Origin of the sequence: Demequina flava, from assembly GCF_000975035.1 — a bacterium.
Lineage (GTDB): Bacteria > Actinomycetota > Actinomycetes > Actinomycetales > Demequinaceae > Demequina > Demequina flava.
Genome location: NZ_BBRA01000002.1, coordinates 229,867 through 557,861 on the forward strand (window position 1 = coordinate 229,867; position 327,995 = coordinate 557,861).

The 327,995-nt window shown below is 64.6% G+C and carries 319 protein-coding genes, 12 tRNA genes, 1 other RNA gene and 1 pseudogene (1 of these 333 running past the window's edge); 136 read left to right on the plus strand and 197 right to left on the minus strand.

What is annotated here, in order from left to right; translation table 11 throughout:
* The 11 genes from AOP74_RS09605 to AOP74_RS09655 all read right to left on the minus strand — a co-directional run.
* Nucleotides 1-190 carry the 5' end (the start) of a prepilin-type N-terminal cleavage/methylation domain-containing protein gene (locus tag AOP74_RS09605; protein ID WP_061962166.1) on the minus strand. The gene continues 1,661 nt to the left of window position 1, outside the view, so only the first 190 of its 1,851 coding nucleotides appear in the window; the start codon lies at nt 188-190; the stop codon falls past the left edge of the window.
* 72 nt (nt 191-262) lie between these two features.
* Nucleotides 263-697, minus strand: coding sequence for a prepilin-type N-terminal cleavage/methylation domain-containing protein (locus AOP74_RS09610; protein ID WP_061962167.1), 435 nt, complete (start codon nt 695-697; stop codon nt 263-265).
* Between the two features lie 90 nt (nt 698-787).
* Complete coding sequence (locus AOP74_RS09615) at nt 788-2,014, minus strand: type II secretion system F family protein (protein ID WP_061962168.1); 1,227 nt, start codon at nt 2,012-2,014, stop codon at nt 788-790.
* A 2-nt stretch (nt 2,015-2,016) separates the two neighbouring features.
* On the minus strand, nt 2,017-3,126 hold the full coding sequence (locus tag AOP74_RS09620; protein ID WP_061962169.1) for a type IV pilus twitching motility protein PilT: 1,110 nt from the start codon (nt 3,124-3,126) through the stop codon (nt 2,017-2,019).
* 461 nt (nt 3,127-3,587) lie between these two features.
* The gene (locus AOP74_RS09625; protein WP_061962170.1) at nt 3,588-5,249 is read right to left on the minus strand and encodes a GspE/PulE family protein; all 1,662 of its coding nucleotides are present in this window, start codon (nt 5,247-5,249) and stop codon (nt 3,588-3,590) included.
* A 121-nt stretch (nt 5,250-5,370) separates the two neighbouring features.
* Nucleotides 5,371-6,231 (minus strand): shikimate dehydrogenase, encoded by an 861-nt coding sequence (locus AOP74_RS09630; RefSeq protein WP_061962592.1) that lies wholly within the window; start codon nt 6,229-6,231, stop codon nt 5,371-5,373.
* Nucleotides 6,232-6,236: 5 nt separating this feature from the next.
* Nucleotides 6,237-7,382: an endolytic transglycosylase MltG gene (gene mltG, locus AOP74_RS09635; RefSeq protein ID WP_061962171.1), complete on the minus strand. Its 1,146-nt coding sequence runs from the start codon at nt 7,380-7,382 to the stop codon at nt 6,237-6,239.
* Nucleotides 7,375-7,842, minus strand: coding sequence for a Holliday junction resolvase RuvX (gene ruvX / locus AOP74_RS09640; protein ID WP_061962172.1), 468 nt, complete (start codon nt 7,840-7,842; stop codon nt 7,375-7,377). The genes mltG and ruvX overlap by 8 nt, the downstream gene beginning before the upstream one ends.
* Nucleotides 7,835-10,495 carry an alanine--tRNA ligase gene (gene alaS, locus AOP74_RS09645; RefSeq protein ID WP_061962173.1) on the minus strand — a complete coding sequence of 887 codons (2,661 nt, stop codon included), beginning with the start codon at nt 10,493-10,495 and terminating at the stop codon, nt 7,835-7,837. The genes ruvX and alaS overlap by 8 nt, the downstream gene beginning before the upstream one ends.
* A 224-nt stretch (nt 10,496-10,719) precedes the next feature.
* Nucleotides 10,720-11,346, minus strand: coding sequence for a 30S ribosomal protein S4 (rpsD, locus tag AOP74_RS09650; protein ID WP_061962174.1), 627 nt, complete (start codon nt 11,344-11,346; stop codon nt 10,720-10,722).
* Between the two features lie 149 nt (nt 11,347-11,495).
* Nucleotides 11,496-12,845 carry a replication-associated recombination protein A gene (locus tag AOP74_RS09655; protein ID WP_061962175.1) on the minus strand — a complete coding sequence of 450 codons (1,350 nt, stop codon included), beginning with the start codon at nt 12,843-12,845 and terminating at the stop codon, nt 11,496-11,498.
* A 230-nt stretch (nt 12,846-13,075) separates the two neighbouring features.
* Here AOP74_RS09655 and AOP74_RS09660 point away from each other — a divergent pair, with 230 nt between their 5' ends.
* Nucleotides 13,076-15,340 (plus strand): MMPL family transporter, encoded by a 2,265-nt coding sequence (locus AOP74_RS09660; protein WP_061962176.1) that lies wholly within the window; start codon nt 13,076-13,078, stop codon nt 15,338-15,340.
* A gap of 20 nt (nt 15,341-15,360) precedes the next feature.
* Here the strand turns inward: AOP74_RS09660 and AOP74_RS09665 are convergent, their stop codons facing one another.
* The 3 genes from AOP74_RS09665 to hisS all read right to left on the minus strand — a co-directional run bounded on the left by AOP74_RS09665 (nt 15,361) and on the right by hisS (nt 19,932).
* On the minus strand, nt 15,361-16,524 hold the full coding sequence (locus AOP74_RS09665) for an S-layer homology domain-containing protein (protein ID WP_061962177.1): 1,164 nt from the start codon (nt 16,522-16,524) through the stop codon (nt 15,361-15,363).
* 172 nt (nt 16,525-16,696) lie between these two features.
* Complete coding sequence (gene aspS / locus AOP74_RS09670) at nt 16,697-18,484, minus strand: aspartate--tRNA ligase (protein WP_061962178.1); 1,788 nt, start codon at nt 18,482-18,484, stop codon at nt 16,697-16,699.
* A 98-nt stretch (nt 18,485-18,582) separates the two neighbouring features.
* A complete protein-coding gene (gene hisS / locus AOP74_RS09675) occupies nt 18,583-19,932 on the minus strand; it encodes a histidine--tRNA ligase (protein WP_061962593.1) in 1,350 nt (449 codons plus the stop codon).
* Nucleotides 19,933-20,040: 108 nt separating this feature from the next.
* Between hisS and AOP74_RS09680 the strand changes: the two genes are divergently transcribed.
* The 3 genes from AOP74_RS09680 to AOP74_RS09690 all read left to right on the plus strand — a co-directional run bounded on the left by AOP74_RS09680 (nt 20,041) and on the right by AOP74_RS09690 (nt 22,855).
* On the plus strand, nt 20,041-20,856 hold the full coding sequence (locus AOP74_RS09680) for a peptidylprolyl isomerase (RefSeq protein WP_061962179.1): 816 nt from the start codon (nt 20,041-20,043) through the stop codon (nt 20,854-20,856).
* Entirely contained in the window at nt 20,853-22,208 is a 1,356-nt protein-coding gene (locus AOP74_RS09685) for a DUF349 domain-containing protein (RefSeq protein WP_061962180.1), read from the plus strand. Before AOP74_RS09680 ends, AOP74_RS09685 begins: the two co-directional genes overlap by 4 nt.
* Nucleotides 22,209-22,270: 62 nt before the next feature.
* Complete coding sequence (locus AOP74_RS09690) at nt 22,271-22,855, plus strand: hypothetical protein (RefSeq protein WP_152649263.1); 585 nt, start codon at nt 22,271-22,273, stop codon at nt 22,853-22,855.
* On the opposite strand, the gene AOP74_RS09695 is transcribed toward AOP74_RS09690, so the two are convergent.
* The 17 genes from AOP74_RS09695 to thrS all read right to left on the minus strand — a co-directional run bounded on the left by AOP74_RS09695 (nt 22,813) and on the right by thrS (nt 40,087).
* Nucleotides 22,813-25,056 carry a RelA/SpoT family protein gene (locus AOP74_RS09695; RefSeq protein ID WP_061962182.1) on the minus strand — a complete coding sequence of 748 codons (2,244 nt, stop codon included), beginning with the start codon at nt 25,054-25,056 and terminating at the stop codon, nt 22,813-22,815. The two genes, AOP74_RS09690 and AOP74_RS09695, sit on opposite strands and share 43 nt — an antisense overlap.
* A 329-nt stretch (nt 25,057-25,385) precedes the next feature.
* Nucleotides 25,386-26,468 carry a protein translocase subunit SecF gene (secF, locus tag AOP74_RS09700; protein ID WP_061962183.1) on the minus strand — a complete coding sequence of 361 codons (1,083 nt, stop codon included), beginning with the start codon at nt 26,466-26,468 and terminating at the stop codon, nt 25,386-25,388.
* Nucleotides 26,469-26,470: 2 nt separating this feature from the next.
* The gene (gene secD / locus AOP74_RS09705) at nt 26,471-28,528 is read right to left on the minus strand and encodes a protein translocase subunit SecD (RefSeq protein WP_236683797.1); all 2,058 of its coding nucleotides are present in this window, start codon (nt 28,526-28,528) and stop codon (nt 26,471-26,473) included.
* A gap of 85 nt (nt 28,529-28,613) precedes the next feature.
* On the minus strand, nt 28,614-29,660 hold the full coding sequence (gene ruvB / locus AOP74_RS09710) for a Holliday junction branch migration DNA helicase RuvB (protein WP_236683798.1): 1,047 nt from the start codon (nt 29,658-29,660) through the stop codon (nt 28,614-28,616).
* On the minus strand, nt 29,653-30,252 hold the full coding sequence (gene ruvA, locus AOP74_RS09715) for a Holliday junction branch migration protein RuvA (protein WP_061962185.1): 600 nt from the start codon (nt 30,250-30,252) through the stop codon (nt 29,653-29,655). The genes ruvB and ruvA overlap by 8 nt, the downstream gene beginning before the upstream one ends.
* Nucleotides 30,253-30,322: 70 nt before the next feature.
* Nucleotides 30,323-30,877: a crossover junction endodeoxyribonuclease RuvC gene (gene ruvC, locus AOP74_RS09720; protein ID WP_061962186.1), complete on the minus strand. Its 555-nt coding sequence runs from the start codon at nt 30,875-30,877 to the stop codon at nt 30,323-30,325.
* Between the two features lie 6 nt (nt 30,878-30,883).
* Entirely contained in the window at nt 30,884-31,642 is a 759-nt protein-coding gene (locus AOP74_RS09725) for a YebC/PmpR family DNA-binding transcriptional regulator (protein WP_061962187.1), read from the minus strand.
* Nucleotides 31,643-31,727: 85 nt separating this feature from the next.
* Entirely contained in the window at nt 31,728-32,102 is a 375-nt protein-coding gene (locus AOP74_RS09730) for a hypothetical protein (RefSeq protein ID WP_061962188.1), read from the minus strand.
* On the minus strand, nt 32,099-32,749 hold the full coding sequence (locus AOP74_RS09735; protein WP_061962189.1) for a hypothetical protein: 651 nt from the start codon (nt 32,747-32,749) through the stop codon (nt 32,099-32,101). Before AOP74_RS09735 ends, AOP74_RS09730 begins: the two co-directional genes overlap by 4 nt.
* 60 nt (nt 32,750-32,809) lie before the next feature.
* Nucleotides 32,810-33,394 (minus strand): pyridoxal 5'-phosphate synthase glutaminase subunit PdxT, encoded by a 585-nt coding sequence (gene pdxT / locus AOP74_RS09740; RefSeq protein WP_061962190.1) that lies wholly within the window; start codon nt 33,392-33,394, stop codon nt 32,810-32,812.
* Nucleotides 33,391-33,915: an NUDIX hydrolase gene (locus AOP74_RS09745; RefSeq protein WP_061962191.1), complete on the minus strand. Its 525-nt coding sequence runs from the start codon at nt 33,913-33,915 to the stop codon at nt 33,391-33,393. Before AOP74_RS09745 ends, pdxT begins: the two co-directional genes overlap by 4 nt.
* A gap of 25 nt (nt 33,916-33,940) precedes the next feature.
* The gene (gene pdxS, locus AOP74_RS09750) at nt 33,941-34,849 is read right to left on the minus strand and encodes a pyridoxal 5'-phosphate synthase lyase subunit PdxS (protein WP_061962192.1); all 909 of its coding nucleotides are present in this window, start codon (nt 34,847-34,849) and stop codon (nt 33,941-33,943) included.
* A gap of 3 nt (nt 34,850-34,852) precedes the next feature.
* The gene (locus tag AOP74_RS09755) at nt 34,853-35,998 is read right to left on the minus strand and encodes a glycosyltransferase family 4 protein (protein ID WP_152649264.1); all 1,146 of its coding nucleotides are present in this window, start codon (nt 35,996-35,998) and stop codon (nt 34,853-34,855) included.
* Entirely contained in the window at nt 35,995-36,885 is an 891-nt protein-coding gene (locus tag AOP74_RS09760) for a phosphatidylinositol mannoside acyltransferase (protein WP_061962194.1), read from the minus strand. The genes AOP74_RS09755 and AOP74_RS09760 overlap by 4 nt, the downstream gene beginning before the upstream one ends.
* The gene (gene pgsA / locus AOP74_RS09765; RefSeq protein WP_061962195.1) at nt 36,885-37,526 is read right to left on the minus strand and encodes a phosphatidylinositol phosphate synthase; all 642 of its coding nucleotides are present in this window, start codon (nt 37,524-37,526) and stop codon (nt 36,885-36,887) included. Before pgsA ends, AOP74_RS09760 begins: the two co-directional genes overlap by 1 nt.
* A gap of 15 nt (nt 37,527-37,541) precedes the next feature.
* Nucleotides 37,542-38,096 (minus strand): HIT family protein, encoded by a 555-nt coding sequence (locus AOP74_RS09770; protein WP_061962196.1) that lies wholly within the window; start codon nt 38,094-38,096, stop codon nt 37,542-37,544.
* Nucleotides 38,096-40,087, minus strand: coding sequence for a threonine--tRNA ligase (gene thrS, locus AOP74_RS09775; RefSeq protein WP_061962197.1), 1,992 nt, complete (start codon nt 40,085-40,087; stop codon nt 38,096-38,098). Before thrS ends, AOP74_RS09770 begins: the two co-directional genes overlap by 1 nt.
* A gap of 160 nt (nt 40,088-40,247) precedes the next feature.
* Here thrS and AOP74_RS09780 point away from each other — a divergent pair, with 160 nt between their 5' ends.
* Both AOP74_RS09780 and AOP74_RS09785 read left to right on the plus strand, forming a co-directional pair.
* Nucleotides 40,248-41,720 (plus strand): sensor histidine kinase, encoded by a 1,473-nt coding sequence (locus AOP74_RS09780; RefSeq protein WP_061962198.1) that lies wholly within the window; start codon nt 40,248-40,250, stop codon nt 41,718-41,720.
* The gene (locus tag AOP74_RS09785; protein ID WP_061962199.1) at nt 41,717-42,394 is read left to right on the plus strand and encodes a response regulator transcription factor; all 678 of its coding nucleotides are present in this window, start codon (nt 41,717-41,719) and stop codon (nt 42,392-42,394) included. Before AOP74_RS09780 ends, AOP74_RS09785 begins: the two co-directional genes overlap by 4 nt.
* Nucleotides 42,395-42,412: 18 nt before the next feature.
* On the opposite strand, the gene AOP74_RS09790 is transcribed toward AOP74_RS09785, so the two are convergent.
* The 7 genes from AOP74_RS09790 to AOP74_RS09810 form a co-directional block, all read right to left on the minus strand.
* Nucleotides 42,413-42,946 (minus strand): hypothetical protein, encoded by a 534-nt coding sequence (locus AOP74_RS09790; RefSeq protein ID WP_061962200.1) that lies wholly within the window; start codon nt 42,944-42,946, stop codon nt 42,413-42,415.
* Between the two features lie 84 nt (nt 42,947-43,030).
* Nucleotides 43,031-44,269 carry a phosphotransferase gene (locus AOP74_RS09795; RefSeq protein WP_152649265.1) on the minus strand — a complete coding sequence of 413 codons (1,239 nt, stop codon included), beginning with the start codon at nt 44,267-44,269 and terminating at the stop codon, nt 43,031-43,033.
* A gap of 33 nt (nt 44,270-44,302) precedes the next feature.
* A complete protein-coding gene (locus AOP74_RS12245; protein ID WP_160297478.1) occupies nt 44,303-44,461 on the minus strand; it encodes an Rv0909 family putative TA system antitoxin in 159 nt (52 codons plus the stop codon).
* Nucleotides 44,462-44,584: 123 nt separating this feature from the next.
* Nucleotides 44,585-44,659, minus strand: a tRNA-Val gene (locus tag AOP74_RS09800).
* 67 nt (nt 44,660-44,726) lie between these two features.
* The gene (locus tag AOP74_RS12250; RefSeq protein WP_160297479.1) at nt 44,727-44,879 is read right to left on the minus strand and encodes a hypothetical protein; all 153 of its coding nucleotides are present in this window, start codon (nt 44,877-44,879) and stop codon (nt 44,727-44,729) included.
* Between the two features lie 91 nt (nt 44,880-44,970).
* Nucleotides 44,971-45,840 (minus strand): aminotransferase class IV, encoded by an 870-nt coding sequence (locus AOP74_RS09805; RefSeq protein WP_061962202.1) that lies wholly within the window; start codon nt 45,838-45,840, stop codon nt 44,971-44,973.
* A complete protein-coding gene (locus tag AOP74_RS09810) occupies nt 45,837-46,940 on the minus strand; it encodes a chorismate-binding protein (protein WP_236683799.1) in 1,104 nt (367 codons plus the stop codon). The genes AOP74_RS09805 and AOP74_RS09810 overlap by 4 nt, the downstream gene beginning before the upstream one ends.
* 113 nt (nt 46,941-47,053) lie before the next feature.
* Between AOP74_RS09810 and AOP74_RS09815 the strand changes: the two genes are divergently transcribed.
* The 8 genes from AOP74_RS09815 (at nt 47,054) to AOP74_RS09850 (ending at nt 48,653) form a co-directional block, all read left to right on the plus strand.
* Nucleotides 47,054-47,126 (plus strand) — tRNA-Gly (locus AOP74_RS09815).
* 33 nt (nt 47,127-47,159) lie between these two features.
* A tRNA-Cys gene (locus AOP74_RS09820) sits at nt 47,160-47,230 on the plus strand.
* A 1-nt stretch (nt 47,231) separates the two neighbouring features.
* A tRNA-Val gene (locus AOP74_RS09825) sits at nt 47,232-47,306 on the plus strand.
* Nucleotides 47,307-47,355: 49 nt separating this feature from the next.
* The gene (locus AOP74_RS09830) at nt 47,356-47,589 is read left to right on the plus strand and encodes a PLDc N-terminal domain-containing protein (RefSeq protein WP_160297480.1); all 234 of its coding nucleotides are present in this window, start codon (nt 47,356-47,358) and stop codon (nt 47,587-47,589) included.
* Between the two features lie 113 nt (nt 47,590-47,702).
* Nucleotides 47,703-47,775: transfer RNA gene (locus tag AOP74_RS09835), tRNA-Gly, on the plus strand.
* A gap of 33 nt (nt 47,776-47,808) precedes the next feature.
* Nucleotides 47,809-47,879: transfer RNA gene (locus AOP74_RS09840), tRNA-Cys, on the plus strand.
* 5 nt (nt 47,880-47,884) lie between these two features.
* Nucleotides 47,885-47,959 (plus strand) — tRNA-Val (locus tag AOP74_RS09845).
* Nucleotides 47,960-48,035: 76 nt separating this feature from the next.
* Nucleotides 48,036-48,653, plus strand: coding sequence for a 4'-phosphopantetheinyl transferase family protein (locus AOP74_RS09850; protein WP_061962205.1), 618 nt, complete (start codon nt 48,036-48,038; stop codon nt 48,651-48,653).
* On the opposite strand, the gene AOP74_RS09855 is transcribed toward AOP74_RS09850, so the two are convergent.
* Together AOP74_RS09855 and AOP74_RS09860 are read right to left on the minus strand one after the other, a co-directional pair.
* A complete protein-coding gene (locus AOP74_RS09855) occupies nt 48,650-49,960 on the minus strand; it encodes a M1 family metallopeptidase (RefSeq protein ID WP_061962206.1) in 1,311 nt (436 codons plus the stop codon). The genes AOP74_RS09850 and AOP74_RS09855 overlap by 4 nt on opposite strands.
* A complete protein-coding gene (locus AOP74_RS09860) occupies nt 49,960-53,862 on the minus strand; it encodes a Pls/PosA family non-ribosomal peptide synthetase (RefSeq protein ID WP_061962207.1) in 3,903 nt (1,300 codons plus the stop codon). The genes AOP74_RS09855 and AOP74_RS09860 overlap by 1 nt, the downstream gene beginning before the upstream one ends.
* Before the next feature lie 82 nt (nt 53,863-53,944).
* Here AOP74_RS09860 and treY point away from each other — a divergent pair, with 82 nt between their 5' ends.
* Nucleotides 53,945-56,461 carry a malto-oligosyltrehalose synthase gene (treY, locus tag AOP74_RS09865; RefSeq protein WP_061962208.1) on the plus strand — a complete coding sequence of 839 codons (2,517 nt, stop codon included), beginning with the start codon at nt 53,945-53,947 and terminating at the stop codon, nt 56,459-56,461.
* Complete coding sequence (gene treZ, locus AOP74_RS09870) at nt 56,458-58,197, plus strand: malto-oligosyltrehalose trehalohydrolase (RefSeq protein ID WP_061962209.1); 1,740 nt, start codon at nt 56,458-56,460, stop codon at nt 58,195-58,197. The genes treY and treZ overlap by 4 nt, the downstream gene beginning before the upstream one ends.
* Nucleotides 58,198-58,230: 33 nt before the next feature.
* On the opposite strand, the gene zapE is transcribed toward treZ, so the two are convergent.
* Nucleotides 58,231-59,220, minus strand: a complete 990-nt coding sequence (zapE, locus tag AOP74_RS09875; RefSeq protein WP_061962210.1) for a cell division protein ZapE — start codon at nt 59,218-59,220, stop codon at nt 58,231-58,233.
* Nucleotides 59,221-59,329: 109 nt separating this feature from the next.
* The gene (gnd, locus tag AOP74_RS09880) at nt 59,330-60,766 is read right to left on the minus strand and encodes an NADP-dependent phosphogluconate dehydrogenase (RefSeq protein ID WP_061962211.1); all 1,437 of its coding nucleotides are present in this window, start codon (nt 60,764-60,766) and stop codon (nt 59,330-59,332) included.
* A 108-nt stretch (nt 60,767-60,874) separates the two neighbouring features.
* Between gnd and AOP74_RS09885 the strand changes: the two genes are divergently transcribed.
* Together AOP74_RS09885 and AOP74_RS09890 are read left to right on the plus strand one after the other, a co-directional pair.
* Complete coding sequence (locus AOP74_RS09885; protein WP_061962212.1) at nt 60,875-61,435, plus strand: DUF3000 domain-containing protein; 561 nt, start codon at nt 60,875-60,877, stop codon at nt 61,433-61,435.
* Nucleotides 61,432-62,730, plus strand: a complete 1,299-nt coding sequence (locus AOP74_RS09890) for an HRDC domain-containing protein (protein WP_061962213.1) — start codon at nt 61,432-61,434, stop codon at nt 62,728-62,730. The genes AOP74_RS09885 and AOP74_RS09890 overlap by 4 nt, the downstream gene beginning before the upstream one ends.
* 168 nt (nt 62,731-62,898) lie before the next feature.
* On the opposite strand, the gene dxs is transcribed toward AOP74_RS09890, so the two are convergent.
* The 4 genes from dxs to AOP74_RS09910 all read right to left on the minus strand — a co-directional run bounded on the left by dxs (nt 62,899) and on the right by AOP74_RS09910 (nt 70,711).
* Nucleotides 62,899-64,761, minus strand: coding sequence for a 1-deoxy-D-xylulose-5-phosphate synthase (gene dxs, locus AOP74_RS09895; protein WP_061962214.1), 1,863 nt, complete (start codon nt 64,759-64,761; stop codon nt 62,899-62,901).
* Between the two features lie 113 nt (nt 64,762-64,874).
* Nucleotides 64,875-67,553, minus strand: coding sequence for an aconitate hydratase AcnA (acnA, locus tag AOP74_RS09900; protein ID WP_061962215.1), 2,679 nt, complete (start codon nt 67,551-67,553; stop codon nt 64,875-64,877).
* A 66-nt stretch (nt 67,554-67,619) separates the two neighbouring features.
* Entirely contained in the window at nt 67,620-68,816 is a 1,197-nt protein-coding gene (locus AOP74_RS09905; protein ID WP_061962216.1) for a class I SAM-dependent RNA methyltransferase, read from the minus strand.
* The gene (locus AOP74_RS09910; protein ID WP_160297481.1) at nt 68,813-70,711 is read right to left on the minus strand and encodes an APC family permease; all 1,899 of its coding nucleotides are present in this window, start codon (nt 70,709-70,711) and stop codon (nt 68,813-68,815) included. Before AOP74_RS09910 ends, AOP74_RS09905 begins: the two co-directional genes overlap by 4 nt.
* Before the next feature lie 41 nt (nt 70,712-70,752).
* Between AOP74_RS09910 and AOP74_RS09915 the strand changes: the two genes are divergently transcribed.
* Nucleotides 70,753-71,418 (plus strand): potassium channel family protein, encoded by a 666-nt coding sequence (locus AOP74_RS09915; RefSeq protein ID WP_061962218.1) that lies wholly within the window; start codon nt 70,753-70,755, stop codon nt 71,416-71,418.
* Nucleotides 71,415-72,101 (plus strand): potassium channel family protein, encoded by a 687-nt coding sequence (locus tag AOP74_RS09920; RefSeq protein ID WP_061962219.1) that lies wholly within the window; start codon nt 71,415-71,417, stop codon nt 72,099-72,101. Before AOP74_RS09915 ends, AOP74_RS09920 begins: the two co-directional genes overlap by 4 nt.
* Here the strand turns inward: AOP74_RS09920 and AOP74_RS09925 are convergent.
* The 6 genes from AOP74_RS09925 to AOP74_RS09950 form a co-directional block, all read right to left on the minus strand.
* Nucleotides 72,022-72,777, minus strand: a complete 756-nt coding sequence (locus tag AOP74_RS09925; protein WP_061962220.1) for a DUF3159 domain-containing protein — start codon at nt 72,775-72,777, stop codon at nt 72,022-72,024. The genes AOP74_RS09920 and AOP74_RS09925 overlap by 80 nt on opposite strands.
* On the minus strand, nt 72,774-73,049 hold the full coding sequence (locus AOP74_RS09930; protein ID WP_061962221.1) for an OB-fold nucleic acid binding domain-containing protein: 276 nt from the start codon (nt 73,047-73,049) through the stop codon (nt 72,774-72,776). The genes AOP74_RS09925 and AOP74_RS09930 overlap by 4 nt, the downstream gene beginning before the upstream one ends.
* Complete coding sequence (locus AOP74_RS09935) at nt 73,046-73,648, minus strand: DUF3710 domain-containing protein (RefSeq protein ID WP_061962222.1); 603 nt, start codon at nt 73,646-73,648, stop codon at nt 73,046-73,048. The genes AOP74_RS09930 and AOP74_RS09935 overlap by 4 nt, the downstream gene beginning before the upstream one ends.
* On the minus strand, nt 73,645-74,091 hold the full coding sequence (dut, locus tag AOP74_RS09940) for a dUTP diphosphatase (protein WP_061962223.1): 447 nt from the start codon (nt 74,089-74,091) through the stop codon (nt 73,645-73,647). Before dut ends, AOP74_RS09935 begins: the two co-directional genes overlap by 4 nt.
* A gap of 15 nt (nt 74,092-74,106) precedes the next feature.
* Complete coding sequence (locus AOP74_RS09945) at nt 74,107-74,406, minus strand: DUF4193 domain-containing protein (RefSeq protein ID WP_061962224.1); 300 nt, start codon at nt 74,404-74,406, stop codon at nt 74,107-74,109.
* A gap of 111 nt (nt 74,407-74,517) precedes the next feature.
* Complete coding sequence (locus tag AOP74_RS09950) at nt 74,518-75,336, minus strand: inositol monophosphatase family protein (RefSeq protein ID WP_061962225.1); 819 nt, start codon at nt 75,334-75,336, stop codon at nt 74,518-74,520.
* 180 nt (nt 75,337-75,516) lie between these two features.
* Here AOP74_RS09950 and sepH point away from each other — a divergent pair, with 180 nt between their 5' ends.
* Nucleotides 75,517-76,560, plus strand: a complete 1,044-nt coding sequence (gene sepH / locus AOP74_RS09955; protein ID WP_061962226.1) for a septation protein SepH — start codon at nt 75,517-75,519, stop codon at nt 76,558-76,560.
* A gap of 4 nt (nt 76,561-76,564) precedes the next feature.
* Here sepH and AOP74_RS09960 read toward each other — a convergent pair whose 3' ends face one another.
* On the minus strand, nt 76,565-77,722 hold the full coding sequence (locus AOP74_RS09960) for an alkaline phosphatase family protein (protein ID WP_061962227.1): 1,158 nt from the start codon (nt 77,720-77,722) through the stop codon (nt 76,565-76,567).
* Nucleotides 77,719-78,285 carry a DUF5998 family protein gene (locus AOP74_RS09965; RefSeq protein WP_061962228.1) on the minus strand — a complete coding sequence of 189 codons (567 nt, stop codon included), beginning with the start codon at nt 78,283-78,285 and terminating at the stop codon, nt 77,719-77,721. The genes AOP74_RS09960 and AOP74_RS09965 overlap by 4 nt, the downstream gene beginning before the upstream one ends.
* Before the next feature lie 125 nt (nt 78,286-78,410).
* On the opposite strand from AOP74_RS09965, the gene AOP74_RS09970 reads away from it, so the two are divergent.
* Nucleotides 78,411-80,849: a DNA gyrase/topoisomerase IV subunit A gene (locus AOP74_RS09970; protein ID WP_061962229.1), complete on the plus strand. Its 2,439-nt coding sequence runs from the start codon at nt 78,411-78,413 to the stop codon at nt 80,847-80,849.
* A 13-nt stretch (nt 80,850-80,862) separates the two neighbouring features.
* The gene (locus tag AOP74_RS09975) at nt 80,863-81,276 is read left to right on the plus strand and encodes a GNAT family N-acetyltransferase (RefSeq protein WP_061962230.1); all 414 of its coding nucleotides are present in this window, start codon (nt 80,863-80,865) and stop codon (nt 81,274-81,276) included.
* 113 nt (nt 81,277-81,389) lie between these two features.
* Here the strand turns inward: AOP74_RS09975 and AOP74_RS09980 are convergent, their stop codons facing one another.
* The 4 genes from AOP74_RS09980 to AOP74_RS09995 all read right to left on the minus strand — a co-directional run bounded on the left by AOP74_RS09980 (nt 81,390) and on the right by AOP74_RS09995 (nt 88,129).
* Nucleotides 81,390-84,062, minus strand: a complete 2,673-nt coding sequence (locus AOP74_RS09980) for a phosphoenolpyruvate carboxylase (RefSeq protein ID WP_236683801.1) — start codon at nt 84,060-84,062, stop codon at nt 81,390-81,392.
* Between the two features lie 185 nt (nt 84,063-84,247).
* Nucleotides 84,248-85,555, minus strand: a complete 1,308-nt coding sequence (locus AOP74_RS09985; protein ID WP_061962231.1) for a threonine/serine exporter family protein — start codon at nt 85,553-85,555, stop codon at nt 84,248-84,250.
* Entirely contained in the window at nt 85,552-85,890 is a 339-nt protein-coding gene (locus tag AOP74_RS09990; RefSeq protein WP_061962232.1) for a hypothetical protein, read from the minus strand. The genes AOP74_RS09985 and AOP74_RS09990 overlap by 4 nt, the downstream gene beginning before the upstream one ends.
* A gap of 109 nt (nt 85,891-85,999) precedes the next feature.
* The gene (locus AOP74_RS09995; RefSeq protein ID WP_061962233.1) at nt 86,000-88,129 is read right to left on the minus strand and encodes a DNA gyrase/topoisomerase IV subunit B; all 2,130 of its coding nucleotides are present in this window, start codon (nt 88,127-88,129) and stop codon (nt 86,000-86,002) included.
* Nucleotides 88,130-88,238: 109 nt separating this feature from the next.
* On the opposite strand from AOP74_RS09995, the gene AOP74_RS10000 reads away from it, so the two are divergent.
* Nucleotides 88,239-89,051: a TspO-related membrane protein gene (locus tag AOP74_RS10000; RefSeq protein ID WP_174435646.1), complete on the plus strand. Its 813-nt coding sequence runs from the start codon at nt 88,239-88,241 to the stop codon at nt 89,049-89,051.
* Here the strand turns inward: AOP74_RS10000 and AOP74_RS10005 are convergent.
* Both AOP74_RS10005 and AOP74_RS10010 read right to left on the minus strand, forming a co-directional pair.
* Nucleotides 89,048-89,542 (minus strand): GNAT family N-acetyltransferase, encoded by a 495-nt coding sequence (locus AOP74_RS10005; RefSeq protein WP_061962234.1) that lies wholly within the window; start codon nt 89,540-89,542, stop codon nt 89,048-89,050. The genes AOP74_RS10000 and AOP74_RS10005 overlap by 4 nt on opposite strands.
* A 1-nt stretch (nt 89,543) precedes the next feature.
* Nucleotides 89,544-89,915, minus strand: a complete 372-nt coding sequence (locus tag AOP74_RS10010) for a hypothetical protein (protein ID WP_152649267.1) — start codon at nt 89,913-89,915, stop codon at nt 89,544-89,546.
* 161 nt (nt 89,916-90,076) lie between these two features.
* On the opposite strand from AOP74_RS10010, the gene AOP74_RS10015 reads away from it, so the two are divergent.
* Entirely contained in the window at nt 90,077-91,525 is a 1,449-nt protein-coding gene (locus AOP74_RS10015) for an alanine/glycine:cation symporter family protein (protein WP_061962236.1), read from the plus strand.
* A 150-nt stretch (nt 91,526-91,675) separates the two neighbouring features.
* Here AOP74_RS10015 and AOP74_RS10020 read toward each other — a convergent pair whose 3' ends face one another.
* Complete coding sequence (locus tag AOP74_RS10020) at nt 91,676-93,001, minus strand: RNA polymerase sigma factor (RefSeq protein WP_061962237.1); 1,326 nt, start codon at nt 92,999-93,001, stop codon at nt 91,676-91,678.
* 213 nt (nt 93,002-93,214) lie between these two features.
* On the minus strand, nt 93,215-94,288 hold the full coding sequence (locus AOP74_RS10025) for a DUF4192 domain-containing protein (protein ID WP_061962238.1): 1,074 nt from the start codon (nt 94,286-94,288) through the stop codon (nt 93,215-93,217).
* A 107-nt stretch (nt 94,289-94,395) separates the two neighbouring features.
* Here AOP74_RS10025 and AOP74_RS10030 point away from each other — a divergent pair, with 107 nt between their 5' ends.
* Nucleotides 94,396-95,466: a polyprenyl synthetase family protein gene (locus tag AOP74_RS10030; RefSeq protein ID WP_061962239.1), complete on the plus strand. Its 1,071-nt coding sequence runs from the start codon at nt 94,396-94,398 to the stop codon at nt 95,464-95,466.
* 26 nt (nt 95,467-95,492) lie between these two features.
* Here the strand turns inward: AOP74_RS10030 and AOP74_RS10035 are convergent, their stop codons facing one another.
* Nucleotides 95,493-95,843: an Rv2175c family DNA-binding protein gene (locus AOP74_RS10035; RefSeq protein WP_061962240.1), complete on the minus strand. Its 351-nt coding sequence runs from the start codon at nt 95,841-95,843 to the stop codon at nt 95,493-95,495.
* Between the two features lie 112 nt (nt 95,844-95,955).
* Here AOP74_RS10035 and AOP74_RS10040 point away from each other — a divergent pair, with 112 nt between their 5' ends.
* Nucleotides 95,956-97,350, plus strand: coding sequence for a LysM peptidoglycan-binding domain-containing protein (locus AOP74_RS10040; RefSeq protein ID WP_236683802.1), 1,395 nt, complete (start codon nt 95,956-95,958; stop codon nt 97,348-97,350).
* Nucleotides 97,351-97,414: 64 nt separating this feature from the next.
* Entirely contained in the window at nt 97,415-99,370 is a 1,956-nt protein-coding gene (pknB, locus tag AOP74_RS10045) for a Stk1 family PASTA domain-containing Ser/Thr kinase (protein WP_152649268.1), read from the plus strand.
* A gap of 77 nt (nt 99,371-99,447) precedes the next feature.
* Here pknB and AOP74_RS10050 read toward each other — a convergent pair whose 3' ends face one another.
* From AOP74_RS10050 to AOP74_RS10065, 4 genes are all read right to left on the minus strand, one after another.
* On the minus strand, nt 99,448-100,794 hold the full coding sequence (locus tag AOP74_RS10050) for a class II 3-deoxy-7-phosphoheptulonate synthase (RefSeq protein ID WP_061962243.1): 1,347 nt from the start codon (nt 100,792-100,794) through the stop codon (nt 99,448-99,450).
* 3 nt (nt 100,795-100,797) lie between these two features.
* Nucleotides 100,798-101,997 carry a pyrophosphate--fructose-6-phosphate 1-phosphotransferase gene (locus AOP74_RS10055; RefSeq protein WP_061962244.1) on the minus strand — a complete coding sequence of 400 codons (1,200 nt, stop codon included), beginning with the start codon at nt 101,995-101,997 and terminating at the stop codon, nt 100,798-100,800.
* Between the two features lie 66 nt (nt 101,998-102,063).
* Nucleotides 102,064-102,795 (minus strand): lysophospholipid acyltransferase family protein, encoded by a 732-nt coding sequence (locus AOP74_RS10060; RefSeq protein ID WP_061962245.1) that lies wholly within the window; start codon nt 102,793-102,795, stop codon nt 102,064-102,066.
* A 26-nt stretch (nt 102,796-102,821) separates the two neighbouring features.
* Nucleotides 102,822-103,787 (minus strand): ROK family glucokinase, encoded by a 966-nt coding sequence (locus AOP74_RS10065; RefSeq protein WP_061962246.1) that lies wholly within the window; start codon nt 103,785-103,787, stop codon nt 102,822-102,824.
* An 88-nt stretch (nt 103,788-103,875) separates the two neighbouring features.
* Here AOP74_RS10065 and AOP74_RS10070 point away from each other — a divergent pair, with 88 nt between their 5' ends.
* Nucleotides 103,876-105,672: an AMP-dependent synthetase/ligase gene (locus tag AOP74_RS10070; protein ID WP_061962247.1), complete on the plus strand. Its 1,797-nt coding sequence runs from the start codon at nt 103,876-103,878 to the stop codon at nt 105,670-105,672.
* Between the two features lie 30 nt (nt 105,673-105,702).
* Here AOP74_RS10070 and AOP74_RS12080 read toward each other — a convergent pair whose 3' ends face one another.
* Nucleotides 105,703-105,912: a hypothetical protein gene (locus AOP74_RS12080; protein ID WP_236683803.1), complete on the minus strand. Its 210-nt coding sequence runs from the start codon at nt 105,910-105,912 to the stop codon at nt 105,703-105,705.
* 131 nt (nt 105,913-106,043) lie between these two features.
* Between AOP74_RS12080 and AOP74_RS10075 the strand changes: the two genes are divergently transcribed.
* Nucleotides 106,044-107,732, plus strand: coding sequence for a DEDD exonuclease domain-containing protein (locus AOP74_RS10075; RefSeq protein ID WP_082096246.1), 1,689 nt, complete (start codon nt 106,044-106,046; stop codon nt 107,730-107,732).
* Between the two features lie 30 nt (nt 107,733-107,762).
* Here AOP74_RS10075 and trpD read toward each other — a convergent pair whose 3' ends face one another.
* On the minus strand, nt 107,763-108,806 hold the full coding sequence (gene trpD / locus AOP74_RS10080; protein ID WP_061962248.1) for an anthranilate phosphoribosyltransferase: 1,044 nt from the start codon (nt 108,804-108,806) through the stop codon (nt 107,763-107,765).
* A gap of 45 nt (nt 108,807-108,851) precedes the next feature.
* Nucleotides 108,852-109,280: a response regulator gene (locus AOP74_RS10085; protein WP_061962597.1), complete on the minus strand. Its 429-nt coding sequence runs from the start codon at nt 109,278-109,280 to the stop codon at nt 108,852-108,854.
* Nucleotides 109,281-109,396: 116 nt separating this feature from the next.
* On the opposite strand from AOP74_RS10085, the gene ctaE reads away from it, so the two are divergent.
* From ctaE to AOP74_RS10115, 6 genes are all read left to right on the plus strand, one after another.
* Nucleotides 109,397-110,026, plus strand: a complete 630-nt coding sequence (gene ctaE / locus AOP74_RS10090; protein WP_061962249.1) for an aa3-type cytochrome oxidase subunit III — start codon at nt 109,397-109,399, stop codon at nt 110,024-110,026.
* Between the two features lie 12 nt (nt 110,027-110,038).
* Nucleotides 110,039-110,821, plus strand: coding sequence for a cytochrome bc1 complex diheme cytochrome c subunit (gene qcrC / locus AOP74_RS10095; RefSeq protein ID WP_061962250.1), 783 nt, complete (start codon nt 110,039-110,041; stop codon nt 110,819-110,821).
* Nucleotides 110,818-111,891, plus strand: coding sequence for a cytochrome bc1 complex Rieske iron-sulfur subunit (qcrA, locus tag AOP74_RS10100; protein WP_061962251.1), 1,074 nt, complete (start codon nt 110,818-110,820; stop codon nt 111,889-111,891). The genes qcrC and qcrA overlap by 4 nt, the downstream gene beginning before the upstream one ends.
* Nucleotides 111,891-113,618: a cytochrome bc1 complex cytochrome b subunit gene (gene qcrB / locus AOP74_RS10105; RefSeq protein ID WP_082096247.1), complete on the plus strand. Its 1,728-nt coding sequence runs from the start codon at nt 111,891-111,893 to the stop codon at nt 113,616-113,618. The genes qcrA and qcrB overlap by 1 nt, the downstream gene beginning before the upstream one ends.
* Before the next feature lie 242 nt (nt 113,619-113,860).
* Nucleotides 113,861-114,475, plus strand: coding sequence for a superoxide dismutase (locus AOP74_RS10110; RefSeq protein WP_061962252.1), 615 nt, complete (start codon nt 113,861-113,863; stop codon nt 114,473-114,475).
* A 137-nt stretch (nt 114,476-114,612) separates the two neighbouring features.
* Nucleotides 114,613-115,332, plus strand: coding sequence for a potassium channel family protein (locus tag AOP74_RS10115; protein WP_061962253.1), 720 nt, complete (start codon nt 114,613-114,615; stop codon nt 115,330-115,332).
* A gap of 30 nt (nt 115,333-115,362) precedes the next feature.
* Here the strand turns inward: AOP74_RS10115 and AOP74_RS10120 are convergent, their stop codons facing one another.
* The 4 genes from AOP74_RS10120 to ctaC all read right to left on the minus strand — a co-directional run bounded on the left by AOP74_RS10120 (nt 115,363) and on the right by ctaC (nt 119,013).
* Nucleotides 115,363-115,875: a GNAT family N-acetyltransferase gene (locus tag AOP74_RS10120; protein WP_152649270.1), complete on the minus strand. Its 513-nt coding sequence runs from the start codon at nt 115,873-115,875 to the stop codon at nt 115,363-115,365.
* Nucleotides 115,876-116,023: 148 nt separating this feature from the next.
* On the minus strand, nt 116,024-116,425 hold the full coding sequence (locus AOP74_RS10125; protein WP_061962254.1) for a cytochrome c oxidase subunit 4: 402 nt from the start codon (nt 116,423-116,425) through the stop codon (nt 116,024-116,026).
* 3 nt (nt 116,426-116,428) lie between these two features.
* Complete coding sequence (ctaD, locus tag AOP74_RS10130) at nt 116,429-118,072, minus strand: aa3-type cytochrome oxidase subunit I (RefSeq protein ID WP_439645071.1); 1,644 nt, start codon at nt 118,070-118,072, stop codon at nt 116,429-116,431.
* Between the two features lie 71 nt (nt 118,073-118,143).
* Nucleotides 118,144-119,013, minus strand: coding sequence for an aa3-type cytochrome oxidase subunit II (ctaC, locus tag AOP74_RS10135; protein ID WP_439645065.1), 870 nt, complete (start codon nt 119,011-119,013; stop codon nt 118,144-118,146).
* A gap of 32 nt (nt 119,014-119,045) precedes the next feature.
* Between ctaC and AOP74_RS10140 the strand changes: the two genes are divergently transcribed.
* Nucleotides 119,046-120,170, plus strand: coding sequence for a cysteine desulfurase family protein (locus tag AOP74_RS10140; RefSeq protein WP_061962599.1), 1,125 nt, complete (start codon nt 119,046-119,048; stop codon nt 120,168-120,170).
* A gap of 87 nt (nt 120,171-120,257) precedes the next feature.
* Here AOP74_RS10140 and erpA read toward each other — a convergent pair whose 3' ends face one another.
* Together erpA and AOP74_RS10150 are read right to left on the minus strand one after the other, a co-directional pair.
* The gene (erpA, locus tag AOP74_RS10145; RefSeq protein WP_061962257.1) at nt 120,258-120,611 is read right to left on the minus strand and encodes an iron-sulfur cluster insertion protein ErpA; all 354 of its coding nucleotides are present in this window, start codon (nt 120,609-120,611) and stop codon (nt 120,258-120,260) included.
* Nucleotides 120,612-120,709: 98 nt separating this feature from the next.
* Complete coding sequence (locus tag AOP74_RS10150; protein ID WP_160297482.1) at nt 120,710-121,687, minus strand: glycerate kinase; 978 nt, start codon at nt 121,685-121,687, stop codon at nt 120,710-120,712.
* Between the two features lie 40 nt (nt 121,688-121,727).
* Between AOP74_RS10150 and nadA the strand changes: the two genes are divergently transcribed.
* The 3 genes from nadA (at nt 121,728) to AOP74_RS10165 (ending at nt 124,660) form a co-directional block, all read left to right on the plus strand.
* Nucleotides 121,728-122,933 (plus strand): quinolinate synthase NadA, encoded by a 1,206-nt coding sequence (nadA, locus tag AOP74_RS10155; RefSeq protein ID WP_061962259.1) that lies wholly within the window; start codon nt 121,728-121,730, stop codon nt 122,931-122,933.
* A gap of 35 nt (nt 122,934-122,968) precedes the next feature.
* Nucleotides 122,969-123,559 carry a DUF3043 domain-containing protein gene (locus AOP74_RS10160; protein ID WP_061962260.1) on the plus strand — a complete coding sequence of 197 codons (591 nt, stop codon included), beginning with the start codon at nt 122,969-122,971 and terminating at the stop codon, nt 123,557-123,559.
* A 78-nt stretch (nt 123,560-123,637) separates the two neighbouring features.
* On the plus strand, nt 123,638-124,660 hold the full coding sequence (locus tag AOP74_RS10165) for an aldo/keto reductase family protein (RefSeq protein WP_061962261.1): 1,023 nt from the start codon (nt 123,638-123,640) through the stop codon (nt 124,658-124,660).
* A 157-nt stretch (nt 124,661-124,817) separates the two neighbouring features.
* On the opposite strand, the gene AOP74_RS10170 is transcribed toward AOP74_RS10165, so the two are convergent.
* Entirely contained in the window at nt 124,818-125,750 is a 933-nt protein-coding gene (locus tag AOP74_RS10170) for a LysR family transcriptional regulator (protein ID WP_236683805.1), read from the minus strand.
* Between the two features lie 82 nt (nt 125,751-125,832).
* Here AOP74_RS10170 and AOP74_RS10175 point away from each other — a divergent pair, with 82 nt between their 5' ends.
* Nucleotides 125,833-126,948: an SLAC1 family transporter gene (locus tag AOP74_RS10175; protein ID WP_061962262.1), complete on the plus strand. Its 1,116-nt coding sequence runs from the start codon at nt 125,833-125,835 to the stop codon at nt 126,946-126,948.
* A 30-nt stretch (nt 126,949-126,978) separates the two neighbouring features.
* On the opposite strand, the gene AOP74_RS10180 is transcribed toward AOP74_RS10175, so the two are convergent.
* On the minus strand, nt 126,979-127,986 hold the full coding sequence (locus AOP74_RS10180) for a quinone-dependent dihydroorotate dehydrogenase (RefSeq protein ID WP_061962601.1): 1,008 nt from the start codon (nt 127,984-127,986) through the stop codon (nt 126,979-126,981).
* Between the two features lie 33 nt (nt 127,987-128,019).
* Here AOP74_RS10180 and AOP74_RS10185 point away from each other — a divergent pair, with 33 nt between their 5' ends.
* Complete coding sequence (locus AOP74_RS10185; protein ID WP_061962263.1) at nt 128,020-129,459, plus strand: leucyl aminopeptidase; 1,440 nt, start codon at nt 128,020-128,022, stop codon at nt 129,457-129,459.
* A gap of 74 nt (nt 129,460-129,533) precedes the next feature.
* Here the strand turns inward: AOP74_RS10185 and AOP74_RS10190 are convergent, their stop codons facing one another.
* Nucleotides 129,534-129,863: a hypothetical protein gene (locus AOP74_RS10190; RefSeq protein ID WP_061962264.1), complete on the minus strand. Its 330-nt coding sequence runs from the start codon at nt 129,861-129,863 to the stop codon at nt 129,534-129,536.
* A 53-nt stretch (nt 129,864-129,916) separates the two neighbouring features.
* Here AOP74_RS10190 and lpdA point away from each other — a divergent pair, with 53 nt between their 5' ends.
* From lpdA to AOP74_RS10205, 3 genes are read left to right on the plus strand one after another with little or no spacing between them, the layout of a single operon-like run.
* A complete protein-coding gene (gene lpdA, locus AOP74_RS10195; protein ID WP_061962602.1) occupies nt 129,917-131,341 on the plus strand; it encodes a dihydrolipoyl dehydrogenase in 1,425 nt (474 codons plus the stop codon).
* A gap of 20 nt (nt 131,342-131,361) precedes the next feature.
* Nucleotides 131,362-133,245: a 2-oxoglutarate dehydrogenase, E2 component, dihydrolipoamide succinyltransferase gene (gene sucB, locus AOP74_RS10200; protein WP_061962603.1), complete on the plus strand. Its 1,884-nt coding sequence runs from the start codon at nt 131,362-131,364 to the stop codon at nt 133,243-133,245.
* Nucleotides 133,246-133,251: 6 nt separating this feature from the next.
* Nucleotides 133,252-134,172, plus strand: coding sequence for a TIGR01777 family oxidoreductase (locus AOP74_RS10205; RefSeq protein WP_061962265.1), 921 nt, complete (start codon nt 133,252-133,254; stop codon nt 134,170-134,172).
* Here AOP74_RS10205 and AOP74_RS10210 read toward each other — a convergent pair.
* On the minus strand, nt 134,126-135,370 hold the full coding sequence (locus AOP74_RS10210; RefSeq protein WP_061962266.1) for a protein kinase family protein: 1,245 nt from the start codon (nt 135,368-135,370) through the stop codon (nt 134,126-134,128). The genes AOP74_RS10205 and AOP74_RS10210 overlap by 47 nt on opposite strands.
* Nucleotides 135,371-135,418: 48 nt before the next feature.
* Nucleotides 135,419-137,611 (minus strand): MMPL family transporter, encoded by a 2,193-nt coding sequence (locus AOP74_RS10215; RefSeq protein ID WP_061962267.1) that lies wholly within the window; start codon nt 137,609-137,611, stop codon nt 135,419-135,421.
* 93 nt (nt 137,612-137,704) lie between these two features.
* Here AOP74_RS10215 and lipB point away from each other — a divergent pair, with 93 nt between their 5' ends.
* The 3 genes from lipB to AOP74_RS10230 all read left to right on the plus strand — a co-directional run bounded on the left by lipB (nt 137,705) and on the right by AOP74_RS10230 (nt 140,174).
* Nucleotides 137,705-138,400, plus strand: a complete 696-nt coding sequence (gene lipB / locus AOP74_RS10220; RefSeq protein WP_082096254.1) for a lipoyl(octanoyl) transferase LipB — start codon at nt 137,705-137,707, stop codon at nt 138,398-138,400.
* Nucleotides 138,397-139,416: a lipoyl synthase gene (gene lipA / locus AOP74_RS10225; protein WP_061962268.1), complete on the plus strand. Its 1,020-nt coding sequence runs from the start codon at nt 138,397-138,399 to the stop codon at nt 139,414-139,416. The genes lipB and lipA overlap by 4 nt, the downstream gene beginning before the upstream one ends.
* A gap of 62 nt (nt 139,417-139,478) precedes the next feature.
* The gene (locus AOP74_RS10230; RefSeq protein WP_061962269.1) at nt 139,479-140,174 is read left to right on the plus strand and encodes a DUF4191 domain-containing protein; all 696 of its coding nucleotides are present in this window, start codon (nt 139,479-139,481) and stop codon (nt 140,172-140,174) included.
* 8 nt (nt 140,175-140,182) lie between these two features.
* On the opposite strand, the gene AOP74_RS10235 is transcribed toward AOP74_RS10230, so the two are convergent.
* Both AOP74_RS10235 and AOP74_RS10240 read right to left on the minus strand, forming a co-directional pair.
* Nucleotides 140,183-140,827, minus strand: coding sequence for an HAD-IA family hydrolase (locus tag AOP74_RS10235; protein WP_061962270.1), 645 nt, complete (start codon nt 140,825-140,827; stop codon nt 140,183-140,185).
* A complete protein-coding gene (locus AOP74_RS10240; protein WP_236683806.1) occupies nt 140,824-141,261 on the minus strand; it encodes an RDD family protein in 438 nt (145 codons plus the stop codon). The genes AOP74_RS10235 and AOP74_RS10240 overlap by 4 nt, the downstream gene beginning before the upstream one ends.
* A gap of 184 nt (nt 141,262-141,445) precedes the next feature.
* On the opposite strand from AOP74_RS10240, the gene glnA reads away from it, so the two are divergent.
* Complete coding sequence (gene glnA, locus AOP74_RS10245) at nt 141,446-142,876, plus strand: type I glutamate--ammonia ligase (protein ID WP_061962272.1); 1,431 nt, start codon at nt 141,446-141,448, stop codon at nt 142,874-142,876.
* A 30-nt stretch (nt 142,877-142,906) separates the two neighbouring features.
* Here the strand turns inward: glnA and AOP74_RS10250 are convergent, their stop codons facing one another.
* Both AOP74_RS10250 and AOP74_RS10255 read right to left on the minus strand, forming a co-directional pair.
* The gene (locus tag AOP74_RS10250; RefSeq protein ID WP_082096256.1) at nt 142,907-144,043 is read right to left on the minus strand and encodes a tyrosine-type recombinase/integrase; all 1,137 of its coding nucleotides are present in this window, start codon (nt 144,041-144,043) and stop codon (nt 142,907-142,909) included.
* Nucleotides 144,036-144,683 (minus strand): helix-turn-helix domain-containing protein, encoded by a 648-nt coding sequence (locus tag AOP74_RS10255; RefSeq protein ID WP_061962273.1) that lies wholly within the window; start codon nt 144,681-144,683, stop codon nt 144,036-144,038. Before AOP74_RS10255 ends, AOP74_RS10250 begins: the two co-directional genes overlap by 8 nt.
* Before the next feature lie 107 nt (nt 144,684-144,790).
* On the opposite strand from AOP74_RS10255, the gene AOP74_RS12445 reads away from it, so the two are divergent.
* The 8 genes from AOP74_RS12445 (at nt 144,791) to AOP74_RS10295 (ending at nt 149,114) form a co-directional block, all read left to right on the plus strand.
* Nucleotides 144,791-144,967: a helix-turn-helix domain-containing protein gene (locus AOP74_RS12445; protein ID WP_369345505.1), complete on the plus strand. Its 177-nt coding sequence runs from the start codon at nt 144,791-144,793 to the stop codon at nt 144,965-144,967.
* On the plus strand, nt 144,964-145,170 hold the full coding sequence (locus AOP74_RS10265) for a hypothetical protein (RefSeq protein WP_152649271.1): 207 nt from the start codon (nt 144,964-144,966) through the stop codon (nt 145,168-145,170). The genes AOP74_RS12445 and AOP74_RS10265 overlap by 4 nt, the downstream gene beginning before the upstream one ends.
* Before the next feature lie 400 nt (nt 145,171-145,570).
* Nucleotides 145,571-146,695 (plus strand): AAA family ATPase, encoded by a 1,125-nt coding sequence (locus AOP74_RS10270; protein ID WP_061962276.1) that lies wholly within the window; start codon nt 145,571-145,573, stop codon nt 146,693-146,695.
* Complete coding sequence (locus AOP74_RS10275) at nt 146,692-147,000, plus strand: WhiB family transcriptional regulator (protein WP_152649272.1); 309 nt, start codon at nt 146,692-146,694, stop codon at nt 146,998-147,000. The genes AOP74_RS10270 and AOP74_RS10275 overlap by 4 nt, the downstream gene beginning before the upstream one ends.
* Before the next feature lie 101 nt (nt 147,001-147,101).
* Nucleotides 147,102-147,365 (plus strand): hypothetical protein, encoded by a 264-nt coding sequence (locus tag AOP74_RS10280; protein WP_152649273.1) that lies wholly within the window; start codon nt 147,102-147,104, stop codon nt 147,363-147,365.
* A 202-nt stretch (nt 147,366-147,567) separates the two neighbouring features.
* The gene (locus AOP74_RS10285) at nt 147,568-147,852 is read left to right on the plus strand and encodes a hypothetical protein (RefSeq protein WP_061962279.1); all 285 of its coding nucleotides are present in this window, start codon (nt 147,568-147,570) and stop codon (nt 147,850-147,852) included.
* 9 nt (nt 147,853-147,861) lie between these two features.
* Nucleotides 147,862-148,542 (plus strand): hypothetical protein, encoded by a 681-nt coding sequence (locus AOP74_RS10290; protein ID WP_061962280.1) that lies wholly within the window; start codon nt 147,862-147,864, stop codon nt 148,540-148,542.
* 194 nt (nt 148,543-148,736) lie between these two features.
* Nucleotides 148,737-149,114 carry a hypothetical protein gene (locus AOP74_RS10295; RefSeq protein ID WP_061962281.1) on the plus strand — a complete coding sequence of 126 codons (378 nt, stop codon included), beginning with the start codon at nt 148,737-148,739 and terminating at the stop codon, nt 149,112-149,114.
* Nucleotides 149,115-149,485: 371 nt separating this feature from the next.
* Here the strand turns inward: AOP74_RS10295 and AOP74_RS10305 are convergent, their stop codons facing one another.
* From AOP74_RS10305 to AOP74_RS10330, 5 genes are all read right to left on the minus strand, one after another.
* Nucleotides 149,486-149,857 (minus strand): hypothetical protein, encoded by a 372-nt coding sequence (locus AOP74_RS10305; RefSeq protein ID WP_061962283.1) that lies wholly within the window; start codon nt 149,855-149,857, stop codon nt 149,486-149,488.
* A 237-nt stretch (nt 149,858-150,094) separates the two neighbouring features.
* Entirely contained in the window at nt 150,095-150,298 is a 204-nt protein-coding gene (locus AOP74_RS10315) for a hypothetical protein (RefSeq protein ID WP_061962285.1), read from the minus strand.
* 276 nt (nt 150,299-150,574) lie between these two features.
* Complete coding sequence (locus AOP74_RS10320; RefSeq protein WP_061962286.1) at nt 150,575-151,156, minus strand: hypothetical protein; 582 nt, start codon at nt 151,154-151,156, stop codon at nt 150,575-150,577.
* A 63-nt stretch (nt 151,157-151,219) separates the two neighbouring features.
* Nucleotides 151,220-151,648 carry a hypothetical protein gene (locus AOP74_RS10325; protein WP_061962287.1) on the minus strand — a complete coding sequence of 143 codons (429 nt, stop codon included), beginning with the start codon at nt 151,646-151,648 and terminating at the stop codon, nt 151,220-151,222.
* A gap of 434 nt (nt 151,649-152,082) precedes the next feature.
* The gene (locus AOP74_RS10330; RefSeq protein ID WP_061962288.1) at nt 152,083-153,429 is read right to left on the minus strand and encodes a serine hydrolase domain-containing protein; all 1,347 of its coding nucleotides are present in this window, start codon (nt 153,427-153,429) and stop codon (nt 152,083-152,085) included.
* A gap of 222 nt (nt 153,430-153,651) precedes the next feature.
* Here AOP74_RS10330 and AOP74_RS10335 point away from each other — a divergent pair, with 222 nt between their 5' ends.
* Together AOP74_RS10335 and AOP74_RS10340 are read left to right on the plus strand one after the other, a co-directional pair.
* Entirely contained in the window at nt 153,652-154,647 is a 996-nt protein-coding gene (locus AOP74_RS10335; RefSeq protein ID WP_061962289.1) for a metalloregulator ArsR/SmtB family transcription factor, read from the plus strand.
* A gap of 230 nt (nt 154,648-154,877) precedes the next feature.
* On the plus strand, nt 154,878-155,462 hold the full coding sequence (locus AOP74_RS10340) for a pentapeptide repeat-containing protein (protein ID WP_061962290.1): 585 nt from the start codon (nt 154,878-154,880) through the stop codon (nt 155,460-155,462).
* Between the two features lie 4 nt (nt 155,463-155,466).
* On the opposite strand, the gene AOP74_RS10345 is transcribed toward AOP74_RS10340, so the two are convergent.
* Nucleotides 155,467-155,829 carry a DUF2249 domain-containing protein gene (locus AOP74_RS10345; RefSeq protein WP_061962291.1) on the minus strand — a complete coding sequence of 121 codons (363 nt, stop codon included), beginning with the start codon at nt 155,827-155,829 and terminating at the stop codon, nt 155,467-155,469.
* A 269-nt stretch (nt 155,830-156,098) separates the two neighbouring features.
* Here AOP74_RS10345 and AOP74_RS10350 point away from each other — a divergent pair, with 269 nt between their 5' ends.
* Entirely contained in the window at nt 156,099-157,742 is a 1,644-nt protein-coding gene (locus AOP74_RS10350; RefSeq protein WP_061962292.1) for a glycoside hydrolase family 13 protein, read from the plus strand.
* Between the two features lie 30 nt (nt 157,743-157,772).
* Nucleotides 157,773-158,822 (plus strand): LacI family DNA-binding transcriptional regulator, encoded by a 1,050-nt coding sequence (locus AOP74_RS10355; protein ID WP_061962293.1) that lies wholly within the window; start codon nt 157,773-157,775, stop codon nt 158,820-158,822.
* On the opposite strand, the gene AOP74_RS10360 is transcribed toward AOP74_RS10355, so the two are convergent.
* From AOP74_RS10360 to AOP74_RS10375, 4 genes are read right to left on the minus strand one after another with little or no spacing between them, the layout of a single operon-like run.
* Nucleotides 158,819-159,904 (minus strand): UbiA prenyltransferase family protein, encoded by a 1,086-nt coding sequence (locus AOP74_RS10360; protein ID WP_061962294.1) that lies wholly within the window; start codon nt 159,902-159,904, stop codon nt 158,819-158,821. The two genes, AOP74_RS10355 and AOP74_RS10360, sit on opposite strands and share 4 nt — an antisense overlap.
* 37 nt (nt 159,905-159,941) lie before the next feature.
* Complete coding sequence (locus AOP74_RS10365) at nt 159,942-160,814, minus strand: hypothetical protein (RefSeq protein ID WP_061962295.1); 873 nt, start codon at nt 160,812-160,814, stop codon at nt 159,942-159,944.
* Nucleotides 160,811-163,807: a bifunctional [glutamine synthetase] adenylyltransferase/[glutamine synthetase]-adenylyl-L-tyrosine phosphorylase gene (locus AOP74_RS10370; RefSeq protein WP_061962296.1), complete on the minus strand. Its 2,997-nt coding sequence runs from the start codon at nt 163,805-163,807 to the stop codon at nt 160,811-160,813. The genes AOP74_RS10365 and AOP74_RS10370 overlap by 4 nt, the downstream gene beginning before the upstream one ends.
* A gap of 16 nt (nt 163,808-163,823) precedes the next feature.
* Complete coding sequence (locus AOP74_RS10375; RefSeq protein WP_061962297.1) at nt 163,824-165,158, minus strand: glutamine synthetase family protein; 1,335 nt, start codon at nt 165,156-165,158, stop codon at nt 163,824-163,826.
* A 120-nt stretch (nt 165,159-165,278) separates the two neighbouring features.
* Between AOP74_RS10375 and AOP74_RS10380 the strand changes: the two genes are divergently transcribed.
* The 3 genes from AOP74_RS10380 to AOP74_RS10390 all read left to right on the plus strand — a co-directional run bounded on the left by AOP74_RS10380 (nt 165,279) and on the right by AOP74_RS10390 (nt 168,558).
* Nucleotides 165,279-166,922 (plus strand): NAD+ synthase, encoded by a 1,644-nt coding sequence (locus AOP74_RS10380; protein ID WP_061962298.1) that lies wholly within the window; start codon nt 165,279-165,281, stop codon nt 166,920-166,922.
* A gap of 106 nt (nt 166,923-167,028) precedes the next feature.
* Nucleotides 167,029-167,829, plus strand: coding sequence for a 3-methyl-2-oxobutanoate hydroxymethyltransferase (gene panB, locus AOP74_RS10385; RefSeq protein WP_061962299.1), 801 nt, complete (start codon nt 167,029-167,031; stop codon nt 167,827-167,829).
* Nucleotides 167,830-167,883: 54 nt separating this feature from the next.
* A complete protein-coding gene (locus tag AOP74_RS10390) occupies nt 167,884-168,558 on the plus strand; it encodes an SDR family NAD(P)-dependent oxidoreductase (protein ID WP_061962300.1) in 675 nt (224 codons plus the stop codon).
* 13 nt (nt 168,559-168,571) lie between these two features.
* Here AOP74_RS10390 and AOP74_RS10395 read toward each other — a convergent pair whose 3' ends face one another.
* Entirely contained in the window at nt 168,572-168,772 is a 201-nt protein-coding gene (locus AOP74_RS10395; RefSeq protein ID WP_061962605.1) for a hypothetical protein, read from the minus strand.
* Nucleotides 168,773-168,803: 31 nt separating this feature from the next.
* On the opposite strand from AOP74_RS10395, the gene map reads away from it, so the two are divergent.
* Together map and ppgK are read left to right on the plus strand one after the other, a co-directional pair.
* Entirely contained in the window at nt 168,804-169,685 is an 882-nt protein-coding gene (map, locus tag AOP74_RS10400; RefSeq protein ID WP_061962301.1) for a type I methionyl aminopeptidase, read from the plus strand.
* Nucleotides 169,682-170,509 (plus strand): polyphosphate--glucose phosphotransferase, encoded by an 828-nt coding sequence (gene ppgK, locus AOP74_RS10405; protein WP_061962302.1) that lies wholly within the window; start codon nt 169,682-169,684, stop codon nt 170,507-170,509. Before map ends, ppgK begins: the two co-directional genes overlap by 4 nt.
* On the opposite strand, the gene AOP74_RS10410 is transcribed toward ppgK, so the two are convergent.
* On the minus strand, nt 170,506-171,909 hold the full coding sequence (locus AOP74_RS10410; protein WP_160297483.1) for an O-antigen ligase family protein: 1,404 nt from the start codon (nt 171,907-171,909) through the stop codon (nt 170,506-170,508). The genes ppgK and AOP74_RS10410 overlap by 4 nt on opposite strands.
* A 587-nt stretch (nt 171,910-172,496) precedes the next feature.
* Complete coding sequence (locus AOP74_RS10415) at nt 172,497-173,768, minus strand: LCP family protein (RefSeq protein WP_236683807.1); 1,272 nt, start codon at nt 173,766-173,768, stop codon at nt 172,497-172,499.
* Nucleotides 173,769-173,858: 90 nt separating this feature from the next.
* On the opposite strand from AOP74_RS10415, the gene AOP74_RS10420 reads away from it, so the two are divergent.
* Nucleotides 173,859-174,713 (plus strand): formate/nitrite transporter family protein, encoded by an 855-nt coding sequence (locus tag AOP74_RS10420; RefSeq protein WP_061962305.1) that lies wholly within the window; start codon nt 173,859-173,861, stop codon nt 174,711-174,713.
* A 56-nt stretch (nt 174,714-174,769) separates the two neighbouring features.
* Here AOP74_RS10420 and AOP74_RS10425 read toward each other — a convergent pair whose 3' ends face one another.
* From AOP74_RS10425 to rnpB, 3 genes are all read right to left on the minus strand, one after another.
* Complete coding sequence (locus AOP74_RS10425; protein WP_061962306.1) at nt 174,770-175,093, minus strand: DUF2200 family protein; 324 nt, start codon at nt 175,091-175,093, stop codon at nt 174,770-174,772.
* 76 nt (nt 175,094-175,169) lie between these two features.
* The gene (locus AOP74_RS10430; protein WP_082096260.1) at nt 175,170-175,616 is read right to left on the minus strand and encodes an acyl-CoA thioesterase; all 447 of its coding nucleotides are present in this window, start codon (nt 175,614-175,616) and stop codon (nt 175,170-175,172) included.
* 116 nt (nt 175,617-175,732) lie between these two features.
* Nucleotides 175,733-176,108: RNase P RNA component class A (gene rnpB / locus AOP74_RS10435), an RNA gene on the minus strand.
* A gap of 161 nt (nt 176,109-176,269) precedes the next feature.
* Between rnpB and AOP74_RS10440 the strand changes: the two genes are divergently transcribed.
* Nucleotides 176,270-177,022: a YaaA family protein gene (locus tag AOP74_RS10440; protein ID WP_061962607.1), complete on the plus strand. Its 753-nt coding sequence runs from the start codon at nt 176,270-176,272 to the stop codon at nt 177,020-177,022.
* Nucleotides 177,023-177,025: 3 nt separating this feature from the next.
* Here the strand turns inward: AOP74_RS10440 and AOP74_RS10445 are convergent, their stop codons facing one another.
* From AOP74_RS10445 to AOP74_RS10465, 5 genes are all read right to left on the minus strand, one after another.
* Nucleotides 177,026-177,808: a histidine phosphatase family protein gene (locus AOP74_RS10445; protein ID WP_061962307.1), complete on the minus strand. Its 783-nt coding sequence runs from the start codon at nt 177,806-177,808 to the stop codon at nt 177,026-177,028.
* Nucleotides 177,805-178,542: a zinc ribbon domain-containing protein gene (locus tag AOP74_RS10450; RefSeq protein ID WP_061962308.1), complete on the minus strand. Its 738-nt coding sequence runs from the start codon at nt 178,540-178,542 to the stop codon at nt 177,805-177,807. The genes AOP74_RS10445 and AOP74_RS10450 overlap by 4 nt, the downstream gene beginning before the upstream one ends.
* A gap of 21 nt (nt 178,543-178,563) precedes the next feature.
* Nucleotides 178,564-179,400, minus strand: coding sequence for a Nif3-like dinuclear metal center hexameric protein (locus tag AOP74_RS10455; protein WP_061962309.1), 837 nt, complete (start codon nt 179,398-179,400; stop codon nt 178,564-178,566).
* A 13-nt stretch (nt 179,401-179,413) separates the two neighbouring features.
* Nucleotides 179,414-180,160, minus strand: coding sequence for a potassium channel family protein (locus AOP74_RS10460; protein WP_152649274.1), 747 nt, complete (start codon nt 180,158-180,160; stop codon nt 179,414-179,416).
* Between the two features lie 175 nt (nt 180,161-180,335).
* Nucleotides 180,336-180,409: transfer RNA gene (locus AOP74_RS10465), tRNA-Val, on the minus strand.
* Nucleotides 180,410-180,514: 105 nt separating this feature from the next.
* Between AOP74_RS10465 and AOP74_RS10470 the strand changes: the two genes are divergently transcribed.
* Both AOP74_RS10470 and AOP74_RS10475 read left to right on the plus strand, forming a co-directional pair.
* On the plus strand, nt 180,515-180,973 hold the full coding sequence (locus AOP74_RS10470; protein ID WP_061962311.1) for a hypothetical protein: 459 nt from the start codon (nt 180,515-180,517) through the stop codon (nt 180,971-180,973).
* Nucleotides 180,966-181,451, plus strand: a complete 486-nt coding sequence (locus tag AOP74_RS10475; RefSeq protein ID WP_061962312.1) for an HD domain-containing protein — start codon at nt 180,966-180,968, stop codon at nt 181,449-181,451. The genes AOP74_RS10470 and AOP74_RS10475 overlap by 8 nt, the downstream gene beginning before the upstream one ends.
* A 34-nt stretch (nt 181,452-181,485) precedes the next feature.
* On the opposite strand, the gene AOP74_RS10480 is transcribed toward AOP74_RS10475, so the two are convergent.
* Nucleotides 181,486-181,944 (minus strand): peroxiredoxin, encoded by a 459-nt coding sequence (locus AOP74_RS10480; RefSeq protein ID WP_236683808.1) that lies wholly within the window; start codon nt 181,942-181,944, stop codon nt 181,486-181,488.
* Nucleotides 181,941-182,447 (minus strand): DUF3052 domain-containing protein, encoded by a 507-nt coding sequence (locus AOP74_RS10485; RefSeq protein ID WP_082096262.1) that lies wholly within the window; start codon nt 182,445-182,447, stop codon nt 181,941-181,943. The genes AOP74_RS10480 and AOP74_RS10485 overlap by 4 nt, the downstream gene beginning before the upstream one ends.
* 158 nt (nt 182,448-182,605) lie before the next feature.
* On the opposite strand from AOP74_RS10485, the gene aceE reads away from it, so the two are divergent.
* Nucleotides 182,606-185,314, plus strand: coding sequence for a pyruvate dehydrogenase (acetyl-transferring), homodimeric type (aceE, locus tag AOP74_RS10490; RefSeq protein WP_439645066.1), 2,709 nt, complete (start codon nt 182,606-182,608; stop codon nt 185,312-185,314).
* 72 nt (nt 185,315-185,386) lie between these two features.
* On the opposite strand, the gene AOP74_RS10495 is transcribed toward aceE, so the two are convergent.
* Complete coding sequence (locus AOP74_RS10495; RefSeq protein ID WP_061962315.1) at nt 185,387-186,517, minus strand: hypothetical protein; 1,131 nt, start codon at nt 186,515-186,517, stop codon at nt 185,387-185,389.
* Between the two features lie 133 nt (nt 186,518-186,650).
* On the opposite strand from AOP74_RS10495, the gene AOP74_RS10500 reads away from it, so the two are divergent.
* The 5 genes from AOP74_RS10500 to AOP74_RS10520 all read left to right on the plus strand — a co-directional run bounded on the left by AOP74_RS10500 (nt 186,651) and on the right by AOP74_RS10520 (nt 191,407).
* Nucleotides 186,651-187,820, plus strand: coding sequence for a PucR family transcriptional regulator (locus AOP74_RS10500; protein WP_236683809.1), 1,170 nt, complete (start codon nt 186,651-186,653; stop codon nt 187,818-187,820).
* 77 nt (nt 187,821-187,897) lie between these two features.
* On the plus strand, nt 187,898-188,812 hold the full coding sequence (locus tag AOP74_RS10505) for an ACP S-malonyltransferase (protein ID WP_061962317.1): 915 nt from the start codon (nt 187,898-187,900) through the stop codon (nt 188,810-188,812).
* A complete protein-coding gene (locus tag AOP74_RS10510; protein WP_061962318.1) occupies nt 188,809-189,807 on the plus strand; it encodes a beta-ketoacyl-ACP synthase III in 999 nt (332 codons plus the stop codon). Before AOP74_RS10505 ends, AOP74_RS10510 begins: the two co-directional genes overlap by 4 nt.
* Nucleotides 189,808-189,891: 84 nt before the next feature.
* Nucleotides 189,892-190,137, plus strand: coding sequence for an acyl carrier protein (locus AOP74_RS10515; protein WP_061962319.1), 246 nt, complete (start codon nt 189,892-189,894; stop codon nt 190,135-190,137).
* A gap of 31 nt (nt 190,138-190,168) precedes the next feature.
* Nucleotides 190,169-191,407, plus strand: coding sequence for a beta-ketoacyl-[acyl-carrier-protein] synthase family protein (locus AOP74_RS10520; RefSeq protein WP_061962320.1), 1,239 nt, complete (start codon nt 190,169-190,171; stop codon nt 191,405-191,407).
* Nucleotides 191,408-191,518: 111 nt separating this feature from the next.
* Here the strand turns inward: AOP74_RS10520 and AOP74_RS10525 are convergent, their stop codons facing one another.
* Both AOP74_RS10525 and AOP74_RS10530 read right to left on the minus strand, forming a co-directional pair.
* Nucleotides 191,519-191,881, minus strand: a complete 363-nt coding sequence (locus tag AOP74_RS10525; protein WP_061962321.1) for a nuclear transport factor 2 family protein — start codon at nt 191,879-191,881, stop codon at nt 191,519-191,521.
* A gap of 11 nt (nt 191,882-191,892) precedes the next feature.
* Nucleotides 191,893-192,390 (minus strand): DUF3145 domain-containing protein, encoded by a 498-nt coding sequence (locus tag AOP74_RS10530; protein WP_061962322.1) that lies wholly within the window; start codon nt 192,388-192,390, stop codon nt 191,893-191,895.
* A 173-nt stretch (nt 192,391-192,563) separates the two neighbouring features.
* Between AOP74_RS10530 and AOP74_RS10535 the strand changes: the two genes are divergently transcribed.
* The gene (locus tag AOP74_RS10535; protein WP_061962323.1) at nt 192,564-193,217 is read left to right on the plus strand and encodes an NAD(P)H-hydrate epimerase; all 654 of its coding nucleotides are present in this window, start codon (nt 192,564-192,566) and stop codon (nt 193,215-193,217) included.
* On the opposite strand, the gene def is transcribed toward AOP74_RS10535, so the two are convergent.
* Nucleotides 193,214-193,708 (minus strand): peptide deformylase, encoded by a 495-nt coding sequence (gene def, locus AOP74_RS10540; RefSeq protein ID WP_061962609.1) that lies wholly within the window; start codon nt 193,706-193,708, stop codon nt 193,214-193,216. The genes AOP74_RS10535 and def overlap by 4 nt on opposite strands.
* An 82-nt stretch (nt 193,709-193,790) precedes the next feature.
* On the opposite strand from def, the gene AOP74_RS10545 reads away from it, so the two are divergent.
* Complete coding sequence (locus AOP74_RS10545; protein WP_061962324.1) at nt 193,791-194,642, plus strand: NAD(P)H-hydrate dehydratase; 852 nt, start codon at nt 193,791-193,793, stop codon at nt 194,640-194,642.
* Between the two features lie 91 nt (nt 194,643-194,733).
* Complete coding sequence (locus AOP74_RS10550) at nt 194,734-194,940, plus strand: CsbD family protein (protein ID WP_061962325.1); 207 nt, start codon at nt 194,734-194,736, stop codon at nt 194,938-194,940.
* Between the two features lie 76 nt (nt 194,941-195,016).
* Here AOP74_RS10550 and AOP74_RS10555 read toward each other — a convergent pair whose 3' ends face one another.
* Both AOP74_RS10555 and AOP74_RS10560 read right to left on the minus strand, forming a co-directional pair.
* Nucleotides 195,017-195,538: a gluconokinase gene (locus AOP74_RS10555; protein ID WP_061962326.1), complete on the minus strand. Its 522-nt coding sequence runs from the start codon at nt 195,536-195,538 to the stop codon at nt 195,017-195,019.
* Nucleotides 195,539-195,572: 34 nt separating this feature from the next.
* On the minus strand, nt 195,573-195,878 hold the full coding sequence (locus AOP74_RS10560; RefSeq protein WP_061962610.1) for a DUF1905 domain-containing protein: 306 nt from the start codon (nt 195,876-195,878) through the stop codon (nt 195,573-195,575).
* 122 nt (nt 195,879-196,000) lie between these two features.
* Here AOP74_RS10560 and AOP74_RS10565 point away from each other — a divergent pair, with 122 nt between their 5' ends.
* From AOP74_RS10565 to AOP74_RS10575, 3 genes are read left to right on the plus strand one after another with little or no spacing between them, the layout of a single operon-like run.
* Entirely contained in the window at nt 196,001-197,209 is a 1,209-nt protein-coding gene (locus tag AOP74_RS10565) for an SHOCT domain-containing protein (RefSeq protein ID WP_061962327.1), read from the plus strand.
* Nucleotides 197,206-198,474 (plus strand): hypothetical protein, encoded by a 1,269-nt coding sequence (locus AOP74_RS10570; RefSeq protein ID WP_061962328.1) that lies wholly within the window; start codon nt 197,206-197,208, stop codon nt 198,472-198,474. The genes AOP74_RS10565 and AOP74_RS10570 overlap by 4 nt, the downstream gene beginning before the upstream one ends.
* The gene (locus AOP74_RS10575; RefSeq protein ID WP_061962329.1) at nt 198,471-198,929 is read left to right on the plus strand and encodes a hypothetical protein; all 459 of its coding nucleotides are present in this window, start codon (nt 198,471-198,473) and stop codon (nt 198,927-198,929) included. Before AOP74_RS10570 ends, AOP74_RS10575 begins: the two co-directional genes overlap by 4 nt.
* A 96-nt stretch (nt 198,930-199,025) precedes the next feature.
* Here the strand turns inward: AOP74_RS10575 and AOP74_RS10580 are convergent, their stop codons facing one another.
* The 6 genes from AOP74_RS10580 to AOP74_RS10605 form a co-directional block, all read right to left on the minus strand.
* Nucleotides 199,026-199,811 (minus strand): DsbA family protein, encoded by a 786-nt coding sequence (locus AOP74_RS10580; RefSeq protein WP_061962330.1) that lies wholly within the window; start codon nt 199,809-199,811, stop codon nt 199,026-199,028.
* A 527-nt stretch (nt 199,812-200,338) separates the two neighbouring features.
* Nucleotides 200,339-200,413, minus strand: a tRNA-Pro gene (locus tag AOP74_RS10585).
* A gap of 514 nt (nt 200,414-200,927) precedes the next feature.
* A complete protein-coding gene (locus AOP74_RS10590; RefSeq protein WP_061962331.1) occupies nt 200,928-202,007 on the minus strand; it encodes an ABC transporter ATP-binding protein in 1,080 nt (359 codons plus the stop codon).
* The gene (locus AOP74_RS10595; RefSeq protein ID WP_082096348.1) at nt 202,004-202,885 is read right to left on the minus strand and encodes an ABC transporter permease; all 882 of its coding nucleotides are present in this window, start codon (nt 202,883-202,885) and stop codon (nt 202,004-202,006) included. Before AOP74_RS10595 ends, AOP74_RS10590 begins: the two co-directional genes overlap by 4 nt.
* Nucleotides 202,882-203,718, minus strand: coding sequence for an ABC transporter permease (locus AOP74_RS10600; protein ID WP_061962333.1), 837 nt, complete (start codon nt 203,716-203,718; stop codon nt 202,882-202,884). The genes AOP74_RS10595 and AOP74_RS10600 overlap by 4 nt, the downstream gene beginning before the upstream one ends.
* Nucleotides 203,715-204,947, minus strand: coding sequence for an ABC transporter substrate-binding protein (locus tag AOP74_RS10605; RefSeq protein ID WP_061962334.1), 1,233 nt, complete (start codon nt 204,945-204,947; stop codon nt 203,715-203,717). Before AOP74_RS10605 ends, AOP74_RS10600 begins: the two co-directional genes overlap by 4 nt.
* 160 nt (nt 204,948-205,107) lie before the next feature.
* Here AOP74_RS10605 and AOP74_RS10610 point away from each other — a divergent pair, with 160 nt between their 5' ends.
* Nucleotides 205,108-205,875 carry a TVP38/TMEM64 family protein gene (locus AOP74_RS10610; RefSeq protein WP_082096268.1) on the plus strand — a complete coding sequence of 256 codons (768 nt, stop codon included), beginning with the start codon at nt 205,108-205,110 and terminating at the stop codon, nt 205,873-205,875.
* Nucleotides 205,872-206,501, plus strand: a complete 630-nt coding sequence (locus tag AOP74_RS10615; RefSeq protein ID WP_061962335.1) for a CDP-alcohol phosphatidyltransferase family protein — start codon at nt 205,872-205,874, stop codon at nt 206,499-206,501. The genes AOP74_RS10610 and AOP74_RS10615 overlap by 4 nt, the downstream gene beginning before the upstream one ends.
* Nucleotides 206,502-206,516: 15 nt before the next feature.
* Here the strand turns inward: AOP74_RS10615 and AOP74_RS10620 are convergent, their stop codons facing one another.
* Complete coding sequence (locus AOP74_RS10620; protein WP_061962336.1) at nt 206,517-207,959, minus strand: dihydrolipoyl dehydrogenase family protein; 1,443 nt, start codon at nt 207,957-207,959, stop codon at nt 206,517-206,519.
* A gap of 181 nt (nt 207,960-208,140) precedes the next feature.
* Between AOP74_RS10620 and AOP74_RS10625 the strand changes: the two genes are divergently transcribed.
* The 4 genes from AOP74_RS10625 to AOP74_RS10640 all read left to right on the plus strand — a co-directional run bounded on the left by AOP74_RS10625 (nt 208,141) and on the right by AOP74_RS10640 (nt 211,172).
* Nucleotides 208,141-208,824 (plus strand): class I SAM-dependent methyltransferase, encoded by a 684-nt coding sequence (locus AOP74_RS10625; protein WP_061962337.1) that lies wholly within the window; start codon nt 208,141-208,143, stop codon nt 208,822-208,824.
* 121 nt (nt 208,825-208,945) lie between these two features.
* A complete protein-coding gene (locus AOP74_RS10630; protein ID WP_236683810.1) occupies nt 208,946-209,602 on the plus strand; it encodes a Crp/Fnr family transcriptional regulator in 657 nt (218 codons plus the stop codon).
* Between the two features lie 153 nt (nt 209,603-209,755).
* Complete coding sequence (locus AOP74_RS10635) at nt 209,756-210,493, plus strand: SDR family NAD(P)-dependent oxidoreductase (RefSeq protein ID WP_061962338.1); 738 nt, start codon at nt 209,756-209,758, stop codon at nt 210,491-210,493.
* Between the two features lie 319 nt (nt 210,494-210,812).
* A complete protein-coding gene (locus AOP74_RS10640; protein WP_061962339.1) occupies nt 210,813-211,172 on the plus strand; it encodes a hypothetical protein in 360 nt (119 codons plus the stop codon).
* A gap of 223 nt (nt 211,173-211,395) precedes the next feature.
* On the opposite strand, the gene AOP74_RS10645 is transcribed toward AOP74_RS10640, so the two are convergent.
* A tRNA-Ile gene (locus AOP74_RS10645) sits at nt 211,396-211,472 on the minus strand.
* Nucleotides 211,473-211,526: 54 nt separating this feature from the next.
* Complete coding sequence (locus AOP74_RS10650; RefSeq protein WP_061962340.1) at nt 211,527-212,603, minus strand: CobW family GTP-binding protein; 1,077 nt, start codon at nt 212,601-212,603, stop codon at nt 211,527-211,529.
* 53 nt (nt 212,604-212,656) lie between these two features.
* On the opposite strand from AOP74_RS10650, the gene rpmB reads away from it, so the two are divergent.
* The 8 genes from rpmB (at nt 212,657) to AOP74_RS10685 (ending at nt 214,427) form a co-directional block, all read left to right on the plus strand.
* Nucleotides 212,657-212,896 carry a 50S ribosomal protein L28 gene (rpmB, locus tag AOP74_RS10655; protein ID WP_061962341.1) on the plus strand — a complete coding sequence of 80 codons (240 nt, stop codon included), beginning with the start codon at nt 212,657-212,659 and terminating at the stop codon, nt 212,894-212,896.
* Entirely contained in the window at nt 212,896-213,066 is a 171-nt protein-coding gene (gene rpmG, locus AOP74_RS10660; protein WP_061962342.1) for a 50S ribosomal protein L33, read from the plus strand. Before rpmB ends, rpmG begins: the two co-directional genes overlap by 1 nt.
* On the plus strand, nt 213,066-213,371 hold the full coding sequence (gene rpsN / locus AOP74_RS10665; protein WP_061962343.1) for a 30S ribosomal protein S14: 306 nt from the start codon (nt 213,066-213,068) through the stop codon (nt 213,369-213,371). The genes rpmG and rpsN overlap by 1 nt, the downstream gene beginning before the upstream one ends.
* A 3-nt stretch (nt 213,372-213,374) precedes the next feature.
* Entirely contained in the window at nt 213,375-213,626 is a 252-nt protein-coding gene (locus AOP74_RS10670) for a type B 50S ribosomal protein L31 (protein ID WP_061962344.1), read from the plus strand.
* Nucleotides 213,623-213,745, plus strand: coding sequence for a type B 50S ribosomal protein L36 (ykgO, locus tag AOP74_RS10675; protein ID WP_061962345.1), 123 nt, complete (start codon nt 213,623-213,625; stop codon nt 213,743-213,745). Before AOP74_RS10670 ends, ykgO begins: the two co-directional genes overlap by 4 nt.
* Nucleotides 213,746-213,748: 3 nt before the next feature.
* Nucleotides 213,749-213,931 (plus strand): 50S ribosomal protein L32, encoded by a 183-nt coding sequence (gene rpmF, locus AOP74_RS12085; RefSeq protein ID WP_082096272.1) that lies wholly within the window; start codon nt 213,749-213,751, stop codon nt 213,929-213,931.
* A gap of 10 nt (nt 213,932-213,941) precedes the next feature.
* Nucleotides 213,942-214,226 (plus strand): HU family DNA-binding protein, encoded by a 285-nt coding sequence (locus AOP74_RS10680; protein ID WP_061962346.1) that lies wholly within the window; start codon nt 213,942-213,944, stop codon nt 214,224-214,226.
* 128 nt (nt 214,227-214,354) lie between these two features.
* Nucleotides 214,355-214,427: transfer RNA gene (locus AOP74_RS10685), tRNA-Asn, on the plus strand.
* A gap of 85 nt (nt 214,428-214,512) precedes the next feature.
* Here AOP74_RS10685 and phnE (AOP74_RS10690) read toward each other — a convergent pair.
* The 5 genes from phnE (AOP74_RS10690) to dnaG form a co-directional block, all read right to left on the minus strand.
* Nucleotides 214,513-215,406: a phosphonate ABC transporter, permease protein PhnE gene (phnE, locus tag AOP74_RS10690; protein WP_061962347.1), complete on the minus strand. Its 894-nt coding sequence runs from the start codon at nt 215,404-215,406 to the stop codon at nt 214,513-214,515.
* Entirely contained in the window at nt 215,403-216,206 is an 804-nt protein-coding gene (gene phnE / locus AOP74_RS10695; protein WP_061962348.1) for a phosphonate ABC transporter, permease protein PhnE, read from the minus strand. The genes phnE (AOP74_RS10690) and phnE (AOP74_RS10695) overlap by 4 nt, the downstream gene beginning before the upstream one ends.
* Nucleotides 216,203-216,973, minus strand: coding sequence for a phosphonate ABC transporter ATP-binding protein (gene phnC / locus AOP74_RS10700; protein ID WP_061962349.1), 771 nt, complete (start codon nt 216,971-216,973; stop codon nt 216,203-216,205). The genes phnE (AOP74_RS10695) and phnC (AOP74_RS10700) overlap by 4 nt, the downstream gene beginning before the upstream one ends.
* An 81-nt stretch (nt 216,974-217,054) precedes the next feature.
* Complete coding sequence (gene phnD, locus AOP74_RS10705) at nt 217,055-218,128, minus strand: phosphate/phosphite/phosphonate ABC transporter substrate-binding protein (RefSeq protein WP_236683811.1); 1,074 nt, start codon at nt 218,126-218,128, stop codon at nt 217,055-217,057.
* 220 nt (nt 218,129-218,348) lie between these two features.
* Nucleotides 218,349-220,253, minus strand: coding sequence for a DNA primase (gene dnaG / locus AOP74_RS10710; protein WP_061962613.1), 1,905 nt, complete (start codon nt 220,251-220,253; stop codon nt 218,349-218,351).
* A gap of 127 nt (nt 220,254-220,380) precedes the next feature.
* On the opposite strand from dnaG, the gene AOP74_RS10715 reads away from it, so the two are divergent.
* The 4 genes from AOP74_RS10715 to AOP74_RS10730 are packed head-to-tail and all read left to right on the plus strand — an operon-like array spanning nt 220,381 to nt 222,628.
* Entirely contained in the window at nt 220,381-220,839 is a 459-nt protein-coding gene (locus AOP74_RS10715) for a DUF6941 family protein (protein ID WP_061962350.1), read from the plus strand.
* A 6-nt stretch (nt 220,840-220,845) separates the two neighbouring features.
* Nucleotides 220,846-221,262, plus strand: a complete 417-nt coding sequence (locus AOP74_RS10720) for a hypothetical protein (RefSeq protein ID WP_061962351.1) — start codon at nt 220,846-220,848, stop codon at nt 221,260-221,262.
* The gene (locus AOP74_RS10725) at nt 221,262-221,651 is read left to right on the plus strand and encodes a hypothetical protein (protein WP_061962352.1); all 390 of its coding nucleotides are present in this window, start codon (nt 221,262-221,264) and stop codon (nt 221,649-221,651) included. Before AOP74_RS10720 ends, AOP74_RS10725 begins: the two co-directional genes overlap by 1 nt.
* Nucleotides 221,648-222,628: a DUF368 domain-containing protein gene (locus tag AOP74_RS10730; RefSeq protein WP_061962353.1), complete on the plus strand. Its 981-nt coding sequence runs from the start codon at nt 221,648-221,650 to the stop codon at nt 222,626-222,628. Before AOP74_RS10725 ends, AOP74_RS10730 begins: the two co-directional genes overlap by 4 nt.
* Nucleotides 222,629-222,675: 47 nt before the next feature.
* Here AOP74_RS10730 and AOP74_RS10735 read toward each other — a convergent pair whose 3' ends face one another.
* Nucleotides 222,676-223,953: a deoxyguanosinetriphosphate triphosphohydrolase gene (locus tag AOP74_RS10735; protein ID WP_061962614.1), complete on the minus strand. Its 1,278-nt coding sequence runs from the start codon at nt 223,951-223,953 to the stop codon at nt 222,676-222,678.
* 190 nt (nt 223,954-224,143) lie between these two features.
* On the opposite strand from AOP74_RS10735, the gene AOP74_RS10740 reads away from it, so the two are divergent.
* Nucleotides 224,144-224,779: a dihydrofolate reductase family protein gene (locus AOP74_RS10740; RefSeq protein ID WP_160297484.1), complete on the plus strand. Its 636-nt coding sequence runs from the start codon at nt 224,144-224,146 to the stop codon at nt 224,777-224,779.
* 35 nt (nt 224,780-224,814) lie between these two features.
* Here AOP74_RS10740 and dusB read toward each other — a convergent pair whose 3' ends face one another.
* The 7 genes from dusB to AOP74_RS10775 all read right to left on the minus strand — a co-directional run bounded on the left by dusB (nt 224,815) and on the right by AOP74_RS10775 (nt 234,900).
* Nucleotides 224,815-226,002, minus strand: coding sequence for a tRNA dihydrouridine synthase DusB (dusB, locus tag AOP74_RS10745; protein ID WP_061962355.1), 1,188 nt, complete (start codon nt 226,000-226,002; stop codon nt 224,815-224,817).
* A 113-nt stretch (nt 226,003-226,115) separates the two neighbouring features.
* Nucleotides 226,116-227,579 (minus strand): UDP-glucose dehydrogenase family protein, encoded by a 1,464-nt coding sequence (locus tag AOP74_RS10750; RefSeq protein WP_369345502.1) that lies wholly within the window; start codon nt 227,577-227,579, stop codon nt 226,116-226,118.
* On the minus strand, nt 227,563-228,759 hold the full coding sequence (locus AOP74_RS10755) for a right-handed parallel beta-helix repeat-containing protein (RefSeq protein WP_201774328.1): 1,197 nt from the start codon (nt 228,757-228,759) through the stop codon (nt 227,563-227,565). The genes AOP74_RS10750 and AOP74_RS10755 overlap by 17 nt, the downstream gene beginning before the upstream one ends.
* Entirely contained in the window at nt 228,756-230,645 is a 1,890-nt protein-coding gene (locus AOP74_RS10760; RefSeq protein ID WP_160297485.1) for a right-handed parallel beta-helix repeat-containing protein, read from the minus strand. The genes AOP74_RS10755 and AOP74_RS10760 overlap by 4 nt, the downstream gene beginning before the upstream one ends.
* Before the next feature lie 98 nt (nt 230,646-230,743).
* Nucleotides 230,744-232,066, minus strand: coding sequence for a glycosyltransferase (locus AOP74_RS10765; RefSeq protein WP_082096276.1), 1,323 nt, complete (start codon nt 232,064-232,066; stop codon nt 230,744-230,746).
* Between the two features lie 225 nt (nt 232,067-232,291).
* On the minus strand, nt 232,292-233,476 hold the full coding sequence (locus AOP74_RS10770; protein ID WP_061962357.1) for a YibE/F family protein: 1,185 nt from the start codon (nt 233,474-233,476) through the stop codon (nt 232,292-232,294).
* 41 nt (nt 233,477-233,517) lie between these two features.
* Nucleotides 233,518-234,900 (minus strand): glycine--tRNA ligase, encoded by a 1,383-nt coding sequence (locus AOP74_RS10775; protein WP_061962358.1) that lies wholly within the window; start codon nt 234,898-234,900, stop codon nt 233,518-233,520.
* A 177-nt stretch (nt 234,901-235,077) separates the two neighbouring features.
* Between AOP74_RS10775 and AOP74_RS10780 the strand changes: the two genes are divergently transcribed.
* From AOP74_RS10780 to AOP74_RS10800, 5 genes are read left to right on the plus strand one after another with little or no spacing between them, the layout of a single operon-like run.
* Complete coding sequence (locus tag AOP74_RS10780) at nt 235,078-236,205, plus strand: metal ABC transporter substrate-binding protein (protein WP_061962359.1); 1,128 nt, start codon at nt 235,078-235,080, stop codon at nt 236,203-236,205.
* Complete coding sequence (locus AOP74_RS10785; protein ID WP_061962360.1) at nt 236,192-236,989, plus strand: metal ABC transporter ATP-binding protein; 798 nt, start codon at nt 236,192-236,194, stop codon at nt 236,987-236,989. Before AOP74_RS10780 ends, AOP74_RS10785 begins: the two co-directional genes overlap by 14 nt.
* Nucleotides 236,986-237,849, plus strand: a complete 864-nt coding sequence (locus AOP74_RS10790; protein WP_061962361.1) for a metal ABC transporter permease — start codon at nt 236,986-236,988, stop codon at nt 237,847-237,849. The genes AOP74_RS10785 and AOP74_RS10790 overlap by 4 nt, the downstream gene beginning before the upstream one ends.
* A complete protein-coding gene (locus AOP74_RS10795; protein WP_061962362.1) occupies nt 237,846-238,256 on the plus strand; it encodes a Fur family transcriptional regulator in 411 nt (136 codons plus the stop codon). The genes AOP74_RS10790 and AOP74_RS10795 overlap by 4 nt, the downstream gene beginning before the upstream one ends.
* Nucleotides 238,256-238,813, plus strand: coding sequence for a DedA family protein (locus tag AOP74_RS10800; protein ID WP_061962363.1), 558 nt, complete (start codon nt 238,256-238,258; stop codon nt 238,811-238,813). The genes AOP74_RS10795 and AOP74_RS10800 overlap by 1 nt, the downstream gene beginning before the upstream one ends.
* On the opposite strand, the gene AOP74_RS10805 is transcribed toward AOP74_RS10800, so the two are convergent.
* The 19 genes from AOP74_RS10805 to hrcA form a co-directional block, all read right to left on the minus strand.
* Nucleotides 238,767-239,525, minus strand: coding sequence for an isoprenyl transferase (locus AOP74_RS10805; protein WP_439645067.1), 759 nt, complete (start codon nt 239,523-239,525; stop codon nt 238,767-238,769). The genes AOP74_RS10800 and AOP74_RS10805 overlap by 47 nt on opposite strands.
* A gap of 24 nt (nt 239,526-239,549) precedes the next feature.
* Nucleotides 239,550-240,407, minus strand: a complete 858-nt coding sequence (locus AOP74_RS10810; RefSeq protein ID WP_061962365.1) for a MurR/RpiR family transcriptional regulator — start codon at nt 240,405-240,407, stop codon at nt 239,550-239,552.
* Nucleotides 240,385-241,236 (minus strand): phosphonate ABC transporter, permease protein PhnE, encoded by an 852-nt coding sequence (gene phnE / locus AOP74_RS10815; RefSeq protein ID WP_061962366.1) that lies wholly within the window; start codon nt 241,234-241,236, stop codon nt 240,385-240,387. The genes AOP74_RS10810 and phnE (AOP74_RS10815) overlap by 23 nt, the downstream gene beginning before the upstream one ends.
* A complete protein-coding gene (phnE, locus tag AOP74_RS10820) occupies nt 241,233-242,066 on the minus strand; it encodes a phosphonate ABC transporter, permease protein PhnE (protein WP_236683812.1) in 834 nt (277 codons plus the stop codon). The genes phnE (AOP74_RS10815) and phnE (AOP74_RS10820) overlap by 4 nt, the downstream gene beginning before the upstream one ends.
* Nucleotides 242,063-242,896, minus strand: a complete 834-nt coding sequence (phnC, locus tag AOP74_RS10825) for a phosphonate ABC transporter ATP-binding protein (protein ID WP_061962367.1) — start codon at nt 242,894-242,896, stop codon at nt 242,063-242,065. The genes phnE (AOP74_RS10820) and phnC (AOP74_RS10825) overlap by 4 nt, the downstream gene beginning before the upstream one ends.
* A 7-nt stretch (nt 242,897-242,903) precedes the next feature.
* Entirely contained in the window at nt 242,904-243,953 is a 1,050-nt protein-coding gene (locus AOP74_RS10830) for a phosphate/phosphite/phosphonate ABC transporter substrate-binding protein (protein WP_061962368.1), read from the minus strand.
* Nucleotides 243,954-243,990: 37 nt separating this feature from the next.
* Nucleotides 243,991-244,659, minus strand: coding sequence for an HAD family hydrolase (locus tag AOP74_RS10835; protein WP_061962369.1), 669 nt, complete (start codon nt 244,657-244,659; stop codon nt 243,991-243,993).
* 234 nt (nt 244,660-244,893) lie between these two features.
* Entirely contained in the window at nt 244,894-245,634 is a 741-nt protein-coding gene (gene recO, locus AOP74_RS10840) for a DNA repair protein RecO (protein ID WP_061962370.1), read from the minus strand.
* A gap of 4 nt (nt 245,635-245,638) precedes the next feature.
* On the minus strand, nt 245,639-246,067 hold the full coding sequence (locus AOP74_RS10845; protein WP_201774329.1) for a GNAT family acetyltransferase: 429 nt from the start codon (nt 246,065-246,067) through the stop codon (nt 245,639-245,641).
* Nucleotides 246,064-246,594, minus strand: a complete 531-nt coding sequence (locus AOP74_RS10850) for a hypothetical protein (RefSeq protein ID WP_152649278.1) — start codon at nt 246,592-246,594, stop codon at nt 246,064-246,066. Before AOP74_RS10850 ends, AOP74_RS10845 begins: the two co-directional genes overlap by 4 nt.
* Before the next feature lie 104 nt (nt 246,595-246,698).
* The gene (leuA, locus tag AOP74_RS10855) at nt 246,699-248,441 is read right to left on the minus strand and encodes a 2-isopropylmalate synthase (protein WP_082096278.1); all 1,743 of its coding nucleotides are present in this window, start codon (nt 248,439-248,441) and stop codon (nt 246,699-246,701) included.
* 186 nt (nt 248,442-248,627) lie between these two features.
* The gene (gene era / locus AOP74_RS10860) at nt 248,628-249,536 is read right to left on the minus strand and encodes a GTPase Era (protein ID WP_061962374.1); all 909 of its coding nucleotides are present in this window, start codon (nt 249,534-249,536) and stop codon (nt 248,628-248,630) included.
* On the minus strand, nt 249,529-250,785 hold the full coding sequence (locus AOP74_RS10865; RefSeq protein WP_061962375.1) for a hemolysin family protein: 1,257 nt from the start codon (nt 250,783-250,785) through the stop codon (nt 249,529-249,531). Before AOP74_RS10865 ends, era begins: the two co-directional genes overlap by 8 nt.
* A gap of 7 nt (nt 250,786-250,792) precedes the next feature.
* The gene (gene ybeY / locus AOP74_RS10870) at nt 250,793-251,245 is read right to left on the minus strand and encodes an rRNA maturation RNase YbeY (protein WP_061962376.1); all 453 of its coding nucleotides are present in this window, start codon (nt 251,243-251,245) and stop codon (nt 250,793-250,795) included.
* A complete protein-coding gene (locus AOP74_RS10875) occupies nt 251,242-252,297 on the minus strand; it encodes a PhoH family protein (protein WP_236683813.1) in 1,056 nt (351 codons plus the stop codon). Before AOP74_RS10875 ends, ybeY begins: the two co-directional genes overlap by 4 nt.
* A complete protein-coding gene (locus AOP74_RS10880; protein WP_061962378.1) occupies nt 252,297-252,638 on the minus strand; it encodes an HIT domain-containing protein in 342 nt (113 codons plus the stop codon). Before AOP74_RS10880 ends, AOP74_RS10875 begins: the two co-directional genes overlap by 1 nt.
* Nucleotides 252,639-252,660: 22 nt before the next feature.
* On the minus strand, nt 252,661-253,446 hold the full coding sequence (locus tag AOP74_RS10885; RefSeq protein WP_061962379.1) for a 16S rRNA (uracil(1498)-N(3))-methyltransferase: 786 nt from the start codon (nt 253,444-253,446) through the stop codon (nt 252,661-252,663).
* Nucleotides 253,447-253,451: 5 nt separating this feature from the next.
* Nucleotides 253,452-254,594, minus strand: coding sequence for a molecular chaperone DnaJ (dnaJ, locus tag AOP74_RS10890; RefSeq protein WP_061962380.1), 1,143 nt, complete (start codon nt 254,592-254,594; stop codon nt 253,452-253,454).
* Nucleotides 254,591-255,607, minus strand: coding sequence for a heat-inducible transcriptional repressor HrcA (hrcA, locus tag AOP74_RS10895; RefSeq protein ID WP_061962381.1), 1,017 nt, complete (start codon nt 255,605-255,607; stop codon nt 254,591-254,593). The genes dnaJ and hrcA overlap by 4 nt, the downstream gene beginning before the upstream one ends.
* Before the next feature lie 295 nt (nt 255,608-255,902).
* On the opposite strand from hrcA, the gene AOP74_RS10900 reads away from it, so the two are divergent.
* From AOP74_RS10900 to AOP74_RS10910, 3 genes are all read left to right on the plus strand, one after another.
* Nucleotides 255,903-256,307 (plus strand): DUF4870 domain-containing protein, encoded by a 405-nt coding sequence (locus tag AOP74_RS10900; RefSeq protein ID WP_061962382.1) that lies wholly within the window; start codon nt 255,903-255,905, stop codon nt 256,305-256,307.
* A 52-nt stretch (nt 256,308-256,359) separates the two neighbouring features.
* Nucleotides 256,360-256,797: a DUF4870 domain-containing protein gene (locus AOP74_RS10905; protein ID WP_061962383.1), complete on the plus strand. Its 438-nt coding sequence runs from the start codon at nt 256,360-256,362 to the stop codon at nt 256,795-256,797.
* A gap of 117 nt (nt 256,798-256,914) precedes the next feature.
* Complete coding sequence (locus AOP74_RS10910) at nt 256,915-257,352, plus strand: DUF4870 domain-containing protein (protein ID WP_160297486.1); 438 nt, start codon at nt 256,915-256,917, stop codon at nt 257,350-257,352.
* A gap of 143 nt (nt 257,353-257,495) precedes the next feature.
* On the opposite strand, the gene hemW is transcribed toward AOP74_RS10910, so the two are convergent.
* Both hemW and lepA read right to left on the minus strand, forming a co-directional pair.
* On the minus strand, nt 257,496-258,695 hold the full coding sequence (gene hemW / locus AOP74_RS10915; RefSeq protein ID WP_061962385.1) for a radical SAM family heme chaperone HemW: 1,200 nt from the start codon (nt 258,693-258,695) through the stop codon (nt 257,496-257,498).
* A 2-nt stretch (nt 258,696-258,697) separates the two neighbouring features.
* Entirely contained in the window at nt 258,698-260,548 is a 1,851-nt protein-coding gene (gene lepA, locus AOP74_RS10920; RefSeq protein ID WP_439645068.1) for a translation elongation factor 4, read from the minus strand.
* Between the two features lie 145 nt (nt 260,549-260,693).
* Here lepA and AOP74_RS10925 point away from each other — a divergent pair, with 145 nt between their 5' ends.
* The 3 genes from AOP74_RS10925 (at nt 260,694) to rpsT (ending at nt 263,335) form a co-directional block, all read left to right on the plus strand.
* Nucleotides 260,694-262,388 carry a putative bifunctional diguanylate cyclase/phosphodiesterase gene (locus AOP74_RS10925; protein ID WP_061962387.1) on the plus strand — a complete coding sequence of 565 codons (1,695 nt, stop codon included), beginning with the start codon at nt 260,694-260,696 and terminating at the stop codon, nt 262,386-262,388.
* 5 nt (nt 262,389-262,393) lie between these two features.
* On the plus strand, nt 262,394-263,002 hold the full coding sequence (locus AOP74_RS10930; protein WP_082096351.1) for a type II toxin-antitoxin system PemK/MazF family toxin: 609 nt from the start codon (nt 262,394-262,396) through the stop codon (nt 263,000-263,002).
* A 72-nt stretch (nt 263,003-263,074) separates the two neighbouring features.
* Entirely contained in the window at nt 263,075-263,335 is a 261-nt protein-coding gene (gene rpsT / locus AOP74_RS10935) for a 30S ribosomal protein S20 (protein WP_061962388.1), read from the plus strand.
* A gap of 99 nt (nt 263,336-263,434) precedes the next feature.
* Here the strand turns inward: rpsT and holA are convergent, their stop codons facing one another.
* From holA to leuS, 5 genes are all read right to left on the minus strand, one after another.
* Nucleotides 263,435-264,415, minus strand: coding sequence for a DNA polymerase III subunit delta (gene holA / locus AOP74_RS10940; protein WP_061962389.1), 981 nt, complete (start codon nt 264,413-264,415; stop codon nt 263,435-263,437).
* Between the two features lie 4 nt (nt 264,416-264,419).
* A complete protein-coding gene (locus tag AOP74_RS10945) occupies nt 264,420-266,753 on the minus strand; it encodes a ComEC/Rec2 family competence protein (protein WP_061962390.1) in 2,334 nt (777 codons plus the stop codon).
* Nucleotides 266,750-267,445: a ComEA family DNA-binding protein gene (locus tag AOP74_RS10950; RefSeq protein WP_152649279.1), complete on the minus strand. Its 696-nt coding sequence runs from the start codon at nt 267,443-267,445 to the stop codon at nt 266,750-266,752. The genes AOP74_RS10945 and AOP74_RS10950 overlap by 4 nt, the downstream gene beginning before the upstream one ends.
* 64 nt (nt 267,446-267,509) lie before the next feature.
* Nucleotides 267,510-268,385, minus strand: a complete 876-nt coding sequence (locus AOP74_RS10955) for a DegV family protein (protein WP_061962392.1) — start codon at nt 268,383-268,385, stop codon at nt 267,510-267,512.
* A gap of 33 nt (nt 268,386-268,418) precedes the next feature.
* The gene (gene leuS, locus AOP74_RS10960) at nt 268,419-270,929 is read right to left on the minus strand and encodes a leucine--tRNA ligase (RefSeq protein ID WP_201774335.1); all 2,511 of its coding nucleotides are present in this window, start codon (nt 270,927-270,929) and stop codon (nt 268,419-268,421) included.
* Nucleotides 270,930-271,212: 283 nt separating this feature from the next.
* On the opposite strand from leuS, the gene AOP74_RS12255 reads away from it, so the two are divergent.
* Both AOP74_RS12255 and AOP74_RS10970 read left to right on the plus strand, forming a co-directional pair.
* Complete coding sequence (locus AOP74_RS12255; protein ID WP_061962394.1) at nt 271,213-271,524, plus strand: hypothetical protein; 312 nt, start codon at nt 271,213-271,215, stop codon at nt 271,522-271,524.
* Nucleotides 271,525-271,726: 202 nt separating this feature from the next.
* Nucleotides 271,727-272,926: an S-layer homology domain-containing protein gene (locus AOP74_RS10970; RefSeq protein WP_061962395.1), complete on the plus strand. Its 1,200-nt coding sequence runs from the start codon at nt 271,727-271,729 to the stop codon at nt 272,924-272,926.
* A gap of 58 nt (nt 272,927-272,984) precedes the next feature.
* Here the strand turns inward: AOP74_RS10970 and AOP74_RS10975 are convergent, their stop codons facing one another.
* The 3 genes from AOP74_RS10975 to AOP74_RS10985 are packed head-to-tail and all read right to left on the minus strand — an operon-like array spanning nt 272,985 to nt 276,348.
* Complete coding sequence (locus tag AOP74_RS10975) at nt 272,985-273,821, minus strand: transglutaminase family protein (RefSeq protein ID WP_061962396.1); 837 nt, start codon at nt 273,819-273,821, stop codon at nt 272,985-272,987.
* A complete protein-coding gene (locus AOP74_RS10980; RefSeq protein WP_061962619.1) occupies nt 273,818-274,750 on the minus strand; it encodes an alpha-E domain-containing protein in 933 nt (310 codons plus the stop codon). Before AOP74_RS10980 ends, AOP74_RS10975 begins: the two co-directional genes overlap by 4 nt.
* Entirely contained in the window at nt 274,744-276,348 is a 1,605-nt protein-coding gene (locus AOP74_RS10985; protein WP_061962397.1) for a circularly permuted type 2 ATP-grasp protein, read from the minus strand. The genes AOP74_RS10980 and AOP74_RS10985 overlap by 7 nt, the downstream gene beginning before the upstream one ends.
* Nucleotides 276,349-276,527: 179 nt before the next feature.
* On the opposite strand from AOP74_RS10985, the gene AOP74_RS10990 reads away from it, so the two are divergent.
* The 7 genes from AOP74_RS10990 to AOP74_RS11020 are packed head-to-tail and all read left to right on the plus strand — an operon-like array spanning nt 276,528 to nt 281,490.
* Nucleotides 276,528-277,025, plus strand: a complete 498-nt coding sequence (locus AOP74_RS10990; RefSeq protein ID WP_061962398.1) for a MogA/MoaB family molybdenum cofactor biosynthesis protein — start codon at nt 276,528-276,530, stop codon at nt 277,023-277,025.
* Entirely contained in the window at nt 277,022-277,438 is a 417-nt protein-coding gene (locus tag AOP74_RS10995; protein WP_061962399.1) for a molybdenum cofactor biosynthesis protein MoaE, read from the plus strand. The genes AOP74_RS10990 and AOP74_RS10995 overlap by 4 nt, the downstream gene beginning before the upstream one ends.
* Nucleotides 277,435-278,436, plus strand: a complete 1,002-nt coding sequence (moaA, locus tag AOP74_RS11000) for a GTP 3',8-cyclase MoaA (protein ID WP_061962400.1) — start codon at nt 277,435-277,437, stop codon at nt 278,434-278,436. The genes AOP74_RS10995 and moaA overlap by 4 nt, the downstream gene beginning before the upstream one ends.
* Before the next feature lie 39 nt (nt 278,437-278,475).
* A complete protein-coding gene (locus tag AOP74_RS11005; protein WP_061962401.1) occupies nt 278,476-278,880 on the plus strand; it encodes a TOBE domain-containing protein in 405 nt (134 codons plus the stop codon).
* Entirely contained in the window at nt 278,877-279,665 is a 789-nt protein-coding gene (gene modA, locus AOP74_RS11010) for a molybdate ABC transporter substrate-binding protein (protein WP_061962402.1), read from the plus strand. The genes AOP74_RS11005 and modA overlap by 4 nt, the downstream gene beginning before the upstream one ends.
* Nucleotides 279,662-280,450 carry an ABC transporter permease gene (locus AOP74_RS11015; protein ID WP_236683814.1) on the plus strand — a complete coding sequence of 263 codons (789 nt, stop codon included), beginning with the start codon at nt 279,662-279,664 and terminating at the stop codon, nt 280,448-280,450. Before modA ends, AOP74_RS11015 begins: the two co-directional genes overlap by 4 nt.
* Entirely contained in the window at nt 280,447-281,490 is a 1,044-nt protein-coding gene (locus tag AOP74_RS11020; RefSeq protein WP_082096284.1) for an ABC transporter ATP-binding protein, read from the plus strand. The genes AOP74_RS11015 and AOP74_RS11020 overlap by 4 nt, the downstream gene beginning before the upstream one ends.
* Nucleotides 281,491-281,766: 276 nt before the next feature.
* Here the strand turns inward: AOP74_RS11020 and AOP74_RS11025 are convergent, their stop codons facing one another.
* The 22 genes from AOP74_RS11025 to AOP74_RS11130 all read right to left on the minus strand — a co-directional run bounded on the left by AOP74_RS11025 (nt 281,767) and on the right by AOP74_RS11130 (nt 305,674).
* On the minus strand, nt 281,767-282,003 hold the full coding sequence (locus AOP74_RS11025; RefSeq protein WP_061962404.1) for a MoaD/ThiS family protein: 237 nt from the start codon (nt 282,001-282,003) through the stop codon (nt 281,767-281,769).
* Nucleotides 282,003-282,290: a DUF6457 domain-containing protein gene (locus AOP74_RS11030; protein WP_061962405.1), complete on the minus strand. Its 288-nt coding sequence runs from the start codon at nt 282,288-282,290 to the stop codon at nt 282,003-282,005. The genes AOP74_RS11025 and AOP74_RS11030 overlap by 1 nt, the downstream gene beginning before the upstream one ends.
* Nucleotides 282,287-282,859, minus strand: coding sequence for a molybdenum cofactor guanylyltransferase (gene mobA, locus AOP74_RS11035; RefSeq protein ID WP_061962406.1), 573 nt, complete (start codon nt 282,857-282,859; stop codon nt 282,287-282,289). The genes AOP74_RS11030 and mobA overlap by 4 nt, the downstream gene beginning before the upstream one ends.
* The gene (moaC, locus tag AOP74_RS11040; RefSeq protein WP_061962407.1) at nt 282,856-283,326 is read right to left on the minus strand and encodes a cyclic pyranopterin monophosphate synthase MoaC; all 471 of its coding nucleotides are present in this window, start codon (nt 283,324-283,326) and stop codon (nt 282,856-282,858) included. Before moaC ends, mobA begins: the two co-directional genes overlap by 4 nt.
* Nucleotides 283,323-284,510 (minus strand): molybdopterin molybdotransferase MoeA, encoded by a 1,188-nt coding sequence (locus AOP74_RS11045; RefSeq protein WP_061962408.1) that lies wholly within the window; start codon nt 284,508-284,510, stop codon nt 283,323-283,325. Before AOP74_RS11045 ends, moaC begins: the two co-directional genes overlap by 4 nt.
* Entirely contained in the window at nt 284,507-285,232 is a 726-nt protein-coding gene (locus AOP74_RS11050; protein ID WP_082096288.1) for a HesA/MoeB/ThiF family protein, read from the minus strand. The genes AOP74_RS11045 and AOP74_RS11050 overlap by 4 nt, the downstream gene beginning before the upstream one ends.
* The gene (locus AOP74_RS11055; protein ID WP_061962410.1) at nt 285,216-285,902 is read right to left on the minus strand and encodes a sirohydrochlorin chelatase; all 687 of its coding nucleotides are present in this window, start codon (nt 285,900-285,902) and stop codon (nt 285,216-285,218) included. Before AOP74_RS11055 ends, AOP74_RS11050 begins: the two co-directional genes overlap by 17 nt.
* Entirely contained in the window at nt 285,899-287,014 is a 1,116-nt protein-coding gene (locus AOP74_RS11060) for a uroporphyrinogen-III synthase (RefSeq protein ID WP_061962411.1), read from the minus strand. Before AOP74_RS11060 ends, AOP74_RS11055 begins: the two co-directional genes overlap by 4 nt.
* Nucleotides 287,015-288,244 (minus strand): uroporphyrinogen-III C-methyltransferase, encoded by a 1,230-nt coding sequence (gene cobA / locus AOP74_RS11065; RefSeq protein ID WP_061962412.1) that lies wholly within the window; start codon nt 288,242-288,244, stop codon nt 287,015-287,017.
* Entirely contained in the window at nt 288,241-288,612 is a 372-nt protein-coding gene (gene nirD, locus AOP74_RS11070; protein ID WP_061962413.1) for a nitrite reductase small subunit NirD, read from the minus strand. The genes cobA and nirD (AOP74_RS11070) overlap by 4 nt, the downstream gene beginning before the upstream one ends.
* 2 nt (nt 288,613-288,614) lie before the next feature.
* Nucleotides 288,615-291,176, minus strand: a complete 2,562-nt coding sequence (gene nirB, locus AOP74_RS11075) for a nitrite reductase large subunit NirB (RefSeq protein ID WP_061962414.1) — start codon at nt 291,174-291,176, stop codon at nt 288,615-288,617.
* A 128-nt stretch (nt 291,177-291,304) separates the two neighbouring features.
* A complete protein-coding gene (gene nirD, locus AOP74_RS11080) occupies nt 291,305-291,712 on the minus strand; it encodes a nitrite reductase small subunit NirD (protein ID WP_061962415.1) in 408 nt (135 codons plus the stop codon).
* Nucleotides 291,709-294,282: a nitrite reductase large subunit NirB gene (nirB, locus tag AOP74_RS11085; RefSeq protein ID WP_236683815.1), complete on the minus strand. Its 2,574-nt coding sequence runs from the start codon at nt 294,280-294,282 to the stop codon at nt 291,709-291,711. The genes nirD (AOP74_RS11080) and nirB (AOP74_RS11085) overlap by 4 nt, the downstream gene beginning before the upstream one ends.
* A 2-nt stretch (nt 294,283-294,284) precedes the next feature.
* The gene (locus AOP74_RS11090) at nt 294,285-295,775 is read right to left on the minus strand and encodes an FAD-dependent oxidoreductase (RefSeq protein WP_061962417.1); all 1,491 of its coding nucleotides are present in this window, start codon (nt 295,773-295,775) and stop codon (nt 294,285-294,287) included.
* Nucleotides 295,772-297,862, minus strand: coding sequence for a molybdopterin oxidoreductase family protein (locus AOP74_RS11095; protein ID WP_236683826.1), 2,091 nt, complete (start codon nt 297,860-297,862; stop codon nt 295,772-295,774). The genes AOP74_RS11090 and AOP74_RS11095 overlap by 4 nt, the downstream gene beginning before the upstream one ends.
* A gap of 86 nt (nt 297,863-297,948) precedes the next feature.
* Nucleotides 297,949-299,355 (minus strand): MFS transporter, encoded by a 1,407-nt coding sequence (locus tag AOP74_RS11100; protein ID WP_061962418.1) that lies wholly within the window; start codon nt 299,353-299,355, stop codon nt 297,949-297,951.
* Between the two features lie 312 nt (nt 299,356-299,667).
* On the minus strand, nt 299,668-300,960 hold the full coding sequence (gene hemL / locus AOP74_RS11105; protein WP_061962419.1) for a glutamate-1-semialdehyde 2,1-aminomutase: 1,293 nt from the start codon (nt 300,958-300,960) through the stop codon (nt 299,668-299,670).
* A complete protein-coding gene (hemB, locus tag AOP74_RS11110) occupies nt 300,957-301,940 on the minus strand; it encodes a porphobilinogen synthase (RefSeq protein WP_061962420.1) in 984 nt (327 codons plus the stop codon). The genes hemL and hemB overlap by 4 nt, the downstream gene beginning before the upstream one ends.
* A complete protein-coding gene (locus AOP74_RS11115; RefSeq protein ID WP_061962421.1) occupies nt 301,937-302,878 on the minus strand; it encodes a uroporphyrinogen-III synthase in 942 nt (313 codons plus the stop codon). The genes hemB and AOP74_RS11115 overlap by 4 nt, the downstream gene beginning before the upstream one ends.
* A 2-nt stretch (nt 302,879-302,880) precedes the next feature.
* On the minus strand, nt 302,881-303,798 hold the full coding sequence (gene hemC / locus AOP74_RS11120) for a hydroxymethylbilane synthase (RefSeq protein ID WP_061962422.1): 918 nt from the start codon (nt 303,796-303,798) through the stop codon (nt 302,881-302,883).
* The gene (locus AOP74_RS11125; RefSeq protein WP_061962423.1) at nt 303,795-305,036 is read right to left on the minus strand and encodes an MFS transporter; all 1,242 of its coding nucleotides are present in this window, start codon (nt 305,034-305,036) and stop codon (nt 303,795-303,797) included. Before AOP74_RS11125 ends, hemC begins: the two co-directional genes overlap by 4 nt.
* Nucleotides 305,033-305,674, minus strand: a complete 642-nt coding sequence (locus AOP74_RS11130) for a copper resistance CopC family protein (RefSeq protein WP_061962424.1) — start codon at nt 305,672-305,674, stop codon at nt 305,033-305,035. The genes AOP74_RS11125 and AOP74_RS11130 overlap by 4 nt, the downstream gene beginning before the upstream one ends.
* 116 nt (nt 305,675-305,790) lie before the next feature.
* Here AOP74_RS11130 and AOP74_RS11135 point away from each other — a divergent pair, with 116 nt between their 5' ends.
* The 3 genes from AOP74_RS11135 to AOP74_RS11145 are packed head-to-tail and all read left to right on the plus strand — an operon-like array spanning nt 305,791 to nt 308,902.
* Entirely contained in the window at nt 305,791-306,936 is a 1,146-nt protein-coding gene (locus AOP74_RS11135) for a glycosyltransferase family 4 protein (protein WP_061962425.1), read from the plus strand.
* The gene (locus AOP74_RS11140; protein ID WP_061962426.1) at nt 306,933-308,075 is read left to right on the plus strand and encodes a glycosyltransferase; all 1,143 of its coding nucleotides are present in this window, start codon (nt 306,933-306,935) and stop codon (nt 308,073-308,075) included. The genes AOP74_RS11135 and AOP74_RS11140 overlap by 4 nt, the downstream gene beginning before the upstream one ends.
* Entirely contained in the window at nt 308,072-308,902 is an 831-nt protein-coding gene (locus AOP74_RS11145; RefSeq protein WP_061962427.1) for an SGNH/GDSL hydrolase family protein, read from the plus strand. The genes AOP74_RS11140 and AOP74_RS11145 overlap by 4 nt, the downstream gene beginning before the upstream one ends.
* 98 nt (nt 308,903-309,000) lie before the next feature.
* Here the strand turns inward: AOP74_RS11145 and AOP74_RS11150 are convergent, their stop codons facing one another.
* Nucleotides 309,001-309,579 carry a hypothetical protein gene (locus tag AOP74_RS11150; RefSeq protein WP_061962428.1) on the minus strand — a complete coding sequence of 193 codons (579 nt, stop codon included), beginning with the start codon at nt 309,577-309,579 and terminating at the stop codon, nt 309,001-309,003.
* A 169-nt stretch (nt 309,580-309,748) separates the two neighbouring features.
* Here AOP74_RS11150 and AOP74_RS11155 point away from each other — a divergent pair, with 169 nt between their 5' ends.
* Nucleotides 309,749-311,671 carry a M3 family metallopeptidase gene (locus AOP74_RS11155; protein WP_082096294.1) on the plus strand — a complete coding sequence of 641 codons (1,923 nt, stop codon included), beginning with the start codon at nt 309,749-309,751 and terminating at the stop codon, nt 311,669-311,671.
* A gap of 13 nt (nt 311,672-311,684) precedes the next feature.
* On the opposite strand, the gene AOP74_RS11160 is transcribed toward AOP74_RS11155, so the two are convergent.
* Entirely contained in the window at nt 311,685-312,320 is a 636-nt protein-coding gene (locus AOP74_RS11160) for a TetR/AcrR family transcriptional regulator (RefSeq protein ID WP_061962430.1), read from the minus strand.
* A gap of 74 nt (nt 312,321-312,394) precedes the next feature.
* Here AOP74_RS11160 and AOP74_RS11165 point away from each other — a divergent pair, with 74 nt between their 5' ends.
* From AOP74_RS11165 to AOP74_RS11190, 6 genes are all read left to right on the plus strand, one after another.
* Nucleotides 312,395-314,638 carry a glycoside hydrolase family 3 N-terminal domain-containing protein gene (locus tag AOP74_RS11165; RefSeq protein WP_061962431.1) on the plus strand — a complete coding sequence of 748 codons (2,244 nt, stop codon included), beginning with the start codon at nt 312,395-312,397 and terminating at the stop codon, nt 314,636-314,638.
* 7 nt (nt 314,639-314,645) lie between these two features.
* Nucleotides 314,646-315,890, plus strand: a complete 1,245-nt coding sequence (locus AOP74_RS11170) for an MFS transporter (RefSeq protein ID WP_061962432.1) — start codon at nt 314,646-314,648, stop codon at nt 315,888-315,890.
* A gap of 208 nt (nt 315,891-316,098) precedes the next feature.
* Nucleotides 316,099-317,283 (plus strand): CE1758 family FMN-dependent luciferase-like monooxygenase, encoded by a 1,185-nt coding sequence (locus AOP74_RS11175; RefSeq protein WP_061962433.1) that lies wholly within the window; start codon nt 316,099-316,101, stop codon nt 317,281-317,283.
* Nucleotides 317,284-317,291: 8 nt separating this feature from the next.
* Complete coding sequence (locus AOP74_RS11180; protein WP_061962434.1) at nt 317,292-317,756, plus strand: MarR family winged helix-turn-helix transcriptional regulator; 465 nt, start codon at nt 317,292-317,294, stop codon at nt 317,754-317,756.
* Nucleotides 317,753-318,451 (plus strand): CE1759 family FMN reductase, encoded by a 699-nt coding sequence (locus tag AOP74_RS11185; protein ID WP_061962435.1) that lies wholly within the window; start codon nt 317,753-317,755, stop codon nt 318,449-318,451. Before AOP74_RS11180 ends, AOP74_RS11185 begins: the two co-directional genes overlap by 4 nt.
* Nucleotides 318,452-318,579: 128 nt before the next feature.
* Nucleotides 318,580-318,879: a GNAT family N-acetyltransferase gene (locus AOP74_RS11190; protein WP_061962436.1), complete on the plus strand. Its 300-nt coding sequence runs from the start codon at nt 318,580-318,582 to the stop codon at nt 318,877-318,879.
* Here the strand turns inward: AOP74_RS11190 and AOP74_RS11195 are convergent.
* Complete coding sequence (locus AOP74_RS11195; RefSeq protein WP_201774330.1) at nt 318,876-319,505, minus strand: NADPH-dependent F420 reductase; 630 nt, start codon at nt 319,503-319,505, stop codon at nt 318,876-318,878. The genes AOP74_RS11190 and AOP74_RS11195 overlap by 4 nt on opposite strands.
* Before the next feature lie 40 nt (nt 319,506-319,545).
* Between AOP74_RS11195 and AOP74_RS11200 the strand changes: the two genes are divergently transcribed.
* Both AOP74_RS11200 and AOP74_RS11205 read left to right on the plus strand, forming a co-directional pair.
* Nucleotides 319,546-320,382, plus strand: a complete 837-nt coding sequence (locus AOP74_RS11200; protein WP_061962438.1) for an HAD family hydrolase — start codon at nt 319,546-319,548, stop codon at nt 320,380-320,382.
* 165 nt (nt 320,383-320,547) lie between these two features.
* A complete protein-coding gene (locus tag AOP74_RS11205) occupies nt 320,548-322,020 on the plus strand; it encodes a DHA2 family efflux MFS transporter permease subunit (RefSeq protein ID WP_061962439.1) in 1,473 nt (490 codons plus the stop codon).
* A gap of 41 nt (nt 322,021-322,061) precedes the next feature.
* Here the strand turns inward: AOP74_RS11205 and AOP74_RS11210 are convergent, their stop codons facing one another.
* Together AOP74_RS11210 and AOP74_RS11215 are read right to left on the minus strand one after the other, a co-directional pair.
* The gene (locus AOP74_RS11210) at nt 322,062-322,544 is read right to left on the minus strand and encodes an NUDIX hydrolase (RefSeq protein ID WP_061962440.1); all 483 of its coding nucleotides are present in this window, start codon (nt 322,542-322,544) and stop codon (nt 322,062-322,064) included.
* Complete coding sequence (locus tag AOP74_RS11215) at nt 322,531-323,310, minus strand: SGNH/GDSL hydrolase family protein (protein WP_061962441.1); 780 nt, start codon at nt 323,308-323,310, stop codon at nt 322,531-322,533. The genes AOP74_RS11210 and AOP74_RS11215 overlap by 14 nt, the downstream gene beginning before the upstream one ends.
* A 125-nt stretch (nt 323,311-323,435) precedes the next feature.
* On the opposite strand from AOP74_RS11215, the gene AOP74_RS11220 reads away from it, so the two are divergent.
* The 3 genes from AOP74_RS11220 to AOP74_RS11230 are packed head-to-tail and all read left to right on the plus strand — an operon-like array spanning nt 323,436 to nt 325,062.
* On the plus strand, nt 323,436-323,930 hold the full coding sequence (locus tag AOP74_RS11220) for a glutathione peroxidase (protein ID WP_061962622.1): 495 nt from the start codon (nt 323,436-323,438) through the stop codon (nt 323,928-323,930).
* On the plus strand, nt 323,927-324,364 hold the full coding sequence (locus AOP74_RS11225; RefSeq protein WP_061962442.1) for a hypothetical protein: 438 nt from the start codon (nt 323,927-323,929) through the stop codon (nt 324,362-324,364). The genes AOP74_RS11220 and AOP74_RS11225 overlap by 4 nt, the downstream gene beginning before the upstream one ends.
* Before the next feature lie 29 nt (nt 324,365-324,393).
* Nucleotides 324,394-325,062 (plus strand): DNA alkylation repair protein, encoded by a 669-nt coding sequence (locus tag AOP74_RS11230; protein ID WP_061962443.1) that lies wholly within the window; start codon nt 324,394-324,396, stop codon nt 325,060-325,062.
* Between the two features lie 100 nt (nt 325,063-325,162).
* Here AOP74_RS11230 and AOP74_RS11235 read toward each other — a convergent pair.
* The 5 genes and pseudogenes from AOP74_RS11235 to AOP74_RS12260 form a co-directional block, all read right to left on the minus strand.
* Nucleotides 325,163-325,235 (minus strand) — tRNA-Ala (locus AOP74_RS11235).
* Between the two features lie 72 nt (nt 325,236-325,307).
* On the minus strand, nt 325,308-325,907 hold the full coding sequence (locus tag AOP74_RS11240; RefSeq protein WP_061962444.1) for a histidine phosphatase family protein: 600 nt from the start codon (nt 325,905-325,907) through the stop codon (nt 325,308-325,310).
* On the minus strand, nt 325,904-326,524 hold the full coding sequence (locus tag AOP74_RS11245) for a histidine phosphatase family protein (protein ID WP_061962445.1): 621 nt from the start codon (nt 326,522-326,524) through the stop codon (nt 325,904-325,906). The genes AOP74_RS11240 and AOP74_RS11245 overlap by 4 nt, the downstream gene beginning before the upstream one ends.
* A gap of 33 nt (nt 326,525-326,557) precedes the next feature.
* Entirely contained in the window at nt 326,558-326,911 is a 354-nt protein-coding gene (gene rsfS / locus AOP74_RS11250; protein ID WP_061962446.1) for a ribosome silencing factor, read from the minus strand.
* A pseudogene (locus AOP74_RS12260) lies at nt 326,912-327,995 on the minus strand (hypothetical protein); the annotation flags it as partial.

Sequence of the window (327,995 nt, forward strand, 5' to 3'; positions counted from 1 at the left end):
TTGCTTCATTCGCGTAGGAAGTTGCTTGTTGACGAGCATTCGAGTCCGCGTTAGTGGTCAGAGCAGACGCTTGAATTCCGATGATAGCAAGAATGACGATTGCCATCACGAACATCGCCACAATCAGTTCAACCAGCGTGAATCCGTCTTCACGCTCGCTCAACTGATCTCGACGGTCACCGTTAGACAAATCAGCCTCTCCTTCAAAATTGGCCTTGGTAGGGGCACGTGTCAACACGCGCCCCTACCAAAACGAGAATACTTAGGAGCAGTCGCCCTCTTCGAGTCCACCCTGCGCGGAGTACTGGTATCCAGTAGTGGCGGCTACGTCGCCCTTGTCGTTGGAGACTGAAACGCACCAGTCTGTGGAGTCGTTTCCGGTGTTGTCGCCAGTTTCCAAAAGCACGTTGTCGGACGCTGCACTCACAACTTCACTGTCGATCGTGTAATCTTCCCCAACCGCCGACTGCTCGATGTTGGGGCCAGCGGTCTCATCCACGAACCAGGTTGCAACTTCCTTACCAAGCGTCGACACGTCAGCCTTGGCCGCCGAGTCCTCAGCCTTCTCACGCTGCGAGAGGAAGATCGGGATGGCGATTGCGGCAAGGATGCCGATGATGATCATCACCACGAGGAGCTCGATCAGGGTGAAGCCCTGGTCCTTGTTTTCCATCTGCTTACGAATGCGAGACATCATAGTCTTGATTCCTTTACTTTCATTGTTATATGTCAAGGGAAACTTATGTTTCCCCTCCTACCGACACGGGAGTGTGTCGGAGAAGTCTCTTTAGGCGATCAATTCGAAGACTCCGAAGATCGGCATGTAAAGGGCGATCACCATGAATCCCACGATTCCCCCAAGGACCGCGATCATGAGCGGCTCGATCAGTGACGTCAGTTGTTCGGTCGTGGCTTCAACTTCTTGGTCATAGAAGTCGGCAATCTTGTCAAGCATGTCGTCGAGGGCACCGGTGTCTTCACCAACGGCCATCATTTGCACGACCATAGGTGGGAACACCGCATGCTCGGCGAGCGGCTTCGCTAGCGAGTTTCCAGTCCGGACAGACTCGCGTACGTCTTTGGATGCGCGCTCAATTACGATGTTTCCACTCGCTTCGCCAACGATATCCAGCGCCTGTAGAACCGGCACTCCCGATCGCAGCATCGCGCCGAGGTTTCGCGTGAACCGCGCGACAGCAATCTTTTGCACGAGCGGACCGAAAACGGGAACCTTCAGGTAAATAGGCTCCACCTTCTCGCGGAAGCCCTTCGAGTTCTTGTTCTTGTTCCAGAGGACAACGCCCACCACAGTGGCGATTATGAAAGGAATAATCAGAATCTTCAGCAGGTCCGACATCGTCACGAGGATCTGTGTCATGAAGGGCAGGTCACCGCCGAGTGAGTCAAACATGCCCTCGAACACCGGCACGATAAAGAGCAACATGCCGATGACCGCGAGGATCGCGATGATGAAAACGACGACGGGGTAAGTCATCGCGGACTTAACCTTGCCGCGAAGTTTCACCTCGGACTCGAAGTTGATCGCGACAGATTCGAGGACCGTGTCGAGGAAGCCTCCGACCTCACCCGCGCGGACCATGTTGACCATTAGTGGCGGGAACACCTCGTGCTTCCCCAGCGAAGTCGACAACGCTACACCCGCCTCGACGTCGCTCCGCACTTCTTGAATGATCTTGGCAAGAGCAGGGTTTTCGGTCTGCTCACCAAGGATCGTCAGAGCGCGCAGGAGCGAGAGTCCCGATCCGATCATCGTCGCGAGCTGCCGCGATGCAATCGCGATGTCCTTGAGCTTGATGCGATCGGTGAGGCCCGGAATGCTGATCTCGGTCTTCAGGCCACCGGTTTTGACCTCGGTGATGCTGACAGCTGCAAGGCCCATGTCCCGCAAGCGTGCGGCAACTGCGGCCTCAGAAGGCGCCTCGATGGAGCCCTTTTGGATCTTGCCGCGAGAGTCGCGGACTGCGTAGTCAAACTTTTTCGTGGCGGTCGCCATGGCTACTGTCCCCCGCCCGAGTGAGTTGCACGGCCACACAACCGGTTGAAGTCTTCCAGGTGGTGGCACATCTCAACGCCAGTCTCGTAGGAGATACGTCCCATCTTCACCAGCTGCGCGAGGTGCTGGTCCATGGTGTGCATTCCCTGTCGGGAGCCAGCCTGAAGCATGGAGTAGATCTGGTGAGTCTTGCCTTCACGAATCAAGTTCCGGATGGCAGGTGTTGCGATCATCACCTCGGTGGCTACAGCGCGGCCGGGTCCGTCAGAACGCCGGCACAGCGCCTGACACACAACTCCTTGGAGCGCGGACCCCAACTGAGTCTGCACCTGGGCCTGCTGCTCAGAGGGAAAGACGTCGATGATGCGTGAGATCGTCTGTGCAGCGTCCTGCGTGTGCAGTGTGCCGAAGACCAGGTGTCCCGTCTCTGCGGCTGTCAGCGCGACCTGGATAGTCTCGAGGTCACGGAGCTCACCGATCAAGATGACATCGGGGTCCTGACGCAATACGTGCTTCAACGCCTTCTGGAACGAGTGGGTGTCCGTACCCACCTCACGCTGGTTCACAAGGGAACTCTTGTGACGGTGGAGGAACTCAATGGGGTCCTCGACAGTCATGATGTGCGAGGAGCGGTTACGGTTCACTAGATCAATCAGCGACGCCAGCGTCGTGGACTTGCCGGATCCCGTGGGTCCCGTGACGAGCACGAGGCCACGTGGCAGCCCAGCAAAGTTCGAGACTGTCGCCGGAACGCCGAGCGCCTCAAGCGGCTTGATCTCGTAAGGGATGACACGGAACGCCGCACCAATCGCGTTGCGCTGCTGGTAGATGTTGACGCGGTAACGCGCCTCGCCAACGAGTGCGTACGAGAAATCGAGCTCCAATTGCTCCTCGAAGGTCTCACGCTGCTTCTGCGTCAAGATCCCATACACCGAGCGCTGGATGGAGTCAGGAATCTGCTTCTCCATGCCCTCTACGGGGACAAGGTTGCCGTCCACTCGCATCATGGGCGGCGCACCCGAAGTGATGTGTAGGTCGGATGCACCGGCACGCAACATCGCGCGTAGCGCTTCCTGGATATCTAGGTCGCCGGATTGCTGCGCACGAGCCATTCCTACGCGCTGCGGCGTTTCATTGCTGGCAGGCGCTGCAGTGCTAGATGCGGCGTGCGGTGCCGAGGGCGCCTGTCCTGCCGAGTGCTGTGTAGGCGCACTACGAGGGACCCCGGCCATAACGCCGGTGCTTGTGCGAGTTGGCTGGCTTCCCGTGACGGGCTGCGAGGGGGTAGCTGGAGGCTGCTGCACCGCAGGCTGCGCGGGCGTCGCAGGAGCGCTCTGGGGCATGTAACTGCCCTGCGCCGACGCCTGAGGCATGAAGCCTCCAGGCATTGCACTTTCTGCCATCGTCTTTCCCCTCATTACCGCGGTGCCAGTGCCCCTCAGCACGTCTGCCTGCGGTGATTGATCGTCAGTCTATGGATCTGGTTGGGTTTGGTCTACCCACAACACGGACTTCTGTCAGTGGAATTTGTCACTTTAGTGAGGAACCCTCACAAACTGGACAAATCGCCGGTCTACTTCACAACTCGCAAGAGTTCCTCGATCGACGTCAGTCCCATCTGCGCCTTGACCCAGCCGTCAGACAACAGCGTTTCCATTCCCGCCTTGAATGCTGACCTTGCAATCTCGGCGCTTGACGCACGGGCCACCGCGAGCCGTTCAATCTCTTCTGTGACGGGCATGATCTCGTGCAACGCGAGGCGCCCTCGGTACCCAGTATGTGAACAGCGCGAGCATCCCACGGCCCGGAAGAGCATCGGAGGTTCCTCGTCCTCGGGATGGCTGAACCGCTGGATCTCCTCGCGTCCGGCCTGGTACTCCTCTTTGCAGTTCGAACAAAGCCTGCGCGCAAGGCGCTGTGCGACCACGCAGTCCACAGCCGAACCGACGAGGAACGGCTCGATGTTCATCTCGATCAGTCGAGTAATCGCGGACGGCGCGTCGTTCGTGTGGAGAGTCGACAACACAAGGTGACCTGTGAGCGCAGCTTCAATGGAGATCTGAGCTGTCTCGCCATCGCGGATTTCACCGAGGAGAACAACGTCAGGATCAGCACGCAGGATTGAGCGAAGCGCTGCCGCAAAGGTCAGTCCCGCCTTGACGTTGACCTGGACCTGGTTAATGCCCGGTATTCGGTACTCGACCGGGTCCTCCACCGTAATAACGTTGATTTCAGGTCGTGCCACCTGATTCAACGTGGCATATAGGGTCGTCGACTTACCCGATCCCGTGGGGCCCGTGACGAGGATCATGCCGTAGGGCTTCGTGTAGGACGCCTTGTACATCGCGAGATTCTCATCGCGAATGCCGAGGTCCTCAAGGTCCATCGCCGCGGTCGAATTGTCGAGGATACGCATCACGACCTTCTCGCCCCACACCGTGGGCAGGGTCGCGACACGTAGGTCGATCTTGCGGCCGTTGTGGTTCACCGACAGGCGGCCATCCTGGGGCTTGCGTCGCTCAGCGATGTCGATGTCCGCCATGATTTTGATGCGGCTGATCACACCGTTCTGTGTCGATTTGGGCGCCTTCTGCATCTCGTGCAGCACGCCGTCAATGCGATACCTCACGCCAAGTCCGTGTTCAGCCGGTTCAATGTGGATGTCCGAGGCACGGTCCTGGATTGCCTGAGTAATGAGGAGGTTCACGAACCTGATGATCGGAGCGTCATCTTCGATGACGGAACCGACCTTGGAAAGGTCCACTCCCTCTTCCTCTTCCGCGATGTCGTCGCGGAGGTTTTCCAACTCTGCGTCAGAGCGGCAGTACCTGTCGATCGCGGCCAAGACGTCGTCGTGTGCGGCGACCACCGGGAGAATCTGCATCCGCGTGAGGTTGCGAATGTCGTCAACCGCAACCACGTTGCCCGGATTCGACATTGCAATCTTGAGGATGTCCCCGTCCAACTGGATGGGAAGCGCGGCGTGACGGCGGCAGACGGTGTCCGGCACCATCGAGACTGCAGCACGTTCGACTGGGAAATCCGCCAGCTCCACGAATTCCATGCCGACCTGGCTGGCGAGTGCGCGCACAAGCTGGCCTTCGGAGATCAGTCCCATCTCGACGAGCGTGCGGCCCAGCGAGGCGCCACGTTCCTTCTGCTCGTCGATGGCGTCCATCAACTGCTCTTCGCTGAGCGTGCCCTCTTCAAGGAGGATCGATCCGAGTTGCTTCACGCGCGTTCCCTCTAACCTGTTGGCCGCGCAAGCCCCTCAGCGTGTGCGGCTAGCCATCTTCCTGCGCAACATACATCGACAACGGCTTGAGGCCTAGCCCGAAGTGACTCATTGCACAGCGCTATGCGCGAGCGGCTAACTCAGCGCTCAGCGCATTACCCATGGCATCCAACGGAGCCTCGCGCCCCGTCATGAGCCGCACCTGCTCCCCTGCCTGGTGCAACAGCATGCGCGTGCCGTCAACGAACGTTCCGCCCAGGTCGCCCCACGCGGCACCAAGCTCCGTCACGATCGGTGAGTAAACAGCGTCGAGCAAGACAGCATCGGCCGGAATTGCCTGCCCTCGCTCACGCAACGCGGCCGCCACGAGAGAACCCACAGAGCCCGGCACTGTCGACACAACGGCCTGAGCGGTCGCGAGAAAATCCGGTGCCGACTCAAAGTCCACGAAGCGAGGCTCCACGCCCATCTTCGTGGCCGCGCGCAGCAGGCCACCCGCACGGGCACGGTTTCGCACCACCACGACGGGACGCGTCACCCCCAGGCGCCCCAGAGCGGCCATCGCAGACGTCGCCGTCGCTCCCCCGCCAATGATGACCGCCTCGCTCGCCTCGGTCACGGCACCCTCGGCGAGCGCCGCCACCACGCCATGGACGTCGGTATTGGCACCCACGAGCTGGCGGCCCGCCCCGACGGGCTGGATGAGCACGGTGTTCACTGCGCCAACGAGCTTAGCCATGGACTCCACAAAGTCGAGCATCGGCACCACGGCCACCTTGAGCGGCATGGTTAGGCTGAGCCCGCTCCAGGAGTCGTCCATCCCGGCAATGAAGTCCGCCAGGGTGTCCTCGGTGACCTCGTGTGCGCTGTACAGCCACGGCAGTCCCAGGGACTCGTAAGCAGCCCGGTGAAGCACCGGGGACAGCGAATGCTCGATAGGACTACCGAGCACCGCCGCCTGCCTAGCGGCTGAAGCGCTCACGCGGGTCACTCGTCCGGGTCAGCGGTGGCGTCCTCGTTCTCCGCGATCCACGCGTCGAGCTCGGCGTCGTTGGCCAAGTGCTCGTCGTAGGTCGTGGCGTACTTGGTCTCGCCAGTTTCGAGGTTTACCGTCACGAAGTAGATGTAATCGGTGTCCGCGGGGTTGACCGCAGCCTCGATGGACGCTGCACCAGGAGCCGCAATGGGGCCCGGGGGCAATCCAGTGTTCTGGTACGTGTTGTACGGGCTGTCGACGTTCAGTTCTTCCTGCGTCGCGAATGCGCCCTCACCCGGCACCACGTACTTGACGGTGGAGTCCATCTGCAGCGGCATGTCGATCTCGAGACGGTTGTAGACCACCGAGGCGATCAGCGGGCGGTCCTCATCGAGGCGCGCCTCCATCTCAACAATCGAGGCAACCGTGAGGATGTCCTCCCAGTCCGCGTTGGCCACACCGTTTTGGTCAAGGACCTTGATGGTCTGCGCGACCATCGTCGACAGAACCTCGACAGGCTCGACGTTCGGGTTGAACGTGTACGTGGCGGGGAACAGCCATCCCTCGATGTTGTCCTCGGCTTCTTCTGGCAGGCCAATCGCCTCGTGGTCCTCAGCGACTTCCTCGACCTCTTCGACCGAGTAATCGATCAGGTTCGCGATCGCCTGGTAGTAGTAATCGACGGTCTTGCCCTCAGGGATCGTGATGCGCAATTCGTCACGGTTCGCGGGGTCAAGCAGCGCGTCAACGGCGAATTCCGCCTTCATCTCGCGCTGCAGGAAGTAGTAGCCCGACTGGATCGCGCTAGCGTCAGGGTTCGCGGTGTACGCCTCGACGAACGCATCGACCGATGCCACGACGCCAGCCTCGTAGAGGACCTCGCCGATCTCGGTTCCGGACATGCCAGGCTCAATGACGACCTGCACAACGCCCTGACCGGCGCCCTCATAGTCGGCAGCCTCGTTGCTACCGCTGGGGCCTTCAAAGCTGTTCACAAAGTTGTAGGCAATGCTCGAGCCCACGGCCAGCAACACCACGGCCACGGCGACCGCGATCAGCGTGAAACGACGGCGCTTTTGGCGTTGCTTCTGACGTTGCAGACGACGCATGTCTAGCGTCGTCGTGGTCGTCGTCTCGTTCTCGAAGAAGTCAGTCATCGTCACCCTTGCGTGAAATCACCTGGGATACCTTACCCAAGTTTCCGCGCTGTTCCGTTTCTAGAGCTGTCTCGAGGATCACGACAGCGGCGGCCTGATCGATCACCTCGCGTTGTTGCTTTGCGTTGCGACCGGCCTGGCGCATAGATGCCGAGGCGGTCGCGGTTGAGAAGCGTTCGTCCACCAAACGCACAACGGCGTCGGTTCGTTCCGCCAGTTCCTGACCAATGCTCATGGCGTCTTCAGCCGACGGCCCCAGTTCACCCGACAACTTGCGAGGAAGCCCCACGAACACCTGCGTGGCAAACCGCTCATCAACGATCGCGAGCAGCTCGTCGACGGCCTTGGGCGTGCGCTTCACCGTTGTCACGGGGAAGGCGAGCCGCCCTTCGGGGTCGGAGGCAGCGACGCCGATGCGGACCGAGCCCACATCGACGCCGAGGCGCACTCCCCTATCCACGTGCTGCGAGAGCGTCGCGAATCGCTACGAGTGCGTCGGGAATCTTGGCTGCATCCTGGCCGCCACCCTGGGCGAGGTCCGGCTTGCCGCCACCACCACCACCGAGGGTCTGCGCGGCGACCTTCACGAGGTCGCCGGCCTTGACGCCAAGGTCGCGAGCAGGTCCGTTCGTGGCGATCACGATTTGCGGTTTGCCATTGAATGCGGCCGATGCTGCCACCACTGTGGGGGCAGCGTCACCGAGGCGTGAGCGGACGTCCGTCACGAGCGTGCGCAGGTCATCCGGATTAGAGGCGTTCACCGACTCGTGAGCGACGAGCTTCACGCCGCCCACGTCCGTAGCGGTGTCCACAAGTTGGCCTGCCACCTGCTGCATGGCCTGCTGACGGTACTGCGTCAGCTGCTTCTCAGCGTCGGACAGACGGTTCAGAAGCGAGCCGATGCGGTCGCTGAGTTCGTCCGGACGGGCCTTGAGCGTGGTGGTGAGCTCGTTGACGATGGCGCGCTCGGCTGCCAACTGGCTGAAGGCATCGGCTCCCACCAATGCCTCGATGCGACGTGCACCAGAGCCGACCGAGCCCTCGCTCGTCACGCTCAGCAGGCCAATCTGCCCCGAGTTCGCGACGTGCGTTCCTGCGCACAGCTCGCGGGAGAACGGTCCGCCGATCTCGACAACACGGACGCGGTCGCCATACTTCTCGCCAAACAGCGCCATCGCACCGAGCGACCGGGCGTCGTCAAGGCTCATCACGTTGGTCGCAACGGGAAGCTCTTCGCGAATCGCACGGTTGGCGATGCCCTCGATCTCCTCGCGGGCCATGCCAGAGATGCCCTGGCGCCACGCGAAGTCGAGACGCATGTAGCCGGGCTTGTTGTACGAGCCGGCCTGGGTCGCATCCTCGCCGAGAACCTCGTGGAGCGCTGCGTGAATCAAGTGCGTCGCCGAGTGGGCCTTGGACGCCAGGTGACGGTTGGTGAGGTCGACCTCCGCGGAGACCTGGTCCCCGGTGGAGACTTCGCCCTCTTCGACGGTCACGGTGTGCACAATGACGTCGGCAATGGGCTTCTGTACGTCGATCACGTTCAGCGTCGCGTGCGCGCCACGAATCTGACCGGTGTCAGCGTCCTGGCCGCCGGACTCCGCGTAGAACGGGGTCTCGGTCAAAATGATCTCGACCGTGTCGCCAGTCTGAGCGACCGGCACGGACACGCCGTCCTTGATAACCGCGGCGATGGTGGTGCCGAGCGCCAACTCGTCATAGCCGCGGAAGACTGTGGGCTCCAGGTGCTGGTACACCGAGACGTCTGCGTGGCCGCCCTTCTTCGCCTTGGCATCGGCCCGGGCCCGCTCCTTCTGCTCGGTCATGAGCGAGCGGAAGCCCTCCTCGTCAACGGTAACGCCCTGCTCGTGCGCCATCTCGAGGGTGAGGTCGATCGGGAATCCGTAAGTGTCGTGGAGCTTGAATGCGTCTTCGCCACCCAGCGACTTCTTGCCGGCCTTCTTGGCGTTGCCCACTGCGGTGTCGAAGATCGTGGTGCCGGACGTCAGCGTACGGCGGAAGGCGTCCTCTTCCGCGGTCGCGACGTTGAGGATCTTGTCGATCTTTTCGCCGAGCTCGGGGTAGGACGGCTTCATCGACTCATACGAGGTGTTCACGAGCGACTCGATCGACGGGTCCTGGACTCCCAGCAGACGCATCGAGCGAACCGTGCGGCGCAGCAGACGGCGCAGCACATAGCCGCGGCCCTCGTTGCCGGGGACGATGCCGTCGTGGATCAGCATCATCGAGCTGCGCACGTGGTCGGCGATGACGCGTAGGCGAATGTCGTCCTCGGCGTCAGCCTTGTACTCCTTGCCAGCGAGCGCTGCGGCCCGCGCGATGACGGGGAAAACCTCGTCGATCTCGTACATGTTGCCCACGCCCTGCTTGAGGTACGCGATGCGCTCCAGCCCGGCGCCGGTATCGATGGCCTTCTGGTCGAGCTCACGGATCAGCGGGTAGTCCTTGCCGGAACCGGGTCCGCGCAGGAACTGGTCGAACACCAGGTTCCAGATCTCGAGATAGCGGTCGCCGCCGGGGTCTACGTTGCCGCCGACAGCCTCGGGACCAAACTCGGGGCCGCGGTCGTAGTGCCACTCGGCGCACGGGCCTGCGGGCCCGGGCTGGCCGGTGTCCCAGAAGTTCTCTTCACGCTCGAGGTGGACGACGTGCTCGTCCGGAACGCCGATGTTGCGTAGCGCTGAATGCGCCTCGTCATCGTCCTTCCAGGTCGTCACCCACAGGCGCTCGGGATCCAGGCCGTACTTGCCGTCGGCCTCAGAGCCCGTCAGGAGCTCCCACGCGAAGTCGATCGCGCCTTCTTTGAAGTAGTCACCAAAGGAGAAGTTGCCCAGCATCTGGAAGAAGGTGCCGTGACGGGTAGTCTTGCCGACCTCTTCGATGTCCTTAGTGCGGATGCACTTCTGCACGCTCGCGATGCGCGAGTGGGGCGCCTCTTCCGTTCCAATGATGTACGGAATGAAAGGAACCATGCCGGCCACGGTGAACAGCAGCGACGGGTCGGGAGACACCAGCGACACGCTGGGCTCGATGTGGTGGTCCTTCGACTCGAAGTAGTCGATCCAACGCTGCCTGACATCAGCCGTGCGCATCTTGTCCTCCATGATCGGTGGGCTGTAAATGCCCAGATGAGAGCGCATCGGCCCTCACGAAATCTTCCCTGCGCAAGCATGGCACTAACGCCCGCGCATCCGCCCCTCACACGCCACGCACGTGTCGTGTTGGGGAGGGGTCGGACCCTAAGTATGACAAAACCGCCGGGTCCCGACCAATGTCGGAGCCCGGCGGTTAAGTGCGTGGTGCCAGTATCTATCGCTTAGCGCGCGTAGTACTCAACAACCATCTGAACTTCGCAGGTCACGGGGACCTCGGCGCGCTTGGGGCGGCGGACCAGCTTGGTGGTCAGCTTCTCCAGCGAAACGTCGATGTAGTCCGGGACCTCGGGCAGCACGTCGCGGTGTGCACCGGCGGCGGCAGCCATGTAGGGCTCCATCGTGACGGCCTTGGGCTTGACCTGAATGGTCTGACCCGGCTTCACGCGGAACGAGGGGCGGTCAACGATCTTGCCGTCCACGAGGATGTGGCGGTGCAGAACCGACTGGCGGGCCTGCAGGATCGTGCGAGCAAAGCCCGAACGAAGAACCAGGGCGTCAAGACGCATCTCGAGGAGCTCGACAAATGCCTCACCTGTCAGACCCGGCTCGTGGCGGGCCTCTTCAAAGGTGCGGGTCATCTGCTTCTCGCGAAGACCGTACTGGGCGCGAAGACGCTGCTTCTCGCGCAGACGAACCGCGTAGTCGCTTTCCTTGCGACGTGCGGTACGACCGTGCTCACCCGGGGGGTACGGACGCTTCTCGAAGTGCTTGACTGCCTTGGGCGTCAGGGCGATGCCCAGGCTGCGCGACAGGCGAACCTGGCGACGTGCCTTCTGTACTGAAGTCATGATTTCCTTCACAGTTGAGCGCGCGCGGATGCGCGACCAACAATGGTTGTAATTTGCTGAGTTCGCGGAGACAGCAGCCAACCGTCCGCGAGGGCTCAATAATGTTACCAGGTTCGCCGCCTGAAGACCCGCATGTACTGCTGGGCGCGTCAGTCGCGGCCGAGCATCTCCCGGATGCGGCTCAGCCGGTCCGTCACGGTCCGCTCAAACCCGAACTCCGTAGGAGTGTAGTAGCGGGAGCCGCGCAGGGCCTCGGGCAGATACTCCTGGTGCGCAACGCCCCCGTCGGCGTCGTGCGAGTACTGATATCCCTCACCATGGCCGATGCTCTTGGCACCCGAGTAATGCGCGTCACGTAGGTGCTCGGGCACCACGCCAGCCTTACCTGCACGCACGTCAGCGATGGCGGCGTCAATGGCAACGTATGAGCGGTTCGACTTGGGGGCCGTCGCCAGATACGTCGTGGCCTCTGCAAGCGGAATTCGGCCCTCCGGCATGCCGATGAAGTTCACGGCGTCCGCCGCTGCCTGGGCGATTACGAGCGCCTGCGGGTCGGCCATGCCGATGTCTTCTGCGGCAAGTATCACTAGGCGGCGGGCCAAGAACCGAGGGTCCTCCCCCGCGACCACCATGCGCGCCAAGTAGTGGAGGGCTGCGTCAACATCCGATCCACGGACCGACTTGATGAAGGCGCTGATGACGTCGTAGTGCTGATCACCCGACTTGTCGTAGGCCACAAGCGCTGAGTCCATGGCCCGCTCGGTGAGTTCCGCTGTGATGACGGGAACGCTCTCCCCCGGCTCAGTTCCGGCGGCCAATGCCGCATCAGCGACGGCCTCCAGGAGCGTGAGTGCCTTCCGAGCATCGGCCCCAGCGACCCGAAGCATGTGGTCGCGCGCCTCGGGTGCCAACCCGACCTTGCCCGCCAGGCCCCGGTCGTCCTCGACCGCGCGATCGAGCAAGGCCCCCAGGTCCTCGGAGGCCAGCGGCTGCAACGTCAGCAAGAGCGATCGGGAAAGGAGCGGGCCAACGACGGAGAAGCTCGGGTTCTCTGTGGTCGCACCGATCAACGTTACCCAACGGTTCTCCACCGCCGGCAACAGTGCGTCCTGCTGGGTGCGCGTGAAGCGGTGAATCTCATCGACAAAGAGGACCGTCTCGCGCTCTCCAGTCGCGATGCGACGCTTCGAGTCCTCGATGACGCCGCGCACATCCTTGATTCCGGCCGTGACCGCGGACAGCTCCACGAACCGGCGCGAACCGGCGACCATGTACGCGAGGGTGGTCTTGCCGGTCCCGGGTGGTCCCCACAGGATGACCGACGTTGCAGGCGCGCTATCCCCCACCAAGCGGCGAAGAGGCGAGCCGTCCGTCAACAGGTGGGACTGGCCGACGACCTCGTCGAGTTCCCGTGGGCGCATCCGTACTGCGAGCGGAGCGTTGGGACCGGGCTCAGGTACGCCGCGGCCGGTGCGCTCGGTCGACTCGAACAGATCCATGCCGCAAGCCTACGTCCCACCTCTGTCATCGCTCACCGCCCAAACCCAACCCAACCCAACACAGCATCGGCGCGCTCCAACCCATCGCAGCATCGGCCCCCCGCACTCTCCGCGCGTGCAGTCGGTGCTCGATTCGTTCATTCTCGGAAAGTCGAGAATGAACGAATCGAGGTGGCTCCTCCCCTGAAGGCGTCACATGCCGGACACCAGGTGTCCCTAAACTTGCCGCCATGTTCTCTCGGCTCGCGCACCTGTCTTCACGCCATCCCGTTTCCGTCGTGATCGCGTGGGTGGTCGCGGCTGGGGCGATGGCGGGCGTTGCCATGGTGGGCTTGGGCGACGGGAACGTCTTCGACCGCGCAAACACTGGCGCGCTCACGGTCGATGGCGCAGAGTCGACGTACGTCTACGAGACCCTTGGCGCGGCGAGCTCGTCCGACGCGGGCCCGACGTTGAGTATGGACATCCAGAACGTCGACCCTTCCGACGGCCAGTTTGCTCGTGACGTGCAGGAGCTCAGCGACACCATCGCGACACGGGACGGCGTCGCCGCGGTCACGACCCCATACGGGCTCACACCGGGTCCTGCCTTTGATCCCGCGCGCTACGACACTGGTGGCGGGGAGGCCGATGCTGGGGGCCTGGCCAACATCGATCAGTCACCGCTGGTGTCCGCCAGTGGCGACGCGGTTCTGATGAGCGTGGACTACGGCCCTATCCCGGGCAGCGGCAATGGTGAGCACCGTGAGGTGACGGCGATCACGAAGGACTACTTCGCGACACACGTGCCTGAGGCTCGCGTCGTGGCGTTCTCCAACCCGATGATGCTCAACGACTTCACGCACCAGGTGGAACAGGACCTCGTGACCGGCGAAGCTATCGCGCTTCCCGTCGCGTTGCTCGTGATGGTGCTGGTCTTTGGTGGATTTCTGGCGGCAAGCGCCCCGATCATTGGCGCGTTCGCGTCAATCGCCGGTGGCCTGGCCGTGCTCTTTGCCTTCAGCTACATCATGGATCTGGACACGTCGTCCATCAACGTCGTCACTGTTCTCGGCATTGGACTGTCAATCGACTACGGACTCCTCATGGTGTCCCGTTACCGCGAAGAGCTTTCAGCTCGTGAGAACGGGCCCGCCAATGATCAGCGGGCGTTGGCGCTCGTGGCGACGGTCATGACGGCGGGCCGGACCGTATTCTTCTCCGCCGTCACGGTCGCCATCTCCGTGGGCGGAATGCTGATCTTCAACGCAGACATCATTCGCGGAATTGGCGGTGCCGCGCTTGGCGTCGTAGTGATGGCGCTGCTGACCGCGCTGACCCTGGTGCCCGCGGTGCTGTACCTCTATGGGCACCGGCTGTCACGCCCCAGCGTGTTGTCCCGGGTCCCGGGGCTTCGCACCCTGCTGCGGTACACCGCGGATGTGACCCGCGACACGGGCGTCTTTTCCCGGCTAGCCGGTCGCGTGCAGCGACGCCCCTGGATCGTTGCTCTGGCCACTACAGGCGTCCTTCTCCTTCTCGCGAGCCCGCTGCTGAACCTGCAGGTGCGTAACTCCGAGGTCGATCTCTTGCCCGTCAGCAACGAAGGCAGAGAGTTCATCGACACCTACGAGGTGGAGTACCCAGACCTGGCACCGCCCAGCGTTCAGGTATTGGTCGACGCAACTCCGGACGAGGCGGACGCCTGGGTGTCGGAATCGGTCCTGAACATTGACCACGTGACCGGCGCGGAGCCTGCCACCGATCTACCCGGCACTGGACTGTCGATGATTGGGCTCTATACCGATGTCACCGACCAAGGCTCCCCGGAGGCCACCGGGATCGTCACGGATATCCGCGACCTCGAGTCGCCGTTTGAGGTCTGGGTGGGTGGCACTGCGGCCATCCAGGTGGACTTCGTCGACGCACTCATTGCGGGCGCACCGTGGGCCGCCGGGCTGGTGGTGCTTGCGACGTTTGTGCTCATGTTCCTCATGACCGGCTCCGTTCTTGTGCCGGTGAAGACACTGCTCATCAACGCGTTGTCTCTCGCGGCGGCTCTGGGCGTGCTCAGCTGGATCTTCACCGACGGGCACCTCGAGGACTTGCTCAACTTCACCTCCACCGGCGGCATCGAGACGTATGTGCTCGTCATGGTGCTCGCGTTCGGGTTCGGCCTCGCGATGGACTACGAGGTGTTCCTGCTGGCGCGTGTGAAGGAACTCGTGGACTCCGGTGTCGACAACGACACCGCTGTGCGTGTGGGGCTGCAGCGCTCGGGTCGCATCATCACGTCCGCGGCGGCCATCATTATGCTGGTGTTCCTCGGCTTCGCCACGGGCGACCTGCTCGTGATCAAGCAGGTGGGGGTGGGTCTAGCGGTTGCCGTGCTCATCGACGCGACAATCGTGCGCATGCTACTGGTGCCGGCCACCATGACGCTGCTAGGTGAGCGGAACTGGTGGGCACCGGCGCCGCTCGCCCGGCTTTACAAGCGGTACTCCATCACGCACTAGTCGCCGCGGCGCGACGACGCCTAGTGCGTCGCGTCGTAGTAGTCCTGAGGCTCAAAGACCGCATCGAGGACACTCAGAGGGCGCCAGCGGTGGAAGACTCCACGGTCCGATGAACCGGTCCCGGAGGTGGTGTTGCCCTCGTAGAACCATGCACCGTTGCCAGAAACCCGGTCGACGATTGCGGCGTGACTCACACCCTGACCATCGCCCCAATTGATCAAGACCACATCACCGGGGTCGAGGTCGGACAAGCTCACGTTCCAGTCAACGACACCCGCGGCCTGTGCCTCATCGACGAAGGTGGTTCGACCGGACGGCGGGTTGAAGCCCTTGTCGTAGTACTCCTCTAGTGGCACGTACTCGGGGTAACCGGCCTGCCAGAACACCCACCCCACGTAGACCTGGCACCACGCGCTATTGCCGTCGATCCAGTCGTTGTACTTGTTGTTGCGCCAGCTGGGCTCTTTGTAGCCCACCTGTGAGCGCGCGACGCTCAGTACCGAACTTGCGTTCCACGAGGAGCGCGGCGCTTCGTAGGCCGGCGCCTTATATGACGAACTTCCGAAGCCACGGAACAGGAACGCGGCGGTCGCGGCGCGCGAGGTATTGCCGTATGGCCTGAAGGTCCCGTCCGCATAGCCCGTTGTAATGCCGGTACTACGCAGCCAGGTGATCTCCTTGTAGAACTTGGAGGAGGTGCGCAGATCCTTGAACGGCGAGGATGAGGGAGCCTTGAACGACGGCTTGCCCTTGTACCTATACAGGAAGGCCGCCATGGCATTGCGGTCGATCGCTAGTTCGGGACGGAAGGTTCCATCCGACCATCCCGTGGTGATGCCCTTGCTCTCGAGCCAGACAATTTCCTTGTAGAACTGGTCTTTGGTGCTCACGTCTTTAAACGGTGACCTCGATGGCAACGACACTGAGGGACGCCCGGCCTCGCGATAGAGGAAAGCCGCGAACGCTTCACGCGAGACTTCCCACTCGGGGCGGAACCAGTTTCCGGCGTAGCCCGTCGTGATGCCCTTCTCGGACATCCACGAGATCTCGCGATAGAACTGGTACTGGTTCGAGACATCGCGGAACCCCGGTGAGGCTGCCGAAGCCGCGGGTGCCACGCCCACGATCGCCGTCGCCATCACCGTAATCGCGATAGCGAACCTCGTTGATCGCTTCGTCTTCACAGTGCTGTCCTCCCGTTAAGCATCCACCGAGTGTGACATGCGAAGTACTCAGATCCGGGCTAGAACTCTCCCCTGCTCTCAGAAACGCACATGGCGCGCCCCGCGGAAAGCGGGACGCGCCATGCGTACGGAATGGAGAGCCAAGCATCGGCCCGATGCCTGGAAACAGGTGCTACGAGGTCACCGACTCCGCGGATTCCTCGTCCTCTTCCGGCACGAAGTCCACGCCTGCGTCGGCGCGCTGCTCATCCGTGATGGGCGCGGGCGCAGCGGTAAGCGGGTCGTAGCCGCCGCCGGACTTCGGGAACGCGATGACGTCACGAATGGAGTCGGCCTTGGCCAACAGCGCGGTGACGCGGTCCCAGCCCAGGGCGATTCCACCGTGAGGCGGTGCGCCAAAGGAGAAGGCCTCGAGCAGAAAGCCGAACTTCTCCTGGGCCTCTTCTTCGCCAATGCCCATGACCGCGAACACGCGCTCCTGCACATCGCGCTGGTGGATACGGATGGAACCGCCGCCCAGCTCGTTGCCGTTGCAGACAATGTCGTAGGCGTAGGCCAGCGCGGAGCCGGGGTCCTTGTCGAAGGTGTCGAGGAACTCGGGCTTGGGCGACGTAAATGCATGGTGCACGGCGGTGAAAGCACCGGTACCCAGCGCGACGTCGTCATCGTCGGGGTCTTCGTCGATCGCCTTGAACAGCGGCGCGTCCACGACCCACACGAACTTGTACTCGTCCGGATCGATCAGACCGCAGCGCTCTCCGACCTCGAGGCGAGCGGCACCCAGCAAGGCACGCGACGGCGTGGGCTTGCCGGCGGCGAAGAAGATGCAGTCGCCGGGGGCCGCACCTACCTTTGCGGCCAGTCCCGACAGCTCCTTCTCGGACAGGTTCTTGGCGACGGGCCCGGTGAGCGAGCCGTCCTCCTGCACCAACACGTAGGCCAGGCCCTTGGCGCCGCGGGACTTGGCCCAGTCCTGCCACTTGTCCAGCGTCTTGCGCGGCTGCGCAGCACCGCCGGGCATCACGACGGCACCCACGTACTCGGCGGCGAAGACGCGGAACGTGGTCTCCGAGAAGTACTCGGTCATGTCCGTGAGCTCAAGGCCAAAGCGCATGTCCGGCTTGTCGGAGCCAAAGCGAGCCATCGAGTCCGCGTAGGTGATGCGCGGGATGGGCAGCGGGATGTCGTAGTCAATGAGCGACCACAGTTCCTTGATGAGCTCTTCGCCCAACGAAATGACGTCGTCCTGGTCCACGAAGCTCATCTCGATGTCGAGCTGAGTGAACTCGGGCTGACGGTCCGCGCGGAAGTCCTCATCGCGGTAGCAGCGCGCGATTTGGTAGTACTTCTCCATGCCGGACACCATCAGCAGTTGCTTGAACAGCTGAGGCGACTGCGGCAGTGCGTACCAGGACCCGGGAGCCAGACGTGCGGGCACCAGGAAGTCGCGGGCGCCCTCGGGCGTGGACCGCGTCAGCGTGGGGGTCTCGATCTCGAGGAAGTCGTGGCGGTCCAGCACGCGGCGGGCGGCCTTGTTGACCTCCGAGCGAAGCACGATGTTCGCGCGCGGCTGCGGGCGGCGCAGGTCGATGTAGCGGTGCTTGAGGCGGGCCTCTTCACCGACGGTGACGTGTTCGTCGACCGGCATCGGCAGCGGGGCGGCCTCGTTGAGGATCTCGACGTCGGAGACGACCACCTCGATCTCGCCTGAGGGCAGGTTTGCGTTCGCGGAACCCTCGGGGCGCTCGCGCACCTCGCCAGTGACCTGAATCACGTACTCGTTACGCAGGGAGTGCGCGACCTCTTCGCGGATGACGACCTGGGCGAACCCGGAGGCATCGCGGAGATCGATGAAGGCCACGCCACCGTGATCGCGGCGGCGTCCCACCCATCCGGCGAGAGTGACAGTTGAGCCCGCGTCGTTGGCGCGGAGGTTTCCAGCAAGGTGAGTGCGGAGCACGTGAGGCCTTTCTTGGACGCGCTAGACGGGCGCGCCGGATAGGGAAAAGAGCGGGCCCAGTCTATCGGGCCACGGGTTGACTCGTGGCGTGAGTGAACTTACGCCTGAGGGACGATGCGCGGGCGGGCGTCGGCTTCCGGCGGCAGCCATGCGTCGGCATTAGCGGGCACCTGGTCGCCTGAGCGGATGTCCTTCACCTCACCGTCGGCGCCGTCAGCGGCAGGGAACCACACGAATGGGATCCCCCGCTTGTCTGCGAACTGGATCTGCTTGCCGAACTTCGCTGCCTTGGGCGCAACCTCGCACGCAATGCCGCGTGCACGCAGGCGATCGGCGATCGCGGCTGACGTGCCGCGCGACTCCTCCTCGTTCACTGCCACGAGCACGGCGGACGGCACGGGCCGCGAGGCGGTCGCGAGGCCAGACGCAAGCATCCGGCTCACCAAGCGAGAGACGCCAATCGACATCCCGACGCCGGGGAATCCCCCACCGGCGACGAGCGAGTCGTAACGGCCTCCCGAGCAGATCGACCCCAGGTCCTCGTGTCCCTCAAGGAACGTCTCGTAGACCGCGCCCGTGTAGTAGTCGAGACCGCGCGCGATCCGCAGGTCCGCGACGGCCGTGCCTGGAACGGCAGCGTTCACGCCTTCGACCAGGTCAACCAGGCTCGCGATTCCGACCTTCAGCTGCTCCTGGGCGCCCTCCACGTCCTCGATAGTGGTCGTTGACGCCCACAGGTCCTCCACCGCAGCCGCAAACGACCCATCGGTACTGGAGATTCGCGCCAACTCAAGAACAGCATCGGCCGCTGTCTCACTGACGCCCTTCCCTGCGAGCTCAGTACGCACGCCCTCGGGGCCGATCTTGTCGAGCTTGTCCACGCTCCGCAGAGCGTCCGCGACGTCCTCGATGCCGACACCTCGGTAGAAGCCCTCGACCAGTTGGCGATTATTGACGCGCATCGTGGCGCCGGGCAATGGCAATGCCGCGAGAGCGCGCGCCATGACAACTGCGACCTCAATCTCGAGGTGCGCGGGAAGCGTCTCACGTGCAACGACGTCGATGTCTGCCTGGTAGAACTCGCGGAAGCGACCCTCTTGCGGGCGCTCGCCGCGCCACACCTTCTGAATCTGGAAGCGTCGGAACGGGAACGCGAGGTCGTTCTGGAATTCCTCGACGTAACGCGCGAACGGCACCGTGAGGTCAAAGTGGAGACCCACCTTTGCCTCGGAGTCGCCATCGGCATTGAGCCGTCCGAGCGTGTAGATCTCCTTAGCGGCATCGGACTTGCCGGCCAGGCGGTCCAGCGGCTCAACGGCGCGCGTGTGAATCTCCCCAAAGCCATGGAGGGCGAAGACCTCGCTAATCGTGGACAGCACTTCTGCCTCCACAATGCGCTCGGAGGGGGTCCACTCGGGATAGCCAGATAGGGGTCGCACTCGTGCCATGGCCCCATTGTTCCACTGACCGTCACCCAGCTGGTGCGCCATCCCAGCAAACTCCCAGGTGAGCCTGCCTAGAATGGCGTTTCGCGCATCGACCCTCGACGAGGAGCCATGGGAACTAAGAAGCAAGACCGCGAGAAGGCCCGCAAGCGTCAGGAAGCCCTGGACGCCAAGCACGCTGCCAAGGAGGCTGTGCGCCAACGCAACATCCGGATCGCGTCGATTGTGGTGGGGATCGTTGCGCTTGGGCTCATTATCTGGGGCGCCATTGTGCTGTTCACCCCCGAGGATGAGGAGGCGACCGCGGATACCGGCTCGTCGCCATCCACCAGCGAGACGGCCGATGCTGAGGCCAGCCCCGATGCCGAGCTCACCTTTACGTCAGGGTGGGGCACGTCGCCTGTGCCTCCCGATCCTTCTTACGCGCAAGGCCGCGAGTGGACCGTGACAATGGAAACCAACCAAGGCGAAATCGTCATGACGCTCGACGGCGTCAATGCTCCCCAAGCGACCGCAAGCTTCATCGCTCTGGCTGAATCCGACTTCTTCGATCACAGCCAGTGTCACCGCATCACCACGTCCGGTATCTACGTCCTGCAGTGTGGCGACCCATCCGCGACGGGCACGGGCGGACCGAACTACTCCTATGGCCCCATCGAGAACGCTCCCGAAGATGACCTCTACCCCGCCGGAACACTTGCAATGGCGCGCGTGGGAGGGGACGCTGAATCGATGGGTAGTCAGTTCTTCATCGTCTACGAAGACTCCACGATTCCCTCCGACACGGCGGGCGGATACACGGTATTCGGGCAGGTCACCGCGGGTCTGAGTATTGTGGAGGACGTTGCCAGTGCCGGAACGATCACAGGCGAGTCCGACGGACCCCCGGCACAGTCCGTCATCGTGAACGAGGTGTCCGTAGAATGACCGCTCCCAAGCCCACCCCCCGACCCAAGCCCAAACCGCCCGCCAGCGGGCCCGCCGTGATGGCAGCCAAGGCCGCCTCACACCCGGTGAAGGTTCCGGTCGTCGAGGAGGTCAGCGCCGAGCAGGTCGCCGCGGCCGCGAAGTTCGGCGAAGTCACAGGCGAGACCGTGACGCTGACCGTTGGCGACGAAAGGCACGAGGTTGGCCCCGCCCAGGGCGACGAACCCATCGCCCCGTACGCCCGCGAGTTCTACAAGCTTGAGGCTGCTGTGGAACGCTTCCACGCACGCCTCGAGGGTGCCGAACTGTCCCCTAAGGACATCGACGACTCCCTGACCTCACTAGGTGAGCAACTGGCTGAACCCAAGGTGGTCGGAGATGTGGCCGCGCTGCGGACCCGCTTTGAAGCCGTCAAGGCCGAGGCTACGGAAACCCGTGAGCGCATCAAGGCTGAGCGTGAGGCAGCGCGTGCCGAGGCCGTGGCTGAGCGCGAGAAGATCGTCGCTCAGGCCGAGGCCATCGCCGCCAAGGACGAGGCCCAGGTTCACTGGAAGAACGACACCGCCGAACTGCGCGCTCTTCTGGACACCTGGAAGGAAGCCCAGCGTTCACAGGCTCGCATCCCCAAGGACGCCGAGCGCGCGATGTGGAAGCGTTTCACGACTGCGCGCTCGTCCTTCGAGAAGGCGCGCAAGCACCACTTCGCGCAGCTCGACAAGGAAAACGCCACGGTCGCGACCCGCAAGGAGGACCTCGTTGCCCAGGCCGAGCGCTTGGCCGAGTCCACCGACTGGGACCGCACCGCACGCGCTTTCAAGGACCTCATGGGCGAATGGAAGGGTGCTGGCCGTGGTCGCCGCAGCGTGGACGACGCGCTGTGGAAGCGATTCCAGACAGCGCAGGACGCCTTCTTTGACGCGCGGCGTGCAGCCGCGGACGAGGAAGACGAGGCGCTCGCGGGCAACGTTGAGGGCAAGGAAGCGGCCGTTGTTGAGGCCGAGGGAATCTTGCCCATCAAGGATCTCGACGCCGCCAAGCAGTCCCTACGCGCCGCACAGGACAAGTTTGAGGCAGCCGGACGCGTTCCTCGCGGTGATGTTGCGCGCCTGACCAAGCGCATCGGCGCGGTCGAGAAGGCCGTGCGTGACGCCGAGGACGCCGCGTGGAACAACTCGAACCCGGAGCTTGAGGCGCGCGCAAGCGGTGCGGTCGCTCAGCTCCAGGCCGCCATCGCGGATCTCGAGAAGGACCTCGCAGCCGCGGAGGCCACCAAGGACAAGCGCAAGATCAAGTCCGCTCAGGAAGCGCTCGACGCCCGTCGCGCGTGGCTGGAGCAGATTAAGGACCTGTAAACCTGTCCACAGATTGCTGAGGTGCCCGCCATTCCCCTTGGGGTGGCGGGCACACTCATGTCATGTGGATGGTGAGCGCAGACGACGTGGGCCGCGCAGCATGGCGACGCATGCGGGCCGACGGAACCTTGACGGTAGCCACGCCCTTCGCCGCTTTTCCGGCCGATGTTCCGGTCACCTGGCAGGTCAGGCTCGCCCTGATCAGGCCGTTCCTTCGTGTCGATGGGTACGTATCTGGGTTGGGGGCGCTCTGGGTGCACGACGGGGGCACTGCTCCCCTGGCGATAGACGTGTGCACGCCTTCTCGGCGGCACGACCGGCAGGCGTCGACCACATGGCCCGTCCGCCTCCACCACAGCGCTCGGCCAGAGGACCCGGAACGTCTTGCGGCGCGTCCGCGCGCGATCGTCGATGCGCTGCGGTGGTCGCCGCTCGAGGAGGCTCTGCCCGTCGTGGTGCGGACCGTACGGGACGGGCGCGCCGCCGTCGCGGACGTTCAGCGGGAACTCACCCTGCTGCGCAGCCACGACCGCACCTGCAAGCGTGCAGAGCGGGCGTGGGCCATGCTGCGTCAGTCCGGCGTCTTGCCGGGCGCCACAGTGGCTCAGAACTCGCGGCGGGTACCCGTGACGCGGCGGGCGTCGTAGACGCCGTCAATGCGACGGATGGCGGTGAGGACGGCTCCGAGGTGGGAGGGGTCGGCCATTTCGAAGGTGAAGGTGTTCAGAGCGACCCGGTCACGGTTCGTGGACACGCTCGCACCCAAGATGTTGACGTGATAGTCCGACAGTGCCTTGACGACGTCACTGAGGAGCCGGTTGCGGTCAAGCGCCTCGACCTCGATCTGGACCAGGAACGCCGCGCTGGACTGTCCGGTCCATTGGACGTCGATGAACCGCTCGGCTTGATCGTTCAGGGCCGCGAGGTTGGCGCAATCTGCCCGGTGCACACTGACACCGTTGCCGCGCGTGATGAAGCCACTGATCGGGTCGCCGGGCACCGGCGTGCAGCACTTCGCGAGTTTGACGATCACGTCAGACAGTCCGTGAACAGAGATGCCGGGGTCGCCACGGCGTGCGCGTTCGGCTGAGGTGCCGGGGCGCGTGATCTCGGTGACGTCCTCGTCCGCGCCGGCGTCGCCACCCACGGCGTCGACCATGCGAGCGACCACGTCACTTGCCTGCTCCTTGTGCTCGCCAATGGATGCATACAAGGCGTCCACGTCGTCGTAGTGCATCTCCTGGGCAAGTGCCAGGAGGGTCGACTTACTCATGAGGCGCTGCATCGGCAGGTGCTGACGACGAATGGCGCGCGCGAGCATGTCGCGGCCGGTCTCGATGGACTCTTCGCGGCGCTCACGGGTGAACCACTGGCGAATCTTGTTGCGCGCGCGCGTGGACTGCACAAAGTCGAGCCAGTCGCGCTTGGGGTGCGCGTTCTCGTCCGACGTCGTCAGGACCTCGACAGTGTCGCCGTTGTCCAAGGTGGAATCCAGCGGTACCAGGCGACCATTGACCTTGGCACCGATGGTCTTGTGCCCAACCTCGGTGTGCACGGCATAGGCAAAGTCCACCGGGGTTGCGCCCTGCGGGAGTGCGAGCAGGCGTCCTCGCGGGGTGAAGACGTAGACCTCGGCGCGCGAGATCTCGCCTCGGAGCGAGTCCAGAAAGTCCGTGGGGTCGGCGGTTTCTTGCTGCCAGTCCGCGATCTGACGCAGCCAGCCCATCTCCGAGGTATCGGAACCGCGCTGGTTCTCCTTGTAGCGCCAGTGAGAGGCCAGGCCATACTCGGCGCGGCGGTGCATCTCCTGCGTGCGGATTTGCAGCTCAACCGGCTTGCCCGAGGGGCCAATGACCGTCGTGTGCAACGACTGGTACAGGTTGAACTTGGGCATCGCGATGTAGTCCTTGAACCGGCCAGGGACTGGCTGGTACTTCGCGTGCATGGCGCCCAGGACTGCGTAGCAGTCGCGCACGGACGTAACGAGGATGCGGACGCCCACCAGGTCGTAGATCTCGGCCAAGTCGCGGCCGCGCACGATCATCTTTTGATACACCGAGTAGTAGTGCTTGGGACGCCCGGTAATGTCCGCCTTGATCTTCATCTGGCGGAGGTCTGCCTCAATCTCCGTGCGGATCTCGGCTAGTGCCTTCTCGCGTTCCGGAGCACGCTCGGCGACAACGTCGACGATCTCTTGGTAGATCTTTGGATACAGCGTCTTGAAGGACAGGTCTTCAAGCTCCCACTTGATGGCGTTGAGGCCCATGCGGTGCGCCAAGGGCGCGTAGATCTCGAGCGTCTCTTGCGCCTTGCGCCGCGCAGACTCCACCGGCACGTACTTCCAGGTGCGCGCGTTGTGCAACCTGTCGGCGAGCTTGAGGAGCAGGACGCGAATGTCCTTCGCCATGGCGACGACCATCTTGCGGACCGTCTCGGCCTGAGCCGCATCGCCATACTTCACCTTGTCGAGCTTGGTGACACCGTCGACGAAGGAGGCGACCTCATCACCAAACTCGTCGCGGAGAGTCTCGAGCGGATACTCGGTGTCCTCGACAACGTCGTGCAGCAGCGCTGCCGCGATGACGGTGTCGGGTAAGCCCATCTGCGCGATGATCTGCGCCACGGCTAGTGGGTGAATGATGTAGGGCTCGCCGCTCTTGCGCTTCTGTTCGCGATGCGCACGCTCGGCGACGACGTAAGCCTTCTCGATCAGAGCCGTCTTTCCCTTGGGGAACATCTGACGGTATTCCTCGAGGACGGGCTCGAGCGGCTGGGGCGCTTTGGGCGCAGTCCTACGGAAGAACGCCAGCGGTCCTAAGGACGTGGACGTCGGGCGGGTCTCTGTCATGGCGCCTCCTCCCAGCGTGAGCGAAACTCCAGTCTACTGGGGACGAATGGGGAGGTAGGGACGTTCCCCTTTCGTTCTTTTCTCCCCTGGCCGTACATACACGGCGGGATTTCGGGAGCAGAGCAGCCCTGGCCGTACTTTCTCGGTGGAACACCGCGCTCGCTACGCGCCAGCGCCCAAGCCAACCCGAGCATCGGCCCGCCTGACACCGGAATGCCACCGAAAACTTTCGGCCAGAAACACCAAACCCTCCACAGCCCGCCGTGTATGTACGGCCAGGGCTGGTGGAGGGTGGTGTGAAGGCTGTGACGGCTCAGCGCCGGTTCCGCCTACTTACGCTTGCGCTTGGGCTGAGCGCCCTGTCCCTTGTGCTCGCCAGGCTTGAGTGCGCCAACACGGACAGATCCGTCCTCGGTACGCGCGACCTCGGTCTCGCCGGACTCGCGCAGTTCGAGCACCTTCTTGGTGTGCGCGGCGATCTTGGGCTCGCGGGCACGCAACGCGACCTCGAGCGGAGTCGCCACGAAGATCGAGGAGTAGGTTCCCACTGCCATACCGATGAACAGCGCCAGGGCGATGTCCTTCAGAGTTCCGGCACCCAACAAGTACGAACCGATGAACAGGATCGAAGACACGGGCAGAAGAGCCACGACTGACGTGTTGATCGAACGCACCAGCGTCTGGTTGACGGCAAGGTTCGCGAGCTCGGCGTAGGTATAGCGCACCTGCGAGTCGAAGTGACGCGTGTTTTCATTCACCTTGTCGAACACCACCACGGTGTCGTACAGCGAATAGCCAAGAATCGTCAGGAAGCCGATCACCGACGCCGGCGTGACCTCAAAGCCAGACAGCGCGTAGATGCCGACCGTAAACAGCAGGTCGTGAATCAGCGCGATGATCGCCGCTGCGGCCATGCGCCACGCTCGGAAGTAGACGGAGATGACGACAAACACGAGCAGCAGGAAGATAACCAGACCCTGCAACGCTTGCTGTCCGACTGCGGCTCCCCATGTGGGACCGATCTGGTCGAAGCTAATTGTCGACTCGTCGACGCCATAGGCATCAGCGAGTGCTGTCGTCAATTCCTGCTGCTGCTCGGACGTAATCTCGCCCAGCTGCACACGGATGTCGTTCTCGCCCAAGGTGGTGACCCGTGGCTCCTGACCGGGAGCGATCTCGGCCACGGCCTCCTCAGCCGGTTCGGGGCTCGTCGTCTCCACGTTGGGCACGACGTACTGCGCACCACCGGTGAAGTCGATACCAAGGTTCAGGCCCTTGCCGACGAGGATGCCGATTGAGATCAGCATCAGCACGGCGGACACCATGAACCAACGCTTGCGATTGCCAACGATGGAATACGTCGTTTCGCCGCTGTGCAGCTTGTTGCCCCACTGGGCCAGGTTAGAAGCCATGATTACTCCTTCCCCTCCTTCGACGTATCCGCATCGCCATCGTCATCGTTGCCGTCTTCGTCAGCAGCGTCAGCTGCAGAGTCGGAAGCGGCCTTGTCATCATCGTCGACCGCTGTCGCGACGGCGGCTGGCGCTGCCGCGGCCTCAGCCTCGGCACGACGCTTCGCGGCCTTGCGTTCGGCGAGCGTCAGTCCGTCGGACGGCGCATCAGTTCCACCAACGGACTCCTCCACGCCGGAGCCGTCTGCCTTACCGACCCGTGACGGGGTTGACTTGACGCGTCCGCGGCCCTTGTACATTGCCTCGCGACCCAACTGGCGCGGGTCAAGACCCGACCACTTGTGGCCCTCGGCAAAGAATTTGGTACGGGCGAGCAGCATCATGACCGGGTGGGTGAAGAGGAACACGACAAGCACGTCAATCAGCGTCGTCAGACCCAGCGTGAAGGCGAAGCCTCGCACACCACCCACCGCAAGGAAGTACAACGTTCCTGCGGCCAGCAGGCTGATCGCGTCAGACGCAAGGATGGTGCGGCGGGCACGACGCCAGGCGTGGTCAACTGCGCTGGGCAGCGAGCGGCCCTCACGGAGCTCGTCCCTAATGCGCTCGAAGTACACGATGAACGAGTCCGCCGTAATACCGATGGCCACGATCAGACCAGCAACACCGGCCAGCGAGAGTCGGTAGCCGATCAGCCACGACATGAGAGCGATGATGCCATAGGTCGCAGCACCTGCGATGAGGAGCGAACCAACCGTCACCAGGCCCAGCGCGCGGTACTGGAAGATCGAGTAGATCACGACCAGGATCAGACCGATCAGACCGGCAATCAAACCAGCCTGAAGCTGGTCTTCACCGATCGTCGCGGAGATCTGCTGGTTGGACTGGACCTCAAGGCTCATGGGCAGCGCACCGAACTTGAGCTGGTTCGCGAGCTGCTCGGCACTTTCCTGGGTGAAGTTTCCGGAAATCGATGCTTCACCACCGGGGATGCGCTGTTCGACCTGCGGGTGGGAGATGACGACGCCATCGAGAACCACAGCGAACTGGTTGCGCGGCGACTCGAGCGTCGCGAGGCGCTGCGAGATCTCGTCGAACTTGGCGCCACCCTCGTCGGTGAAGTCCAGGCGGACCTCGTAGTCGCCGGTGAGCGTACCCTGCTGAGTCATGCGCGGACCCGAGGTGGCGGTTTCGATGTCGTCACCGGTCAACTCAACCGGGCCCATCGCGATCTTCTGGAAGTCGGCACTTGAGCAGGCGCTGTAGCCCGTCTCGGGGTTACCCATGGAGCGGCCGCCGTAGTTCTCACCGTTCAGGCAGTCCAGCGCCGAGTACTCAGCCTGAACCTCCGGGGTGAGCCACTCGAAGGACGACGGGTCGGTCTCGCCATAAACGGGGGCCGTAGACGTAGTGTCCTCGGCAGCGTCGTCGTCCTGGGTCGCGATCAAACCCTCAGTGGTGACGGCGGAAGGCGAGGGCGACGGGGAGGCCGATGCGTCAGTTGCGGTGGCAACGGCGGTGTCAGCACTCGTGATGACGTTCGAAGCCGTGGAAGCGCTTGGCGACGGCGTGGGAGTCGCGGACTCAACGGGCTCTGCAGACTCAGAGTCCTCAGGGACCGGCTCCGTGGTGGCATCGGTCTGCGCCTCGTCGACAGTCGTCGGCGACGGGTCGCCAACAACCAGCACGGGGCGGAACTGAAGCTGAGCGGACTGCGCCACAAGGTCGACCGTGGACTGGTCCGGGCTGCCGGGCAGCGCCACAACGATGTTGTTGCCCTGCGTGGTGATCTCCGCTTCGGCGACACCAGAGGCGTCGACACGCATGCGGATGATCTCGACGGCTTGGTCGAGGTCCGACTGCTCAATCTCTTGAGATGCGCCCTCCTCAAGCACCGGCGTCAGGATGATCTGACGTCCCCCTGCGAGGTCAAGCGCGAGTCCTGGGGTCCAGGATGCGGAGCCCGTGAGGACTCCAGCGGCGAGCGCTCCGTACATGACGACGAAGATCGCCGCGAGGCCGATGAGCGCTTTGCGTGCGCTCTTGGTCACTTTTGACACAAGATTCCTTCGTTCAGCAGTCGACTGCGCTCCCGGGGAGCCCCGCCGATTCTAGGGTGTCCAAGCGTCAAACGTCGAATGACACTCAATCGAACAAGCGACCGCCGCTCTGTCCAGGCAGTGCCTCAGCAGGCGGGGTCAGGCCCACATGCTCCCATGCATCGGCCGTTGCCACACGCCCCCGCGGCGATCGACTCATCAATCCTTCGCGTACAAGGAACGGTTCGGCGACCGTTTCCACAGTCTCTGGCTCCTCGCCAACGGACACCGCGAGCGTCGACAATCCCACTGGGCCTCCACCAAAACGCTGGCACAAAGCCCGCAGAACAGCCCGGTCAAGGCGGTCCAGTCCCCTGTCGTCGACTTCGTACACCGCCAACGCTTCACGCGCGGCCGCAAGGGTGCCGCGGCCGTTGCCGTGGACTTCCGCGTAGTCGCGCACGCGCCGCAAGAGGCGGTTCGCGATTCGGGGCGTGCCGCGCGAGCGTCCGGCGATCTCACTGGCAGCGGCGACGTCCATCTCGAAGTCGAGAAGCCGAGCGGAACGTCCCAGAATGCGCTGGAGCTCCGCGGGCTCGTAGAACTCAAGGTGGCCGGTAAAGCCAAAGCGATCGCGCAGCGGCGCGGGCAACAGCCCAGCACGCGTTGTGGCACCCACCACCGTGAATCGCGGCAGGCTGAGCGGAATTGAGGTGGCACCGGCGCCCTTACCCACGACGACGTCGACACGGAAGTCCTCCATCGCGAGGTAGAGCATTTCTTCCGCCGGGCGGGCAAGGCGATGGATCTCGTCGAGGAACAGCACGTCGCCTTCCTCAAGTGAAGAAAGGATCGCGGCCAGGTCTCCGGCGTGCTGGATGGCCGGCCCCGACGTCAGTCGCAGGGGCGCTTCCATCTCCGACGCGATGATCATGGCGAGAGTGGTCTTACCCAGTCCCGGAGGTCCTGACAGCAACACGTGGTCCGCCGTGGCGCCGCGAGCGGATGCCGCGGTCAGCACCAAGGACAACTGGTCACGGAGGATCTGCTGACCCACGAACTCATCGAGCGAGCCGGGCCGGAGTGCGGCCTCGCTCGAGCGCTCAATCGCGTCAGCATCGGCATCGATCACCCGCGGGTCCTCATCAAACACGCTTGGCCCCCATGGTCTGCAATGCCAGACGCAGCATCGCGGGCACATCGGCCTCCGCCACGGGCCCATCCGCGACGGCATCGACAGCCGCAGCCGCCGCCTTCGCGTTCCAGCCCAGGCCCACGAGCGCGTCCTCGACCTGACCTCGGGAATCGGCCGATGCTGTGGTCACCCCGGGTGCGGACACTTCGGGCAGCGACAACTTGCCGCCGAGTTCGAGTAGGAGCCGGGCGGCGACCTTGGCGCCAATGCCAGGCACCTGCTCGAGAGCCTTGCGGTCCCCGTCCGCAACAGCCTGGGCGAGCGCCTCCGGAGTGTGAACCGCGAGCATGGCGAGAGCCAACCGCGGCCCCACACCCTGCACGGACTGGAGGGCCTCGAAGCTGTCGCGCTCCATCTCGGTGCCGAAGCCGAACAGCGTCAACGAGTCCTCACGCACCACCAGGTGGGTGTGTACACGCACGGTGTTCCCGTGCCGAAGATCCGCGAGAGTGGTCGGCGTCGACAGCACCTTCATGCCCACGCCGCCGGTTTCAATCACAGCGCTGGTAGCGCCAACCGACAGCACTGTGCCGTGCAGACTCGCGATCAACGGATCCTCCTTCGAACGTATGTACGAATACCGTACGGGACACGTCGGACACGACTCGCGCGACGCGCCGCTATCGCCGCCTTCGCGCCGCTTGCTCGGCGGCTGCCCACTGTCGCTGAGCGGACGTGGTCGCGCCAGATTCCACTGGCGCCGCTCCCCCACGCCATGCGTGGGCAATGGCGATTGCCAAGGCATCCGCGGCATCGGCCGGTTTGGGTGTCTCTTTCAGGTTCAAGACCCTGGTCACCATGTAGCCAACCTGGGACTTTCCAGCGCGACCGTCGCCGGTCACCGCTGCCTTGACCTCCGAGGGCGTGTAGAGCGTCACGGGAAGTCCGCGGCGCTGCGCCAAGAGCATCACCACGCCGGAGATCTGCGCGGTGCCCATGACCGTCGAGACGTTGGCCTGAGCGAAGACGCGCTCCAGAGCGACGGCCTGAGGAGAGAACTCGTCCATCGCCGCCTCAAGCGCATCGGCGAGCCTCGCGATGCGTGCGGGCGTGTCGGTGTCCGCCGGTGATGTGGCGGCACTGACATGCACCAGCGACACGCGGCGCGCCCCCGCAGCGTCGATCACGCCAAGCCCGCATCGGGTGAGGCCTGGATCAACGCCGAGGATGCGCACGTGCGGTCAGTCGGCCTGTGCGGCCTCAAAGACCTCGTCCGACGCATCCATGTTCGCGAACACGTTCTGCACGTCGTCGCAGTCCTCGAGAGCGTCGATGAGCTTGAGCATCTTCTTGGCACCATCGACGTCGAGCTCTACCTTGACGGACGGAACCCAGGCGGCCTCGGCGGAGTCGTAGTCGATGCCGGCTTCTTGGAGCGCCGTACGCACGGCGACGACATCGGTGGCTTCCGACGTGATCAGGAAGACGTCGCCGCCTTCTTCGATTTCCTCGGCGCCGGCGTCAAGCGTGGCCTCCATGAGTGCGTCTTCAGTGACGTCACCCTCCTGCGAGACAACGACCTGGCCCTTGCGCGAGAACAAGTAGGACACCGAACCGGGGTCAGCGAGCGTGCCGTTGTTGCGGGTCAAGGCCGTGCGCACTTCCATGGCCGCGCGGTTGCGGTTGTCCGTCAGGCACTCAATGAGCATCGCGACACCATTAGGACCGTAGCCCTCGTACATGATGGTCTCGTAGTCGGCAGCGCCGGCCTCGAGGCCCGAGCCACGCTTGACCGCGCGGTCGATGTTGTCGTTCGGAACCGAGGACTTCTTCGCCTTCTGAATGGCGTCGAAGAGGGTGGGGTTACCGGCAACGTCGCCGCCACCGGTGCGCGCTGCGACCTCGATGTTCTTGATCAGCTTGGCAAACAGCTTGCCGCGCTTGGCGTCAATGACTGCCTTTTTGTGCTTGGTGGTGGCCCACTTGGAGTGACCGGACACGTGTGCTCCTCAAGATGCAGGGTGCAGGACTGGCAACCAGTGTACTCAGCCGAGCGAACCCGCTCGCCCAGCCACGGCATCGGCCCTATAGGACGGCCAGGAGCGTGATCCGGGCTCCGAAACCGATCAACCCAGCCCATCCCAAACTTGCCAAGGTGCCGATGATGAACTGCTCAGAAGCCTGGGCACGCACAGCCGGCTCGGTGTCGCGCAGTTCGGGATAGCGACCAAGACCCTTGACGGCAATGACAACCGCGACGGCGGCAGGTTCCCCCAACGCGATCGCTCCCGTGACAATTGCGCGCTCGAGCATTCCGACCCACAGCCCGCCACGCAATAGACCCGGCGTCGACACCTGAGGCTGAAGGCGACGCAACAGCCCGCCGACGAGGATCGCGCCAAGTCCGGCAGACACCGCCACAGCGACCGCCACCACAACGATGGCCAGAAAAATGCTCATGACTGGCCAGCATCCCGGTCAACGTGTCCGGTGTCCAGCGCGCCACGGGCCGCTGTGGACAGCAGATACGTCGCGACGGGCCGCGCACGCTGTTCTTCATCCAGTAGCGCCGCGGCGCTGCGTTGGCTAACGGCTTGGGCACTGATGTCCAGCCGATGCGCGATTGCCTTTTGCGTCAGGCCCTCCCTTGCGAGGTCGGCAACTTCCCAGCCAGCGTCGGAGCGTTTACGCACAACGGCACCCAGGAGCTGAACGACCGCGGTCGCGCGCTCCTCGGTCACCTCGTCGCTGCCCGCGACGACGAGAGGCGTGGGTTCGGCCTTGCCGCGCGCGCGCTCGACGGCGCGACGCGCGTAAATGAACGCCGGGCCAGAGCTGGCACGGGAGGAATCGGCCAGTGGGAGTTCCACTTCACCGGCGCCGATTCCGACGGACCAGTTGCCGTGGCGCATCAGACTCAGCGCGAGATCCAGGGCGGACTCGGGAGTTGTGAGGACTGTCTGGACCTCATCCCCCACGGTGCGCTCAAGCGGTAGGGCGATGTCGTCTGCCCACGCGGGCGCCCACCCGTCAAACCATGTGAGGAGTTCCTCCACACGGTTGCCCACACGGGTGCTACCTCGCTGATCAGCTGTAACTACGAACATGACAACAAGCCTAAGGGCTTGATTGTCGATAATCAAGTATTAGGGCTTGATTCATGGAGCCTAGATCAGCGCGAGTAGGGCTTCGTGGACCCGGGTGTCCGCCGAGATCTCGGGGTGAAACGCCGTGGCGATGGCCTGCCCGTGCCTGACTGCAACGGGGTGCCGATCGCCGTCGGGACCGGTAGCCGTGGCAAGAACCTCGACGTCTGAGTCGTGCGACTCCACCCACGGAGCGCGGATAAACGTGCCGTGCATGCGAGAGCCGTCCGGTTCCCAAATCAGCTCCACCTCGGAGGAGTCAACCTGCCGTCCAAAGGCGTTACGACGCACGGTCATGGGGATCGCGTTCAGAGTCTGCTGACCTTCAATACCGTCAATGAGGTCGCGGGCAAGCATGATCATCCCCGCGCACGATCCAAGCACCGGCAGCCCCTGTTCAAGGCGCGCGATCAAGGGCTCGCGCAGGTCAAAAGCACGCAGCAACTTGTCTATCGTCGAGGACTCTCCCCCGGGAATCACTAACGCGTCCACGGCTTCGAGTTCTGCGGCCCGGCGCACCTTCACGACATCGATGCCGAGACCCTCAAGAATTGCCGCATGCTCGCGGACATCTCCTTGGAGAGCGAGTACACCTACCTGCGTCATTCGGGCTCCACTCCTAATTCTCGGGTGACCCCATCCCACGGGTCAAAGTCACTCCACGTCTGTCCCAGCCGAGCCGGGAAGATCTCAATGTCTGCCGCGCCAAGGTCCGCCAACGTCACCCACGCACTGTCGTCAATGACGTCCTCCTCGTCGGCGGTCCACGCTTGATCGACCTGCGTGTGCCGGTCGGCATCCGCGCGCTGTGCGACAAAGAAGACTTCGTGCTGAACGTACTGGCGCGAATAGAAATCAAACAACGCCGTGCGGCGCCACACTGGCCCCACAAGCTCTTGCTCTTCGAGGACGTACCCAGTTTCCTCGGCCAGTTCCCGCACTGCAGTCGCGCGCTCACTCTCCCCTGGCTCAATGCCGCCACCGGGTGTGAACCACCACGCTCGCGACGGCTGATGAGGGTCGTGCCCGCGCAGCATGAGCAGGCGCTGTCCATCCAGAAGGAGGACGCGCGCGCCGTACCTCTCGATCCGCTCCCCGGTGTCAGGGGGCGGATCGGAGAACGTCACAGTGCAGCAGACCGTAGACCGAGAGTTACCAGCCGCGCTCGGCGAGGCGGTGCGGCTCCGGAACGTCGTCGACGTTGATGCCGACCATGGCTTCGCCCAGACCGCGCGAGACCTCAGCGATGACCGAGGGGTCGTCGTAGAAGGTCGTCGCCTTGACGATGGCCTTGGCGCGCGAAGCCGGGTCGCCGGACTTGAAAATTCCCGAGCCCACGAAGACACCCTCGGCGCCGAGCTGCATCATCATCGCCGCGTCTGCGGGCGTAGCGATACCACCGGCGGTGAAGGTGACGACAGGCAGCTTGCCCGTCTCAGCGACTTCCTGCACGAGCGGCAGCGGCGCCTGCAGTTCCTTGGCGGCAACGTAGAGCTCGTCCTTGGGCAGCGAAGCGATGCGGGCAATCTCGGTGCGTAGCGTGCGCATGTGGGTTGTGGCGTTGGACACGTCACCTGTACCGGCCTCACCCTTCGAGCGGATCATCGCGGCACCCTCCGAGATGCGGCGCAGCGCCTCACCCAGGTTGGTCGCGCCACAGACGAAGGGCACGGTGTACTGCCACTTGTCGATGTGGTGGGTGTAGTCCGCGGGAGTAAGCACCTCGGACTCATCGATGTAGTCGACGCCGAGGCTCTGCAGGACCTGTGCCTCGACAAAGTGCCCGATGCGGGCCTTGGCCATCACGGGGATGGACACGGCATCCACGATTCCCGAAACCAGGTCGGGGTCAGACATGCGTGCGACGCCACCCTGCGAACGAATGTCGGCGGGAACGCGCTCAAGCGCCATGACTGCGACGGCACCGGCGTCTTCAGCAATCTTCGCCTGCTCCGGGGTCACGACGTCCATGATGACGCCGCCCTTGAGCATCTCAGCCATGCCTCGCTTGACCAGGTCCGTTCCGACCTGCGGAGTGGTGGCGGGGGCGTTGTCGCTCATAAGTCAGGCTTCCTTCGTGTGATGGGGATGGAACTCTGCGTCCATTCTAATCGCGTCACGGTAGGTCTCCTCGACTCGAGGGGCCACCGTCTTCCAATCGAACGTCAGCGCTCGAGCCTGCCCGCGTGCGGACAGTTCTTTGCGCGCCTTCGGGTCAGCGATCAAGGCGTTGATACGGGCGGCCATCTCGACCGAGTCGCCGACCGTGTGGAGCGCTGCGCACACCTCGCCGTCAGAGTCAGTGGCGACGTCGCGGAAAGCCACCAGGTCGCTCGCAACAACCGCCGCACCTGCTGCCATCGCCTCCACGAGCACGATCCCGAAGGACTCGCCTCCGAGGTTCGGTGCACAGTAAATGTCGACCGAACTCATGAAGCGCGCCTTCATCGGCTCGTCGAGCTCTCCGATCACCTCGACGCCGGCGCGAGCAGCGCGCGCAGCGACACGGTCGGAGAATCGGCCAGCCACCAGGAATCGGGCTCGCGGGTACACCGCACGGACATGAGGCATCGCGGCAAGGAACTCCTCGAGTCCCTTGCGCGGCTCGTCCATGCGGCCCAGGATTCCGATCGTGGGCGAGTTCGCAGTTCCGCGCCATTCCTTCTTGGGCTCGGCTGCCACGTAATGGTCCGTCTCGACCCCGTTGGGAATGATGTGCGTGGCCGCCACCCGCAGGTGCTCTTTGATGGTGCGGTCTGCCGAGGGCGACACGGCAATGCGGGCGTCCAGCTCCTCGTAGCCAGGCTTGATGAAGGGCTTGGCGTTGCGCATGATGCGCGAGTGCTCGTTGGACGTGTGAAACGTCGCCACGGTGGGGCCCAAACGTGCCCACATCGCGATCACGGACAGTGACATCGTTCCGGGTTCGTGAAGGTGGACAACATCGAAGTCACCCTCCTTGAGCCAGCGGCGCACCCGGGCCGCGGCGAACATGCCGAACTTGATACGAGCCACGGAGCCGTTGTAGTGAACCGGAATGGACCGGCCTGCGGTCGTGACGAAGTCCGGCACCTCCGTGCCGGGAGCTGCGGGCGCCAACACGGACACCTCGTGCCCACGCTCTTGAAGCGCCTCCGCGAGGTCCATGATGTGAAGCTGAACGCCGCCGGGACGGTCAAAGCTATAGGGGCAGACAATTCCGACCTTCATGACGCCCACCCAAACCGCTGCAGCATGTGCCAGTCCTCGGGGTGGCGCGCAATGGCGTCCGCCAACTGCGTCGCCCAGGCCTGCGTCATGGCCTCAACCTTGCCAGACCCCTCGAAGTCCTCTGGGTGAATCGCGTCACCGAAGTGCAGCACCACACCCCACGGCGAACCGGCCCTCTTGCGGCGCTCCTTGGGCAGTCGCTCGTAGAACACATGCACCGGGATGATCGGCGAGGAGATTGCCGCAGACAGTGCCGCGGGCCCGGGAGCGACCTTGACGCGGTTGCCCCACATGTCGACCTCGATGCCGGATCCGGACATGTCCCTGTCGGCAAGCAGGCAGATGAGAGTGCGTTCCTTGAGCCCCAACGAAATGAGTTTGCGGAACGTCGATGAGCCCTCGTGTCCGAGGACGTGAATCCCCAGACCCTCACGCATCTCGACAAACTGATCGAAGACCTCGCGGGGCTTCAGAATTTCGGCGACGGCGTGCACGGGAATGATGTGCTTGGAAGCGTAGGCACCCACGAGGTCCCAGTTGCCCGAGTGGGATAGTGCCGCGACTACACCGCGTTCAGACGTCGCCAACAGGTCAGCAACCTCGTCGTAGCCCTCAAGCCTCACGCGGGCGTCAATCTGCTTGGGGCTCATGCGCCCAATCGTCAGCGCTTCTGCGTAGTACCGGGCAACGGACTCAAGTCCGGCACGACTCACGTTGCGCAGAGCTTCACCCTCAAGTCCAGTCACGCGGTGGAGGTTGTCTTCGAAGCGGTCAATGACGCGGCCGCCACGCCGCCAAGCGACTCGTGCCCCGGCCTCAGCGATCACACGTACCGCGCGCACGGGAAGCACGCGGGATACACGCCACGCGGTGAGGAGCGGATCCATTACGCGTCGCCGGAAGTGGACTCTGCGGGCGTCGCGAAATCCTCGCGGTTCGCGCGCACCACGGCCATTGTCCGTTGCCCCACAGTGATAGCCGCCAAGACGGCAAGGATGTACAACGTGCCCGTCAGGATCCACAGCGGGAGCCCCAGTCCCACGAGGCCGGTCGCGAGCAACCCAAGGAAGAGTCGATCGGACCGCTCCGCGATCCCACCCTTGGCATCGATCCCAAGGCCTTCCGCACGCGCACGTGCGTACGGAACAAAGGAACCAATCGCCAGGCACAGCAGTGCAGCCATGGCGGTCGCCGGCTCTTCCACGCGGAAGGTCCACACTAATGCGCCAAAGATCGCAGCATCGGCCACCCGGTCCAAGGTGGAATCGAGATAGGCACCCAACCGCGAGGACTTACCCGACAGGCGCGCCATGGTGCCGTCGAGCATGTCTGTCACCACAAAAACCGTGATGAACATGACACCCCAAAACAGCATCGTCCCGCCCTGCGGGAAGAAGAAGCATGCGCCGAAAACCACGCCAAGCGTGCCAACGATCGTCACAGCATTGGGGTGAACACCGAGTGCGAGAAGTCCCCTAGCGGGCGCTGCCCAGAGGCGGCCCACGATGGGGCGAAGCTTGCCGAACATATGTCTTGTGAGGACCTAGTCCTCGTCCACCTTCCACTGCTCGGACACGCGCTGCCAGGTGTCATCCAACAATTGCGGCAGCGCCTTGGTCTGGCCAATGATCGGCAGGAAGTTCGAGTCGCCCATCCACCGCGGCACCACGTGTTGGTGGAGGTGTTCGGAGATGCCCGCTCCTCCAATGGCGCCCTGATTCATGCCGATGTTGAAGCCTTGCGTCCCTGATGTCGCGGTGAGGACCCGCATTGCTTTCTGCGTCAGCACGCCCATTTCGTCGCGCTCGGCGTCGGTAGCGTCGGTGTACCAGCCGATGTGGCGGTACGGGCAGACCATCAGGTGACCTGGGTTGTAGGGGTACAGGTTCAACACGACGTAGCAGTGCTCGCCCCGGTGCACGACGAGCGCTTCACGATCATCGAGTTCGAGCTTGGCGCACAGCGGGCAGTCCGCGGTTCCTTCGTACTTGGCGCGGGACTTGCCGTTGTCGATGTACGCCATGCGGTGGGGCGTCCACAGGCGCTCAAAACCGTCGGGCTCACCGCCCATCGTGGTGCCGTCTACAACGTCAGCCATTAGACCTGCGCCTTCGTCTTCACTGCCTCGACGATGCGGGCAACAGCATCCGCGACAGGTACCTGGTTGTCTTGGCTTCCGTCACGGAAGCGGAACGACACAGCCCCAGCGTCAGCGTCATCCCCACCCGCGATGAGGGTGAAGGGGATCTTGTCCTTGCTCGCTGTACGAATCTTCTTGGGGAATCGCTCGTCGGAGTCGTCAAGCTCCACCCGAATGCCCTCGGCACGCAACTGAGCCACGACATCGGCCAGATAATCATTGAAGGCGTCAGCAACGGGAATCGCGCGCACCTGCACCGGAGCCAACCAGACCGGGAAGGACCCGGCATAGTGCTCGGTGAGGATCGCGAAGAAGCGCTCAATGGAGCCAAACAGCGCGCGGTGGATCATCACGGGGCGCTGGCGGGTGTTGTCAGGAGCGGTGTACTCAAGCTCGAAGCGCTCGGGCAGGTTGAAGTCGAGTTGGATGGTGGACATCTGCCACGAACGGCCGATGGCGTCGCGAGTCTGCACCGAGATCTTGGGGCCGTAGAACGCGGCGCCGCCCGGGTCGGGGACCAACTCGAGGCCCGAAGCTTCGGCGACCTCGCGCAAGGTGTCCGTGGCCTCTTCCCAGATTTCATCCTCACCCACGAACTTCTCGGGGTTCTTCGTGGACAGTTCCAGGAAGAAGTCGTCCAGGCCGTAGTCCTTGAGGAGCCCCAGCACAAAGTCGAGCGTGCGAGTGAGTTCATCCTTCATCTGCGCGCGGGTGCAGTAGATGTGGGCGTCGTCCTGCGTGAATCCGCGGGCGCGGGTCATGCCGTGCACCACGCCGGACTTCTCGTAGCGGTAGACGGTGCCGAATTCGAACAGGCGCAGCGGCAGCTCGCGGTAGGACCGGCCGCGCGAGTCAAAGATGAGGTTGTGCATGGGGCAGTTCATGGGCTTCAGGTAGTAGTCCTGGCCCTGACGTGTCACATTACCGGCGCTGTCGCGCTCCTCATCGAGGTGCATCGGTGGGTACATGCCGTCCTTGTACCAATCCAGGTGCCCGGAGACCTCGAAGAGCTTGCCCTTCGTGGCGTGCGGCGTGTAGACGAATTCGTAGCCCTCTTCGATGTGGCGCTTGCGGGAGTAGTCCTCCATCTCCATGCGGATCATTGCACCCTTGGGGTGGAAGACCGGCAGTCCCGAACCGATCTCCTCCGGGAAGGAGAAGAGGTCCATCTCAGAACCCAAGCGACGGTGATCGCGGCGCTCAGCCTCAGCCAGGCGCTCCCTGTAGGCGACCAGCTCTTCCTTGGACGGCCACGCGGTGCCGTACACACGCTGGAGCTGAGGGTTCTTCTCGGAGCCCTTCCAGTACGCGGCGGCGGAACGCATGAGCGACCAGCCGTTTGCGAGGAGCTTGGTGCTGGGTACGTGAGGACCGCGGCACAGGTCCTTCCACGCGACGTCGCCATTGCGGCGGACGTTGTCGTAGATGGTGATGTCGCCTTCGCCGATCTCGACGGACGCGCCCTCCGCGCCTTCGGTGTCGTGGCTCAGCAGCTCGCACTTGTAGTGCTCGTGAGCGAGTTCGGCAAGGGCCTCCTCGCGCGTCACCTCGCGGCGCTGGAAGGACTGCCCCTCCTTGACGATGCGCTGCATGGTCTTCTCAAGCTTCTTGAGGTCCTCCGGTGTGAAGGGCTCTTCGACGTCAAAGTCGTAATAGAAGCCGTTCTCGATGGGAGGGCCCACGCCGAGCTTGGCGTCAGGGTTGATCTGCTGGACCGCTTGGGCGAGCACGTGCGCAGTCGAGTGGCGCAACACCATCAAGCCATCGGGGTCGCTGATCGTGACCGCTTCGATGTCAGCGTCGGCCGGAATGTCGCGGGACAGGTCCCACAGTTCACCGTTCACGCGCATCACCAGAACTTCGCGGCGCTCGGAGAACAGGTCGGTGCCCGTCGTGCCGGCGTCGAGCTCGCGCTTGTCGCCGTCGATGGTCGCAATCAGGCTGGGCACCGTGGTGTCTCCTTGGGGTATGTGGGGCGTCGTTCGTCCTTGTGTGACGCACGCATGGCGCGCGCGTCACACGACGATGCTACCGACCTTGGCGTAGGTGCGAAGAATCGCACGTCACGACAGGTAGCGTGGACCTGACCGATAGCCAAGGAGCCACCCTGTGTCGCGACTCACTCGCCGTGCCGCGCGGGTCTCGGTTCGCGCCCGCATCGGCCTGGCTGTCGCCCTTCTCACTGGCCTGGGCCTGCTCTCGGCGGGGCTCGTGGCATCGGCCATCCTCACCCAAGAGGTGGAGTCACGCGTCGACGATGACCTGGTGAGCGACGTTGCGGAGTTTGAGCGCCTCGCGGAGGTCGGAGTGGACCCTGCCACCGGCGAGCCCTTCGAGTCCCCCGCCGCCGCCGTCCGCACCTCGATGGAACGCCTCATTCCGGATCCCAACCAGGGCGTGGTCGGCTTCCTAGACGGCGAGTTGGAATGGATCTCCCGCGACGCGCAGCTTCCCTTGCAAGACGACCCAGACTTCCTTGCCGCTGTTGCTCCGGCTACCTCCGACGTTGAGGTGACGTATCAGGAAATCGTGACGGACGTCACGACGTATCACGTGGCCGTCGCGCCGGTGAGGTCGGGGGAGAACGGCGTCCTTGTGGTCGGCGGCCCCGGCGACGGCACGGTCGCCGCGCTGGTCATGGCGTACGACCTCGATGCTGAAGTCGCGCTCTTTCAAGAAGCCTTCCGTATCTACGGCTTCGTCGCATTCGGGGCATGGATCGTCGTGAGTGTGCTGGCATGGGCACTCGCCGGACGCCTATTGCGTCCCATCAAGACGCTCGCGGAGACCGCTTCGCACATTGGCCGCGACGACCTCTCGGAACGCATTCCCGTGACCGGGTCGGACGATGTGTCCGACATGACCGAGGCTGTCAACGGCATGCTCGACCGCCTCGAGGCAGCTTTCCGCGCGCAAGCGGACCTCCTCAACGACGTGAGCCACGAGCTGCGCACTCCCATCACCGTGGTGCGCGGCCACCTCGAACTCATGGATGTGTCCGATCCCGCGGACACCACGGATGTGCGTGACTTAAGCATCGACGAGCTCGATCGCATGACGGCCCTTGTCACGGACCTTCTCACCCTCGCCAAGGCGGACCGACCGGACTTCATCACCCTGCGCGCCACCGATATCGCGGACCTGACCCACAGCGTGCTGGATAAGGCATCCGCCATGGGAGATCGCTCCTGGGTGATAGATGCGGCGGCCGATGCCGTGGCCATGTTGGACAAGGACCGCATTACTCAGGCGTGGCTGCAGTTGGTCGCCAATGCTGTGCGATTCTCCGACCCTGGTTCCGAGGTTGGCCTTGGCGCCCGCGTCGCAGACGGCGAGGTTCACCTGTGGGTGCGAGACCAGGGAGTCGGCGTGCCGAAGGATCAGCGTGACCGCATCTTTTCGCGCTTTGTCCAGGCAGATCCCACGCGTCAGGACGGGTCCGGCCTGGGACTGTCGATCGTGACAGCGATCATGCACGCACACGGCGGCTCCGTCGCTGTGGATTCTCGTGAAGGGCACGGCTCAACATTTACGATGAGCCTGCCTACGTCGGCAACTGCCATCGAAGGAGAGGTTCCGTGAGCCAGATTCTCATCATCGAGGACGAGGCGCGTATCGCCTCCTTCGTCGCCAAGGGTTTGAAGGCGGCAGGGTTCACCAGCGATCATGCAGCGACGGGTCGTGACGGCTATCACAAGGCTATGACCGGTGACTTCGAGCTCATCATCCTCGATTTGGGATTGCCCGATGAGGACGGCATGGACGTGCTTGAACGACTGCGCGGCACGGGAAACGACCTTCCCGTGATCGTGCTCACGGCGCGGACCACCATCGAGGCCACTGTTGACAGCCTTGAACGCGGAGCCGACGACTACATCGCCAAGCCCTTCCGCTTTGAAGAGCTCCTGGCACGTGTACGGCTACGGCTGAAATCCGGCGGTGCGGCGGCGGCGCCCACATCGATCATGCGCTGCGGGGACGTGGAACTCGACCCGATCTCGCGCTCGGTCACGGTTGCCGGCCGCACTGTTGACCTGTCCGCGAGGGAGTTTTCGTTGGCAGAGGCCTTCATGTCGCACCCCGGTCAGGCACTTAGCCGTGAACAGCTGTTGTCCCGCGTGTGGGGATACGACTACGACCCGGGGTCCAACGTGGTCGACGTCTACGTGCGGTACTTGCGCGGAAAGTTCGGCGCGCACCGCATTGAAACAGTTCGAGGCGTCGGCTACCGCATGGCGGCAACCGACGCCTCGTAGAAGCGGCGCTTTCGCGACTTAGTCGACCGAGTCTGCCGACGGGGCCGACTCGGGGCTGACCGGCGACGGCGCGGACTTGGCGCTCTTGGCAGACGGCGCCGACTGAACGCTGACCGGCGACTTGGCCGACTGAACGCTCACAGGCGACTTGGCCGACTGAACGCTGACCGGCGACTTGGCGGACTGGATGCTGACCGGAGACTGAGCAGACTTCACGGACTGCACCGAGACCGGCGACTTCGTGGACTGCACGCTCACGGGCGACTTGGTCGACTGAACCGAGACAACCGACACCGTCGACACCGGTGACACGATCGACACGGGCGACACGGCGGACGCGGCCGAGGCGACGGTCAGGGTCGACGAGACGATCTTCATGTCCTTTTCGATGGTGCCCGAAGCCACCTTGCCGTCGATGGTCGACACGGAGTTGTCGGAGGACGTGTCGTTCGTGGGAGTGTCGGATGAGTCAGCGACAGCGACGCCTGCGCCCACGCCAATCACACCGAGGGTTCCAGCTGCGATCCAGATTGCACGGCGGTTGATGTTCATGTTGTCTGATCCTCTCGTTGTGGATGCCGGGGCATCCGTGTCTGAGGACAACAATGCACATCGCCGGTGAGAGCACCAGGAGAATTAGATGAGAGTTCTCTCATCTGCGACGTCAAGCGCGAGAGACAGCCAGTCGCTGGCACGCGCGTCGTCGTCCACACCCGAGGCCAGGGCCACCAGGTTTGCCGCGACGCGGCGCCGCAAATCCTCTGTCTCGACCGTCTCTGCGAACTCGCTGAAGAGCCGGGCGGCGTGCTCTTCAATGCCGCGGTAGCCGTTTGGATCAAGGGTGGGCAACACCAACACGTGCGCCACCATGCATGCGAGGTCATCCGCGCGTCGGCCCGGACCCAAGGTGTCGATATCAATCAACCCGACGATGCGCTCGGGCTGGCTTGCATCGTTCACACGGACGTTGGCTGCGTGGAAATCGCCGTGCGTTGGCACGGTGGCCGCCTCCGGAGGCGCTTTTAGACCAGGGCCGATGCTCGCCACCAGTCGATCGAGTCTGTCACCATCGAGACCGCGATTCCGCGCCAAGTCGATGTACATCTCGAGGCGTTCCGGAATGCTGTTTCGACGTGGAAGTTCACATACTGCTGGCGGGAGGGTGTCGAGCGCGGTGATCAACGAAGCGCCTGTTACGTGTCCGGGCTCGGACCCGTCACGGCGATGCAAGGCTTCAGTCATCGCGGCACCATCGGCTTGAGCCACGAGCACAATCCCATCACCCGCGTCGAGGGCCCGCGGTGCCAGCGAACTAAGCCGATGGCGATGGAGGAGCTCGCCAGCGCGGTCTGGCCGCACAACCTTGACGAACCACACATCGTGGCGCTCGTCCTCGGCGACCTCCGCGCGCAAGACCGCTCTGCGCAATGGCCGGAGGACCAGCATCTCCAACCGGTCAATCTTTGGATGATCCGCGCCTGCGCGCGCGAGGCGCGCCTGAAGCGCCTGCGGAACGCAAGCATCGGCCAACCCCGTCAGGAGCGGATCCGCAGGATGGCGCCACACATGGACCGTTCCGGTCTCTGACTGGAGCCGAACGGCCTTTGTGGCGGCACGCTGCTCGTCTGACAGTTCCACGGTGCTCGCGACGAGGTAGATGCGCTCGCCGCTCGCCGTCACGTCATAGCAAGCTGAGGTCTCCGCACCCGGCCGTGCGTGTACCGCATCAAGTCGCCAGTCCTCGAGCTCAAGGTGCGTGGTCGCGAGGGCTGTCGCCAACATGTCGCCAGCATCGTCGCTGGTCAGAACGTCAGCAGCGGCGTTCGTGGTCATATCGACATCGAACCACGGAACGCTCTCGAGAGTGACGCTCACGCGCACACTCGCTTAAGGAAATGTCAGCGGATCTCAGTCGTCGTTATGGTCCTTGGCCCAGTCGGCGGCCTGGTCCACCTGCGCGTCGAACTTGTCGGGAGTCTTGTCCTTCAAAGTCTCAGCGGCGTCATCAATCTGATCGTCCGACATCCCTGCGGCCTTCTCCTTGGCCTTGTTCAACATGTCATCCATACCCATGATGGGCTCCTTGCGTCGATTCGTGTGGACACCGTCAACGCTACGTCTGGGCGCGAAAAAGCGCGCGCTGGAATGACAAAACCCCCGCAGGTCCTGGACCTTGCGGGGGCTTATTGCTGGTGGGCGATACTGGGATCGAACCAGTGACCTCTTCCGTGTGAAGGAAGCGCGCTACCACTACGCCAATCGCCCTATGAAGCGTGAACAATAGTAGCGCGTCTTGAAAGCCACGGTGACCAACTACACGCCACGGATGCACCTACTCGTCGTCGGGCTCGGTGTCACTAGGGCTTGTCGATACACCGGTGTCGTCCGTCTTGGCCGGAGCGGCCTTCTCGAGACTCTCAGCCGCCTTCTGCGTCACCTTCTTCTCGTAGCGCTCGCCCTGCTTACCTTCGTGTTCGTTAGCCATGCCTCGCTCCTTCCACTTCGCGCCAGAGCACCCAGCGCGGTTGTCTGCAAAACACCTCACGCCGCCCGCGCATTCCTTCGGGGCGCCTGTGCTACCGGCGACGGGGGGGTGCTGGGTCAGGCGTACGTTCCGCCTGAAGCTCGACATGCGCCGCCAGTTCGCGAAGCAGCCGGCCCGGGGTCACGCGCTCACCATCGAGCGCAGACACGTGTTGTACACGCCTGACCGTACTTGTCACCGCCAGGTGCGCAGCGCCCGCGATGACCTCGTCAAGGTCTGCAAGCGTGAGTTCCCCTGGAGCACCCACACGCACGGGGATTCCGGCCCTCGCGCCCCACTCCAACGCGAGTCCACGCATGATGCCCGGCAGGCATCCTGAAGCCAAGGGCGGGGTGATGATCTCTCCCCCGCGCTCGACGAACACGTTCGTCGACGCCCCTTCACAGAGGTTTCCGTAGGTGTTCGCCAGGATGGCCTCGTCGGCACCTCTGCCCCGGGCGTAGTTGGCAATCACCGCGTACTCCCCCGCGGAGGTGGTCTTCACGCCGGCCACGGCGGATCGCTCGTTTCGCTTCCACGGCGCACGGACCGCCACGCACTCGCGCGGGGCGCGGCCCGTTGCACCGGTCACGACGACGGTGGGTCCGCTGTCACCTCTGGCGTAACCCGCCGGACCCACACCCGAGGTCACGGTGACCCGCACGCGGGTGAGTGCCTGTCCGGTTCCGAGTAGGTCGCCGATTGCTCCGCGGACGATGCCGGGGTCAAGCGGGGACAATCCCAAACGTTCCAAGCCATAGGCAAGGCGGGCCAGGTGTCGTGTCAGGGCAAAAGGCACGCCGTCACGGATGGCGATGGTCTCGAAGAGCCCATCGCCCACGGTGAACCCATGATCGCTGGCACTGATGATCGGTTCGTGCGCGCCACGAATGCGCCCCCCAGCCCACACCACCTCAGTCATGGGCTCATTGTTCCGGTAGATGCCAGGGCAATCAACCGTTTCGCCTTAAGTTCAGTCTCCGCCCACTCCTGAGCCGGGTCCGATCCCCACGTAATGCCCGCGCCAGTACCGAACCGCAAGGTGCCCCCGTCGGCGCGGTCCCACCAAAACGTGCGGATTCCGACCGCCAGTTCGGCGCGGCGCGCATCCGCGTCTATCCAACCCACGGCACCGCAATACGGGCCCCGCACTGCTCGCTCTTCACGCTCAATGATCCGCAGCGCTGCCGACTTGGGCGCGCCGGACACGGACCCCGGCGGGAAAGTCCCGTCCAGCAAATGCGGCCACATCTGCGGTGTCCAGGCGTGCTCGCGCGTCAATGTGGCGCTGACCGTCGACTGCAGGTGCCGCAATCCGGGAAGATCGTGAAGCCCAAGAAACTCCGGCACCGCCACGGAACCAGGCTCCGCGACGTGCGAGATGTCGTTGCGCACCAGGTCGGTGATCATCACGTTCTCGGCCTCGTCCTTGGGCAGCATCTGCTCCCCTGGCGCGGCGGTGCCCTTGATCGGAGAACTCAAGACTTGGTTTCCGTCCACGGCGAGATACAGCTCAGGTGATGCCGACACGACCCACGCACCACGAGCATCGGCCATATCCGGAATCTCGATCGAGGCGCCGTACCGTGCCGGGTTCCCCCGAGCCAGCACGTCAGCCAGTGCAGCGGCGTGAGGGAGGTCGCGCCCGGGCAGGGACGCACTCAAAACGCGGCACAGGTTGACCTGATAGACCTCACCGTCGCGGATATCAGCGCGGATGCGCTCAACGCCTGCCATGTACTCGTCTCGCGACAACGACGAGCGCCAACTATCGCGCTGAGGTCCATGCCACGAGGGCGCGTGCTCGTTTGGCGGGGAATCAGAGACTTCCGCCATGCGCCAGGCATCAATACGGCCGTCAAAGGCCCCCACGAGGACCCAAAAGCCGCCCTCGGCAAGCCGGTGACCGTCGCGTGCGACGTCGATGTGTTCGATCACACCGCGCGCGTAAATGCCAGCGAAGCGTGCCTCGCCAGCCATGCGACCTTGACCTTCGTCCACGCCTACAACGGTAGTGCTCACTGAGGCGCTTCTAGGCCGTCGCGACGTCGCAGCAGGCCGGCGAGAGCGGATTTGTCAGCCGCTCGCGCCATGGGCTAGTCTCTACATCTCGTCGGGGGCAACACCTTGACAGCGCGGACGTAGCTCAGCTGGTAGAGCATCACCTTGCCAAGGTGAGGGTCGCGGGTTCGAATCCCGTCGTCCGCTCGTAGGTTCGTAGCCGGATTTTTCGGCGACCACGGTGGGTTGGCCGAGAGGCGAGGCAGCGGCCTGCAAAGCCGTATACACGGGTTCGAATCCCGTACCCACCTCGGGCGATTGGCGCAGCGGTAGCGCGCTTCCCTGACACGGAAGAGGTCACTGGTTCGATCCCAGTATCGCCCACCAGACAAGCCGCCCCCTCGGGGGCGGCTTTTTTGTGCGCTAGCGTGTGCGCGTGCAGGCTGCAATTGAGAGCACGGCGCCAAGCGCCTGGGATGTGTGGGGCGGCGTCTTCGTCGTCATCGCTCTGATCACGACCGTCCTGGCTGTCGTTTCTATCGTTCGACACCGTGGCGACCTCAGTACGCGCGTGACAACGGTCTGGCTCATCATCACTGTCATCTTCCCGCCGCTGGGCGTAATCGCCTGGTTCGTGGCCGGAAGGCGTGCCGCGCAAGACAAGAACTAGCAGCCGGGCCCCTGCGCGCGCCTCGAGCGACGACTCGCGGGACCGAGTGGTGACCGGATGCCTCCCGAATCCGCTATAGTTTTCTTCGGCCCGGAAACAGTCTTCCGGATCATGCGGACGTAGCTCAGCTGGTAGAGCATCACCTTGCCAAGGTGAGGGTCGCGGGTTCGAATCCCGTCGTCCGCTCGCATTACAACGTCGGCTTTGCCGACACCATACGGTGGGTTGGCCGAGAGGCGAGGCAGCGGCCTGCAAAGCCGTATACACGGGTTCGAATCCCGTACCCACCTCGCATGGGCGATTGGCGCAGCGGTAGCGCGCTTCCCTGACACGGAAGAGGTCACTGGTTCGATCCCAGTATCGCCCACCAGACAAGCCGCCCCCCTCGGGGGCGGCTTCTTTCGTTGTGGAGTACGTGCAAGGCCCGATGCGACAGGATGGCACGTATGTCCCTCCAGATTGCGGTGGGGTGGCGACGCACCTCGCTCACTCCCCCGCCGCCAGCGTCACTGGCCCGTGACCTCGCGGTGAGCACGGCAGCCCAGCTTCTTGGCGTGGACCCACAGACCTTGCGGCTGTCTCATCACTGCGAGCACTGTGGAAGCGCCGAGCACGGCACGCCTGTCGTGATCGGTGGGGGTTCGGTGAGCGTGTCACTCTCCCGGGCTGAGGGCTACGCGGTCGCGGTCGCGACACGGGCGGAACGGCCCCTCGGGGTGGACATTGAAAGCGAGTCAGCCGCGCCGCGCGCTGAACTCAGCGCCACGGCGATGCTGTCAGCCCAAGAACGTGCCGCGTCCAAGCACAGCCCTCCGGAGTCTTTGCTTCGCACATGGGTCCAAAAAGAAGCATTGCTCAAGGCCTGCGGCGAAGGGTTACGTTATCCGCTCGAGTCCGTCACGATCCGTGGCGACAGTGTCGTATCTGGTCCCCCGGCTACCCACGGGAAGTGGAACCTGGCGCCGCTTCTCATCGAAGGCGCAGTCGCCTATGTGGCCTACACCGCTCGGTGGCACGAAAGGCTCGTACTCCGGGTCGACGAGTCACCGCAGGATGGCTGCTAGGCGACTGGAAGGTCCGGCAGTTCTGGCTTCCCAATCCAGGCAGTGAAAAAGTCGCCCAGGGAACGCGCTGCCCCGGACTCTGCCCGCGTGATGAACCCAGCGGTGTCCACAGAACCGTGGCGATGCCGCAGCGTCCACTCACGCAGCAAATCGAAGAATGCGCTGTCGCCAATCTCCAGCCTTAGCGCGTGAAGGGTAATTGCTCCGCGTTTGTAGAGGCGATCATCAAACATCGCATCCGGGCCAGGGTCCTGGACCACGAGTTCCTGAGGGAGTGCGCTCAGGCGTGCGTGGGCGGCCCGCGCCTTGGTATCGGCGGAGTCGGCTCCGGATTCCTCGGACCACAGCCACTCGGCGTAACAGGCAAAACCCTCATGGAGCCAAATGTCTTGCCAGCGCCGCAACGTGAGGGAATTACCGAACCACTGATGTGCAAGTTCGTGAGCGATCAGACGTTCCTCGACATGCATTCCATCGACGTGGTTCTCACCAAAGATGGACAGGCCTTGGGCCTCCAAAGGAATCTCAAGGGAGTCTTCTGCGACCACGACCGTGTAGGAGTCGAAGGGGTACGGCCCAAAAAGGTCTTCGAACAACGCAAGCATCCGCGGTTGCTCCGCAAAGTCAGCCTTTGCGCGCGACCTGAGGGCTGGCGGCGCCACGACGCGTTGTGCGACGGGCTTCGACGACAGTGACCATTCCTCATAGCGCCCAATCTGCACGGTCGCGAGATACGTGGCCATCGGGGCTTCATGCTCGTAGACCCAACGAGTCCGGCCCGCTTTGACCTTGCGTTCCACGAGCGAACCGTTACATACAGCCCGGTACGGACTCTCGGTCGACACGGCTATGCGGAACGTCGCCTTGTCGCTGGGGTGATCGTGACACGGGAACCACGACGGCGCGCCATCGGGCTGCCCCGCCACCAGGGCACCTTCGGTCAACTCTTCCCAGCCGACGTCGCCCCAAGGCCCCATCAATGGGCCCGGGGTGCCTTGATAGTCGACGTCGACCGCAAACACGGTCCCAGTCTCGAAATCGTCGTGAAGGCGCACACTCAGGACATCGCCACGGTGCACCCACTTCGCAGGCTTGCGCCCGTTCACCGTGACTCGTGTCACTTTGAGGCCCGCGAGGCGAAGGTCAATGCGGTCGATACGTTCTGTCGCAGTCCCGTGCACTGTTGCGTGGGCGTCAAGCCGATTGGTGGCGACACGGTATTCCAGGTCCAACTCGTAGCGGGACACGGAAATGTGAGGGTCCGGGCGTCCTGGCAGATAAGGATCCTCGGGTGGGCGTCGTAGCATCACTCGCTCACCGGAGCCACGGGATTGCCCTGCCACCGCGTTCCCGAAGGAATCGCGTCACCTCGCAGGACCAACGACGCTGGCCCCACGGAAGCGTCTGGACCGATGCTCGCAGCGGGAAGAATCACGCCGTGCGGGCCGAGCGTCGCCCCAGCTGCGAGAGTCACCGTGTCGATACTCATGACGCGATCGTGGAACAAGTGAGTCTGCACTACACAACCGCGGTTCACTGTTGAACCATCACCGAGCGAGACAAGGTCTGCCTCAGGTAGCCAGTACGACTCACACCACACTCCTCGTCCGATTCGTGCGCCGAGCGCACGCAACCATAGGTTCAGCACCGGCGATCCGTCGGTTGCCGGTCCGAGCCAGGGTACGGCTACTTTCTCGACGAAGGTATCTGCGAGTTCATTTCGCCAGATGAACGAACTCCACAACGGATGGTCGCCAGAGCGTATACGCCCGACCAAGGCCCATTTGGCTGCAACGGCGATAAGCGCGCCGGCGACAGCCGCCCCGAGGACGACGAGCCCGCTCACCAGGAATGCCAACGCTATTCCGTGGGTCTCGACGAGCGCAAGCAAGGTGAGCATGACGGCGGTACCCAAGGTGAATGACAGCATCTCGGGCACCACGCGGCACACCTCGACGAGCGCGCGTGCGACACGCAGCTTTGTGGGAGGCGAGTACGCCCGCTCCTTGTCCGCTTTGACGTTCACGCGACGCAGCTTCTCGGGCGGGGAACCGATCCACGACGTCCCCTTCTTCGCCTTGTTCGCCTTGCGAGGCGTTGCCGACAGCACGGCAACCAGGCCTCCCTTGGGCACTGACCTACCAGGAGCGATCATGCCCGAGTTGCCGAGGAAGGCCTTGCGGCCAATACGTGCCTTCTCGACACGCATCCACCCGCGGCCCAGTTCATATGATCCGATCAAGGTGTCGTCTGCAAGGAACGCACCGCGGCCCACGCGCGTCATGCGCGGCAGCATCAGCACAGTGGACGCCTCGACGTCCTTGCCGATGCGTGCGCCAAGTGAACGCAGCCACCAGGGCGTGGCACTCGAGGCGTAGAGGCCATAGAGCCGCGTGCGCGCCTCGTCCATCAGCCGCAACGTGGCCCAGATTTGCCAACCCTTGCGCGATCGCACCGGGTAATACCCAGCGCGCATGCCGATCGATGTCAGGCGCACCCCAACCCAAATCACGATGGCCAGGACCGCCAAGTACGCGAGCGCTCCCACGGGCGCCCACAGCAACGCGTCAGGTGCGGCTTCACCGAGTGTCGTGTCGTGCGCCGTTGCCGACGCGACAACTGTGAGCCCAGCGACCGCCGCCACCACCGGCAATGCCCCCAGAGCGGCCGCGCTTGCGCCGTAAATGGCCACCCAGCGCCGGCCTCGAGGGGCGCGCTTCCTGGGCCACGGCACTCGTGCCGGCCCCACGAACTTTGCTGGCGACCCAGCCCACAGTTCACCCGGCGGGATGGAGCCGCTTACTGCGGTACCCGCGGCGATCTCCGCGCCCTGACCAACGCGTGAACCAGGACCGAGCGTCGATCTGGTGCCGACGGTGGCCTTCTTATCCACCCTCACGCGTCCTACGACGAACGTGTCGCCATCGAGCCAGTGACCAGCCAAGTCGACCTCAGGCTCAATGGCGCAACCCGCGCCCAGCGTCAACATCCCCGTCACAGGAGGAAGCGAATGCAGATCGATTCCTGCGCCCACCTTCGCTCCCAATGCGCGTGCGTATGTCACCGTCCACGGTGCACAGCTGAGGTTTCCCACGCCGGCAGCATCGGCCCAGCTCTCCACGAACCACACCTTGAGGTGCGTCGCTCCCCCACGTCGATAGTGACCAGGCCGGATCCCGCGAAGCAACGTCCGCGCCACGAGGACCGTCGACCCCATGCGTCCAAGCGGACTGATGCACACGACCCATCCGATAAGGCCCCAGAGCCATGCGCCAGGGACGGTGGGCACCCAGGAAAGGAGGTCGAGACTCTCCACGATCGCGACTGTCAGCAGGATCCAGGTGAGCCACCGAAGACCCACCCAGGTCGCAAGCACAAGCCCCGCAAGAGTCTGCAGTACTTGAGCCGAGACCGGTGTGGGAGCGATCGACGCCGTCTCGCGCTCTTCACGTGGGTCTAGTTCCGACAGTCGCGCGGCCAGGTCAGCGAGCCGTGGATAGTCGTAAAGGTCCGCAACCGCGACCGTGGGGTAGCGCTCGCGCAAAGCGGACACCAGCTGCGCCGCGGTGAGGCTACCGCCGCCGGAGTCGAAGAAGTCCTCGTCTGGACCCTGCACAGGGGCACCGAGCGCGGCGGTCCAGTGAACCGCGATCCAGTACTCCAAGTCGGAGAGGTTGCCGGATGGGCCCTCGTCATCGACGGATTGCTCTAGCGGCCACGGCAAGGCGTCACGATCAACCTTGCCGGATCCGCGCGTCGGTATCTCCGGAACCACGGCAAGCTGCGGAATTAACGCTGCGGGCAGTCGTTCGCGAAGCAGCCGCCGTGCCTCGGCCACGTCCACTGTGCCTGACCCTGTGGGCGCGAGATAGCCGATCAGTACAGCGGCTCCACCACTGGTGCGCCGTACTGCCGCCGCCGCCATCGCGACATCCGGCACTTCCAGGAGGGCGGCATCCACCTCACCCAACTCGATCCGCCTGCCGCCAATCTTGACCTGGTCATCGGCCCTGCCCAAGAAGACGAGTCCTCCAGGGTCTTCACGAACAAGGTCGCCGCTGCGGTAGGCGCGCTCCCAGCCCAACGCGGGAGCAGGGGCGTACTTTTCAGCGTCCTTGGCGGGATCCAGGTAGCGAGCGAGGCCCACTCCCCCAATCATGAGTTCGCCAGCTTCACCGGGCACGACACGTTCCCCAGAAGGATTGACGACGGCGAGGTCCCAACCGTCCAGCGGCAATCCAATCCGGACCTCGCTCACGCCATCCATCAACGAAGCGCAGGCCACCACGGTCGCTTCGGTGGGTCCGTAGGTGTTCCACACCTCCCGACCGTCGGCAACCAAGCGGGCTGCGAGTTCAGGCGGAACCGCCTCTCCGCCGAAGATCAACAAGCGGATGCGTTCCAACTGTTCAGGCTGGAGCAGCCCAGCCAGTGTGGGGACGGTGGAGATGACGGTGATCTCCTGGTACACGAGCCACGGGCCTAAGTCCATACCCGTCCGCACGAGCGCCCGCGGGGCCGGAACCAGACAAGCGCCGTAGCGCCACGCGAGCCACATCTCTTCGCACGAGGCATCGAAGGCCACGGAGAGACCCGCCAGCACCCTGTCGCCGGGTCCCAACGGCGCTTCGGTCAAAAAGATCCGTGCCTCCGCGTCGACAAATGCGGCGGCAGAGCGTTGAGAAACTGCCACGCCCTTGGGTGTGCCTGTGGAGCCCGACGTGAAGATGATCCACGCTCCGTCGTCGAGGCTCGGGCGCGGAACCGGAGCCTGCCCAGAAGGCTCCACCCCCAGGTCGCCATCAGACAGAACGAGTGCGACGCCCGCCTCGTCGAACACGGTGCGCGCACGTTCTTCGGGGTCGTCGACATCAACCGGGACGTAGGACGCACCCGCTGCCATCACGGCGAGCACGGCGGCGTACAGCTCCACCGTTCCTGACGAGATCCGCACGCCCACACAGTCGCCCGGCGTCACGCCCCTACTTCTAAGGTTCGTGGCGGCGGCGTCGATCATGATCCCGAGTTCCGCGTAGGTCACGGAGGCCTGGCCGTCATCGATGGCGGGCGCATCTGGGTGGGTGGCAACAGTCTCGTCGAAGATGTCGAGAAGGGTCCGCGGCGACGCGGCGTATGAGGAGCGCAGGAGGGCGTCGGCAGGGGTCACGGTCGCGATCGTCGCAGGCTGAGGTGTCGGAAGGGTGAACATCAGGTGTCAAGGCCCACGTAACACTGCTGACACTCCCATCTGAGATGATGTGAACGTACGCGACGAAGGGCACTTGAGCTAGATGTCAGAGACGAACCACGACCGCACGCACCGCCTTGGCCACCGCGCCGACGCACCCGTGCCGACCTCGACCTACCGACTACAACTCAACGCTGATTTCACATTCGCCGATGCTGCAGAGCACCTGGACTACTACGCCTCCTTGGGCGTCACTCACCTGTATCTGTCGCCAATTCTGGAAGCGGCACCCGGGTCCACCCATTTTTACGATGTTGTCGACCACTCGCGCATTGCTGGCGCGCTAGGCGGCGTCGATGGACTGCGAGACCTGGCGTGGAAAGCGGGCGAACACAACATCGGGCTCGTGGCCGATGTTGTTCCCAATCACATGTCTGTGCCCACCCCCGCCTATCACAACAAAGCGTTGTGGTCGCTGTTGCGCGACGGCGAGGACTCCGACCATGCGCACTGGTTCGACGTGGACTGGTCAGGCGGCGATCCGGTCCTGATGCCCGTCCTGGGTCAGCGCATCGGCACCGTCCTCGCCAATGGCGAACTCTCCATTGACTCGATGGTGATCCCCGGCTTTGAGGATGAGGGCGAAGTCCCCGTCCTCAAGTACTACGACCACGTCTTTCCCATTCGCCCCGGCACCGAGAATCTGCCGATGGCGTCGCTAGTCGACCAGCAGCACTACCGCCTGGCCTACTGGCGAGTAGCGAACGAGGAGCTGAATTACCGACGCTTCTTTGACGTGGGCTCTCTCGTGGCCGTCCGCGTTGAAGACCCGGATGTTTTCGAGGCGACTCACCGCGTGATCGTGGACCTGATCAAGGACGACACCCTCCAGGGCCTACGCATCGACCACCCGGATGGCCTCGCGGACCCCGCCGGCTACATCCAGCGACTGGCGGACGCCACCAACGGCGCATGGATCGTCGTCGAGAAGATTCTCGAGGACGAAGAACGGCTGCCCACGAGTTGGCGCACGGCCGGCACTACCGGCTACGACGGCGCGTGGCGCGTGGGCGCGTTGTTGCGCGACCCCGCGGGCTCTTCTCCCCTGGCGGCGACCCTGCACCGCGTGACTGGCGACGCGATGGGCATGTTGCCGGCGATGATCAACGACGCCAAGCGGGAGATCGTCAAAGACTCGCTGTCGAGCGAAGTGCACCGCCTGGCGACCATTGCGCACACCATCTGCACCACAGACGTCCGCCTTCGCGACCACACCTGGCGGTCGCTCTACGACTGCCTGCGGACCCTGCTGATCACGTTTGACCGCTACCGCGCCTACGTGGTTGCTGGCACGCAGCCCAAGCCACCTTCACTCGAGGCCATTGAACAGGCGTCGGCACGGGCACGGACACTTCTTGATGAGGAGCGTCACGAGACACTCGACGTCGTAGTCGACCTGCTCCAGGGTGCCGAGGTGGGCTCTGCAGGCCGTACCAATGACGCGAACCGTCGCGAACTCATCACTCGCTTCCAGCAGGCGTGTGGCGCCGTCATGGCGAAGGGAATCGAGGACACGGCCTACTACCGCTGGACCCACCTGCTCCCGCTGTGTGAAGTGGGCTCGCCCGCGTCACGCTTCGCAATGCCGCCCGCGGCCTTCCACGCGTGGGCCGACGAGCAGCAGATGCAGTACCCACATGGCATGACGTGCCTGAGTACCCACGACACCAAGCGCTCGGAAGACGTCCGGGCACGACTAGGGGTGCTGAGCGAGGCCGCGGATAAGTGGGACGTCCTGGTCACGAAGCTGCAGCACGCGACCGAGCAGATGCGGCCCGCCCTTCTTGATGGGCGCACCGAGAACCTCTGGTGGCAGACGCTGGTCGGCACCAGCGATGAGAACGAGTTCATGGATTGGGATCGCCTCGAGGGTTATCTCCTCAAGGCGATGCGTGAGGCCAAGACCCACACGACCTGGACGTCAGTGGACGAGGACTACGAGTCCGCCGTGTTGTGGTTCGCCCAGTCCACCCATGCAGACCATGCGGTTCGTACGCTCGTCCACGACTGGCACGTTGAGGCTGCCGCCGGCGTGAGGGCGCACGTGCTGTCGATGAAGCTCATCCAGTTGACTATGCCTGGCGTTCCCGATGTGTATCAGGGCACCGAAGCGCTCGCGCCTTCGCTCGTAGATCCCGACAACCGGCGGCCGGTTCCGTTCGACGACTTGGCCAGCGACCTTGAACGCCTCGACGCCGGCACCAAGCCGCGCGGCCTCAGCGAGGAGAAACTCCTCGTGACGAGCCGGGCCCTGCGCGCACGACGCGACAACGCCGAAGCCTTCATTGGCGAAAGCGCCGGCTATCACCCCCTGCCGTCCTCTTCGGGCCACGCGGTCGTCTTTGCACGCACGGCACATGACAAGGCTCGAGTCATTACTGCGGCAACCCGCCTTGGGCTGGATCTCGACGAACTCGGCGGCTGGCGTGAACACACCGTCACACTGCCTGAGGGCCGGTGGCGCGACACCCTGTCGAACCGGAAGTTCGACGGCGGAACTGTCGACCTGTCGGACCTGCTCGGAACGTTGCCGGTGGCGCTTCTTGTGGAGGACGAATGACACAGCACGTGTGGGCGCCGGAAGCCGACTCAGTCGTCGCAGTGGTCGGCCCTCCGGATGCTGACGAACACGAACGCTTGGACCTATCCCGGGGCGCTGACGGCTGGTGGGAGGGCCCCCGCCTGCCCCACGGCACGGACTACGCGTACGAGGTTGATGGTGACGGCCCGTGGCCAGACCCTCGCTCCGCGGCGCAACCGTACGGCGTCCACGGCCCGTCACGGGTCTTTGACCCGTCCCTGTACCGCTGGCGCGACAGCCAGTGGCACGGCGTCGGTGCGCTTGGCGCAGTGTTCTACGAGATGCACGTAGGCACGTTCACACCCCAAGGCACGCTCGATAGCGCGATCGTCCAACTCGAGGACCTCAAGGCCACCGGCGTCGACATCGTTGAGCTCATGCCGGTCGCTCCGTTCCCCGGACGCCATGGTTGGGGCTACGACGGGGTGTCCCTGTACGGCGTGCACGAGGCCTACGGGGGCCCCGCAGCGCTCCAACGCTTCGTCGATGCCGCCCACCGTGCCGGGCTTGGCGTCTGCCTCGACGTTGTCTACAACCACTTGGGACCGGACGGCAACTACCTGTCGAAGTTCGGCCCCTACTTCACCGACGCCCACCACACGCCTTGGGGCTGGGCCGTCAACCTTGATCAGGCTTCCAGCGACGGGATGCGCCGGTTCATCGTGGACAACGCGCTGCGGTGGTTCAAGGACTTTCACCTCGACTGCCTTCGCCTCGATGCTGTACACGAATTGCAAGACGATTCCGCCGTCCACATCCTCGCCCAGCTGAGCGACGAGGCGGCCACGCTGGCCAAAGAACTGGGCCGGCCGCTGTCGCTGGTTGCTGAGTCGGACCTCAATGACGCGCGCATGGTCACCCCGACCTCTGACGGTGGTCTTGGCATGACGGCCCAGTGGAACGACGACGTGCACCATGCTTTGCACGCCTATCTCACTGGCGAGCGCCATGGCTACTACGTCGACTTTGGCTCGATCGAGTGCCTCGACAAGGTCTACCGCGAGGTGTTCTGGCACAACGGCACGTTCTCCCCGTTCCGCGACAAGACGTGGGGCGCCCCGGTTCCGTCAGACATGGACCGCCAGCGCTTTGTGGTGTGCGCCTCCAACCACGACCAGGTCGGCAACCGTGCAATCGGCGACCGCCCGTCGAATCGCCTCAGCGCAGGCGCACAGGCCACATCCCTGGCCGCGGTGCTGCTGTCACCATTCACGCCCATGCTCTTCCAAGGCGAGGAGTACGGCGAGGAGCGCCCGTTCATGTTCTTCACCGACCACGATGAGCCGCTGGGTTCCGCAGTCTCTGAGGGACGCATGAGTGAGTTTGGCGGTCACGGGTGGGACGACCTCTACGGCGGGAATGTCCGCGTCCCTGATCCCCAAGATCGCACGACCTTCTTGCGCTCAAAACTGGGTTCGGGAATCGGATCAGAGGGTGAGCCGCACGACTCATTGCGGCGCTGGGTCGCAGACCTGATGGCGCTTCGAGTTCACGTCTCCGATCGCGCAGCCTGGGAGTCTCACCCCGCCGGAGCCTCCGAGAGTGAACCCCGCCTGCTCACCTTGCACGGGCCTGTGACGGTGCACGCCAACTTGACCGGAGCATCGGCCGTCATCGAAACCTCTGGCACACTCGTGGGCCACTTCGGCGGCGTCGAGCCCGGCGATGGTGCGCTCACGCTCGCTCCCGATTCAGTCGCGTTAGTAACGGCGTAGGACAGCATTGCTTGGGTAGGGCCGATGCTGGCTTCAGCTAGCTTCGCCCGTCACCATCGCGTGCATGCGGGATAAGGCTCGGGCGTACTTTTTGCGATAGCCGCCGCGAAGCATGTCCTTGGTGAAGACGTCTCCCAGCGAGTGCCCCGAGGCGACCAATCGGACGTCGCGGTCATAGAGGCGGTCAACGAGAGAAACCACTCGGAGTGCCTGGGCCTGGTCGGTTAACGGCGCGACGCCGCGCAGTCCGAGGGTGGCGATCCCATCCACGTAGGCGCCGTAACGGCTGGGGTGAACATGTGTGAGGTCCTCCATGAGCGCAGCCCAGTCCTCGCACGCGCCGTCCTCGATCTTGGCAACGGCAACCACGTCTTCCGCGCGCGCCGGATCGGGAAACGGCGCATTGCCACGGCCGCGATAGTCCGGCCCATCGATCGTGACGACATCAAACACGCTGGAGACAGCCTGGATCTCGCGCTGGAAGTCATCTGCCGCGAAACGCCCTTGACCCAAGGAACCCGGAACCGTGTTGGACGTCGCCGCTAAGGCCACCCCGGCATCGGCCAGTTCCCGCATGAGGCGGGCCATGAGGACAGTGTCGCCCGGGTCATCGAGCTCAAACTCATCAATGCACACGAGCGCGAACTCTTGGAGCGCGGCCCGTGTCGCTTGGAAACCGAGCGCTCCCACGAGGTGGGTGTATTCGACGAACGTCCCGAACGCCGCGCGCTGACCCACGTCGTGAGCCAGAGCGGCCAACAAGTGAGTCTTGCCAACGCCGAATCCGCCATCGAGATAGATCCCGCGCCCGGCGCTCGAGCGACGCAGACGGCTGAGGCCCTTGCGCGTCACCCCGGCGGCGAAGGCCTTGACTGCATCGACGGCCTCAGACTGGCTGGAAAAGTCCGGGTCCGGAACATAGGTGTCGAAGGAGGCGTGCGCAAAGTGTGGCGGCGGTACCAGATTCGCAATCAGCAAGTCAGGCGCCACATGTGGCCGACGGCCCACCAAGCGTGCGGTCATGCCTCCCCCTTTCATCAAACTTCAGTGCTCGGAGCCCAACGCGGCCGCAGATCCCCTGGGGAATTCTGCGGCCGCGCCGATGGCCTCGAGTGCGTGAAAGCGAGGCTCGTTAAGCCTCGACCTCGGAGCGGTCCCCCGACCACAGCGTGTGGAAGGTGCCCTCTGAGTCGATGCGCTTGTACGTGTGTGCACCGAAGAAGTCGCGCTGGCCCTGGATCACGGCAGCGGGCAGGCGCTCCGCGCGCAGCGCGTCGTAGTACGACAGCGACGACGAGAACGCAGGTGCTGGCACTCCCGCAAGAGCGGCCTGCGACACGACGCGACGCCATGCCGAGAGGCCACCGGCAACGGCGTCCGCAAAGTACGGGTCAACGAGCAGCGAGGCCAGGTCGGCGTCGCGCTCGTAGGCCTCGGTGATGCGGTCGAGGAAGCGTGCACGGATGATGCAGCCCTCGCGCCAAATCTTCGCCATGTCTCCACGCGTGATGTCCCAGCCGTACTCTTCCGAGGCGGCCTGAATCTGGTCGAATCCCTGCGCATACGCGACAACCTTGGACGCGTACAGAGCGAGGCGGACATCCTCGATGAAGCCTGCACGGTCGCGAATGTGGAAGTCGGATGCGTTTGCTGCGAGGACCTCGCGGGCCGCCGCACGCTGTGCACGCTGCGACGAGATTGCACGAGCGAACGTGGCCTCGGCGATTCCGGTGACCGGTGCACCAAGGTCGAGCGCGGACTGCACGGTCCAGCGACCGGTGCCCTTCTGGCCTGCCTCGTCAACGATGACGTCGACGAGGGGCTTGCCCGTCTTCTCATCGGTCTGCTTGAGGACCTCTGCCGTCACCTCAATGAGGAAGGAGTCGAGGTCGCCGGAGTTCCACTCGGCGAAAATCTCGCCGATCTCGGCGGGCGTCAGGTCCAGGCCTGCACGGAGCAGGTCGTAGGCCTCTCCGATGAGCTGCATGTCGGCGTACTCAATGCCGTTGTGGACCATCTTGACGAAGTGACCGGCACCGTCGGGGCCGACGTGGGTGCAGCACGGGGTGCCGTCTTCGGCCTTGGCTGCGATCTTCTCGAGGATGGGGCCAAGAGTCTTGTAGGACTCAGCAGGGCCGCCGGGCATGATCGAGGGGCCCAGGAGCGCGCCCTCCTCACCGCCGGAGACACCAGCACCGACGAAGTGGATGCCCTGCTCGCGCAGTGCGGCTTCGCGACGGCGGGTGTCCGGGAAGTGGGCGTTGCCGGCGTCGACGATGATGTCGCCCTTGTCCAACAGCGGGACCAGCGCGTCGATCACGGCGTCTGTGGGTCCGCCGGCCTGGACCATGACGACGATGGTGCGCGGCGTGGCCAGCGCGTCGACGAAGTCCTGCAGGCTCTCGCAGCCAATGAAGTCACCTTCGGACCCGTGGTCCTCGACGAGCGACTGCATCTTCTGCGGCGAGCGGTTGTGCACCGCCACTGTGTAGCCGTTACGGGCGAAGTTGCGCGCGAGGTTGCGCCCCATCACCGCCAGTCCTGTTACACCGATCTGCGCAAGCGCCATGGTTCATCCTTCACAAGGTTCGGGGAAGTCGTTCGCGCCACTAGCCTAGTGGCCCCTCGTCGCGTGGCGTACCGGCTCCACATACGGTCGCGCACCTAGTCTCGGGACATGGCCAAGGAGTTCCCGGAGGCACCGCCCGCCTTCCGCGACGCACTGATCTCTCTGGGGCGCGCGCAGACGCGACCAGACGTGACGTTGGCCGAGAGTCCCGCTCCGTCAAAGATCGCGCCCTACGCAGTCGCGGTCAACGGCGAGGTGACGGCTCCTGACACTGACGGGACGGGACGATTCGTGCTCTTGCACGACCCCGCCGGGAACGACGCGTGGGAGGGCGACTTCCGCATCATCGCGCTGGTCAAGGCCGCAGTGACGCCCGAGGCCGGTGGGGACGATATCTGGGCCGACGTTGCGTGGTCCTGGCTCGAAGACGCTCTGGCTGGCGTCGAGCACCGCGCTTTGGGCGGTACAGTCACCAAGATTCTCAACCGCTCCTATGGCGAGCTCGCCGAGCGTCCTCAGGACGTGCATGTCGAGCTGCGGGTCTCCTGGACCCCGCTAGATCCGCAGATGGAGCCGCACATCCAGGCTTGGACCGAGCTACTGGCCGCATGCGCAGGCGTGCCGCCGTTGCCAGAAGGAGTGACCATGCTTCCAGGAAGCACTTCATGAGCGAAACGGCCGAACCTGTCGAGGCAGACGACACACCCGCTGCCACTCCCTTGACGGAGCCCGCTGGCGGGGTTCCACCAGTGATCGACACGATCGAGGCGCTCGAGGCCATGGCGAGCGAGTTTGCAGCGGCCTCCGGTCCCATCGCGGCCGATGCTGAGCGCGCCTCAGGGTTCCGCTACGGCCAGGCCACCTACTTGGCACAGTTCAAGCGCGCCGGCACGTCCATCGCTCTCGTCGACACGGCCGCGGTTCCGGACTTGTCCATCCTGAACGACGCGTTTGGTGACGCGGAGTGGGTCTTCCACGCCGCGAGCCAGGACCTTCCCGGTATGCATGACTTGGGGCTCAAGCCGGCATCGGTCTTCGACACGGAACTTGCAGCGCGTTTGCTGGGTTGGCCCAAGGTCGGACTTGCCGCGGTGGTTGAGCGCGAACTGGGGCTGGCGCTGGCCAAGGAGCACTCCGCGCAGGACTGGTCGACGCGCCCTCTCCCCCACGACTGGCTCGTCTACGCGGCACTGGATGTCGAGATCCTGCTTGAGTTGCGTGACGCGATGCACGGCCACCTCGTGGACGCCAACAAGTTGGAATGGGCGCGCCAAGAGTTTGAGGCAGTCCGCACCGCACCGCCGCCCCCGCCGCGCGTCGACCCATGGCGCCGAACGTCCGCTTCGCACACCGTTCGCGATCAGCGCGGACTCGCTGTGGTGCGTGGACTGTGGGAAGCGCGTGAAAAAGAGGCTCAGCGTCGCGACATGTCGCCCGGGCGCGTGCTGCGTGACCGCGCCATCGTGGCCGCCGCTCTCGCCAAGCCCACGTCGATCGAGGCCCTTGTGAAGGTCCCCGAATGGCACTCGCGCGGTACGAAGCGAGCCGCCCCTCGGTGGTACCCAGCCATCGACAAGGCGCTGCGACTGCCAGAGAACAAGCTTCCTTCCAAGCGCGGGCCCCGTGGCGATGGGCCACCTCAGCCGCGAACGTGGAAGGACAAGCGGCCGGAAGCCGCCGCGCGTCTGAACGCTGCGCGCGAGCGTATTGCTGCGTTGGTCGAGGAACACACGATGCCCGCTGAGAATCTCCTGCAGCCGGACGCGATGCGCCGGTGCTGTTGGGAGTATCGCGGCGGTGGCGAAGCGGAGATCCGTCAGTTCTTGGCAAGCCGCAATGCTCGTCAGTGGCAGATCGACCTCACCGCGCCCGAGTTGGTTGCGGCGTTCGAGGAGGCTGCAGCTGAGGCTGCGGCCCCTGATCCTGAAGCTGACACCACGGACGCAAGTGAGTCATCTGACTAACCTCTGCCCGCTGCAATCGCTTTGACACAAGCGCGTGACAGCCGTGACTGAGGTGGCTGCTGTGTAGGCACATGCGCCCCAGGAGCCACCTGCGTCACAGCGTTGTGCCAAACCGACAGGAGAGACCCTTCGAGTCGCAGGCGAAACCGTGTTGCGTCGGTCGTCGTGTCAGTCGTCGCGTAGCGCTGCGAGGGTCGCGTCGGCGATCGCACTCGCATCCAATCCAGACGCCTCCACAATCTGCGCACGTGAGGCGTGCTGCAGGAATTCGCGCGGCACTCCCCTGTGCAACCACTGTGCCTTCACGCCTGCCTGACGTGCGGCATCGGCCCATTCCTGGCCCAAGCCTGCATCCGCAAGGCCATCCTCGATGGTGACGACCCAGTCGCAATCCTTGACCAGCTCGACGAGTCCCTCTGGTACCGGGTGCACCCACGTTGCCGACGCTGCCAGCACGTCGATGCCGTCCGCGGCGATCTTCTCTGCGGCGTCAACGGCAGTGGTCGCCATGGGTCCAAGACCCAAGACCGCAACCTGGGGCTGCTCACCGTGCTCGGCCAGAATGTCCATCGCACCCACGGAGCGCGCGGCGGGAAGGTCGTCCCCCACCGGGCCCTTGGGATAGCGCACCACTGTCGGAGCGTCATCGACTGCGATGGCCTCCCGGAACGCCTGGCGCATACTCGGAGCGTCACGCGGCGCAGCAATCTGGAGAGTCGGAACGTGACGCAGCAACGCCATGTCCCACATGCCGTTGTGGCTGGGACCGTCGTCGCCGGTGATTCCGGCTCGGTCCAGCATGAACGTCACACCGGCTCCATGCAGCGCGGCATCTAGCAATACCTGGTCGAACGCACGATTGAGGAATGTCGCATAGACCGCAAACACAGGATGCATCCCTGCGAATGCCAACCCTGCTGCTGATGTGACGGCGTGCTGCTCGGCGATGCCGACATCGATCACGCGCTCGGGGAAGGCCTCGGCAAAGGGCTGCAGGCCCACCGGCTGCAGCATCGCCGCAGTGATGCCAACGAGGTCGTCACGCTCGCGACCGGCTGCGAGCATCTCTTCAGCAAACACCTTGGTCCAGCCAAACCGGCTGGGCTTCACAGGTAGCCCGGTTTCGGGGTGGATCTTGCCCACTGCATGGAAGCGGTCAGCGACGTCCTCTTCGGCCGGGATGTAGCCTCGCCCCTTCTCCGTCAGCACGTGCACCAAGACGGGTCCGCCGTAGTCGCGCGCGTGCGTCAGCGCGGCCTCAACTTGCTCGAGGTCGTGACCGTCGACCGGTCCTACATACTTGAGCCCGAGGTCTTCGAACATGCCCGGCTCAGTGATCAGGCCCTTCACAGCACGCTTGCCATGCATGACGGTCTTGTACGTGAAGGTACGCATGGGGCCGCGGTCCTTGAAGGTGCGCTTTCCCCACCCCAGGAACTGTTCATAGCGAGGATCGGTGCGGATACCGTCCAGGCGGCGAGCCAGACCACCGATCGTGGGCGCATAGGAGCGACCGTTGTCGTTCACGACGATGACCACGCGGTCCTGGGTGTCGGACACCGAGTTCAGCGCTTCCCACGCCATGCCTCCGGTCAGCGCCCCATCGCCAATCACGGCCACGGCGGTGCGGTCATCTTCGCCGCGCAGCGCGTAGCCACGTGCGATTCCGGTTGCCCACGACAGCGAGGTCGACGCGTGCGAATTCTCTACGACGTCGTGCTCAGACTCACTTCGCTGGGGGTAGCCGGCCAGTCCGCCGCGGCTACGCAGGTTCGAGAAATCCTGGCGGCCCGTCAACAGCTTGTGCACGTAGGACTGGTGGCCGGTGTCGAACACGAGGGTGTCACGCGGAGAGTCAAAGACGCGGTGGAGCCCAAGTGTGAGCTCAACGACCCCGAGGTTGGGACCGAGGTGGCCTCCGGTGCGCGACACGGAATCCACGAGAACGTCACGGATCTCGGATGCGAGCTCCGTCAATTCCTCTTGGTTCAGCGCGCGAACATCCTGCGGCTGTGAAATGCGCTCGAGCACGCAACCCTCCTGTGACTGACTAGATGACCACTGTACGGCGATAGACCTGGAAGATGGAGCAAAGGGCGCCGCGACGTGTGTCGCGGCGCCCTCGGCTCATACCTGGTCTTGAGTTACGACACCAGCGAACGCAGCACGTACTGCAGAATGCCGCCGTTGCGGAAGTAGTCCGCTTCGCCGGGGGTGTCGATGCGGACGACTGCGTCGAACTCGACGACAGTGCCGTCAGTCTTGGTCGCCTTCACGGGAAGGGTCCGCGGGTGATCGCCGTCGCTGAATGCGCTCACGCCGACGATGTCGAAGGACTCCGTACCGTCCAGTCCAAGCGTCGCGGCCGACTGGCCCTCCGGGAACTGCAACGGAAGCACGCCCATGCCGATGAGGTTCGAGCGGTGAATGCGCTCGAAGCTCTCGGTGATGACTGCACGCACGCCCAGCAGGCTGGTGCCCTTAGCGGCCCAGTCACGCGAGGATCCCGAGCCGTACTCCTTACCGGCCAGCACGACCAGCGGGGTGTCGGCAGCGGCGTAGTCCTGTGCCGCGTCGTAGATGGTGTCCTGCGCGTCCTTGATGAAGTTGTAGGTGAAACCACCCTCGACGCCATCCAGGAGCAGGTTGCGCAGGCGAATGTTCGCGAACGTTCCGCGAATCATGACCTCGTGGTTACCGCGACGTGAGCCGTACGAGTTGTAGTCACGACGCTCGATGCCGTGGTCCGCAAGGTACTTGCCGGCCGGCGAGTCTGCCTTGATGGCACCTGCAGGCGAAATGTGGTCGGTCGTGACCGAGTCGCCCAGGAGGGCCAGCACACGCGCACCGGCGATGTCCTTGACCGGCTTAGGGGTCGCCTCCATGCCCTCGAAGTACGGGGGCTTGCGCACGTAGGTCGACTCGCCGTCCCACTCGAAGGTCTTGCCATCCGGCGTGGGAAGTCCGCGCCAGCGCTCGTCACCGGCGAAGACGTCCGCGTAGTCCTTGGCGAACATCTCTTCCGTGATCGAGGACTGGACGATCGACTCCACCTCGGTGGGGTCGGGCCAGATGTCACGCAGAAAGATGTCGTTGCCGTCTGCGTCCTGACCCAGCGCGTCGTTCTCAAAGTCGTGGTGCATGGTGCCGGCGAGCGCATAGGCGATGACCAGTGGCGGCGAGGCCAAGTAGTTCATCTTCACGTCCGGGTTAATGCGGCCCTCAAAGTTGCGGTTTCCGGACAGCACGGACACCACTGCGAGGTCGTGCTCGTTGACGGCGTTCGACACGGGCTCAGGCAGCGGACCGGAGTTACCGATGCAGGTCGTGCAGCCGTAGCCCACCAGGTGGTAGCCCAGCTTCTCGAGGTCGCCCCACAGGCCGGCCTTCTCGTAGTAGTCGGTGACGACCTGCGAACCAGGTGCCATCGACGTCTTGACCCACGGCTTGACTCCCAGGCCCAACTTGTTGGCGTTGCGCGCCAGGAGCGCGGCGGCCAGCATGACAGAGGGGTTCGAGGTGTTGGTGCACGAGGTGATCGACGCGATCACGACGTCACCGTCCTTCAGAGGAACCTCGGTACCGTCCTCGTCGATGTAAGTGCCGTGGCCGCCCTTGGAACTCTTGTAGTTCTCGAGGTCCTTGCCGAACTGTTCCTTCGAGTCCGTCAGCGCGACGCGGTCCTGCGGACGCTTGGGGCCGGCGATAGAGGGGACAACCGTCGACAGGTCGAGCTCGATGTACTCGGAGAACACGGGCTCCACGTAGCCCTCAGCGGAGGGGTCGTGCCACATGCCCTGCTCCTTGCAGTACGCCTCGACCAGCTTGACCTGGTCGTCGGAGCGTCCAGTGAGGCGCAGGTAGTCGATCGTGACGTCGTCGATGGGGAACATCGCGGCGGTCGAGCCGAACTCGGGCGACATGTTGCCGATCGTGGCGCGGTTGGCCAGCGGCACTGCGCCGACACCCTCGCCGTAGAACTCGACAAACTTGCCGACCACGCCGTGCTGGCGCAGCATCTGGGTGATCGTGAGCACGACGTCGGTCGCCGTCGCACCGGAAGGGATCTCGCCGGTGAGCTTGAAGCCCACGACCTTGGGGATCAGCATCGAGACGGGCTGGCCCAGCATCGCGGCCTCTGCCTCGATACCGCCCACGCCCCAGCCCAGGACACCCAGGCCGTTGATCATCGTGGTGTGCGAGTCGGTGCCCACACAGGAGTCGGGGTAGGCCTGGACCGTGCCGTCTTCGTCGCGGGTCATGACGCCACGCGCCAAGTACTCGAGGTTGACCTGGTGGACGATTCCGGTGCCCGGGGGGACGACCTTGAAGTTGTCGAATGCCGTCTGTCCCCAGCGGAGGAACTGGTAACGCTCGCGGTTGCGCTCGTACTCAAGCTTGGTGTTGAGTTCGAGTGCGTCCTTGCGGCCAAAGACGTCGATGACGACGGAGTGGTCAATGACCATCTCGGCAGGCGCAAGCGGGTTGATAACAGCGGGGTCGCCGCCAAGTTCGACGACAGCCTCACGCATCGTGGCAAGGTCCACGACGCACGGAACGCCGGTGAAGTCCTGCATCACGACACGGGCAGGAGTGAACTGAATTTCGGTATCAGGGGCGGCCTGCGGGTCCCACGAGGCAAGCGCCTGCACGTGATCGGCCGTGATGTTCGCGCCGTCCTCGGTGCGCAGCAGTGCCTCGGCTAGGACCTTCAACGAGAAGGGAAGCTTCTCCAGACCGGGTACCGCACCGAGGCGGTAGATCTCGTAGGCCTTGTCGTCCACGTTCAGCGTGGCTTTGGCTCCCAAAGTGTTCTCGCTCATGCACATCCTCCGTTGGTGTTGACCGGCGTCCAGTCTACCGGCCCTGGTGCCCAGCCGATGTTTGTATCAGCGGCGCTCAAAGGTCGCCACTGTCTCGACATGGTGGGTCATGGGAAACAGGTCATGGGCCGTGGCGTCGACTAGCGAGTAGCCGTGCTCGGCTAACGTCGCCGTGTCACGCGCCAAGGCCACGGGGTCGCAGGCAACATACACGATCCGTGGCACGCCCACCATGGCCTCGAGGGTCGCGGCACCTGCGCCCGAGCGCGGTGGATCAAGCACAATCGCATCCATAGGGCCGATGCCCGCTTGCAGTGTGCGGCGCACGTCGCCCTGGACAATGCGGGCGCTGGGCGCCGCGTGACAGTTGCGCTTGGCGGCGCGCGATGCGTCGGCGTCGGCCTCGACCGACAGCACCTCGCGGCCCGTGGCGGCCAGGGGCAGTGTGAACAGGCCCGCACCCGCGTACAGGTCAGCAACTCGTTCGGCATCCCCCACGCGATCCAGCACTTCCTGCGCGAGGAGCGCGGGGGCTTCGACGTGAACCTGCCAAAACCCATCCGTGGCGACCTTAAAGTCATGTGTCGCGCCACCGGCCGTGAAGGATTGTCGCACCGTCCGCGGCGCATTCGGGCGCTTGTCGAGCCGGCCCGCATTCCAGGGAACACCGTCGACCGTCGCTCGCACTGCGCCGTCAGAGCCCTGTGCAAGCGAGATCCGCGCACCGGCACGAATCCGCATGCTCAGCAGGAGCTCCTCAAGTTCCGGAGTGGCCAGTGGCATCGACTCCAACGCGTGGAGGTCACGCGAACGGTGGCCGCGCATCGCTGGTCGGCCCTCGGCATCGGTCGTTGCGGAGACGCGGGTCCGGTACGCCAGTCCCCCGCGCTCGTCCTCGCCGGGCGCAGCCACAACCTCGCCAGGAAAATCTCTCTTCGCAAAGCGCTCGAAGGACTCTTGCAGGACCGCGGCCTTCCAGCGCCGCTGGCCTGCCAAGGAGACATGTCCAAGCTCTCCCCCGCCCACACCTCCAGCTCCGGCCTGGGGCCAGGGGGACGGCACCCGGTCTTCCGATGCCTCAAGAATCTCCACAGCATCGGCCCGCCAGAGCTTTGCATCGTCACCGGACTCGGTCAGCCGTGCTCGCACCTTCTCGCCGGGCAACGCATGGCGGACAAAGACCACCCGTCCATCGAGTCGGGCGACGCAGTGGCCGCCGTGCGCGGGAGCACCGACCTCAAGCTCGATCAGCGCTTCGGTCACGGCAACTCCTCGTTTGGTTCGGGTGCCTCTTCACGGGCGATGTCTTCACGCGCTGACTCCAGGTGCCACGGCACTGCTGCCACGACAACTCCCTTGAGTCCCAGCAACTGCGCTCGCAACTTCGATGTCGAGCGATTGTGCAGGAGACGCTCCCACCAGCGTCCCACGATGTACTCGGGAACGTAGACCACGACCACCTCTCGGGGACTGTCGCGGTGAATCGTCGTGACGTACTCCATCACCGGGCCCACAAGGTCGCGGTACGGCGAATCAAGAATGACCAATGGCACACCGGAATCGATCTGCCCCCAGTCTCGCTGGAGCTTCGCCGCCGAGGACCGCTCGATCTGCACGCCCACGGCCTCCAGAGTCGAGTGACGCGCGGCCTTCGCGTATGCCAGCGCACGCAGTGCGGGGCGGTGAAGTTGGGCGATGAGGACGACACCGCGAGTCGAGCTGGGAAGCGCCACTTCAAGATCGCTCTTGTCGAGCCGCACATCTGCTCGCACCGCCGCATAGTGCCTGTTAGTGGCGTGCATGAGCACGACCAGGCCGCAAATGAGTGCGACCGCGATCCACGCGCCATTGACGAAGTTGAAGATCAGGACGGCCAGCCACACCGCGGCAGCAACGATCGCCGCGACGATGTGGAGCGTCTTGCGTCCGATCAGGCGCGTGCGGGCTGGCCGCAGCGTCGCAAGCTTGAGCTTCCTGTCCGTCCAGCGCACCATCGCGACTTGGCTCAGGACAATCGAAGTAAAGACACCCACGACGTACATGTGGATGAGGGTCTCGACCTCTGCGCCGGCCAGCGCGACCACCACCGCAGACATCGTGGCGACCAGGAGAACACCCCCGCGCAGGACGGCGCGGTCGTTGCGCATCGACAGCTGGCGCGGAAGGTAGGCGTCCTTGGCCAGGTAGGACGTGAGGTCCGAGAAGCGCCTAAAGACTGCAGCGATCGCGGCGTAGAGCAGGGCGCCCGCAATAGCCGCGACGATCCACACGGCGAAGGCCTGCAGGAAGACGTTCTCTGCCACCTGGAGCAGGATGGGGCCCTTGGACCAGCCCGTAATGCGATACGTCCACGCGAGGTAGGCGACCGAGAAGAACGCGACGGCAGAGATCGCGACGGCGATGATCAGCGTGCGGCCTGCGCGCCGCCCCCGCGGCTTGGCATGGTGCGGAGCGGACGCGGCCAGGTGCTCGATTCCCGTCACCATCACGGCACCGGACGCGATCGCTCCTGCGTAGGAGAACCACACGGACCACGTCTCAGGCGAGTTGGCGGCGATGGGGCTGGCAATGTCTGAACTGAATCGCGTCAGGCCCAGCACGACCATCACCGCGATGACCACGAGGAATCCGAACCACACCGTCAAGAGGATGCGGGCGCGGTCGCGCATGACCCGCAGCATCGCGAGCGTGACGAGCCCCACGATCGCGACAGACAACGGCACGTCCCAGTCCTGTAACTGCGGGATGAGGAATGCGACGAGCTGGGTGATGGCGGCAACAGACACGGCGACGGTGAACAGGTAGTCGACCAGGACCGACGCTCCGGTCACCACTCCCGCGCGACGCCCAAGGACGTCGCGAACCAGGCCGTAGTCGCCCAGGCTGTCGGGACGCGCTTGCACGTTCGAGCGGTAGGCAAAGCCCAACAGCAGCATGATCAGCACCACGCCGAGCGCCATGTACGGGATGGCTCCCTGCTGGCTGCCGTGGCGGAGTGCGTCGACGACGGCGTCGGGGGCGTACGTGACCGCGGAAAGGATGCCCGCGCCGAACACCGGAAGGGCAAGGCGCGTGCGTAGAGTCACGGGTTGCAGCGCGTCCGTCGCGATAGGCTGCCCGAACACCAGGCGCCTCAGCTTGTCTAGAACTCCTCGCACGTCGCACCATCCTAGGCGCAGGGGGTATAGCGTGGTGGACCGTGCACATCGTCATCATGGGTTGTGGACGTACTGGCTCCGCGCTAGCGTCCGAATTTGAGTCCCGCGGACACTCCGTCGCGGTCATCGACAGGGTCGGCGACGCGTTCCGTCGCCTCCCCAACGATTTCCAAGGCCAGAAGATCACCGGAATCGGCTTTGACCGCGAGACTCTGGTCTCCGCAGGCGTCGAGCAGGCGTATGCGTTTGCGGCCGTGTCCTCCGGAGATAACTCGAATATCCTCGCCGCCCGGGTGGTGCGCGAGACGTACGGCGTCGACAACGTGATCGCGCGCATCGCCGACTCTGGCCGCGCCGAGGTGTACAGGCGGCTCGGGATCCCGACGGTGGCGCCCGTGCCGTGGACCAGCGCACAAATCGTGTCGCGCTTGTTGCCCGGTGGTGTCGAGGAGAGCTTCACCGACACCAATGCGGGTGTATCCGTCCGAAGGCTCGCGGTCAATGGCGCCTGGGTGGGTCGCAAGATCACTGAACTGGAAACCGCGACCGGCACACGCGTCGCCTACATTGTGCGCTTCGGCAAGGCGCTGCTGCCCGAGCCGTCGACCCTCCTCCAGTCCGACGACGAGGCACATTTCGTCATTCCCGCCGATGTCGCAAGCACCGCCGAACGCGTTGTCTCACGAGCACCTGGAGCACAACAATGAAGGTTCTGATTGCCGGCGCCGGCTCCGTGGGACGCTCCATCGCACGCGACTTGCTCAGCCACGGGCACGAGGTCTTGCTCATGGACAACACCCCGGCGGCAATGCGCGTCGCCCAGGTGGCGGAAGCCGACTGGATGCTTGCGGACGCATGCGAGATGAGCGCGCTGCGCGAAGCCGGCACGGAGGAAATGGACGTGGTCGTCGCCGCGACCGGTGACGATAAGTCAAACCTCGTGGTGTCGTTCCTGGCGAAGACAGAGTTTGGTGTTCCGCGCACTGTCGCCCGCGTGAACAACCCCCGCAATGAGTGGATGTATGACGCTCAGTGGGGCGTGGACGTGGCTGTCTCCACACCACGCATCATGACGGCCATGGTTGAAGAGGCCGTGGCCGTGGGCGATCTCGTAAAGGTCTTCACGTTCCACCAGTCCGGCGCATCCATCATCGAGGTGACGCTGCCCCCCGACTCCCCCATCGTGGGAGCGACCGTCCGGCAGATTCCGTGGCCGCCGGAAACCGTGCTGTCGTGCATTGTCAGGACCGACCGCACCATCGCGCCGTCGCCCGCGGACACGCTCGAAGCCCACGACGAACTGCTATTTATTATGTCGGCTGAGGCGGATCCTGAGGCTCTGGACGCGGTGTTGCGTTCCGCACCATCAGCCACACCACCCACAGAGTGAGTGCGAACAGCGGCACGCCCATCGCAAGACGTGCTGTTCCCAGCGCCGCTACCTGATCGGTGAAGTACAGCGGTAGCTGCACCGCAAGCCGCAGGATGTACATCCCCACGAGCACTGCCGTCGCGCGCTGAAACACCCGCATCTGCACGGGGTCGCTGCGCCATCCCTTCCAGTCACCGTGGATAAGGCCCACGACGATGCCGACCAGCGGCCAACGCACCACCATCGAGATGACGGTGCCGATGCCGTAGATCGTGTTGATCCACAGGCCGGGCACAAAATAGTCCTCAGGCTCTCCTGTGCGCCATGCCCAGATTGCTCCAATGGCCACACCTACGGCGCCCGCAAGAGCCTGCTGGATGCTCGAGCGTTGGATCAAGCGGATCACAACGAGCACGGCCATGGTGGCAACGGCTGCGATCACGGGGACGCGCATGCCGCCCACGGTCAAGAACATCAGGACAAAGACGAAGCCGGGCGCTACGGATTCGATGAAGCCACGCCAGCCACCGACTGCCTCTTGAAACGAGAACTCGTCCGAGGACAGCATCTGGCCAATACGGCCCTCTGAGGCCTTCTGGCTCGCGGCCTCGATCGCAGGCTCGTCTGCCTGTGTCCCGTCGCGTCCAGCGTTCACACCCTGGTCATCGCGTTCAGCGTCGCGTTCGCGCGTCACAGCGTGTACTGGGGATTGAAGATTCGGGGCAGGTCCTCAGCGTCGCTGACACGACCTTCGACGCTCATCATGGCGCCTGGTTCAACGCCCGGGATTTCACGCCTGCCCATGAACACCACGTCCATGCGGCCGGTGCCGTCGTCGATACGCGCGGTCAGTTGCGGGGCAGCATCACGAGGCTCGATGCGAATCGACACGATCCGGCCCCGCACTGCGGCAATGGTCCGCGGCGCAGCGGACGAGATCGACCTCGTGATGTCGGTAGCGGTCACGCCTGGGCACCCTTGCCGTCGTCCTTGTGGAATCGCGGGAAGTCGAGCACCAGAACCGACCCAGCGATCATGGGGCTTGGCCCGCGGTCAATCGCGCACTGCGACAGCAACGCGTTGATGCGCTCGCGCGTCTCATCGGAATGTACGGATGGGCCCATCGAAACGGCTTTCAGAAGCCACCGCGCGCCGTCGATGCCCTGAAACCGCATGGGGATCTCGACCTCGTCGCCGGCCTTATTTTTGCGCTTGAGAGTAGCCGCAAGTTCAGCACCGAAGTGCCCCTCTTCCGCACGCATGTCGCCCGTAGCGCGTAGCCGGTCGCTGACGGCTCGCCGAGTCTCGGTCCACTGGCCGGTGCCGCGTCCTGCGGCGATGACCTGGAGTTGCACCTGACAGTCGGCGACTTTGACGCTGATCGCGCCGCACTTGTCGTTCGACGGATCGATCTCTGCGCGCACCTTCATGTGGGGGATCGCAGGCAGACGCAGGGGTCCGTAGTAGATGAACTCCTTGTCCTGCGGGATGGAAGTCCAGTCCCACGGCCCATCAGCGATCTGTAGATCGTCGAGTCCGTCGTCGAATCCAGCGTCGTCGCTCATCCTGTTACTCCAGTTGATCCAAATCCGCCTTCGCCACGGTGGGACCCCGGAAGGTCTTCCACGTGGACAAATGCGGCTCTCTCGACCCGCTGAATCACCAGCTGGGCAATCCGGTCTCCCGCGTTGAACGTGACCGTCTCCACAGCGTCGGTATTCAACAGCGTTACCTTCACCTCGCCACGGTACCCGGCGTCAACGGTGCCCGGAGCATTCACCACAGTGATGCCGTGACGGGCAGCGAGCCCCGAGCGCGGGTGCACGAACGCTGCGTATCCCGCGGGCAGTGCAATCCGCACCCCGGTGGGGACGGTAGTCCGTTCCCCTGGGGCGAGCGTGACGGCCACGCGCGTGGTCAGGTCCGCTCCCGCATCTCCCGGGTGGGAGTATGCAGGGAGCGGAACTTCGGCACTCGTCGTGGAGACGAGCACCTCGAGATCAGCCATTGTTGTCGCCTAGATTTAAGCGGCGCACTCGGAGCAGATCGGCTGGTCGCCACGCAGCTGCGCGAGCTGGCTGCGGTGGTGCACGAGGAAGCACGACATGCACGTGAACTCATCCTGCTGCGCAGGAAGGACACGTACCGACAGTTCCTCGCCGGAGAGGTCGGCTCCGGGCAGTTCGAAGCCTTCAGCCGCCTCCGTCTCATCTTCGTCGACCACACCGGACGACTTGTCGTTGCGGCGGGCCTTCAACTCCTCGATGGAATCGGCCGAGATCTCATCATCGGTCTTCCGAGGTGCATCGTAATCAGTTGCCATCAGGCGGTTGTTCCCTTCACGTAAAACACCGTGGGCCTACGTCTAAGTCGGAGAACCAAATTATTCTCACGAGCGCAGGCATTGTGCCCCAAAAAACGCGAGGGCGCGACTCTAGGCGTCGGCGCGTGCCCAGGTTCTGTCTGCTCCTGCCTTAACGAGCGCATCGCGCAAGTCATTCCAACGACTCTCCGGGGCCGCGATAAGCAGCCGCTCATCGGCCCCGCCACCGTCGATACCTGCGACCTTGAGACCGGCTTCCGTGGCGATCAATTCGCCGGCAGCAAAGTCCCAAGCATTGAGACCGTGCTCGTAGTACGCATCCACGATTCCAGCCGCCGCGTGACACAAATCGATCGCTGCAGACCCAAGTCGCCGGATGTCACGCACCTGCGGCAACATGCGAGTCACGATCTCGCCCTGGATTGCACGCCGCGACGCCTGGTACTGAAAACCGGTGGCAAGCAACGTGTGAGCCAGGTCGGGCCCGCCGTCGCGTATGAGCGGGGTGTCGTCGCACCGGGCCCCCTCGCCGCGGGCGGCTGACCACAGTCGTCCCGTCCCATCGAAGACCGCGCCCGCTTCAAGCGTCCACTCCCCCGGCCTCGCGGGACCCGTCACGGCCGCGACAGAGACTCCGTAGTGCGGGATGCCGTAGAGATAGTTCACGGTGCCGTCGATGGGGTCAAGCACCCACGTCACGCCCGAGTCCCCTGCCGTGTCGGCGCCCTCTTCGCCGTGCACCGCGTCGTCCGGACGCAACTCGCTGAGGCGACGCCTGAGTAATTGCTCTGCCGCGACGTCCATCTGAGTCACGATGTCGACGGAGGACGACTTTGTAGCGGCAACCTCTGCGGTTGCGCGCCCTCGAGTGATCAGTTCCCCCGCCTCGGTGGCAAGTGAGCATGCGATGTCGACAAGTGAGGGAGCCATCAGCCCATCCTGCCGCACAAATGAGGGCCTGTGTCAGGGCCGATGCCCGGGCTGGGATTGTCCTCCGGCTCACCTGGTCCTGACCCAGGAACACTTCGGTGCTCTCCGCGCCCGGAGACGCACATCAAACGCGCCGCGTGGCATCCACACATTGCGTGTGCCGCGTGGCAATCTGTGGACATGATGCGTCTGACACTTGTGCGGCCCGCCGAAGACGGCGAGCACCTGATCGTCGCCGACGACAACGGCACCGAGTATGAGCTTGTGCTCACGGCAGACCTGCGGCGCGCCGCAAATACTGTCAGGCCACGCCCCGAACGGGACGACGCTGAAGCATCGCCGACCATGTCGCCGCGTGAGATCCAGCAGCGCATCCGAGGCGGACTCAACGCAGCAGAACTGGCTGAACTCACAGGGCAACCTATCGAGGTCTTCCAGCGCTACGAGCAGCCGGTCGCTGCCGAGCGTAGCTATATCGCCGACATTGCGCGCAGCACTCGCATCGGCCGTGACGCAGACTCCCCGGTGCTGGGCGACCTCGTCACTGACCGCCTCGCCGGTCGCGGCGTCGACCCGGATGCCATCGTGTGGGACGCCTGGCGTGCCGTCGATGAACCGTGGATGGTGGCAGTCGACTACCCCATTGATGGTCGGACGGTCCGCGCCCAGTGGAACTTCGATCACACCGCCCGCCACCTCACAGCGCTCGACGATGAGGCACGCTGGCTCACCGAGACAGAACTTCTCGACGTGCCAATCCCCAAGCGTCACTTGAGCGCCGTACGTGACGCTAAGGCAGATGCTGCACGGCCACTCGAAGCAGTTCGCCCCGCAGTCCCGCAGCCAGAGACGGCTGCGATCCCGGAAGTGGACGAGCCTCAGCAGACCGAACTTCTCCTCGACGACCTCGAGAGCCGGCGCGGCACACGCGACGCAGTTGAGGTCGGCGAGTTTGACGACGAGGACGATGACGACGACGGCGGCTTTGAGGGCTTCGGTCCGGCTGTCCAACGTCAGCGACAGGCAGAGGTGGGCTTTACAGCAACACCGTCAGCCAGGTCTGCTTCCGCAACGACCGGTTCCACTGCGCCCAGTGCCGCGGAGCCTCCGAGCGCTCCGTCAGCTGCCGAGGGCGCTCATGAGACCGAACCCAAGAAGCCGCGCCGTGGCCGCTCGTCAGTTCCGAGCTGGGACGAGATCGTCTTCGGCGCAAAGAACGACTAAGGCGTCACGACACCATCAGCAGAGGGACGTCCAGTTCCATCGGAGTCAGTGAACCGTGGACGCCAATGAGCGCACGTGAACGTTCGCTCTGGGTACGCGAGTCCACGATCGTGGCATTCGACGCCATCGCTACCACGACGTCCCCGATGCGGTCGTCGACCTCAGGGTCCATGACGCCAAACAGTTCAGCCTGCCTGGCCTGATCCCGAGTGGCGACCACCCCGCTTTCACCAATGACGTCTTGCCAGCGCAGAGCCACCGCAGTTGGATCGGCTCCGGGCGTGAGGTGCAAGTGAAGCGCTCGCGGCTCCCCTGCCACCAGGTCGACGCTGTCGCGTAGCGCGGGCACATCCTCGACGTTCCACACTCGACCACCCGTGGTGTCGATCATGCCGTGGTCGGCGGTGACCACCATGGAGGCACCACGCGGCAGAGATCGCGCGAGTATTTGCAGTTCACGATCGGCGTCCTCGAGCGCTGCAACCCATTGGTCGCTCTCCCACCCGTGCTTGTGGCCAGCCGCGTCGATCTCACCCCAATAGCAGTACGACACGCCAGGCTTACGCGCGGCTCGTAGGGCGACCTCGATGCGCTCGCTTAAGGTCTCTGCGCCCACGAAAGTGCCGCCATGGAGCGCTGCCTGAGTGAGGCCTGATCCAGCGAAACGCCGCTGGCCGAGCGTGGTCACCGCAACCCCGGCATCGGCCCCTTGCTGCAGGATTCCAGGCTGCCGCTGCCATTCTTCGGGCGGATAGGCGCCCTCCCACGACACGAGGTTCGCAAGCGTTCCCGTGCGGGGGTTGCGGGCCGAGTACCCGGTCATTCCCGTGCGGCCAGCCGGCTGTCCGGTGCCGAGAAGGGCAAGGGCCGAAGCCGTGGTTGAGGGATACCCCGTGGTGATAGTTCCGCTCTCGATCGAGCGCAAAAAGGGCGCGTGGCCGCGGCGGGCTTCAAGTAGGTGGTGGCCGAGCCCATCCAGCAGCACCACGACGACGTGGCGCGCACGGGGAAGCCCCAACCTCCTCCGGTCCGCACCGGCATCACGGCCTGTAACGGCATCCCCTGCGCCCACAGCATCGAAGGCCGCGGGCATGACCGCACCGAGTTCACGTCCGCCGTAGTCCGGCAGTCGCAGCCCTACGGCACGCAGCGCATCAATCACGACGTGCGCGTCGTTGCCAGTTGAACAGCGGCCGCGAAGTCCGACAGTGCGCGGACCGTCTCCTCGCCGTCGGCGATAGTACTGACCCGCACCAAGGTGTCGTCGCCCGTGATGCCACCCGAGTAACCGTGATCAGCGTCACAGTTGGCATCGCCACAATTGGCTGGCTCGAGGTCGATGCGCGAGTGGACACCCCATCCCACTGCGAGAACCAGTTCGGAGGGCACGTCGCCGTCCGAGAAGTGCTCGGGGTGGTGCACCACGTGCGTCATCGCCACATGCGTCACCGCGCTGAGCTGTGCCGTCTCAACGGTCGCGGAGGCCTCATGGGTGCCCTCTGCCGAATGTCCTGCGCCGTCATCGATGTGCATGCGAATCAGCCGCGAGGGTGTCAATACGAGCACCGTCATGTGGCGGCGCACCTCACGGTCATCGAAGGTGGTCTCCGCATGCACGAAGTGCGCGTCGACGGTTTCACGGCCGATGGCCTGGCGGAGTACCGAGTTCGACAGCGCTGGGTAATACCCGGCTCCGGCGACGGCCTGGTCAAGGGTCTGTGGCATGCGGGTATTCTTCCACTTCGCACGCTGGGTGACCACTTGCGCCGCGTGGCACCCCTGTGGTGTCAGCGGCACACGGCACAATAGCCCGCAGTCCCGAATGCCCGAACGAATTCCTGAGGAGTCACATGGCCGACGCGCCCGATGGCCAGATCATCGACATCGACGTCAGCTCGGAGATGGAAACGTCCTTCCTCGAGTACGCCTACTCGGTGATCTACTCCCGCGCTCTGCCCGACGCGCGCGACGGCCTCAAGCCCGTCCAGCGCCGCATCATCTACTCGATGGGCGACATGGGGCTGCGTCCCGACCGCGCACACGTGAAGTCCTCGCGTGTGGTCGGTGAGGTTATGGGTAAGTACCACCCGCACGGTGACAGCGCGATCTACGACGCGTTGGTGCGCATGGCCCAGTCGTTCTCGCTCCGACTTCCCTTGGTCGACGGTCACGGCAACTTTGGATCTCTCGACGACGGCCCGGCAGCATCGCGTTACACCGAGGCACGCCTGGCCCCCGCTGCCCTGTCGATGATCGCGGACCTCAACGAGAACGTCGTCGACACGGTCCCGAACTACGACAACAAGCTGACTCAGCCGGAGGTTCTCCCGGCGGCATTCCCCAACCTGCTTGTGAACGGCGCGTCCGGCATCGCGGTCGGTATGGCGACGAACATGGCGCCGCACAACCTCATCGAGGTCATCTCCGCGGCTCACCACCTACTCGACAACCCCAAGGCACAACTCGACGACCTCATGAAGTTCGTACCCGGGCCGGACCTGCCCGGCGGCGGCAAGATCGTGGGACTCGATGGCGTCCGCGAGGCGTACGAGACCGGCAAGGGCAAGTTCATGACCCGCGCCGTCACACGCATCGAGAAGGTCACCCCTCGCCGTCAAGGCATTGTCGTCACGCAGCTGCCCTACCTCGTGGGACCCGAGAAGGTCATCGAGAAGATCAAAGACGCTGTCTCGGCGAAGAAGCTCGAGGGCATCACGGCGGTCACGGACCTCACGGACCGTCACAACGGCCTCAAGCTGGTCATCGAAATCAAGAACGGATTCAACCCCGACGCCGTCCTTGAGCGCCTGTACAAGGTCACGCCGCTCGAGGAGAGCTTCTCGATCAACAACGTTGCCCTCGTGAACGGCCAGCCACGCACCCTAGGACTGCGTGAAATGCTCACGGTGTGGGTGGACCACCGGTTGGACGTCACGCGCCGCCGTAGCCAGTTCCGGCTCGACTCTCGCAAGGACCGCTTGCACCTGGTCGAGGGCCTGCTCGTCGCGATCCTGGACATCGACGACGTCATTCAGATCATTCGCGCCTCTGAGGACGCCTCGGAGGCCCGTGAGCGACTCATGACGGCGTTCGAGCTGTCGGAGATCCAGGCGGACTACATCCTCGAGCTCCGCCTGCGCCGGCTGACGAAGTTCTCGCGTATTGAGCTCGAGAACGAGAAGGCGCAGTTGCTCGCCGAGATCGCCGAGCTCGAAGAGATCCTCGGGTCTGACCGCGCGCTGCGTGCCGTGGTGGGCGCGGAAATGGACGCCATGGCCGCGCAACACGGAACGCCCCGCCGGACGATTCTGCTTGCCGACGCAGGTGCCGTGACGTCTGCGGCCACGATGCCGACAGGACGTGGCAAGGCCGCGCCTTCTCTCGAGATTGAAGACACCCCGTGCCACGTCATGCTGTCGTCGACAGGATTGGTCGCTCGCACCGCCGGTGACGAGGCACCCGCTCGGGAAGGACGTCGGAGCGCTCATGACGTTCTGACGGCCTGCGTCGCCACCTCGACACGCGCCGATGTCGGTGTCGTGACGTCGACGGGCCGCATCGTGCGGATGTCGATGCTCGACGTGCCCAGCCTGGCTCCTACAAGTGAGCCCCCCTCGCTGAGCGGAGGAAGCCCCCTGAGCGAACTCGTCACTCTCGACAAGGACGAGACTCCAGTGACTCTTGTGCCCTTGGACTCCGAGACACCTCTTGCGCTGGGAACAGCCCAGGGAATCGTCAAGCGCGTCAAGCCCGAACCCGCACCCAACAAGGACGCGTGGGAGGTCATCTCCCTCAAGGACGGCGACCACGTCGTGGGTGCGGCACTCGCAGCCGACGGCGCCGAACTCGCGTTCGTGTCCGATCAAGCCGCGCTCCTGCACTTCGAGGCCAGCCAGAACGCCGCGCGTCCGCAGGGCCGCACGGGTGGCGGTGTGGCCGGAATCAAGCTTCCTGCGGGGGTGCAGGCGGTCTTCTTCGGTGTCGTGACTGACGCGGAGAATGCGGTCGTTGTGACGATTGCAGGCTCGTCGACGGCGCTGCCGGGAACCATTCCCGGTGCCGCCAAGATCACGCCCTTTACGGAGTACCCCGCAAAGGGCCGCGCCACAGGAGGCGTGCGAGCGCACCGCTTCCTCAAGGGCGAAGACGTCCTGCTTCACGCGTGGATCGGACCCGCACCTGCCCGCGCTTCTTCCGGCGCGGGACAGTCCGTGGAGTTGCCTGAGGAGCACGGTCGCCGTGATGGCTCCGGAACGCCCCTCAGCGCGCCTGTGACTGGCATCGGCTAAGAGCGTTGTAGCCATGGCAGTCGAGATCGCCCGCGTTGGCGAGATTGAGACCGACGAGTACATCGACCTGCTCGTAAGGTCCACTCTCGCTGCCCGCCGGCCCGTCGACCACCCAGACGTGATTCGCGGAGCGCTCGAGAGTTCTGATCTGCTCATCACCGCACGCGACGGCGACCTGCTTGTGGGTGCCGCACGTGCCATCACCGACTTCCACCTTCACTGCTACCTGGCGGATCTCGCGGTCGATGCCGACGTCCAACGCGGTGGGATCGGACTTCTGCTCCAGCATGAGTTGCGCATGCACCTTGGCCCCATGTGCAAACTCAAGTTGTCCGCTGCCCCGGCAGCGTCCGACTACTACCCCCGCATCGGGTATTCCCGCAATGATCGCGCGTGGGAACTACCGCCGGGTGCCGCACTGGGCTGACCGGGTACCAGTACTCACCACGCACGGTTCGGTACTCGGGCAATACACGACACAAGCCCGGGCCCACGCCATACGACGCGAACCCGGGCTTGTCTACCGTGTAACGGCTGGAATCAACCGGTGTTTTGCAGTCCGGCGGAGACTCCCGACACGGTCAGGAGAAGTACCTTCCGGATACCGTCGGCGTCGTTGTCGTCGAGGTCTCCGGAGCGCAACGCGGCCAGCGCCCGCACCTGAATCATCGACAGAGCGTCGACGTAGGGCGCGCGCAACTGAACTGCGCGGCCCAGGACGCGGCGCTTGGACAACGGCCACTCGCTCTCGGTGACCTTAAGAACCCACTCGCGGGTCAGGCGCATCTCGTCGAGAACCAGTTGCGCGAGGTCATCGCGGTCGCCGAGCGCAAGGTAGCGCGAGGCCAGGTTCTCGTCGGTCTTTGCCAGCGACATCTCGATGTTGTCCAGCAGGGTCGCGAACAGCGGCCACTCGCGGTACGCGCGGCGGAGTTCATCGATATCGCCGAACGACGCCAACGCCGTACCCAAGCCATACCAACCTGCAAGGTTGATGCGGGCCTGGCTCCACGCAAACACCCACGGGATCGCGCGGAGGTCATCGAGGGAGTTGACCGACAGTCCGCGCTTGGCGGGCCTAGAACCGATCTGCAGCATGCCCAGCTCTTCGAGCGGGGTGACCTGCGCGAACCACTGAGGGAAGCCTTCTGCCTTCACCAGCGAGTGGAAGCGCTCACGAGACGTCTCGTCCAGCTGCGAGGCCATCGCGGCGAACTCCGCGGTCGCGGTGGTGTTGCGCTCCTCCACCGACGGCGAGGACTGCAGCAGCGTAGCGCCCGCGACTTCCTCGATGTGGCGCTGAGCAATCACCGGGTCGCCGTAGCGGGCAAGAATGACCTCACCCTGCTCGGTCAGCTTGAAACGGCCGTCCACCGAGCCGACGGGCTGTGCGAGCACAGCACGGTTGGCAGGGCCACCGCCGCGTCCCAGCGCGCCGCCACGGCCGTGGAACAAGGTCAGCGCGATGTCGTGACGCTTGGCCCACTGCGCGATCCGCTCCTGAGCTGCGTGCAAGGCGAGCGTCGCTGCGACCGGACCCACGTCCTTGGACGAGTCCGAGTAACCGAGCATGACCTCGACACGGCGCCCGTTCTCGGCGAGACGACGCTGCACCTGAGGCAACTCCAGCATCGTCTCGAGAATCGGAACCGAATTCTCCAGGTCGTCGAAAGTCTCGAACAGCGGGATCGCATCGATGACCGGCGCGTCCGAGTCGCCAAAGGCAGCCTCAGCCAGCTCGTAGACCGCCGAGAGGTGCTCGGGTGCCTGGGTGAACGACACGATGTAGCGACGAGCGGCACGGATGCCGTAGCGCTTCTGGACCGCGCCCACGGCACGGAACGTGTCGAGAACCTCAACGGTGCGCGGCTCAAGCTCTCCGTGGACTCCGTTCGCGCGGATGTCCTCCAGTGCTGCTGCGTGCACCTGCGAGTGCTGTCGCACCTCAAGTTCGGCCAGGTGGAACCCGAAGGTCTGCACCTGCCACAGCAACTGCTGCAGTTCGCCGTAGGCGGTGCGCGGCGCACCGGCCTCCGTCAAGGACTCTTGCAGGACCTGGAGGTCAGCTTCCAGCTCGCTCGGCTCGCCGTATTGCAGGTCTGCGTTGCGTGCCTGAGTCGCCGAGATACGCGCTGCAATGAACAGCAGTGCTGCCCGGTGTGGCTCGTGAGGTGACTCGTGGTCAGCGGCGGCGGAAACGTCCGCGTCGAGCTGACCCTGCGCCTGGCGGAGCTTGAGCAGCGCCTGCGAAGGTGGCGTGGAGCCCTCTTCGAGCGTGAGCGTGCGAGCGACAGAACGTGTCGCGGTCTCGAGGGCGGTGAGCGCGTGCTCCGCCGCGAGGGCGGCAGCGGCGCGTGTGACCTCCGCGGTCACGTTGGGGTTACCGTCGCGGTCACCACCGATCCACGATCCAAGCGATACGAAAGGCCGGGCCAACGGCTGGGTGCGGCCAGCATCGGCCCCCAGCAGGAAGTCGTCGAGGCGGCGATAGACCTGCGGGAAGGTGCTGAACATCGTCGACTCGAATACTGCGAGAGCCGACTTCACCTCGTCGATGACCGTGGGCTTCGAGGCTCGGATGAGCGCGGTGCGCCACAGCGCGTCAATCTCCGCGAGCAGGGCACGGTCGTTCTCTGCCTCGGACGTTCCACCGTGTGCCTGAGAGCGTGTGTCCAACAGCGTCGAGATGCGCTTGATTGCACCCGAGACCGCGCGCCGGCGGGCCTCCGTGGGGTGAGCCGTCAGGACGGGCCGGAACTCAAGCGCCTGCACCCGTCGAAGGGCCTCTTCGCGTCCTACCTCATCGGTGAGCTTCGCGAAGGCCTCTGAGAGCGAGTCATCGTCGGTGAGCGACCCCACTTCGCGTTGGCGCAGGACACGCACGCGGTGCGTTTCCTCGGCGAGGTTCGCGAGGTGGAAGTAGCACGTGAAGGCGCGGGCGACCTGTTCCGACCGCTCGAGGCTGAAACCTTCTACCAGGCCTTCTGCCTCGGCCATGGCCGCTTCTGCGTCTTGTCCTGTTGCATCGTGTGCCCGGATTGCGAGTTCGCGTAGCCGCTCGACGTCACGCAGGAGGTCGTTGCCTCCAGATTCCGCGATGACCTGCCCGAGGAGCCCGCCAAGGAGGCGAACGTCGTCACGGAGAGGATCGGGAACGTCGTGGCGCGCGAGGGAGCGCTCGGCCGGGGAGCTGAGGTTCTCGTCGATAGTCACGGACACGAGGGTAGCGCCAGATTGCCCAAATGCGAACCATGGTCGTTCAAAGGGAACACCAAGAGCCACCCGCCCTTCGCCCTCCCAAACGGCTCCATCTCGCTACGGTGAACCGATGAAATAGGCACATAGAGACCTGTGCGGAGAGGGCCGATGTTGACGTCTCCCCTGGTACTAGAGGGACACTAGTCGCCGGTCGCCCATTCGCGGTCGGTCACGAGCTTGGCTGACACCAGGCCCACCATGATGGACAAAACGATCAAGGTCACTTCAAGAATGCCCGCCATGGCGGCTGTGTAATCTCCGGTGTTCAGCGAGACAAGCGCCTCGTGTGCCGCCACGCCCGGAATCATCACCAAGACCGCGGGCACCGACAACGTGATGACCGGGAAGCGCCCACCGCGCGCTCCGACCGCCGCCATCACGCCCACAGCAAGGCAGGCAGCCGCTGTCGCCACCTGGGTTTCGATCCCGTGATCCATCAGGGCCAGCCGCCCCGTGTTCGCGATACCGCCGATGAGTGCGGCCGTCAGCGCCATGCGCCACGGGCTGTTGAACATGAGCGCGAATCCCATGACGCCCATCGCGGAGGGGACGCCCCACAGAGCCACGTCCGCGATCACTGGCAGGTCTTCTTCGATGCGGGGTCGCGTGTCCAGGGAGCTCGCCAGCGACACAATCCACACTGAGACGCCAGCTGCCATCGTGATCATGGTGCCGTACGCAATGCGTTGGATGCCCGACTGCAGGTCAAGCTTTGCCATATCGAGCGCGCCAGTAATGAGAGCGAACCCGGGCAGGAGAAAGAGCACCGACGATATGTAACCCGCCGCGTGCGTGCCGATGTCGTAGCCCGTCAAGGAAATCAGGAATATCCCACTGACGTAGACCAGGGTCGCGACGGCTGCGGCCACCATCGTAGTGCCGAATCCATTGAAGTGCCGGTGTGCGAGAGTTCGTCGCATCCACTGGCCACACGCAGCGGCGATGAAGACGGCAACGACTTCGAGAGGCAACGCGCCATTGAGGATCGCGAACGCGGCGCACGCGACGCCCGCCACAGCGGAGTTCATCCAACCGGGGTGGATCGCGCCGCGGCCCTCGATCTCATCGAGGGCCCGGTGCACCTCGGCAGGCGTAGTCCGCTCTGGGAGCGTCCTGCGCAAGCGATCCAACTGCCACAGCCTGTCGGTGTTCACGGCGAACGAGCGGTTCTCGACAACCTCAGTGCGAAAGATGCGACCGCGGTGCGACGTGGCCGCAATGTCAGTCATCGCGACGTGATTACTGTGGCGGTCGACACCAAGGGCCGCGGCGACCGCCCGCATTGCCTGCTTCACACGGTAACTGGCGGTGCCAGCGGCCAGCATTAACTGGCCGGTCCGCAGGGTTGCCCGCGACTGCTCGATCAAAGAGACGGGCTCGAGCGACTCCTCGACCTCGTTGATTGATCTGACGTGCGGCTCGTCGCTGTCGGGTTGCTCAACACTCACGGTGACATTGTGGCAGGGTCCAGGTCCGCGCTCGCATCAAGAAGTCCTAGGCGCGCATCGGCGACGGCTTCCCACTCACGAGCGCGCCGTCGCGCCTCGATCACGCCAAGGCCTCCTGCGACAGCCAGGCCGATAGCCCCCATGGCCCACCCAGGGCGGCGCGCGAGCGCTGCGATACACGCTCCCCCGACGCTCATGACGATCATCCCGCTCATCGCAAAATATGAGCGGGCGTAGGCCTTCATCTCAGCCAGGGCGGCGGTGTCGTGGCACGCCATGATGGCGTCGACATCGGCCCGCGTGATCTGGCGTGGACCCCGTGGCGACACCCCCATCGTGGGTATGCCTGTGTTCCGGTCAAGGTAAGTAGGGCGGTTCATCGTCCTACAGTCACACAGCGCGCATCAGAATGCGAGCATTGGCACTCGCTTGTCCTGTTGCTGCCTATGCGTCGATCTGAGCCATGTCGAGCTTGCGTGCGCCTTCCACGATGAAGTCGCGCCGGGGCGCGACCTCGTTGCCCATGAGGAGCTCAAACACACGCTCAGCCGCCTCCGCATGCTCCGCGGTAATGCGGCGCAGTGTTCGATGCGCCGGGTCCATCGTGGTCTCCGCGAGCTGGTCGGCATCCATCTCACCGAGGCCCTTGTACCGCTGGATGTCCTCGTTGTACTTGCGTCCCGACCGGCGGAGGTCGCGCAACGTGTCCGATAGTTCCTTCTCGGAGTACGTGTAGATGTACTCCTTCTCGCGGCGTGGCGAACCCTTGACCTCGACGCGGTGCAGCGGCGGAACTGCGGCATAGATGCGCCCTGCGTCGATCATGGGGCGCATGTACCGGAAGAAGAGCGTAAGCAACAGCGTGCGAATGTGCGCTCCATCGACGTCCGCGTCAGTCATCAAGATGATCTTGCCGTAGCGACCCTGCTCAAGATCGAACGTGCGCCCTGATCCGGCTCCGATGACCTGGATGATGGAGGCGCACTCCGCGTTGTGGAGCATGTCCGTGACGGACGCCTTCTGCACGTTGAGGATCTTGCCTCGAATCGGCAAGAGCGCCTGGAAGTCACTCTGGCGAGCGAGCTTCGCAGTACCGAGCGCGCTGTCTCCCTCGACGATGAACAGTTCCGACGTATCCACGTCGTTGCTACGGCAATCAGCAAGCTTCGCGGGCAACGAAGAAGTCTCGAGCGCATTCTTGCGGCGCGAGATTTCCTTCTGCTTACGCGCGGCCACACGCGCACGCATTTCCGCGACGATCTTCTCCAGCACGGTGTTGGCCTGCACCTTGTCGTCGCGCTTGGTCGAGGTAAGGATTGCCAGCAGTTCCTTCTCGACGACCTTGGCGACGATGCCGCGGACCGGTGTCGTTCCCAGGACTTCCTTGGTCTGCCCCTCGAACTGGGGCTCCGCGATGCGCACGGTGACGACGGCCGTCAATCCCGCCATGATGTCGTCTTTCTCGATCCGCTCGGCGCCGTCCTTGCCGGTCAGCTTCAAGCGACGCGCATTGGTCTCGATGACCTTGCGAACAACCTTGGTCAGGCCCGCTTCGAAACCGGCCTGGTGCGTGCCGCCCTTGGGGGTCGAGATGATGTTGACGAAGGAGCGCACTTCCGACTCGTAGCCCACGCCCCACCGCAGCGCGACGTCGACCTGGCACTCCCGGTGAACCTCTTCAGAGACCAAGGTTCCGTCTGCCTTGAGGACCGGCACTGTCTCCGAGTATTGTCCGGTGCCCTTGAGCTCCCACGTGTCCGTGACGCCGGCATCCGATGCGATGAACTCGACGAAGTCTCGCGGTCCACCGTCGTAACGGAACGACTCCTCCGATGGCTCGAGCGGATTGCGCTCGTCACGCACGGTGATAGTGAGTCCCGGGACAAGGAACGCCGTCTGGCGCGCACGAGTGAGGAGGTCCTCGAAGGTGAAGCGCGCGTTCTTGTTGAAGATCTGTCGGTCTGCCCAGTAGCGCACACGAGTTCCCGTGCGTGCCTTGGCAACCTTGCCGACCACCTTGAGCTCAGAACCCGTGTGGAAAGGCGAGAACTCTGAGTTCGGTGAGGCGCCCGTCTCCGGGTCCGCCCACTGCCCTGGCTCTCCACGGCGGAAGGCCATGTGGTGAGTCTTACCGCCACGGTCGACCCACACGTCGAGGCGCTCGCTGAGCGCGTTGACCACCGAGGCACCCACACCGTGCAGTCCACCCGAGGCCGCGTAAGAGCTACCGCCGAACTTTCCGCCAGCATGCAGCTTGGTCATGACTACTTCGACTCCGGTGAGTCCTGTCTTGGGTTCGACGTCGACCGGAATGCCGCGTCCGTAGTCGCGCACCTCCACGGAGTCGTCCGGGTGGAGGATGATCTCAATCGAGTCGCCGAAGCCGCCCAGTGCCTCGTCGACCGAGTTATCGATCACTTCCCACAGGCAGTGCATCAAGCCCCGGGAGTCGGTGGTCCCGATATACATACCGGGACGCTTACGCACCGCCTCAAGGCCTTCGAGGACGGACAGGTGTCGTGCGGAATAGTCGGAAGCAGCCACGGCGACAAGGATAGGTCCCCCCTCCGACATGCCATGACAGGCGCACCGGGTGGGTCGGTGCCGACTGAAGCGGAATATGCGTTCGTACCCGCCGCGTTGACCTCAACAACCGTCAGCGCTCGTCCGAGAGGAGATTCACGTGCAGGCTCAGACTCAAGACCGCATTCGACAGGTCGCCGTGGCGCTAGGCGCCGCGGTAGCGATCCTGGGAGCTGCGTGGGGCGCGGGCGCGTTTGGCGGCACGCCTATCGAAGAAGCGGCAGACGGCGCACTCGCCGCGGACGCCACACTCCTCGCGCCAGCTGGCACCGCCTTCGCTATCTGGTCCGTGATCTATGCGGGGTTGGCCTTATTTGCGATTGTTCAGGCCCTCCCGAGCCGCGCATCGTCAACGCGCTATCGCGCCATCTCTTGGTGGGTGTTGGTGTCGATGGCACTTAATGCGGCGTGGATCGGGGTGATCCAGGCGGACCTGTTGTCGCTGTCACCGATCGTGATCATCGCGCTGGTCGCCGTTCTCGCCAGGATTGCTGTCCTGTTGGTGGCGCACGCGCCCGACAAATGGCTCGACGTCGTCAGCACTGATGTGACTGTCGGGCTCTATCTGGGCTGGTCGACTGTGGCGACCGCTGCGAACATCGCTGCGCTCGCCGTGGGCAGTTCGGACGCTTCAAGCGACGCTGGAATGCCGTGGACTGCCATTGCGAGTGCTGCACTCGCGGTGATTGCGATCGCTGCATCACGCCGCCTGCGCTCACGCCCTGGCCTCGCCGTTGGCTTAGGGCTGGCAATGGCGTGGGGACTGGCGTGGATCGCGGTGGGTCGCACGATCGATCCGGAGAGCCTTCCGATGGTGTGGTCGGCCGGTCTGTCCGCCACGGTGGCCTTTGCGGTCCCGTTCGCGGCGATCGATTTCGATCCCGCGCGGCGCATCCCTGCAGGGTCTGACTAGAGCCCTTCGCCGTCCGGCACTGGGTGATCTGGGCGGCCTCGCACCGTAAGCATCGCGATGTTGTCGCGCTTGACGTAGAACCCCAGGTCTTCATAGAGGTCCCGAGCCATGGGCGTGGCGTGAAGTTCGACGACCTCGATGCCGCGCTTGTCAGTCTCATCAAGCAGGGCTTCCATCACCGCGCGTCCGTATCCCTTGCGCTGATGCTGCGGCGCAGTCGACACCCACTGGATGTAGCCCATGTGGTGAGCCATCGCGCCTGGCTTTGGCAGTCGCGGCGCCACGTTGATCAACGCGCAGGCTGCCAATCCGCCTTCAGGCGCGTCAATCACCATGCCGATCAGGTCGCGACCCAGGCGGTCACGGACAAGTTGGGTGGCGTCGACAGCCCACGTTGGGGTGGGTTTAGCACCCACTGCCTTATACATGAGCGCACCCAAGTGAACGATCTCGGCGGCATCGGCCGATGTTGCAAGGCGCACAGTGCCCATATCAGCGCCAGGCGACCGCAACCGCGATGTTGACGACCGTCAAAGCCCCCACCACCCACCACAGGGTGCGCACAGCATCGGCCGGGCTGTCAGACGTGAGTGCCTTAGTCTTCTTGGCTCCCACCTCTGCCGCGCCAGCCACGGCGACCGCCACGAGCAGCTTGACCGCGATCTTCGCGTGATCGACCTCAAAGTCGTTCATCTCGGCCACACCGACGAGCAAAAGTCCTGTCAGGAGTTGGGCACGAGCACCCCAGACCATGGTCTGCGTCACCCGCTTAACGTCCGAGCGCCACTGGTCGAGGAATGGCCCCAAAATTGCAGCCAATCCAATGAAGTGAGCGATGAGCAGTGCGTAGCGCACAATGTCCATGGAAACGAGTCCCTCTCTGACGACGTCGCCTGCGATGATATCGCGCCCCGCCACTTCCCCGGCTTTGGAAACGCCTTGGCAGCCCGACGCGGGCGTCACTGGCCACACACCAGCCGTAACACCAGGCACCACGGACACACGCACATTACGCTGACAACACCATGATCGGCATTGAACAGTGGATCCCGACCGCAGTCGACTACCTGTGGACCTGGATTAGCGCGCCAGTCATCCTCATCCTTGGGCTCTACTTCACCTTCCGCACCGGTGTCGTGCAGATCCGGCTCTTGCCGCGCATGTTCAAGACTCTGGCCGATGCCACTCCCCTCGATGCGGACGGCAAGCCTCAGTCGTTGTCGGCGTTCCAGGCATTCACGCTGTCCGCCGCCTCGCGCGTGGGAATCGGCAACATCGCAGGCGTCGGCACAGCGATCGCCGTGGGTGGCCCCGGGGCGGTGTTTTGGATGTGGGTCATGGCACTGATCAACGGTGCGACGAGCTTTGTTGAGGCGACGCTCGCCCAGCTGTTCAAGCGACGAGATCCAGCGGGCTTCCGCGGCGGTCCGGCGTACTACATGGAGCGCGGGGTGGGGTCTCGCGCACTCGGTGTTGTCTACGCCGTGGTGCTCATTATCGCGATCCCCTTCATCGTGAACTCACTGCAGGCCTTCACGATCACCGAGACTGTGGCATCGTCCACGGGCACGTCGCTCGACGGCCCCATGCCCGTCGTATTGGGATTCATCATCGCGACAGCGACTGCGCTCGTCGTCTTCGGCGGCGTTCGCCGTATCTCGAAGATCACATCGTCACTAGTTCCCGCAATGGCGCTGCTGTACCTCGTGCTCGGAATCTTGGTCGTGGGATCTCATGCGGACCAGATTCTCCCGGTCCTTGGATTGATCGTGGAGGACGCCTTCACGGGTGAGTCTGTCGCCGGAGGCGCGATCGGGTCCGTCATCGTTGTCGGCATCCAACGCGGCATGTTCTCCAACGAGGCGGGACTGGGAACAGCGCCCAATGCCGCGGCATCGGCCGCCACGACCCACCCCGTCAAGCAGGGCTTGGTTCAGACGCTGGGCGTGTACTTCGACACCTGGATCGTGTGTTCCATTACAGCATTCATCATCTTGGTGTCACAGCCCGATCTCACGAATGTGCCACAAGGCATCACCCTCACCGAGCAGGCGGTGGTCGGCACGCTAGGTGCGTGGGCGGGGCACGTTCTGTCGATCATCGTCTTCCTGCTCGCCTTTTCGACCATTCTCGGTAGCTATTACTACGGAGAATCCAATATTGCGTACATCACGACTCGGAAGCCGGTGATGACGCTATACCGGTCGGGTGTGGTGCTGTGCGTCTTTGTGGGCAGCATTGCCTCCGCCGGTGTGGTGTGGACGCTGTCCGATGGTGCGTTGGGGATCCTTGCGCTCATCAACATCCCCGTGCTGGCGCTGCTGACACCGCTGGTCGTGACCATGCTGCGTGACTACCAGCGTCAGGTGCGAGCCGGCCGCGACCCAGTATTCACGCGCGAAACGTTGCCCGACGTTCCCGGCATCACCGAGTGGCGGGACGAGCAGTCGGTCACCGGGCGCGATCCGCAATAGCCGCGCCCGCTTCTTGGGCGCGTGATGAGGGCCGATGCCGGGGGTTCCGTCCGGTGCCAAAAGTCCACACACGTATTGGCTCACAACGACGAAAGGCCGGGACGTGAGTGCGTGGTGCACTCACGTCCCGGCCTTTACGGCAGTTCGGATTTAGTCGAGGTAGTCGCGCAGCACCTGCGAGCGTGACGGGTGGCGCAGCTTGGACATCGTCTTTGACTCAATCTGGCGGATCCGCTCACGAGTCACGCCGAACACACGGCCAATCTCGTCGAGAGTCTTGGGCTGGCCGTCGGTCAGGCCGAAGCGCATGCCGACAACTCCGGCCTCGCGCTCAGACAGCGTGTCCATGACCTTGGTGAGTTCCTCTTGCAGCAGCGTGAAGCCCACGGCGTCTGCCGGAACCACAGCCTCGGAGTCTTCGATCAGGTCACCGAACTCGCTGTCACCGTCTTCACCCAGCGGGGTGTGAAGCGAGATGGGCTCGCGTCCGTACTTCTGGACCTCGACAACCTTTTCAGGGGTCATGTCGAGTTCCTCGGCCAACTCCTCAGGCGTGGGCTCGCGTCCCAGGTCCTGGAGCATCTGGCGCTGCACGCGTGCCAGCTTGTTGATGACCTCGACCATGTGCACGGGGATACGAATGGTGCGAGCCTGGTCGGCCATGGCGCGCGTGATCGCCTGGCGGATCCACCAGGTGGCGTAGGTCGAGAACTTGTAACCCTTGGTGTAGTCGAACTTCTCGACGGCACGAATCAGACCAAGGTTGCCCTCCTGAATCAGGTCCAGGAAGAGCATTCCGCGACCGGTGTATCGCTTTGCGAGCGAGACCACGAGACGCAGGTTGGCTTCGAGCAGGTGATTCTTTGCGTGGCGACCGTCGTTGGCGATCCACTCGAGTTCGCGGCGCATCTTTGGGGCGATCTTCTCGCCGGAGGACAACTTCTCCTCCGCGAACAGTCCGGCCTCAATGCGCTTGGCGAGGTCGACTTCCTGTTCCGCGTTGAGCAGCGCGACCTTACCGATCTGCTTCAGGTAGTCCTTAACGGGGTCGGCAGTTGCACCGGCCGTCGTGACTTGCTGGACGGGTGCATCGTCGTCGGCATTGCCCAGGACGAACCCGCCGCGCTCTTCGAGCCGCGATGAGGGCTTCTTGGGCTCTTCCGCTGGCTCTTCGAGTTCGCGCTCTTCCGGCACGTCAGAGGCCTTGATGGTCTCCTTCTTGGGAGCGGCCTTACCCTTGGCAGCAGGCTTCTTCGCGGCAGGCTTGCGGGCCGGCGCCTTCTTTGCTGCGGGCTTCTTGGCGGCGGGCTTGCGCGCCGGTGCCTTGGTGCTGGCGTCCTGCTCGACGCTGTCGTCAGTGGACTTCTCAGCGGCCGAGGAGGAGCTCGCCTTCGCGGGTGTCTTCTTGCGGGCGGTGGACGAGGCTGCGGTAGACGTGGCCTTCTCCTTCTCGTTGGAGCGAACCCACCTGTGCACGCTGGCGGTTGCCTGCGCGGTGTGGGCCCTAACGGACTAGTGCGCCGGCTTCTCTGATCAAGCTGTCACCCGATGGCTCCCCGCGAAAAACTTAAGGCGTAGGGGACATCGACCGACTTCTCCATATCAGCAGGCAAGCCGAATGGCCTGTCTGGAGAGCGCCGCACGCAATTACATTTAAGTATAACGGGGCTGTCAATGAATTCGTTCCCGTTAGGGCACGATTCGGTCACTTCGCCATCCGGGTTGCAGTCCCGCATCGCACATGTCGCGCAGGAGCATGGCAAGAGTGTACGTCCCGTCGCTGACAAGTGCCTCGCTCGCCCATCGACGACATTCGACGGCGTCCCCTGCCCACCAATACAGGATCGCAGTCAATGCCTGCGGGACCGCATGGTCGTGTCCGCGCACCATGCGCGCCAACTGGGCGCACCACTCCAGCGCCTCGACGATCGCGTCCGGATCAGGCACTGGCCCCTCCCCTGGCCGCAACGCGGCGTCCATCACCTTGTGAACACCCTCGGTCACGCGCCCGTCCAACACATCAGCAATCACGACAGGCGGCGCGCCGAGCCAATGGACGATCACGGCGTCTCGGACTCTCACGTCCCTGAGCCCTGCGATCACCTTGCCCCACGTTGCATCTCCTGCTGGCGCTGCACCACTGGCGAGGACATGTGTCCAGCTGTCGCGACACCACTGATCGCGCCCGTTGTCGCGGCGCCTTTCCCACCGCTGCGCAGCCCGCTGCGCGTTGCGGCGCCGCTGCGACGGCGCGCGGCCTGTCAGAGCCGCAATGTCACGGGAAGCGGGCTCGCGGTGGATGTGGAGAGGCGGCGCAGCGACCCGCGTCACGGCACCCGGAAGCGCGTCAGGAATCCACGGGAGTTCTCGGCCACCACGCGGACAACATTCTCGGTCCGCGCAACCAGGCGACCAGTACCCCACACCATTCGTGGCCCACCCGTCCGCGACGTCGCACAGCGGGTCAATGATCTCGCGCATACGTTCCATGGCCGGGCACGTCAGCGACACGTCCTCGGTTGTCCACGATACGAGGATCACGCGTTCGATAGGAGCTGCGTCGAGGCCGGCAATCAGCGCATCGCGGAGGTCTTCCACGCCAACCTGCCCCGCAGCACAGGCCCTATCCAGGCGCAAGGCCGCTTCGAGTCCGCCGTCGCTACCAAGTCCAATGACCAAAACAGACTCGAGCGGGTCGTAACCCAACAACGTAGGAATAGCGGCGATCAGTTCGCCAGGACCATGAAGTGTGCGTGTCGTCATGCCCTCTACGGTTGTCCCGTACCCCGCACTGAGTTCGTGCGTCGGGCGCATCTGTGGAGATCCGTCGAACGCAAGGCGACTGGGGACAGGACCCGTAGGCTTGCCTCGTGAGTGATCAGTTGAATGCTTGGCGAGACCTGACCAACACCGCAATCTCGGAAGCGCTCGGCGCTACCGAAGCTGCGGTCGCACCAGTCGGGCCGCCCGCCCGCGAACTCCTCGATCCGTTCGCGTCCGCAGCCGCCGGTGGAAAGCGACTCCGTGCGCTCCTCACTTTCGCCTCGCATCGCGCACAGGATGGCGATGACGAGGCCCAGGTCGCCCAGATCGCCGCGGCCATCGAGCTCTTCCAAACCGCCGCTTTGCTTCACGACGACGTTCTGGACGGGTCCGACACACGACGCGGACAACCGGCCGCCCACCGCCGCATCGAGTCACTCCACCGCGAGGCTGGCTGGGAAGGCGACAGCGAGCACTACGGAGTTGCGGGCGCGGTCTTGGCCGGAGATATCGCTCTCATGGCGTGCAACCGCGCGATGAGTAGGGTCACCGGGTCCCACTCGGCAGGCCCCGTGCTCGCAAACCTCTTCGCGACGATGGCCGAACTCGTCACGGCCGGGCAATACGCCGATATGCGCGCCGCCGTGCAACCACTGGACAGCCTGGGCGATCAACGCGAACAGATTCTCACCGTCATGCGCACCAAGACCGCCTCATATTCCGCGCAGTACCCCCTGATGCTCGGTGCAGCTGCGGCAGGGGCGCCGAGCAGCCGCCTCGAGTCGCTCAGCCAGGGCGGCATTGACCTAGGCCTGGCATTCCAGTTGCGTGATGACGTCCTGGGCCTCACTGGGACGCCTGAAGTGACAGGCAAACCCGCGGGCGACGACATTCGCGAGGGAAAGCGGACACTGTTGCTGTGGCACGCGTGGACTCACGGGAGTGGCGCGGATCGCGAGGCTCTGCGATCCGTGCTGGGCGACCGCAATGCCTCGGATCAGCACGTCGCGGACGCCGTGGAGGTCATCGTGGGCACTGGCGCGATCGACAGCGCGGAGGAGCAGATTCGCGCATTGTCGCAACGCGCTGACCGAGAGTTGACTCGGGGCGACCTGAAATCTGACGGGGTCACTGCGCTACGCGCGCTGGCATCCGCGGTCGTCGACCGTAACGCCTAACACCCGCCGATGCTGGCGTAGGTGGGTTATCCCAGTGCTTGCGCCGCGCGCCTGACGGGCTTGCGCTTGCCCTCGCGCAACGCGGACATCGGCGTCGCGCCCAGCTCTTCCGCCTCCGTGAAGAGCCACTCAAGGATCTCGTCGTCGGTAAGTCCGGCGTCTGTGAGCTGGGTGATCGTGCCGGGCAGCGTCGCAAGCTCCCGGATCTGCCCGTCGTCTTCGATCAGGAAATCCTCGGGGATGTACCAAGCCTGATTCTCCCCACGACGCGTCGCAACAAGTATGCGAGTACGCAGCATGTCGCGGACGTGGGTTGCGGGGACGCCCATCGCCTCGGCGAAGTCGGGCACGGACAGCCAATTGATGTTGTCGCTCACCCCACCACATTACAAAGCAATGAATACCCTTGCGCACCACGGTGACAGTCACTACAGTCACTTGTGTCACATCTGTAACATTGAGCACATCAGCCTCAGCAAGGAGAACACCGTGAGTCGCACTGCCATCACCCGTCGCGCGCTTCGCGGCGCCGCCGCAACCGCCACCGCCGCCATCGCCTTCACCGGCCTCAGCGCCCTGCCCGCCGTGGCGGACGAGCAGCACCGTGTCAGTTCCGGTGACACCGTAAGCGGCCTTGCGGTCCGCTACGGCGCTTCCGTCTCGAGCATCATCGATGCGAACGGGCTCAACTCACGCGCTCTGATTGTGATCGGGCAAACGCTCACCATTCCTTCCGGTGGCACCTCCACGGCAGCCGCGACCACCACCGCCAGTGCGGGGACCCACAAGGTTGCCTCCGGCGACACCGTTTGGGGGTTGGCTCGCAAGTACGGCACCACGGTGTCAGCACTCATCTCCGCCAACTCGCTGAACTCCTCCGCGACGATTCGGATCGGTCAGACCCTCACCATCCCTGGCGCTGGTAGCGGATCGACATCGAGTTCCGCCAAGACCAGCACGACCACGGCCACCTCCACGTCGACCTCCGGGACGCTGACCCACAAGGTCGCCTCGGGCGACACCGTCTGGGGCTTGGCGCGCAAGTACGGCACATCAGTCTCGGCGATCAAGGATGCGAACGGCCTGAACGCGTCGGCCACGATCCGGATCGGCCAGAGCCTTTCCATCCCAGGCGGCGCGGAAGTCGGTTCCTCGACTGCCACGACCGTGTCCAACACGGTCTCGTCCGACACCTCCCCCACGCTCGCTACCGGCGACAACCTCTCTAATTTCTCTGGCGAAACCGTGACCTACACCGTTGTCGCCGGCGATACGCTCGGCGCCATCGCTGCCCGTCACGGTGTGTCCGTGTCACAGATCGTGTCGAACAACGGGATCAAAAACGCCGCCCTGATTAAGGTCGGCCAGAAGCTCACGATCTCGGGCGGGACAGCCTCTGGGCTCGTCGGCGACAGCTTTGCAGGACGCACCTACGATGCGCCCACTGTCGGCGCCGCCAACCAGAACAAGGCGACTCTGAACGCCATGGATGTTCCATCGCGGGACGAAATGCAGGCAATGGTCGTGGCCGCCGCAAACAAGTACGGAGTAGACCCGTCGCTCGCGCAGGCCATCTCGTATCAGGAGTCCGGCTTCAACATGCGCGCCGTCTCTCCCGCGAACGCGATTGGCGCTATGCAGGTGATTCCGACCTCCGGCGAGTGGGCATCGAACATGGTCGGCCGTGACCTCAACCTGCTGATCCCAACCGACAACGTCGAAGCGGGAGTCGCGATCATCAACCACCTGACGCGAAACGGACAGGACCTGGAGATTGCCATCGCCGGCTACTACCAGGGCGAGGCTGGGGTCCGGAAGTACGGCATGTACCCCGACACCAAGCGCTACGTCGCTTCCGTCTTGTCGCTCATGGAGCGCTTCTAAACGGCATTCGCGGCGCACCGCGTGAGCACCCGTGCACCGCAGTCGCGCCCCATACAATGTTGACGTGTCCGAGACCATGACTGACCCGCTGCTTGGCCGTGTGATTGACGGCCGCTACGAAGTGCGCGATCGCGTCGCAGCAGGTGGAATGGCCACCGTCTACCTTGCTTTTGACCGACGTCTTGAACGCGACGTTGCTCTCAAGGTGATGCACCCCCACCTCGCCGCAGACGCGTCCGAGGCAGACTTCGTGTCGCGCTTCCGCCGTGAGGCCAAGGCAGCGGCGCGGCTCACGCACCCCGGCATGGTTCGTGTCTACGACCAAGGCGTCGATGGCGAACTCTCCTATCTCACGATGGAGTACGTCGCCGGCGAGAACTTGCGTGAGTACATCAACCGTGAGGGCCCCCTCCCCGTGGGGGAAGCCCTCGACATTGTGGAAAAGGTGCTCGCCGCACTTAGCGCGGCGCACAGCCAGGGACTCGTCCATCGCGACCTGAAGCCCGAGAATGTGCTCCTCGACTCCGACGGCGAACCCAAACTCACTGACTTTGGCCTTGCCCGAGCGGTCACCGAAGTCACCAGCACCACCACCGGCACGCTTCTGGGCACGGTCGCATACCTCGCGCCAGAGCTTGTCACCTACGGAACCTCGGACATGCGTAGCGACGTCTACGCGTGCGGCGTGCTGCTGTACGAACTGATCACCGGTCGTCAGCCGTTTACGGCTCATACCGCCCTCGCTCTCGCCGCGCGGAACGTCCACGAAGACATTCCGGCTCCCTCGTCACAGGTGGCATGGCTACCGGGAGAGGTCGACGACGTTGTCGCGCAGTTCACTGCGCGCAATCCCGATGCCCGTCCGGACGACGCCGCAGGTGCATTGATTCTGGTCAAGGATCTGCACTCATCGCTCGACGACCCCACGCTCGCCCGTGCTGCGGCGCGCCCTTCCGGTGCCACACCCGTCGCAGTGAGCCCTGACGACGGCGCAACAACAGTGATTGAAGAGCCGCCAAGCGGTTCCACGATCGCCCTGCCAATCGGGCTGGACGGCTCCGCGATTGACCTCGAGGTCTACTCCGACAATCTCAGCGACGACGACCCCGAAGCCACCGAACCCGACCAGACTTCTCATCGCACTGCGTGGTGGATCGCTGCCATCGTCGCTGCCGTGCTCGTGCTCGCCTCAGCCGGTGTGTGGTGGTACCAAGCGGTTGGCCCAGGTGCATATACGACAGTTCCGGACGTCGCAGGTCAGACAGAGCAGGGCGCCACAGACACGCTCGAGAACCTCGGATTCACCGTTGATGTCAACAACGTTTACGACGACGCGATCGCCGCGGGCTATGTGGTCAGTACGGACCCCAGCGGCCAAGAGCGCGCGCTCGACGGCGCGCAGATCGCGGTCAACGTATCTGAGGGCAAGGAGCAGCTCGAGATCCCCAGCGTTGTCGGCTCATCCCAGGATGAGGCTGAGCAGACGCTGACCGATGCAGGATTTACCGTAGGGGATCCCCTCACGGAGTACTCCGACACCGCACCCGAGGGTGAAGTTCTGAACGTCTCCCCCGAAGCTGGTGAGGTCGTGGATCACGACACGGTCATCGAGCTCACCGTCTCCGACGGACCGGAACCCATCACGATCCCTGACCTCATCGGAATGAGGGAGAACGCCTCGATCGTCGCGCTTCAGGAGTACGGCATCGATCCTGAAGTCGAGTACGGGCGTACCGACGAGGTTGAACCAGGCCGCGTATATGTACAGAGTCCTGATGCTGGCGCCGATGGCGTAAGGACTCAGGAGATGACGATCACGGTCTCTGAGGGGTACCCGCTCGTGACAATTCCCGACGTTCGGGGTGATGAGTACCAAGACGCGAAGGCAACCCTCGAGGGCCTAGGCCTTACGGTGTCCGGCGACGACAATCCGTGGAACTTCACAACGCGCGTCTACACGATGGACCCTGCTCCGGGCTCGGACGTCGAGCGCGGTACGAACGTATACCTCGAGTACTAAACCGCACTTCAGCCACAACGACGATGGCCCGGAACCTCACGGTTCCGGGCCATCGTTGTTCACGCTTTCACGTGGGATTACTCAGTAGTCAGAAGCTCCGATACCTGGAAGGCCATCTCCAGCGACTGCCAGTGATTGAGACGCGGATCAACCTTGGTCTCGTAGCGTGCCGCCAGACCGTCATCATCAATGTCTTCGGTGCCGCCCATGACCTCGGTGACATCGTCTCCGGTCAGCTCGACATGCAAACCGCCGGGGACGGTACCAAGAGCGCGGTGCACTTCGAAGAAGCCCCGGACCTCGTCAAGAATCGTGTCAAAACGACGCGTCTTGTAGCCAGACTCCGACGTGAAGGTATTGCCGTGCATCGGGTCGGTAAGCCACGTGACCGAGATGCCTGCGTCGCGAACGGCCTCGACCAACGGAGGCAAGGCGTCTCGCACCTTGTCTGCACCCATACGCGCGACAAAGGTCAAGCGTCCCGGAGTGTTATCCGGATTCAGCTTCTTCGCAAGCGCCACGGCATCGGCTCCCGATGCTGTGGGCCCAAGCTTCACCCCAATGGGGTTTCGGATCTTCGACATGAACTCCACGTGGGCACCGTCGAGTTCACGGGTGCGTTCACCGATCCACAGGAAGTGCGCGGAGCAGTCATACGCTTCACCGGACCTGGAGTCGATGCGCGTCAGCGCCCGCTCGTAGTCCAATAGCAGTGCCTCGTGAGACGAGAAGAGATCGACGGACTTGAGTGCGTCGAAGTCTCCCCCGGCGGCGCCCATGAAGCGGACCGCGCGGTCGATCTGCGAAGCCATCTTCTCGTACTTGGCGTTCGCGGGATTCGCCGCGAAGCCCTTGTTCCACGAGTGCACGCTACGAAGGTCAGCGAACCCACCTTGAGTGAAGGCGCGCATCAGATTCAGCGTAGACGCGGACACGTGGTACGCGTCCATGAGGCGCTGCGGATCCGGGGTCCGCGACTCCTCACTGAACGCGTGATTGTTCACAATGTCCCCTCGGTAAGCGGGAAGCGTGACACCGTCACGGGTCTCAGAATCCGACGAGCGGGGCTTGGCGTACTGGCCAGCCATGCGCCCGATCTTGACCACAGGCGTAGACGCGCCATATGTGAGGATCACAGCCATCTGCAGGATGGTCTTGATCTTGTTGCGAATCCGGTCTGCCGTCGCCTCTGCGAACATCTCAGCGCAGTCGCCGCCTTGCAAGACGAAAGCCTCGCCACGGCCGGCGGCCGCGAGCTGCTCGCGCAACACGTCGGCTTCACCGGCGAACACCAGTGGAGGCACGGCACGCAGACGCTCGCTGACCTGCTGCAGTGCCTCCTGGTCGGGCCAGGACGGCTGCTGCTTTGCAGTGCAGGACAAGTACGAATCGACTCCGGCGGCCTCCAGGGCTGCCTCGCTCATCAACTACACCTGCCCGATGTCGGCAAGGGTCTGGCGGTACCAAGCGGTCTCGGTGTCGAAGGGCTTGTGCCCCGCGATACGTGGGAACTCGATGGCCTTCAAGCGGTCACCGTCTTCCTCATCGTGTCCGATCACGCCGGCCTCACCTCGGAATGCGCACTCGACGGCGTAGTCCGTCATGGACTTAATAAGGCGCAGGTCCTCGGCATTCGCCGCGGCGGCGCGCGAGTAGTAGCCGGACTTCTGGACCATGACCTTCTCAGCGCCCAGACGCTCCGCAAACTGCTTCGCGAACCACTGGCCCGGGTTGATCGTGTCCAGCTTGACGTGACCGAAGGGGTCGCGTTCGACCTCACCGCCGGCCTCCTCGATCTCCTTGATGATCTCGGGGACACCCGCACCCTCAGACAGGAAGATGTTGACGTTTCCGACCTCATCCATCACTGTCTTCAAACGCGCGGCCTCACCCTCGATGTCAAGCGACTGCTCCGGCACATACAGCGCGTGGATGTCCCAACGCTCCTTGGACAGACCGATCTCCGGCAGCCAGTCTTGCGTGTCGAGCCACTCGCGGTACTTCATGCCTGCTGCGGCGGTGAGCCAACCACATGCACGGCCCATGACCTCGTGGATGATGAGCATGCGCGGACCCGACCTGTGCTCGCCGATCACGTTCTGGGCGAACTCGGATGCCTGCTCGGCAGCGGTCCATGCGCCAAGCGACTGCTTGATGGGCACCACGTCGTTGTCGATGGTCTTGGGCAGGCCAACAACCGTGAGCTCGTAGTCGTTCTCGTGCAGGTAGGCAGCGAGGTCAGCGGCGGTGGTGTTGGTGTCATCTCCACCGATGGTGTGAAGAACGTCTACACCGTCAGCCTTGAGCTGGTCGGCGGCGGCCTCAAGCGGGTTCTGGCCCTCTTCCACGAGTCCACGACGCAGGCAGTCGTCATAGTTCGTGAGCTTCACACGCGAGTTACCGATGGGAGATCCACCGAACTGGTGCAACAGGCCGGCCTTGGCACGCACCTCAGGAGTGATCGTGACGTACTCGCCGCGCAAGAGACCCCAATAGCCGTGCTGATACGCGATGATCTCGACATCAGGAGCGATCTCGGAGTAGCGCTCAATCAGGCCTCCGACTGCGGAGGACAAGCACGGGGCGAAACCGCCCGCAGTGAGCAGGGCGACGCGGCGAACCGACATGACATACCTTTCGTGGCAGGGATGGTGTTCTGAACAGCATTCTAGGGGCCAACTGCCCCCGTGGACCTACGAGCCTGACGCACCGTCCGCGCCGCTGATTTCGCCAGCTTCGCGTGCTTTGCGGTCGAGCTCACGCTTATATTGCGCGGCATCTCTCTCAACGATTTCCTGACCCGACAGAGCTGCGATCGCGTGCATGACGATGTCGGTCAGTTCTCGAAGCGCATCACGGTCGTCCTGTCGGCCCGCATACGCGTCGATGCGGATGGGTTCGCCAATCTTCACGCCAATGGGGTGGCGGGAGGGAACTCGTTGCCCGATGGGCTGGGCGATGTGGGTGTCAATCATCGCGACGGGAACGATGGGAACGCCCGCCTCGATAGCCATGCGTGCCACACCAGTCTTGCCTCGGTACAAGCGACCATCGGGGCTACGCGTGCCTTCGGGATAGATGCCGAGTAGCTCGCCGCCCTGGAGTGCTTGGAGTCCGGTCCGCAACGCAGCTTCCGAGGCGCGGCCACCGCCGCGGTGTACGGGGATAACGCCCACGCCCTCCATGAAGGCACGGGTAGCCCATCCCTTAGGACCCTTCCCCGTGAAGTACTCAGCCTTACCCAGGAAGACCACTTTGCGCTTGAGTACCAGCGGGAGAAACACCGAGTCGGAGAAGGACAGGTGGTTACTCGCGAGAATTGCTCCACCAGCGTCGGGAACGTTCTCTGCGCCTTCCACCCAGGGTCGGTAGTACGCCTTGGCCGGTGGGCCAATCAGGGCGTGCTTGAACAGGTGGTAGTACATGGCGCAGTAAGTCCTCCCGGTCCAGCCTAGCCGTTCGCGTTCGTGTCAATGCGAGCAAGGGCGGCGGCACCCACGATGCCTGCATCGTTGCCCATTGACGCCGCCACAATGGGCGCAATGGGACGGTGGCCCCGCGCAGACAGATTAGACACGTATGCATCGCGTGCCGGGCCAAGGATCATGTCGCCTGCGGCAACGACTCCCCCGCCAACCACGTACATTTCCGGGTCAAGGACAGCGGACAGCGACGCTGCTCCGGTCCCAATCCATTGCCCGAGTTCGGTGAGAAGCTCAATACCCAGCTCGTCGCCGTCGGCCGCTGCCTTGGTGACGTGAGGGCCCTTGATAGTGCTCGGGTCACCTCCGGCGCACCGAATCAGCCCTGCGGCCCGCACCGAACGCTCGCTCGCAGCCCGCTTGGCCTCGCGCACCAGCGCCGAGCCAGATGCGTACTGTTCCCAGCAGCCGCGGTGGCCGCACCCGCACGGGTGGCCCTCCGGAACAACGCGCATGTGCCCAATCTCTGCGGCAAACCCTGCCGATCCACGCACGAGCGCTCCATCGGAAATGATCGCGCCACCCAGGCCCGTTCCGATTGTCAGCATGATCATGCTCGAGGCGTCCCGTGCCGGTCCGTAGGCGAACTCCGCCCAACCAGCAGCATTCGCGTCATTCTCGACGACCACACACAGGTCATCGCGGCCAATTGCTTCCGCGACCTTCTGCGCGAGCGGGTAGTCACGCCACGCAATGTTGGGGGCGAACAGCACCCTCTCGCGGTCAGAGGAGACAAAACCCGCGGCTGCCAGACCGATGGCGTGAAACTCATACTCTGACGACAACTCAGCCACAGCATCGGCGATAGCAGCATCAATGCTGGCGGGATCCTCAGGATGAGTGGGTCGGCGAGTCTTCGCCAGGATCTTTCCGTCGTCCCCCACGACGCCAACTGCAATCTTGGTTCCGCCGATATCGACGCCAACTGCATGCATGCCGAGAACTCTCCTCGCAGATCAAGTGGTGGGACTAGAGAAAAGGGTATCGTGGCCGTGACCCCCGACGTCGCCTCAAGGACTCTTCATGCCTGAACAAGATGTGACCTACCCACCGCACATTGTCGCCATGGTTCGTGAACGTTGGGCCTCCAACGCAGACGCGATCGTCGTGCGCTCCCCCAACGACGGGGGTGGATGGGTCGACATCACCGGTGCACAAGCACGCCAGCAGGTCGATGCCGTCGCAAAGGGGCTCATCGCCACGGGTGTGCAACCGGGCGACAAAATCGGCATCTACTCCCGCACGCGGTGGGAGTGGACGGTGGCTGATCTCGCGATCATGTCCGCCGGTGCGGTGCCCGTCTCCATCTACGACACCTCGTCAGACGCGCAGATTGAATGGATCTGCCGCGACGCTGAAGTTTCAATGATCATCGCGGAACAGTCCTTGCACGTCGCACACGCGAATGCTGTGAAGGATGGCGGGACCACGCCGTTGGGCAAGGTCGTGTGCATCGACGACGGAGCGTTGGACGAACTCGCCAAGGCTGGTGCCGCAGTCTCCGACGAGGCTCTTGAGGAACGCCTGGCGACGGTCACCCACGACAGCCTGGCGACGGTCATGTACACATCGGGCACGACGGGACTCCCGAAGGGGGTCGAGCTCACGCAGTTCTCCTACGTGCGCCACGTCACCGGCATGGTCGAGTCGATGCACGACGTTGTCTACGAGAAGGACGCCTCCACGGTCCTCTTCCTCACGCTCGCACACTCGCTCGCCAGGCTCGTACAGTTCTGTCTCTTGTATAGCGGTCTCGTTATTGGCTACTGCCCAGACTCTTCCAAGCTGCTGCCGCTCATCGGCTCCATGCGCCCCACACTCTTGTTGGCCGTACCGCGAGTCTTCGAGAAGGTCTACAACGGAGCCGAGCAAAAGGCTGCGGCAGACGGCAAAGTCAAGATCTTCCGGTGGGCTGCCAAGCAATCGATCGACTACTCGCGAGCTCTCGATGCTCCGGGCGGACCCGGGTTCGCGCTCAAGATGAAGCACCGCGTGGCAGACATGCTCGTACTCAAGAAGATCCGCGAGCTCCTTGGCGGGCGGGCGCACTGGGCAGTTTCCGGAGGTTCGCCGCTTGGCGACAGACTCGGCCACTTCTACCGTGGCTTGGGCCTGACAGTTCTCGAGGGGTACGGCCTCACCGAGACAAATGCCGCCTCTCACGTCAACCGCCCAGAACTTGCCAAGATCGGAACTGTGGGACCGCCGTTACCCGGTATCGAGGTATCGATCGCCGACGACGGCGAGATCCTGATGCGAGGCAAGCAGTTGTTCCGCGGCTATCACAACAACGCCGATGCCACCGCTGAGGCGATGGACGGCGGCTGGTTCCACTCTGGTGATCTTGGTAGCCAGGACGCGGACGGATACCTTTCGATCACGGGGCGCAAGAAAGAGCTCATCGTGACTGCCGGCGGCAAGAACGTGTCGCCGGCCGAACTCGAGGACGTCGTCCGTGGCTATGCGCTCATTTCGCAGTGTGTTGCTGTGGGTGACAACCAGCCCTTCATCGCAGCGCTGTTGACCCTGGATGCCGATGCGCTCCCGGGTTGGCTCAAGGGCAAAGGGATGGAGCCGATGACCGTGCAGGAAGCTGCGCGCGACCCACGAATTATTGAGCGCGTGCAGAAAGCCATTGATCGCGCGAACGGCCACGTCTCCCGCGCGGAGTCCATCCGTGCGTACCGGATCCTCGACGAGGACCTCACGATCGAGAACGGGTTCCTCACACCGTCACTCAAGGTCCGACGCGGACGCGTCTTGGAGCACTTCGCCCCAGTTGTCGACGACATCTACGCCTCCAAGCACACGGCCAAGTAGACCTCGCGCCCGAGACCCGAGGTGCCGGGCTCAGCTCGCGCGATGAACTGGCACCGGGGTTTCGACCTGAGCGGGAACTCGACGTAGTGGCGGCACCAGCCCGCCAGCGACCAACAAGTCGATGGCGCGCTGCTGGTCACCGTCGATCTGCGGCGCTCGTAGAGCGTGTGGTGGCGACACGGCAGAAATGGGAGCCTCGGCACGGGCACCAGGCCGCACCGGGATTGTCAGAAATGACACGACGCAGTCACCGCAGGCTTTGCCGCGGACCTCACATGTATCGCAATCAATGATCATGGTTGCGACCTTAGAACTGGGGTGTGACACGGATTGCCGCGGCAATGTCACACCGTGCCCGTAGCGTTACTGACATGACGACCCCGCAACCCACACTGGATGACATCGGAGAGCCCCTGTCATCGACAACGTTTGTGGTTGTCGACCTCGAGACCACCGGCGCGTCAGCGAACACGTGTGAGATCACTGAGATTGGCGCGGTGAAGATGCGCGGAGGCGAGGTCGTCGGCGAGTTTCAGACCCTGGTCGACCCCGGCGCAGCGATTCCTCCCATGATCGTTGCTCTCACTGGGATCACCGACGCCATGGTGACAACAGCACCGCGTATTTCTCAGGTCTTGCCGGGGTTTCTCGCGTTCCTCGGCGACGCAGTTCTCGTGGCGCACAACGCGCGCTTTGATGTCGGATTCCTCAAGGCCGCATGCCGTACGCACGGTTACGAATGGCCTGGGGTCGAGGTCGTCGATACGCTCACCCTTGCCCGCCGTGTGGTGACGAAGGAAGAAGCTCCCAACCGCAAGCTGGGCACCCTCGCGCGAGTGTTCGGGACACGTGTTACGCCAAACCACCGCGCGCTTGAGGACGCCCGCGCCACCGGCGAGATCCTCCACGGCATGCTCGAGCGACTCGCCGCGTATGGCATCACGCATCGTGAGGATCTCGACGCGTTGCGCTCGTTCGTTCCGCGGGAGGTTCGCTCAAAAGCCACGATGGCGGACAAAGTACCCACGAAGCCCGGCGTGTATATCTTCCGCGGACCTCAGGGTGAACGTCTCTACGTTGGCACCTCAAAGAACCTCAGATCGCGGGTGAAGTCGTACTTCACGCGCGCTGAAACTCGGGGGCGCGTCAAGGACATGGTCTCGCTTGCAGTCGACGTCGACGTGATCGTCTGCCCCACTGCTGTCGAAGCCGCAGTTTTGGAGGTGCGCCTCATCGACCAATGGCGACCCCGTTACAACCGCCGCTCCACGCGTCCGGAGCGAACGTCGTGGGTGAAACTCACTGAAGAGCCCTACCCGCGCTTGGTGTTGTCGAGGTCTTCGAACGGAGAGGGCATTGCCTTAGGTCCGATGCGATCGGCAGCAGACGCCAACCTCGCGATTGAGGGGCTTCAGCAGGCGCTCGGGGTGCGGACGTGCCGTACGCGCTTGCCCATCACCCCTAAGCCCGGTGCGTCAGCGTGCATCCTGAAGGATTTGGGAGCCTGTGCCGCGCCGTGCGTCGTAGGCGCTGACAGCGACTACCAGCAAACGGTCGGGTTGGTGCGTGAGGCTCTGTCGGATGACGTCTCGGTCGTTGTTGATCGCTTGTCGGCGACTGTGACCGACTTTGCCGCGAACGAGGATTTCGAGCGAGCGGCTGACCTACGTGACCGCATCAGTGCCGTGGTCGACGGGTCGGTGCGTACGAGCCGGCTCGCGTCATTGAGTGCGTGCTCCATCGTGGCAGTCCGGCGCGTCGACGACTGCTGGGAACTGCTCAGTACCAATCGCGGGACGCTGGCCGCTACGCGCCGCGTCAAGGCGGGCGTGTGGGACGCGGCGAGCGAACTGCGGACCGCCGCGGCTCAACTCGACGTGACGACTGCCCTAGTCGAAGAGCAGCACCTGATCCTCACCTGGTTGACGACACCGGGCACGCGCCTGCTGTACGTCGACGGAACGTGGGCATCGCCGGTCACTGGTGCAGGCAGGTACTCAGCCTGGGTGAAGGCCCGCGACGACGATCGTGTCGCTACAGGGTCCACGCGCTGGCAATAGCCGACCCAGCGGATCTAGACGGCTGACCCGTCAGGCGGTCTGGCTCGCAGCTGCCCACCGAGCGAGAACATCCGCCGCACGCCCCGAATCAATCGAGTCCGATGCGTGAGCGATGGCCGCGGCGAAACGTTCCACCAAGCTTCCGGATGCTGTGCCCGGCAACGTGGCATCGGCGACGAGACCTGCGGCGGCGTTGAGCACCACTGTCTCGCGCACCGGTCCCTTCACACCTCCAAAGACGTCGCGCGCCACCTGTGCATTCTCCTCGGCCGAGCCGCCCCGTAGTTGTTCGATAGTGATCGGAGCCACGCCGAGGTCGGCTACGGGATCCAGGCGCAGTTCATTCACTTCGCCGCCGCGCACTTCCCACACCGTCGCCGGGGACGTCGCGGCCAGCTCATCGAGGCCATCGTCTCCGTGGAACACGAGGCCTTCGCGCCCCTGAGAGGCGATCACGCCTGCGAGAACCGGCGACACCCGCATGCTGGACGAGCCGATCGCACTCGCTTGAGGCTGCGCGGGGTTGGTCAACGGCCCAAGAATGTTGAACGTGGTCGGGACTCCGAGTTCCTTGCGGATCGGCATCGCAAACCGCATAGCGGGGTGGAAGACCTGCGCGAAGCAAAAGGTAATCCCGACTTCGGTGGCGAGCGTGGCGACGCGCTCCGGCGCCAGCTCAAGGTTGACGCCCAACGCAGCCAGGACATCGGCGCTTCCCGATTTCGACGTCGCCGCGCGGTTGCCGTGCTTCACCACGGTCAAGCCGGTTCCGGCAATCACGATCGACGCCATCGTCGAAATATTGACGGTGGAGAATCCATCACCGCCGGTGCCCACGATGTCAACGGTGCGGCCGGGAACTTCGAAGCGGATCGCGTGGTCGAGCATTGCCTGAGCCAGCCCCGCGACCTCCGCGGGCGTTTCCCGCTTGACGCGTAGTGCCGCGAGGAATGCGCCCATCGCCACGGGCGAAGTCGAGTCGGTCAGGACATCGTCCATGACCGCGGCAGTCTCCTCAGCCGTGAGGTCCTCATGTTCCACGAGGCGGGACAACAGTTCCTGCAAGGTCGGCATGGTGTCCTCTCACGCAGACGCGGCTGCGCCCACGACGACGTTTATTTAGGCGCTTTGTGCGGCGGGCTCGAAGAAGGCGTCGACGCTCTCGCGAACAACAAACGGGTCGAGCGGGTGCGCCACCGCGGCATCGGCCTCAGACCAGGTCGCGAGCCACGCGTCACCTGGGCGTCCGACCAACAACAACACCGGCGGGCACACATACAACTCGTGCTTGAGCTGACGGCAAATACCCATGCCACCGGACTTGGCTGCCTCACCGTCGAGGATCAGTAGGTCGTGTGACTGGGTATCAGCAGCTGCGATGACTGCGTCATGCGTAGCAACCTCGAGCCACTCGATTTCACGTCCGTGTGTCGTCGACCCCACCGCAAAACGCACCTTCTCGCGCACATTGCGGTCATCGCTGTACAACAGAATTCGCGCCTTCTTAGGTGCCGGCGACTGGGACTCGTGCTTGGCCACTTCACTCATGGCGCCCATTCTGGCACGTTCCGAGATCCTCGTTCGTTGATACCTGTAACAGCGGTCCTCGAAACACCGTCGCGTCGTGGTGCCCGGAGTCGCTCGCGTACGCAATAATGGGACCTATGTCCCATGCGACGACTATGCCGTCACCCATTCACGCCACGCGTCCGAACCAGGTTGCAGTAGGCACGATTGTCTGGCTCAGTTCTGAGTTGATGTTCTTCGCGGGCCTCTTCGCGATGTACTTCACGCTCCGAGCACAGGCCCCCGAGGTCTGGGCCGAAGACACGCAGCTACTGAACATCCCCTTCGCGCTCGCGAACACCACAGTCCTTGTGCTGTCCTCCTTTACTGCGCAGTTCGGAGTCTTCGCGGCTGAGCGTTATCAGCGCCGCCGCACAGGCTCCATCTTTAATGTGCGCCAGTGGGGAATGCACGAGTGGTTCGTGCTCACCTTCATCATGGGCTCGGTGTTCATCGCCGGCCAGGTGTTTGAGTACGCCGAGCTCGTATCCCACGGACTGACCATTTCGTCGAGCCCGTACGGCTCGGTCTTCTACCTCACGACGGGCTTCCACGGCCTGCACGTGCTTGGTGGATTGATCGCGATGCTGTTCGTACTCGCACGCTCGTTCGCCGCCAAGAAGTTCGGCACGCACGAGGCCACCACCACGATTGTTGTGTCGTACTACTGGCACTTCGTTGATGTCGTGTGGATCGCCCTGTTCGCCGTGATCTATCTCGTTCAGTAGGGAAGCAACCTGATGCACGCTCTCGCCAAGAAGCGCCATCACAAGGCAGCGCCGCTGCTGCTTGTGGTCGTGCTCCTCGCCCTCATTACTGCCATCGGCGCATTCTCCGCGACGTCGGCAACAGCCACCTCAGAGGCCTCGGCCGACGACATCGCCGATGGTGAGCGACTTTTCGCCGCCAACTGCGCCTCCTGCCACGGGCTCGATGCCGAGGGCCAGGATGGTGTCGCACCGTCACTGGTCGGTGTCGGCGCAGCGGCTGTCGACTTCCAGGTCGGTACTGGCCGCATGCCGATGCAGGCATCTGGTCCTCAGGCACCAGCTAAGCCGGTGCAGTTCACCCAGGAAGAGATCAACCAGCTCGCTGGGTGGGTCGCCTCGCTCGGTGCAGGTCCGGCCATCCCCACCGCAGAGCAGGTTGACCCTGCGCTCGGAGATGCCGCCAACGGCATGGAGGTGTTCCGCACCAACTGCGCCATGTGCCACGGATCCATCGGCGGTGGTGGCGCGCTGACGCAGGGCAAGTTCGCACCGTCGTTGCTCGAGACCACCCCCACTCACTTGTACGAGGCGATGCTCACCGGCCCGCAGTCGATGCCGGTGTTCAACGACGCCAACGTCACCCCCGAGCACAAGCGCGATGTCATCGCGTACATCGACGCACAGCGCGCCGGCTCGCCTGGCGGACTGTCGCTCGGAGCCATCGGCCCCGTTTCTGAAGGTCTGTGGGCATGGCTGCTGCTGTTGGGCCTGATCATTGCCAGCACCGTCTGGGTAGGAGCACGTTCTTCATGAGTACCCCCGAGAACACCCCTGAGAACGAGCCCCAGGAGGGCTTCGTCGACCCCGGTCTTGCAGACCACCGGCCGCGTCGAGCTGATGTCGAGCCCAAGGCGAACAAGCGCGCGGAGCGCCAGGTTGCTGCCCTCTTCGGCCTGTCCGTCGTGGGAACAGTCATCGCGCTGTGGGCTTACTTCACCAAGGACGCTGGCGATGGTGGCGACGTCGCCACCATTCAGAGCGTCAACATGTGGATTGGCCTCGGAATCGCACTCGCTATGGCGGGCATCGGCTTTGGTGCCATCCACTGGGCCAAGACGCTCATGCGTGACCACGAAATGGTCGAAGAGCGCCACGAGCTTCGTAGTTCCGATGAGGCCCGCGAAGGCGCAATCCAGAACCTGAAGGACGGCGCCGAAGACTCAGGTATCGGTTCCACTGGCACCAAGCGTCGCAGCGTCCTCAAGGGTTCGCTCATCACTGCAGTCGCGATCGCGCCGCTTGCCGTGCTGGTCCCCCAGATCGGCAACATGGGCGGCGACTGGAACATCTCGAAGTTCCGCCACACCCTGTGGGGCCCTGGCGTTCGCCTTGCACGCGACCCTGATGGCGAACTGATCAAGGCGTCCGACGTCACGATGGGTTCGGTCTTCCACGTGATTCCCGAGGGTCTCAACGACCTTGACCACCACCACAAGATGGTGGAGAAGGCCAAGGCCGTCGTCCTGCTGGTGCGTCTCGACCCCGCAGACATGAAGCCCGTAGCGGGCCGCGAGGACTGGTCGTTCGACGGCATCATTGCCTACTCGAAGATCTGCACCCACGTCGGTTGCCCCGTGGCGCTGTACGAGCAGCAGACCCACCACCTGCTTTGCCCCTGCCACCAGAGCACCTTTGACGTCGCAGACGGCGCCAAGGTCGTGTTTGGCCCCGCGAAGCGACCGCTACCGCAGTTGCCCATCGCCGTAGACGACGAGGGCTACATCGTTGCTCAGAACGACTTCGACGAACCCATTGGTGCGTCGTACTGGGACCGCCTCAAGGGCGATGGTTCCAGCGCTGACGTTGAGGAGGGTAGCCACTAATGGGCGCCAAGGTTAATTCCGCAGCCGCGGGCACCGCCAATTACGTTGACGAACGCACCTCAATCGGTGGCTTCGTCAAGTTCTTCGCACGCAAGCTGTTCCCGGACCACTGGTCCTTCATGCTGGGTGAGATCGCGCTATACGCCTTCATCATCCTGCTGCTATCCGGTGTGTTCCTCACCGCGTTCTTCGTGCCCTCCATGACGGAGGTGCACTACGAAGGCCCGTACGAGACCATGCACGGTGTCGCGATGACCGAGGCCTTCGCCTCGACTCTGAAGACGTCATTCGAGGTGCCCGGCGGACTGTTGATTCGCCAGATCCACCACTGGTCCGCGCTGCTCTTTGTCGCCGCGATCATGACGCACATGTGCCGTGTGTTCTTCACCGGCGCGTTCCGCAAGCCACGTGAGCTCAACTGGCTTATCGGCTTCTCCCTCATGGTCCTCGCGCTCGCAGCAGGATTCACCGGCTACTCGCTTCCCGATGACGTGCTGTCGGGTAACGGTCTTCGCATTATCGACGGTGTCATCAAGGGCATCCCGCTGATCGGTACCTACATCAGCTACTGGCTGTTCGGTGGCGAGTACCCCGGCGTCGACATCATCCCCAGGCTCTTCACCGCGCACATCTTGATTGTTCCCGCGCTGATCTTGGCGTTGATCGGACTTCACCTGTTCCTCGTGTTCCTGCACAAGCACACCCAGTACCCCGGTGGCGGCAAGACTCACAAGAACGTCGTTGGCCTTCCGCTGTTCCCGGTGTATACCGCTAAGGCTGGTGGCTTCTTCTTCGTCGTGTTCGCAATCGTGGCGCTGGTCGCATCGGTCTTCACGATTAACCCCGTGTGGAACTACGGTCCGTACGACCCCTCCCCCGTGTCTGCAGGTACCCAGCCCGACTGGTACATCCTGTTTGTTGACGGTGCCCTGCGTCTCATGCCGGGTTGGCTCTTTGGCCTCCCGCTCGAATGGGAGATCCTCGGTTACACGATTTCGTGGAACATCCTGATTCCGTCCCTGATCATCCCCGGTATCTTCTTCGCGATCATCGCGTTGTACCCGTGGATTGAGGCATGGGCCACTGGAGACAAGGGCGAGCGCCACGTGCTTGACCGCCCGCGCAATGTGCCCGTCCGCACCGGTATCGGCGTCGCGATGATCATGTTCTACGTGCTGCTCGTGATTGAGGGCTCCAACGACATCGTCGCCTCGCTGTTCCATCTGTCTCTCAACGACATCACGATCTTCCTTCAATGGGCGATCTTCATCATCCCGCCGCTGTCGTTCTGGATCACCAAACGCATCTGCATGGGACTCCAGCGCAAGGACCGCGAGCTGGTGTTGCACGGCCACGAGTCGGGCACAATCGTCCGCCACGAAAATGGCGAGTACATCGAGGTCCACACTCCGCTGGACGAGCAGGAAGTGTGGCTGCGGGTCAACTACCCCAACCACAAGCCCCTCGAGATCGCCGACGAGTTCAACGACCGCGGCGTCCGTCGCAAGGGCTACAAGTGGGACCGCTTCAAGCAGAAGCTGTCGCGCTTCTACTACGAGGAGCGCGTCGAGCCCGTCACCTGGGAGGAGTACCAGGAGGCACTGCACCACCACGACCACGGTCCGTCTGCTCAAGGCGAAGCCGAGGCCGCGGAGGCTCAGCAGGCCGATGCTCAACTCACCAACGAGTGGGACAAGCAAGACAAGGCCGGAGCGGCTGACAAGTAGTCGCCCGCTATCCCGTCACGAAGGCGGCTCACCCTCCGGGGTGGGCCGCCTTCGGCGTTTACGCGCCTCATCGTCGCCTCGGGAGGAATCCTTGCAAGGGTGCGGAATGCTCCCCCATACAAGACTGTTGACATACCCAGGGCATCGGTGCCACCTGAACCTCACCTGGCGCTAGGCTCGTCCTGTACCCGGAAAACCAGGCACTCCAGCATCGGCTGGTGGTGCCACTAGATGGAGGAAGCATGGCTGACTACGCACTGCCGGATCTCACCTACGACTACGGCGCTCTGGACCCGCACATTGCCGGCGAGATCATGGAGCTGCACCACAGCAAGCACCACGCCGCATACGTGGCGGGCGCCAACACCACGCTCGAGAAGTTGGCTGAAGCTCGCGACTCCGACAACTTCGGCGCGCTCGGCGGTCTCGAGAAGGCTCTGGCGTTCCACATGGGTGGACATACCAACCACTCGATCTTCTGGACCAACATGTCCCCCGACGGTGGCGACAAGCCCACCGGTGAACTCGCCTCGGCGATCGACGACAACTTCGGTTCGTTCGAGAAGTTCCAGGCGCACTTCACCAACAACGCCATGACGATCCTCGGTTCGGGCTGGTCCATCCTCGCGTGGGACACCCTGGGCAAGAAGCTCGTCATCGTTCAGCTCTACGACCAGCAGGGCAACGTTCCCGTGGGTCTCATTCCGCTGCTGATGCTGGACATGTGGGAGCACGCCTTCTACCTCCAGTACCGCAACGTGAAGGGCGACTACGTCAAGGCTTGGTGGAACGTCGTGGATTGGGCAAATGTCCAGGCACGCTTCGCCAAGGCGACGTCTGTTGAGGGCATCATCTGATCTAGCGCTCAGCGCTCACGAGGGCGGGACACCAGCACGGTGTCCCGCCCTCTTTGCGTGTGCGGCAGGCACTTCACGGGCCGATGCTGTTCGATAGTGAGCAGGAGCAGACCCAGCAATCCTGTGGGAGGGATTCGATGCCAGACAGCCGTAACCGCCGGTTCCCCGTCGCGATGCCTCAGCGACATCGTGACGCGCCCGTGCGTAGCCGGCGTGTCTTGGGAATCCTCCTGGCATCGCTACTGCTGCTTCAGTTCGGCTATCCGATCACGCTCGAGGGCCCGTGGTGGACTGTCGCGTACCTCCTGGTCTACACCGGCGTCCTGTTCTTTGGCGTACGCATCGCGAACGATGATCCGGGCCGATATTGGGCCGTGATCATAGCTTCACTGTTTCTCTCCGGTTCCGGCGTGTGGTTCGCAGTTCAGCAGGAAGACTCAACGGCGCAGGCGACCTTCATTGGCGCCATCGGCATTCTTCAGCTCACTCTGCTCATTGCGTTGGGTGCAGTCCTAGTCTCTCCCCCGCCCAAGGCACGATCAATCGATCTCATCCTGGTTGCGGTCAGCGCGTACCTGCTGCTTGGCGGCGTGTTTGGTTCGCTCGCAAGCATGCTCGAGTACCACTCCCCTGGAAGCTATCTCGATCCGCACGCTTCCACGGGCTCGGTGGAATGGCACAGCTTGTTCTATAACAGCTACGTCACGCTCTCGACGCTGGGCTACGGGGATGTCGTGCCCGTTGACCCCTGGGCACGTTCGCTCATGTCGCTCGAGGCCGTCCTGGGCACTTTGTTTGTTGCCGTAGTCATTGCGCGCCTGGTGGGAGTCGCAAAGAGAACCGACCGGGACAGTTAAACGCGGTGCGTCGTCGCGCCCGGAGCCTGCTCAGCCCCACCGCAGGAGCATGGTGTCCGCATCGCCGTTGCGCCCCACCGTAACAAAGCCGCGGCTGGCGTAGAGCGCCCGTGCGCGGTCGTTGCCGTCCTCGACGCTCAGACTGACGCCAGGAGCTCCAGCGGCCCGCAGCTGCTGGAGGTGCGCGTCGATGAGTCGACTTCCCAGTCCCTGGCCCCGCGCGGCGCCTGACACGGCAAGCCCAATCTCTGGCGTATCGCTAGCGACAAACCCATATCCTGGCGTCTCCGCCGGGAACAGGCGTGACCAGCACGCACCGAGAACGAGTCCTTCTTCGTCGCATGCGGCAATGCCGCTGTCGCCGGCCCACTCTCCCCACGCATGCACATACCGCCAGAGGTTCTCATCCGCCTGAGCCTTCTCGAGCGTCCAACCCTCATTGCCTCGCCAATTCATCGTGAGCACCACCATCTGCGCCACAGCGCCGGCATCGGATGGAGTCAACGCACGGAGGCTCGTGGGTGGTGTGGCGTCAGATGGCATACCCACCAGTCTGCCACTGGCTTCAGCGCCCTCTGGCACGACGGAAGCGGGCTATCTCAAAGTTCCGCCCCACACTGCCTAGAACGCACTGAGGCCCGGCCTGCATTGAATGCAGGCCGGGCCTCAGTAGGCGAACTATGTGTCGCTACTAGTGAGCGTGGCGTCCGGTGGAGTACTCCATGACCCAACCGACGAGACCAATGATGCCGATGATCGTTGCCGGAACAAGGATCCACCAGCCCACGGCGAGCGCCACAAAGGCCAGAGCAGCACCAGCGGCGAGGACGATCGGCCACCAGCTCCAGGGCGAGTAGAAACCCTGGTCACCGGAGAGTTCCGAGATCTCGGCGTCCTCGCGGTCCTCGGGACGGCTACCGTGACGCTTCTGCAGCATCTTGAAGTACACGCCGACCATGATGAACATGCCGAACGTGAGCAGGATGCCGGTGAAGCCGACCCACTCGGTCCACTCCGTCAGGAACCCGTAGACCAAGGCCGCGCCCAGGAAGAAGATCGAGGGCAGCGCGAAGATGTTCGCTTCGAGACGCATGGATCAGGCCTCCTTGGTTGCGACGGGGGCGTCGACGGCCTCGTGGTGCGAGCCTGCATGATCCCGGGCGGCTGCCTCGGGGTGGTGCAGGTCGAACGCGGGGCGCTCCGAGCGGATGCGCGGGATCGAGGTGAAGTTGTGACGCGGCGGCGGGCAGCTGGTCGCCCACTCGAGCGAGTTTCCGTAACCCCACGGGTCGTCGACGGTGACCTTGGGCGCGCGCTTGGACGTGATGTACACGTTCCAGAAGAACGGCAGGGTCGACAGCGCGAGAATGACCGATCCCACTGTGGAGACCTGGTTCATCCAAGTGAAACCATCCTCGACGAGGTAGTCGACGTAGCGGCGGGCCATGCCCTCGGCACCCAGCCAGTGCTGGATCAAGAAGGTCATGTGGAAGCCGATGAACAGCAACCAGAAGTGGAGCTTGCCCCACCCCTCGTGCAGCATCTTGCCGGTGAACTTGGGCCACCAGAAGTAGAAGCCCGCGAACATCGCAAACACCACGGTTCCGAAGACCACGTAGTGGAAGTGGGCAACCACGAAGTAGGAGTCAGAGATCGGGAAGTCCAGCGGAGGAGCCGACAGGATCACACCGGTGAGGCCACCGAAGAGGAAGGTGATAAGGAAGCCCACGGACCACAGCATCGGCGTTTCAAACGTAAGTTTGCCTCGCCACATCGTGCCTATCCAGTTGAAGAATTTCACGCCTGTCGGCACGGCAATCAACATTGTCATGAACGCGAAGAACGGCAACAGCACCGCACCAGTGACGTACATGTGGTGTGCCCACACCGTCACGGACAGCGCGGCAATTGCGATGGTCGCGTAGACCAGGCCGTGGTAACCGAACAACGGCTTTCGCGAGAAGACCGGGAAGATCTCCGACACGATGCCGAAGAACGGCAGCGCGATGATGTAGACCTCGGGGTGGCCAAAGAACCAGAACAGGTGCTGCCACAAGATGGCGCCGCCGTAGTCCGGGTTGAAGACCTGCGACCCGAGGACTCGGTCCGAGCCCAGCGCGAACAGTGCGGAAGCCAGCGGCGGGAATGCCACGAGCACCAGCATCGACGTCACCAGGATGTTCCAAGTGAAGATCGGCATGCGGAACATGGTCATACCCGGCGCACGCATCGTCACGATGGTCGTGATGAAGTTGACGGCACCAAGAATGGTTCCGAAACCACCAAGCGCCAGGCCGAAGACCCAGAGGTTTCCACCCACACCAGGTGAGTAGACCGCGTTCGACAGGGGCGCATACGCGAACCAGCCGAAGGAGGCCGCACCCTGAGGCGTAAAGAAACCGGCGACTGCGATCAAACCACCGAACAGGTACAGCCAGTAGGCGAACATGTTCAGACGCGGGAACGCGACGTCGGGAGCACCGATCTGCAGCGGCGTGATGACGTTGGCGAAGCCGGCGAACAGCGGCGTCGCAAACAGCAGCAGCATGATCGTGCCGTGCATGGTGAACAGCTGGTTGTACTGCTCAGCCGACTGCACAATCTGCATGCCAGGAGCGAAGAGCTCGGCACGGATCAGCAGCGCCAGCACTCCGCCGATGATGAAGAAAAAGAACGACGTGATCAGGTACATGTACCCGATCGTCTTGTGGTCGGTTGAGGTGATCCACTTAACCACCATGGAACCCGAGCGGTGCTCAGCGGGTCCCTGGGGAGCGATCTCGCTCGGGGCTGCCTCGTTGATGGTCGCCATCACTCAGTCTCTCCGTGCTCGGTCGTGAACTCGACAACCTGGTCGCGGCTGTACTCCAAACCAAGGGCACCTTCGTAGCCCTTGTCGCGGAGCTCGTCCATGTAAGCGTTGTACTCGTCGCGCTCGACAACCTTCACGTTGAAGAGCATCGATGCGTGGAATTCACCACAAAGCTCGGCGCACTTGCCCTGGTAGGTACCCGTCTCGGTGGGCGTGACCTGCCACTCGTTGGTACGGCCAGGAACCGTGTCCTCCTTGTAGAGGAATGCGGGGATCCAGAACGAGTGGATGACGTCGCGCGAGTCCAGGTAGAAGTGAACCTTTTCGTCAACGGGGAGGTAGAGCGTCGGAAGCGTCTCCTCAACTCCCTCTTCTCCCGTGAGTGCAGCCTGCACGCCCGGATCGAAGACGTCGTCACTCAAGTAGTTGAAGTCCCAGCTCCACTGCTTGCCGACCACCTGGATCTCGATGTCGCGGTCATCGGAGATATCAGTGATCTCTGCGATGTCCTGCGCGGTGTACTTGAACAAGACACCAATCGCCATGATCGGGACCAGCGTGTACATGATCTCCAGAGGGAGGTGCACACGGGTCTGCACGGGTAGCTTGTCATCGCCCTTGCGCTTGCGATAGACGGCAACACACCACAGGATCAGGCCCCAGGTGATGACGCCAACGACGAGCGCGGCGATCCAGGAGCCATTCCACAACGTGATGATGGTGCCGGTCTGATTGGTGATCTCAGGGGTCGACGGAAGAGCGCCGTTTTCAATTCCCTGGGAACAACCTGCCAGGGCGAGCGCTACTGCCGCGGCACCGGCACCAATGGCGGCCTTTCGGGGCATGCGGAAACGTACTTTTGAGGACACGCGGTCAGTCTAGCGCGCGATACCGTGTGACCATGCCAGCGCGCCGCACCTATTTAGACGCCGGCGGGCGTTCTCCCGTCACTTCCCGTACTGCCCAGGCACTTCAGGCTGGGCTGACCGATGGGTGGGCCGATCCCGCGCGCCTGAACGGCGAGTCGCGGCAGGCTCGTGCATTGCTTGATGGCGCTCGCGAGGCGATCGCCGAGGTGTTGCGTGTCCACCATGACAACGTGCACTTCACTCATTCGGTTCCATTTGCTGCCGAACGTGTTCTTCGCTCAATGGTGGCGGCGCGGCGCGGACGATCCCGCATCGTCGTGTCTGCCATTGAACGCGACGCGCTTGTCGACGTGGCCGAGTTTCTCTCCCCTGGGAATGTCGACCGCATTGATGTGGACCGCTTGGGTCACCTTGATCTCGACGCCTTCCGGGCGGCTGTCAGCAGCCCCGATGTCGCAGTTGCTGTCGTGCAGCACGCAAACCACGAGATTGGCACCGTTCAGCGCTTGGACGCGATTCACGCCATTGCGGCCGATGCTGGGGTTCCGTTGGTCGTGGACGCCACGGCGTCTATTGGTCACGTGGAGGCACCCGCGCACTGGGATGCTCTCATTGCCGACCCTGCCGACTGGGGTGCGCCCGCAGGCCTCGGGGTTGTGGCCCTGCGCCCCCAGACACGATGGCTCCAGGCGTGGCCGGATGGTGACGACGACTGGGCTCCGGGCGGAGTGAGTGTCCCGATTGCGCTAGCGGCAGCGGTCGCACTTCAGGAACGTGTGGAGGGCATGGAGCGTGAGGCTCAGCGCCAGCACGACCTCGTGGGTCGGTTACGTTCCGGCATGGAACACCTCGAAGGAGTCACCGTTGTCGGTGACCCGGTAGAGCGTCTCCCCCACCTCATGACCGCCGCGTTCATGTATCTCGACGGCGAGCCGCTTGTGTCCCGGCTGGACCGCGAAGGGTTCTCGGTGGGGTCAGGTTCAGCGTGTGGGAAGGCGGCTTTTCAACCCAGCTCGGTGCTGGCCGCCATGGGTGCTCTTACCCACGGGAACCTGCGCATTGGCCTGCACCCTGGAATCACTGAGCAGGACATCGACCGCTTCCTCGCGACCATGCCCCGCGTCATCGAAGCCGTGCGCATCTCGATGTCCCACTAGCCCATCCCTTGGGTGGGCGCAGACAGCAGAACGGGCGGCGGAGCACATTGCTCACACCGCCCGTTCAAGCGTCGAAGTCCGTGGGGCTTAGGAGAAGGAGTCTCCACAGGCGCACGAGCTCGCAGCGTTGGGGTTGTCGATCGTGAAGCCCTGCTTCTCGATCGTGTCGGCAAAGTCGATGGTCGCACCGTCGAGGTACGGCACCGACATCTTGTCGACAACTACCTGCACGCCGTCGAAGTCACGCGCAGCGTCTCCGTCGAGCGAGCGCTCGTCGAAGTACAACTGGTAGATCAGTCCGGAGCATCCTCCAGGCTGGACTGCCAGGCGAAGACGCAGGTCATCGCGGCCTTCCTGCTCCAACAGGCTCTTGACCTTGCTGGCAGCGGCATCGGTGATGACGACTCCATGGGCCTGGGCCTCGGTCGCGGTATCCGTCATAGGCCGCCTCCTTTTCTCTCGTTCCTAGTTGTCTAATGTACGCGGGCTGTCAAAAAATTCCCACCTTCACGCGGCGCGCGGGGCACACCGGCCCGTTTCTACCGCTGTGGCGACCAGGTTTGGGCTACGCGAGCGATGTGCTGAGCGAGCGCATCGGCTCCCCGGGACCCTTCGTGGACGGCCGCAACCCCTGCAGCCATGACGTCCCGCTTCCCCACCCACGCGTCCACCGTGAGTACAGCGCAGGGCACCCCGTGCGTGCTAGCGATCGCGGCCGCCGCGTGTGACACCCCTTCGTCCAACGTGTGCGGCGTGAGGCTCGCAGTGACGGCGACCACCAGGTCCGGGGTGGTCCCTTCTGGCACAACGAGATCCAGGAGTCGGGCCGATGCTGGAGTCAGTTTCGCGCCTGCCGCGGCAAGGCAGTAGGCAAGCCCGCTGGCGGCACCCGTTCCAGGGACATCGGAAAGCCGCGCAGGGCCTACGAGGGATCGAGGCTGGGAAGCGTCAGTCGACCGCGCGATGTCGCTCCAGCGCTTCTCTTGCTCCTGAGAGGCGACGGCCAACGCCTGGTCGCTCTCGCGCCCGTCGCGCACCGCCGCACTCATGCCCTTGAGACCGAGCAACGGGCGCTGCGACGTGACGAGGACTTCGAGCGGTAGCGCCGACCAGGCCGCGCGGGAGGCCTCGCTTGACTCCTCCCACACCGTCGTCGCATCGCCGGCAAGGTCGGCGTCTCCCACAGGAACCACGACAGTCTTGCCGCGGCGTTCCGGATGCTCGACAGCGTCTGTCAGCGCACGTCCCAGCTCACGTGGATCCCAACGGACGCCGCCACCTGCCGGCCGCAGAAGCCAGCTCTCGCCCGCCACAATCGCTTCGACCATGCCAAGCGAGACAACCTCGCCAACCACAGCATCGGCGCTGCGAGGTCCACCGTCACCGACTGCGATACTCACCACAGCATCGGCCGGATTGCTGTCACCCCAGGCAGAAGCCACAATGCTGGCGGCATCGCCGGGCGGAAGGGTCTTATCCTCAAGTGGCCATGAATCGCTGATCAGGAGCACGCGCATGCCCTCTAGTGTGCCCCCCGCATCGTGCGACAATAGACACATGGAGACGACGTTCACCGAGCCGAACCAGTCCCCGGCACTCCTGCTGCTGGGCAACCGTCGCGACCCCTTGTCGGAACGCGGCGTCGACTGCCCCGGTGGTTTGCCCGACGCATCAGACCCCGACTTGGTCGAGCGTGCCCGTGCGGCGAAGGAAGTTCTCGGCGACCGGGTGTTTGTGCTTGGACACCACTATCAACGCGACGAGGTCATCCAGTTCGCTGACGTCACCGGTGACTCGTTCAAACTCGCACAGAAGGCCGCCGATCGCCCCGAAGCGGAGTTCATCGTGTTCTGCGGTGTCCACTTCATGGCCGAGAGCGCGGACATCCTGACAACCGAGACCCAACAGGTAGTCCTGCCGGACATGGCCGCTGGGTGTTCGATGGCGGACATGGCCAACATCAACCAGGTGGAAGACGCCTGGGAGCAGTTGGCCGAGGCCGGCATTGCCGATCAGACCGTCCCCGTGACGTACATGAACTCCACTGCGGCTATTAAGGCGTTCTGCGGGCGCCACGAAGGCGTGGTGTGCACGTCATCGAATGCCGAGGCGGCACTGCGGTGGGCATACGACCAAGTTGGCGGAGTGGATGGCGACGGCAAGGTGTTGTTCTTCCCCGATCAGCACTTGGGTCGCAACACCGCGGTCCTGAAGCTCGGCTACTCGCTCGATGACTGTGTCGTCTACGACCCCCGCAAGCCCTATGGCGGCAACACCGTCGAGGAGCTCCAGGCAGCCCGCATCATTTTGTGGAAGGGCCACTGCTCCGTGCACGGTCGCTTCCGTAAGGAGAACGTCGAGGCCGCGCGAGACAAGGTCCCCGGTATCAACGTCATCGTGCACCCCGAGTGCACACACGACGTCGTGAACGCGGCGGACTACGTGGGCTCCACCGAGTACATCATCAAGGCCCTCGATGAGGCCGAGCCCGGCTCAGCGTGGGTCATCGGTACCGAATTGAACTTGGTGCGCCGCCTCGCGAATGCACACCCCGACAAGGACATCCACTTCCTTGAAGACACAGTGTGCTTCTGCTCCACGATGAACCGCATCGACCTGCCCCACCTGGTGTGGGCGCTCGAGACACTCGTTGCGGGCGAAGTGCCCAACCAAATCGTCGTCGACCCAAAGACGCAGGCCGAGGCCAAGGTGGCTCTCGACCGCATGCTCGAGCTGCCCGGCATCGGAGCCGCCAGCAAGTGACCACTGCCGCACCCGCGGCGCAGCACAAGGAATCCATGACTGACAAGACCCCCGAGAACGACTCCACCGTCGAGGTCCCCGAGGACGACTCGACCGCCACGCCTGACGACAAGAAGGGCCGTCCGACCCCCAAGCGCAAGGAGCAAGAAGCCGCGCGCCGCAAGGGCATCATGGACGACCCCAAGGCGGACAACAAGGTGCGCAAGGAGAAGCAGCGCGAACAGCGCAGCGCCGAGTATCAGGCGCTCCGCGAGGGCGACGAGCGCAACATGCCGCTCGAGCACCGCGGGCCCGAGCGCCGCTTCCTGCGCGACTGTGTCGACGCACGGTTTGCCATCGGCGAGTTCCTCCTGCCGCTGGCCATCCTCTTCGTGATCGCGTCACTGTTCGTGAACTCGCTGGGCGCGATCGGTGGCCTACTCGTCCTCGTCTTCTACGTCATCGTGCTGATCGCTGGTGTGGAGACCTTCATCACCACGCGCCGCATCAAGAAGCGCTTCATCAAGAAGTTTGGTGCCGAGAAGCTGCCCCGCGGGTGGACGTTCTACGTCATCTCGCGCGCGCTCAACATGCGCCGCTTCCGCCTGCCGCGGCCCAAGGTCAAGCGCGGTGACCACCCGGTCTAAAACTAGCGACCAGAGTCGAGTCCGCGAGGGGCCCCACATCGTTTCGATGTGGGGCCCCTCGCGGTTTAGTCTGAGGGCATGGTCAACTATCGATACCTCGGAAACTCCGGACTCAAAGTCACCGAACTGACGTATGGCAACTGGCTCACTCACGCCTCCCAGGTTGCCAATGAGCAGGCGGCCGCGTGTGTGAAGGCTGCACTCGATGTCGGCATCACGTCGTTCGACACCGCAGATGTGTACGCAAACACTGCTGCAGAAGAGGTGCTCGGCGACATCCTCAAGGGCGAGCGCCGCGAATCACTTGAACTGTTCACCAAGGTCTACTGGCCCACCGGCCCCGGCGGCGCCAACGACGAGGGACTGTCGCGCAAGCACATCATGGAGTCGATCAACGGCTCGCTGCGTCGCCTGCAGACCGATTATGTCGACCTCTACCAGGCGCACCGGTACGACCACGAGACGCCCCTCGAAGAGACCATGCAGGCCTTCGCGGACATCGTCCGCCAGGGCAAGGCTCACTACATCGGCGTCAGCGAGTGGAGCGCGGACCAGATCCGCGCCGGCGCCGCCCTCGCGAAGGACCTTGGCATCCCCTTCGTCTCGAACCAGCCTCAGTACTCCATGCTGTGGCGCGTCATCGAGGACGAGGTCGTGCCCGCATCCGAAGAGTCGGGGATGAGCCAGATTGTCTGGTCCCCGGTCGCCCAGGGTGTGCTGACCGGTAAGTACAAGCCGGGCGCTGCGCTACCTGAGGGATCACGTGCCACGGACGAGAAGGGCGGCGCGAACATGATCAAGCGCTTCCTCAACGACGACGTTCTTGAGCGTGTTCAGAAACTCGAGCCGATCGCGCAGGAACTGGACCTCACCATGGCCCAGTTGGCGCTCGCGTGGGTTCTGCAGAACGACAACGTTGCCGCAGCAATCATTGGCGCATCGCGACCCGAGCAGATCCACGAGAACGTGAAGGCCACGGGCGTCGTGATCCCTGACGCTCTCATGGAACGCATTGACGAGGCCCTCGGCACTGTCGTCGAGCGCGATGCGGCGAAGACGCTTGAGACGAACCCGCAGGGACGTCGACACGGCGCAGCCTGACGCCTGCGTTCAGGTGAACGCAACGAAGCCCCGGAGTCTCGCGACTCCGGGGCTTCGTGCATCAAAGGAGAAAACAATGCAAACTCGCGCGAGGCGAAGGCTTGCATCAGGGGAACGCCTCAAGCGGCGAGCATGTTCCCGCCAGGACAAGAAAAACTCACGACGCGGGCGGATCCGCTGAATCTGGCGGTGTGCCGCCGCCGACGGAACGCGCCACGTCCAGGAAACTCCGTGCCGCGGGCGACAGGTTCCTGCCGCCATCCCACACCGCCGTGAATGGCCGCGTGAAAGCGGGCGCATCGATCGCGACCTTAACGAGCCGTCCTGCGGCTATGTCGTCACGGACGGACAATTCGCTCATGGCGGCTGCCGCACCGCCTGAGATGACCATGGCCCGGATCGCTGCGCTCGTGGAGAGCTCTGCAGCTGGGCGCGCGAGCGTGAGTCCCGCGCGACCCAAGGCGTCTTCGACCGTGGTGCGGGTTCCCGAACCGGACTCGCGCATCACCAACGGCGTTGACGACAGCACGTCGAGGTCAAGACGGCGCCGGCGCGCCCACGGATGGCGTGGCGCGACCACGACGATGACTTCATCCACCGCAATGCGCCGGTGTTCAAGTCGACGCGGCGGCTGAGGGGACTCGATGAACCCCACCTCGGCGTCGCCGTCGCGGACTGCTTCGATGACGGCGGCGGAGTTCACCGCGGTCAGTTCAACGTGCGCGGCATTGGCTCGCGATCCGGAAGCGATGAGCCACAACGGAAAGAGATGCTCGGCAATCGTGATGGAGGCCGCAACACGCAACTGAGCCTGGCTGTCACGGCGCAGCGACTCAGCCGCAACGGTGAAGGCGTCCATGCTGTCGACGAGGTTGCGGGCCCAATCGGCAATCAGCCGGCCGTGTGGTGTGAGGGTTGTGCCGCGGGCGGCGCGCTCGAAAAGAGCCAGCCCGCATCCGCGCTCGAGCGCGCGCATGCGCTGCGACACCGCCTGCTGCGAGACCTGGAGAACCTCAGCAGCGGCGGTCAACGACCCCTCGGCCTGAACAGCCAACAGCATGCGCAATTGTTCGATTGATGGTTCGCTCACGTCACCTCCCACAAGTTTTGCTTGTGGATCCCTGTCATTGTCACCCTACCGCCCGCGTCAACGAGGTCGGAGCATAGAAACCATGAAGCCTCTTGCCACCACCGCCCAATGGTTCACCGCCGTCATGGGAACCGCAATCGTCGCGACCTCGACTGGCGCTTTGCCGTTCAAGTCGACGTTGCTGTGGGTGTTGGGCGACGTGTTCTGGATCGCGTCGGTCCTGCTTCTGATCGCTGCAACCACGCACATGATCTGGCAGTACAGCCATGAGCGCGGGCTCCTGCGTGACGAACTCCACGATCCCGCACGCGCCCCCTTCTTCGGAGCGCTCGCGATGGCACCCCTTGCGGTCGGCGGCGCCACACTCGCTGTGGGCCCGCGTTTCTTGGGGGCCGATGCTGCGGTTGCCTTGGATCAGACCCTGTGGGTGATCGGGACGGCCCTTGCGATCACCGTGGCGATCGGGATTCCAGCGCTTCAGTTCACCTCGCACCGGGTTGATCTCACGTCCGCTAGTCCCGCGTGGATGCTTCCCGTGGTGGCTCCCATGGTGTCCGCGGCCACCGGAGCGATGATGGTTGACCGCCTCGACAACCCGGTCGCAGCGCAGGGCCTGGCGTTCTTCTGCTTGGCGATGTTCGGCGCATCGTTGATCGCCGCTGGCCTTGTGACCGCCACGTTGTGGTGGAAGCTTTCGCACCACCAGCACGCTGACGCCTCGACCGTGCCCGCCCTGTGGATCGTCCTCGGTCCCCTTGGCCAGTCGGTAACGGCCATCACCATGCTCGCCGTGCACGCCCCGGAGGTCCTGGGCGTCGCCGGAGATGCCATCGTTCCCGCCAGCGTGTTGTTCGGTGTTCCCGTGATGGGCTTCGCGTTGCTGTGGCTCGGCATCTCCGCGACCGTCGCGCTCAGGGTTGCGGGACGCCAACTGCCCTACTCCATGACCTGGTGGTCCTTCACGTTCCCCGTCGGCACGTGCGTGACCGGAGCCTCAGGGCTCGCAGCCGTCACCGGAGCCGCAATCTTCGGGTGGCTCGCGCTCGGCCTATTCGCCCTGCTGCTCGCGGGGTGGGCCGCCAGCGCCATCGGCACCGTCAAGGCGATGCGTCAGCGCCGTCGTGCTCGCGCTGCGTACCCGGAGGCACCGCTCCAGGCGGAGGTTGCGACTCCCGTCCTGGCGGGCGTTCCCCGCTAAAGAGAAGTTGGTACGTGCAACCGATCTGGGTCACGCCAGTTGCGAGTTGAGGCGAGCAACCCAGCCCGGGCCGTTGTAGACAAACCCCGTGTAGGTCTGCAGCAAGGTTGCACCAGCATCGATCAGTGCCTGCGCGTCTTCGAGAGTCTCGATGCCGCCTACGCCGACGATCACGAGATCATCGCCAACGCGGCGGCGAAGCCGGGCAACCACCTCGCGGGCTCGATCCCTCACGGGCGGACCGGAGAGCCCGCCTGGGCCACGGTCATGCGCGATCGTGGTGTTCGTGGCCGTAATGCCGTCCAGCCCCAACTCCACCGCGAGATCGGCGACAGCATCGACGTCCTCGTCGGCCAGGTCGGGAGCAATCTTGACGAGGAGGGGGACCGTGCGATCGGGCACCGCGGCATCGGCCGCTGCGCGGACCGCCGTGAGAATAGGTCGCAACGCCTCGGCGGATTGAAGGTCACGTAGCCCGGGAGTATTGGGCGAGGACACGTTGACGACCAAGTAGTCGGCGTATGGCGCCAAACGCGTCGCCGAGTACGCGTAGTCGCTCGCGGCTTCCTCGGGAGGCGTCACCTTGGTCTTGCCGATATTCACGCCGAGTACAACAGCCTGCCCACGCTCAGTGGCACGCAAGTCGCGCAGGCGCTCGGCCACGACATCGGCCCCATCATTGTTGAAGCCCATGCGGTTGCGGATGCCCCGCACGTCCAACTCGCGCCATGACCGCGGCTTTTCGTTGCCAGGCTGCCCCACCGCCGTGACCGTGCCGATCTCGACGAACCCAAACCCAGCATCGGCCAGGCCCACGACGGCCTCAGCGTTCTTGTCCATGCCTGCGGCAAGTCCGAGGCGCCCTGGAAAGTCGATCCCCAGTGCACGCACCGAAGTTTTTGGTGCCTGGGGCTGCAGGCCTACGCGGCGACTAGCGCGAAACGCCCACGCTCCGTAGCGGAATCCCAGCACGCCAAGCCGGTGGGCACGCTCGGATTCGATGTGGGTCAGGACGTGGTCATAGAAGGCCGAGTACACGCGGTACAACCTAGCGCGAGATAGGGTCGTTTCATGACTTCATTGAACGCCACAAGCGACACAGTCTCATCCATCGACGCCGACGCCCTCATCCTCGGGTTTGACGGCGACGTCGTCTCACACGCTCAATTGCCAGACGACGTGCGCGCCTCGATCGCCACCACGGCGCAGGCCCTTGAGCCCAAGGCCAAGGTCGGCGCGACCGTCGTCCTCCCGGGCACCGACATTGCCGCGACCCGCATCGTGCTGGTCGGCATCGGCGACGGCTCGGAAGGTGACCTTCGCGAGGCCGCTGGCGCCGCTGCCCGTGCAGTCGGAACCCGTCCCTCATCGGTTATCGTCGCCCTTCCCGCGACCGACGACGCCAAGGCAGCCGCCGTTGGCGAAGGCGTGATCCTCGGGTCCTACACCTTCAACGAGTACAAGTCCGACGACGCTCTCGCGTCTTACGAAGGCGCCGCCTGGCAGGTTGCAGGCGCATCAGGGGCCGCGATCGAGCGCGCTCGCATCATTGCCGCTGCCGTTGCCGGAACGCGAGACCTGGTCAACACTCCCCCGCTCGACATGTTCCCCGCGGCCGTTGCGGAAATCGCGCAGTCCTACGGCGAGCAGCTCGGCGTGGACGTCGACGTCTACGAGCCGCAGCGCCTGGCAGACGAAGGCTTCGGCGGCATCCTCGCCGTCGGCATGGGTTCTTCGCGCCTGCCCCGTCTGGTCAAGGTCGAGTGGGCGCCCGAGGACGCCAAGTCGCACGTCGCGCTCGTGGGTAAGGGAATCACGTTCGACACCGGCGGCATCTCGCTCAAGCCGCCGAAGGGCATGGAAACCATGAAGTCGGACATGTCCGGCGCATCGGCCGTGCTCCACATCGTGCTCGCCGCCGCCCAGGCGAAGCTTCCCGTCAAGGTCACCGGCTGGCTGTGCATGGCCGAGAACATGCCGTCCGGCACCGCCCAGCGCCCGTCCGACGTCATCCGCATTTACGGCGGACGCACCGTCGAGGTCATGAACACCGACGCCGAGGGCCGCATCGTCATGGCCGACGGCCTTGCCCGCGCGATCGAGGACAACCCCGACGCAGTCCTCGACATCGCGACGCTCACGGGCGCACAGGGCGTTGCGCTCGGTACCCGTACGTCCGCCGTGATGGGCTGCGAGTCCGTCCGTTCCGAGGTCGTCGCGGCCGCGGAAGAGACCAACGAGGCCTTCTGGCCCATGCCGCTTCCCGAGCACCTGAAGGAAGGCATGGAATCCAAGGTTGCCGATATCAAGAACATCGGTGAACCTTCAGGCGGCATGCTCTCCGCTGGCTTGTTCTTGCGCGACTTCGTGGGAGAGACCCCCTGGGCTCACCTCGACATCGCGCGCCCGGCCTTTAACGAGGGCGGCGCGTGGGGCCACAACCCCTCAGGCGCGACCGGCGCTTCGGTGCGGGCAATGTTCCGCTTCCTCGAAAAGCGCGCGGGGCTCTAAGCCACACACCCTCAGCAACACAATGGGCGCCTCGATCACGATGATCGAGGCGCCCATGTGTGTGTCGAGAGTTGTCAGCGCTTCTTGCGCTGATTCCATTCACGCATGCGTGACGGATAACCCGAAAGATTCACATCAAACGCTGGGATGCCAAGCTGCGACGCGACCTTGCGCGCAGCGTCCTGGTCTGGAACGCGACGACGCGTCCACTCCCCAGTTCCCGCAACCACCACCATCGTGGTTTGGGTCACTCGGGTCTGCGGCTCGATGAATGCCTCACACCCCGACCGTGTCGACACGAACTCTTTGAGGTGTGAGACCGTCTCGGCTCGCGCCTGACGCGATCCTGTGCCACTGTCAGGCTCATTCTTCTTTGAGCCGAACTTCCGCGAAAAGAAACTCATGAGCCCAGGGTAGTCACGCGTCGGTGACAACGCCTACGCTCACCAGTGGCAAGATGGATAGTGACCCGCATCCTCACAAGGAGAAACGCATAGTGACCGAGTCCACCCCACGCTCGTTTGACCTCCTCATTCTCGGCGGCGGCTCCGGCGGTTACGCCGCGGCCTTGCGCGCCGCTCAGCTCGGCCTCACCGTCGGACTCGTCGAAGAGTCCAAGGTCGGAGGCACGTGCCTGCACAACGGCTGTATCCCCACCAAAGCCCTGCTTCACGCTGCGGAACTCGCGGACAACGCCCGCGAAGGTTCTAAGTTCGGCGTGAACACCACGCTGGAGAGCATCGACATGTCGGTGGTCAACCAGTACAAGCAAGGTGTCGTCGATCGCCTTTACAAGGGCCTGCAGGGACTCATTAAGTCCCGCAAGGTCACCGTCATCGAGGGCCACGGCACTCTCGCAGGCCCCGATGCCGTCGAAGTTCGCGGAGAGCGATACACCGGTAAGTCGATCATCTTGGGCACCGGCTCTTACGCGCGCTCGCTTCCCGGCCTCGAGATCGGCGGTCGCGTCATGACCTCCGACCAGGCCCTCGAGCTCGACGTGGTGCCTCAGTCCGCGATTGTTCTCGGCGGTGGCGTCATTGGCGTCGAGTTCGCATCCGTGTGGAACTCCTTCGGCTCGGACGTGACCATCGTTGAGGGTCTGCCCCACCTGGTTCCCAATGAGGACGAGGCGCTGTCAAAGGGCCTCGAGCGTGCCTTCCGCAAGCGCAAGATCAACTTCAAGGTTGGCGCGAAGTTCCAGGGCGTCGAGCAGTCTGACGACGGCGTGAAGGTCTCCCTCGAAGACGGCACCGTCCTCGAAGCGGAAATCCTGCTGGTCGCTGTGGGCCGTGGTCCTCGCACCACGGGTCTTGGCTACGAAGAGCAGGGCATCCGCATGGACCGCGGCTTTGTCCTCACGGACGAGCGTCTGCACACCGGCGTGGGCAACATCTACGCCGTCGGCGACATCGTTCCCGGGCTCCAGCTTGCCCACCGCGGATTTGGCCAGGGCATCTTTGTCGCTGAGACCATCGCCGGACTCAACCCGCAGCCAATCGTCGAGGCGAACATCCCTCGCGTCACCTACTGCGAACCCGAGGTGGGTTCCGTGGGACTCACCGAGGCTCAGGCTCGCGAGACGCATGGCGACGACGCTGTCGAGACCGTCGACTACAACCTCGGCGGTAACGGCAAGAGCCAGATCCTCGGCACACAGGGCTTCGTCAAGCTCGTGCGTGTGAAGAACGGCCCGGTTGTCGGAGTCCACATGCTCGGTGCTCGCGTTGGCGAGCAGATCGGTGAAGCACAGCTCATCGTGAGCTGGGACGCTCACCCCGAGGACGTTGCACCGCTGATCCACGCCCACCCCACCCAAAACGAGGCTCTCGGTGAAGCGCATCTCGCGCTCGCTGGCAAGCCACTGCACGCTCACGACTGATTTCGGAGAGAATGCCCATCATGAGCAATGACGTCACACTGCCCGCCCTTGGAGAATCTGTCACTGAGGGCACCGTCACGCGCTGGCTGAAGTCCGTCGGCGACACCGTGGAGGTCGACGAGCCCCTGCTCGAGGTCTCCACCGACAAGGTCGACACCGAAATCCCGTCGCCCGTGGCCGGAACCCTCAACGAGATCCTCGCCGAGGAAGACGACACCGTCGAAGTGGGTGCCGTCCTGGCCCGCATCGGCGACGCAGGCGAAGCGCCCGCTGCAGAATCCGCACCCGCTGAGCAGTCTGCACCCGCACAGGAGTCGGCACCTGCCCAGGAGTCCGCTCCCGCGCCGCAGAGCGCACCGGCAACTCCCGCGCAGGAATCAGCACCGGCCTCCGCGCCCGCTCAGGAGTCCGCTCCTGCAGCAGCCTCGGCCCCGGCTGGTGGCGGTCAAGACGTGACCCTCCCCGCCCTGGGCGAGTCGGTCACTGAGGGCACCGTCACGCGCTGGCTGAAGTCCGTCGGCGACAGCGTGGAGGTCGACGAGCCCCTGCTTGAGGTCTCCACCGACAAGGTCGACACCGAGATCCCGTCGCCGGTGGCCGGAACCCTGAACGAGATCCTCGCCGAGGAAGACGACACAGTCGAAGTTGGCGCTGTCCTGGCCCGCATCGGCGAAGCAGGGGCAGCCCCCGCGGCTGAGTCCGCACCTGCTGAGCAGTCTGCACCGGCACCGGAGTCGGCACCTGCACAGGAGTCCGCTCCCGCGCCACAGTCGACGGCGTCGCAGCCAGCGCAGGCAGAGCCCGCATCGAGCCCGGCTGCTGAAGCAGCGGCTCCAGCGGCGCAGGAATCGGCCGCGGCACCCGCCTCCGCCCCCGCCCAGGAGTCCAGCCCGGCTCCAGCATCGGCCCCCGCTCCTGCTTCGGCACCAGCCGTGGCAGCTGCGTCGACCGACGCTGGCTCAGTCGAGGGCGGTGGCTACGTCACACCTATCGTGCGCAAGCTCGCCAAGGAGCGCGGCGTGGACCTCGAGTCCATTTCCGGCACCGGCGTTGGCGGTCGCATCCGCAAGGAAGACGTCCTCGAGGCTGCTGAAGCCGCCTCCAAGTCGGCTCCCGCGCCGGCGTCTGCTCCGGCATCGGCCCCTGCTGCGTCCGCACCTGCCGCCGAGGCCCCCAAGGTCTCGGAGCTTCGCGGAACCACGGTCAAGATGAGCCGTATCCGCAAGATCACGTCCGACAAGATGATGGAGTCGCTGCACGGCATGGCGCAGCTCACCTCGGTCGTCGAGGTGGACTGCTCGAAGATCTGGGCGTTGCGCAACAAGGCCAAGAACGGCTTCCAGGAGCGCGAGGGCGTCAAGCTCACGTTCCTGCCGTTCTTCACCCGCGCGGTGTCCGAGGCGCTTGCTGAGCACGCCTTCCTGAACGCGTCGGTTGATGGCGACAGCATCGTTTACCACGACTCGGTGAACCTCTCGCTGGCCGTGGACACGCCCAAGGGTCTGATGCTGCCGACGATGTACAACGCCGAGGACAAGACTGTCGGCGACCACGCCAAGGAGATCGCAGATCTCGCCACGCGTGCTCGTGACGGTGGCCTCAAGGCTCAGGACATCTCGAACGGTACGTTCTCCGTCACCAACACCGGTTCCGGCGGAACGCTGCACGACACGCCCATCGTGCCGAGCCCGCAGGTGGGAATCCTCGCGACGTGCGCGATCATCAAGCGTCCCGTCGTGGTCACCGGACCCAACGGCGAAGACGTGATCTCGATCCGTCCCATGGTCTACCTGCCGCTGTCTTACGACCACCGCATCGTGGACGGAGCGGATGCCGCGAAGTTCCTGCAGACGGTCAAGAAGCGCATCGAGGCCGGTGCCTTCGAGTCCGAGGTTGGACTCTAAGCGCATATGCGAGTCGTCATCGCTGGTTCGTCCGGCCTCATCGGCTCTGCTTTGCAGGAGTCGCTGAGGTCGGACGGCCACGAGGCAATCTCTTTGGTCCGTCGCGAGGCGCGCGGTCCAAAGGAATCGGCTTGGGATCCCCAGGCCGGCACGATCGATGTTGACGTCCTGGCGTCAGCCGATGCCGTTGTCAACTTGGCGGGCGCATCGATCGGCGCCAAGCGCCTCACCTCTTCGTACGCGGAGAAGGTGCTGAAGTCCCGGCTCCACTCGACCGGAACGCTGGTGCGTGGACTGCTTGATGCGGACTACTCAGGCGTCCTGATCCAAGGCTCCGCTATGGGGTATTACGGGGCTCGTGGCGAGGAGAAACTCAGCGAGCGTTCCTCCCCCGGATCAACCCTGCTCGCGAGCATCGTGACGCAGTGGGAGGCCGCGGCAGCCCCTGCCGTCGAGGCTGGTATCCGCACCGTATTCAGTCGCACGGGACTCGTGCTCGCCGGACACGGTGGATTCGCTGCGAGGCTCTTGCCTCTAGTGAAGCGTGGACTGCTGTCGCGGTTGGGGAGTGGTAACGCTTGGCACTCGTGGATCACCCTCGAAGACCACGTCAGCGCGACCCGCTTCATGATCGACAGCGATCACTCCGGTCCCGCAAACATGATTGCGCCTATCGCTGTGCGTGATCGCGACTTCATCGCCGCCATGGCGCACGCCGCCGGCCGGCCTACGACGTTCCCTGTTCCAGCATCCATTCTGCGGACTGTGGTTGGGCCTGCTGCCGAAGACTTACTGTCGAGCCAACTCGCGAGCCCCGGTGTGCTGAACCGCCTGGGGTTCACGTGGCAACACCCTGAGATCTCCACGGCTGCAGCCTGGGTCATGGACGAGGCAGGACTCGCACCACAGTCCAGCCCCGAGAGCTAAGTTCCAGGTCCAAGACCACCGTCTCCGCCGTCGCGGCGACGTGTTGCGCTAACTCACCAACCGTGACGCTGTGTGCGGTCGTCTCGTAGCTCACCGCCACCGTGGCGGCTTGAGGTGCGCTCTCAATGACAGTCGCGTTGAGAACCTGTCCCTGAAGCCCTGAGAAGGTCACCTCCCCCGCATCCAGCCGGTCCGCGAGTTCTCTGACCGCCACCGCGGTCTCGTCGTCACCGCTGACCGTTGTACGCAACAGCGGACCATCCCCCGCGTCCAGGGCCTGAAAGCGGGTCTGCGTGAGGACAGTGGCAGCCTGGCGCGCGGTGGCGGCTCCCGCAGAGGTATCGCTCCACGCGGGCTTTCCGGCGAGGACGCGCGGAGCCGCAACAGGCTCGCGAGCGGAGGCGCTCTGAGACGTGTCCGCGCCCCACCACACGGCGACGGCTGCCACCGCGGCGATGGCAGCCGTGACGGACCCTCCGCGGATCGCCCACGCCCGCGCTCGCCACCACCGTCCCGCCGTCGTGCGCTCGGTGCGCAGCCGAGCGGTGGATCGCAGCGCGGTGGCGACGTTGGCGTCGCCCAGCGGCGCAATGGCCGTGCTGGCCCCGAGCTGACCGAGGTGCTCGGGAATTTCCGCAGCCGCAGGTCGGCGCTCAGGGTCTGGGTCCACCATGAGACGGGTCACTTTTCTCACGGCCTCAACATCCGCGTCGCGCGCTGCCCACCGCAAGACGGCACCGATTGAATAGACGTCACTGGCTTCACAGAGGTCTCCGGCCATGCGCTCGGGGGCGCGAAAGCCCGGAGTGCCACGTTCGTCTTCTCGCACGACTGCAAGGCAGTCAAGCAGCACGATGGCGTCCGCCCTGATCAGGATGTTGCCCGGTGCCACGTCGCCGTGAACGAGGCCGCCCTGGTGCATGCCGCCCACGGCCGCGGCGAGCTGACGTCCAAGCCACGCACACTCCCCCGCAGTGAGCGGCGGGCGCTGCATGGATAGTGCGGTCATGTCTGTGCCGGGCACCACGGGAACTGCGGCAACGACGTCCCCGTCTGAGGTGAGCGAGACCTCTGACGGAACCGAAACATCGGCCCTATGCAACGCACGCAGACGGGCCGCCCGCCGCCGGGCTCGCACTGCAACGTCAGACCCGCGTCCAACGACTCGCCGCAGGGTGGAATCAGCTGAGGACGTCATGCCTCCAGCGTGCCCGCGGCTTGAGCGCCGCGGGCGATATCCACAGGGTCAGTTTTCGATGCGCTTGTGCCACGGCCACCATGAGTGGCGACCGATATCGCTGATCACTCCCGGAACCAGAAGCGAGCGGACGACGAAGGTGTCGATCAGGACACCCACACCAACCACCACAGCGATCTGCGCCAGGAAGATCAACGGGATTACTCCCAGGGCCGCAAATGTCGCGGCCAGGACGATTCCCGCCGACGTGATGACGCCACCGGTGACCGCCAACGCACGACGCGTCCCGGCGCGCGTGCCGTGCTCCAGCGACTCCTCCCGGGCGCGGGACATCAGGAAGATCGAATAATCGACTCCCAGCGCGACAAGGAACACGAAGCCCAACAGAGGAACGGACGGGTCGGAGCCGGGGAACCCGAAGACCCAATTGAACAGAATCGCCGACAGTCCGATCGCGGCCCCGTACGACAAAATGTTGGCCAGCACAATGACAACCGGTGCCACGATCGCCCTCAAAAGGGCGATCAGGACCACGAGAATCACGGCCAGAATCGTCGGCAAGATCACGAGCGTGTCGCGTTGCGTGGTCTCGCGGGTATCGAGCTGCTCGGCGGCCGAGCCACCGACCAGGACTTCGTCGCTCAGCGGATGAACCGTGTCACGGACGTCGGCCACGATGTCGGAGGCCTCGTTCGAGCTCGACGACACCTCGGTCACCGCGACGACCTCGACCATGCCGTCAACCACTACGGGCTCTTCGTTGGGAACGACTCCCGGAGGCGCGCCCTCGGCGACAGAGGGCGTTAGCAGGTACGTCTCAGTAATGCCGTCGACCTCCTGCGTTGCCTCCACGGCGGCGTCAGCGTCTTCCTCGGGGACAAAGATGCGGATCGGCGCGCTCGCGCCGGCGTCGAAGTGCGCTTCAAGCACCTCGGTGCCCTTCACCGAGTCAGTTTCAACGGTGAAGACTTCCTGCTGTCCCAGGCCAGAGGCCTTGAATGTCGGCACGAATGCACTCAGCAGCAGCAGGCCACCCGCGGCAATGAGCCAGGTGCGTCGTGGGCGCGCGTCGACAGTGCGCGACAGGCGCGGCCAGAAGCCCTTGCCCTGCGACGGGTCGGCGTCGTCGGCGGCCGCACTGCCTTCGACGTAGCGAGGCATGGCGGGCCAGAACACGCCGCGGGCGTGCTTGCCACCAATGAGCAGGAGGGCAGGAAGCAACGTCAGGGCCGCAATAAAGGCCGCGGCGATTCCTAGGGCACCGGCTGGGCCCAAGGCGGAGTTGGACTTCAGGTCGCTCAGGAGCAGCACCAACAGACCCAAAATCACGGTGACGGCCGATGCTGCGATCGGCTCGAGGGACCGCCTCCAGGCCCGCTTCATGGCGGTATAGGGCGACTTCACTCGCAACAGTTCTTCGCGGTAGCGGGCAACCAACAACAGCGCGTAGTCGGTGGTGGCTCCGACCACAAGAATGAACATGATGCCCTGCGACTGGCCGTTGAGGGTGATCACGTCGGCGTCTGCCATCGCGTAAACCGCGAGGATCGCTCCCGTGAGCGCGATCACCGAGGTCGACAGCACCAGAAATGGGAGGACGGGGCTGCGGTAAACGATCAGCAGGATGATCAGCACGACGACGAGTGCGACCACGAGCAGGATCCCGTCAATACCCGCGAAGGCGGCGGTGAGGTCTGCCGATATACCGAGGCCACCGGTGAGGTGACCTTCGAGGTCGGTGTCCTGCTCGGCCCACACCTCGCGGATTTGTTCCGCGACAACGGTCCCGAGGGTTCCCTCGCCCACGGCTTCCTCTGCCGCCTCAGCATCCACGCTGAACGCGACAAGCGCCGCTTCGCCGTCCTCAGACGGCACAACCTGCGGCATCTGCTCACTTGCCGGGGGCGACAGCACGTCGCCGATGGTCCGACCTTGCTCATCGTCATGGATGGGGGTCGCCACCACGTTCTCGACAAATGTTTGGACGGTGGCGAGGTCCTCTTCGCCAGTCACGCCACCCACGACGAAGATGCCCGGCAGCGACGTCGCTGGCGAGAACTCGCTTTGGAGCTCAGCGGCCTTGGTCGACTCCGCGGAGGACGGCAAGAAGGCCGAGGCCTCGTTCTCTTGGACGTCAGAGAGCTTGCCGAAAGTCTGGCCACCCGCGGCGCCAACGGCAAGCCAAGCAGCGATAACGACGATGAGTGCGACCGGCCGCAGCCAGTTCAAACGTGGGGACATGTTCATATCATTCACCAACATTGAAACGCTCTTGGTATTCCCGCTGGTGTCAGCGAATTGACGAGGGCCGATGCGCGACTAGCCTGGGTCGCTATGGAGATCCTCCCGCTCGCCTTGGGTGAGCGCCTTGTTCCGTACGACGAGGCGTGGCAATTGCAGCGCCAGTTCCACAGTGACCGCGTTGCGGACGAACGCGCCGACTCTGTCGTCTACGTCGAACACGAGTCTGTGTACACCGCGGGCCGCCGAACCGCGACGTGGGACCGGCCCACCGATGGGACTCCCGTGGTCGATGTCGACCGAGGCGGGCGCATTACCTGGCACGGACCGGGTCAACTCGTCGGCTACCCGATCATCAAGCTCTCTGAGCCGATCGACGTGGTGCGCTACGTGCGAGCTCTCGAAGAAGCCGTGATGAACGTGTGTGGCTCCTACGGACTCGACACTATTCGCGTAGAGGGCCGCTCCGGCGTCTGGCTTCCCGCGTCCGAGCGCGCTCCCGAACGCAAGATCTGCGCCATCGGAGTGCGCGTCGCCAAGGGCGTCACGATGCATGGCTTCGCACTGAACTGCAATCCCGACCTCGCGGCGTTCTCGCGCATCGTCCCTTGTGGGATCTCGGATGCCGATGTGACGTCACTGAGCCGTGAACTCGATCGCGACGTCACCATCGCCGAAGTAGCACCACGCATGACCCAATCCCTGACCACCGCACTGACCCACGTACGCTGGGAACATCAGGCGTCTACCGGCGCCGCCGTCACCGAACCGCACAAGGAGACCGCGTGACCCTCGCACCCGAAGGCCGCCGCATGCTGCGCATCGAGGCCCGCAACGCAGAGACCCCGATCGAGCGCAAGCCCGAGTGGATCCGCACCAAAGCCACGATGGGCCCCGAGTACTCGGAGCTGAAGTCGCTGGTCAAAGGCGGCGGACTGCACACTGTGTGTGAAGAGGCCGGATGTCCCAACATCTTTGAGTGCTGGGAAGACCGCGAAGCCACGTTCCTTATCGGTGGCGCACAGTGCACCAGACGTTGCGACTTCTGCCAGATCGACACCGGCAAGCCTTCTCCCCTGGACCGCACGGAGCCCGTCAAGGTCGCCAAGTCCGTGCAGCAAATGGGCCTGAAGTACTCCACCGTCACCGGCGTTGCCCGCGACGACCTCGAGGACGGCGGCGCATGGCTGTACGCCGAGACGGTCCGCCAGATCCACGAGCTCAACCCTGGTACCGGCGTCGAGCTACTGATCCCTGACTTCAATGCCGACCCCGACCAGCTTGCCGAGGTCTTCTCCTCGCGCCCCGAGGTCCTTGCGCACAACGTCGAGACGGTGCCTCGCATCTTCAAGCGCATCCGCCCTGCATTCCGCTACGAGCGGTCACTTCAGGTGATCACCGAGGCGCAGAAGGATGGGTTCGTCACCAAGTCCAACCTGATCCTGGGCATGGGCGAGACCATGGACGAGGTGTTGCAGGCCCTCCAGGACCTTCACGACGCAGGATGTGACCTCATCACGATCACGCAGTACCTGCGCCCAAGCCCGCGCCATCACCCCGTCGAGCGTTGGGTCAAGCCCGAAGAATTCGTCGACTTGTCTGACGCAGCCGAGGAGATCGGCTTCTTGGGTGTCATGTCCGGACCGCTCGTGCGCTCGTCGTACCGTGCAGGCCGCCTGTGGGGACAAGCGATGACGAGTAAGGGCCGCGCCATTCCAGATACCCTCGCGCACTTGGGAGAGCCCATGGAGGCCCGTCAAGAGGCATCGGCATTGATCGGCCGCCCGATGCGCCCTTCCTGCTAGGAGCGAAAGGTCACCGCCCGTGATCCCATTGGGTCCGCAGGGCGACTAGACTGACGCCCATTATGGCGAAGGAACCTGAGAAGAAGCCGAAGATGCGTCAGCTGATCAAGCAGGCGTATACCTCCACAGCACCCCACGACAAGTGGCTACTGCCGCTGTTGATCATCATTCCCGTGGCGATCATCGCTGTCGCAGTGGTGATTGGTCTGGTGTCGAACTCGACCTGGGTTCTGATCTACTCGATCGTTTTCGCCATCCCCATGTCGCTCTTGGCGGCGATGTACACGCTGACGCGTCGCTTTGAGCGCAACGCGTTCATCCGCATGGAGGGCCAGCCCGGCTCCTCCGTCGCGATTGCACAGTCGATCCGCCGCGGATGGCAGTTCGAGGAGCAGCCCACGTCGGTTGACCCTCGCGGCCGTGGCGTCGTCTTCTACGGTGTCGGCAAGGGTGGAGTGGTCCTTCTGGCTGAGGGTGGCAATGGCGCCCGCAAGCAGGTTGACGCGGCCACTCGCCGCATCAGCAAGCTCGTTCCCGGCGTCCCCGTCCACACCATTTACGTGGGAACTGGCGAGGGCCAGGTGCCGCTGAAGAAGCTGACCAAGTCCATCAAGAGCCACAAGAAGGCGCTGAACAAGCACCAGCGTGCCCAGGTATTCTCGCGCTTGCGCGCCATCGGTGGACAGAAGCTTCCCGTGCCCAAGGGCGTGGACCCCATGAACGCTCGCCCCGACCGCAAGGCGATGCGCGGACGCTAAGTCCTGATTTAGGCGATTTCGAGTTCAAGCGTGTCGCCGAGGTTCCTCACCGACACGTGAGTCATATCGTCGACTCGGATCTGAGCGTCAAGCACCTCGCTACGGCCCTGGCCTACGACGACCACCTGACACCCTGCTGCCAGCCCCGCACGGACTCCCGCGTCGGTGTCTTCGAACACGACGCATCGGCCCGGATCCATACCAAGCCGCCGTGCGGCGCCCGCAAATCCCTCCGGATTGGGCTTGCCGTGCTGCACGTCATCCGCACCAATGAGGATCTTAGGCGGAGTGATCCCGACAGCCGCGATGCGCGCACGCGCCGGTTCACGCAATGCAGATGTCACCACGGCCCACCGGTCGCGGGGTATCTGTGAGACCAGGGACGCCGCGCCAGGAATCTCCCGTACTGCGTCAAACATCGACCCCTCGAGGTGGTGAATGTGCGCCATCCAGCGAGTGATGTCTCCCTCATCATCGAGATAGCTCGCGACCGTTGCCCGTGAGGGGCGTCCGTGGGCAAACGCCAGAACCTCGGTGGGGTCCAGACCGTGGGCGGCAGAGAACTCGTTCCAGATGACGTCGACCAAGGCGTTGGAGTCCACCAACGTGCCGTCCATGTCGAACAGCACCGCATCAACGGCGAGGATCGTCATGCGACGCTCCCCCGACGAGTGGACACTATCCGCGTGCCCACCGCACGGTCGTGGAGTCCTCGTCCTTCGGGGTCCCACACAACTGCCGGAATCACGAGAGCGAGCAAAACGGTGCGGCCCAGCGCCTTCACAAGGCCGACCATGGGAGCTCCGTCGTCACGCACCACCCTGACACCGACGATGCGGTGACCGATCGTCGTACCCAACGACGCGACCAAGATGAGGTGCTGCACGGCCCAGATCGCCAATGTCGCCATCGGTTCGCCTGCAAGAAGGACCCTCTCAACGCCCGAGGCATCGGCGAAACCTGCTTGGGGAAAGAACGCGGAGGAGATGAGCAGGCACAGCATCCAGTCGGTGCCGATGCCAAGCAGGCGGCGCCCTACTAGGCCGGATTGCGCCTCCACAGACGGGTTATTCGATGTTTCACTCACCGGCCAATCCTAACGGCGCGGGGTGTAGGGTCGAAGAGACAGCGGCGTCGGCGCCAGGTTCTGGCGCGCCACGCGGGGTACGCGAAACACTCTCGTAACATTCGGCGAATGTGGGTGAAACCACGTCGCTCTAGAGTGATGCGTGCCACTCAAGGCCAGACTATTACTCACGAGGAGCACACGGATGTTCAAGACTGCCGAAGAGGCAATCGCATATGTGAAGGACGAGGCGGTCGAGTACATCGACATTCGCTTCTGCGACCTGCCCGGTGCGATGCAGCACGTCAACGTTCCCGCCCACCAGCTCGAGACTGTCCTGGAGGACGGCGCAGCATTCGACGGTTCGTCGATCCGCGGCTTCCAGGCGATCAACGAGTCCGACATGAAGCTGATCGCGGACCTTCAGACCGCGTACATCGACCCCTTCCGCAAGGCGAAGACGCTGGTCGTGAACTTCTCCGTCGTGGATCCTTTCACCGACGAGCCCTACTCGCGTGACCCCCGCAACGTTGCCATGAAGGCTCAGGAGTACCTGAAGTCCACCGGCATCGGCGACACCGCTTTCTTTGCGCCCGAGGCAGAGTTCTTCCTGTTTGACTCGGTGCGCTTCGAGACCAACCAGCACGAGGGCTACTACCACGTCGACTCTTCCGAGGGCGCGTGGAACACCGGTCGCGAGACCGAGCTCGACGGCACCCCCAACCGTGGTTACAAGACCCGTTACAAGGGTGGCTACTTCCCCGTCTCCCCCGGCGACCAGATGGCGGACCTCCGCGACCAGATCTGCACCACGCTGTCCGAGGTGGGCCTGGACCTGGAGCGCGCACACCACGAGGTGGGCACCGCCGGTCAGCAGGAGATCAACTACCGCTTCAACACCCTGCTGCACGCAGGTGACGACATCATGAAGTTCAAGTACGTCGTCAAGAACGAGGCATGGCGCGCCGGCAAGACCGCGACCTTCATGCCCAAGCCGCTGTTCGGTGACAACGGTTCCGGTATGCACGTTCACCAGTCCATCTGGAAGAACGGCGAGCCGCTGTTCTACGACGAGGCTGGCTACGGCGGTCTGTCCGACATCGCACGCTGGTACATCGGTGGAATCCTCAAGCACGCTCCTTCGCTGCTTGCCTTCACCAACCCCACCGTGAACTCATACCACCGCCTGGTTCCCGGCTACGAGGCACCCGTCAACCTGGTGTACTCGGCACGTAACCGCTCCGCGGCTGTGCGTATCCCCGTCACCGGTTCCAACCCCAAGGCCAAGCGCATTGAGTTCCGCGCACCTGACGCTTCGGGTAACCCCTACCTGTGCTTCTCGGCACTGCTCATGGCAGGCCTGGACGGCATCAAGAACAAGATCGAGCCGCCCGCTCCGATCGACAAGGACCTGTACGAGCTGCCCCCCGAGGAGCACGCAGAGATCGCTCAGGTTCCGGACTCGCTGGACAAGGTGCTCGATGCTCTTGAGGCTGACCACAGCTACCTCACCGAGGGTGACGTCTTCACCGAAGACCTCATCGCCGAGTGGATCGACTACAAGCGCGCGAACGAGATCGACCCGCTGCGCTTCCGTCCCCACCCGCACGAGTTCGAGCTGTACTACGACTGCTAAGAGTCAAACCCTGATTTACCTGGGTTGACGTCATATCGACACCGACTCAGTCCGCAGAGAGTCCGCACGGGCCGCAAAGATCCTTGAGATCGCGGCTCGTGTGGACTCTTCTGTATCTGGCCACAAATGCGCGTAGGTGTTGAGCGTCGTGGTCGCCTGCGCGTGACGCAGCCGTGCTTGCACGATCTTTACGTCGCAGCCCTCGGAGATCAGCAGGGATGCGTAATAGTGGCGCAAGTCATGGAATCGGAACGTGTCTGGCAGTCCAGCAGGGCCACGGGCCACACGCACCGCGCGCTCAATCTGGAACGGCTTCACCTGCTGGCCAAGAATATCCTCCAGTAGCCACTTCTCCCCCGTCGCATAACGTGACAGCTCGAGCGCCATATCCGGCGCAATCGGGATCGCCGTCATCGACATCTCGGACTTGAGTGCCTGCTCTGGATACTGAACCGCCGGGGAGATTACCCCGCGCATGAAATCCACATCCGAGTTTCGCAACCCGCACGTCTCCGCAATGCGAAGGCCCGCGAACGCGCCCAATAGGATCGCCGGACGTAGTTGCTCTGGCATCGCGTCGTGCAAGTCCCACACCTGCGCAGTGGTCGCCACGTAGGGACGCTGAGCACCGGCTTTGGGTGACGTGCGCCGAGAGCATGGGTTGCGAGTAATCACACCGTCGTGGACTGCATCGGACATGATCTGCGACAACCTGGAATGCACGGCGTAAACCGTGGAATCCGCGTAGCCATCGCGTTTGAGTTTCGCCACCCAGGACTTCACCTGCGAAGGCTTTACATCCCCGATGCGCTGCCCGCCGAATGCTTCCACGATGTGCTTGATATGTACCTGCGCCTGACGCACCGTTGAAGGTCGGTTAACGCCGTAGCCCTCGATCCACTGATCGCACCACGCCGCGACGGTAATCCGGGTCGCCGCCGGATCAACATGCGTCCCCGTGCGCACCTTGGACTTCTGCGTCTCCAGCCAGTCAACGGCGCCGGACTTCTTTTTTGTGGTCTTGAGCACGTCGAAGTGGCGTGTGTGCTCTTTGCCGTTGGCGTCCCGATAGCGCGCACGGTACTTCCCGCTGGCTGCCAAGGTGATGCCTGGGGGCAACTTGCGCGCAACCTTCACGGTGCCGCCTTGGATCTGAACGCTACTCATCGTCGTCTACTGGTGCGTGATAGTCGTTGATCTCCTGCGCCAGGCCTTGCAGGTATGGCGCAGAGTATCCCTCGCCTGGGGTGAACTCTCGGAGCTCAAGGTCCGGGTCCGGCGAGAAGGTCCGCCGTTCGAGGGCATCCTCATCGGCTTCCGGCTCGATACCCCAGTACGCATGCGTTCCCTGGCGCACGAGAGTTTCAATCGTCGTCTTGTCTAGCCAGGATTCGGCTGAGAGGTAATGACCCACCGTCATGGGTTCACCGCTCGAATCGAGGTTTTCCAACGCGATCGTGAGGTTGATTTGCGCCTCCCGCATGCGCTTGACGGCTTCGATCAAGTCTCGGCTTCGCGCGCTGCACTGATAGGTCCAAGCATTTACCTGCGCGGCGGCGTCCCCAGACAGCAGCCTCGACACATCAAAAAGATTAAGCACTGCGACCAGATCATGTGCCTCGGCAAGTTTTAGCGGACGCTCGCCCTTCTCGATTGCCCACACTGTCGCCTGGGACCACTTCCAGCCTCGGCTGCGCATCTTTTCGGCCAGGTATTTCTGCGAGCGCTCGCCTCGGAACGTTGCCAGGTTGCGACCGATCTGTGCGTCGGCCCCGACTTCTTCTCGCGCATCTTCATTCTTCGCCATGCACCAAGACTACCGCACCTAGTCACGCATGACTAGACATGGTCGTTATAATAGAAATTGCCGTCGACCAGGACTGCACTTTCTAGTTAGGAGAAGTGATGCGCTACATGACCGTCGAAGAGCTTGCGAATCTCTGTCGGACGAGCCCGAACACCGTTCATTGGTGGATCGCCCAGGGCACAGCTCCATTGAGCCAGAAGATCGGACGTCGACGGCTCTTCCCCGTCGAAGAGGTCGAACGATGGCTCGCCGCCCAGCCGAGTGACTCCGGGGTCCGGGCATGAGCGCGCCGCTGGTGAATGTCAACGTTGTCGTTCTCGACTCGCGTGCCATTGCTCACGCGAGCGACTTGGGCGTGAGTGCCGCCGCGCGCATCTTGGATTCGCTTGCAGATCGGGAGTACGGGCGTCCGCTCACCTATGCCGACCCAACAGGCGATATTGCTACCTGGAACGCGCTGATCGCGGAGGTGGGAGCCACACCATGACCACACCAATGAAGCGGCCCACCCCGAGCGGCAACTCGGAGCGGGCCATAGCAGAATCCGCTACCAACGACTTCTACCCACCTACGATACCGCGACGGCCCGGTCCGCACGACGATGGGCGCCCGCCCGGTCCCACGTCCGCCCAGGAGCGCGAGTATCTCGCAATTGAAGCGCACGTCCGTCGGCTCAATGCTACTAACCGACGCCGTCTGATGGCTGAGCTCACAGGGCTGTGCTCGCAGGATGGAGCGCGCCGTGACTGAACCGCGCATATCGATGGACCCGGGGCGCGGTGCCCTCCAACTCTCTGACCTTATTCGCAGGGGCGAGCGACTGCCTGCCCCGCCCACTCCCCAGGCACCCGCATGCCCGACGTGCGGCGCAGCCAGGACGGACACACGTGACTAACGATGAAGCCCTGCCCGAAGTGCGGCAGTTACGACTTACGCCAGCCTCGCACTTCAAACCCAAGCGCGTGCGCTGGCTCATGCCAGACCGCATCCCATTGGGAGAGGTGTCTCTCACGGCAGGCCGTGCCGGAATCGGGAAATCAACATTTCTGGCCCACCTCGCAGGCGCGGTCACACGGGGCGATCTCGGCGGTGACCTCAAGCGTCCCGCAGGCGTCGCAATTGTCGCCACTGAGGATTCCTGGGAGTACACGATCGTCCCGCGCCTGATGGCCGCAGGTGCTGACCTAGAGCGCGTGTTCCGGCTCGACGTCACTGAGGCGGAAATCGGTGGATACACGCTGTCTTTACCGGCAGACGACCGACGGCTCGAGGCTGCAATCCGCGACAACGACCTAGGTGCCGTCATCCTCGACCCGCTGTTGTCCGCCCTGCACGGCAAGCTTGACGCCCACCGGGATCAGGACGTGCGCCAAGCACTCACCCCACTAACCCGAATAGCAAACGCCACAGGCGCAGCGATTGTCGGCAACGCCCACCTGCGCAAAGCCGTTACCGGCGACCTGCTCTCAATGGTGTCGGGATCGCTCGCGTTCGGTGCGGTGGCACGCGCGGTCCTGGGGTTCGCCGCCGATCCTGACTCCGGCGAGCATGTGATGTCGTTGATAAAGAGCAATCTAGGTCCCGGCGATGTTCCCGACATGGCGTACCGACTCGCGTCCGTGAACGTCCCCACGGATGACGGCGACGCACCCGTCGCCAGATTCGAGATCGCGGGCGAAGCAACTACCCGCATGCGAGACATGATCAACGGCGGCGATGACGACCGGAGCGAGCGTGACGCCGCTGTGGAATGGCTACGCGACTACCTCATCGACGCGGGCGGCGGTGCGCCTGCCGCAGATGTGAAGCGTGACTGCAGCAGGGCAGGGTTCGCGGTTCGCACCATCGAGCGTGCCCGCGTCAAGGCCGGTGTAACCACCAATCGGCAGGGGTTTGGCAAAGGAGCGACCTATGTCTGGGAGTACGACCCGGGCTCATCCTCGCCACATGGAGACCATGATCGCCAGGACATACGCGCTGGCGAGCATGGCGAGCATAGGGGTGGCTGGTGAGCAACTTCCCGATGATGCCGGGCGCTCTGGCACACGACTGGCGTGCGCTCAACAACCTGATCGACCATTACGGCCAGCGCCAACCGATCCCGTGCCGCGACGGATATATCGAGCCATCGAGGACGTGGACCAGCGAGAAAAGCGCCGAACGTGACGCAGCTGCCGAAGCGTGCGGCGACTGTCCAGCGCTTACCCAATGCCGCGACTACGGCATCACGCACCCCGAAGAGTCCGGCGTATACGGCGGCCTCACGGACATCCAGCGCCGAAATCCATCACACAACCGAGTTAAGGAGGGCCAGTAATGCCCCGTCACACGCACCCGTCACACATTCGCCGCCCCTACCGAGGGGACGCCACACGCCATGACCAATCTCACCGCATCGCCTCGGAGCTCCGACGGCTCATGGCTTCACGGCGTGGCGAGGAAGTGCCCGAACCTGACGATGAGCGCGCATTCATCCGTATCCAGGCGATGACGCTCGCCGACGGTGCCGCGACGCTCACAGTCGGCACCGCTAAGCCCATCCGCGTCACGTGGCAGGGCCAGCGCTGGCAGTGCTCGGAATGCGGGAATTTGGGAACCAAGTGCTCGCACGCTCGCACGCTGCGTGAGTCGGTGCCGTACCTGCGAATGCGCCGCCAACTCAAGCGTGAGGCCGCCGCATGATGCCCGCCGTCGTGCGCATCGCCGGGTCGCGAGCCCAGGAAGTCCTAGCCATCGTCACGGTACCGGGCGCCGATGAAGTGCGAGTCCGCTGGCGTCCTGGCTCATGGCGCTGCGACCGCCACGGTGCCCAGAACATGCCGAATTGTGCGCATACGAGGGCGCTTCTCAACTCCGCCGAATACGGCCTGTGCCTGGAGAACTCATGACCGAATCAAGACAGATCACCGACGACGAGCTACGAGGCTTAACCCCGGCCCAGATTAATGAGCATCGACTAGCTGGAAGGCTCGATGCCCTCATGCGCGGCGAGACGCCCAAAACCACCCCAGAGGAAGCCGCGCCCCGCTTCAGCGGCTCAGCCGACGCCGGGCCACGCGGGGACACCTCGACCTACATCCACGAGGCCGACCTGGCGACCATGAGCGCTACCGACATCAACAACGCCCGACGGCTTGGACAACTCGACCACATCACACGAAAGCACTAGGAGATTCCCATGCAACACACCTACGCACGCCCTAACGGCACCGTCATGCTTACCCTGCCCGACCCGACCCCCGACGCCCTCGCTGGCTTCGCATGGCCTGAGGAGATTGCCGCCCTGCTCACCGCAGCCGATGACGCCTGGCGCGCGATGACCGAGGCCGAGATTGATTGGACTCAGGCGCGTGATGATCTACAGCTCGGTGCACCCAGCCGTGACAAGGCTCTACTTGTCGAGGCAGTGAAGTCAGGCAAGGCCGATCCCGGCACGCCTGCCACAGATGCCGCCCAGCGTGCCGAGGAAGTGGCATGGGTGAAATTCGAGGTGGCCAGGGAAGCCGCCGCCGCACCAGCCCGTGAAGCCAAAGCCGCCGTCGTCGAATACCTCGCGAAGAACGCCGATCAGATTGCAGCTCACGAAGTCGCAGTGCTTGAAGCTGCACAGCAAGCGCACGACGCCGCAGAGCAGGCAGCACGGGACGCACGTACAGCCAGCCGCATCGTAGGGGCCCTATGGGGCACCGTCCACGCCTACTCCCATGGACGGTACGACGCCACCACCTGGATGCTGGCACCTGACTATAAGTACGTCACGCAGTCGGGGCGCGATGCACTGCGGGCTAGGTACGAGGCCATCCGGGATGGCAGGCCGGACCCCACCACCGTCGTCAACGCAGGCGCTCGACAGTTCTAGAGTTCGCTCAACGGTCGCGACGTTAAACAAGCGTCGCGACCGTTGCTGGCGGAACGTGAACGCGCGCCGACTCAGAGAATCAAACCGGGGGTAGGGGACCTTTCCCCTGGTAGATGCCACATATGCCGCCGGGGAGTGCCTTGTCTAGTTTTCAGAGCACAAACCAATGGCCCTCGACCAACTGGAGTACCAACATGACATCTGAAAATGACCCCCAGCCGCCCGCTGGACTACGTGACCGCGGCGAACGTTTCTGGACTCGCACCCTGGAGTATTTCGACCTCGAGCCAGGTGAGATCGAGCTCTTAACGGAGATTGCACGTGCCCTCGACCGGCTCACCGATCTCGATGAAGCTGCACGACGCGACGGCACGATGATCGAGTCTTCCCAAGGAATGCGCCTGCACCCGGCCATTGCTGAGCACCGCGCCCTGTCGTTGGCGACGGCCCGTATGCTCTCTCAGCTCGGACTGCCTGACGAGGACGGCACGCCCACTGTGGTGAGCGCCAAGAGTGCCGCAGCCAAAGCACGTGAGGCGCGGCTCAATGAGCAGAGTCGGATCGCACGGTAATGGCCAAGAACAAGAAGCGGGTAGTGGAGCGTGATGCGGGCGAGTGGCCCGCCGTGCTTGCTGACCCCGATGCTCGACAATGGCGCTCAAGGTCCGCTACGGCTTCATTCCTGGCCGCTGAGGGCGTCGGGGAGGCGAGCATGGTTGAACGGTTCGACAGTCCCGCTGGCCGTCGATATGCAGCCATTTGCGCATGGTCCCGGCGTCACATGGAATCGACCGTGCGGCCCGGCCAAGTGGATCAGGGTGAGATGAACCGCAGCGGCCTACGCCGTGTGCAGCAAGCCGCCAACCGCGCCCGGATTCTCGAGGTATTGGGAGCTCATTAGTGCCAGCGGAAACGCCCGGCGCGGGCACGCGTGCCACTTGCTTTAGGACTTGGCTTGCGGAAAGACGTGCGCCAGGCCGTGCGCTGTCGCCGCGTCGGTAACAACGTCGTGCGAAGTCTGGCGCGTGTCGGTCACGGTGAGGACCACATCACCGGCCCGCTCGTGCAATTGAGTCACCCCGGCAATTTCCCAGCGCTTGCGAGTGCCGTAGCGAGTCGCCAGGAGGTACGCCGGTACACCCAGGACAGCGACCGCCAGCAACGCGATCAAGATGTAGTGACCACGCCCAGATGTGATGGCGGGAAGTATCAACACGAAGCACGCAGCGCCCAGTATGACCGCGCCAATGGCTGCCAGGGCGTTGCCCTTGCGCTCGACGTAGTAGTGGCCCTTTGCGTGGATGACTTGCTTCACAGTTGCCCCCTCAGGCTCTCGTGCCGGTCACAGTATCAGCCGTCCCGTCGGCCCACTCTGCGACTGTTGAAATCACCTGCGGAATGGTGTCCACCGTGCTCCCAATCCAGTCCGCACGACGGCCCCGGAGTCTGCCGTCGAGATGCTCGACCCAGGCGACGATGCTCCCGCTGGCTGTTTCAACAATCGCGGTACGACCCTGACGCTCTACGGCGTACCACCGCAGCTGAGGTGCTGTCATTGGTTAAACGGTTCGAAGTTTGAGAACGCCTCAACGACGCCGGACTGCACGCTCTCCACGAATGTCCACACGGGTGCCCACCAATCGAACAGGACACCGGCCATGAGGACACCCACGGCGATGCTGGCACCGATCCAGCGGACCACCGGAAAGTGCTCCGCGAGGTCTCCCAGGAATTGAGCCGTGCTCGCTATCGTCATGCGCCACAGAGTGCCACCTACCTCTGACAAGCAAGTTTTTGTCAATCCGTCGATAGCGTCAATCACTCAGGGCGCGACGCCCGCCGCTCGCCGTCGACGCCCGCCGCTCGCCGTCGAGGTTCGCCGCGAGAACTTCGTATGCCCAGGTATTTCCCACTGTACGTGCTGGCGTCAGGATTGCTCCTGAAAGGCCCGTCGCGCGATGTGGTTCTCATGGTTGACCATAAGAACGCCCCCACCCAGCCGTCGGGGCTAGGTGGGGGCGTTTTGTTGCATTCAAACAGCAGGGGCGATCTGTTCGAGGTTGGCAAGTCCTTCCGGATGCACGACCCATTGCGCCTCGCCCTCACGTCCCATTGAGTATGTCGCCGTCACGTGAGCTAGCAACCAATCGGGCTCGACCGTCGCGCGATAAGTTTGGTGCGGTTGCGCGAACGCGGCATTTGCCCCGCGTGTGTCCGCAAAGAACCGAAGCACCTCGGGGTCATCGGTCCATGCCATTCCATGAGAGTGGGCGGGTACGGCTGCGCGGTATAGCGTCACCGGTTCGCCGGGCCGCCGCGCGACTTCACCGTCTCGAGTGAAGCCCACCTCTTCGAACATCTCGCACCACTCCTCAGCCGGTAGCGACCGGCCTGGGTACTCGCTACTGATCCACGCATCGAGCAGCGCGGGGAGCATCGCATCCCTGGCTAGGAGGCCCGTCGACCATAGTCCGCTCAAGAGCGCGGGGCTACGGTTGCGGCCCAAGCGGCTCGCCGCCAAGTGGTAGTCCTCAAGCGTCGCCTCGACGCGGTTATCTACGAACCATTCGATCATCGCGCCAGAATCGTAGAAGATCATCGGCACTGCTTCCATATCGACTCCTCGGTGTCCACGCCCCCACCTAGCCTGCTGGCCAGGTGGGGGCGTTTGTTGCGTCTAGGCGGCTAGGAGCGCGTGGGCCTTCGCGTCGTGCGGCACGTGCTCGACCGGAACAGCCACGGACTGCCTGTTGCCACTTTCATCGCGCATTGAGAGCCGAGCCGCTATGCGGTATCTACCGAGAAGCGTGTAGACCCTGTGGCTCACAGGGTCATTGCCGTCTGCCTTGAAATCCGTTTTAGTGGACTCGCCCACGCGCAGAGGAGACAGAAGCTGGTCTAGTGGCCGGCCGCTCCCTGGCTGCTCGATGCCCTGGCCCTGGTCTACGCCGTTGTCGGTCCAGTGAAACAAGTAGACCTCCGAGGACTCGATCGAATTGCCCCATGGAATGATCACTGCGTCGGGGCCGAGAGACTCGACCTCATCTGCAAACGCGAGCATCTCTTGCGCCTTCTTGCGAAGGTAGTCAGCGGGGTGTGTGTTCATGATTCCTCCTGAGTTTCGATGCGTCGCAACGCATCATCGGGAGCCGAGCGCCCCCGAAGAATTGGGGGCGCGAGTCCGCGCCAGTCCGCAGATAGTCCGCAAGACGCTCACAAATAGACACAACTAGCCACCATTCGCGGGAGGCATCGTGCCTGGTATCTAACAACTGCCACCGATAGCCACCAATAGCCATCTGTGCGGGGGCAGTTCGAGCTGTACTACGACTGCTAAGTCGTAGCCAGTAGTTCTTCAAGGTCCGCCGTCCCGGTCACCCGGGGCGGCGGACCTTTTTGCGTGGGGCGCGCGTTGAGTCCGCCCACACGTCTCGCACACGTCTCGCGCGCAGGCGCCTGAGTCGCGCCGCATGTGCGCCTCAGTAGTGCACGGGCCCGCTAGACGGCGCACTGCTCAACCTGGTGCACTACTGAGGCGCGCTAGTTGCCGCCAAGAGCCTCGATGATCTGCGCTGAGGTCGAGAATGCACGGTTGTCATCTGCCGTCGGGGTGAAACCCAAACGCACAACGACGAGGTCCTGCGACGGAACCACAGTGATCTTCTGGCCGTCGTGCCCACTGGCGAAGTAGGCATCGGCCGGTAGCTCGTCATTGACGACTGACCCATCAGCACTCGTATTGGACCACCAGCTCGAGGCGTAGCCATCGGCTTCGACAGTCGTCGCGGTCGTGACGGGCGTGGTTGACTCGGCAATCCAGCCCTCGGGCAGTAGCCTCTCGTCATTCCACACGCCATCTTGCAGAGCGAACTGGCCGATGCTCGCCCAGTCCCTCGCGCTTGCCCACATGTAAGAGCTACACACAGGGTTGCCCGTGGCGTCTGCTTCCAGCACTGCGGTCGACAGACCGAGCGGAGCGAAGATCTCCCGGCGCGGGAAGTCCGCCAGACCGCGGCCATTGGTGATCGCGTCGCACAGCAACGTCGTGCTTCCGCTGGAGTATTGGAGGTAGGTTCCCGGCTCATGTGCGAGTTCCTGCGACGCGACGTACGCGCCCATGTCCTCTTCGGCGTACAGCATCTGCGTAATCGGCGTGCCCAGGTCGTAAGTCTCGTCCCACGCCAGTCCGCTGGTCATCTCGAGGAGGTGGCGGATCGTGATCTCGGCGCGTTCGTCGCTCCAGTCGTCCACCAAGGCGGCATCGTCGAGGCTGACCTCACCTTGCTCGACAAGACGGCCCACGAGGAGGTTCGTGACGCTCTTGGTCATCGACCAACCCAGCTGGGGCGTCGTTGGGTCGAAACCGTCGGCATAGCGCTCGGCAATGAGCTCGCCTCCCTGGAGAACCACGATCGCGCGCGTACCCAGTTCTTCGCGAGACGTGTCGTCGAGATCGTCGCCAAAGCCGTGCGCGAGAGCGTCCGCGAGGCCAGAATCATCCGTCGCGACCTCTGGAAGCCCGGCATATGGGTTGTCGTCCGCTGTGACGGCGGTAGCGCTCCCCCACGAGTCTGGCCGCTCGTCCGCAACAGTGCATCCGAATTCATCCATGTTCCATGCCGTCTGCTTGGCGAGGACGCCCAGTACAGCGCCGGTTGAAGCCGTGTCGTCGTCGATGCTGGTGGTGCGCATCACTGGGATGAGCGGGTTTGGAGGGAGGTCGTCAGCGGCACCGTCACGTCCCGCCACGTGGGTCACCGCACATTCGTTGTGCGCCGCATAACCCGTTCCAGTAAGCAACATTGGGCGCTGATACCAGTAGACAGCGATCACGGTCAGAACCAATGCGGCAGCCACGATGAGGGCGACGATGCTCTTGCGGGACATACTGACAACTCCTGTGTTGCACAGCACCGTCGCAGCCGTCTCACACCGCGACGTGTGACATGAAGGCGGGCGACCAGGCGCCCGTGGAACCGGTCAAGAATACGACACTGCACTCGCCGGCAGGCACCACTCCTGTTCACACGTTATTTAGATAAGTGGTTAAATAGATAGGTATCGAATCAAGCGCGAGCGTGCTCGCAATCAAGTACCCATGGAGGCCACGTGACAAGCACCGCGTCAGACTGCGGCATCGACAACGTTGAAGCGCTCACTATTGCGCCCGCCCGCGCGACAGCGGCAGCATCCACGTTGAAGGCGCTCGCAGAGCCTCTGCGCCTCAGGATGCTTGCCGTCATTTCTCAGGCGCCGCGCGGGGAAGCATGCGTGTGCGATCTGTCCGCACTCACCGATGTCTCCGACCCCACGATTTCGTACCACCTCAAGGCGCTCCGTACGGCAGGTCTGGTCCGCTCAGAGCGTCGCGGAACGTGGGTGTATTACTCCGTCGAGCCGTCCATGGCCAGTGCCGTGGAGGCTCTGATGCACACGTTTGCGACGACGCCCCCAGCGGAGGAGCCGCCTCGCACGGAGGGAGTAGACCGGGTCCAGCGCGCTCTCGAGTCCGTGTCGGCGGAACTCCACGACCTCTTCCCGGACCTCGAACAGGCGCAGGTGGAACGTACCGTCCAGGAGTCATACACCGCTCTGTCCAGTCGCGCACGGGTGCGCCAGTACCTCGTGCCGTTGACTCGACAGTTCGCTCGCCAGCGGCTTGCTGATGTGGCCAAGCACACGTCGCCCGAGCGCGACTATCCCCCGCAGGTCCTCTTCGTCTGCGTGCAGAACGCGGGGCGATCACAGTTGGCTGCAGCACTCCTTCACCACTATGCAGGAGATCGAGTTGTGGTCCGATCCGCGGGCTCAATGCCCGCAAGCGGAGTCCATGACGCCGTGCAGGCTCACATCGAGGACATCAGCCCTGATTCCCAGCCCTATCCCAAGCCCTTGACGGACGATGCTGTGAGGGCTTCGGACGTCGTCATCACCATGGGCTGCGGTGACGTCTGCCCCATCTACCCCGGCAAGCGGTACGACGACTGGAAGGTCGGCGACCCCGCTTTGGCATCCGAGGCGGGCGTTCAGGCAATCCGCGACGACATCGACCGCCGAGTGCGCGATCTTTTGGCGGAGCTCGTTCCCGACCTCAGCCTTGACTAGCAGGCGCTGCGGGAGATGACGCACTCCCCAGCCGAGCGCCAAGTCAGACGATCACGATCGTCGCGACGATGGTCAGCGCAATACCGTGTACCGAACGGCCCGTCGCAACGTCAGGGCGAGTTGAGGTCGCACACGGCACAATAGCCCTGATAGGCCGAGTGCTGGTGTCCCGCCGGGCAGTATCGCCGCACTTCGCCAAGGCCGACGAGCGAAACACGTAGGAGACAGACATGTCCGACCCCCACAAGACAGGTGTGCGCGGGTTTGTGTCGCGCAATTCGGACGCACTGTGGCTCGAGGTCATTGGGGGAGTCATCCTCGCCCTCGCTGTCTCTGGCGTTATGTACTGGGTAGATCAGTCCCGCACGGATGCACGCAATGCGCACGACGAATCGCTGTCCAACTCCCTCTTCGTGAGGCAAGCCGCCATGAGTGACACTGACGTCTTGCCCCTGAGCTCGCTCTACCTCGAGGGAGCTCAGCTCAGTGGGCTACCGCTAGCGGGTGCCGACTTCTCTGATGCCGACTTGACACGCGCAGAACTAAAACATGCCGACCTCACCGAAGCGGACATGCGGGAGGTGGACGCGACCGGTGCAGACATGTCCGGCGCGTTGCTGGTGCGGGCAGACCTCAGCGAAGCCATCTTGCGCAATGTCGATCTGTCAGGAGCTGACCTCACGGGAGCCGTTATTGCCGAGACGGAGTGGTCAGGGGCGTACTTTGTCAGTGGAGAAGCACCCGATGGCATCGACGGCACGGAGCTTGGCCTCGTCGAGGTCGATCCCGCCGTCGAAGATATCGACGACGACTAAGAACTCACACTGTGACGCGGGTGATCGAAACTCGCCACAAGGGAGCCTCGTGCTCGCGGTACTCGAACATGCAAAATCCCGGGACCTCGTCGTGAACGAGATCGAGCAGGTGATGAGGGTCGGCGTCCGCCGTCACGGTGATTGACTCGCCGGGAACCAGCACGGCAACTTGAGCGAGGACGCGCACGTGAGCGGCGCGTTCCGGAAGACCGCGAACGTCAAGATCGCGAGGCGTAGATGCGTGCGCCCCGCGTGGACCGCCCGGCATGTGTCCGAGCGCTACGAGGTCGATCTCGTCAACGCCCACGACTGTGCCCCAGACGCCTGTCGCTTCGGCGTCCCCACGAGTGTCGTATGCGATGCGCATCGTCTCTCCGTCCGGTCGCCAAGAAAGTAAACGGCGGGCGGCACCATGTCCCCGAGGTGCCACACCGCCACTGCCTAAGGTATGCCTAAGCCTTGGCGGCAGGACGGGACGATGGTCCCGCTCAGCACGATTTGTGGCACCGATCGCTGCCGGTGGCCGCCGCCACTTGCGCCCGATGCATGCAAACGCTTACATTGGTCACGTTGACTTCCGCGCGTATCGGCCATGCCCGATGCTCGGTCTCGCTCAAAGGAGAGGACCCCGACCTCATGACACACGCCGACGCCCAGTGGTGGCGCACAGCCGTCATTTACCAGATCTATCCACGCTCTTTTGCGGACGCGTCCGGCGACGGGATCGGGGACCTGCGGGGTATCACCGCCAAACTTGACGACCTGGCAGCTCTGGGCGTCGACGCGATCTGGCTCTCGCCGTTCTACGTCTCACCCCAGAAGGATGCGGGCTACGACGTCGCCGACTTCACGGATGTCGATCCCCTGTTCGGAACACTCGCGGACTTTGACGAGATGACCGCCCGCGCTCACGCGTTGGGCCTTCGCGTCATCGTCGACATCGTGCCCAATCACAGCTCAGACCAACACGTCTGGTTCCAGCAAGCACTCGAAGCAGCCCCGGGTTCCCCTGAGCGTGCGCGCTACGTCTTCCGCGACGGCAAGGGCGTCGACGGCAACGAGCCTCCCAACAATTGGAACTCAGTGTTTGGCGGCCCGGCATGGACCCGCACGACCAACCCCGATGGCTCGGCCGGACCGTGGTACCTCCACTTGTTCGACACCTCGCAGCCCGACTTCAACTGGGAAAACGACGAAGTCCTCGAGGAGTTCGACCGGGTCCTACGCTTCTGGCTGGACCGCGGCGCCGATGGCTTCCGCGTCGACGTGGCTCACGGCCTCGTCAAGCAGCCCGGCCTGCCCGACTTCTCTCCCGATGACGACGCCAACTCCATGGGCGGTGTCGAGGGACCGATGGCGCCGTATTGGGCACAAGAGGGCGTTCACGCGATCTGGCGCCGCTGGCGCGCCGTCGTCGATGAGTACGACGGCGACCGCATTCTCGCCGCGGAGGCTTGGGTGGTGCCGCTGTCGCGCATGGCCAAGTGGGTCCGCCCCGATGAAATGCACCAGGCCTTCAACTTCGCCTACCTCGAGACCCACTGGCAGGCCGCGGATCTACGTGCCGTCATTGACGAGTCCATCGCTGCTTTCGGTGCTGTCGGCGCACCCTCGACATGGGTGTTGTCCAACCACGACGTTGTGCGCCACGCAAGCCGCCTGGCGCTGACGGCCGAGAACCCACAGGGCCACGGCATCGGCCCGCGCTTTGAGGGCCTCCCAGATCCGGTCGTGGGCCTCCGCCGCGCGCGTGCCGCCAGCGCACTCATGCTTGCGCTGCCCGGTAGCGCTTACATCTACCAGGGCGAGGAACTCGGACTACCCGAGTCCATCGACATGCCTGACGAGGCGCGCCAGGACCCCACCTGGTTCCGCACCGAGGGCGAACGCTATGGCCGTGACGGTTGCCGTGTGCCACTTCCGTGGACGGCCGATGCTCCGGCCTACGGCTTCTCCCCCTCCGGCGAGGCGTGGCTCCCCCAGCCCGAGGCTTGGGCCGAGTTGGCGCGCGAGAACCAGCAAGGCGTGGGGTCTTCGACTCTCACGATGTACCAAGAGGCGCTGCGTCTTCGTCGTGAACAGGGGCTAGCGTCAGCCGAACTCACGTGGATCGATGGGTTGCCCAATGGCGTGCTCGGCTTCCACGTTGGAGACGTTGAGGTCTACGCCGTGGTCGGAGAAGGGGCGTCCCTGCCTCTCCCCGTCGGCCAGGTGCTGCTTGCCTCAGCTCCGGTCACCGATACGATTCCTGCTGACACAACGGTCTGGCTACGCAGCTAGTCCGCAACTGACGCGAGGGAGATACCAGCTATGGCGAAGATTCAGAAGGTCGCCGAGTTGGCTGGTGTCTCCACCGCGACCGTGTCACGCGCGCTCGCGGGGAAGTCATCCGTCTCCCCCGCGACGCGCACAAAGGTCGAGGAAGCCGCCAACGAACTGGGCTACGTAGTCTCGGCCGCAGCATCGTCCCTTGCTTCGGGAAAGACGCGCAACGTCGGCGTGATTCTGCCCCTCCTGGACTCCTGGTTCTTCATGGCTGTCCTCAAGGGAGCGCAGCGCTTGCTGGAGGACGCTGGCTACGACATCACCCTGTACCACCTGCCACCAGCTGGCGAGTTGGGCGCCGGGGACGCGAGCAAACAGCGTCGGCGGCGACTGTTCGACGAGTTCCTCAGGCGCCAACGCGTCGATGCCTTTATTGCCGTCAACCTCGAGTTGGACGATGAAGAGCGCGCGCTTCTTTCCCAGCTGCGCAGGCCGCTCGTAGGCCTTGGCGGTGTGCTGCCAGGTCTCCACACGGTCACCTTGGACGACAAAGCCGTCGCGCACCTGGCAACCGACCACCTGCTGAGCCTCGGACACACCGAGATCGCCCACATCACCGGTGACCCGGACTTCGAACGCGACTTCCAAGTGCCCACCACGCGGCGTCGCGCGTATGAAGCGTCCATCACGAACGCCGGCATCACGCGCAATCCGCTTCTTGTCCGGACGGCCGACTTCACGATCGAAGGCGGCTACAACGCAACCAAGCAGCTCTTGGGCGATCCTCGGATCCACCCCACCGCTATCTTCGCCGCGTCAGACGAGATGGCGATCGGTGCCATCCTCGCCGCGCGTGATTTAGGCAAGGACGTTCCGCGCGACATCTCGGTGATCGGGATTGACGGACACGACCTCGCGGACTTCTTCGGCCTGACCACGATCGACCAGTTCCCGGAGTTGCAGGGTCGCCAGGTCGCCCAACTCATCCTGGACGAACTCGCGGGTCAAGGCGTGGAGCCCATCGCCGAGGAACTGCCGCACGAGCTCGTGGTGCGGCGCTCCACGGCTGCGCCGCTAGACGCTCCGACTCGCTAGGCGTCTCGCTGGGAACGCGGCGGCACGGATGGCGGCCGTCCGTCGTCATCGACGTCTGTGACGTCTGAGTCCGTCACGGTCGCGGGGCTGACTCCGGGGACTGCGGACATCTCGCGAGTTTGGTCCACGTCGTCCTCCGGCTGGGCCTCGCCGTCCGTGCTGGCCGTGCCGTCCCCTTCGTCCGGGCCCGCAGTGCTGTCGCCGCGGTCAGGACGCAATTGCGGAATCCACCGAACCGCCAGGATGAAAGCGACCGCAAGGCCCAGAGCGATCAGACCAAGCGTCAACAGGATGTTGGTAATCGGAGCCAAAGCCGTGCCAACCACGACGTCCTCCATGAGCGTACCCACGCCGCCCTCGGCCCCGCCGGGCACAAAGTTCGCGACGGTGCGGGGTCCAAAGAAGTTCAGCGTGAAGGCAATGGCCAACCCCAGGACGCCTGCGCCGATCAGTGCGCGCGGCAGGTATCGCTTCCAGCGGGGCGCAATCGCGATTCCCGCAACGAGGAGCACGAGCCCGATCCAGAAGAACCAGGTCGCAGCCCACAGCAGCGCGCTGAACCCGGTGCGGATGTCATCGAAGGTGTCCGCGGGAATGATCTCGACCTCGACGGGAGCGATCTCGAGTTCGGGGATCAGGCCACCGACGACGGGAATCTCGTCAATACGAGCATTGATCCGCTCCCCCGGCTCCAAGTAGATTCCGAACGGCGCCGTAGCCCTGTCGGGGTCGGACAGTTCGGCAAGGAAGTAGTTTTGGGCCCGGTCCGCACTCGTCAACAGCACGCTCTGGAACTGCTCTGACTGTACGAGGTCGTAGGCGACGTCCCGAATCTCGTCTTCGAGGAGATTGAGCACGATTCCGCCCACGTCGCCGTCAACCTGTTCGTTGAGGACGCGGATCACGCCGTCGGCAATCACGTCAGCGGTGCGATCGGACTGCACCACGGTCACGACGAGCGCCTCGCCTGCCGTGCCGTCCTCGATGCTCTCTGCCGACTTCTGCGCGAGCCCCCACGCGACGATCAGCATGGACCCTAGAAGCACCAAGAATGCCGATGCGATGTACCGGACCGTCTTCACGCGTTTTCTCCCTCGTTCAACACCACGTGCCCCAAGGCTAGCGCCGACCACCAAAAATGCGACCCACCGCTGTCACCACCACCGCGCCTGCCACGCATAGGCCCCCTATCAGGAACGCGCGCGTCGAGATCGCAGGCGAGCTCTCTTCGGTGATCCACTGCAGCCACAGGCTTCCCACAATGCCCTCGGCGTCACCTGGAAGGAACGCGGCAACGGCGGAAGGGTCGATGAAGCGCACCACAGCCCCAAAGCCCAGCGCCAGCACACCGATCGCGAGCAGAGCTTTCGCAACAAACCAACGCCGCCGGTGAGACACGAGGATTCCGAACGCCAGCATCGCGAGTCCTGCCCACAGGCCCCACGACGCCAGCCGCTCCATCCACGCGTATCCCGTTTGAGCATCGGACATGCGCTCGGCAGTGAGGACCTCGACGGGTACTGGCTCGACACTCACGTCCGGTACCGCGGCACCCACCTGGCCAATGTCGTCGATGCGCGCGTTGATCAGACTTGAGATATCTACCTGGAGAACGAGCGGTCCTGCTGCAGTGTCAGGGTGGGTGAGTTGATACAGAAAGTCGTCCTGGGCTGCGGCGACTTGAGCGACAACGGCGTCCTCGAAGGCATCGGAGCGTACAGCGGTGTCGACCGCGCCGCGCACCTCGTCGTCGACACCCAGTGACTCGGTGTCGATTCCTTGCTCGGCCAGTCCGTCGATCGCTTGGTCTTGAATCTGCCCCGAGAGACCACTCACAACGCCGGGGATATCGAAAGCCGTTTCAGTGATGCCGGTCAAGGCTGTGCCATCTTCGACGGTGCGCACGGCGACGGAACTCACGGCCCACGCGACAATCAAGACTGCCCCGACAAGAATGCTGATCGCAGACAGAAGGGTCCGCAGTCCCCTCACTCGCGATCCTCCCAGCCGTAGAAGAGTCGCTCGGTCACGGCTCGCGCGTGCCGAGTCGTCCGCTCGTAGCGGTCACGGAGTTCCAACCCCGTCTCAGGCGTAGCCATGATTTCCGTAAGGATCGCCAACTCATGAGGATCTCCAGGAAGCACATCGCCTTCCTTGGCCTTACCGCGCAAGGCCAAGGCTCCGCGCAAGTCCGTGGTGAGGGTCCACGCGTCCTTCAGCGTCTGAGCATCGTCCGCATCCATCAGGCCAGCCTCGACGGCCGCTCCGAGCGCGGGCAGCGTTCGCGTGGTGCGGAGTCCGTCAACGGCGTGGCCGTGTTGGAGTTGAAGCAACTGCACAGTCCATTCGACGTCAGACAGTCCACCCGGCCCCAGTTTCAGGTGGCGCTTGGGGTCAAGCCCCCGGGGCAGCCGCTCCGACTCCATCCGTGCCTTGAGCTTGCGCATCTGTCGCAATGCGGAGTCCGACAGTGCCTCGGGAAATCTCACCTCGTCGATCATTGAGGTGAATGCCTTCCTCAGGTCCTCATCTCCCGCACACGGGCGCGCGCGCAGCAGCGCCTGGGCCTCCCACGGGTCCGACCACCGCCCGTAGTACTCCGTACAACTCTTAAGGGACCGCGCGAAAGGCCCGTTTCGGCCCTCGGGACGGAGGTCGGCATCGACAGCAAGCCCGGGCTGGCTCGACACCTTCTGGAGCATTGACCGCACGGACTGCGCGACCTTGACGGCCTGGGCTTGCGACCCTTCGGCATCGCCATCCCAGACAAACTGGACATCGGCATCTGAGTTGTAGCTCATCTCGGCGCCGCCAAAGCGGCCCATCGCCACAACGATCATGCGGAACGGCAACTCGTCCACGCCCGCCTTGAGAGCTGCCTCCCACCGCGCAATGCGCAGAGCGCCCCCCATCACGACATCCGCACAGTCGGTGACGGATTCCGCGGCCTCCGTGGAGTTAATCAACCCCAGGGTGTCGGCCGCGGCGACACGGGCGAGTTCACGGCGGCGCAGACCCCGCAACGCGGTGATCGCGTGCTCGGGGTCTTGGGTGCGCTTCATGATGGCGTCGGCCTCTTGCTGCAAGCGTGCCAAGGACCTCGGTGCGAGGTCGGCATCGTTGTCGAGCCAGGTGATGTGCTCAGCGGACGCAAGGAGCGCGTCGGTCACGTACGGCGAGGTGGACAACAGCCGCGCGAGGCGCTCTGCGGCAGAACCCGAGTCGCGCAGCAACTTCAAGTACCACTGCACATCCGACAAGTGCTCGGACAATGTGCGGAACGCTAGGAGTCCAGCATCGGGATCGGCGCCCTCTGCAAACCACCCAATCATTGCGGGCAGGAGCTGTCGCTGGATGCGGGCACGCCGCGACACGCCGCCGGTCAGCGCCTTGATGTGACGCTGGGCTGCGGAGGCATCGTGGAAGCCAACAGCGGCGAGACGGTCGCGGGCGGCTTGGTCGTCCAGGCTCGCCTCGTCCGCAGACAGTGACGCCACGAGCGGCAGGATGGGCCGGTAGAACATTTCGAGGTGCATGGCGCGCACGTCGCGACGAGTGTCGTGCCACACCTCGTCCATGTAGTCCACGGTCGCGAAACCCGATGCGCGGGCCAGCATGCGCTTGCCCTCGTCGTCATCTGGCATCACGTGGGTGCGTTGCAGCTTTCGGAGTTGGAGTCGGTGCTCCCACACGCGCAACTGGCGGTACGAGCGGTCCATTTTCGCGGCGTCGGGGCGCCCCACATAGCCGCCGTCGCGCAGCGCGCGCAACGCCTCGAGCGTGGTGCGTGAGCGCAGAGACTCATCGTGGCGACCGTGGACCAGTTGCAAGAGTTGGATGGTGAACTCAACGTCGCGCAGTCCCCCGGCGCCCAGCTTGATTTGCCGGTCCGCGACTTCCTTGGGGACGTGTTGCTCGACGCGCTTGCGCATGGCCTGGGCGCCCGAGACGAATCCTTCGCGCTCGACCGCGGTCCACACGAGCGGCCATACCGAGTCCAAGTATTGCTGCCCCACCTCGCGGTCACCCGCAATGGTGCGCGCCTTCAGCAGCGCCTGGAACTCCCACGACTCAGCCCAGCGATCGTAATAGGCCCGATGCGCGGACACGTTGCGTACGAGCGCTCCGTCCTTACCTTCGGGCCGGAGGTTGGCGTCAACCTGCCACAACGCCATCTCTGCGCCGGCGCGGTCACAGGTACGGGCCGCCGCGGCCGCCAGGCGGGTGGCGACGGGGATGGACTCGGCGTCGGTGAAACCCTCTCCTGGCTCGGCCACGAAGATCACGTCGACGTCGGAAACGTAGTTGAGCTCCCGTGCGCCGCACTTTCCCATCCCCATGATGGCCAAGCGGGTGCGCACATGCTTGGGCTCGTCCGCTCTCGCCAGCGCCAGCCCGGCCTCGAGCGCAGCCCCTGCAAGATCAGCGAGTGCAACGCCTACGGCGGGAAAAATCTCTTGAGGCTTCGCGTGCCAGAGATCTTGTGCGGCGATGCGCATCAGCAGGCGGCGATACGCGACCCGCATGGCGGAAATGCCGTCGTGACCGGTGACGGTAGCGACGGGCGCCTCGTCGTCAGGCTTCGCGCCCACAGCCTCGAGGAGCGCGGCGCGCACGTCTACATCCGTGAAGGACTCGCCATCAGGCCACGCAGCAAAGTCGGAGATGTACTCCGGATGGCGCACCAAGAAGTCGCCAAGCGCGAGCGATCCACCCAGGAGCAAGCCCAACTGCGCGCCAGCGGTGGTGTTGCGAAGCTCCAGCAAGCTGTCGAGGCAGCCGGCCTCTTGCGCAGACTCGGCGACCCGGAGAAGTTGAAGGAGCCCACCATCGGGGTCCGCTAGGTATGACAGGTGGCGCGCAGGGTCCTCGAAGCGTTCCCCCACCAGTGTTTCGAGCTGCTCGATCAGACCTTCCGCGCGTGCGGGATCGGACACTCCTGCACGTCGCAGTTTGGTCGCGAGCGAGACTTCCCGCGTACTCATCGCTTGCCCGGTGCGGTTAGAGAACCGGCAGGTACTGCTCGAGTTCGTAGGGCGTCACCTGCGCGCGGTACTGCTCCCACTCCGCGCGCTTGTTGCGCAGGACAAAGTCGAAGACGCGCTCGCCGAGCGTCTCGGCAACGAGTTCCGAGCGTTCCATCACCTGAATGGCTTCCGACAGCGACGAAGGCAGCGGCTCGTAGCCCATCGCCCGGCGCTCGGCTGCGCTGAGCTCCCAGACGTCGTCCTCGGCACCGTCGGGCAACGTCAGTTCTTCCTCGATGCCCTTCATACCGGCCGCAAGTAGCACGGAGAAGGCGAGGTACGGGTTCGCGGCCGAGTCAACAGCGCGGTACTCGACTCGTGTGGACTGACCCTTCGAGGGCTTGTGGATCGGCACTCGCACCAATGCGGAACGGTTGTTCGATCCCCAGCACACGTAGGACGGAGCCTCGGCACCGCCCCACAGACGCTTGTACGAGTTCACGTACTGGTTGGTGATCGCCGTGATCTCTGGCGCGTACTTCAGAAGGCCTGCGATGAACTGGCGGGCCACGGTCGACAGCTGGTGGTCGGCGCCGGGCTCGTAGAACGCGTTCTGGTCGCCCTCGAACAGGCTCAGGTGCGTGTGCATTCCCGAACCGGGGCCATCAGCCAGTGGCTTGGGCATGAAGGAGGCGAAGACACCCTGCTCGAGCGCCACTTCCTTGATGACGGTTCGGAATGTCATGATGTTGTCCGCCATGGACAGCGCATCCGCGTAGCGCAGGTCAATCTCGTTTTGACCTGGTCCGGCCTCGTGGTGAGAGAACTCCACGGAGATACCCATGGACTCGAGCATCGTGATCGCCTCGCGGCGGAAGTTGTGCGCGGTTCCTCGCGGCACGTTGTCGAAGTATCCGGCCTTGTCTACAGGCTGGGGCGGTACGCCCGCCTCGGGCTTCTCAAGGAGGTAGAACTCGATCTCGGGGTGCGTGTAGAACGTGAATCCCTGGGCCGAGGCCTTGTCCAGCGTGCGCTTGAGCACCTGGCGTGGATCGGTCAGCGCCGCTTCACCGTCGGGGGTCGAGATGTCGCAGAACATGCGTGCCGCGCCTTGACGTGCGCCGCGCCACGGCAGGATCTGGAACGTGGAGGGGTCCGGCTTGGCGATCATGTCTGCCTCGTACACGCGGGTCAGTCCCTCGACTGCAGACCCGTCGAAGCCGATGCCCTCCGAAAACGCGTTCTCCAGTTCCGCGGGAGCGATCGCAACCGACTTGAGCACACCCAACACATCGGTGAACCACATGCGGATGAATCGAATGTCCCGCTCCTCGACACTGCGGAGCACGTATTCCTGCTGCTTATCCATGTGCCCATCCTGCCCTACCCGCGTGACGTTTGTGTAACGTCCCCCGCCACCTGTTCCCAAGCATCGGCCCCCGACGTGGATGCCACTGCGATTGGTGACCATCCCGCTAGGCTGACTTCCATGTCGACCCTGCGCATCGCACTCGCCCAAGTTAACGCCTGTGTCGGCGATATCGCTGGTAATGCCGCGATTATCAAGGACCGCTGTCACGCCGCCCACGATGCGGGCGCACGCGTCGTGGTGTTCCCCGAAATGGTGCTGACCGGTTACCCGATTGAAGACTTAGCCCTGCGCGAAAGCTTCCAGCGCGCGTGTGAACGTGGCCTGACCATGCTCGCCGCAGAGCTCGCAGATGAGGCACTTGGAGACCTCACCGTCATCGTGGGCTCACTGGGCGTGTCCGGTGCCGAGCGTCCGCTGAATGAAGCCGCGGTACTTCACGGCGGCGTTGTGACCCACCGCTACGCGAAGCACCATCTTCCCAACTACGGAGTGTTTGACGAGCGGCGCATCTTTGGAACCGGTGACGACTCGTGCGTGATCGAAGTCGACGGCCGGCGCATCGGGACCGTGATCTGCGAGGACATCTGGGCCGATGGCGGCCCCGTAGCGGAGCTCGCGGCGGCGGACATTGACCTGCTCGCCGTCCTCAATGGCTCGCCGTTCGAAGAGGGCAAGGGCCAGGTACGGACCGACCTCGTCCGCCGACGGGCTGCCGAAGTCAACGCACCCGTTGCCTATGTGAACCTATGGGGCGGACAGGACGACCTGGTCTTTGATGGCCACTCTTTCATCGTCGGCGCCGACGGCGCTTGGATGGCCAACGCACCGGGGTTCGAAGATGCGCTTGTGGTGTGGGATCTGGCCGATGCTGGGGCGCCGGCCGTACCCGGCACCGCCGTGGACTTCGCCTCCGATGACGAGCAGGTCTATCGCGCATGCGTCACGGGGATGCGCGACTACGTCGTCAAGAACGGTTTCACCTCCGTCATTCTGGGCATGTCCGGCGGCATCGACTCTGCGCTCACCGCAGCGATTGCTGCGGACGCGATCGGCGGCACCAACGTCGTGGGCGTATCGATGCCTTCCGACTTCTCCTCCGACCACTCCAAGGACGATGCTGCGGATCTCGCAAAGCGCCTGGGTGCGGACTACCGCGTGGAACCGATCGGGCCAATCGTCGATGCGTATCAACGTCAACTCGCGCTGACCGGTGTCGCCGAGGAGAACCTCCAAGCCCGTGTGCGCGGAGTGATCTTGATGGGTCTGTCGAACCGCGAAGGTCACCTCGTCATCGCGCCGGGCAACAAGTCCGAACTCGCCACCGGCTACGCCACGATCTATGACGCGGGGTCGATCGGCGGCTTCGCGCCGCTCAAGGACATCGACAAGACACGGGTGTGGGATCTGGCCCGGTGGCGCAACGCGTATGCGCGTGAGCGGGGCGAGACTGAGCCCATCCCAGAGAACTCGATCACCAAGCCTCCCAGCGCTGAACTGCGGCCGGGTCAGACTGACCAGGATTCGCTCCCGGAGTACGAGCTTCTCGATGAGGTCCTCGACGCCTACGTGGAGCACGCGGAGGGTCGCGAGGAGCTGTTGGCCCGCGGTTTCGACGTCGAGGTTGTCGACAAAGTCCTGTCCCTCGTGGACCGAGCTGAGTGGAAGCGTCGTCAGTACCCCTTGGGACCCAAGGTGACCGCGTTGGCGTTTGGCCGCGACCGCCGCCTACCCATCACCAACCGGTGGCGCGAGCTCTCGTAACCCGAGCATCGGCCCTCCACAGCACCGCAACGAGACGGCCAGCGCTCACCGGAAGGCTGGAGCCTGCCGAGTATGTACGGCCAGGAGAATTGCCTAGAGTGGAGCCATGAAGAAGGTTCGGATCCACCACTTCGCCGAGATGAAGGCCCGCGGCGAGAAGATCACCATGCTCACCGCCTACGACTACCCCACCGCGAAGGCCTTTGACGCCGCTGGCGTGGACATTCTGCTGGTCGGAGACTCGCTCGGTGACAACATCCTTGGCTATGACTCAACCGTGCCGCTGACGCTCGACGAGATGATCCCCTTCGCGCGAGCCGTCTCCCGTGCCGCTGGGCACTCGTTTGTGGTGGCGGACCTTCCCTTCGGCAGTTACGAGGTCTCGCCCCAGCAGGCCGTCGAGTCCTCGATCCGCATGATGAAGCTCTCCGGCGCCAACGCGATCAAGTTCGAGGGCGGACGGCGCATCGCGGACCAGGTGAAGGCAGTGACCGACGCGGGGATCCCGTTCTGCGGGCACCTCGGGTTCACGCCCCAATCGGAGAACGCCCTGGGCGGACGCCGCATTCAGGGGCGCGGTGATGGCGCATACGACGAAATGCTGGCTGATGCCGTGGCGCTTCAGGAAGCGGGAGCCTTCGCTGTGGTGCTCGAGATGGTCATCGCGCCGGTGGCCGAGAAGATCTCTGCAGCTCTCGATATCCCGACCATCGGAATCGGGGCGGGACCCAACACCGATGGCCAGGTGCTCGTGTGGCTGGACGCCATGGGAGTCGGCGACTGGCACCCGAGCTTTTCGAAGCAGTTCGCTGCCGTGGGCGAGGCCATGACAGGCGGCGCAGCGGCGTACGTCGCCGAGGTCAAGGGCGGCGCCTTCCCCATCACCGACCACACGTTCGACGAGTAGCCGGCGGCGCTGCTGAGCGCCCGGAACTCCTCACGCTTCTACCAAAGGACAGCCATGCCCACGCTCGCCATCATTGGAGCCGGACCAGGTCTGGGCGCAGCCGTTGCTCGCCGTTTCGGTCGCGAAGGCTTTTCCATTGCGCTCATCTCACGCGATCAGGCCAAACTCGACGCGCTCGCAACCGAACTGTCCAAAGACGGGGTCACTGCGCGCGGATTCGCGGCCAACGTCCTCGACGCCGCTGCGCTAGAGGCAGCGTTGGACAGCGCTGCTCGTGAACTCGGCCCCATCACATCGCTGCAGTACAGCCCGCTCCCAGCGCGGACCTATTTGAAGCCGGTCTTAGACCTGACCCCTGAGCTCGCGAGCGAGGCGCTCCAGTTCTCCGCGTTGGGGCTTATTTCTGCGGTCCGTGCGGTGCTTCCCGCCATGCGCGAGGCCAACGAGGGAAGCATCATCCTCATCAACGGTGGCACCTCCGTGAAGGCCCGCGCAGGATTCTCCGCGACCTCCGTGGCCTTTCCCGCCGAGAGTGCATACGGCGAGATGCTCCACGAGGCACTTGCCGACGAGGCTGTGCGCGTACGCCAGCTCGTCATTCCCGGCGCAATCCCCAAACTGCAGCTGCCTGGCGGCATCAACGATGTCGCTGACACGATCTGGAACCTCCACAGCACCGATGGCGACTTCCGGACCATGCTCATCCCGCTTGAAGACGGGCGCGAATAGCCTCGGACTGGGCTCAGGACCCCTTGCGCCAGTCCTCGTCGGCCTCCTCCCACGCTTCAGTGCGTTTCTTCGCGGTCTCCAAAGCCCGGGCCGCTTCTGCGCGCGTGGCGTATGGCCCCATGCGGTTTTCCCACGAGCTCTGCGGGCCTTCCTCGACCTCGCCCGTGCTCGTATTGAAGTAGAACTGCGACTTTCCGTCGTCCTGGTTGGACATGTGCATCGCCTCCCCCAATAGACTGCCAGGCATGAGCCCTGTGCGCGACAAGATCACCAAGGGCACCGTGTCTGCGCGGCGCGATGTGCCCTCCTCCATTGCTCGTCCTGAATACGTAGGGCGCAAGGTCGCCGCGACCTGGCAAGGCGGTGACGTTCACGATGCCGAGACGATTGAGAAGATCCGGATCAGCGCCAAGATCGCTGCGGGCGCACTGGCCGAGGTCGGCCGCCATGTGGCACCAGGTGTCACCACCGATGAACTTGACCGGGTTGGCCACGAATACGTCCTGGACCACGGCGCGTATCCGTCGACGCTCGGATACCCAGGCGCCGCAGGACGACCCCCATTCCCCAAGGCCTTGTGTACGTCCGTCAACGAGATCATCTGTCACGGAATCCCGGACTCGACGGTCGTCGAGGAAGGCGACATCGTGAAAGTGGACATCACCGCCTTCAAGAACGGCGTCCACGGCGACAACTGTGGGTCTTTCATCGCAGGCGAAGGCTCCGACGAGGCCCGCCAACTTGTTGAGGTCACGCACGAAGCGATGACCCGCGGCATTAAGGCAGCCAAGCCTGGGCGCGAGGTCAACGTCATCGGACGTGTGATCGAAAAGTACGCCGCACGCTTTGGCTACGAGTCGGTGCGCAACTACACCGGCCACGGCGTTGGCCCGGCCTTCCACACCGGCCTCGTCGTCCCCCACTACGACGCCGCACCTATGCACGACGACATCATCGAGCCCGGGATGGTCTTTACCATCGAGCCGATGCTGTGTATGGGTTCAGAGGCCAGCCACGAGTGGGATGACGGCTGGACCGTCGCCACCGATGACGGCTCCTGGGTGGCACAGTTTGAACACACCATGGTCATTACCGACGAGGGCGCGGAGGTCCTGACACTGCCATGAGTAAGAACATTGCAATCGGCGTAGACATTGGCGGCACTGGGATCAAGGCTGCTCCCGTCAAGCTCAAGACCGGCAAGTTTGTCGAGGAGCGCTACCGGATTCCGACGCCTGACCCTTCCACTCCTGACTCGATCGCCCGCACCGTGGCGAAGTGCATCACGCGCTTTGAACCATCGCGGAAGACGCCCGTGGGCGTGGCTTTCCCCGGCGTTATTCAACAGGGAGTGGTCAAGACGGCCGCGAACCTCGACGACGCGTGGATTGGCGTCAACCTGCGCGAGCTCATCCGCGACTACGCCGGCCACGACGTGTACGTGATGAACGACGCAGACGCCGCCGGATTCGGAGAACACCGCCACGGCGCCGCGAATGGGCGCGACGGGGTGGTCCTGATGACCACGCTCGGCACCGGAATCGGATCTGCTTTGATCGCGGACGGTGAACTGGTCCCCAATACCGAGTTCGGACACACCATCATCGACGGCGAGATCGCTGAACATTGGGCAGCAGAGTCTGCCCGAGACCGCCTCGACCTCGACTGGGACGGTTGGATCAAAAACCTCCAGCGCTTCTATTCCGAGATGGAGAAGCTGCTGTGGCCTGACCTGATCATCGTGGGTGGTGGCGTGTCTAAGTCGCACCACATGTTCCTGCCGCACCTCACCCTGCGGGCTCCCATCATCCCTGCTGAGCTTCGCAACGGTGCCGGAATTGTGGGCGCCGCGTCGTGGGCCGCTGCGGCCGTCAAGCGCGAGGAAAAGCGCGCGAAGGATGCGGCCAAGGTTGCCGAGAAGAAGGCGAAGAAGGCGGCGTCGAAGGGCTAGTGCTCCGCGCCTTGCTCGCCGGTGAGTTCTTGAGGAATGACCGTGCGTCGTGCCACGTAGCGCGGGAACCACTCGGATCCTGTGCGCGCTCGGTGCGGAGGCGCGAGTGTGATCGCACGCATGCGCGGCACAATGCACGCCAACGCCACGAGGATGAACCAGCCACCTTCAACCAGCATCTTGGACTCGGCGAGGCCCTGAGCGGCCAGCGCGCCGATGAGCAGGAACCATCCCAGCGGCAGCCACGTGTCCTGCTGGCGTCCGTACTCAACAGCACGCCATGCGCGCGCTGCCATGAGGACGACGATGGCAATGATGAGCGCAAGCCCCATCAGGCCGAGCTGGAGCCATGCGTCCAGGTAGACGTTGTGGGCGTGCGTGGCGCGCACAGTGGTCTCTCCGACCACAGCTGAATACGGCTCTGCCCAGATAGGCCACACGCCCACGAAGCCCCAACCTTCGGGACGGAGTTGGGCAATGTCGACAACGCGTTCCCAGATCCCTGTGCGGTTGGTGAGGTCGGGGTCGCGCTCAAGCATCTCGAGCAACGAGTCAATCTGGCTCAGCGCAAAGGCGCCGACGGCCACGAGCATGCCGATAAAACTGACGGAGATGATCCGCTTGCCCGGTGGGTCTGCGGCACGAATAACCACTCCGAAGACAGCGAGCACGATCACGACGGCCGCGACAACCGTGACGGTCGCAGACTGCGTCAGCAGGTGCACGCCAATGGCGGTCATCAGCGTGATCCAGCCATTGCGCGCGCTGATGCGCCGCTCAAGGCGCAAGATCACGGCGAGAATTCCCACGAGCAGCGCGATCATGCCAAACGGATTGCGGTTGCCCACAAAGCCCTGGATGGGACCGCCGTCAATCAGTGCGTTCTCGGACCACACGAACGGCGAGGTTGCGTCGTCGAGGCCCGTGACATCCGAGAAGTCGCCGGCCACCGGCATGAGCTCGTCCTGCACGACCAGGGTGACGAAGACCTCAAAGCCAATTCCGAGCAGCAGGCACCACTGAAGGCCCCGATAGAGAAGGTCGAGGAACCGCTTGCCACCGACGCCTTGCACCGACACGGCCGCCAGCACGGTGGTCATCACTGTGACCCCCACGGCGAGCGCGGTAACGCCCGGCGTCGCGGACCAGATGATCGATAGCGCGCCCAGGCCCACAAAAGCGACAATGATGAGCGGGAATCTAGCCCGCCACAACTGTCCGCGGAACGCGATCCAGTAGCCGGCCACGGTGAGGACGCACAACAGCGCATACCCCGGGATGCCGAGCATGTAACGGAATCCCTGGCCCGACATCATCAGAACCACAGCCAACACCACCAGCGCCTCGCGACCCGCGCGAGAGGACAGCCAGGCATGAAGCCGGCTGCCAATGGTGGCCATGGTCATAGTGATCGCAATCTTCTCTCGACGTCACGGGTACTTGGGGTGGCGTGAAGGAGCGCATGTGGCCCCCCTGGGCCGGTGTTCATGCGATGTTCACCGGCACAACCGATATCGAGTGTAGGCGAGGATGGCAAACGTGCGCCACTGCGCACAGTGCCCGGGCGTGGCGGCGCAGCGCGTGATCCGTCGTGGTGGCCGCGTAGCGCGAGAGCTCAGTCGGTCACGAAGAAAACCGTTTCGATGCCGTCATTCCAGGGGTAACAGCCCTTTTAAGGCAGTTTGTCCATCAAAGTGTGACAGCGGCGCCCAAGTCGTGGCATGATTATCGAGATGCGTGATTGCGCTCCGGACCGCAAGGTCTGTGACGCGCTCGATGGCATCCGGCCCCGGCGTCGCTAGCCCCCCTTGCGACGTCGGGGTCGTCTCATTTCTCGAGCCTTCTCCCCCGCCACACATGGCTCCATCTGCCTGCTTCAGCATGCTCACGTAGGCAAGCACAGCCACCAGGGTGGGACCCAATGACAAGGTGCGGGCCGATCCCAGGGTTACGACGGCATCGGCCCTCCCCAAGTTATGGGGCCGAGCTACTCGACGCCACCGACCTCTTCGCCGGCTTCAAAGTTGCCGTTCTCGACGTCATCCCAGAACTGCGGGAGTTCCTCTTCGGTCAGCAGCACCGTCGAGCCAACGCCATCAACGCTGTAGCCCAGCGAGGTGATCGGCGGCGTTCCAGTCACGGCATTGCCGCCAAGCGCGCCCCGCATGTCGAGCGCCACGCCCATCAGGTCAAAGACCCCGGTGCCCTCGGAGACTCGGAAAGCATCAAGAGTGGCCGACGTGACAGGCAACAACTTCGTGGGGTTGAGAAGGGTGGCCGGGCTCAAGATGCCTTCCGCGACCGCTCCTACGACCTGTCGCTGGCGCTCGGCGCGGCCGATGTCGCCAAGAGGGTCGGAGTAGCGCATCCGTGAGAACGCCAGCGCGGTTTCACCGTCGACGACGTGGCAGCCGGCCTCCCAGACGAGTCCGCTCTTCTCATCGTCGACGTCGTAGTCGAGGCACAATTCCACGCCACCAAGTGCGTCCACGATTTCTTCGACACCGGTGAAGCCGACTTCCATGTACGTGTCGATGGTCATGCCGGTGAGGTCTTCGACAGTCTCGACGAGCAGCTGTGGCCCGCCAAAGGAGAATGCGGCGTTGATCTTGTTGCTTCCGTACCCGGGGATCGCAACATACGAGTCGCGCGGGATGGAGATCAGGGAGACCGGGCCGCTCTCTGGGGCATGCATCACCATGATCGTGTCGGTGCGGGCGCCCTCGGTGCCATCGTCGCCTTCCCACCCTTCGCGCGAGTCCGAGCCCACAATCAACGTCGTGCTACCCGGGGTGTCAGGCTCACCGGACAGCGCATCGACGGTCTGAATCTGGCCCTGAACCCAAAACAGCAGCCCGCCAAAGATGACGGCCAGAATGAGCAAAATGATGAGCGCGGCCGTGCAGCAGCGGTGCTTCTTGCGCTTTCGCACGGGGGGTGCCGCAACCGGCGCCTGCTGCTGATAGGTGGGTTCGGGGTTGGCCGTTTGGCTCCCGGCTGCCTGCGCCTGCTGGCGTGGCGGGTAGGACGGCGGCGGCGTCGTGCGCCGAGGAGGTGTCGACGCCATAGGCGGAGTAGATGCGGCCTGGGGCGGCATGGCGCGGGTCGGGGCCACGGGTTCATCCTGCGGATTGGCCGGAGTCACGGGAATGCGCGTCGATACTCGTTTGGGCTTAGGTGGCACGGATGGCGGCTTGGGGCGATTCGCGCTACGGGGCGCGTCGCGCTCGGAGGACTGGCCGGAATCCTGGTTGCTCACGTCCTGAGAGTATCCCGGTGGCACCGCAATCTCGCGGAGGCGGCACCTAGGTCACGCCACGTGGCGCAGGGGTATGCCAGGCTCATCCCTATGACGGACACCAGCCAGCTCTTCCCCGGCAAGCAGTTCATTTCCACGGTGCTTGACGCGCTTGAGAGCAAAACGGCGATGAGCGGCGCTCTTGCGCGGGTCTACCTCATGCGCGCTGCCATGGCTGGCGTCATCATCGGCATTCTGTACTTGGCTGACTTTGCCGTTCTCGCAGTTTTCACTGAGATCGGCGGTGGGAACTTCTCGGCGCTTGGCACCATTTTCGGCTCGCTGGTCTTTGGGTTCGCTCTGGTGTTCATCTACTTCTCGAAGTCCGAGCTGCTGACGTCGAACATGATGATCGTCTCGATCGGCCGCTACTACAAGCGCATCACGGTGCTGAAGTCGCTGCGGATTCTCTCGCTGTGCTACTTGGGCAACTTCCTTGGAGGGCTGGCCGTGGCCCTCCTGGTTTGGGGCTCTACCCTCGCCGATGGCGCGGTGGGTGACCAACTCGTTGCAGCATCGGACCACAAGCTGTCGTATCTCACGGAGGGCGTTACGGGCTGGACTGACCTGTTCATCCGCGCGATCCTCTGCAACTTCATGATCAACCTCGCGATGCTGCTGGTCTACAACGGCACCATCAAGGAGGACTTTGTGAAGGCCCTGGTCATGATCGTGGCTGTGTTCATCTTCGCGTTCATCGGCTTCGAGCACTCGGTCGCGAACACCGTGGTGTTCACAATCGTCGGCTTCCAGGACGGCATCGACATCGGGCTCGCACTCGGAAACCTTGCGATCGTCCTCGCCGGTAACTTCATCGGTGGCGGGCTCTTGATCGGCATCTACTACGCGTATGCAAACGACGCGCAGAAGCACCTGGATAGGCAAGCGCGCCGCGGGCACCGCTAGGGCCGAGGCTCAGGCAAACCCCCATCTCTCGAGTCGAGCGTCTGCAAGGGCGCCGCTCAGGAACGCAGAATCCTCTCCATGGCTTTGCCCTTGGCCACCTGGTCGACCAACTTGTCGAGAGAACGCGCCTTCTGTATCAGGGGGCCTTCGATCTCCTCTACCCGCACGCCACGGATCACACCTGCGACGAGATCTGCGTGGGGATTCAGCTCTGCCTGGTCAAAGAACTCAGGAAAGGTCGACTCGTCGTTCGCGAATACGTCTATCTGCCTCTTGTCGAAGCCCGTCAGCCGGGTGATTACCTGGTCGACTTCATCCTGAGTGCGGCCCTTGCGCTCGACCTTCTGTACATACATCGGGTACGCCAACGAAAACGTCATGGTAGAGAAGGAGCGGCTAATCTCGCCACCCTATCCCCCCGTGACGCTCGAGCGCCGGGGCTCGGCGTAGGCGCAGCTAGGCGGGCGTGAGGCCACCCTCGGCGTCGGTGTCGATCGGCGTCGTCAGTCCGTGCGGTACTGGTCGGCCTTCGCCATCCACACTGACGAACACCAAACTGTCGATGCTCAGAATCGGGCTGCGCGTGATCATGTTGCGCACTTCGGCACGCAACGTGATCGATGTGCGTCCAAACTTCACAACGGAGATCCCCATCTCAATCATGTCTCCTTGGCGTGCAGTCGACACGAAATCGATCTCAGAGATGTACTTCGTGACAGCACGCCGGTTGCCGAGCTGAAGGATGGCGTGAATCGCCGCTTCTTCGTCAACCCACCTGAGGAGGCTTCCTCCAAACAGCGAGCCGTGGGCGTTAAGGTCCTCAGGACGCACCCAACGGCGTGAGCGGAACGTGATCCGCTCCTGGACGGGCTGGGTTGTGACGGCTTCTGGCTGGCTGTGCATGGTGTCCTCCGGGGTGGCGACGTGGGCGAATAAACAGCACCACGCTGGGCCACTGACTCCACCGTACGCCCGCTCCCGTTTCAGGCCTGTTTCTCCCGGGGCAAGGAAAGGCAAAGCGGATGAGTTGGCCGATACGCCGGGTCTTGTCGGGCACGCTGCGTTACCGCGTGCGTGCCGGGCGACCATCCATCTAGGCCCTGAATTACTCCAGGGCTCAAGCAGCCTACCCAGATGCTTGGGCGGGCAGCCCTCAAACGCATCCTGTCTGGCCTTGCTCCGGGTGGGGTTTACCGTGCCGCTCCTGTCACCAGTCGCGCGGTGAGCTCTTACCTCACCCTTTCACCCTTACCCCCGGCTCGCGCCGGAGGCGGTTTACTTTCTGTGGCACTTTCCCGCGGGTCACCCCGGGTGGCCGTTAACCATCACCCTGCCCTACGGAGCCCGGACGTTCCTCGGGACTCTTGCGAGTCACGCGGCCGCCTAGCCAACTCATCCGCGCCCCAAGGATACCCGTCGCACCTGGTTTCCCAGGCATCGGCCCGATGCCGTGGTCACCGACGATCTACGGCCAGGAGCGTGGGACACGCCAAACCCCGCCGAGTATGTACGGCCAGGGGAAACGGGGCGGCGGTGCCCGCCCGTACGCTAGTGGCGTGCTGATTCTGCTTCCGCCGTCCGAAGGAAAAACTGCGCCCCTCGCTGGAGCGCCCGTCGATCTCGACGCTCTCAGTCATCCAGGCCTCGCAAAAGCGCGCAAGCGTGTGGGTGACGCGCTCGTGAAGGTCTCTGGGCAACGCAATGCGTTCGACGTGCTCGATGTGGGCCCGAGTTTGGCCGCGGAGGTCGAGCGCAATGTGACCCTGTGGGACAACCCCAGCGCGCCCGCCTCTCAGGTGTACACGGGCGTGCTCTACGACGCTGCGGGTATGGGTTCGTGGGACACAGCCACTCAGGAGCGCGCCGCGGAACGCATCCGTATCGTCTCGGCGCTGTGGGGAGCGGTCTCCCCCGCCGATCACATCCCGGCGTATCGGCTGTCGATGTCGACGTCGCTGGGACGCATCGGTCCGCTGGCGAGCTACTGGCGCAAGCACCTGGCCACAGAGTTGTCCCACCTGGCAGACGGACGCCTCATCGTCGACTGCCGTTCAAGCAGCTACGTGGCAGCGTGGCGACCATCGCACACACCGTCACTGTCAGTCCGCGTCGAGCGCGAGTTGAACGGGAAGCGCTCAGTAGTTAGCCACATGGCCAAGCACACGCGGGGGCTTCTCGCAGGCGCACTCACGGAGGTCGAGACGGTGCCGGATACGGCCGACGAGGTCGCGGACATTGCTCGTGGGCTCGAGCACGTCATCGAGGTCTCGGTCGCCGGCAACGAACTCACGATCGTGTTGCAGGGGTAAGCCTTAGCTCGTGGGCGCCCCCACGCACAGAACGTGACGCTCGACGATGTCGCCATCGCGGTCCACGTGCAGGCGCAGGATGGTGAGCGACGCGGGCTGGGGCCAGATAGCTCCCCACGTGCGCGGTTCCATTCCGAGTGATACGCCTACGGCGGACTTGATTGCCACGGCGTGCGAGGCAGCAGCCCAGGTGCGCGGTTCGTCCTTACCCTGCGCTGCCAAAGCGGCGTGCTGCCGGGCAACGTCACGGAGGAAGTCGTCCATGCGCGCCCCGACCTCGGGGATTGACTCTCCGCCGGGCGCCGCGATCTCCGCGTGCCGCCAGCGGTGAATGGCGTCGCCAAACTGCTCAGCGACGGCATCTCCTGTGAGGCCTTCCCACTCACCAAAGTGGATCTCCCGCACACGGTCGTCAGTCTCGACATTGGCTCCGACTCGGCGCCCCAGCGCTCCCCCGGTCTCCTGGGTGCGGGTCATCGGCGACGCGAAGACGCGGCTCACGTGTGCAAGATTCTCCCAAGTACGCCGGCCGATGCGGTAGAGGGCATCCGCGGCCTTGGCCACCTGGATTTTGCCTTGGGTGTTGAGCGAAGGGCCCACTTCACCAGAGCCAGAAAGTGCGTGCACCAACGTCATGTCGGTCACGCCGTGACGGACGAGGACCATCGTCAGCGGGCTGATCAGCGCATCAGAGTCCGCTGCGAACGGCGAGCGACTGGGGGCTCGTGTGGGCTTGGCCGAGTCGTCGTACTCCGGCCCCGTTGAAGCGACGTGCTCGGACGTCATGCGTCCGCCTTGCGCACGAGGATGCTGCCGCAGTCTTCGCAGCGCACAATCTGCTCTGGCGCGGCAGTGTTGACGGCCTGAAGATCCCCAGGGTTGAGCGTCATGTTGCAGCCAAGGCACGTGGGTCCACGTAGCGCCGCTGCGCCCACGCCACCGTTGTTTCCGCGAATGCGCTCGTACAGCGACATCAGCGCGGAGTCGAGCGGCTCTGCCAGGCGGACGCGCTCGGCCTCGATGTCGGCGATTTCTTCGTGAATCTCAGCAGCGGCGCGGTCGCGCTCGGCTTCAAGCTCAGCGATCTGGGAGTCGATCGCGTCGCGCTGCGAGGATGCTTCTGCGTGAAGCTTCTCCGCAGACTCAAGACGCTCCATCGCTTCGAGTTCGATGTCTTCGAGATCACCCTGGCGCTTCTTGAGCACTTCGAGTTCCGCCTGGAGCGCCTGCAAGTCCTTCGCAGATCCGCTTCCTGACTCAAGGCGCGCGGTATCGCGGTCCGCACGGGAGCGCACCGACTGCACGTCGTCCTCAGCCTTGGTTACGTCGCGCCGCAGGTCCGAGACCTCAGCCCCGCGAGCGATGGCATCCTCTTGGAGGTCTTTTGCACGCCCTGCGAGCTCAGCGATGTGCGCGATCTGCGGCAGAGTCTCGAGGCGGTGCCGCGCTTGCTTGAGTCGCAGGTCGGCATCTTGAACCTTAAGCAGTTGCTGCTGGTCGGCGACGGGGGCTGTAGCCACAGGGGTGTCTCCTTCTTGGTGTTACGTGTTGGGGGTGGACGGCGAGGGGAAATGCGCGGTCCACGGGTCAGTGTTGAGAGTTGAAACGGTGGTGTCGACACCGGCCGCATCCGCAACATGCTCCGCCGTCGAGGTGAGCCACGCCCACTCGGATGCTGAGTGTGCCACGTCGACAAGGAATGGCCGACCATCACCAAGATCCGCGAGCTCACGGAAGTCCGATGCCGGGTGGTGGCGAAGATCGGCGGTGAGGTAGACATCGGCGCCCGCTGCGCGCGCATCCGCCAGGTACGAGTCGCCCGAGCCGCCACACACCGCGATGGTCGTCACGATCGCGTCGAGCTCCCCGGCGACCCGCACTCCGTGCGCCGATGCTGGGAGGACGCTTGCCACATGCTGGGCAAACTCGCCGAGCGTGAGGGGACCTGCGAGAGGGCCGATGCGGCCGGTTCCCTGGGACGTGTCATCGGGGCGTGGAATGAGGGGCGTGGACATCGCGACGCCTACAGCGCTGGCGAGGGCCTCTGAGACGCCATCGGTCGCGGCATCCGCGTTCGTGTGGGCGTTATATAGTCCGATGCCGTGCGCAATCAGTTGATGCACGACTGCACCCTTTGACGTGGTCACCGGCAACTGGGTCGCGCCCCGCAAGAGCAGCGGGTGGTGCGTGACGATGAGGTCGGCGTCGATGTCGATCGCCTCCTGCACGACGGCGAGCGTCGGGTCCACGGCAAAGAGCACCCGGCGCACCTGCGCCGAGGGGTCTCCGACCGTGAGTCCGTTCACGTCCCAATCCTCCGCAAGTGCCAGAGGGAAGCGATCTTCAAGGATGTCCGCGATGTCCGCGACTGTGGTCATGCCTCCACGCTACTCAGGTTTCCCGCCGCTGATTCTCCAAAAGGCGATCAATCTTGGCCTCGAGGTCACGGACCTGCTCCTGAAGCTCCTCATGGCGGCCCACCTCGCGGGCTTCATCTGCGGCGTCGCCTTCACCTGAGGTGACGGAAACGAACCACGCTGCTACCGAGGCGGTCACAACACCAATAAGGGCAATACCCAGCAGCATCATGATGACGGCGACAATGCGGCCGGTCACGGACACCGGCGAAAAGTCCCCATATCCGACCGTTGTGACAGTCACGACGGCCCACCACAGGGCGTCGCCAAAGTTGTTGATCGCGGAATCTGCAACTTCACGCTCGGCGGACAGGACCGCAACGGAACCGATCCACAGCAGAAGAATCACTGACAGCACGACTGCCTGCATGGTCTGCAAACGACCCTTGGCGGACGCGAATGCGGCTCCCTGAGTGAAGGCCGACAGTACCTTCAGCGGACGAGCGGCAGGGACAAGGACGGCAATCACATCGATCGGATGCGTCCACAGGAACTTCCAGGACTTCTGCGAGATCAGCGTCCGGATGATGATGTCGACAAGGAAGATGAGCCAGATCACACCCTGCACGGTGAGCAACATGGATCGAATACCTTGCGGCAAAGACTCAAACAAGATGATGCGCCCTGACCACACCAACAAGAAGACGAAGGCAAGGGCCGCCATCCAGCGATCGGTGCGCGCGGCATAGGCGTCATAGCGCCGGCCCATTGGTTCGGACACTGGCGGCCCTCCCTCCGTCGCGGTCTCACGACTCGTCACGTCTGGGCACCCATGGTAGCCAGGCTGAGGTCGGTATCAGTGAGCCGCACCGCGCTAACAGCAAGCCTGAGGCGTGTGCCGGCGAGACTTCGCGCGGCTGTGGCAGTGACCGCAACCACGCCGTTCGTCCAAAGAGTGGGCCCTACCGGACTCGAACCGATGACACCTGCGGTGTAAACGCAGTGCTCTAACCAACTGAGCTAAGGGCCCGCGCACCATTGTGGCCTATAGACAGGCGCTGAGGCGAATCCGCGTCGCCTCCGGCCAGGATGTCAGACCCCTGAGAGATGATAAAAGTGAGGGAAAGGAGACCCCATGACTACCTCAATCACAGTAGCGCCGGTTCGGACACCTGTGGAGACCCCACTTGCGGAACCCGGCCTCGATGTCAGCAAAGAACTCGACACGTGGCTCGAGACAATGGTCAAGCCCGAGTCCCCCGTGCGATGGCGACACCGCGGACGGGCACCCATTCCGATGAGTTCTGCCACTGCTCTCGAGAGCCGAGTGAGGCTCCTGAGCAACCAGAACGACTGGGGCGTCGTCGAACGCCGTCGCGCAGGCGAGTGGGCTCAGACCATGCACCTCCCCGACGGGTACATCATCGAGGTCAACGGAGTTCCCGGTCCGCACTGTTTCGCGCGCCGAGTCCAAGGCGTCGACGGCTCCGAGAAATTTGCGTCTGCCGCCGTGGTCGCGGACGTGCTCTGGTCCTGGCTTCGGATTTCTTTGCCGGCGGGTTACTCACTGAGGGAGCTGTCCGAGGGTGAGTGAAGCACCTGGGTCGTTTTCTCCGGCCGCGTACGTTGCCACCGGGGCGCATTGTGGATTGGGCGACCTCGACAAACTCGGCGTGCCCTACATCCAGCACCCAGCGCGGGTTGCGACTTACCTCAAGCGCCTCTACCCCGATTGCGTCGACGACGTCGTGGCTGTTGCGTGGCTGCACGATGTGGTTGAGGACACCAAGGTCCGCCTCGAGGACCTGCGAGCATGCGGGTTCAGCGAAGACGTCGTTACCGCTGTCGACTGCATTTCACAACGACAAGACGGCGAGAAGAAGGAACCAGCCGATGACTACTACGCGCGCGTGAGGTCACATCCCTGGGCGCTGATGGTCAAAGAGGCTGACCTGATGGATAACACCGACCCCGACCGCCTCAGCCAACTACCGGACAAGGACCGTGAGCGGCTATCTGAGAAGTACGCCCACGCGCGCGAATTCTTCGGGTTTGGCGATCCGTGGGCGTGATCTGAGCGCCGGCTCAGGGCGCAACGTCTGTCACTTAAAGCGCGCGAACAGCCGCGCGATACTCGTCGAGGTCGCGGGCTTGGCCCAGCTCGCTCAGCACGGACCAGCGCAACACGCCAGCCGAGTCAATCAGGAAGCTGCCACGACCAGCGAGCCCCTTGTCTTCGTTGAAGACGCCGTATGCACGCGCGGCCTCGCCGTGTGGCCAGAAGTCGCTCAGCAGCGGCCCTTCGTATGCGTGAGCGTCGCCCCAAGCCTTCATCGTGAACAGGGAATCGCACGAGACCACGGCAACAGTCAGGTCGCTGTCGGGAACGAGCGGGGCTTCATCGCGCAAGTCGATGAGCTCGTTGGTGCAGGTATCCGAGAACGCGAATGGCACAAATACCAGCAAGAGCGGTGCGCCGCGATAGTCGCTGAGAGTCGTTCGCCGTCCGTGGTTGTCCACTAAAGCGATGTCCGGGGCAACCTCGCCGAGGCGAGAAAGGGTCACTTCTGCCAGCCCTTGTCGACGAGGCGGGTGCATGACCAGCCCTGGCCGACCACAAAAGTCGTGGTGCCGTGAAGTCCTGCAACTGCAGCTGACTCCTGGACGTCGCGCGGCGGTACGTGACCGGTCTTGCCTGCCTTCGGAGTGAAGAGCCAGACGGTGCCACCGTCATCGAGGAGAGACTGCACGTCCATCAATAGATCCGTGAGGTCGTCCTCGCCTTCGCGGAACCACACCAGGACACCGTCGGTGACGTGTCCATAGTCTTCATCGGCAAGTTCCTCGCCGGTGATCTCGGTGATGGCCTCACGCAACGCGAGGTCCACGTCCTCGTCGTAGCCGAATTCCTGTAGGACAAGTCCTTTGGTCAGGTCGAACCGGGCGATGACACCATCGTCCACGGTGCTCGTCCCCTCCTGTGTGGCCACGGCGGTGGCACTCCCTTCGTTGAACTCTCCGCGCAACTCCTGCACGAACGTTTCCACCACAGTAGAGCGCACGCGCATGCCGTGGCAATGTGAGATGCCCCTCGCGCGTGGCGTCACGCCCGCGCTGGCGTGACAATTTGGTGAGAACTCGACACAATGAGCAACGAGAGCGGCACCAACCGCCCCCACCCCAAGGCACGGCGCTGAACCCCATGCGCCCCACAGGAAGGTCACCGGTGGCATCACACGGCGATATTGACAAGGACCCCAGCGAGACTGACGAGTGGCTCGAGTCACTTGACGGAATGATCGAGGCGGGCGGTGAGTCGCGCGCTGAATATGTCCTTGACCGCATGGTCGAGCATGCCGCGACCAAGCAGCTCTCGGTCCCGCTCAGCCTCAACACCCCTTACGTCAACACGATCCATGCTGACGATGAGCCTGAGTTCCCCGGCGACGAAGAGATTGAGCGCCGCTACCGCGGCTGGATCCGCTGGAACGCGGCTGTCATGGTGACGCGCGCGCAGGCGGCCGGCAAGGGTGTGGGCGGGCACATCTCGTCCTACGCTTCCGTGGCGACACTGTACGAAGTGGGTCTCAACCACTTCTTCCGCGGCAAGGACCACCCAGGCGGCGGTGACCAGGTGTACTTCCAGGGCCACGCAGCTCCTGGAGTGTACGCACGTGGATACGTCGAGGGCCGCTTCACTGAGGACGACCTCGACTCGTTCCGCCAGGAGAAGTCCGGGCCGGGTCGCGGAATGTCGTCGTACCCCCACCCCCGCCTCATGCAGGACGTGTGGGAGTTCCCGACTGTGTCGATGGGACTGGGCCCAGCGTCCGCCATTTACCAGGCGTGGACCAACCGTTACATGCACCTTCGCGGTCTCAAGGACACCTCGCAGCAGCACGTCTGGGCATACCTGGGCGATGGTGAAATGGACGAGCCCGAGAGCCGCGGAATGCTCCAGCTCGCGGCAAACCAGGGCCTCGACAACCTCACGTTCGTCGTCAACTGCAACTTGCAGCGCCTCGACGGACCTGTGCGCGGTAACGGCAAGATCATCCAGGAACTCGAGGCCTTCTTCCGCGGTGCCGGATGGAACGTCATCAAGGTGATCTGGGGTCGCAACTGGGACCCGCTGCTGGGCCGCGACGACGACGGTGCCCTGGTCAACCTCATGAACACCGTGCCGGACGGAGACTTCCAGACGTTCCGCGCCGAGTCCGGTGCCTTCATTCGTGATCAGTTCTTCGGCGGCGACCCGCGCGCCAAAGAGCTCGTCAAGGACATGACGGACGACGAGATTTGGGCACTCAAGCGCGGTGGCCACGACTACCGCAAGCTGTACGCCGCCTACCGGGCTGCGACGACGCAGGCCAACGGCAAGCCCACCGTGATTCTTGCGAAGACGATTAAGGGCTACGGCCTGGGCTCGAACTTCGCCGCTCGCAACTCGACGCACCAGATGAAGAAGCTTGCCGCCCAGGACCTCAAGGTGCTGCGCGACACGTTCGACATCCCGTTCACCGACGAGCAGCTTGAAGAAGACCCGTACAACCCGCCGTACTACCACCCAGGTGCGGATGACCCAGCGCTGCAGTACATGCTGGACCGCCGCAAGGAGCTTGGTGGATTTGTTCCCGAGCGTCGCGACCCCAAGACTCAGATCGCGTTGCCGGACGACAAGGCGTACGAGTTGCTGGCCAAGGGCTCGGGCAAGCAGGAAGTCGCCACGACCATGGCGTTCGTCCGCCTGTTCAAGGACCTCGTGCGCGACAAGGAGTTCGGCAAGCGCATCGTGCCGATCATTCCGGATGAGGCTCGCACCTTCGGCCTGGACGCGATCTTCCCGTCCGCAAAGATCTTCAACACGCAGGGCCAAAACTACCTCCCTGTCGACCGTGAACTCATGCTCTCCTACAAGGAGTCCGAGGCGGGTCAGATCATGCACACCGGCATCAACGAAGCCGGCTCGGCCGCTGCCTTCCAGGCTGTGGGCACGGCATATGCCACCCACGGTGAGCCGCTGGTGCCGTTCTACATCTTCTACTCGATGTTCGGTTTCCAGCGCACGGGAGACCAGTTCTGGGCCGCCGGCGATCAGTTGACGCGTGGTTTCATCATTGGTGCCACCGCTGGACGCACGACCCTGACCGGAGAAGGCCTTCAGCACGCCGACGGCCACTCGCCGTTGCTCGCGGGTACCAACACCGCAGTGGTGCAGTACGACCCGGCGTTCGGTTACGAGATCCGCCACATTGTGCGCGACGGCATCCAGCGCATGTACGGCGACGATGGACGCGACCCCAACGTCATGTACTACCTCACCGTGTACAACGAGCCCATCCAGCAGCCCGCAGAGCCGGAGAACGTTGATGTCGACGGCATCCTCAAGGGCATCTACAAGTTCGCGGACGCTCCTGCTGGCGATGGTCCTGAAGCTCAGATCCTTGCCTCCGGCGTGGCTGTCCCGTGGGCGCTTGAAGCTCAGGAACTGCTCGCGACGCACTACGGCGTCCGCGCCTCGGTGTGGTCAGTGACAAGCTGGAACGAGCTTCGACGGGAAGCTCTCGCATGCGAAGAGAAGGCGTTCCTGCACCCGGGCGAGAACCCAGTCCCCTACGTCACGCAGAAGTTGCAGGACGCGCAGGGCCCGTTCGTCGCGACAACGGACTACGACCACCTTGTGCCCGATCAGATTCGCGCCTGGGTCCCGGGCGACTACGCGACGCTGGGCGCGGACGGCTACGGCTTCTCCGACACCCGTGCAGCGGCACGTCGTTACTTCAAGATCGACGGCCCGTCGACGGCGGTCAAGGTGCTTCAGCAGCTTGAGCGCCGCGGCCAGGTCTCCCCTGGCACCACGGCCGATGCTGTGAGCCGTTACGAGCTCCACGACGTCCGCAAGGGCACGTCAGGAAACGCTGGTGGCGACGCGTAGGGCGTTACCTCACCGGAATCAAAGCGGCCCCGCAACCGAAATGGTTGCGGGGCCGCTTTGTTTGTGACGCGACTACTGTTGCCTGCCCTCATCGTCATCGCCGGAACGAGACTCACCACTATCCGGACCGTCGTGGCTTGACTCCACGTCGCTCATTTCACGCGAGCCTTCTGAGTCCTGGGCGGGCTCCTGTTGCTCGGCTGGCACTGGGTGCGCGTCCGCGTCGGGACTGCCTGCCGTTTCTCCGGCAGGCGCCTCGGGACCGGCCGCATGGCCGTGCGCTGTGCTTGTGTCACGCGCCGAGGTCGACGTTTCGGGTACATCTGTGCCCTGCTCGGCATCACCGTCATGACGGTTGTCCGGGACCGTGGCGCGGCTGACGCTGTCAGGCTCGGACCCGGCGAGTCCGGAGGTGCTCCCGACAGGCGCGCCCTCTACCCGCGCCGCTGCGGTGAAGGAGCGGCGCACAAGCACCGCCACCACGATGATCGCGATAATGACGATCGCGAGGGCGATCCAGAGCGCGATAAGGAGCGTCGTCGAAAAGGCGCCGTCTGGGGAGACCCGGACGTAGCCCTGGCCGGTGCACTCGGATGCGCCGGAGGCGATGCTTCCGGAGACGTGGAAGGTTCCGGTCAGTTCCAGGCCCGAGGCGTCTTGGAACTCTGTGAGGAGGTCGTCGACGGCAAGTGTGCCACCCCATTCGACCGCATCGTCCGTGTTGATGTCAGTGCCGTTCCACAGCACGATTGTCCAGCCACCGATCACCAGCCCCGCACTTGCACTGTCTCCCATGGGGACATCACCAGTAGTGCCCTGCCAGGTCAGAGTCTCACCTGGAACGGCGTCCAGAGGTAGCGCCGCAAAGGTGTTCCCTGGGGTGGTGGTCTCACCGCCACTCGTAGTCACTTCGAACGTGCACCCCTGCGACAGCGACCCGCCGTTAACTTCCTCGGCAATACCGGTCAGTGCAACGCCTGCTGACAGGGCAGCGATGACGGCCACCGCGATCGAGGCACCCTTGGCGGAACTCACGCGCTGAATGCACAGAGCGCTCACGCCGGCGATGGTGACGGCAAGAATCCCGAACAGCGGGAGCCTATCTGGCGGGAGGATTCCGGTGAGCCACAGCAGGCACATCACAATGAGACCCAACAGGGTGCCCAATAAGAACCCAATGAATGGACGGGGACGCGCAGTCATATTCTTCCCTCGGTCGGACAGTCAGTACGTGCTCGCCACAGTAGCGGGCGACCGCCCGGGACTGTCGACTGACCACCAAACACGGCGACCGACCTTTGTGGACTTCACACAATCGGGTCCTATGCTGACTCTCATGTCCCAATCCGCCGCGCGGTCGGAGACGCTGCGCCGTTTGCGCGCCGCGACCGGCCGACTCGCCACAGCCGCCCTGCGCCGTCTCGACGCCGACTACCCGTGGTTCAGACATCTGCCCGCACAAGAGCGTTCCTGGGTCGGAACCGTCGCGCAGGCAGGTATCTCGTCCTTCGTCGCCTGGTACGCGGATCCCCAGCACTCCCACCGCAGCGCGACGGAAGTCTTCGCCGCAGCACCGCCAGAGTTGACGCGCTCCGTGTCGCTTCAGCACACGCTGTCCATCGTTCGTACGGTCGTCGAGGTCGTCGAGAATCACTCGGACGAATTCGCTTCGCCGGGGTCCGAGCAAGAGGTCCGCGAAGCAATCCTGCTGTTCTCTCGCGAGATCGCCTTCTCGGCGGCCGAGGTCTACGCACGAGCCGCGGAGACACGCGGCGCCTGGGACGCACGCCTCGAGGCACTCGTTGTGGACGCGCTTGTCCGTGGTGAAGTGGACGACGACCTCCCTTCGCGCGCAGCAGCTCTGGGGTGGAAGCCCGGCCCCACGCTCGTGTTGGTGGGCCTCACAGATGGGGCACTCGGTGAAGTCCAGAGCGCCGAGCTACGCCGAGTCATTCGGCGCTCCGCCCCTGGTGCGCTCGTCGGCATCCACGGCGAAGACCTCATCGTGATCGCACGCTCGGATGACTCGCACGAAGAACTCGTGCAACACATCATGGGCACGTTTGGTCCCGGCCCGATTGTGCGAGGCCCCAAGGCTGTCACCCTCATCGAGGTTGCTCGCTCCACACGCGCAGCCGTTGCCGGCGTCATCGCCGCGCCAGCGTGGTCGATGGCACCGCGGCCAGCAGGCGCCGATGACCTGCTTCCGGAGAGAGTCCTCGTCGGAGACACGGCAGCACGTGAACGGCTCGTCGCCATTGCCTACGATCCCATCGTGCAAGCTGGCGGCTCGCTGTCCGAGACCGTCGCCACGTACCTCGACTGCGGCAGGTCCCTCGAGACTGCGGCGCGGACCATGTTCGTCCATCCCAACACGGTGCGATATCGCCTCAAGAAGGTGGCGGAGCTGACCGGTTGGGACGTCTTAGCCCATCGCGATGCGCATGTCCTGGAGATGGCATTCGCTCTCGGCAGACTTCGGGACACTTCTCGCGAGACTTTGTAGGTTTACTACAAATCTCCTCGCTGAATCCCGTAAGGCAGTGGACCTTCAGCAACGTCGTTGTGCGCCATGCTAGAACCATGATTGCCGTTCTCTGTCCCGGTCAGGGTGCGCAGACTCCCGGAATGCTCGAGCCCTGGCTCACGATTCCCCGCGTCGCCGACTCCCTCACCGCATTGTCGGAAGCCACAGACAAAGACCTCATCGCGCACGGCACCACATCCGATGCCGACACCATTCGCGACACTGCGATCGCCCAGCCACTACTCGTGGCCACGGCGATCGCAACTGCGCGCGAAGTTCTCGGTGATGTAAAGCCTGGCGTGCTTGCCGGTCACTCGGTGGGAGAGCTTGGCGCGGCCGCCCTCGCGGGCGTAGTCAGTGACGTCGAAGCCATGAAACTCGTCACCGTCCGCGCGAATGCCATGGCGGCTGCAGCAGCAGACGCGGAGCCGACGTCCATGGCCGCCGTCCTCGGCGGAGTTGAGGCGGAAGTCCTCGCGCGGCTCGAAGAATTGGGGCTCACCCCAGCCAACGTGAATGGCGGCGGCCAGATCGTCGCCGCAGGCTCCGCAGTGGGCATCGAGGCGCTCGTCACCGACGGCCCCGCGCGAGCCCGCGTGATCCCGCTCCAAGTTGCTGGCGCCTTCCACACGCCCTACATGGCTCCCGCGGTCTCCGCTTTGGAAACCGCAGCATCGGCCCTCACCCCCGCAGATCCCACTGCGCCCCTGCTGTCTAACGCTGACGGCGCAGAGGTGCCGTCCGGAGCCCAAGCGCTGGAGCGCATCGTCCGTCAGGTAGCCAACCCGGTGCGCTGGGACTTGTGCCAGGCACGTATGCTCGAACTTGGTGTGACGGCGATTATCGAGGTCGCACCTGGAGGCGTCCTTACCGGGCTAGCCAAGCGCTCGATGAAGGGCATCCCCGCCATCGCCCTCAAGACCCCTGACGACTTGGACGCTGCCCAGCAGCTCGTGAAGGAGCACGCGTGAGCCCCATCTCCCTGAAGCGCGGACCAGAGTTTTCGCGCATCACCGGCCTCGGCACGTTCCGCGGTGAACGGGTAGTGCCCAACGAGGAACTGATCGAGCCGATCAACTCCTCGGACGAGTGGATCCAGAAGATGACCGGAATCCGCACTCGCGTACGCGCGGCAGACGGTACCGACGTCATCGACATGTCGGAGCACGCGGCCATCGAGGCGATCAACAACGCCGGAATCTCGCGCGATGAGATCGACACGGTCATTCTGTCGACCATTACCTATCCTCACATCACCCCCGGCGGCGCCCCCGTTCTCGCAGACCGCCTTGGCATCACCGCGGCCGCATTCGACATCTCGGCTGCGTGTGCCGGCTACTGCTACGGAATCAGCCAGGCAGACGCCCTTGTCCGTTCGGGCAACGCGCGCAACGTGCTCGTCGTGGGTGCAGAAAAGATGAGCGACTGGGTCGATCCGGCCGACCGCTCCATCTCCTATCTCTTGGGCGACGGAGCAGGCGCGGCCGTCGTCGGCGCATCTGACGAAGCCGGGATTGGACCCACTGTGTGGGGCTCGGACGGCTCTGGCGCACAGCTGATCCGCCAGACGGCCTCGTGGGACGAGATTCGCAATAACCGCGACGCAGCCTTCCCAACACTGTTCCAAGAGGGCCCGAGCGTCTTCAAGTGGGCGTCATTCAAGATGGCACCCGTCGCTCTTGAAGCCATTGAAGCCGCTGGCGTGACGCCTGACGACATTCAGGCGTTCATTCCTCACCAGGCCAATGTGCGCATCATCGACCAGCTTGCCAAGCAGATTGGTCTGCCGGACCACGTCGCGATCGGCAAGGACATTGCCGATTCCGGCAACACCTCCGCCGCATCGATCCCTCTCGCCACCGAGCGCCTCTTGCGCGATGGCGATGCGAAATCAGGCGACCTCGCACTGCAGATCGGCTTTGGTGCCGGTCTGGTGTACGCCGCGCAGGTCGTTGTTCTGCCCTAGCGGCCACAAAACCCATAGAGTTCATCACCGTGTCTGGCCTGCACCGCAGCCAGACGCACACACCCCACGCATAAGGAGAAAAACATGGCTGACAAGAACGAGATCCTCGCTGGCCTTGCCGAGATCGTGGCCGAGGAGACCGGCCTGGACACCAACGAGGTTGAGCTCGACAAGTCCTTCACCGACGACCTCGACATCGACTCGCTGTCGATGATGACGATCGTGACCCTCGCTGAGGAGAAGTTCGACGTGCGCATCCCCGACGAGGAGGTCAAGAACCTGACCACCGTCGGCGACGCCGTCACCTTCATCGAAGGCGCCCAGAAGTAACCGTTTCACCTACGACCGCACGGGAGAGCATATGACTGACGTTGTCATCACCGGATTGGGAGCGACTTCACCGCTTGGTGGAGATGTTTCGAGCACCTGGGAAGGCGCACTTGCAGGCCGTAGCGGCGTGCGCACCTTCGACAACGACTGGGTTGAGCAGTACGACCTACCGGTCCACTTCTCCGGTCAGCTCGCCGTGCCCACTGCAGAGGTGCTGTCGCGCCCAGAGACCCGCCGCATGGACCCGTCCGCCCAGATGGCGATGGTTGCTGCGCGCGAGGCCTGGGCAGACGCCGGTTCCCCCGAGGTAGACCACGACCGCCTTGGCGCCGTGGTCTCCTCGGGCATCGGCGGCATCTGGACGCTCCTGAACGGCTGGGACACGATGAAGGAAAAGGGCGCTGGACGGGTCCTCCCCATGTCAGTGCCCATGCTCATGCCCAACTCCCCTGCGGCCTACGTGTCGCTGGAGTTCAAGGCCCGTGCTGGCGCCCACGCACCCGTGTCCGCCTGCGCCTCGGGCGCCGAGGCGATCGGCACCGCATTCGAGATGATTCAGTCCGGCCGTGCGGACATCGTCATCGCGGGTGGAACCGAAGCCGCAACTCACCCGCTGCCCATCGCCGCCTTCGCCGCCATGGCTGCTCTGTCAAAGCGCAACAACGACCCGCAGGGTGCCTCGCGCCCCTATGACACCTCCCGCGACGGCTTTGTGCTGGGAGAAGGCTCAGGCATTGTCGTCGTTGAGTCCGCAGAGCACGCCAAGGCACGTGGCGCCCGCGTCTACGCCCGCCTCCTGGGCCTGGGTATGACCGCTGACGGCCACCACATCGCTGCGCCTGAACCCAACGGCACTGGCCAGACCAAGGCCATGCAGTTCGCACTCGAACGCGCTGGGATCACCACTACGGACGTTTCACACGTCAACGCGCACGCGACCTCAACACCGGTCGGCGACATGATCGAGGCCCGCGGTATCCGCGGTCTCCTCGGGTCTCACGCCGACAGCGTCCTGCTGTCTGCCACGAAGTCCATGACCGGTCACCTCCTGGGTGGCGCCGGCGCACTGGAGTCCGTGTTCACGATCAAGGCACTGGCGGAGCGCACTGCACCGCCCACGATCAACGTGACCGAGCCGGACCCGGAGCTCGAAGTGGACCTCGTGCGCGACACCCCGCGCGCGCTGCCTGCTGACGGCCAGCTTGCCGCAATCAACAACTCGTTTGGGTTTGGCGGCCACAACGTGGCACTGGTGTTCGGCACCGCCTAAGCATCACCGCTCGACTGGCCCCTCGCATCGTCCCTCACCGGACAGTGCGGGGGGCCTTTCGCGTGCCGTGAGGCGTCGCCAGCCGTAGGCGGTGGGGGGCGATGCTGGGTCTTAGAAGTCTGCGGGCGTCGCCTGGTGGAAGCGCAACTTCCAGCGCCCATCGTTCACCCACACGGACGAGCGGTGAGATGCGCCACGCCCCCGTTCGGGCACAGCGGTGTACGTCACGAGCGCGACATCCTCGCAGATCGCGACCGCGGAGAAGTCACGCAGGGGGAAGGTGATGTCGATCTCGGCTGTGCGCAGTTCCAACGTGTCCTCGCGCGTGTATGTGCGTCCGGACTGCCCAACTTCGTGGAAGTTTTCGGCGAGCACAGCATCCATGTAGCGGCGATCGAAGCGGGTATCTGGGCGCCACATCGCCTCCTCCATCGCCTGGAGGGTCAGTGCCTCATCGTGGGCAAGTTCCATCATGTGCCGCGAGGCTACCCCACGCGGTGGAGCCACCGGACCGGCGCCCCGGCACCCGCGTAGCGGAACGGTTCGAGCTCCTCGTCCCAGGCGGTGCCCAGGGCGAGGTCCATCGAACGCTTGAAGTCGGTCACGGTGCCACCGTTTTCGAGGGCGGCGCGAATACGGTCCTCAGGAACGACAACATTGCCGTGGACATCGGTGACCGCGTGGAAGATACCGAGTGAGGGCGTGTGGGACCAGCGTGCACCGTCGGAGCCAAAGGAGGGGTCCTCGGTTACTTCATAGCGGACGTGCTCCCAGCCGCGCAGTGCGGAGGCGAGCCGGGCGCCGGTGCCTGGCTGACCCTGCCATGCGACCTCGGCACGGAACAAGGTTGTGCCCGCAGGCTGGTCAGTCCACTCGAATGAAGCGCGCGAGCCCAGCACGGATTGCGCCGCCCACTCAATGTGAGGGCACATTGCGCGCGTAGCTGAGTGCACAAAAAGTACACCGCGGGTGATGGATGCCATGACCCGTCCTTCCTGTTGAGGTGCGTCTTCCCCTACGACCTCATCTACGAAAGCGACTCAAGGCACTGCCTCGGTGTGTCTCTATCGTGCCCGAAGGGACGCCAAAAGACCAGTCGCGCCACGCCGAGAAGGGCCAGCCGCCGCACTCAGACGGAATGTGCCAGACTCGGCGCATGCCTGAGCAGATCATGACGGTCGCGCAAATTCGTGCCGCCGAGGAGTCCGTGATGCGTTCCGTTCCGGGGCCGATCTTGATGGCACGAGCGGCCGATGCCGTGGCCGCCGAGGCCGACACCATGCTCACTTCTATTCGGGGCCGGGTTCGCGGGTCGCGTGTTGTAGTGCTCGCGGGTTCGGGCAACAACGGCGCAGATGGCCTGCTTACTGGTGCGCGCCTCGCCGCGTGGGGCGCCAATGTTGTCGGTGTGCTCACCTCAGGCGCAGCGGACGGTGCCGCCATGCAGGAATGCGAAGAAGCTGGCGGCGAGCTGGTGTCGCCCGACGACGCTCCAGCAGCGGCAATCAGCGCCGTCGCAGGCGCGGATCTCGTGATCGACGCGATCGTGGGCATCGGCTCCAAACCCGGCCTGCGCAAGCCCGCCGAGGGTCTCGTCGCCGCGATTGCAAGCTCGACACCGATCATTTCCGTCGACATCCCCAGTGGCCTGGATGCCGATGCGTCCGCCGCGGACGCACCCCACGTTCACGCTGACGTGACCGTCACCTTCACCGCGTACAAGGCGTGCCTGAGCGCGGACCCAGCCCGAGCATCGGCCGGACGTATTGTGCTTGCCCAGGTGGGCGTGCCACCTCTGGCAGGCGTTTAACCCTCGAGGGACTCGCGAAGTTCGCGCATCGCCTGCTTGCGCACGTCCTTTGCCAGGCGGTCCAGATACAGGTGACCGTCGAGGTGATCGACTTCGTGGTTGATCAGGCGGGCCCAGATCTCTTCGCCCTCGATCACGACCTCATTGCCAGCCAGGTCGGTGCCCACGGCGCGTGTGTATGACGGGCGCTCGCAGGGGTACCACAGCCCTGGAACGGACAGGCAGCCCTCGTCGCCGAGTTCCTGGAGGTCGGTCGACCGCTCCACGATCTCGGGGTTGAGGATGTAACCAATCTCGCCGTCAATGTTCCACGAGAAGGCACGGAGCGAGACACCGATCTGGTTGGCGGCCAATCCGGCCCTTCCGTCGTAGTCGACGGTCTCCAGCAGGTCTTCCACGAGAGTGCGGACCTGGTCGTTGATGTCACGGATCGGATCGCACACCGTACGCAGGACGGGGTCGCCGGTTACTCGGATTTCACGCATTGCCATGGGCGGCATTCTCTCATGCTCGGCTCCACGCGCACGAGCATGTCCCTGTCGCTGCGGGAAGCGTTGTGCCAGGGTGGGGAGCGTGAACACTGCAGTCACCTGGAACAAGGAATCGGTCCGCGCCCGCTGGCCGCGCCCGGGCGCCACCGACGATAAGTACTCGCGCGGAGTGGTGGGAGTCATCGCGGGCTCCGAGGCCTATCCAGGTGCTGCCGCGCTCGTGGTCTCCGGTGCGGCCCGCGCCGGCGCGGGCATGGTCCGCTATGTAGGGCCGATGCGGGCTCAAGACCTCGTACTCCATCATCGCCCTGAGGTCGTGGTCCACGACCCGGGAGACACCGCGGAGACACTTCCGCGGGCACAGGCGTGGGTGGTTGGGTCGGGCGTAGCGGACTATCCCGAACAGGACGCCGCGATTGGCTCTGCGATGGCTGCGGGCGCTCCCCTCGTGGTGGACGCAGGCGCATTGGAGACCGTAGCGAAGGCCCGTGCGGCGGGTGCACGCGAGGCCGCCTCCGACCGGGTACTTCTCACCCCGCACGCCGGCGAGCTAGCGCGGACGCTTCAGGCGTTGCGCCACGACGTCACCATCGAGGACGTCTCCGCGGACCGCGCCGGTCACGCGCGACTGCTCGCGGAAACCTCGCGCGCGGCTGTGTTGCTCAAGGGATCCCGCACCGTCATCGTCTCCCCCGGCGGTGCCACGATCGAACTTCCTGAGGCGCCCGCGTGGCTCGCCACAGCCGGGTCGGGCGATGTACTGGCCGGAATCGCGGGGGCGGCGCTGGCGAGCGGAATGAACGCCGCGGAAGCTGGCGCCTGCGCCGCCTGGGTCCACGCCGCAGCGGCCGAGGCCGCGAGCGCTGGCGGACCCATCGTGGCGCTGGACATTGCCAGGGCTGTTCCTGGGGTACTGGCGTCTCTCACGTCTTGAGGCCCCGGAGCGGCTCACAGTCGCGGAATAACTGAGCGCGTCCATGGCGTTCTTCCTACTGTCACACCGTCAACCAGGAAGGACGAAGACCATGAGTGATTCTGACCGACTGAGCAATGCCGGAGAAGACGCCAAGGGCAAGGCCAAGGAGGGCTTTGGAAAGGCAACCGACGACGAGCAGATGGAAGCCGAAGGCAAGTTCGACCAACTCAAGGCTGATGCCAAGGACAAGGTCGAGGATGCCAAGGATGCCGCTGCCGAGAAGTACAACGACTTGACGGACCGCAACAAGGAGTAGCAACTCCTAGCGGTCGCGCGCCGCACGGCGCTGAAAGCCCGGGTTCCGCCACTAGCGGGGCCCGGGCTTTGTCGTCCTACGGCAGCCGCGTCAATGCGTGGTCGACGATCTCCTGAATAGTCTTGCCGGCCGTGTTGATCATCTCCCCCGCCTCGTCGTCCTCGAGGGGCTCGAGGAGCGCGATCTGGGATGCCACGAGGGCCGGGGGCATGAAGTGGTCAGCGCGCTCAGAAGAACGCCGCGTGAGCTCCGCCGCATCCGCCTCGAGCACCCCGAACCACACACCGGGCACCTCCGCACGGATCGCGTCGCGGTAGCGCCTCGCGAGCGCGGAACATGCCACCACGCACCCGCCGCCGGATGCGTGTGACGCGAGTGTTCGTCCCACCGTCGTCAGCCACGGTCCGCGGTCCTCATCGGACAGTGGCGTGCCGGAACTCATCTTGGAGCGGTTCGCGTCTGAGTGAAGGTCGTCCCCATCAATGAAGGGCACCTGAAGCCTCGCAGCCAGCGCCGCCCCGATCGTGGACTTCCCCGATGCCGTGGGGCCGGCGATCACGACAAAGTGCGGGTGCTGGGCGCGCTCGGTCCGGGTCATGTGCACGATGCTACGTCGGCCCCATTCGCCCCTGCTACACCGCGATGAGTTCTATGTGGACATCCACCGCGTCGTAGAGCTCAAGGCCTTCGGCCTTCCTGACCGCCGCCTTGATAGGCAGGATGTAGGCGGCGTTTTCCTTGGAGGGAAACATTGAGGTGTCCCAGGTGCTGGTCCCCACCGTCACGCGGACCTTGACCGCGCCGAACCCCCGGCGCAGGTCGGACTGACGTCCCTCGACGTCGTCAGAGATCCCCTCGGGCACTGTCAGAAACGTCCACACTTGCTGCTTGGCGCGCCAGGGCCACAGTGCAGCCGTGAATGCGAACGTTTCTCCCATGCCGGCCAGCCTATGCGTGCCAAAGCGCTGGCGCAGGTACGCCAGCGCCACTCTCCACAAAATCGGCGCGGTTCGCTAGGGTGGATCCGCATCGTCTGCAAAATTTACGTTGAGGGGATCACATGGGATTCATCAAGGCCTTTTCCGGTGCCATTGGCGGCACCTTCGCTGACCAGTGGCTTGACTTCCTGGTTCCTCCCCGGGGCGTATCCCCCACCGCCATCCTGTTCCCTGCTGTCGCGCAGGGCACCAACGCTGGCCGCGGTGCGAACACGCAGGGCAGCGAGAACATCATCTCGAACGGCTCCAAGGTCGTGGTTCCCGCTGGGTACGGGCTGCTGACGTTCCAGGACGGCCGCATCACAAACTTCATCGCCGAGTCCGGTGGGTATATCTACAACTCCGAGGACCAGCAGGCTCAGTCGCTGTTCGCCGGCGATGGCATCATCTCCCCCACAGTCAAGACGTCGTGGGAGCGCTTCAAGTTCGGTGGCCAGCCAGGCGCGCAGCACTTGGCGTTCTACGTGTCGCTCAAGGAAGTGCCGGACAACCGCTTCGGCACCCAGGGCCCCATCTACTGGGATGACCGTTACTTGGGAACCCAGGCAGGCGCTGTCACACGTGGTTCCTACACGCTCAAGGTCGTCGACCCCGTCCTGCTTGTCACCAGCATCGTCCCCGCGCCGTACCTGTCCGCCAACGCTGGTGTCTTCGACTTAAACGCTCCCGGCAACCCCGTGGCAGACCAACTCTTTAACGAAGTGGTGGGCTCGCTGTCAGCCGCGTTCTCGCGCTACACCAACGCCGGTGAGCGCGGCAACCGTATCTCCCGCATTCAGGGCGACGCCCTTGGTTTCGCGACCTCCTTGTGGGACGTCATCGAAGAGAACTACCACTGGCAGACCGAACGCGGCATCATCATCGACAAGGCCGCGCTGGTTGCAATTGAGTATGACCAGCCCACCGCAGCGCTCCTCGCCGACGTGCAGAAGGCCGATGCCCTGGCTGGGGCGCGTGGCGATTCCTTCCTGCGTCAAAGTGCGGCGCGCGGAATTCAGGCCGCGGGCGAGACAGGCGGCGGCGATGGGTTGGCCTTCATGGGTATGGGGATGAACGCTGCAGGCGGCGCGCTGGGCGGTCTGATGTCGAACCAGGGTGGCCCACAGCAGGGTGGGCAGCAGGCACCTCCGGCGCAGCAGGCTCAGGCGACCCCCGCACCCGCACAGGACGACCCCATGGCCGAACTTCGCAAGTACAAAGCGATGCTCGACGAGGGCCTCATCACTCAGGACGACTTTGACGCCGTCAAGAAGAAGGTTCTTGGCCTGTGACGGAACAGTCGTGGGAGCCACGGGCTGACGCCCCGGCTCAGAAGCAGGCGGCAGGCCCCGCACCCTCGTTCGGCGACGGCTGGAAGGGCCAGGTCACGAGCCTGGACACGACGACCGGCAAGGATCACGGACAGGACGACTGCCCCAAGTGCGGGTCCACGGAAATCACACACAAGAGCGGCACCATGGCGCTGATGTGCGAGTTCTGCCGGTTTGAATGGATTGGCGCGCGTCTGGAGGAGACCCACGGCCTGGGAGAGGGCATCGAGGACCTGTCGGGGCGGACCATCGCGTCCGGTGCCGCACAGATCGAGTCCGACAACAACCTCGTCACGATGAAGTGCCAGGGCTGCGGGGCTGAAGTCACTGTGGACACCGCGCACGCCGCGCAAGCCCGGTGCCACTGGTGCCGATCGATCCTGTCGCTCAACGACAAGATGGCCAATGGCGCAGTGCCTGACGGGATCCTCCCCTTCAGCTTGTCGAGGGACCAGGCGATCTCGAAGATCACCGAGTTTGTCGAAGACCGCAAGCTCCTCGCGAACCCCAAGTTCAAGGCAGACTTCTCAGCCGAGCACGTAAGGCCCATCTACCTGCCGTACATGGTGGTTGACGGCAATCTTCACACCCGTATTCACGGCATCGGAGAGATCCAGACCCGTCGGTACACCGTGAAGCACGGCGACACTCGCACCACGTACTACGACGCGAACGAGTACCAAGTCATTCGCCAGTTTGATCTCCAGGCGGACGACCTCATCGTGGAGTCATCTGCGTCGAAGGCGGATTTCCGTACAGAGGTTTCCACCAACAACATCATCAACGCGATCCTGCCATTCGACGTGAAGAATATGGTCGCGTTTGACTCCAACTACATGGGCGACATCCAGGCGGAGAAACGCGACATGGATATCGACGATGTGTCCCGCACCACTCACGAGCGGTTCTTGACGATGGCCCGCGAGCGGATCAAGCCAGACCTGCACGCCTATGACCGCGGTGTGCGCGTTACGCATGAGGAAATGTGGGTGCGCGGTACGCGCTGGACCACCGTCTACCTCCCGGTGTGGCTGTACTCCTACCCTGAGCGCGACGAGCGCGGCAATCTGACGGTGCACTACGTCGCCGTCAACGGGCGCAACGGCACCACGATGGGTTCCGTTCCCATCAGCGCGAGCAGGCTGTGGGCCGCGACGCTTGGTTGGTCCGCCGCAGCCGCCGCGGTCTGCTGGCCGCTGGCCCTCGTGTCGATGGTGGCGTCATGATGGGCGCCGCGTTGGTGACAGAAGTCGCGTACGCCGCACACGTTCACGCAGACGTAATTCTGGCGTCCTCGGGGTCAGACGGCGACGGGTTCTTTCTCGCTGCAATTCTGGGCGTGGCGCCCTTCGCCGTGGGTGTGTTCGCGCACAAGATGCTCTACCGCCGCTATCGCAATCAGGACAAGCGGTACCGCTACGAGCACACGACCAAGTCGACCATGGACGACCTTGAGCGGTGGGACACGTTCCTTCAAGAGAAGCGGCGCATGCGCAACCGCACCATGGCCGGAAGCAACATCGAGAACTCCGAGGTCCGTGCCCAGTACGTCGACATCAAGGAGATGCTGGGCCAGGTGCCGCAATCGCCCACTGAGCAGGCAACCTCACAAGACGATGCGGCCGATGCCGCGGGCGAGTCTCGCACCGATCCTGAACAGGGAGACGCGCGCCAGGGCTAGCACGAGATCAGCACGAAGCCCGGGCGTTTGTGACGCCCGGGCTTCGTGGTTTCCCGCGGTTCTGGCTGCTCCGTTGCGGGCAGACCGTCGAGTCGGCTAAAGCGTGTCGAGGTACTCCACAAGCACGCCAGGCTCGATGTAGTTGATCTCCTCATAGTTGAGCAGCTCGCCGTTGACGGCGACGGACGGCGTTCCCGACATGCCGCCGTCGAACGCGGCGACGGTCGCATCCGTGATGGCTTCCTCGTACTCGTCGGACAAGATCGCATCGGCCGTCTCCTGTGGAGCCCCGACCTCAAGTGCGAGGTCCGCGAGTTGGTCCTCTGTCCAGCCGTCTTCGGGCAGGTCGGGCTGACTGGCCATGAGCGAGGCCGTGAACTCGAGATAGACCTCGGGTGCCGTGTTGGCTACCGCGAGTGCGGCTGCCGCTGAGCGCGTCGAGTACTTCGATGGGAAGTTGCGGTCCAGGATCGAGACCGGGTGATAGACGACGACAGCGTCGCCGCTGCTCGCAAGCTCTTCGAGCGCGGGCGCGACGCCTGCCTCGAACAGCATGCAGTAGTGGCAGGCGAAGTCGGCGTACACATCGATGACGGGAACGTCCCCGGTAGCGACGTCGCCGTACGCAGCGCCATCCGTGCCGATGGGCACTGCCCCAAACGAGTCAGGTCCCCACGGAAGCTCCCCCACTGCAACCTCGGCAGACGGGGAGTCGGAAGGGCTTGGGGTTGCCGACGCGGCCGGAGCAGTCTCGTTCGCTCCATCAGCCTGGTTTGCAGAGACCTCCGTGCTGCAGGCCGCAAGCCCAATCGCAAGCGCGCCTGTGAGCGCGGCAATCTTGCTGACACGGGCAAACCGGAATGGTTCAGGCTGAGCGGGCACGGCGCACCTCGACGTAAGTGATGGGGACAAAAGGGTCACCACCATGTCTACCCGCGCGAATCGATGCTGCCCTGAGCCCAAAGTCCCGGGCTCGATGGTGGCCAAGACTCGGAATTGACTGACCGGGGGATATGCCCTCGTGCGGGAGCCCCCCAGTCCATGGCACTTCTTCGTACAGTCCATCCCGGCCGGGGCCACCCCGATAAACTCCACATGTACCAGTACCGATGCGACCGGACTAACTAACGCGTCGCTCCCGTCAGCTATTGCCAATCGAGGCCGCGGCAGATCCATCGTCCTCGCGACGATCACGACGACCAACGTGACTCTAGACGCATGGCTAGACCTTGAGACCTATCGGTGCGGCAGACTGTCGATCCAGCCGGGTCAGGCCTGCGAGCCCATACGTGAGACCCGGGCACTTCGCGCGCCGTGGGCGGCAAGGCTCGCCGAGTGGTGACGGGGTCTAGGTGTCGCCGTCCGGGTTGCGCGTGGAATCGCGTCTGCATAGTGCGAGGGCACCCTGCGTCGGGTGACAGGATTTGAACCTGCGACCCTCTGGTCCCAAACCAGATGCGCTACCAAGCTGCGCTACACCACGAGCACTCGTTGCCGAGCGAGGCAGCTCTAGTACGTCTACGCTCATGCGCACGACTCAAGTGCGGCATCGGCCCCCAGAAACCGCCTGAGCGGCGGCCGCCGTGGCTTCCGTACTGGCGTCGCCGACGTTGGCGCTCTTGGCTGAGCACCCGGCGGTCAGCGATATGCCCGCAAAGTCAGCGATGCCACCGGTCGTCCACGGCGGATGGCGTGTGTTGTAACGGCCATCTACTGTCGCCTCATTGAGTTCCAGTTGGCATACCCTTGCCGCCTACCTTGCATCCTGAACTCTCGCAGGGCCACGGGCCAGAGGATTCTCATGCGTCATCGAGCCGCCTTCCCCGCTGTCCCAGCGCTCCATGTACGTCGCGCGTCGGGAGTGCGGGCGTGGGACGAGATGTGCTGCGAGCAGGAAAGTGATCGAACACCCAACTCAACGGTGACGAGTGAATACGTCATAGCGAAGAAGGCAGGCACCCCCAGGTGGGCGCTATTGCGATGACGTCCGCCACCACGTCAACTCTGGCCCGGGGCGGCGTGCGCTTCAATCGGAACCACCGACGGTGCCCCGTCAACAAAACTGAACACCACGGTCGACCCCTCGCTTACGTCAACTCCGGGAGGCACATCCGCCTCAATCGCTGCGTTGCCACGGCTTAAGGTCACGGACCGCCGTGCGCCGTTGCGCGTCACCTGGGCAACCGTGCCCGTGTAGACCTCCCCTGGGTGGGCAGCCGCCGCGCCCCGTCCAAGAAGCTGCACCGACTCGTGCCTCACGACGAGGACCCCAGGCCCCTCCGGAGCCGATTCGGGCACCGCCACCTGCCCTAGATCTGATGAATGCACTGCCCCGCTGACGACGCCCAGTACGGCGTTGCGCCCTCCCATGAGGCGAGCCACCGCCTGGCATGACGGGCGTGAATAGATGCGCTCGACCGTGTCGTGCTGAAGCACCACCCCACTCTCGACCACCGCGATACGGTCAGCCACAGCCGCAGCCTCATCCCGATCGTGCGTCACCATCACGATGGTGGGCGGTAGCTCCGTGCGCAGCTCTGCCAAGAGTCCGTGCATGTCTGCGCGCAGGTCAGGGTCGAGTGCGCTGAACGGCTCATCCAACAGCAGGACGGTGGGACGGGCAGCCAAGGTACGAGCAATCGCTACCCGCTGCTGCTGGCCTCCCGACAAGGAAGCGACGTTGCGATCCGCATAGTCGGGCAGTTGAACCAGATCCAGATAGGGCACCGCGGCCGCGCGAGCCGCACGCCGCGAGGCACCTGCCGCGCGTAGCGGGAAGGCCACGTTATCGAGGACAGACAGGTGTGGAAACAGCAGCGACCGTTGGAAGACCATCCCAACCCCGCGACGCTCAGGCAGCACCCCCGTGACGTCACGCCCGTCAATGAGGACCTGGCCTCCGCTGGGATCCTCCAAGCCAGCGATGATCCGCAGAATGGTGCTCTTTCCGGACCCACTGGGGCCCAGCAACGCGGTGCGAGTCCCCGGCAGGATGTCCAGGTCGATGCCGCGCAGCGCCGGCACAGGGTGTCGTTTGAACTCCTTGCTGACCGCTTGAAGAGTGATGGCAGTCGTCATACTGCACCTTCCGTTCGCCAGCGGCTATTCGCGAGCACCGCGAGAAGAACCACCGGAGGGAGGATCGCGGCAAGAGAGAGAACTGCAACCACGGCGTCGTTTCCAACGCCCGAGGCCGCAGATGCGGTGACCAGAGGCAGCGTGACGACCTGCCCGCCGCCAACAAAGACGGTGACGATGTAGTCGCTCCACCCCACCAAAAAGGCAAGAAAGGCCGCCCGTGCCAGTGCCGGGGTGAGCAGGGGGATGTGCACCTGCCAGAGCACCCTGCGGCGGGAGGCTCCCAGCGTTCGTGCCTCCTCCTCGTAGCCCACATCGTGTGCAGCGTACGCAGTGCGTAAGACGAACGCCGTGTACGGCACGGCCATGGCCACCAGCACCAACACCAGGCCCATCACCGGCGGAACGTGCGCGCGGAGCAAAAGGATGTTGGTCCCCAGAGCCGCGACGAATGCCGGGATCAAGAGTGGGGAGAACAGCAGCGCCGTCAACGTCCGCGGCATAGGCGCCCAGCCGTTCACGAGGCCACGCGCGGCAACGGCTCCCAGCGGGGTCGCGATCGTCGCAACCGTGAGACCCAGTGTGAGGGACCGCGCAAAAGCTTCGGCTCCACCGGCCGCGAGCGCGGACGACACCCCACCCAAGCCCCACTCGGTCGGGAGCCGCGCGGGGAAAGACCATTGTTCGGCCAGGCCCCACAGCACCAGCGGCACCAAGGGAAGGGCAAACCACACAATCAGCAGCAGCGCCAGCCCCTGGCGGGCCATACGGCTCATGCCGCGCGACGTGGTCAGCGGGCGGCCGGGGTCGCCTTGGAGCCTGACGGGACTGCGTGGGGCCGATGCCGGGGGTGGCACCGAGCGGAGGGAGACGCTCATCGCCACACCGCCGATCGTCGCAGCAGGGTGAAGGCTGCTGCGGCGACGAGCGTGGACAAAGTGACAATCACGACTGCGACGGCGGCAGCCTCTGGCCGGGTAGTGAGACTGACCTCTCCATACAGACGCACTGCCATCACTGAGAGAGGCTCGGGGTAGGTCCGCCCCAGCAACCACGCCACCTCGTAAGACCCGAGCGTGTAGATGAAGGTGATAGCGCCTGTGAGGATCACCGACGGTGCGGCCAGTGGAAGAAGCACCAGGCGCAGCCGGGTTGCCCGATTTGCCCCCAGCACCGCAGCAGTTTCGTCGAACCGTGCCACACGAGTGGTCAGCGTGCCTGCCACCACGAGTGCTACAAAGGCAGCTTCCTTCCACGCATACTCCAGAATGACTGCAACCCACCAGGGTCCGCCCACCAACGACGGCCAGTCCGTGGGTGGTACCTGAAAAGTCCGCGCCAGCAGCCCCGAGTCAGCGAGCAGCAGGCCTATGGCCGCGGCCCCGATGAGGTGCGGGACCGTGACCGTAGCCGCGCCCAACCCAATAAGCACGCGGGCCAGGCGACCTCCGGCCACGATCAGCACAGCAGCCGTACCGCCAACGAGCACGGCGAGTGTGGTAGACGCCACGGCAATGCCCACGGACACCGCAATCGAGGACGGCAGTTCGCTGGCAACGCCCGTGTACGCGTCGACAGACAACCGCGCGGGCCCCACCAACGGCAAGAGTCCCAAGCTCTGCGCCACGGTGAAGCCCAACCCACCGACGACCACGATTGCCGCGGGAATCGCGGCAACCAACACCAAGAATCTGGCGGGTCCCGGCGTCATCGGCCTGCTGGAATGCTGGTGCGCCAGCCTTCATCGAGGGCGGGCACCCACTCGGCTGCAAGTTCTGGATTGGCGTCCGTGGACAGCACGTCAAAAGACGGCACCACCGGAGACTCCGGTAGTGCCTTAAATGCGGATAGGTCATTCTCTGACAACTTGTCATAGTCCACCACCGTGAACTGACCCCACGTGGCGGGGTCGGCCTTCGCCACCTGCTGTTCCACAGACAAAGCCGTATCTGTCACGACCATTGCCCCCGCGGCATCGGCCGCATTTGCCGGGATCGCAAGGAAGCTTGCATTGCCCAGCGTCCCGTCCTCCAAGCTGAGGACCTTCGTAGCGGCCGGGTAGGTGCCGTCCTCCACCAACTGGGTGAGGGTCGCCGGCCCATAGGTCATCGTGAAGTCAACCTGGCCATCCGCGTACAGCGAGTTGAGTTGGTCGGAGTCTGCCGGATACGTGTCTCCCCCACGCCACAGAAACGGAGCCACACCGGCCAAGGTGTCGTACAGCTCGGGTGTGAGGTCAACGAAGTCCGCCTCGGTATACTCCGCAGGCACGTTTTCATAGCCTCCGGAAACGCTGTACAAGACGTGTCGGAGGAATGCAGAACCGGTGAAGTCAGGGGGCGCGGGGTAGGTGAAGCGGCCAGGGTGATCCTCAGCCCACTCGAGCAGCCCCGCAACGGTGGTGGGCGGGTCGGTGACTACATCCGAGTTGTACGCAAAAGTGAACTGAGCCTTGTTCCACGGCGCTTCACAACCGTTGACCGGCGTGCCAAAGTCTTCAGTCAACAACGGGTCCGCAGAAGACACGAGCTCCATATTGGGGAGCAGGCTGGTCCATTCGCACAGCCAAGCGTTCGCCTCACGTCCCGTGCGGAAGTTGTCGCCGTTAACCCACACAAGATCCACCGAGCCGTCATCGGTACGGCCGGCCTGCACCTCGGACAGCATGCGGTTCAGAGCTTCCCCCGTGTCTGCAATCGGCACCCGGTTCAGGGTCACGCCACGCTCCGCCGCCGCGGGGGTAAGAACGTTATCGACGTAGGCGTTGCCCTGCTCGTCACCACCCCACATCCACAGGTCCACCGTCTGACCGTCTGCATCCGCAAGGACCTCATTCCACTCGGTGTAGGTAGCCAATGTGGAGGTGTCGCTTGAAGAGTCCGGTGTTGTGCAGGCGTTCAGCGTCAAGAGCCCAGCGACTGCTAGCGCGATGGCCCCCATCACACGAGGCAGACGATGGCGGGGCCGAGGCGAGCGAAATGGCACGGATGGTCCTTTGTTGGCGGATTCACGACGAGCCGCCACAGTACAGGCGTAGGCCGCGGGCGAACGGTAATCCACCTCACATAGTGAACTACTCGCGCTCGTTAGGCTGGTGAGCGTGCACAACTTGACCCCCCGCGTGAAATGGCGTGCGGCATTGTTCGCGCTCGTCATCGTGGGCACGATCATTGTCACCTTGACTGTGCCGCTGCCCAGCGTCGACGAGGTGCGCGCGGCAGCGGAACGTAGCGGCGCCTGGGCGGCCATCGCATTTGCGGTGGGGTACGCACTTGTCTCACTTACCCCTGCCCCCAAGAATGTGGTGAGCATCGCGGCAGGGGCGGTGTGGGGGCTCCCCATTGGTTTCCTCATTGTGTACACCGGCGCGCTCGGTGGTGCCCTGCTGTCCTTTGTCATCAGCCGTGTCCTGGGGCGCGACATCATTGAGCACTTCACCGGCAGACGGCTCGCTCAAGTCGACCACTTCCTCAAAGACCGGGGGTTACTGGGGGTGCTGGGGGCACGGCTCGTTCCAGTGGTCCCGTTCACCGTGCTCAACTATGGGGCAGGCCTCACCACCGTGCGACTGTGGAACTACGTGCTGGGCAGCATGATCGGGATGATTCCCGGCACCGCCGCCTATGTTGCCGTGGGCGCGTACGGATTCTCACTTGAGTGGTCGTTCTTTGTCGCAATGGGTGCCCTGGGGTTGCTCACCATCGGTGGCGCATTTTACGCAGTCCGCGCCCGCACTCGCGCGGGGAACTCGGCTGCCGCAAGCATTGAAGGCACCCCTGCATCGGCCCAGGCGACATCCCACCACGCCGTACCTGCGCCGGAGGCTTCCGCGGAAGCATCCTCCTCCGAACCGATGGCACCGCAATGATGGACGTCGCCGTGCGGCAGGCGCTCAGCCGCCCCATGGAATGGATCGCTGCTCACCTCGACAGGCCGTGGGTCACGCCCAATGGGCTCACGCTGCTCGGGATGGTTATTGGACTGTCCAGTGCGGCCCTTGCCGGGTTTCAACTGTGGATTCCCGCGCTAGCGACATGGCTGGTCTCCCGGGCGTTGGACGGGTTGGACGGGACGTTAGCTCGCCGGCGACTGCGGCTAGACCCGCACGCGCGGCGCAGTGAGGTGGGTGGCTTCCTCGACATTGTTGCGGACTTCATCGTTTACGGCGCCACCGTGGTGGGCATCGCCCTGGGAGCCACAGCGGGGTTCGATGCTCCGTGGTGGCCGTTCTTGCTGGTGCTACTGGCGTACTACATCAACGGCACCGCATTCTTGGCGTTCTCCTCCATCGCGGAACGCACCGGGCACCAGATCAACGATGGCAGGTCGCTGTCTTTCCTGGGTCGCATTGCCGAAGGCACGGAGACCATCGTGGTCCACAGCCTGTGGCTGGTACTGCCATGGTTCGCCTGGCAGATCGCGCTGGTGTGGTCCGTCTTTGTATTCATCAGCGCAGTGCAACGGATCGTCAGCGCGATCAGAATCCTGCGCTGACTGCCACGCCCACCGCTACACCGATCGCCGGCCCACGACGCCAGAACGCACCCGGCTCAGGACGCGCACTGCGACGGCCACCGCGCCCCTACCAAGCCGGTGCCGGACATCGGCCACAGCGGCATTCCACAATGCATCGTTAAATGTGGGGTACGGGTGAATAACGTTCGAGATGGTGCTAGTCGAGAGCTTTGCGCCCACCGCCAACGTGAGCTCCCCGACAGTCTCGCCCGCACGCGGTCCCACAATGGTGCCGCCTAGGATCCGCCCCCGGCGATCCACCACAATCCGGGTGTAGCCGTCCGTATCCGCCTCGGCAATGGCGCGGTCACTGTGTTGGTGCTCCCAGGTGACCACACGGTGAGACTGAGCGTCGGCATCGGCCTCCTGAAGGCCCACGGCTGCCACTTCTGGAGACGTAAAGGTCACTCGAGGAATCACGCGCTCTTCCGCGGTGCGGCGCAGGCCAAGAATCGCGTTGGTGGCCGCCACGCTGCCATTCATACCTGCGGTGTGGGTGAACTTGGGCAAGCCCGTCACGTCACCCGCAGCCCAGATACGAGGGTGTGAGGTGCGAAGCATGCCGTTGACACCCACGTACCCCCGAGCATCGGTGCTGACCCCGGCGCGGTCCAAAGCCAGTTCCTTGGTGTGCGGCGCGCGTCCGTACGCGACCAGGAGAGTGTCGAACTCCACGCTGCTACCGTCGTCCAAGGTCAGGACTCCCGCTCCCCCGCCCGCGCCACGGAGGGATTCAACGCCCGTGCCGGTCATGATCGTGACGCCGTCGCGCTCCATCGCTGCGTGCACAATGTGGGCTGCGGATTCCTCTTCCTTAGGCAGCAGGCGCGGCCCTCGCTGGATGAGGGTCACCTGGGAGCCCAGCCGGGACATGGCTTGACCCAGCTCGCATCCAATGGCACCGCCACCCAGCACCACAAGGCGGCCCGGAAGGTCATTGAGGTCCCAGAAATCTTCACTCGTGCGTACTGTGACATCGTCCATACCTGCGATATCCGGCAGCGCAGGAGGGGTCCCGGTCGCGATGAGCGCCTGGCGGAACAGCACCTCTTCTCCGTCCACATTGAGGCTGTGATCCGAGGTGAAGTGCGCGTCGCCCGTCATGACGGTAACGTCCGCAGCCTCCAGGGCTTCGCGGGAATCCGTAGGAGCGATCGAGTTGATAGACCGGTCCACCGATTCCATGGCGGCACGAAAATCGTCCCTGGCTGACGGTGGTGCCGCCGGACCGCGCAAACGTGCAGCTGTCGCAGTGCCGTGGGCGGCCGCGATCAGAGCCTTAGAGGGGACGCACCCGGTCCACAGGCAATCTCCCCCCAGCCGGGCCCGCTCAACGAGTAGAACCCGTGCGCCAAAGCCGGCCGCCGTCTTACTCGCCACCAGCCCAGCACTACCCCCGCCAATCACCACAAGGTCCCATGGCTTCGAGTTCGGCATCCGCTTCCTTCCGTCATACGCGGCTGCGCATCAGCCGCCCACCCTTGTTTACCGGCCCTGCAACGCGCCGTCTGTACGGCAGCGCACACAGCCTTTTCTCCACCATCACAACAATGAAGGCCAGGATGGCACGGTGATCTCGCACACAGACGCCGTGCACCACACACTTTAGAGTTCTGACATGAGTGATCGGTTCTCCTACGGCGGCGGCGCGCGCTACTACGACCAGTTCTCTGGCGAGTGGCTCTACCGCGCAGGCCGTGTCGAGGGTGTTCAGATGCTGGGTGCCCGCGCGGGTGACACCGTGCTCGATGTGGGTTGCGGCACAGGGAAGAACTTTCCGCTCCTGCTCGAGGCAGTGGGCCCCACGGGTCATGTCCTTGGCCTGGACCGGAGCCCTCAGATGCTGGACGTTGCGCGAGCGCGGGTCGACCGTCACCTGTGGCCCAACGTGACCCTGGTGCAAGCCGATGCGACACGGTTCACAGCAGCTGACCTAAAGGGGCGCACTCCCGACGCCGTCCTCTCCACCTATGCGATGAGCGTCACCGATGACCCGGATGCGGTGTGGCAGTGTGTGCGCGCCGTCACCTATCCCGGTAGCCGGGTCTGCATTGTCGATATGCGGGCTCCGACGGGCCTTGCCCGCCTGCTGGAGCCGCTGGCCCGCCTGGCGTGCGCCATGGGGGGCGCCGACATCAACGCCCACCCTTGGACGCTGCTGGAGGCAGATGGCGCCGGCGTCGAGGTCAGGGGACTGCGCGGCGGGCACATTCAGGTGGGCGCCGGAACCCGAGGCCGCAGCGCCGCGGACACATCGTCGGCGTTGCGAACGCCACATTCCGGTCCGGCCATCCATGATTGAGGCATGCGCCATCGGCGTCACAAGGGCGCCGGACTCGGACCAGCGTCCCTGGGCACCCAACCGTCGGGAGACCAACCCCTTGCTTCCATCCAGTGACGAGTCCTTCAGTTGCCTCAGCGATGTGGATCTGTTTGCGGACCTCTCCCCCGACGAGATCGCTGCGTTCGACCAGATGGCACCCGAGCGCACCTTCAGCAACGGTGACCTCGTCTTCAGCCAGAGCCAGCCGGTTACGGCCCTTTTCATCCTCAAGAGCGGTCGCGTACGCATCTTCCGCGTCACCGAGGATGGCAAGGCCCTCACGATGGCAATCCTGGAGCCGGGCGCCGTCTTTGGCGAGATGTTGCTTGTGGGCCAGCGCATGTACGACAACTACGCAGAGGCCATCGAGGACACTTCGATCTGTCAGTTGAGCGTGGTAGATGTGGAGCAGCACCTCCTGTCAGACCCACGCATCGCTGTGCGCATCTCTCGGCACTTGGGCGACCAGGTTGCGCGGCTCGAAGAGCGGCTCACCGATCTTGCCCTCCGGCCACTACTGGCGCGGGTCGCCAGCACGCTCGTGAGGCTTGCTGAGCCGCAACGCCGGTCCCGCCTAGGGCACGTCACAATCCGCCTCACACACGACCAGCTCGCAGGGCTCCTGGGTGCCACCCGGGAGTCCACCAGCAAGACCATGGCTGACCTCGCGGCGCGAGGGCTCATCCGGCAGTCACGCGGCCGCATCGTATTGCTCGACCTTGATCAGCTCACTGTGCTGTCCAAGACCATGGAGTAAGACGGCCGGGCCCCGACCAACCCACACCAGATCACGGCGAAGTTCACGGCCACCCAGTAGCCGCATCAACCAGGGACTATGGTCCCATGCGCGAAGCGCCTTTATCTATTTGAATGGGCTGACAACTATTCCACCAACGAAGGAGGAAATGTAATGTCACGCACGTTCGAGGGAAAGATCGCCGTCGTCACCGGTGGCGCTTCAGGCCTAGGCGAATCCATCGCCAAGAAGATCGCGGCGCAGGGCGCCACAGTAGTGGTTGTGGACCTCTCCGGGAGTCAAGACCAAGTGGCGGCAGCGATAGGCGACACTGCAGTCGGCTACGAACTCGATGTCGCAGACGAGACCGCTGTGGATGCCTTCGAAGCTTGGCTTCGCGACCGCTATGGCCGCATCGACGTCCTGTTCAACAATGCGGGTATCAACGGTGTCATGGCGTTGAGCCACGAGTATCCGATGGACTCATTCGACAAGGTCATGTCCGTGAACACGCGGGGAGCATTCATGGTGCAACGCATGGGCCTGCGATTGATGCTCGATGACGGGGGCGCCATCGTCAACACCGCCTCTATTGGCGGGCTATACGCCACCCCCACTGCAGCCGCCTACATCACGTCCAAGGGAGCGGTGGTCATGATGACCAAGACTGCTGCACTCGAGTACGCACGCAAGGGAATCCGCGTCAACGCGGTCGCCCCGGGAATCATTCGCACTCCTTGGCTCGACGGTCTTGAAGATGACCTCATCGAGACCTTGGCTCAGCAGGTACCCCAGGGGCGTGTGGGCACGTCGGACGAAGCCGCCGACGTCGCGCTGTTCCTCGCCAGCGACCAAGCCACCCACGTCACCGGCCAGATCATGCTGGTCGACGGCGGCCGCTCCGCCGGTTAAGGCGCCTCAGGAGTGCGCCCCACGCAAAATGACCTCTCTGGGCACGGTGGACCAAGTTTGCCTCGCTAGCACGACGGGCGGGAGCGTGCGATCTTGCCGCCTAGCAAGAGAAACGGCGCGGTAGGCGGCAGCCCGTGTCTACCAAGCCAGACAGCCCCACCCTCGACCAAAATTCGCGCCCCGGCACCCGTTTTGGACGTTGCCAACATTGAGGTAGCCGGCCCAAGACTGCTTGACAGTGGGACGGGCGGGTGTACGAAAACCAGTCGGCGCCCGCGACTCGCGACACAGCTTCCGAGGGAAAGCGGAGTGGATTGCCGTGTACGGCCCCGAGCGCAACCGGATCGAAGGCAAGAACGGCGAAACCAAGAACAGCCTGCTCGGCAGCCTCGCCCAAGCCGGAGACCGGCGACACGTCGGCATGGGCAAGCAGGTCATCGCCATTCTCGCGCGCAGCATCGCCACCAACGCCCACTCACTGCTGCGATTCCTCAAGAAGGCCGACGAGCCCCTCAGCGATCCAGGCTTCACTCCACTGTCACCCTTCGGCCACGCCTGGCGACGCTCCGACGACAAGGACCACTCGCCGCACCGCGTGACCGGACGCACCATGGCAGAACCGGCCGACAAGCCACCACCACCCCCGTCGATCGTGCCCGACATCCCAGAAGTCGCATAGCCCCGCAGCCGGCCCACCGCCGGCCGCGAAGCGTGCACCGACACCCCCAACAGCGACGTAAGACCACGAAAAACGCGGCGAAAGACACGCCCCGAACCACACCACCCAGCTCCTAGCGCGTCACCAACCGCAAGACGGCGCCATCCACCTAGAAAAATGAGCTATCCGCGCCCCATCGCGCAATACCGAGTGTATGAACCAGGCAATACCGAGTGGACACCGATGGTGGGCCAGGTGGGGCTTGAACCCACGACCGACGGATTATGAGTCCGCTGCTCTAACCGGCTGAGCTACTGGCCCGACTCCGCATGCGCGCATCCTCATCGAGGCCGCGTGCTGTGGATGCGCGCCAGTCTAGCCGTCTACCGGACCCAACCAATCGCTTAAATCGTCGCCATTGGCCCAATTGAGGTGCCTTTCGTCGTCACGGAGCAGGCATGCGTCAAATGCACGCGCGATGCTCTCTCGTTCTGGCCCACGACCCGTCACGACGAGGCGGGTTGCACGGCGGTTGCGTCCCCAACTGCCCAAGGAACCCACGCTGACCTGCCGGCCGGCGCCCTCCCACGCGCACGGCTCGCCTGGGCGGGTGGGGACCCGGAAGTGGCCGCGGGTGCGCGCATCGTGACTTCCCAGTTCCACGAGGTGCTCACGCAGCCGATCGGGGTGGAATGGCTTGGTGCTGACGAGGTCGATGGACCATACGCCATTGCTGTCAGGTTCGACGTGGCGCTCGAGGCGGAGTGGGTCGACGCGCCCCATGGCCCGGTGGCACCTGTGCTCGTGAGCCATGATCGCGTCGCCATCAAGGGTCTCTGCAGGGCCGGCCACAACGGACGATCCACGTCCGCGAAGGTGCCCCACCGTCGCAACGGCCTCACCGCTGACCGGCCCATCGCCCACAATCGCCACAAGGTCGGCGTGAGCGAGCATCGGCGCTACTGCTTCAGCGACGACACGACCGTCGTCTTCAACCAACGAGAGTCCGCGGTCGTCAAGGAAGTCGGAGTTAAAGGCGTCGTCGGCAATGGTGGTGGCATCCACCGCGCAAATCACAGCCCCCAGCCGAGTTCCCGCGAGCTCTCCCCCGCGACGGGAGGCAGTGTTCAGGGCGCGGGTGACGGGAGCCGACTCGGCTGTAACGGGCAACGCGACCAGCGCACGCGTCCACCTCCCACGTGCCCGGAGCCTCTCCAAGGTGGGGATCAGGTCCTCACGGACGGCACAACTTAGGCACGCGTGCTCGAGCTCGGTGGCGTCGGTCTCCACGACTCCACTGGCGTCAGAGACCACACGGCGGATCTCATCGCCGACGAGATCGTGGTGGATTACGACTGTGTCGGCGCGCTCGAGAGCAAGGCTGAAGGAGACGGAAGCACGGATCACGGGGTCCATGGTGCTGAGGATCGAGATGGTGAACGGAGCTGTCATGAGGAAAACCGTACCACTTGACGAGAACGATTATCATTACTACGTTGGCGCTCATGTCACGACAACGATGCCAAGTCACGGGCGCGACGCCCAGCTTCGGCCACTCCATTTCCCATTCCCACCACCGCACCAAGCGTCGCTGGGACGTCAACATCCAGCGCAAGACGTACTTTGTGCCGTCGCTGAACAGGCGCATCACGATCAATGTGTCCGCAAAGGGCATCAAGACAATTGACCGTGACGGCATCGACTCCGTGGTCGCGCGCGTGATCGCGAACGGAGAGCGCATCTAGTGACAAAACAGAGCAAGGACGTCCGCCCCAAAACCTCGCTTTTGTCCACGGCGGGCACCGGGGTTCGTTACATCACCCGCAAAAACCGCCGCAACACGCCCGACCGCCTCGTGCTGCGCAAGTACGACAAGATCGCGCGCCGGCACGTCGACTTCAAGGAGACCCGCTAATGGCTAAGAAGAGCAAGATTGCACGTCAGCAGCAGCGGGAGGTGATTGTCGCGCGTTACGCGCAGCGCCGCGCCGAGCTCAAGCGCACTTCAGTAAGCCCGCACGTGAGCGAGGCGGAACGCAGTGAGGCAATGAAGGCACTCCACGCCCTCCCCCGCAACGCCTCCCCCACCCGCCTGCGCAATCGCGACCAGTCAGACGGCCGGCCCCGCGCCCACCTGCGCAAGTTCGGACTGTCACGCGTGTCCTTCCGCGACGCCGCGCACCGCGGAGAACTTCCCGGCATCACGAAATCGAGTTGGTAACCCATGAAGAAGAACATTCACCCCCGCTACGAGCCCGTCGTGTTCCGCGACGCCTCCGCAAACTACGCCTTCCTCACCCGCTCAACGGCAACATCGGACCGCACCGTCGTGTGGGAGGACGGCAACGAGTACCCAGTCGTCGATGTAGAGATCTCCGCAGCCAGTCACCCCTTCTACACGGGGCAGACGCGAGTCGTCGACACCGCAGGACGCGTTGAACGCTTCAACCGTCGGTACAACAAGGAGGTTTCATGAAAGTCCGGGCCAGTCTCAAGTCACTCGCACGCAAGGAAGGGTCCATCGTGGTCCGCCGGCGGGGCAAGACGTACGTGATCAACAAGCGCAATCCGCGCTTCAATGCGCGACAGGGGTAAACCGTGGCTGTTCCAAAACGCAAGATGTCCCGGGCCAACACGCGCTCACGGAGAGCGCAATGGAAGGCTCGGGCCCCTAGGCTTGTTCCCGTTACTGTGAATGGGGAACAACACATGGTTCCCCGCCCCATTGTCCGCGCTGTCCAGCGCGGTCTTATCTCGCCCGACGGCAATCGCCGGGCATGAAAGGACACTCATGTCACTCACCCGTTCCGACCTCGCCGCTCGTATGGCCACCGCTGCTGGCATCACGCAGGCACAGGCCGCCGATGCTCTTCGCGCCTTCGAGTCCACGGTCACCGAGACTCTCGTCGCCGGCGACTCCGTCAAGCTGACGGGCTTCGCTTCGTTCGAGACCTCCGAGCGTTCGGCACGTACCGGCCGCAACCCTCAGACCGGCGAGGCCATTGACATTCCGGCCGCCACCGTTGCCAAGATCACCCCTGGTGCGGCACTGAAGTCGGCAGTCAAGGGTTCCTAAACCCGCTTCGATGCGCGGGGCGGGCTGACCTTCTCGCCTGCCCCGCGCATCGGCCCTTCTCAGGCCCCACCTGCCAGCCAGCGGTGTCACCGAAGGGGCTCAACATCATGTAGAGTTTCTACTCGCAATCCTCCATAGCTCAATTGGCAGAGCAGCCGACTGTTAATCGGCAGGTTGTTGGTTCGAGTCCAACTGGAGGAGCGTCTGAGAGCCGGTCCCACGGGGCCGGCTTTCGTGTTTCTGATGGGTTCATCAGGCACGATGTCGAAGCCACCGCGGAGCAAGGCTAGAGCGCGACCGTCTCTTCCTGAATGCGCCGCTCGGACTTAGCGCTACCCGCGATGATGCGGTGGCGGACTGCGCCGGAGATCATGTCGACAAGGACTGTGACAATCACGATCACGGCGAGCGTGATGCCGATCTGTTCCCATTCGCGCTTGGAAAACAGTTGGCTGAGGAGCGATCCGATGCCGCCCGCGCCAATGACGCCCAGCACGGCGGAAGCGCGAATATTGATCTCGAAGCGGTACAGCCAGAACGCGAGCACCTCGGGCAGCACCTGCGACCAGAAGGCCCAACGCAGGACAGACACCTTGCTGGCGCCGGATGCACGAACCGCCTCAACGGGGCCCATGTCGATCCCTTCGAGTGCCTCTGCGGTCAACTTTCCAAGCGTCCCGACGGCGCCGACGCCAAGCGCGACCGTGCCCGCCAATGGACCAAAGCCCAGGATTGGCAACATGATCACGATCGCGAAGACCAGCTCGGGGACTGCGCGAATCAAGTTGAGGAACGCGCGCGACACCTGCACGGTGACGCGGCCGGAGACATTGCGCGCAGCCAGGAAGCCGAACGGGATAGAGATGAGCGCCCCCATGAGCGTGCCGATCCACGCCATGTAGACCGATTCCATCATCTTGTCGAAGGCGAGAGTCCAGTACTCGGAGTAGGGCTCCGAAAACGGATTGTGCACCAGCCCCTGCCCCATCAGCAGGAAGTAGCGCCACCCTTCCGTGAAGAGTGACCCGAGCTCCGACCACCGCGCACCCGACAACCACGCGGACACGCCCACAAGTGCCAGCAGCCCCAGCCACACCAGGGTCGACCGTGTCTTTGATGGCTCTGTAGGCCGCTTGGCCGGGGTCACGTCAGGGCGCTGCGTAAGGTTCGCGGTACTCACACGAACCTCCGTCGCAGGTACTGAGACAGTTGGTCAATCGCCATGACGACCACGAAGATCGCGACCACGATGGCGGACACATTCGCGTATTCGAAGCGCGAGAACTGCACATCAATGACGGACCCGATTCCGCCACCGCCGGCCACACCGATCACGACGGACGCACGAATGTTGAGCTCGAAGATGTACAAGCAATACGACAGGTAGTTCGGCATGATCTGTGGCAACACCGCCCACCTAGTGCGGCTGATGGTGCCGGAGCCAGACGCATCTGCGGCCTCGAGCGGGCCTTGGTCAACGGCGTCGATGGTCTCCGCCGTGAGCTTCGCGGCAATGCCGATGTTGAACATGATGAGCGCGAGGATGCCGGCGAGCGAACCCACGCCTACGAGTGCGACAAAGATCAGCACATAGGCGATGTCGGGCAGCGAACGCACCATGGACAACGCCACTTTGACGACTCGGTAGAACCAGTTGGACCGGTTGGTCACGCGCGAGGCCATTGTGGCGAAGATGAGTCCCACCAGCACTCCCACGAAAGTCGCGACGATTGCGATGGCGACCGTCTCGACCCAGGCTTCCCACACGCGGAAGATGAAGCTCCAGTTGGGCGTCAAGAACTCTTGGATGATCTCCCAGCCGTTGGTGAAGTTCGTGATTAGCGGCGCGAGGGTGAACTCGATCTGGATGGCCGCCCACACCGTGAATGCAGCGACCGCCGCAAGCCCCGCGATCAGGACGCCGGAGGGCCCAGGCTTTCGGGGGCGCAGGGCCGATGCGTCGGTGGCGGTCGCGCTCATGACCGCCCTGGGAGGACGTCGTCAGCCGTCAGCGAGCGGCCGTAGATCCGTTCGAATGCGGCATCGTCTGCGTCGGCCCCGGTGCCGTCGAAGACCACCTTGCCGTCTCGCATTCCGATCACCCGCTCGCCGTAAGCACGCGCGAGGTCGAGGAAGTGCAGGTTGACCACAGTGGTGATCCCCAACTCGCGGTTGATGCGCTGCAGGTCCTTCATGACCATCTGTGCAGTGGGTGGATCAAGGGAGGCGACCGGTTCATCCGCGAGCATGACTGTGGGGTTCTGGGCGAGCGCACGGGCAATAGCGACCCGTTGCTGCTGACCGCCAGAGAGCTGCGACGCTCGGGTCCAGGCCTTTTCGACAATGCCGACCCGTTCGAGGCAGGTGTACCCCAGCTCCTTCTCTTGGGCAGTCCACAGCCCCAGAACGGATCGGTACCACGGCACGTCGTGAAGGGCACCCATGATCACGTTGTTCATGACCGTGGTGCGCTTGACGAGGTTAAAGGACTGGAAGATCATGCCAATGCGCGAGCGGATGGCGCGCAGCTGCTTCTTGGAAGCGCCGGTCACTTCACTGCCATCAACGGAGAGGGTGCCCGATGTGGCGGGGACCAGGCCATTAATGGTCCGGATCAGCGTGGACTTTCCCGCGCCTGACAAGCCCACCACGACGACGAACTGCCCATCGGGGATCGACAGTGACACGTCGTCGAGTCCGACAACGCCGTTGGGGTACCGAACGGTGACATTGCTCAGTTCAATCATGCGGTGAAATCGCCTGGCCTTAGATACACGTGTGCGGTGGCCGCGCCCGAAGGCACGGCCACCGCCACCTCGTTGGAGCTGTTAGCCCTGGTCGCCGAAGTTCTGCTCGACGGGACGCACGGTGTTCTCGAAAGCGTCGAGGTTTGCGGCCTCGAGGCCCTCGATGTTGTACACCGCGTCAAGAGCCGCAGCGCCTTCTTCAGTCTGGGAGATCGCCATCAGACCGTCGGTGATCTGCGACTTGGCGTCATCCGACAGGTCGCCGGAGACAACCACGCCGTCGTTAGGGATGTTCGACGTGTACGCGAACACCACGACTTCCTCGCCGATGTCCGAGAACTCTTCTGCGAGATCGCCACGAGCGTCGTTGTAGGAGATTCCGACTGCTGCGTCACCGTCGTAGACGGCCTGTACGGCCTGCGGGTGTCCGCCCGCAAACATCGCTGCAGAGAAGTCGGTCAGCGGGTCAAGGCCCTGAATCTCCGCGAGCTGGGTGGCCGGGAAGTAGTAGCCCGATGCGGACGACTCGTCCACGAACGCGATGGTCGATTCGGGGTCGACCAGAGCGAGAGCTTCTTCGCCTGCCGGGCCGGAGCCGCCGGTCGCGCCGTTGCAGTACGAGTAGTTCACGCCTTCGTCGTCAGCCTCGGTGACAATGTCGTCGAGGCAGAACGTGCCGGGGTCACTGGTGAGCCACTGACCTACGTATTCCGACGATCCGTAGCGAACTGCCTGCAGCACGATCTCTGCGCCAGCAACGTCCTCTGCCTGCACCATGGCGATGGGGCCAAGGAAGCCAATGTCTGCCTGGCCGGTCTGGAGCGCGACGACCACTGCGGAGTACGACTCGGGCACGAACACCTCGACGTCGACGCCAAGTTCCGCGGACAGCGACTGGGCAAGAGCCTCGCCGTCGGTCGTGATCTGGTCGACCTCGTCCGAGGGAACCAGCGCAAGAGTGAGCGATTCAGGAAGGCCCTCGGCCTCCATCGACTCGTCTTCCATCGCGTCATCCTCGACGGTTGCCTCAGCGGCCGACGCGGTGGCGCTGGCGGTGGCCTCATCTTCGGACTCTTCGCTCGAGCAACCTGCGATGGTGAGCGCGACGGCGCCCGTCAGGGCAACAGCTGCGAGGGGGTTGAACTTGATCTTCACTGTGAGTGACTACCTTCCGGTGGGGGCCGGGTATCGCCAACAAGCGACACCGCGAGGTCGCCGCATGATGCGGCTCGCCCTCACGCTATGCCTGAAAAATGCCACCTGAGAAGGATTCGAGTGAACCTTCGCCCCCTCGTAACGGAGGGTTCATGAACGCGTTCCCTGGACGTGACGTTCCCGTGACATCAGGCCTCCGGGCGCATCGTCCCGGCCCGGGCTAGTGCTCGCGCAATTGGCGTCGACGCGCCTCAAGTTGCACGATCTGAGCGAAGGCCTCTTGCGCACCGTCGGTCCCCGATCCCGCACGCTGCATGCGCCCACGAAGCTCCGCGATCTGACGCGTGATGCTCAGGTCCAAGACCTTGGCCAGCACAGTGCCTGCGTAGTGACCAATAGTCTCTGGCTTGTCGTGCGGAAGCGGCGACACTGCCAGTTCTGACACTGTCGCGGCGAGCGCGTCACCGGCCTGCTCCGCAACATCGTTGGCCCAGTCGGGGCCGGCCTGTGCTGGCCCGCCCGCCGCCAGGATCGACTCATACACGGCCCGGTATTGAGGCACCGAATACGCCTGCGGGGTCATCTCGCCCACGACCGAAGCTCCCAGGGCGTCTTGCATCACCTGAGCGGGCGCCTGGAGGAGCGTTCCTAGCGACAACGCTTCCGCGCGCACCACGGGGTCGCGGCGATTGGGACGGGCCGATGCTATGGCTAGGTCATCGCCCTCGCTCACCACAGGCATTGCTCCCGTGTGCGCAGCCGGTTCGCGACCTCGGCTCTTGGCAGCCTCGGTGACTGCTCGACGGACGATATCGATGTCCATACCGAGCCACCCGGCGAGCCGGCGCGAGTACTCCGGCTGAATCGCACGGTCACGGATGCCAGCAACCACGGGGGCGGCTGCGCGCAACGCGGCGGCACGGCCCTCCGGGGTCTCAAGGTCATTAGCGCCCAGCGCGGTGCGGATCACGAACTCGAACAGTGGGGTGCGAGCCTCAAGCAGGGACTGCACGGCCTCGTCGCCGCCGGCCATGCGCAAATCGCACGGATCCTTCCCCTCTGGATCCACTGCGACGAACGTCTGCGCCAGGAATTGCTGATCGAGCTGAAAGGACTTCAGAGCCGCGTTCTGGCCCGCCTCATCGCCGTCAAACGTGAAGATGACCTTTGCGCCAGACGTGCCGACCTTCATCGCTCCCCCGGCGACATCTCCCATAAGGCGGCGCACGACCTTCACATGCTCTTCGCCGAACGCCGTTCCACACGTCGCGACGGCGTTCGTGATGCCGGCAAGGTGGCAGGCCATCACGTCGGTATATCCCTCGACGACGACGGCAGCGCGCTCGGACCTAATGGATCCCTTGGCGAGGTCGATGCCATAGAGGACCTGGTTCTTCTTGTACAGGGGTGTCTCGGGGGTGTTGAGGTACTTGGGACCCTGATCTTCTTCATAAAGGCGACGGGCGCCAAAGCCGATCACTTCGCCCGTGACGTCGCGAATGGGCCACACGAGGCGGCCGCGAAAACGGTCATAGACACCACGAGAGCCTTCCGAAACGAGACCCGACGTGCGCAGTTCCGCTTCGGTAAACGCCTTGCCGCGAAGGTGGTCGGTCAGGTGCGACCACCCCTGGGGGGCATAGCCGATGCCGAAGTGTTCCGCGGCGGCTCGATCGAACCCGCGCTCGCGCAGGAAGTCACGGCCAATGCGCGCTTCAGGACTGTGGAGCTGTCCCGCGAAGTACTCCTGGGCGATCCGGTGTGCCTCAAGGAGTCGCTTGCGCTGTCCTGCCGTGCCTTCCCGTTTGGGTCCGCCGCCCGCCTCGTAGCGCAGCGTCACGCCCGCGCGATCAGCCAGGTACTCCACTGCCTCCGCGAACGGAAGGCCGTCGATGCGCATGACGAACTCGATGACGTCGCCGCCCTCGCCGCAACCAAAGCAGTGCCAGCGCCCGGCATTGGGGCGGACGTGGAAGGAGGGGGACCTCTCGTCGTGGAAGGGGCACAAGCCCTTGACCGAGCCCACACCAGCGGGTTTGAGGGCTACGTGTTGGCCAATGATGTCCTCAATGGGGGCCTTCTCACGCACGGACGCGATGTCGTCCCTGTTGATTGTCCCGGCCACGTGTGAATCGTACTCGCCATCCTCTGTACCACCTCGCTTGTCTGCGCCGACAGCGAAGACGTGCCCCAAGCATCGGCCCCGGTCGGTACCCTGGGCAGTGGTTCACATCCATCGAAAGGACTCCCCCGTGAGAATCGACGCCTTCCTCGCTGACTCGGCTGAGGTCGTCAACGGCAAGATCTATTCGCTCGGCGCGGGATGGAACACCATCTTCGTGCGGCAGTTCCCGGCGGCGCACCGACGCCTCGCCGTGGCCGCAACCGTCCACGTTCCCTTCACCGCGACCAACTCCTCGCACCAGCTTGAGCTCAAGCTCCTGACTGAAGACGGCAAGGAGTACCCCATCGGTGTCCGCCAGGACGCGGAGGGCAAGGCTCAGCCTGTGCGCGGCATGGGTGGCGAGTTCACCCTCGGTCGCCCGGCGCACCTGGTCGACGGTGACGAGCAGGTTGCCTGCTTCGCGTTCACGATCGACGGCATCCGCTTTGTGCAGCCCGGTATGTTCTCCTGGGTCGTGTCGGTCGACGGCGAAGAGCTCGGCCGCCTGCCCATGCGCGTGCAGCAGGTCCAGCAGCAACAGCAGTAACCGTTCATGGGGCTGTACACCGGGGTCGTGTACCCCGCGTATCTCGTTGTCTGCGCGGTGCTCGTCCTCGGTGGCATTGCCACCCTGATCTGGCCGTCGTTGCACCCGTGGCTCAAACGCATAGTCACGGCCATGTGGATCGTGACTGCCGCGCATGCAGCGACCGTCGTCGTGGTGCTCCTTGGGGACTCCGACGCTGGGATCGTGTTGACGCTTGGCTACCTCATCGCGTCGGTGATCTTGGTGCCGTTCCTTGGCGTCGGCCGCCTCGGTGAGCCATCGGCTGCGGCGCACGACCCCGACCCCAACCGCCCGGTGCTACAACCCGACCAGATTGCCCGCGTTGATGGCGGTGCGGCAATCATTATCGGCATCACGGCCGCGGTTCTTGCGTTGCGCGTGTTCCAGATCCTGGGAGCGTGATGAGCCCGATCGGCCGCATCATCCTCATCGTCGCCTACGCGGTTCTTGGCATCGCGGCGACCGGTCGCTCGGTGTACCAAATCTCCACCAAGTTCACCGAGGCTCCCCTGCCCTACACAATCTCCGCGCTGAGCGCCCTCCTGTATATCGGGATCGCAGTGGCACTGTGGCGCGGATGGCGACGCGGAGCGCTGTGGGGAACCTGCATTGAACTCGCCGGCGTGCTCGTGGTCGGAACCCTCGGATACCTCCACCCCGAGTGGTGGGGCGATGAAACCGTGTGGACCGGCTACGGTTCTGCCTACGGCTGGGTTCCGCTGATATTGCCCCTGGCCGCGTTGTGGGTGCTCCTACGCCCCCGCCGCCCACAGATGGAGACCTCCTCATGAGTGACGACACCCCCCGCTCAACCGTGGGGTCGACGGTCCTGAACCTCGTACGTGGAGGATTGATCGGAAGCGCCGAGACGGTCCCCGGCGTGTCGGGCGGCACCGTTGCGCTGATGACGGGCGTCTACGAGACGCTGCTGACCTCCGCTGGCCACTTCATCACCGGCGCCCGCATCACCGTGGCCGACGGCAGTCGCGGCCGTGGAGTCGCACGCGCCAAGCCAGAGTGGGCCCAGGTGCGCTGGGGCGTGCTGATCCCTCTTGGCATCGGCATGGTCATCGCGCTCCTCGCCGTCGCCTCCGTCATGGAAGGCCTGATGGAGGACCACCCCGTCACGATGCGGGCACTGTTCTTTGGGCTCGTCGTGGCCTCGCTCGCGGTTCCCTTCCGCCTCGCGGCGCAGGCTCCGTTGCGCACACGGCCCGTAGGTCGCTGGGGTGGCAAGGACTGGATCATCGCGGCAGGCGCAGCAATCGCCGCTGCGGTCATTGTGTCGCTGCCCGGTGGCAACCTCGAGCCCAGCCCGCTCGTCCTGATTCCCGCGGGTGCGATCGCGGTGTCGGCACTCGTGCTTCCGGGTTTGTCGGGCTCGTTCCTCTTGCTCACGATGGGCCTGTACGAGCCGACGATCGCAGCGCTCAACGACCGCGACTACGCATACCTGGCCTACTTCGCGGTGGGACTGGTCATCGGCCTGGTCTCGATCGTGAAGCTGCTTCAATGGCTGCTCGAGCACCACCGCCGCACAACCTTGGTGGTCCTGACCGGAGTCATGGCAGGCTCGCTCGTCGCACTGTGGCCGTGGCAGGACGAGAACCGTCAGCTCGAGGCGCCCTCGGGAGACCTCCTGGGGCCAATCCTGGCGTTCCTGGCCGGGTTCTTGGTCGTCGTGGCACTTCTGGTCATCGAGTCACGCATCGTCGCCAAGCGCACTCTCATCGAGACAGACACCGAAACCGACGCGCCCACCGCCTAGGGTGGGCGGCCGCGCTGTTCCCAGCCCGGGCATCGGCCCTATGCCGTTTACTTGCCGCCGCAGTACTTGTGGTGCCAGTTGTACGCAGACGTGTCGGTGAGAGAGGCAACCTGGTCCACCGCGATCCGCAGGCGCTCACCGTCCCCTGACGCGTCGCGATAGTCCGCGGCGAACTGGGGCTCCATCACGTCGGCGCCGCGATCAGCGAGCGCGCCCACGAGTTCCTTGAGCACACGGCGCTGCTTGGCGTACGTGGGGCTCGACTCACGTGGCGCCATCAGAAAGTGCACCGCAATGCCCTTGAGGATCAGGATCTCGTCGAGCGTTTCCTGGGGCGTTACGAGCGTGGCGTTGTGGCGAGTGTGTGGGCCAATCCCGTACTCGGCTTGCGTGGCCTCGATCGTCGCCGAGGCGAATCGGCCGATGAGCTGGCTGGTCATGTCCTTCAACGCGGCCAGCGAGGCGCGCGACCCGTCAAAGTCATCGGCCCACCAGCGGAACTGACGCAGTCGCTCAAGAGCTGCCAGCAGCGCGTCCTCGTCTCCCCTGCCATACCACTCGCGGGCGTGGTCAACCACCTCGCGGGCGTGGCCGGGGTCCCGAAGAACGGACAGCGAGACCTGGCGGTAGACGACCGAATCCTCGACATCGTGAACCGAGTACGAGATGTCATCAGCGAGATCCATGATCTGCGCTTCAAAGCTCTGCGCCCGGTCAGGCGCACCGTCACGGAGCCAGTCGAAGACGGCCCGATCATCCTCGTAGACGCCGAACTTGCGGCTGGGTTTGCCATCGGGCCGCGGAGGCGCGCCTTCTTCGCCCCAGGGATACTTCACAGCCGCATCCAGGCCCGCGCGAGTGAGATTGAGCCCGATGGGCTGGCCAGTCTCTGGGTGCACAGACTTTGGCTCAAGGCGCGTGAGCAGACGCAGGGTCTGAGCGTTGCCCTCAAAACCACCGATGTGGCGCGTGACCTTGTCGAGCGCGCGCTCACCGTTGTGACCAAAGGGCGGGTGACCAAGGTCGTGAGCGAGGCAAGCGGCATCCACGACGTCGGGCGAGCATCCGAGCGCGTTTGCGAGCTCACGTCCCACCTGCGCCACCTCAAGCGAATGCGTCAAGCGGGTGCGGACGAAGTCACCGCTACCGAGGCCCAGCACTTGCGTCTTGGCTCCCAGACGACGTAGCGCGCTTGAGTGCAGGATGCGCGCTCTGTCGCGCTCGAAGGGGGTCCGGTTTGGGCTCTTCGACGGCTCGTGGACCCAGCGCTCCACGTCAGCGTCGGTGTAGCCCTCAGGAACGGCGATGGCGGATGCGGCGGCGATGGTGCTACCGCCGGTCTCGTCAGCTGGTGAGATCACGGTCTCCAACCTAGCGCGGTTCCTGCGCCAGGTACGGCCCTCGCCCTCACCCCGGCGCCTCCGCAGGCAAATTGGGTCACAGGAGACCGCGAAAGTGACCCGGATGTCCTACGAGCGGGAGCCGTATCGCACGACCGCGCGTACCGTGGAGCGTATGGGTGAAGTGAAGGCGTATTGCGCGATGTCGGTCGATGGCTTCATTGCGGGGCCAGGAGATGACCTTTCCTGGCTTGACGCTGAGAGGCCGGCGTGGGCTCCGATGTCTGCGGAAGCCTGGGCGCAGCGTGATCAAGACGGCATTGCCTTCGCGGACTTTTACGGGGGTGTTGGCGCGATGCTCATGGGCCGGCGCACATTCGACGTGGTGCACGGCATGAACGAGTGGTTCTACGGCGAGATGCCAATCCTCATCGCAACCGGGCGCCCACTGCCTCAGTCGCGCCCCACGGTGCGCGCGGCATCGGCCCCTATCGCAAACCTGGTCGCCGAAGCCCAGGAGCTCGCTGGCGACAACCACGTGTATCTGGATGGCGGCTCGGTGATTCGTCAGGCCCTGGACGCTGGCCTTGTCGATGAGGCGATCGTCACGATCCATCCGACGATCCTGGGCGCGGGTCACCCCTTGTTTGCGGGGGCCGAGCAACGCCACCCCGTCACAATCACAGACGTCAGGAACTACGCGGGCGGCATGGTTCAGGTCACGATGCGCCCCGCGCGTGAACCTGTCGACACATCGCCGCTGCCGGACGACGGCGGCCCAGCGGACGAGACCTCGTTCGGGCACGCCTAACGTCCGACCCGCACCGCCGGCATGGAGCACCGAGGCTAACCGCCGGAGACGCTCAGTTCTGCCTCTTGCAACCGCGCCTCGAGGTCCGACGTGATGTCCTGAGTCTCGAGCCATCCATCTGGGCATGAGGGCTGCTTGGGTGTGCCCTGGCGTCCGCGCGGACCCTCAGCGGCCTCGCCGGGGTAGGGAGATTCGAGCGGCAGGGTGTCGAGCAGTTCGCGCAGTTGCGGCAGCGTCTCGACCAGTCCCAGGCTCTTGCGGATCTCACCGCCGACCGGATAACCCTTGAGGTACCAGGCGACGTGCTTGCGGATCTCGCGCATGGCTTTGAGTTCGTCATCACCAAAGAAGGGCACCATCAACTCGCCGTGGCGATAAATGGTGTCCGCGACAAGAGCCAGTCCCGGCTTCACCCGCTCCGGCCGGCCCTCGAAAGCTGCTTGCAGATCGGCAAAGAGCCACGGGCGCCCCTGGCATCCGCGCCCCACCACGACGCCGTCGATGCCGGTCTGTTCGACCATGCGCAACGCGTCTTCTGCGGACCAGATGTCTCCGTTCCCCAACACAGGAATCGACGACACGGCCTCCTTGAGGCGAGCAATCGCTTCCCAATCCGCAGTCCCGGAATAGTAGTCGGCCGCCGTGCGGCCATGTAGCGCCACGGCGGCAGCACCCTCGGCCTCAGCCATGCGGCCAGCATCGAGGTACGTCAGGTGATCGTCGTCGACACCCTTGCGCATCTTGACGGTCACTGGGACGTCGTAGGGGGCGGCCTCGCGAACGGCGGCGCGCACGATGTCGCGGAAGAGGTCCTTCTTCCACGGCAGCACCGCTCCCCCACCCTTTTTGGTCACCTTGGGAACGGGGCAACCAAAGTTCATGTCGATGTGGTCGGCGCGGTCCTCCTGGACCAGCATCTTGACGGCGGCGCCAATTGTCGCGGGGTCGACTCCATAGAGCTGGACGGACCGCGGAGTCTCGTCAGGGTCATGGTGGATGATGCGCATGGACTCGCGGGTACGTTCCACGAGTGCGCGGGAGGTGACCATTTCCGCCACATAGATGCCGCCACCGTGCTCGCGGCACAGTCGACGGAATGCGGCGTTTGTGATGCCGGCCATAGGCGCGAGCACTACGGGGGTGTCAACGGTGAGGGGGCCAAACTGCAAAGGCGGCAGCACGCGCTCGCCCGTTGCGGGCAGGGCCGATGCGTCAGTCGTCATGCCTCTATTGTCGCCGATTCCCGCTAGAGGCCTGCATCGGCGCCCAGGCGCCCCAACGCCCGCCCGGGCGCTGAGGGGGGTTTGACCCGGGCGGGCGCGCGTGCAGGGTGACGTCAGGCCTGAACCGTCACGGCATCCTTGTCATGTTCGGCAAGGTGCACGGTTGATGGCTGGGCGGGGCGTCCAAGCGCCCTGTACTCCCAGCCTGCGGCGCGATACGCATCGGCGTCCAGCGCATGGCGGCCATCGACCACAGCGCGGCGCGCAACGAGCTCGCCCATCATCTCGGGGTCCGCGTCTTTGAAGCGATCCCACTCGGTAAGCAACACGACCACGTCCGCGCCCTTCACACACTCAGCAAACGTGTTCGCGTACTCGAGTTGCGGGTACACCCGGCGAGCGTTGTCCATCGCCTCCGGGTCGTAGACGACCACGCTGGCCGATTCCGCGCGCAACATGTCTGCGACATCAAGCGCGGGAGCGTCACGAATGTCGTCGGAGTTCGGCTTGAACGCCGCACCGAGGCACGCGATGCGCTTGCCCGTGACATCTCCCCCGGCGAGCTCACGCACAAGGTCGACAGTGCGCCGGCGACGACGCCCGTTGATTGCGTCGACTTCGTGAAGGAAGGCCACGGCCTGTCCCACACCAAGTTCCTCAGCGCGGTGGGCGAACGCGCGGATGTCCTTCGGCAAGCATCCTCCACCAAAGCCGAGGCCCGGCTTGAGGAAGCGACCGCCAATGCGATCGTCATAACTGAGCGCGCTGGCCAGGAGGTTGACGTCCGCACCAGCGGCCTCACACACCTCAGCCATCGCGTTGATGTACGAGATCTTGGTGGCAAGGAAGGAGTTCGCCGCGACTTTGACCAGTTCCGCGGTGCGCAGGTCTGCCACGACCAATGGCGTCCCTTCGTCGAGCACGGGCTTGAAACTCGCGGTAAGCATCTGTGTCGCCCACGCAGACTTCACTCCGAACACCAACCGGTCGGGGTGCAGGGTGTCCTGTACGGCGTAGCCCTCGCGCAGAAACTCGGGGTTCCACGCCACTTCCACGAGCTCGGGGTTGGGCGAGCTCATGGCGACAATGTCCGCGAGTCGCTCGGCGGTGCCGACGGGCACCGTGGACTTGCCGACCAGCAGGGCCGGCTTACGGGTGCGTTCCGCGATGGCGGTGAAAGCCGCCTCGACGTACTCGAGGTTCGCTGCTCGCGAGCCCTCTGCCTGTGGCGTGCCGACGCAGATGTAGTGCACGTCGCCAAACTCGGCGGCTTCATCGAATGACGTCGTGAATCGCAGCGACCCTGACTTGAGCGTCTCCTTCAGCAGCTCGGGCAGGCCCGGCTCGTAGAACGGGACCTCACCGCTCTCCAGGCGGGCGATCTTCGCGGCATCAACATCGACGCCAAGGACGTCGAAGCCGAGCGATGCCATCGAAACTGCGTGGGTGGCACCGAGGTAGCCGGTGCCGATAACCGTGATCTTTGGTCGTACGGGAACTTCGTGAGTGCTGGTGTCTTGCATGGTGATGTCCTCTCGGGTGTTGAGATCGGGCACTTCACTACTCGCAGTCGACATTGCTGAACCCCTCCTCGGCAGAGTCGACCGTGTTACTGCATGTCACGACGTTGTCGAGAACGGGAGTCAGGGAGAAGCCATAGCCGGGTCCGTCCACCACCGCGATGTTGTCGGTAAAGGTGTTGTCGGTGCCCCAGCCGTCGAGAATCTCGTGGGTCTGGAAGCCGTCGTTGTTGGAACGGATTCCGGTATTTCCGGTCACCGTCCACTCGTTGCCCTTGATGTCGACCCACGAATCCCCGCCATCGTCGTCAATGTCATCGCCGTCGAAGGCGTTGCCCACGATGAGTCCCCCGGTGGTTCCTTCTTTCACATCGATGGGCTCTGCGGTGACCTCGAAGATGATGTTGCCTTCGACCACGTTGTTGTCCGACTCATCGGGTTCGCAGTCGGTCAATGAGCACCAGTTGGACTCTGCCGAGCCGATGTAGATGCCTTCGCCAAACTTTTCGCGGCGGTTGCCCGTGTCGTAGATGGTCGATGCGCGGACGACCGAGTCCGTGGTGTGCGAGCGCAGGTGAATAGCCTCATCTCCAATGGCGTGCACCGCGAGGGAGTCGATGACGATGTTGCTCGAGCCGTCGACCATCACGCCCTTTTGGTGCTCCGTCACTGTGAAGCCGTGGAAGACCCACCACTCAGCGCCGTCCACGTGCAGCCCGTAACCTCCGTCTGGCCCTTCGCCCACCAGTTCGGCGTCCGTCGAGCCACACACCCATATCGGGTCATCACTCTCACCTGCGGCGGTGGCCTCAAACTCTCCCTCGTACTCGCCGTCCGCGAGTCCGATCACGTCGCCTGGGCGCGCGTCGTCCAAAGCTTCCTCAAGGGCCGATGCTGTGGAGACCTCGACGGTGACGTCCGGACACGAGATGCTCGCCTCGCGTAGGACGGCATCGGGCATGTCGTTCGCCGGGCGAGCACCATCGGCGGCCGAGACCACTGACGACTGGTCGCTCCCTGCTCCTGCCTCGGATCCGTCGTCGCTGCCAGCGCTGCCGTCAGCCGAGGGTGCCGGAGAGCTCGATTCGCTAGGCACGCTCGAGGGAGCAGCTCCGGAGTCGACAACGGTGCCGTTGCAGCATGCCGCCTGCGACACGACCATTCCCGCACCAAAGGCGGCTGCCGCCACGGCGCTCGAGATTCCCACGATTTTCCATGTGCCGGATGAAATCATCACGAAGCGTGCTCCTTCGACTGTTTGCGCCGCGGTAGACCGGCGCGGGTGCGTTGATAGAGCGGGTCATCCTTCAGTGCTGGGAGGTCTCCGAGGCCATCAATCTCAGACGGAGAGATGTGCCCACCGGTGATAGTCGCCAACGGTGTCCGGTCTTGGTACGGGAAAGAAGGTTCCCGACGAGGCCGGATGCCCATCAGCGCAGTAAAGATCAGCAAGGCCCCAAGGGAGAGCCACAGCAGCGCCAGCGGGCTCGTCATTTTCGAGAGCAAGGTTTCTTCGACGCTGCCTTGTGACCACCCAGAGACATCGTTTGAGGACACCGCAACCGCAGCATCGGCCCTGCTCGTATCAATCGGAGTGCCGCCGCGCCCCTGGACGATGTTGTCGACGACAGACGAGTCCGCCACTGACAGTCCGGCCACGGTGATGCCGTGATTGGTGGCCGCTTCGATGGTGTTCTCGGTGATCTCTCCAAAGGCATCGCGAACATAGATTCCGGTGTCCGCACCATCGACGAGGTTGCCCGTGACTGTGGCGGAGGCGCCGTCACGGATCACGATGCCGTGCAGTTCGACATCGGTGACGTCGGATCCAGAGACCGTGGTGGAATCGGCACCGTCACGGACGACGATCCCGAACCGGCCACCGTCGACAAGGTTCGAGTCCAGCAAAATATCGTGGCCGCCCATGACTTCCACCCCGACGTCGGCGTTGTTCTCGAAGCTCGAGGTCCTGATCGTGTGGTCACCGTAAGACTCTGTGGGCAACCCCACCGCAGACGGCCCGTCGGCCAGTGGACCGGCGTCAATCGTGACGCCGTTGCGACCGTTGTCACGTGCCTCCACATCTTCGAGAAGGACCCCAGACGAGCCCCGTGAAATGCGGAATCCATCAACACCGTTGGCGCTTGACTCTGTGCGGACTACGCGAGACTGAATGACCTCGCGGTGAAAGACGACTCCGTCAACGAGGCTTTCTGTCACGAGAGAGTCCTGGATCTCCACCGAGGCTGCCTGCGACACAAAGATGCCGTAGGCGTTACCGGTCACCGTGGTGCCTTGCACCCACGCCGTCACGCCGAGCGGGATGCTCGCAGCCTCTCCAGCGTTGACGGCGCTATCTCCCGTCACGACCGACAGTCCGACAGATTCCTCTTCGGCGCCTTCTTCCCCGTCGTCGGAGCCAGCCCAGTCGTCGGTGTCGCTCCCCACTGTCTGATCCATCCCCACGCCAACCCCAAAAGCATGGTCGGTGCCGGTCAGTGCAAGACCGCCGGTGTTGCCCGACCAGAAGCCAAGATCGTTCAGCTCGGCATAGGTGATCGACAGCTGCCCTCCCACGGCCCGTATGTATGCTCTGCCGTCATCCGTGGTGGTGTCAGACGCACCGCGCGGCTCATCCCAGCTTGTGATAACCACGGGCTCGGCCGCATCGCCGTCGACGACCAAACTGCCGCCCAATGTCACGAGGGAGACGAAGCCTTCGGGCTGACTCGCCAGTTGAAGCTCGACAAGTCCGCGCCCGCCCACCTGGAGGGTCGCGCCTGGAAGAACCACGATGTGTTCATGCAGCCGGTACACGCCGCTACCCAGGTCGGACACGGACAGAGGCGCTGCCTCATTGATCTCGGCAATCGTGTAAGCCTGCTCGCGAGCCGTGAGAACCAAGGTCGAGACGGGGTTGCCAGTGACGCGATAAGGCTGCGTCCTGTCCAGCTGCTCCGCGATGTCCCCGGAAGCGACCAGCTCAATGTCGAGTAGCCGCCGATCCTCATCGGCGACAAGTTCTGCCTCCGTCTCAGGGTTGCCCGGGTAGGCCAGGGCGGCCGCTGACAGGGTCGCCTCCTCAGCGCTCGTGAGTGCTTCAGGTTCCTCGGACGACGTCACAAGTGCATGACTGGGCCCTGCAACAGCAGGCGCGGCTGCACCTGCCAGAAGGCCGAGCGCGAGCACTCCGGCCGCTAGAGCCCTGCGGCGTATTCGCATCAGGCTGGCACGCCCGCTCGGGCCGCGTCTGGGACAGCGGCAGGTTCAGAGACCGCAGCCGGCACACGCGCAGCGGCAGGCGGGTTCACTGCGACGGGGTCAAGTGTCGTGGACGTCTGTCCTTCGCCACCGACCTGGTCCGCAGTGCGCGTCAGCCAGCCTTGCTTGTTCATCGTGAGGAACGCGTAGAACTTGATGGGCAGCGCGACCAGGATCACGGTGAGCGCAAGGATTGGCAGGATGAAGATGTCCGATGGGTTGCGCTTGAGGTTGGACCAGCCGCGCACCCCTCGACCAAGGAGCATCCACGCCCCGACGATCGCCGCGCTCGTCCAGGTGAGTTCGAGTCGCGATAGGAACAGGTAGCCCAGTGTCAGTGCCATCGTCACGGGGGTCAGCAAAATTTGCAGAACCGTCACCTTGGTCACGAACGGCACCCTCCATAGCCATCCCTTGTAGGCGGCTGTGAGGTAGCAACGGTAGGAGTTACGGCTCCATCGAATCCGCTGCTTCATGAAGGCCTTAAAGCTCGACGGGAACATCGAGATCGCACGCGCGGTGCTCTGGTGCACGACGCGGTACCCGGAGGCAATGACGAGCCAGGTCAGACGCCCGTCGTCACCCGCGATGCAGCGACGGCCCAGGAAGTACTCGTCCTCGAGGTGCGGCAGCACCGGAATCACGGCCTTGCGGCGGTACACCGCTGTACGGCCAGAGACACACGGAACAGCGCCGGCGCGTCCCATTGCGGGCACGTAGTCGTAGTAGCGGAGGTTGACCATCCAGTCGGCGATCCGGCGCCACACGCTGCTGTTGCGCTGGTAGACGTTCTGCTGCGTCGAGCACGCACCCACATCAGCGTCCAGGAACGGCTTCTGCACCTCTTCCAGCAGGCCTGGCTGCCACCAGGTGTCCGAGTCCACCAGGACCAGGATCTCCCCGGTTGCCTCACGAATTCCGCACCCCAGCGCGGAGCGCTTCCCTGCGTGCTTGAACAGCAACGGCTTCACACGCGCATCCTGGAGCTCGCGAATGCGGCGATAGGCCTCTGTGTCGGCGACGTCCAGCACGATGATGATTTCCGTGGGGTCTTGATCACGCCACGAGTCGAGACACCGCATCAAGATGTCGGGGTCTTCGTGGTACGACGGAACCACGACCGATGTGGTTGTACGGAAATCGGATTCGATGGGCTGTGCGCGCCGCGACAATACGACGCGATACAGCCACAAGCCCCACACCACAGTCCCCGCAAGCGCAATCGGGAAATACACGCGTACCTGTTCCCACAGGTCCGCACCCCCGTCAATGAGCGTGTCCATGCAGACACACCTCCGTCCTCAGCTGATGTCGAAAGGTGTCACGGCGCGCGCCAGCTACCCGCTGGCATGCGGTCATCATTGACTGTCTGCGGTCTCCGACCCCCTCGGGGGCAACTCGTGCCCGAAAACCCGCGACACCTCGACGCTAGGGTGTGACGAATATCACTCGCAAGGGTTTTGGAAAGACTTCACACAGAGTTAACAAGCGCTGTGAGAACTTAAGGCTCAGTCGAGGTGAGTTGTGTTGTCGGACTGCCCAGACTCGACAGCCGGCTGCTCGCCAGCCATGGCACCGTCGTAGCCGACCACTAGAGCCGCGATGCCGGTGGTGAGCGGCACCGCGAGTACCAAGCCGATCGAGCCAACCAGCGTGCGCACCAGCTCTTCAGCAATCTCAGCGCTCGTGAGCGAGACGCCCAGAGACTGGTCGTACAGCGAAATCAGCATGATGGCAGGAAGCGCTGCTCCCACATACGCGAAGGCGATCGTGTACACGGTCGAGGCGATGTGGTCGCGGCCAATACGCATGCCGCGGGCAAAGAGATTCCAGCGGGAGATGTCCGGCCGCGCGGCGCGCAGCTCCCATACGGCCGATGCTTGGGTCACCGTGACATCGTTGAGGACACCAAGGCCGGCGATGATGATGCCGCACAGCACCAAGCCTTGAAGGTCGACGTCGCGGCCGGCCAGTTCGAGGTGGGAGCCCTCTTCAGACCAGATTCCGGTCAGGCGTGAGGCGTCGACTGCCCACCAAGCCAGGACCGTGGTGATGAGGAGCCCTGCCAGCGTGCCGAGATATGCGGTCGTGGTGCGGGCGTTGGGGCCGTGCGCCATATAGAGCAATGCAAAGAGCGCGCCGGACCCGGTCACCAGACCCACGATGAGCGGGTTGCTGCCTTCGAACAGCGCAGGAACTGTGAAGAAGATGATCACGCCGAACGCCGCGACGAGCCCCAGGAGCGCGCCCAGGCCTCGCCACCATGCGATCGCCAACACGAGCACGACGTAGACCACGAGCAGCACGAGCATCGGCGGCCCACGGTTGAAGTCGCCGAAGATCAGCGTGCCGTCGGGAATCTGCAACGCTCGGACGGAGTCGCCCACCTCGTAGCTGAAGTCAGCCAGTTCGAGGGGTAGCAGCGTCTGCAGGCCCTCGTCCTCTTGGCCGTCAACAACGACCTGCGCCTCACCGGTGTTCTCGTCGACGGACTCGACCGTGACGTCGACCCATTCAGCATCCTCGTAGGACGTCGGAACAGACTTCAAGAACGCCCAATCCGACGGCCACACTGCTACCGCACCGGCCACCGTGAAAAACATCACGACGGCCACCGCGATCGTCAGAACCGTCGTGGTGCGCTCAGACGCGCGCGGACGCTCCTCAAGTGAATGCGAGTGTCCGGCACCCATCAGCGATCACCGAGCCCGAGCATCGGCCCAACAGGGGCGACTCAAGCGCCAATCAGGCGCGTCGCAAGGTATGCCTGCACCTGGTCCAGCGCCACGCGCTCCTGCTGCATGGTGTCGCGGTCGCGGATCGTGACGGCCTGGTCGTCCTGCGTCTCGAAGTCGACGGTGATGCAGAACGGCGTACCGATCTCGTCCTGACGGCGGTAGCGCTTACCGATTGCCTGCGTGACATCGAGGTCCACGTTCCACGCACTGCGCAGCTCCTTGGCGAGAGCCTCCGCGGTCGGCAGGAGCTCGTCCGACTTCGACAGCGGCAGGACCGCGGCCTTGACCGGCGCGATGCGGGGGTCAAGGTGCAACACGGTGCGCTTGTCGACGCCGCCCTTGGAGTTGGGGGCCTCGTCCTCGTCGTACGCCTCCGCGAGGAACGCCATGAGCGAGCGCGTCAGACCTGCCGCGGGCTCGATCACGTACGGCGTGTAGCGCTCGTTCGTTTGCGGGTCCAGGTAGGACAGGTTCTTGCCCGAGTGCTCCGCGTGCGTCGACAGGTCAAAGTCGGTGCGGTTCGCGATGCCCTCGAGCTCGCCCCACTCGCTGCCCTGGAAGCCAAAGCGGTACTCGATATCCGTGGTGCCCTTGGAGTAGTGCGACAGCTTCTCCTGCGGGTGCTCGAAAAGACGCAGGTTGTCGGCGGAAATGCCGAGGTCCTTGTACCACTGCAGGCGCGTGTCGATCCAGTACTGGTGCCATTCCTCGTCCGAGCCGGGCTTGACGAAGAACTCCATCTCCATCTGCTCAAACTCGCGCGTGCGGAAGATGAAGTTTCCAGGCGTGATCTCGTTGCGGAAGGACTTACCGATCTGACCGATGCCGAACGGGACCCTCATACGCGAGGTGCGCTGGACGTTCTCGAAGTTCACGAAGATGCCCTGAGCCGTCTCTGGGCGCAGGTAGTGCAGGCCGGACTCGTCCTGGCTGACGCCGAGGTAAGTCTTCAGCAGTCCGTTGAACATCTTGGGCTCGGTCCACTCGCCGCGGGTGCCGCAGTGAGGGCAGGGGACCTCGGCGAGGCCGCCCTCGGGCGCGCGGCCCTTCTTCTCCTCGAACGCCTCGATGAGGTGGTCCTCGCGCGCACGCTTGTGGCAGCTGAGGCACTCGACCAGCGGGTCGACGAAGGCCTTGAGGTGGCCCGATGCCTCCCACACAGCAGGAGGAAGAATCACCGATGAGTCCAGGCCAACAATGTCATCGCGGCTGGACACCATCGCGCGCCACCACTGGCGCTTGATGTTCTCCTTGAGCTCCACACCGAGCGGACCGTAGTCCCATGCGGAGCGCGTTCCGCCGTAGATCTCTCCACACGGGAAGACGAAGCCACGACGCTTCGCGAGTGAGATCACGTTGTCCAGGCGAGACGGTGCCACTGAATGCTCCTTGGGGATCAGGTTGCGGTGCGCGCACAGTCTATCTGCGGTTGCGTGGCTTGCGGGCGCGCATCGCGATGTGTCTGGCGCAGGGCCGATGCTTGCTTGGGTTGCAGGTGTTCGCTCACCGTGGGCCGCAATTGACAATGATTATCAATAAGCCGTATTGTGGGGGGCATGACATCACCTCGCCCATTCATCATCGGCGGCATTGCCGCCGCGCTTGTCCTCGCCGGCTGTTCCGCTGCCGACTCCGACGCGGACACCGCGAACAGCGCGGATGCCACCGACGCCGCGCTTACCGTGGGCGCGGCCTTCTACCCGCTGCAGTACGTCGCCGAGCGCGTCGGTGGCGACACCGTCGCTGTTGAGCCCCTAATCGGCTCAGGTGTGGAACCACACGACGCCGAAATGTCCCCCAAGACAGTGCGCGACATGCAGGAGATGGACACGATCCTCTTCCTGTCCGACTTCCAGCCGGCCGTTGACGACGCCATCGACACCACTGGTGTGCGCAGTCTCGACGCACACCACATCATCGATGAGCACGGTGACGCGGTAGCCGAGCACGGAGAAGCGGTCGAGGCTGAGGACGACCACGATCACGATGGCGACGGCGAGGCAGACCACGCCGAAGAAGACCACGTGGACGAGGCGGAGTCCGAGGAGGACCACGACCACGATGGCGACGGTGAAGCGGACCACGCCGCGGAAGACCACGACCACGCGGAGGACGAAAGCGCTGACGAGTCGACCGAGAGCGAGGACTCGCACGACGGCCACGACCACGGCACGCTCGACCCGCACTTCTGGCTCGACCCCACGCTGCTCGCCGAGTACGCACAGGACGTGGCAGATGAGTTTGCCGAGCTCGACCCCGCGAACGCCGACACGTACACGGCCAATGCCGAGTCGTTGCTGACCGACCTCGACGCGATCGACGCCTCCTACACCGAGGGCCTCGCCACGTGCGAGCGCGACGACATCTTCGTCGGCCACGAAGCCTTTGGTTACCTGGCTTTGCAGTACGACCTCAATCAAGAGGGCCTCGCAGGAATCGATCCTGAAAGCGAACCCTCCCCCGCTCGGGTTCGTGAGATTCGCGACATGGTCGAGGACTCCGGCGCCACGACCATCTACACCGAGGACGAGGTCGCAGCAGACGTTGCCGCCTCGATCGCCGAGGATGTCGGCGTCGACGTGCTCGTCCTGAGCCCCATCGAGACAGTCGCCGACGGCGAGGACTACCTTGGCGTCATGGAGACCAATCTCGAAAACCTGAGGACTGGCCTTGGTTGCAGCTAATCGCACCGCCGCTGACACCCCGTTCGCCGTTGAGGCGCGCGGGGTGCGCGTGCGTCTAGGCGGACACGAAATCCTGCACGCCGTCGACCTCGAGGCGCAGCCCGGTGAGCCCGTCGCTGTGATGGGCGGGAACGGTTCGGGTAAGTCGACGTTGGTGCGAGCGCTCGTTGGCGCGCTACCGCTCACTGGCGGGTCCGTGAAGATTTTCGGTGCCGAGCGATCTCGAGCGACTGCCAAGCGCATCGGCTACGTGCCGCAGCGCATGGGCGCCGGCTCTGGAGTCGCGGCAACGGCTCTTGAAGTCGTCACCTCCGGTCTACTCGGAGCTGGCCAACTACGCCCACCACGCGACGCCAAGGCCAAAGCGCTCGCCTCTCTCGAGGACCTCGCGGTCGGAGACCTTGCCAAGCGAGACGTCTCGACCCTGTCAGGCGGACAACAGCAGCGCGTCCTCATCGCTCGCGCCTTGGTGCGCGACCCGGACCTCCTCATCCTCGATGAGCCCATGGCCGGGGTGGACGTGCCTAGCCAAGAGGCCCTGGCATCGGCCCTCCGTCGCCGGCGCGACGCAGGCGGAACCATTGTGATCGTGCTCCACGAACTGGGCGCCCTCGCGCCGCTGATCGACCACGCCGTGGTCCTCGATCAAGGCTGCGTCACACATGTCGGCGAACCTCCGCACGCCCTCGGCGTCCACGCGCTTCCCGGTCACGATCACGACCATGCCCACACAGACGTGCCGGAGCCGCCTGCATCGCCGTTCGCCTGGGAGGTACGCAAGTGAGTCTGCTGACTGACCCGCTGGTCCAACGCATGATGCTGGTTGCCGTCATGGTCGGAGCAACTGCCCCGATCGTCGGCACCTACCTGGTTCACCGCCGCATGGCACTCCTAGGAGACGGCATTGGCCACGTCGCCCTCGCCGGTGTCGCCGCAGGGTGGCTCGCAGGCTCCTGGGCAGGGCTTGCCGACCAAGATGCCCTCGCCATTCCCGGGGCAATCGTCTTCGCAATTACCGGCGCAGTCGTGATCGAGCGCATGCGCGCCCGGGGCATCGCGGCCGCCGACGTCATCATGGCCGTCATGTTCTACGGCGGCATTGCCTCCGGCGTCTTGCTGATCTCTGCCGCGGGTGGCTCCAACGCCAACCTCATGGGATACCTCTTTGGCTCAATCTCCACCGTGAGTTGGTCCGATGTCTGGGTCACGGTGGCACTGTCCATCGCGATTCTCGTGATCGGCTTGGGCCTCAAGCCCGCGCTCTTTGCCGTCACGCACGACCAGGAGTTTGCTTACTCGACCGGTCTTCCGGTCGGCGCGCTCAACATGGTGGTCGCGGTGCTGTCCGCCGTCACCATCACTGCGTCGATGCGTGTGGTTGGCGTGCTGCTGGTGTCCGGACTCATGATCCTTCCGGTCGCGATCTCCCAAATGTTGACCCACTCCTTCACGCGCACCATGACCTTCTCCATGATCATCGGCGTGATCCTGTGCATCACGGGCGTGGGCATCACGCTGTTCTACAACCTGCAACCCGGCGCGCTCATCGTCGTGCTTGGCGTGCTCCTGTACGTCGTGGTCGCCTCCGGTGCCAGCATGCGCAAACGGCGACGTCATCGCCGAGAAATGGCGGTGGCCGCATGACCCCCACTCCTGTCCCCCGCATGACGAAGCAGCGTGCGGCAATTCTCGACGTGTTGTCCACGGGCGATGAGTTCCGTTCAGCCCAGTCGTGGCACGACATCCTGCGTCATGACGGCTCCACTGTCGGTCTGGCCACCGTGTACCGATCGCTCCAAGCACTTTCGGAGTCCGGCGAGGTCGACGCCGTTGTCACCGATTCCGGCGAGACCTTGTACCGCCGCTGCGGTGCCGTCGACGAGCACCACCATCACCTCCGCTGTCGCGTCTGCGGCGCAGCGCACGACATTGAAGTACCGGAGTTCGAGGACTGGGCCGAGAAGCTAGGTGCACGTCTTGGCTTCACCGGCATCGATCACACGGTCGAGATCACCGGGGTGTGTGCCGCCTGCGCGGCGCAGGGCAAGTAATGCCGGGAGTTCCGTCCTTCATTTCCGACATCGGCTGGTGGGGCATTGTGCCCTTCCTGTTCGTTGTCGTTTTTCTGCGGTCTCAGGGCACCTACTGGGTGGGAAGGTTCCTGCGCCGTGGGGCCGATGCCATGGCGACCTCAGGTGCGGATCTGGCCACAGCAGATGCGGACGCGGGCGCCATTCCGCCGCCCGCCAACCGCCGCAGCCGCATGGCAAAGCGCCTCTCAGGCCCTGCGATGGACAGAGCGCAGGTATTCCTCGACAAGTGGGGATTTATCGGCGTGCCGCTGTGCTTCCTCACCGTCGGGTTCCAGACGGTCGTACTCGGCACAGCCGGATACACCCGCATGCGCTGGGACCTCTTCACGCTCGCGATGCTGCCCGGATGCGCCGCGTGGTCGCTGCTCTACGGCACCGTGTCGGTGACGCTGATCGAGTTGTGGAAGCAGTCGCCGTGGCTGTTCACCGCCGGTCTGCTGGTCGTCATCGCTGTTGCGTACGGCGCGACTAAGCTGCGCCGAAACGCCGATTCCGCCGTGCGTACTCCTCAATAGCCGCCCATAAGTGGGTTCGGTCCACGTCGGGCCACAGCGTGTTGGAGAACACGTACTCGGCGTAAGCCGCTTGCCACGGCAGGAAATTGGAACTGCGCTGCTCACCGCTGGAGCGCCAGAACAAGTCCACGTCCGGCATGTCAGGCTCGTCCAGGTGAGCCGCGAGCGTTGCCTCGCTCACCTTGTCAGGGTTGATCTCCCCCGCTGCTACCTTGCGTGCGATCTCACGCGCGGCATCGGCGATCTCCGCGCGACCGCCGTAGTTCACACACATCGTGAGCGTGAGGCCGGTGTTGTCCTGGGTGAGTTCCTCGGCCTTCTCGAGCTCCTTGATGACCGACGTCCACAGCTTAGGGCGACGCCCCGCCCACCTCACACGCACGCCCCACGAGTGCATCTCGTCGCGCCGGCGGCGAATCACATCACGGTTAAAGCCCATGAGGAATCGGACCTCCTCGGGCGAGCGCTTCCAGTTCTCGGTTGAGAATGCGTAGGCGCTGAGGTTCGTCACACCGATTTCCACGGCTCCCGCGACCACATCGAGGAGCGACGACTCGCCCTGCTCATGCCCGGCCGTGCGCGGCAAGCCGCGATCCTTCGCCCAGCGCCCATTGCCGTCCATGACGACGGCAACGTGCTTAGGGACGGCCGATGCTGGCAGATCAGGCGCGGTGGCGCCACCTGGGTGCGGGAAGGGCTTGTCGTAGGTCACGCCCGCCAGCCTAGCCGTGCCCGGTCACTCCCCGAGGGAACGAGACAAGACTGACAGCGCTGCCGCACGTGCCGCGTGTGCTCGCGGTCCGCGCCGCACCACGAGGGCTTCGACGAGCGCCTCGAGGGTGAGGGTCAGCGCGACACGCGACGCCAACAGGAGTTCATCCTGGAACGATTCCGTGACTGGCGGCACGACGATGCTCAGGGACGCGCGGTCCACGAGCGCTGACCGCGAGAAGCTCGTGATCGCCAGCACCGTTGCCCCAGCCTCGAGCGCGGCGTCCACGACGTCGAGGGTCGCGCGGTTGGCACCCGAGCCGGACACCGTCAGCAACACACTGCTGGGCTCAAGTTGAGCCGCATGAATGCGCTGCGCGAGCGTGTCGGGTACGTACTCAGCGGGCCGGCCCACGCTCGACAATCGCAGCGCAGCGTCGTACCCCAAGGGCGCGGAGAGACCGTTCGCCGCGATCAACAAGCGCGGAGCTACGTCAAGTGCGGTGACGAAGTCTTCGACCCCGTCCTCGCTGAGCGTCGCGGCCACGTGAGGAAGCGCCCGGGCGTGGCGATCGATAGCCGCACGCACAACACCCAACGATCCCCCAGCATCGGCCGAATCCACGGGATCAAACGCCCGCTCCCCTGCCAACGCGACCCGCAACTGGGGATAGCCGTCGTAACCGAGCGTCTGCGCCGTGCGGACCACGGAGGCTCGTCCCACGCCAACGCTCTCGGCAATTTGTTGAGCCGTCTTGTCTACGGCCCCAGCCGGGTCCGATGCAATGGCCTCAGCCACGCGCCGCTCGCTGGGCTGTAGCGACGGCGCGAGGGCCGCGATGCGCACGGAGGGCGGCGCGTCAGTGCTTCCGTTCCACGTCACGAACCGTGGCTCCTTCCATGATGCGCCTGCGGACCTTGCCCGAGACGGCGTCGATGAGCATCGTGACCACAACGACCACGATGATGAGCACGCCCACAACGTCCCATTCACGGTGCTGGGTGTACTGCGTGAGCATGGCTCCAATGCCGCCCACGCCGATGAGTCCCAGAATCGCCGACGTGCGGACGTTGATTTCGAAACGGTACAGCGCCAAGGACATCAGTTCCGGAGCGGCCACGGGCCACAGGCCCCAGCGGACCACCTCCCAGAGCGACCCTCCTGAGGCACGCACGGCCTCGGCGGTACCCGGCGGGACGGCCTCGATCGTCTCGTACGTCCACTTGGCATGGGTGCCGATTCCACCGATGGCAAGGGCGAGGGCACCCGTGAACGGGGTGAGTCCCGTGACAGTGAGGATGATGATCGCGATCAGGACGTCGGGCACCGCGCGGATCACGGCGAAGCTCCACCGGAGCGGGAAGCGCACCCAGGCAGGCCCCACGCCATGAGCGGCCGGAATTCCGAGCAGGGTGGACAGCACCACGCCGGCAATCGCGCCGATCCAGGCCATTGACACCGATCGCCAGGTTTGCAGAGCCGCTTCAGGAAGCATCGACCAATCGGGGTCGGAGAACATCAGGCGCCCGTAGTGCACCAGGTCCTGGGGAAGTTGCGCGATTTTGGACCACTCGAGGTCAAGTCCCCAGAAGGACACAAGGACGACGATCGTGACGATTGTGGCTGCGGCGCGCGCTGCCACCTGGCGCGGACGCGGCGGGATCGGCAGTGCGGGCGTCCGGGCAGGCGCCGCGGTATCAGTGGCGGTCATCGCAGCCTCTTCCTCAGAACGTTCGAGGCCCACTCGATGAGCAACACCACCACGAGAATCTCGAGAATGATGGTGCCGAGGGCGTCGTAGCGGTAGAAGCCGCGCATCTCGTCGATCAAGCGACCGATTCCTCCCGCGCCGACCAGTCCCAGGATGGCCGAGATGCGCACGTTGAGCTCGAGCGAATACAGCACCTGACTGGCAAACACGGGCCACGTTTGCGGAAGCGCCGTGACACGGTTGATCTGAGTTTGGGTGCCGCCGGCAGCGCGCCCCGCCTCCATGTAGTGGGCGTCGGCGGAGTCGATCGCCTCGGATACGAGCTTCACCACGATGCCGATGTCGAACAGCACGAGGGTGACCACACCTGGAAGCGTGCCCACGCCCACCATCGCGACAAGGACGGTTGCGTACACGAGGTCGGGAACGGCGCGCACGACGTTCAGCACGAACCGCACCGCACGACGGGTGACGCCGTTGGGATTGGTAGGTCGCGCCGCCCACATGGACAGCGGGACCGCAAGCCCTGCGGAGATCGCGGCACCCACGATGGCCATCTGGAGGGTTTCCAGCATGGGCTGCCACGTGCGCGGCAAAATCGACCAGTCCGGGGTGAGCATCTGCACGATGCGGTCCACCCCGTTGGTCCAATTGCGCGCGATCGAGGCTAGATCGATCTCGACTCCGCCAATGGCGGGAATCGTCGTCAGGATCGTCAACGCGGCGAGCACGGCCGTGACGCCAAGCGCCTTGGGCCATGTGCGCGGTCGCGGCGGAATCATGAGCTGTCCCTGAGTTTCAGGGGCCGATGCCGGGGTGTGGACGGTCACGACACGTCCAGTCGGTCACGGGGCTGCACGGGCCGGCCGTAAATCTCCTCGAAGTCCGCGTCGGTGGCGGAGGCGGCTGGGCCGTCGAAGACCACCTCGCCAGCGCGCAGGCCGATCATGCGGGTCGTGTACTGGCGCGCAAGGTCCATGAGGTGCAGGTTCACCATGACGGTCAGGCCACGCTCGTGGTTAATGCGCTCAAGGTCGTGCATGACGGCATGTGCGGTGGGCGGGTCAAGGCTCGCCACCGGTTCGTCGGCGAGCATCACCGAAGGCTCCTGGCTGAGCGCGCGCGCAATGGCGACTCGCTGCTTCTGGCCCCCAGACAGCGCACCGGCCCGCTCCCAGACCTTCTCAAGCATTCCGACGGAGTCCAGCGCACGCATCACGATGTCGCGATCGTGGTGCGAAGAGATGCCCAGGACCGTGCGCCAAGTGGAGGTATGGGAGAAGCGGCCGACCATCGTGTTGCGGAACACACTGGTGCGATCGGCCAGATTGAAGGACTGGAAGATCATTCCGATGTCTCCGCGGGCGTGCCGCAGGGCCTTACCGCGCAGCGCGGTCATCTCGTGCTCGCCGACGCGGACCGTGCCAGCCGTGGGCTGCACAAGTCCGTTCACGGTGCGGATGAGCGTGGACTTGCCTGAGCCAGACAGCCCCACGACCGCGACCATCTGGCCGGGCTCGATCTCGAGCGACACATCCTTCAGCGCGACGACCCCGTTGGGGTAGCGCACGGTCACATCTGTCAAAGAAATGGGCCACGACCCGGAGGCCGAGGTGGCCCCCTCGGCCTCCGAGCCCACAGCGTGGGACTGCTCGCTCATGCGGTTCCTACTGACCCGAGAAGCGGGCGTTGACCTGGCGTGCCAGGTCGATGGCATCTGCGTCTGCGGGGACCCAGTCGGTCTGGTCGAAGATCTCCTGCAGCGTGTCGGGGTCAACCTCGGAGAAGTCGTCCATCAGCGTGGTGATCTCGTCGCGCAGATCCTGTGGGAGCTCGTCGGAGAGGACGACGCCGCCGTTGGGGTACATCTCGGACAGGCCGAAGACGACGACCTTCTCGCCGAGGTCAGGGACCTCAGCCGAGTCGATCGACGAGCGGGCGTCCCAGTACGCGAAGCCAACCTCGGCGTCGCCGTTGTAGACGGCCATGAGGAGGGTGTCGTTACCGGTGACGGGCACCTGCTGCAGGTCGTCGATGCTGATGTCGTGCTCCTCGAGCGCCAGCACGGGCAGCTGGTAACCAGCAGGAGACGTCGTGTTGCCGAAGGCGACCGTGGTGCCGGCCTCAATTTTGGCCAGCGCGTCCTCGGCCACCGGGCCGGCGCCGGTGTTGTCTTCGCCCGAGGCGACACCGTTGCAGTACATGAACTCCTGGCCGGAAGCGGCGTACGTGGCGGCGACGGGCTCGTCGTCGCAGTACTTGTCAGGGTTGTTCGTGAAGTACATCGAGGCGTACTGCGAAGCGCCGAAGCGCACGTCCTGCAGCACGGCGTGAGCGCCGTACATGTCTTCGGCCGCGGCGAGCGATCCGGCATCGGCAATGGCGATCTGCGCCTGGCCGGACCCGATGGCCTCGACAGCTGCCTGGTAGTCCTGGGTGACGACGCCTTCGACCGTGAGGCCGAGTTCGGCGCTCAGGTAGTCGGTCAGCGGCTCAACGGTCGTGACGAGGTCGGTGACGTTCTCGTTAGGAATCAGGGCGAGGGTGATCTCCTCGGGCCAACCGGAGGAAGCGGCGGCGGTCTCAGACGTCTCCGTCGTCGTGGCCGGCTCCGACGAGGCCGAAGCCTCGGCGTCGGAGTCTGCCTCGGAACTGCAACCGGCGAGCGCGATCAGTGCGGTCGCGGTGACACCGGCAGTGATGAGCGAGGTGCGCATGTGGGGACCTTTCGTGTGTATCTCGAGCGCCGGTCGGCTACCCGAGGCGGGCGGCCTCAGCCGCCCACGTCTGTATGGCCGGATACAGCTCCGGCAGGTGGAGCGCGGACATGGTCACGTCCGCTGGAGGGTTGGCAGCCGCAGGGCCGACGAGCGCGGTCGCCGCACCCAAGCGCGCTGCGGGCGCCAAGTCGAAGTCGTAGATGTCGCCGATCGACAGCACGGGGCCGCGTTCAAGCGCGTCCGTAACCTGAGCCTCGATGCCGAGGGGCTTGCGCGCTGAGGTGATGACCCGCACAAAGTGCTGGGCCACACCAAGGGCTTCTAGCGCTTCCCTGATGCGAATGTCAGGCGCATTCGTGACAAGCGCGATGTCGGCGTGTGCCGCAAGGGAAGCAAGGAACTCTGGCAGCCCGGCGGGCGCCTCCACCGGGGCCGCAGGAGTTGCGAGATCATCGCGGCTGGCGAGGTAAGCGCGATCGAGCAGGTGAGCGTCAATCCCCCGCTGCCCGGCCGCCGCCGCGACAGCGTGATACCCGTCCCTGAACTCCGAGTCACCACGCTCGACTGCGTGAAGCGCATCGGTCGCGACTGTGGCGAACTCGGAGTCCTCAGCCAACCGCGCGACCGCGGCCGCATATGCCGTCAGCGGACCGTTGCCCAGGGCAACGGTGCCGTCGAAGTCAAATATCACGGTGGGCCGCATCGTGCTCCTTGTGCATCTCCAGGCCCTCGGCGCTACTCGCTAAGGACGATGCGTCCACAGTGACAAGTGAAGATGGACGGACGGGCCACGAAGTGGTGAACGGCGACTGAACCTTCTGCGGCGAAAGGGTGAAGTCGGCGCCTACGCGGCCCCTATTACGCGTGCAACGGCCGTGCGCGGAGTAGCACATTCCGCAGGGTCAACACTGTGCGGCGCCGCGGATAGACCAATGCGCTAGTGCGGAGCCGTTCGGTCGACGTGACTGAGCGACCGCACCTTGCGCTCCAGGTGGAACTGCGCGTAGGCCGCAATGAGGCCGGCCGCGTCCTTGCGCTCTCGGTCGGCCGACGCATCGGCGCTGTCCCAGTCCCCGCGCAAGAGTGCGTGCAGCAGATCGAAGGTTGGCGCACTGGGCGCAGCAGCTCCGGGAGGTCGGCAGTCCTCGCACACTGCCCCTCCACCGGCCACCGCAAATGCCCGGTGTGGCCCAGGCGCTCCACACGAAGCGCAACCGTCAAAACTGGGCTCGTAGCCGGCCAATGCAAGCGAGCGCAACAAGAATGAGTCGAGGACGAGTCCTGGATCGTGTGCGCGACGCGCGAGCGACCCGAGACCGCCGTGCAAGAGCCGGAACTGATCGTAGGCCGGCTCTTTTTCGTGGTCGACAAGCTTGTCCGCCGTCTCGACCATTGCGGTCGCAGCGGTCCACAACCCGTAATCCTCAGCGATGCGCCTGGCATAAGGCTCTTTGGTCTCGACCTGGGAGACGATGTCGAGGTTGCGTCCCTCGTACAACTGCACGTCGATCAGCATGAATGGTTCAACCCGCGACCCAATGCGGCTCGTCGTGCGCCGCACTCCCTTCGCCACCGCCCGCACCTTGCCGGTGCGGCGCGTCAGCATCGTCACGATGCGGTCGGCTTCACCGAGCTTGTGGGTGCGAAGGACGATGGCATCGTCGCGGTACAGGGGCATCAGGTCATCCGGCCGAGTCGCCGAGCATGCGACCGTATGAGGTCACCTCATCGACGGTGAACCCCAGTGACTCATAGAAGCCGGTCACCTCGGCGTTGGCGACGCGCACCTGCAGGTTGATCTTGGGACAGCCGAGTGCTTCGAGCTCCGCGATGGCGCGCTTCACGAGCGCCGCACCGACGCCTTCGCGGCGCCGCGATGGGTCAACCGCTACGTGATAGAGCCAGCCACGAACCCCGTCATAACCGGCGAGCGCCGCTCCGACCACTGCGTCGCCGTCGGTGGCAACCCAAAACAAGTCAGGATCGCGCTCACACTTGCGAGCAATCATGGCGTGGGGGTCGTTGCGCGCCGGGTCGTGCGGGAAACACGTCACCCAGAGGCGGGCGACCGCATCTCCGTCACGGGGGGCGAATCGACGTACTCGCATCATTCCTCCGGAACCGGTTCGGTGGATACCAAAATCTCAACTTGGGCACCAACGAGTGCCTCGTCGATCTCAGCCTCGGACGGCGCGTCGGGCAGTGCGCCCACGATCGCCAACGGATCAGTCAGTGCCACGACCGTGCGGTAGAGCACCGCGTCGTCAGCGGCGGCCCGGCACGCAACGGCGGCCGTGTCGTACAAAGCGTCCTCGGGACAGATCACTGCGGTCACATCCTGCGCATCGGTCGCCGCAAGGATCGTGTACTGAATGTCGTCTGCTTCCTGGTCGAATGGGAGCTGAGGCGAACCGCGCCAACACTCTTGCGTCCACGGTCCCTTCGCTCTCTCCAACTCGTCGCCCCATACGGATGATTCAAGGCAATCGATGCGCTCGAGCCCCTGGGACGAAAGGTCGGGAAGGCTGTCTGCGGCGGCGACGGCCTCTTGCGACCCGCCGCATCCAGCGACCAACAGCGCGGCAGCGCTGACGGCGACCACGCCGGCACGCGTGCGCAGTCCAGAAGGCGACATCATCCCTCGATTCTACGGGCGGACGGGCCACGCCCCTGGTGCTCATGCGAGCGAGTCCAGGGGCGTGGGTCATGGGCGTCGCGGTCAGCGCGGCGCCGCCTCGCGAGCTAGCGAGTGGCGCGGTTCACGGCCGAGATAATCGCCTTGAGGCTGGCGGTCGTGATGGACGGATCAACGCCCACACCCCACAGAATCTCGTCCCCGATCAGGCATTCGACGTACGCCGCGGCCTGTGCGTCGCCGCCGGTCGTCATCGCGTGCTCGTGATAGTCGAGCACCTCGACCTTGACGCCGCGGGTCGCCAGAGCCGCCACAAACGCCGCCACCGGGCCGTTGCCCGAGGCTTCGATCGTCAGTTCCTGGCCACCATCTGTGATGTCGGCAGCAAGGGTGTCAGGTCCTTCGTCCGAGCTCGTGCCGCGGGTACCCAGCAGCGCAAACCGGCCCCACTGACCCTGATCGGTCGGAGAAGGCAGGTATTCATCGCGGAACACCGTCCACAGGTCCTCGGCCGTTTGCTCCTTGCCCGTAGCATCGGCCGCAATTTGTACTACACGCGAGAACTCGATCTGCAGGCGACGCGGCAGGTCAAGGTTGCGCTCGGTCTTCAGCAGGTATGCGACGCCGCCCTTGCCGGACTGCGCGTTGACACGGATCACAGCCTCGTAGGATCGGCCCACGTCCTTCGGGTCGATGGGCAGATACGGAACGCCCCACACGATGTCATCGACGGTGCCGCCAGCGGCCTCCGCCTTTGCGTCCATGGCGTCCAGGCCCTTCTTGATCGCGTCCTGGTGAGATCCGGAGAATGCGGTGAAGACCAGGTCCCCACCCCACGGGTGGCGCGGGTGCACGTCGATCTGGTTGCAGTACTCGACGGTGCGGCGAATTTCATCGATGTCGGAGAAGTCGATCTGCGGATCAATGCCCTGGCTGAACAGGTTCATGCCGAGCGTGACGAGGTCCACGTTTCCGGTGCGCTCGCCGTTGCCAAACAGGCACCCCTCGATGCGGTCGGCACCGGCCATGTATCCCAGTTCTGCCGCGGCGACGGCAGTACCCCTGTCGTTGTGCGGGTGCAGGCTCAGCACCACGGACTCGCGGTAGTCGAGGTTGCGGTTCATCCACTCGATCGAGTCCGCATAGACGTTCGGGGTCGCCATCTCGACGGTCGCGGGCAGGTTGATGATGACCTTGCGCTCCGGAGTGGGCTTCCACACATCCAGCACGGCGTTGCACACCTTGACCGCGTACTCGAGCTCGGTACCGGTGTACGACTCGGGGCTGTACTCGTAGAACACCTGCGTGTCCGGGATCATCTCCTCGAACTTCTGGCACAGCATCGCGCCGTGTGTCGCGATGTCGAGAATCTGGTCCTCATCGGCACGGAAGACGACCTCGCGCTGCAGGATCGACGTCGAGTTGTACAGGTGCACGATGGCGTTCTTCGCGCCGCGCAGGGACTCATACGTGCGCTCGATCAGGTGCTCGCGCGCCTGCGTCAGGACCTGAATCGTGACGTCATCAGGGATGTGCCCGTCTTCGATCAGGGCACGCACAAAATCAAAGTCGATCTGGCTGGCCGAGGGGAACCCGACCTCGATCTCCTTGTATCCCATACGCACCAGGAGGTCGAACATGCGCATCTTGCGCTCGACGTTCATGGGCTCAATGAGTGCCTGATTGCCGTCGCGGAGGTCTACCGCGCACCAGCGCGGGGCCTTCTCGATGAGGTTGGCGGGCCACGTCCGGTCAGGCAGATCAACGGTGATGTGCTCGTGGAACGGGCGGTACTTCTGGATGGGCATGGCGCTCGTGTTCTGAGAGCCGCCGGTGTAGTGCTCGCTCATGGTGGATGAATCCTTCATGTGTGTGGGGGGCTGATGTTCAGCCGGCGCGCGAACCTCCGCGACGAGGATCCGGCTTGGAATTAAGCCTCGTCGCGGCAACGAAGGAGCAGCGAGCGTGCACGCATGTTGTCCACCATAGCGAATATTGAGGTGAGCGTGAACGACCACCGCACCCCGGCATCGGCCCTAGAAACCCAGGCGGCCCAACTGCTTAGGGTCGCGCTGCCAGTCCTTGGCCACCTTGACGTGCAGGTCGAGGTAGACCTTGCGCCCCAGCAGGCGCTGGATACCTTCACGGGAGGTCGAGCCAACGTCCTTCAAGCGCGCGCCTCCACGCCCAATCACGATGCCCTTTTGCGAGTCACGCTCAACGAAGATGTGAGCGCGGATCTCAAGAACGTCCCTCTGCGAGGTCTCGTCCCCAGGCTCGACCATCTCTTCGATCACGACGGCGAGGGAGTGCGGAAGTTCGTCGCGCACGCCTTCCAACGCGGCCTCACGAATCAGTTCGGCGATGCGGACATCTTCGGGCTCATCGGTGACTTCGCCCTCCGGGTACAGCGGCGGGCCTTCTGGCAGGTGCCTCACGAGGACGTCGTGAATCACGTCCACCTGGATGTCTTTGACCGAGGACACGGGCACTATGTCCGCCCACTCGCCCAGCTGCTGAACCGCGAGCAGGTGCTCCCCCACCTTGTCGCGCGAGACGGTGTCCACCTTGGTGACGATGGCCACCACGGGTGCACGGGCCTCCGAGAGCTCGCGGGCGATCCACTGGTCACCAGGGCCGATCTTCTCGTTGGCGGGCAGGCAGAAGCCAATAACGTCGACTTCCGAGAACGTCTCACGCACGAGGTCGTTGAGGCGTTCACCCAGGAGAGTGCGCGGGCGGTGGAGTCCAGGAGTGTCGACGATGACCAACTGGGAGTCCTCGCGGTTAAGGATTCCGCGGATGGCGCGCCGCGTGGTTTGCGGACGCGACGACATGATCGCCACCTTCTCCCCCACCAGCGCGTTCATGAGCGTGGACTTACCCACGTTTGGCCGGCCCACAAAGCAAGCAAAACCGCTGCGGTGAGTAGGTGCGTCAGTCATCCGTGTCCTCCTTGGGTGCCGCTTCAACGAGCAGCGTGGTGAGCCGCCTGCGGCGACCCTCCATTGTGTCAGCCGTCAGCACGACCCCGTGGGCCTCACCTCGAGCGCCGCGGATCGGGACCTTTCCGAGCGTCTTCGCAAGCAGGCCGGCGGCCGTCTCCACGTCGTCATCGTCGATGTCCAGGTCGAAGAGTTCTCCAAGGTCGTCGAGCGGCATGCGCGCGGGGACCCGGTAGCGCCCCGGCGCCAGTTCCTCGACCTCAGGCGCGCTGCGGTCGTGCTCGTCGACCACCTCGCCCACGATCTCCTCGAGCGCGTCTTCGATCGTCACGAGTCCGGCAACGCCGCCGTACTCGTCCACGACGATCGCGAGGTGAAAGACCTCGTCCTGCATGCGGCGCATCAGGTCATCGACGGGCACCGATTCGGGTACAAACTCGGGCTCTCGCATGAACTCGTCGACTGGAGTTTCGAGAGCGTCGGGATCGTCCCAGGTGCGGTCCACGACGTCTTTGAGGTAGATCACGCCCACGGTGTCGTCGACGTCCTCGCCAATCACGGGAATGCGTGAGAACCCCGAGCGCATGAACAACACCATCGCTTTGCGTGCAGCGGTACCGGTACGGATCGTGATCATGTCCGTGCGCGGCACCATGACCTCGCGAGTGAGAGTGTCACCCAGCGAGACCACTGAGCGCAGCATCTCCGCGTCCTCTGCCTCCAGCGCATCCTGGGCCTGCTCGACAAGGTCTTCCGGTTCCGCGAGCGGCGGGGCCTTGAGGGCGGGGACGATGGCACGCAGCGGCAGGACAAGCCGAGTGAGCATCCAGCCGATGCCGGCGAGGGAACGTACGGCACTCGCCGGGACGGAGCGCGCCAACTGGCGCGGCAATGCGCGTACCAACACCAAGGAGACAAACGTTGCGGCGACGGCGGCGACGAGCACGACGATCAGGACCGACCAGTCGTAATCCATGCCCAGCTCGACAACAAGGGTCGTCAGGCACACGAGCGCGATCGCCTCAAACGTGGCGTACGCAACGGATGCGGTGTCGTCCGGGTGCTCGCTCAACGAGGCCCAACGAGCGGCCTTGGTGGGCTTGCCATCCGGCCGGCGCGCTTGGGCGAATGCCCGCTCATCTGCGTGCGGAAGTTGCTCGAACGCAGCCACGATCGCGTGCAGGATTGCTGCGCTTAAGAAACCAAAGACCCCCACAACGATGAGGGCGGTGATGGCGGTCGTGCTCACGCGACCCCTAGCCGCGCTGGGCGAGGAACGTCAGCAGGAGACGGCGCTGAAGGGCGAACATCTCCTTCTCCTCCTCCGGTTCCACGTGGTCGTAGCCAAGCAAGTGAAGGATGCCGTGCGTGGTGAGCAGGAGCATCTCCTCCTCAGCCGTATGCCCGGCCGCCTGTGCCTGGCGCGCGGCAACTGACGGACAGACCACGATGTCGCCCAGAAGACCCGCGGGGGTGGGTTGGGCCTCCGTGCCGGGCCGCAGCTCATCCATTGGGAAACTGAGGACGTCAGTAGGACCGGGCTCATCCATCCACTGGATGTGCAGCTGCTCCATGGCAGGCTCATCGACGAACATGATCGCCAGTTCTGCGCCATCGGCGACGTGCATCTCACGCAGGACGAACGCCGCGAGTTCCGCGAATTCGATCTCCTCGACCTTGGCTTCGGTCTCGTTGTTGACGTCAATCATCGTCCACTCTCCTTGAAACGACGCTGCTGACCGCCGCCGCGGGGGGCCTGCGATTCGTCCATCTTGGCGTACGCGGTCACGATGTCCGACACCAGGCGGTGGCGGACGACGTCCTGCGCTCCGAGCTCACAGAATGCGATGTCCTCGACGCCGTCAAGGATCTCGCGGGACGCACGCAGGCCTGACTGCGTGCCACCTGGAAGGTCAACCTGAGTCACGTCTCCCGTGACGACCATCGTGGTTCCAAAACCAAGGCGCGTGAGGAACATCTTCATTTGCTCACGCGTCGTGTTCTGCGCCTCGTCAAGAATCACGAACGCATCATTGAGCGTGCGACCGCGCATGTAGGCCAGCGGTGCCACCTCGATGGTGCCCGCCTCCATCAGACGCGGAATCGACTCCGGGTCGACCATGTCGTGCAAGGCGTCGTACAGCGGCCGCAGGTAAGGGTCGATCTTCTCGTTGAGCGACCCGGGCAGGAAACCAAGGCGCTCCCCGGCCTCCACTGCAGGCCGGGTCAGCACGATGCGGTTGACCTTCTTCGCCTGCAACGCAGCCACGGCTTGGGCCATCGCGAGGTACGTCTTACCCGTTCCGGCGGGACCGATGCCGAACGTCACGGTGTGCGTCTCGATCGCCTTCACGTAGTCCGCTTGCCCGTGGGTCTTGGGGCGAATGGTGCGACCACGTGAGGACAGAATCGACCTACTCAAAACCCCTGCGGGACGCTCGGCGACGTCGGCCTCTCCAGCCGCGCCAGCATCGGCCGCCGCTGTCGCCACACCTCGCGCGGCAGACAGCATGCGCACCGACTCTCGGGCAATGTCGGGAGTCAACGGCACGCCTGCCGCGAGAACCGAGCGCAGTTCCTCGACCGCAGACGCGGCCGCGGCGACCTCGGGGTCACTCCCGGTAAGTGTGATCAGGTTGCCGCGGATGTGGAAGTCAACGCCCGGGTGAGCGCGCTCCACTTCCTTCATGACGGAGTCGGCGCTTCCCATGAGCTCCGGCATCCGCTCGGCGTCATCAATCGTGACGATGTGCTGGGCCATTAAGCAGGGTTCCATTCCAAGTTGCCGCCACCGATCACGTGACCGTGGGCGTGAAAGACGGATTGACCGGCGCGCTCGCCAGTATTGAAGATCCACCGGAACTGGCCATCGCACTCCGAGTCGGCGATCTCCTGCGCGGCGACCGCCATGGCCGCGAGCTGCTCGGGCACCTCGGCAGCGGCCTCGGCGACGTTGGCGACGTGCGCGCGCGGGATGACGAGCACGTGGACTGGCGCCTTGGGCGCAATGTCCCGAAACGCCACGACGTGATCGTTTTCCAGCACCACGTCTGCGGGGATCTCGCGTGCGGCGATCTTGCAAAACAGGCAGTCATCACTCATATGGCTAGCGTATGCCCCTGCGTCACGTTTCGTCTGCGTCCGTTGTAGCGGCCGGGCCCACGTTCCAGTTGCCGCGCACGGCGGCCAGTGCAGCAATCGCGGCCGGGCCGGCGCTCGAGGCACGCAGCACGTGCGGCCCAAGTCGCACCGCGGTGGCACCAGCAGTGACAAGAGCGTCGTTTTCCTCTGGTGACACGCCGCCCTCGGGCCCCACGATGAGCCAGACCGGAGTCGCGGAGTCAGCAAACTCAAGCGCAGTAAGAGCGATGTCGGCATCCTCGTGGAGGACCAACACACGCTCGCCGTTGGCTGTCGCAGGGCCGATGCGTGAGCACAGTTCGCGTGTCGTGGCGACGGCCTCGACGGTGGCAAGGCGGGCGCGGCGCGACTGCTTGGTCGCAGCCGTCACGACGGACTGCCACTTTGCGCGGCCCTTGTCCGCCTTTGGCCCACGCCATTGAACGATTGACCGCGATGCCGCCCACGGAATGACGGCCGTGGCGCCAAGCTCGACGGCCGATTCCACAGCCTGCTCGTCGCGCCCACCCTTGGCGAGCGCTTGGACCAGGACCACGGGCGCATCGGCGTCCCGAGTGACCGAGTCAACCCGCACGGTCATGTGATCACCAGCGCCTGTCTCGATGACTCCTGACGCACGTGTGCCCTGCCCGTCCACGACATCGACCCGCTCGCCGGCCTCACGACGTTGCACGGTGACCGCATGACGCGCCTCTGCCCCGGTGATCTCAAGGAGATCTCCTACGGCAGCCGTCGTCGCAGACGGATCGATGAAGACCGGAGCGGACATGTGACTCAGCGCGTCTTGAATGCCCCGCGCAGGCGCGAGAACACGCCGCCACCGATGGGGGCGAGGTTCGCTTCCGGCAACTCTTCGCCGCGCAAGGTGGCGAGTTGACGCATGAGCTCAGCCTGTTCGTCGGTGAGGTCGGTGGGCGTGTGAACGTCAAGGTGGACGTACAGGTCGCCGCGACCGGCGCGCTGCAGTTTGCCCACGCCAAGGCCCTTGAGCTTCACGGACGTTCCAGCGTGGGTGCCCTGGCGAATGTCGACGTGCTGCTCACCGTCGAAGGTGTCGACGGCCATCTGAGCGCCGAGCGCGGCGGCCGTCATGGGCACCTCGAGCGTGCAGTGAAGGTCATCGCCACGACGCTCAAAGACCTCGTCGCCCTTTTCGCGAATCTCCACGTATAGGTCGCCCTTGGGTCCGCCTGCCACGCCTGCGTCGCCGCGACCCGCGAGGCGAATGCGTGTGCCGGTCTCGACACCTGCAGGGATGTCGACCTTCACGGTGTGACGCGTGTGCGTGCGGCCCTGGCCCGAGCAGTCGCCGCAAGGAGACGGAATCGTAGTGCCGTAGCCGCCGCACGCGGGGCACGGCGAGGTCGTCATCACGTTGCCGAGAAGCGAGCGAGCCATGCGCTGCACGACTCCCTGACCGTTGCACTGGCTGCACTGCTGTGGGGACGTCCCTGGCGCGCAGCACGAACCGGAGCACGTCGAGCAGACGTCGGCCAGGTCCACCTGGACCTGGCGTTCAACACCAAACACGGCTTCCTTGAGCGAGATGGAGGCTTGCACCAATGTGTCGCCGCCGCGCTGAGTGCGGGAGGCAGGACCACGTTGCTGGCCACCACCGAAGGGGCTTCCACCGCCGCCTCCGCCGAAGAACTGCTCGAAGATGTCTTCGAAGCCGAACCCCTGGGCTCCGCCCTGGCCACCGGAGTGGGCACGGGGATCCACACCGCGGTCGTACTGCGAGCGCTTCTCGGAATTGCCGAGAACCTCATATGCGGCAGCGACTTCCTTGAAGCGCTCCTCGCCTGCAGGCCCCGCAACGTCGGGGTGCAACTCACGTGCGAGCTTGCGGTATGCCTTCTTGATCTCGGTTTCCGACGCATTGCGTTCAATGCCGAGAGTGGCGTAGTAGTCGTTCACTCAGTCTCCACAATTCTTGACAAGTAACGGGCGACGGCACGCACTGCGGCCATCGTCCCTGGATAGTCCATGCGGGTAGGCCCCAGCGCTCCCAGGAGTGAAAGGTTCTCACCCTGCGTGCCGTAGCCCGCCGCCACAATCGAGGTGCGGGCAAAGGCGTCATCCCCAGTTTCCGCACCGATTCTGACACTCACGTCACGGCCCTCGCCTGCGATTTCATGCAACAACCGCAACAGCACAACTTGTTCCTCGAGCGCGTCGAGGACGGGGCCAATGGCGTCAGTCTCAAAGTCATTCGCAGCCCGCGCGAGATTCGATGTCCCGGCGAAGACCACTCGCTCCACCGTACCGCCGCGGGCGGATGTCAGGACAGTCTCGACAATTCCCGCAGCCCATTCAAGGTGCCCATTTCGCTGTAGCCATGCCGCGAGCGCGGGCACCAACTCGGTTGGGGTACGCCCCACGGCTGCGTCATTGATCGCCCTCGCGGCGTTCTCGAACTCATCCTCAGCCACATCGCGACCCAGCGCCACCGTTGCTTGCTCAACCCGAGCATCGGCCGAAACCACGACCACCAGCGCGCGGTCGATCCCGATGCGCACGAGCTCAACGCGACGCACAGGCGACTCGCGAGGGGACGGGTACTGCACGACTGCAACCTGGCGCGTGAGCTGGCTCAGGAGCCGCACGGAGCGCTCGACGACATCGTTGAGGTCGACCGCGTCGGAAAGGAAAGTCGTGATGGCCCGCTTGTGTGGCTCCTGCAACGCGGCCGAGGCCATTTGGTCCACAAACCGTCGGTAGCCCGCGTCCGTCGGAATGCGTCCGGCGCTCGTGTGAGGTTGGGCAATCAGCCCCTCCTCCTCGAGCGCGGCCATGTCGTTGCGAATCGTCGCAGACGACACTCCGAGGTGGGCGGTGTCGGCAAGCGCCTTCGAACCCACGGGCTCAGAAGTCGAGACATAGCCCTCAACGATGGCGTGAAGTACTGCCCGACGCCGGTCCTCGCTCATCGCCACCTCCTGACGGTCTCGTTTGCTGGCACTCGTGACCCCTGAGTGCTAATTCTAACGGCCCGCGCGCTGGGAGCGGTTCTACACACATCCCTTAGGCGTCCAGATCCGGCGTTCATCCACAGTCCGGAGTAGCGTAGGGAGTGTTTTCCGTGCTTTAGCGGGAGATTCTCGCTACGGTGGCACGGTTGACGCCTGGGTGCCAGGGATACGGCCCAGAGGCTGAGGGACTGCGATCGAGGGATCCCAAGGCGTTGGCAATCGTCCCCCTACTACATCAAAGTGGTGAGAAAACATGACCGAAAACAACGCAACTCCGCCTCCTCCGCCCGAGGAAAACTCCAACGGCCAGGCTCAGCAGCCCGCAGCTTCGGGTTCTAACCCCAACCTCATGCCTGCACTGGCGAACCTCACGGTTTTCACCGGTTTCCTGTTGCCGCTGATCTTCTGGCTTGTTAGCAAGGACCAGTCGCCGTTCGCCGACAAGGAAGGCAAGAATGCGCTGAACTTCGGCATCCTGATCACTATCGGATACCTCGTGTCCACCATCATTGGCATCATTCCGATCATCGGCCTGCTGTCGTTCGTCATTTGGCTCGCAGTCCTCGTCGTCGGAGTCATCTTCGGAATTCAGGCCTTCCAGGCCGTCAATAAGGGCAACTCGTACAAGTTCCCTTTCAACATCGAGCTGGTGAAGTAGGCGGCTCGAGCAGCGCGCCGCCGTCACCTCGCTAAAGAAAAGGAAAGAACGCATGACAGAGAACAATCAGACACCCCCTCCCCCGCCTGAGGAAGGCTCGCAGGGCCAGCAGCCGCCGGCTCAAGGCCAACCTGCGCAGCCCGGAGCTGCCCTCACCGAGAAGGACTCGCGCCTGTATGCGATGCTCGGCCACCTGGGAATCGCCGTCAGCGCACTCGTGGGAGTCACGATCTTCGCGCCGCTGGTGATCTGGCTGATCTTCCGCGAGCGCAGCGCGTACGTCGACGAGCAGGGCAAGGAGGCCGTGAACTTCTCGATCATGCTGTTCATCGCCTATGTCGTGGGCTGGATTCTCGCATTCGTGCTCATCGGTTTCGTGATCCTGTTCGCGGCCTGGTTGCTGTCGATCATCTTCGGCATCATGGCCGCTATCGCAGCGAACAAGGGCGAGCACTACCGCTACCCGATGACCATCCGCTTCATCAAGTAAGGGCGCGCCCCCGAGGTGCACACCGCACCCTCAGGGTTGCACCCGTAGTGATCTCAGGGCCCCGTATCGTGCACCAGGGCGATGCGGGGCTTTGTGGTTTCGTGTGACGCTTATGTCATGAGCACGAATCCACAGCAGCCCTACAACTCTTCGCCACAGGCGCCGGTCCCCGCGGCAGCCCCTGCGCCCATGCTCGAGGCAGACGCCCGCATGTGGGCGATGTTCACGCATATCGGCGCCGTCATTGCGGCCGTCGTGTCCGGAGGAATCCTCGGCTTCATCGTGCCGCTCGTGATCTGGCTGGTGTACCGAGACCGCAGCGCACTCGTGGGCTTTCATGGGCGTCAACAGATGAACCTCCAACTCACCGGCCTCATCGTCGGTATCGGTGCCATCGTGATCGGCTTCGCAACGCTGTTCTTCGGATTTATCCTCACGATCCCGCTGTGGATCGCGTATTGGATCTACTCGATCGTGATCTCGATCATCGCCGGACTGAAGGCCAATAACGGCGACTATTACCGGATCAAGTTCGCGATTCCGTTCTTCAAGTAGGTCGCGAGCGCCCCATGGCGTGAAGATCCTGCGGTCAGCCGAACCGGGTGTGCTGGACGCTACGGGATCGCGCAAACCCGATGTGGTGGGCCGCAGGTTCTTGACGTAGGCCCGGCAGCAAGCGGCCTTGAGCCGAAGCGAGCTCAGGTCAGCGCACGCACAGCCGCGTCAGCGAGCAAGCGCCCGCGGAGCGTCAACACGAGGCGTCCGGCCAATGCGGCGCGGCCATCGAGCACGCCATCGGCTACGAGTGCGGCGATCCGCTCGGGCCGCCGCTCCGGCAGGTCACCGACGGGCATGCCCTCGGCGAGGCGCAAACGCAGCATTACGGCCTCAAGTGCCAGATCATCGGCACTGAGCGGCTCGGTCTCAGCGATGGCGTCCTCGCCCGCCGCGAGACGTGACGCATACGCGCGCGGCAGCTTCACGTTCCACCACCGGCGCGCGGGTATGGGAGAGCCGTCCGCGCTCTGGGTAGGGCCGAGGTAGGAGTGGGCGCCAGGTCCAATGCCCCACCAGTCCTGGCTGGTCCAGTACGCGATGTTGTGCCGGCAACGCTGGTCGTCAGTCTTCGCCCAGTTCGAGACCTCGTACCAGCCGTACCCCGCCGCAGATAGCTTGGCATCGGCGGCCTCGTACATGTCGGCCTGCGTGTCGAGGTCGACCGCTTCAATCTCGCCGCGACGCAGTTGCGACCCCATGCGGGTGCCGGACTCGATCACGAGCGCGTACGCACTCACGTGATCGGGCTCGAGGGCGATCGCTGCGTCCAGCGACGTCTCCCAATCTGCGAGCGACTCACCCGGCGTCCCGTAAATGAGGTCCAGGCTCACCGCGAGACCGGCCTCGCGCGCCCACTGCACTGCGCGCGCGACGTTGTCCGGATTGTGGGTGCGTTCCAGGGTGGCCAGGACGTGGGGCACTGCCGACTGCATGCCGAAGCTCACCCGGGTAAATCCGGCCGATGCTAGCTCGCCTAGCGATTCACGCGTCACAGAGTCGGGGTTGGCCTCCGAGGTGACTTCGGCATCGGCGTCAAGCCCCCAGGTATCCCGCACTCCGTTGAGAAGGGCGCCCAGCGCGGAAGCATCGAGCATGGTTGGAGTTCCGCCGCCGATAAAGACGGTGCGAGCCGGGCGTGAGTCTGTGCCCATCGTCGCGCGCGCCCCGGCCATCTCCGACAGGGCGGCAGCCACGTAGTCCGAGCGCGAAGAAAATTCGCTCTCACCGGGCGCGTACGTGTTGAAGTCGCAATACCCACATCGCACCGCACAGAAGGGCACGTGGATGTAGACCCCAAAGTCACGCTCGTGCGCGACAGACAGGCGAGCCTCGTCGGACACCGCTACTTCTTCTTGCCCTTGTCCGAGCCGTCGTCGGAGGTGCTCAGCGCAGCAATGAACGCCTCGGGCGGCACTTCCACCGAGCCAATGTTCTTCATGCGCTTCTTACCGGCCTTCTGCTTCTCCAGCAGCTTGCGCTTACGCGAGATGTCACCGCCGTAGCACTTGGCCAGGACGTCCTTGCGGATCGCGCGGATGGTCTCACGCGCAATGATGCGCGCGCCGATGGCGGCCTGAATCGGGATCTCGAACTGCTGTCGATCAATGAGGTCTTTGAGCTTGGTGACCATCGAGACGCCGTACGCATAGGCAGCGTCCCGGTGGACGACGGCGCTGAAGGCATCGACGGCCTCGCCCTGGAGCAAGATGTCGACCTTGACGAGGTCCGCAGTCTGGTCGCCTGCAGGTTCATAGTCGAGCGAGCCGTAGCCACGCGTGCGCGACTTGAGCTGGTCAAAGAAGTCGAACACCACTTCTGCCAGCGGCAAGGTGTAATGCATCTCGACGCGGGTCTCGGACAGGTAGTTCATGGTGCCCATCTGACCGCGACGCTCTTGGCACAGCTCCATCACGGTGCCGATGAACTCGCTGGGAACCAGGATCGATGCCTCAACGACCGGTTCGCGCACCTCGGAGATCTTGCCGGCGGGGAACTCGGAGGGGTTCGTGACGGACACGATCTTGCCGTCTTCCATCTCGACTTCGTACACGACGTTGGGCGCCGTGGAGATGAGCTCGATTCCGAACTCGCGCTCGAGGCGGTCGCGCACGATCTCGAGGTGAAGGAGACCCAGGTAGCCGCAGCGGAAGCCGAAGCCCAGCGCCACGGAGCTCTCGGGCTCGTACACCAACGATGCGTCGTTGAGTTGAAGCTTGTCGAGCGCATCGCGCAGCACCGGGAAGTCGGATCCATCAAGCGGGAACAGGCCCGAGTAGACCATCGGAAGCGGCTCGCGATAGCCACCGAGTGACTCCGCAGCGCGGTTGTTGGCCTGGGTGACGGTGTCACCGACCTTGGACAGACGCACGTCCTTCACACCCGTAATGAGGTAGCCGACCTCACCGACGCCAAGCCCCTTGGTGGGCTTGGGCTCGGGGCTGATGACCCCGATCTCGAGGAGATCGTGAGTGGCCAGCGTGGACATCATGGCGATCTTCTCGCGGGGCTTGAGGGAGCCATCGACGACGCGCACGTAGGTCACGACGCCGCGATAGGTGTCATACACAGAGTCGAAGATCATGGCGCGCGTGGGTGCGTCGGCAACACCGACCGGCGGCGGGATGTCGCGGACCACGCGGTCCAGTAGCGCCTCCACGCCCAGACCGGTCTTGCCTGACACGCGCAGGACCTCATCCTCTTCGCAGCCGATCAGCTGAGCGAGTTCCGCCGCATAGCGGTCAGGATCCGCCGAGGGCAGGTCAATCTTGTTAAGTACAGGGATGATCGTGAGGTCGTTCTCCATCGCGAGATACAGGTTCGCGAGAGTCTGCGCCTCGATGCCCTGGGCGGCATCCACCAGCAAGATGGCACCTTCACATGCGGCGAGCGAGCGCGACACCTCGTAACTGAAGTCCACGTGGCCGGGGGTGTCGATCATGTTGAGCGCGTGGGCCTTGCCCTCGACCTCCCACGGCATACGCACTGCCTGGGACTTAATCGTGATTCCGCGCTCGCGCTCGATGTCCATGCGGTCGAGGTACTGCGCCTTCTGCAGCCGTGCTTCCAGCACTCCTGTGATGCCGAGCATACGGTCCGCAAGAGTCGACTTGCCGTGGTCGATGTGCGCGATGATGCAGAAATTGCGGATGAGTTCCGGCGCGGTGGCGGCGGGCTCGATGCGAGCGTCAGTCACGATGTCCTTTGGGGTGCGGGTTCAGGTCTGGCGTCATTTTCCCACGTTTACGGGATTGCCGGGCCCACTTCACTGTCAGCGACAATGTGCCGATACATTCCACGGTGGCGGGAGAGGCCCGGCACCCTAGCGAGGAGTCGAACCGGTGGCAGGCGACGAGTTGTTCCGTACGGCGTTTGATGGCGCCGCTGTCGGCATGGCGGTCCTGGATGAGGACGGCCGCATCGAGCAGTCCAACGGAGCCCTCACCTCCATGGTGGGCGAATCCGCCGGAGCGCTCAACGGACGGTCCCTTCGAGACGTCACGCACCCAGATGACACATCGCGAGACGCCCGCGTGTGGGACAGGTTGTCGCGCGGCATCAGCGAGCACATCCACTCGCAGCGCCGGCTACTGCACAACGACGGCGACGTCGTCTGGGTCCGAGCGACCTTCTCACGCGTCCCGGGCGACCCCATGCGCGTGATCATGCAGGTCGAAGACGTGAGCGAAGCTCGGCACACCCAAGCGCTCCTGGAGCACCGGGCCCACCACGACCACCTCACCGGCCTTCCCAACCGTGCGCTGCTCCTCGATCAGCTCAGCACGCTCCTCGACACGCCTGAGCCACGCGTTGCCTGCCTCTTCCTCGACCTCGATCACTTCACCGTCGTGAATGACTCGCAAGGGCATGACGTCGGCGATCGGCTACTCGAGGAAGTCGCCAGGCGCATCCAGGCCGCCACCCGGGGTCACGACACCATTGCACGCCTCGGTGGCGATGAATTCGTCATCGTCGCCCCAGGAATCGGTACCCTCGCCGAGGCCTCCACACTTGCGGAGTCCATTAGCGAGGGCCTGCGCTGGCCGATGATCGTCGGCGGCCACGAGATTGCGCCATCCGCGTCCATCGGGATCGCGCTCGCCGCGCCGGACTCCACCCCACAAAGCCTTGTACGCGATGCCGACGTCGCGATGTCCCACGCGAAGCGCTCAGGCCGAAATCAGGCGCAGGCCTTCTCAGAGAACATGCGCCACCACGCCCAAATGCGCTTGTCGGTCGAGACGGAACTGCGCGTGGCGCTCCGCGAAGGGCAGCTCGAGGTCCACTTCCAGCCCATTGTGGAACTCGCAACCGCCGAGGTGCGGGCATACGAGGCGCTCGTGCGTTGGCGCCACCCCCACCGTGGGCTCCTCATGCCAGACGACTTCCTCGACATCTGCGAAGAGGCCAATCTGGTGGTGCCCATGGGTGAGGTGGTTCTTCGCGATGCGTGCGCGTTCATTGCGCGGCGCCCGGACTTCGACGGACGCGTGCTGGTCAACATTTCAACGCAGCAGATCGGCGGCAACGGACTGGTCGACGCCGTGGCTGACGCACTCAACGAGTCCGGGATCCGCCCGGGCCAACTGGCGCTCGAGATCACCGAGTCAGGGATGCTTCTGGCCACCCACGCCACCCGCACTGAACTCGAACAGCTCGCCGCCATGGGAATCGACCTCCTGCTCGATGACTTTGGCACGGGCTATTCGGCCCTGTCCTCTGTCCTGCGCTCCCCCGTGACCGGCATGAAGCTCGCACGCGAGTTCACACTGCGGCTCGGCGACGATGCCACCGGCGACCGTATCTCCACCGCCATTTCCTCGCTCGTCGCGAGCCTGGGCATGGTGGGCATCATTGAAGGCGTGGAAACCGAGGCGCAACGCCGTGTGGCGATCTCTCACGGCTGGACTTTGGCGCAGGGCTTCCTCTTTGACCATGCACGCCCAGACCACCAGATCCCGCTTGCGCCCGGTGTCATCGCCGTGCCCGGGGACGTGCATGACAGCCCCGCGGAGGCATCCAGCCCAGTACGGTGACCTCCATGGAAACCGTCCTCATCATCATCGCGGTGCTGGCCGTTGTCGGATTGTCGGCGTGGGCAAAGGCAGAGGAGCGTCGCCGCCGCGATGCCAAGCGACGGTCGCGCGCCGCGTCCCGGCCGCGCACCCGTTATCAGCGCGGCCAAAGGCCCTCCCACCGCTCCCAGCAGGGCGGCCGAACTCAGGCGACCGAGCATCGGCCCGCCTACCCCGGCGACTTCACGGGAAAACCCACAGTTCGCTACAGTCCCCACCCCGATGGACAGCCCGATCCGGGAGAGATTGTGTGGACCTGGGTTCCGTTTGAGGAAGACCACACGCGGGGCAAAGACCGGCCAGTCCTGCTGATTGGCCACGACGGCCCGTGGCTGTTGGGGTTGCAGCTCACGAGCAAGGACCATGACCTCGATGCTGCGCAAGAGGCGCGTTATGGCAGGTATTGGGTCGATATTGGCACCGGAGACTGGGACCGTCAGCGCCGTCCGAGCGAGGTCCGCCTGGACAGGATCGTGCGAATTGCGCCGGAGACTGTCCGTCGCGAGGGCGCTATCCTAGACAGGCACCGGTTCGATGCCGTGGCGAGTTCGCTCTCGGGCCACCATCACTGGTAGTATTGACGTTTGTGTGTGGGCGCGCGCTCGCGCCCTACCCAACAGATTTCACCTCATCACGAAGGATCGCTAGTGGCAAACATCAAGTCGAAGATCAAGCGCATCGGGACCAACGAAAAGGCCCGCCAGCGCAACGTCGCCGTCAAGTCCGAGCTGAAGACCAACGTCCGCAAGGTGCGCGACGCTGTCTCCGCTGGTGACAAGGACAAGGCCACCGAGGCTCTCAAGGTTGCCTCGGTCAAGCTGGACAAGGCCGTCTCCAAGGGCGTTATTCACAAGAACCAGGCCGCGAACCGCAAGTCGTCGCTGGCCAAGCAGGTCGCCGCTCTCTAACGCGCGCCAGACTTTCCGGGCCCCTTCACGCTGCGGCGTGAGGGGGCCTGAGTCGTTTCTGGGGTGCTTTCGCGGATCCCGAGTCCTGTGGGATTCCCGCTAGCGTTGCGCGAGCTGAGCCACGGTGCGGACGCCGCGCTCCAGCGAGAACTCAGGCGCACGCGCGGCACCCTTGATCTCGGCATCCGCCTGGGCGACCGCCTCGATTGCCTCGGCAAGAGTGTCCGCGGTCCAGCGCGACAGTTCGCGACGAGCGCGGTCGGCTTGCCACGGCGCGATCCCAAGGTCCCGCGTGGGATCCAGGCGCCTGCCGCGGGCGGCCCCGACCTTTGCCAGGACGCGCAGCTTTGCGGCCAGTGCGGCATTGAGCGGGACAGGGTCCGTGCCCGTGGCAAGTGCGTGGCGCAGAAGTGACAGGGCCTTCGCCACGTCACCCGCGATAGCGGCATCCGCTACTTCGAACGCTGTCGCGTTCACGCGGGAGCCGTAGTAGCGAGTCACGGTTTCAGGAGTGATCGAGCCGTCAACATCGCGCATCAACTGTTGCGAGGCCGCAGCGAGTTCCGCGATGTCACCGCCCACAGCGTCAACGATGGACCGAACCACCTGCGCCCCCACGGGACGCTTGGCCCGCTCAAACTCACCGGAGACAAAGTCCGCGAGCTCCGAGTCCTTCTTGATAGCGGGGCACGTGTACTCCGGGACACCGCCCTTGCGCATGGTGTCGAGCAACTTTTTGCCCCGCACTCCCCCGCCGTGGCGAATGATCACGACCACCTCGGGGTCGGGTGACGCGACATAGGCCAACGCGTCAGCAAGAAACTCGTCGTTCATCGCCTCCGCCCCGGAGACGATGACGATTCCTGCCTCATCGAACAGCGACGGAGATGCGGCCGCGAGCAGGGCACCGCGGGCGTACGCGCCGGCGTCGAGACGGGTCACCGCCGCATCTGGCCGAGCCTGCACAATGCGATCGATTGCCCGCTGCCCCAGCACAGCCTCAGGACCTGAGACCAGGACGACGGGAGCGGGCTTGGCGCGAAACCATGTGGGCTCCGGGGCTCGTGAACGCGGCGGCATGGCTCTAGCGTGCCATGTCCGTGTGACACTGCCGCGCCGTCGCCACACCACGCGCAGTGAGCGCGATGTCACCGCACGTGGCGGTCACGCGCGACACCGCCCCAGTCTTCGAGTACATCTCCAGCGCGGCGGGCGCGGGATGCCCGTAATCGTTGTCGGCGCCAGCGCTGAAGATCGCCCAGTCCGCATCGATCATCTCCGCCAATTCCGGGTCTTGGTGTGCCGAACCGTGGTGCGCGACCTTCACCGCGTCTACCGACACGGGCCCGTGCGGCCGGAGCGCTCTCACGAGCCGGGCCTGCGCCGCGGGCTCAAGGTCACCGAGGGCGAGCAGCCGCGTACCCGACACGGACGCCAGCACCACGATCGACGCATCGTTGTCTCCGCTCGCGCTCGGCTGGCCATCCTGTGACCCGGGTAAGACCTCGAGGACGACACTTGCGGTTTCAAACCGGTGCCCATCCGCGGGCACGGTCACCTCTACCCCCGCATTGCGCAGGGCCGATGCTGCGGTTCCGTCTATGCCCGGCTGTGCCACCCATGCTGTGGTGACCTCAGCGTTGCCGAGCACGGCGCCGACGGCACCGTCGTGATCGTGGTCGGGATGGGTGAGGATCAGCAATGGCACCTCGCGTATCTGGTGGCGGTCCAGGCACTCCTGTGTTGCGACGGGGTCGGGCCCTGTGTCGATGATGACCGCCGACTGAGGCCCGGCTCTGAGAAGAAGCATGTCCCCCTGCCCCACGTCGCAGGCAACGACGCGCCAGTCCTCAGTAACCGCATGCCGCAACGGCGACTGGGGTCCGACCGCCGTCCATGTGACGAGGACGGCGGACACCCCGGCGCAGAGCCTGACCGCCGCAACACCGCTGGAACAGGCCACGAGACCCGCCACGGCGACGCCCGCCGCGAAGGCGATCCCCGCACCTCCCTCCGGCCACGGGAGCCATGCACCCGGCAGCGCGACCACTGCGTCACAGATTCTCACCATGACGGTTGCCGGCCACGCCGCTAGCGACGCACACATCTGGGCGACGGTGAGCGACCACGGCGCGATGACCACAGCGGCCAGGCCGCCGATCATCACTGGGGTGAGGAACACCACTGCCGCGAGATTGGCGAGGACCGCGTAGGGGCCCACGCCCGGTTGCAACACCACCAGAAACGGCAACAACGCCAACTGGGCGGCTACCGGCACGGACACTGCGCTAGCCAGCCGAGGTGTCATCCACCGCGTCAACCGCACGGCGATCGCAGGCGCCACGAGCACAATGGCGAGGACGGCCGTCACCGACATCGCGAAGCCAATCTCAAGTGCGATGCGGGGACGCACGTGCACAAGCACCAACACGCACGCAGCCAGCGCGGGCATCGCGCGTGCTCTGCGACCCCAGGCCAGCCCGGCACCGACGGCGAGGGCGAGCCCCAGAGCGCGCAGGACGGACGGCGCAGGCCCCACGAACAGTGCGAATGACACGACGGCAACCACGAGTCCACCGGCCTGCACCGCGCGAGGCACCGAGAGAGCCCGCAGCACCAACAGCGCCATCACAGTGAGCATCGCGAAATGGGCGCCGGAGACAGCCGTCACGTGTGCCACGCCCGCCTGGCGCATCGCCTCCACCTGGGCTTCGGACATGCTGGCCGTGTCGCCGGTGATCATCCCGCGGACGAGGCCTCGCGACTCATCAGGTAGGTGCGCGGTCGCGGTCTCGAACCCCTCGCGCAGTGTTGCGAGAGCACCGCCCGGGGGTACTTGCTGGAGGATCTCGGCATCCCAGCCGAGCGGGCCCGCTGTCAGCTTGTCGCCCTCATCGAGGTCCACGCGCACCGTAAGACCAGTCCCGACGGGCACACAGCCGTCCAGGTCGAGGGACGCGGGCGACTCCACAGTCCGCCATGCGTTACGCGCCGACGAAGCCTCATCGCTTGCGGGGCGCCATGCCGCGAGAGTCACGGCCGTCATACAGCGGTTCACGTCCCCGGAAGCGGACGTGCGGCCGGTATCCACTGTGGTGGCCTCGACGAGCACCGTGGCCGCAGCGACCGCTTCGTCACGACCACCGTCGCGCGTGCTCGACAGCCACAGGTGCGCGGCCACGCCTGCAGTCATGCCGCACCACGCCGCCAGTCCCACGATGGCGATGCCCGCCCGCGCGATCTGCCACGAGCGTCCGGTGAATCGCGCAACATAGGCCACCGCCGCTGATCCAGTTGCCGCGATGGCGAGCGCTCCGCCCGCGACCCATCCCAAGGGCACCGCGTTGAGCACACACGCCACCGCGAGCCATGCTGCAGCGGCCGCGCCAGCCAGCCGCAGGTCGTGTGGCGCCGTCACACGTCCGCAACCTCCTCAAGACCCGCTACCAGAGCCTCCCCCACTCCCGATACTCGGGCCAGGTCTGCGAGCGAGGAGAACGGGCCGTTGGCATCCCGGTCGCTCACAATGCGCTCCGCAAGTACAGGGCCCACCCCAGGCAGTTCCTCGAGCTGCGCCGCGGTGGCCTGATTGAGGCGAACGGGCCCCGATGAATCCTGGACTTCGCCAACAGCCGGTACATGGACCTGCTCACCGTCGACGACGGGCCGGGCAAGGTTTACTGCGCTCAGGTCAGCGTCGGGTAGTGCTCCGCCCGCGGTCTCAAGGACGTCAGCGACGCGCGCGCCACTATCGACCTCCACAAGCCCGGGAGCATCGACTGCGCCGGATACGTGAACCAACGCGGTGACGGGCGCGCCCACGAAGGACTCGGCGGAGCTCGGGGACACACTCGGACTGGGCTGAGCAGCCGGCACGCTCACAGGCGCAGTCTCCGGACCGCGCATGATGGCCCACGCGATGAGCACGCCCACGCCCAGAACGATGGCGACGGTCAATGCCACGCGCGGCTCGATGGCGATCCGAAATCCTCGCGCGCGGTCCTCGATTTCACGGCCGTGCACGGCCTCGAAGGCTCGTGAGGCATGCGAGGCGGCATCCTCGCGCCACTGCGATACGGAAGAGCTGAAGGACTGGGTTGGTGACGTCACATTCCGACGCTAGGACGCCCACACGGGGCACCCAGTGCCGGAGACAGAAGCGGTGGAACGGCGCTCAGTCCACGGCTGTTGGGGACGACGCACTCATGTCTGCCACCACGATCGCCAGCGCACCCGGCCCAGCGTGGACGGCCAGCACCGCACTGATCGAGGTGTCGACGATGGGCTCAAGCGCTTCATGGTGAAGGCGGAACGAGCGCGCTGCGTCATCGCCGAATGTCCCGTCCCCCAACGTCATGATGGCGATGGCCGGCGCAGTTGCGGCGTCAATGGCCGCCTCAGCGCGTTCAAGCACCACGTCCCTGGCACGCGCGGTAGAGCGGACCTTCTGGGTCACAGCCGGCGCCCCATCGTGAATCTCAAGAACCGGCTTGACGTTCAGCACTCGTCCCATCGCCGCCGAGGCCGACGAGATTCGGCCCCCACGGCGCATGTACTCGAGGGTGTCTACCGTGAAGACGCACACAGCACTCGAGGCCACTGCCTCAGCGGTCCGCACCACAGCATCGGCCGGTCGCCCCGCCCTCGCAGCACGCGCCGCAGCAATGGCCGCAAACCCGGTGCCCATCGCAACCGTGCCCGTGTCGACGATCGAGACCGGGATGCTCACGGCATCGGCCCCCGCCCTGGCCCTGTCCACGGTGCCGGACAAACCGGACGCGATAAGCACCGCAACGATGGCCCCAGCCCCGCCGGCCTCCACATCACGAAACGCCTGCGCGAACGCCTCGGTACTGGGCTGCGACGTATGCACCGCCTGACCAGCCACGAGTGCGTCCATCACGGCGTCGATTCCGATCGAGATGCCTTCGTCATAAGACTCGTCACCAACGGTCACTGACAGCGGCACCACGACAATGCCGTGCGCGGCCGCCAGCGACGCCGGAAGCGACGCAGCAGAGTCCGTCACGACGACGGTGGGGCCGGTCATGTTCTCAACCTAGCGACCTTGGTCGCTCCCGCGCTATGCAGGGACGATGTTGACGAGCTTGGGGGCGCGCACAATCACGGTGCGAATGTCCGCACCTTCGAGCGCACGAACGACTCCTGGTGCCGCCAGCGCCTGCTCGCGCAGGTCGTCCTCGCTAATGGAGGGCGGCACCTCGAGCCGGTCACGGACCTTGCCCTTGACCTGCACGACGCACGTCACGGTGTCTTCAACCAGCAACGACTCGTCGACATCGATCCAGCCGCCCCGAGCGACGTTCTCATGGCCAAGCATCGACCACATGTCCTCCGCACAGTATGGAGCGAACATGCTCAGCAGCACTGCGACGGCCTCAGCGGCCTCGCGTACGGCGGGATCTGCCGCGCCTGGCCCGGAGTCAATAGCCTTGCGGGTCGCGTTGACCAACTCCATGGTGCGTGCGACAACGACGTTGAAGCGGAAGCTCTCAGTAAGCTCGGCCGCCTCGTGCATGGTCTTGTGGGTGATGGCGCGCAGCGCAGCGTCGCCGGTCGTGGGGTCAACACCCGGCTCCGAGGACACGTCACGCGCGAGGCGCCACGCACGGGCGAGGAACTTCGCGGTCGCACCGGCGGACACATCCGCCCAGTCGATGTCGTCCTCAGGAGGGCCAGCAAACACCAGCGTCAGACGCACCGCATCCACACCGAACTCGTCGAGTTGCTCCGACAGACGCACTATATTGCCGCGCGACTTCGACATCGCGGAGCCGTCCATCTGCACCATGCCCTGGTTCAGCAGCGCGGAGAAGGGCTCGTCGAAGTCGACAAAGCCCATGTCGTTCAGGGCCTTGGTGAAGAAGCGCGAGTACAGCAAGTGAAGAATCGCGTGCGTGACACCACCGACGTATTGGTCGACGGGCGCCCACTTCTTGGCGTCCTCAGCGTCAAACGGTCCGTCGGTCTTGTTGGGCGACAGATAGCGCATGTAGTACCAGGACGAGTCCACGAAGGTGTCCATGGTGTCGGTGTCACGCTTGGCGGGCTTGCCGCAGTCCGGGCACGTGGTGTTGACCCAGTCGGTTGCAGCGCCCAGCGGCGAGGTTCCCTTGGGCTTGAGGTCCAGCCCCTCGGCCGGCGGAAGCTCGATGGGCAACTGGTCGTCTGGAACGCGGACCTCGCCACAGTCGTCACAGTGGACGATCGGGATGGGCGTGCCCCAGTAGCGCTGGCGCGAGATGAGCCAGTCGCGCAGGCGGTAGTTGCGCGAGGCCGCTCCCAGTCCCTTTGCTTCCAGATCCGCTGAGATCTCCGCGATGGCCTGGTCCTTGGGCTTACCGTTCAGGTCACCGGAGTTGATCAGAGTTCCGTCACCGGTCGCGGCGATGCCCGACGTTGCGGGGTCCTCGACGGGGTTGCCATCCTCGTCGCGCACGTCGAGGACGAGGCGCACCGGCAGGTCCATCGCGCGAGCGAAGTCAAGGTCACGCTGATCGTGAGCGGGCACAGCCATGACGGCGCCGTGGCCATAGTCGGCCAGGACGTAGTCGGAGGCCCAGATCGGCAGGCGCTCGCCGTTGACGGGGTTGATCGCGTAGCGGTTCAGGAAGACGCCGGTCTTGGGGCGGTCCGTGGCGAGACGGTCAATGTCTGAGGCCGCACGCACGCTCTCCACGTACGCCGCAAACTCCTCCTTGACCGCAGCATCGGCCCCCTCCACGAGCTCGGCGCCCAAGTCAGAGTCCGCGGCAACGACCATGAAGGTTGCGCCGTAGAGCGTGTCGGGACGGGTGGTGTAGATGTCGATCGGCTCGTCGCGGCCCTCGATGCGGAACTGGACGTCGGCGCCCTCGGAGCGGCCAATCCAGTTCTTCTGCATGGCGATGACCTTGGACGGCCACTTGCCCTCGAGCGTGGCGAGGTCGTCCAGCAAACGGTCCGCGTAGTCAGTGATCTTGAAGTACCACTGGTTGAGCTTCTTCTTGGTGACGGGAGTGTCGCAACGCTCACACAACCCGGCGACGACCTGCTCGTTTGCGAGCACCGTCTGGTCCTTGGGGCACCAGTTCACGTTGCTGTGCTTGCGGTATGCCAGGCCCTTTTCATGCATGCGCGTGAACAGCCACTGGTTCCACTGGTAGTACTCGGGGCGGTGGGTCGCGAGGACACGGTCCCAGTCGAACGAGCAGGCGTAGCGCTCCATCGAGGCGCGCTGCTGAGCGATGTTGTCTTCGGTCCAGCCGCGTGGGTCGAGGCCGCGGTTGATCGCAGCATTCTCTGCGGGCAAGCCGAACGAGTCCCAGCCGATGGGGTGGAGGACGTTGTAGCCGCGCTGAACCCAGTAGCGCGCGATGACGTCGCCCAGGGCATAGGCCTCGGCGTGACCCATGTGAAGGTCGCCCGAGGGGTACGGGAACATGTCGAGCACGTACTTGGTGGGGCGATCGTCACCCTCATTGGATGAGCGGAACGGCTGGGTCTCGCGCCACACGGGCTGCCAGCGGTCCTCGATCGCGCGGAAGTCGTACCGGTTCTCGTCAGTTACGGGCGTATCAGTCACGCAAGCGATTGTATCGGCGTACGGGGTGTGGCCGGACTGGCCGATGCTCGGGTTGGTTTTGACGCCACGGCGGCTTGGGTTCGGGCGGGCCTTGGTGCAACCCCCAAAAGGCCTCGCCTCACCTCGCAAGATTGGATGGAGCGCGCCACAATGGGAATGCGCGTACCGCTCCCAGCGGTGCGCGTCGGACGTCACGTCAAAGGAGACTGATCATCCGCACACGTACTGGACGGACTTGCGGCAGGCCGGTCCGCGCGATGGGCGCGATCGGGCTAGGAACCCTGCTCGCGCTTTGCGCCACGCCCGCGATCGCGAGTGTCGACGATCCTTCGCCGACGCCCTCCGCGAGCGCCTCACGCACCGCCCAGTCGCCCGCGCCCGAGACGTCTTCGACTCCGACCGACGCTTCCTCCACCAACCCAAGCCCGTCACCCGAGCCCTCGCTGGAGCCCAGCCCCGCGCCATCGGTCAGTCCCACGCCATCGCCGAGTCCGACCGCCGAGCCAACGCCTTCGCCCAAGCCGACTTCGACGCCGAAGCCAACCCCGACATCGGCCCCCTCGCCCTCACCGAGCCAGCCTCAACCGAGCGCGACGCCAAGTAAGCTATCGCCGGACCCCGAGCCGACTCCCCCACCCACGCAGCCGGATGACGCCACGCCGGACGACAACGACCCCGCGCCGGCGCCCACGAGTCCTTCCGCGCCCGACAACGGAGTTCCCCCGGCAACCACTGCCCAGGAGCCCGGCATCACCTTCGCGGATGTCTCGGAGCACCTGCCCAGCGCCTTCTACACGGAGTTTGCGGTGGAGATCGCGTGGCTGGCACAGGCAGGGATCGCGCTCGGAACGCTTGAGGCAGACGGCACCTACACGTTCAGGCCCCACGACCTCATCACTCGGTCCGAGGCATCACATCTCCTATACCGCTTTACGGGCCAACCGGCCTTCGACGAGCCCGAGGAGAGCCCCTTCAGCGACGTCGACGCGTCTGAGTCAGAGGACTTCCGGCACATCGCCTGGGTCTCCGACGAGGTTGTCGACGACGCCTGGGGAATCGAGACCGACGAGGAGTTCTGGCCAGATGCTGAAGTCTCCCGTGCGGCCATCGCCACGCTGTTGTACCGCTACGCGGGCTCCCCAGAGGTAGTCGAGCCGGAGACGCGCACCTTTACTGACGTCGACCCAGGATCGCCCTTCTTCGAGGCCGTGCAGTGGCTGTCGGACACCGAGATCGTCACCGGATGGGACGGCGAGGCCGGCACCGAGTTCCGTCCGCACGACTCGATGACACGCGGCGGATTTGCCGCACTGCTCTACCGACTTGATCTCGCGGGGATTTGGTACGGATCATCCGACGGCGACGCTCCACTGCTTCGGCACTCCGAGGTCGAGGTTCTGGGGAGCGCGTCGGCCACGCTGCGGTCGGGACCAGGGCCCTCGCACGACGCCGTCACGACTGTGCCGCCGGGGACCATCTTGAGCGCGACGGGAGCGGTGTCCTGGGACGGCTGGATCGAAGTCCTCGCCGACGGCACCCGTGCCTGGGCTCCAGGGTCATCCGTGGCGGGCGACGACCGTACGGCGATCGCGCGAGTCAGTGCCACGGCGACCAATGGCGAGTTGCAGTCGTCGCACCTGTGCGCGCTGTCATGGGATCGCGACGAGTTGCTCCTGTGCCAAGCCGCCGAAGACCTCGAGCGCCTCAACAGCGCATTCCACGCCGAGTTCGGCATCGCGATTCCCGTGTCCGACTCGTACCGCGACTTCAGTGGGCAAGTGCGGGCCAAGTCTGTGTTTGGGTTCCTCGCAGCAACCCCAGGAACCTCCAATCACGGCTGGGGCGTTGCCATCGACATCTCGGAAGCGCAACTGCCGGGCGGATTCTCCGGTGAGGCCTACACGTGGTTGACGGAGCGCCTCAGTGGCTACAACTGGGTGCTCCCGAACTGGGCGCGGCCATCAGGCAACAAGCCCGAGCCGTGGCACTTCGAGTACACCGGATAGTTTCGAGGGCCGATGCTCGGGGTAGTCCGTGGGCATCGTCTCGAAAGTGCCAGGAGCGTTAGGCGATCTGGGTGACCTTCACGGAAACGTTGAGATTTTCGGTGGCTCCAGCAACGACACCCATGAGTGGCGGGATGTCTCGGTATTCGCGGGCGCGGCCGACGATGACGTGGTGGTCGCCCACTTCGCGGTCGTTCGTGGGGTCGAAGCCAGTCCACTCGCCGGTCCACCACTCGAGCCAGGCGTGCGACTCACCTTCGACGGTCTCGCCAATCGAGGCATCCCGGGACGGGTGCAGATAGCCCGAGACGTAACGGGCCGGAATGCCCACGGCACGCAGCGTGCCGATGGCCAGTTGCGCCATGTCCTGACAAACCCCTGACCTTGCATCCCAGGCATCACGTGCGGCCGAGTGCACGCTGGTGACGCCAGACACGTACTTGACCTCAGAGTGCAGTCGTTCGCACACTGCGCGCGCGGTGGAGTCCGGGCTGAGCTTGGTGGCGGCGTCGCGCGCGAACTCCACCATCGCTTCCGGTGGCGTTGTCGTCGCCGAGTTCTCGAGGTACTCACACAACAGGTCACGGAGCTTGTCTCCCTCGAGGGTGCTCCAGTCCGTCTTCTCTTCACGTGGCGCGCTCGAGATGACCTCGACCACCGAGTTGGCGTTCACGCGCAAGGAATGGTGCGGCTGGAGGACCTCGAAGACGGTGACGTCGCACTCCCAATAGTCGCGGTACGTCGAGCGCCACGACACCGGACTGATCGAGACCTTGGAGTCCAGGACACGTTGGCGTGGCAACCAGGCTGGGGTGACCCGCGCCTCGTTGTATGACGAGCCAATGTCCGCGGCGTACTCGAACTGCGTACTGTGCTCGATGCGCATCGTGGTCATAGCGCCTCCTGGTTCCACGACACTGTCGCGTCGGGAAGGAAGTAACGGTCACGGATGTGGTCCGATGCCGTCGCACAGGCCTGTTGCACGGCCTGCATCTGCGGTCGTAGTTCATCGAGGACGTCGCGCACGGGCGAGTACTCGAGCGTGGTGCGTGCCCTTCCGAGTGCGAGCTGGGCGCGGCCCGCGAGTGTGGGGCTGCGTTCCGCTCCCTCGATCCGGGTGAGGTACTCCTCCGCCATATTGAGGTTGTAGGCGATCGAGCGCGGGAAGTGACGGTCAATGAGCATGAACTCGGCGGCGCGTTCCTCCGCGACCAGCGCGCGCACGGTGCGCAAATACGCCTCGTGCGCCGAACAGGTGCGCAAGAGAGTGGTCCAGTCGGGTCCCGTGGTGCCGTCGAGCGACCGCGTCATGAGGAGCCTCGCGATCATGTCCGCGCGCTCGAGCGAGCGTCCCAGCTCAAGGAAGTTCCAGACGTCGTCACGAGAGGTTGTCGCGCTCGCGAGTCCACGCATCACGGCCGTTCGCTCGCGGACCCACACAAAGTACTCGTGGGGTCGACGCGCGCGGTTGGTCCAACGACGCAGCTCCATGCGCGTCGTGTTGAGGCTCTCCCACACTTCTGTCGAAATGACCTCGCGTGCGCGGCGCGCGTTCTCGCGTGCGGCCGTGAGTGAGCCTGCTATCGAGGACAACTCCTTCGAGTCGTAGGCCAAGTGGGTAAGGATGTCGGCCTGCGTGACATCCCGATCCTCGGTGAACTGCACGTTCATCACGCTCAGGAGGGATGCGTTGGCGGAGGGCTCATCTACCCACGGGTCTTCGAGGAGCACGTTGAGGTGGACGTCCAGCAAGCGCGCTGTGTTGTCCGCGCGCTCGACGTAACGCCCAATCCAGAACAGTGACTCAGCGATGCGGCTCAGCATGGCGGGCACTCCGATCCGTCATTCAGGCGTTGCTGTTGCTGTTGCTGTTGCTGTTGTCCCGCCACCATGTCTTCGGGGTGAGCCGACTGCGGCACGGAGGCCATGCCCGCCAGTTCCACGAGGCTTTCCTCGGGGGTAGGCACCTTGCGTCGCTGCCGCACTCCACCCAGCACCCAGGTGTCCTTGGAGCCGCCGCCTTGCGAAGAGTTGACGATCAACTGACCGCGCTCCAAAGCCACGCGCGTGAGACCGCCGGGCAAGACCCACTGCTCTTCGCCGTCGTTGATTGCGAAGGGCCTGAGGTCGACGTGCCGGGGCTGGAGACCGTCCTCGGTCAATGTCGGCACGGTGGACAACTGCACGACCGGCTGCGCGATCCAGCCGCGTGGGTCCTTTTGGATGTGCTTGCGAGCCTCATCCAGCTCGGTCTTCGACGCCTTCGGACCGATCAGCACGCCTTTTCCACCGGCTCCGTCGACGGGCTTCACGACCAGTTCGTCCAGGCGGTCGAGCACTTCCTCGCGAGCTTCCGGCTCTTCCAGACGCCACGTGTCGACATTGGGCAGGATGGGATCTTCCCCCAGGTAGTACCGCGTGAGGTCCGGCATGTAGGTATAAATCAGCTTGTCGTCCGCGACGCCGTTGCCCACCGCATTCGCGATCGTGACGTTGCCCATCCGAGCCGCGTAAATGAGGCCCGGAGCGCCGAGCGCGGAATCGGAGCGAAACTTCACCGGATCCAGGAAGTCGTCATCGACGCGGCGATAAATCACGTCCACGCGCCGGCGGCCACCGGTGGTGCGCATGAAGACGTGCCCGTTGACTGTCTCGAGGTCACGCCCTTCAACGAGTTCGACACCCATGGTCCGGGCGAGGAGGGAGTGCTCGTAATACGCCGAGTTATATACGCCGGGGGTCAGCAACACGATCGTGGGATCATGGACGCCTTCCGGGGCACTCTTTGCAAGCGCTGAGCGCAGGCGCCTCGAGTACTCGAGTACCGGCCTTATCCCCATAGCCCCAAAGAGCTCGGGGAACATTTGCGACATGGCTCGTCTGTTCGACAAGACGTAGCTCACACCCGATGGGACGCGCACGTTGTCCTCGAGAACGCGCCAGATGCCGTGCTGGTCACGCACCAAGTCAATGCCGGACACGTGGACACGCACGCCGTTGGCCGGCTCCACTCCAGCGACCGCACGATAGAAGTATTGGCTGGTGGCGATCAGTTTTCGCGGAACCACACCATCGGTCACGCAGCGCTGTGATCCGTAGACGTCCGCGAGGAACGCCTCAAGTGTGCGCACGCGCTGAGCGACACCGGGCGAGATGATGTCCCACTCGTCGCTACCGATCACCCGGGGAACAATGTCCAAGGGGAAAGGCCGCTCCTCACCCGCGTGGTCGAACGTCACGCCCTGCGCGAGGTAGGTCGAGGCCAGCGCCTCTGCCCGCGAGCGCAGGTCGTCGCCGGACATTCGGCCGATCTCGTCGTAAACGCGGGCGTAGGGCTCACGGATTTGTCCGTCGACCTCCATCGCCTCGTCCCACGCCGCAGCCGGCGCGTATCCGCTCCAAGGGGTCGCAGCATCGGTCATTACCCCACGGTAACGGCCTGTTGTCACATTCGCGTGACGAACATGCGTCTAGTACGAGGCATCTAGCTCCCAGGACCGTTGTCCTCTCCGTCGAGGCCGCGCTCGGGCGACCTTTCTGCAACATGTCCGTGACAACCGCTCCTTACACTGGACGACACAACGCCACGTCAGGAGGGCCGATGCCCGGGTTGCCAGACCTGTCCGTCGCCGTGATCACGGTGTCAGACCGGCGAGCCGCCGGCACATTGCCCGACACGGCAGGTCCGGTCATTGCTGACGCCCTCGCGGCTGAGGGCGCGGACGTCACATCCCGACTCATCCCCGACGGCATCGACTCCGTGCGAGACGTCATCACAGAGACGGTCGAGTCAGGGTGCCGCGTCGTCATCACGACGGGTGGCACGGGCGTGGGCCCGCGCGACGTTACCCCCGAGGCCACTGTCGGGTTGCTCGCGCAAGAACTCCCAGGAATCCCCGAGCTCCTGCGGCGTCACGGAGCTGAGAGCACCCCCATGGCCGCCGTCAGTCGTGGGCTTGCGGGCGTCACTCCGGCACCGCACCGCGCCATCATCGTGAACCTGCCGGGCTCCGAGAACGCCGCCCGCGAGGGCATTGCCTTGCTCATTCCAATCCTGGGCCACCTCGTGGGCCAGGTGCGCGGCGGTGACCACGCATGACCAACGCCGAGTTCGTGAGTTCGACTCCATTGTGCCTCGAGGCCCATGTCACCGCGGTCGCGACGGATGCCGACGGCGCCGTGGCCACGTTCATTGGGCGCGTACGCAATCATGATCCTTCCGTGGACGGCGTCGTCACTGCGCTGGAGTACAGCGCTCACCCCGACGCACCGGCCGTCATCGAGCGAATTGTGCGGGAGGTGTCCCAGGCGAACGTGCGCATCTCACTGACTCACCGCATCGGCCTGCTTCACGTAGGTGACACCGCGATCATCGCGGCAGCCGCGGCACCTCACCGCGCCGAAGCCTTCGAGGCGTGCCGCGAAGTTGTCGAACGAGTCAAGGCGGAGGCCCCGATTTGGAAGCTCGAGATTCTCGCGGACGGCTCACACACATGGGTGGGAATCACATGACACATCCCGGACTCACCGACCGCTTTGGGCGCGAGCACCGTGACCTGCGCATCTCGTTGACCGACCGCTGTTCTCTCCGGTGCACGTACTGCATGCCGGCCGAAGGCGTGCAGTGGCTCCAGCGCGACACGATGCTGTCGACAGAAGAGATCGTTCGCGTGGCCCGCGTGGCGGTCGAGATGGGCATTGAAGAGATCCGCCTGACGGGCGGAGAGCCATTGCTGAGGGCCGATGTTGTGGACGTCGTGGACAGGTTGGCTCACCTTGAGGGGCCGCGCGGCCGGCCTGAGGTGTCCCTCACAACGAATGCCTTGCGGCTACCGGCCCTCGCGGATGCACTCCACGATGCGGGGCTCGCGCGTGTCAACATCTCGCTCGACACACTCCGGCGCGACCGCTTTCACGAACTCACGCGTCGCGACAAGCTAACGGAGACGCTGGCCGGCGTCGCCGCTGCCGAAGCCGCGGGACTTACCCCGATCAAGATCAACGCCGTCGCGATGCGCGGCATCAATGACGACGAAGTCGTTGATTTGACCCAGTACTGCGTGGACCGCGGCTATCAGATGCGCTTTATCGAGCAGATGCCGCTGGACGCCGGACACACGTGGGACCGCAAGGAGATGGTCACCGGCGAGGAAATCCTTGCCCAACTCACTGACCGGTGGACGCTCACGGAGCGCGACGACCGCGGCGCCGCCCCGGCGCAAGTGTGGGACATCGATGGCGGGCCCTCTTCGGTGGGCGTCATCGCGTCCGTGACGGCCCCGTTCTGTGGAACGTGCGACCGCGTGCGTCTCACGGCCGACGGCCAGTTGCGTGCGTGCTTGTTCTCGCGCGAGGAGTCGGACATTCGGGGATTGTTGCGCTCCCACGCCGACGACGAGGCCCTCGCGGGAGCGATCGCGACATGCCTGCGGCTCAAGCGACCCGGGCACGACATCGACGACCCGTCCTTCCTACAGCCCGACCGTCCCATGAGCGCGATCGGCGGCTAACCCTAGAAGTTCCGCTTTTGCGGTTCTATGCTGTGATTCATGCCGCATTTACGAATCAGTGAAGCAGCGCACCTCTTGGGTGTCTCCGACGACACTGTGCGCCGCTGGGTCGAGTCGACCGGCCTCGACACCACAGTGGACAGTGCGGGCAGAACACTGATCGACGGCGTCGCTGTCGCAGATTTCGCCCGCGAGCGAGCACGTGGTGCCGCCAAGGATTCCCCGGTGGCGCGCTCGGCTCGCAATCAATTCGTGGGGCTTGTCACATCCATCACGTCCGATCCCGTCATGTCACAGGTGGAACTGCAGTGTGGCCCGCACCGCGTCGTGTCGCTCATGAGCACGGAGGCCGTCCGGGAGCTCGCTCTCGAGCCCGGCGTCGTCGCCACAGCTGTCGTGAAAGCCACCACCGTCATCGTCGAGCGCGACAAGGACAAGGCATGAGTCACGTGCGCCGAGGGTGGGTCACGGCCCGCAGACTTGCACTCGTTACGGCCGCCGGCGCGGTGGCGCTCACGGCGACAGCCTGTAGCTCCGAAGATGAAGCCGACGTACTGACCGTGCATACCGCGGCCTCGCTGGGCCAGGTGATGGACCGTCTCGCGGACGACTTTGAAGCGACCCGGACAGCGGTGGACGTGCGGCTCAACGTCGGCGGATCCTCGTCCCTTGCGACCCAGATTCTGGAGGGTGCGGGCGGCGACGCCTTTGCCTCAGCAAACGCCGCGCAAATGGCGCGCGTAAACGAGGACGGGCTTGCACCAGAGCCACTCCCCCTGGCGTCGTCGACCCTCACGATCGCGGTAACTCCGGGCAACCCTCACGGAATCGAATCGATCGCGGACCTCGACAACCCCGACCTCGACGTCGTCACGTGCGCCGTCCCGGTCCCGTGCGGAGAGTTAGCGCAGGCGACCGCGGACGCCGCCGACGTGGAACTGACCCCCGTCAGCGAAGAGCTCGCGGTCACTGACGTGCTCGCGAAGGTGACCACTGGGCAAGCAGACGCGGGGCTCGTGTACGTCACGGATGTGATCGCCGCCGACGGCGAGTCGGACGAGGTCCCCGTCTCAGATGACCCCGACGTCTACGCAGCGGCCCGGACCACGTATCCCATTGCCCGCCTCACCACCGCTGGTGACCCCGCGCTCGCGGATACCTTTGTCGCCTACGTGCTGTCCGAACCCGGCCAAGCCACGCTCCGCGAGTTTGGCTTCGGCCCACCGTGACCCGAGCATCGGCCCTCCCGCGGTGGATGATTCCCCTCGCGCTGGCCGCCGCAGGCGTGATCGCGATTCCCATCCTCGCCACCGTCGCGCGCACGCCGTGGGGGCAACTGCCCGAGTTGCTGTCGTCGCCGGCGGCGATGCAGGCCATGGGTCTGTCGCTTCGCACCGCGGTGTTGGCGACGGTCCTGTGCGTGGTGCTGGGCGCGCCCCTGGGATTCGCGCTGGCCGCGTGGACGTCTCGCTGGCAACGCGTGGTGCGCGCTGTAGTTCTGGCGCCGCTCGTGCTGCCGCCCGTGGTGGGTGGACTCGCGCTGCTGTACGCCTTTGGGCGGCAAGGTCTGCTGGGTGGGTGGTTGTCATCGATGGGGATTGACATCGCGTTCTCGACGACAGCCGTCGTGTTGGCGCAGACTTTCGTCGCGATGCCCTTCATGGTGCTCGCAACGGAGTCCGCCGTGCGGTCACGCTCGCCTCATCACGAATCGATCGCGTCCACGCTCGGTGCCGGACGGTCCCGCATCTTCTGGGCAGTGACCGTCCCAGCGGTCGCGCCGGCGCTGGCCACCGGCATGGTGCTGTCATTTGCGCGGGCGCTCGGGGAGTTCGGCGCGACGCTGACGTTCGCTGGGTCAATGGAGGGCGTCACCCGGACCCTGCCGCTCGAGATCTACCTGCAGCGCGAAAGCGACGCGGCCGCCGCGGTCGCCTTGGCGATGGTGCTCCTGGCGGTAGCGATTGTGGTGGTGGCGCTCGCCTACCGGCCACTCATGCGGAGCGCCCGATGAGCGCGGCCACGATGAGCATTGACGCGCACATCGCGGTGCCAGAGCGGGGCGTCGATTGCAGGATCTCGATTCCCGGAGCGGGTCTGATCGCGCTCCTGGGTCCCAATGGCTCCGGAAAATCTACGGTTCTGGCGGCGCTCGCGGGGACGCTCACGCCGGCGCGCGGGCACGCAAGGCTCGACCAGTCCGTCTTGTTTGATGTGGGCGATCCCGGTGCGGGCACGATCGACGCCGCGGCACGTCGCATCACGCTGGTCACACAAAAGGACGACCTCTTTCCGTCCCTCACCGTGCTCGACAACGTGGCTTTCGGGATCCGCGCTCGCGGCGTGTCTCGCGCTGATGCCCGCGCCGCCGCTCACCAGCACCTCGCCGCGGGTGATCTCGAGGATCTCGCCGACCGTCGCCCAGCCACGTTGTCGGGCGGCCAGGCGCGGCGCGTGGCCATCATCCGTGCACTCGCGGCCGAGCCTCGCGCCCTACTCCTGGACGAGCCCTTCGCCGGAATCGATGTCGAAGCGGCCATTGCCGTGCGCGGACTCGTGCGCCAGGCCGGACGCACCATCACGACAGTCATCGCCACCCACGATGCCGCTGATGCTTGGGGGCTTGCGGACCATGTCGTCGTGCTGGACTCCGGTTCCGTCGCGGATGCCGGGACTACCCAAGCGGTCCTGAGTCAGCCCGTCTCGCGTTTCGCGGCGGCGATGGCCGGGCGGGTCTTGCTCCGCGGCACGGCGGCAGCGACCGGCCTCACACTCGACGATGGCACCGTGGTCGCTGCGGAGTTGTGTGGCCTATCCCCCGGCGACGCCGCGCTCGTGGCGATCTCCCCGCGGCACGTGCAGGTGACTGAGGCCGTGAACGGCGACGTGACCGATGTTGTCGCGCGCATCGAGCACCACGGCGATGCGATGCGGGTGTGGGGGCACCTGCTCGCGGCCGATGTCGACCCCGAGCAAGGCGTCGACCTGCGCGTCGGCGACCCCATCTCGTTTGCCCTTGCGCCGCGACCGGAGCTCTACAGCCCCACCCGATAGCCCGCTTCCACCCCCACTTCCCCGGCTTTTCCCCCTTGCCGTACATACACGGCGGGAAAACTGAGGTGCGCAACTCCTGGCCGTCACTTATCGACGGAAAACCAGCGCCATAGGAACTCAGCCACCCCATCGGCGGCGACGAGGCGCGGTGGGGGGCAGAGCATCGGCCGGAAATCAACGAAAAGTGACGGCCACGGTGCCCGCGAACCCAAAACTCCGCCGAGTATGTACGGCCAGGGGAAGTGAGGGGTGAGTCAGCGGCGAGGAGAGGAGGGGTTAGCCGCCTGCGAAGGGGGGCAGGACATCGACGAGAGCCGATGCTGTGATTGCGGTGTCGTCGTCGGCTCGCGTGCCGTCGACCATAAAAGAGCACTGGTTCAGCACGCGTTCAAGGTCACCCCCGTGGTTTTCCACGAGTCGCGATCGGACTTCGCCGACCGAACCGGCGTCGACGGCAGTCTGGTCCACTCCTGCGGCCTCGCTCGCTGCGGCGAACAGACGCACCGTGGCCATTAGCCCGGCATCTCCTGTGTCCAGCTGTCGCTGATGCGGCGTGCCGCGTAGCGGGCATCGTCGAAGGCTTCTGCGGCGGCTCCCTCGTCGGGGCCTTCCTCACCGACCGAGGCACGGCCGACCGCGTATCCCATCAGGAACGTGGTGAGCGGCGCGGCGGGACGGGACACGGCATGGGCCGCTTCACGGGCGGCGTCGAGAAGCCGGTCGATGTCGACGACACCGGTATCCACCTCGAGCTCCGTGGCGAGCGCCTCAACCCAAGCTTCCAACTGCGTGTTTGTCATGTCCACTCCTTCCGCAGGCTATGTACATCATTCCAGGTGTCGGCATCTCGCGCCGCCCGCTCAATGGGCACTCGTGTCATCACTAGGTCGGCGACGAGTCGGCGCATCGACGCACCCACGACGGTGTCGAGCGACTCGATTGCGCGTCGCAACGAGGCCGTTCGGTACACCGCCAAGAGCGGCTGCGTATGACCTTCCCGATCGACTGCCCATGCGCCATCTGGGGAGTCGCCGTAGGGGGCACTCAACGATGCGATGAGGTCAGGCACCGCCTGGGCCGCGTACGGCATGTCGCACGCAAGGACGAGGACTGCGTCGCTGTCTGCGGCAAGCGCATCCATACCGGCCGCAATGGCTGCGACGGGGCCTGAGAATGGCGGGTCTTCGCGCACCACGGGGACGCCAGGTCGCGGGTCCGCCTGGCCAACCACGCAGCGTGCGCGGGCGACCCCGGCTGCAGCGAGAGCGTGGTCGAGGAGTGTCGCATCCCCGACCTCAATCGACGGCTTGTCGACGCCCCCAAGGCGCGAGCCGCGGCCGCCAGCCAGGATCACAGCATCGAGGATCACTCGCGCGTCCAGTCCCCCGACTTGCCCCCGGTCTTGCGCAGCAGCTGCACGTCCCGGATCGAGGTGCCCTTGTCGAGGCCCTTCACCATGTCAACGACGTTGAGAGCGGCGACCGATGCCGCGGTGAGGGCTTCCATTTCGACGCCGGTGCGGTCTGCTGTTCGTGCGGTGGCCTCAATGCGAACGCCGTCGTCGGTGATCTCGACATCGACCACCACGCCGTGGACCCCGATGACGTGCGCGAGCGGGAGGAGCTCGGGCGTGCGCTTGGCCGCCGCGATTCCCGCGACCCGCGCCACGGCAAGAACGTCGCCCTTGGGGACCGAGCCATCGCGAAGCGCGTCGACGACGTGCGGCGCACACGCAACGAATGCCTCGGCGGTGGCGCTGCGGACCGTGGGCACCTTGGCCGTGACATCGACCATCCGCGCGTGGCCGGATTCGTCGAGGTGGGTGAAATCGCTCATGGGGTGCCCTCCAGGCTCATACTCATCAGGCCCACGGTATCGCCGGGGTGGACCTCGTCCACGCTCGCCGGGACGACGGCAAGCAATCGCCCGCGGGCAAGAGACGCCACAAGATGTGACTGGGACCCGCGGGGCGTGGCGGGGTGAACAGCGCCGCCTGCATCAACAACTGCCGGCAAATACTGAGCTCGCCCGGACGGTGTCCGCCACGTACTTCCCGCCCGAGCCGTGTAGCCACGCGGAGTGGCGACGCCCAGCAGGCGCCGCATCATGGGCGCCACGACGACTGCGAAGGTTGCGGCGACGGACACGGGGTTGCCCGGCAAACACGCGATCGGAGTGCCGTCGACGAGTCCTAGTCCCTGGGGTTTGCCCGGCTGCATGGCGACAGCGTGGAACGTCACGCCGCGATCGATGAGGTCGGCCTTCACGGGGTCATACGCGCCCACGGAGGCCCCACCGGCGGTCACGATGAGGTCGGCGTCGATACCCGCGAGCGTCGCCGAGACCGCCCCGGGAGCGTCGCCGGCGCGCGGCAGCACGACGGGCACGCCACCGTAGTCGCGCACAAGGGCCGCCAAGAGCGTGGAGTTCGAGTCCGAAATTTGGCCAGCGCCAGGGGTGCTGCCTGGGTCCACGAGCTCGTCGCCGGTGGCGAGGACCGCCACTCGTGGCCGGCGTGTGACGCTCACCGTGCCGTACCCGGCCGATGCCACGGCCGCCAGCTGCCACGGACCCAAAACAGTCCCAGGTGCGACGACCTCGTCGCCGGCGCGCGTGTCCTCCCCGCGCCTGCGAATGTGCGCACCTTCGGAGGGCGCGACATCGATGGTGACCGAGTCGGATCCCAAGGTTGCCTTCTCCACCGGGACCACGGCATCGGCCCCAGATGGCACAGGAGCGCCGGTCATGATGCGTGCGGCGTGCCCATGCGCCAGGGCATCGGGCAAGCCGCTGCCGGCGGCGATGTCGGCGGCCAGCGGCAGGGTCGCACCCGCGGTTGCGTCGGCCCGGCGCACGGCGTAGCCATCCATCGCGGAGTTATCGAACGGCGGTCCATCGTCGCGGGCCACCGCGGGCTCGGCAAGGACGCGTCGGTAGGCATCCTCGAGAGGCACAGACTCCGAGGTCAGGCGCTCGACGAGCGAGACGGCTTCCCCGACATGCTCGTCGACAGGCCTCATGATTGCGCTCCTTGGGGCGCGGGAGCGATCGCGACGTCGCGCCAGCGTCCCGAGCGACCATCCAGCACGCTGAGCACTCCGGCAAGTTCACTTGGCAACCCGGACGCGAGTTTGAGCGCCTCGGTCGCCATCGCCGTGCCGATCTGTCCGCACGCGGTCCCGAGCACCGCGCCACCGTCGCAGGTCTCGAGGTCGAGCGCGTCAGGCCCAGGGAAGACGTCATCAAGCCGATGACCGGCACCGAAGACCGTGACCTGCCCGTGCCACCCCTGCACCGCGCCCCACACCACCGGTATCCCGGCCCTGTGAGCGGCGGCTTCGATGAGGCGCCGCACCGGCATCGTGTCCGTGGCGTCGACGACCACATCCGCACCGTGCAGGAGCGCGTCGGCGTTGTCAGAAGTGAGCCGCGCCCGGATCGCCACCACGTCGCAATGCGGCGACTGGCGCACCAACGCCTGTGCAGCCGCATCAACCTTGGGACGCCCCACATCCTCCGGTGTGAACAAGAGTTGGCGATGCAGGTTGGTGACGGATACGTGATCGTCGTCGATGAGGGTGAGCCGACCAACTCCTGCCGCAGCAAGGTATTGACTCGCTGGGCACCCAAGTCCCCCGGCGCCCACCACGACCACGCTGGAGTGGCTGAGTGCTTCCTGACCCGGCTCGCCAAATCCCGTCAGGCCACGTTGCCTGGCGTATGGATCAAGAGATGAGGTCATTGAAGTGATCGGCGACAATCTCGAGGAGGGCTGGATGCGGTGCGAGCGGAGGCGTCACAAAGTCGGCTCCCGCCTGTTCCAACTTACTCTGAAAGAAGCCTGGTGCCAGCAGGTACGACGCGACAGCCACAACGCCCTCTTCCCCGTTGGTACGGGCCTGCTCAACAGCATCTGCCACCGACGGCTTGGTGCCTGCCGCGAAACCCACCCGCACCGGGCCGTCCCACCGCTCCCGGAGCATCTCCGCTGCCGCATCGGTGTCGGCCTGGGACCGGGGATCGGATGACCCTGCAGCGGCCAGCACCACGGTTGCGTCGCGCTCAACACCCTGCTCGTCGAGGCGCTGCACCACGATGTCAATCAACCGGGAGTCGGGCCCAAGGGCGGGAGCGGCCACGACATCGGCCCTGTGCTCGACCGCCTGGGCGATGTCCACGTAGACGTGATAGCCGCCGGCAAGGAGCAATGGCACCACGACTGCGCTGATGCCCTGGCCCTCGGGTATTGCCTTGACGACCTCGTCAATGCGCGGGTCCTGGACATCGACATACGCCTCACGCACGTCCAGGCCGGTGCTGGCGCGCACGTCGTCAAGAAGCGCACGGATCGTGGCTTGCCCCTCTTCGCCGCGCGTGCCGTGAGCGCATCCGATCAGGATTGGCGATGTCATGCTGCGGTCACCCCCAGCGCGTAGCCACGCTTGACCACGGTGCGGACCAACCCGCGTGACCCCGCATTGTCGCGAAGACGGTTGATGGCGGCTTCAACAGCATGCGGGCCAGTTTGGGCCCCTGGCAGGAACTCGCTCAGCTGGTCCCGCGTGAGCACCGATCCCCTCGCCGCCGCGAGCGCCTTCAAAATGTCGAGGCCCGTTGGCGTCAGCGGGAGGACCCGTCCGTCAAGGACCGCCGCCGTCGCCCGCAACACAAGCGGGCCGTCAGGAGTCGGTATCGCCGAAGTGGTGTCGCTGTAGTGCTTCACCAGCTCTCGGACCAGAGCGCCCAGGCGCCACCTGTCCGGATAGCAGGTCTTCAGCCCAGCGGCCTCGAGGGGCGCGGCAGTCACGGGACCAACGGTGGCCAACACGAGGTCGCCGTCAGCCACACGCTGAGCCAGAGGCTCCATCACCCCCGCCTCGTCGACGCCTTGCAGCCATTCCTGAGCGCCCGGAGCGGATGTGAACAACACGGCGTCTGCCCGCCCATGCGCCGCGGCATCGATGGCGTCGCGGTGGGACTGGGGGTCAGCCGGTGGTCCCCACCCGTAAATCACGAGGCTCAGCACCTTGGCGCCGGCCTCCACGAATGCTTCATCCAGTCCGTCGGACCCGCTGCCGTGGTGTTGCACCGCGATGGTCAGGCCGTCGACGCCCTCAGCAACAAGATAGTCACGCAGTTCCGCGGCGGTCTCAGACTCCGCGACCCAGTCCGCCTGCAGGCCCGCAGCCTGAATCGCACCACGCGCCTTGGGACCACGGGCAATCAGCCGCGCCCCGCGCAAGACCTCGAGCAGGGGTTCGGCGAGGCCGACAGCGTCCGCCGCTTCCACCCAGCCGCGGAAGCCGATGCCCGTGGTGGCAACCACAACATCGGGCTTCGCCTTGATGACAGCGTGGGTGTCCGCGATCAACTTGTCGTCATCGAGGTGCGGCACCGTGCTGAGAGCTGGCGCATGGATCACGCTCGCACCGCGCCGCTCCAATGCAGACGCGAACTCGCGCTTGCGACGATCGGCCGTGATCACTAGGACGCATCCTGCGAGGACGTCACCGGCGTCGCTCATTTAGTCCCCCTTGGGCTCCGGGGTCGCCGCGATAGACGAGGCGAGAATGCCCTCTTCGGCGACCGTCCCCACGACGATAACGGCAGGAGGTTTCACCTGGGTTTCAGATGCGATACCAACAATGGTGCTGAGTGCCCCGTGGGTCACGCGCTCACGGGCCGTGGAGCCGTTCTCGATGATCGCAAACGGGGTCAGCGGATCACAGCCCGCGCCCACAGCGGCCTCGACGATGCCCGGCAGCGCGGTGACGCCCATGAGGAACACGGTGGTGGCGCCAGCGGCCATCGACGCCACGGCAGCCTCGTCCGCGCCCGCGTGTCCGGTGGTGACGTGGACTGACGTCGAAACTCCACGCTGGGTAACGGGGATACCGGCCAAGGCCGGAACGGAGAGGGCCGATGTCACTCCTGGCACGACCTCGACGCTCACCTTGGCCTCGACGCACGCGTGTACTTCCTCGCCGCCGCGTCCAAAGACGTACGGATCGCCGCCCTTGAGCCGGACCACGGTGTTGCCCGCCTGTGCGCGCTCGACGAGGATGCGGTTGATCTCATGCTGAGGAACGGGGTGGCGGTCGGGAGACTTGCCGACGTTGATGACCTCGACGTCCGGCGGCAACGCAACCAACAGTTCAGTGGCGCCCAGGCGGTCGGTGACCACGACATCGGCCTCCGCGAGCGCCTGCTTGCCACGGACGGTCATCAGGCCTGGGTCACCAGGCCCGGAGCCCACCAAAATTACGCGACCCTCGCCTGTGCGGCGGCGTCGCAGGTCAACCTCGCCTGCGTCGATGTGTGCGGCGACAGCGTCACGCACTGCGCGAATGCGGCCAGGGTCGGGAGAGCCAAGCGACAGCACACCCACGGCGGTCTCTCCGTGGCGGCTCATCGCCGCCTGGCGTGCCGTGCCCTTGGATGCGTCGGAAGCATCGATGCAGAAAACGCGCCGCGCCTCAGCCCATGAGGCAATCGCATCGTTCAGGGCGGGGTCATCTGTGGCCGCAAGGACAAACCACGCGTCGTCAAGATCGGCTTCTTCAATTCCACGGCGGTGCACAGTGATGTCTCCATGTAGCGCCAGGCGCTCAATGTCCTCGCTGACCTCAGGGGCCACCACCATGACAAGGGCACCATCGCCCACGAAGCGGCGCACCCGACGCGTCGCGACGGTGCCAGCACCGGCGATCACGACGGAACGGCCACGCAGCTCCAATCCAAGGAGAACGGTCATTGGCCACCAGCCAGGTTGATCATCACCTGGCCATTGTCGATGCTGACCTGGTAGACCGCCAAGTCGGCGCTCCCAGTGACGGGAAGTTTGTCCATCGTCACCAGACATTCGCCCGTGACAAGGGAGAAAACCTGCTTGTAGATGGGCGAGGCGATGGTGGGCTCATCCCCACGCGAGCCCGTGATCCCGCGGCTCATGACTGACGCTCCCGAAAACGGGCACAGGTTTTGCACCGCGCGCACGGAGTCGTCGTCGAGGCGGAACACGGCCACCTGAGTGTCGCCGACGAGCGCGGCCACGCCGAGGTCAGGGATCAGGTCGTCGTAGGCGCACACGGCCACCGCGTTGGCGGGGATTGTGGTGGTCATGATTACTTCTCCGATCCGGCAGCGGCGAGCTCGGCTCGCTCGGCGGGTGTCGCGGGGCGGCGCTGGCCGCGCTCCTCGACATACATGAGGGTGGGGTCTGCCTGGTCGGGGGCGTTCACGAAGCTCGTGAACTGAGACAGCCTCTTGGGGTCACTCAGCACGGCCTTCCACTCGTCCTCGTAGGTGTCGATGTGGTGGGTCATGTGCTCGTCGAGGTCGGCGCAAATGCCGAGGGAGTCGTTGAGGATGACGTCCCTGATCGCGTCGAGTCCGCCCTCATATTCCTCTTGCCATGGCGCGGTGCGCTGCAGGCGGTCAGCGGTGCGGATGTAGAGCATCAGGTAGCGGTCGATTACCTGGAAGACGGTGTCCTCGTCGACGTCCTCTGCGAGGAGCTGTGCGTGCTTGGGCGTGAATCCGCCGTTGCCGCCCACGTAGACGTTCCAGCCCTTCTCGGTGGCGATGACGCCCACGTCCTTGCCGCGCGCCTCGGCACACTCGCGTGCACAACCGGAAACGCCCACCTTGATCTTGTGAGGGCTTCGCAGTCCGCGGTAGCGAAGTTCGAGCTTGATGGCCATGCCCGCAGAGTCTTGGACGCCGTAGCGGCACCAGGACGATCCCACGCAGGATTTCACGGTGCGCAGGGACTTGCCGTAGGCGTGTCCGGACTCCATGCCGGCATCCACCAGCCGCTGCCAGATCTCAGGCAGTTGCTCGAGGCGGGCGCCGAACAGGTCAATGCGCTGACCGCCCGTGATCTTTGTGTACAGGCCGTAGTCCTGCGCAACCTCCGCGATCACCATGAGCTTGTCCGGAGTGATTTCGCCGCCGGGGATGCGTGGGACCACCGAGTAGGTGCCGTCTTTCTGGACGTTCGCCATGAAGCGGTCGTTGGTGTCCTGGAGTGCGGCGCGGTCGTCGGCGAGGACGTGACCGTTGTAGATCGAGGCCAGAATCGAGCCCACGGTGGGCTTGCAGATGTCGCAACCGTGCCCGGAACCGAAGCGCTCGATGATGTCGGTGAAGGTCGTCAGTCCCGCCACCTGGATGGCGCTGAAGAGCGAGGCGCGCGACATCGCGAAGTGCTCGCACAGTGCCTCGGAAACCTCGATGCCAGACTTCTCGAGTTCGGTATTGAGGATCTTCTTCACCAGCGGCAGGCACGAGCCGCAGGCAGTGCCGGCCTTGGTGTGCGACTTGAGTTCGCCGAGGTCGTGAATGCCGTCCTCGTTGACTGCGTGGCGAATGGATCCTGCCGTGACGTTATTGCACGAGCACACGTTGGCGGCGTCGGGCAGTTCGACGTCTGGCCGTTCTGCCTGTCCTTCGGGAAGGATCCAGCTGGACGGGTCGCCGGGCAGCTCGGCTCCCACCATGGGTCGCAGGGTCGCGTATGCGGAGGCGTCTCCGACGAACATGCCGCCCAGCAGAACGGACGCGTCGTCGGTCATGACGAGCTTCTTGTACGCGCCAGAGAACGGGTCGGAGTAGACCACTTCGAGCGCACCGGGCGTCGTCGCGAACGCGTCGCCGAAGGAGGCGACGTCGACGCCCAGCAACTTGAGCTTGGTTGCGGTGTCCGCGCCGAAGTAGACCTCCGCACGGCCCAACAGCCGGTGAGCGGTGACGTCCGCCATCGTGTTTCCCGGCGCAATGAGGCCAATCGACATGAAGCCGTCAGCGGAGGCAGCGGCGCATTCGCCGATTGCCGACACGTGCGGGTCCTCCGTGCGGCAAGCATCATCGACAACGACCCCACCGCGCTCCCCCACCTGCAGTTCGGCGGCACGGGCGAGGTCGTCACGGGGACGGATGCCGGTGGCGAAGACCACGACATCCACGAGTTGTTCGCCGCCGTTGGAGAACTTCAAGGTGCCAACGTTTCCGTCCGCGTCAGCGACAACTTCACTCGTCGCGACGCCACACTTGACCTGGACCCCCAGGCGCTGGATCAGCGACTTCAGGGCCTCGCCGCCGGAGTCATCCACCTGCAGCGCCATGAGACGGTTCGCGAACTCGACCACCGTCGCGGTGGCACCCATGCTCTGGAGGGCGCCCGCGGCCTCGAGCCCCAAGAGTCCGCCACCAATGACGGCACCGCGCACGGGCCGCCCCACGATGGCCTGCTTGGCTCGCACCCAATCCCGCAGCTGCGCAACGTCGTCAAGGGTGCGGTACATGAACACCCCGGGAAGGTCGACGCCAGGCACGGGCGGCGCCCACGCGGAGGAACCGGTGGCGAGCACAAGTTCGTCGTAGGACCGCTGCGATCCATCGTCGAGCGTCACGGTCTGGGCATCGCGATCGATCGCCGCGACGCGGGTTGAACTGTGGAGGGTGACGTTGGGGTCGTCCCAGAGGTCTTGTGAACCCAGGAGGAGTTCCTCGGGTCCAGCCTTGGCGAAGAAACTCGTCAGTGCGACGCGGTCATACGGCGCGTACTGCTCTTCTCCGTAGACCTCGATCTCGTAGCGCCCGTCGGTGTCATCCGCGCGCAGGGACTGTACGAATCGTTGGGCAACCATGCCCGCTCCGACGACGACAACTCGCTTCGCACCCATGGTGCGCCTCCTCCCCTGGCGCCCGCACGCATCGGCCCTTGCGGCGGCGTACGCCGCGCGGCCCTCGCGCGTCACCCAAGTACTTCGAGTGTAGGAAGCACCCGTGGCCACGAACCATGACTTTGTCCCTAGTGCGAGTCCGAAATGTCGACCCAAACCTCGCCGGATTCCACCCAGGCGCGATACACCCGCAGGCGCCCTTCCAAGCCCGGCTGCGGCTCCTTGTCCATCGTCGCCAAGCAGGCGCCGGTCAGCAAGGAGAACACCTGCTTGTAAATCGGCGAGGCGATGGTCGGTTCGTCGGCCCGTGAGCCCGTGATGCCGCGACTCATGACCGACGCCCCGGAGAACGGGCACAGGTTCTGCACCGCGTGGACGGAGCCGTCATCGAGCAAGAAAACCGCCACCTGAACACCGTCGACGAGCGCTGCGACACCTAGGTCGGGGGTGAGCCGGTCGAGGGCGCAGACTCGCGTGGGATGGGGGTCGGCGAGTGCGGTGCGCTCGGTGGAATGGGCCGATGCTGTGGTCGTCATGAGTGAACCTCCAAGCGGGTGGGGGCAATGAGGACCGCGCCAGAGTCGCGCTCCTCTGTGGTGGCGGGGCGGCGCTGGCCGCGCTGCTCCACATATGCCAGGGATGGGTCTGGCTCTTCGGGAGCATTGACGAAGCTGGTGAACTGAGCGAGGCGCTCGGGGTCGTTCAGTACGGCCTTCCACTCGTCTTCGTAGGAGTCCACGTGACGGGCCATGTGCTCGTCGAGGTCAGCGCAGATGCCGAGCGAGTCGTCGACGACGATCTCGCGAATCGCGTCGAGGCCTCCCTCGAACTCTTCCTGCCATGGCGCTGTGCGCTGCAAGCGATCAGCGGTGCGAATGTAGAACATCAGGTAGCGGTCGATCACCTTGAAGACCATGTCGTCGTCAACGTCCTCGACCAGCAGCTGTGCGTGCTTGGGCGTGAAGCCGCCGTTGCCGCCTACGTAGACGTTCCAGCCGTTGTCGGTGGCGATGACGCCCACATCCTTGCCACGGGCCTCCGCGCATTCGCGGGCGCAGCCGGACACTCCCAACTTGAGCTTGTGGGGGCTGCGCAGTCCGCGGTAGCGGAGCTCCAGCGCGATCGCCATGCCGACCGAGTCCTGGACACCGAAGCGGCACCATGTGGAACCGACGCACGACTTCACGGTGCGCAGGCTCTTGCCGTAGGCGTGCCCGGACTCCATGCCGGCGTCCACCAGCCGCGTCCAGATCCCGGGGAGCTGGTCCAGGCGTGCACCGAAGAGGTCGATGCGCTGTCCGCCCGTGATCTTTGTGTACAGGCCGTACTCCTTGGCGATTTCGCCGATCAGGATGAGGTGTTCGGGAAGGATCTCGCCGCCAGGCACACGTGGCACCACCGAGTAGGTGCCGTCCTTCTGCATGTTCGCCATGACGCGGTCGTTGGTGTCCTGTAGCGCCGCGCGATCCTGAGCGAGCACGTGCTCGTTGTACAGGCTCGCAAGGATCGACCCCACGGTCGGCTTGCAGATGTCGCAGCCGCGCCCCGAGCCGTGGCGTTCGATGATCTCGGAGAACGTGCGCAGTTCGCTGACCTGGATCGCGTTGAACAACTGCGAGCGCGACATGTCGAAGTGCTCGCACAGCGCGTTCGACAGTTCCACACCGGACTTCTCGAGTTCGGTGCCCACAATCTTCTTCACCAAGGGCAGGCAGGATCCACAGGAGGTTCCTGCCTTGGTGCAGGCCTTCACGCCGGCGAGGTCCGTGCAACCGTCATCGGTAACGGCCGACCGAATCGAGCCCGCAGTGACGTTGTTGCACGAGCACACGCCCGCCTCATCGGGCAGCTCGACGTTGGGGCGCTCGATTGCCCCCTCAGGCAATAGCCATCCGGCGGGGTCGCCGCCCAGTTCGGCTCCCACCAGCGGGCGCAGCGAGGCGTAGGCCGAGGCATCGCCCACGAGGATTCCGCCCAGGAGGGTACGGGCGTCGTCGGTCACCACGAGCTTCTTGTACACACCGGCAACGGGGTCGGCATACGTGAGCTCAAGCGCTCCCGGGGTCGTCGCGAAGGCGTCACCGAAGGAGGCGACGTCGACACCCAGCAGCTTCAGCTTCGCCGACGTGTCGGCTCCGGGGAACGTCGAGTCGCCACCGAGCAGGCGGTCCACAGCGATCTCCGCCATGGTGTTTCCCGGTGCGATGAGGCCGATGCAGGCTCCCTGAATGCACGCGACCTCGCCGATGGCGGAAACGTGGGGGTCATCGGTGAGGCAGGTGTCGTCGACGACGATGCCGCCACGCTCCCCGATCATCATGCCGGATTCGCGACCCAACTCATCGCGCGGCCGCACGCCCGTCGCGAAGACCACGACATCGGCCAGTTGCTCGGCCTTGTCGGCGAACACGAGGCGCCCGACCTTGCCGGTCTTGTCCGGCTTGATAGCCTGCGTGGCGGTGTTGCACTTGACCGCGACACCGAGCTGCTCAATCAGGCGGGTCAGCGCCCGGCCGCCGCCCTCATCGACCTGCAGGTTCATCAAGCGGTCAACAAACTGGATCACAGTGGAATGCGCGCCGAGCTCCTGGAGAGCTCCCGCAGCCTCAAGCCCCAGCAGGCCACCACCAATGACCGCGCCGCGAACCGGCCGGCCCAGGTCCTTGCGTCGCTGCTCCACAAAGATGCGCAGCGCCGCGACATCGTCAATAGTGCGGTACACGAACACGCCGGGAAGGTCAGCGCCCTCGGTGGGTGGAGTCCAGGCGTAAGAGCCGGTCGCCATCACGAGGTGGTCGTACACATAGGTCACGCCGTGCACGTCCGTGACGACCCGGTTCTCGCGGTCGATCTCCACGACGCGCGCATCCCGCTCGAGGCGGACCAAGGGGTCCTCCCACAGCTGAGGCTCGCCCAGCGCGAGGTCCTCAGGGTCACGTCCGGTGAAGTACGAGGTCAGCGCCACTCGGTCGTACGGCGCGCGCGGCTCTTCCGCCAGCACCGTCACCCGGTACCGGTTGTCCCCGTCGCGAGCGCGCAACGCCTCGACGAAGCGGTGCGCCACCATGCCGCCGCCGACAACAACGATGTGTTCCTGTGCAGTCATGCTCATCCTTCCCCGTGTCCCGCGAGTGCGGGAACTTTGTCGCCCGAAGGCGCCTGGGCGGCGTCGCGGGACTGAATCAGTGCGGCCACCACGGAGCGGCAATCGCCGCATCCGGTTCCGGCCCGGGTGGCGCGGGCGACGTCGTCGACGCTCGCGCACCCGTCATCAATGGCGGAGCAAATGCGCCCCTTGGACACCGTGTTGCATTGGCACACGGTGTCGTCGTCTCCCAGTTGTGCGGGATCGGTGTTCACTGCCGCTGACGCCGCAGAGGCCAACGGCCGCACAATCAGGTGCGCCGGATCCGGCGGCACCGGAGTCATGCGCGAGTACATGGCCGACAGTTCCGCAGCACACGCCTTGTCGCCAACGACCGTCGCGCCAACCAGCAGCCCGTGTGAGACCACGACCTCGACGAAGCGCCCCACGGCCGGGTCCGAGATCCGCACGGCCCGCAGTTCCCGCTCGCCGTGATCAAACTTGCCCGACAGCCCCATGGTCACGAGGTCGAGCCCTTGCGCCTTGACGCGCACCACGTTGGTGAGGTCGTCGTCCGACTCACGACCGGCATCGGCCCGCCCCGTCCACAACGCAACCAGTCGTGAACCCTGGTCCCACCCCTGCGCCACCAACCCGGTGCCACCCTCGGGTGGCTGGGCGCAGTCGCCGATCGCGAAGACGCGGTCGTCCGCGGGGGATGCGAGCGCGTCGTCGACGACGATCCCGCGCTCGCAGGGCAGCCCGGCGCGGCGCGCCAGCGAGGTCGATGGCTGCGTGCCCGCACACATGACGAGGAGGTCGCACAACACTTGGGTGCCGTCGGTGAGCCGCACGGACTGCAATACGCCGCGACGGTCCAGCGCCTCAGCAACGGACGTCTCGGTGACGACGCGGACGCCAAGCTTTGCGAGAGAGCCGGTCGCGATGTTCGCCGCCGCGTCGCCGAGCTGGCGCTCCATCACGCGGCCCGAGTGATGCACCAGAGTGACGGCGATTCCCCGCGCGGCGAGCCCGGTGGCGACCTCAAGGCCAAGAACGCCCGCACCCAGCACGACCGCCCTGCGCGCCTTGGGGATGCGCTTCACGATTCCGGTCGCGTCAGCAAGATCCTTCAAGACGGTGACGCCCGGGATGAGACCGCGGTCGGTCGCGATGCCATGAATGTCCGGTACGCGTGCCTGCGACCCGGTGGCGAACACGAGGCGGTCGTAGCGGTGCACGTCGCCACGGGAGTCGGTCACAGTGCGGGCGTCGCGATCAATGTCGACTGCCGCGACACCATCAAGCACGCGGACGCGGTCCCCGGAGGCGGCGCTCATCGCGAGCATCGAGGGATCTGTCGCCCCTGCCACCACGCTCGACAGCAGCACGCGGTTGTATGGCCCAGTGGGTTCGCGTCCCAGGACCGTGACATGTGCATGCTCATCGCTGGCGAGAAGGTCCTCGACAAACTGAGAGCCGACCATGCCGTGGCCAATCACGATGACGTTCACAGTGCTGCTGCCTCCTCGGTGGTTCGCGCTGGCGCAATGTCCACGGCGGTGACCTTGAATTCGGGCATGCCACTGATGGGGTCGGTGGCGTCGTTGGTGAGCCTGTTCGCGCTTCCCACCCCCGGCCAGTGGAAGGGCATAAAGACGGTGTCGGGACGAATCGCTTCGCTAACGCGCACGGCCGCGAGCGCCTCCCCGCGGGCGGTGGTAAGCGCAGCAATGTCGCCCTCGCGCAGCCCCAAGCGATCGGCAAGCACCGGGTGGAGTTCCACAAACGGCTCGGGCTGCGCGGCGTTGAGTTCGTCGACGCGGCGGGTCTGTGCGCCGCTTTGGTAGTGCTGCAGGACGCGGCCCGTGATGAGGTGCAGCGGTGCGTCGGCGCGTACGTCGTCTCGGGGTCCGTGGTGGTCGACCGCGATCATGCGAGCGCGCCCGTCCGGAGTCGGAAATCCGTCGAGGAACACACGCGGCGTTCCTGGGTGGTCCGCGGCCGGGACGGGCCAGAACAGCTCCTCGCCCGCGTCGAGGCGCTCATAGGTGACACCCGCGTAGTCGGCCTTTCCTCCGGCCGATGCTCGGGTCAGTTCCATAAAGACTTCACCTGGGTCGGTGGAAAAGCCTGTCGGGGCTCCCAGCCGGGCGGCGAGTTCACGCAGGATCCACAGTTCGCTCTGCGCCTGACCAGGCGCGGCCACGGCTGCACGACGGCGAATGATGCGCCCCTCGAGGTTGGTCATGGTGCCGTCTTCCTCGGCCCACTGAGTAACAGGCAAGATGACGTCGGCCATGAGGGCGGTCTCGGACGGAACCATGTCGCACACCACAAGCAGTTCGAGGCGGCTGAGTGCCGCTCGCACGCGATCTGCGTTGGGAGCGGACACCACCACGTTGGACCCGTGCACAAGCAAGCCCTGGGGGCTTCCCGGCTCGCCGAGCGTGGTCAGCAACTCCACCGCGGGGACTCCCGGACCGGGGAGGTCATCCGGGTCGATTCCCCACACCTGCGCCACGTGAGCACGGGCAGCCGGATCGGTGATCATTCGGTAACCGGGGAGCTGATCGGACTTCTGACCGTGCTCGCGACCCCCTTGGCCATTGCCCTGACCCGTGACGGGCCCAAAGCCTGAACCCTCGCGACCAATGAGCCCCAAGAGCAGAGCGACATTGATGGCAGCCGACACGCCGTCAGTGCCCTGCGAGGACTGTTCAAGGCCGCGCCCGGTGAGGACATACGCGCCACGGCCACCATGAGACGGTGACGCAGCCGCGAGGAGACGAGCAACAGAGCGAAGACCCTCGGCCGGGACTCCGCACACCTGTTCCGCGCGCTCGGGCCACCAGGCCGCGACGGAGCGACGGATATCGTCGAGGCCGTTGGTACGAGCATCAAGGTAGTCGCGGTCGGCGAGCCCCTCCGCGAGGATCACATGCGCAAGTGCCAGCAGGACCACAAGATCCGTCCCGGGCACCGGCGCCAAGTGCATGCCTTGGCCGTCCTTTGCCAGGCGCGCCGTTGCGGTCTCACGCGGGTCGATGACAATCAGCCCGCCGCGTTCGCGCGCTCCAGCCAAGTGCTGCACGAAGGGAGGCATCGTTGCCGCCATGTTCGATCCCACGACGACCACAGCATCGGCCCCACCCAAATCACTGAGCGGGAATCCCAGTCCCCGGTCCATCCCCAGCGAGCGGTTGGAGACTGCGGCCGCGGACGACATGCAGAAACGCCCGTTGTAGTCGATGAATCGGGTCTTGAGGGCAATGCGGGCGAACTTGCCCAGCGCGTAAGCCTTCTCATTGGTGAGTCCCCCGCCGCCGAACACGGCGATGCCGTCCGCGCCGCATCGGTCCTGGATTCCCCGAATGCCGTCGGCGACCAGATCGAGCGCCTCGTTCCAGTCCGCTTCCCGATAGCCGCCGTCGCTGCTGCGCACGAGCGGAGTCGTGATGCGGTCCTTGGCCCGTAGTACCTCTGCGGAGGTCCAGCCCTTTTGGCACAGCCCGCCCCGGTTCGTGGGGAACTCGCGGCCGGTCACCTCGAGAGGAAGCCGGCCAGCGGGTGTGGGCGCGAGCGACTGAGCGCACTGCAAAGCGCAGTACGGGCAGTGGCTCGCGACCGCGTCGCCCGAGGCGATGGCATGCCCGGGCGACGCGGTGCCGTGCGATGCGGGCACGCTTACACCCCCGCCATTCGTGCGCCCTTGCGCAGGTAGAACACCCACGTGAGGAGCGCCATGACGAGGAAGATTCCGACGTACAGCTGGAGGGCGGGAACGATCGAGCCGTCAAACAGCTCCCGCGAGAACTTGTAGACGAACGGGATGCAGAAACCGCCAAAGGCACCGATCGCCGAGATGATTCCGATGGCCCCTGCACTCTGGCGCTTGAAGTCGAGGTTCGACTCCTCGGAACCGTCACCCTTGAAGTCACGCAGACGGTTGAACACCGACGGCACCATCCGGTAGGTCGAGCCATTGCCGATTCCCGTGATCAGGAACAGCGCCATGAAGGATGCGAAGAACAATCCGAGGCTCTCCTGGCGGATGCCCTCCACGGCCATCAGCCCGGCGCCGGCCATCAGTACGAAGGCGATGATCGTGACGATCGACCCTCCAAAGCGGTCCGCCAGCTTGCCGCCGTAAGGACGGGCCAAGGAGCCCAGGAGCGCTCCGAGGAAGCCCCACGTCAGCGCGATGTCGGGGCGCTCGAACACGACGGTCAGAAGCGTAGGGAACGCGGCCGAGTAGCCGATGAAGGAGCCGAAGGTGCCGACGTAGAGGAAGGCCATCAACCAGGTGTGACCGTGACGGACGGAGCGCGCGGTGGGCTTGGGATCAGCCTTGGCCTCGCGCAGGTTGTCCATGAAGATGAAGGCGAGGACCGCTGCGACGACGGCCAGGGGCAGGTAGACCAGACCCGCCATCGCAAGCCCAACTCCGCCGATTCCGATGACGATCGGGACCAGCTTCTGCGCCACCGCGACACCGATGTTGCCGCCGGCCGCGTTCAGGCCCAGCGCCCAGCCCTTTTCCTTGTCCGGGTAGAAGAACGTGATGTTCGCCATCGATGAGGCGAAGTTTCCGCCACCGAACCCGGCCGTCGCGGCGATTGCGAGTAGCACGCCGAACGAGGTATCCGGCCGGCCCACGACCCAGGCCAGTCCAAGAGTGGGGATGACCAGCAGCAGTGCAGAGATGACGGTCCAGTTGCGACCGCCGAAGATCGGCACAGCGAAGGTGTAAGGGATGCGCAAGAACGCTCCGACACCCGAGGTGACGGCCAGCAAGGTCAGTCCCTGCTCCGCGGTGAGCGCCCAGCCGTTGGCTCCTGCAGCGACCAAGACGCCTGCGTCATCGTAGGTGCCGTACATCCGGACCACCACGATCGACCACAGCATCCAGATCGAGAAGCCAATGTGCTCGGCCACGATGGAGAACACGAGATTGCGGAAGGCGATCGCCTTGCCCTTGGCCTCCCAGAAGTTCTCGTCTTCCGGGGTCCAGCGTTCAATCCATCGTCCGCGCCCAATGACGCCGGGCTCGAGCGATGCGGGTGCCTCGTCCTGCCGATCCTGAATGGCCATGACCCCTCCCAGGGAAACCTTGTGTGGTGGATGTCCGGGCCTTCATCGGCTCAAGGTGCGCCCCGCATCGGCGTGCCTTTCGGACAACTCTCAAGGTAGGAGGGTGGTGTTTCGCCTAGCGGCGGTTTGTGTGAAACCCCTGGGAACTCTTCCTCACTTCACAGCGGAGGCCGCGGTGAGGTGAGGCTTGTAGTGCTCTGGCGTAGGGGACGCCTCAGTAGGGTTCTGGGGTCGCTTTCGGGCCGAAAGCGACCTGAAACCCCTACTAGAACGGCAGTCGGGGACGTGACCAGTTGCGAGGGAACTCGGTGGTTAGGACGCCCAACTCGCGACGGCCTGGACCGTCGCGGCGATGTCTTCGTCGGTGTGTGCGTGCGAAACAAACCAAGTTTCGAATGCGCTGGGCGGCAAGTACACGCCCGAACCGTTGAGGGAGTGGAACATGCGCGCAAAAGCGTCCGTGTCCTGCGCCGCGGCCTGATCAAACCGCACGGGAGCCTCGGACAGTCCCAGGAAGAAGGACAACAGCGTCCCTGCGCGGCCCACCGCGTGGGTGACCCCAGCGGCATCCAGCGCCCCGGAGACACCCTCAGCCAGAGCATCGGCCCTGCGAGCGATTCCGGTGTACACGTCATCGGTGAGCAAACGCATTGTGGCGAGCCCCGCGGCAACCGCAACAGGGTTTCCCGACAAAGTTCCTGCCTGGTAGACCGGCCCCTGTGGCGCGAGCTGCTCCATCAGGTCGGCACGTCCACCGAGGGCAGCCACAGGCATGCCTCCGCCGATGACCTTGCCGAACGTCACGAGGTCGGGCTGCCACGGCTCTACGCCGGCCGCCAGGTCGAGGTCACGCTCAACGCCCCAGTAGCCTGCGGGCCCGGCACGGAAGCCGGTGAGGACCTCGTCGACGATGAACACCGCGCCTTCGTTGCGGCACAGCGTTGCCATGAGTCGGTTGAATCCACGGGGCGGGGTGATCGTGCCCATGTTTGCGGGCGCGGCCTCGGTGATGACGGCGGCAATGCGCTCGCCGTGCTCCGCGAAGGCCGCGGTCAGTGCGTCCTCATCGCCGTAAGGCAAGACCAAGGTGTCAGCGGCTGCCCCAGCGGTGACGCCTGCGGAGTCAGGAACCCCAGAGGTTGCCAAGCCAGAGCCCGCGGCCACGAGCAACGCATCGGAGTGCCCGTGATAGCAGCCCGCAAACTTGATAATCATGTCGCGACCGGTTGCGCCGCGCGCGAGCCGAATCGCGGTCATCGTGGCCTCAGTGCCGGTAGACACCAGGCGCACGCGCTCTGCGGGTGCGTAACGGCCGCGAATCTCCTCAGCGAGCTCGACCTCGCGCTCCGTGGTGGCGCCGAACGACAGTCCGCGGCCGGCAGCCTCTTGGACGGCTTGGACGACGGTCGGGTGAGCGTGACCCAGGATTGCGGGGCCCCATGAGCCGACGTAGTCGATGTACTCGCGACCATCCGCGTCCACCACGCGCGCGCCGTGCGCGGAAGCAATAGGCGTGGGCTCTCCCCCAACGCCGTTCCATGCCCGCACGGGCGAGTTCACGCCTCCGGGCAGAATCGCTTCGGCTCGCTCGCTACGTGCACTCATGAGTTCTCCTTCAACCACTGCGCAGCCTCAACGGCCGCATACGTCATGACAATGTCTGCGCCGGCACGCACCATCGAGGTCACGGCCTCAAGATGTGCGGCGCGGCGCTCGATCCAGCCGCGTTCGGCAGTCGCCTCGATCTGCGAATACTCGCCACTCACGTGATAGGCAGCCACGGGGACGGCCGATGCTGCGGCGACGTCCGCGAGCACGTCCAGATACGGGAGGGCGGGCTTGACCATGAGGAAGTCCGCGCCTTCGGTCTCGTCAAGGCTCGCTTCGACCAGGCCTTCGCGACGGTTCGCGGGGTCCATCTGGTAGGTCTTGCGGTCGCCGACGAGCTGGCTCTCGACGGCGTCGCGGAACGGGCCGTAGGCCGCGGAAGCGTACTTGGCGCTGTAGGCGAGCAGGCTCGTGTCGGTGAAGCCTTCGTCATCAAGCACCGCGCGCACGGCTGAAACTTGGCCGTCCATCATGCCGCTGAGACCAAGCACGTGAGCACCGGCGCGGGCCTGGGCGAGAGCCATCTGGCCGTAGATCTCGAGCGTCGCGTCGTTGTCCACCGTGCCGTCATCGGCCAGGACGCCACAGTGACCGTGGTCCGTGAACTCATCGAGGCACAGGTCAGCCATTACTACAAGGCGGCCGTCAGCGGCCTTGGCGGCCACGTCGATCGCGAGGTTCAAGATGCCATCGCGCGCGCAGGCCTGCGTGCCCGTGGCATCGCGAACATCGGGAATCGCGAACAGCATGACGCCGCCGATGCCCGCAGTTGCCGCCTCGTCGATGACAGCCGGCAGCGAGTCGAGACCGTGCTGGCTCACGCCCGGCAGCGACTCGATGGGACGGGACCCGGTGAGACCCTCGCGCACAAACAGCGGCAACACCAACTGTGCAGGCTGCGGGCGCACCTCGCGGACCAGACGGCGCATCGCAGGTGTGGTGCGCAGCCGGCGCGGACGGCGCTGCGGGAACGTCATCGGTTCTCCTGGTCCTCGTCACCGTCATCGTCGCCCTCTTCAGGCGACTGTGCCGACGGAGCGCTAGCGCTCGACGCGGCGCTCTCGGAGATATCGGCGCTTGCAGCACTCTCGGGGCTTTCAGCGCTCTCCGAGCTCTCCGCAGGGTCAACCTCTTCCTCGGACTCCTCGGAGGGGTCGAGCGCCTCAAGCAACCCGGCGACGATTCCGTCGTACGACGGCGCCTGGGCGACAGCCGCAACGGTCATTCCCGCTGCGCGCGCGGCGGCAGCCGTCATGTCGCCGATCGCAATGATGGTCGTGTCTGCCGCCATCTCGGGCACGGTGGCCGCGAGCCGTTCTGCGACCGACCCGGAGGTCAACAACACTGCGTCAAAGCCACCGTCGGCGAGCATCTCGCGCACATCGGGGTCCGGTCCGTCTCCGTCGACGGTGCGATACGCCTCGACGATGTCGACCTTCCATCCCTTGCGGGCAAGTCCACGCTCCAGCACCGGAGATGCGAGGTTGCCCAGCGGCAAGAGCACACGCCCCGGGCCGTCAGGGAAATCTGCAACGATTCCGCGAGCGTTCTGCTTGGACTCGGGGACTAGGTCGATCGCGAGCCCGGCGGACTCGCACACGGTCCGTGTCGCCTCGCCCACCGTGGCGACCTTGGCGTCAGGCTGGGGGTTGCCCAAGCGCATGCCGCGAGCGCGAGCGACGGAGTCCATGGCTGTCACAGCGTTGCGGCTGGTCACCGCCATCCAGTCATAGTCGCCCGAGCACCACGCGAGGGTGGCTTCTTGGAGCCGCTCCGGCGATGACGGACCCGTGATGGCGATGAACTCAACCTCTTCAACAAGGGCTCCTGCCTCCGAAAGTCGGCGTGCCAAGTGACGACGCTGCGCGGTGACGGGCACCAGGAGTCGCTTTCCCTGAAGTGCGGACAGGTCCATAGTCAACTGCCTCCCATGAGTCGCGCGGCGCCACGGCCGAGCAAAGTGAATCCAGTACGGCGTCCCAGCGAGTTTGCCTCGCTTGCAGGACCGGTCGAAGTCTCGTTTAGTGCCAGCGTTCCCGACCCGTTGATCACGCGCGATCGCAAGGTGAGCGTCCCACCCTTCACGGTGGCATAAGCACCCACCGGTGCGGCGCATCCGGCGTCCAGCACGCCGAGCAGCGCGCGTTCCGCTGTCACCGCTTGCCGGGTGGCGATGTCGTCCAAGTCGCGCACGGCATCGGCCCAGGTGGGGTCGGCATCGGGCATGATTTCGACGGCCAGCGCACCCTGCCCGGGGGCCGGAAGCATTTCCGTCGGCTCAAGGAGTTGCGTCGCGGCTTCGCTACGGCCGATGCGGCTCAGGCCGGCAGCGGCCAGCACCACGGCGTCGAGACCGTCATCGAGTTTGCCCAGTCGCGTGTCGATGTTGCCGCGCAGCCCTTCAACATTCAGGTCGGGGCGCAGCGCCTTAATCTGGGCCGCCCGGCGCGGGGAACCAGTGCCCACACGTGCCCCCTGAGGGAGGTCGGCGAGCGACTCGCCGCGCGTGCACAGCGCGTCGCGCACATCCTCGCGGGCGGGAATGGCCGCCAGTTCCAAGTCTGCGTGCGCGGCAGTCGGGATGTCCTTGAGGGAGTGAACAATGACATCGCAGACACCCGCCATGAGTGCGTCTCGAAGTGCATTGACGAAGACGCCGGTCTGGCTGATGCCCACAAGCGACTGCCGGTTGACGTCGCCCTCGGTGCGGATCATCACAAGTTCGACCTCAAGTTCGACCCCGCGGCGCGCGGCGGCCTCAGTGATCGAGTCGGCCACCATCCCTGACTGGGTGCGGGCGAGTACCGACGCGCGGGTGCCCAAACGTAGCTTCATGTGTCCAACTCTTTCACAGTGCGCACCCTCCGGTATCCGGGGCCTACGAGCGCGATCACGAAGGCAATCGACGTAAAGATGAGCGCCGCCCAGGCCGGGGTTTGGTAGCTCAGTCCCGCTCCGATGATCAAGGCACCAATGCCGGCGCCTAGTGCCGAGGCTGCGTTGAGGGCCGCATGCGACAGTGCCGACCCCAACGACGGCGAACCGTGAAGGGTGTCCATGAGGTGTACCTGAGCGGACTGCGAATAAATCTGTGAAGACATACCTAACAGGAACAACATCGGAACAGTCACGAAGGGCGTCGACCCACCAATGCCGATACCGAATAGCGAGATCGAGATCAACACCAGCCCAAGGCGTCCGGCGCCCAAGTGAGAACGGTCCGTCAGGCGCCCACCCACGTACGCTCCAACGGACATCGCCACGCCCCACATCACCAGGACCCATGTCACTGCGGTGGACGACATTCCGTTGCCAACCTCGAGCAATGGAACGATGTACGAGAAAACCGCGCCTAGTCCGCTGAACCCCACGGTGATCGCGATGAGCGCAGTCCACAAGGGCACCGAGCGCATTGAGCGCAGTTCTTTCTTTGTGGACGTTTCCTTGTTCCCAGGAACATCAGGGGTGAATGCCCACACAGCAACAGCGGCGACGATGGTCAGGAGCGCCACAACTCCATAGGCCACGCGCCAGTCAGCGGCGTTCGATAGCCACTGCATGGCGGGCACGCCCACGATCAGCGAGAAGGTGAGTCCCAGCATGATGATGGCCACACCTTGCCCGCGGCGTTCCCGGCCCAGCACCGTCATCGCGACAAACGATGCAATCCCGAACAAGGCGCCGTGCGGGAGCCCTGCCACGAAGCGGATCGCGATCAGCGCCTCGGCGGTCGGTGCAAACACCGTTGCTACGGACATGGCCGCGAACGCGACGGTGAGCCAGACCATGAGCGGCCGCCGGCCCACGCGGCCGAGGCCCACCAAAATCAGTGGGGCACCAACCACGACGCCCAGCGAGTAGGACATGATCGAGTAGCCGAGCACGTCGACCGTGGTGCCCAGGTCCCGAATCTGGTCCTGAACAACCGCGGGTGCGGCGTTCTGGCTCAAGCCGATGGCGAACCCCATGAGCGCAAATGCGGCCAGGACAAAGCGGGCGCGCGGCTGCAGGGCGGTACGCGGAAGTCTCCACCGGGGTTGCCCGGCGGGGATGGTGGAGGGAAGGTCGGTCACTTCCGGCGCGACTGTGCGATGAGGGCGGCTGCGGCGGTTCCCATCACGGCCACGGATACGACGATCCAGATCCAGGGGTGTGATGCGCCCTCGGAGTCGTCGGCCGGAGCCTCGCCGGGAGATGGTGACGCAGTCGGTGCCGTAGCGATCAGACCCTCGTCAGCCATCGGCGAAGCGGAGGCCTCGGGGCTCGCCGACACCTCAGGTGAGATGGACTCGCTCGTCACGACAGCATCGGCCTCACCCGATTCGCCGTCAGCCGGAGCGAAAGTGAATGGAATCTCACCCTCGATCGGGTGACCGTCCTCAGCGACAATGCGGAACTGCAGAACCGTGTCACCTGCAGGCAGGTCAACGTTCACGTCTGCGCTCACTGCCGTTGACGACGGGTATGTCGGCTCAAGCTCGTGCGTGTCGCCTTCAGCATCGACCAGCGCCAACTCGGAGCCAATGTCGAGGATGTCGGAAGAGAAGTCCAAGGTAACGGTCTCGAGAACGTCGACCGTGGAGTCAGCGGCGGGGTCGGAACTCCGCAGTTCGGTGTGTGCGGACACGACGGTTCCGAGTCCAACGGTGAGGGCCGCAGCGGCGACCAAGGCAACGAGAGCGCGCGCGGGCGCAGAGATGACGGCTGGCATGCCACCTATTGTCACATTCCGCCCGCGAGTCTCGTCACGCGTACGTCATCGAAGGTTCACCACACCTTCGCCCCAGATGCCATCAAATGGACACAACGCGGGGCAACCATGGAGGTGTGAGAGTCGCGCTGATAGCCGAGTCCTTCCTACCGCACACGAACGGTGTCACCCATTCGTTGCTGCGGGTTATTGACCACCTCTCGGACCACGGGCACGAAGCCATGGTGCTCACGCCGCAGGGCCGGGGACCGCAAGGCCCCGACAACTACCGCGTGGCCCAGATAGAACGGCTCCCCGCGCTCGGGTGGCCGGGATATCCGCAAGTGCGGGTGTGCACGGCGGGCACGCGCAAGGTGGCGAAGATTCTGGCTGACTACAACCCGGATGTCGTGCACCTGGCTTCGCCATTCATGCTCGGCTGGTCCGCCGTGAAAGCGGCTTCGGGCCTGGGTCTGCCGTCCGTCGCGGTCTACCAAACTGAGGTGCCCTCATACGCCGCCCGCTATCACGCGCGGTGGGGCGAGGAGTTTGGGTGGCGGCGGGTGCGCGATATCCACGAGCGTGCCGATCGCACGCTGGTGCCGTCCACGCATGCCCACGCTCAGCTCGAGAACATTGGAGTGCCTCGCATCCAACGATGGGGCCGGGGCGTGGACACCACCCGCTTCCACCCCATGAAGCGCGACGCTGCACTACACCGCCAGTGGGCACCCAATGGCGAGGTCGTGGTCGGATACGTGGGCCGTCTCGCCGCAGAGAAGCGCGTCGAGGATTTGACCGCATTGGCGCACATGCCCGGAGTCAAGGTCGTCATCGTGGGCACCGGTCCCGCGCGCGGCGAGCTGGAACGCGAACTCCCGAACGCCACATTCACCGGATTTCTCGATGGCGAAGACCTCGCTCGCGCCATGGCGACTTTCGATCTCTTTGTTCACTGCGGCGAGTTGGAGACCTTTTGCCAAACCATCCAGGAAGCGCACGCCAGTGGAGTACCGGTCGTTGCGCCGCGGCGAGGAGGACCGGTCGACCTCGTCGACGAGGGTGTCACCGGGCTGCTCTTCAGGCCGCGCGATCGCGATGCCTTCGCCGCTGCTACATTGCGTGCGGTCCGTGACCATGAGTGGCGCGACCGGGCCAGCGCCCACGCACGCGTCGCCGTGCAGGGACGTACCTGGGACACAGTCTGCGCAGAACTCGTCGGCCACTACGAAGACGTCATTGGCACCAAGGACCCGCTGATCACGACGGGAGCATCACGATGAGAATCGCCCACATCGCCAACTTCTACGGACCTCGCTCGGGTGGCCTTCGCACGGCTATGAATGCACTGGGAAGCGGCTACGTGGAGCGCGGCCACGATGTGCTCACGATCGTTCCGGGTGCGCGCGACGGACTGGAACGCACATCACACGGAACCCACGTCACGCTCCGCTCTGCTGCTGTACCTGGAACGGGCGGCTACCGACTCATCACCCGCACCGACGCCGTGCGCCGCGTGCTCACGCGCTTTAGGCCTGACGTGCTCGAGGTTTCCGACCGCACAACGTTGCGGAGCACCGGAGCATGGGCGGCCGCGCGCGGCATTCCGACAGTGTTCTTTGCCCACGAGCGTGCAGACGGGGTTCTGCGTGCTCACGCTCCCCGCATAGCGTCCTCCGAGTGGGCGCGGCGCGCGGTCGACAACCACACGATCACGACGCACAGCCAGTTCACAACGGTCGTGTGCACCACGTCCTATGCGGCAGGCGAGTTCGCGCGGTTGGGACTGTCGACCGTTCACGTCCCACTCGGCGTCGACCTTGACCGCTTCAACCCCTTGCGCGCAGATCCGGACGCGCGCAGCAGCTACGCCGGATCCAATGAAGTACTCCTTGTCATGGCGTCTCGACTATCCACGGAAAAGCGTCCCGACTTGGCGATCGATGCCGTCCGTCACCTTCACGCATCAGGCCGCCAGGTGAGACTGGTCGTCGCAGGAGCTGGCCCTCAGGAACGTCGGATGCGCGCCGCAGCACGAGGCCTACCGGTCGACTTCCTCGGTTTCATTCGGGACCCTGCCCGGTTCGCCACGCTCTTGGCTACGGCCGATGCTGTGGTTGCCCCAGGTCCGATCGAGACCTTTGGTTTGGCAGCCCTGGAGGCTCTCGCCTCTGGAACCCCGGTGGTCGTGAATCGAGCGTCAGCCTTGCCCGAAGTGGTGGGTGACGCGGGGCTCGCGGCCCGCGGAACCCCTGGCGACTTCGCCGCTGCGGTCAGCTCCGTCCTCGCGCGGGACGCGCGGGTCAGACGCGAGCGAGCGCGAGCACGCGCAGAGCAATGGCCGTGGTCACGGTCGGTCGATGCCATGGAGGAGGTCCACGCGCAGATCAGGGCACGCGCAACGACGGAGAAAGCATCATGACCGCGCCCCGGGTTGCCGCGATCGGCGATTCGATCACGCTCGGCGTGGGCGATGGTTTGAAGCAAGACTGGGGGTCCGTGGGGTGGGCAAGCCACGCCGCCCACGCGTGGGGTGCTACTGAGTTCCTGTGCACGGCGTTCAATGGAGCACGATCGCGGGATCTGCCCGCGCAAGCGGCCCGGGTCGCACAGTGGGATCCAGACGTGGTGCTGTGCTCCATCGGAGGAAACGACGCTCTGCGCGGTGACTTTGATGCCGACGAGGTCCGCGAGTGCAGCGAGAGCGCCTTGCGCACTCTTGCAGCTCCGCACCGCACCATCGTCGTCGCTCAGATCGACCGCATTGGGCTGTTCGATGTTCTGCCCCGCGGGATCTCAACGGTGATGGCGCATCGCGCGGGATTGGTCAACGAGGCGCTCGGTGCAGCCGCAGCGGCCAGCGGCATCACCATCTTGGACGGAGCGACTGTGATGGCGCGGACCGGAAAAGCAGGATGGCATGTTGACCGCATTCATCCGTCGCCCATCGGCCACCGCGCATTGGCAACGGAAGCAATCCGCATGCTTCACGACACCTGGTCGCCCGTTGCGCTGGTTCCAGCTGCGCCCACTCCCCCGACTCGCTCCGCTCAGGCTTGGTGGCTCATGCGGCACGGCACGCCGTGGGCACTTAAGCGGAGCAAGGACCTGCTGCCCGCACTCGTCGCGGTCGTCGCAGCCGAGTGGGTCGTCGCGCGTCGCGGCGCATCACAGACGTTGCCGGAGCCTGAGCGCGCCCCCGCGCTCACCAACGATTCCGCTACTGCGGGTGCTGGCCACTCTTCCTAAGCACGTCAGCTCCGCACACATCGGAACTGATCCCCACCGAACGCACAAAGGGCGCCGACAGTTTCCGCTGTCGGCGCCCTTGGCGTTGTAAGAGTGTGTCAGATCAGCCAGCGCTGCTTCTGAACAACGTCAATGCGCTTCCACTTCTCGCCGAAGCCAATGGCCTGGTAGCGAACCTCGAGCAGGACTGCGGCGGCGATAGCGACGATCATGACGATGTGGTCGTCGACGAAGGGGTTGGTGGTGTTGCCGCCCTGGTTGGGCCAGGAGTGCGAGATCCACATCATGGCGAGCATCGCGATGGCCGACCACATGCCGACGCGCGTACCAATACCGAGCATGAGCGCCAGGCCGATGCCCAGCAGGCCCAGCATGAATGGCCAGTCAGTCCATGCCTGGGTGCCGAGGTTTGCGAAGAAGTCGGCAAAGGGGCCGGAGGACGAGCCGAGGTAGCCCTCGGTGATGCGAGCGCCATTTGCCCAAGCCCGCTCGCACATGACCTCGATGCTGCCGTCTTCCATACGGCAGGTGGAGAAGCCAAGTCCGAACATCTTGTCCAAGAATGCCCACAGGAAGTAGAAACCGATGGTGATGCGGGTAATGCTCAGCATTACCCATCCGGCTTTGGAGCCGACGGGGCCGGTCATTTGGCCCTCTGAATTCTCTGACGTAGTCATGTGTGTCTCCTTTGATGGTGGTGACCGAGGCCACAATCGCGTTGTCGCCTCGTCATCACGCTACCGCTGATGCTCGCTGTGTGACGTGCGACACTGCTGGTTGTGGTCACAATGTCACACGATGTTCGCGCGCCTCGCGTAGGACGTTTGTCCGCGTACGATCAAAGCCATGACTGGTATGAATCCGCTCTCGCTCCCACGTCACGACAGTTCGCAGTGGCGCGAATACTGCAACACTTATGTAGATTCCTGCATCAAAAGCGCTGAAGAAATACTCGACCGGGTGCGCACTCGATCCGCGACGGATATCCGCGGGGCTTGGAACGACGCAGACATTCTTATCGAGCAAGCGGCGACATTGATGGAGACGCTAGCTGAAGTGCACCCTGAATCCGACGTGCGGACCCTGGCAGCAAACAAACTTCAAGAGGTCGCCGCGTTCCGATCACAGCGTGATGGCGACCCCGCTCTTTACAGCGCCGTCAAAGACGGTCTCGAAGCATCCGACACGCAGACTCAGTACCTGCGTGACCTGGTGCTCCGCGACTTCGAACTGGAGGGCGCGCACCTAGACGATGACGAGCGCGCACGCGTCGCGGAACTGTCGGATCAGATCACCGTGACGTCCACAGAGTTCTCCGACAACATCCGCGACGACGTCGCCTCGATTCAAGTGCCGCTGAGCTCGCTGGGAGACATGCCCGCCGACTTCATCGAGTCACACGCACCCAACGACGAGGGCCTGGTGACGATCACGACGGACTATCCCGACATGATCCCCGTGCTCGATCTGTGCGGCGACCGGGACGTCCGCGAGGCGCTGATGCGTGCTGACTACGACCGGGCACCGGCCAATGACGAAGTTCTCGCCCGCCTGCTGCGGCTGCGCGATGAGAAAGCCCGCCTGCTGGGATTCAAGGGCTGGGCCGACTATGCCACCGCGCCCATGATGATGAGTGACGGCGACGGCATCGAGTCCTTCCTTGACGATGTCGCCAAGGCAGCCAAGCCCGCGGGCCAAGCAGATGCTGCCATGATCCTCGAGCGCCTGCGCCAAGACCACCCCGACGCCGACGCAGTCAAGGTTTCCGACTCCCGCTACTATCTCGAACTCCTGAAGTCCGAGAAGTACGGCGTTGACGCTCGTCACCTGCGCGAGTTCATTGACTACTGCCGCGTGCGCGACGGAATCTTGAACCTCGCCTCGGACCTGTTCGACATCAACTTCACCGCGGTCGCCGACGCCCCACGCTGGCATGAAGATGTCGAGGTGTACGACGTCGCCTCAGGCGACAACCGCATCGGCCGGATCCACCTCGACATGCACTCGCGGGCGGGAAAGTACGGACACATGGCCTGCTTTGGGGTCGTGGGAGGCATTGCCGACCGCTACCTGCCCGAGAACGCGTTGGTGTGCAACTTCCCGCGCGGCAAGATGACCTTTGACGACCTCGAGACCTTCCTGCACGAGTTCGGCCACCTCATGCACGGGATCCTGTCCGGCAGCGGTGAGTACGCGCGCCTTGCTGGCTTGAGCGTGCGTGGCGAATGGGACTTTGTCGAGGCACCCTCTCAGCTTCTTGAGGAATGGGCGTTCTCGCACGACGTGCTGCGACACTTCTGCGTCAATGACGACGGAGAGGAGATTCCGGCCGAGCTGGTCGAGTCGATCCGCGCCAGCCGCGACCTCGGCGGCGGCCTCCTGACCTGCCGCCAGTTGACCTACGCCCAACTGTCCTACCGCCTCCACCGGGACCTTCCGGACGACCTCGCCGCAGCATCGGCCGCTATCGAAGCCGAATTCGATGTACGCGAGCCACTCGAAGGAACCCACCAATACCGCTCGTTCGGGCACCTCACGACGTATTCGGCCTGCTACTACACGTACCAGTGGTCGCTGGCGATCGCGAAAGACCTTTTCACGGGGTTCGACGAGGACGATCTCATGGCGTCAGACCCTGCACTGCGCTACCGAGACGCAGTTCTTGCTCCCGGTGGCGCGATGCCGGCTGCGGATCTCATCGAGAACTTCCTGGGCAGGCCCTTCTCCGCCGACGCATACCAAGCGTGGCTCGCGTCGCTGTCGAAGTAGTGGCTGCGGGCTGCTAGTCCTCGACCGTCAGCGGCACCGTGAGGTGAGCCTCGAACTGCTGGCGCACAACCTCGTGCATGGGGATCTGGCGCACGCCAAGAAGCCACTGCACCTGGAGCCCGTCCAACACCGCGATGGCCTGCTGGGCGGCGCCCACGGGGTCAACGCCCTCGCGGACGTGCCCAGCCTTGGCCGCAACGCGGTAGGCCTGGGACAGGATCTCCACGAGGTTGGCGTAGCGCTCAACAAAGAAGTCATGCGCGGGGTGGTCGGAGGCGGTGGCCTCAGCCGAGACGACCGCGAAGAGCTCAACGACGCCGGGGCGCTGCTCGTTCACGCGGGCGACGCGCACCAGGTTTCGGAAGGCATCGACGCCGTCGCTGCCGACGACGGGATAGTGCTCGGAGTCCTCAGCGTCACGCTGCTGAAGCACGGCCATGAGCAGCGCTTCCTTGGTGGGGTAGTGATAAAGGAGACCTGGGTGAGACATGCCCGCGCGGCTGGCGAGGTCTCGCAGCGAGGACCCGCGATAGCCGTTCTCGGAGAACGTCTTCATTGCCACCTCGAGGATGTGGGTCTTGGTGGCGCGACCGCGCGCGTAGGTGCCGTCTTCAGTTTCCACAGTCTGACTCTCGGTCAATTTGTTCATCACGCGACAGAATCTACCATACGGTCAGGAACGTGCTAGCGTCGCGGTTATCGACCACTATCGAAAGGATTCGCGTGAGCACCGTCGCCTACCTTAATCCCACTCTCCCGACGTCAGAACGCGTCGCCGATCTTGTGGCGCGTATGACGCTTCCCGAGAAGGTCGGACAGATGATGCAGCTGAGCGCGCAGCACGGCGTGCGAGGCCTCATCGAGGATGTCCACGTCGGGTCCATCCTGCACACCTCCCCCGAGCGCATCATTGAAGCCGGCGCCGTCGTGAAGGACACGCGCCTTGGCATCCCACTGCTGGTGGGAGAAGACTGCATTCACGGACATTCGTTCTGGGAAGGCGCGGAGATCTACCCCACCCAACTGGGACTGGCCGCATCCTTTGACCCCGACCTGCTGGAGCGTGTGGCCCGCGCCACGGCGGTCGAGGTTGCCGCCACTGGCGTGCACTGGACCTTCTCCCCCGTCCTGTGCATTGCGCGGGACTTGCGATGGGGCCGAGTCTCCGAGACCTTCGGCGAGGACCCGTACCTGCTCGGAGAACTGGGCGCCGCAATGGTCGAGGGCTATCAAGGCGACGGCCTGGCGGACCCAGACGCCGTCCTCGCCACCTCCAAGCACTTCGCTGGCTACTCCGAGACCCAAGGCGGGCGCGACGCGTCAGAGGCCGACATCTCTCGCCGCAAGCTCCGCTCCTGGTACCTGCCCGCCTTTGAGCGAGTGGCACGTGCCGGGTCCGCGACCTTCATGCTCGGCTACCAGGCCACCGACGGGGTTCCCATCACGGTCAACGACTGGCTGTTGAACGACGTTCTACGCGACGAATGGGACTACCGCGGCACGCTCATCACCGACTGGGACAACGTCGGCAACCTTGTACGCGAGCAGCGCCTCTACCCCGACTACGTCACAGCATCGGCCGCCGCAGTCAACGCGGGCAACGACATGATCATGACGACTCCGCAGTTCTTCGAAGGCGCTCAGGAAGCCGTCCGGCAGGGACTCCTGAGCGAAGAGCGCATCGATCAGGCGGTGTCGAGGATCCTGACGCTGAAGTTCGATCTGGGCCTATTCGAGAACCCTCGCCTGCCAGACGAAGACCGCCAGCGTGAGGTCATTGCTTGCACCGCACACCGCGACCTCGGCCTCGAGGCCTCCCGCCGCTCACTTGTCTTGCTCGAAAACGACGGCCTGCTGCCGCTGGCGACTGACCGTCCAGCCACGATTGCCGTCGTGGGCCCCAACGCCGACGACGCGCAGACTCAACTGGGCGACTGGGCCGGGTCCTCCGGACAAGCTGACTGGCTACGCCAGGGCCAGCCGCGCGAGATGATCACGACTGTGCTGGACGGTCTGCGTTCCATCGCGCCCGAGGGCTCGCAGGTGCACCATACCCGTGGGGCCGAGATCATCACGACGGGCCCGGATCCGAAGGGAGACTTCTTCTCCGATGGTCAGCCGCGTCCGCACATCGCGTTCCCCGTCGACCCCAACCCCGAGCAGATTGCCGAGGCCGTAGAGGCCGCGCAGGGGGCCGATGCCGTGGTTGCCGTGGTGGGCGACCGCATCGAACTTGTGGGCGAGGGACGCTCGACCGCAACCTTGGAACTCCTTGGTGGGCAACAGGCGCTTCTCGAGGCACTGATGGGCACCGGCACGCCCGTGATCGTGGTCGTGCTGGCCTCGAAGCCGCACGTACTCCCGGCATGTGTCGATCAAGCAGCCGCAGTGATCTGGGCAGCGAACCCTGGCATGGCTGGCGGTCGGGCGATCGCGGAGTTGATCTTTGGCGCGATCGAGCCCAGCGGCCGCCTGCCGCTGTCGTGGCCGCGCCACGTGGGCCAGCAGCCCACGTTCTATAACCAGATCGCCGCTCAGCACGGGTATCAGTATGCGGACCTCACCCAGGAACCCCAGTGGGTCTTTGGTGAGGGGTTGTCGTACTCGTCGGTCGAGTACAGCGACCTCACCGTGGCCGCGAGCGCGTTGACCGCAACCGAGGTTGTCAGGGCGACCGTGACCGTGACGAACACTGGCGAGCGCCCCGTCCTCGAGACCGTGCAGGGCTATGTCCGGGACAATGTGACCTCGGCGACTTGGGCGGACCGCGAACTCAAGGCCTTTACGCACGTGGCGCTGGAGCCGGGCGAAAGCGCCACCGTCGCGCTTGAGGTGCCAGCATCGGCTTGTTCCATCGTCACCGCCGCTGGTGACCGCGTCGTCGAGCCCGGAGAGTTCACTCTTCTCGTGGGACCATCGTCCAAGCTTGGTTCTCTCCTCGAGGCTCCTTTCACGATTGGCGGATAGTAGGCACATGCCCCCTACGCCCCGGCGCACTGTCGCGCCGCCCTTGCGTCGCGCCCGCCTGGCCGTATCGCTGATCTTCTTCACAAACGGCATCGTGCTCGGCGGCTTCGCTCCACGCATCCCCGAGATTCGCGCCGGGCTTGGCCTTTCCTATAGCGAGCTGGGCGTCGCGATGGCACTGTGGCCCATCGGTGCACTCCTGCTGGGACTTGCGGCTGCGCCACTGATCCGGCACTTCCGCTCATCGAGGGTTGCGACCATCGGCATGGTGGCGAGCGTGCTCGCCATGCTTGGGGCTGGCATTGCCGGGAACGTGTGGCTCTTTGGCGCGGCCTTGTTCATCGTGGGCGCCACGGACGCGATTGTCGACGTCGCACAGAACGCTCACGGCCTGCGAGTCCAGCGGCGCTACGGATCTTCGATCTTCAATTCCTTCCACGCGCTGTGGAGTGCGGGCGCCGTCACCGGCGGGCTGCTCGGTGCGGCGTGCGCGAGCCTTGGCGTCAGTGTGGCGGCCCAGTTCTCCGCCCAGGCCGTTCTCGTCATCGCGATCAACGCGGTGGTCTACCAGTGGATGTTGCCCGGGCCAGAGCCGCGCAGCGCCGCCGACGAAGGAGCTGATGAGGCAGCCGTTCCCCACGACGGCTCCGCTCAGCACACTCCCCTGCGTGCTGTTCCGATCAAGACCTGGGGACTCCTTCTTGCGCTCACGGTCATCGCTATCAGTGGCGGCTGGACCGAGGATGCCGCCTCCACGTGGTCCGCGAGCTACATGCAGGATGAGCTGGGCGCCGCAGCCGGCATTGCAGCATTGGCATTCGTCGCGATGCAGGGGTGCCAGTTCATTGGACGGCTCCTGGGCGACGGGATGGTCGACCGCTGGGGCCAGCGCACCGTCGCCCGCTGGGGCGGCTCGATGGTCGCGCTCGGCATGGGAGCGGCCCTGGCGTTCCCGACCACGTGGGGCACAATCATCGGCTTCGGTATCGCTGGCTTTGGCGTAGCGACATTGATTCCTGGTGCAATGCACGCCGCCGATGAGCTGCCGGGCCTGCGTGCCGGTACTGGCCTGACGATCCTTTCGTGGCTCCTGCGATTGGCGTTCCTGTTCTCGCCGCCGCTTGTGGGCGCGATCGCGGATGCGACGAGCCTTCGGGTCGGACTCATGCTGGTGCCCATCTTTGGCGCGCTCGTGGTGGTGCTGTCCGGCGTCCTCGAGCCACGCAAGGACACCTCCAAGTCCGACGCCTGACACAGCCCGCCGTACACACGTCGGCGGCCTGTCGCTCCACGCACCCAACATCGCGGACCGGATCCTCCGACGCTTCCGGTGTGCCACAACGACGCCACCGCCGCTGACCAGGGAATGAATTCCGGCACTTCGCGTTATTACATGCAAACGCATATAATTAATGCGGGTTCGGACCACACATCCGAACAGCCAACCCCAGGAGGAAGCCATGCAGTTCGGCATCATGTCCGTCTCGGACATCACCCGCGATCCAGTCAATGACTACACGCCCTCAGAGGCCGAGCGCATCAAGAACGTCGCACGCATCGCACTGAAGGCTGAGGAAGTGGGCCTCGACGTCTTCGCCATTGGCGAGCACCACAATCCACCGTTTTTCTCGTCGTCACCGACCACGCTCTTGGCGCATATCGCCGCCCAAACGGAGCACCTCACCGTCACAACCTCGACGACGCTCATCACCACGAATGACCCGGTGCGGATCGCGGAGGAGTACGCGATGCTGCAGCACCTCTCAGGTGGCCGTATGGACCTGATGCTGGGCCGCGGAAACACGGGCCCCGTGTACCCGTGGTTCGGTCAGGACATTCGCCAAGGCCTGCCGCTCGCGCTCGAGAACTACAACCTGCTGCACCGCCTGTGGCGTGAGGACGTCGTGGATTGGACCGGCAACTACCGCGGCCCGCTCCAAGGCTTCACGTCCACACCGCGACCGCTGGACGACGTCCCGCCCTTCGTCTGGCACGGCTCTATTCGCACCCCTGAGATTGCCGAGCAGGCCGCGTACTACGGCAACGGCTTCTTCGCCAACCACATCTTCTGGCCCAAAGAGCACACGCAGCGCATGGTGCAGTTCTACCGCCAGCGGTTCGAGCACTACGGACACGGCAACCAGGCGGAGGCAATTGTGGGACTTGGCGGCCAGACCTTCATCGGCAAGACCAGTCAAGAGGCGCGGGACAAGTTCCGCCCGTACTTCAATGAGGCACCTGTTTACGGGCACGGCCCGTCGCTGGACGACTTCTCCTCCCAGACTCCGCTGGCGGTCGGATCGGTCCAAGAGGTGATCGACAAGACACTCGAGTTCCGCGAGTACGTCGGCGACTACCAGCGTCAATTGTTCCTGGTCGATCACGCAGGCCTTCCCGTCGAGATGGTCCTCGAGCAGCTCGAGTTCCTCGGCAACGAAGTGGTCCCCGTGCTCCGCAAGGAGACTGAATCGCGACGCGCACCGGGCGTCCCCAACGCCCCCACGCACGCGAGCATGGTGCACGCCAAGTACGGCGACGCCGAGCCGCGCCAGCCGCGCCCCAACGCCAACCGTGGCGACAACGTCACCGGAGCCTCGCCGTACCAGGACTCCGAGGGCACCCAAGCGATCTACCCGTCGATGTGAGGCGTGACATGACCACCGCACCGCTGCGCCGCAACAAGACTGTTGCCGCCAATCACGCATGGGAATCGTCGATGACGGCCCACGCCGTCCTGATGCGCCGCTTCGCCGCCCAGGACGTCTGGGAGAGCCTGAGTCAGCGCGAATATGACGTGCTGTACACGCTTTCTAAGGCAGACGGGCCGATGCGCCTGACGGCCCTGAGTGACAACGTCCTGCTCAGTCAGCCAGCCCTGTCACGCATGGTGGACCGGCTTGTCTCCAGAGGCTTGGTTAGTCGGTGCGCCGATCCGGGCGATGCTCGGGCCTCCCACCTTTCACTCACTCCTGACGGAGTCGCTCTCCAGCGCTCAGTCGGCCGCAAGCATGGAGCAGCGGTCGCAGCGACCATGACAGCCGCTTTGAGCGACGACGACCTCGCAACTCTTGAACGCATCAACCGGACACTTATCTCACACGCAAAGAAGGAGTCATGAACGCCGACCCCACCCGCCTCGTCGTCGTCTCCGCGGGGGCGTCTAACCCCTCGTCAACACGCATGCTCGCCGACCGCATCGCACAGCGCGTGACGTCGCGTGGACGCGAGGGCGGTCATGACATCGCGGTAGAAGTGATCGAAGTCCGCGAACTGCTCCCCGAGCTCCCGCAGGCATTGTCCAGCCGCTTTATGGGACCGGCCTTCACCCGAGCCATCGAGGCACTCACGCGCGCGGACGGCATCATCGCGGCCACACCCGTCTACAAGGCGGCAGCTTCCGCCGCGTTCACCGGCTTCTTTCAGGTTCTCGAGGACGACCTCCTCATCGGCAAGCCCATGGTGCTCGCGGCCACGGCAGGGACGTCCCGCCACTCTCTGGTCGCCGACACCGAGATGCGCTCGCTGTTCGCCTACATGCGCGCGCTTCCCGTCCCCACGAGCCTGTTCGCCGCACCCGAGGACATGAACAGCGAGGGCCTCGGCTCGCGGATCGACAGAGCCGCTCGCGAACTCACGGCCCTCATGGCAGCCGGGTTCGCAGACGCTGTGCGTGGCGACACGTGGCATCACTACAGCCACGAGTTCGGCTCGGCCGCGAATGCGGAGGCAAGTGTGGACTTTGATTCTGACCTGATGAAGCTCGCCACGGGCGGCACCCTCTCCCGCCCGAAGTCGCAAGAAAAAGCCGAGTAATCATGACAGACAAGTGACGAAGTGATGAGATTCACACCCCGGCAGGTCACAATGCGATTGCGACGGGCACAACCCGCCAAGATCGGGCGTTAGGGTCAACAACAGCCCCCGTCGAGGTGAGGAGAAACGTGAGCGAGCAACAGGCCACGACAGTGCGCAATGACGATGCCGCTCGGTACGAGTACCGAGCCGACCGAGACGTGCTCGGTTACATCGACTTCCGGCTGGAAGGCGACGCGACTGTGCTTGTCCACACCGAGGTTCCCGAAGAGTTCCGCGGCACCGGCATCGCTCGCGAGCTCGCCGCTGGCGCACTCAAGGACCTGGCATATCGCGACGCCGTCGTGGTGCCGGTTTGCCCATACCTCGCGAGGTACCTCCACCGGTGCGAGTCGTGCGAGGTCGAGGTTCGCTGGCCTCAGCGCTAGTTCTGCCCACCTCGCGCTCGCGCGACAACTCGACCCCGTTGAGAGGTCCAGAACCGGTCGAGCATCTCGGTTAAGTCCTCCTCGTCAGCATCGGCCCCGAACGCCTCGGTGAGCGGCTCAAACTTCACGCCGTGCGACAGTTCTCCCGCGACCACAGGCGCGAACCCCAGCGCGTCCACCAGGCCGGTGACGGCCGCAACGTCGGCGTCGTCATCCCCGGCCACTGCCATCCCCAGCCGCTCCGGGTCCCCCGCCGGCCGGGCCAGCTCCTCAAGCGCGTAGCCGCTCAGGTGGTTGAGCGACTTCACGACCCGGGCTCCCGGAAGAGCCCCTGCCACGATCTCTGACGACGTCGTCATCGGGTCTTCAAACTCAGCGATCTTGCCGTCAAGCTCCCACCAATAGTTCATTGCGTCGATGACCAGCACGCCGCCCAAGTCCGGAAGGTTGCGATATTGGCGCAGAGGCGTTGCCAGCACCACGGCATCGGCCCTCAGAACCGGCTCCACGGGTCCTGCGGACCCCGCGATCACTACCTCAATTCCGGCTTCGCGTGCGAGCGCAGCAATGGCCTTGCCGATGCGCCCCGCGCCCAGGATTCCGAGCGAGTCAATGATGGAAGTCACGCCCGCCACTGTATGCGCTGAGCGCAGATAGGCTTTCGCCATGCCCTTCTCCCCTGCGCATTCGCGCGCCATCTTCCTTGACGTCGATGGCACGTATGCCGACCACGGCGTCGTCCCCAAGGCGCACGAGGACGCCGTGCGTGCGGTCCGTGCCAACGGTCACGCCGTGCTGCTGTGCACTGGCCGGCCAGTCAGCGCAATCTCCCCTCACCTCCTCGCGGCCGGCTTTGACGGAATCGTGAGTGGGGCGGGCGCGCGAGTAGAACTCGGCGACGATGTCTTGGTCGACGTGCGATTCCCGGCCGACATCGCACGCAGGACAGTCGAGGTCCTCGACCACCACGGCGCTGTCTACGCGCTCGAGAGCCCTGAGGCGATGTATGCCGGCCCCGAGGTCGACCTGCTGTTGGATTCCAAGACGCCCGGCCCGGAGGTCCCGCCGGAACGCCGCGACGCCTTCGCAATCTTCCGCAAGGCGCTCGAGATCACTCACGCGCGCGCAGACAAGTCCTATTCCAAGGTGTTCGTCTTTGACTCCGGAGCGCCAATGCGTCAGGTGCTCGACGAGATTGGACCCGAAGTTTCGGCCGTAGCGGGGTCGAACGAAGCGCTGGGCGAGCGCACGGGCGAGATCCACTTGGCGCACATCACCAAGGCGGTCGGGATGCAGGCCGCGCTGGAGGGCCTGGGGCTACCGGCCGATGCTTCGGTTGCCGCGGGCGATGGCCCCAACGATCGCGAGATGCTCGCCAGCGCCGGCACTGCAATCGTGGTTGAGGGAGCCTTGCCCGACCTGATGGCGATGGCCGATCTTGTGGCCGGGCCGCCCAGCACGCACGGCCTTGTGTCAGCATTCACGACACTGGGCCTCATCTAGCGCGGCCCACTCCTCGCCTCGCGGCGAAGCCTCACCACTCGTGGCACAGGGGGGTTACGGCGAGACCGCCTTCAGTGCGACAATGGCTCCCGTTCCCCGCCGTTGCGCGCAGTCCGTGAGGCCACCGCCCACCCACGCACCGGCCAGAAAGGCTGCACCCCAGCTATGTCGAATTCTGCCGAGCGCACCGCTGTGTCCACCGAGACCACGACAGCGCGCGACAACCTCGTAATCCGTGTCCTCATCATCTCTGCGTTCACGGTCATCCTTAACGAGACGATCATGGGCGTCGCGATCCCGCACCTCATGGCCGATCTCAACATCACGGCCATCGACGCGCAGTGGCTGACGACCGCCTTTCTCCTGACAATGGCCATCGTGATCCCCATCACCGGCTTCTTGTTGCAGCGCTTCCCCACCAGGCCGCTGTACATCATCGCGATGTCCGTCTTTGTAGCGGGCACTGCCCTCGCCGCGGTCGCGCCTGGCTTCGAGGTCCTCCTCGCCGCGCGCATTGTCCAGGCGTGCGGCACCGCCGTCATGTTGCCCCTGCTCATGACCACCGTCATCTCGCTCGTACCAGAGCGCGAACGTGGGCGCCGCATGGGCACCATCGGCATGGTCATCTCTGTGGCACCCGCGATTGGCCCCACGATCTCCGGCATCGTGTTGGCGTTCGCGTCGTGGCGATTCCTCTACGTCGCGGTGCTCCCGGTCGCAATCACGGTGCTGATCTTTGGCATCGTGGCCATGCGAAGCACTAACGAGCCCAAGAAGACGCCACTCGATGTGCTGTCGGTCATCCTGTCCGCGATCGGTTTCGGCACCCTGGTGTACGGATTGAGCCTCATTGGCGAATCTGCCGAGGGCGACGTGTTGAAGGCCGTGGGCTACGCAGTACTGGGCGTGGCTGTCATCGCGTTGTTTGTGTGGCGTCAGACCATTCTCCAGCGTGGGGACCGAGCACTTCTGGATCTACGCACCTTCAAGTCGCGCACCTTCGCGGTGTCGTCGGCCATGTTCGTGGTTTGCATGGTCTCGCTGTTCGGCACCATCATCCTGATCCCGCTGTACACGCAAGGCGTGCTGGGGCTGAGCGTTCTCAACACCGGACTGCTCCTGCTGCCCGGAGGCCTCACGATGGGCCTGCTCGCAACCCCCGTGGGCCGCGCTTACGACAAGATTGGCCCGCGCGCACTGCTCATTCCCGGCACGATCTTGGTGGCCACGGCTCTGTGGAGCGCTTCGCTGTTCTTGGGCGATGGGTCGCCCTGGTGGTCCGTTCTCGCCGTACACATGACGATGAGCGTGGGGTTGGCATTCGTGTTCACTCCGCTGTTCACCGCTTCACTCGGTGCGCTTCCGCGCAAACTGTACGCCCATGGCGCGGCAATCATTTCGACCATTCAGCAGGTCGCGGCAGCAGCCGGAACCGCGCTGTTCGTTGCCACCATGACCGCCGTGACTCACACTCAGCAAGCAGAAGGCGCCTCGGACGTGTCCGCTCAGGCCAGCGGGATCCAAACCGCCTTCATGGTGGGCGCGATCCTGGCGACCGTCGGCATCGGACTCGCGACGCTCATCGAACGTCCAGTCTCACAGGACTCGGACGCCGAGGCGCCCGCCATCGCGCATTAACAGAGCGCGTTCGCCTCACCCACGTGACGCCGACGCCAGTGCTAACTCACAAAGTCAACCCCGGCATCGGCCCGCAATGCGGCGCCCACACGGGACTGCATGTCCTCCGACATCTGAGGCATCGCGTCGACGGGGAACCACCTTGCTTCGAGGTTCTCTCCGTCGGCAGGGTGTGGGTCTCCGCTGATGTAGCGGAAGCGGAACGTGAGATCGAGGTATTGGGCGCGATCGCCGTTGTCGTAGACCGTCTCAGGCAGTGCTCGGACACGCACCATCTGCACCGCCTCGGCGACCACATCGGCCTCCTCGAGCACCTCGCGCGCACCGGCGATCGCAGGCTCCTCGCCAGGATCGATGATGCCCGTCACAGGTGTCCAGGCGCCGGTGTCCGCGCGCTTGACCAACAGGACCTCCGCAGTGGTGTCAGCGCCCTCGCGTAGGACGACGGCGGTTACGCCGGGAAACCACAGCATCGCGTTGCCGATGGTCTCGCGCAACGACAGGATGAAGTCAGGCGTCGCCATGAGCAGGCTCATCCCCCGCGGGCATCCGGGTCCAGGTGGGGAACTTCGCGGTCCGACCATCTCCGGACGACTTGCGCAGAATCCGGCGCCCGAGCCACGGCAGGACGTGAGTGGAGTAGTACTTGGCCTCCACCATGGGTCCCGACTTCGCGATGTCGTCGTCGGCTGCCGTCGGCAACGGCGTCCGCACGCCCAGTTCCGTCAAGACGCGCGCCGCCACTCGTGAGTGACCAAGCGCATTGAGGTGCAGGCGATCGGGAGACCAATAGGGGGCCCGCCGCAGTTCCTCGTCGCTCCAGTTGTCGACGAAGCGCTGCTGCGGCCTGCGGTTGAGGAGCTCGTCCGTCGCGTCGAGGTATATGTCGCCGCGTTTGCTCATCATCGAGCCGCGCGGCAGGCGGTCCGTGGGGTCCGCTCCTGAAAGCATGAGGAGTTCGACGCCCTCCTGGTCGCAGCGCCGAATAGTGCGCTCCACCAAGCCCATGATGCGTTCCAAGTTGAAGCCAGGACGCATCATGTCGTTGCCGCCACCGTTAAACGTGATCAACGTGGGCTTGGGATCCAGTGCGAGTACTGCTTCCAGCTGATCGTGAACGATGGGGTCGATCAGCTTGCCGCGGATTGCGACGTTGACGTAGTCGACCGGCTCGTCGAGGCCCGCACCCAGGCCTGCGGCCACAAGGTCGGCCCAGCCACGCACCGATCCATCAGGGAGTTCATCCCCCACGCCCTCGGTGAAACTGTCTCCAATGGAAGCAATACGCATTCGTTGATGCTAACCCCGAACAGGGCCGATGCTGTAGTCACCTCTGGTCAGGAGTCACCTGCGCGCGGTGTTGTGGGAGCGATTGTGGGTCTGGTGGCAATCTCCGCTTGTGCGACGATGGTTTCATGCCTACGTTGACCGATTTCACCGCCACAACGCTCGATGGCTCGGAACGCGCACTGTCCGACTTCGCCGGTGAGGTCGTGCTCGTCGTCAACACCGCCTCCAAGTGTGGGTTTACCCCGCAATACGGCGGACTCGAAGACCTGCACAAGCGTTACTCGGACAGTGGATTCGCCGTGCTGGGGTTTCCGTGCAATCAGTTTGGCCACCAGGAACCTGGCCAGTCCGACGAGATTGTGGAGTTCTGCGACACCACCTACGGCGTCACGTTTCCGATGTTCGGCAAGATTGACGTCAACGGCAAGCATGCGCATCCGCTGTACATCTGGCTCAAGTCGGAGGCTGGCGGAACGCTCGGCTCTGCCATCAAGTGGAACTTCACCAAGTTCCTTGTGGGCCGCGACGGCCACGTGATCGCACGCTATGGCTCCAACACCGAGCCCGAGCAGATTGCTGCCGATATTGACGCTGCGCTGTCGGACAAGGCCGCCGAATGAGCAAACGCAACGTCGAGATGCAGAAGAAGGACCTGCGCGAGCGCGACTGGGAGCTCGCCGCGGATGACGACTCGGTGACCGTCTTCCGGTCACGCCGACCGTGGGCGACCTGGGTTCCCGTCCTACTCGTGATCTTGTTCTTCATCAACACGTACCGCGAGGTCGCGACAACAGACAACCTCCACAACACGATCCTGGCGTCGATCATCTGGGGCGTGGCGCTGCTCGGTCCGGCTGCGTGGATCTTCTGGCTGTGGGGCTACGACCGCAAGCGCCCCGTCGCACGCATGATGAACCGCAAGGATGTCGGCGACGGTGTCGCGATTACGCTGCGTGACACCAAAGGGATGCGGCACGACTTCGTGGTGCCGCCAGATGAGGCCGACAGGCTAGAGCGACTCCTGGGCGCGGCGGGAGAGCCGGCCCAGTCGTAACGCCGGGCGAAGGCGCGTAGTTTGGCACTATGAGCGATGCCACTGTGCCGGAAGTTCTCGACGAACTCGCTGCGCTTCACGACCCTAAGATCCTGGCTGTCAACGAGCGCCATGGAGATGACCACGCGGTCAATCTGACCAAACTCCGTGCGATCGCCAAGCGCATCAAGACAGATCAGGATCTCGCCCTCGAGTTATGGCACACCGGCGACACCGAGGCACGGCTCGTGGCGCTCCTCATTTGTCGCCCCAAGCAGTTCACGGAGGGCGACTTGGATTCGATGCTCCGCGATGCGCAGCGACCCAAGGTTCGCGATTGGCTCCTGGGCTACGTCGTGGCCAAGAGCGCACACATGGAAGCGCTCCGAGTCCTGTGGTTTCACGACGCTGACACTCACGTGCAGGCGGCCGGGTGGGCACTCACGGCTCTTCGCCTCCGCAAGCGCAACAGCGAAGGGCTCGACCTCACCGCCTTGCTCGACCAGATCGAAACCCAAATGAAGGACGCCCCTGCGGACTTACAGTGGGAGATGAATAACGCGCTGGCCTACATCGGCATCGAGCACGAGGACCGCCGCAAGCGTGCACTGACGATCGGCGAGAACCTGGAGGTCCTCAAGGACTACCCCACTCCCCCGAACTGCACGTCACCGTATGCCCCTATCTGGATCAATGAGATGGTGAGCCGGCAGTCCTAACCGAGTGAGCATCGGCCCGGCGCCCCTCATCACTGACCGTCCCAGAAACAGCGAAAGCCGCCCCGAAGGGCGGCTTTCTTGATGCTGTCTCAACACATCGTGGAGCTGAGGGGACTCGAACCCCTGACCCCCTGCATGCCATGCAGGTGCGCTACCAGCTGCGCCACAGCCCCGTGATCTTGCGACCAGGTGCCCCGAAGGGCGAGTGCAATAGTAGCCCAGATTCGGACCTAAACCCAAATCCGCTACGGCGCCCCGAGCCCGTAGTGCTCCAGGTGCCACGCCCCGGAGGTCGACTCCGTCACGACCGACCAGGCGGCGTGCGGTACGTGGCCCAGGAGGCGCGAATGCGGCAACTGGCCGAGCAAGTTGAGTATGCCCAGCTGAATAGCCGAGCCATGACTCACGATCACGACCGGGGTGTCCGATCCGCTGAAAGCACGTAGCCCGTCGCCGACGCGTGCACCGACGTCGGCCGCCATCCCCCACCCGTCGATCTCGGGATCCTGACCACGCTGCTTGGCCTCCCACTCCTCGGGCCACTGCGCCGCGACCTCTGCGGAGGTTAGGCCTTCCCACACGCCATAGGAACGCTGGGTAAAGGCGGGGTCCACGGTCACGGGTTCATCAATCAGGTTGGCGAGTTCCCCGGCCGATGCTTTGGCTCGTTGCAGCGGCGAACTCACGACTCGCAGATGCTCGCCATGGAGGCGGATAATCTGCTTGGCCGCCGCCCGGGCCTGGTCTCGGCCACTCTCCCCCAGCGCAATGTCGAGTGAGCCTTGGAGCCGTCCCTCGCTGTTGTAACCGGTCCGGGAGTGTCGCCACAGAATCAGTGTCGTCACGACGGCACCACCAAGTCGGCCGTCACGTTGTGGCGTTCGAGGGTCCAGTCACCACGATCGCGCCGGGACAACCTGCTCCACGCGGTGTTTCCCAGGTTCCCGAGCGTGCGGTGTTCGAGCGGCAGGTGCAGCAAGCCCTGGAGCCCTACGCGTGCGCTACTGCCGTGCGAGAAGGCAACCAATGTCCGCCCGGGCTCCACGGCATCGGCCCACTCCTCCAGGCACTCCACCATGCGTGCTCGCACCAAGTCATGCACCTCGAATCCCGGGATATCCGGGTTGCCGTGAGCGTGCCACGTGGCGAGTTGCTCGGGCCACTGGCTAGCGCGTTCCTCCGGGGTGATGCCTTCCCAGACCCCGTACGCGCGTTCGCGCAACCGGTCATCCACGTGCACCTCGGCGCCGATCAGGTCGCCAAGCGCGTGCGCCGTGTGTTGGGCGCGGGTCAGCGGCGAGCTGATGATCGTTGGCTCGTCACCGATTCTCTGAGCGAGCGCGTGTGCCGCGCTATCGGCTTGGCGCCGACCTTCGTCGGTCAGCGCAATATCGCTCGCGCCCTGCAGGAGGCCCTGCACGTTCCACTCGGTTTGCCCATGTCGCACCAGGTAAACCTGCACGTATGACCTCCTCCCAGCGGCAGGTGTGTAGGGTCAGGCGACCTCGACGACCGGGCAGTCCTTGTATAGGCGCTCGATGTCGTAGTAGGCGCGCTCCTCGTCATGCATCACGTGGACCACGATGTCGTTGAAGTTCAGCAGCACCCAGCGGCCTTCACGGTGGCCCTCGCGACCGATGGCCTTCGCGCCGACGCCGTGAAGTGCTTCTTCAACTCCGTCAGCAATCGCGATCACCTGGCGCTCGTTGGACGCAGACGCAATGACGAAGACGTCCGTCAACGGCATAGTTCCCGTGACGTCGAGGGCGACGATGTTGGTGGCCTTTTTGTCGTCGGCGGCACGGGCCGCCTCGCGGGTTAACTCCACCGCTCGTTCAGTCGCGCTCAATCAACTACCTTTCATCACATTCCACACGATCACGCCAAGAGCAAACGCCACGGCGCCAAGCACCGCGAGCTGTGCCCAACCAAAGTGACGGGCGCCACCAGCGGGGTGAAGTTCTGGCTTCTCACGCGGTTCCACGGAGAAGTTTCCGGTCGGCACCGGCTCAACGTCAGGAGTCGGCGCATAGGTCGACGTCCTAACGCTGCTGAGGTCAGGGCGCGGAAGCGGCTCGGACTCAAGGTCGTCCTCGTCGACGTGGGCATCGACCTCACCCGTCACACGCGGCACTTCGGCCGTCATCAGCGGGTGGCTGTCCCACGGGGACGCGGGCGAAACATTCGACGCGCTGTCGGCATTCACAACTTCAGCGCTCGACGCAGATACAGGCGCGAATGCCGGCATGGACCCTGTGGACGGGCTGGGTTCGCTCGCGGACGGATCAAGCAGCGCTTCGAAGGATGGCACTCCTGGCTGCATCGTCGAGGACTGCTCAGCCGCGCCGCGATCCTCCTGGTCAGGCCCCCACGGCTCGTGCGATGGCTGTGCCGGCTCCGCAGTGTTGTTGGGGTCGAGTTGTGGTCCGTGCTGCGCCGCGTGGACTCCAGCCCAGAGGTCCACCGGCCGCTCCGGTTCACCGGACGGGTCTTCGTACCCCCACGGCCGTGGAGTCTCGGTCGCCGCCGGCTCAGGTTCGCTCACCGACTGCGCCAATTCAGCTGTATGCGCCGTCTCGTCAGCGACAAAGTCGCTGTCCGGCTGGGGCTCGTCGCTCGCGGTCGTGTCAGTGGCGGGCTCGGAAGGCTCAGGAGTCGATGCGGTGGTCGGTGCTGCCGGCGACGAGGCGTTGGCTGCTGCTGCGGAGGCCGCTTGGTCCTCCATGAGTCGGCGCTGGGCCGAACCCGGCGGGAACAACATCGCGAACATCTCCGGAGTCATGCCGGGGGGCATTCCGAGAGGCGGCTGCGGCTGCGGCTCTGGCTCTGGCTCTGGCTCTGGCTCTGGCTCTGGCTCTGGCTCTGGCTCTGGCTCTGGCTCTGGCTCTGGCTCTGGCTCTGGCTCTGGCTCTGGCTCTGGCTCTGGCTCTGGC

What these genes read in the sequence shown, in the direction of transcription:
- AOP74_RS09790 (WP_061962200.1), bottom strand. Translation starts at nt 42,946, where the DNA reads ATGAACATCAACCGCCGTGCAATCTGGATCGCAGCTGGAACCCTCGGT.
- AOP74_RS10550 (WP_061962325.1), top strand. Translation starts at nt 194,734, where the DNA reads ATGAGTGATTCTGACCGACTGAGCAATGCCGGAGAAGACGCCAAGGGC.
- trpD (WP_061962248.1), bottom strand. Translation starts at nt 108,806, where the DNA reads ATGCCGACCTTGCAGGAACTGTTGTCCCGCCTCGTGGAACATGAGGAC.
- AOP74_RS10380 (WP_061962298.1), top strand. Translation starts at nt 165,279, where the DNA reads ATGTCGACCCTGCGCATCGCACTCGCCCAAGTTAACGCCTGTGTCGGC.
- AOP74_RS10880 (WP_061962378.1), bottom strand. Translation starts at nt 252,638, where the DNA reads ATGAGTGATGACTGCCTGTTTTGCAAGATCGCCGCACGCGAGATCCCC.
- AOP74_RS10565 (WP_061962327.1), top strand. Translation starts at nt 196,001, where the DNA reads ATGGGATTCATCAAGGCCTTTTCCGGTGCCATTGGCGGCACCTTCGCT.
- AOP74_RS10390 (WP_061962300.1), top strand. Translation starts at nt 167,884, where the DNA reads ATGCCCACGCTCGCCATCATTGGAGCCGGACCAGGTCTGGGCGCAGCC.
- AOP74_RS10495 (WP_061962315.1), bottom strand. Translation starts at nt 186,517, where the DNA reads ATGACTGCGCGTCCCCGTCCATTCATTGGGTTCTTATTGGGCACCCTG.
- AOP74_RS09885 (WP_061962212.1), top strand. Translation starts at nt 60,875, where the DNA reads ATGGCCAAGGAGTTCCCGGAGGCACCGCCCGCCTTCCGCGACGCACTG.
- lpdA (WP_061962602.1), top strand. Translation starts at nt 129,917, where the DNA reads ATGGATAGTGACCCGCATCCTCACAAGGAGAAACGCATAGTGACCGAG.
- AOP74_RS09855 (WP_061962206.1), bottom strand. Translation starts at nt 49,960, where the DNA reads ATGCTACGACGCCCACCCGAGGATCCTTATCTGCCAGGACGCCCGGAC.
- AOP74_RS11175 (WP_061962433.1), top strand. Translation starts at nt 316,099, where the DNA reads ATGCAGTTCGGCATCATGTCCGTCTCGGACATCACCCGCGATCCAGTC.
- qcrC (WP_061962250.1), top strand. Translation starts at nt 110,039, where the DNA reads ATGCACGCTCTCGCCAAGAAGCGCCATCACAAGGCAGCGCCGCTGCTG.
- AOP74_RS11205 (WP_061962439.1), top strand. Translation starts at nt 320,548, where the DNA reads ATGTCGAATTCTGCCGAGCGCACCGCTGTGTCCACCGAGACCACGACA.
- AOP74_RS10425 (WP_061962306.1), bottom strand. Translation starts at nt 175,093, where the DNA reads ATGACGTTTTCGTTGGCGTACCCGATGTATGTACAGAAGGTCGAGCGC.
- AOP74_RS10650 (WP_061962340.1), bottom strand. Translation starts at nt 212,603, where the DNA reads ATGACAGCTCCGTTCACCATCTCGATCCTCAGCACCATGGACCCCGTG.
- AOP74_RS10420 (WP_061962305.1), top strand. Translation starts at nt 173,859, where the DNA reads ATGACGGACACCAGCCAGCTCTTCCCCGGCAAGCAGTTCATTTCCACG.
- AOP74_RS10050 (WP_061962243.1), bottom strand. Translation starts at nt 100,794, where the DNA reads ATGAGCGAGGCAGCCCTGGAGGCCGCCGGAGTCGATTCGTACTTGTCC.
- AOP74_RS10205 (WP_061962265.1), top strand. Translation starts at nt 133,252, where the DNA reads ATGCGAGTCGTCATCGCTGGTTCGTCCGGCCTCATCGGCTCTGCTTTG.
- AOP74_RS10605 (WP_061962334.1), bottom strand. Translation starts at nt 204,947, where the DNA reads ATGGGGGCCATCGCGCTAGCAGTCGCTGGGCTCTTGACGCTGAACGCC.
- erpA (WP_061962257.1), bottom strand. Translation starts at nt 120,611, where the DNA reads ATGACGGATACCGCGACCGAGGCCCAGGCCCATGGAGTCGTCATCACC.
- AOP74_RS10500 (WP_236683809.1), top strand. Translation starts at nt 186,651, where the DNA reads ATGTCCCAATCCGCCGCGCGGTCGGAGACGCTGCGCCGTTTGCGCGCC.
- AOP74_RS10140 (WP_061962599.1), top strand. Translation starts at nt 119,046, where the DNA reads ATGCCAGCGCGCCGCACCTATTTAGACGCCGGCGGGCGTTCTCCCGTC.
- AOP74_RS09990 (WP_061962232.1), bottom strand. Translation starts at nt 85,890, where the DNA reads ATGGGGGTGTCGCCACGGGGTCCACGCCAGATCACGCGGGCCGATGTC.
- phnC (WP_061962349.1), bottom strand. Translation starts at nt 216,973, where the DNA reads ATGATTGAACTGAGCAATGTCACCGTTCGGTACCCCAACGGCGTTGTC.
- AOP74_RS10590 (WP_061962331.1), bottom strand. Translation starts at nt 202,007, where the DNA reads ATGACGACTGCCATCACTCTTCAAGCGGTCAGCAAGGAGTTCAAACGA.
- AOP74_RS10110 (WP_061962252.1), top strand. Translation starts at nt 113,861, where the DNA reads ATGGCTGACTACGCACTGCCGGATCTCACCTACGACTACGGCGCTCTG.
- AOP74_RS10600 (WP_061962333.1), bottom strand. Translation starts at nt 203,718, where the DNA reads ATGACGCCGGGACCCGCCAGATTCTTGGTGTTGGTTGCCGCGATTCCC.
- phnE (WP_061962348.1), bottom strand. Translation starts at nt 216,206, where the DNA reads ATGAGCGCGACCGCCACCGACGCATCGGCCCTGCGCCCCCGAAAGCCT.
- AOP74_RS10060 (WP_061962245.1), bottom strand. Translation starts at nt 102,795, where the DNA reads ATGTACTACCACCTGTTCAAGCACGCCCTGATTGGCCCACCGGCCAAG.
- nirD (WP_061962413.1), bottom strand. Translation starts at nt 288,612, where the DNA reads ATGACCACCACAATCCCCGCCAACGCGGTGGCCGTGTGCGCCTACGAC.
- AOP74_RS10985 (WP_061962397.1), bottom strand. Translation starts at nt 276,348, where the DNA reads ATGACCGATGCTGCGACCCCTTGGAGCGGATACGCGCCGGCTGCGGCG.
- AOP74_RS10150 (WP_160297482.1), bottom strand. Translation starts at nt 121,687, where the DNA reads ATGCGCGTGCTCCTGATCAGCGATTCATGGCCACTTGAGGATAAGACC.
- AOP74_RS10780 (WP_061962359.1), top strand. Translation starts at nt 235,078, where the DNA reads ATGACATCACCTCGCCCATTCATCATCGGCGGCATTGCCGCCGCGCTT.
- recO (WP_061962370.1), bottom strand. Translation starts at nt 245,634, where the DNA reads ATGCCCCTGTACCGCGACGATGCCATCGTCCTTCGCACCCACAAGCTC.
- treY (WP_061962208.1), top strand. Translation starts at nt 53,945, where the DNA reads ATGTCAGAGACGAACCACGACCGCACGCACCGCCTTGGCCACCGCGCC.
- AOP74_RS10125 (WP_061962254.1), bottom strand. Translation starts at nt 116,425, where the DNA reads ATGCGTCTCGAAGCGAACATCTTCGCGCTGCCCTCGATCTTCTTCCTG.
- nirD (WP_061962415.1), bottom strand. Translation starts at nt 291,712, where the DNA reads ATGACGACCACAGCATCGGCCCATTCCACCGAGCGCACCGCACTCGCC.
- AOP74_RS10115 (WP_061962253.1), top strand. Translation starts at nt 114,613, where the DNA reads ATGCCAGACAGCCGTAACCGCCGGTTCCCCGTCGCGATGCCTCAGCGA.
- AOP74_RS11140 (WP_061962426.1), top strand. Translation starts at nt 306,933, where the DNA reads ATGAGAATCGCCCACATCGCCAACTTCTACGGACCTCGCTCGGGTGGC.
- qcrA (WP_061962251.1), top strand. Translation starts at nt 110,818, where the DNA reads ATGAGTACCCCCGAGAACACCCCTGAGAACGAGCCCCAGGAGGGCTTC.
- AOP74_RS11185 (WP_061962435.1), top strand. Translation starts at nt 317,753, where the DNA reads ATGAACGCCGACCCCACCCGCCTCGTCGTCGTCTCCGCGGGGGCGTCT.
- AOP74_RS09850 (WP_061962205.1), top strand. Translation starts at nt 48,036, where the DNA reads ATGTCCCTCCAGATTGCGGTGGGGTGGCGACGCACCTCGCTCACTCCC.
- qcrB (WP_082096247.1), top strand. Translation starts at nt 111,891, where the DNA reads ATGGGCGCCAAGGTTAATTCCGCAGCCGCGGGCACCGCCAATTACGTT.
- AOP74_RS10265 (WP_152649271.1), top strand. Translation starts at nt 144,964, where the DNA reads ATGAGCGCGCCGCTGGTGAATGTCAACGTTGTCGTTCTCGACTCGCGT.
- holA (WP_061962389.1), bottom strand. Translation starts at nt 264,415, where the DNA reads ATGCCGCCGCGTTCACGAGCCCCGGAGCCCACATGGTTTCGCGCCAAG.
- AOP74_RS12250 (WP_160297479.1), bottom strand. Translation starts at nt 44,879, where the DNA reads ATGGCTAACGAACACGAAGGTAAGCAGGGCGAGCGCTACGAGAAGAAG.
- AOP74_RS10230 (WP_061962269.1), top strand. Translation starts at nt 139,479, where the DNA reads ATGGCGAAGGAACCTGAGAAGAAGCCGAAGATGCGTCAGCTGATCAAG.
- AOP74_RS10290 (WP_061962280.1), top strand. Translation starts at nt 147,862, where the DNA reads ATGCAACACACCTACGCACGCCCTAACGGCACCGTCATGCTTACCCTG.
- hemC (WP_061962422.1), bottom strand. Translation starts at nt 303,798, where the DNA reads ATGAAGCTACGTTTGGGCACCCGCGCGTCGGTACTCGCCCGCACCCAG.
- AOP74_RS11020 (WP_082096284.1), top strand. Translation starts at nt 280,447, where the DNA reads ATGAGCGCGGCCACGATGAGCATTGACGCGCACATCGCGGTGCCAGAG.
- lipB (WP_082096254.1), top strand. Translation starts at nt 137,705, where the DNA reads ATGGAGATCCTCCCGCTCGCCTTGGGTGAGCGCCTTGTTCCGTACGAC.
- dut (WP_061962223.1), bottom strand. Translation starts at nt 74,091, where the DNA reads ATGGCTGATCTCGAGGTGCTCGTCTCCACGACGAGTGCCGAAGTTCCG.
- AOP74_RS10430 (WP_082096260.1), bottom strand. Translation starts at nt 175,616, where the DNA reads ATGCACAGCCAGCCAGAAGCCGTCACAACCCAGCCCGTCCAGGAGCGG.
- hrcA (WP_061962381.1), bottom strand. Translation starts at nt 255,607, where the DNA reads ATGAGCGAGGACCGGCGTCGGGCAGTACTTCACGCCATCGTTGAGGGC.
- AOP74_RS11200 (WP_061962438.1), top strand. Translation starts at nt 319,546, where the DNA reads ATGCCCTTCTCCCCTGCGCATTCGCGCGCCATCTTCCTTGACGTCGAT.
- AOP74_RS10320 (WP_061962286.1), bottom strand. Translation starts at nt 151,156, where the DNA reads ATGGAAGCAGTGCCGATGATCTTCTACGATTCTGGCGCGATGATCGAA.
- moaC (WP_061962407.1), bottom strand. Translation starts at nt 283,326, where the DNA reads ATGAGCGATTTCACCCACCTCGACGAATCCGGCCACGCGCGGATGGTC.
- gnd (WP_061962211.1), bottom strand. Translation starts at nt 60,766, where the DNA reads ATGGCGCTTGCGCAGATCGGTGTAACAGGACTGGCGGTGATGGGGCGC.
- hemL (WP_061962419.1), bottom strand. Translation starts at nt 300,960, where the DNA reads ATGAGTGCACGTAGCGAGCGAGCCGAAGCGATTCTGCCCGGAGGCGTG.
- hisS (WP_061962593.1), bottom strand. Translation starts at nt 19,932, where the DNA reads ATGGCACGAGTGCGACCCCTATCTGGCTATCCCGAGTGGACCCCCTCC.
- AOP74_RS09770 (WP_061962196.1), bottom strand. Translation starts at nt 38,096, where the DNA reads ATGGCTGACGTTGTAGACGGCACCACGATGGGCGGTGAGCCCGACGGT.
- AOP74_RS10235 (WP_061962270.1), bottom strand. Translation starts at nt 140,827, where the DNA reads ATGACGATCCTCGCCGTTGATGCGGTGCTGTTCGACATGGACGGCACG.
- alaS (WP_061962173.1), bottom strand. Translation starts at nt 10,495, where the DNA reads ATGCGCACGGCTGATGTCAGGCAGCGTTGGATCGACTACTTCGAGTCG.
- AOP74_RS11025 (WP_061962404.1), bottom strand. Translation starts at nt 282,003, where the DNA reads ATGGCCACGGTGCGTCTGTTCGCCGCAGCGAGCGAGGCCGCAGGAGTG.
- nirB (WP_061962414.1), bottom strand. Translation starts at nt 291,176, where the DNA reads ATGGGTGCGAAGCGAGTTGTCGTCGTCGGAGCGGGCATGGTTGCCCAA.
- AOP74_RS10355 (WP_061962293.1), top strand. Translation starts at nt 157,773, where the DNA reads ATGGCGAAGATTCAGAAGGTCGCCGAGTTGGCTGGTGTCTCCACCGCG.
- map (WP_061962301.1), top strand. Translation starts at nt 168,804, where the DNA reads ATGAGCCCTGTGCGCGACAAGATCACCAAGGGCACCGTGTCTGCGCGG.
- AOP74_RS09920 (WP_061962219.1), top strand. Translation starts at nt 71,415, where the DNA reads ATGAAGGTTCTGATTGCCGGCGCCGGCTCCGTGGGACGCTCCATCGCA.
- AOP74_RS09975 (WP_061962230.1), top strand. Translation starts at nt 80,863, where the DNA reads ATGGCAGTCGAGATCGCCCGCGTTGGCGAGATTGAGACCGACGAGTAC.
- AOP74_RS10845 (WP_201774329.1), bottom strand. Translation starts at nt 246,067, where the DNA reads ATGATGCGAGTACGTCGATTCGCCCCCCGTGACGGAGATGCGGTCGCC.
- AOP74_RS10210 (WP_061962266.1), bottom strand. Translation starts at nt 135,370, where the DNA reads ATGACGTCCTCAGCTGATTCCACCCTGCGGCGAGTCGTTGGACGCGGG.
- AOP74_RS10470 (WP_061962311.1), top strand. Translation starts at nt 180,515, where the DNA reads ATGACTACCTCAATCACAGTAGCGCCGGTTCGGACACCTGTGGAGACC.
- ctaE (WP_061962249.1), top strand. Translation starts at nt 109,397, where the DNA reads ATGTCCCATGCGACGACTATGCCGTCACCCATTCACGCCACGCGTCCG.
- glnA (WP_061962272.1), top strand. Translation starts at nt 141,446, where the DNA reads ATGTTCAAGACTGCCGAAGAGGCAATCGCATATGTGAAGGACGAGGCG.
- def (WP_061962609.1), bottom strand. Translation starts at nt 193,708, where the DNA reads ATGGCAATGCGTGAAATCCGAGTAACCGGCGACCCCGTCCTGCGTACG.
- AOP74_RS10315 (WP_061962285.1), bottom strand. Translation starts at nt 150,298, where the DNA reads ATGACGATAGCGAGCACGGCTCAATTCCTGGGAGACCTCGCGGAGCAC.
- AOP74_RS09735 (WP_061962189.1), bottom strand. Translation starts at nt 32,749, where the DNA reads ATGTTCGTAGTTACAGCTGATCAGCGAGGTAGCACCCGTGTGGGCAAC.
- panB (WP_061962299.1), top strand. Translation starts at nt 167,029, where the DNA reads ATGAAGAAGGTTCGGATCCACCACTTCGCCGAGATGAAGGCCCGCGGC.
- AOP74_RS11180 (WP_061962434.1), top strand. Translation starts at nt 317,292, where the DNA reads ATGACCACCGCACCGCTGCGCCGCAACAAGACTGTTGCCGCCAATCAC.
- acnA (WP_061962215.1), bottom strand. Translation starts at nt 67,553, where the DNA reads ATGAGCGAGAACACTTTGGGAGCCAAAGCCACGCTGAACGTGGACGAC.
- secF (WP_061962183.1), bottom strand. Translation starts at nt 26,468, where the DNA reads ATGGCTTCTAACCTGGCCCAGTGGGGCAACAAGCTGCACAGCGGCGAA.
- AOP74_RS09685 (WP_061962180.1), top strand. Translation starts at nt 20,853, where the DNA reads ATGACCGCTCCCAAGCCCACCCCCCGACCCAAGCCCAAACCGCCCGCC.
- AOP74_RS10850 (WP_152649278.1), bottom strand. Translation starts at nt 246,594, where the DNA reads ATGATGTCGCCTTCTGGACTGCGCACGCGTGCCGGCGTGGTCGCCGTC.
- AOP74_RS10635 (WP_061962338.1), top strand. Translation starts at nt 209,756, where the DNA reads ATGTCACGCACGTTCGAGGGAAAGATCGCCGTCGTCACCGGTGGCGCT.
- AOP74_RS11210 (WP_061962440.1), bottom strand. Translation starts at nt 322,544, where the DNA reads ATGGCGACGCCTGACTTCATCCTGTCGTTGCGCGAGACCATCGGCAAC.
- sucB (WP_061962603.1), top strand. Translation starts at nt 131,362, where the DNA reads ATGAGCAATGACGTCACACTGCCCGCCCTTGGAGAATCTGTCACTGAG.
- AOP74_RS10025 (WP_061962238.1), bottom strand. Translation starts at nt 94,288, where the DNA reads ATGACGACACGCACACTTCATGGTCCTGGCGAACTGATCGCCGCTATT.
- AOP74_RS11220 (WP_061962622.1), top strand. Translation starts at nt 323,436, where the DNA reads ATGCCTACGTTGACCGATTTCACCGCCACAACGCTCGATGGCTCGGAA.
- AOP74_RS10015 (WP_061962236.1), top strand. Translation starts at nt 90,077, where the DNA reads ATGATCGGCATTGAACAGTGGATCCCGACCGCAGTCGACTACCTGTGG.
- AOP74_RS09755 (WP_152649264.1), bottom strand. Translation starts at nt 35,998, where the DNA reads ATGAAGGTCGGAATTGTCTGCCCCTATAGCTTTGACCGTCCCGGCGGC.
- AOP74_RS10065 (WP_061962246.1), bottom strand. Translation starts at nt 103,787, where the DNA reads ATGCATGCAGTTGGCGTCGATATCGGCGGAACCAAGATTGCAGTTGGC.
- AOP74_RS10910 (WP_160297486.1), top strand. Translation starts at nt 256,915, where the DNA reads ATGAGCACGAATCCACAGCAGCCCTACAACTCTTCGCCACAGGCGCCG.
- pdxS (WP_061962192.1), bottom strand. Translation starts at nt 34,849, where the DNA reads ATGAGCGACAACGCCCCCGCCACCACTCCGCAGGTCGGAACGGACCTG.
- AOP74_RS11160 (WP_061962430.1), bottom strand. Translation starts at nt 312,320, where the DNA reads ATGAACAAATTGACCGAGAGTCAGACTGTGGAAACTGAAGACGGCACC.
- zapE (WP_061962210.1), bottom strand. Translation starts at nt 59,220, where the DNA reads ATGACCGCACGCTTGGTGGGCCGTCGGCCACATGTGGCGCCTGACTTG.
- AOP74_RS10255 (WP_061962273.1), bottom strand. Translation starts at nt 144,683, where the DNA reads ATGGCGAAGAATGAAGATGCGCGAGAAGAAGTCGGGGCCGACGCACAG.
- nadA (WP_061962259.1), top strand. Translation starts at nt 121,728, where the DNA reads ATGGAGACGACGTTCACCGAGCCGAACCAGTCCCCGGCACTCCTGCTG.
- AOP74_RS10010 (WP_152649267.1), bottom strand. Translation starts at nt 89,915, where the DNA reads ATGGACATTGTGCGCTACGCACTGCTCATCGCTCACTTCATTGGATTG.
- AOP74_RS09995 (WP_061962233.1), bottom strand. Translation starts at nt 88,129, where the DNA reads ATGTCGGAGGGGGGACCTATCCTTGTCGCCGTGGCTGCTTCCGACTAT.
- AOP74_RS10830 (WP_061962368.1), bottom strand. Translation starts at nt 243,953, where the DNA reads ATGCGCACCTCGCTCATCACTGCCGGTGTCACCGCGACCGCACTGATC.
- AOP74_RS10930 (WP_082096351.1), top strand. Translation starts at nt 262,394, where the DNA reads ATGGAAACCGTCCTCATCATCATCGCGGTGCTGGCCGTTGTCGGATTG.
- AOP74_RS10250 (WP_082096256.1), bottom strand. Translation starts at nt 144,043, where the DNA reads ATGAGTAGCGTTCAGATCCAAGGCGGCACCGTGAAGGTTGCGCGCAAG.
- AOP74_RS10625 (WP_061962337.1), top strand. Translation starts at nt 208,141, where the DNA reads ATGAGTGATCGGTTCTCCTACGGCGGCGGCGCGCGCTACTACGACCAG.
- AOP74_RS10680 (WP_061962346.1), top strand. Translation starts at nt 213,942, where the DNA reads ATGTCACTCACCCGTTCCGACCTCGCCGCTCGTATGGCCACCGCTGCT.
- AOP74_RS10535 (WP_061962323.1), top strand. Translation starts at nt 192,564, where the DNA reads ATGCCTGAGCAGATCATGACGGTCGCGCAAATTCGTGCCGCCGAGGAG.
- rpsD (WP_061962174.1), bottom strand. Translation starts at nt 11,346, where the DNA reads ATGACTTCAGTACAGAAGGCACGTCGCCAGGTTCGCCTGTCGCGCAGC.
- AOP74_RS10280 (WP_152649273.1), top strand. Translation starts at nt 147,102, where the DNA reads ATGGCTTCACGGCGTGGCGAGGAAGTGCCCGAACCTGACGATGAGCGC.
- ybeY (WP_061962376.1), bottom strand. Translation starts at nt 251,245, where the DNA reads ATGATTGACGTCAACAACGAGACCGAAGCCAAGGTCGAGGAGATCGAA.
- AOP74_RS09695 (WP_061962182.1), bottom strand. Translation starts at nt 25,056, where the DNA reads ATGACAGAGACCCGCCCGACGTCCACGTCCTTAGGACCGCTGGCGTTC.
- AOP74_RS10740 (WP_160297484.1), top strand. Translation starts at nt 224,144, where the DNA reads ATGGGTGAAGTGAAGGCGTATTGCGCGATGTCGGTCGATGGCTTCATT.
- AOP74_RS10555 (WP_061962326.1), bottom strand. Translation starts at nt 195,538, where the DNA reads ATGACCCGGACCGAGCGCGCCCAGCACCCGCACTTTGTCGTGATCGCC.
- AOP74_RS11055 (WP_061962410.1), bottom strand. Translation starts at nt 285,902, where the DNA reads ATGACATCGCCAATCCTGATCGGATGCGCTCACGGCACGCGCGGCGAA.
- AOP74_RS10975 (WP_061962396.1), bottom strand. Translation starts at nt 273,821, where the DNA reads ATGACCACGATGCGCATCGAGCACAGTACGCAGTTCGAGTACGCCGCG.
- rpsN (WP_061962343.1), top strand. Translation starts at nt 213,066, where the DNA reads ATGGCTAAGAAGAGCAAGATTGCACGTCAGCAGCAGCGGGAGGTGATT.
- AOP74_RS09760 (WP_061962194.1), bottom strand. Translation starts at nt 36,885, where the DNA reads ATGGATCCGCTCCTCACCGCGTGGCGTGTATCCCGCGTGCTTCCCGTG.
- AOP74_RS10560 (WP_061962610.1), bottom strand. Translation starts at nt 195,878, where the DNA reads ATGGGAGAAACGTTCGCATTCACGGCTGCACTGTGGCCCTGGCGCGCC.
- AOP74_RS09950 (WP_061962225.1), bottom strand. Translation starts at nt 75,336, where the DNA reads ATGGCTCCCTCACTTGTCGACATCGCATGCTCACTTGCCACCGAGGCG.
- AOP74_RS10190 (WP_061962264.1), bottom strand. Translation starts at nt 129,863, where the DNA reads ATGAGTTTCTTTTCGCGGAAGTTCGGCTCAAAGAAGAATGAGCCTGAC.
- hemB (WP_061962420.1), bottom strand. Translation starts at nt 301,940, where the DNA reads ATGACGTTCCCGCAGCGCCGTCCGCGCCGGCTGCGCACCACACCTGCG.
- AOP74_RS09860 (WP_061962207.1), bottom strand. Translation starts at nt 53,862, where the DNA reads ATGTTCACCCTTCCGACACCTCAGCCTGCGACGATCGCGACCGTGACC.
- AOP74_RS09945 (WP_061962224.1), bottom strand. Translation starts at nt 74,406, where the DNA reads ATGGCAACTGATTACGATGCACCTCGGAAGACCGATGATGAGATCTCG.
- pdxT (WP_061962190.1), bottom strand. Translation starts at nt 33,394, where the DNA reads ATGACGCAGGTAGGTGTACTCGCTCTCCAAGGAGATGTCCGCGAGCAT.
- AOP74_RS10980 (WP_061962619.1), bottom strand. Translation starts at nt 274,750, where the DNA reads ATGCTGAGCCGCATCGCTGAGTCACTGTTCTGGATTGGGCGTTACGTC.
- AOP74_RS10530 (WP_061962322.1), bottom strand. Translation starts at nt 192,390, where the DNA reads ATGGCATCCATCACCCGCGGTGTACTTTTTGTGCACTCAGCTACGCGC.
- AOP74_RS11030 (WP_061962405.1), bottom strand. Translation starts at nt 282,290, where the DNA reads ATGACAAACACGCAGTTGGAAGCTTGGGTTGAGGCGCTCGCCACGGAG.
- pgsA (WP_061962195.1), bottom strand. Translation starts at nt 37,526, where the DNA reads ATGTTCGGCAAGCTTCGCCCCATCGTGGGCCGCCTCTGGGCAGCGCCC.
- cobA (WP_061962412.1), bottom strand. Translation starts at nt 288,244, where the DNA reads ATGACCGTTCTCCTTGGATTGGAGCTGCGTGGCCGTTCCGTCGTGATC.
- AOP74_RS09890 (WP_061962213.1), top strand. Translation starts at nt 61,432, where the DNA reads ATGAGCGAAACGGCCGAACCTGTCGAGGCAGACGACACACCCGCTGCC.
- ctaD (WP_439645071.1), bottom strand. Translation starts at nt 118,072, where the DNA reads ATGGTGGTTAAGTGGATCACCTCAACCGACCACAAGACGATCGGGTAC.
- dusB (WP_061962355.1), bottom strand. Translation starts at nt 226,002, where the DNA reads ATGACGACTGACGCATCGGCCCTGCCCGCAACGGGCGAGCGCGTGCTG.
- AOP74_RS10215 (WP_061962267.1), bottom strand. Translation starts at nt 137,611, where the DNA reads ATGTCCCCACGTTTGAACTGGCTGCGGCCGGTCGCACTCATCGTCGTT.
- AOP74_RS10410 (WP_160297483.1), bottom strand. Translation starts at nt 171,909, where the DNA reads ATGGCCACCATTGGCAGCCGGCTTCATGCCTGGCTGTCCTCTCGCGCG.
- AOP74_RS11225 (WP_061962442.1), top strand. Translation starts at nt 323,927, where the DNA reads ATGAGCAAACGCAACGTCGAGATGCAGAAGAAGGACCTGCGCGAGCGC.
- AOP74_RS12445 (WP_369345505.1), top strand. Translation starts at nt 144,791, where the DNA reads ATGACCGTCGAAGAGCTTGCGAATCTCTGTCGGACGAGCCCGAACACC.
- AOP74_RS11170 (WP_061962432.1), top strand. Translation starts at nt 314,646, where the DNA reads ATGCCCCCTACGCCCCGGCGCACTGTCGCGCCGCCCTTGCGTCGCGCC.
- AOP74_RS09655 (WP_061962175.1), bottom strand. Translation starts at nt 12,845, where the DNA reads ATGGATCTGTTCGAGTCGACCGAGCGCACCGGCCGCGGCGTACCTGAG.
- AOP74_RS12245 (WP_160297478.1), bottom strand. Translation starts at nt 44,461, where the DNA reads ATGGATGACATGTTGAACAAGGCCAAGGAGAAGGCCGCAGGGATGTCG.
- AOP74_RS10995 (WP_061962399.1), top strand. Translation starts at nt 277,022, where the DNA reads ATGACCAACGCCGAGTTCGTGAGTTCGACTCCATTGTGCCTCGAGGCC.
- AOP74_RS11115 (WP_061962421.1), bottom strand. Translation starts at nt 302,878, where the DNA reads ATGGACCTGTCCGCACTTCAGGGAAAGCGACTCCTGGTGCCCGTCACC.
- sepH (WP_061962226.1), top strand. Translation starts at nt 75,517, where the DNA reads ATGATGCGTCTGACACTTGTGCGGCCCGCCGAAGACGGCGAGCACCTG.
- AOP74_RS10325 (WP_061962287.1), bottom strand. Translation starts at nt 151,648, where the DNA reads ATGAACACACACCCCGCTGACTACCTTCGCAAGAAGGCGCAAGAGATG.
- AOP74_RS11050 (WP_082096288.1), bottom strand. Translation starts at nt 285,232, where the DNA reads ATGACCTCATCTCTTGATCCATACGCCAGGCAACGTGGCCTGACGGGA.
- AOP74_RS10990 (WP_061962398.1), top strand. Translation starts at nt 276,528, where the DNA reads ATGCCCGGGTTGCCAGACCTGTCCGTCGCCGTGATCACGGTGTCAGAC.
- ykgO (WP_061962345.1), top strand. Translation starts at nt 213,623, where the DNA reads ATGAAAGTCCGGGCCAGTCTCAAGTCACTCGCACGCAAGGAAGGGTCC.
- AOP74_RS10750 (WP_369345502.1), bottom strand. Translation starts at nt 227,579, where the DNA reads ATGTCGACTGCGAGTAGTGAAGTGCCCGATCTCAACACCCGAGAGGAC.
- AOP74_RS09615 (WP_061962168.1), bottom strand. Translation starts at nt 2,014, where the DNA reads ATGGCGACCGCCACGAAAAAGTTTGACTACGCAGTCCGCGACTCTCGC.
- AOP74_RS10730 (WP_061962353.1), top strand. Translation starts at nt 221,648, where the DNA reads ATGAGTGACGACACCCCCCGCTCAACCGTGGGGTCGACGGTCCTGAAC.
- AOP74_RS09965 (WP_061962228.1), bottom strand. Translation starts at nt 78,285, where the DNA reads ATGCCACAGACCCTTGACCAGGCCGTCGCCGGAGCCGGGTATTACCCA.
- AOP74_RS09935 (WP_061962222.1), bottom strand. Translation starts at nt 73,648, where the DNA reads ATGAGCGACGACGCTGGATTCGACGACGGACTCGACGATCTACAGATC.
- AOP74_RS11005 (WP_061962401.1), top strand. Translation starts at nt 278,476, where the DNA reads ATGCCGCATTTACGAATCAGTGAAGCAGCGCACCTCTTGGGTGTCTCC.
- AOP74_RS10055 (WP_061962244.1), bottom strand. Translation starts at nt 101,997, where the DNA reads ATGTCGGTTCGCCGCGTCGCCCTGCTCACTGCGGGCGGTTTCGCCCCG.
- treZ (WP_061962209.1), top strand. Translation starts at nt 56,458, where the DNA reads ATGACACAGCACGTGTGGGCGCCGGAAGCCGACTCAGTCGTCGCAGTG.
- AOP74_RS10615 (WP_061962335.1), top strand. Translation starts at nt 205,872, where the DNA reads ATGATGGACGTCGCCGTGCGGCAGGCGCTCAGCCGCCCCATGGAATGG.
- AOP74_RS10085 (WP_061962597.1), bottom strand. Translation starts at nt 109,280, where the DNA reads ATGAGTGAAGTGGCCAAGCACGAGTCCCAGTCGCCGGCACCTAAGAAG.
- AOP74_RS10505 (WP_061962317.1), top strand. Translation starts at nt 187,898, where the DNA reads ATGATTGCCGTTCTCTGTCCCGGTCAGGGTGCGCAGACTCCCGGAATG.
- AOP74_RS09610 (WP_061962167.1), bottom strand. Translation starts at nt 697, where the DNA reads ATGATGTCTCGCATTCGTAAGCAGATGGAAAACAAGGACCAGGGCTTC.
- AOP74_RS10575 (WP_061962329.1), top strand. Translation starts at nt 198,471, where the DNA reads ATGATGGGCGCCGCGTTGGTGACAGAAGTCGCGTACGCCGCACACGTT.
- AOP74_RS10725 (WP_061962352.1), top strand. Translation starts at nt 221,262, where the DNA reads ATGAGCCCGATCGGCCGCATCATCCTCATCGTCGCCTACGCGGTTCTT.
- AOP74_RS10330 (WP_061962288.1), bottom strand. Translation starts at nt 153,429, where the DNA reads ATGTCCCGCAAGAGCATCGTCGCCCTCATCGTGGCTGCCGCATTGGTT.
- AOP74_RS09690 (WP_152649263.1), top strand. Translation starts at nt 22,271, where the DNA reads ATGTGGATGGTGAGCGCAGACGACGTGGGCCGCGCAGCATGGCGACGC.
- ppgK (WP_061962302.1), top strand. Translation starts at nt 169,682, where the DNA reads ATGAGTAAGAACATTGCAATCGGCGTAGACATTGGCGGCACTGGGATC.
- AOP74_RS10485 (WP_082096262.1), bottom strand. Translation starts at nt 182,447, where the DNA reads ATGCGCGTGCGCTCTACTGTGGTGGAAACGTTCGTGCAGGAGTTGCGC.
- nirB (WP_236683815.1), bottom strand. Translation starts at nt 294,282, where the DNA reads ATGACTGCACAGGAACACATCGTTGTTGTCGGCGGCGGCATGGTGGCG.
- AOP74_RS09680 (WP_061962179.1), top strand. Translation starts at nt 20,041, where the DNA reads ATGGGAACTAAGAAGCAAGACCGCGAGAAGGCCCGCAAGCGTCAGGAA.
- AOP74_RS10875 (WP_236683813.1), bottom strand. Translation starts at nt 252,297, where the DNA reads ATGGCCCAGCACATCGTCACGATTGATGACGCCGAGCGGATGCCGGAG.
- AOP74_RS10670 (WP_061962344.1), top strand. Translation starts at nt 213,375, where the DNA reads ATGAAGAAGAACATTCACCCCCGCTACGAGCCCGTCGTGTTCCGCGAC.
- AOP74_RS11060 (WP_061962411.1), bottom strand. Translation starts at nt 287,014, where the DNA reads ATGAGCGACGCCGGTGACGTCCTCGCAGGATGCGTCCTAGTGATCACG.
- AOP74_RS11045 (WP_061962408.1), bottom strand. Translation starts at nt 284,510, where the DNA reads ATGAGGCCTGTCGACGAGCATGTCGGGGAAGCCGTCTCGCTCGTCGAG.
- AOP74_RS10595 (WP_082096348.1), bottom strand. Translation starts at nt 202,885, where the DNA reads ATGAGCGTCTCCCTCCGCTCGGTGCCACCCCCGGCATCGGCCCCACGC.
- phnE (WP_061962366.1), bottom strand. Translation starts at nt 241,236, where the DNA reads ATGACCGCCACTGATACCGCGGCGCCTGCCCGGACGCCCGCACTGCCG.
- AOP74_RS11215 (WP_061962441.1), bottom strand. Translation starts at nt 323,310, where the DNA reads ATGCGTATTGCTTCCATTGGAGACAGTTTCACCGAGGGCGTGGGGGAT.
- AOP74_RS09620 (WP_061962169.1), bottom strand. Translation starts at nt 3,126, where the DNA reads ATGGCTCGTGCGCAGCAATCCGGCGACCTAGATATCCAGGAAGCGCTA.
- AOP74_RS09970 (WP_061962229.1), top strand. Translation starts at nt 78,411, where the DNA reads ATGGCCGACGCGCCCGATGGCCAGATCATCGACATCGACGTCAGCTCG.
- AOP74_RS10515 (WP_061962319.1), top strand. Translation starts at nt 189,892, where the DNA reads ATGGCTGACAAGAACGAGATCCTCGCTGGCCTTGCCGAGATCGTGGCC.
- AOP74_RS10885 (WP_061962379.1), bottom strand. Translation starts at nt 253,446, where the DNA reads ATGTCCGCTCCGGTCTTCATCGATCCGTCTGCGACGACGGCTGCCGTA.
- AOP74_RS10295 (WP_061962281.1), top strand. Translation starts at nt 148,737, where the DNA reads ATGACATCTGAAAATGACCCCCAGCCGCCCGCTGGACTACGTGACCGC.
- AOP74_RS10370 (WP_061962296.1), bottom strand. Translation starts at nt 163,807, where the DNA reads ATGAGTACGCGGGAAGTCTCGCTCGCGACCAAACTGCGACGTGCAGGA.
- AOP74_RS10835 (WP_061962369.1), bottom strand. Translation starts at nt 244,659, where the DNA reads ATGCGGCCCACCGTGATATTTGACTTCGACGGCACCGTTGCCCTGGGC.
- AOP74_RS10185 (WP_061962263.1), top strand. Translation starts at nt 128,020, where the DNA reads ATGACTTCATTGAACGCCACAAGCGACACAGTCTCATCCATCGACGCC.
- AOP74_RS11230 (WP_061962443.1), top strand. Translation starts at nt 324,394, where the DNA reads ATGAGCGATGCCACTGTGCCGGAAGTTCTCGACGAACTCGCTGCGCTT.
- AOP74_RS10905 (WP_061962383.1), top strand. Translation starts at nt 256,360, where the DNA reads ATGACAGAGAACAATCAGACACCCCCTCCCCCGCCTGAGGAAGGCTCG.
- mltG (WP_061962171.1), bottom strand. Translation starts at nt 7,382, where the DNA reads ATGACTGACTTCTTCGAGAACGAGACGACGACCACGACGACGCTAGAC.
- AOP74_RS09730 (WP_061962188.1), bottom strand. Translation starts at nt 32,102, where the DNA reads ATGAGCATTTTTCTGGCCATCGTTGTGGTGGCGGTCGCTGTGGCGGTG.
- AOP74_RS10120 (WP_152649270.1), bottom strand. Translation starts at nt 115,875, where the DNA reads ATGCCATCTGACGCCACACCACCCACGAGCCTCCGTGCGTTGACTCCA.
- modA (WP_061962402.1), top strand. Translation starts at nt 278,877, where the DNA reads ATGAGTCACGTGCGCCGAGGGTGGGTCACGGCCCGCAGACTTGCACTC.
- AOP74_RS11100 (WP_061962418.1), bottom strand. Translation starts at nt 299,355, where the DNA reads ATGGCCATTCAGGATCGGCAGGACGAGGCACCCGCATCGCTCGAGCCC.
- AOP74_RS10005 (WP_061962234.1), bottom strand. Translation starts at nt 89,542, where the DNA reads ATGGGCACTGTGCGCCTTGCAACATCGGCCGATGCCGCCGAGATCGTT.
- AOP74_RS10525 (WP_061962321.1), bottom strand. Translation starts at nt 191,881, where the DNA reads ATGATGGAACTTGCCCACGATGAGGCACTGACCCTCCAGGCGATGGAG.
- AOP74_RS11130 (WP_061962424.1), bottom strand. Translation starts at nt 305,674, where the DNA reads ATGCCAGCCGTCATCTCTGCGCCCGCGCGCGCTCTCGTTGCCTTGGTC.
- AOP74_RS09805 (WP_061962202.1), bottom strand. Translation starts at nt 45,840, where the DNA reads ATGACTGAGGTGGTGTGGGCTGGGGGGCGCATTCGTGGCGCGCACGAA.
- AOP74_RS10395 (WP_061962605.1), bottom strand. Translation starts at nt 168,772, where the DNA reads ATGTCCAACCAGGACGACGGAAAGTCGCAGTTCTACTTCAATACGAGC.
- AOP74_RS10520 (WP_061962320.1), top strand. Translation starts at nt 190,169, where the DNA reads ATGACTGACGTTGTCATCACCGGATTGGGAGCGACTTCACCGCTTGGT.
- AOP74_RS10075 (WP_082096246.1), top strand. Translation starts at nt 106,044, where the DNA reads ATGACGACCCCGCAACCCACACTGGATGACATCGGAGAGCCCCTGTCA.
- AOP74_RS11145 (WP_061962427.1), top strand. Translation starts at nt 308,072, where the DNA reads ATGACCGCGCCCCGGGTTGCCGCGATCGGCGATTCGATCACGCTCGGC.
- moaA (WP_061962400.1), top strand. Translation starts at nt 277,435, where the DNA reads ATGACACATCCCGGACTCACCGACCGCTTTGGGCGCGAGCACCGTGAC.
- AOP74_RS10720 (WP_061962351.1), top strand. Translation starts at nt 220,846, where the DNA reads ATGGGGCTGTACACCGGGGTCGTGTACCCCGCGTATCTCGTTGTCTGC.
- AOP74_RS09660 (WP_061962176.1), top strand. Translation starts at nt 13,076, where the DNA reads ATGTTCTCTCGGCTCGCGCACCTGTCTTCACGCCATCCCGTTTCCGTC.
- AOP74_RS10160 (WP_061962260.1), top strand. Translation starts at nt 122,969, where the DNA reads ATGACTGACAAGACCCCCGAGAACGACTCCACCGTCGAGGTCCCCGAG.
- AOP74_RS10070 (WP_061962247.1), top strand. Translation starts at nt 103,876, where the DNA reads ATGCCTGAACAAGATGTGACCTACCCACCGCACATTGTCGCCATGGTT.
- AOP74_RS10900 (WP_061962382.1), top strand. Translation starts at nt 255,903, where the DNA reads ATGACCGAAAACAACGCAACTCCGCCTCCTCCGCCCGAGGAAAACTCC.
- AOP74_RS10285 (WP_061962279.1), top strand. Translation starts at nt 147,568, where the DNA reads ATGACCGAATCAAGACAGATCACCGACGACGAGCTACGAGGCTTAACC.
- leuA (WP_082096278.1), bottom strand. Translation starts at nt 248,441, where the DNA reads ATGAGCGAGCACTACACCGGCGGCTCTCAGAACACGAGCGCCATGCCC.
- AOP74_RS11150 (WP_061962428.1), bottom strand. Translation starts at nt 309,579, where the DNA reads ATGACTACGTCAGAGAATTCAGAGGGCCAAATGACCGGCCCCGTCGGC.
- AOP74_RS10445 (WP_061962307.1), bottom strand. Translation starts at nt 177,808, where the DNA reads ATGACGTCCGAGCACGTCGCTTCAACGGGGCCGGAGTACGACGACTCG.
- AOP74_RS10795 (WP_061962362.1), top strand. Translation starts at nt 237,846, where the DNA reads ATGACCCCCACTCCTGTCCCCCGCATGACGAAGCAGCGTGCGGCAATT.
- rpmB (WP_061962341.1), top strand. Translation starts at nt 212,657, where the DNA reads ATGTCACGACAACGATGCCAAGTCACGGGCGCGACGCCCAGCTTCGGC.
- AOP74_RS10620 (WP_061962336.1), bottom strand. Translation starts at nt 207,959, where the DNA reads ATGCCGAACTCGAAGCCATGGGACCTTGTGGTGATTGGCGGGGGTAGT.
- phnC (WP_061962367.1), bottom strand. Translation starts at nt 242,896, where the DNA reads ATGAGCGAGCAGTCCCACGCTGTGGGCTCGGAGGCCGAGGGGGCCACC.
- AOP74_RS10340 (WP_061962290.1), top strand. Translation starts at nt 154,878, where the DNA reads ATGTCCGACCCCCACAAGACAGGTGTGCGCGGGTTTGTGTCGCGCAAT.
- AOP74_RS10175 (WP_061962262.1), top strand. Translation starts at nt 125,833, where the DNA reads ATGAAGCCTCTTGCCACCACCGCCCAATGGTTCACCGCCGTCATGGGA.
- AOP74_RS10455 (WP_061962309.1), bottom strand. Translation starts at nt 179,400, where the DNA reads ATGACCACAGTCGCGGACATCGCGGACATCCTTGAAGATCGCTTCCCT.
- AOP74_RS10770 (WP_061962357.1), bottom strand. Translation starts at nt 233,476, where the DNA reads ATGGGTGCCGGACACTCGCATTCACTTGAGGAGCGTCCGCGCGCGTCT.
- AOP74_RS10345 (WP_061962291.1), bottom strand. Translation starts at nt 155,829, where the DNA reads ATGCGCATCGCATACGACACTCGTGGGGACGCCGAAGCGACAGGCGTC.
- AOP74_RS10350 (WP_061962292.1), top strand. Translation starts at nt 156,099, where the DNA reads ATGACACACGCCGACGCCCAGTGGTGGCGCACAGCCGTCATTTACCAG.
- AOP74_RS10165 (WP_061962261.1), top strand. Translation starts at nt 123,638, where the DNA reads ATGGTCAACTATCGATACCTCGGAAACTCCGGACTCAAAGTCACCGAA.
- AOP74_RS10765 (WP_082096276.1), bottom strand. Translation starts at nt 232,066, where the DNA reads ATGGACACGCTCATTGACGGGGGTGCGGACCTGTGGGAACAGGTACGC.
- era (WP_061962374.1), bottom strand. Translation starts at nt 249,536, where the DNA reads ATGACTGACGCACCTACTCACCGCAGCGGTTTTGCTTGCTTTGTGGGC.
- AOP74_RS10800 (WP_061962363.1), top strand. Translation starts at nt 238,256, where the DNA reads ATGCCGGGAGTTCCGTCCTTCATTTCCGACATCGGCTGGTGGGGCATT.
- AOP74_RS11155 (WP_082096294.1), top strand. Translation starts at nt 309,749, where the DNA reads ATGACTGGTATGAATCCGCTCTCGCTCCCACGTCACGACAGTTCGCAG.
- AOP74_RS10375 (WP_061962297.1), bottom strand. Translation starts at nt 165,158, where the DNA reads ATGGATAAGCAGCAGGAATACGTGCTCCGCAGTGTCGAGGAGCGGGAC.
- AOP74_RS10955 (WP_061962392.1), bottom strand. Translation starts at nt 268,385, where the DNA reads ATGACCGGCCCCACCGTCGTCGTGACGGACTCTGCTGCGTCGCTTCCG.